The organism is Pseudovibrio japonicus (genome assembly GCF_014651595.1).
Classification (GTDB): domain Bacteria; phylum Pseudomonadota; class Alphaproteobacteria; order Rhizobiales; family Stappiaceae; genus Pseudovibrio; species Pseudovibrio japonicus.
On record NZ_BMXE01000003.1, the window covers coordinates 115,343 to 576,715 of the forward strand.

Below are 461,373 nucleotides of genomic sequence, written 5' to 3' on the forward strand. Positions count from 1 at the left end.
TAGCTCGGCGCCGTGTTCTGCGATGATGTTGCGGAACCGGCTGGAACCCACGAGGCGCTTGTACCACGCAGTTGCGTTGCGCACTGGTGGGTGGTGCAGCATGACAACCCGGAAGTCACCGCGTTCTTTTGCATGGCGCAGCTGGTCTGCCAGTTCTCGCAGCTGATTGCTGCTAATGTGGCCTGTGGCCATGAACGGGCCGGTTGCCTTGGCCGTGGACAAGCCAATGATTGTGACGCTGTTTCGTCTGCGTACAAACGGAAAGTGTGGGTCATTGCCCAGTGGTGGTGTCAGCCCCAACTCCGGATCACTTTGCATATAGGGACGCCAGGCGGTGTAGGCCTGCTTGAGCGCGCCGGGGACGTATGCATCGTGGTTGCCGGGGGTCAGGGAGAGGGAATCTGGAGATCCCACGGTTGCGAGCCAGTCTTTTGCTCCAGCAACCTCCTTGGGAAGTGCGATATTGACCAGATCTCCACATAGGGCAATATGATCCGGCTGACGCGCGTGTATATCGCGTATCAGCGCATCGAGGTAGGAGTTGGTCATCGCGTGAGCGCGGTTACGTTGCCAATTGATGTAGCCGAGAATGCGCTTTGAGGCGAGCTGGACAGGACGTACGTCCGGCAGCGGTCCTAAATGTGGATCAGATATGTGTACGAGCTTAAACATAGCCTGCGCATCATCCCTGCATTGCGCCTGAGGTCAAGGGATTTTCCTTGATTTGGGAGAATTACCCTCAAGCGCTTTTGACAGATATGGAACGCTGACCTTTAACTCGCCTTAAAGGCAAGAAGATGGGCGCAGAACAGCGGTGTCATGAGTGTTGGCAGTGGTTACTGCTGGAGCCCAATGGAAGCGTTTTGTGCGACGGAAGCGAGCGAGAACTTTAGTGAGCATGACGTGGTACTCCTGCGATTTGAGAAACGCCGGTTAGGTGTCTAATAAAAGTGAACGATGGGGCAGCCCTAATTAACTTTTGGGCATGTGCTTATTCTTTGAACTCTTTTTACGCCTATCCTGGTGGTTGTGTAGTGTTAGTTTTGCAAGGGTGGTATGCACTTTTTGCATAAAAGATATTTCAGATTATCATTGTTTTTTATCAATGGTTTAATCTGTACTTGAGGTTGAATGTGGCAGGCTTGAAGACGCGAATTATCAATAGGCTGGTGCAATCTGCTGCTCTTGTTACGCGCGGCATGACGCTGGGTGCGCGCGTGGCGGCATTTGATGATGAGAATCGAGTCCTTTTGGTGCGTCATCAGTACCTGCCGGGCTGGTATTTTCCCGGTGGCGGGGTTGATGCGGGCGAGACCATGGCGGAGGCTGCGCGCAGGGAGCTTTCAGAGGAAACGGGGTATGGGTGCGGGCCAGAAGTGACGCTGCTTTCCATGCATTTGAATCGGGTTGGAACTGGTCGGGACCATGTTGGGTTCTTCAAGGTTCGCCTGACAGAGCAGGACCCAAACTGGAAACGACCGGCAATGGAGATAGCGGATTTGCAGCTTTTTGCGCTGGATGCCTTGCCTGATGATGTCACCCCGGCAACGGCGCGGCGTTTGCGGGAGCTTGCCGGTGAAGTGCAGCCTGATCCCTATTGGTAGTTGTTTTTCAAGGGACTACGTGGTGGGCGCTTGCGGCGAACGAATACGCAGGTCCACTTAGTTTTGTGCTTTACGACTGAAAATTTGCGTGGTATTTAAGCGATTGAAATTAAATTTTGTGTGCTCTTGCATGCGAGCTACCGGAATATTGGGGTACGGGCCTTATGGCAATTTGCTGGGAACAGCGACGACGAATGAACGCGCGGGATATGCTCTCGCGTGGTGCTTCGTGCCGTCCTCCTCTCAGTGTGCTCCCAACTTCGGTATAACTGCCTGAGCCACACGGATCGACGGTCTTACTCCTTCGATTTGTGGTGTGTAATATGACAGTTTCAAAATGGCTGGTGCGGAACGAAACCCCAGCAGACTTCTTCCAGATAGAACAGATGCAAGCTGAGGCCTTCGGCCCTACGCGGTTTGAGCGGACGGCGTTCAAAATCCGTGATGGTGTTCCGCAGGCCGCGAACCTGTGTTTTGTTGGCGAGCATAACGGCGAGATTGCCGGGTCTGTCAAACTTACTCCCATTATGATTGGTGCCTGTCAGAGCATGTTGCTGGGTCCGTTGACCGTGAAAGCCTCTTACAAAGGGCAGGGGCTGGGCAGGCTTTTGCTGAAGACGGTTGCAGCTGAGGCCAAGGCACTGGGCGTTCCGTCGATTCTGTTGGTTGGGGACCATCCCTATTATGGCCCGCATGGGTACGAGCAGGTGCCGCATGGCCAGATTACCTTGCCGGGGCCTGTTGATCCGGATCGGTTGCTGATCTTGACGCTGTATGGTGAAGGGATGCCAGCTGGCGCTGTAACGGGCGGGTATGGGAAGCCTGCTCTGGTGGCCAGCACGCAGGTTGAGCCGCAGCTGGTGGATATGCTGCAGGGCACTGCTGCTTTGGCGACCTGACAGGCTGGTTGGAGTTTGCATTACCACATAGGAGCTGCCGCGCTTTATTGGCCCTCACGATACCAAGTGAAAGACAGAAGCCCCAGCAATACCGCAAGGCCGAAGAAGCCGATCAGAAGCGGGTAGCGGTCTATGCCGTTTAAGATGCTGGCGTCTGTTCGCTTGATGCCGATCCAGCCGTTGCCGTGATATTGAGCGGAGGAGCGTTGTGCGATGATATTGGGTACGGACAGGGATGCGCCATCATCGCCGCCAATGCGCAGGACTGCTCCGCCCGTCTGATCTGCTGTACCGGAGAGTTTGTCGGTCGTGGAGACCACTTCCAGAAACTCCCGTGGGTTCGGTGGACCTACATTGATCAGGGCGGTGTGCGCGCCATCAGTTGCAGAATACAGGCCTAGTTCCTCTGCTTTTACGGAGGCGGTCCAATGGCCTGAGGCGTCTTTTGTCAGCTCCAGTTGTTCTGTCTTGCCGGAGGGTGTTGTCAGGGTTACCGGATCAACGAGGTTTGCGAGGGTTTGGCGTTCAGTGAGGAGCGTTGAGCCACGCAGAGACAGGCGCAGGGCTTCTTCCTCCAGGTCCGGTTCTTTCATCAACCAGTGCGCCAGTCTGCGCAGTAGCGGGACATGAGGGCCGCCGCCTTCATAGCCTCTTGCCCAGAGCCAGACGTGGTCAGAGAGCAGGGCGGCAACACGGCCTTTGCCAACGCGGCTGAGCACGAGCAAGGGCTTATCGCCCAGTGCGGTCATGATGGGCTGGCCTTCCTGTACATCGGCGCCTACGAGGCGGAACCATTTGCTCCATTGCGGCGGGCTTTCTTCTGCTCCGGGCAGGTCGCGGGTTACCGGGTGGCGCAGGCCAAGCTCCGATACGTTTGCATAGAAGGGCTCTTCGAAGATCTCGCCGGTTGGGACTGCAGGAAGGATGCGACCAAGTGGGGTTCTGAAGATGCTGTTGGCCTCTGCATAGTCTGGCCCGCCCGCGATGAGCACGGCGCCGCCATTGCTTACGTATCTGGCGATATTATCGAAGTAGAGAAGAGGCAGAACGCCGCGGCGCTCGTAGCGATCGAAGATGATGAGGTCGAACTCATCGATCTTGACGGAGAACAGCTCGCGGGTTGGAAAGGCAATCAAGGACAATTGGTTGATCGGTGTGCCGTCCTGCTTTTCCGGCGGGCGCAGGATGGTGAAGTGGACCAGATCCACGGAGGCGTCTGATTTGAGCAGGTTGCGCCATGTGCGCTCTCCGGCATGAGGGGAGCCGGAGACCAGTAGAACGCGGAGATTTTCGCGCACGCCATCAACTGTCACGAGGGCGCGGTTGTTCAGTGGCGTCAGCTCGCCCTCAAGCGCTTCAACCTCGAACTCATAGATGTTCTGGCCGCCATGTTCGATTTCGACGGCGATCTCTGCCGGATAGCCAGAGGAAATGAACTGCTTGGAGAGAATTGCGCCGTTGCGGCGTACGGTGATTTCCGCACGATTTCCGAAGGGCTGCGGGGTGCCTTCCTCAATGAGTTCCAGCTGGACAACCTGTGTTGAGCCGACCAGTCCAAAACGGGGGGCTTTGGCGACTTTCAGGCGGCGGTCAAACTCGCCGGGGCGGCCTGTGATGAGTGCGTGAACTGGAGCGGAGAAGCCGAGTTTTTCTGCGGTTGCAGGTACATCGTGTATCTGGCCATCGGTTATGAGGATGGCTCCAGCTATTCTTTCTGGCGGCACATCTGCCAGCTCATTGGAGATTGCGGTGAAGGCGCGGGTGCCGTCGCCGTTTTCCATTGAGGTGTCGTTGAGAGTGACCTGACGGACATCAACGTCGTCAAGCGCTTGTAGTTGGTCGACGATCTCCTCGCGCGCCGCTCTTGTGAGCTTTGCGCGGTTCTCCATTTGCTGGCTTTGGCTGTTATCGGAAAGGACCACGACCGTGCTTGGCAGATACTCGCGGTCTTCGCGCAGGACCGCCGGGTTGAGCAGGGCCAGAACGAGTAGCGCCAGTGCCAGTGAGCGGATGAGGGCTCCGCGCATTCCCATGATCATGAGGTAGGCACAGACCAGAGCGATGATCACACCAAGCGCGATTATTGCCGGAAGGGGCAAAAGCGGGTCGATGGAAAGAGACCATGTCATGTGTGTTGCTGTGCTCCGAGTTTCGAGGTCTTCTCGTTACTGTCCAATGCGTTCCAGCAGGGCAGGGATGTGGACCTGATCTGCCTTGTAGTTGCCTGTCATGGTGTACATGAGGATGTTGATGCCAACGCGCGCTGCCATTTCGCGCTGGTTGCCGTCTGCCGGAATGGTTGGGTAGAGGTAGTTGCCCTCCGTATCGATGGCCCAGGCGGCGGCAAGGTCATTGCCGCTGATCATAATGGGGGAAACGCCGTCGCCTGCACGTACCGGACGGCTGCCATCAGCGGTGTTGGCACTTGCCTGCACCCACATGGGGCTCAGATTGTAGCGGCCGGGAAAGTCATCAAGAATATAAAAGGTTTTCGTCAGGACATGATCGGGCGGGACCGGTTCCAGATTTGGAATATCCAGCCCTCTGAGCAGCTGCTGAAGCTTTTGTTTGTTTGGTGAGTTTGAGCCGGTGCCGTAAGCATCTCGTGTATCAAACAAAATGGTGCCGCCATTGCGCATATACGCGCTGATCCGCGACATGGCCTCGGGGCTGGGCATCTGCATCGCCGTATCAATGGGCCAATAGATGATTGGAAAGAAGGAGAGTTCATTGGTCTGCAGGTCTAGGCCAATGGGTACTTCCGGTTCCAAAGCGGTTCTGTCTGACAGCAACCGGGTGAGCCCAAACAATCCAGCACGGCTGATCTCGTCAACTTCCGGCACACCAGTCATTACATAGGCAAGGCGGGTGTCCAGGGATGCATCAAGTGCGAATTGCTCCTCACTGCTTTGTGCCTGCGTTTTGTCCGCGCTTGTGAAGCTCAGAGAGGCGACGAGGAAGAGGAGAATTGCGGCGTGTGTGAACTGGCTGCGGCGTAGCTTGCCGGAGAGCCAGAGCAGGGCGAGGGTGTCCAGCAGAGCCAGAAGGATTGCAATGGAAAAGAACCAGCCGCGTAAATCCAACGGCTTTTCCGAGGGGTAGTCTAAAAGGGTTGCCATGGAAAGGGGCGTCAGGTTGAGCGGGACCAGATTGTCTTCGTCTTCCATCAGGTTGAGCGCGCGCATTGCATCTTCGGTGCCATAAAGGCCGGGAGGTGTTTCGCGAGAGGCATGGGTGGTTGCAAAGTCGCGCTCCAGAATGGGCTGATGATTGGCGGAGGGGGGGACGAGCTTGCCGTAGCCATCAAGCATCTTGAGTAGCGGAAGGGCAGAGGCGGACAGGGCGATGTCGGTGTCGTCATCCGGATTGTAGACTGCTGTTGCCGACATGTTAGTGATTGCCCGCAGCATGTCCACAAACCCGCCGGAAAGGGGCAGGTTGGACCATTTGGTGTCCGGCGTAACATGAAACAGAATGATGGAGCCTTTGCCGTGTTTTTTTGCAGTGACCAGCGGGGTGCCGTCCTTCAGTGAGGCCCAGGTGCGATCCGGGAGGTCTGCGGTTGGTTCGGCAAGGATCTGACGGTTTACTGTGACGTCTGTGGGTAGCGTGATGGCACGGAACGGGCTGTTATCGGAGAAGGAGGCAAGTGGTTGTGGCTCTTTCCAGGAAAGGGAGCCACCCAGCTTGCGATCGCCCATACGAAGGGCAACCGGAATAAGGGAATCTTGCGTTTCTGGGAGCTGTGGGCCAGCGAAACGAATGAGTGTGCCGCCTTTGGAGACCCAGCTTGCAATATCGGCCTCTGTGTTCTTTGGCAGAGTTCCGACTTCTGCAAGAACGAGCACGGAGATTCCCTTGTCAAAAAAGTCGGAGATAGCGGTGGTGATGTCTGTGCTGTTGGCGGGGGGCAGATCTGCGAAGGGGGAGAGCGCGCGTTGCAGATAGTAAAGTGGTGAGAGCAGGGGCTGGGAGCGATCTGCAAACCCACCGGCGAAGAGACCGACCTTGCGGCGGCGCCATTTTTCATCCACGAGGACCGTGCTGCCCGCGCTGGCGTTGCCGAGAATGGCAAGTTTTGTGATGTCGTTACGCAGCTCTGACGGTAGTTCGAGCGAGATTTCGCCGGAATTTTGACCGGCTTCCAGCTCAATTGTTTGTTCTGCAATTGCGCGCTGCTTGCGATCATAGGCACGTACCGTCAGCGTTTCTGCCAAAGGTGCGGGGTGGCGCAGAACGGTGGTCGTCATTGCGCCAGCTGTGTTCTGTAGTTGTTTGAGTGCGTAGACCGGTGTGTCGGACCGGTAGATCAGAAATGAACTCTCACGCACATCAGATGCTCGGGCAATGCTGGCCAGTCCTCTCGCAAAGCTTGTGGTGGATGGTTCTTCTAGTGGGGAAGAAAACCACAGGATCGCGCCGGGTGGGTTCCGCTCCGCCTGCTTTTGTAGTGCGGGGATCAGCTCAGAGCGGGCAGCTTGCCACCCTTGCGGGGTGAGTGCGCGCAGCTGGTCCGCGACCTCTTGCGCGTTGGACAGACGCATGGCCTGTGCTGGGCCATCGGCGGTGGTGACCAGCATGACGGTGCGGTTGTTTTGCGCCGCGCCGTCTACCATCATCTCAGCCATGCGGATCTGGCGTTCCCAGTCTGCGGAGGCATCCCAGCCGTTGTCGACGATGATCCAGAGCGGCCCTGCTTTCGGCTCGGCGATATCCAGCGGTTTCCAGACCGGACCTGCCATTGCAATGATCAGGATTGTTGCGAGCAGGAGACGAAGCAGGATCAGCCACCATGGGGTGTGTTGCGGGGTTTCCTCTTTATTGCGGAGGGACAGCAGCAGCCGCAGGGGCGGGAATTTGACGTGGGCAGGCTGGGGCGGTGTTGTGCGGAGCAGCCACCATAAAACCGGGAGGGCTGCAAGGGTCGCCAGAACCCATGGGGCGGCAAAGCCAATGGGGAGCAAAGAACTGATCATCACAGGGCCCCTCTCATCTTGTGCTGCGGTGCATCTGCCAAGCGGGAGTGCAACAGCATGAGCGGCTCAACCGCTGGGCGATCAGTGTGGTGCAGGGTGTAGCTCCAGCCGAATTTGCGCGCCAGTGAAGTGATCTGATCCTTATGTGCTGCCAGTCTGTGCAAGTATTCCTGCTGCCATGTCTGGGCGCGGCCTGCCTTGAGTTCATCTCCGTTTTCCGGGTCTTCAAACCGGGTAGGGCCGGTGAAGGGGAACGTTTCTTCAATGGGATCAAGCAGCTGAATGAGGTGCCCTTTTGCACCGGTGCTGGCGATGGTTGCCATCCATGTTTGCAGTTTATCCGGTGGGTCGAGCAGATCGGAGAACAGCACGACCTCGGAGAACCGGCGTATTCCTTCCGGGTTCGGCAATGTTGTGTCAGGGACCTCGTGCACCAGTGTTTGCGCGATTTGCTGCATGGCATTGCGGCTGCCCAGTGCTCTTGTGAGACCGGCAAGACCGACACGTTCACCTGCTTCATTCAGTGCATAAGTGAGGGCGAGCATGAGCAAGAGAGCGCGGTCGCGTTTGGAGGCGGTAGCCTGTTTGCTTTGGAAACGCATCGAGGCGGATAGGTCGGCCCAGACCCAGATGGTTTGGGCGGCTTCCCACTCACGCTCGCGCACATACAGATTATCGTCGCGTGCAGAGCGGCGCCAGTCGACCTGTTGGGCGGCTTCTCCAGAAAGGAAAGGACGGAATTGCCAGAAAGTTTCGCCAGGGCCTGCGCGGCGGCGGCCATGCCAGCCGGAGGTGACATTGGCAGCGATGCGCCGGGCCTCGATCAGCAGCTCTGGCAGGGTGTCGGCAAGGGACTGCGCTTCGCCGCTCAAGCCGAAGATATTTTCCTGCATGTCTTGAGGATCGGTCCTCGAAGATAACATATGCGATCCTGTCGGCTGGTGTTAGGCGATGCGTGCTTTGATGTCCCGAAGCAGTTGAGGGATGGTTTTTCCGTCCGCTCTGGCGGCAAAGGTGAGCGCCATGCGGTGCTGCAGAACAGGCTCTGCCAGTGCCATGACATCATCAATGCTTGGGGTTAAGCGGCCATCGGCCAATGCGCGGGCGCGTACGGTCAGCATAAGGGCCTGACTGGCGCGGGGACCGGGGCCCCAGGCGATATACTGGGCGAGGTCCTCAAAGCCGTCAGCTTCTCCGGGGCGGGCAGCGCGGACCAGTTTGAGTATGGCATCCATGACGCTTTCACCAACCGGGATGTGCCGCACGAGTTGCTGCATCTGCTTAAGCTCGTCCAACTGCAAAACCTGTTTGGATTGGGCTTCCGAGGCACCGGTTGTTTCAATGAGAATACGGCGTTCTGCATCAATATCAGGATAGTGCACGTCGATCTGCATCAGGAAGCGATCAAGCTGGGCTTCTGGCAGTGGGTAAGTGCCTTCCTGTTCAAGCGGGTTTTGGGTTGCCAGAACGTGGAAGGGGCTGGGCAGGTCGTGGTGATGTCCTGCGATTGTGACCTGGTATTCCTGCATGGATTGCAGGAGGGCGGACTGGGTGCGCGGGCTGGCGCGGTTGATCTCGTCGGCCATGAGAAGCTGGGCGAAGACCGGGCCGGGGATGAAGCGGAAGGAACGTTTGCCGTCTGGTGCTTCCTCCATGACTTCTGAGCCAAGGATATCGGAGGGCATCAGGTCCGGGGTAAACTGAATGCGGCTGGAGTTGAGGCCCAAGACTGTGCCCAAACTTTCCACCAGCTTGGTTTTTGCCAGACCGGGAACACCGACGAGCAGGCCATGTCCGCCAGCTAGTATGGTGACCAGTGTACGCTCAACAACGCTTTCCTGACCGAATATGGACCGGGCGATCTCCGCTTTTGCCTGTTGGATCTTCTCGCAAGCCGCTTCTGTGCGTGCGACGATATCCTCTGGTTCGGGGGGCATGCCTGTCATACTGGTGTTCATCGCTGCTCTCTTTTTGTCGCGCGTTACAACCCTGCCTGGTTCACACTCACATCATACCCGGTTTTAAAAAAGGTGATCCCCAGCAAATTTATAGGCCTGTGCTTTTCATTGACTGATGAGGTGGGGAGGCACAGGTGTAACTGTGGGTGGGATTGCCAGTTTTGATTGGAATTTCCCCTTGGACTTCCCCGGTTTGGATGGTGACTGGTTTTTGTTGGATCTACCCTAGCGGCATTTTTGTGAACAGATGGTGACTGTGGCTACGAAGAACTGCTTTGCCCCTGAGAATTAAGTGCATTTGGGGCGTTGCCTCGGGTGCTGGTTTTGCTAATCAGTTTTGCGGTATGCGGATCGTGGCCGAAGGATCCGTTTTCGCTTTGTGGCAGAGGCAGTTGCATGGATATCGCAAAGGTATAACTTGGCGCAGGCGTGTGGTGAGGGTAGCGTTAGGGCTTCTGCGACACCATATTACCCAAATAGTGGTGTGTTCAGCGTGACTTCCTGATATTCGATTGAATTTCATCAAGGGGACACGCTTTAGATGTACTGGTGGAATGACCGTGGTAACTGAACTGAAAGAAAAGAGCGCTCCAGAGATTACTGAAATGCCGAAGGGTCTTCAGGCCTTGATCTCGCGTGCGGGGAAATCCAAGAGCTTACCTCCCATCCATCTTTGGAACCCGGATTTTTGCGGTGATCTGGACATGCAGATCAAACGGGATGGCTCGTGGTTTTACATGGGAACTCCTATTCAGCGCGAGGCTTTGGTTCACCTGTTTTCAACTGTTCTCAGGCAGGAAGACGACGGAAAGTTTTATCTGGTCACGCCAGTTGAGAAGATCGGTCTGACTGTCGAGGATGCACCCTTTGTGGCTGTGGAGATGGATATTCACCAGCAAGACGGGGAGCAGGTGGTTACTATTCGGACCAATTGCGGCGATGTCGTCGAGGCTGGACCGGAACACCCTATCCGCTTTGTGCAGCAGGATGAGGATGGGGGGCTGAAACCCTATATTCTTGTTCGTGGCCGGCTGGAAGCGTTGTTTGGGCGGGCGCTGGTGCATGAACTTGCGCCTTACCTGCAAGAGCGGGATGGCCCGCAGGGACGGGTTGTCGGCCTTGAAAGCCATGGCGAATTTTTCGTGGTGGATACGGTTCAGAACCTTGGATTTTAGAAAGATACATTAGGACGGCGCATAATCTTGTCTGAGTTTACGGCAGAAAATTTCAGGTCGCGGGTGATGGATCGGTTGGGTAGCCGGCCCCATGAACCTGCTGGAGACCATATCCTCAATCCGGATCTTGTTGATTATGGCGAGGATCTGGACAGGCTGAGGGATGCTGCTGTTCTGATTGGCATTGTTGATCGCGGTTCCGAAGCCTCCATTCTTCTCACACAGCGGACGGCACACCTTCGCTCCCATGCAGGGCAGATTGCGTTTCCTGGTGGCAAGATTGATGATGATGATGAAGGGCCTGTGGGCGCTGCCTTGCGCGAGGCGCATGAAGAGGTGGGGCTGGATGCCAATCTGGTAGAGATCCTTGGAGATCTTGGACACTACTACACGGGTTCAGGCTATCGGGTGGTGCCGGTGCTGGCAACTGTCAAACCACCATTGATCCTTTCTCCCAATCCGGCAGAGGTGGATGAAGTATTTGAAGTGCCTCTTTCTTTTCTGATGAATCCTGAAAACCATCAGAAAAAAAGCGGAGAATTCAGAGGGAAAACGCGCTATTATTACGCTATGCCGTTTGAGCAGCGTTATATATGGGGTGTCACCGCAGGCATCCTGCGCGTGCTTTATAATAGGGTCTATGCCTGATGATACGAATGCTCCTAACACATGGGTTGTTGTTCTTTGTTCCATTCATTGCCTACGCAGTGTGGGTAATGGTTGTGCGCAAGGCAAAGAGTGATAAGCGCTTTCGTGATGGCCCGTTGTTGTGGTTGAGCATCAGCGGGATCGCTCTTGTCATCGCCAGCCTGGTGTTGCTTGCCGAGACAAGCCATGCGCCGCTTGGGTCGCAGTATCGACCGGCGCAAGTGATTGATGGCGAATTTGTACCAGGCGGACACGAGACCCCCGAACAATGACCAAGTTACAAGAGAGAGGCTGGCTGGACAGTGCCGCTGTTCAGCGTGCCTTTGACGTGCTGGAGCAGGATGGCGATGTTGCGCGGGCGGTTGGCGGAACCGTGCGCAATTCCCTGCTGGGTGAAGTGGTTGACGATGTGGACATCGCGTGCACTGCTTTGCCGGATGTGGTGCTGGCCAGAGCAAAGGCTGCTGGCGTCAAAGCAGTTCCGACGGGTGTTGACCATGGAACGGTGACGTTGGTGATTGACCATCGGCCGATTGAGGTGACGTGTCTGCGTGAAGATGTGGAGACTCATGGCCGCCATGCGACTGTAAAGTTTGGGCGGGACTGGACAAAAGACGCTGAGCGCCGGGATTTCACGATGAACGCGGTTTACGTGGACCGTCATGGTGATCTGTTTGATCCGTTGGGCGGGGTTGAGGATTGTCTGAACCGACACCTGCGTTTTATCGGCGATGCTCGGGCGCGTATTCGCGAAGACTATCTGCGTATCCTGCGGTTTTTTCGTTTCTTTGCGACCTACGGGCGTGGGGACATCAACCCAGAGGGTTATGCGGCCTGTCTTGAGCTGAAGGATGGGCTTGCGCATCTTTCCAAGGAGCGCATTACCAAGGAAGTATTGAGAACGCTAACCGCGCCGCGTACATTGGATGCGCTGGAGTTAATGGAGCAGGGCGGTATTCTGAAGCTTATTTTGGGCGAGGACGCCGACTGTTTGCGCCTGAAGCGCTTACTGCAGCTGGAGGACTTGCCGGAAGCTGCAGCTGACCCTGTGTTGCGGCTTGGTGGGCTTGCGGGGCCGCAGGTTTGTGAGCATCTGCGCCTTTCCAATGGACAGAAGAAGCAGATTGAAGTCGCTGCTGCTGTTGCAGAGGCCTTGCGTTCCTCTGGTCAGAGCACACAGGACTTGAAGGCGCTTCTGGTGGCTCACGGAACTGCCGGTGTTATTGATGGTCTTTTGACTGCGTGGATGTATGGTTTTGTTCAAAGCGAAGCGCAGCTTCGGGAAATGCTGGATTTTGCGCAAGGTTGGGAGATCCCGACATTTCCGCTGACTGGCAAGCTGATGATTGCCGCTGGCATTCCGGCGGGACCGGGAATGGGCAAGGCCATGCGGCTTGCGCAGCAGATTTGGGCGGATGCGGATTATCAGTGTCCTGCCGACCAGTTGATGGCTGAGTTGAAGACTCTGCTTGGCGATAAGGGCAAGAAAACGTGAGCGTTAAACTACGTGGGCATCACCTGCTCTGCATTTTGACGTTTGTGGGCCATGGCTATTCGCGTGCATTTTCGGATAACTACAAGGCAGTGGTTCGGCGTTTGAACGCCGGGGAGCCGGTGGTGCTCGTGGACGGGCCGGATGATATCTGCGCTGCTCTGATCAAGGAAGAAGCCGAGCCGCATTGCTTCAAGTGCAGTGTTACCAAGCGCGATGCTGCTGCGCTTGAGATTGTGGGTGCGGTGCTGGAGCGTCCGCTTGGGATCGGCGAGGAACTGGTGTTATCGGCTGACATGATTGCCCTGCTGCGCGATGCCTATGGCAACGGGAAAATGGAAGCGGCATGTAATGGCTGCGAGTGGCAACCGTTTTGTGATGACATTGCTAAGAGCGGTTTTAAAAAAGGTTTGCTCGGTTAAGTGGATGCTGGGCAAAGACCTTTGGCTTTGCCAAGAAGGTTTCGTACAGGCTCAAATCGTTGTTTTTCCGCATATTTCTGAGTGAAATCTGTTTTCTACTTTTCGGGAACACAATTAGGGCTTCAAATTTAAATAGAATGCCCCCATATGAGACGAACATGAGTTTACAGGCAGGTTTAGGGGTTACATGCTTGCAATGAATAAGTTTCCAAGGTTCTTAACCTTGTTGGTGTTTTCGATTGGTCTGATCTTTGTGACAGCAGACTTTGCAGAGGCAAAGCGTGGCTTTAGTTTCGGTAGCCGTGGCACACGCAGTGCCACAGCGCCGAAGACAACTAATACTGCACCCAAGACTGCTCCGGTTGAGCGGACCATGACACCAAACACCAGCACCAAGCCGGGTACGCAGCAAAATGCTGCCGGCGCTTCTCAGGCGGCTGCAAGTAAGCGTGGTGGTTTATTTGGCGGCGGGTTCCTAGGTTCCATGCTGGGTGGTCTGGCTCTGGGCGGATTGCTCGGTATGCTGTTCGGTTCCGGCTTTGGCGGGATGGCCGGAATGTTCGGTATGATCGTTCAGGCCCTGTTGATCGGTGGCGGTATCATGCTGCTGATGCGCTTCCTGCGTAACCGGAAGCAGCAACAGCCACAGGCAGCAGGAGCTGCAGGTGCTTATGGCCACCAGCCAGAGCCACAGGAAAAACAGAGCTTCAGTTTTAATGATGCCGGTGCGCAGGATGCGCCACGGCGTTCGGGTTCCTCTGGCATTCCAAACACCGGGTTTGGTGGCAGTCAGGCACCTCAGTTTGAGGAAAAGCCAGTCGCTTCTACCGAAGCAGACAACGAGATTGGTGTGAACGCCGATGACTTTGATAAGTTTGAGGAAATGCTGACCACCGTCTGGACGGCTTACGGCTCTGAAGATTACGGTAAGATCCGCGAGATCGCCACGCCGGAGATCATGGGCTACTTCGCTGAGGAGCTGGGCAAGGCTGCATCCAACGGTCTGGTCAACGAAGTGCGCGGTATCAAGCTGCTTCAGGGTGACCTGAGTGAAGCGTGGCGTGATGGAGACAAGGACTATGCGTCTGTTGCCATGCGTTATGAATCCATTGATGTGATGCGCGACCGTTCCAACAATAAGGTTGTTGAAGGCAATCCGGATGTACCGGAAGAGCGGACCGAGATCTGGACGTTTGTTCGCGGTACTGGCGAAAGCTGGAAGCTCTCCGCCATTCAGCAGGCCGACTAAAACAGGTCGGCGCTGCGCTGAGAAATCATATAAGAATAAGAAAAGGGGCCTTGAAAGGCCCCTTTTTTTTGATCGATGGGTCAAGTGCCGCTCAGAGCATCGCGGGGATGCTCTGAGCGTGTTCTCTAAACTGCAACAGAGAGTTTTACGTCGATGTTGTTGCGGGTTGCGTTGGAGTATGGGCAAACCTGGTGGGCTGCAGCAACAACCTCTTCCGCCTTCGCCTGGTCCAGACCTGGGATGGTGACTGCCAGAGCAATTTCCAGACCAAAGCCGCCTTCAGAGCGCGGGCCAATTCCCACTGTGGATTCGACGGTGAGGTCTGCTGGCAAGATGACACCTTCGGTCTGAGAGGCAACGACCTTCATCGCGCCGATGAAACAAGCGGCATAACCGGCTGCGAAAAGCTGCTCTGGGTTGTTACCGTTACCACCTGCGCCACCTAGCTCTTTAGGTGTTGTCAGTGTCACTTCCAGCGCACCATCTTTGGTTTTTGCGGTGCCATCACGGCCACCGGTTGCAACTGCGCTTGTCTCGTAAAGAACCTTAACTGACATAGTATATTCCTCTTTGTTTTTATGTGTCGTGCACAAATAAATCGTCTGCGATATATAGTTAAGAACAATTCTGGAGGGTGTCAATCGAAAAGTGATTTAATCGTGTTCGATTTAATTTGACGGCAATTGTTTGTGTGGGTAAAACGGATCGATTGATAAAACCCAGGACTGGAATGCGGCTATGGCCGAGAAAAAAACAGAAGAATTTCAAGGCTTTGAACTAGATCAGCATTTGTGTTTTGCGATCTACAAGGCCAATCATGCCTTCAATCGTTTCTACAAACCGGTGATGAAGAAGCTTGGAATCACCTATCCGCAGTATATTACGTTGCTCGCTTTGTTCGAAAAGGACGATCAGCGCGTGTCGGAGCTGGGGGAGCGGTTATTCCTCGAGTCGAACACGCTGACACCGCTGCTAAAGCGTCTGGAAGAGATGGGTTTTATTTCCAGAACGCGCTCCAAAGAAGATGAGCGGCAGGTGATTGTCAGTCTAACGGATGAAGGTCGAGGCCTGAGCGATGGGGTGATCGACGTGCAGCACTGTGCCTTTACCAGTCTGGATGCTTCTCTGGAAACCGTGACTGAGCTTGTTGACCAGCTCAATGATATTCAGCGGAAGCTGACAGCTGCCAAAGCAAAGGTGCCCGCTTAATCGTTGAATTTGGTCAGGTTGTTCGGTCTAGAGCTTGTCTTGGGTTTGATTTTTGTCGCCCATCTTTGGGCGTTGCGTGTTGTACCATTTCAGCAATCGCGGCAGATAGGCTGCACTGGCTTTTGACGATTAGGCATCGACAAAATCATAACGTTATTTGACGACGATATTGAATTAGTCAATTGTTGAATAATTATTTTACAGTACTTCTATTTGACATCTAAACACTTTTTATATTTCCCCATTTGGGATTTATTTCGTGTCAATCTGTTGCTGAAGGTATTCGATTAGATGATTTGGAATAAAAATTTGAGGCCAAGCCTAGTAAAGAAGGAAATTGGCGCTTCAAATGCTTATCTCATGTTTATTGGCTCTTTACTGGTAGCGACGGGATATGGGGCGACCTTTGTTTTGAATCGCCACTATAAGAGCTTCGGGGGCAATGAACTTGACACAGGAACCGTATTGCTCGCAGCCATGGTAGGCACTTTTGCCAGTGTCTCCATTGTCGGCTGGTATTCGCGGAAGGTCGGGGCTGCAAACTTGGCTTCGATAGGAGCAGTCTTCCTTGCCATTGGCTTTCTCATCCTTGCGTCAAGCAGCGAAGTTTCCCTTATTGGGGCAATCGGTGGCTGCGCGATTGGTATTGGCTGGGGGGCTTTCTATCTTGCGGCGCCAATGGCACTCTCACAGCGTGTGACCAACGAAGGGCGGTCGTACTGGTTTATGCGTTTTGCAGCATTTCAGATGGCCGGCATAGGCTTCAGCCCCTTTGTCGCAGAGTTGTTTCTGGACAATTTGGGTCTCAGCACCACGGAGTTCTTCTACTACGTTTCCCTTTCTTGTTTGGGTGCCAGTTTTTTGCTGCTGGCTTTTGAGAAACGCGAACCTTTACAAAGAGACACCCGCGCAATCGAGCCCTGGGTCAAATCACTTCCGCGGATTCTTGCAAGTCCGGCGAGATTTCCCATTGTCATGGTTGCTTTGGGGGCCTGTGTGTTCAGCGGTGTAATGACCTACCAATCCTCCTTGGTGGAAGGGACTGGACTTTTCGCAAGTACATTCTTCCTGACCTATGCGGTGACCGTCGTATTTGCCCGCTGGACGTTGGCTGAGCTTATCAGTCGGCTGCCCTCATCAGGCACAGTTCCTGCGCTGCTGGTGGCAATGGTGTTGGGCACCACTCTAATTTTTTGGTTTGAGTTCGGTGTTGCGGCTCAGGTTCTGGCCGCTGCACTTTTGGGATTGGGTTACGGCCTTGTTTACCCGCTCATCCAAGCTCAGGCAGTTAACGACATTTCCGATCCAGCCGATCAGAATGCAGCACTGACTTGGTTTGTGTTCTCATATTTTATTGGGGTCTTCGGGTTCCCGCTCCTGGGCGGCTGGATCATCGTTGCGTTTGGCAAAACAGCACTGATCTCAGTTGTTGTGCTACTGGGTAGTATCGAGTGCTTATTTGCCTTGCTGCGGAACAGGTCCGTACTCACTTCCCAAGCGTTGTCTAAGACCTGAGTTTTGAAGAGACCCAACGTTTTCAGAATTCACACCTAATCGTTTCCGGTGGTTCAGGTGTCGGGAAATAGTGCCTTCTCGAATGGTGCGCGGCCTTGCTCGTCAAACAGCTTGCATAGTTGCTGCACTTCGTCCTTCAGCATAATGAACTGTGAAAAGCCGACCAGCTCTCCGTCAATATGGATGGGCGAGACGGTGACGAACAGGGGCGTGTTGAAGTAGGGATTTGCCACGTAGTGGTGCGGATCTTTTCGGCCATCCTTAAACAGCTGCAGTATGGCATCAAAGCGAGGGTTGGTGATGGGGCGATGGTGATGCTCCTTCACGCTGCGCCCAATATAATCGGGGGCACGGTCCAGATGTTCTGCGGCCCATTTGTTGTAGTAGAGCAGTTTGCCGTCTTTATCGATGATGGAGATACCGACACCTGCCTCTTCCAGCAGGCGGTCCGCCCATGCAGACAACTTCCATGCTTCCAGAATGCGTTTTTCGGTGACTTCCGGCAGTTCGCTGTTTTTTTTTGTCATGCCTACTTACTCGCTGTTTGCCGAAATTCTAGCGACAGCGAGTAAGTAATTGCTTTCAGAAATACTTGGGTTTTAGTGGGCTAGGAGAACGCGGTTGCGGTTTTGAGCTTACGTTGACGTGCCCATAATATGCCCATTGACCCAGCGGTCATGATTACACCCGCCAGAATGGTAATCGGGTCTGGGACAGCCTGTGGCAGGTAGTTGACCTTGTCTGCAATCACCTCAAACAGCAGTGAGGTGAAGGGCAGGGCCGCGATTGTGGCCACATAGTTTTGCCCTCCGACCAGACTGATGGCTTGCATGGACAGGAACATGGAGACACCGCGCAGGGTGATGCCGACGGCGATGGCGGTGAGCCACATGGTCGGGCTCCAGACCTGCGACAGATCTATGAGCGGCAGGTTGCTTGTCCAGTCTGCTACATCCTGTGCCGTGGTTGCAGGGCCGTCCGTGACAAAGGACAGAGCTGCCAAACAGATGAGCATGATCAAAGCGCTGGCGACAAGCATGACGCCGCTGAGGGAGGCGCGCTCATTGAGGTTGTCACCCTGATTTTGCGGGTGGAACTCAGCGATAATAACTGAGGCGACCACTGCGAACTCCGAGAAAATCATCAGATAAACAGCAGGGTTGGAGTAGGTGCCTTCCAGTGAGGAAATGAGCAGTGCAACGCCGAGGATGATGATCAGGTGGCCGGGCAGTTCCAGAAGGGATGGCTTGCGGAGAAACAAAAGGAGAAATGCGAGCGCGGAAAAAGGGACGGAGATAAGGCCAAAAAAGCCCGCGTTTGCGGCACTGATGTAAAGCAGGGAGGCGGTGAAGCAGGCGGCGGAGAGCACTCGGGCAACGCCATAGGCCCAGGTGTACGGGCTTTTGAGCGCCTCTATGGTTGCACCAAGCTTTCGGCTGATGGTGATCAGGAACAGGCCGCCAAACATCAACTGGATGATGGTGAAGATCCATGGATCGAGATTGTAGGTCAGCAGCAAACCCTTGCTGATAACAATAAGAAGCGCCCAACTTACCATAGTGGCAAGGCAGACAATCAAACCTTTGGGGGTCAAGTTTAGTAGTCCTCTCCGATGAATTCGCCGGTGATCTTCAGACCATCAATTCCGGTTTCGCCGTTTTCTTTATGAATTCGCCTCGGGAATGCCCCTGCATGATTGGCAATATGATCAGCAAGTTGCTCTGAATGGGTGACGAGCCAGATCTGGCTTCTTTCCGAGGCTTTGGCAATGACTTTGGCAAGTGGTTCCAGCAAGTCCGGGTGCAGGCTGGCTTCGGGTTCGTTGAGTGCAATGAACGATGGCAGGCGGTAGGACAACATGGCGCCCAGCAGGGCGAGATACTGCAAGGTGCCGTCCGACAGCTCCTGAGAGGGGAACGGGCGGCGGATCTCCGGTGTTTGCAATGCGAAGCGGCAGTCCTGTCCATTGGCCTCGATAATCAGCTGGCTTTGTGGGAAGGCATCGTCCACGGCTTGCTGCAGAAAGTAGGTATCCTGCTGGATTTCCTTCAATGTTGCGAACACGGCTGCCAGATCATTTCCGTCAGATGACAGCGTCGGGGTGGTCACGTTGGGGCTGGGGCGACGCAGCTGGCTGTCGCGGTCACTTCGGAAGGTGTGGTAAAACCGCCAGTCGGCAATGGCGCGGCGGACCAGATCCAGCTCAGGAAACCGACTGCCATCGCGAATGCTTGCGAGCGCTGTTTCCGAGGGGAGCAGCTCGTTTTCATAGTTGATGCGGCTGCCGTCGCTGGTTCGCAAGAAAGCGCTTGGGCCTTTGCGGTTCATCAGCACAACGGATTTGGGGCCAGTCATGAGTGTGAGTTCTTCCTCCCGGACCATGGTTTCAAGAGGAAGAGCAGGCTCGGAGATCGGGTTGGGGAGCCCCAGCTGGATGCGGTAGGAGAGATCGCCCAGATCAGCCCGCAGGATGATGCGCTTTTTCTCATGGGTCTTCAGCTCTCCAGCCCACATGACGCTTTCGACGCCGCCTTCCTCGGAGACTGCACGGGTGATGCGGCCCAGTGCTGCCTGCTGCAGAAGCTCCAGCGACTTGTAAAGATTGGTTTTGCCCACGCCATTGTTGCCGACAAACACGTTGACGGCGCCAACCCGCATGAAGAGCTTATGTACGGACCGGTAATTCTCAATTCCGATCGCCGAGAGTGGAGGCAAGGTCATCTGGTGAAACTTTTTTGATATATCTTAGGTAGGTATGGTTGAGAATAAGCAGGTTAGGTTGTGATTGTAAATTGAACCGTGCGGTTCGTACACTGGAAATTCACGTTTTGTTCTCGCGCAGGTTCAAACGCGAATTTGTGTTTGGACCGGAGCACTCAAATTGTCGTATGGTGTGTGTTTCGCGTATTTCGCCTGAAGAGCACTGTCTGTTTGCGGGAATGCGTTTAAGAGGAAGGTTTCAATGTCTGTTCGAAATTCTGAAGGTATGCGACAGGAGTCCGATAGTTTCGGAGTGCTGGACGTTCCCAGTAACAAGTATTGGGGCGCACAAACCGCACGGTCTTTGATCAACTTTCCTATTGGCCGTGAGCGTCTTCCCTCCGCACTTATTCATGCGCTGGGTGTGGTGAAACTGGCTGCTGCCAAGGTGAACATGGATGAAGGGCGGTTGCCCGAGAATCTGGGTAAGGCCATTTGTCAGGCGGCGACGGAAGTGATTTCCGGCCGGATGGATGACCATTTTCCGCTGGTGATCTGGCAGACGGGCTCCGGCACGCAGTCGAACATGAACGCCAACGAAGTGATCGCAAACCGAGCGATTGAGTTGCTGGGCGGGGAGATTGGAAGCAAGTCTCCTGTTCATCCCAATGATCACGTGAATATGGGGCAGTCCTCCAACGACACATTCCCCACTGCGATGCACATTGCGGCGGCCTGTGAGATCAACAAGGTGCTGCTGCCTGCGCTGATTCATCTGCATGATGCGCTGGAAGCCAAGGTGGCGGCCTTTGCGGATATTGTGAAGATTGGCCGCACGCATACGCAGGACGCCACGCCTTTGACATTGGGGCAGGAGTTTTCCGGTTATGTGGCGCAGCTGGAGTACTCCAAGGAACGTATTGAGCAGAGCCTTGTCGGGCTCTATCGCCTTGCACAGGGTGGCACGGCGGTGGGAACCGGCCTCAACTCAACGCCTGAGTTCGCCGAGGCTTTTGCGGCGTGTGTTAGCTCGGTTACAGGTGTGCCATTTGTGACGGCAATCAATAAGTTTGAAGCTCTGGCAACTCATGATGCGGCGGTGTTTACCCACGGCGCACTGAATACGCTTGCTGTTTCTCTTATGAAGATTGCCAATGACATTCGCTTCCTGGGCTCCGGTCCGCGATCTGGTCTCGGGGAGCTCAACTTACCTGCCAATGAGCCGGGGTCTTCTATTATGCCGGGGAAGGTGAACCCGACCCAGTGTGAGGCCATGACAATGGTGTGCGCGCAGGTGATGGGTAATCAAACTACAGTGAGTATGGCAGGGGCGACCGGGCACTTTGAGCTGAACGTGTTCAAGCCTGTGATTGCCAATAGTCTGTTACAATCTATCTCGCTGCTCGCGGACAGTATGCGGAGCTTTGCGGATCGCTGTGTTGTTGGCATTGAGCCGAATATTGAACGCATTGAAGAGCTGATGGAGCGCTCGCTGATGCTGGTGACAGCACTTGCGCCGACCATTGGCTATGACAAGGCAACGGAAATTGCCAAGGCCGCGCACAAAAACGGGACGACCCTGAAAGAAGAAGCGCTTCGCCTTGGGTATGTGACCGCAGAAGAGTTTGACAGTGTTGTACGGCCTGAGAAGATGGTCAGGCCGGGGTAGGGCGGTTGCCCACGCCGAAACCAACATTCGTGTCAGAATGCTAGCGTTGCTATCTTGAGATATTTATTCGCTCAATAAGTGCGATGTCGCTTATTTTTAGGCGCTTGATGAGTTCAGGTTCTCCGCTCTGAAGAGAATATTGCCACAAGGAATACTCACCGCGCTCGAGCTGTATGTATCTAATGGTCGTGTCGTCAATGAATACGGGCATAGAAAGATTGTTGGCGTTGCCAGTTTCCATCGGGGCAAACACCTCGACAACACTTTTGGTCTGCACATCGGCAATAACAAATACATAAACGTAGCCACGGGTCTCAGATCGGCTTGTGGCGGCTTCAAAAACGAGGTGCCTCCCGTCGGGAGACAGTGAAGGCCTTAAGTTGGGTTTGGTTCCGTAGGAGATAAAGGGTTCTGTTATGGCTTCAACTAGATCTTCAAACTGGTTATCACTGTTCAGAGTGGCTAAATAGATCTCGCTTTTAAAGCGGCGAAACCTGCTATCCATCTGAAATGCGACACGGCGTCCGGCAACACTAATTGGTGCCAGCACAATTGCATTAATGCCAGTTAGCTTTTCGGTGGCTTTGGTTCGTTGATCAAAAAGATAAAATTCAAAATCGCGATATCCAACAAAGACAGCCTTGGGCGCAAAAGGATCGGCCATGTTTGAGGGTGTTCCGCCGGAGAATAGAATATTGCCATCTGAGAGCTCTGCGGAAGCTCGGATATTTCCGGGAAAGTCAAACTGTCGGTCACAGCTGTCGTTTGTTATGTTGCATTTGTAAAGGTGGCTCACAAAAGTTCCGGTGTTGGCATCACTATTGGTGGGGTCACTGTTCAAGCGTGGGTTTGCAGCAAGGAATATCTGGTCAGCGTTTTTACCAAAGTGCGGAGACTGAATTCCTTTTTCTGACGCAGTATATAGCTTTGTTTCATCTGTTTTTGAATTGTAAAGGACCATACCAGCCTCCCCCTTGGCGAGGACGTGGAAAAATGCAAAATATGTCTTGTTGGCATCAAAATGAAACCCGAAAGCAATTTGCTTTGGGACAGCATTTGCTCCGTAATCCTTCCATAATACAAAGGAGCAGATGATCAAGATTGCAAGAGATAGAAGAGCTATAGATAGATATGTTCTGAATGCAGAGGGCGAAGGCTTATCAGATTTGGAGGACTGGACCATAATAAGAGTATTCCTCAAAAAATAGCTGGACTGAAAGCAAGTAGTCCGGTCGATCAAAAACAAGAATCTATTTATTGCACTCAAAGAAAAACTTTGAACATGATCGCGTGAGCGATCTTCTGGCAAATGTATAAAACAATCGCATTGGGTAAGACGTTTAGCCATACTGGCATCTTCAATGTCACGTAATGTTATGCCTTCAGCTACCCAAGAATCCCCCAAGCAAATTTTGATGACGGTACTTGAAAGTTAGCAATAAGCGCAACTGGATATTTGGTATGCCAATCAATGTAAACTCTTGGGGTGGGCGCATGCAAAGTACTTTCATCACAATAATCGTGTCGCAACTGCTGAGGCAGGTCATTGGAACGGACGCAACCGTGTGTTGACATCCTGCATTTCTAGCACCTATTGTCGTGGCAGGTCGGCAGTTCCCTAGGCGTCGCTGCCCCGGGAGGGGAGCTAAACCTGCCAGTCACTTCGACAGTAATCGACATTTATGTCCGATGCCGCTTTGTAAGTCAGCGACCACGAAAATCAGATGCGGCCCAAAAGGATTTTGCTATGTCGAGAGTCCCGGTCCCTTTAAGCGCGCCCGATGTTTCCCAGTTTGCACGCAGTGTTGCCCGTCAAATAAAATCCCGTGGCAACGCGCCTTCGCATGTGGAGCTGATGAATATGCTTGCCAAAGCAGCGGGTTTCCAGAACTTCCAGCATATGAAGGTGGCACACACTGCGGAGCGCCGTGTTGATACGCCTCCAGTTGCGGAAGTGGTTGATCATCGGCTGGTGGGGCGTGCTCTGAATCAGTTTGACGAAAGTGGGCAGTTGGTGAGTTGGCCGGCCCGCCGACAAGTGCAGGTGCTTTGCCTGTGGCAGTTATGGTCGCAGATACCTTCAGGCACATCCATGAGCGAGAAGGAAGTCAGTTCGCTACTGAATGCTATCCATCGCTTTGCCGATCCAGCTCTTCTGAGGCGAGAGTTGTTTTCGCTCGGGCTGCTGCATCGCAAGCGTGATGGTTCTGATTACAGACGACAGGAACAGAAGCCCCCTGCCGAAGCGCGTGAGTTGAATGGGCGTTTGAAGGCAAGGCGGTTGGAAAGCAGTGCGGGCAGCTCTGCGCTATCGTTCATTGTGAGGCCGAGCGCTTAAGCTGGCTGTACCTTGCAATCAGTCAGAAGGCTTCCCGACCTGTCGGCCGGGGAGCTTGTTGTGGTTGGTCTGCTTATGGCCACTTTACGATGGGTGGCATGGAGGACAGGATGGAGGCGACGTTTCCGCCTGTCTTGAGGCCAAAGATGGTGCCGCGGTCGTAGAGCAGGTTGAACTCCACGTAACGGCCACGGCGGACCAGCTGCTCTTCGCGCTGTTCGTCTGTCCATGGGGTCAGGAAGTTCTTGCGGACCAGCTTTGGATAGATGTCGAGGAAGGCGTTGCCGACAGATTTGGTGAAGGCAAGGTCTGCGTTCCAGTCGCCGGTGTTGTGGCGGTCGTAGAAGATGCCGCCGATGCCGCGTGCTTCGTTGCGGTGTGGCAGATGGAAGTACTCGTCACACCATTTCTTGAAGTGGTCGTAGTCTGCGCCCGGATGGTCGGCGCAGGCTGCTTTCATGGCCTCGTGGAATTCGACTGTGTCCGGATCTTCCTGTGTCCGGCGGGCGCCAAGAACAGGCGTCAGATCTGCGCCGCCGCCAAACCACTGCTTGGTGGTGACCACCATGCGGGTGTTCATATGCACTGCCGGTACATTTGGGTTGTGCATGTGAGCGATCAGGGAGATGCCGGAGGCCCAGAAGCGTGGGTCTTCGCTGGCGCCGGGGATCTGGTCGCGGAATTCGGGGGAGAACTCGCCATGGACTGTGGAGACATGAACGCCGACTTTTTCAAAGACGCGGCCATGCATCAAGGACATGACGCCGCCGCCGCCGTGCCCACCGCTGTGATCGGTGCGTTCCCATGGGGTGCGCTCAAAGCGTCCGGCTGGCTGGTCCGAGAGGGGCCCATTTGTCTCTCCGACTTCGTCTTCCAGCTTTTCAAAGGCGTTGCAGATGTTGTCGCGCAGCTGGCTAAACCAAATGGATGCTTCTTGCTTTTTGTCTTCCAGATCAGCTGGAAGGGTGTTTTGTGTCTCGCTCATCGTCCCTCCTTGAGCGCAAAGCGTTCTTTGCTGCTCTATGTAATGGAGGGGCACTGAGAAGTACAGGTGAGGCAGCGCTGGGCGCTGGACTATTCCTGTCTCTCAAGGATGACGGGATAATTCGCTGGCTGATCGTAATTGCCATCGCACTCAGGTTTGGCGCGGTACTCAAGCAAGTAGGGGTAGCCTTGTGGGGTGAACCTGTGGACCTCATAGGTCCCGCAGTCTCCAAGGCCAGTACCCTTCATAAAGCTGGTCAAATCTCCGGTCTTGATGTCCCAGACACCGTTGAAGACGACCTCGGGATCATCGTTGGGTACACTTGGGGGACGCTCAAAGGCCAGCAATGCTGCTTCGTCCGGGTCTCTGGAATCCAGGTGGACGTAGAGATGGGCATCGTTATATGGGGTCATGGAACAGGAAAATTCCAGCACCTGTACGAACTCATTGAACGTCAGGCGGTGATGGCCTCTCGTCTCGTAGTCTTCTCTCCAACTGCAGGGGTGAGCTGCATTTAGCATGTCTATGTAGTGGTTCAGGATTGTCGGATCATTTTCTTTTACGGGTTGAACGGGCTCGGCTTGTGTCGGGCTGGTCAGAAGGGCCGCAAAGATAAAAGCAATGCTTGGATACACGTATCTGGGCATGGTGGCCTTCCTCGTTGACTGGTCGTGTCCTGTCACAGAATGCCGCCTAGCCATTACGCTTGCCTAAAAACTCTTGGTTTAAATGTGTTTACCGGCAAAGGGAGGGCTTTAGCTGTTGGCTTGCCCGGTTACATCATCGGGTAGACCAACGGATACTCGGTGGGTTCGCGGAATTTTCCGTCACAGGTGTGCTTGGCGCGATATTCCACCAGTTCCAGATTGCCTTGTGGCGTGAAGCGGTGGACCTCAAACGAACCGCAGTCTGACAATCCGCGATCTACCGTGAAGCTAGTCAGAGCGGCGCGATTATGATCCCAGAAGCTGTTGAAGAGGATGTATTTGCTGGTGATCGGCTGTCCCTTTGGCCGGCGCAGAGCAACGAGTTTTGCCGGTTGGCTGCGGTCTATGTATTTGCGAACGTACAGGTTTGCCAGATTGTGCAGGCCGACGGTGCAGGAGAACTCCAGGACCTGAATGCCATTGCCAAGGTCGTAGAGGTTATACCCGTTCCGTTTGTGTGCATCATACCATTTGCAGGGGTATATCTGGTTGAGCAGGTGTAGGTGGCGCTCCAGTTCCGCCTCATCGAAGCGGCGGGGATAAAGTATCGGCTCAAGCGGAGCCCCTGCCAAAGCGGGCAGGGGGATCATGAGAACGCATGCGCTGCGCAACAGATGAGCAATTTTTCTTGTGATACTTTCAAACATCGCAGAAAAAACCTAACCAGCGCAAAGCAACGCATTTAGTAACGTAGCCAGTCTAGGTTGTGTCTTGCTCAAAAACAATCTGTTTGGCGCAGGGCCTCACCAAGCACCATTCCGGTGGAGACGGCCATGTTGAGTGAGCGCATACCATTCTTCATAGGAATCAGTAGTCTGGCGTCAGCGACCTGGTGGACATTTTCAGGAACGCCTGAGCTTTCGCGGCCCATCAGGATCAGGTCGTCCTTCTTGAAGGCAAACTGGGTGTACGGGCGCGATCCCTTGGTGGTCATCAGGATCAAGCGACGTTTTTCCGCCAACTGCCATTCACGAAAACTCTCCCAATCCATATGGCGTTGGAGCTTTGCCCGCTCGATGTAATCCATGCCGGCGCGCTTCAGTGCTCGGTCAGACAAGGGAAACCCGGCGGGTTCGATCAGGTGCAGGGTCACATCCATGCAGGCGGCCAACCGCAACAGTGTCCCGGTGTTTTGCGGAATGTCGGGTTGGTACAGGGCAATATCTGGCATGGTGCGTGGTGCTCGCTTTCGGTCCTATCAGAATGGCTTATGGAAGCATTACTCGGGCATCTAGCGGAACCCAGTGAAAATCTCCAGAAAAAACATAGTGTTTGTTGATAGGTGCGGGCGCCCATTGTGATTTTGCTGATAGGAATCAAGTGCTTTCATTGTAATTGGTGATATATGTTGCGAAAAAGATACAGTGCAATCTAAAGTGTTTTTCCCTAGTTTTAGGGGCTAGGCATGTTTCGGTCTTTATGAGTATAAGCATCTCGCACCGGCCGAGAGCCCTCATCTCATTTGACGAGACTCTCCGAGTTGCTGATCGCCCGATCAGCTATTTTTAAAACGTTGGAACCAGGGAGACATACATGAATACTGAATTTGTGCTCGTGAACGCAAATGTTCTCCCGGCGACTGGCAAATGCGCTATGCATTCTGCTTGGTACACAGGCCGCCCATTTTCCGCTTAGAAAGCGGATTTCCAACACTTCCTAACTCGTATTTTCTTAATGCAGCCCTCCCTTACGGACGCTTCACGTCTGCGGTTGCATGCATATGTTGTCGGAGTATCTCCAATGATTACGTCGTTTATCTGGGCGCAGATTGCGTCCCGTGATGGTTCTATGTCTCAAATTCCAGTCGATGGCGGTCGCTATGTGCGCTCTGCGGGATTGGGAAAAACCACACTTTCACAGGGCCTTGTGCATGCCTTCTGGTTCTTGATGATTAGTGCTGGAGTTGCATTTTTTGCAATTATTCCAACGCTTTACGCAGAGCTGGGTCTGGTTGAATTTGTACGGTCCAACGGAGCCTATGAGGCTGGCACGCTGTTCAAAGGGCGTGTCATCGATACCATAGTTGGCGCCTTTGCGGTTGGTGTCGGCATTGCCAGTTTGATCTGGTCTTTTGCCGGCGCGCCTAAAGATAGCCGCGATCCATATGAACGAGATGAGCGGCTGCAGTAAGCAGCCGTCATCCTCTCACCATGTTGACGTGGTAATGCGCTTTATAGTCCAAGTATATTAATTGGGATTTATCATGTTCTCTTATTTTGAGAAGCTTATTGACCCATTCAAAGTGGAGGATATAAAGACTCCTCCAAGTACGTTTTGGGGTTTTATCTGGTTCTATACTAAGCCAGTGTCAGTGTTGCTTGCTATTATTGCATTCTTTGCTGCTGGAATTGCTATTCTGGAAGTCATTGTATTCACGTTTATGGGTGATCTGGTCAATTGGCTGGGCAGCGAAAGTCCTGAGACCTTCTTTGCGGACAACTGGAGCCATCTGATTTGGATGGGCGTGGTGCTCTTAATCATATCGCCGCTTGTGTCAGGTTTATGGGAGCTGCTCTTTCATCAGGGGCTGGTTGGCAACTATCCTATGGTGCTCCGCTGGAAGGGGCATCGGCAATTACTTCGGCAAAGCTTGAGCTTCTTCCATAATGATTTCGCGGGTCGCATCGCCAACAAGCTGATGCAGACTTCTCTCGCTGTCAGAGAGGTGATTACGCGCATTGTCGATATTTTTGTCTATGTGATTGTTTACTTCCTTGCCGCGATTGCTGTGCTTGCAAACGCTGACTGGCGACTTGCTCTGCCAATGGTGGGGTGGTTGGTAGCCTATTTCGTTGTCATGTACGTCTTCGTGCCAAAACTGAAGAGAATATCTAAGAAACAGGCAGATGCCCGATCTGTGATGACCGGTCATGTGGTTGATGCGTATACGAATATCTCGACGGTGAAGCTGTTCTCGCATGCCGCGCGCGAAGAAGATTATGCCAAGAATTCCATGAGCAAGTTCATGGATACTGTGCATTTGCAGATGCGGAATGTGACGAAGCTGAATATCTGCCTGACAATGATCAACAACCTGTTGCTTCTGGCGCTAGGTGGTATTTCCATCTGGCTGTGGAAGGGTGCGTTAGTGACCACGGGTGACATTGCGATTGCGATTGCCCTGGCCCTGCGTTTGCAAGGCATGTCCCAATGGATCCTTTGGGAAGTGGCAGGTCTGTTTGAAAACATCGGTACAGTGCAGGATGGCTTGGGCATGTTGTCCCGGCATACTGAAGTGCGCGATCAGGAGAATGCCAAGGAACTTGTCGTTTCTGATGCGGAAATTCGCTTCGAAGATGTGAAGTTCCACTATGGCAAAGGCAGTGGCGTTCTGGAGAACCTGTCGCTTAACATCAAGCCGGGTGAGAAGATCGGCATTGTTGGGCGCTCCGGTGCTGGTAAGTCGACGCTGATGAACCTGCTGCTGCGCTTCCATGATCTGGAAGGCGGGCGTATTGCCATTGATGGTCAGGACATCCGCAGTGTGACGCAGGAAAGTCTGCGCAAGCATGTGGGTGTTGTCTCTCAGGATACCTCGCTGCTGCACCGGACAATTCTGGAGAACATCACTTACGGCAAAGATGGTGCGAGTCTGGAAGAGGCGAGGGAAGCGGCACGGCGTGCCCATGCTCTGGAGTTTATTGAAGGCTTGAAAGACCCTGAAGGGCGCACTGGCTTTGATACTCTGGTGGGTGAGCGCGGTGTGAAGCTTTCCGGTGGTCAGCGTCAGCGTGTTGCCATTGCACGGGTGTTGTTGAAGGACGCTCCTATCCTTGTTCTGGACGAAGCAACGTCTGCTTTGGACTCCGAAGTGGAGGCGGCTATTCAGGAGAGCCTGTTCGAATTGATGGAGGGTAAGACGGTGATTGCGATTGCTCACAGACTTTCCACAATTGCGGCAATGGACCGCCTAATTGTCATGGATCAAGGCAAAATCGTAGAAATGGGTACTCACGAAGAGCTTTTGAAATCTGACGGTATCTACGAGAATCTCTGGAACCATCAATCCGGCGGATTCCTTGCGCAGGTTGCCGCTGAATAAGGGTTCCTGAGCGGGAATCAAGTGGTTTAAACCAAAGGTGGTTTGGGGAAATATTGCGTCTTTTGGTCCCCAAACCACCCTACTTTCGGCGGAGTTTTGTTTTTTCAAAACGCGTTTCTCCCCTCTTTTCGGCTTTTATGCCCAAATTGTCTGCGACAATAAGTCCTCAATTTTTCAACGAGCCTAGACAAGTGCGACCATTGGTGGCAGATAGCATCCGTTAATGTAAGTGCGTAGTTTGCGCATTTTCACCTGTAGCTCTTTGAAGAGTAGATAGTGGTTGGCTCCGCCAGCCGTGGGTACTGTCCTCTCACGAGAGTTTCTGGGTGTTCCCTTTCAATTTTGTTTCGAGAGGACGCGACCTTGGAACACACGGACACGGCTGAACCGACACGCCGCGATTTTCTTTACATCGCGACCGGCGCCGTGGGCGCGGTCGGTGCGGGAGCTCTGGCTTGGCCCTTTATCCATCAGATGAACCCGGATGCATCTGCACTGGCTTTGGCTTCTATTGAAGTTGACGTTTCTGCGGTTGAAGTTGGGCAATCAATCACTGTGACCTGGCGTGGTAAGCCAGTCTTTATCCGTCAACGTACGGAAAATGAGATCGCTGAGGCGACTGCAGTGCCAATTGCTGATCTGCCAGACCCGTTTGCCCGAAATGCAAACCTGGAAGACAATGCAGAGGCGACTGACGCCAACCGAGCGACTGTTGGTCATGAAGCCTGGCTTGTTATGGTCGGCGTCTGTACGCACCTTGGCTGTGTGCCTCTTGGTGAAGCAGGTGATTTCGGCGGTTGGTTCTGCCCATGTCACGGTTCTCACTACGACACTGCTGGTCGTATTCGCAGAGGCCCGGCGCCAGAAAACATGCTTGTGCCGCCTTTCCAGTTCTCCGACGACGATACTATCGTAATCGGCTGACGTGACCCCTTCAGGAGGCTGCTATGTCTGGTCATTCTACTTATGAACCGCAAAGCGCACCTGCCAAGTGGCTGGAGCGTCGTTTGCCGGTAATCTCCCTTGTACATGGGAGTTTTGTTGCTTTTCCTACCCCGAAGAACCTGAACTACTGGTGGACCTTCGGCGGTATTGCTTTCTTCGTGCTGGTTGTGCAGCTCGTTACCGGCATCGTGCTGGTTATGCACTACACACCTAACGATGCGTTGGCATTTGCATCCGTTGAACACATCATGCGTGATGTGAACTACGGTTGGTTGTTGCGTTATCTGCACATGAACGGCGCATCCATGTTCTTTATTGCGGTGTACATCCACATGTTCCGTGGCATGTATTACGGCTCTTATAAAGAACCGCGCGAAATCGCCTGGATCCTCGGTGTTCTGCTGTTCCTGCTGATGATGGCAACTGCATTCATGGGCTACGTGCTGCCATGGGGTCAGATGTCTTTGTGGGGCGCAACGGTTATCACCAACCTGTTCTCTGCTATCCCGGTTGTTGGTGAGAGCATTACAACATGGCTCTGGGGTGGTTTCTCCGTTGGTAACCCAACACTGAACCGCTTCTTCTCACTGCACTACCTGCTGCCATTCGTGATTGTTGGTGTTGTGCTGCTGCACATCTGGGCGTTCCACATTGCTGGTAACAACAACCCAGTTGGTGTTGATCCTAAGTCCGAGAAGGACACGATCTCTTTCCACCCGTATTACACGGTGAAGGATCTGTTCGCGATCGTGATCTTCATGATCTTCTTCTCCTGGTTCGCATTCTACCTGCCGAACTACATGGGTCACCCGGACAACTACATCGAAGCGAACCCAATGGTTACGCCTGCACACATCGTTCCTGAGTGGTACTTCCTGCCGTTCTACGCGATTCTGCGCGCTATCCCGGACAAGCTCGGTGGCGTTATCGCGATGTTTGGTGCGATTGCAGTTCTGTTTGTTCTGCCTTGGCTCGACACTTCCAAGGTGCGTTCCGGCGCATTCCGTCCAGTGTTCAAAGTGTTCTTCTGGCTGTTTGTGTTCTACTCTGTCATGCTTGGCTGGCTGGGCGCGATGCCTGCGGAAGGTATCTACGTGATCCTGTCACGTATCTTTACCGCACTGTACTTCATCCACTTCTTGGTGATCCTGCCAGTCCTTGGCCTGATCGAAAAGCCGAAGAAGGTACCTGACTCAATCAATGATGCTGTGCTGGGTAAAACCGGCAGTGCGTCCTAAGGGCAGGGGATTTTGGTAAGATGAAAAATCTGATGTTCAAAAGCGTACGTGCCCTTGCTGTTGTTGCAGGTCTGGCAATTGCCGGACCAGCTCTCGCAGCTGGTGAAGGCCCGCATGTAGAAAAGCAGCCTTGGTCTTTTGCTGGCCCGTTCGGCCAGTTTGACAAAGCGCAGCTGCAGCGCGGCTTTCAGGTGTACAGGGAAGTTTGTGCTGCCTGTCACGGTCTGAGCCTCGTTGCATTCCGTAACCTTGCTGAAGAAGGCGGTCCGGGTTTCTCCACGGATGAAGTCAGCGCGCTTTCTGCTGAGTACTTCATTCAGGATGGTCCGGATGAGGAAGGTGAGATGTTCGAACGCGAAGGTAAGCCGTTCGACAGATTCCCATCTCCATTCCCGAATGAGCAGGCAGCCCGTGCTTCCAACAATGGTGCTTACCCACCAGATCTGTCTCTGATCGCAAAGGCACGCGCGGTTACTCGTGGTTTCCCATGGTTTGTTTTGGATATTGCGACGCAGTATCAGGAAAATGGCCCGGACTATCTGTACGGCCTGCTGACCGGTTATCACGACGCTCCTGAGGGCGTAGAGGTTCCTGAAGGCCAGTACTACAACCCTAACTTCATCGCGGGTCAGACGCTTGCTATGGCGCCACCGCTGTTTGATGAAGCCGTTGAGTACACCGATGGTTCTCCTATGACTGTTGATCAGTACGCTCGTGACGTTTCTGCATTCCTGATGTGGACTGCTGAACCTCACCTTGAAGCCCGCAAGCGCATTGGCTTCGGTGTGATGGCGTTCCTGATCCTGTTTGCTTCGCTGCTGTACTTCACAAAGCGTAAGATCTGGAGAAATGTGGACCACTAAGGTCACATTTATAAGTTCAAAAGGGGCTATCCTATTTGGGTAGCCCTTTTTTTTGGGGGTGCTGGCTGGATTTGATATACCGCCAACTTTCCCCGACTGAATCTGATAGGGTTGCGCCGAGACCGATTTCTTAAGGAGAGCAGGATGCAGGCGGTTCTAGGTATTATTGGTGGTTCCGGGCTCTATAATATCCCCGGGTTTGAAAAGGCCCGCTGGGAGGCAATCAAGAGTCCCTGGGGCGAACCGAGCGATGATGTCTGCATTGGCGAGATTGATGGCCTTAAGGTTGTCTTTCTGCCGCGTCATGGCCGGGGCCATGTGCACTCTCCAAGCGAGATTAATTATCGGGCAAATATCGATGTGCTGAAGCGGGCCGGTGTCACGGATCTGATTTCGATCAGCGCCTGTGGCTCCCTGAAGGAAGAGTATGCACCGGGCACGTTTGTGCTGGTTGATCAGTTCATCGACCGGACGTTTGCACGTGAAAAGAGTTTCTTTGGGACGGGCTGTGTGGCACACGTTTCCGTAGCTGATCCGGTATCGCCGTTGCTGGTGGATGTAGTTGAAGGCGCTTGTCAAGAAGAGGGCCTTACGTATAGCCGCGGTGGTACTTATCTGGCTATGGAAGGGCCACAGTTCTCCTCACTGGCAGAGAGTAACCTCTACCGTTCCTGGGGCTGTGATGTCATCGGAATGACCAACATGCCTGAAGCCAAGCTGGCGCGTGAGGCGGAGCTGAGTTACGCAACAGTGGCAACGGTCACAGATTACGATAGCTGGCATCCTGATCATGGAAACGTCGATATCAATGCGATCCTGAAGGTGCTACACGAAAATGTTGAAAGCGCTCACAGGTTGGTGCGTGCAATTGCCAGAAAGCTGCCGAGAGAACACCAGCAATGTCCGACCGGGTCCAACACGGCCCTTGATTTTGCGATTGTCACCGCAGAAGACAAACGAGATCCGGCGCTGCTTGCCAAGCTGGATGCTGTTGCCGGGCGTGTGCTGAACAAATAACCGACTATCAGAATACCTAATCGAGGCTCTGGCTGCAGCGCCTCAAGTAGATCAAAATTTAATAAAGAAACGCGGAAACAACCATGACTGACACACTCAACACAATCTCAGAGGAGCTGATTGCGTCCATTCGGACCATCCCGGACCATCCGAAGGAAGGCATTCTGTTTCGGGATATCACTACTCTCCTGAGTGATCCGCGCGCGTTCCGCCGTGCTGTTGATGCGTTGGTGCAGCCGTGGGCCGGGTCCAAGATAGCGCAGGTGGCCGGTATTGAGGCGCGTGGCTTTATTCTGGGTGGTGCTGTAGCACACCAGCTGTCTGCCGGATTTTTGCCGGTTCGTAAAAAGGGCAAGTTGCCGTTTGAGACCATCGAGCAGGACTACGATCTTGAGTACGGTACCGATACTATCGAGATCCACAAAGATGCCATCAAGCCGGGTGAGAAGGTTATTCTGGTTGATGATCTAATTGCGACTGGTGGCACTGCGGAAGCTGCTGTCAAATTGCTGAGAAGTGTCGGTGCAGATATTGTTGCTGCGTGCTTTATTGTGGATTTGCCAGAACTGCAGGGACGTGCAAAACTGGAAGCTCTGGATATTCCGGTAAGAACCCTGGTGGAGTTTCCTGGTCATTGAATGACTCTGTTGTAGAGAACGGGCCACAGTTTTCTGAGGCCTTCAATCAAGATTTCGAATTGCTTTTGAAATGGCGCCGAGATGTACGCCATTTCAAGCAAGACCTGATTGATCGCGAAATTATTGATGAACTTTTGCGATTGACTGACCTTGCCCCAAGCGTCGGTAATAGTCAGCCATGGCGCTTTATTGAGGTGTGCCGATCTGAAAACAGAGAGGCCGTCTATCGCAACTTCCAACATGCCAATGCAGAGGCCCTGAAGGGCTACAAGGGTGAGCGCGCCGAGAGCTATGCCAAGCTCAAGCTTCAAGGGCTGATGGACGCGCCACTGCAATTTGCCGTGTTTTGCGAGGCTGATCCTGAACAGGGTGCGGGGCTGGGACGTCAGACCATGCCGGAAACGCTTGCTTATTCCTGTGTGAGTGCGATCAACTGCCTCTGGCTTGCTGCCAGAGCGAAAGGCATTGGTGTTGGCTGGGTTTCCATTCTGGACCCCGACAGTATGGGGCAGGTGTTTGGGGTGCCTGACGGCTGGCGGTTTGTTGCCTATCTTTGCGTCGGATACCCGCTTGAGAATAATGAAATGCCCGAGTTAGAGCGCACAGGCTGGCAGGCGCGTACTGCTACTGAATTGCGAATGTTAAAAGATACTGATCTAGTTAGGCCAGATGCCGAACAGGAGTCGCTTCGTGTCAATCCAAATAAGGGCAATTGAGCCTGAAGATCGAGAGCAGGTTGTTGAGCTGCTTGTGAACCGCTGGACCAGCCCCGAACAATTGCTGGACGGGGAAGTGGTGGATGCCTCCAAGTTGCCGGGCTATCTGGCTTTGAATGAAGGTCGTCTGGTCGGGATGATTACACTGATCAAGCGTGAGAGCGAATGGGAGATCCTTACGCTCGATTCATTGCAAAGATGGGGTGGTATTGGCACCCTGTTGCTGGATGCAGCTGTAGATGCTGCACGCCATGCGGAGATTGGCCGCATTATGGTGCGCACGTCCAATGATAATCTGGATGCCTTCCGGTTCTATCAAAGGCGTGGTTTTCACTTAGAAAAAGTGGTGCAGGGCGTCATTGACGAGGAGCGTAAGTTAAACCCTGAGATTCCGGTTACAGGTCTGAACGGTATTCCACTGCGCGACGAAGTGATCTTTGGCCGGGATATCACTGCAAATCGGTCCTAGCCTTACTTGCAAGTTTGGGTTGGCTAATCCTAGGATATATTTGATCTAATTGCGGTTGAGGGGTGTGTTGTGATTGTCCGCATAATCGAAATGGTGCGGCGTTATAGAACCATATCGCTTCCCCTGCTGGCCAATGTGCTGGATTGCTCCATCGACGACATATTGTGTTCGGTCGCTCATCTGGAAGACAGCAGTATACTGCGTGTGCGCGGGAACGTGCTGGTCTCTCAGGAAGCAACGGCCGAGAGCGATATCAGCGTGCGCATGCATTCCCGTTTTGCAGAGAAGAATGCGATCGGCAAGCTGGCGGCCAGCCTGATTCAGGATGGCGATCGTTTGCTGATTGAGTCGGGCAGTACGCCTGCGATTTTTATCAATCACCTCAAAGAAAAACGAGATCTCTTTATTGCAACGCCAAGTCCGCGGATTGCGGAGAGCCTTGTGCGGCATCACAGTGGGCTGTTCAGCATTGAACTGATTGGCGGCAAGCTCGGAACACATACCACTGCGCTCTTTGGCGAGGAGACGCTGGCGCGTATTCGTGATCTGGCAGTGGACTGGACCATCATGAGCCCGACCAGCCTATGCATTGAAAAGGGAGCCAGCTACTTTCACGAGGTTGATGCGCAGACCAGCTTAATGATGCAGCAAAGTGCGCGGAAGACCATGATGCTGTGCGATAGTTCCAAGTTTGGTGTTCCCAGCCGGTTTTCAGCGCAAACCGAGCGTGGTGTGGACGTCTTTGTTACCGAGAACCACGGGGAAGCCGGGTTTTCTGAGATTGAGCATCATCTTAAAAGTGCGCGTGTTTTCCGGGGCGTTCTGGAGGACACTGATGGGGACGAATTCACTTTTTTTGAGTAATTGCGCCGAAATAAGTGGGCTCGCTGCATCGTTTGATATTTCTTAGTCATTTTCGCTAAAATGGAACATTGTTTACATAGGGGTCAAAACCCTGAGTCTAGGCCAATTTAGATGATGAATGATTTGAGGGTGGATGTTCTTGCCAATCTGGTGAAGCACCACCGGCGCATATCCTTGACTGCCGCTGCAGATATTCTGGGAATGGGCTTTGACGAGCTTACTGTGCTGGCGCAGGCATTGTCAGTGCGCGAGGATTATGAGCTTTTCGAGAATTCCATTTGTTATCTGTTGCCACAAAGCCAGGATTCCTATCGGGTCAGGCTGCGTACCCATTACATTGAGAAATATGCAATTGGACGGCTGGCAGCTTCTTTCTTCAAGAAAGGGGACCATGCGATTGTTGAGTCCGGCAGCACCATGACCATTCTTGCACAGCACCTTGCGCAGGTTGAGCAGATTAAGGTTTCGACCAATTCCTATGCTGTGGCCTCCATGATCATTGGTGCGGAAACCGCCGCTGACGTTCACGTCGTTGGCGGGAATCTTTACGCTGATGGGCAAGGCTCTCTTGGTCCGATTGCTCTGGCGGCTGTAGAGGGGCTTGAGGCGGACTGGGGCGTGATCAGCCCTGTGGGCTTATCCGTGGACGGTGAACTCATGTACTACGTTGAGGAAGAGGCCAAGTTTGCGCAGGCGATCATGGCTTCCTGCAAGCGTACGATGTTTCTTTGTGACTCCAGCAAATTTGGTGTGCCCAGCCGTTATTTTGCGGGCACCTGCGCGCAAGCGGATATGCTGATTGTGGACAGCGGCGTTGAGCAGAGCATCCTTGCCAACCTGATTACTAAGGGGCTGAAAGAGGTCCACGTGGCGGATGTGGATGCCGAGGCCTCCAGCGAAATTGTGCTGCTGGATCTTTGAGGTTTAATCGGCTGTTTTTCAATAAAAAAGGCGCCCCTTGGAGCGCCTTTGATGTTTTATAGTGATCTTGATCGATCAGACGTTGAACTTGAAGAGCAACACGTCGCCATCCTGAACAACGTATTCTTTACCTTCGTCACGTGCTTTACCGGCTTCTTTTGCCGGACCTTCACCGCCTAGTTCAACATAGTCGTTGTAGCCGATGGTTTGTGCGCGAATGAAGCCGCGTTCAAAGTCGGTGTGGATGACACCAGCAGCCTGAGGTGCTTTGGTGCCCACTGGTACGGTCCAAGCGCGGGTTTCTTTTGGCCCTGCTGTGAAGTAGGTGATGAGGTGCAGCAGGTTGTAGCCTGTGCGGATCAGACGATCCAGACCTGGCTCTTCCAGGCCCATGTCGGCCATGTATTCACGCTGCTCTTCGTCTTCCAGCTGTGCGATCTCTGCTTCAATCGCCGCTGAGATGATCACGGTTGCTGCGCCTTGCTCTTCTGCCATGGCCTGAACCTTGGCGGAGAGGCTGTTGCCTTTGTCGGCAGATTCTTCTTCTACGTTACAAACATAAAGAACCGGCTTGGAGGTGAGCAGGTTGAGCATGTCGAGCTGCTTGATCTCTTCCGGATCAGTCAGGCCGAGTGCGCGCACAGGCTTGCCGTCCTGAAGGATTGCCAGAGCCTGTTCCATGATCGGTAGAGCGGCTTTCGCGTCCTTGTCGCCGGACTTGGCTTTCTTGGCGAGTGGTGCGATGCGCTTTTCGAGGCTTTCCATGTCAGAAACCATAAGTTCGGTTTCTACGGTTTCGGCATCGGCGATCGGGTCGATCTTGCCATCCACGTGGGTGACGTCGTCGTCTTCAAAGCAACGCAGAACGTGTGCAATGGCGTCGACTTCACGGATGTTTGCCAGGAACTGGTTGCCCAGACCTTCGCCCTTGGAGGCGCCGCGCACGAGGCCAGCAATGTCCACGAAGGTCAGCCGTGTCGGGATGATTTCCTTGGACTGGGCGATTGCTGCGATTTTGGACTGTCGTGGATCAGGAACAGCAACATCACCTGTGTTCGGCTCAATGGTGCAGAACGGATAGTTTGCTGCCTGCGCCGCTGCTGTCTTGGTCAGAGCGTTAAAGAGGGTAGACTTACCAACGTTAGGCAAGCCGACAATGCCGCACTGAAAACCCATTTATTTTTGTCCTTTCGATCCAAATAGCTGCTCAAGCGCTGAGGCGAGCGGCCCTTTTTTGTTTGCTTCTTTGTCCAGATAGCCAGTTGCTTTTGGGGCTGGCTTTTTCTGTGGCTCGGGCTTGGCTGTTTCCTGCTTCTTTTTTTCAGCAGCGTCGCGTGAGCTTTCTTTTTTGTAAGGCTTGCCAGAGCCTTCCGGGCGTGTTGCCAGTGTAACTTTGTTTGCGAACTGATTGTCGTTGTGTTGTGCAAGCAAAAGAGCGTTGTCTGCGATGGCCTCCAGCAGAGGCTCGAGCCACTCCTGATCCGCTTTTGCAAAGTCACCCAGAACCCACTGATGCACGCGGTCCTTGTGGCCCGGATGGCCGATACCAAGGCGTACGCGGCGGTAGGCGTCTGTGATGTGTGCTGTGATTGAGCGCAGGCCATTGTGGCCACCGTGACCGCCACCATTTTTCATGCGGAATTTGGCGGGGGGCAAGTCCAGCTCATCATAGAGCACGACAACATCTTGCGGGGTGAGTTTGTAGAAACGGAGTGCTTCGCCCACTGAACGACCGGATTCGTTCATGAAGGTCATTGGCTTCATCAGCAGGACTTTTTCGCCCTCCAGATTGCCTTCAGAAACGTGAGCCTGAAAGCGGGCCCGCCACGGGCCGAATGAGCGATGGCGGCGATGAATTTCATCTGCCGCCATGAACCCGATGTTGTGACGATTATTCTCGTATTTTGGACCTGGGTTTCCGAGGCCAACGAACAGCTTCATGGGAATAGCTCCACGTCCAAATTACTTAAGAATTAGGCTTCGCCTTCGCCTTCGCCTTCACCTTCTTCAGAAGCTTCAGCTTCTTCGTCGGCTTCTTTCAGGCCTGCAGGAGCTGCGATGGTGGAGATGGTGAAGTCACGGTCTGTGATGGTTGGTGCACAACCAGCTGGCAGTTCAACAGCAGAGATGTGCTGGGAAGAACCGAGGTCAGCTTCAGCGAGATCGATTTCCAGAGCTTCTGGAATTGCGTTTGCTGGAACAGTCATTTCAACAGTGTGACGTACAACGTTGAGAACACCGCCGCGCTTCAGACCTGGGGAAGTTTCTTCGTTCAGGAACTTCACTGGAATTTCAACTGTCAGCGTTGCGTTTGCAGAAACGCGCAGGAAATCAACGTGCATCAGCGTGTCTTTTACTGGATGCAGCTGGAAGTCCTTCGCGATTACAGAAGTTTTTTTGCCGTCCAGGTCGATTGTACCGACGTGAGACAGGAAGCCGCCCTTATGAAGGGTCATGGTTGCTTCTTTGATTGGCAGGCTGATAGAAACTGCTGCTTTTTTGCCGCCGTAGATGACTGCAGGTACAAGACCTTCACGACGAGCTGCACGAGCGGCCCCCTTGCCACCCAGTTCACGCACCTGTGCTTTCAGCTCATAGCTGTTTGCCATGGTGGAATCTCCTAGTTAGATTATAAAAGTAAGGCCGCGGGAGCGACAGTTTTCTGTGCTCGACTACGGCCAACTTTGCACGCCTCCTCCAAGGGTGTCGACGTACGCGGCTCGTATAGCTGAACTTGTCTTAAAGAGCAAGGCCAACGGTGGAGCCTTAAGGCAGTTTGTCTGAAAACTTTAAGAGACTCTGCAGTTTGATTCTGCTTGTGTTGTATTCCTGCCTGAAAATCGGTTTTGCGGATGCAAAACAGGCACAAAACGAGAAAAACCGGAGGGGACCCCGGTTTTTCAAAACTCGTGTATTTAAGGTGGATTAATCGAACAGGCTGGAAACAGAGCGTTCCTGCGATGTGCGATTGATCGCTTCGCCCATCAGAGGGGCGATTGAAATGGTGCGGATGTTTGGTGCCGCCTGCACAGCAGCCGTTGGCTCGATGGAATCGGTGATCACCAGTTCCTTCAGCTTGGATGCAGACACGCGTGCAACTGCGCCGCCGGATAAGACGCCGTGCGTAATGTAGGCGGTTACAGATTTTGCGCCAGCATTGAGCAGAGCTTCCGCCGCATTACATAGAGTGCCGCCGGAATCGACGATGTCATCTACGAGGATACAGTCATATCCGCTCACATCACCAATGATGTTCATGACTTCGGATTCACCAGGCTTGTCGCGACGCTTATCAACGATGGACAGAGGTGCTTCGATCCGCTTTGCAAGTGCGCGTGCACGAACCACACCGCCAACATCGGGAGAAACAACCATGACGTTGGTTGTGTCGTAGCACTCTTTGATGTCACGGGTCATCACAGGCGCGCCGTAGAGGTTGTCGGTTGGGATGTCGAAGAAGCCCTGAATCTGCGCAGCATGCAGGTCAAGTGTGAGAACCCGGTCCGCGCCAGCGTTGGTGATCAGGTTAGACACGAGTTTTGCAGAGATTGGTGTGCGTGGCGCCGACTTACGATCCTGACGGGCGTAGCCAAAGTATGGAACCACTGCGGTAATACGACGTGCTGACGAACGACGAAGTGCATCAATAATGATGAGCAGTTCCATCAGGTGGTCGTTTGCCGGATAGCTTGTCGGCTGAATGACGAAGACGTCTTCACCGCGCACGTTCTCCTGGATTTCAACGTAAATTTCCTGGTCTGCAAAGCGGCGAACCTGGCACTTCGCCAATGGCACATCAAGATACTTTGAAATTTGCTCGGCCAGCGCGCGATTGGAGTTACCCGCGACGATTTTCATAACCCGCAAGTCCTTCTTGGGCTTTGGTCTCACCAATCGACAATGGTCGGTAGTGAGGTGGATATTTGCGTCCCTTGGTGGAACCCGACTTCTTCTGAGAAGGCGCCCTGACAGGTCGCCTTGGGGCGCCTTTTAACAACCTCGCTGTAAGCCGACAATAGCCAGAACGCACTGCGGCTCAGCTTTTTTACAAAAGCTGAGCCGCATCATCGTGTATCCCATTGAATTTGCTAGGTCATGAGCTGTAGAGCCATGCTTTTATTGATGCAACAGTTCTACCTGCAATTCTGCGAAGCGCGTCACGTGTCACAGAATTCCAAGGATCGCCCGCGTTGCCACCTGTTTGCTCCTGGCCATCGATTCGATGAACCCGGTTGCCACTTTCATCTATTATATCAAATACGTAGAAAACGGTGGTGGTGTACTGGTCGCCTGCAGCGGTCAAGAATCCCTTGACTCGGTAAGTTGCTGGTGCACCAACGCGCCTGACGAGGGTAAGATCTGCGGCAACTGTGCGATCTCCAAGCTCCATAAACAGATCGTCGGCAATGTTGCCGGGTAGTCCGGTTAGCTGCTCAAACGCAAAAGTTGCTCTGTCCGGAGCGACGGCTGGAGGGGCTGACTTATTTTCGATCATGTCCCCGATGCTGGAAGGGGGAATGGGGTTTGCCGAACAGCCTGCAAGAATTGCCGCAACGGCAATGATTAATACCCGAGGTAGAAGTACGAGCTTCAGCATGTCAGTCCTTAACGTCCACGTAGAGAATCAGCGTGGGGTGCCCCAATAGATTCGTAAAGTTCAATTATGCCAGTCTTTAGCCCGCCTTCACAGGGAGGTCGAGAGAAAGCTGTGATAATGTTTCAGGGCCATCTGCATGTGTGATGTACGTTTGGCCCAAAGTCATCGCGGTTTCGCTGTCAGAATCCATGATCATCATGTGCATGAACAGTACCATGTTTTCCTGAATTTCATGTGCATTTTCTTTAAATGCCATGTATGGAGCCTCCATCCAGCTTGGTGTGAAGCGTGCACCAAGGGAATATCCGCAGGCGTTCAGGCGGTGTGGCATCAGGCCCCGGTCATCCAAAACGTTGGCATGGGCAGCAAATAAATCCCCAAAAGTATTGCCCGGCAGCATGGCTTGCTCCACGGCCAGCAGCGCGTCTTTTGCAGCCCGGTGCAACTCAAGATGCCGTGGTGTTGGCTCGCCCAAAATGATGGTGCGGATGGAGGCGGCATGGTAATGGCGGTAAACGCCTGCCCATTCCAGTGTGAGCTGATCATTCTCGGAGAGCGTTCTGCGACCGGATTTGTAGCGGCAGAGCAGCGCATCAGGGCCAGACCCGATTACAAATTCATTGGCCGGATAATCTCCCCCACCTTCAAAGATGGTACTTTGCATCTTTGCCAGAATGTGGCCCTCGTTGGCTCCGGGTTTGATTTCTTCCATTGCAGCGAGGAAGGCCTCGTCGGCCAGCTTGCCAGCTGTTCTGACATACTCCAGCTCCTGGGGAGACTTGACCTGACGCAGTGCTTTCACGATGTCAGAAGCATCGCTGACGTTGGCGAAGGAGTGGAGCGATTCGTCCAGCAGGCGGCCATTGGCAGCAGTGAGGCCGTGGGTGTCGTACTCAACGCCGATGCGGGTTCCTAAAAGGTCCAGATCAAATAGCAGCTCTTTGACCTGCCCAACAGGCGACCTGCCTGCCACGTCCATCCAGAGGCGGATGTCTTTTAGATTGGAGGTGTTGCGGGCTTGTCTGAGATCGGCAGAGCGGGTGAGGAGAATGGGTTCTTCGCCGGGGCGATAGATCAGGCACTGGAAGAAGCAATAGCCAAAGGTGTCGAAACCGGTCAGCCAATACATGCTTTCTTGCGCAAAAATCAGCAAGCAATCCAGATGGCGCTCTTTGAGTTTGGCATCCAGAGCAGCACGGCGCTCAGCAAATTCTTCCGGTGAAAAGTGCAGGGCCATGGTGTTCTCCCAATCCATAGTTTGCAGTGCAATCTCAAACAGAACTTACTCTTGCTTGTTGGCAAGCACAATCAGCCGGTCAACATGATAGTTGATATTTGGCGTCCGTAATCTGGTTCATTGTTATGGGTGGTTCTGCGGTAGGAGAAGAACCTATCCTCATCTGCATAGGTGCACAGTTCAAGGTCAATGATGTTTTTCAGGCCGAGTTTGTCCAGCTGCGCTTTAATGAAGGCAGGCAGGTCGAACATGCTGTGCTCGGGTTTTGGGGAGGGAACGAAGAAGCGCTGATTGTCTTGCGAACGCTCCAGAAAACGGTGGGTGAACTCCGGGCCGACCTCGTAGGCGTTTTGTGAGATCATTGGGCCCATGACAGCGGTAATATTTGCAGGATCTGCCCCCAGTTTCTGCATGGCTTCGACTGTGTTGGGCAAGATGCCGTCCATGGCGCCTTTCCAACCGGAGTGGGCTGCACCAATGACGCCGTTGTCAGGATCGGCAAACAGGATCGGACCGCAGTCGGCTGTCAGAATGCCGATGGCAAGGCCGGGGGTGTTGGTCACAACCGCATCGGCGCGTTTGTCATCTTCCTGGGTGAAGGGGCGGGACACGCTCAGGACTTTGGCGGAGTGGATCTGGTAGAGGGTTACCAGTTGCTCAGGTGTGGTGCCCATGCTGCTGGCAACGCGGCGGCGGTTTTCGAGCACGTCTTCTCGGGTGTCGTTGGAGCCGATTCCCACGTTCAGGCCTTTGTAAATGCCTGAGGAAACGCCACCTTCGCGGGTGAAGAAGCCATGGGCAATGTGTTGCATTGCTTCAAGCTCAGGCACTTTAATCATTGGCTTCTCCCGCAATTGGTGGGTTCACTGTTGAAATGGAATTGGTTTTTCAGAGGTGTTGGTGATGCAAAGGACCTTGAAGAGTGCGCCCATCTGGTCATCGGCGGCAAGGCGTTCCACGTCTTTGCGGATCTGGTCCTGATCAAGGGTGGATTTACCTGCACCGAGCTGGCCGGCGCGCTCCAGCAGGCCGAGGCCGAGCAGGAACTGGCCCTGACCGATCGGGCCGTGCGGCTTAGCGCCTTCTGTTAGTGCTGCGTTGGCGAGGGCCTGAAAGTTGACGTGGGCGGTGAGATCCGCTTCGCCGCAATGGTCCAGCGTTGAGACGTATTCGTGCTTTTTGAGGGCCTGAAAGGTATCGCCAGTGGCGGTTTTGGCGTAGCCGTAATCAATCAGCAGCGCTGCGCCGCCGTTTTTGCGGATGCGCTGGCCGATCTGTTTGGCAATTGCGTTGGAGGCGGGAGACAGTTCCAGTGTATCGCCCATTTTGGCCTGCAGGTTTGCTTTGGCTACATCTGCCGGAGATAGCGTGCCGGCGCCGATGCCGAAGGTGAGGTTGTCTTCGTTATCCAGTCCGACACATCTTTCACGCCATCCTTGTTCCGTCAGCTGGTACTGGTGGATCGGGAGGGTGTCAAACAGTTCGTTGGCGACGAGCAGGGTTGGACCTTCCGGGATGGTCTCCAGTGTGTCGTGCCACTTGATTGTGTAGGCCTTGAGCAGCTTGCGTTGTGCCTTGCGCAGGGACGGGCTGGTTTCTGCCAGATGGATCTGCAGGTTGGCGAGCATTTGCGGGCGCAGTGAGACCACACGCAAAATGTCTTTCATTAAAGTGCCGCGGCCTGGACCCATTTCGACCAGGTGAACCGGACCTTTGAGATCTTGCGAGAGATATTGATGCACGAACCATGCACCGATCAGCTCGCCAAACAGCTGCGAGATTTCGGGTGCGGTGGTGAAGTCGCCCTTGGTGCCGAAGGGTTGTTGGCGCATGTAGTAGCCGTGCTCGGGATCAGACAGGCACATGCTCATATATTCGGCTACGGACATGGGACCATGATCCACAATCCGCTTTTTGATTTTCTCCTGAAGGGGCGTGGACGCGGAACTGGTCATTTGGCTGCTTTATTCTCTTCCGGATTTCTTTTCAGGGCCCAGACTATGATTGCTGCTCCGATAAGGACCATTGGCAGGCTCAGGAGCATGCCCATAGTGAGGAAGCCGGAGAGGTATCCGATATGGGCATCCGGCACGCGGTAGAGCTCTACGAACGAACGGGCCAGACCGTAGCCGATGGCGAAGCTGCCAGCCAGAACGCCGGGTTTTTGCAGCAGTTTGAAGCGGTGTGACAGCAAGCGTAGCACGAGGAACAGAACGGCTCCTTCCAATGCGGCTTCATAGAGCTGGCTTGGGTGTCTTGGTTCTGGTCCACCATTGGGGAAGACGACTGCCCAGGCCACGTCGGTTGGGCGCCCCCAGAGCTCGGAGTTGATGAAGTTGGCGATGCGCCCGAAGAAGAGGCCGATTGGGGCGGCGATAGCTGCCAGATCGAACATGGTCCAGCCGGACAGGTTGCGTGCTCTGGAATAGATGATCAAAACAACGATCATACCAAGCAGGCCGCCATGGAAGGCCATGCCACCTTCCCAAACCGCGAAAATCTCAAGCGGGTTGGCGAGGTAATACGGCAGGTTATAAAACAGGACGTAGCCTAAACGCCCGCCAAGGACGATGCCGAGTGTCGCCCACATGACGAAATCGTCGATGTTTGTTGCTGTGGGGTGAGGGGTCTTGTTCCAGAGCGCTGTGTTGCGGACGGTTACGACCATGTAACGCCATGCAAGCAGAATTCCGGCTATATATGCCAGAGCATACCAACGGATGGCGAGTGGGCCGAATTCAATAAGAACCGGATCAATCATCGGGAAAGGTATAGCTAAGAGCGGCATTTGAGACCTATCTGTTATTAACTGAGCGAGCATTCCGACAAGTGACGGAATTGGTCAAGTGGTTTATCGCAGGTGTTCAACACAAGCTTTCGTCATTTTACTGACAGGTTCTTTAGGCTTCTGGTTGCAAAACAGACCTGAGCGCTTGAATCTGTCGGGCCAGACCAATACTTGTTTATGAGATATAAATTTAAAGAGGACGCCATGAGCCAGTCACCTAATCGCATGTTCGACGAGTTTGCAAAGCTGATGACCGATGCCGCTGGTGTTGCGCAGGGTGCAAAGCGGGAAATGGAAACCGCCTTCCGTGCGCAGATCGAGCGTTTCATGTCAGATATGGATCTGGTTTCCCGCGATGAGTTTGACACAGTCAAAGACATGGCGATCAAAGCGCTTGATGAAGTTGAGAAGCTGGAAGAGCGTCTTAAAGCAGCTGAAGAACGCCTCGCTGCACTTGATAAAAACACTAAGCCTGAAGACAAAGCGTAGTTCTGGCCGAAAATTACATGTGAATATGCTGTGGGCGGCGGAGAGTCGTCCACAATTTTCGCAATGTTCTGTCGGTTCCCCCTATAGGGGAAAGAGCAGGTCTATCGGTATATTGGCAAAAAAGAGATTCTATGTTTCGCATCAATAGTTCCTCTTAGGAACTTCCTTTGTAATGCATGTTTCTAGTAAAGAGCACGTAAGTGTCTGGTCCATGAACACTCAACCCGTCTCCGTCTGGAGTGGGTAGAAAACCATTCCTCAAACGGAAAGAGGACCGGAAATGAGCCTAATTGAGTTTGGCACGGAACGCCCCCTGAATCCGGTTGATACCATCGAAAACCTCGCGACCGGAAATGACTGGTCCTTCGAGCGTCTCGGTGATGACGAAATTTCCATTTCGGTTACAGGGTCTTGGTGCGACTATCACGTTACCTTTTCATGGATGGAAGAGTTGGAGGCGCTGCATATGGCAAGCGCGTTTGACCTGAAAGTCCCAGCCCCCAGAAAAGACGAGATTGTGCGCCTGCTTGCTCTGATTAACGAGCAGCAATGGATGGGGCATTTCGATATCTGGGGGAGGGAAGGTGTTGTCATCTTCCGCCAGTCGCTTTTGCTTGCTGGTGGCGCGGAAGCCAATCCATCCCAGATCGAGGTTCTTTTCTCCAATTCTCTTGATTCCTGTGAGCGGTACTATCAGGCATTCCAATTTGTCGTGTGGGCTGGCAAAACAGCGCAGGAAGCGATGGAAACAGTGATGTTTGAAACTGCCGGTGATGCGTGAAATTAATGAATGATTGCGCGTCGGTTCTGGCAGGAGCTGGCTAAACGAGTGGTGCCATGCTGGCTGGATGCATGAAACAGGGTGTAGCACCTGAGCAGGCAACCGCAACGGCTGCCCTTCGCACAGCAGAACGTGCTGAGTAAGCAGGTACCAAAATTGCTCGATATTGACGTAAAGCCTCGGTTACTAGACTGAGGCTTTTTCTTTGTATCTGTGCTGGTCCTGTGTGTATGATTAGGTGTTGATGCGTAGACACAGTGTTGGTCATACAGGAGCGTGCCATGCCCACCGAGAAGACCCATCAGAAAGTCGTGGAAAGTTTCATCGAGCTGCTGAAAACGCAGCGCATTGAAGAAATCACCTATGCGGCGATTGCGGATAACGCTGGTGTGAAAATTGAGGTGGTGCGCGCGTGTTGCAATGGCAAGCTTGATCTGCTCGCAGCGTTTTTTCGGGAAATTGACCAGAAGGTTCTTCAGGAACGTGACCCTGACCTGATGGATGAGACGGCACGTGACCGCCTTTTCGATGTTCTTATGTGCCGACTTGATCTTATGGAGCCGCATAGAGAGGCAGTCATGAATTTGCGCAGGACTGCGGCGAAAGACCCGGCTTTTGCCATGCACATACACAAGCTTGTGACACGCTCGATGAAGTGGATGCTTGTGGCCGCAGGGATTGAAGAGTTTGGCTTGCGCAGTGTTGGAATGTCCAATGCTCTGGCTTTGGGATACGAGCGTGTGGTGCGGGTATGGCTTGAAGATGACGCGCCCGGGCATCCAAAGGTTATGGTTGCGGTTGATGAAATGCTGGCAAAAGGTGAGAAATGGATGGGGCGTGCTTGCAAAGTGGAGAAAGTCGCCGCACCAATTCTTGAGGGACTGGGGCGCTTGTGCCAGAAACCGACACGCCCGGCTGATAGGAAGGCTCAGGGGCCTGAACCTACAAATGGCGGGGCTGAAGCCAGCCCCTGATTTAGATTAGAGAAGATTATGGACCAAACAGAAGATACGAAAACAATCAGTATTGATGATTTTTTGAATGTGGATGTGCGGGTCGGGACCATTATTGAGGCCGTTGATTTTCCAGAGGCCCGCAAGCCCGCTTATAAGCTTAAGATTGATTTTGGGGCAGAGATCGGTGTGAAGAAAACTTCTGCCCAGATCACTGCGCATTATACGCCAGACGCGCTTATTGGCCGTCAGGTGGTCGCGGTGGTGAACTTTCCGCCGCGCCAGATCGGACCGTTCATGTCGGAGGTTCTGACACTGGGGCTATCTGATGAAAATGGCGACATCGTCTTGCTGCATCCGGATAGCAAGGTGCCCAACGGCGGACGCATGCACTAAGCTTGAAGAGCTTCATTCGAGAAAAGGGGGAGAAAAACTTATCCCCCTAACGTTTTCACGGATTACTCTGAGACCCATGCCTATGTATCGGGTTGCTGGCGGACCGTCCGTCAGTTTGTCGTAGGCTGGGCGGGGCTACTGCGAAAGGTAACGTATTTTGTAGCAGGTCCGTGGAGGTTGCCCAAACGCCATGAGTGTTGAGGCGGGCGGATGCGCGGCCAAACCAAAGGGCGTCAACACTGGGAAGGTACCTGCAACAGGCGGGTTCTCTTTCTTCAAGCGTCTTTTGGAGCTTGGCCATAGCCTCCTGCAAAAACGCCCGGGCAAGGCGACAGCCAATGCCGAAGAAACATATCTAATAAGTAGCGCAGGCGTTGCCTGCTCGCCTTGCTCGTCCCGTTTTACGGGAAACTCAGGTGCAACACTGCATGGCTTGCCATGTGGTGCTCTTCGTGCGTCGTGCAGATAATGCTCTAGATCGGGATACGAATGCGTACGCGCAGGCCGCCCAGTGGGGATTGGCGTAGGAAGATCTCACCGCCGTGGCTTCTGACGATATCTCTTGCAATGGCAAGGCCCAGACCTGAGCCACCACTGTCCTGATTGCGGGCGGTGTCGAGCCTGTGGAAGGGGCGGAAGACGTTTTCGCGCTCTTCGCGCGGGATGCCCGGACCGTCATCATCAACGGTGATGATCAGCCAGTCTGGTGTGCGATTGCCCTTGATGCGCAGGGTTTTGCTGTAGCGGGCAGCGTTGGAAATGACATTGAGCAGGCAACGGCGGAACGCGCGGCCTTTGACGATGACCAGAGGATCGCCATCAAAGGAGGAGGCAACGTCAGCGCCGACAACTTCGGCCTCAACTTCCAGATCTTCCAGCATCAATGCAATATCAACGGGGGCGGGCTGTTCATCGCCATACCCCTTGGAAAAGGAGAGGTAGTCCTCCAACATCCGGTTCATTTCGTCGACATCATTGCGCAGGGCGTCGGCTTCAGGGGAGTCATAGAGCAGCGCCAGCTGCAGGCGGAAGCGGGTCAGGATTGTACGAAGATCATGACTGACGCCTGCGAGCATGGTGGTGCGCTGGTCAACGTGGCGCTCGATGCGGCGGCGCATGTCGATGAAGGCGAGCGCTGCGCGGCGGACCTCGCGGGCGCCATGGGGACGGAAGTTGACGACTTGCCGACCTTTGCCGAACTCCTCAGCGGCGTCGGCCAGTTGTTCAATTGGCCTGATCTGGTTGCGGAGGAACAAGACTGCTATGACAATCAGAACCAGAGATGTGGCGATCATCCAGACGATGAAAATGTGGGAGTTGGAGGCGTAGGTCTGGCTTCTGCGGGCAATGACACGCAGTGTCTGGTCTTCCAGCTGGATGCGGATCTCGACATACTTGGCAGCGCCGATGGTATCAATCCAAAATGGCCTGCCGATGCGTGCGGCGATCTCGCGGGTCAGGTAGCGGTCCACCAGATCAAAGAGCGGTTTTGGCTTTGAAGGAGGAAGCGGTTCCTTGGGAAGGACGGTGACAGACAGGCCCAGTGCACTTGCGCTGATCTGTTTCAGAATGGCGTAGTTGTCGTCGTGAGCGTAAGTCTCGGTCATATCGATGACAGCGGCGATGTCACGGACAACAGCTTCTGACAGGCGGCGCGTCACCAGATCGTAGTGGCGCTCCATGAAGACAAACGCGAGGACTGATTGCAGGATCAGAAACGGGATGATGATGATCAGCAGCGCCCGCACATACAGGCCCTTGGGGAGCTGATAATGCAGCCAGCTCGTCACCGCGAAGTAGGGCGTTAAAAGCGTTCTGACCCATTGAGGGAGTTTGAAACGGTCTGATAAGCCCATTGTCCTCTCGCTGCTGATGCGTGCTGGCTGCCTTTGAGGCGGTTAATTGGTAATAAGCCGATAACCTATCCCACGCACGGTCTGCAGGTACAAGGGATTGCCGGGGTCTTCCTCAATCTTTCTTCTCAGGCGGTTCACCTGTACGTCGATTGTGCGTTCGCCCAATGAGACGTCGGAGCCGACCAGATCAGTGCGGGCAACGGTCTGGCCGGGCTTTTCCGCGAAAGTGTTGAGGATTTGCTTTTCGCGATCGGTCAGGCGGACGTATTCGTCATTGCGTTTGAGCTCGCCGCGTTCGGAATTGTATTGGAACGGGCCAAATGCGAGGACCTCAAGTTTCATTTTTGGTTTCGGTCCACCGCGTCGGAGGATAGCCGAAATCCTGAGGAGGAGTTCGCGGGGCTCAAACGGCTTGGATACGTAGTCATCTACGCCGGCTTCCAGTCCTTCAATGCGGTCTTCGGTGTCGGAGCGCGCGGTGAGCATGAGGATTGGGACCGCTTTGGTACGGCGCAGGTCCTTTGCAAGCTCTAGACCGCTTTCTCCCGGCATCATGACGTCGAGAATAAGCAGGTCGAACTCGAGACCGGTTAGTCTGCGGCGGGCTTCTTCGGCGTCTTTTGCGACGGTGACGCGAAATCCGCTTTCGCCGAGGAACCTTTGTAGTAGGTCGCGAATACGGCTGTCATCGTCAATCAGGAGAATGTGAGGTGCATCATCATCCGGAAGAGCTGAGCGGGCCAAGGTAACTCCTCAATCTGTTTCTTTGCCAATGAGACGGGCAACTTCGCTGCGGTCATTCTCATCAATCATAAGATATAAAAACTGGCGAACAATATCATCACTGCCATCTGGCATGAGTGAAATTGCCTTGTTAATACGTTGGGTCTGAAGCTTGGAAAGCTGGGCACAAAATTTCGTCCCCTTTTCGGTGGTATAAAGCAGACGCTGGCGGCGGTCCAATGCTCCTGGTTCCTGACAGATGAAGTCTTCGTCGACCAACTGCTTTAATACACGGCCCAAGCTTTGTTTCGTGATCTTTAAAATATCGAGCAGGTCGGAGACTCTGATTCCGGGGTTTCTGTGCACAAAATGAAGCACACGGTGATGGGCGCGGCCAAAGCCAAGCTCATCGAGAAGCACATCCGGATCACCCGTAAAATCGCGATAGGCGAAGAAAAACAGCTCAATGAGGTCAAACCGTGGTGAATTGATGTCTTTTTTGCTCATTTCCTATCCTGGGTAACTGCCTATTTTTTAATCTTACAAAAAATACGTCAGTTATGTTGACTTATTTCGGATTGATAGTTACTAATTGCCCATCGGTGAAGAAAGGAAATAACTCAACACGTCGCGTACGCGCAATAGTTGAAAAAGTCATTTCTACATCGGTTTGTAGTGGTGGGTAGGTTGTAATCACTTGCAGTCAGACTGCTCGGATTCACTGCCCTCCAGGAACCCTTTGATTTAGCTAGAACACACCTTGACTGGCAAGGTCTTACCTTGCCTGCACCGTGAATTGTTCGCCATATGGAGAAGAGTGATGGCGGGTATATCCTTTGATCAACTGGAAGGCTCAATCTGGTTGGATGGAAAAATCGTTCCGTGGTCAGAGGCCAAGATGCACGTGCTAACCCACGGTCTACACTACGGAAGCAGTGTGTTCGAAGGGCAACGTGCATATGGCGGTGAGATCTTCAAGCTGGAAGAGCACACCAAGCGTCTGCATGAATCTGCGGAAGTTCTGGGTTTCACCATTCCCTGGAGTGACGAGCAGATCAACGATGCCTGTAGGCAAATGCTCGTTGAGAACAATCTGAAAGATGCTTACCTGCGTCCGGTCGCATGGCGTGGTAGTGAGATGATGGGTGTTTCTGCCCAGGCTAATACGATCCACCTGGCGATTGCAGCCTGGGACTGGCCAAGTTACTACTCTCCTGAAGAGCGTCTGAAAGGCATTCGTATGGACATGGCGGAATACCGTCGTCCTGATCCGAGCACTGCGCCGTTCAAGTCCAAGGCAGCGGGCCTTTACATGATCTGCACAATTTCCAAGCACGCAGCAGAGGCGAAAGGGTACTCCGATGCACTGATGCTTGACTGGCAGGGCCGTATTGCCGAGGCAACGAGTGCGAATGTGTTCTTCGTACAAGATGGCGCGATCCATACACCACTTGCCGATTGCTTCCTTGATGGCATCACGCGGCGCACAGTGATTGATCTGGCGCGGGCTCGCGGTATCGAAGTTATTGAACGACGGATCATGCCTGAGGAGATGGAAGTCTTTGAAGAGTGCTTCCTGACCGGTTCAGCTGCTGAGGTCACACCGGTTTCAGAAATCGGACCATACAGCTTTGCTCCGGGAAATATCTGCAAGCTGATGATTGAGGATTACATGGCGGCTGTACAGCCTTCTGCTGAAAAGATGCTTATTGCGAGCTAATCTTCTAGTCACATAAAGAATTTAAAGCCCGCTGCTCTGGCTGAGTAGCGGGCTTTCTTGTCTGGTTATTTTGTCGCGAGCTCGTGCTCGTGCTGCGGTTTGAAGAGTTTTCCGTTTTCGGTTATCAGCACGCAGATCAAGCCAAGGATTGCAAAGAGCGCAATGCCGTAGACCAGTGGTAGTTCGGTCCCGTCATACAACTTCCCGATCCCAGCGCCGAGCAGAGCGCCGATCAGCGTGGTGATGAAGCCAATCATTGCAGAACCTGCACCGGCAACACGTCCTAACGGTTCCATTGCCATGGTGTTGAAGTTTGGTCCAATAAAGCCGAAGAAGAACATCGCCAGTGATTGAATTGCGATGAACACGACTAGAGTTAGCTCGCCGCTATAGGCAATTGCAGCCATGAGTATGGTCGTGGCGGTGAAGCCAAGCAACGCCATGTGTGACATTCGCCGCAAGCCGTGCTTCTCCACCATCTGTGAGTTGAGGTATGAAGACAGGGCCATGGCAACGGAGATCGCCGCGAACACGATTGGGAACAGGTCTGTGAGTTCAAACCGCTCCATGAAGACCTGCTGCGCGGAATTGATGAAGGCGAACAGGCAGGCGAAAATGAACGTCATCGCCATCATGTAGCCGACGGTGACGCGGGTGGTCAGAGCGAGCCGGTAGGCACTGAGTATGGACCGAACTTCCAATGGACGCTGGTTCACTGGGTCCAGACTTTCCGGAAGACGGGTGAAGCACCAGAAGAGCAGAAGAACGCCGAACAGGGTCAGAGCCGCAAACACACCCTGCCATGGCGCGACCCACAGGACCATCTGCCCGAGGAATGGTGCAATCACCGGTGCAATCTGGAAGGCGACCATGACGAGCGACATGACCTTGCCCATCTGGCGACCGCTATACCAGTCGCGGACCATGGAAATGGAGGCGACACGGGGCGCAGCAGCGCCCACGCCCTGAAGCGCCCGTGCTGCAAGCATGTGCTCGTAGCTCATCGCAAAGGTCGAGTACACTCCGCCAATGATGTAGAGGCTGAGGCCGATCAACAGTGTGGTTCTGCGCCCGATCGTATCGGAGAGCGGGCCGAAAAAGAGAGAAGCACAAGCAAGACCAATCATGTAGGCAGTGATCACCAATTGGCGATCATTGTCGGGGACAGACAATGCTGCGCTCATGGCTGGAAGAGCCGGGAGCATCATTGATGTCGCAACCGCATTCAGCGCCATAAGCGCTGCAATAAGGCTGACAATTTCCCATAAGGAAAGCCCAGGATGAGGTGCTCGCTCATGCCGCAGATTAGAGACTGCAGACATCAGAGACCTGTTTGTTGGGTGCAAAAGGGTAAGAGGTCGAATTTACGACCAAATTAAATAAATGAGTTTCTATTTGAACCAGCAAGCACAGGGATGTCAAGCAAAGTGTGACTTCATCCTTGCGCAATGCATATTAACAAGAGGTGGAGGTTATTTGGTTTTTGGTGCGTCCCAGCGCGCCGCGTCAGCATCATCTGCTGCTTTGGCTTCGACCCAGGTGCCCTCGGATGCCTCCCTGAGGTGTTCTTTCTTCCAGAACGGTGCCTTGGTTTTCAGGAAGTCCATCAGGAAGTCAGCAGCTTCAAATGCAGCACGGCGGTGTGGGCTGGTGGCGATGACGAGCACGATATTGTCGCCTGGAGGGATTTTGCCGAAGCGGTGAATGATAGTGAGACCGGTGAGGGGCCAGCGCTCGACAGCCTGCTGCGCAAACTTTGAGATCTGCGCCTCGGCCATGCCCGGATAGTGTTCCAGCTCCAGAGCTTCCAGTGCGCCGCCTTCGTCGCGGCACAAGCCGGTGAAGGTGACAATGGCGCCTACATCCTTACGGCCCTTGGTGAGAATTTCGGTTTCTGCCAGAACATCGAAATCTTCGGCCTGTACGCGAACTGTGAAGTCTGTGGTGCTGGTCTTTGACATGGTACTCGCAGGTTTTTATTAATGCTGGGAGCTTAGATCTTCCTCAACCGCCTGTCATGGGCGGGAAGAATGCGACTTCTTCGGTTCCGGACAAAACGTGATCTTCTTCCACGTGTTCCTGATTGACCGCTATGCGGATGGTTTCCGGTTGCTCGAAGGCAAAGGCGTAGCCTTCATCGCGGGCTGCGAGCCAGCTCATCAAATCGCCAGTTGTTTTGACGCCTTCGGGAAGCTCAATGGTTTCCTCGGAGGTTCCAGTGCGCTCACGCAGCCAGGCAAAATAACGAATTTTCATAGGATCAGGCCCCGGTATCATGCGGCTTCCTGCTATTGAAAGCCTCGTCTTTTGCTGGAGTTAGTCTTCAATCAGATGACCAATTCCGGCGCGGAAATAGTCATAACCCGTATATAGGGTCAAAATCGCTGCGACCCAAAGAAGCACTATACCAGTGGAAGTGGTGTACGGGAAAATGAGATCTCCTGCCTGACCTGCCAGCAGGAAGCCCAGAGCCACGAGCTGTACGGTTGTTTTCCACTTTGCAAGCTGTGTGACGGGTACGGATACGCGCAGTTCTGCGAGGAATTCACGCAAACCGGAGACCAGTATTTCTCTGCACAGGATGATGATTGCAGCGATGATGGACCATTCTCCGATCGTGCCATCCCATGCCAGCATCAAGAGGCTGACTGATACAAGGAGCTTGTCTGCAATCGGGTCCAACATGCGACCGAGAGCTGATTGTTGCTGCCATGCTCGTGCAAGGTACCCGTCAAAAAAGTCAGTGACGGCTGCTGCCAGAAAGATGCCAAGGGCCACCCAACGTGCTGAGTCTTCTGGAAAGTAAAAACAAACAGCCAATGCCGGAACCGCAGCAATACGGCCGTAAGTAAGAATATTTGGAAGTGAAAATATAAGCTTACGGGACATCTGGACCTTCAAGTTTACGCGTCTAACGAGCGTTCATACGCAGGGTGTGCACGTCAAAGCGGTTCCTGTCAATTGTGGCCCGCTTATTTATGTGGGACTTTGGGGAGAGATACGGGATTATGTAAACATCCCGTCGCCCATTTCTTTAATGATCTGCTTTGCCTTGCGCGAGGAGAACTCGATTGCTTCCTCTTCAGAGCCATGGGTATCGGCGCGAATAAATGCGTGTTCTTTGATTTCTTCACCAAATTGCTTGGTGATGCGGCCTGCTGTTTGCCACTGGCCGTCACGACGAGTTGGTTCAGAGTAAATCAGATAACCTTCAAATTCTTCTGCTTGTACAGCAGGTTTTGATGTTTCTTCTTTATTGCCGCCGAACAGACGTGAGAAAAAGCCCATGGTTGTCTCCGAGACTAAACTTCGTTTTAGTGATCTACAGGTTCGCACAGTATGTCTGCGAGCGCATCCTTGTTTTCACTGTTTGGTTCACCAAGCTTGCGCATTGACCAGTGCTTTCTGCAGAGCGAAATGTAAGATTCCTCGCCGCCGATAACAACCTGGTCACCTTCTTCGACAATCTTCCCGGTTTCATCTACGCGTGCGACCATGGTCGCCTTGGAGCCGCACCAACAGATCGTTCTAACTTCGCGAAGGATATCTGCAAGTGCTAGGAGCGCGGCGCTGCCCGGGAACATCTTGCCCTGAAAGTCGGTTCGCAGGCCATACGTCATCACCGGAATGTGTAGGTGGTCGGCGACGCGGGCTAGTTGCCAGACTTGTTCTTCGGTCAGGAACTGGGCTTCATCAACGAAGACAGCGTTGATTTTCTGCTCTTTCAGCTGCTCTTCAATGCAAGCGTATAGATCGAGCTTTGGGTCGTAGATCAGGGCCTCTGATTTCAGGCCGATACGCGAGGAAATTTCTCCAACCTTTGTGCGGTCGTCGAGTGCTGCTGTGAACAGCAGGCTGCGCATGCCACGTTCCTGATAGTTATAGGAAGCTTGCAACAGCAGAGTAGACTTACCAGCATTCATTGCGGAGAAATTAAAATATAGTTTTGCCATTTGCCCTTCGCGGCGTAGAGCGCCTCATCGCATTCAATTTGATTAGGTCTTCATACATGGATTCGTGAAGGAGGCTAGAACCCTTGGCGGTTACTCACAAGGTTCAGTGGTAAACTTTGGACAGAAGGCGTGATGTACCCGGAAAAACGGCGGATGCCTTTGAAAAAACAATCTATCGTGTGGCGTACCCGGCGACCAAGCTGGGCAGTTCTCTCATGCAGGCAATGGAATAATCGGGCAGGACAGGGGAGCTGTTGTCGTCGTGAAGCGGATTAAACCAGACGGAGGTGGCACCGATGTTGTTTGCGCCTGCGATATCATCTTCAAGAGAGTCCCCGACATGAATCAGTTTGTCCGGGCCCATGCCTGCCATTGACAACATGGCATTGAAGAGACGCGGGTCCGGTTTTTTGTAAGGGTATTCTTCTGCCATCACCACATAGTCGAAGAGGTGGGCGATGCCTGCGCTTTTGGGGCAGGAGTTGCCGTTGGTGATGAGCGCGGTCTTGTAGTTGCGCTTTAGTGTGGCCAGAGTTTCTTTCACATGGGGATAGAAGTATGGATCTCCGAAGCGGACCTTTTCGAATACTTCCAGAGCCTGCTGTGACAATTCCTTAGCATTGCTCAGTGGATTAAGTGCTTGTTCAAAAGACGCTCTTCGTATTTCCAGCAGGCGAATGCTGTTGGGACCGGCGTCTTCGACGAGCGAGTTACGTATCTTCTTGAGGCGCCGGGGGGTGATTGGTTTCTTGGAATAGTGACTTAAAAAACTTGCCGTGGTTATCAGGGCTTCATCGAGAATGCGTTGAAAGTCAAAGAGGGTTTGGTCTGCGTCGAACGATACGAGTAACTCACGTGGCATTCCAAACTTCCCTCCGGATTTGTTCCTAGAATATTATTATAGGCTTACTTTAAGGTAGTATGTGCAGTGTTGCAAAGATTGGAAAGTGATCAGACCCCACGTTTTCAGCAATGAAGTGCTCTTTAATTAGTATTTCTTCAGAGGAAGCGATGTGATCGACTTTCGAGCCCAGCATAACTTCAAAGGATGGGTGGATAAAGTATCGAGTTGTCCGGGGTAGGAAACTGGTGAAAGCAGTCTTCAGGTTTAGTTCTGTGAGAAAGCTCTGGAAAGTCTGTGACCAGACCGGCGTGTTCCAGTCGCCCTGAATGATTATTGGTACTGTTTTATCTTGCGATTTTATTAGGTCGCGCACGTGGTCGAGATATCTGGTGCGTCCTTCCAAGCGGTTTGGTCCGCGTGGGCTTGCTGGATGGATCGCGTAGATCTGAACAGGCGTGCCGTTGATGTCGATTTGCGCGCTGAGGAATTCGCGTGGAATGTGGGGGCCTTCTTTGAGGCCGGGTACGACAATGCGTTCAGCATCCTTTATCGGGAATTTGCTAAACAGCGTGATGTCTGTGTCATGCTTATCTGGTGGCAGAATTGTGTGCTGGTAGTGCTCGGTCAGGAATGCCTTGAGGCGCGGCGTTGCGCTTGCTGTTTCCTGGAAGGTGATCAGATCTGGCTGGCGCTTTTCGATCAGCTGCTTAAGCGCCTCTGCGTCGAACCCCATGTGTAGGAGGTTGAGGCTCATGACGCTAAACGTGGTTCCGCCTTCCTGTGTGCTTGAAATAGTCGCTGGTTGAACGACTTGTCTGACGCTTGTGACCATCCAATAGCTTGAGATGATTAAGCCGATCAGGGCAATTAAATGAATCCAGTGAAGCGTCTTGGCCGTAGCGATCCAAATCAGGAGCCCGATGAAGCCAGCTGCGGTTAGTTGAGGTATGAAGAAGGCGGCGGCTTCGCTCACCAGATTTCCCGGCACCATAAACGTAAACAGGAGCAGGGCTGTGACTGCAAGCGTGCCAGCACGCGCCAAACGGAGCAGTATTGGGGCCTTTCGCTCTCTTTCTAAGAAGATCCTGACTGATCCCACGTGTTGCACCTTTGACTTCAAAATTTTCATGAGAGTAGCGCATCATGGTCGATCTGAGAACACGGCGCGCTATCTCGTGATTATTCGTGAAAGTGGTTATAAATCAACTTTGCAATACTCTCGGATATGCCGGAGACGGCTCTCAAGTCGTTGATGCCTGCTTTTGAGACTGCTTTAGCTGTACCGAAGTGCCTGAGTAAAACACGCTTTCTTGCCGGCCCAATACCTGCAATCTCGTCCAGTGGATTTGTCACAATCGCTTTTTTGCGGCGTGCTCGGTGGGAGCCAATCGCAAAGCGGTGCGCCTCGTCGCGCATGCGTTGCACGAAGTAAAGCACGGGGTCGCGTTCTGGCAGCATGAAGCTTTGCGCGCCGGTTTTGAAGAACTTTTCGCGGCCAGCGTCGCGGTCGGGGCCCTTTGCAATGCCAACCAGCGGTATGTCGGTGATGCCCATTTCTTCGAGAGTTTCACGCACGGCGCTAAGCTGACCTTTACCGCCATCGATCAACACGAGATCGGGCCATGCAGGGATGTCTGCGTTGGAGGGTGCCGTTTCCGGCTCATCCTCACGGGGCTTTGGGTCTACCTGTGATTGGGCTGTGAAGCGGGCGGCTTGCTCGTAGCCTTCCGGGTTTTCTTTCATCAAGCGGGCGAAACGGCGGGAAAGTACTTCTCTCATCATGCCGTAGTCATCGCCCGGGATCAGGTCTTCCGACTTGATGTTGAACTTTCGGTACTGGCCTTTGGCAAAACCATCGGGTCCAGCAACGATCATGCCGCCAACGGCGTTTGTTCCCGAGATATGGGAGTTGTCGAAGACATCAATCCTGCGCGGTACACGATCAAGATCGAAGGCTTCGGCCACACCTTTGAGCAGCTTGAGCTGGCTTGATGTTTCGGCGAGCCTGCGGCCCAATGCGCCTTTGGCGTTGGTGAGCGCGTGTTCCACCAGTTCGCGTTTTTCGCCGCGCTTTGGTGTCGCGATCTCAACCTTGCGGTTGGCTCTTGCAGACAAGGCTTCTGTTAGCAGGTCGTGTTCTTCAACCTCATGGGAGAGCAAGACCATGCGTGGTGGTGGCTTGTCCTCGTAGAACTGGGAGAGAAAGCTCTCCAGAACTTCAGAGGGTTCGTAACTCTTGTCCGCCTTTGGAAAGTACGCGCGGTTGCCCCAGTTTTGACCGGTCCGGAAGAAGAAGACCTGCACGCATGTTTGTCCGCCTTCCTGATAAGTGGCGAAAACGTCGGCTTCCTCAATGCCTTGAGGATTGATGCCCTGATGGCTTTGGACGTGGGAAAGAGCTGCGATCCGGTCGCGGTAGACTGCGGCCTGTTCAAAGTCGAGGTTGTCGGAGGCCTGTTCCATGGCTTTGGCCAGATCCTGCTTGATGAGTTGGCTTTTGCCGGAGAGGAAAGCCTTGGCTTCTGCTACGAGGCCTTTGTAGTCATCGATGGAGATCTCGCCGGTGCACGGCGCTGAGCAACGTTTGATTTGATAGAGCAGGCACGGGCGCGAGCGGTTGGCGTAGTAACTGTCTGTGCAGTTGCGGATCAGGAACGCCTTTTGCATGGCGTTGATGGTGTCGTTTACTGCTCCGGCGGAGGCGAACGGTCCGAAGTAGTCGCCTTTTCTGGCGCGGGCACCGCGGTGTTTGATCAGGGCAGGGGCTTCGTGGTCCGCGCTGATCAGGATGTACGGAAAGGACTTGTCGTCGCGCAGCAGCACGTTAAAGCGCGGGCGCAAGCGCTTGATCAGGTTTGCTTCCAGCAGCAGGGCTTCGGGTTCGGTGCGGGTTTCAACAAACTCCATGGCAGCGGTTGCCATGATCATGCGCATGATGCGGTTGGATTGACCTTGCAGCCGTGTGTAGCTGGTGACACGCTTTTTCAGAGAACGGGCTTTGCCGACGTAAAGGACTTCGCCATCCTCATCGAACATGCGGTAGACACCGGGGCCGAGTGGTAAGCGTTTGACGAAGTCTGCAATGACTTCAACGCCTTTGACACCGGGTTTGCGTGGGGAGGCGTTGCTCTCAAACTGGATCTGCGGGTTGTTTTCAGGCACATCAACATTGTCTTCTGCTTGTGCAGGCATGTCTGATGTGTCTTTTGCCATGATTTACGTGCTCTCGGTGTGCTGAAGCAAAATATTGAGCCGCATCCTATCCGATTCAACGTTTGGTGCGGCTTCTCATACATGTTTTAGTTGGGTGGGTTAGATGAAGTCCAGAGCAAATACGCCGTAGATGTAAGCGATGTAGGCAACACTCAGGAAGATGCCCCATACTTTTCCGAGGCACAGGCGTTTGGCGGCAAATATGTAGAGCAGCACAGCACAGGCCAGCATGACCCAAATGTCATAGACGAGGATCTGCTCAGGAACCGGGATCGGAATAACGGTGACGGTGATCCCCATAATCGCCAGCAGGTTAAAGACGTTGGAGCCAATGACGTTGCCGATCGCTACAGCCGAATGCTGACGGATGGCTGCCATTACCGTTGTGGCGAGCTCTGGCAGGGATGTTCCAAGAGCAACGACGGTCAGGCCGATCACTGCGTCGGAGACACCCCAGGATGAGGCGAGTTCTGTTGCGCCGTTGATGGTGAGCTGGGCGCCAAGTGGTAGGCCCACCAGACCAAAGAGAATGTAGGCTGTTGCAACCAACTTGTTTTCCGGCACGGATTCAACGTCGAGCTCATCTTCGTCGTCGTCATCGTCTGCTTCGGCTGTGGTGCTGACGCCGTTCTCTTTCTTGTGCTTTCTTGTTGCGCGTACTGAATCAGCAAGGAAGATTACAAGCAGTATAAGAAGACCGATGCCGGCATAAAAATTGAGCGTGCCCAAGAAGCAGAGTGCGGCGAAGATCACGGAGACGACAAGCATGAACAGTGCGTTTCTGTGGGCGCCTTTTTCATCGCATGGTGTTGCGGCAATGAGTGCCGGGACACCCATAACCAACAGGACATTCGCGATGTTGGACCCGACAACGTTACCGATGGCAACGCCGCTGACGCCGTCGAATGCTGCACTTAATGAGATAAAGAGTTCTGGTGCGGAGGTGCCAAAGGCGACAATGGTCAAGCCGATGATGAGTGTTGGAATTCCCAAAGCCTTAGCAATTGACACAGCGCCGCGAACAAGAAGATCACCGGCAAAGATCAAGAGTGCGAGACCTCCGAGGAGGGCAGCATATGAGAAAAGCATTGGCTTAAATTCCAATTATATAAGGTTATTTGATTACACCAAAGGGGGCATACCGGAGCTTGACCGGGTATATAGACAGGTTTGCAGCGTTCTTGAAGTGTCTCAGATCACTTTTGACATCAGATAACTCCGAATATTTCAGTAGGTAGAACTGATTGTAGTTCGAGTATAGCAAAAAAGTCACTCAAATACCCTGTATTACCTAGCGTAAACAAAGGGTTGCTAATTATGTCATATTCTTTCTGTAGTTTGCCTTGAATTAGACAGAATTCCTGTCAGATCCAGCCACAAAGTCAAATCATACATTCTCTCCATCCCAAGGCGGTCTTATTTGATCGCTTTCCCCTAGCGGTTGCGTTTCATACGTGCCGCAAATATTTGTTGGAGAATGATAGATGTTGCGTATTGCGTCTTTTACCACGATTGCCCTCGGCCTGATGGCTGGCACCTCCCTTGCTGCTGACCTCCCTCAGCCAGTGCAGCCAGTACAGCCAGAAATTTCCTACGATACACCAGCGACCTTCTCTTCCTATGATTGGTCAGGCGCATACATTGGTGCCAACGCTGGTTGGGGCTTCCTCGATGCGAATGGCAAAAACGGAGCGTCTGGTGCTCTGGATGACAATCAGGATGGTGTCACCGCAGGCGTGCACGCTGGTTACAACTTCATGATTGCTCCAAGCGTGGTGCTGGGTGCTGAAGCTGACATTCAGTACAATGACTTTGACGAGACAAAAGCGGGCGTTAAGCTTGAGTCTGACTGGAACGGAACTGTTCGCGGTCGTGCTGGTTACGCTCTTGACCGTACCCTTGTTTACGGTACCGGTGGTGGTGCTGTTAAGAACCTGACTGCTAAGACTGCTGATGGCAAAGATAACATCAACGCAATTGGTTACGTTGTTGGTGCCGGTGTTGAACACGCGGTAACTGACACTCTGACTGCTCGTGTTGAATACCTTTACGAGGACTTCGGTACTCAGAAATTTGACTTTGGTGACAGCACTGAGAAAACCCGCCTGAACGAAAATCTCGTTCGCGCAGGTGTTTCCATGAAGTTCTAAGCGAACTGATGTTCTGCTTAAAAGGCGCATGCTTTCCGCATGCGCCTTTTTTTGTTTTTAGCTTTTTTCGAGCATCTCAGGTGCCAGCGTTTCGTTGTAGGCTGGAATTTGCGCAATAAAAGCTTTGTGCCAGCGCACCAGCTCCGGGTTTTGCTTACGCCAGTCGCCATTTGCCCGCAGATCCAGATAGCCCAGTGAGCAGGCGAGTGCGATTTGTGCGCAATCGGGAATGCCGTTGCTCTGGTCCGGGGTTGGCAGCGGTGTGTCATTAAAGGCTTTGAGTGTGCGGTCCACTTTGCCTTGCTGACGTTCAATCCAGACTATGTTCCAGTGCTCTTTGCTGTGATTTCTCATCTCGATCTGAGCTTGAATTGCCGCATCGGTGATGCCGTCTGCCATCGCCTGTTTGGTCAGAGCCGGGATGCGTGCTTCACCAGTCGGAATGATCTTGCCACCGCCTGCGCGTGTATCCAGGAACTCTAGTGTAACACGGCTGTCGTAAACGACATCGCCGTTCTCCAGCAGGAGTGTGGGTACTTTCGCGAGCGGGTTTTGCTTGTACAAAGAGCCTTCGCTGGCTCTTGTATCTGCCCAGTCAATCTTTAGGAGATCCTGAAGGCCGAGCACGGCGGCTGCCAAGCGAACCTTACGCCCGTAAGGAGATGTGGTTGATGTGCGTAGAACAATCATGGTTATGCCCCTGGCTCAGGTTTGGTTTTGTCGTAGGCGGGGACGCTGGATGCGAAGTCATCAAGCCATGCAACGGTTGTCGGATATGATTTGCGCCATTCGCCAGCAAAGCGGAGATCAAGGTAGCCCAGAGCGCAAGCGAGGGCGATTTGTGCGGCGTCGGGTGAGTTGTGTTGAACCGGGGGCAGTGGGTTGTTTTCAAACGCGTTCAGTGCGCGGTCAATCTTGGCCTGCTGATAATCCATCCAGTCCTGATGGACCTTTTCTTCAGGGCGCATACGTTTTTCATAGACGATCTGGATTGCGGCATCGGTGAGGCCATCGGCGAGTGCTTGTTTGGTCAGGACCTCAAAGCGTTCCGCGCCGGCGGGGATCAGCTTTTCGCCACCAGCCATATAGTCGAGATACTCGGTGATGACGCGGCTGTCGTAAAGCACATTGCCGTCCTCAAGGATCAGGCAGGGGATCTTGCCCAGAGGGTTTTGCTGGCGAAGTGTATCATTGGGGTCAAGTGTCTTGGCGGGATCAACGCTTACTTTATCTGAGAAGCCCAGGACATACAGCGCAAGTTTGATTTTTCTGCCAAACGGAGAAGCGCTGGAGGAACGAAGAGTTTGCATATCAGCCACCTGTAAAACACGGGATCATGTTGTTGCGCATTTATATCCGAAAGAGGGAGTTCTTTCAGCGACGCGCTCTGGATGAAATAAGTGGGCTGAACGATATCCGCGTTTCTTCCAATAATGCAAGTGACTTCGCTCTGATTGTAGTAGAGCTATGTGCTAGTGGGTGAGTTCCTCTGCGAAACGTTCGACAGCGTCCCAATCCGTAAATTCGATTGAGAGCGTCGGGTCTGTTGGGCCGTTGGTTATCTTCATGATGAGCTGGATCATCAACCGGTCCCAGGGCTTATAGTTTGGGTAGCAAAGGGCACCGGCGAAGACGGCTGTCGTCTTGGGCTTGAATTTTGATTTTTCGAGGAATTTCCTGAGATAGCCATTGGTCTGGGGAGTGCGCTTCTCAGGCTTTCTGGCTGTTAGGTTGACCGAGAAGAAGGCAGATTGGGCGGTGTTCAGGTCCACAAGGTTGCGCTTTACGAATTGGCGCACCGGCCGCAAGTGGAAGCCGTAGCGGATCGGAGCGCCGATCAGAATTCGAGCGCTCTGCAAATCAGAGGGCAGCACTTCCAGTCCCGTTGTGAGGGGGAGGGGCACGACTTCTTCGCCACTTCGCTCAAGAACCTCGGAGATCTTGCGGATTATCTTTTTGGTTTGGCCATCGTGGCTGGCGTAGGCGAGATAGTGCTTCATCAACTGAACCCCGGAGGACTGTGCTGAGACCCACTATAGATCTCAGAGTTAGGCCCTCCTAGGAGACATCATGTAGCAACGCACGATGTAATAGCGCCCATGAGGCAACGGGTTAGCGGGGGATGATTTCCTGCTCAGGGCGCACAACCCGGCAGTCACCGTCGTAGACCCGGAACTTGTCGAGGCCATCCAGGCAGACTTTGGCACTCCATGAGATGCCGAGAAATCCATCGTATTGCACCAGTGCGTAATAGACACGGTAGCGAGTGTCGTCGGTCAGCGTTGCCATGCCATTGCAGTAACGACGGCCCACAGGGCTTGGGCTTCGGATTGTGAAACCGGACTCGCGAATATCTTCGAGCAGCTTGATCCTTCGCCCATCGTAGTAGCTGCGATAGGCGCGTGCCACCCGACGCATGACTGCGCGCTGAGCCCTGCGAGAATCACAGGTGGGCAGATAATCACCAGCCCATCCAAAGTAGACCCTGTCTTCTCGACCAATTAGATCCTGATCTTCTACTTGAGGAATGGTGGCGTCGTAGGAACCGGGTGCGACCGCATCAGCAGAAAATGTGGTCTCGGTGGCGATGACGCTCATTAGAGTTGCAGTCAATAGGGTAAGGATCGATCTCGCGCGCATTCACACTCTCCACGGAAAGGCTGGCTGGTCCAGAACAGCGTAGGCTGTCTGCAGGAAGCTATATGCACCAGCCTCAAAGAGGCGCGACGAGATACTAAAAGCGCATGAGCTTTTGCCCTGCGCTTCTAGAAAGCAGTGATTTGCGGGATTTGGTCAATATAAGGTTCTGAGGGGTTACTCAGGTATAACCTGCTCCACATTCCACGAGGCATTGGTGCCCTGTGTCAGAGTTTTGCAGAGCCATGGCAAGGCGGTGTTCATGTCTTTTGCTAGCGTCCACGGTGGGTTGATGACCATCATGCCACTGGCTTTCATAGGCGCATCTGCGCTGACCTTGCCTGCAGACAACTCCATTTTCACGGTATTGCGGATGCCAGCTTCGTCAAGTTTTGCAACAAGTTGCCGGACTGCTCTGAAGTCTTTGACCGGATACCAGATGGCGAATGTGCCGGTTGGCCATCTCTTCCAGCCACGAATGACGCCTTCTGCAACGCGGGCGAACTCATCCTCTACTTCGAAGGCCGGATCAATCAGTACGACGCCGCGTCTTTCTTTAGGGGGGAGGAAGCTACCCAATGCTAGCCACGCATCCAGTGCAATCACCTTGATCTTTTTGTCCCCGCCGTAATTGTTCTTCAGCTCTTCAAAATCCTCTGGATGAAGTTCTGTGAGTGTCAGACGGTCCTGCTTTCTGGCCAGCATGCAGGAAATTTCCGGGGAGCCGGGGTAAAACTGCACGCCGCCGCCGGGGTTGAGAGTTTCAACGGTTTCCAGCCAGGGGGCGAGGACTTGCTTTACAGGCTCGGGAGCAGAGGCAACTTCTTCCAGCACTTTGCCAACGCCTTGCTGCCACTCTCCGGTTTTCTGCGCTTTTTCGGAGGTCAGGTCATACAGGCCAACCCCGGCATGGGTGTCCAGTACCCGGTAGGCACCTTCTTTCTTTTGAAGATATTTCAGGATGTTGGCGAGGACGACGTGTTTGAGTACATCGCCAATATTGCCTGCGTGGTAAATGTGCCGGTAATTCATTGTGAGCGCCTGTTGGCCTTTATCGCGCGCTGCTGCAAGGGTGGAGTTCTTTAGAGGCGCTATTGTTAATGGGTTCGTTGTCGGCCTTATAGTCTGATGGCAGGCAGGGACACAAGGCGCAAAGCGTGGTTGCGCGCCCAAAACTAAAGGCAGCGTAGTGCTGCCTTTAGCAAATCAACAGTGCTGTTCCAGAAGGGTTAGTCCTGGCTCACGCTGTCAAGATCGTTGTTCATCTCAGGCTGAGGTTCAGCGCTCTCAGATGGCTCTGCCGGGCTGTCTTCCAGTCGCAGTTCAACTGCCTTTGGACCTTTGCCCCTGCGATCTGGCTCAGTCTCAAAAGAAATCCGCTGCCCGCTGTCCAGCGTTGTCAGGCCGGAGCGTTCAACCGCCGAGATGTGGACGAACACGTCGTTTTCGCCTTCGTCTGGTGTGATAAAGCCGAAGCCCTTATCCAGCTTGAAGAACTTGACAGTGCCTGATTGGCGCGGTCCGCGTTCCACTGGTGGGTAGCTGCGTCGTCCGCCTCCACCACCGTTAGGTCCGTCGCGGAAACCACCGCCACCGCCCTGGTTGCCATATCCACCACGGCCACCGTCGTCCTGCCCGCTTGCGTGGTACCCGTTATTCTGGTCTCCGCCGTACCCTCCCGGTCTGCGGTTACCGTAGGGACCTCTGCGTTCATTTTCCATCCGAGGAGGCGCGTAGGCAACACGCTCGGAATCTGCCGGAAAATATGCTGGTGCCCCAAACTCCGGGCCGAAATTCTGCGAATCCCCAAATTCGCGCTTGCCACCGCGTTTGCTGCGTGGCCGACGACCCGAATTCCCATTATGCATTACAATATCGCCTTTCCTGCGGATTTAACCTGCCAGTATCCGCATGTACTCGCTTTCTCAAAGCCAAATGCCCGTCCGAAAACAAACAAATAATAATATCAAATGTCTTAGTGGGGCTTTGGTTAAGAGCTCCTACCTGCCTTACACCGCAAACACTCCTAGGTTGCTTGGCTGGATAACAATATTGGCCAGTTCAACGTAGGCAATCTTCACGAGTGTGCGGCATATAATAGGGTTTACTCGGGTAATAGAGCAAGCTTTTCCTAGGGAAGTTAGAGGTAAAACCCTGTGAAATAGGGGGTTATGTCATGGAATGAGGAAAAAGAATCTATGATTTACCTCAGAATGACTGAATATTTTTGTTTGATGAAATGAAAGCTGCATGCATTACTGCGGCTGCAATTATAGGTGGCATAAAAATGGATGAGTTTTTTGGAAGTGTGAAAGAAATCAGTCGTATCAGCTTGGTTCCGGCTGAAGGGAGAGTAGCCCGGCATATCTGATTACTGTATGGTGCAAAAATTCGGAATTTGGAGATGAAGCGCTCATGAGTGACGTCAGCAATAAAGCAGACCTGTCAGACATTCAGATAACTGTTGTCCCGGTTACGGCCTTCCAGCAGAACTGTAGCATCGTTTGGAACAAGACCACGCATAAAGCGGTTGTTGTCGATCCGGGTGGAGACGTGGAAAACATCCGTGCTGCGCTGAATGAGCTCGGTGTTACTGTTGAGCATATCCTCATCACTCATGGACACATCGATCACATCGGTGGTGCGGCTGAACTGGCAGAAGCGCTGGGCGTTAAAGTGATCGGGCCACATGAAGCTGATCGTCCGCTGATTGACCGCGTTGAAGAGCAAGCAAAGCAGTTTGGTTTGGACGCTGTGCGAAAAGTGGAGCCAGACCAGTGGCTTGTTGAAGGGGATGTGGTCAACGCGGCTGGTGTTGAGTTTCAGGTACTGCATTGTCCGGGTCATGCGCCGGGGCATGTGGTGTTTTTCAATGCGGATCTGAAGCTGGCGATCTCAGGTGATGTGCTCTTTGCTGGCTCTATCGGACGTACGGATTTGCCGGGTGGCGATCACGATACACTTATTGCCTCAATCAAGAACAAGCTATTGCCGCTGGGTGATGACATTACCTTCCTGCCGGGACACGGACCTGCGTCTTCGATTGGGCACGAGAAGTTAAACAACCCGTTTCTGAAATAGTTCGGGCGATATGCCGAAATGATGGGGAGCTTGGGCTCCCCTTTTTGTTGTAGAAACGCCTGGCGCTATTGGAGGACTGCGCGGAGTTCATCGATCCGTTCGTTGATGAGCCAACCGTAGTAATTCTCGCGCGGCAAATGTGAAGGCCTTGTTCTGCGCTTGTTTCGGTAGGAAATGGCTCGTTCCCAAGGGTTGCCAAGATTGTAGAGCGTTGAGGTGATGCCGGGGTTCCTTGAGATGTCGACGTTGGCCACCTGTTTATAGGCGTTGATGGCATCCCTTAGGACTGCTGCGGTGTAATGGATTGATTTGTTTGGGTCCATCACTGTCTTATAGAGCCCTGACGCATCCTTTGAGCTGAGCTTTGGCAGGCCGCTGATGCTGCTGACCATATCATTCATCTTTAGCGCAGTGAGCGGAGTTATCTGCCCCAAACCGAAGCTTTGCCCTGCATACATTGGTCTGAAGAAGGCTCTGTGAAATGGTTCGTGCGGATAGCGGGTACCGCCGACTGTCTTACCCATGAACCTTGTGTTCCAGACAAGTTCGTAACACCTCCAGCGACTGTTGCTGGTTTCCTCTTGGCGGCATTTGTTAAACTGGGGGCGCTTGACGAAGCTCCAGACTTCTTCTCCCTCATACTGAAAGGAAATCCGAATGCGCGCATATTGCAAGGCCTTCATGTAATAGCCTTGCGCGCTGTCGAGGCTATCGTAATTATAGGTGTGTTCGCCGACGATTGCGCCCAGAATGTGAACGGGATCAATGTTGTATAGAGCGGCAACCTGCTTGATGTTTCGGATCAAGCGATGTTCTCTTTTGAGCACTGCGAGAATGCGTTGGAACTTCTTCTCATATGTCCGATTGAAGGCATTGGTGCGTGTTGCAGACGCAATCGGAATGGTCGGTTGGCTTTTTAAACGGTTGCCAGCGGGCACAACAAGGGGAACATTGGCCTTGGCCGGGCTTAAGAGTAAGTCAGTAGAAGGTAAGGTCAGGGCTATGGCTAAAAGAAAGAGGCTCGTTTTACGCGATAACTTCATAGCAATCAGACTCTGAATTATAATTGTTATCAGTCTTGGTTGCCTGATATTTACCTGAATTATCCTAAAAATTTACTCATAGGTGCGTTTGATCTTGATGGAATAAGTATAGTGTAATTTTTAGCAGGAATGCCCGTTCATGTAGTGGCTGAATTCACTTGAGACGGAAATGCGGACCTGAGTTACCCCACTGTTCAGGAAATCCAATTCAGCCGCAGCAGCTCGGGACAGGTCAATCAAACGACTTTTTGCATAGGGGCCGCGGTCATTTACGCGTACTGTCAATGTTTTGCCATTGCGCAGGTTTGTGACGTGAACGTTGGTTCCCATTGGCAGGGTCAGGTGTGCGGCGGTGAATTTCCTGGGGTCCATCATTTCCCCGCTGGCAGTCTTGGAATGCAGGGCATACCAGGATGCTTCTCCGCATTGTGCGGTTCTGGAAACTTGTATCTGTTGGGGGGTTAAAACAAAGGCGAACAGGACGATCAGCATAGTGGCAATTAGGAGGAGGAGGGCGTAGATGCGGCTGCCGCTATGGGTCAGCCCTTTTGTATTCCATGACATTCCGAGGCCTTTTGGCAGTTTATTTACACCAATTATACAGGGTTCCTCTCACTATTGGGACCAGAGAGATTTTCTGTGTTTGTGAGTTGGTTTATGAAGATTGAAGATACTCAACGTGTTTGTAGTGGTGTGAACCGCTTGAGCTATCTCTGGTAGAAGGGGACAACGATGCAGCAACACGCATTGACTGGAAGACTTATCCTCGCGGACGTGGCGCGTGGTCTCGCGCTTTTGGCGATGGCGATCTACCACTTCTCCTGGGATCTCACATGGTTTGGTATTGTGGGCTGGAACGTGGCCGCTGGCCCAGACTGGCGCTTGTTCGCACAGTTGATTGCAGGGAGCTTTTTGTTTCTGGTCGGCTTCAGCCTGGTATTGGCGCATAAGGATGGTATTCGCTGGAAGAGTTTCTGGCGACGGGAAGTGAAAGTTGCAATTGCGGCGCTTGCGGTTTCTGTGGTCACCTATTTTGTCTTTCAGGATCAATGGGTTCGCTTTGGAATCTTGCACTCCATTGTTGTCTCCAGCCTTCTTGCTTTGCCATTTTTGCGTGTTCACTATCTTATTGCGTTGCTATGTGGTGCCGGGGTGATCCTGCTCTATCATTGGATGGGGGATTTCGTGCTGCCTTATAACCAGCTGTTCTGGCTTGGGCTCACATCTTCTCCGCAGTCTTCCGTTGATTATGTGCCGCTTATCCCTTGGTTCGGGCCTGTGCTGCTCGGGGTTGGGTGCGGGAGTTTCTTTGCGCGTTATGACCTGCTGCGCCTGTTGCGTGGATCTGCGTCACCTAACGTTTTTTCGCGTTTTTTTGCGTGGTTTGGTCGCCATTCACTTGCAACCTACCTTTTGCATCAGCCGATCCTGTTCGGACTTGTTTGGACCGCAGTTACTGTTGGCGTGATCGGTAATACGAGTGGTGAAGCGCAGGTCAGGAGCTTTCAGCAATCCTGTGTGGCTGCTTGTAGTCAGAGTGTGGACGTTGAGCAGTGTGAGCGGGCTTGTGCTTGTACCTCCTCTGAGATGATTGACCGTGGGCTCTGGGAGGAGCTGTTGAGTAGGCCGAATGATCCTGACATGCGGGAGCTTGCGCAGCGGGTATTTCAGATGTGTTTGCAGCGTTAGGCCAGTGTTTACGGATGGAGTATGGCGCCCGCTTTCTTTTGTGAGCGGCCAGCTTTTGTGTAGGCAGAAAAATAGTTCAGTTTGATTCAAATACGAGTGAATCAATTCGCTGGCGTCTGCCTGATATTGCGATTCTGGGTACCCAAAAAAGCCGTTAGGCCTTCATTCCATTGAAAAAAATGACTTTTTGCCCGCTGAAATTTCAGGGGCTGCAGCGTTGCTACGCGCGCTTTCTATGATCGCAAAAATTTCACTCTTCCGTAAACGTAAGCTTCGGAATTGAATGGGTTTTTTGCTGTCAATGCGGAGTTTCTAGATGCACGCGGAAGTCATATTTTGTGCATCTGTTGGGGTGGTGAAAGGGAAACCTCAGAAGAAAAATGCCTAAAACTACATATAGATGGTATTGACCACGTCAAATGTACGGATAATATATTACTCGGTAAATATACGCAGTTCTATTGAAGTGATGTTGGGATATTCGTGTTGGTGGGGGAAGTATAGATTCAGTCTATGCTAATATAGTGTTTTAAACATAGCATCACCTCGCTCTGTGAGGTGGGCTCATCTATTACGACATATTCTCGCATCCCTTCAGAAGTGAGTTCGGTTTTGGGGAATTACCCGAAGCTCACAAGCATGGGGGAAGATAATGCGGGTTTTAAAGAATGCAGGGCTAGGCCTTGCAGCAGGCAGCTTTGTGCTGGCTGGATCAGGTGCCGCTTTTGCGGGTGCGTGGGATAATTTAGGTATTGGCTCCCTTAACCTGCTGTTTGCACCTGAAAAATTTGTGGTTGAGGCGGGTGCGACCTATGTGGATCGAAATGTCGATTACAAGATAACGAGTTCGACGGGCCAACTTGGTGAAGATATTACTGACGGTTCTACAACCGAACGCGTAACGCCAAATGTCTGGGACTACCGAGTGGGCGTTAAGGCTCAGTTGCTGGATAATCTTAATTGTCTTGGGCGTTTCAATGAACCGTTCAATATCAATGAAGAGATGGACCCTTCCTGGAATGGGCGTAACGGTGGGTATGAGACCAAAGCAACTACGTTAGGACTAGATGCGACATGCGCTTATACATTTGACATTGATGGAAGTAGCAATTTCCGGGTGATCGCAGGTGTTAAGGCTATTGACCTGACTTATGAGTCTCATAGCATGGCGACTGTGAATTTCGGGCTTGGTAGGACCGACTACCCTGGTGGCGCTGAGGTTAAGTCAGATGGTATGGCGTGGGGGTGGCGTGCAGGCGTTGCCTATGAGATTCCAGAGTACGCCCTGAGAGCAAGCCTTGTTTATGACTCTGAGGTCTCCGCAGACCTTGAAGGTGAGTGGTATATGAATGACTTGCCTGATGGTTTAGGAGGTAGTTATGACATTACACGGCCAGTCTCTGCTTCAATCACTGCACCTCAATCTGTCGAACTGAATGTTCAGTCTGGGATTGCTCCGGGTTGGTTGGCCACATTTGGTGTGAAGTGGATGGACTGGTCAGTTATTGATCGTCTGACTCTGGTTTATGATGATGCTTTAGGCGGCGTATCAACCGACCGTGACCTTGGCTTTAAAGATGGTTGGACAGTTCAGGCTGGCATCGGGCATCAACTTACTGAAAAGCTTGCCCTTGGTAGCTCGGTTCAGTGGGACCGCGGTGTTGGTGGTAGTTACTCTGACAACTATACCTTTGCAGCTGGTGGTGCCTATGACTTGAATGACAAAGTCAAACTATCCCTCGGTGGGGCGGCAATTTACAAGACTGCTAGCTCAGGTGGTGTTTACGATGATGCGTCACTTGCCGGATACGAATACGACTACGACAGTTCCTGGAACTTCGCTGTAGATACAAAACTACGGGTTGCTTTCTAAGAACGCATAGATTGTTTGATGAAAGCCGGAGCGTTGTCTCCGGCTTTTATTGTTTTGTGGCGGGTTTGTTATCTGATGGCGATTCTGTGTTGTGGGATATCTGTGTGAGTTGCACCGTAATTTGTGTTGATTGTGCAACAGTTGGGTGATGAAATGCACTTATTGCACTGTCGTAACTGCCATCCTAAAGCTCCTAAGTAAATTACGTATAGGTAAGGTTGATTATGGTCTAGTACTTGGTTGACTCTCGTAATCGTCTCCCCTGTATTTAATATTGGTAAATATAATGCCATAATAACTTTGGGTTATATCTAAGGCTATGAATGTCCGCCTAGGCGGAATGACGTAGTATTTATACTTTGGGAGGGGTGAATTTTCCTCTCAATGCGTTATGCATGCAGTCAAGAATATATCAGTTTGCACCTGCAAATTGGTGGGATGGCACTGGCGCGAGGCACGTTGAGGCTCGTTAAGTGCGGATTGCATGCTCGTTGTATTGCTACGAAATATGCTGTAATTTCCGTTACTTACGCAAGTGCTCCCATTTGGATGAACCTAAGTCGGCGTTTTGACTGCCGCGTACGGGGAAGATAAAGGGGGAGAGGGCATGCGTGTTCTCAAGACATTGGCTCAGACAACAATTCTGGGTTGTGCAGTATCCATGATTCCTGCCGCTGCATTTGCAGGCGGCTGGGCTACTGAAGGTATCGCAGAATACGACCTTCTGTTCGCAAAAGAGAGATTTGCGTTTGAAGCCCAGTCTACTTACGGCGCTCGTGATGTAGATTTTAAGAACGCTAAAACGACCGCGGCCGGTAACGATATTAGCTTTTACGGTTCAGATAAAGCCGACGATATCGCACCAAATCTTTGGTTGAACTCTGGCTCAGTAAAATTCGGATTGAGTGAAAATTTCGATTTTTTCGCAAGAGTAAATCAGCCCTACGTGGTTCGCGAGCAACCTGGGTTTGATTGGAATGGTCGCTTTGCGATTGCTGAGACAAATGCGGATGCTCTCGGCATTGATGCGATGTTGAGCTATAAACACGAAGTCTCCGACGGGAAGTTCGTTCGTGTCTTCGGTGGTGTTCGTTCTGTCACGGTTGACTTTGAACAGCTTTCTCGATCACTGGACGTATCTGCAGATCCTCTGGACCCAAGTCAATGGACCGAAGCTGACGTTGACCTCAGTGTAGAATCTGAGCGTGAGTATGGTTTCCGTCTTGGCGCGGCATTCGAAGTTCCTGAAATTGCGCTACGCGCAATGGTTGCTTACGAGTCCGCAATTGGGCTTGATCTCGAGGGTACGCTGAATGGCGTACTGCCGGTTTCTGCAAAAGCTGATCTGCCACAGTCTCTTGAAGCAAAAATCCAATCAGGCATCGCGCCGGGCTGGCTGGCGTCTCTGGGTGTGAAGTGGACCGACTGGAGCGTCCTTAATAAGCTGTCTCTTGATGCTCAGGTACCTGTTTTAGGTACTGTTGAGGATGGCGTTGTGCGTGATCTTGGTTACTCAGACGGTTGGATTGTTGAAGCAGGTTTGGGTCATCAGCTGACAGATAAGCTGAGCGTTGGAAGTACACTTACCTGGGATAAAGGTATTGGTGGTCCATACTCTGATTACTATGCACTCGGTCTAGGTGGTTCCTATGATCTGACCGAGAATGTGAAGTTTTCTCTGGGCGGACGTGCGATTTATAAAACCGCAGGTGAAGGTGCCTATACTGTCGTGAATAGCCTTAGCGGCGTGCCAACTGAGGTCAACGCCGACTACGAGTACGACGCTTCTTGGAACTTCGCGCTTTCTTCAAAAATCCGCGTTGCGTTTTAAACGATCGTATCTATGAGAATTGTGGGGCCGGAGATGATTATCTTCGGCCCTTTTTTATTTTTTGGGGGAGGCGATCAGGTTGCATTCGAAGCGGTTGTCGTTGCTGAATCTGATTTCGACCGAGGGGTGTTTGAACTCGTTGTTGATACGGAAGATTACCGCCTGTGCGCCGAGCTCTCTGAGGTGGTCTGGCAGCTCGTTGCTGAAAAATTTGTAGTGGGCTTTGATTGGGTGGGGGGTCATCTTGATGATCTCGCCGTCAACTGCAATCTCGGCGAATGAGTAGGTGGATCTGGTGTCGATCTCGTAATCAACGAACACCGTTGTTCCACGAAACTCATCAAAGATTTTCTGGCAATGATCGATCATATTTGAGGAAGCTAATCCCGTGCTGACACCGGTTCCCACATGGGCGATGGGTAGCATGAGTTCCTCCATGATCAGCTGCGCTTTGGCCTGTGCGATTGGTCCCAGAACAAACGTGGTGCTTAGGAGTGCAGCGATCACGCAGGATCGGGCGGACGTGTATCGGCGCAGCCTGATGTGGTCTGCCCCATGCTCTGGTGGTGCAAACTGCTTTGAAGCTATGAGTTTATTACGTCCTCTGTTCAAGTAAGTCTGTCCCTTTTGTATCTGCCTTACTGTCTCAGCCTAAAGGGCTCGGTGCTTAGGAAGCATTTGTCTGTGGATTGGTCTCCAGCAGCGATGATGTGGATTACTTCGTCTTCAAAATCGTCTTCCATTGAGAAAATGATCCGCTGGAAGCCCTGATTGCTGAGGGGCGGCGGTATTCTATCAGAGGTGAAGGAGTAGGTGTCCGGAATGCCGAGTGGTGTTAGGTTGACCTGGGTGTTCTCCAGCATTGCAACGGCCCGGTTTTGTGTTGCGCTGATTTGGTACTCAACAAGCACTTCTTCGCCTAAGATAGACGCGTATTTTTCCTGGCAGGCCGTTGTCACAGACAGGTCTGCCGAACCGTCTTCCTTAAGGCCTGCGATATGATTGATCGGCACAAGTACCTGGCCGCTCACGTTATTGGGCGGGGCAGCGTAACTGGTTGCTGCAAGGAGGAGCGAGGTGGAGATAGCAGTGAGCGCACCTGCTCCGAAATGTCGTTTGTTCATTCTTGTTTTTCCTGCTCGATGCATGCCAGATGAGCGGTGATCTGGTGAGCCGGGGGGTGTTGTGACGAGTATCGTTATCCTGAGTGGTCACATGACCGCAACTTCGCAGTTTGCGGCAACCTTTGGCTCCACTCAAATCAATGCGTTCAGGCTGGTTAAGAGCGGGCAACGGGTCCTTTCTAAACCGAGCAGAGAAATTAATAGGATGTTTACGGCAGAGTGATGGAACGAACTAAGAACATACTTTCTTTTCCGAATGACTCACGGCATAGTGTGCCCATGACAAAGCGCCCTACAAATTCTTCCAGTTCTTCGTCCTTGCCTGAAGCTGAGGGGTCTTCCTCCGGCTTTGGTGAAGCTCCGCAGCCAGCTCTTTCCGGTACTCCGTTGTCGGGGTCGGTTTCCGATTGGGCGGATCAGATCGCGGAGGAGGATCTTTCTGGTTTGAAAGCCAAGAAAGCAGCTGAACAGCCGGTAGAAGAGAAATCAGCGCCTAAGAAGAAAGCTGCTGCAAAAACAACCGCTAAGAAGCCAGCGAGCAAAGCCAAGAAAGCGCCTGCCAAGTCCGCGCGAGGCACCTCCATGGGGGCGACCAGTGATCCTCGGGAGCGGGCCAAGGGTGGTCTGAACCCGGTTGCGGGACTGGATATCTCGCTGGAAGATGCTGAGAAGCTGCTTGATAGTCATGTCAAGGAGACGAAGAAGAAGCGGAAGAAAGCCAAAGAAGAGACGATCACCGGAGCAACAGCGACTGTGCAGGCGCTGGCCCGGTTGATTGAGCAGGGGCGTTCTGACGAGGCTGGTGAAGATGCGTGGGTGCCGCATCGTCCGGAGCGGCCGTCAAAGTCCGAGGGCGGGGTTCCGATTGTTCTGGAATCCGAGTTTGAGCCGAAGGGGGACCAGCCCACGGCGATTGCGGATTTGAAAGCCGGCCTTGAGGACGGTGATAATACGCAGGTTCTGCTGGGGGTGACTGGTTCCGGTAAGACCTTCACCATGGCGCAGATTATTGCGCAGACGCAGCGTCCTGCTTTGATCCTTGCACCGAACAAGACCTTGGCAGCGCAGCTTTATGGGGAGTTCAAGTCGTTCTTTCCCAACAACGCAGTTGAGTATTTCGTCTCCTACTATGACTACTACCAGCCGGAAGCATATGTGCCGCGGACGGATACGTTCATCGAGAAGGAAAGCTCGATCAACGAGCAGATCGACCGGATGCGCCACTCGGCGACCCGTTCTCTGCTGGAGCGGGATGACGTTATTATTGTGGCGTCGGTCTCGTGTATCTACGGTATCGGGTCGGTAGAGACCTATACGGCCATGACCTTCCAGCTGGAGGTTGGTGAGAAGATTGAGCAGCGGCAGTTGCTGGCGGATTTGGTAGCGCTGCAATACAAGCGCAATGATGCAGCCTTCCAGCGCGGGACCTTCCGCGTGCGTGGGGATACGATTGAAGTGTTTCCGGCGCACTATGAGGATAGGGCGTGGCGGATTTCCCTTTGGGGCGACGAGATTGAGGGTATTACCGAGTTTGATCCGCTGACGGGCAAGAAATCCGGTGAGCTGCAGCTGGTGAAGATCTACGCGAACTCGCACTATGTGACACCGAAACCAACGCTCAATCAGGCGATGAAGTCGATCAAGGCAGAGCTGCGGCAGCGTCTTGATGAGCTGAACAGTCATGGACGGTTGCTGGAAGCGCAGCGGCTGGATCAGCGCTGTACGTTTGATCTGGAGATGATGGAGGCAACCGGCGCCTGTGCGGGTATTGAGAACTACTCCCGCTACCTGACCGGGCGTGCGCCGGGTGAGCCGCCACCAACGCTGTTTGAATATTTGCCGGATAACGCGCTGGTCTTCCTTGATGAGAGCCATGTGACCGTGCCGCAGATTGGCGCAATGTACCGAGGTGACTTCCGCCGTAAAGCGACGCTGGCGGAATATGGTTTCCGTCTGCCTTCGTGTATGGACAACCGTCCGCTCCGGTTTGAGGAGTGGGATGCCATGCGGCCTCAGACCATTGCGGTGTCGGCGACGCCGGGCAACTGGGAGATGGATGAGAGCGGGGGTGTGTTTGCCGAACAGGTTATTCGCCCAACCGGTCTGACTGATCCTGATATTGAGATCCGGCCTGCCAAGACGCAGGTGGATGATCTGCTGGGTGAAGTTCGCGAGAAGGCGGCCAACGGCTTCCGTACCTTGGTGACGACGCTGACCAAGCGCATGGCGGAGGATCTGACCGAGTATCTGCACGAGAACGGTGTGCGGGTGCGGTATATGCACTCTGACATTGATACGCTGGAGCGGATCGAGATCATACGGGATTTGCGCCTTGGCGCGTTTGACGTGCTGATCGGGATTAACCTGTTGCGTGAGGGCCTCGATATTCCTGAGTGTGCGCTGGTGGCTATTCTGGATGCGGATAAGGAAGGGTTCCTTCGCTCTGAAACCTCGCTGGTGCAGACTATTGGTCGTGCGGCGCGTAACGTGGATGGCAAGGTTATCCTTTACGCAGACAATATGACCGGCTCTATGGAGCGGGCGATTGCGGAGACCAACCGTCGACGGGCCAAGCAGGAAGCGTATAACGAAGAGCATGGTATTACGCCTGAGAGCGTGAAACGTTCTATCGGCGATATTCTGGAGAGCGTTTACGAACAGGATCATGTTTCTGTCGATGCTGGCTTTGCCGAGGAAGGGGCCACTATTGGTCATAACCTCAAGGGCCATATTGAAGACCTTGAGAAGCAGATGCGTGAAGCAGCAGCTGATCTTGAGTTTGAGACAGCGGCGCGGCTGCGTGACGAAATCAAGCGCCTGCAGGAGACCGAGCTTGCGGTTGCCGATGATCCGATGGCGCGGCAGACTTCGGTTGAGCAGCAGACCGGCGGATTTGGTGGTAAGAAGAAGTATGGCGCTTCGGGTAACTTGCCCAAGGCAGAGGCGGATAAGGCTGATGCTGGCAGTAAGGTGCACAAACCAAGGCTTGGTGAAATGGGGCCGGGGACAGACTTGCCGACACCTGCTGGTGCGACAGTCGAGAAGACGAAGCGCAGGACCACATCGGGGCGTAGTACGGGTGGACGTCCGGGTACGCGGACTTATCGAAAGAAGAACTAGGGTTGGCTTGCCAGTTCTAGATGAATGCGGGGTTGTTGCGGGGCTGATGCTGCGCTAACACTGCCGCATTAAGCTGCATTAGGTGATTGGAATCAATGATAAAACACATTGTTTGGGACTGGAACGGTACGCTTCTGGATGATTTTGAAATCACGGCGCAATACGGCATCGACTTTTTTGCAAAAGCCGGGCTGAGTGGTGTGACTTTTGATGATGTCCGGCAACATCATACACGTCCCTTTGCTGACTATCTGAAGGCGTTGCTGGGGCGTGATGCGACCGAGAGTGAGCTCTCCGATTTCCATAGCAGTTTTGGTGAAGTCTACGAGCCGGCGATGTATGACTTGCCGCTGGCGCCGGATGCGTTGCATGCTCTTGAGACCATCAACGGAGCTGGCAAAAGCCAGTCGATTTTGTCGATGGCTCCGCATGAGGAGCTGGTGTCACTGGTACGCCATAATGGCATTTATGAGCACTTTGCGCGTGTTGACGGGGCGCGGGATCTGAAGAAGCACTTCAAGATCGACGCGCTCAGAGCGCATTTTGATGAGCTGGGCGTGGAGCCTGCCAGCATCTGCGTGATTGGTGACAGCCTTGATGACTTTGATGCTGCAAAGGGCCTTGGGGCTTCTGCAGTTTTGGTCTCCACCGGCATGTACGCCCACCATCGGCTGGTTGCCTCCGGTGCCCCCGTGGCAACGAACCTGACGGGCGCTGTCGCGGAGGCGTTGAAGTAGTTTTCTCAGATACCGTCAATCAGATCTCGGCCTGCAAGGAGTTCAAGGGATGACCCTTCCAGGTCGGTTCCGACGGGCTCCTGCTGGCCGCCCAGATGTTTGGCTAGAAACAGTTCGACCACGGCATGATAGGCACGGCGGTTGTGCATTTTCTGAATGCCGTGGCCTTCGTCCGGGAACAGACCGTATGTGACTGGAATGCCGTGCTCTTGCATGGCGGAGACGACTTGCTCTGACTCTGAAGGTTTGACGCGTACGTCTTTGCCGCCCTGAACGATTAGTAACGGTTTTTCAATCTTCTCGACATGGGTGAGAGGCGAGCGTTCCTTCAAGAAGGCACGGCCTTCTTCGGTCGTGAAATCTCCAATCCTTGCTTTGAGGGCGGACCTCCAAGGCTTCCAATATTCAGGCATTGTGTCGATAAAGCTAATCAGGTTGGAGATCCCGACCAGATCAACCCCACACGCGAATTTCTTTGGGGTTTGGGTCACGCCGGTGAGTGCTGCGAAGCCACCATAGCTGCCGCCCATGATAGCAACACGATCCGGGTCGGCGATGCCTTCCTCAATGGCCCAGTCCACAGCATCCAGCAAATCGGTTTGCATCTTGCCGCCCCATTCCTTGTTTGAGGCATTTACGAATGCCTTGCCAAAGCCGGTGGAGCCTCTGAAGTTGACAGACAACACTGCATAGCCTCGATTGGCAAGCCATTGGTGTGTGGGGTGCAGGCCCCAAATATCTCTCCACCATGGCCCACCATGCACGAGCAGCACCATGGGACAGGGCTTGTCTGCATTAACAGGCCGCGACAGGTAGCAGACCAGATTGAGGCCGTCCCTTGCCTTAATCTCGATGGGAGACATGCTTGCCAGAGGTAAATCATTCAGATTGGGTTGAGCAGAGAACAAGCGAGTGGCGTTTCCGGTTGATCTGTCAAAGCAAAAATATTCAACGGGTTTGCAGCCCTGCTCATGCAGAAGGATGAGCTTCTCAGTATCCTCTGACAAGCTGGTGATTTCGATATCGCCCGGAAACTGTTTAACCAGAGATGCAAGAACTGGCTCGAACTGTGGGTCAATGGAGGCCCAAATGTTACGGGCGTAGATGGCTTTTGCTGCCAGCGGGTGATTGGTGCACGGGTGGAGTACCAGGTCGCTGATGTCTGCCTGCGGGTCCTCTGCAAGCACCTTGGAGGTTCGTGTCTGGAAGTCTTCCGCTACAGCTGCAGCTTTGTCTCGTCCGCGACTGTCGATCCAGAATAGAGTTTGCCCATCTTCACTGAACTCAATGGGTTTGGTTGTTAGACTGTCTTCAAAGGGGATGAGGGTGTATCGCTGCCATTCTTTGCCATCAGGTCTATGGAGGTATTCAACCTCGCCGTCGTCGGTGTCGCGCCTGGCGAGGCGGACGTTGAAATCGCTATCGGTCAAGAAACCTGAAAACTGATCGTTCTGTTCAATGAGCTGGCTGTGTCCGGTTTCGAGAGAAACTTTGTATAGGTCGAAGTGTTTTTTTGACCTTTCGTTGTGTGCGACCAGAACTTCACCGGGGTACCTTCTAGAAACCTCATGCAGGTAGGCCGTTACACCGCCTTCAGGGGTTAGAGGGATCGGCTCAGTGCCATCAAGGGAGACGCTCAGAATACAGTAAGTCTCGTCACCTACTTTGTCTCGCGAAATCAGGATGTGCCGGCTGTCGTAGGTCCAATGGACCATGAAACCGATATGGCGGTCCTGAAAATTTGTGAGGGGGCGGGCAGATTGCGGGTCTTCAGTACTGGCGAGCCAGAGATTGTAAACGCCGTTGATGGGCGCAAGAAAGGCGATCCAGTTTCCGCAGGGACTGATTGCGACCAGTGCCCGTTCGACGGGATCAAAGAATGTCTTGCGGGGGATGAGGCGAACTCGTTCCTTAACTTGCATGGATAAAAGCCCTAAATTTATTGCAAAGAAAATGGGTTAGGCCCTGGAACAGGCGGCTCGATAATGAGTAGGAAACAACTGCGCGGAAGTATTACAGGCGCTCGGTTCCTTGTCCAACTTTTGAGCACTACACATCGCTTATTCAGAGGGTGTTTTAGGCGTTTTGGGGTGAGATTGCTGAAGGCTGTTTATGCAAAGAGCGGAGGCTTTAGATCGTTTTGCAGAGGAAGCTGCGTTAGATCAATGTGCTTTGCCTTGGTGTGGTGCACGCTGAGAATGGTTCCGAATTGCAATTGGACGTGTTTTGATGAAAAGAATTCTCTCAGGCCTTTTGGTGAGTGTTTTGATGGTGGGTGGTGTGCTTGCTGAGGAGGGCAAGACGTATTCCGTTAATCAGGTGACGGACGCCAGTGCGGAGACACCTGCTCATATGTTCCGATTTGAGCCGGATCTTCTGGATGTGCCGCTGGGCTCGACTGTTAAGTTTGATAATTTCCACGGCAACCACACGGTGATCTCGATCAGGAAGATGACGCCTGAGGGTGGGCCGATGTTCAAGTTTAGCAAGATGTCTGCTGACCGGTCTGTGACCTTCGATACACCGGGTATCTATGGTGTGACCTGCGGTATCCATGGCCGGTTTGGCATGGCGATGGTGATCAAGGTTGGTGAAGACAACGCTGAGGATTTGCAGGGGGCTCGTGCGGTGGTGCCCGGTGGCCGCATGGGGGCGAAGATCTCAAAGCTGTTGGATCAGCTAGAAGCTAAGTAAGTGCACAAGACTTTTTGTTGTTCTGAATGAGAAAAGGCAGCCGGTTGGCTGCCTTTTGTGTTTGGTCCCTGATTTGGATCCGCTTTGTACTGTAGGTTCTATTCGGCCTGTGCCATGCGTTTCGATTTGATGTAGTGGGGCCCAACTTCAACCAGTAGAATGGCGCTGAAGATGAGTGCGCAGCCAACGATTCCGATGCCGACAATTCTCTCGCCCAGAATGAGTGCTGCAGCCAAAGCGGCAAAGAGTGCCTCGGAGGAGAGCATGATTGCGGCGTCGGAAGGTGTGGTCCACTGCTGGCCAAAGGCCTGAAACGTGAAGGCGATGCCGCCGGAAAGCACGCCTGTAAAGAACAGCTCAAACCATGCGTTTTGCAGGGCCTGCACTGAATAGGTTTCAAAGAACAATGAAAGGACCACGGAGACGGTGCCGACGAAGGCGAACTGGATTACCGCAACGGTGATTGGGCGCCCCGAACCATGGGCGAGTCGGCCAACAAAGATCACCTGTAGCGCCCAGAAAATTGCACAGACCAGCATAAGCAGGTCGCCGGAGTTCAGGCTTGTCAGGCCGCCGCCGAGTAAGTAGATGCCAAACAGCGTGAGCAGGCTGGCAGGCCAGATGAGAAAGTGTGGCCGCCCTTTGAACAGCAGGGTGACTAAAATAGGCGTCAGGACAACATAGGTTGCTGTCAGAAAGCCAGCGTTGGTCACGCTGGTGACGAGCAGGCCATATTGCTGGAGAACAGTCCCCAGTGTGAAGGCAACGGAAACGACCAAAAGCGAGGGAATATGGGCCTTGGTGAGTTTCTTGGTGTTGTGGATGCGGCGTTCGCGCAGCGCAAATGGCAAGATTACCAGTGCGGCCAACAGAAAGCGCAGGCCGACGAACTGCAGTGGACCGAGATTGTCCATTGCGGTTGATTGCGCGACGAAAGCCGTGCCCCAGATAAGGCCGGCCAGAAGAAGAAGAATATTTGCAGATGCTCTGGTCATGCCGAAGCTGTACTTCAAGCATATGAGCACTGCAAGCGCTCTATTGGCGCTTCTGCTGACTTTCTCTTACAACCTCTCGTGGCGATTTTTGCGTTTCTGAATGGTGTCAGAACACAAAAAGGGCCAGGAACATGATGCCGGTAAAGGCTGCAATGACCATGGCTGCAACAGGCCATGGTGACTGGATACGATTTACATGTTCTTTGCGATGGTAGTCGACTGGTGACGTTCTCATTCTGTCCCCCCTGGCCCTGGTCAGTTGTTCTCCTGAGTAGGGGCCGATAGACGCGGATTACATCGATTACTACAAGGGTATATTAATGGATTTTGGTGTGTTCGATATACCACAGGTTGGGCTTAAGCACATCACTCAATTGTAAAAGTGCTGTAGCCCATATTTTATTACAGGTTCAGAGCTTCCAATCCGGCCTCAAGATAGTCAGGCAGCAGCGGCAATCCCAGCAGGTAATTGGAGACCGGGGAACTGGCTCGTTCCCGCGCTTCCGTGAAGGCGAGCTCGTAGTCGCTCTGATCATAATCACCGCGCCCAATCCATGCGATTGCGACCAGTTCGATCTTCTCGTCCACGTTCAGGTCGTCTATGATTTCTCTCAGTTCAGACTCAGAAAAGTCATCGTGCTCTTCTTCTGCCAGCCCTTCATGGTGGTGGGCGCTTTCCAGTTTCTCGGTGTCAAAGGAAAGGTCGCCTTCGTGCCCGTCTTCATAGCTGTCTGGCAAGCTTTCGGAAACATTGCGCGCTTTTTGTACAATCGTGCGAACAGTATCTGCAGATAGTGCTAGTTCTACGGCCATCGTTCGTCCCCGCTTATTACTGTAACAGAACGTTACTCCCGTTCGGAATTAGTCTGCAAGTGGAACTTATCGAACACCTGCCAGTCGTCCAACCGCGCTAGGCGGCAGTATGGTGTTGACCATAGTAATAGGTGCTTTAAACGGCAGAAAAGATAAGGGAATTGGTTAAACGAAGGTTATGGAATTGCGCAAACTTTTCCACCGCGTTTCTGCGCAGTGGGACACCTGATTTCGTTATGGTTAAAAAAAACAGTACATACCGTAGCGGCAGGGGTTGTTTGTGGGAGGCACCTGCGGGTACCATTTGATTCAAGGGCGAAAAAAACAATCAAATTTCCCAGAATTTCTAGGTGCTGGCGGACCTGAGTGCGTTGTGCTGGCAGGGTGTTTTTTTGCCCTGCCGGCACGCCTGATGGCTGCTCCTTCATCCCAAATATTGCATGGTTTCCGAATGAAATTTGGACTCAGCTTTTGAAGGCGTAGAGCTTTGAGAGCACGAAGTTGAACACCATGGACACAAGCGTGGCAAGGATGACGGCAAGATAGTTAGAGAAGTCTTCCAGCAGGATAATCAGCGCGCCATAGGTGGTGTAGTTGATCACCGCGCCCACGCTGTTGACCAGAACGAACCTGACATACTCGCCCAGTGGGCTTCCCTGGGATTGGAATGTGAACACGCGGTTCCAAAACCAATTGTTGGTCATTGCAAGCCAGATGGAGAGGATTCGCGCGATTAGCGGATCAAGCCCGACCACTTGCCAGAAGAAGGCGAGGGCGACCAGATCAACAACCAGCCCGGAGCCGCCGACCATTCCAAAGCGTATGAACTGATTTTCAAGGAACTTGCGCAGAAGGATGTTCACGGGAATAGGGCTCTTATCTCTGGTTTCACCAGCTAAATTTTTAAGGATGGCAATGTGGGAGCTGATTATCTCTGTTCTGCCGGAAATACAAGAGACGCTGCGTTAAGCAACCCTTGAATTCAGTTGGGGAGTAATATTTGAAAAGATCTGCAGGTTTTCACGAAATTTGAGCTGAGAAAGTGGCGTGTTAGCGCTTGCCAAGCCACTGGCTGCGCCTTAGGGTCTGCGCGCACTTATTTTGCGAAGAACGTACCCGCTTCTATTGGAGGGCAATATGGGCTTTATCGCTGACTCGCTGTCTCGTGTGAAACCGTCTGCAACGATTGCAGTGACCACGAAGGCACGCGAACTGAAAGCCGCAGGCCGCGACGTTATTGGTCTTGGTGCTGGCGAGCCGGATTTTGACACGCCAGATAACATTAAAGAAGCTGCAATTGCAGCCATTAATGGTGGCAAAACAAAATACACAGCGGTTGATGGCACTCCTGAGCTGAAACAGGCAATTTGCGCCAAGTTCCTGCGTGACAATGGCCTGAAGTACGAGCCGAACCAGGTTACAGTGAGCACCGGTGGTAAGCAGGTGCTGTACAATGCGCTGGTTGCTACGATCAATCCGGGTGATGAGGTTCTCATCCCAACCCCGTACTGGGTGTCTTACCCGGATATGGTGCTGCTGGCAGGTGGTGAGCCTGTTGTAATTGAAGCGGATCAGAAGACCTTCAAGATTACGCCTGACGCTCTGGATGCTGCGATTACGCCTAAAACCAAGTGGCTGATCTTCAACTCACCATCCAACCCGTCTGGTGCTGGTTATACCCGCGATGAGCTGAAAGCTCTGACCGAGGTTCTGCTGAAGCATCCGCATGTGTGGGTGATGGCTGATGATATGTATGAGCATCTGGTCTATGACGACTTTGAGTTCACCACACCTGCGCAGGTCGAGCCTGAGCTTTATGACCGCACGCTGACTGTGAATGGTGTTTCCAAAGCCTATGCCATGACCGGCTGGCGTATTGGTTATGCTGGTGGACCTGTTGATCTGATCAAGGCGATGGCCAAGGTTCAGTCCCAGTCCACCTCCAACCCATGCTCTGTGTCTCAGGCGGCCGCGGTTGAAGCGCTGAACGGAACGCAGGACTTTATTCCAGTCAACAACAAGATCTTCCAGGATCGTCGGGATCTGGTTGTGTCCATGCTGAATCAGGCGGCTGGCATTGAGTGTCCGGTTCCTGAGGGGGCGTTCTACGTGTTCCCATCTTGTGCAGGCACCATTGGCAAGACTGCGCCATCTGGCAAAGTGATCGAGACAGATCTGGATTTCTCCAGCGAGCTTTTGGAAGCTGAAGGTGTTGCGGTTGTGCCGGGTTCTGCGTTTGGCCTTGGCCCGAACTTCCGGATTTCTTATGCGACTTCCACAGAAGCTTTGAATGAAGCATGCATTCGCATTCAGCGTTTCTGCGGAAACCTGAAGTAAGCTTAGGTTTGCTGAGTGCCAGTTTTTTCTGGCACTCTGGTGAAATGTAAAAAAGGCGCTGCAATTGGCAGCGCCTTTTTTGTTTGTGGTGTCTTGCGACTCTGGAAGCTTAATCCGGGAGGAGGGCGTCCAGAAGGTAGCTGTTGTTGACGAATGTACCGCGGCTTTCTTCCACCAGCGTTTGCATGCCGGCGAAGGAGAAGCGCACGCCTGCCATGACAGATGCGTTTTCGAGCTTCTCTGAGCGCAGGTCTGCGAACATTGTCATGCCATTAGCTGTCTCGGTGTCTGGCTTGAACTCCATACCCATTGCGTAGATATGGTTGTCACGCAGATAGCGGTAGCCTGCATAAAAGCGTGCGTTTTCGCTGGCAAAGTAGGATGCGGTGGCACCGCCCATGACAGAGCCGACGTCGTCGATCATCTGAACGCCGATCAGGCCGTCAACTGTCAGGTTTTCGAAGTGTGCCTGTGCCTCTGCACCAACGTAGCCGAGGGATCCGGCGCCGCCGTTGATCTGTGCGGCAGAGCCAACAACTCCGAAATAGTTGTAGTCCTGCGTGCGGAAGCCCATGCGACCTGTGCCAGCATAAAAGCCATAGTCTTTGGTTCCGCCAGCAGACACATCAAACTGGGATGCAAAGCCCGGACCCTGTCCCAAAGTAGCTGTCCCAGACATAACACCCAGCATCTTGCCTTGGAGTGCCCCAAAAGCTGTTGTAATGCGGGCATTGACAGGATTTGCCTGCGTGATTGTTGGAAGAGTTGCAATGGCTATTGCACTGGTTACGCTAAATAGTAGTCTCTTAAATTCGGAGCGCATTGCTGTTTCTCCATACTCAGTTTCTGAGCGGAGCATTTCTCTTTTTATTTAAAACCACGTTTCAATATGTCCCAAACTGGGTCAATTTATTAGGCTTAATAGTCATGGTTAATAATTGGTTTAGTTTTTAATTAGGTCTGCATCTAACGCAGATTTAATCGATTGATTTTCTGATAACTCGTTCTTAAGGCGCTATTTTTTGTAATTGGTGCAAAGTTGCCTCCAGAGCATCAAAGGTTAACCGATCCGGGCAGGGTGGTTCGTCAAAGTCGGCCCCTGTTTATTTTGTCAATTATGATCACAAATTCTAACAGAGATCACTAAGTAAAAATCACACGAAAACTAAGCGGAGTGTTCACTTTGATTTGAGCAAGGCTTTGACACTCCAAGGGCTTTAGTCTCTTTTGCGCGAAGGTCGTAATGGCTGATTACTGGAGAACAATAATGAAAAAAAGCCTTGCAATTGCTGCTGTTGCCTCTGTTGCCTTCAGCGCACCCGCCTTTTCGGCAGACTTTGTACAGCCTGAGCCTGAACCATACTATCCTTTCAGGCCAGGCGTGGAAATCGGCCTCTTGACTTGTGATCTGGTTGACTATGACTACTTCTTCGTTGGCTCAAGGCACCATCTTGCCTGTGTTTTCAAGTCGCCAACCGGTCAGCGTGTAGAAGGATATACGGGCTCAATCAATCACATCGGGGTTGATCTTGGTCCTGTGACGTCCGGTACACTGATTTGGGGGGTTATTGCTCCTAAATGGAGTCAGAGACCTGGCGCCCTTGAAGGTAATTACGGCGGTTTGTCTGCCGGTGCCGCACTGGGTTGGGGCGGGCAGGCCAATGTTCTGCTCGGTGGCTTTGAGCGCTCCATTGCTCTTCAGCCAATTAGCTTTGAAGGAACAACTGGTGCGAATATCACAGCTGCCCTCACAGGCATGCGACTGATCAGCAATCAGTGATCCCTAAAATCTTATAGGGATTGATATTTATCGCCCGGTGATCCTCCGAGATCACCCCGGTTTATATTGTGCGGCGGACTGTCACGTTTCAGTCCGCCGTTGTTTTGGTACTTGCATATCACTGTATTTCCGAGTGACGATACTTATCCAGAGTCTTATAATAGTCTGGAAGGCGCGTGTGATTTTGCGCCAGTAATGGCGTAGACGCCCGTGCCTGCTTCCCAAACCCAAACAGGGAGTATGGATCATGGGAGAGAAGCATGTCGGAGTTGCCGGAGGCAGGGTTCGCAGCCCTCGTTCGGTTGCCATTATTGGGCCTTTTGCAAGTGGCAAGACCACGTTGCTGGAGGCTCTGTTAGCACGAACGGGGGCTATTGGGCGTCAGGGAAGTGTGGATGCGAAGAGCTCGCTGGGTGACAGCAGTGATGAAGCGCGCGACCACGCTATGAGCATTGAGGCAAACATTGCCACCTGCACCTATAAGGGCGATCAGTTCACATTTATCGACTGCCCTGGGTCCGTAGAGTTTCTGCATGAAGGCAACAGTGTCTTAAACGGTGTTGATATTGCCGTTGTGGTTGCTGAGCCAGATGAAAAGAAGATTGCAGCCCTTCAACTCATTCTTAAATCACTTGAACAGCGGAATATCCCGCATGTTCTCTTCCTGAACAAAATTGACAAGGCGACCGGTAGCGTGCGGGCGATGCTTCAGGCATTGCAGCCAGCTTCGAGTGTTCCAATGGTTCTGCGTCAGATCCCGATCTGGGAGAATGGCGCCGCGACAGGCTTTATTGATCTGGCGCTGGAACGAGCCTTTGTCTATCAGGAAGGCAAGCCGAGCAAGACAATCGAAATTCCGGATGATGAGCGCGCCCGTGAGGTAGAAGCGCGCTACGCCATGATGGAAATGCTGGCGGACCACGACGACGTTCTGATGGAGCAGCTCCTTGAGGATGTGACGCCTGAGAACGAGATTATCTTTGACGACCTTGTTCAGGAAATGCAGCGCGGTGAGATCTGCCCTGTGTTTATTGGCAGCGCGATCCAGGGCAATGGCATTCGCCGTTTGCTGAAGGCTCTGCGTCATGATGCACCAACCATTGTTGATACACGCAAGCGCCTTGGACTTAAGGAAAGCGATGCTGTTCTTCAGGTGCTGAAGACCTATCACACCTCTCATGGCGGCAAGCTCTCTGTTGCCCGCCTGTTTGGGGGCTCTGTGAAGGATGGAACGCTGCTTTATGATCGCCGCGTCGAAGAGTATCGTCCTTCTGGCTTGTTCCAGATGCAAGGGTTACAGCCGAAGAAGATCACTGAAGCGGTTGCTGGTGATCTGGTGGCCTTTGGTAAGCTGGAGGGCATTGAAACCGGCATGACCCTTGGAGTTGGTGCCAAACCTTCGCAAGACCTGTTTGTAGCCACCCGTCCGGACCCTGTGCTGTCAAAAGGCATCAAGGCGACTGAGCGCAAGGATGAGGTTCGACTTTCTACCGCCCTTTCCAAGCTGGTGGATGAAGATCCGTCCCTGAGTGTCGCTCAGGTGCAGAGTACGGGTGAGACCGTGCTTGAAGGGCAGGGCGAGATGCATCTGCGTGTTGCTCTTGAGAAGCTGACAGGGCGGTTTGGCTTGTCTGTGAAGAGCTTTGAGCCTAGTATTCCTTACAAGGAGACCATTCGCAGCAAGACCGAGCTGCGCGGACGCCACAAGAAGCAGAGTGGTGGTCATGGTCAGTTTGGGGATGTGGTACTGGCTATTCAGCCGATGCCACGTGGTGAAGGCCACAGCTTTGATGACACGATCACCGGCGGTGTGGTTCCCAAGCAGTACATTCCATCTGTCGGTGACGGCGTGAAAGAAGCGCTTCAGAAGGGGCCGCTTGGCTTCCCTGTGGTGGATGTGGCCGTCACGCTGAAGGATGGGTCCTACCACTCCGTTGACAGCTCGGATCAGGCGTTCCGTATGGCTGGAATACTGGCCATGAGGGATGGGCTGAAGGAATGCAAGCCCGTGTTGCTTGAGCCGATCGACAAGGTTGTTGTGGCATGCCCGTCTGATGCGACGGCGCGCGTCAACGCGATTGTCTCTGGCCGTCGCGGGCAGATCCTTGGATTTGATGCCCGTGAGGACTGGGATGGTTGGGATGAGGTGGAAGCCATGATCCCAGAGAGCGAACTTAGCGACCTTATTGTGGAGCTTCGTTCTGCAACAGCCGGCGTTGCGACATTCTCTCGTAACTTTGACCATCTGGCCGAGCTTTCCGGTAAGGCAGCCGACAAGGTGATTGAGAGCGGAACAGCAGCTGCTTGATACTCCAGACTGAGACAAAACAAAGAACCCGGGGCAGTGCTCCGGGTTTTTCTTTGCAGGCGGGGTTATGATCAGGCAGTTTCAGGCTCGTTGGTGAGTGCTTTGAGCCGGGAGACGAACTGCGTCATTTCGGTGTGCCCGCCTTTGGGAGCATCTGGCCATTGGGTCACCTTTATGCCCCAGTACTCTCTTGGGGTGCCTTTGTAGCGAGGCATGAGCCATATATGCAGGTGTTCTACAGCGTCGCCAAAGACCCATGTGTAGACATGTTCGATATGCGGATGTGCGTAGAGGAGACCTGTAACGTCTCCTATCAACGTACCCAGTTGTGCTGCCTGCCGGGGGCTGAGCTCTGACCAATTCTGAACGTGGATTCGGGGTTCAATGATCAGAGCGCCAATCAGGTTGGAGGCATCCTCAGTGCGGTCTGGCGCATGAGCGACAACAAACTCGTCATAGGCTTTAAAATTCAAGGCCAGATCAGGTGTGAGGGTTTTGTGTTTCTTACAGACAAAGCAATCATTCATGGTGCACCCGGAAAATACAGCTGGGTTAAAACCGCGAGGTTAACACAGCTGTTCATCGTGGCAATGGGCGGGGCGCTGCGTCTCGACTCAAGTTTCCTTGTTGAGAGGAGGGAGTGTGGCTGAGCGGGCCATGAGGCGGCCCAGGCAGGACCAGTCCTCGTCGGCAAATCCAGCTTTGATTGCGTTGCGTAGCCGATCTGATAGGAATTCCGTCATGGGCAGGTGCATGTGCAACTCTTCCGCTGCTTGCTGTGCCAGATCAACATCCTTCAGGCCCAATGTGGTCTTCATGCCTACGGCGGGGTTTTCCTCGCGGGCGATCAATGGTCCGTACCCCTGATACACGGGAGCGCTGAAGGATGTTTCTGTGACCATTGTGAGGAAGACTTCCGGATCTATCTCGGCTTTTCTGATAAGCGTGAAGCTTTCGGCCATTGCTTGCAAGGCAGCTGCTATCATCAGATTCATACCCAGCTTGGTCACTGCGGCCTGACGGGGTGTCGGGCCCATCCAAAACTGCCGGATGGAAATGGCGTTCATGACGGAGTGGGCGTCTTCCAAAGCTCTGGTTTCACCTGCCGCGATGGCAAAGAGTTCGCCTGCGGCGGCTTTGTCGGGCCGGCCCAGAACAGGCACACACAGGAACCTGACGTTGGCGCGCTCATGGGCGGCGGCCAGTCTGTCTACCATTGGCGGGCTGATGGTACTGTGGGAGATGGAGATGCTGTTCTCTTTTAAGGGGAGTGCCAGCGAGTCTCCAGATAGATAGATGGCCTCGACCGCTGCATCGTCTGAAAGCATGGAGCAGACGATGTCGCACTGATAGAATTTATCGAGAGTATCGGCCAGATGTGCGCCCTCCGAGACGAGAGAGGCAGCTTTTTCCGGTGAACGATTGTACACCGTCAGGTCGTGGTTTTTGTTGAGACACTGGGCCATTCCCAAACCCATGGCGCCAAGGCCGATAAATCCAACTTTCACTAGTTCACTCCTTCGCCTTGTCAGGCATACGTTGCATGACTCAACCTAGGCGGAGAGGTGTTTTAATGGGTGAAGGGAACCGGTTGGATTTGAGGAGACTTTTCCTGAAGGTGCCGTTTGGCAGTTAGCGAAGGTGCAAAATGGACATTTTGAGGGTGTGCAACTTCTGATCACGAAAAGCATCACGGGGGCTTTACTTGAAGTTTAAGATTTTTAGTCGCTAAATCAGAGGTCAATACCGGTCGATATGACCGTAACCCTTACTTGGTTGGAGATGGCAAGATGAACATTATTCATAGGCCTGAATGGATTATTCCGGAAAGAGAAGCGACACCTGAGGATGTGTTCTTCAACCGCCGCAGGTTTATGAAGGGTGTCGGCGCTGTTGGTCTTGGATTGGTTGCGGGTGGACCCGGCCTAGTCACCAGAGCGTTTGCGCAGGATGGTCCGGATCCAACCCTTAATCTTTATCCAGCCACGCGAGACCCTGACTTTACCCTGAATCGCGCGATTACGCCTGAGAGTGTGACTTCGGTTTATAACAACTTCTATGAGTTCGGCTCGCAAAAGACGATCTCAGGTGCAGCGCAGGCTTTGAAAATCCGCCCGTGGGCGATCACCATTGACGGGATGGTCGATAACCCTCAGACAATCGACTTTGATGATCTGGTGCGCAAGATTCCGTTGCAGGAGCGCCTTTATCGTCACCGCTGTGTTGAGGCGTGGGCGATGGCTGTGCCGTGGACCGGTTTTCCGCTTGCCGATCTGGTTAAGTATGCCGGCCCGCAAAGTGGTGCCAAGTATGTTCGCTTCGAGACCTTCGAGGATTCTGATGTGGCCAGCGGGCAGCGTCAGTTCTGGTATCCATGGCCTTACGTTGAAGGTGTGACCATGGATGAAGCTATGAACGAAATGGCTTTCATTGCGACTGGCATCTACGGCAAGCCGCTTTTGAAGCAGTATGGTGCTCCAATCCGACTGGTGCTGCCGTGGAAGTATGGCTTCAAGTCCATCAAGTCCATTGTGAAGATGACCTTAACTGATCAGCGTCCTGTCGGGTTCTGGGAGTCTGTTGGGCCGGGTGAGTATGGCTTTTGGGCCAATGTGAACCCTGACGTGCCACATCCCCGCTGGTCACAGGCGACCGAGCGCCTGCTGGGGACGGATGAGCGGGTTCCAACGCAGCTCTTTAATGGCTACGCAGAACAGGTGGCGTCGCTTTATACGGATCTGCAAGGAGAGAACCTTTACAGGTAAGCGCAGTCCAACGCGTTCTTAAAGGGCCTGAGCGGGTTGCTTGCTTGCGAGCAGCGGTCGCCGGGCCTTTTGTGTATCCGTTGATGCGCGTCGCTGCAGCTGTTGTTGGCGAACCGCCTTAGATGCTCAATGAATTTCGATAGTTGCAGAATTTGGCAGTGTTGAATTGGAAGGATAACCCTCCGGCTACTGTGGATAACGCAAAGACGGCCTGTCCTCGTCAAAAAGGGAAGCGGACTGGACCGCTGCTATTCTCCCGGAATGTGCAGAGTGATCTGGCCGCTGAGCCTTTCCATCCTGTCAGATTCACTGATGGCGTAAGAAATTTCGCCATAGATTGCGAAAAGTGCGCAGGCAATCAGAGTGTAAAATGCTTTTCTCAGGTCATTCACATCCATTACCTCGGATAATTGCCAATAGGTATGTTCCGATAAGTAAAGGATGCAAGCCGATTTGTAATTTCGTTGAATGATGGTGGTTAGAAACCACTGTTCGAGTATTTACCTAGTGAATTTATAGTTAATTCTGGTGAGTTTTGCAGAAACTACTCGTTTTTGGGATTCGGGAATACCTAGATTCTTATGGGTTTTCCCTTGGTGGTGATCGGCAATAGCCTGATGAATCCTAATGCCTCTGCGTGTAGCAATGCGTGTTGCTTTCTCAGGTTGCCTAAAAAATAAGCGACCTCCGGTTCGTTATTGGGCAGAGCGTTTTGGCTGCCTTTTGGCGATATCTTTTGCGCTCCAATCGACCTTTCCAACCTTCTGCGTTCTGCCTGATGCGGGCCTGTAGTTCTTGCTCGATTTGTTGTGGTGTAGTGGGCGTAAGCGGGTCTTTCTTGACCATTAGGTCAAGGAAACGCTTGGTCACCCCGGGCATTAGGCAAAAAAAAACCGGACCATGCGGTCCGGTTTAGAAGTGATGAATGATAAAGCACCTAATGGGTGCAATCACCTTCCAGAGGGGAACAGCTGATCGAGTGTTGAGGTCACTGGGAGGAGAGGTGTGACAACAACTGATCAACAGCTGGTGTATATATGCGGTGCAGTGATGAAATCACAATCCTATATTTTTGCATTGCAGCTATGCATTTTTCATATGTCTGGCAGGCTCGAAATTCCTTGTCAGATTTGATCAGTAACTTACAGATAACTCTGCGTTAGGTGTTGTCATTTCGGGAGATTAAGGCAAAAAAGAGCCTCCCGGGTTGTCCACGAGGCTATCAAAAAGAGCGGGATTTCTTTTGTTTGGTGGTGCAAATCCCGGAAATGATTCTCTTTAGGTGGCTAAAAATGCCATGCCAGTGCGTCCGAAAAGGTCAGCTTCTTCGGTTGCCCTAGTGGGTCCAGCGCTCGGCGTAGGAGACGAGGAAGTCTCTGAAGGCGGTGACGCGGGCGGTGTTCTTCAGCTCGGATGGATACACAAAATAGGTATCAAAGCTTGGTAGCTCTTCCTGTGTGACTGACATTACGCGTTTGATGCCCGCACCGGGTTCCACCATGTAGTCCGGCAAAATAGCGATCCCGACGCCGGTCTGAACGGCCTTTTTTATGCCGGAGAGGTTGTTTACGCGCAGGGAGACGTCGCGGCGCTCGCCATTGGGTAGGCCAGCGGTTGCCAGCCAGTTCATAGCACGCAGGTAGGAGGCCATGTTGTCGCCAATGGTGATCAGGCGGTGGTGATCCAGATCGTCAATGGTGCTTGGGCTGCCGTAGCGCTCAATGTAGGCGGGGGAGGCGTAAACGTGGAAGTGCACCGTAAAGAGCTTACGCTGGATAAGGTCCGGCTGTGTTGGCTGGCGCAGTCGGATGGCCACATCGGCTTCGCGCATGCCCAGATCCAACTCGTCATCCATGCAGATGATGTCCAGACGCATCTCCGGGTAAAGGTCCACGAACTCGTTGACGCGGGCGGTTAGCCATGTGGAGCCGAGGCCTACAGTGGTGGTGACACGGAGCGTGCCGGTTGGCTTTTCTTTGGTGTCTGTGAGCCGGGACTGGACGGTTTCCAGCTTTTGCAGAACTTCGCGGGCGGTTCTATACAGAAGCTCGCCCTGTTCTGTCGGAATCAGCCCGCGGGCATGACGATGGAAGAGGGGGACACCCAGCTCGGCTTCCAGCGCGCTGACCTGACGGCTAACGGCTGACTGGCTCATGTTGAGAGCTTCGCCTGCGTGGGTAAAGCTTCCTGCCTGTGCAGCTGCATGGAAAATTCGCAGCTTGTCCCAATCTAAAGAACGGCCTGGCATTTGCTTTCCCCCAATCTTCCCAGTTTCTTATTCGGCTGCTTCGGCTTCAGTTTCCAAAGCTGCCAGGTAGCGTTCTGCTTCCAGCGCAGCCATACAGCCCATTCCTGCGGCTGTTACAGCCTGACGGTACTGTTCATCAGTCACGTCGCCAGCGGCATATACACCGGGAATGGATGTCTGAGTTGAATCAGCTTCGGTCCAAATGTAACCGGATTCTTTCATCTTGACCTGATCTTTAACAAGATCAACCGATGGTGCGTGTCCGATTGCGATGAAGACACCGTGGGTAGACATCTCGCTGACTTCACCGGTCTTGCGGTTTTTCAGGCGTACACCGGTGACAACAGCTGGATCTTCGGTGCCGAGAATTTCTTCAACCTGAGTGTCCCAAACCACGTTGATTTTCTCGTTCTTGAAGAGGCGGTCCTGAAGGATTTTCTCTGAGCGCAGCGCATCACGGCGGTGAACCAGAGTGACCTTGCTTGCGATGTTTGCCAGGTAGAGTGCTTCTTCAACAGCGGTGTTGCCGCCGCCAACCACAACAACTTCCTTGCCACGGTAGAAGAAACCGTCACAGGTTGCACATGCGGACACACCGCCAGCCTGATACTTCTCTTCGGATGGCAGGCCGAGCCATTTTGCCTGTGCGCCGGTTGCAATGACGAGGGCATCTGCGGTGTAGATGGTGCCGCTGTCGCCTTTCAGCTCAAACGGGCGTTTGGACAGGTCAGCTTCCAAAATGGTGTCGTATTCGATCTTGGTGCCGACGTTTTCTGCCTGCTTGCGCATTTCTTCCACAAGCCAAGGACCCTGAATTGGATCGGCAAAGCCTGGGTAGTTTTCAACGTCGGTGGTGATGGTCAGCTGACCGCCGGTCTGCACACCTGTGACCAGAAGCGGTTCCAGCATTGCACGCGCGCCGTAGATCGCTGCGGTGTAGCCTGCAGGACCGGATCCTACGATCAAGAGTTTGGTGTGCTTAACAGTCATTTCCTCAGAACCTCAAATTTCGTGCGCAATCGGATAGTACCAGTGCTGTGTTAGGGAGGGGTTCTATCCGCTTGCTTGCTTTTGTTCAATCGCTTTGGATATGGCATCCGCAATATCCGGTGTAGCGTCTATTGGTTCATAAGTAGGTGCTAATATGTCGCCGGGGAAGGGATGAAGTACTCCCAAATCCTCCATTTTTGATAAAAACCTATCAAATTTTTTGTGAGCACCGGTCGGTCGGAAGCCATAAATAGGCTTTCCGGTGGCTGCCGCTTCGCCCACCATGTTGGTGGAGTCCGTTGTAACAACGATGATTTCTGCGTTTGCAAGGTACTGAATGATTGGGTTTTCGCCTTTGCCATTCCAAAACAGGTTGCCATGTGCTCCGCCCAGATCATAAAGCTCTCTTGAGAGTTCTCTGGGGGTGCGGCGCGAGCAGGTAATCATCAAAGAATGTGAGTGTGACAGGCTTTTAAGTGCAGTGACAAGTGTGTTGATATTGTCCGGCGTGAAGGTATGGTGCCGGGAATTACCGCCAACCAGCACGGCTGCCTTTGGTTTTGGCAGGGATGCAATCTCGTCCAGCGGCGTCTCGCGTGCTTCACTCAGCTTTTGTGCGGAAAAGCGATGTGGCGCGGTCAGCGTTGTCAAGATATTTTTGCCGGAAATGCTGTCATGTTCGGGTGCCCAGATAAAATCAGCAAATTTGCTGTTGATCTTTGGGTCCTTCAGGAAAACAGTAAAGGTCTTGCCCTTGGAAAGCCGCTTCAGTGCGCGTAAGTAGGGCACCGCTCTGCGCCCCGATGCTATCGCGACAGCGGGATAGGGTGGCGCAAGCGGGCTTTCTGGCTTATGTGGTGCATCTTTGGGATCAATGGGTCCCCAGGGCATGGCATAAGTGAAGAGCTTGCGGGGGGTAACTATTCGAATTTCGTAGGGCAGTCCTAATGCATCGGCGACACCGATGCACTGAGCGACGTCTCCGATTTTGCCATCTGTTAAAACCCACAGGTTTTGCGACATATTGTTCCCCTAGCTTTCGGGAAGTGTCCGCAAAATGCTATTTGTTGATATAGTCTGTCGCAAATAAGCAATAAACTAGCATCTTGCCTGACTTCGTGTTTTAGGCAGTGTTGTAAAACAGGTTAACTGTTAATCCAATAGGACAAGCAAAGGAGACGAGCTTGAAAGCGCGTCTGGATTCGATCGACTGGCAAATTTTGAAGGAGCTGCAGGGAGACGGCCGCATTACCAATGTGGAGCTGGCTCGTCGTGTAGGAATTTCTGCGCCCCCATGTTTGCGCAGGGTTCGGGCCTTGGAAGAAGCAGGTCTCATTCGCGGCTACCGCACTCTACTTGATGAGAAACAACTGGGGTATGAAGTCACCGCCTTCGTGATGGTTGGACTGCATAACCAAACAGAGACTGATCTTGTCGCATTTGAGGCACAAGTCAAGGAATGGCCGCTGGTTCGGGAAAGCTACATGGTGTCCGGTGAAGTTGACTTCATCATGCGCTGTACGGCTAAAGACCTGGAAACCTTCCAGAACTTCATCATTCGGGATGTGACTTCCACCAAGAATGTGGATCACGTTCGCACTGCACTGACCATCCGCCGTATCAAGGATGAGCCAAACGTGCCGATTGATAAGCCTGAGTACTTTTAAAAACTGTCTGCAGTTTATCCGAGGACCGGTTCCCAGGTTTCGGAAAGAGGTTCCCGGCACAGGAACCTTCAATGAATTTACAAACGGCCTTCGCGTAGGAAGGCCGTTTTTTTTGTGTCTTTGCGTTTAGTTGCGGAAGTCAGATGCCGCGGATGTTTACGAAAAACTGGGAGATTTCGTCGGACATGGCCTCACTTTGCTTGCTGAGCTCTGTTGCGGCCGAGGTTGCTGTGGCAACTGCGCGTTTGGACTCGTCTGCTGTTGCGAGGATGTTGGTCAGTTCGTTGGTTACGCCCTTGGCGTTTTGAGAGGCGGACTGAATGCTTTGCGAGATCTCGTTGGTTGCGATGGACTGCTGGTCCACTGAATCGGCGATTGCGGTTGCTGTGGTGCTGACTTCTTCAATCTTCTGCGAGATCGCTGAGATCTCTTCCACGCAGCGCTGGGTTTCGCTCTGGATTGCATTGATCTTGGAGGCGATCTCGTCGGTTGCCTGACTGGTCTGGCTGGCAAGGTCTTTCACCTCGCTTGCCACAACAGCAAAGCCGCGGCCTGCATCTCCGGCACGGGCGGCCTCGATGGTGGCGTTGAGGGCGAGCAGGTTGGTCTGTTCTGCAATAGCGCTGATGAGTTCAGTTACAGCGCCAATCTCGTTGGTGGCTGTCTGAAGGCCGAGGACGGTGTTGTTGGTGCGTTCTGCATCCTTGGAAACAGTCTGGGCTGTTTCTGCGGAGCGGGTGACCTGTGACCCGATTTCGGCAACGCTTGCGGACATTTCTTCAACGGCTGCAGCACCGGACTGAACGTCCGACGCGGTGTGGTCTGCTGACTGGTTTGCCGCCTCAGCTGCCATCTGGCTCTGCTCAGATGTTTCGCGTAAGGTCAGCGCTGAGTTCTCGACGCGGGTACCGACTTCCTGCGTCTGCTGCATACGTTCGCTGATGGCTTGCTCGAATGTGTTGATGGCAGTTTCTAGCTGGCTGGTGCGTTCGTCGCGCTCTTCTATGTAGTGGCGATGGTAGGCGGAGACTGCCTGTCCCATATCGAACATGACAGCTTTTTGCAGAGCGATCAGGCTTCGCGCCAGGCGCTTTGCAGAGAAACGCATCTTGCTTGAGAGAACTTTTGTGAGCTCTTCAAGTATGAAGGTATACCCACCAATGTACCAATCCGGCGCCAGGTCTGCATGGACGTGGGCGCTGCCAATCTGGTCAACGCGCTCGATGTAGGAGCTGTCGAAACCGGCGGTGAACAGGATCTGCCAGTGGCTGGCCTGCGCCTTCTTGAGCCAGTCGACCTTATTCGAAACCTTCTTTTTCAGCTCGGGATCACGCTGAACGTGGTCGTAAAAATCACTTAGTATCCGTGGCAGATGGCCCTCAACGATGGGCCAGATTTCTGACAGTGTCTTTATGATCTGACTGTCGATCTTGAAAAAGCCGAGCTGGTTTTTCAGGCCTGAGCTTGAATTGGTTGTCATGGCAGCAAATTTCCCGTCAATTTGTCAGAGTATTTGCATTTACAAGGATTAATAGTAAGTAGATTTGCTCACACTGAAATTAGAATGTTTACCTGCAATTGTATTTTTACGCGCGAAACAGCTGGGTAATGATGTGTGTGTCGCAGAGGGATATGCGATAATGTCGCTGTTTTCTGCCGATTATTCAAAGTTTCGTGCAGATCTACTCACCAATCAAAAAAATGCGGTGTGCGTTCCTGAATGAGTGGATAACTCGTTAAGGTTGTATAAAAAATGCCGCTTGGCGCGGCACTCTTATTTCTTCAAATCATGTTTTGTCGAGTTTGCATCGCAGGCTATCCCAGATAAGGAGGGGCCTTGCTGATGCGCATTCAGCTCTACAATCAAATTACCCGAATTGGACTTCGGTAATCTCGTAGCCGCGTGCGCCACCTGGTGCTGTCACTTCAACGCTATCACCAACGGACTTGCCGATGAGTGCGCGCGCAATTGGGGAGGAGATAGAAATACGGCCACGTTTCACGTCGGCTTCAACATCGCCAACGATCATGTATTGCTTTTCTTCCTCTGTATCCTCATCGATGAGAGATACGGTTGCGCCGAATTTGACAGTGTCGCCATTGAGTTTGGTCAGATCGATGACTTCTGCAAGTCCCAGAAGGCCTTCCAGTTCGTTGATCCGGCCCTCATTGAGGCTCTGTTGTTCCTTCGCTGCGTGATATTCCGCATTCTCTGAAAGATCACCGTGAGCACGGGCTTCGGAAATGGCTGCAATAATGCGCGGACGTTCTTCGGTCGTGCGATGCTTCAGCTCTTCTGTGAGCATCACATAACCTTCAGGAGTCATTGGCACCTTTTCCATGGCTCGTACACCTTTCTAACTTTGTGGTGGTGTGGCCCATCACACTAAAAAACTGACCGGGCTGAGTAACCCCAACCCGGACCTGATAAACTATATTAGCCAAAGTAAGATTGAAGAGATCTTACTTCAAGCGATTTCGCCCGGAATGCTTCAATACCTTGGGCTGCTGCTCCGGCACCTGCCACAGTTGTGTAGTAGGGAACCTTGTTCATCAGCGCAGCTTGTCGAAGCGACCGACTGTCGGAGAGTGCCTGCGCGCCTTCGGTTGTATTGAAGACCAGCTGAACCTCACCATTCTTGATAGCATCGACGATATGAGGGCGCCCTTCAAGCACCTTGTTGACCTTTGCGCATGGTATGCCTTGGTTTTCCAAGTATCTTTGAGTGCCCTCAGTGGATATAATGGAAAACCCGGATGCTACGATTTTTCTAGCAGTTTCAAGGATTTTCGGTTTATCCGCGTCCTTCAGGGAGATAAAGACGGTTCCACCTTCCGGAATTACTGTTCCGCCGCCGAGCTGTGACTTTGCAAATGCGACGGAGAAATCGGTGTCGAGACCCATAACTTCACCAGTTGACCGCATTTCAGGGCCGAGGACCGTATCAACGCCTGGGAAACGGGCAAACGGGAAGACAGCTTCCTTGACCGCCACGTGATCCAGTTTCTTTGGCTTCAGGTCAAAGCTTGCCAGCTTCTCACCTGCCATCACGCGGGCGGCAATCTTGGCGATTGGCTCACCGATGGTTTTTGCCACGAACGGGACTGTTCTTGATGCACGTGGGTTCACTTCCAGAACGTAGATCTCTCCGTCCTTGATCGCGAACTGAACGTTCATCAGGCCAACAACGTTTAGAGCGAGGGCAAGTTTGCGTGCCTGCTCTTCCAGTTCTGCCAGAGTTTCGTCACTCAGTGTGTAGGCTGGTAGGGAACATGCGCTGTCGCCGGAGTGGATACCAGCTTCTTCGATGTGCTCCATGATGCCACAGATGAAGACATCCTCACCATCGCACAGAGCATCCACGTCCACTTCGATCGCGCCGTCGAGATAACGGTCGAACAGAAGCGGATTGGTGCCGAGCAGGGTGTTGATCTGGCCGGTCTTATCGTTTGGATACTTGGCGCGCACGTCATGTGGAACCAGCTCTGGCAGGGTGCCGAGCAGGTAGTTGTTGAGTGCTTCTTCATCGCGAATGATCTGCATTGCACGACCACCCAGCACATAGGACGGGCGAACGACCAGTGGCAAGCCAAGCTGGTTGGCAATCAGGCGACCCTGTTCCACAGAGTAGGCAATGCCATTTTCCGGCTGCTTCAGGTCGATCTTGTGCAGCAGGCGCAGGAAGCGGTCACGGTCTTCTGCCAGGTCAATCATGTCAGGAGACGTGCCGAGGATCGGAATGCCGGCCTCAACCAGTGCCTGAGCCAGCTTCAGTGGGGTCTGGCCACCGAACTGGACGATGACGCCCTTGAGGGTGCCCTTGGCCTGCTCAAGGCGCAGGATTTCCAGCACGTCCTCGGAGGTGAGCGGCTCGAAGTACAGGCGATCAGAGGTGTCGTAGTCAGTTGAAACCGTTTCCGGGTTACAGTTGACCATGATCGCTTCATAACCAGCGTCCTTCAAGGCGAAGGCGGCGTGACAGCAGCAGTAGTCAAACTCGATGCCCTGTCCGATACGGTTTGGACCGCCACCCAGAATAACAACCTTCTGACGCTCGCTTGGCTGTGCTTCACAGGATGGCAGGCCAGCGGTTGGTGTTTCGTAGGTGGAGTACATGTACGCAGTTGGTGAGGCGAACTCAGCAGCGCAGGTGTCGATGCGCTTGTAGACTGGCTTGACGTCCAGCTCAGCGCGCAGGGCGGCAACCTTGTCTTCCGTTGTGTCTGCCAAAACTGACAGGCGACTGTCGGAGAAGCCCATGGCTTTGACCATGCGCATGGCTTCTGCGTTGGTTGGGAGGCCGTGCTCGACGATCTTTTGTTCCATCTCCACGATTTCCTGAATCTGCTCAAGGAACCATGGATCGATTTTGCAGATGTCGTGGATTTCTTTGGCGGATGTGCCGAAGCGCATCGCCTGAGCCACGTTCAGAAGGCGGGTTGGGGTCGGAATAGCCAATGCTTTGCGGATAGCGTTGGAATCGTCTCCTTGCCCAAGGCCGTCCACTTCGATTGGATCGAGGCCGGAAAGGCCGGTTTCCAGACCGCGCAGCGCTTTTTGCATACTTTCCTTGAAGGTCCGGCCAATGGCCATCACTTCACCAACGGACTTCATAGCTGTGGTCAGCGTTTGTTCAGAGCCCGGGAACTTCTCGAATGCGAAGCGTGGGATCTTAGTGACCACGTAGTCGATGGTTGGTTCGAAGGAGGCTGGTGTTGCGCCGCCAGTGATGTCGTTTTCCAACTCGTCGAGAGTGTAGCCTACTGCCAGCTTTGCCGCGATCTTTGCAATCGGGAAGCCGGTTGCCTTAGAGGCGAGGGCAGAAGAGCGGGACACACGCGGGTTCATCTCGATGACAACCAGACGACCGTCAGCCGGGTTGACGGCGAACTGAACGTTGGAGCCACCGGTTTCCACGCCAATCTCACGCAGAACCGCAATGGAGGCGTTCCGCATGATCTGGTATTCTTTGTCCGTCAGGGTGAGGGCAGGAGCGACGGTGATGGAATCACCAGTATGCACACCCATCGGGTCGATGTTCTCAATGGAACAGATGATGATGCAGTTGTCCGCTGTGTCGCGAACCACTTCCATCTCGTATTCTTTCCAGCCGAGCAAGCTTTCGTCGATGAGCACCTGACCATTTGGAGAGGCATCAATACCGGAGCGAACAATCTGTTCGAACTCTTCACGGTTATACGCCACGCCGCCACCGGTGCCGCCGAGCGTAAAGGCAGGGCGAATGATGGCCGGGAGACCGATGGTGTCCAGCTGGCGCATGGCTTCAGCATAGCCTGCGCCACGGTCGTATCCGGTGATGTTGCCTTCCTCGTCAAGGATCGGAGGGGAGGAGGCGATGGCAGCGCGTGGATTTTCCAGGCCAATTTTGTCCATGGCCGCGCGGAACTTCTCACGGTCTTCCGCCTTGTCGATCACATCGGCTTTCGCGCCGATCATCTCGACACCGTGTTTTTTCAGAACACCTCTGCGATCCAGTTCCAGCGCGCAGTTCAGTGCGGTCTGTCCGCCCATGGTTGGCAGGAGTGCGTCCGGCTTTTCCTTGGCGATGATCTTTTCAACGGCGTCTGCGGTGATTGGCTCGATGTAGGTTGCGTCAGCCAGATCCGGATCAGTCATGATGGTTGCCGGATTTGAGTTCACCAAGATAATTCGGTAGCCCTCATCTCGCAGTGCCTTACAAGCCTGGGTTCCGGAGTAATCGAACTCACAGGCTTGGCCAATCACGATGGGTCCAGCCCCGATGATCATGATAGATTGGATGTCAGTGCGTTTAGGCATGGTGACTCACATATGCTCGCGTTGAAGCACCAGTGCACCCGATTGGTGCTCTGGTGGTGCCTTCTGTAGAAAGTATGTCGGCTGAGCGTGCGTTATATGAACTATTGGAGCGATTATAAACCCCAGACAGCGGCTCTTTTCGAAATAATCCGGTTTTTTTTCTCAAGACTTATGGATAGTTTGTTCAGCTAAAGACAAAGTCTCTGTGATTTTCGCGCCATCAAAGTCTGCAATGCCGATACTTAAGGCGTAACAAGCCAGTCGTACAGACTTGGGAATATCTACCGGTTTGCCGTCCCGGTCCCCTTTTTCGTAATATTGAATCATTCGCTTTTTCAAGCCGAGACGTTCTGCGGCCTCTTTTTGTTTGTAGCCCATCGACTTGCGCCAGGCCCGAAACTGAGATGGTTCCATGATACTAACCTAATGATTCCCAGACTGAAAATTCATTCTACAGACTGGGGCATAATAATCTGCATTGGTACAATTGCATATACCTGAATGCAATATGCCGGCTCAACGGGTTGTTTGCCGGGATGTGATGCGATCGGTGCGTTTAGGATGGTGGTGTCACAGGGTCAAGCGCTAAGAGCAATGTGATGTGGTTGTGCAAGGCTGTATTTGCGTTCCAGTGTGGTGCTGCCGAGGTGGATATCTTTTAGAGACGCCTGTTAGTGGTGACTCTCCCGAACGTGGTGCGGGGATTGGTGCAACGGGATAGCTTTGCTTTGCACAAGCTGAAGCGGTTTCACTGACTGAGTCGGGTGGGGTAATTGTGCAATGCGTTCAATCGAGGGATTTTGAGCTGGCTTTTTGTGCCATTGTTTTGCCGTAATTCAGGCAAGAAGCCGTATTTTTCCCATGGACCGCGACGGCAGTTATTATTTTTGCAGCGCGAAAAAATGAACATCCTGTTTAAAAAATGTGCGATCTGATCATTTTGTCAGCTAATTTTTGTTTTGATGAGAAAGAATAAAGTTAGCGCAGATTTTGAGAAGCAGAGTAGTTAGAAGTCATAATAGTTTCTCCCACTCTCTCTTGGTCAAGTTCACATATTATAGATAATATGTATTTGATGGAATTTAAGTAAAATATGACGGATAACGCAGGAACATCTTTGAAAATGTGGCGGGTGAAGTAGAATAAAACAATGATGACCCAAAAATAGGTTGCGGAATTTTTTTGCAATACTTGTCTAGTATAAATACTTAGGGGTCAGGTTGAAAGCAGCTTCAGTGTATACGTTGTTTTTACGAAGTAAAAATTGTGATGTCGGGCTATATTTTATCACTTTCCTTGTGTAGATTATCAATTGTCCAATATGAATTATCATGGAATTCATTGAGGACTTTGAAAGTGGGGGTACTTGTTCGTCACTGAGAGGTAGCTTCGTTGATGCTTTAATAGGCATCAAAGGAGGTTCCGCAGTGCGGATGGGTATCAAATGCTACTGCATGAGCTAATACACATGTGGAGAGGCGCAAAAGTTATTAGGGGAATTCATGGAGGCACCGGGTGGGGCGCTGAAATGATGAGCTTTTGTAACTCTTCAAGGGTTTAACATACAAACCACCGGGCAAATGGAAATGAACAGTATTCCTAGCAAGCTAGAAGTTGCTGCAGATATCGCCGGACCTATTCGTGAAGACGATGGAGACGGTCAGCTGCTCGCAATCTCTGAAATGTCAGAGTTGTTTAGTGTCACCCTGCGGACGCTTCGCTTCTATGAGGAGAAGGGACTTCTTAATCCAGTACGTCGTGGTGCGCGCCGCTTCTACAGAAGCCGTGACGTGAGTCGCATGCGTGTCATTCTCCAGGCCAAGAAGATCGGTCTGACACTGGCTGAAGTTCGCCGCATCATCAAGCTCGTTGAGGGTTCCACCCCTCGTGCCGAGCAACTCCAGGAACTACAGGAAATTTGTGGTGCTCAGGAGCAGCTGCTGCAGGAGCAGGAGCAAGCGCTTCAGGAGCAGATTGCAGAGGTTCGCGGTGTCTCTCAGGCACTCAGCGGCATGCTGCAGGCGGAAGCAGCTTAAGTGCTTCTGGCATAACGATATGGAACCCGGCTCCCTTGGTGCCGGGTTTTTTGTTGCCCAGCTCTTGGGACAATAGGGTTTTGCACGGTCTGCCACCCAAGGCTGCTCGCGAAGCCCACAGTAAAAAAGCGGGGTCGCTGACCCCGCTTTCTTTGATTTTATCTACCGGATTTGATCAGGCAGCTACTTTTGCCTTGTGGTTCTCAATCTGCTCGATGAAGCGAGAGAACAGGTAGTGGCTATCCTGTGGGCCCGGAGAGGCTTCAGGGTGATGCTGCACGGAGAAGACCGGGGCATCTTTTACACGCAGGCCACAGTTGGTGCCGTCGAACAGGGAAACGTGTGTTTCTTCCACGTTGTCCGGCAGGCTGCCAGCGCTTACGGCGAAGCCGTGGTTCATGCTGGTGATTTCAACCTTGTTTGTGGTGTAGTCGTGCACCGGATGGTTCGCACCGTGGTGGCCCTGATGCATTTTCTGGGTGGTTCCGCCCAGAGCTAGCGCAAGCATCTGGTGACCGAGGCAGATCCCGAAGAGCGGCATGCCAGCGTCAACCAACGTACGGATGGTCGGCACCGCGTACTCACCGGTTGCTGCAGGGTCACCCGGACCGTTGGACAGGAACACGCCGTCTGGCTTGAGAGCGAGGATGTCCTCAGCAGATGTGGTTGCAGGAACAACAGTTACGCGGCATCCGGCTTCTGCCAGAAGGCGAAGGATGTTGCGTTTTACGCCAAAGTCCAGCGCAACCACATGATGGGCAGGTTTGTCCTGTGCGCCGAAGCCTTCTTGCCATTCCCAGGTGGTTTCGGTCCACTCATAAGTGGTTGGGGTGCTGACGGTCTTTGCCAGATCCAGACCTTCCAGAGCCGGGAGGCCAGCTGCTTCTGCCTTGAGTGCTTCCACATCGAACTCACCCTCAGGGTTATGCGCGATGACGGCGTTCTGCATGCCTTTTTCGCGAATGAGAGCGGTCAGGGCCCTGGTGTCCACACCAGTCAGGCCGACAATGCCGCGTGCCTTGAGCCAAGCGTCGAAATGGTTGCCTGATCGGTAGTTGGAAGGGGAGGTAATGTCGGTGCGCAAAACCGCACCACGCACACCAGAGGTCTCTTCCATACGCACAGTTTCGATATCATCTTCATTGGTGCCCACATTGCCGATGTGAGGGAATGTGAAGGTGATGATCTGTCCTGCATAGGAAGGGTCTGTGAGAATCTCTTCATACCCGGTCATAGCCGTATTGAAGCAGACTTCGCCGGACGCTTTTCCAAGAGCTCCAACGCCTCGGCCTTCAATGACAGTGCCATCTGCGAGTACGAGGAGGGCGGTAGGTTTGGGTGCAGACCACGCGTCTTGAGCTTTCATCACTTGCTTTCTTGATACGGTTGGTGACAATATGCGTCCATCTGAAACGCTCCGAAGGGACTTGACTTTGGTGCGTCACAGTCGCATCAAGGCCGGGACCATAGGAGAAGGGGTCCCTCTGGTCAATATCACTCGCGTAGAAATAGTGCAGCGAGAAAGATAGGAGATAAGCCTAAATCACACGGATGAGGCGTATTATCCGAGATTTAAAAAGCCTCTCTTAAAGTTTCCGCGTCAGGGTTCCTTTAGTATGTTGCGAGACAAAATAGCGAATGCGCTGAAAGCTGCGCAAGAAGACAATAATAAGAGACGTGCCGCTACGTTGCGCCTCATTAGTGCAGCCATTATGGACCGTGATATGGCCGCTCGTGAGCAAGGCCGTGATGGTCTCAGCGATGAAGAGCTGATGGACCTTTTGCACACAATGCTGGTGCAGCGTGAGCAGGAAGCAACGCACTGCGAAGCCAATGGCAAAATGGAGCTTGCGGTGCAGGAGCGTGAGGAAGCGGAGATGATCCGTGAATTCCTGCCTTCTCAGCTTAGCGATTACGAAATGAAGCTTGTTTGTCAAACAGTTGTCGAGTGTGTGGAAGCGCGCGGACTGCGTGATATGGGCCGTTGTATGGCCGAGCTGAAAGAGCGTTACCCAGGCCAGATGGACTTTGCAAAAGCCAGCTGCATGGTGAAACAGATGTTGCGTGCTCCGCAATAAATCCCTGCTTCTAAAGCATTTTTTGTCCGCCGTGTCGTCATGATGCGGCTTTTCTTTTTTCCTAAAGCATTTTTGAGGTCAGCCAGTGCAAATTGGGGGTTTTGCTGGCTTCTCCGCCCCTTCAAGCGTATAAAATGCTAGGCTCAGCTGCTTATCGGCAGAATTACAAATTGGAATATCATGCGTTTTGATCAGCTCTTCCTTGATGACATTCGCAATCGCGTCTCTCTTTCTGACGTGGTGGGGCGACGTGTAACGTGGGATCGACGCAAATCTCAGCCCGGCAAGGGTGATTATTGGGCCTGTTGTCCCTTCCATTCAGAGAAGTCTCCAAGCTTCCATGTTGATGAGCGGCGCAACCGCTACAAGTGTTTTGGTTGTGGTGAAAGTGGAGATCATTTCAAGTTTTTGATGGAAACAGAGGGCCTGAGTTTTCCCGAAGCTGTGGAAGAATTGGCCGGTGTGGCGGGAATCGCCCTGCCTGCGCCTGATCCGCAGGCGGCAAAACGAGCAGCCAAGCGTAATTCGCTGACAGATGTCTGCGAGATGGCGGTGCGTTATTTCCGTCATATGTTCCAATCTTCCGAGGGGCGTTCGGCGCAGGAATACGTTCAGCGTCGCGGCCTGAGCGCGGAGACGCTCAACGAGTTTCAGTTCGGGTTTGCACCTGCAGGGCGGGATAATCTGAAAAAGGCTTTGATGGCGAAGGATGTCACCGAAGCCGAGCTGATTGAGGTTGGCCTTCTGATCAAGCCGGAGGATGGACGCCCGTCTTATGACCGGTTCCGCAATCGTTTAATGATCCCGATCCATGATGATCGGGGTAGGGCCGTTGCGTTTGGTGGCCGCACGATGGATCCTGATGGACAGCCGAAGTATCTGAATTCGCCGGAAACACCAATCTTCCACAAAGGAACCATGCTGTTTAACGCGCACCGGGCGCGTCAGCCTGCCTATGAAGCGGGGCAGGCGATTGTGGTCGAAGGTTATATGGATGCCATTGCTTTGTGGCAGGCGGGCATTAAAGGCACTGTTGCAAGTCTGGGAACGGCTTTCACCGAAGACCAGATCATGCGGCTTTGGAAGTTCGCTGATGAGCCGGTGGTGTGTTTTGACGGTGATGTGGCTGGTATTTCCGCTGCGCACCGGGCCGTGGATCGAATTCTGCCGGTTCTTACAAGTGGCAAGTCATTCCAGTTTGCGTTTTTGCCGGATGGGCAGGACCCGGATGATGTAATCAATGCTGGTGGCACGGCTGCTATGCATGGTGAGATCGAAAAAGCTCTGCCACTTTCAGAGGTGGTTTGGCGCCGTGAGAGCGAGCATGCGCGCATTGATACGCCGGAGCGCAAGGCTGCACTGGAAAAGGCGGTTGAGGATCTGGTTGGCACCATCAAGGATGAGCGCGTTCAAAAACGCTACCGGATGGACCTGCGCCTAAAGCTCTCCAATCTGTTTTATGAGGAGAGCCGGCGGCGTCGTGGAACAGGCGGTGGCCGAGATGGCGGCGGCTGGCGTGACGGGAAGGGCGACAGCACGGACCGGGCTTCGCTGGCGCTTATGGAGGCACCTGATACACCGGCGTATGGGGTGGAGCGTAGTTTCTGCACCATGTGCCTGATGTTTCCAGAGCTGTTTGAACGTCACTTTGAGCGGATTTCGCAACTGACCTATTCCAACGAGCTGCATTCCATGTTCATGGCATCGCTGGTGCGCATTGCGACGGATCTTGCTGAGGGGGCTGTAACTCAGATCTACAACAAGCTGGATGAACGGTTCTATCAGATCCTTAAGGAAGCGATTGCAAGTGCGACGGGCGAAGGTGATGACGGTAAGGCCAGCACGTTGCGCCGCTGGGATGCGTTGACCAACCGCCTGCAGATTTTGAGAGAGGATCCGCCCGAGGACTTTGTGGAGATGCTGTTCCTGAACTATGCCGATATGCTTGAACTACGCATGTTGGAGCGGGAACTGGAACATGAAACACGGGCAATGGAAGAAAACCTGACGGAAGAGAGCTGGCATCGTTTTCAGGCTCTGAAGCAGGATTTGTCGCGCCGTCGCGAGGAGTGTTTGCGTGATGAGCAGGAGTTGGCAGAGCGAGCGGTGAAAATGCGTGCCTCTGCGAAGACTTCGGTTTCTGCCTGATCGTATTTGAGGGATTTTGGTTGATCTGCATGCTTCCTGCACGGGGTTATGCTCGGTCACATCAGGATGGATTTGTGAAAAAAGATCTGTTGTTTTTCAAAGTTATCCAAAAAAACCGCTAATGAACTGTCCAAAATCCCCCAGAATCAGATTGACCGGGCGGAAACACCCTTGCGAATCACAAAAGGCGAGCTACATACACTAAGTCAGACAGCCGATACGAGCGCCCGTAGACCCTAGATGTCACTAGAGCGGCGAAATCAAAGTCGGATAATCAGCGCTGTCGATGCCTGGAATGTGCCGGAGACGGCCTAAAACGGTAGGAATGCCTGTGAGCACTCCTGCCTGAATGTGTTTTGGGTTGTTAATTCCGTGAGAACATTTTGATACCAGGGTTAAGTCAGGTTTAAGGGACTTTGCGTTAAACCCCAAAGTCAAATGTGATTCAAATGTCGCCTGTGTGAGTTGATGCACGGGGGCAATGGGTTGCGTAACGCAATAGTTCGCTGGTGCACGACCAGCGACTTTGGAGCAAAATATGGCGACGAAGGCGACACAAGCTGAAGATACGCAGGAACCGGCAGGCGCAGAAGGACAAGATGGTCCTCTCTTGGATTTGTCGGTCGCCGCCGTCAAGAAAATGATTAAGACCGCTAAGAAACGCGGTTACATCACTTATGACGAGCTGAACGAAGTTCTTCCTCCTGATCAGGTGAGCTCTGAACAGATTGAAGACACCATGTCGCTTCTCTCTGAAATGGGCATCAACGTTGTTGAGGCGGAAGATGCGGAAGAAGGCAAAGAGGAAGAAGGCGCGCAAGAAACAGCTGCTGCAGAAAGCAGTGAGCTGGTTGTTGCCTCTTCAACCGCTGTTGCCAAGACGACCAGTACGCGCGAGCCAACCGATCGTACGGATGATCCGGTGCGTATGTACTTGCGCGAGATGGGTACGGTTGAACTGCTGTCCCGCGAAGGCGAAATTGCCATTGCAAAGCGTATTGAGGCTGGCCGTGAGGCCATGATCTCTGGCCTTTGCGAGAGCCCGCTGACCTTCCAGGCGATTATCATCTGGGGTGAGGAGCTGGCTGAAGGCAAGGTTCTGCTGCGTGACATTATTGATCTGGATGCGACCTACTCCGGCCCTGGTGGCGCTGGTGGTCCTTCCGACGATGATCTCACCGAGCAGGAAGAAGCCGGCGAGGGTGAAGTTCCCGAGGCTGTTCGCGCGAAGGAAAAAGAAGAAGCCCGCAAGCGTAAAGAAGAAGAAGCGCGCAAGTCCAATGGTGCTGCACCAGCTGCTGCTGCGGCCGCACCAGCTGACGCCACTCCTGGCGCACCGGGTGAAGCTCCTGCTGACGGCGAGAGCGCTGACGATGATGACGACGAGTATGAGGCAAACGTTTCTCTTTCCGTGATGGAAGCAGAACTGAAGCCGATGGTCGTTGAGATCTTTGACAAGATCACCGAGGACTACAAGAAGCTGCGTAAGCTTCAGGATCAGCTGGTTGAAAACAAGCTGGCCAACAAAACCCTGTCCCCGTCCCAAGAGCGTCGTTACAAGAAGCTCAAGGAAGACATCATTGTTGAAGTGAAGAGCTTGCACCTCAATGCAAACCGTATTGAGACACTGGTTCAGCAGCTTTACAGCATCAACAAGATGCTGATGGGTTACGAAGGCCGCCTGTTGCGTCTTGCTGACAGTAACGGTGTGAACCGTTCTGACTTCATCAAGCACTATCAGGGTTCTGAGCTGGATCCGAACTGGATTCGCAAGGTGGCAAACCTTTCTGGCCGTGGCTGGAAAAAGTTTGTGACCAATGACGGCGACATGATCCGCGAACTGCGCGGTGAGATTCAGGCGCTTGCGACTGAAACTGGCCTTGAGATCACCGAATTCCGCACTCTGGTTTCCATGGTGCAGAAGGGTGAGCGCGAAGCGCGTATCGCGAAGAAGGAAATGGTGGAAGCGAACCTACGTCTCGTTATCTCCATTGCCAAGAAATACACCAACCGTGGCCTGCAGTTCCTGGATCTGATTCAGGAAGGTAACATTGGCCTCATGAAGGCGGTAGACAAGTTCGAATACCGCCGCGGTTACAAGTTCTCCACCTATGCGACCTGGTGGATTCGTCAGGCGATCACCCGATCCATTGCGGATCAGGCGCGCACCATCCGTATTCCGGTGCACATGATCGAGACGATCAACAAGATCGTTCGTACTTCTCGTCAGATGCTTCACGAAATTGGCCGTGAGCCAACCCCGGAAGAGCTTTCTGAAAAGCTGCAGATGCCGCTTGAGAAAGTGCGTAAGGTGCTGAAGATCGCCAAGGAGCCTATCTCCCTTGAAACACCGATTGGTGATGAGGAAGACAGCCATCTGGGTGATTTCATCGAGGATAAAAACGCCATCCTGCCGATTGATGCGGCAATTCAGGCGAACCTTCGTGAGACCACGACCCGCGTTCTGGCCTCGCTGACACCTCGTGAAGAGCGTGTTCTGCGCATGCGCTTTGGTATCGGCATGAACACCGACCACACTCTGGAAGAGGTTGGTCAGCAGTTCTCCGTTACCCGTGAGCGTATTCGTCAGATTGAAGCGAAGGCGCTGCGTAAGTTGAAGCACCCAAGCCGCTCCCGCAAACTGCGGAGCTTCCTGGACAGCTAAGCTGCTGCTTTGGTTAAGCATTAAGAAGCCGGTCTCTGTAGGGAGGCCGGCTTTTTTGTTGGAACGTTTACCCGTCAATGTCGTTGTTTCGAGGTGTGTTGCCGCCATTGAGCCGTTTGGTTCAAGCGAATGTGTGTGCAACGTGCGTATAACGTGTGTGCCGCTTGTGGTTGTTGAGGTGGTTCAATTCCGAGCTAATGGCGTAAGCTGGTGTTCCGCTATTTCTGCGAGAATTATCAAAGTGTTTTGATGGAGCTTACGATGGAACCGGAAGATTTTCGCCGAGAGCTGGATGGCTTGAGGACTGAGGTACGCCGGAAACCGGGCAAGGGATGGGTGATTGCCTGTTCGATTATCACGACCTTGCTTGTGCTGGTGATACTTGTAGCACTCATGATGTTTGGGATGATGAGCCGCATGCAGGGCGTTATGAGCTGGACTGATGTCATGCCTGACCGGCAAGTTGAGCGGCCTTTCCCACAGACACCTTCACCACCACCACCGGCACAGCCGCTGCCGCGGTGAAACAAGATTGTTTTGGCGTATCTTGCTTGTGAAGATGGTGCCCGCCACTTTCGGTGGTACGCCTAAGGCACCGGCGTGTGCCTGAGCCTTTGGCGGGTCCCGTCCGGGGTTATCTCCACATTTACGGCAGATCGATCTTCCTCCCTGTATGAGATCAGCGCATTTTGGGCATCTTGAAGGCCATGATAGCTGCCAGAGACGAAACCCCTGCCATGATGAGGAAGACAACAGGCCCGGTTTGAGCTGCATTTTCCAGTGTGATCAGATCTTTGGCTCCGGGAACGGAGAAGCCGGAGAGGCCAGCCAGAAGACCAGCCAGCGCCGCTCCAATGGCGGTGCCGGCGGATTGAAGCGGGCCGATGAAGCCGGAGGCTCTGTCGCGCTCATCGTCGGTTTCTGCATAGATGATCGCCTTCTTCAGGAACTGGCTGCTCATACCAAAGCCTGCACCGCTCAAGACCGATGAAAGCATGAAGATCCAGAGAGACAGCGTGGAGAGGGATAGGACAGTGAGCAGTATTCCAGCGGTGATGCTCAAGGTCCCCAGACGGATCAGGTTGGTCTGGGTGTGTGGTGTCTGCACACGGGCGACGATCCATGCGGTGGCTGTCCATGTAAAGGCTACGATTGCCATTGTATAAGCCGCCTGCGTGACGGTAAGACCCCAGAGCACTTGTCCCATGGCAGCGCCATAAACAACGCGTGCCGCGCTGGAGATTGACAGAAGCAAGGTCACCCACATGCCGAGGCCGAGGATGCCGGTGAGCTTAAATGCGCTGCGCGGTATGAAGGGGCTTGCGCTTTTCTTATCCCACTTGACGGCGAGGATTAGCAGCGTCAGCCCAACGACCAAGGCAGCAAAGATGTGCAGCGTGCTGCGCAGTTCACCCACATAGGCGACGAGCAGGACGGCCACGGCGAGCAGTCCGAGGCGCGGGAACATGCTCATTCTATCGGTGTTTTGGGCGCCTGTGCCTTTTTGCCTGGCGGTGGCAGGAATGACTGTGATCGCCAAAATGAGCAGTATCAGGGAGAGGGGCAGGTTGGCGTAAAATACGGCGCGCCATGACCAACTTTCTGTCAGAGCGCCCGCAGCAAGGGGACCAATACCTGCGGAAACCGCCCAGACCCCTGATAATAGGGCAAAGACAGAGGAAACGGCATTTTCCGGATATAGGTCTGAAATCAGCGTGTAGCAGAGGGAGACGATCATACCTTCGCCCAGACCTTGCAACATGCGACCGAGCAGGAGGTGCTCCAAAGAGCCGGCAACCCCTGCGATGAAGGAGCCTGCAAGAAAAGACAGGGCTGCGGCAATGAAGAGAGGACGCGCTCCAATGCGCGCTTTAAGGGAGCCTGTGACCGTCCCAGCCAAGATGGACCCAATCTGAAACAGGCTGAGCACCCAGAAAGCCCTTTGCTGGCCGCCAAGGTCTCTGATGATGTCTGGCATGATCGCGGAGGACAGGAAACCGTTCATGCTCGCCGATCCGACACCCAAAATCATAATGAGAGATGGCAACCAGCGGCCATCCATGGTGAGCTTTTGGAAGGGTGATAAAGGGGCTGTTTGAGCTGGGTTGGAAATGGTCACGAGTATCACCTAATTAGAAATATATCTCTTGTTTAATTCGAGATATTTGATAAGTAAAGTATTTTTTTATTAAGTTGGGCTTGCTTTGTGTAGTCCCAAAATTCGTGGGGCGGTCCTTTTCGCACGCAACTCAACTGAAGGCCGGCTGCGGGAGAAAGGAGAAAGGCTGGATGCTTGATGACGTTTGAGAATAGGCGGGTGTGTTGGGCGAGACTATCAGAATGGGGAGAGTGACGCACTGTCTGGTATCAGAATTTTTGTGGGGTTTGGGCCAATAAAAGAAAACCCCGCTTGGGGCGGGGTTTGAGAGTTTGTGTTGGAGGCTCGTGTTTACTGCACAAGCTCGTAGGTTATTGTGACTGATGACGAGAGGGTTTCTTGTCCGGCTGCAATTGGAGGGGCGCTGTCCATTTTTGCAGCTCTCATCGTCATCATTTCCGGGTAGGGCCGCGGGGTCGACCCTGCTTCGGAAATACTGAGAACCTTGCCGAGGCTGACGCCAGCTGCAGTTGCATACGCTTCTGCTTTGGTGCGTGCGTCTTTTACTGCGCTTTCGCGGGCCTCATCAATGAACTCTTCAGGGTTGGATACGCCGAACTGAATCTGTCCAACATCGTTGGAGCCGTTCTGGACCAGCATGTCCAATGTGGTGCCGAGCTTTGTGATGTCCTGCAGATTGATGCGGACGCCGTTTTGAACGCGGTAACCGATGATCTCAGGGGCTCTGGGCTCGTTGTTGTTAAGGCGGCGGTTGTCGTAGACCGGGGAGATATCGAAACCGGATGTCTGGACGTCATCGCTGTCAATGCCCGCTTCCTCGATGTCTTGCAGGATGGCGTTCATGGTGACAGAGTTTTGCTGAAGAGCAGAGGCAGCATCATCGCCTTGCGTGATGACGCGAGAAACCAGCGTCGCCATATCTGGCGCCACACTGACAGATCCCTGTCCAGAGACTGTGATCCTACCGGACAGTTCTGCAGCTTTGGCATGGACACCGCTGGAAACAACAAGGGCGGCGGCAACAAGGCCAGCAACTGCGAGGGCGCTTATACTTGGAAGACGTAATTTCTTCTGTTCGTTCTGCATTCAATTCTCCAGTTTAAAAAGTGTTTTGACCAATGCTTGATCTGTGTTGCTGATTGTCTTTTTTGATCAGTTGAATCTCAAGAAATGCAATTAGAAGTTACAATTGCGGCGGCTCTCAGGCGTGTTCATGTCAATTCACGGGTTTGATTTGGGTGATCCAAATTAATTGGATCGCCCACGTTGCCATCTCCCGACAACAGGATTGCAATGGGGCGCGAAGCGGGGAATTGCGCGCAGATAATAATGGCCAGCACGACTAACGGTACGCACAGCACCATTCCAATCACGCCCCATAATGTGCCCCAAAAACTCAAAGAGATCATTATGACGAGTGGCGAAATGTTAAGTTGTGTCCCCATCAGACGTGGTTCCACCAGATTGCCCAGAACGAACTGAACGGCGCCTAGCCCAAGGGTAATAGCGACGAAGGGCGTGAGGGTGTCGAAGTAAACCAGCGAGAGCAAGCTTGGGAAGATAACGGCAATCAGGGAACCGATTGTCGGGATGTAGTTGAGCAGGAAGGCAATGAAGCCGAACAGTGCCGGGTAGGGCAGGCCAGCCCACAGGGTGATGCCGTAGGTCAACAAGCCGGTGAGGGTGCTGACGCCCGTCTTGATGCCCATATAATGACGCATGCGGCGGCCAATCTCTCCACGAATGGCAAAGGCGAGCTGGGCGCGGTCGGAGTTCTCAAAGAGGGCGGCAAGTTTTTTGTCAAACGTGGCGGCCTCAAAAATCATGAAGAGGACGTAGATAAAGACCAGAGAGCTTGATCCAGCCAGACTGGTGAGAACCGACGCGCCAGTACTCAGAGCGGCGCTGAGCGAGAAGTTGGGCAGGATATCCTCGAGCTGAAGCGGCCTTTCCATATTTAACAATGAGGCAAGTCTGACCAGCAGCTCGTCGAGCCTGCCTTGATAGGTGGGCGCATCAAACGCCAGTTGTTGCAGGTTGACGGAGACAATGTTGAACAGGATGCCCAACACATAGAAGATCACGAGCAAGGCCAGCAGAATCGTGAGTGGGCGCGGCAGATAGGCCCCGACGACCGGCAAATGTCGCAGGGCGGTGGCCATGGAGTTGATAATGTACCAAAGCACCAATGCGATAATCAGGGGGATGAGAAGGGAGCGCCCTATGAAGAGTAGCCACCCAATAACAACAAGAAGGAACAAAGAGGCGGTAAAATTTATGAGAGGCTGGCGCATCATGCACTCCAAGGGGTCAAGCTGCCGGTGGCTGTTAGTCTTCACATAGTCTCTTAAAATCAGGTATTTATAAAGCTTTGTGATGAATCCTCTGTTTATCTGGCGGGGATAAGGCACATCCCCAAGTTTCAACAGGATCTGGCTGACCAGTTGCTTTAAACAATTTACTCGACCACAGTTGATGGTGTAGAACCTGTCCACGGTAAGGGCCTGTAGCTCAACTGGTTAGAGCCGTCCGCTCATAACGGACTGGTTGGGGGTTCAAGTCCCTCCGGGCCTACCACCTTCCCTATCTTCTTCATTTTCTTTTTATATCGGCTTTCACGATGTGATCTGCATTCACGTCGTGAACTTATTCTTTCTACATGCCGTAATTCTGGGGTGTGTTTAGAGTAGATATTTATCTCACCATGAATTTATAGGTGATATATTGTATCGGATAAACGCTAGGTGAAATTAGTTTAAAGTAATTACTTTGTTCTTACATTGCTAAAAGAAACTAATACCTTGATATGTCGTGAGATGACATAATTCAGCTCAGCTAATATACCAAAGCTACATCGATACAACTGACACTTTCTTTCTCAGAAATTTTTCGTGAAGTCCTCATTAGATTAGGGGTTGCTCTATGAGACTAAATTCTGCTCTCGGGCTCATGCTGGGGTGTGTCCTCAGTGTGGGCTCCTCTCACGCACAACAACTTGTTTATCAGCCAATTAATCCGAGCTTTGGTGGTTATTCGTCCAACACGACGCACCTGTTTGCAACAGCCAATGCGCAGAAAACTGCCACGGCGCGGGATATAAACAGTGGCGGTGGTTATGGCTCCGGCAGCGGGGCTGACGGAGACGGGACGAGCCTTGCTGATTTGTTTGTGCGCCAGTTGCAAAACCGATTGATCTATGCGCTGGCTGATCAGGTTTCGCAGGCGATCTTTGGTGAAGATCCCAAGGACAGCGGCACCGTCAGCTTTGGGGACCAGAAAGTTTCCTTTGTGCGGGGCACAGATTCCATTCAGCTGCAGATTATTGATGAGAGCACAGGTGCGATTACCGATATTACGGTTCCCGTTCTGCAGGCCGATACTCCAATAAATTGATGCCAGGTTATTGATATGATGAAGAAATCCATTGTTATCGCCATGGCGTTGTCGTTGTCTGCTTGCGGGCCGGTAACACGCATGGCTTTTAGTCCCGGACCTCAACTTGCAACGGTTTCTGCCCAAGCAAGTAAGTTGAAGAGGCTGCCCCCTCCGAAGGAGCCGGTTTATGCTGCTGTCTATAGTTATCAGGACCTGACTGGCCAGTATAAACCCTCTGAAAATGTGCAGACTCTGTCCCGTTCAGTTACGCAAGGTGCTGACACCATGCTGGTGCGGGCTTTGCAGGATGCGGGGGATCGGCGTTGGTTCCGCGTGGTTGAGAGGGGCAATCTGGATGCGCTCCTGAAGGAACGTCAGATCGTTACGCAGATCCGCAAGATCTATCTGGGCGAAGAGAAAGTTGACCCGAACGTGCTGCCACCACTGCTTTATGCGGGCGTGCTGTTTGAAGGCGGCATCGTTGGATATGACAGCAACACCCGCACTGGCGGCGCAGGCGCTCGTTACCTGGGCATTGGCGGGAATGCAGATTACCGGCAGGACGACGTTACCGTTGCACTTCGTGCTGTGAGCACCCGTACGGGCGAAGTCATGGCCAACGTTATGGTGCAGAAGTCTGTTGTTTCCGTCGGTCTGAAGGGCGGTGCGTTCCGCTACATCGCTTTGGATGAAATTTTGGAAGCTGAAGCGGGCATCACCAGAAATGAACCGGTCACCCTTGCTGTGCAGCAGGCCGTTGAGAAAGCGGTTTACTCCATTGTTATGGAAGGTGCGCGCGTTGGGGCTTGGAGTTTTGAAAATCCGGCCCAAGCCAATGTTTTGTATCAGGAATACACATCTGAGAAGGCACAGGTTACGCAGCCTGTAAAGGTGAAAAAGGCTCGCCCCCCATCGAATAATGGTGCTTACAAAGGGAGTGTTCCACTGGCGTGGTCAAACCTGTGGGCGAATAAGAAATCTTAGGATGTTGCAAAATGTTCAGCAGTTCTAGAACAGCATCCATCGTTTTTCTCTTGGGCCATAATTTTTCTAAGCCATTGAAATTAGGTGACTATGACAAATGGTGGCAAGAGATATGGGTTACCGTAAAACGGTAATAGAGGGTGTGCGACCTCGCTAAAACTCACACACCCTCATGTCGCAACGGAGCAAATTTGATTGGTTGCAATCTCCTTTGCTCACCCGAACTATTATATGTGAAGGTTCGTAATTATGAAGCAAATTCTTATTTTGTCATGTTCAGCATTGGCATTTTCAGTTGTTGCTGCACATGCGGGAGATGGTAATGCATCTTCCCTGAGCCAGGTGAACCTGGCGGGTGCAGGCAATAAGGGCACGATCACCCAGACCGGCGACTACAATAATTCGATTGTTCAGCAAACCAACACTGGAGGTGGCCTTAATACGGCGACTGTTATGCAGCGTGGCAGCAATAACATTGCTGGTACCAATAGCAGTTCAAACAGTATGAATGGTCAAATGGTGCAGAATGGCGCCAGTAACGTTCTTGACATCTGGCAGGACGACAATCAGATGGTGAGCCGTGTAAGGCAGTCTGGTGATTACAACACTGCAAATATCGACCAGCGTGCGGACGATGCTCCTTCTGATCGTACCCCTGATCACCGTGTCTGGCGTGTGAGACAGACTGGTCAGGCAGGTGCTACTTCGACGCAGAACAGTCTGGATATCACGCAGCGTGGTGATACCAACGTGGTTCATCGGGTTATTCAGCGGAATACTTCTGCAACTGGTGATGAGAATACTGCTACGATCACTCAGCGTGGCTCTTACAACGGTGCTAATATTGATGGCGTTCCGCCGGATGGACCATCCCATGGTGCAAGACTGACGCAGGTTGGATCTGGCAACGATACATCGGCAAAACAGAATGGTGAGCGTAACAACTTCTGGCTTGAATCCAGAGGTGACGGAAACATAGTTGATTTGGTTCAGGATGCCAGCTCCATTCAGTCCTACACCAAATCTGTTATTGAAGGCGATGCGAATGATGCCGGGTATCACCAGTCTGGTGATATGCAGGATATTGATGTTGTACTTGACGGCAGCAACTTCATGATCCGTGCCCGACAGTCTGGATCTTCCAACACAGTTGACTACGTAGGGGCCGGTGCCGACGGAAAGGTTTCCATTCAGCAGATTGGTGTTAGCAATGCCTTTTCCGGTTACTCAGCGGGCAACGACCAATATATTGCTGTGAAGCAATCCGGTGACAATAACTATGCTGGTATTGATGGTTTGAATGGACCTAACGTCAACAAGTTCTACGTGTTGCAGACGACTGATAGCAATCGCGTACATGTTGGAGTGGTTGATGGCAGCTATAATCGCCTTCAGTTCATTCAAAAAGGCGGTAATGGCAACGTCATTGACTTTGAAGACGTTTATGGTGACCAGAACAAGATCTTCCTCACCCAAAACGGCGAGGGTAACCTCATCACCGGTAACGTTGGCAGTAGGAACGATTCCTCTACAAGCAACAATAACCGCATTCGGGTGGCGCAGATCGGTGATTTTAACATAGCGGGTGTTTCTATCACCGGAAGTAGCAACACGGCAGACGTTGGTCAAAAGGGTAACAGCAACGTTGCTGACGTCATCCAAGCCGGAGACAACAACACTGCAACCATCACGCAGGGTGCTGCCAATGTTGGTCTTCCAACGATCATGACTGACAGTTCCATTCCATTCAATACGCTGAATGGCTCGAACTGGTAAGATTTCTTCCCCCGGCCTACGGGCCGGGGCTTTTTCAATTTTACTGACTCAATCTATAGAAAATAGAAGACACTGTGATGTGATGGGAGTGGATCTTTCCACTTCCGGAGCATTGCAATGTTGGTTGGTCTTCTCGTTGGCGGTTTTGCTCTGCTTGGAGTTCTATGTGGGGCAAATGCGCAGGATGCTCTCGTCATCCCTCAAGTGGCTGTTTCCGAGTCTCAGCAAGGGGGCGCAGGTTTGCAGCTATCGGAAGGGCAGAGTGCGAAGCTGGTTTCCGGCGATATTCCGCAGGTGACAGGTTACGGTGGGAATGCCATCAGCATTCGGGGTTTAGAAGAGAGTTTCGCCACTTTGATTGTTCCTGTGGAACCGAAAACAGTCAGTGATGTGCCAAACTCGCCGGTTGGCGGGCAGGGGCTGATTATCGGGACCGGGGATACGGTGCTTTACGAGGCACAGGGAACCGGGGATGGCTTTGGTTTCATCCAGTATGGATATAGCAATTCATTGATAGGCAGAACTTATGGGCACGGCAACACGGCGTTGCTTGGGCCGTTCGAGAACAATAATCGGGTGCTGCTCAATCAATTTGGAACTGGGAATTCTCTAAGTATTATGCAGGGGCAATAGCCGTACGTGGGCTCATTGCTCCGAATTTTCGGGTGACGGACATGATAGGAAAATCAAGCGGGTTTATTCTGGCAGGTTTGTTGATGCAGACGGCCGCGTTTGCCGGTGATGGGAATACCGCACTTATCCGGCAGGTGGGTGACAATCACACGGTTCAGGTTTCACAAACTGCAAGCAACAGCGATGCAACTGTTCTGCAAGGCGGAGAAACTCTCGCTGCTGGTGTAGGGCAGACCGTCTTGCGCGGGGCATGGGCTCTTGGTGATTTTTGGGGCGCGTCAAAAAATGCTTTTGATGCGGCTGACAACGTGGCCGCGCTTGTGGTGCGTGAGAGCTTTCTTGCTCCCTCTGCCACTGGTGTTGGCAATGATGCGACAGTTGTGATTTCCGGCGATAATTCAACAGCTAACCTGTTTCAGACCGGAAATAACAATCTAGGGTCGGTGGAGGTTTCCGGTAGTGATTCCAAAGGAACCTTGTGGCAGCACGGCAACGACAATGAGGCTGGGCTGTCTGTCATCAGTGATAGCACCTATGTGCTTTACACCCAGCGTGGTAACGGGCTGAAGACCTCTGATGGCAATACGCTCACGGTTTATGCTCCGGGTAACTCCCTCAGAGTGGATCAGCAATAGGGCATGCTCGTGAGTCAGACACAGCGTTGGTGATCACAGTGGACTGTGCTGCCGTACGGTATGGTGTGCGGTGCCGGGATGTTCCGGGTTTCAGGAGTTACGGATTACTGGCGTTTTGGCGTTCGGCCATTGCGAGTGCTCCGTGTAGGGCATCGCTTTTGGCGGGTACAATGAACTGCTTCAGGTCTGGAGGTAAAAAGGCGTCGTAAGCCTGACTTAGACCACCAAGCAGGGCGATGGGCAGTTTGCCGTCATCGCTCAGGAGTCGCAGGGCCGAGGCCACGTAGGTGGTGCCTTCCTCAACGATGTCGAGGGCAAGGCTGCTTTGTTGCTGGGCGTAGATGAGGATGATCGGCATGAACTCGGCGAAGTCCTTGGGCTTTGCGCTGCGAGCGAACTCCGAGAGTTTGCGCGGGTCATCGTCAAACTGGCGTAGGATATGCTCGGTGAGCGGGCAAAGTCTGCGTAGGCCGTCGTGTGCGAGCAGGGCTTCTTCCAGTGCACGTTCGCCCATTTTAGCACCGCTGCCCTGATCTCCGCAATGGAAGCCCCAGCCACCCAGATAGTAATGCTGGCCGCCTTTGCGGGCCATGAAATTGGAGCCAGTTCCGACGATGCCGATCACACCGTCTCCAGCGCCGTGTGCGCCTTCCAGTGCGATCACGGTGTCGGTGACAATCTGCGCTGAGGCGAAGGGCAGGGTTTGTGCAAGTCCCTCCGGATCGTGGTGGGCGTTGGCGCCTGCAAGGCCCAGAACGGCGACGGTTTGCTGTAAGGCTTCTTCGGTCAGGCCCGCGTCTTTACACGCTTCATTTGCTGCGAAACTAATGGATTTCACGCTCTGGGCAGGGTCGCTGTAAATGTTGGCTGGTCCGGCTGTCCCACGGCCCAGTAAACGTCCATCTGCTGTTGCGATTGCTGCACGGCATGTGGTGCCTCCGCCATCAACACCCAGAATGTAATCCATGAGGTTTGCCTCTTCTCTTCCGCTTCCAATCCTGTGTATGGCAGCAGGTGTTTAATGCATGGTTGAGACGTGGTGGTTTTGTCGGGGCTGCTGCACTTCCAAAGTGGTTGGCGTAAGGGATGCAGGGGGAGCCCGAGGTGGCCTTGATATGCTGGGCTATCTTTTTTGGCCATAGGGGCGCGTCGGATTGCACGCTTGCGGGGTGTAGGATGCCAAGTGCTTTGTTGAGTTGCGGAAGCTACTCTAAACGTGAAGTGCTCGGTGAGCTACGAACTGTAAACCAGAAGCAGGTTTGTTGCGTGCGGGCAGCCAGGCAACGCCCATCTGGGATAGGCGTTGCTGCAGAACGATAAGGGGTCTATTTAGGTTCCAGATCAGCCCGTGTGAAAACCGGATAAACGGGCAGGTTAGGAACGCCTTGAATTGCGGGGTTGCCTTCTCCTCGCCAGATCGCGCAGATGACTGCGCGAACATCGGCGCCTTCCTGTATTGCAAGCTGATGGGCGTCCGCGACCGCACCGCCGGTGGAAATCACATCCTCGATGAAGGCTATTTTTTTCCCGGCGACGTCCTGGCCCTCAATCGCCCGGCAGGTGCCATAGGATTTGGCTTCTTTTCGAACGAATGCTGCCGGTAGTCCGGTGTGCAAGGAAAGGGCGGTCACGAGGGGGACGCCTCCCAGTTCGAGGCCAGCGATAATCTCGGTTTCGGGTGGCAGTAAATCACTCATTGCCTTTGCGAGTGGCCGCAACAGGTGAGGCAGACCTTCAAAGCGATATTTGTCGAAATAGCGGTTTGACACCTGTCCTGAGCGCAGCACAAATTCGCCCTCAAGCGCAGCGACCTCGGTAATGCTCCGCGCGAGATCGGGCAATGACAATATGGACTGATCTGACATCTGGTTTCCCCTTTAAATTCAATCGGCCCATTACTAGTGCGAAGGCAGCTGACTGGCAAACGTTTTGGTGAACTCGATGCGCCGGAAGGGAACGTCGGTAAGCAGGGGCATCTTTTCTCGCCGTTTCGGATCGAAATACTGCTGGACTTCAGTAAATCAAGTGCTTCAGAGAATTCCGGAAACTGCTCTTGACTTAAACTTAACTTGAAGCCCTAGACAGGATGTCATCGGAAACCAATAGAAAGGTTGTTGTGATGATAAAGAGCGCCCTGAGCCAGCTGGAATCTGCCCTGCCTGATCCTGTCGTGATGGTGAGCCTTTTTTGTGAGCATCGGCGAGGTGTTGTGCGTTCGCGGGTGAGCAAAGTTCATGCTCTGGTGTGTGACGATGACATTGCCGTCGTTTCTCCTGGGAAGACTAGTCAGTAAAGCAGATAGGGGCCTTATCAAATTCGTCAGCATCTGAATGGGGATGGGAGGTCTCGGTGTGATTTTTAAGAAGAGCGTTCGCTCGTGGCTTTGGCGTGCGGAGCCGTATTGGTTTTAAGCGTTTTGGTGCCGGGTAGCCCAATAGATTTTGCTGGGCTTTTTACAGGTGGGGCTTCATGAAATTGTTTAGTTTATTTGCCGCAAATCTCGTTGCTTCAGTTGCGATGGGAATTGCGCTTACGATTGTTCCCTGGGAGCTTGCCAATAGCGTTGGCGGGGGGAAGTTTCTTGCTTTTACTGCGAGTTGGTCAACAGCCGTGCTGATCTTTGTGTCTCCGGTTGCTGGTCGTTTGGTAGACCGCTTATCGCGGCGGTTCGCCCTGATGGTTTGCGTTGTGACTATGGGAATAGTTTTGCAGATCAGCGCTTTGGCCTATGGCTCTGCGGTCCTGAAAGTGGCTGGTCTGAGCGTGTTCTATTTTCTCTCCCAGATATTTTTCTTGTTCTTCTACAACGCTCTAACGGCATTCATCCAAGAGGTTTTTGAGGAGGAAGAACGCGGCAAGGTGAATGGCTGGATGCAAGTTGAAATGCAGGCCTCAACCGTTCTCGTCGGCCTTTTGATGATCTATTCCATCGAGAGCGAGGACTTCAGAAGCGTTCTTGTCTTAAACGGCTTCTTGCTGTTTTTATCGGCGCTTTTGCTTGGCGTTATTCCCTATTCTAAACAATCGAGACCGCAGCAGGCGAGGCGTTCAAGTGTTGTGTTTGCGACCATCTTGCGGCGTTACGATTTGGTGATGCTTGGGATCTGCGGAAGCGTGAGTTTTGTTTGCATCATGATGCTGAACATTGTGCATCCGGTTTATATGGTGAGCGTTCTTCAGCTGGATGTTTCAGCCCTTGCGAAACTGTCGATTGCATTCGGGATAGGGGCGGCGTTTTCGGGATTTATTGCTGGCAGGTGTGTACGAAAAGAAATTGCATTGCCCATCATGAAAACCTGCATAGTCTTGTACACCGCAATGACCTTCCTGATGGCGCTGTTTCCGGATTTTCTGGTTATTCTTGTTTTGTTTGCAGGGCTTGGGGCTACAGGGTCGGCGATACGGGTTGCCTATAACACCTACATCATGAGCGTGGTGGATGAGGCGATTTTTGGTAGCTACCTGTCAGTGATCAGCACGGTTACCTACATTCAGCGGACAGTCTTTGGGTTGTTGCTGGCGCTGATTATCGCGTGGTGGCCTGCCTCCAATTATTATTGGTTTGTTTTCGCGATCAGTTTTGCCGGGTTTGTGTTGCTGCTGGTCCATGGAGTGCTTGCCTCCGGGCACAGGCTTGAAATACCGGAGCTGGGCCGTGAGAAAGAGGCTTGAAGAGATTTGGGAGCGTACTGAGCGTGTCGGCAAGCTTCACCCAGAATGTTGATCGGGCGGTCGATCAACATTCTGGGAGCTTTGGTTTTACTTCGTATTCACTCTCGCAGAGAGTGCTTCGGCGGATTCTTTGCGTTCGGAGTATCTATCCGTCAGATGCTCCGTGCGCCCGCGGGTGAGGTGGGTGAACTTCATGAGTTCTTCCATGACATCCACTACGCGGTCGTAGAGGGAGGACGGCTTCATGCGGTCGTCGCCGTCAAACTCCAGAAATGCCTTGGGCATGGAGGACTGATTGGGGATGGTGATCATGCGCATCCAGCGGCCAAGCACGCGCATCTGGTTGACGGCGTTGAAGCTTTGGGAGCCGCCGCTGACCTGCATCAGCGCCAGTGTTTTGCCCTGGGTTGGGCGAACTGCACCAACAGAGAGGGGCACCCAGTCGATCATGGTTTTCATGATGCCGGTCATGGAGCCATGGCGTTCTGGCGAGCACCAGACCTGACCTTCGGACCACATCATCAGGTCGCGTAATTCCTGCACCTTGGGGTGGTCTGGCTCAGCGTCATCGGCCAGTGGCAGGCCGCTCGGGTTGAAGATGCGGGTCTCGGCGCCAAGCTGTTCCAGAATGCGCTGGGCTTCCAGAATGGCAAGGCGGGAGAAGGAGCGTTTGCGCAAGGAGCCGTAGAGCAGCAGGATACGTGGAGCGTGGTCCGGTGCATTCTCTTTGCGCAAAGCATCAGTGTTGATCGGGTGGAAGCTGTCTGCTTCCAAATGTGGTAGGTCGGTCAAATCAAAGGACATTTTGGAGGCAGCTTATGTTTTTGCAGGGATGACGACTTCGCCGTCTTCTTTGGTGAATGCGCCAATCTGGTCTGCGCTGAGGATTCCCAGCAGCACGTCAGAGGGGCGGCAGAGGCGGGTGCCTTTGTCGGTGACGACGATCGGGCGGTTCATGAGGATTGGGTGTTCCTGCATGAAGTCGATCAGCTGATCGTCGGTCCACTTTTCATCATCAAGGCCAAGCTCCTCAAAAGGAGTGCCTTTTTTACGCAGTACTTCGCGAACGGAGAGACCGCTGTCCTTGATGAGCTTTTCCAGCGTTTCGCGGGAAGGCGGGGTTTTGAGGTATTCAATCACGACCGGTTCGGTGCCAGCCTGTTTGAGCATGGCGAGGGTGTTGCGGGAGGTGCCGCATTTTGGGTTGTGATAGATGATTGGGTTCACGTTTTAGATCTCCGGTGGTGTTGGTCAACAGGAAGAAAACGGGTTGAGACCCTGACACAGGGTCGGATCGCCGCTGCAGCAATCTTCTGTCAGGAAACGAAGCAGGCCGCGCATGGTCTGCGGGGCAATGGCGTAGCGCACCACGCGGCCTTCTCGCTGGGCGGTGAGGAGGTGGGCGCGTTCGAGCGTTGCTAGGTGGAACGACATGCGGGTGGGGGCGATGGACAGCTCGCTGGCGATCTGGCCAGATGGCAGGCCCTCCGGCATGGCTGTCAGGATCAGGCGGAAGGCAGCCAGTCTGTCCTTGTTTGCCAAGGCGGCAAAGGCCGCGACGGCGTCATCTTCCGGCAGCGGGGCAGCGGTGTCGCTCTGGGAAATCTTAGTCATGAGCAAATACTACAAATATCCTTGTAGTGTTGCAATGAGTGTCTTCAGTGCGAGAGCGAAAAGCTGTGAGTGGGAGTGGAAAGGTGTTTGGTGGGAGAGAGAGGAGGGAGGCTTTGTTATTGTTGGGGATGCCTCCCTCCAGTCGTGTCAATGCCACTTGGGGTGGCATTGGGTGGTCAGGATGGGGGTGTGCTTATTATTGCTGCTTTTCTTGTTTGGGCATGTATCCCCGATAAGCCCAGTGCTGGCATATCGGGGATACGTTTAGTGGCGCGGCGAGAGATGGAAGACAATGACCTCCGCGTCTTTGCCGTTGTTCAGCAGCAGTTGGCCCTGACCTTCTGCGTCGATGGCGTCACCTTCTGAGAGTGTTTCGCCGTTGATCTGTACCTCTCCGCGGGCCACGTGCACATAGACCGCACGTTCGTCATTCAGCTCAAAGCTGATGGTGTCAGCTCCGTTTAGCTTGCCGGAATAGACGTCTGCGGCGGCCTCGGTACGGATGGAGCCATTGCGACCATCGTGGGAGAGGAACAGTTGCAGTTTTCCATCGCGTTCTGCATCGCCCAAATCCATCATTTCATAGCGGGGCGTGGTGTTTTTGCGGTCTGGGATCAGCCAGATCTGGAGAATATGGGTTTTCTCCGTGCTGGATGGGTTGAACTCGGAGTGCTGCACGCCGCTGCCAGTGCTCATGAACTGGATGCCACCTTTGTGGACGGTGCTGCCGTTGCCCATGGTGTCTTCGTGCGCCAGTGCACCTTCGAGCATGTACGAGAAGATCTCGAAATTCTCATGGGGGTGCATCGGGAAGCCAGCAGCTGGATCAATCCAGTCGTCATTCATGACACGCAGATTGTGGAAGTTCATGTTGTTACGGTCAAAATAACTGGCGAAGCTGAAAGAGTGGGCGGTTTTCAGCCAGCCTGCATCCACATGGCCCCGCTGATGGGAGGGGCGTACTCTTAGGCGTAAATCAGTTGCGGTGTTGGTCATGGGACTCTCCGAATTTGTTAATTTCTTTTATTCCGTTGTCTTGACCCTAAAGATATTCTAGTTCTCAAAATGAACAAGGTAACGTTTGGTGATCTGATTGTTCGCTATTTTTGAACGAAGGAGCCTTTGCCGGTTTTCCGAAAGCTGCAAAATCCGGCTGCCAGTTTCATAAAAATTTCGTGGGGAGTGGTGCTGGCACAGATTCCTGTGCGCTACCTGTGCCAAAGCCTCTAAATCTGTGGGTTAGTGGCCCGCCTTAAAGACTTCTCTATAAACCGTATGCGTAATCTGCGGATTGGTGAATAAGAGACTTCTGAGTCATCATGCCGCTGGCATCCCAAACAGCTGCATTTTCGACTTGGAGCGTGGAACAGGTAGTATGGCGTTGAAAATCCTGCACACAGCAGACTGGCATATTGGCCAGAGTCTGAATGGCTGGTCACGCACTTATGAGCACCAACAGTTTTTCAGCGAGCTTGAAGAGTTGATTGAGCGCCATGAGGTGGACGCGCTGGTTGTTGCAGGGGATGTGTTTGACAACCAGAACCCATCCGCAGACGCCACGCAGATGCTGTATGAGGCACTGGCCCGGTTTCGCGAAAAACGCCCGCATCTGATCACTGTGCTGACTGCTGGCAATCACGACCCTGCCGGACGGGTGGAAGCACCGGGTGTGCTGTTTCAGAAAATTGGTGTGCAGGCCGTGGGTATGGTGCGCAGGCAGGATGGCTTGCTTGATCTTTCCCACCATCTTGTGCCGTTGATGGATAGTGACGGTGCGGTGAAAGCCTACGTGCTGGCGCTGCCGTTTCCGCGCGCAACGGATTTGCCGGGCCTTAGCTTTTCCTCTTCAGAAGAGGGCTCGCCAGTGGTGCGGGCGGTGGCCGCTCTTTATGAGGCGGCTGTGTCTCAGGCTCGTGAGCAGATTGGCAAAATACCCCTTGTTGCAACAGGGCATTTGCATGTTGCTGGTGGGCTGGAATCTGAAGGGGCGGAGCGCCGCATCCTGATTGGCGGTGAACATGCCATGCCGTGGGAGCAGTTTCCTGATGATCTGACTTATGTGGCGCTTGGGCATTTGCACAAGCCACAAAAGGTGGGCAAGGAAACCATTCGCTATTCCGGCTCGCCGTTTCCTCTTTCCGTGACCGAGCAAAACTACAAGCACGGGGTAAACCTGCTGAGCTTTTCTGATGAGGGGGTGCTTTCCATTGAGCGCCTTGAGCTGACCCGTCCTGTGCCGTTCCATCGCCTGAAAGGTGACGGTGGTTTGTTGCTTGAAGAGTTGGAGCCTGCGCTTGTCGGTCTTGGGCTGGATGGGGAGCTACCGGTGGAGCAGCAGCCGTTTGTGCATGTGGATCTGAAGCCGCAGGTTTCAGCTGGCGGGCTGAAGGCGGAGGTGGACCAGATCCTTGCCCAGTATCCTGTACGCAGTGCCGGGGTTTCTGTTTTGCGGCCACAACGGCAAGAGAGTGTCAGTGCGGAAGCGGAGAGCCTGATCCGTCTTGCTGAAATTCAACCGGATGAGCTTTTCAAATCTGCTTTTGAGCGGGTGCACGGCGTTGCGCCGGACGCCAAGCATCTGGACTATTTTTATCGCGCAATCGCTGATGCGGAGGTTGAGTAATGCGTATTCTAGCGGTTCGTGGCGAGAACCTTGCCAGTCTGGCGGCACCGTTCGAGATTGACCTTGAACAGGAGCCTTTGAATGGGGCTGGTTTATTTGCGATTACCGGGGAAACGGGTGCGGGCAAGTCCACATTGCTGGATGCGTTGTGCCTTGCCCTGTTTGGGCAATGCCCGCGTTTAAGCGCTGCTGGCAGCAGTGACAGTGTGCCGGATGTTGCAGGTGCGGAGCTGAAAGAAACCAATGCGCGCACAGTGCTTACACGCGGTGCTGCCTCTGGTTATGCCGAGGCAGACTTTGTAGGCGCGGATGGCGCGGGATACCGGGCGCGCTGGACTGTGCGCCGTGCCCGCAACAAAGCATCGGGCCGCTTGCAGAATGTGGAGCGCTCGCTGGTTCGTATGGAAGATAATGCTGCGATTGAAAGCGGCATCAAGCAGGTGGATGCAGCTGTTGAAGAGCGGTTGGGGCTGACCTACGACCAGTTTAAGCGCACGGTGCTGCTGGCGCAGGGCGACTTTGATGCCTTCCTGAAAGCCAATGACAGCGAACGTGCCGCTTTGCTTGAAAAGGTAACGGGCACCCAGCGCTACCGGGATATTTCCAAGCAGGTCTTCCAGCGCTTTTCCGATGCTAAGGATGCTGTTGCCAAGCTGGAAGATAAGTCCGATGTGGCTGGCCTTCTGGAAGAGGACGAGCGCAATGATCTGGTTGGGCAGCAGGCTGAGCTGGAGCGGCAGTCCATGTCTGTTCAAAGTGATATGGATGCCATTGCCAAGTCGCTTGGGAACTTGCAGCGGCTGAGTGATGCAAAGAGCAAGCTTGCCACCGCGCAGGATGAGTTTGTTGCCTTGAAGGCGCGGCATGAGGCTGCCAAGACCAAGCGGGATTTGAAGGCACAGTTTGAGCGCATCAAGTCTCTAGAGCCTGTGACCCAGCGCGTGGTTGATGCTGAAAAAGACGTTGCGGGCACACGTGCTGCCGCAGAAAAAAGTCAGGTTCTGCTGGAAGCTGCGCGCACGGACCTTGCTGGCAAAGACGAGCAAACCAAGCAAGCGGATGCGGTTTTGGGTGAGCTGGAGGCAGAACTTACCAAGCTGACACCGCAGTGGCGTGAAGCAGAGCAGCTGGACACCAAACTGAGCGAGCTTGAGGTTGAGGGCAAACAGCTGCGCGAGCGCTGTGATGTTGCTGCCGCGGAGGCCAAACAGGCAGACGACGCGCTGGTGGCGCACGGCAAAGCTTTGGAAGAGAAAAAAGCGCTACAAGCCACTGTAAAAGAGCAGATGGAGCGGCTGAGCGCGACTAAGGTGCTGAAAGAGCGTCAGGACAGTTTATACGCTGATCTGGATGAGTTTGAGCGGGTTCAGGTTGCGCTTGCCAAGGATGGCGAGCATCTGCTTGAGATGCGCCAGCGTGAGAGTGAGCTGGATACGATCCAGAGCACGCTTTCTGCCCAGTTGGTTCAGTTTGCCACTGATCTGGAGGCTTGTGAAACTGATGTTGCTGCCAAGAAGACCGATATTTCTGCACTTGGCGCAACTAACGCACGCAAGAGTATGGAAAAGCTCTCTGCTTTCCGGGAGCGGGCTGAGAAGCTGAAAGAGACTTCTCGTCAGTTCAAGAAAGCCAAGCGCAGCAAAAAGGCCGAGCAGGCGACCTGGCAGAAGCTGGAGGAGCAGATGGCCGGTTTGCAGCAGGCAAAAGAAAAGGCCGTCAGCGAGTTATCCTTTCGGGAACAAACCCTTGAGAAAGCCAGAGGCCTTTCCACCCTTGCTGAAGCGGCGCAAGGGGATGACGTAAAAGTTCTGCGCGCCGGGCTGGTGGAGGATGCCCCTTGCCCGGTTTGTGGTTCTGACCAGCACCCCGTAGATACACAGGAGGGCCGGGCTGCGTTGGACACGCTGTTCGGCGACGTGTTTCTACAGCGCAAGGAAGCGGAAGAAGCTTGTGCAGCTGCGCGGCGAAATCTAGACGAGATCAATCAGAAACTTGCTGCCTGTAAAGCCTCGAAGCAAAACGCCTTTGAGCTGCAAAACCGCTATGCAGCGGAAGCAGATGCTTTGCGCACCTCTGCCGATCAGCAATGGGCTGTGCTGGAACCTCCCTTTGCTCTGGAGCTGAGCGTTGATGATGTTCTTGAGACGCCAGAGCTGCTGGATGGGGTGCTGGATGAGGTAGTCCTCAAGGTAGAGGACTTGCGCCGCGTTCTGGATCAGGATGAAACGCTCCGCAAGGATCTGGAACAGCTGGACAGCAAGCTGCGGGAGTTGCGCGGGGCACATCACAAAACGGCGACCGAGCAACGGCAGAACGCTGAAGCGATTTCAGTAATCCGTGCGGAGCTTTCGCGCACTGAAGGGCGGCATAACGAGAACTCAGCGGCGCAAGTGCGTATGGAGCAGCGGTTGACTAAGATGCTGGAGGCCGGTGGCATGGCCGTCGTGTCTCTTGCTGCCGAGCTGCCAGCGCTGAGGGATGATTTGCAGGAGCGCATTTCCAATTGGAATGCGCTTGAGCTGCAGGAGGGGACAACTGCTGCGGCCCTGCAATTTCTTGAGCAGAAGACGAGTGGTCTTGTTGAGCGGCGTGACGGGCTTGCCAAAACATCCGGTGAGTTGCAGCGCCAACTGGAGCACCTTCGGACGCGGCATCAGGAGCGGTCTGCTGAGCGTAAATTGCTGCTGGGCGGTATGGCAACAGCAGCCCATCGGGCAGCGGTTGACGAAAAACATAGCAACGCAAAAGAACGCGTAAAAAACGCAAGTAACGCACAAAACAACGCAAGAGATGAATTTGGGCGCCTTGAGGCTGGCTTAGCGGCGGCAAAGGCTGCTGAGGCAAAAGCGATTTTGGCGCTAACGGATTGTTCTGACAAGTTAAACTCGGAGCTTGCTGTTCTGGGGCTTATGAGGGATGCCTATGATGGCCTGCGGGAGAGGGCATCTCACGAGCTGGACGCGCTGACGCTTGAGCTGAAGGCGCTGGATGATGCTTACATAGCAGCGCAAACTGCTGTTTCCACTTGGGAAAAGGAGCTTGCTGCGGTTCAGGCATTGCCTATGCCAGACCAGCCGCAGGAGGAGTTATCCTCTCAGCTGGAGACAACCAAGCAGGTGCTTTCTAGCTTGCAGGTCAAACGCGGCGTTCTTTCTGAGAAGCTGCGGGTCGATGCTGAGGCGCGGGAAAAAGCCAAACAAATCATGGGCTTGCTTATGGAGGCAAAAGAGACTGCCAAGACCTGGGGAGCGATTTCTGAGGCGATTGGGTCTGCTGATGGCTCCAAGTTCCAGAAGGTGGCGCAGGGAGTTACTCTCGATTTGCTGGTGGAATTGGCCAACAAACAGCTGCACCAGCTCAAACCACGTTACCAGCTCAAACGCGCTGATTTCGGTCTCGGCCTTTTTGTTATCGACCGCGATATGGGCGACACACCACGTTCCACACGCTCGCTAAGTGGCGGAGAACGCTTCCTTATTTCGCTTAGCTTGGCTCTGGCTCTGTCCGGTTTGGAAGGCCGCCAGTCGTTTGTTGACACGCTCTTTATTGACGAAGGCTTCGGTTCATTGGACGCTGAAAGCCTTGACCTTGCCATTGATGCACTGGAAATGTTGCAAGGGCAGGGGAGAAAAGTTGGCGTCATCAGCCACGTGGAAGCGCTGAAGGATCGGATTCCAGTTCAGGTTCAGGTACTTAGACAGGGAGCAGGGCGGAGCCGCGTTGCCGTCAATGCCCCGGCAGGATGGTGATAAGTCCTTTTGGGTTCCCTTTGGCTTGATTGCTGGTGCGCGGGCTTAGTCTCCCGCATGGGACAGCTCTCCTGCACCGTTAACTGCTTGTTTTTCCGCTTCTTTCAGCTTCTGGGAGGTTTGCTGAAGCGCTGAGATGTACTCGTCCAGAGCCTGAATTTCCAAATTGGCATTACTGACATGCTTTGCCATTTCGCCATCCAGCGTTTGCGGGCGGCCAATCAGGTAGCCTTGCACTTCGTCGCAGGATTCTGCGCACAGAAGCGCTAATTCCGGTTCAGTTTCAACACCTTCTGCGATGACTTCCATTCCCAGAGCCTGCCCCAAATGGATGACTGCGCGGATAATGGCCGCAAGTTCCGGTGTGTGGGTTACCCCCTTTACGAAGCTGCGATCGATCTTCAGGCGGTCAAACGGAAAGCGGCGGAGATAGCTGAGGGAGGAGTAGCCGATGCCAAAGTCGTCAAGCGCGATGGTGATGCCTAACGCCTTGAGTTGGTTGAGGATACTGAGGGCGCGGCGATTGTCGTGAATGAGCACGCTCTCGGTGATCTCCAGCTCCAGACGTTCCGGAGACAGGCCGCTGTTGGCCAGTGCGTTTTCCACTTCCTCAATAAGATATTCATCACAGAACTGGACTGGACTGAGGTTCACCCCCACACGGTACTGTTCCGGCCACTGCGCGGCTTGCCTACATGCTTCGTTCAAGACCCAGCGACCAATTGGAACAATCAGGCCGCTTTCTTCGGCAACCGGTATGAACTTGTTCGGGCTGATCTGGCCCTTCTCCGGATGGTTCCAGCGCAGGAGTGCTTCAAAGCCAACAATCAGGCGCGTGTCAGAGCGTGCCTGTGGTTGGAAGTGGAGTTGAAACTCTCGGTTTTTCAGAGCGTTACGCAGATCGCCTTCCATGGTTCTTCTCAGCAGGATGCTCTCTTCCATTTTTGCTTCAAAGAACGCGAACGTGTTCCGGCCCGCTTCTTTCGCCTCGTAAAGGGCAATGTCTGCCTTGGACATCAGCTCGTCGGGGTCGGTCCCATGGTCAGGAATAAGGGCGATGCCGATGCTGGCACTCGTCCTGACGGTGATGCTGTTGCCCACATGGATTGGCTTTGACAGCACATCGATGATCTTATTTGTCAGCAGGCCAACTTCAGCGTCCGATTTGTTGTTGACCTGGATTATGGCGAACTCATCTCCGCCAAGCCGTGCAGCCATGTCATGGTGGCTTATACAGGCGTTGAGACGATGCGCGACAGTCTGGATGAGTTTATCGCCCACCGGGTGGCCATATAAGTCGTTGATATCCTTGAAACGATCCAAGTCTATCAGCAGGACTGCAGATGTGGTGCCATCGGCACTCATCTGGGTTTGAATGGCTTGTTGGAAGCGTTCGCGGAAGTACGTTCGGTTGGGCAGTCCGGTCAGCATGTCGTGTTGGGCGAGGTGCCTGATACGGGCTTCGTCTTCCTTTTGCTTACGCATGTCGCGGATAGCTGAAATGCGAAGAGTCTCGCCTACCACTTCAATCAGACGGCCTCGTACTTCCACCGGAATGCGTTCTCCGGTTTTGCTGAGCAGCACGCTCTCCTGCGGGGTGGCTTCATTGGCGAGGAGGTTGGCGCGGGCCTGCTCTTTGTAATCGGGTGCTACATGAGACAGCAGAAGGCTACCAGTTAATTCTTCTGCAGAGTAGCCGAGAAGCTCGTAAATGACGTGATTACACTCCACGACTACGCCATCTCTTGAGAGTGTAAGGCCTTCGAAAGCCCCTTCTGCAAAGGTGGCGAGCTTGGTAAGCTCTTCCTGATGCTTACTATTTGATGTTTCAGTGATTTTTCGCCGTATCTCTTCGCTTTGCAGCTTGTCGAGATATGAGTTGAAGAGGGACGCAAGGCGTTTGTGGGGATCTTTTTCCCGGATCGGTAGGCGTTCATCCAGTTTTGCATCGTGCCAGAGTAGTTTGCCAATGAGGTTCTCCATCTGGCGGACGCTGGAGGCAATTGTAGGCTCTGTGAGGTCACCATGATTAGGTTTGCGGAACAGGCCCGAAAATCTTAGAGGGATAAAGAGAAGGCGTAATACTGGCTGGAAAAGGGCTTTAAAATGCATTTGGGTACCCCCAAGAAACTACTAAGCATAATCAATTGAATTTGTTGCGTATTTATTAATAATTTTAACGATTATCACTGATTGATTATCGGAACTAAAGACGGTGAGCGTGTTTTGATTGGGAGCACAATCTCGAAAATGGTAAGTAAATCCTTTGCTTTGTTTTAGTGTTTGTGCTGGTGAATACTCGTATTCGACTTCAATTTGAAAGAACAAGTATCACGTCTATAAATAATGAATCTCTTCTCTTTTCACAGAAGCATATAGTTCACTTTTTATGGGCAATTGATGTGCATTGTATTTCTCCATCTTGCTTGAACAGCTTCTAGGTGATCTTGAGCGATGCAGTGGTCCAGCTTATTTCTATACTCAGCAGTTTCAGTATTACAGCCAACCGGCGGTGAGCGGGATAACATCCTTCCAAGCTGGAGTTCTACCAACGTGCGTCATGGTCTCGTGGAAAGTATTGAACGCATGGCAAATGCTGGCAGCCCGGAATTTGTGAAGGTTGATGAACGTGTTGCGGTTGTCGTTGGTGATGGGGCTCTGTGGAGCGAGGCCCTTTCGGGGGCAGACAACAAAGTCCTCTCTCCAGATACAGACGGGGGGCTGAGCAATTTTGCGGATTACAGCGAGCAGGTACGTGCCCTTCTTTCTTTAAGTGGACCGTCGGCTTCTGGCGCGACATACCGGGAATTTGCCTATGAGCCGCTGAAGGAGTTGGTGGCTTTTCTCAAAGCGCATCAGTTTCAGATCTGGGTTCTGAGCTTTGGAGACCATGAGGTGGATCGCACTATGGTCGAATTGAATTACGGTCTGGAGCGATTTCGTGTGATTGAAGTGATTCACCGTGACAATGCAGCACCCTCAACGGATCTTGCGCGCTCCATCTGGGAGCGGATCGGGACGGAGCCCAAGGTTTTCTTGGGGCATACACAGGATGATTTGGGTCTGCTGAAGCTTGCGGGTAAGGCCGATGGTGTACTGAAAATCCAGATTGCTGCTGGGCATCATGCGTCAGCCAGGTCGTCTGACGCAAGCTCTTATGAAGGTGCCGCACCGGGAAGCTCCTGGAATTTTGTAATTTCTCCCGAGGAGCATTGGCTAAGGAGATTCTCCTGGCAGGCTCCTGCCGTGAGTGGATTTCGCAATAATCAGTAGAATATACTAAGACCTTCGTAGAGGTTTTTCTGAGTTATATTTGAATGGTTGTAGTTTTAATCGATTGAAGTGCTGGGTGCGTCCCTCGTTGCAAATAATTTCTGCTTTTCGAGAAGTAATTTTATCTGGTTTGACCAAGATCAATGATTGGTTGGAGTACTCTGATATCTCTGAATACAGCTTCGGCTGGCACTCGGATGGGGGAGTGTCAACTATCTTAAAGGCGTGTACCAGCGGGTGCACGCCTCTTTTTTGCTCGCATCGCTGGCGGTTCATCTGGCTGGATTGACGTTGCCCCCAGACTGCATTTCCTAAACTATCCATTTTTCCAGTTGTATATGCTTCCCTAATCTAGGATATTTCCGCTGTTGGGTTCAACAAGAGGCCAAGCCTCTTAGATGAAAAGGGAATGCGGTAGGGACGACCAAAGATGGGCCCGAGCCGCAGCTGCCCCCGCAACTGTTACGTGGTGCGTCTTTCATGCAAGCCACTGGAGATGATCTCTGGGAAGGCGAAAGATGCAAAAGCCACAAGCCAGGAAACCTGCCCGACATGACATAAACTCAGCCCTTATTGGGTGCCATCGCACGGTGGGTGCGAAGAGGAGCATTAGAAATGCACATTGAACCGGGTTACGTATCGGCGGCCAAGGTAGTGGCTGCCAATGCAGGCGCAGTTGCTGTTTTTGTCTGGGGCTGCAAACAGCAGCTCTCCGACTTTCTGAAAGAGCCGCTCACACCGCTGAAAACACTGCTTGCCGCAGGGTTCTTCTCCATTTTCATGCAGAGTTTCCATATGTCGGTTGGGCCATCTGAGCTTCACTTTGTTGGCGCGATGGCAATGTACCTGACACTTGGCTTTACGCCTGTCCTTCTCGGCTTTGCTATTGGCTTGCTGTTTCAGGGGCTCGTTTTTGATCCGCAGGACCTTTACCACCTGGGCATCAACAGCCTGTCTTTGATGCTGCCGTTGATCTCTGTTCATTACCTGAGCGGTAGCGCGCTGTTCAAAAAGAAGCTTACCAAGCGTGTGAGCTTTGCGCAGATCGTGAAGCTGGACGCTATGTACTACACTGGCGTGACCGGCATGGTTGGTTTCTGGCTGATGATTGGCGACGTTGCGACGCCGTTCACCGCATGGGGGCAGTTCGCGCTGTCTTATCTGGCGATTGTGGCGCTTGAGCCGGTTGTTACCTTCGTTGTTGTGAAGGGCCTGAAGGCTGTTGAGGGCAACGTTATCGTACGGAATCTGACAGTGGTTCCGCAGCTGAAGCTCGCCTAAGAGTTTACCGGATTATTCAGATTAGGGGCGGCGGTGCAAACCTGCCGCCCTTTTTCTTTGTTATGGGCCGGTCGTCACTGCCGAAAAACACGCGGCCTTACTAGAAAAATCGGCGGATTTGATCATCGCTGAAACGATATGCATTGCCCCATGGCGCGGCTTCCACTATGAGTGCTCTCCAGAGAATTCATTGTTGACACATATCAGGAGATGCAGGCAGTCCATGGCGCGCCAGTTCATCTATCACATGCACGGGGTCTCCAAGGCCTACGGTGCAAAAAAAGTACTCGATAACATTCACCTGTCTTTCTACCCGGATGCGAAGATCGGTATCCTGGGTCCAAACGGTGCAGGTAAGTCTACTCTTTTGAAGATCATGGCTGGTCTGGATAAAGAGTACACCGGTGAAGCTTGGGCTGCAGAAGGTGCCAAGGTTGGCTACCTGCCGCAGGAGCCGCATCTGGACCCGGAAAAGAACGTTCTGGAAAACGTGATGGAAGGCGTTGCGCATAAGCAGGCGCTTCTGGATCGTTACAACGAACTGATGATGAACTACTCAGATGAGACCGCTGAAGAAGGCGCTCAGCTGCAGGACGTCATTGATGCGCAGGACCTGTGGAACCTGGAGAGCCAGGTTGAGATGGCAATGGAAGCGCTGCGCTGCCCTCCATCTGACAGTTCTGTTGTGAACCTTTCCGGTGGTGAGCGCCGCCGTGTTGCGCTTTGTAAGCTTCTGCTTTCCGAGCCTGACTTGCTGCTGCTTGACGAACCGACCAACCACCTTGACGCTGAGACCGTTCACTGGCTGGAACGCCATCTGCGTGAATTCAAGGGCTCTGTGCTGATCATCACCCACGATCGCTACTTCCTTGATAACGTGACTGGCTGGATTCTGGAGCTCGACCGCGGTCAGGGCATCCCGTATGAAGGTAACTACACCACATACCTTGAGAAGAAGACCAAGCGTATGGAGCAGGAAGGTCGTGAAAACATGGCTCGCTCCCGTGCGATCAAGCGCGAACGCGAATGGATGGGTATGTCTCCGAAAGGCCGTCAGACCAAGTCAAAAGCGCGTATCCGGGCTTATGACGATCTGTTGGCTGCTCAGGAAGAGCGTATGCCGTCCATCGAGCAGATCCTTATTCCTGTTGGTGAGCGCCTGGGTAACAACGTTATCGATCTGGAAAATGTTTCCAAGGGCTTTGGTGACCGTCTGCTGATTGACGATCTTTCCTTTAAACTGCCACGCGGTGGTATTGTTGGCGTGATCGGTCCAAACGGTGCTGGTAAATCAACTCTCTTCAAGCTGCTGACCGGTCAGGAAACACCTGACAGCGGTAAAGTAGAGCTTGGTGAGCGCGTCCACCTTGGCTACGTGGATCAGTCCCGCGATAAACTGGATGACAGCAAAACCGTTTGGGAAGAGATTTCCGAGGGTGCTGAAGTGATCTATCTGGACAAGAAAGAGATCAACTCACGCGCTTACTGTTCTTCCTTCAACTTCAAGGGCCCTCAGCAGCAGGCGAAAGTTGGCGATCTTTCCGGTGGTCAGCGTAACCGCGTGCACCTTGCCAAGGTTCTGAAGTCCGGCGCAAACGTGCTGCTGCTCGATGAGCCGACGAACGATCTTGATACTGAAACCCTTGCAGCGCTTGAAGATGCTCTTGAGAGCTACGCAGGTTGTGCGGTTGTTATCTCGCACGATCGTATGTTCCTTGACCGTCTTGCAACGCACATGCTGGCCTTTGAAGGTGATAGCCACGTTGAGTGGTTTGAAGGTAACTTTGAAGACTACGAAAAAGACAAGGTTCGCCGTTTGGGTGCACACGCTGCAGACCCGAGCCGCATCAAGTACAAGCCACTTACCCGCTAAGGTTTGCTTGCTTGAGAGAATTAAGGCCCGCTTTGGCGGGCCTTTTTTGTTAGGGCGAACGGATAAGGCGTTTGCCTGAAAATGGCGGAGCAATACGTGCTCCGCTCTATCTGATGCTAGGAATTGTTGCCTAGTGCTTTTGCCATAGCGGCTGCCCAGCCATCGGTTCCGGTAGAAGATGACGCGCGACTTAGCCAAGCAGAAGTAGATGAACCAATCATCTAGTGCATCGTGAGCACGGACGATCAAGTGTGAGGCAGGAGCAGTATCTGAGTGAGGAGCACACAACTCGCGCTGCCAAGAGCTGCCGGCGAGATATTTGCAGTCTGACTTTTGCAAATGTGGCGGGAAGAGATCGTGGTTCTCAAGGCTGACCTACCGTCAACTGGTTGGGCTACTGCCCATACGAAATCTCATAGTCCCTAAATTAATCGTAATTTCAAATGCACAAGCCTAACGATATGTTGTTTGCGTTGTGGAGATATAAAATGAGATACTGATGTCACATAGTTTTACACCGTCCGATTTAACAATCACTGTTCCTTGCAAAGACGCACAAGCAACCGTTGGCACGACGCTGAACTCGATGCGCCCGCACATGAAAGATGGCGGAAAATGCATTCTTATAGATGATGGCTCGACTGACAAGACCCTTAGCATTCTAAAGGCTTTTGCTGAGGAGTGGCCTGGTGCAGAAGTCATAAGCCTTGATGAAGGAAAAGGTGCAGGCAACGCACGCAATCTGGGAATATCTAAGACGGACACTGCACTATGGGGTACACTTGATGCGGACGATTGGGTGCATCGTGACTACTATCAGACTCAGATAAAGCTCTTTAATAGAATTGACGATTTGGACTTTGTCAGGACCGGCTTCATTGAAGTTAAGGGTCCGGAGCGCACTATAAGAACCGCTCCATTTGGTGTTTGGAACAAGCCATTTGATCCAAAACTCGGTATTATGCCGGAAGACAGATCAACACTGGTCGACCAGGACCAAAGCTGGTCTGGGTTGTATTCCACTGATTTTCTAAAAAAAAATGGTATTATGTATGACAATCTTGCAACCTGCGAGGATAAAATTTTATGTTGGAAAATACAAGTTTTAGGTCGCAAAATGGCGGTTTCTCCAGAATGCCGTATCTTCTACCGCAGAGGTAATGTCAATAGCCTGACCCAGATAGGCGATATGCGGCAACTAGATTTCCTTGAGTCTATGAAGAACATTTACAACTTTCTTTTAGATCAAGGTCATCAAGAATTATTTCCAAAGCTCATTCGAAGAATTCTATCCCTAATTTGTTTTCACATTGGCAAAAAAGACAGATTGCAGCCCGAGGTTAAGGAGGAATTGATCCGGAAATCCTCTTGCCTGTTAAATCTTTTGCCGCAGACAGAGATTGAAGAAGCGTTGTCTAGGATAGACAAAAAGCGACGCGACTTGATCAAGGGAATTATGTAATGTTACTTTGCGAAGCATCCACGAAACTTGGCATCCTGATCCTTTTGACAATCTTTAAGAGAAATGATGATATCCCGGGGTCGGATCGCCGTATCTTACTTGTATGCAACCATACCTCCGATTTTGAAGCACAGGAAAAGCTTCTTGATTATGCGCGCAATACTCCAAGTATTGCAGCGCAATTCAGCGCGATTTTCAGCTTAAACCAACTGATTGAACCTTTGCATCCAAGCAAATGGGTAGCGCCATCTGATCGCTTGCAGGCGATGTCGACGGCATCACTTTTGCGCAACGCATTGGTTAGTGAAGGGCAGGAGATTACTCACCTATTGGTTGGGTCAATCCAAGCGCCTCCTTCAAAGACATTAGCTGGGCTATTCGAAGCCGCTTCTGTGTATGTTTACGTGGATGGCCTGATGACGTTTAGCCCCACGCGTTCTAAGCTCATTAATCAAATTGGCAGCCGGATTGAGCGACTCTATTTTCTTGATCTGCTTAACGGGGTCGACCCTGCGCTGCTGCGCGAATTCTCGACCGCTCGGTATCCCATTAGTCCTAAAAGCCTTAAGAATGTGATCGCAGATTTTTCTGCCGATCACATCGAAGGAATACCCAAAAACCTCGAAGGCTCGCCGGTTTTTTTGGGGCAGTATCTATCCAGCCTAGGGCTATACTCGCAAGAGGAAGAAATCGATCTCTATGTACGAGGTCTGGTTAATTGCGCAGCGATGGCTGGTAATAAGACTGTGTTCTTTAAACCTCATCCGAGGTTTTCTGATGGGCTCTTAAATTTGCTTATGTCTTCACCACTTTTGAAAAACTATGACGTTCGTGTCCTCGACAGTAATTTAGTCATGGAAGAGTACCTAGTCCATGTGCGCCCTGCTTTCATTTGCGCCGTCTTTTCAACAGGTTTGGGAACAGCCAACTCGATTTATGGGATCCCGGTTTTTGGCTTCAAAACACACGATTTTTTAAAACGCCTCTCTCCTTACGAAAATAGTAACCGCGTCCCCGCGGCGATAGTTTACCATGCGTATCCCGATATCGAAGCACCAGAAACCTTTGTGAAACCGTCAACCGAAGAGCTTCAGTTAAAGGTCGACCTTCTTGCAGCGGCGATGCAGCCAAGTATGCAAATTAAAACGGAACGCCAGCGTGGGCGACTTCTTCAATTGTCTCAAATCCTTAAAGACTTTGTTAGTTCAGAAGCGAATGGTCGTGTGGCGGCGTTCAAAGTACCTAAGCTTTTGTCTTTTGAAACTCTGGCATTAAGCGGTGCAAAGCCTGAGATTAACGCCACTTCTTCGAAGGCGCCTAAAAAATCACCTCTCGCCAAGGCAAGAAAACTCATGGAGGAAGAAAATTTCGAAGATGCTTTCGTCGTGAGTTTGAAAGCATTGCAGAAAACTCCGGATTCAACACAACATATGAGAATAGTTACCCAGATTGCAGCTATGAAGGGCGGGCTCTGGGAGCGAAGAGCGGCAGAAGTGCGCGAGAGCCACAAAGCTGCATTAAAAGAAAAAAATAGGCGAAAAGGTACGTTAAAGAACAAAACGATTTCGCGAGGTAAGAACTTCGTAAAGCGACTATTGAAATCCAACTAAATTTGCCGCGAACTTCCTCAGGTGGGAATACTGTTGAATACCAGTCTATTTTGTGTGTCGCGCATATTTGCTCTGGAAAATGCCGCTCTTGATGTCAATGGACAGGGGATCAAATTCAGAGGTTTAAGATCATTTGTTCTGTGCGGGTGTCCACTGCTTGGTATTGTGCCAGCTTCCACCATACCTTGGCGTTGCGCAGGAGACTTGCCCGTTGAGGTCTTTTTTACGGCCTTTTATTATTGTCTGACGCACAGATAATGCGTTTGCCTGTTAAAGGGCGGAGCAACATGTGCTCCGCTGTGTCCGATGCTAGGATTGGTTGCCAAGCGCTGCGGCCATGGTGGCTGCCCAGGCATCGGTTCCGGTATCAGAACCATATTGTGTTGGATACTGCCAACCCATCATGCCCGCAAAGTCTGGCTCTTTGGCGAGGAGCGGCTTAATCAGGCTATTTACAATGTCGTCTTCACAAAGGTAGCCATTGTCCGCGGGCGTTCCGGTCACATTCGTTGAGGTGGTTGGCTTGCCAAGGATCAGCTTGGAGATGGGTACTCCTGTTGAGGCGATACCCATGATGCTGGACGGGAACGTTTGCCCGTCAACTGGGACAGTACCTGCAACTTTTCCAGTCTCTTCTTCTGCTGTCGTACCAACATACCAGTCGTTATTGTAGTACTGGATGTTGTAGAGATCGACAGCATCGCCAGCGCCCTTTGCAACGTCAACGTACACTTGCGTGTATGTGCCAGGGGCTCCGCCATAGAAATAGGGCGCCTGCGGTGCGTGGGTTACGAAGTTCTGGCCTTCCGGAAGCTTCGATTTCAGGGCCTTAGACAGATCAGTGAGGAATGTGGGAGCATCATATCCTGTGTAACCGGTGTCTTCCCAATCGATATCAACACCATCGAGTTTGTGGTGGCTCACCATCTGGCTCAGCTGGTCCGCAGTGTTGTCGACGTTATCTGCAAGTGCGGCCCAGGCATCGGTGGAGAAGTTTTCGCCACCAAGAGAGATGAGTACTCGTTTGCCAGCACTCTTGAGGGTCGTGATCAGGTTGGGATCGTCGAAGTTGGCCTGCAGCTCCGTACTGGGAGACAGCGTGCCAGATGTATCTGCAACCACGAAGCAGAGGATGACTGTTGTGTAGTCGCTCTGTGCCATCTGGCCGACGAGCTGTGTGTTCGTGCTTAGGGCGTACCCGACAATTTCTTTATTGGTCATTTTCTTTCCTTTTTTCGTTGGCGATCAAAGAGGTCGCGTAGAGTTGACGAAGAGCAGGAAAGAGCGTGATACGGAGACTGTGTTGTGGTTAATTCTGCAGAGTGGACGCTAGTGCTCCAAGTGTGCGGATGTGGCTCGCGACAACATCTATATTCATGTTGCATGCGTATATATACTGATGTGACGCATAAGCGCAGATGGTAAATTGACTAAAATCAAGACTGTGTTCTTCTCCCCCCCATTCATCATAAACGGGCACTGTAATGAGCGATACAACTCTGTCTTCTGCCGGGCTGCAGCAGGATAACGATCCCTTCTTCTTCAAGTTGCTTTACCTGGTTCCGATCATCGGTTGGCTTTTCAAAGATGCGGTTCATGGAAATAGCGATGCGAAGTACTATTTCTGCGCAAACTTCTTTGTTGGCTGGGGTCTGGCTATCGCGTTCTTTGGATACGCTGCGATCATCATTCCAGCGCTGTGCCTGGTTGCACTCGCGTTTACATGGATTATTGGTGTGTGCCGATAATTTTCAGCTACTGATCTTGCGTGCCGCTTTCGTTGGAAGCGGCCAGCAGCTCTGCGGCGGTTATGCGTCCGCCCCATGATGTGATGGTGGTTTCCATCTCGTCAGCCACGCAATAGCGGGCCGCGTCCCGGTCCAGCCCTTCCTCCAGTAACTCATCATAGTTTGTGTATTGATGGCGTACGTAGCTTGTTGTTGCCAGAAGAACGGCAATGTGCGCAGGTAAATGGCGCAGGTGTGGTTGATTGGCCTTACTTCGAATTTCAGCAGCATCCAGATAAGGAACATGCGGGATTAGCGCTCCAAGAGCGTCGCTAACGGCTTTTTGTCTCTTGGTCTTGCTCACACATGATCTCGTTTGCGCTGAAGGTCCGTGCTAATTTATCATGGAAGAAGCGAACCGTGACACTCTTTCGTGGGCCAGACCTTGTTTCGCTCTTTGAATGGGGTCCGGGGAAATTCCCAGAACGTGCTTCTTATAGATCTCGGAGAAGCGTTGCTCTGGTGCGTAGAACCTGCCCTGAACATACTCTGCGCCCAGTTGCTTCAGCTTTTCTTCGGTATCGGCGTTTTTTACTTCCGAGAGAATGAGCTCGATGTTGAGCGCATGGGCGAACTCAGTTGCGGCTGAGAGTAAGCGTGCAGTCTTTTCTTCCGCAAAGAGCTTTTCAACGGAACCAGCGTGGAGCTTGATGTAGGAGATGTTCAGCTTCTGAAAGTGCTCGACTTTCAGTCCACCAGAATCGAAGTGGTTGATGCACAGTTTGACGCCTGTGTTGGTGAGCTCGTTGAGTTGCCGTATCAGAATATGAGCGTTGGCCCTTAACAGCACGCGCGAAGGGATTTCCAGTGTGAATTTGTGCGCTGGCACGTTGTTCTCACGAAGGATATATCCGAGATCCTCACAGAACCCTTCCTTGAGCAAGGAAGGAACCGGTACACGGAACAGGAACTCCCAATGCTGCATGGTGGTGTTCTGACAGGCGCGCATTGTGTGGATGATGGCGGCCATAATTGTCTCACCGAGGACATTGCTGAAACTAGCGCTGTCGAAGATCTTTGACAGATCGTTTCCCCGTGCGATTTCTAACATCTGCGAGGGCCACTCGGGCCGGGCCTCCAGCATTCTGATCTGTCTTGTTTCGCGGGACTTTATGGGTTGGAACACGGTGCCAACTTCATTGTGTGTGAAGGCCTGTTTGGCGCTGTGTTGCAGGTTGACCTGTCGTTGCAGTCTTGTGCGCATGATCTGATTAAACAAGCTGGCCTGATTCCGACCGCGTTTCTTTGCATGATACAAGGCTGTGTCAGCGCTCTCCTGTAGTTCCTTAACGGTATGCGCGTGGCAGGGGAACACGGCTGCGCCGATGCTGACCTTAGGCCGTATCTCGCTGTGATCGTGATAGACCGGGTGGCTGAGGGAGACTGGCAGTTCCTCAAGCAACTCTCTGATCTGATGGCGTTTGGTGTCTTCCACCAGCAGTGCGAACTCGTCACCGCCCACTCTGAGCGCTGTAACGTTCTCGCTTTCCATCTGTTTGAGGCGTTCTGAAATCGCCACCAAAGCCGCATCACCTGCGGCGTGTCCATGGGCGTCATTGATGACCTTCAGGTGGTCGAGATCAACATAAAACAGTGCCACTCGCTGGTCTGGATTTGATGTGCGCTCAATTGCAGCTGAGATCAGTTGCTCAAAACTCTCACGATTTCTAAGGCCTGTGAGGGGGTCGATGTTGCAGACGGTGAAAATCTCTCGCGGATTGGATTGTTCCGGTGGGAGCAGGTACTTGTCCTGCTGTTTGCTAGTTATGGGGCGAGGTGCCGACAGATCGGTTGTGGAGAGGATGCGCAGCAGGCCGGGGACGAGAATTCGTGCAAGGTTTCGGAAATTCTTGAGCTGTTTGGTTAGCTCCGCGTTTTTGAGTTGTTCTGAAAGGGGTGTATTCTGGTAGGGCGCCTGAGCGAAGTGATCGGAACTGCTGGTTTCGGAGTTGAACAGGATGCCGACGACTGCGACCACATGTTCTTTCAAAGACAGTCGCATGAGGGCGATGAATTGTTGTGGCGGGCGGTGCAGTCGTGCGGCTGATGATGGCTCGGCGCCTCTGAATTTGTATGGGAAGATCTGAACGTCGTCACCACAGGTTGGCAGCTGGGTAATTCTTGAGAGTAGTTTGCCGAGTTGATCTTTGTAGGCGTGAATGGCGTCCGAAACGAATAGGTCGGGCTCCTCCGAGCTGTCAGATTGATTGATCATGATGAAGGTTGGGCGCTCGAACAGCTTTTCGTAGACGCGCAGCACGGATTCTGCAAAAGGCTGCGGGGGAATCTCGGCTGACTGTGGGCTCGTTCTATATGAAGGGTATTCGATATTATATTTTGCGTTGCCTGCTTCTGACATCATTCCCACCACCATCAACCAACCAACTCACTACCAAACCACTATTGATAGGTATTATGGGCTTCTACGCAAAAGGAAAGCAGGGTGTCTCTGAGAATTAAGGGGCGAATTTTGTTCAATTACTGTAAAAATACATGGTAAATTTTAGGAAAATGGGGATAAATGCCCGTGATGTTCCGGCTTTATGTGGGAAGGTGAGGTTCCCAAGTTCTTATATCTTCATATTACATATGTAGCCTAGTAATTGAGGCGTATAAGATTTTTCGGATCAAAAACAATACTGTTTTATCGGTGATTTCTTGCGGAGCTTTCTGCGCTGCCGGTGCACTAGAGCAACTTCTTTATTAGGAAAGCTAAAACTTTTCATATAATTTGGATTGTGCTATGAGTTTCCTATGAGTGATCGTACAAAAGATAGATTGATGTACGCGCTGAAATCGCGCGGGCCTAATACAGCTGCAACCCTAGCCAAACACCTGGGAGTGACGGCTGTTGCCATACGTCAACATCTTGATGCACTGCTGGAAGCTGAGCTTGTTGAGTTTGAAGATCTGAAAGGCACTGTTGGACGTCCACGCAGGACCTGGCGGATTTCTGAGCTGGGCAACAAGAGATTTCCGGATAACCACGGTGCTGTTCTTGTGGATCTGCTTGGCAACATCAAGGAGCTTTATGGTGAAGAGGGCCTGCAGAGTCTTATTGATGCGCGGGCCGATCAGTCACGCAAGTCCTATCTGGCAGCCATGCAATCTGCAAAGACGCTGTCGGAAAAACTGCATCGTCTGGCAGAGCAGCGGACCGAAGAAGGGTATATGGCTGAGGTTCTGAAGGATGGGGAGGATTGCTTCCTGTTTGCCGAGAACCACTGCTCTATCTGCTCTGCAGCGCGGTCCTGCCAGCAATTTTGTAAGTCTGAGCTGGATTTGTTTCAGGAAGTCCTGGGCGATGACGTGTGCGTCGAGCGCGTGGAACACATTCTCAAAGGCGATCGCCGGTGCCTTTACAAGGTTGCTCCAGCCTCGTCGGTTTGAAATCCCAGCTGCAAGTTTCTAGACCAGCAGTGACAGCAGCATCGCCAGTTCTACACGACTGCTTACATTGAGCTTTGCGTAGATATTCTTGCGGTGTGTGCGCAGGGTGTTCTTTGTAATTTCCAGATCTGCTGCAATTTGAGGCTCTGTCTGCGTACCGGACAGCTGCTCCAGTACGATTGCCTCCTTATCCGTCAGGCGGAAGAGGGCGGTTGCCTTCTGGATGTTGATCTGCTGCTGGACTTCCAGATCAGTTATGAAAAGGTAGAACAGGTCCTCAGCTCTTGAGGCCACCAAGCGGATTTCCATATGGATCGGGCGCAGGAAGGCTTCATCACGGCGTAAGATCAGTTCCTGCTGAAAATCAGGCGTGTTTGTTGCAGCCACCAGACTTTGTGCGTTTTGAAACTCGCGCTGATGGGCCGGGTCGGTGAATTCCAGTTTGCCGGTGCTGTTGATCTTGATCTGAGGAGTTTGCTCAAACAGGTGTCTGGCAAATCTGTTAGCCTGTAGGATCGTGCCGTTGCCGTGAACTATGGCAATACCCTTTTGCAGTCGGTCAAGGCTGTCTGCAAGGTGCTTGCAGAAGGCCTGGTCTACAATAGGGGCAGTGTCACTGTACACGGTACTGAATTCCTGTTTTACACCCGCCGCTAAACGGCGTGCTGGTGTAATCGTTTGCCTTTGAGTGGAAGGACGTTCATCTAACCAAGATAGACCGTCTCATCCATGTTCGATAGCTTAGTGAAAAATCGATAATGCGTATGCAGGCCGACGGCATATTGTCGGGTTATTCACAGTAAGAGATTGCATTAACTCGCTTCATTAGTTGGTGACATCGCGCAGACACTCTGCGAGTGCAATGAAATCATCGTTTCTTGGTGACGTCTTGCGCCATATCAGGCCTATCCTACGGGAAGGTTGAGGCTCTGCAAACCGCAAAAGTGTTATACGCTCGTCAGCAATCTCTGTATCTGCGCAAATTTCCGGCAGGACGGTGACGCCGTATCCGGAGGCCACCATGTGAAGGACGGTTGCGATACTGGTGGCACCCAAATTAGCTGATTGATTTTGACCGATTGAACCACAAAAACTCAGTGTTTGATCTCTGAGACAGTGCCCCTCTTCGAGCAGCAGCAAATTCTCGCCGTGGAGGTCGGTGGCTCCCATGCGTTTGCGCTCGTCGATTTTTCGTGAACTGGATACAGCTAAAAGGAATTGATCTTCAAAGATAGGTTCTTCTTCCAAGTCCGGTTCTTCGATTGGTAACGCGGCAAGGATCACGTCCAGACTGCCGTGTTTCAGCTCACTGACCAGTGATGCTGTGAGCGTTTCGCGCAGTTCAAGTTGCAGATCGGGGTACTGCTTGGTGAGGGCAGGCAGAAGCTTTGGCAGGATGTATGGGGCGAGTGAAGGGATGATGCCCAAACGGATTTTGCCGCTTAGTGGTAGCGCAGCATGCTCTGCATAGTCTTTCAGGTCTTGCATCTGCCTGAGGATATGGCTGGCACGTTTGGCGATTTCCTCGCCCGACGGCGTTAAACGTATCGAACGGGCGTTTCTCTCGACAAGGCTCAGGCCAAGCTCTTTCTCCAGATCGCGGATCTGCATGGACAGGGCGGGCTGTGACACGCAGACCTCGTCGGCTGCATTGCCAAAGTGCAAATGTTGCTGAACGGCGACGAAGTAGCGGAGTTGTTTGAACGTAAGCATCTGATAAGGATAACTTATTGGAATGAGAAATTGAATGGGTGTTTTCTGATGGGGCGCTGACGCCTTTTTCTGACTTAAATGAATGCGCGTTTTGGGTGCCAGCCGGTGCCGATGGGATGCGACTCAACGGAGGTGGATTTAAGAGGTTAAAGTTATGCGATGATATTGCTGCCGTGAATGGCCAAAAATGCTGATGTGCCCACTCAAAATGTCGGGGTTGAGTTGACAAAAAGAAGGAGGGTTTTGCTTCGGTATTTCCGGGTCACTTGCCTGCCTGATGCATAAGATAGGATCGGCACATATGGATGATGATTTGTAAGTGGTTGTTGTTGCTTAGCTTTTTAACTAAATTTCGCGATGATATGCTAACTGGCAAGAATTTATTGGTTTTTTCGTTTTCGAGCATCTGTAAATCGTCTACGATTTTTTAGAAATTAATTAAAAATATATAATAGTGGGTTAGGTTTTGTTTAGGCCTGTTTCTTAGGTTTCGATCAGTTTGCGTATCCCAACGGTGTTTTAAATGTCGTCTGACTTGGCTTCCCATATTGTTGATTTCAAATCTCTTGCGCTCGAGAAAAATATTGAGCGGCGTTCGGAACTTGCCTGTCACGTTGCACTGTTGTTTGCCCGCACCTGGGAGCGGTGCTCTGACGATCAGATTGATATCTATGATGGGGTTATGCTCAGGCTCTCCGAAATGGTTGAGCGTCATGCGCTGAGCTATATGGCAGAGCAGCTTTCTGGTGTACGGCGGGCGCCCGAGCAGACCGTTCGCAAGTTGGCCTTCGACGAGATTGATGTTGCCGAGCCGCTTTTGCGCAACTCGACGGTTTTGCGGGAAAGTGATCTGGTCAGCATTGCGCGGGGCAAGAGTGACGATCATCGGCTGGCGATTGCAAAGCGGGATGTGATTTCGGAGACCATCAGTCATGTGCTGGTGGACTTGGGAAATACCGAGGTGAAGCAGACGGTTGCAGCGAATTTTGGTGCTGTGCTTGGCCAGCGCAGTGTGAACACGCTGATGGGCGAGGCAAGGGGAGATGAAGTACTCCAGCTGGCTCTTGGTCAGCGCGCTGATCTGGCGGATGCGCATATTGAGGCGCTTATCAATTTTGCAAGTGAGCAGGTTCGCAAGCAGCTCATCAAGGATGGGGCTAATGAGGCAGCTGTTAAACTGCCGAAAGCGGCCCGCATTGCAGCGAGCAAACTCTCCAATGAGTTCTGGCTGGGCCGGTACGACTTTGAGACTGGCCGTGCGCGGGTGATGGAGCTGGTGCGTCAAGGCGGGCTGAACGAGAGTGCTCTGCGCGCGTATGCGGAGGAGGACAGGTTTCCGGAAGCGGTCGCGGCGTTTGCGATGCTGGCGGGGATCGGCCATTCAGAAGCGCAGCATTGGTCCGTGCGCAATGACACTGAACCCTTCCTTGTGGTGTGCCGTGCCTCCGGCTTTGGCATGATGACTATTCAGGCTCTGTTGAAGATTGGGCCGTGGCGCTATCGTCTTTCCAACTCACAGCGGCAATCTGCTCTGAAGGCTTATCAGGAGCTGGACCAGAAAGAGGCCTACAAGCAGTTTATTACCTGGAAAGAGCAATGGATGACGTAAGCCATCCTAAATTTTATAAGCTTTTTGAGGGTCGTGTCTGCGGCCCTTTTTTTTTGCGTTTTCTTTTATTGCCTAAGTTGAACTTTTATAAGAAATCAATTTTAGGTTTTGTTGGGTTTACTCCGGTTTGATTGGGTTTTTAATCAAAGCTGGAATGATGCAACCGAGAAAAGTCAAAAAGGTTTCCGTCGAGAGCCCCAGTGCGGACCGTTTTCTGAACGTCCTCATCTCAGTTCTCATGCTGTTTGTTTTTGTTGGCATGGGGCTGCTGCTGCATATCAGTTTGTTGAGTGCGCAAGTACATGAGACAGAGGCTCACGTTGCCCAAGAGCCATGGTCGTTGCCTGAGGACACGCGAGATGGGCGTGTAGATTTGCGTGCCGAAAGGCGGCTGTGAAGCGTGTTATAGAGGCTTCCAGAACCCTGAGTTGCTCTGACACACAGAAAAAGATCAAGACAAGTGCTGTTTACGTTTCATTATGAGTTCGGAACGGAAAGTTCGACGAAGGCCTAAGTGACGGAATTCTAAGCATTTTTGCATTTCGTGTTGCTGCGGACCGTCTGAGTTGAATTTTAATCATTCAATTTCCAAGGAAAACTCAGAAAAACTATTCCCTATTTGGTGCGAGAAGGGAACGTACGTCCTTGTCATTCAGCTATTGTACGTATAAAGATATCTTTATATCACATTATTAGATTAGCTGATGGCGGTAATAGGCTTGATAGTCAGAGTGAACAATGAACTGGAAGGGAAGCTCCCTGTAGAGGACTTGGTAGGGTGCTTGCGTGCCTGTGGTGAGACAACGCGTATTCGTTTGCTGGCCTTGCTTGTGCTTGGCGAGCTGACGGTGAAGGATCTCACAGTTATTCTCGGGCAGAGCCAACCGCGGATTTCGCGTCATCTCAAGCTTCTGTGCGAAGCCGGGGTGATCAAGCGTTATCCGGAAGGAGCGTGGGTTTATTACCGTCTTGGTGAAGGCGGCCCGGCAGAGTTGGCGCGGCGTATTGTTTCGCAAAGCCAGCAGAATGATCCGGTGCTTGCTGCAGACCATGAACGTCTGGTGTCATTACGGCGTGCGAAGGCAGAGGAGGCGGCGGCCTTTTTTGCAGCGCGTGCGAATAATTGGGACAAAGAGCGTAGTCTTCATGTCCCCGAGGTCGCTGTCGAGGGTGCTATGCGCGCCCTTGTTGGGCCCAAGTCCTTTGATACCTTGGTGGACCTTGGAACCGGAACCGGCCGTTTGCTGGAATTGTTCAGCGAGCAGTATGAACGTGGCATCGGTATTGATGCCAGCCAGAACATGCTTTCTGTAGCGCGGGCTAATCTGGACCGTGCAGGCTTGCAGAAGGCGCAGGTGCGTCAGGGCGATATCTATGCGTTGCCGATTGCACCAGACACAGCTGATCTGACTGTGGTTCATCAGGTTCTTCATTATCTGGAAGAACCTGGACGAGCGATTTTGGAAGCTGCCCGTACATTACGGCCGGGTGGTCGCCTGTTACTCGTTGATTTTGCTCCTCACGAACTGGAGTTCCTGCGGGAAAAGCATGCGCATCGGCGCCTTGGTTTTGCTCAGGAGCAGGTTCGCAATTGGCTTGCAGAAGCTGATCTGGAGCTTGTTTCCACGAAAGATCTTACCCCGGGCGCGGGGGAAAAAGACAAACTAACTGTTACCCTTTGGCTCGCTCAGGACCGTCGGGTTATCACCGACCTGCCTGTAGCGGATCCGACCAAGGAGCTTGCTTAGCTATGAGCGAACATAGTATCGACCGCCGTTTCAGGCTCAATGGAGCCTCTGACATCTCCGTTTCCTTCGAGTTCTTTCCTCCGAAGAGCGAGAAGATGGAGCAACAGCTTTGGTCGTCAGTCAAACGGCTCGAACCACTGGCTCCAAGCTTTGTTTCCGTCACTTATGGTGCTGGCGGATCGACCCGTGAACGTACTCACTCTACGGTTTCCCGTATTGTGAATGAGACAACTCTAAAGCCCGCTGCACACCTGACTTGTGTGGACGCCACCAAGGAAGAGGTGAATGAGGTCATTCGCTCTTACTGGGATGCTGGCGTTCGGCATATTGTAGCGCTGCGTGGTGATCCTGCGGGAGGGGTTGGAGAGACTTACATACCCCATGATGGTGGATACCAGTCAACGGCGGATTTGGTGGCGTCCATTCGTTCCATCGGAGACTTTGAAGTTTCTGTTGCGGCTTATCCAGAAAAGCATCCGGAATCCCCAAGCTGGTCAACTGAACTGGATGTGCTCAAGGCGAAAGTGGATGCGGGGGCGACCCGTGCGATCACGCAGTTCTTCTTCGATAATGATCACTACTTCCGCTATGTGGACCGGGTTCGGGCTGCTGGTATCAACATCCCGATCATTCCGGGCATTGTGCCTGTTACCAGCTTCAAGGGCATTTCCGGATTTGCCTGCAAGACGGGTGCCTCTGTTCCCGGTTGGCTGGCGCACCGGTTCGATGGTCTGGATGATGACCCTCGCACCCGCGAACTGGTTGCTGCGGCGGTGGCAGCGGAGCAGGTGATGAGCCTTGCGGATGATGGTGTTGAGGACTTCCATTTTTACACCATGAACAAAGCGGATCTTGTTTACGCAATCTGCCACATGCTCGGTCTTCGCGGAAAACAGGATGCAAAAGCATCTGTTGCTGCCTGAAACCACTCCACACCTACACAGACACCTTAAACGGGTTGCGACCCAAGTCGTGACCCGGACAAAGTAAAGTATTAGAAAAGATCGGATCCCATGAGTTTGCAGGTGAAAAAGACCGGTTCGGACATTTTTGCAGCCCTAGAAGCAGCGGCCAAGGAGCGTATCCTTGTTCTTGATGGCGCCATGGGAACTATGATCCAGAATCTTAAGCTCGATGAAGCTCAGTTCAGAGGCGAGCGATTCAAGGACTGGAAACAGGACCTGAAAGGGAACAATGACCTTTTGATCCTGACCCAGCCGGATGATATTCGCGATATTCACCTTCAGTACCTGAAGGCGGGTGCGGATATTATCGAGACCAATACGTTTTCCTCCACCTCCATCGCGCAGGCTGATTACGGGATGGAGAGCATTGTCTATGAGCTGAACAGGGACGGCGCGCGTCTTTGTTGTGAGGCTGTGGAACAGATGAAGGCGATTGATCCTTCGCGCCGCCGTTTTGTGGCTGGTGGGCTTGGACCAACCAACCGGACAGCCTCCATTTCTCCGGATGTGAACAATCCGGGCTTTCGTGCCGTCTCTTTTGATGAGCTGAAGGATGCCTATGCTGAAGCCACGCGCGGTCTGGTTGATGGTGGGTGTGACCTGATCCTTGTTGAGACGATCTTCGATACGCTGAACGCAAAAGCGGCTTTGTTCGCAATTGATGAGGTGTTTGAGGAGAAGGGGATCAAGCTGCCGGTGATGATCTCCGGTACGATCACCGACTTGTCCGGACGTACGCTTACCGGTCAGACGCCGGAAGCGTTCTGGAACTCTGTTCGCCATGCTCAGCCGTTTACCATTGGTTTGAACTGTGCACTGGGCGCAAAGGAAATGCGCGCTCATATTGACGAGATTTCCCGTATTGCTGAAACGCTTGTCTGTGCCTATCCAAACGCTGGTCTGCCAAACGAGTTTGGCGAGTATGACGAGAGCCCGGAATACATGGCCGGGTTGTTGAAAGAGTTTGCAGAATCCGGCCTTGTGAACGTGGTTGGCGGGTGTTGCGGTACGACGCCAGACCATATCAAAGCGATTGCAGATGCGGTTGAAGGATTGCCACCGCGTTCTCTGCCGGAAGTTCCGCGCCTGATGCGCCTGTCTGGTCTTGAGCCGTTTACCTTCACCAAGGACGTGAACTTTGTGAATGTGGGTGAACGGACCAACGTGACCGGTTCTGCGCGCTTCCGTAAGCTCATCAAAAATGACGATTACGATGCAGCGCTGGAGGTGGCCCGCTCTCAGGTAGAGAACGGTGCCCAGATCATTGATATCAACATGGACGAGGGGCTTCTGGAAAGTGAAGAAGCCATGGTCACCTTCCTGAACCTGATTGCGGCAGAGCCGGATATTGCGAAGGTTCCTGTGATGATCGACAGTTCCAAGTGGACTGTCATCGAGGCTGGTCTGAAGTGCGTTCAGGGTAAGGCGGTGGTGAACTCCATCTCCCTGAAAGAGGGCGAAGAGAGCTTTATCGAGCATGCCAAGCTGGTTCGCCGGTATGGAGCTGCGGTTGTTGTGATGGCGTTTGATGAAACCGGTCAGGCGGATACACAGCAGCGCAAGACCGAGATTTGTAAACGCTCCTACGACATTCTGGTCGATAAGGTTGGTTTCCCGCCTGAAGATATCATCTTCGATCCGAACATCTTTGCAGTGGCAACGGGTATTGAAGAGCACGACAATTACGGCGTGGACTTCATCGAGGCGACACGCTGGATTTCTCAGAACCTTCCTCATGCGCACATCTCTGGCGGTGTTTCGAACCTGTCGTTCTCCTTCCGCGGAAACGAGCCCGTGCGTGAGGCGATGCACTCTGTGTTCCTGTACCACGCCATTCAGGCGGGCCTGGACATGGGTATCGTGAACGCCGGTCAGCTGGCGCTTTATGATGATTTGCCGGAAGAACTGCGTGAGCTTTGTGAAGATGTGGTGCTGAACCGGCGCTCTGACTCCACTGATCGGCTGCTTGATGCTGCTGATAAGTTCAAAGGTCCTGGCGGTAAGAAGCGTGAGATTGATCTGAGCTGGCGTGAGCAAAGCTTTGAAAAGCGTCTGGAGTATTCTCTGGTTCACGGCATCGGTGACTTCATCATTGAGGACACCGAAGAAGCACGCCAGAATTTTGAGCGTCCGCTACACGTGATTGAAGGTCCGCTGATGGACGGCATGAACGTGGTGGGTGACCTGTTCGGTGCTGGTAAGATGTTCCTTCCGCAGGTGGTGAAGTCTGCCCGTGTGATGAAGGCGGCTGTTGCATATCTGTTGCCGTACCTTGAAGAGGAAAAACGGCGCAGCGGGCTGGATCAAAACTCCTCCAACGGTAAGATCCTGATGGCGACCGTGAAGGGCGACGTGCACGATATCGGCAAGAACATTGTGGGCGTTGTTTTGCAGTGTAACAACTTCGAGGTGATCGACCTTGGGGTGATGGTGCCGACCGCGAAGATCATCGAGGAAGCGAAAGCGCAGAAGGTAGACATGATCGGCTTGTCCGGCCTGATCACGCCGTCGCTGGATGAAATGTGCCATGTGGCTGCCGAGATGGAACGCGAGGGGCTTGATATTCCTCTGCTGATTGGCGGGGCGACGACGTCTCGTATTCATACGGCGGTTAAGATCCACCCGAATTATGCCAAGGGACAGGCGATTTATGTCACCGATGCAGGTCGTGCGGTGGGTGTTGCGTCTCGTTTGATGTCAGAGCGTGGACGTGAAGAAATCTATGAGAATACGCGCGTTGAATATCTGGACGTGGCTGCCAAACATGCTGCTGCTCAAAAGAAGAAGGTGCGTTCGACCATAGCAAGTGCGCGGGCGAACGGGTTTAATCCAAGCTTTGACGATTATAAGCCAACAAAGCCTACGTTCCTTGGAACCAAGTGCTTCACGAATTTCCCTGTGGCCAAGCTGGTTGATTATATTGACTGGACTCCATTCTTTGCGACGTGGGAGTTGAAAGGAACATTCCCGGCGGTGCTCGAAGATGACCGGTATGGCCCTGCGGCGCAGGCGCTTTACAACGATGCGCAGCAGATGCTCAAGGAAATCGTTGAGGGTGAGCTGCTGAAGGCGAGTGCGGTGATCGGCTTCTGGCCTTGCGGGCGCGATGGTGATGATCTGGTGCTTTACACGGATGACAGCCGTAGCGAAGAACTGACGCGCCTTTATACGCTTCGTCAGCAAATGGACCGGACTTCATCCAAGCGGCACAACGTGGCGCTCGCGGATTTCATTGCTCCTATCGAGAGCGGTGTGCCTGACTATATTGGTGGCTTTGCGGTTACCGCTGGTATCGGTGAAGAGGCGTTGGTCAAACGCTATGAGGATGCGGGTGATGACTACAACAAGATCCTCAGTCAGGCCCTTGCAGACCGTTTGGCGGAGGCCTTTGCTGAGTGTATGCACCATCTGGTTCGTACTGATTTCTGGGGCTACGCTCCGGATGAGGCATTGACCAGAGAGGAGCTGATTGCAGAGCGCTATGACGGCATTCGTCCTGCTCCGGGGTATCCGGCCCAGCCAGATCACACCGAGAAGGGCACCCTTTGGGATCTGCTTGATGCGGAAAAGCAGGCCGGTATTGAGCTGACAGACAGTTATGCGATGTGGCCGGGGTCTGCCGTGTCCGGGCTCTACTTCTCACACCCGGAGAGCTATTATTTTGGTGTGGGCAAGATTGAGCGTGATCAGGTGCAAGATTATGCCAAGCGTAAGGGCTGGGACCTTGAGCTTGCAGAACGTTGGCTAGCGCCAATCCTGAACTATGACCCTAAACCTCGGCAAGCTGCCGAGTAACTGGCTGACACATTGACAATAATCAGGGCTGCGGAGGATTTCGCAGCCCTTTTTTATTGCTGGGATTGTCGTTAAAGCGTGCAAAGACTGTTTCCAATTTATGGCCTAATCATTCGCTGATCTTCGATTATGTATGTTCATGAGAAGACAATCAGCTCCTGGACAGGGGCTCAGGAGATGACCGATGAAAAAGACAATTTTGAAGATCCATAGCTCAGCTGCGACCTCGACCTCTGTGACCCGCCAGCTTGCCGATGAGCTTGCCGCCAAGATCTCCAATGACGGCGACACCGTTGTTGAGCGTGATCTGAACACACCGATTTCGTTTATCAATGAAGCTTGGATTGGTGCTGCATATACGCCAGCAGAGCAGCGCAGTGAGGAGCAGAAAGAAGGACTTTCTCTGTCTGATACGCTCATTGCTGAACTAAAAGCAGCCGATGTGCTGGTTATTGGCGCACCAATTTACAACTTCTCTGTGCCTGCCGTTTTGAAGGCTTGGGTTGACCAGATTGCGCGTGTGGGTGTGACCTTCAACTACACAGAATACGGCCCGGAAGGCATGCTGAAGGGCAAGAAGGCTTATATCGTTGCAGCAGCAGGCGGTGTGCCAGTTGGCTCTCAGGCAGACTTTGCAGTGCCTTACCTCAAGCAGGTGCTCGGTTTTGTTGGCGTAACTGATGTGGAAGTTATTGCAGCAGAGGGTGTTGCTGTTGACCGCGATGGTGCAATTGCACAGGCGCAGAACACAATGGCTGGATTGACCGCTGTGGCTGCCTAATTGCCCGCATAAGCCAATGTCTCATCTGGAGCCCACCTTGGAAACAAGGTGGGTTTCTTTTTGCGTCTTCTGATGGTGTGCCTTCTTTTTTGTTATTTGAAGGACTTGGTTAGCATGGGGGAGGGGATTACAGCAGGCCGATCACGATAGCTGCAACAAATGCAAATGCAAATGTGATTGCCAAGGCGCTAAAGCTTCGTGTGACAGTCATGGATCTTTCTCCCGTTACTCACTAGCTGGTTGTAGCTTATGTGAGAGGTTCCACCTAAGGAAGCAAAAAAATGCCATTTTTTGGCGCGCTGCTAGAAAACACCCTGTGACCGCTGAAAAATTCTGCTGCATAAACACACGGCTACAGCGAGTAAGTATACTCTGTTCAATTTGGAATTGACCCAGGGGCGCGTTGTATTTTCCAAGTCAAATCAATATGGAGAATTTTTGTCGTCCCGTGAGAAATGACGGGTTTGTGATATCTTTTTCCCCATTTGTGAATTGGGCGTGGATAGTTCGAGCAGCTGCGCAGTTTGTTGCCTTAATCCAGAAATATTCAGCATCGCATCTTGGGCTAGGCCCTCCTTCAAGCTGTTCAAAACGGGGATTTCATGCTGGATCAGAAGAATGGCAGCGCAGCTGCCCGAAGAATTTTGCCTGCAGCTGTGTTTGCCGGCATGTGTATTGGCGCTGCACAGGTTAGCGCTGAACCGATACAGAAGGTTCTTTCTCCTGATAGTGGTGCAACGTCGCAGCCTCTATTACCCCTTCCTGAGATAGATGAGAGTTTCAATCCCCCCAGACAGCCCATGGCCAAGCCTCTTGTTCTTGATGCAGCAGACAGCGCATCACAAGGTGATTTTGAGCCAGTGGTTTTCGGAAGAGGCTGCGCGCTGCGCGGAATGCGCGTCAATATTGTCAAGAGTGTCAATGGCCCTGGGGCATGTGGGATGAAACAGCCCGTGACCTTGAACTCGGTTGGTGGCAGGCGACAGAAAGTTGCTTTGAACGCGGCGGTTCAGGTTGAGTGTAAAGTGGCACAACAGCTGGATCGCTGGGTGCAGCAAGTCGCTATGCCGGCGGCACGCAAGGAGTTTGGCGCTTCCATTACGAGTATTCGAACCGCTGCTGGATATGTCTGCCGCGGGCGGAATAACGTGAAAGGTGCGAAGTTGTCCGAGCATGGCAAGGGCAATGCCGTTGATATTGTGGGCTTCACTTTATCTAATGGACGGGAAGTGACCGTTGCAAATGGCTGGAATGGTTCATCGGCCAACAGGCGATTTATACGCGGGCTGCACAAAGGTGCTTGTGAGCACTTTACAACTGTGCTGGGACCAGCAGCGGACCGGTATCACCAAGATCATTTTCACTTAGATCTGGCTTGTCATGGAAAAGGCTGTACGCGCCGCATCTGCAGGTAGATACGTTTCTCTTCGAACCTAGCAGAACTTATTGCCATGCTTCTCGCGAGAGCTGGGGTTCCCAAAGGTGTTGGTGTAATAGAAGAGCCCGCCTGAGAGAGACTGGGCAATGTCTCTTGCAGGCGGGCAACACCTTTGATCAAGGGATTATTGGCAGAAACGATCTTTGCCAGAGTAGGTGCGATAGGTGCCAGTGCTTGGGTTGAAACTTCTGTATTTGCTGGTGCAGTATGAGTACCATGCTGGTGACCACGGAGCCGGAGCTGCCACCGGAGCGCGGTAAACTGGCGCTGGTTGGTGTACGACCACTGGCGGGCGATATGCAGGTACTGGCGGACGGTATGCCGGAGGTGGGGGAGCAATGTACTGCGGACGTGGTTTGACCGCATTGCCGATGATAAGGCCGGTTGCCAGACCCATTACACCGATTGCAGCTGCCTGACCGCCATTGATGCCGCTCTTCTTGTGCTTTCTCGCCTTACGTTTGTTCTTCTTGTAGTAGTGGTTCTGAACGTAGGTATTATTTTCAATGTAGGTGTTGCGCTTTTGACCTGCCTGAGCCGCAGAAACGACTGGCAACATCATTGCCCCTGCAAGCGCTACTGAAATTATTGCTGATGCTTTAGCCATTTTCGTCTCCGTAAACAGTATTGCGTGTTTGTTGATGCTAATTAATCATTTGTGGGCTGAACCTTCTTTGAGAATGCCATTCATCTTGTGTTCATCTAGATGAATGAGGGGGAAAACGTATTTATATCAGTGTGTTATGTGTGAGTAAAATTCTCAAGAAAATTGAATCTGAGTGGACTCATAGCAGCGCAGAGCGAAAGGAATCAGGCTGTACTCTTTGAAAACCACAGGCCAGTTTTCGGGAATACGCTTTCGTGCAGGAAGACAATATTTTAGAGCCGGAGCAAGTTCAGATCGGGGACATGTGAGGCTGGTATGGAAAAGAAGATAGACCCAATTCGCGAAACCACAGATGAAGCGCGTTCTCTTGCCAAGATGCTGATCAGGTCTGCCCGATTTGCTTCGCTTGCGGTGCTGGAGCCGGGGAGGGGTTATCCTATTGTGAGCCGTGTTGGGGTGGCTGCAGATGTGATTGGCGCGCCGTTTATGCTTGCCTCCAGTCTTTCCAACCACTCGCAGTGTCTGGAGCAGGACCAGAGGGTGTCTTTGTTGATCGGCGAGCCGGGCAAAGGGGATCCGCTGGCGCATCCGCGGCTAACGGTTATTGGCCGGTTTGAACGGCTGAGCAAGGGTGATCATCGGTGTACGGAACTGCGTAGCCGCTATCTGATGCGGCACCCCAAGGCCAAGCTCTACGTGGATTTTGCTGATTTTGAATGGTACCGGCTCAATGTTGAGCGGGTGAATATGAACGGTGGTTTTGGCAAGGCGTACTTGTTAAGCGCAGAGGATGTTCTGTCTCATGATGCGGGCCGGGACAAGCTTGCTGCGACTGCCCATGATCTGGTTCTTCGCATGAATGACAGGCGCTCCGATGAGATTGGCTTTTTTGCCTCGCGCACCTTTAAGGTGACTGCCGCCAAGTGGGGTTTGGTGAGCGTTGATCGTGAGGGAGCGGACTTCTTCTCCGGCGAGACTGTGTACCGGCATGCGTGGCCAAATGTGGTTGCTGCTGAGGAGCTGGAAGAGCGACTCTTACAAGCCATAGGTTGTCCCGGATAGGTAGATGACCTAGGATTTTCTTGTGTTTTTGTTCTGCTTGGAGCATTGATACAAAAAAGCGCGCAAGAAGGCTGGAGCAGATATGAACAAAGAGAATTTGGACACTACAGCAGGTGCAGAGATCTATTCTGAGAAAACTCTGCGATTGTATGATCTGCTGGTTCTGAAGTTCTCCAGCACATTTTTGTGGCGATGCCCCACTGCCAAGGCCTTGAGTTTCTTCAACTGCAATGTGAGTGGCAATCATCTGGAGGTTGGTCCCGGTAGTGGCTATTTTCTGGAGCATGGCCGCTTTCCGCAGGATTCACGTCTGGTGCTGATGGACCTTAATGAGGACTGTCTTGCTTATGCAAAGGCACGGTCTGCGGTTGCGAATGTGAGCTGTACTCAGGCGGATGTGATGGAGCCGATTGAGTGGTCAGGGGACAAGTTCGACAGTATAAATCTGGGTTATGTGCTGCACTGTCTGCCGGGAACTATGAAGCAGAAATATTTGCCTTTTGAGAACCTTAAGCCACTCCTCAATGAGGGTGGAACCCTGTTTGGCTCCACCATTTTGGGAGAAGGGCAGAAGCCGAACTGGGCAGCGCGCAAGTTGATGGGGGTCTACAACAACAAGGGCGTCTTCTCCAACGCCCATGATAATGTTGAGGACCTGCGCGCCAATCTGGAAGCGTACTTCAGGGACGTCTCGATTGAAGTTGTTGGTCTGGTTGCGTTGTTTAAGGCACGCGTATAGGTGCCTAGTCTGGAAACAGCACAAGGTCATCTTCTGGTGACCATGGCTTCCATTTTTTACCAAAGACGGATGTGAAGTCTGGATGGTCGATCCGTTCGCCTAGCCATTTCTGCACGCTCTCGGGTGCTTGGCTGGCAAAGCGTTCCTTATCTGCGTTGGCGAACTGGCGCACGAACGGGAACAGGGCCTGATCGGCCAGAGCCGGGCGACTGCCGAACAGATAGACAGAGTTTTGCAGGCGCTCGGAAAGTCTGGAGAGCTCATTGATGGCGAGAGCGTAGTGTTCATCGGGGTCGGCGTCTTCGTAGCGGGTGGAGTATTTGTATCTGTCCAGATTGCGTTTGAAGTCGCCGTCCATGTCTTCGATGAGCTGCAACATGTCATCATGGGAGCCAGTCTCTGGCGTGAGCCAACCCTGCGGATCGTTCTGTTGTAGTGCCCAGAGCATGATCTCCAGGCTCTCTTCAATGACCGTGCCGTCGCTCAGTAGAAGAACCGGTACTGTTCCTTTGGGCGATATCTCCAGCATGTGGGCTGGTTTATCTCTCAGCATGATTTCCCGAAGGGCCACAGGTGTCTGGCTTGCAAGCAACCCCAATCTTGCGCGCATTGCGTAGGGGCACCGACGAAATGAATACAGGATCGGGAAGTGAGTCTGCTCAGCCATGCTTTCTGTGGTCTGCCTTTGATTGATCGTTTCCAGCAGCTGGTATTTCTAATGAATCTACCGGAGCAATGCCAGCGGATTTGCGCTCATAGGCCTGAATTGCCTGCTCTTCCTTCAAAAAGGCCTCGATATGGGGCTGCAGTTTGAGGTGTCTTACAGGCGTGCCAGTGGCTTTGAAGACCGTCGATGTTGGCACAGTCGCTCCACGTGCACGGTCGTACATGCTCACGCGAACCAAGCCAGTTGCAGCTACAATACCTTTCTTTGGGCCTCTGGTGAAGATGAAACGCTGTTCCATTACGGCTACTTCTTCGGTCCAGTAGACAAACTCACTTTCCAGTTTGAAAGGCTCCCAAAATGGCAGCTCTCTGCGAAAGCGGACGGTGGCATGGTTGGTCAGTGGGGCCCATTTGTTCTCCAAGACGACTTTTCCGAGCTTGGTGCGGCTCATGTGGTCCACACGGCCCAAATCCATGATGGCCAGATATCGGCTGTTGGTCAGATGGATGTTCAAATCAATATCAGAGGGGAGAACGCGCAACTGAAGAACAGACTTGCTGAACATGTCTGCTAGTTTTTCCCGAAAAGGGAACGTAAGGAAGTAAAGTATAAGTCTAAACCAGAGTTGCATTTTTTCTCCACGTGATTGCCCTGCGGCTTTCACAAAGTCTAACAGGTTATCTCTTAGGTAATGAAGTTGCCTAATAGGTTAGGTGTGTTGTGCCAGATGTTGAATGATTTTTCCAGTTATCTCTTTGTGGGGGACATTGCGTATAGTTCAACGGAACTTGCCGCCATTGCTGGCGCCTTTCTGTTCGCAGCATTTGTGAAGGGCGCAACGGGATTGGGGTTTTCAACCACCTGCCTGCCTATTCTGGTTTATGCGGTGGGGTTGAAGAGAGGCATTCCGCTCGTTCTCCTGCCAAGTATTATCAGCAATATTCTCGTGATGCTGGATGCTGGGCATTTCAGGGAAATGGTAATGCGTTTCCGCTGGATGCTGTTTGCAACGGTTCCGGGCGTCTTGCTGGGCCTTTGGTATCTGGATTCGTCGGCTGCGCAGGAAGCGGTGGTTGTGCTTGGGATTGTGCTGATCAGCTACGCCCTGTTTGCATTCTTCACGCCAAACCTGACGCTTTCCTATGAAATGGAGCGTTTGCTTGGGCCTCTCAGCGGTTTTGTGACCGGGGCGGTCAATGGGCTTACCGGTTCGCAGATCATGCCTGTTATGCCGTTCTTGTTGTCGCTCAATCTGAACAGCGAGCGATTTGTTCAGGCGATCAATTGCTCGTTTACGCTGTCCTCATTCGTGATGGCGGGCGGCCTTTATTATCTGGGATTGCTGGACCTGAGTGCGCTTGGCGTTTCCACGCTTGGGCTTGCCTTTGTGTATCTGGGGACCAAACTGGGTGCGCTGGTGCGCCAGCTGATGTCACCCTCCGTCTTCCGCACGACCATTTTGCTGCTTTTGTTCGGGCTTGGGGTGAGCTTGCTGTTTCAAGCCTTCTAGAGTGGCCTGCAAATGATGTGATGACCAGCCGACTTGTAAACTCAATTGAAGATGCTCAACTGTAAACCAGCCCGAACTATCGGCGAGACAGGAGCTAGAAAAAAGTGATCGGAACATGGTGATCGTTCAACTGCTCGGTGGGCTGATCCTACTGCTTGTTGGTGGTGAGGCATTGGTGCGCGGCAGTGTGGCTGTTGCGACGCAATTGGGTGTTTCAAAGCTGTTTATTGGTTTGACCCTTGTGGGCTTTGGCACGTCCATGCCAGAGCTGGTGGCCAGTTTGCAAGGTGCGCTTGCCGGTTACCCCGGTGTTGCGGTTGGCAATATCGTGGGCAGTAACATTGCTAATGTGCTGCTGATCCTCGGCGTTACGGCGGTGATCCTGCCATTTGCGGTGAAACGTGAAGCGTTTCAACGGGATGGCGCTGTGCTTGTGCTTTCCAGCCTGATTTTGCTGGCTGTCATCCTGACAGGCTATCTGTCCCGCTGGGCGGGCGTGCTACTGGTTGGTTTCCTGCTGGCCTACACCGGTTACAGCTACTGGTCAGAGCGCAATGCCGCGAAAGCAGCCGCTCAGATACACGAGGCGGAAGCGGAAGAGGCGAGCATGCCAAGCGTTTCCATTTGGTGGGGGCTTTTGATCTTTGCTCTGGGCGTTCTTGGGATTGTCTTTGGGGCGAGTATGCTGGTGTCGTCAAGCATCGTGATTGCCCATCATCTTGGCGTTTCTGATGCTGTGATCGGTTTGACGCTGGTTGCCATCGGCACATCACTGCCGGAGCTTGCAACGTCGGCTATCGCTGCTGCACGCGGCCATGTTGAAGTGGCGTTTGGCAATATCGTCGGCAGCAACATCTTCAACATTTTTGGTATTGGCGGGGTGACGGCCCTTGTTGTGCCGATCCCGGTTCCCGCCGAAATCGCACAGGTGGACATCTGGGTGATGGTGGGCACCGTCGTGCTGATGGCGATTGCCTGCATCACTGGTTGGCGCGTGAGCCGTCGGGAAGGCGTGTTCTTATTATGCTGTTACGCAGCTTACATGGTCTTTCAGCTTATGCCCGGTTTGCGGGCGGCAGCGGGTATTGCGTAAATGGCTGGTCTTGCTCACCGTCACCCCACACTTGATGCGGGATCCATCACGTCACTACGCGTGCGGCCCTCTTCATTGTAGGAACCGTTGCGTGGATCTCGGCTCGGGGGCCGGGATGACGGCGGGGGAGGGCTTCGATGCAAGCACAAGAAACTTATCCCCCTGACGCAAAACACACGGCATACTCATCGCATGCCCACGTGACGGGCTGCTGGCGGACCGTCCGTCAATTTGTCGTGGGCTGGGTGGGGCTACTGTGAAAGGTAACGCATTTTACAGCAGGTCCGTGGAGGTTGCCCAAACGCCATGAGTGTTGGGGCGGGAGGATGCGCGGCCAAACCAAAGGGCGTCAGCACTGGGAGTCACTCTTAGCAGAGATGCCTTTTCACAGCGTCTTTTGGACCTTGGCCATAGCCTCCTACAAAAACATCCGGGCAAGGCGATAGCTGATGCCGAAGAAACTAACTTACTCACACTGCGCAGGCATCGCCTGCCGCCTTGCTCACCCCGACTTCCGGGAAACCTAACTTCAACACTACATGGGATGCCATGTGGTGCTGTTGGTGTTTGTGTTCTTGTGTGCCAGACTTAGCTAAGTCTGGCTAAGGAATGGTGTGATGAAGATAAACATGCATGAAGCGAAGTCCAATCTTTCCAAACTTGGTGAGAAGGTTTGGCGGGGAGAGCGTGTTGTCATTGCTAAAGCAGGCAAGCCCTATCTTGATCTCGTACCACACAAGGCGCAGCTGAATCCGCGTAAGCCAGGTCGCTTCAAAGGGGAGGTCAAACTTGCCACTGATTTCAATGAAGAGATCAAAGGTGTTACTTCTGGGTTTGCGAGTGAAGATTGAGACCCCTTCTTCTCGATACGCACGTACTCCTTTGGTGGCTGGCTGGTGATCCGAAATTAGGTGTTAAAGTACAATCCGTTATTGCAGATCGGCACAATGACTTTTTCTTGAGCGCCGCAAGCTTATGGGAGATTGCGATAAAGCAGAATATTGGAAAACTCACTGAACCAGAAGGCTTGGCAAGTATTATTGAGGAGGAAGGTTTTTACCTTTGGTAATATCACTCTTCTATGGCGAGCAGGCTGGTTGCCTTCCCGAGCATCACAAAGATCCATTCGACTGAATGCTAATTGCCAAGCACAAGGTCTAGAGGTTGTGATGTCAGACGAGAAGTTTCAAGCTTATGGCGTGAGGTTGGGGAGTACATAAAGATGGCGCATCATAAGTTTCATGTAAAGGTAATGCCTCTTAAACACTCAGGTTCGGGACGCGTCATGATTAAGTACAATCGACGTGACGGTGCTCAAGAAAATGAGCGAGTTATAATAACGAAAAACAAGAAAGCTCGATGCACTGCAGTTGTTTGGGGCCATGAAGAAGCTGAAGACGTAATCAAATTGGATGTGGACCTGCTAACCAAACTTGATTTGAATGAGGGGGATGAAGTTTATCTCTGGGTCGACCGAGCTAGTTTTCGGGGGAGACTGAAATCGTATGTCTATGAGGGGCTTTGGTTCTTGGGAGAGTTACCCGGTATCTTATTGCTGTGGAGGTAAACACCCGGCTACATGAGCCGGGTGTTCCCAATTAGTTTGCTTTGCCCCAGCCGCCGCTGGTTGGGGGGACGACTGTGATGGCTTCGCCTGCTTCCAGAATGGTTTGGTCGCAGCCTTTGAGTTCTTCCAGTTGTCCAGAGTTGCGGCGCACGAAGGTGCGGCCCATTTGGCCGTTTTCGCCGCCTTCCATGCCTTTGGGGGCGATGGTTCTGTGGGAGGCGAGGATGGCGCAGTCCATCTTTTCAAGGAAGCGGATGGTGCGTTTGGTGCCGTCGCCAGCGTGCCACTTGCCTTTGCCGCCTGAGCCTTTGCGGATGTGGAAGTCTTCCAGCAGGACCGGGTAGCGGAACTCCAGAACCTCAGGATCGGTAAGGCGGGAGTTGGTCATGTGGACGTGAACGCCATCGGTGCCGTTGAAGCCCGGGCCAGCCGGAGAGCCGGAACATAGGGTCTCGTAGTACTGATAGGTGTCGTTGCCGAAGGTCAGGTTGTTCATGGAACCCTGACTATTTGCCATAGCACCAAGTGCTGCGAACAAGGCGTTGGTGATGTGCTGTGAGGTTTCCACGTTGCCTGCCACAACTGCGGCCGGATAATGCGGCCGCAGCATGGAGCCTTCCGGCACCACAATGTTGATTGGGCGCAGGCAGCCTGCATTCATCGGGATGTGACCTTCCACCATGACGCGGAAGCAGTAGAGAACAGCGGCACGGGTGACTGGTTCCGGTGCGTTGAAGTTGTTGGGCTTCATATCGCTGGTGCCGGTGAAGTCCACCGTTGCTTCGCGCTTTTCCTTATCGACGGTGATTTTGACCTTGATGGTTGAGCCCTGATCGGTCGGGTACTCGTAGGTGCTATCGGAGAGTGCTTCGATAACGCGGCGCACGCTTTCTTCGGCGTTGTCCTGAACGTGGCCCATATATGCTTGCACGGTTTCCAGACCGAAGTGGTCTGTCATCTTGCGCAGTTCCTGAACGCCTTTTTCATTTGCTGCGATCTGGGCTTTCAGGTCAGCCACGTTCTGGTGCACGTTACGGACAGGGTACTTGTGGTTGGTAAGCAGCTCGACCAGCGCTTCTTCGCGGAACTCGCCCTGATCTACAAGCTTGAAGTTGTCGATCAAGACGCCTTCTTCGTTCACATTGGTGGCAAGCGGGGTCATTGAGCCGGGAGCGGAGCCGCCGACATCTGCATGGTGACCACGGGAGGCGGACCAGAACAGGATCTCTTTGCCGTTGTCGTCAAACACCGGAGAAACAACGGTTATGTCGGGCAGGTGGGTTCCGCCGTTGTAAGGGGCGTTGAGAGCGAACACATCGCCCGGTTTGATTTTGCCTTTGTTGAGCGCAATGATGGCCTCAACGGAGCGGTCCATGGAGCCAAGGTGCACCGGCATGTGCGGTGCATTGGCAACCAGAGCGCCGTTTTGGTCAAAGACTGCGCAGGAGAAATCCAGACGCTCCTTGATGTTCACGGAGTAGGCGGTGTTCTGGAGGGTAACACCCATCTGTTCGGCAATGGACATGAAGAGGTTGTTGAACACTTCCAGCATCACAGGGTCAGCGGTGGTGCCCAGAGCGAGCTTCCTCTCCAGCGGGATGGTGCGTGTTAGAATGATGTGGTTCTTGGCATTGACCTCAGCCTGCCAGCCTGGCTCGACGACGATCGTGGCGTGTGGTTCCATGATAAGAGCTGGGCCTTGCAACTTCATGCCCGGCTGGAAATGGTCGCGTTTGAGGATGGAGGCGTCCTGCCATTTGCCATTGGCGTAGAATTGCGTTTGCTCGGCAATTTCAGGGGTGTGTGTTGCCTGCTCCAGATCTGGTTCCTGAAGGCCTGCGCCGCCGCCTACGGCTTCCACTTCGAGGGCTTCAACCACGATGGTTTTGTTCTCGTAGGCGAAGCCGAACTGTTTGATGTGGTTTTCGGTGAAGGCTGTGATCATGGCGTCCATGTCAGCGGTGTTCAGATCCACGGCGATCGGGGTATCGGTGCCGTCGTAGCGCAGGTGAGCACGTGGCAAGATGGAGAGGCCGTCTTCGGTGACGCCCTGGTTTATGACTTCTGTCTTGGCGTCTTTTGCAAGGCGTTGGGCGAGGTCTTCGAGCGCTGCCAGATGGTCTGCGTTCAGATCTTTCACCACGGCTTGCTGGCGGGTTGCGCGGATATCGGCAAGGCCCATGCCATAGGCAGACAAGATGCCGGAGAGCGGGTGCACGATGACGGTTTTCATGCCGAGGCTGTCGGCGACCATGCAGGCGCTTTGACCGCCCGCGCCGCCAAAGCAGGTGAGGGCGTATTCGGTGACGTCGTAGCCGCGTTGTACGGAGATCTTCTTGATGGCGTTGGCCATGTTCTCGACGGCGATTTTCTGGAAGCCTTCTGCCACTTCCTCTCCGGTTCTGCCGTCGCCGATTTCAGCGGCCAGTGTGTTGAAGGCGGTTTTGACGTCTTCGATTGCCAGAGGCTCGTTCTGATTTGGTCCGAAGATTTTCGGGAAGTAGGCAGGGTTGAGTTTGGCGGTCATCACGTTGGCGTCGGTGACGGTGAGTGGACCACCTCTGCGGTAGCATTTGGGGCCGGGGTTTGCGCCAGCAGAATCCGGGCCAACCTGAAAGCGACCATCCTTATAATGAAGGATGGAGCCACCGCCTGCGGCAACAGTATGGATCATCATCATGGGTGCACGCATGCGCACGCCAGCCACTTCGGTTTCAAAGGCGCGTTCGAACTCGCCGTCGAAGTGGGAGACGTCGGTGGAGGTGCCGCCCATGTCAAAGCCAATGAGTTTCTCAAAGCCTGCCATCTTGGAGGTTTCAACTGCACCAACAACGCCGCCAGCGGGGCCAGAGAGGATGGCGTCTTTGCCCTGAAAGAGGGAAGCATCAGTCAGGCCACCGGAGGACTGCATGAACATGAGGCGGCAGTCGCTGTTCTCGATGTCGAGCTCGCTGGCGACTTGATCCACGTAACGACGCAGGATCGGGGAGAGGTAGGCGTCCACAACGGTGGTGTCGCCACGGCCAACCAGTTTCATGAGCGGGGAGACTTCATGGCTGACAGAGATTTGCGGGAAGCCGACTTGCTGTGCGATGTCGGCCAGCTGCTTCTCGTGCTCAGGATATGCGTAGGCGTGCATCAGGACAATGGCGATGGAGCGGATGCCATCTGCGTAGGCCGCTTCCAGCTGGGTTTTGATCTGGTCAAGGTCCTGCGTTGCTTCAATTGTTCCGTCTGCGCGGACACGTTCGTCTGCTTCAAGAACCTGATCGTAGAGCAGTTCTGGTTTGATGATTTCTTTTGCAAAGATGTCCGGGCGGGCCTGATAGCCGATTTCCAGAGCGTCGCGGAAGCCTTTGGTGATGAGAAGCAGGGTGCGGTCACCCTTGCGCTCCAGCAGTGCGTTGGTTGCAACTGTGGTGCCCATCTTCACGGTGGCGATCTGGTCGGAGGGGATGCGGGTGTCCGGGGCAATGCCCATGAGGTCGCGAATGCCCTGAATGGCGGCGTCTTTGTAGGCCTCGGGGTTTTCGGAGAGGACTTTATGGGCGCGGATTTCTCCTTGCGGTGTGCGTGCAACGATGTCGGTGAAGGTGCCGCCGCGATCGATCCAGAAGTCCCACTTGGCCGTTGTCATGCTTTTGTCCCCGCCTCAAATTTGAAAATGTAATCTGTGATACATCTATAAAATGTAGATAAAATGTCAATATGGATGTGGTCGTGTTATGGACACTTGCGGTGTTCTGTGTCGATATTTTCGGGGAACTGTCGTTGGGCAGAGCTTGTATGGCGTGTGTAACTGACGACATTATGGAGCGCGAGAGAATGCGAATCTGGGCTGTTTCAGTTGGGAAGGTGTGAGGTCAAAATGAGTGATGCTGTGAAGCCGAAGACTGCAGGAGGACTGGGCGTTGGGCCGGTCGTGTCCTCATCGCAGCTTGCATCGGGTGAGTTGCCTGCGCTGTCCGAAGTGGAGTTTGCGGTGACGATGATGGTCAACGCCTATCACCGTTGGATGGTGCGCTGCATGGCGGCGGCGGGGCAGGAGGGGTTATCCCCGCTGGAAACACTGGTGCTACACTCTGTCAATCACCGTGAACGTTCAAAGACGCTGGCTGATCTGTGCCTTGTCCTGAATATTGAAGATACGCACACGGTGTCCTACGCGCTGAAGAAGCTGGAGAAGGCGGGACTTATTCAAGCTGGTAAACGCGGTAAGGAGAAGACTGCCGAGATTACTGATGCGGGGCGTGAGCTGTGCGAAGCGTATAAGCAGTTGCGGGATGCCTTGCTTGTGAAGCCTGTAAAGGAGCTGGGGCAGGATGAAGGGGAGCTGTCTCGGCTTGCATCCGTTTTGCGTAGTGTGTCTGGTCATTATGATCAGGCTGCACGGTCCGCTGCTGCAATGTAAGAGGGATGCGGCAGGTTTACTGCCGCACGCCTTTAATCGACACGTTCGATTTCGGTGAGCGCGGTGTCACCCATCAGCAGCTTGATCCACCCGGGTACCTTTCCGGTTCTGCGCAACACACCATCTATGGAGAATTCTCCGGCTCCTGTGGTGGTGAAGCTCAGATAGGATGCAAACAGGATCAGCGGAAGCTCCCATGAAACGGCGGTGGCGAACGAGACGAAACCGTGTTCCAGTGCACCGCTGATCATTGCAGCAAACAGGATATAGGCTGCTCCCAGGAAGCAGGAGAGGCGGGTAAGCAGACCGAGCCCAATTCCGATTGCAATGCCGAGTTCTGCCAAGCCCGCCAGATCAATGAGCATGGCTGGGTTTGCAAGGCCCAGAAGTGAGAAGAACTCCACGTGCTCCATGTAGGGCAGGGAACCGGCAAACAGTTTGTCGGTGAAGTGCGGCACCATGACGAAGCCAACAAGCAAACGGAAGAACGTGAGCTGCCATTGCCACAGTGTCAGGCCTCTGCCAGCTGTCTCAAAAGAGTTGCGCTGGATTGTGCTGAGGAACCAAACGAGGTTGACAACGAACGCAAAGGCGAGTGGCCAGCTGAGCAGGAACGCGTAATACAGCGAAGCAATGCGCCAAGCCACGAGCAGGCAGAGCAATTGGCACAGGAAGCCAAGCGTAAAGCTCTTGGGCACGACGATCACAACAAAGAAGAATGCCAGTGCCAACCAGATCAGCAGTGGTCGCAAGGCCGATTCCGGTATGGGCGACATGAGCACATCCAAAGAGATGAGTGCTGCAACGCCAAGTAAAACGGCGGTTATGAGGGATTGAAACAGTTGGAAGAACGACAAGTAGTGGAAGGGTCGTGCAATCTCTGCCAGATCCTCCTCTTCGCTCACATCATCAGAGTTTCCATTGCTCTTGTTTGTCATAGCTACCTCACAGGGAATCCCGAGAGCGGGTCATTTGTAACAGGGTAGCGCGCTGCGCCTAACGAGAGATATCCTGCTATTCTCGCTAGGCTTATTTGAGAGGTTAGACGGTTTTAAGAGATCAGACGGACTGAGCGGATTCGACCTGCATTGTTTCATCCTCTCCCAGCCGACAGCGGATGTTTGCATGCGGGTTTTGTGGGTCCACATTGGCGGGTTTGCCGAAATAGTAGCCCTGCACGATGTCGCAGCCACCTGCCCGCAGGATCTGTGCCTGCATCTCGTCTTCGACGCCTTCGGCTGTGATCAACACGTCAAGTGAGCGGCCAAGACCGATGATTGCGGCGACAATGGCATCGGTATGAGCATCCTTGCCGATGTTCATGATGAAGCTGCGATCGATCTTGATCTTGTTGAAGGGGAAGCGCGAGAGATAACTCAGGGATGAATAGCCGGTTCCAAAGTCATCCATGGCAATGGAAACACCCATATCGCCGATCTTTCTGAGGGACTTAACCACGCTTGTGGTGTCCGCAATCAGGAGGCTTTCTGTGATTTCGATTTCAAGACGCTCCGGCGCGAGACCGGATTCTTCAAGGGCTTCGGTGATCTTCTGCTCGATCAGGCCGGATTTAAACTGGGCCGGTGAGAAGTTGACTGCGACTTTGAGGCTTGGGTCAGACCAGCTCGCAGCATCGGCGCAGGCTTTTTTGAGTACGTATTCGCCCAAGGCTTCGATGAGGCCTGTGTCCTCTGCGATCGGAATGAAGATTTCCGGAGAGATGCGGCCCTTTTCCGGGTGGACCCAGCGGAGCAGCGCTTCAAAGGCTTTGAGCTTGTTATCTGCCAGTCCAACCTGTGCCTGATACACGACCGAGAAGCCATCCTGCTTCAGGGCCCGGATCATCTCGGTTTCCAGTTCGCGACGGCGCTGCAGTTCTTCGTCCATGCTGGCTTCGTACCATGTGTAGATGGAACGGCCGCCATTCTTGGAGCGGTAGAGCGCAAGGTCTGCGCAATGGAGCAGACGGGAGGAGCGCCATGCAGCGTCCGTTGCCTGTGCTATGCCCATGGAGAGGGAGATCCGGATTTCCTTGTTGTCGATGACGCAGTCGGTATTAGTTGTCGCCAGTGCGCGCTGGGCGAGGACGGTGATGTCATGGCGGGTGTAATCACCCTCGATCATGACGGCAAATTCATCGCCGGAAAGGCGTGAGACGAGATGCTCTGTGAACACAAGGCGCAAGCGGTCTGAGATGATCTGTAGGAAGGTGTCTCCCGCAGCGTGGCCGTGATTGTCGTTCACTTCCTTGAATTTATCGACGTCAATGGCGATGACGTAGACATTTGAAGCTGTGATGGAGGCTTTGCGTAAGGCCTTGTTCAGCTCGTCGGAAAAGACGGCGCGGTTTGGCAGATGGGTGAGCGGGTCGTTGTGTGCCAGAAAGCGGATGGTTTTGGAGGTCTTCCAGCGATCATGCAGGCCTTTCCATGCAAACATGATGGAGGTTAACGCAACAACGACAACAAGCAGGAAGGCGAAGGCGGAGCCAAAGGCGATGGTGTCGAGAAAGACGATTGTGCTGAGCTTTGGCTTGGTGAAGAAGATAAAGCCGCCGCGGACTCTGTTTTCCTCATTCACGTAGGGAATGATGGTGCCGAACTCTGGAATTTTCCACTCGAACCAATCGAAGTTGGTGTAGATCTCCTGCTCTCCCGACTTGAGAGCGGCGTGCCATGCCTCGTAGGCCTTCGGGTCGGAAAGGATTTGATTGACACGGGAGCGTGTCATATTCCGCGGATACACAGCCAAAGGACGGCCGGGAACGTTGACGACCAGAAGCTCCAGCTCATGAAACTGCTCTGCTAAAGCTTGCGTAACGGATACAGCCTTGGCGTAAGGTAGTTTCCAGCTTGGCGAGATGATCTCGGGCGCTTTTTCAGGATTGGAGCCGCGCAGGCCGAAATCTAAGGAAGCAGAGGAGTTGTGTGGTCCCATTTGCTCAGGGACCGGGGCTTCAAACGGCTGATGCGACGCGATGATCGTCTTTGCGGTTTCGAAATCTTTCTGAGCTTCGGATTTGAATAGATAATATAAAGTCGCCTGATCAATGGCGTAAAAACTTGTGGCGATGACGCCAATCACAGCAAATACTATGGAGGCGTAAAGTAACTTTCGATGTGGAGGTATCGTTTCCACTTGAAATCCCCATTCCAAAGCGCTGAAAATGTTGCGCTGGCAGCAGGCAACCGAAAATGAGTTGGTGCTGTTACATATATAAGTATTCAATAGATAACGAATATATTTGTAATTCATTACCCATGTGTTTCAGGGGTATATAATTAAGGGGCGAGCTTGAGCCGGACACTTGGGCAGGGTGCGTTTTGTCCGCTGGGAGGAAATAAAACCCAAGGGAAACAACCAATTCGGATTGATAAATAATTTGTTAGGTATAAACCTGATTTGTAGTGATAAATTTGCTTGCTGTCTGTTCAGCGAAATTGTCATGTAGGTTGAAGAGAGAGCAGGATACCGATGAATTTTTGGAGCAGCTTTGGCAATATTGTAGGTGCACTGCAGAGTGGTGGTGCCCAGCTGGTTGACCGGCTGCAACAGCTTGTTCAATCGGTTGGTGAAGCACGCCGGAATGTTGCCTTCACGGTTGCCATGATTGCATTGTCGGCAAAGATGGCTAAAGCCGATGGTGTTGTAACTGCTGATGAAGTGATCGCGTTCTATGATTTGTTTGAGGTGCCGGAGGGCGAAGAGCGCAACGTCGCGCGGCTCTTTCAGCTGGCTCAGCAGGACGTCGCGGGCTTTGAGACCTATGCCTCCAAACTGTCCGTCTGGTTTGCAGAAGACGAGAGTGCGCGCACGGATGTGCTGGACGGGCTCTTTTACATCGCCAAGGCTGACGGGGTGATCCATGAAAGAGAGATCGCCTATCTGAGCCGGATTGCCGAGATCTTTGGCATCGATCCGGTTTGTTTTTCCCAGATCAAAGCCCGACATATAAGAGGCGGTGGAGATCCGTATCTGGTTCTCGGCATTGATATGGGTGCAAGTGATAAAGAGGTCCGCTCCTCTTATCGCCAGCAAGTTCGGGAAACGCACCCTGATAGCCTGATTGGCCGGGGGGTTCCCGAGGAGTTCGTCAAGATCGCCAGCGATAAGCTGGTCGCATTGAATAAAGCGTATGAGCAGATCTGCGCAGAACGAGGAATATGAGCGTTAAACCTGAATGCGCAGTGCCTGCGCGTCTTCGTCCATCTCCAAATCATAATGAACGTCGCGTCCCGGCTGTTGAAATGCTGATCTTGCATTACACGGCGATGGAAAGTGCCGAGAAGGCGATCTCCTGGCTGTGTGATCCGCGTTCGGAAGTCTCCTGTCATTATCTGGTTGATGAGCAGGGCATGGTTACGCAGATGGTGCCGGAGGGGCGGCGCGCGTGGCATGCCGGTGCTTCTCGATGGAAAGGGCTGGAGGATCTCAACTCCCGGAGTATCGGGATCGAGATTGCCAATGCGGGCGATTTGGATGAGGGGACAGAAGAGTATCCAGATGCGCAGATCGAAGCGGTGATCGCTTTGGCGAAGGATATTTGTGAACGCCACAACATTGCACCTGAGTTGGTGCTTGGGCATTCGGATATTGCGCCATCGCGTAAAAAGGACCCGGGTCGCCACTTCCCATGGGCGCGGCTGGCTGATGCGGGTGTGGGCCATTATATAGAGCCGGTGGACATTGATGCTTCCAGCTTCTTCCAGGAAGGTGATGAGGGGCAGCCGATTGAAGCCTTGCAGTCGCTGCTGGGGCTTTATGGGTATGATGTCATGGTCAGCGGTGTGTTCGATGAGAAGACCAGACATGCTGTTGAGGCATTCCAGCGTCATTTCCGGCCTGCAAAGGTCGATGGGATTGCCGATGCGCAGACTATTGCGACGCTGCATGGGCTACTCAAGCAGCTAAAATCCATCGGAACGTGATGGATATCATAGAAAACGCTGCGAAATAGGGTTTAATACGTAATTGAATTATGAATTAATTACGTAGGGGAAGGTCTTCGATTTGCTGAAAAGCTTCCCAAGGTAAGGCCGATGTGTCCAGCATCGGCCATTTTTGTGTCACAAACTAAGGTTTATGCCATATTTTAAACATTAAAAATGTAACTTTTCGTGATTAAAACTGTCTGATTTTCGTCTCATCTTCCAACGATAACATCCTTGCTCAAAACATGATTGCCAGGATATGAAGATGAAACTTACAAAAATAAAAAATATCGTAGTAATTCCCGCCCTTGCTGCAAGTGTTATGCTTGGCGGTGTTGTCAATACCAGCATATTCTCTAATGAAGCTGAGGCAGCTACCAGTAAGAGCAGCTACGTTAAGATGATCGAACAGAAAGCGAAGAAGCACGGTGTGCCGCACGCTATTGCAAAAGCTGTTGTTCAGATCGAAAGTAACTACAATGCAAGTGCGCGTGGTCGTGCAGGTGAAGTCGGGCTTATGCAAATCAAGCCAGCCACCGCTCGCGGAATGGGCTACAAGGGTTCGACCAAAGCTCTCTACCAGCCAGAAAACAACATTGAATTCGGCATGCGATATCTAGCTGGTGCATACAAGCGCGCTGGTGGAGATCTGTGCGGTACGATCTTGCGATACAACGCTGGCCACTATGCAAAGCGTATGAACAAGACAAGTGCGAGATACTGTAAGCGCGTTAAGGATATTCTCGGACGCAGCTAAATGCAGCTTGCATATATGAGGTGGAGCTGCTAAGTTCCTATTCAAAGTTACCTAGAGTTTTATGAATGTCTGACCTCAGGTCAGTCTGTCTGCAAGGACCGAAAGCAGGGTGGTTGATCGGGCAAAATCAACCACCCTTTTTCTTAAAATTTTAGGTAAATTCCGCGAAAATTATGCGAACTTCCTAGCGGCGTTAGCAGGTGATACAGGCACCTTTACGCCCTCCAGGATCTTTCCATCATCAATTGGTTGGCCCAGTGACGTTGTTACGGGAATAACGCCAGCCCAGTGTGGAAGGGCATAGTCCTCCTCATCATCCACCGGTGCACCCTGACGGATTTTTGCAGCTGCGTGGTCGATTTCGATAGCGATGACGCCTGTCGAGATCTGTTCCTTCTCAGTCATCGGACGAACTTCATCCCATCGACCAGGTAACAGATGTTCTGTGACTGCCTTCAGGGCGTCCCACGCTTCCTGACGGTCGGTTACGAGACGGGCGGTACCGTGAATGATTGCGGTTCTGTAGTTGACGGAATGATGGAACGCAGATCGCGCTGCAACGATGCCGTCAATATGTGTGAAGGTGAGGCAGACTTGGGAGTCCCTGCTCATTTTCTTCACGATGCGTGCGGCTTTGGCGCCGTGAATGTAGATTGTACGATCTACTACGGCAAACGCCATAGGAATGACGATCGGGCGGTCGTCGTCCATGAACCCAACATGGACAACAAGGGAGCTTTCCAGAATCGGGAGGATTGTTTTCCAGTCATAGTCAGCGCGCAGGCCATTTCTGACGCGTGCATATTTAGGTGGATTGGTTGCATGGGTCCTTGTGTCTGGCGTCGCTTCACGTAGAATTTCTGCTGTCATTGTCTTAACCGTTTCTGGTCCCCGGTTTTGAGCATTATCGGCAATTTAGAGACCAGTTGGCCCGGTAAGCGGTTGGAGTTTTTGCTCTGATCGCCTGCCGGGTTTTTCGTTGCAATTGTGTCTCTTGCCCTTGTTATGGGCGAAGAAACGTTGTGTTGAGTTGTATTTTCTGCAAAACTGGTTCTCTTAATAGATCCGCTTATTCTAATTTTGGGGTTCCAGTTGTTCGAGTATGTTGTGACGATCAATCGGGAGGTCAGCACCCCGCTGTCGAGCCAGATTTATCAGCAGTACCGGGATGCGATTTTGAAGCGACGTATTCCGGAAGGGGAGCGGTTGCCTAGTTCGAGGCAACTTGCGGTCAGTCTTTCGGTCTCCCGCAACACGGTGAACACGGCCTACGATTTGCTGCGCTCAGAAGGTTTGGTGGATGTGCGGTCCGGTGCGCGGCCTGAGGTGGTTCGCTTGCCGGAAGTGGAGGGGGCTGCCAGTGAGGGAGCTGAGCGGGCTGCTGCGCCGCCGCTCTCTTCCCGAGGCAAGCGCTTTGCTCTGAACCACCGATATAGCAGCCCATCGGGGCGGGGTGTCGCCATGCAGCCGGGCGAGCCATCCCGTGCGCTGTTTCCCAAAGAGCAATGGGCGCGTAGTTTGCGGCGTGCGGCGCGGTTGCTCAATGGCGATGCGCTTGGCTATGAACATACCTCCGGTTTGCCTGAATTGCAGCGCGTTTTGGCGCAATATCTGGCGCAGGAGCGCGGGGTTGTATGCTCACCGGAACAGGTTTTGGCCTTTCCGACAACGCAGTCGGCACTCTTGCTTATGACGCAATGTTTCTCGGAGGAAGGGGATGTGGCTCTGCTGGAGGAGCCGGGATATCTGGGCGCGCGATCTGCCTTTGTTTCTGCGGGGTTACGGGTGAATGCGCTTACGGAGATTGATGAGGTTGACCAAGCCTCGCTGATTTATGTGACACCGTCGCACCAATACCCGACGGGTAAGCGTATGGAGATGGGGGAGCGTCTGATGTTGCTGAAGCAGGCGCATGCAAAGGGCGCAATGATCCTTGAGGATGACTATGACAGTGAGTTTTTGTTTGAGGGGCGTCCGATTGCGGCGCTTCAGGGGCTGAGTGACCGACACTCGGTGATTTACATCGGCACCTCAGCAAAGTCGCTCATGCCAGGTATTCGACTTGCCTATGTGGTTGTTCCTGAAGAACATGTTGACGGGTTGCGACAGGCACAGCGCGCATCTGGTGCCTTGGCAAATGTGCATGTGCAAATGGCGTTTGCAGACTTTATCGAGAGCGGGCACTTTCGCGCGCATCTTAACAAGATCCGCAGTGCGTACCATGAAAATGGCGCGGCGCTCTGCCAGTTGATCGGGGAGCGTTTTGGTAATCAGGTAGGTGTGTCCATGCCCACGGGAGGCTTACAAACCTGCCTGTATCTGCCGGAAACATGCGATGATGTCGCGGTTGCAGATCATCTGAACAGGCGTGGCTTCGGGGCTAATCCGCTTTCGGTGTTTTATTTAGGTCGCCCGCAGCGAGGGCTGGTTGTCGGGTTTGCCGAGGCCAACGAAAAACTGAGGAACGGCTTTGTCCAAGCGCTTGATCAGGCGTTGGAAATAGCCGGAGATGGTGCGCAAACTTAAATCTTTGCTTGACCTTTATCCTTTGGCTCCGTAGTTCAGGTGCACCAGTCGGCCGGACGGTTGCTGCTGCAAGTGCCGAAAGGCCGCAGTGGAGGAAAGTCCGGGCTCCATGGAGACACGGTGCCGGATAACGTCCGGCGAGGGTGACCTTAGGGACAGTGCCACAGAAAGCAAACCGCCAGTGCACGCATTGGTAAGGGTGAAAGGGTGGAGTAAGAGCCCACCGCGTTTTTGGCAACAAAAACGGCATGGTAAACCCCACCGGGAGCAAGACCGAATAGGGGCGGCACGGAAGTTTACTTCCAGTCACGTTTCCAGACCTGACCGCCCGGGTTGGTCGCTAGAGGTGTTCAGTAATGGGCATCCCAGATGAATTGCCGTCACGTACAGGCGTAACACCCTGTGCCTTACAAAACCCGGCTTACAGGCCGACTGGTATTTTCTTTTACGAAGAAATAGATTGTCTCTTTATTGATTGGTCTGCTTGCTGATTTACGAGACAGCGCAAACGCAATGTTTATTTGATTATTGAGGCAGTTCGTATGCCAAATCAAAAGCCTTTGAAACTCATATACTTTTGCCACGGTGTTCCTGGAAGTGAACACGACAGCGTTTTCTTACAAGATGCGCTGCCTGCTGGGGTAGAACTTGTTGCGGCTAATCTTCTTGCTGCGCAAGGAGATCCTAAAGAGGCTTGTGTCAGGCAGTTTGATGAGATGACTGCTGGTTATGAAGAGGCCAAGGTTCACCTAGTTGGCTTTTCGATTGGGACGATGGCGGCAGCGCATATTGCACAAGCCCGTCCTGAGAGAGTTGCGAAGCTTACATTGGTTTCATCGGCGGCTCCTTTAACCCTTGGTGATTTTCTTCCCAAAACGGCTGGGGCACCTGTGTTCAAGATCGCAAGGTCTTCTCCACGATTGCTGACGGTTCTGATCGTGCTTCAAGGGCTGCTTTTCCGCATGAGACCTACTGTTTTGCTGAAAGGGCTCTTTGCAAAGTGTGGCGCACAAGAGAAAGAACTCATTGAGCGGCCTGAGGTGGCAAGCGTGCTGCAGGCTGGGCTTGCGAACAGCCTTGTCAGACATCACGAGAGCTACGCTGCGTATTTGAAGGCCTATGTCAGTGATTGGTCCGCTATTTTGCCTGATATCCGTTGCCCGACTGAGCTCTGGCATGGGGCGGCTGATACCTGGACTCCCAGCGAAATGGCATGGGCCATCAAGGAAGCTCTGCCCACGGATGCGCAGCTGCACATTGTTGATCGTGCCGAGCATTACTCAACACTTCAGGCTTTTGGAAATACGCTTGGTGAAGCTCTTCGGTCATCGGCCGACTACTCGTCTTCAGAGAAATAACCGGAAGCATCTTAGGGTGTTGACTGGTCTTTGCTAATCACGTATCCAAAACCTATTATGATGTATACAATAGGATACAATAATGGATTTTTGGGTTTGGTTTTCTTTCGTACTGATTTCTGCAGCTAATATTGTAACGCCGGGGCCGGCTATTCTTAACACCGTGCGCCGGGCGGCGCAGTTGGGGATGGGGCGGGTGTTTCCGACCATTTTGGGAAATACACTTGGGCTGGCGATTGCTGGTGCGTTTTGTGCGGGTGGGGTGGTGAGTTTTGTGCTTACCTCGGAGATATTATGGAGTGTGTTCCGGTGGCTGGGTATTGGCTATCTGATCTGGCTCGGGCTCAAGTTTGTCTTTAAGCGCGAGGAGATTGATCTGTCAGGTGACGTTCGCGAGTCAGTTTCCGGGACGATGTTGTTTTGGGAAGCTTTTTTGCTGGCGCTGACCAATCCCAAGGCGATCCTCTTCTTTGTGGCTTTGTTTCCGCAGGTTATGAGTTCCGAGATGGCACTGCTTCCTCAGGCCAGTATTCTGGTTGCAACGTTTTGTGGGATCTCGGTGCTGTCCTTAAGCGGTTACTCTGCCTTGGCCTCGCTTCTACGGGCGCGTTTTATCACTCAAGCGCGATATCGCCGGTTCCGGGTCTTGTCTGGCTTCGTTCTTTTTGGTTTTGCAGGGAAAATTGCGAATGAAGTGCACTAAAGCGGTCTCATTTTGCTGTCAGAGGGTGTTCCGGCTTGAAAGTTGGTGAGGCATCACTCAGATAGGAAAGTATTGCAAGGAGATCTTTTATGAGAACAGAATTTGACAAGGAACTGGAAGAGCGCCTCGTTCGATATACAGCGATTGATACGCAGAGTGATGAGACGTGCCAGGACTCCCCAAGCACTCAGATCCAGCTTGACCTGCAAAAGGTGCTTCAAGCTGAGCTGCAGGAGATGGGTGCCAGTGATGTTGAGCTGACCGATTATGGTGTTGTCCTTGCGACTATTCCGGCAACTGTTGAAACTGATGCGCCTGTGGTTGGATTGATGGCACATGTGGATACGGCGCCAGCGTACCATGCTGAAGGTGTGAAGCCGCGTGTTCACCCTGCCTATGATGGCTCTGTGATTACTTTCCCTGATAATGCCGAATTGTCTCTGTCTCCCGAAAACTCCCGCTATCTGGGTGAGAAGATTGGCGATGATATCATCACGGCGAGCGGTCTTACTTTGCTGGGCGCAGATGATAAGGCTGGTGTTTCTATCGTAATGTCGCTTGCACACCATCTGCTGGCGAACCCTCAGATCCCGCACGGCAAACTGCGCCTTGCATTTACTCCGGATGAAGAGATTGGACGTGGTGTTCATGACAGGCTGCCGGCTGATCTGGGTGCTGATTTTGCCTATACGCTGGACGGTGGCAAAGCTGGTGAGCTGAACTACGAGAACTTCTGTGCCGATGGCGCGACGGTGAAAATCACTGGTGTTTCCGTACATCCGGGCTACGCGAAGGATAAGCTGGTCAATGCGCTGCATTTGGCAGGCAAGATCATCACCACGTTGCCATTGGCGACGATGACGCCTGAGGTCACTGATGATCGTGACGGATTTATCTTCATCGTAGATATGCACGGAACGGCTGCTGAAGCTGAGATACATTTTGCTCTGCGTGACTTTGAGTTGGAAGGCCTTGAAGCGAAAGCCGATCTGCTTGAGCAGGTGTGTGCTGCTGTCCAGGCTGGCGAGCCGCGTGCCTCCATCACCTGTGAGGTGAGAGAGCAATACCGAAATATGCACCATTGGCTGCGCGATGATATGAAGCCGGTTGATCTGGTGAAGGCTGCCTATGAAGATGTTGGGCTGACAGTCTCTTCCAAGCCAATCCGCGGCGGAACCGATGGCGCTTTGTTGACCGGGAAGGGGACGGCTTGCCCGAACATCTTTACCGGCATGCAGGAAATTCATGGCCCGCTGGAGTGGATCAGCGTTCAGGATATGGCGCTTGCGATGCAGGTTTGCCTGAAGCTTGTTGAGCGGGCTGCGAAGTAAGCGCATCTAAGCACTATTGTGAACAAATCTGAAACCGTCGGCTATCTGGTCGGCGGTTTTTTCTTTGCTGGTTTGCGTTTGCCTGTTGTCTTGAGCAGTCGTTGGAAGGAGGGGCACTCCATATGGCTGGGGGCGGGGCAGTCGGCAACGTGACGCAGGGCGTCGCGCAGGGTGGCGAGTTCCTTGATTTGCTGATCAATCAGGTCGGCCCGCTCGCGGATTTGGTCTCGCGGGATTTGAAGTTGACCTCCTTCAGAGAACATTCCGGCTATCTCGGTGAGGGAGAACCCGCCGGTTTTAGCCAGCGTGATCAGCGCGAGTCTGGTCAGGATCTGGGATTCGTACTGGCGTCTGAGGCCGTGTCTGCAGACCGAATGAATAAGCCCAACCTCCTCATAGTACCTGAGTGTGGAGGGCTTCACGCCTGAGCGTTCGGTGATCTCGCCAATATCCAGCAGCTTCATACTTGACCTCAAGTTGACTTGAAGTCGTATCTTGCTTGCAACAGCGAAAATTTGCAAGGGGATACCAAGATGAAACAGATGTTGGAAACGCAGGAGCACGAGGTCTGGCGAGACCCTAGAGCGATTGCTCTTTTAATGGCGGCCACACTGACGGTTATGGCGAATGCGACTATCAGCCCGGCGTTGGCCGGATTGGAGGAGATGTTCAAGGATGATCCGAATGTGTTGTGGTTCTCCCGGTTATTGGTCTCAATGCCATCGCTCAGCGTTATAGTCTGTGCTCCGTTGGCCGGGGTGATTGCTGATCGATATGGTCGGCGGGCTTTGTTGCTTACTGGTGTCTTGTTGTTTGCTGTGACGGGGAGTGCGGGGCTGTTTCTACCGGATCTTGCCAGTATGTTGGTGTCTCGTCTTGGGCTCGGGGTTGCAGTGGCGATGGTGATGACCGCGCAGACGGCTCTGATTGGGGACTATTTTGTTGGCGACCAGCGCAGTTCATTGATGGGGCTGCAGACCTCGGCGCGTAACTTTGGTGGGTTCTTGTTTATCTCGCTGGCCGGGTTGCTGGCGGTGAGCTCTCCGCGACTTCCGTTTGCGATTTATGGATTGGCTCTGCTCATGGTGCCGTTCTTGTGGCGGCATATCAGTGAGCCGGTGAAATCCGCAGTAACAGTGCGGAAAGCCGCAGGTGCTGAGCATGATGGGGCTGCCCTGTGGGGTTGGTTGCTGGCGGTACTAGCGCTGCTGCAAATGGCGACCAACATGATCTTCTTTCTCATGCCGACACAGCTGCCATTCTTTCTGGACAGCCAAGGTTACGATAGTGCGCGCATGACTGGTGCGGCACTGGGTGTATTGATGATGACAGGCGGTACTGCAGCGCTGCTCTACGGTCGTATCAAGGCGCGGATCGGGTTTAGTGGTGCTCTTACATTGGCCTACGGGTTTATGACGGTCGGGTTGTTGCTGCTGACATTGCAAGAGACATGGAGCGTGTTCTTTGGAGTGGCTGCTATGGGGGCGGGGTACGCACTTGCCATGCCGAACTTTCCGGCTATTGCACTGCAGGTGGCTCCAAGCACAAGGCGAGGTATGGTGGGCGGGGTGCTGACCTCCTCGGTGTTTCTTGGCCAGTTCCTTTCCGTCTTCGTGAGTATTCCGATGATTGCAGCCATTGGGTTTGCGGGCACGTTTCAGGTGGTTGCTGCGGTACTGACCTGTATGACCGTTGTTGGGCTGACCACCTTCCTGTGGCGTGCGCTCCGCCGGACAGAAACTGAGGTTGTGCGAGCGGAAAGCTAATGCAGGTGCCTGCGCCTCTCAGTTTTGACTGATCGTCATGTGACTTTGCTGAGGCGCGCAGGGGTTTTTGAAGAATACGTGAACTCTCTCCTCATACATCTTAAGTTGTTGCTGCTGTTGGCTCTATTGCTGGGGTTGCCGCTTGGCAGTCAGAAAGAGCTGGTGGAGCGGACCGTGCGGTGTCTGGTTCACTCATGACATGAATGCGTTGAGCTGGGCCGGTCTCGGGTATTTATGGGAAATTGCCCCACCACTTGGTGGTACCTCATGGGATCGCATGGCCCAGAGCGGGAATGTGGGCCGCAGAGTGTGTCCGATAGGTGAAAAATACCTAGCGTAATTTCGTCTAATTCTTTCTTCTGGTTCCGCACAAAACTGTGTGTACTTCCGGTTGTGACCGTATTTTATACGCGTGTAACCCGCAGAAATCCCTGCGTAAACTCTTATCAATACTTCGTTTACCATAATTGGTGATAACTATCAGATGTTAAGGGGCATTCTTTTCCGTTTGAGACGGTGGGTTCATTGACGTCCCATGCAATCCCATGGTATCCCATAGACTTCCGGGGAAATCCGGTTTGTACTTCTGTAATCTTGTTGTTTTTGCCTGATTTGAGCGCTGACTTTCCAAGGGGTGGGGAGTTGTTTGAGCTGCCGGTGACAGATCAAGAAGATCTGGCTCATTAAGAGGGGACCAATGGCTGGTTTTGTTTCGCACTTCACCAATCGGGTGGATGCAAAGGGTCGTGTATCGATCCCTGCGCCCTTCCGTGCGGCGTTGGCGAAGGACGGCTTTGAAGGTCTTTACTGCTTTCCATCTCCTTTTCAGGAGGCGGTTGATGCAGGTGGCTTCGGACTTACTGCTGAAATCCAGAAACGACTAGATGCGTTTTCGACGCTTTCCATGGAGTACGATGCTCTGTCCACGGCGCTTTATGGTGCCAGTGAAACCCTGAAGATTGATCGGGATGGCCGGATTGTTCTGTCTGAGATGATCCGTAACCACACTGGTATTGACAGCGAAGTCACGTTTGTTGGGCAAGGGTTCAAGTTTCAGATATGGGAACCGACACGGTTCGCCAAGCACCGCGACGAGGCCATGAAGCGGGCGCTTGCAGTATTGTCTTCCGGCGGAGCGCCGGAGACAGCAGCCGGAGGGGCACTATGATGACGGGCGGCGACGGAGACAAATCCGGTATCGCTGGCGGACCAGCGCGTCACATTCCAGTCCTTCTGGAACGGGTGCGGGAGGCAATGGCCCCCGCGCCGGGTGATGTGATTATTGACGGCACGTTTGGTGCCGGTGGTTACTCCAGGACCTTTCTTGAAGCTGGTGCCAGTGTGATTGGTGTTGATCGGGATCCGGATGCGATCCGTGATGGTCGGGCTCTGGAGCAGGAGTTCGATGGGCGTTTGAAGCTGGTTCACGGGCAGTTTGTTGATCTTGACGAGCACGCACGGGCGCTTGGTCATGACGCGGTTGATGGCGTTGTTATGGACCTTGGTGTTTCGTCCATGCAGCTGGATCAGGCGGAACGTGGGTTTTCGTTCCGGTTTGACGGGCCGCTGGATATGCGCATGGAGCAGGATGGGCCAAGTGCTGCGGATGTGGTGAACACCATGGAGCGCAAGGACCTGACACGCATCATCGGAATGCTTGGTGAGGAAAAGCGTGCTTCAAGCGTATCACATGCCATTTGTCAGGCACGCGAGGAAAAGCCTTTTGAGACGACGCTGGAGCTTGCTCGCGTTATCGAGAAGGTGGTGAAGCGTAACCCGAAAAAAGCCAGTATTCATCCGGCGACGCGCACTTTTCAGGCGCTGCGGATCTACGTGAATGGTGAATTGCATCAGGCGGCTGGTGCATTGGCTGCTGCTGAGCGGATTTTGCGTCCGGGCGGGCGGCTGGTTGTTGTGACGTTCCACAGTCTGGAGGATCGTATTGTTAAGCGGTTCCTTGCGGATCGTTGCAAAACACGCGGTGGCGGTTCGCGCCACATGCCGGAGGTGGATGTTCCGCCCCCAACTTTTGAATTTATCGTAAAGGGCAATCAGGATGCCAGCGTTGATGAGATTGCTGACAATCCGCGCGCTCGTTCTGCTCGTTTGAGAGCAGGGCGCCGGCTGGATGCGCCTGCACGACCATTAGATATTCATGAGGCCGGCGTTCCGCGCCTTGCTTCATTCCATGGACTAGGAGGCTAGGCTATGCTGCGCTTCGTTAATCTGTTCTTTGTTGTTGCGGTGGTTATTGGTGCCGCGCTCGTTTACGACATTAAAATGTCAAACGAAAACCTTGCCGATCAGGTGCGTGCGCTTTCTGCCGAGATCGCCAAGGAAAAGGATGAGATCCGCTACTACAAAGCCCAGTGGAGTGTGCTTAATCAGCCGGGCCGGTTGCAGGGTATTGTTGATCGTTACAACGATATTCTCAAGTTGGAACCGTTGCGTGCCGAGCAGATCACGACACTGAAGGCCTTGCCGGTTAAGCCAGTTCTGATGGAGCCAGTTTCTGCTGATGCGATGAGCGGTTACGCCAGTCGCGTTACATCCATACAATAAGGGAGGGGTTCGTGGCGAAAAAAGCTGACAGCTCCTTTCTGAGGCAGGCTAACTTGAAGCGCAATCATGGCACCAGTGCAATCCGGGTTCGTGGTCCGGGGCGGTCTCGTATCTTCTTCGCAATGACGATATTTGTGATGGTTTACGGGGCCATTGCAGGTCGTCTGATCCTGCTTGGTTTGCAGGATGGGAGTCCGGCTGGGAGCTTCCTTGCAGCGCAGAACACTGTGGCGCAATCGCGCCCTGATATTGTTGATCGCAATGGTGAAATCCTTGCGACCGATATTAAGAGTGCTGCGCTTTACGCCGAGCCGCGAAAGATTCCGGATTCTGATGAGGTCTTTGATGGTTTGATCACCGTTTTGCCGGAGCTGGATACGCCTGCAATCAAGAAGCGTCTTGAGAGCAACTCCATGTTCACATGGCTGAAGCGCGAGATCACTGTTGAGCAGCGTCAGGCCATTCATGCGCTGGGGCTTCCGGGTGTTGGTTTCCGCGAGAGCAATAAGCGGTTTTATCCGGGCGGGCAAACGGTTAGCCATATTCTTGGTACGGTGAACGTGGACAATCAGGGTCTGTCCGGCATGGAGAAGTATGTCGATCAGGCATGGCTGAAGGACCTGCAGGAGCTGGGCTTTACGCAGGACCGGACGATGGAGCCAGTCGCGCTTTCCGTTGATCTGCGTGTGCAGCATGCCGTTCGAGATGAATTGCGTCGATCCATGGAATACTATCAGGCCAAGGCTGCTATGGGCGTGGTGCTGAAGGTTGATACTGGCGAAGTGATCGCCATGACGTCGCTGCCGGACTTTGACCCGAACAACCGCCAGCAAGCGCTTGAGAAGAAGCGTATGAACCGTGTGACCGGCGGTGTGTTCGAGATGGGGTCGATCTTTAAGGGTATCACCATTGCAATGGCGCTGGATAGCGGCAAGGTGAAGCTGGAAGATGGGTTTGACGCAACCAAGCCTATCCGCGTTTCAGGTCGTACGATTAACGACTACTACGGCAAGCATCGTGTGCTTACCGTGCCCGAGGTCTTCGTTTACTCCTCCAATATTGGCACCATCAAAATTATGCAGAAGGCGGGCATTGAGGAACAAAAGAAGTTTCTGGAAAGGCTGGGCCTGACTGAAAAGTTGCATACCGAGATGCCGGGTGTTGCCAAGCCTTTGCTTCCGCCTAAGTGGAATGAGCTTGCAGCTATGACTATTTCGTTTGGTCACGGCCTTGGCATTACACCGCTGCAAATGGCAGTGGCCGGTGCAACACTGGTGAATGGCGGCAAATATCTTGAGCCAACCTTCCTTCCTCGTAGTCAGGAAGAGGCTGACAAGCTTGCCAAGCAGGTTATCAAGCCGGAAACCAGTGAGATCCTTCGCTACCTGAACCGAGAGAATGTAAAGCGTGGCTCGGGTCGGCGGGCGGCTGTGGCAGGTTATGATGTTGGTGGTAAAACAGGAACAGCGCAAAAGGTGGTGAATGGTCGTTATATTGAGGGCCTTTACCTGAACTCCTTCATGTCGGCGTTCCCCATATCCAATCCCCAGTACCTTGTTTTGATTTTGTTGGATGAGCCGCAGAAAGTAGAAGGGCAACATTTTGCCACCGCCGGGTGGAATGCTGTACCAACTACGGCATCTGTTATCCGCAGAATTGCACCAATGCTCGGCGTGGTGCCTGATTTTGTAGATGACGCAGAGACAATTCCGGTTTCCTATCAGAGCCGAAACTAAACAGGAGATTTTGAATGAGGCGAAACACGGAGAATTTGGGGAAATTTAAAGAGAAGTTTTCCCTTCGACCGGTTTGCCACATTCATGTCTCATAGGCCGGACATATCGACGCCATGTTGCTTAAAGACCTTACAAAACAAGAGATAGACGCTGCTGCAGGCGATGGGCCCGACAGTGCTGGCGCTCTCACCATTTCGGGGCTTACTGCTGATAGTCGGGCAGTTGAGCCTGGTTTTGTTTTTGCTGCCCTGCAGGGCGCGAAAGTGGATGGTGCCGAGTTTATCGAACAAGCCGTCACGGCGGGCGCTGCTGCCATCTTGATTGATGCGGAGCGCGTTACCGATGATATCCGCGAACAGGCCAAGCAGGTTCCGCTGATTGCTGCGCCGGATGCGCGACACGAACTTGCCCTGATGGCTGCAGCTTTTTCCGGCAATCAGCCGGAGAAGATGGTTGCTGTGACCGGAACTGCGGGCAAGACCTCTGTTGCGGTGTTCGTGCGGCAGATCTTTGAATATGCCGGGCTGGTTTCTGCCAGTTTGGGGACGATTGGTACCGTCACCTCTACAGGGCAAAGCTATGGTGGCCTGACTACGCCTGATCCGGTCTCCTTGCATGAAGACCTGAAGCGTCTGGCTGAGGATGGGATTACCCATGCGGCGATGGAAGCCTCCAGCCATGGGTTGGATCAGCATCGTCTGGATGGTGTACGCATTTGTGCGGCAGGCTTTACCAATCTTGGCCGTGATCACATGGACTACCATTCGACGGTGGAAGAGTACCTGCAGGCAAAACTGCGGTTGTTCCGTGATTTGCTGCCGGATGATGGTGTGGTCGTTATTGATCCGGAAGCGCAGTTTGCGGACCGGGTTCTGGAGGTTGCCAAAGAGCGCGGTCTGAAGACCTTTACTGTTGGTGTTCTTGGTGAGGACCTGAAGGTTCTCAGTGTTCAACCGGACGGGTTCAGCCAGGTTCTGGAGCTGGAAACGGCTGAGGGCGTGTTTTCTGTTGCTTTGCCGCTGGCAGGTGATTTTCAGGTGAGCAATGCGTTGATCGCAGCTGGTCTTGCTATCTGTGCTGGCGTGCCCCTGCAAACGGCTTTGGAAGCCCTGATAGTTTTGCGTGGTGCGCCGGGCCGGATTGAGCATGTGGGCACCCGTGAGAACGGCGCTCTTGTGTTTGTCGATTACGCTCACAAACCAGAAGCGCTGGAAAATGTGCTTGCTGCCTTGCGTCCGTTTGCGGCGGGTCGTCTGATCAATGTGTTTGGCTGCGGTGGTGATCGCGATGCGGGCAAGCGTCCGTTGATGGGTGAGATCTCGGCGCGTCTTGCTGATGTGTCCATCGTGACCAATGATAATCCGCGCACAGAAGACCCCGACAAGATCCGCGAGGAGATTGTTGCTGCGTGTCCTGCTGCGTTGGAGATCGGAGACCGGGCGCTGGCAATTCACCAGGCGGTGAAGATGCTTCAGGAAGGGGATGTGCTGTGTGTGGCTGGCAAGGGCCACGAAACAGGGCAGATTATCGGGACTGAGGTTCATCCGTTCTCTGATCACGAGGAAATTTTAAAGGCGCTTGCAGAGGTTTCAGATGGAACCGAAGCAACAGCTGCTCCTGAGGGGGATTTGCCAGAGATCAGTCTTGATCTGGATGAGATGGATCTTCTCGGCGATGAAGCTGATGAGGTAGCTGCTGCAGAAGCGCTGGATGATGATGATTTGCTGGCGGCTGTTCAATCCGGTGTTGAGGAGCTTGAGGCAGAGGTGCCGATAAATCCTGATCATAAGCGGGACAGCGAGGAAGAAGACTGGCTGGCGCTAGAAGAAGGTGTTCTTGGCGCTGATGAGCTGGCTGATGCGGAGCTGTCTGATGTCGAGAGCCATGATCCAGACTTTGGAAAGGACGGCTTCCCGGTTGTTGCGGAAGATACGCCTGAAGCGCTTGAAGACGAGCTGCTGAGCGATCTTGCGGCTATTGAAGCTGAGGCAGAAGCGGAACCGGAAGTCGAAGCAGTAGCAGAAGCGGAGAACGTCAAGGAGTCGGAAGTAGGCTCTGAGGCGGATGCAGATGCATTTCCTGCGGATGACGCTCTGGAAGAGGTTGCTCCCGAGGGCTCAGAGGATGTATCGCAGTCCACTGGGGAGGAGGAGCAGGAGAGTTCAAAAGATCAAGGCAGTTCAACTGCTTCTGAAGAACTGTCCCGCATGCCGAAGATTGTTGCTTCTGAGGGATTAAAGCTAGAAAAAACACATCGCAGGTCAGCAATCGACAAGCCTGACTGGACTATCGTCCCCCATATCAACCTATTGGATCCGGAAATTAAGTCGGAATATGAGCGGCAAATGATTGAACTGCCTGAAATAGATCGTGGGCCGCTATGGCAGCTTGCTGATTTTCTGGAGGCGGTAGATGGGGATGTTCACGGTGATCTAAGTGATGACATAACCGGAATTTCCATTGATAGCCGGGAAATTCAGCCCGGAGAGGCCTTCTTTGCGATTAAGGGGGAGAATTTCGACGGTCACGCGTTTGCTGGCGCTGCCCTTGAGGATGGCGCTGCTGTTGCTGTTGTTGCGCGCGACAAGCTGGATGAGCTGCCTGAAGATGGTCGCTATGTGGCTGTCGATGACGTGCTTAAAGCGTTGGAGCGCCTTGGTGTTGCTGCTCGCGCACGTTCCAAGGCACGGATCATTGCGGTGACTGGTTCGGTCGGTAAGACGGGCACGAAGGAAGCTTTGCGGCTGTGTCTTTCCAAATCCGGCCTCACCCATGCGCCTGTGGCGAGCTTTAACAACCATTGGGGCGTTCCGCTGACACTGGCACGCATGCCTGCGGATACTGAATTTGCTATCTTCGAGATCGGCATGAACCATCGCGGTGAGATTACACCGCTGGTGAAGATGGTACGTCCGCATGTGGCTATTGTGACCACGGTAGAGGCGGTGCATCTGGAAGCGTTTAACTCGGTTGAAGACATTGCCCGTGCAAAGGCTGAGATCTTCACTGGGATCGAGCCGGGCGGTGTCGCGATCCTTAATCGGGATAATCGCCAGTATGATCTGCTTCGTTATCTTGCCGCTGTGGCTGGTGTGAAGAACATCGTCAGCTTTGGCATGCAGCCGGGCGCGCAGTCCGTTGCCAAGAAGGTAGCGGCAAATCCTGATTGTTCCTGCCTGAACGCAAATATTCTGGGGCAGGAAATCTCATACAAGATTGGCGCTCCTGGCGCGCACCATGTGATCAACTCTCTGGGTGTGCTGACCGGGGTCATGGAGCTGGGTGCAAACCTTGCCTTTGCTGGTCTTGCACTGGCGGAAATGTCTGCTCCTAAAGGGCGCGGCGCACAGACTGTTCTTGATGTGAACGGCGGCACAGCTTTGCTTGTTGACGAGAGCTACAACGCCAACCCGGCCAGTATGCGGGCAGCTATCAATCTGGTGGCGGGCTTGCCGGTCGTGAAGAATGGCCGCCGCATCGCCGTATTGGGGGATATGCTCGAATTAGGTGCAGAGTCTGGAGCGTTGCACGCAGACCTTGCTAAGGAGCTGGAGCGCGCCAAGATCGACGTGGTTTATTGTGTGGGTACTCATATGAAGATGCTCTGGGACCAGTTGCCTGCGCAGACCAGAGGTGCCTATTCAGAAACCTCCGATGAGTTGGAAAAAGACCTTTTGTCGGAAGTGCGTCCCAATGACATTGTAATGGTGAAGGGCTCCCTGGGCACCCGGATGGGTCCGCTTGTGGATGCTTTGAAGAAACGTTTTCCTGAACCGGCTTCAACCGGTGAGTCCTGAGGTTGAATAAATGCTATATTTGCTGGCGGAGCTGTCAGGGGTTTATCCTTCCCTATCCGCGCTGAATGTTTTCAAATACATTACGTTCCGTACCGGCGGCGCGATCATGACTGCGTTGTTATTTGTGTTTTTGTTTGGCCCACGCATCATTGATGCGTTGCGTTTGCGTCAGGGACATGGACAGCCCATTCGTGAAGACGGACCTCAGAGCCATCTGCTGACAAAAAAGGGAACGCCAACCATGGGCGGCCTGATGATCCTTTCCGGGATGATCGTGGCAACGCTGCTGTGGGCTGATCTTCGCAACCCTTACACCTGGATCGTGCTGGGTGTGACCGTTGGGTTTGGTCTTATCGGCTTTTATGATGACTATCTGAAGGTCTCCAAGTCCTCGCATAAAGGCTTTGGCGGGAAGGCGCGTCTTGGGCTGGAATTTCTGATCGCCGGTGTTGCAGCGTTTGCGGTGACGCTTCTGGATTCCGAGCCGTTTTCCACCAGCATTGGTTTTCCGTTCTTTAAAGAGTTGACGCTGAACCTTGGTTTGTTCTTCATCCCATTCGCAGCCTTTGTTGTTGTTGGCGCGGGCAATGCGGTGAACCTGACCGATGGTCTTGATGGTCTTGCCATTGTGCCGGTTATGATTGCGGCGGCTTCCTTTGGTCTGGTAGCGTACCTGACGGGTAACGCGGTGTTTTCGAGTTATCTGCAGATCCACCATGTGGCGGGCACGGGTGAGCTTGCCGTCTTGTGCGGTGCGGTGATTGGGGCTGGTCTCGGGTTCCTGTGGTTCAACGCCCCGCCTGCTGCGATCTTTATGGGTGATACGGGCTCTCTTGCTCTAGGCGGTATGCTGGGTGCAATTGCGGTTGCGACTAAGCACGAGATTGTTCTGGCGATCATTGGCGGTTTGTTCGTGCTGGAAGCGGTGTCTGTGATTGTGCAGGTGGCGTCGTTCAAGGTGACCGGTAAGCGCGTGTTCCGCATGGCGCCTATTCACCACCATTTTGAGCATCTGGGCTGGACCGAAAGCCAGGTGGTTATTCGTTTCTGGATCATTGCTGTCGTTCTTGCGCTGGTTGGCCTTGCCACGCTGAAGCTGCGCTAGGAGGGACGAAGACATGATCCCTATCCGTCATCTTGCAGGTAAAGAAGTTGCGTTGTTTGGGCTCGGTGGTTCCGGGTTGCTGACAGCGCGCGCGCTTGAGGCTGGTGGGGCTCGTGTGGATGTGTGGGATGACAACGAAGCCAGCGTTGCTGCTGCTGAAGAGCAGGGGCTTGCGGCGATCGATCTGCACGATGTCGATATGACCCGTTATGCGGCGCTGGTTGTTGCGCCCGGCGTTCCGCTGACCCATCCAGTGCCGCACTGGAGCGTGGTGCGGGCGCAGGACGCTGGCATTCCGGTCATCGGGGATATCGAGCTTTTCGTGAATGAGCGGGAAGAAGTTTGCCCGGAGGCGCCGTTTGTTGCCATTACAGGCACCAACGGGAAGTCCACGACCACGGCACTGATCTCGCACATTCTCAAAGAGTGCGGCATGGACGTTCAAATGGGCGGCAATATTGGTCGTCCGGTTCTGGATCTTGAGGAGTTTTCCGAGGATCGCGTTTACGTGGTTGAGGTGTCCTCTTACCAGATTGACCTTGCTCCAAGCCTTGCGCCGGATATTGGTGTGATGATGAACCTGTCACCGGACCATCTGGACCGGCACGGCAGCATGGCGCATTACGCGTCCATCAAAGAGCGTCTTGTGAAGGGCGCGCGTTTGGCGGTTGTTGGTGTTGATGATGAACACAGTGCCGCGATTGCGCAGCGCCGGGTGGAGAGTGGAGAGCCGATTGAGCTGATCTCCTGTCAGGAGCCGGTCGAGTTTGGTGTTTATGCGGCTGATGGCAAGGTGATCGAAGTTTTTGATGAAGAGCAGGTGCTTGTTGCTGACCTCTCTTCTTCCAACACGTTGCGTGGCTCTCATAATGGGCAGAATGCTGCTGCGGCTGTGGCCGTGTGCGCGGCGCTGGGGCTGGAGCTTGACGAGATTTCTGGCGCGCTGGCGACATTTCCGGGTCTTGCGCATCGCCTGAAGCTGGTGGCTGAAGCTGGTACGGTTTTGTTTGTGAATGACAGCAAGGCAACCAATGCGGAAGCTGCAGCGCATGCGCTGGCGGCGTTTGACCGGATTTACTGGATTGCTGGGGGGCGTCCAAAAGCTGGCGGGATTTCTTCGCTCAAAGCTTATTTCCCGAAAATTGTGAAGGCGTACTTGATCGGGGAAGCAGCGGACGACTTTAAGCAGGAACTTGCGGGGGCCGTGGAAGCGCACAAGTTTGGCAGTCTAGACATGGCTGTTGAAGCTGCGGCGCAAGATGCTGCACGGGATAAAAGCAAGGAGGCTGTGGTTCTGCTGTCTCCGGCGTGTGCCTCGTTTGATCAGTTCAGGAGCTTTGAAGTTCGGGGGGATGCATTTGAGAGCGCGGCTGTGGCTGCTGCCAAAATGCTGAATGAAGAGGGGGCACGCTGATGGTATCACGTACGGATCGCAGTGCGTTTGCGGAATGGCTTTGGACGATTGATCGTTACATGCTGATCGGCATTTTTACACTGATGGTGTCCGGTCTGGTGCTGTCTCTGGCGGCCAGCCCGCCTGTTGCCGAACGTATCGGGCTCGAGAGCTTCTATTTTGTTAAGAAACAGGCCATCTTCCTGCTGCCAAGTGCTGCTTTGATGCTTGGGGTTTCGGCATTGTCTCCGCGTTATGTGCGGCGGGTGGCTTTGCTGGTTTTCTGCGTGATGCTTGTTTTGCTGCTGGGGACGCTGTTCTTTGGCACGGACGTAAAGGGTGCGCGGCGCTGGGTGAGCCTTTTCGGGGTTTCCATTCAGCCATCAGAATTTATTAAGCCTGCTCTTGTTGTGATTGTTGCGTTCTTGCTGTCTGAGGGGCGCAAGGCGCAGGATATTCCGGGGCAGGTGATCTCCATTCTCTTGTTCGGCATTGTGGCGGCCATGCTTGTTGCGCAACCTGACTTTGGTCAGACCATGTTGCTGACGATTGTGCTGTTTGCGTTGTTCTTCCTGAATGGTTTGTCGTGGCTGGCGATTGTCCCTCTCGGTATTACGGGTATCCTGGGCGTGGTGGCCGGGTTTGCCTATCTGCCGCACGTACGCGGACGTATCATGCGCTTTCTGGACCCATCTTCCGGGGACACATATCAGATCGATAAGGCGATTGACTCCTTTATCGCCGGTGGCTGGCTTGGCCGCGGTGTGGGTGAAGGGACTGTAAAACGTATCCTGCCGGATAGTCATACAGACTTTGTTTTCGCTGTTGCTGCAGAAGAGTACGGCATCATTGTTTGTGTGGTACTGGTGACTATCTTTGCCTTTGTTGTGCTGCGCGGCCTTTACATGGCAATGCAAGATCAGGATCCGTTTGGTCGTCTGGCCGCATCTGGCCTTATTGTGATGTTTGGCCTGCAAAGTTGCATCAATATGGCTGTTAACCTGAACCTGATGCCGTCTAAAGGCATGACGCTGCCGCTGATTTCGTCTGGCGTGTCTTCCCTGATGGCGATTTCCCTAACCATGGGTTTTGTGCTGGCATTAACGCGGAAACGTCCGCAGCCACGTAAGAACCCGATTATTACTGTTGCCCGCGCTGCGCCGTTGCAGCAGGCCTGAGAGAGTTTTGCTTTTGTCGGAGATTGAAATGAAGCCGAAGATTATGCTCACTGCTGGAGGGACAGGCGGTCACCTGTTTCCTGCACAAGCGCTGGCCAGTGAGCTGACGCGCCGTGGGTATGGTGTGGAGCTGATTACCGACAGCCGCGCCGACAAATACGGCAGTGCTTTTCCGGCAGACAAGGTTCATCTGGTCAAAAGTGATACGATCCGCGGCAGGAATCCGATTTCGCTCACCAAGACTGCAATCAAGCTTGGTCTTGGGACTTTGCAGGCGATGAAAATCATTCGTGCGGCCAAACCCGCAGCTATGGTTGGCTTTGGTGGGTATCCGACATTTCCGCCCATGTTTGCCGGTCGTATGCTGGGGGTTCCAACGATCCTGCATGAAGCCAATGCGGTGATGGGGCGTGCAAACCGCATGCTTGCCAAAGGGGCAAGAGCTGTTGCGACCAGTTTTCCGCTTAAAACACTGCCTAAAGACCTTGCGGCGAAGGCGACGATGACTGGCAACCCACTGCGTGACAACGTGATTGCCGTGTGCGGACTGACCTATAACGCACCGGAAGAAGGTGGGGCTTTCCATCTGCTGGTGTTTGGTGGGTCGCAGGGTGCGCGCATCTTTTCGCAGGTGCTGCCGGAAGCCTTGAGCCTGATGGCGCCTGACTATCTTGAGCGACTGGTAATTGTGCAGCAGGCGCGTCCGGAAGATCTGGAAGGTCTGGAAGCGTCCTATCGCAAGATGGGTGTGGCTGCGCAGGTTGCGTCCTTCTTTACTGATTTGCCGGAGCGCATTGCGGCGGCCCATCTGGTGATCAGCCGGTCCGGTGCTGGTACGGTTTGCGAGCTGGCAGCAATCGGGCGTCCTTCTATATTGGTGCCGTTGCCCGGCGCGCTTGATAACGATCAGGGTCTGAATGCGAATGTGCTTGCGGAGGCAGGCGGCGCATGGCCGATCCCACAGAAAGAACTTGATCCGCAAAGACTGGCCCGCGAGCTGAAAGAGCTCATGGATCATCCGGGCCGTCTTGCGCAGGCAGCACAAGCAGCTTTGGCTCAGGGCGCACCTGAAGCTGTGCAGCGCCTTGCGGATCTGACTGAAACACTTGTCGGTCAGGTGCCGGCAGCGAGCAAGAAAGAGACCACCTCATGAAAATGCCTGTCAACATTGGGGGAGTTCACTTCGTCGGTATCGGCGGCATTGGCATGAGCGGTATTGCCGAGGTTTTGCATAACCTTGGGTATCGTGTGCAGGGCTCTGACATGTCCGAGAATGCGAACGTGCTGCGTTTGCGGGAAAAGGGCATCAAGGTCATGGTCGGTCATGCGGCAGAGAACCTTGAAGGGTCGGATGTTTGCGTCGTCTCGTCAGCGATCAAAGCCAGCAATGTTGAACTGAAAGCTGCGCGTGAGAACAACATGCCTGTTGTGCGCCGTGCGGAAATGCTCGCGGAGTTGATGCGTTTTAAACAAGCGATTGCCATTGGCGGTACGCACGGCAAGACGACGACGACCTCCATGGTCGCGGCGCTGCTGGATGCGGGGGATATGGACCCAACCGTGATCAATGGCGGTATCATCAATGCCTATGGCACCAACGCCCGTATGGGTGAGGGTGACTGGATGGTGGTTGAGGCAGACGAGTCCGATGGCACCTTCGTCAAGCTTCCTGCCGATATTGCGGTTGTGACCAATATCGATCCTGAGCACCTTGATCATTACGGTGATTTTGATGGCGTGCGGGCTGCGTTTACGCAGTTTGTCGAGAATGTTCCGTTTTATGGCTTTGCCGTCATGTGTCTTGATCACCCGGAGGTCCAGAGCCTTGTGGGACAGATTGAGGATCGCCGGATCATCACCTATGGCCGTAATCCGCAGTCTGATGTTCGTTTTTCTGATGTTTCCACCAAGGGCGGCAAGTCCATCTTTAGCGTGACCATTCATGATCGACGCGGGAACAAGGTGACTGAACTGAAGGATCTGGTGTTGCCGATGCCGGGTCTGCACAACGTGTCCAATGCGACGGCTGCGATTGCGCTGGCGCATGCTTTGGGCATTTCCGATGAAAATATCCGCAAGGGTCTGGCTGGCTTTGGCGGCGTGAAGCGGCGCTTTACGCATACGGGTTCGTGGAATGGTACGGAGTTCTTTGACGACTACGCGCACCATCCGGTCGAGATCAAGTCTGTCCTGCATGCAGCCCGTGAGGCGGCTGAGGGCAAGGTGATTGCTGTAATGCAGCCGCACCGTTACACCCGTTTGCAGAGCCTGTTTGATGACTTCTGTTCCTGCTTCAACGATGCGGACAAGGTCGTGATTGCGCCTGTGTTTGCTGCTGGTGAGCAGCCGATTGAAGGGGCTGACCAAGCCGACTTGATTTCGGGTCTGCGGGCTGGTGGTCACCGGTCGGTTCACGGCATCTCTGGTCCTGAGGAGCTGGCTGGCAAGGTGGCGGAGCTTGCTGAACCGGGTGATCTGGTGATCTGCCTTGGTGCGGGTAACATTACCCAGTGGGCTTACAAACTGCCAAAAGAGCTGGAAGCGCTCTCCCCAAAAGGAGAGACTGTATGAGCGAAACCCTAAGCTATCCTGATCTTCTGCCTTTGCTGGGCGATGCTGTTGAAGACATTCGCGGTCGACTGATCCAGAACCAGCTGCTTTCTGCGGTGACCTGGTTCCGTGTGGGTGGTCCTGCGCAGTTGATGTTCCAGCCTGCTGATGAAGTGGATCTGGCGGTGTTTATGAAAGCGCTGCCGGAAGATGTGCCGGTTACTGTGGTTGGGCTCGGCTCCAACCTTCTGGTGCGCGATGGCGGTATTGAAGGCGTTGTTATTCGTCTGCCGATCCGCGGGTTTGGGACTGTCGAGTATCTGGGCGGTCATAAGCTGCGGGCAGGGGCGTCTGTCCCTGACAAAAAGCTTGCGGAAGAAGCGGCCAAGACGGGCACAGGCGGCTTTGCGTTTTATACCGGTATTCCGGGGGCTGTTGGCGGTGCGCTGCGCATGAATGCTGGGGCTCATGGAGCGGAGACGAAGGACCTTGTGGTTAGCGTGAATGCGGTGACACGGTCTGGTGAACTCATCACCCTTTCCAATGCGGATATGGGCTATGCCTACCGCCATTCTTCCGCATCAAAAGATCTGATTTTCACCAGTGCAGTGTTTGAGGGTGTTGCGCGGAGTGAGGACGAAATCCGCGCTGAAATGGCTGAGGTTGTTGCGCATCGTGAAAAAGCACAGCCTATTCGTGAGAAAACCGGTGGCTCTACTTTTAAAAATCCGGAGGACAACAGCGCATGGAAGGTGGTTGATGCGGCTGGAGGACGTGGTTTGCAGATTGGCGGCGCAAAAATGTCGGAATTGCATTGCAACTTTATGTTGAACGTTGCAAACGCTACTGCTCACGATCTGGAACTGCTTGGCGAGACTATCCGCCGGGATGCTTTGGCGAAGACAGGTACGCGTCTGGAATGGGAAATTAAGCGCCTTGGGGCGTTTGTGGACGGGGCGACGATTGAACCGTTTTTGGGCCAATCGGACTAACTCCGTTCAGGTATTGTTTTAGGCGTTTTAAATAGGATTGGGTTTCGTGATGACCAAGCATGTTGCAGTTTTGATGGGTGGATGGGTTGCCGAGCGGCCTGTCTCGCTGTCTTCAGGCAAAGACTGTGCGGATGCGCTGGAAGCGGCTGGTTATCAGGTTACCCGTGTGGATGTTGACCGCAACATTGCTGCTGTGCTGCAGGAGCTGAAGCCTGATGTGGCGTTCAATGCCTTGCATGGTCCGTTTGGTGAGGACGGGGCTATTCAGGGTATTCTGGAGGTGCTGGACATTCCTTACACCCATTCAGGTGTGATGTCCTCGGCGCTTGCCATGAACAAGGAGAAAGCCAAAGCGGTGTTGCAGGCGGCTGGTGTGTCGGTTGCCAACTCCATGGTGGTCAGCCGCGCGGATGCTGCGCGACGCCATGTGATGGAACCGCCTTATGTGATTAAGCCAATCAACGAGGGATCTTCCTTTGGTGTGTTGATCGTGAAGGAGGGGCAAGAGCACCCACCGCAGGAATTGACACGTGAAGATTGGGAGTTTGGTGATTTGCTTATGGTGGAGCGTTACATCCCCGGCCGCGAGTTGACCTGTGCAGTAATGGGGAATGTTGCGCTAGGGGTGCTGGAAATCGTGCCGTTGGGACACGCTTACTACGATTATGATGCAAAATACGTCCCAGGCGGTTCACAACACATACTTCCTGCGGAAATTTTACCATCTGTTTACCAAGAAATACAAAAATCAAGTATTAAGGCGCATCAGGCTCTGGGGTGTCGCGGCGTTACACGCGCCGACTTTCGTTTTAACGAAGGGCCCGGCGGTCTCGGAGAACTGATCTGTCTTGAAGTGAATACTCAACCCGGCATGACGCCAACATCATTGCTTCCGGAAATCGCGGCGCATGCCGGACATGATTTCCAAGAGTTGGTGAGTTGGATCGTGGAGGACGCAAGTTGCGGAAGATAAAGGCAAAATTTGTTGCATTGCGGGAACGCACAGGCGGCTGGGGCTTTCGCTTCAGAAGTCGTGGCGTATCGCGTTTGCACCAGAGACCCGCTTGGGGGGTCACTGGATTTTTTGCACTTATCCCTTCGTGGGCACCGACTGCGAGCGCTTTTGGCTTCCTTGCTTTGTCCGCTGCCTACGGGATCACGCTGGGTGGACATGCCCGTGTTGTGAGCGAATCAGTTACGTCCGCCGCCGGTTTTGCGGTCAATGAGATCAAAATGGAAGGTTTGCAGCGCGTTACGGAATTTCAGGTTCTGGAGGCGCTTGAACTTCATGAGCGTCCGTCTTTGATGCTGTTTGATGCGGCTGAGGCAAAGGAACGGCTGGAAGATATTGCGTGGATCCGCAGTGCCTCCATCCAGAAGTTCTATCCCGGTACACTTCGTGTGCAGATCAAGGAGCAGGTGCCTTACGCGCTTTGGCAGCGAGGTGCTCTGACCTCTGTGATTACCAAGAAGGGCGAGGTCATCACTGATGAGGTGGATGGCCGTTATGCGAATTTGCTTCGTGTGGTCAACCATGGTGCTCAGTTGCGTGTTGGTGAGATCATGGGCGAGTTGGAAAAATTTCCCGGCATCCGTGCCCGGGTGCGCGCTGCAAAGCTGCGCTCCGAGCGTCGCTGGGACCTTGCCATGGAAAACGGGATTACGGTGCGCTTGCCGGAGTTTGATGTGGGGGACGCGCTGGCCGAGCTGAAAGAGCTGGATGATCAGGGCGGTTTGCTTTCCCGGGATATCGTTTCAGTTGACCTGCGATTGCACGACCGTGTGGTGGTGCGCCTTTCTGATGAGGCTGCTATTCGCCGTCAGACGACACTCAAGCAACGAGGTTTACCCTCCAGAACGGGGAGGGACACGTGAGCTCGAATAAGAATGTGATCTTTCTGCCGCGTATGCGGCCGTTGCCAAATCGCAGATCTGTTGTGGTTTCCGTGCTGGACGTCGGGTCCACGAAAGTGTGCTGCATTATCGCGAAACTGGTGCCAGGTGACGAGGAAGACCTGATGCCGGGTCGGAGTCATGGCATTGAGGTGCTGGGCTACGGGTATCAGGCTTCTGCTGGCATTAAGTCCGGCGTTGTGGTGGACATGGATCAGGCCGAGCAGGCTATCCGCCGGGCGGTGGATCAGGCTGAGCGTATGGCCGGTGTGATGGTGGAAACGCTGCTGGTGACGGTGAGCTGTGGCCGCCTTCAGAGCGAGATCTTCTCCGCCACGGTGCCGCTGGGAACTGAAGGTGTGACCGAGTCCGATATTCAGCGGGTGCTGGCTGCAGGCTCAACCCATACGGCAACCGAGGGACGGGCGGTGATGCATGCCCTGCCGATCTCCTACGGGCTGGATGGCAACCGGGGTATTCGTGATCCGCGCGGTATGATGGGCCGCAAGCTGGGTGTGGATATTCAGGTGGTTTCAGCGGAAGTGCCGCCGGTGCGTAATCTGGAGCTGTGCGTGGAGCGCGGGCACCTGCAGGTGGAGTCGCTGGTTGCGACGCCTTATGCGGCGGGCCTTTCCACGCTGGTTGAAGATGAGATCGAGCTTGGTGTTGCCTGTATAGATATGGGCGGGGGGACGACCACGCTCTCTATCTTTGTTGACGGGCAGATGGTGCATCTGGATGCGCTGGCCATTGGCGGCAATCACGTGACTATGGACGTGGCGCGCGCGCTTTCCACGCGGATGCATGCTGCCGAGCGTTTGAAGGTTTTGCATGGTTCGGCACTGCCAAGTGCGGTGGACGACCGCGATTTTGTTCAGGTGCCGCCCGTAGATATGGATGGTGATCTGCCAACGCAGATCCCCCGGGCGATGCTGACGCGGGTTATTCGACCACGCGTTGAAGAGATTTTGGAGATGGTGCGAGACCGGATTGTCGCTTCCGGTTTTGCTGGCCGAGTGGGCAAGCGCATTGTGCTGACGGGTGGGGGCAGTCAGTTGACTGGTCTGTCAGAGACGGCACGGCGCATTCTTGGACGCAATGTGCGTCTGGGCCGGCCGCTGGGTATCTCCGGTTTGCCAGAGGAAGCCAAGGGTCCGGCGTTCTCGGCTGCTGTGGGCCTGCTGATTTATCCGCAGGTGGCACAGATTGAGCAATTCGAACCCCGGTACCAACGCCGTGGCCTGATGGGCCGCGGGAGCTATCTGGCTCGGGTTGGGCAGTGGATTAGAGAAAGTTTCTAACAGGGATGCGCATAACCCCTGTTATCAAGAGTTTCGCCAGATGCGGCGGACGCACGAGAGGAAGAACGACATGCCCGGTTCGGGCATGTTACTAGGGTCGCGAGGTTAATATGACAATCAACCTGAAAATGCCTGATATTCAGGAATTGAAGCCCAGGATCACCGTGTTCGGTGTCGGCGGCGGTGGCGGAAACGCCGTAAACAACATGGTCACCAGCGGCCTTCAGGGCTGCGACTTTGTGGTGGCTAACACGGATGCGCAGGCTCTTGCCCTTTGCCAGGCAGAGCGTGTGATCCAGATGGGTGTTGCTGTAACCGAAGGCTTGGGCGCTGGTTCCCAGCCTGAAGTTGGTGCAGCTGCAGCCGAAGAAGTTATTGACGAGATCAACGATCATCTGTCCGGCTCGCATATGGTGTTCATCACCGCGGGTATGGGCGGTGGCACCGGTACCGGTGCTGCGCCAGTTGTTGCTCGTGCTGCGCGAGAGCAGGGTATACTGACCGTCGGTGTGGTTACCAAACCCTTCCAGTTTGAAGGGTCCCGTCGTATGCGCGTTGCTGAAGCCGGCATTGAAGAGCTCCAGCGTAATGTTGACACTCTCATTGTCATTCCAAACCAGAACCTGTTCCGTATTGCGAACGCCCAGACCACCTTTGCTGACGCTTTTGCGATGGCTGACCAGGTGCTGTACTCCGGTGTTGCAAACGTCACTGACCTGATGGTCAAAGAAGGTCTCATCAACCTGGACTTTGCTGATGTGCGCTCCATAATGCGCGGCATGGGTAAAGCGATGATGGGTACCGGTGAAGCTTCCGGCGAGCAACGGGCAATCCAGGCGGCGGAAGCTGCTATTGCGAACCCGCTGCTGGACGAGACTTCCATGAAGGGCGCACGCGGTCTGCTTATCTCCATCACTGGCGGTAATGATCTGACCCTGTTTGAAGTTGATGAAGCTGCGACCCGTATCCGTGAGGAAGTGGATCCAGAAGCCAACATCATTCTTGGTGCAACTTTCGACGAGTCACTGGACGGTATCATCCGCGTTTCTGTTGTTGCCACCGGCATCGACAAAGAGCTGCGTGAGGATATTTCTCCTGCTGAAGTTCGTATGGCTGAACTCACAGAGCGTCTGCAGAGCGCTACAACGTCTACGCCCAGTCCAGCGGTAGCTGCGCCGGTAGAAGTAGCTCCTGCACCGACCCCAGTTCGTGCGATGCGCGCGATGGGTTCAAACGCAGTTGACACTCATATGGAAGTTGAGCCTGTTGCAGCAGCAACAGACCCTGAAGTTGAGATTGCCCCTTATCAGTCCCGTCGTTACGAGCCTGTGCAGGAGTATGATGCTCTGGACGAGCCAACTCAGGTTGTTGAAGAGCCAACAAGTGTTCCTCAGCCTTTCATTCCACCTGTCGCTCAAAAGGTTGAGCAACAGTCCCGTATGCCACGTGTGGAAGACTTCCCGCCGATCGCGCAGCGCGAAATTCGTGCCCGCACGGCCCAGCCGGAAGCTGCAGCGCCTGCTCCTCAACCAGCACCTGCAACTCCTCAGCCTGCGCCAGCCACTATGGCCCAGCATGCTGAAGAAGAGCGCCACATGGACGAAGAGCGCCGCCCAATGGGCCTCCTACGCCGTCTGACCGGTGGTCTTGGTCGCCGTGAAGATGAGCACATGGAGCACCATGAAACTGCACAGGCAGACGCCTATGCGGAGGCTCAGCGCCACCCTGCTGCACCACGTCAGGCTGAAAGCCAGAACCACGGTGCAACCGGTAATATGGACGCTGCTGGACGCCCTGCGCCGGCACGCTCACAGATGATGGAAGATGATCAGTTGGAGATCCCGGCGTTCTTGCGCCGTCAAGCCACCTGATTATCAACAGAACTCGCGCCTCTCGAGCAGCAATCCGGATTTTTCCGGGTTGCTGCTTTGCGTCTTTAAATGAAATTATAGGTAAATGTACCTAAAAATTTCAGGGCGTTACAAAGCGTAATAAAGCTTTATTTTATTTAGGACCGCCCTCGGGCTATGTTCCAGCCTACCCGGTGGGGGTAAATGAAAGTAGCGGCTCGAGTGGTTCAGTGTTGTACCGGTAGCCGATTGATAAAGGCTGGAACATTATGGGAATGCGTGTCGAAAAACAGACCACGCTTGCGGACAGTGTAACCTTAAGTGGCATTGGGGTACATTCGGGCGGCCCAGCTTCCATTACTCTTCATCCTGCAGATGCTAATTCGGGTATTGTTTTTCACCGCAACACCAATGATGGCTATGTTGAGACAGAAGCGAACTGGAGCAACGTAACTGCAACATCCTTGTGCACAGTACTGGGTGACCCCCAGGACAGCGGTATCTCTACCGTAGAGCACCTGATGGCTGCATTGCGTGGTATGGGCGTTGACAACGTAACCGTCTACATTGACGGACCAGAGATGCCGATCATGGATGGCAGCTCGGAAGCATTCGTTGATGCGATTGATCGTGTTGGCTTGAGAACGCTTGGGGCGAAGCGTCGTTTCATCCGTATCAAAGAAAAAGTTCGTTACGTTTCCGGCGATCAGTGGTGTGAGCTGCACCCGTATGACGGGACGCGCTTTGACATTACCATCGATTTCGACCACGAAAAGATTGGTCGTCAGCATCTGGTCTTTGATCTCTCACCGGACTATTTCCGTGATCATATTTCCCGCGCACGTACCTTCGGTAGTGTGCAGGATGTAGAGAAGCTCTGGAAGCTTGGCTTTGCCATGGGCTCTTCTCTCGAAAACTCAGTCGCGCTGGATGACGAACGGGTTCTGAACCCGGAAGGCACGCGTTGGGCAGACGAATTCGTGCGACATAAAAGCCTGGATGCGATTGGGGATCTGGCTCTGTCCGGTCTACCAATTTTGGGGGAATACCGTTCGTTCAAAGGCGGCCACCGCATGAATCACTGCATTCTTGTGGAGCTGTTCAAGAACCCGGATGCCTTTGAAATTGTTGATGCTGATGCTGCTTTGGAAGAACGTCGGGCACGGGAAAAAGGGCATGCCGAGTTGATTGGTGGGATGCAGGCTGCTGCATTTGGTCCTAACGTTTCCTGAAGCTGAAACGAGTTATTCAACGGTTTTTGCCTCTATTCCGACATAAATTCGAGGCAAATGCTGGTGGGCTACGTGACGTTATCTAAACATTGAGATAAAAGCGTGAACTTGGGAGGGATTTTACCCGAATCCCAACACGATAGGAGTCGGAGACATTGCTGCGTTCAAATGCTGCCGGGAATGCTTTGGGGGCCCTTCGCCTCAAAAGAGTGATGAGGTGTGCCTCGTTGGCTGTGGCACTCGCTGTTGCGGGTTGTGCAACCAAGGATGATATGGATGATCTTGCGCTGGATGATACGCCAGCTGAGGTTATGTTCAACGAAGCTTTGGCACTGCGTGCCTCGGGCGATTCAAAAGCAGCAGTGAAGAAGTTCAACGAACTTGATCGCGTTTATCCTTACTCCGAGTTTGCGCGCAAATCACTCATCAACCTTGCCTACCTGAACTTCAAGATGGGCAAGTATCCTGAAGCGATTTCAGCTGCGGAGCGGTTCTCGACGCTTTATCCTGGTAACAAGGATTCAGCGTATGCGCTCTTCATTATCGGGGAATCCTACTTCCGCCAGATGCCTGATGTGGGCCGTGACCAGGCTGTGACTGCCAAGGCGCTGGAGAAGATGCGTGAAGTGGTGCAGCGCTATCCGGATTCTGAATACACCAAGCAGGCTCGTCAGCGTATCCGCGCGACGGAAGACCAGCTAGCTGGTAAGGAAATGGAAGTTGGCCGTTACTATCTGGCGCGCCGCAACTACCTTGCCTCCATCAATCGTTTCAAGACTGTTGTGACCAATTACCAGACCACGCGTCATGTTGAAGAAGCGCTCTATCGTCTGACTGAAAGCTACTATGCTTTGGGCGTGACGAACGAAGCGCAAACAGCTGCAGCGGTGCTGGGACACAACTTCCCGCAGAGCGAATGGTACCAACAGGCCTTTTCTCTCTTGAAAAAGGGCGGTCTGGAGCCAGAGGAAAGCAAAGGCAGCTGGCTTAGCAGAGCATTTGGGGATATGAAACTCCTGTAAACCTTTTTAGGGAATCGGAGTTTTATGGACGACCATGCTGGCATCGCTTTCTATTCGGGATATCGTTCTCATTGATAAGCTGGACCTGCATTTCAGCGGTGGAATGAGCGTTCTGACGGGTGAGACCGGCGCAGGTAAGTCTATTCTTCTTGATAGTTTGAGCCTCGCCCTTGGTGGGCGGGGTGATGCCGGACTGGTTCGGCATGGTGAAGACCGCGGTCAGGTGACTGCGGTTTTTGACGTTCCAATGGCTCATCCTTTGCGCGCTCTCCTTCTGGAAAATGATCTTGAGCATGACAGCGACATCATTTTACGCCGGGTTCAGGCGTCGGATGGGCGGACACGTGCGTTTGTGAATGACACGGCGGTGAGCGCTGGTTTGCTTCGCCAGATCGGGGAAATGCTGGTTGAGGTACATGGACAGCATGATGACCGGGCGCTGATTGATCCTGAGAGCCATCGTCAATTGCTCGACAGCTTCGGCGGGCTGGAAGGCGATGCGGCCAAGGTGAGTGAAAGCGCTAAGGCTGTTCGAAAAGCTGAGAAAACCCTGAAGGATCATGTTGCGCGTATTGAAGAAGCGCGCGGCGAAGCGGATTACTTGCGCTCCAGTGCGGATGAACTGAGCTCGCTTGACCCAAAAGAGGGGGAAGAGAACGAGCTTGCCTTGCGCCGTCAGGACATGATGCAGGTGGAGAAGATCGCGGGGGATCTGCGTGACGGGTATGACGCCTTGGATGGTCCGACTTCTCCGATCCCTGAGCTTTCCAGTTTGCTGCGCCGTCTTGAGCGCAAGGTTGAGCTGGCGCCGAACTACCTGACCAGTGTTGTTGAGGCGATTGGTGGGTCTTTGGACCAGCTGGAAGAAGCACGTGCCGGTCTGGAGCAGGCGCTACGCGATACGGATTTTGACCCGCAGGAGCTGGAACAGACCGAAGAGCGTTTGTTTGCCTTGCGGGCGGCGGCCCGGAAGTACTCGGTTCAGCCGGATGAGCTAGGCAAGTTGCGTGAGCAGATGGAAGGTGACCTTTCTGATCTGGACGCGGGCGAAGAGAAGTTGCAGGCGCTTGAGGGCGCTGTCGAGGCTGCCAAGCAGACCTATGACAAACTGGCGGCAGAGCTTTCAAAGAAACGTCAGAAGACGGCAAAAGCGCTGGAGGATGCGGTTCACGCAGAGCTTCCTGCTCTGAAGCTTGAGCGGGCGCGGTTTATCATCAACATCGAGAGTGATGCGGAGCAGCGCGGTTCCTCGGGTATCAATACTGTCGAGTTCTGGGCACAGACCAACCCGGGTACGCGTCCGGGGCCGATGTTCAAGGTTGCTTCCGGTGGTGAGCTTTCGCGTTTCCTATTAGCGCTGAAGGTGTCTTTGGCCGACAAAGGCTCGTCTCCGACGCTGGTGTTCGATGAGATTGATACTGGTGTGGGCGGTGCTGTGGCTGAAGCGATTGGTGTTCGTCTGGCGCGTCTTGCGGGCAGCGTTCAGGTGCTGACAGTGACCCACGCGCCGCAAGTGGCCGCGCGGGCCAATGGTCACTTCCTGATCCGCAAGGATGAGGTGGAGAAAGACCGTGTGGCAACCCGCGTGACCGAGATCGCGCAGGAAGATCGCCACGAAGAGATCGCCCGTATGCTGGCCGGTTCCACAATCACCGAAGAAGCCCGCGCCGCTGCCAAGCGGCTGATGGGCCAAGAAACGTTGGTGTAAGCCGCTTCCAGTCTCCCTGTATTAATTGCAGAACTCCCGACTAAATCTGACAGGCACTTCCTGCGATGTCTAATCCAATCAGTCTACAGTGTATTGGTAAGGGCGGGTTTCGGTAATATATTTGAAGTCAAATTTTTCCAGAATTGGACGGCTCATATCCGAAGCATCAACTGTCAAATATTTAACCCCTCGCTTTCTCGCTTCTGCTGCTCGGATATATAGCAACTCTCGATAATATCCTTTGCCTCTGGCTTCGTTGATTGTAGAGCCGCCCCACAAGCCTGCGAATGGGCTCCCAGGTGTATAGGTTATCCAAGCAGAGGAGACAGGGAGATCGTTTTCGTAGGCAACATAGAGCGAGATTTGATCAGGGGTGTTATGAAGGCGGTCAGTAAGGTCTTGCCTAAGATCAGAAAAATCATTTTCCCAGACCTGCTCGGATACTTGAATCGCATCATTCACACCAGCTTCATTAGCTATCTGCTTGATAGTACCTGTTAGTGTCAAAGTATCAAATTCTGAGTCTTTCAATTCTTTAATCATGAAGGCTTCAGGATCATCGGGAGTGAAGCCAAGAGATACTAACTCTGTCGGCAAATATGAAGGTTCATCAGTCCCATATACTTTCCACTCGAATGACTTCCTTTGCTCGGTGAAGTAATCAATTTCGTCCTGTATCGCTTGCCTAATGTTATCAGTCGAAAATTTATATCCAGCGATGAAGGAACCGGATTTTCTAGGTGTGACTATTTTTATTGTATTGTGATTTCTCACTTTCTGAGCTTTGAAAGGAAAAGAATTTGCACGCTCATATCGGTAGTACAATTTCATTAATTCAGAAGTGTTCATGTAAAGGCTTTCGAGATTAATATTTAAGCTTGATCCGCAAAATGGCTATATAGAGGCCGTCAGCTCAAACTCAAAGTTTAAGAATTAATTCGTCTTAGAATTCCTCGTCTAAGTGGACGCTGAAGCGGAGGGCTAGGATGATGGCGAGGGCCTGGGTGGCGGAGATGCCGAGCATGATGGCGATCTGGTATTGAACCGCCTCGAGCGGGTCGGAGCCGCCGAGGATCTGACCTGTCATCATTCCCGGAAGCGCGACCAGACCCAGTGTTGCCATGCTGGCAATGATGGGTGAGGCAGAGGCACGTAAGGCGGTTTTGATGAGCGCTTGGCGGGCTTCCACCTTAGTGGCGCCCATGGTGGTCAGCAGCTCCAGATGCTCCTTATCTTCTGGTGTTCTGATGTTAAATCGGCGCAGGGCGATGACCAGCGAACCCAGTGCGTTGCCGAGCAGCATGCCGGCAATGGGGATCATAAGCTGTGCTGAGTACCACGGTGTGGGGCGGCTGAGGATGAAGATGAACATCAGCAGCACAGGCACCATGGCAATGAGGACGGCGGCTGTAAGCGGGACCGCGGATCTCAGGCGGGGCATTTTTGCGCGGCCTGCAGATGTGATTGCGGCAATTGCCGTCATGGCCACCAGCCAAACAAGGTTGATGGCCAGATTGTCGATATTGAACACAGTTTGCAGATAGAACCCGATGACCAGCAGCTGGACGGTCATGCGGACGATAGATACTGCCAGATCCTTGGAGAGGTCTTTTAAGTCCATCATCCAAAGTATGACCAGCGGGATCACCACAATAATATAGAAAAACGCCAGATCACTCCACGGGACGGATGTGTTCATTGTTGTGTCTCCGTATTGTTCGTGGTCGTCAGCTTGGGGAGTTCAATCACCTGATCAATCTGGCTTTGAAGTTGTGCGTCGTGGGTGACGACCAGCAGGGTCTTGCTGTTTTCCAACAAGAACCGGGCGCAGGCGAGTGTGTGTTCCTTGTCGAGGGCGGCGCTGGGTTCGTCCGCGATCCATAACGGGCGGTTCAGGAGCAGGGCGCGGGCAAGGGCGAGACGCTGGCGTTCGCCGCCGGACAGGCTGCTGGTGTCATGATCCAGCGGTGTGTTGGGCAGGCCTGCAGCTGTAAGAGCCTCCAGCATGCGTGTATCTTTGGGCTTGAGCTTGTAGTTGGCATGCAGTGTAAACGGGGCCAGCAGCGCTTCGCGTACGTGGTTTGCCAGTGGGCTGACCCGCTGCGGTAACCAGTTGAGCTGTTTGTAGAGTTGGGCGCGTCCGCCTTTCTCATAGGGAACGCCGTTGAAGAACAGTTCGCCGCTGTCTGGCCGATCCAGACCGGCGAGAATACGGAGTAAAACTGTTTTACCGCGACCAGACGGAGCCGTAATGCACAGCTCGTCGCCTTCATACAGACTGAAAGAGTAATCGTGAAAGAGCTGGTGCTCTTGTTTGGTGACAGAGATGTTACGGGCCTCGATAACGGGCACGCGCTTTGTGTCCTGGGGGGTGACCATAGGAACTCCTGATTGCAGGAATGAGAGTTCCTCAGATGCCGTTAAAAATCAAGGCATGTGTGGTTGCAGCGCAGATTGCTGGAGGCTTGGGTATGGTTTGTAGCAGAAAGAGGCAGTGTTCTGGCGCAGAAACCTGCCTCTTTCTGGTTGTTCTCATGAATACCGTCCTTCAATCTATTGCTTTCAGACGGAACGCTTGTTTTCGGCCCTCTAGCTCATTGTGCCTTGACCAGTGGGCCGGACAACGATCTCTCCCACACACGCAGATCCCGGCTGCGATAGCGCATAAAGGACTGCATCTGCGATGGTTTGGGGTTTCATCGGCTCGTAGGGAAGACCAGCTTGGATAAGCTCAAGAATTTCGTTGTCAGTGATGGTGCCAAAGAGTTCTGTTTGAACAGTGCCAGGTGAAATCAATGTTACCCGCACGTTTTGAGCGGCAACTTCCTGACGCAAACTTTCGCTGAGTGCTCGCACGCCGAATTTTGTGGCGGAATAAACGCCAAAACCTGGAGCTGTTTGAAGCCCGGCTATGGATGCCACGTTGATGATGTGCCCATCCTGACGGTCCAACATATCGGGTAGGACCGCATCAATCCCGTAGAGTGTTCCTTTCAGGTTCACGTCAATCATTCGGTCCCATTCTTCCACTTTGCGGGATTTGAAAAACGAAAGCGGCATAATGCCTGCATTGTTGATGAAAGCGTCTATCTGGCCGAATTTTTCCTTAGCTTGGTCAGCCAGTGAAATTACGTCACTGCGTTTCGTAATATCAGTGACTGCGAAATCAGCATTTGGGCCGAGCTCCTGTGCCAGGCTTTCCAAGCGATCGGCCCGCCTTGCCGCCATCATAACGTTGTAGCCCTTAGCGATGAGAGACCGGGATATAGCCTCCCCGATGCCGCTTGTTGCACCCGTTACGATTGCTGTTTTGGCTGTGGTCATTTTTAATCTCCTAGCTGATTTTCTGAATGCACCGCCTTCTGCCGTGCATCAATTCTGTGCTGAAGATAATCAATTTGGCTTTGCGTAGAAGATGTACTAAAGCAAACTGGATTTGCATGAATGGAAAGCCGGAAAATTGGACAACTCCATAAACTGGGATGATCTACGACTGTTACTTACCGTCGCAAAGCGCGGTAGTTTTCTCCAAGCTGCCGAAGAGCTGGAGCTTGCCGTATCTACGGTATCGCGGCGGCTTACGAAGTTCGAAGGTAGTTTTGGTGCGCCTTTGCTTGAGCGCCATGTTGATGGCTGCACACTTACAGACCTGGGCCGACGGATCGCCGACATGGCACAAGAGCTTTCTGCCGATCTTGACCGTGAGTATATTGCCAATCTCGCGCCAAATGGTGAGCTATCTGGAACAATCAAGCTAACGTCCGGAGATGGCTTTGCGCCTATCTTGATGAAGGCCATTAGTGCTTTCACTACAGAGCACAAAGGTGTTTCCGTCGAGTATTTTGTGGATCATGCATACCGTAAAATAGCGCGCGGGGATGTGGATGTGGCTGTGCGTGTCGCCAACCTTGGCGAGCCTTCACTGATTTACAAGAAGCTTGTCGAAATTGAATTTGGACTGTTTGCAACTCCAGCCTTTGCCTCAACGCTGCCTGACCAGTTGCGGCCGCAAGATGTTGAGTGTATCGGTCTGCTGCCGCCACTTTCAGAAGAGCCCCACATGAAGGCTGCTCGCTCCGCCGGGTTTGTCAAATCCCGCGTGCGGCTCTCTTCTATGACGGCCCAGCTCAGTGCGGTGAGAGAAAATCTGGGCGCTGCCATCTTGCCGAGAGCCGTTGCTGAAGGACTGGTTGACCTATCACCAGAGCTGATCTTGCCAAAGATGGATGTTTTTGTTGTTACGCGTCCGCAAGCACTCAAACAGCCTCACCTACGTGCATTCATTGATTGTCTATACGCAGAGCTTGGAAGCTTTTCGAACGAGCAAGCTGCTGGCCTTTGAGATTGAGAGGTCCTGCTGCAAAACGGAACCACTTTTCAGGGATATATATAAATGGAGGCCGGTGGATATTTGTCTCCGCCGGCCGCTTACAGATCTATCTTACCAATGCGTTGCAGGTCCTGAGGTAGGCCGCCAGATTGTCCAGTGAGCCTTCCCAGCCGTCTTGGTTGTCTTTCTTAAAGGCCATGGATGTGTATTTTGCTTCATGGACGATAAGGCGGGAGCGATTGTTTTCCAGAGCTTCAAAGTTCATGTTGATGGTTGTTGGATCAGTAACTGTGCCGTCTTCGTTGACCCACTGGTTGGTGTTGGTGATCAGGTTTGGTTCGTCGATCTGCAGGTACTCGCCGCGCATGTGGTAGGAGGTGCCATCGGGGCCGACCATGGTGGTTGCCCACGTACCGCCTTCTCTGAAGTCCATTTGAATTTCGGTGATCGTGAAGTTTTCCGGGCAGCCCCAATGCTTCATGTGCTGCGGATCAGCCCACATTTGGAACAGGAGCTCCACCGGGGCGTCAAACTCTCTTACTAAGTGTATTTCAAATGCAGTGTCGCTCATTCATTCCCCTCCTTGGTTTGAATGCGGCATAGATAATCATCCAGGCGGTTAAAGGTGTCGTTCCATGCTTTCTTCTGCTGGCTGATCCAGTGTTCGGCTCTGGCTAAATCGTTTTCTGAAATCTCGCAGGTGCGGACCCGCCCCACCTTTTGGGTGCGGACAAGGCCACAGTCTTCCAGCACTTTGAGATGCTGGGAAAAGGATTGCAGCGCCATGTTGTGATGTTTGGCCAACTCGCTGACAGAGGCACGGCCATGGCTCAACTGCTCAATGACTGCCCGTCGGGTCGGGTCTGCCAGAGCATGAAAGACATTATCAAGTGATACGGAATACTCAGTCATGTACCTGAGTATTGATGAGTCGAATAGTCAGGTCAATGCCTGAGTATTTTCAGGTAATGATAGGGAGGAGGGCGTGGAATTGGGGCTCAAACGCCGTTTTACTTCCCTAAGACATTATTAAATTACGTAGCGTATTCAAATAATTAACTTGGTGTCTTGTAAACTTGCCGACAACCAAGACGAGAGCGTGTCGTGTGTACTTGCGTTTGCGTACCAAGCTCTCTCACTTTTCGTTTGAGCCTATTCACAGTGTCTGACGGTGTCGATCCGCTGGAATGGGCTTGAGATGGAGGCCGGTAGATGTTTATCTCGTTCGCCCGCTTACAGGTCTATTTTCTTGTTGCGCTGCTGCTGATTGCGGTGGTCTATCCGCTGTATCTGTTTGGAACGGTGATGGGCCTTGATGGATTTGATCTGCGTAGGGTGGGTGCTGATTTCTACCAGTTTTTGCTGGCCTCGCGTCTGGCTGTGAGCGGTAATGCTGCGCAGCTTTATGATTTCAGCTGGTTTTACAATGAAGTGCAGCGCAATGTGGCTGATGGGTCCGGCTTTTATGCCTGGGTGCATCCGCCCAGTATGCTTGTGTTTCTGGTCCCAATTTCCGGTCTAACGTATCTGCAGGCCTATACTGTCTGGATGGGCATGGGCGGTTTGCTCTCCTTTGCTGTGGCCTTCAGTCGAAGAGCACCTATTCGGGCTGTTACCTTTTTCATCTTCGCGCCAGCTACGCTGGTGAACCTGTTTTACGGTCAGTCCGGCATGTTGGCCGGTGGGTTTCTTTATGGTGGCCTGAGATTGATGGACCGGCATCCGGCGTGGGCGGGGGTGCTGCTTGGCTGTGTTTCCATCAAGCCAGAGCTGTTCATGCTGATTCCGATTATACTGATCGCCCACCGCAGCATCATCGCGCTGTGTGCCTGTGTGGCGACGGTGGCTTTCCTTGTTGATGCCTCTGCTGTGTTCTTCGGCTCCGGGCTCTGGTGGATTTATCTGGAGACGGTTCCTTCGCTGGTGACCACTGTTATGGCGCAGGGTGAGGGCAGTTTCCTTTATCTGATCCCATCTGCATTTGGTGCTATGCGCTCTCTCGGGTTTTCTGCGACTGCGGGATATATGGTGCAGTTGCCTGTCACGATCATCGCGTTTGCGGTAACCTTCTGGCTCTTCGCCCGTGAACGTGAGCCGGTTGCGCGTAACCTTGCGGTGACCCTGTGCGTTCTTTTGGCGACGCCCTTCCTATTCCTGTGGGATTATGCGGTGCTCTCTCCAGCGCTCTATCTTTATGCGACCCGGACGGGCCTGTTTGATGATGACATGAACACTCCTTTGATGGAGCCAGTTCTGTTGTTTGCGGTTTATCTTCTCCCGATCGTTAATATCGCGCTGGCAGCTCATGGCTTCCCTGTTGGGCCGATCTTCACTGCACTGGCGCTGCTTGCGGTGGTGGTACGGATGATTGATGCGGAGCGGACACAAGCAAGTCTAGTGGATGATGAGGGTGAGGGGGATAACTCTGTTCCCGATGACCGTGATGGTGATGAGGAGCTTGGGACTACCTGACCTTTGGGTGGTATTCACAAAAGAACGGGTGTTTTACGTAAAAAACGCAGAATTACGCAAATCAACGCAAATCGACGCAAACGTGTTTTATGTGCCTAACCCTTTGATTTTGCGGGAGCTGGGTGGGAACTGCGTTTATGGCGGTTTGTAGAGGCTGTGAAATACTGTCTAAATCCCCTGTTCCGGGTGGTTTGTTATTCCCGGTGGCGATAAGAATAATCCCCCTAATTGAAGCTGAAACAGGTGGGTTGACCGGTGAGCCTTGCTGATACCTCGCAAAAAGAAATTGAAGCCCTGAACGCGGACGAAGCTGCGCTGGAGCTGGAGCGGCTGGCGGGGCTGATTGCTGAATATGATAAAGCCTATCACACCGAAGACGCGCCGGTTGTTGATGATGCGACCTACGATGCGCTGCGCCGCCGGAACGAGGCATTGGAGGCTGCGTTTCCGGAGCTGGTGCGTGCGGACAGTCCGAGCAACCGGGTTGGTGGGGCTGTTGCCGAAGGCTTTGGCAAGATTACACATGCGGTGCCGATGCTCTCGCTGGACAACGCGTTTTCTGACGAAGATGTGAGAGACTTCATCGGCAAAGTGCGCCGGTTCTTAAAGTATGATCCGCTGATGGGCGCGCTGGCTGTCACAGCTGAGCCGAAGATCGATGGTCTTTCGCTTTCCCTGCGCTATGAGAGCGGGAAGCTGGTTTATGCGGCAACGCGCGGCGATGGTAGCACTGGCGAGAATGTGACTGCCAACGCCTTGACTATTCAGGATATTCCAAAGGAACTACCTACCGGTGTGCCGGATGTGGTTGAGGTGCGCGGCGAAGTTTACATGAGCCATGCGGACTTTGCGGCGCTCAATGCGCGTATGGAAGCCAATGGCGGCAAGGTGTTTGCCAACCCGCGCAACGCGGCGGCAGGGTCGTTGCGCCAGCTGAATTCCGAGATCACCAAGACCCGCCCGCTCAAGTTCTTCGCGTATGCATGGGGTGATATGAGTGAGATCCCGGCGGACACGCAGATGGGCATGGTGGAGCTGTTCGGGCAGTGGGGATTCCAGATCAACCCGCTGATGAAGCGCTGTGAGAGCGCCGAGGAATTGGTGAGCGTTTATCATGGGATCGAGGAGGATCGTTCCGGTCTTGGCTATGATATTGACGGCGTGGTTTACAAGGTGGACCGGCTGGATTTGCAGGGCCGCCTCGGATTTGTCTCGCGCTCTCCACGGTGGGCGATTGCGCACAAATTCCCTGCGGAGCGTGCATTTACTACCCTCAATGCCATCGAAATTCAGGTGGGCCGAACCGGCGCTTTGACGCCAGTTGCAAAACTGGAACCTGTCACTGTTGGCGGCGTAGTGGTTTCCAATGCAACACTTCATAACGAAGACTACATCAAAGGCATTGGTCAGGACGGCGAATCCATTCGTGATGGCAAGGACTTACGCGTTGGTGATACGGTCGTCATCCAGCGGGCTGGTGATGTTATCCCACAGATCGTGGATGTGGATCTGAGCAAACGTGCTGATGATGTGGCGCCATTCGTGTTTCCGACGGAGTGCCCTGTATGTAATTCGCATGCGATTAGGGAAATTAATCCAACTTCCGGCAAGGTTGATGCGGTTCGTCGGTGTACTGGCGGGTTGATCTGTCCGGCGCAGGCGATGGAGAAGCTCAAGCATTTCGTTTCTCGTAATGCCTTTGATATTGAAGGTCTGGGCGAGAAGCAGGTGGAAGCGTTCTACGAATATGACATGGATAAGGGTGGTATCCGCACGCCAGCGGACATCTTTACTCTGGCAGAACGGGACAAGGTTTCTCTCAATAAGCTGCGCTCGCGTGAAGGCTTTGGGGCGGTTTCGGCTCGTAAGCTGTTTGAAGCGATTGATAGTAAACGGCAAATTGAGCTGAATCGGCTGATCTTCGGGCTGGGTATTCGCCACGTGGGCGAAGGCAATGCTAAGCTGCTGGCGCGTGCATACTCCTCTTGGAGTGCGTTTTATGATGCGATGATCGCAGCAACCGATACGACATCAGAGGCGTACCGTGAGCTCAATGATATTGATGGCATTGGCGGAACGGTTGCCAATGCTTTGGTGGAGTTCTTTGCGGAGGAACACAACCTTACAGCGCTTGCCGCACTAATGGAGCAGATCACGCCGCTTGATGTTGTCGTGGCGGATACCTCTGGCAGTCCTGTTGCTGGCAAAACCCTTGTGTTTACAGGGAGTTTAGAGCGTATGAGCCGGGATGAGGCCAAGGCGCGGGCGGAGAGCCTTGGAGCGAAGGTGTCCGGTTCGGTTTCCAAGAAAACTGATCTTGTGATCGCTGGTCCAAAGGCAGGTTCCAAGCTCACCAAAGCGCAGAGCCTTGGCATTCAGGTCATCTCAGAGGATGACTGGTTTGAGCTTGTTGGCGACTAAGATAAAACAAGCGGGAAGAGCTTGCTGGCTCCTCCCGCCGTTCCATGTGAGCTGGATATCTTTGTGATATCTGCCCAGATTTTCTTCTATCATTATGAATTTACTAGCTGATTTGCTTGCGGATTTCCGCCAGCATTGTCAGGTGGGTATGGATGAAGGGGACCAGAATGGCTGCGGTTGCCACTTCAACGCCGATGGGATCTCTGCCTGCTTCCGGGGTTTGGACTGCAAGAAGGTCTTCATGGCCAGTGATCTCGGTCGATATATAAAGTTGATCAAACTCAGAGCCAGTTGCGGCGTCCAGTTGGTTATAGATATCATCCAGGTCCGCTGGACGTGGTGGAGGGGTTGCTCCAGTGGACTCAATTACCTTTGAAACAGCGGCTTGTTCGCTATATTCCAGATGAGCGAAGTCGCGTACCATTTCATTGCTTGCCTTGTGCATGGCCATGTCGCTGATCGCGAGCGAGAAAGGGCTGATGGTCAGCGTTTTGGTGGTGTAGTCGCTTGTATCGTGGTTGTCAGCCAAGGCTGAGGAGACCAACGCAGGTGTTGCCAGCAAAGAGCCGGATATACCAATGAGTGCGTTTCTGCGTGTCAGGTGTAACTTACCAGTATTCATTGTTTTTCTTTCAGGTTGTTACAGAGTTTTTTCTTTTTATAAAGTGTAGGTATTGTTGTCTTTCGGTAGTGTGTTTTCTGTTCTCACGTATAAAACAATTTTCTATTCAAAATGCTAAGGACTTTCTGTAGGTTTCAAGTATCCGAAAACTGATTTGGTAAAACCTCACAGAACAATTCTGGCGTGAGGGAAGAGTTACTGGGTGAAGATGACGGAGACTACAAAACGATGTGTATCTCTTTGCAGATCCCTCGCTTCTTCAAAGTTGTTGCTATATTGTTCTTCGTTAAGTATTGGAGATTCCTTCTCTGAGTTGAGAAGGTATGCGTTCAAAGGATCCAACGAGCTCAATGGCAAATTCTTCTGGCCCCCATCATCGCGGAATGCTTTCTAACCCTGCTGATCCTCTGGCTGCGCCGCAGCCCAAGGCAGGTGGTATTGCGGCGAGGGCCATGGCTGCACGGCAAACCGGTGCGCCAGCCTACATGGAAGGCTTGAATGCGGAGCAGCGGCTTGCTGTTGAGACGATCAACGGCCCTGTGCTTGTTCTTGCAGGAGCCGGCACGGGTAAGACACGGGTTCTGACAACACGTATTGCGCACATTCTTGCAACTGGTCACGCCACACCGGGGCAGATCCTTGCGGTGACCTTTACCAACAAAGCTGCGCGCGAGATGAAAGAGCGTATTGGCGCTTACATTGGCGACGGTGTTGAAGGCATGGCGTGGCTGGGCACGTTCCACGCGATTTGTGTGAAGATCTTGCGCCGCCATTCTGAACTTGTCGGGTTGAAGTCCTCGTTTTCCATTCTGGATACAGATGATCAGATCCGTCTGATCAAGCAGATCATTAAGGCGGAAGGTCTGGATGAAAAGCGTTGGACTGCAAAGACATTTGCCGGATTGCTGGACAGTTGGAAGAACCGTGGTCTGACACCTGAGCAGGTCTCCGTTGGTGAAGCGCAGGCTTTTGCGAATGGGATGGGGCGCAAGCTTTACCAGACCTATCAGGAGCGTCTTGCGATTTTGAATGCCTGTGATTTTGGTGACTTGCTGCTGCACTGCATCACCATTTTCAAAGAGCATGATGATGTGTTGAAGAGCTTCCAGCACCGCTTCCGCTATATGCTAGTGGATGAGTATCAGGATACCAACATCGCGCAGTACATGTGGTTGCGCTTGCTGGCGCAGGGTAATTCCAACGTGGCCTGCGTTGGTGATGACGACCAGTCTATCTATGGCTGGCGCGGTGCTGAAGTTGATAACATCCTCAGGTTTGAGCAGGATTTTCCGGGCGCTACCGTGGTTCGGCTTGAACGGAACTACCGCTCGACGAGCCATATTCTGTCTGCTGCTTCTCACTTGATCGCGCACAATCAGGGCCGGTTAGGGAAGACCCTCTTTACAGATCAGATGGGATCTGAGGATGAAGAGAAGGTGCAGGTTGCCTCTGCCTGGGATTCTCAGGAGGAAGCGCGTTCTGTTGGTGATGAGATTGAAGCGCTGCAGAACCACGGTCATTCTTTGAACGAGATGGCCATTCTGGTGCGTGCGTCGTTCCAGATGCGTGAGTTTGAGGATCGGTTCGTTACGCTTGGACTGAACTACCGCGTGATTGGCGGTCCGCGCTTTTATGAGCGCATGGAAATTCGCGATGCGCTGGCCTATTTCCGCTGTGTGATGCAGCCCTCTGATGACCTGGCGTTTGAGCGTATTGTGAACACGCCGAAGCGTGGGCTCGGGGAAGCAACGCTGAAAATCGTGCATGAATATGCGCGGGAGCGGGCTATTCCGCTGATGATTGCGACTGAAGAGTTGGTCCAGACCAACGAGCTGCGCCCGAAAGCTCGGGCAGCGCTCGCAGATGTGCTTGGCATGTTTGATAACTGGCGCAATCAGGTTGAGAGCATGAGCCATACGGAGCTTGCCGAGGTTATCCTTGACGAGAGTGGCTACACCCAGATGTGGCGGCAGGATCGGTCTGCGGAAGCGCCGGGGCGTCTGGACAACCTGAAGGAACTTATCCGCTCCATGGAAGAGTTCGAGAGCATGGCTGGCTTCCTTGAGCATATCTCGCTGGTGATGGACAAGGATAGTGATGCGGAAGAAGATGCAGTGTCGATCATGACGCTTCACTCCGCAAAAGGTCTTGAATTCGATAATGTCTTCTTGCCGGGCTGGGAAGAAGGGGTGTTCCCGAACCAGCGGGCATTGGATGAGACCGGTCAGGCTGGCTTGGAAGAAGAGCGCCGTCTTGCCTATGTGGGCCTTACCCGCGGGCGCAAGCGGGTGAAAGTGTGGTTCACGTCAAACCGGCGTATTCATGGCTCCTGGCAATCCTGTATTCCATCGCGCTTTCTTGATGAGCTTCCTGCAGACAGTGTGGAGGTTGTTGAGGCCTCCGGCTCTTATGGCGGATATGGTCTGAACAGTGCAGGTGGTGGTTATGGTGCCAGCCGGTTTGAGAACAGTGATCCCTTCCAGAGCAAGTATTCAACACCGGGCTGGCAGCGGGCGCGCAAGGCGCAGTCGTCTGGTCAGAAGTACGGCAAAATGCATGGTGGGAACCAGAGCCGCCGAGCCAAGAAGGCTGGGCCGATGACCATTGAAGGGGAGCTGGTTGCCAAGAGCGTTACCGAGGTTGGTAGTGATTTTGCGATTGGTGAGCGGGTCTTCCATATGAAGTTCGGGTACGGTGCTATCAGCGATATCGAGGGGAATAAGCTTACCGTCGATTTTGAAAAAGCTGGTACCAAGAAAGTGCTCGATAGCTTTGTTGAACGGGCATAAGCCTCAATTTTGCGTAAGTTGCCTTTAGGGTAGATTGTGTTATCTCTCTTCTAAGTTGCGTTGGGAGGTGGCAATGCATGACGTGGTTAGCGCGCTGGCAATGATTGGTGTTGCGGGCGTTGGTGCGCAGTGGCTTGCCTGGCGTTGGTCCTTACCCGCGATTGTTCTTCTGCTTGTTGCTGGCTTTCTGCTTGGTCCGGCAAGCGGCGTTCTCAACCCGGCTGCGTTGTTTGGTGATTTGTTGCGTCCAACTGTTGCGCTCGGCGTGGCGGTGATCCTCTTCGAAGGTGGTCTTTCCCTTAATTTTCAACGTATTGGCGGTGTCGAGAAGGCAGTCCGACGGCTCGTCCTTTTGGGCGCGTTTATCGCGTTTTTGTTGGGCGCGCTGAATGCACACTATATTGCTGAACTGAGCTGGCCTTCAGCTCTTGTGTTTGCCGCAATCCTGATTGTTACCGGCCCGACTGTGATCATTCCGCTGCTCCGTCAGGCGCGGTTGGAACGGCGGGTGAGTTCGCTGCTGCGTTGGGAAGCGATCCTTGCTGATCCGCTCGGGGCGCTGCTCGCCGTGTTCATGTTTGAAGGCTATATGGTTTATCACGGTGACCATGGGTTTTGGGTGCTTGCAATCCGGGCCGTGGCTGGACTGCTGATTGGTGGCGTTGGTGGCTGGGCACTGGGGCGTGGGTTGATTTGGCTGTTTGTTGGCGGTCGGGTGCCGGAGTTTCTCAAGGTGCCACTGATCTCGTGAGCGTGATGGGTGCCTATGCGCTTTCCGATCTGGTTTTAGAAGAGTCCGGTCTGCTGACAGTGACGGTTCTCGGGTTGGTGCTTGGCAATTCCCGCCTTGCCAGCCTTGAGGAGCTGAAGCGGTTCAAGGAAGCGGTCACGATTATTCTGGTTTCTTCGGTTTTCATTGTTCTCACAGCTTCGGTTTCGCTGCGCAGTCTTGCGGAGTTTGGAATGGCTGATCTGGCCTTTGTGTTGGTGTTGTTGTTTGTAATCCGGCCAATCTCAGTTTGGGTTGGGACGATTGGAGCTCATCTCAGCTGGAAGGAGCGGTTGTTGGTGGGCTGGATTGCGCCGCGCGGTATTGTGGCGGTGGCTGTCTCCGGTTTGTTTGCCAGATCTCTTATGGAGCATGGAGCACCTGATGGGGAGCGGCTGGCGGTTTTATCATTTGCTGTGGTGGTGGTGACTGTGTTTGCGCATGGGTTCACGCTTGGGCCATTTGCGCGGTGGTTGGGGCTTTCCAGTCGTATGGGCCCTGGGCTTTTGATTGTGGGGGCGAGCCGGTTCAGCGTTGCGCTGGCGACCAAGCTGAAGACGCTGGAGGTTCCCACCCTGACTGTTGACCGCAACTGGGGCAAGCTGCGGCTTTCGCGTAGTGCGGGGCTGGAGACCTATTACGGAGAGGTTCTTTCTGAAGAAGTGGAAAATGCCCTGCCGCTGGAAAACTACAGTGTGCTGCTCGCCGTGACGGATAATGATGATTACAACGCGCTTGTGACAACCAACTTCGGGCCTCTTATGGGGCGTGGGGAGGTGTACCAGTTTGCGCCGCCGGAAGAGCAAAGCGAGAAAGAAAAATTTCGGCGTGTGGTGACGCTGGGTGGTCGGCCATTTCTTTCGCCGGAACACGGTTACAATGATCTTGAGGGGAAGATCCGTGAAGGTTGGTTTATCAAAGCCAGTGAGCTGACAGATACATATGGCTGGGCCGAGTTTCAGGAAGCATTGCCGGAGGCTGCGGTTATGTTGATGTTGATTGGGCCGTCCAAGAAGCTGCGCCTACTGAACAGTGCTGTGTCAGAGGCGCCTGCTGCCGGTTCCATTATACTGAGCCTTGTTCCCAGTGAATATGCGGCAGAGCGCGAGAAAGCCTCGTGAGTGCTGGCTTTTCAACGCTGTGCATTCTATAGGCTATGCAAAGATTTTGTATGAGCTTGGATAGCTCATCGCAACTAAGGGATTAGGCATGGATACGATCCGGGTTCGCATTCCGGCACCTGAGGCCGAAGCAAAGGCTCTGGCCATCATTATGGAACAGTGCTTTGAGGATGACGGTTTTCCAATTGCTGTCTTTGAAAGCTCCTTGGATGGAACCGTTTGGACAGCAGAAGTGCTGGTTCTGGAGTCCACCGTTGATGAAGCGGTCAAACTCGTTGAGATGCGTATGTCTGAGCACTTTGAAGGCGGTGTCATGCCAGATGATTCCGAAGTTGAAGTGCTGCCGGACATCAACTGGGTTGCCAAGTCTCTTGAAGGTTTGAAGCCGGTTCGTGCTGACCGGGTGATCGTGCATGGTGCGCATGACCGTGATGCGGTCAACACCTCTGATATTGGTATCGAGATTGAAGCTGCACAGGCGTTTGGTACAGGCCACCATGGCACCACAGAAGGGTGTTTGCTGGAGCTTCAGCGGTTGTTGAAGCGGAATAAATACCAGCGGATGCTTGATCTGGGCACTGGTACCGGCGTTCTGGGTATCGCCTTGGCGAAGCTCTCGAGCGCGGAAGTTCTGGCGACCGATATTGATCCGATTGCGGTCGAAGCAGCGGTTGATAATGCACGCAAGAATAATGTTGGCCCGCACTTCAAGGCCTTTACCGGTGCTGGCGTGGATGATCGCCGTTTTAGCGAGTTCGGCCCGTTTGATCTGGTTGTTGCCAATATCCTTGCAAAGCCTTTGATGCAGATGTCTGCCAAGCTGTGCCGCAACCTTGCTGAAAAGTCCGCTCTGGTTCTTTCGGGCTTGCGCATTGAGCATGGTCCGCGGATTATCTCTGCTTATGGTCAGCAGGGCCTGAAGCTGGTGCACCGCCGTGAAATTGACGGTTGGTTGACGCTGACTTTTGCAAAGGGCAAGTGGGCCCCATAAGTTCTGGCACATTGCCTAACGAATTGAACCCTCAGTGCTGATGCAGTGAGGGTTTTTTATTGTGCTGAAGGGGACCAGCAAAAAACAAAAAACCTTTGCTTCCTGATCCGGCAATTTGGGAGGAACTTGCCGGGGAAGCAAAGGTTTTTTTGTGTGCTAAGCAACTGGGAGGAATTTGCTTAGCTTGCTAGATATTGGGAGGAGATATCTAGCAGTATGAGTGGCATTTTTAGCGCTAGTAGCTGCTGATGGCTGCCGGCCATTTGTGTCGTGCGGTTCACATTGGGAGGAGGTGTGACCCGCCGGTTTGCTTTGGGAGGGAAGCGCCCCGTCGACAAGAGGAGTTATCCATTATTTCGCTTTGTAAAAAAAGACATAGTTTCGCATGTCGATCATGCGATTTATGCATAGCTTTAAGTGGTTGTAATCTGAATTTGCATGGACATATAAGCAGGCTTACATTTCTTGTTTGAAATGTGTCCCGCCGCCTCTGTTCTGCCTGATGTAAAAGCAAAATTCCTCTGAGGAGCCACGTTTGCGTGGTTGAGTTGTGGGGCAATCAGCATTAGCCTTCCGGCATGTTTCAGAGCTTTGACACAGTAAATGATAAATCTCGTGGGCCGGTTCGGTTGGCCGCTCTGCGAGACGAGCTGGCCTCTCGCGGGCTTGATGGCTTTCTGGTCCCACGGGCTGATGCCCACCAGGGCGAATATGTGCCTGCAAGTGACTGCCGGCTTGAGTGGCTGACGGGTTTTACCGGTTCTGCCGGTATCGCTGGGGTGCTTACTGAGAAAGCAGCGGTTTTCATTGACGGGCGCTACACCATTCAGGTGCGTGATCAGGTAGACGAAGATGCGTTTGCCTATCGTCATCTGACTGATGAGCCGCTGACGGCGTGGATTCGTGAGAACGCCAAGGAAGGTCAGAAGATCGGTTACGATCCGATGTTGCATCCGGTTCGTCAGGTTACCTCTCTGAAAACCGCTTGTGAAAAGGCTGGCGCTGAACTGGTCGCTACGGACAGCAACCCGATTGATGCTGTTTGGACGGATCGTCCGGAAGCCCCGCTCGGTTCAGTGAAGATTCACCCAATGCAGTTTGCAGGCGAAAGCGCTGCGGACAAGATCAAGCGCATTGGTGAAGAGATTGCGGAGAACGAAGCTGATACCGCGCTTTTGACCCAGCCTGATTCAATCGCATGGCTGCTGAATATACGTGGGAGCGATGTTACTCATACGCCGTTGCCGCTGTCTTTTGCTTTGGTGCCAGCTGCGGGTAAACCTTCCTTGTTCATTGATGGACGCAAGCTATCCAACGAAGTGCGTGATGAGCTGAGCGGGCTGACTGATATTGCTGCTCCAGCCGAGCTTCTTCCAGCGTTGACGGCACTAGGCTCTGAAGGCAAACGGGTTCTTATTGATACCAGTCTTGCCGGACAGGCTCTTTATGACGCAGTCGCCGACAATGGCGGTCATGTTGTGGCAGGGCAGGAACCGACCTTGTTGCCTAAGGCTGTCAAAAACCAAGCCGAGATTGAAGGCGCGAAATCGGCCCATCTTCGTGATGGTGTTGCTTATGCACGCTTCCTTGCATGGTTTGAGAAGACAGCCCCGCTTGGTGGTCTGACAGAGGTTTCTGTTGCAGAAAAGCTTGAGGAGTTCCGCCGTGAGACTGGTGCGTTGAAGGATATCTCCTTTGACTCGATCTCCGCAGCTGGTCCTCATGGTGCGATTTGTCATTACCGCGTGAGCTATGACAGCAATCTGCCTATTGAGCTGAACAGCGTTTATCTGATCGACTCCGGCGCTCAGTACGAAGACGGCACGACGGACATTACCCGCACGCTTGCTGTGGGTGCGGTGACGGCGGAGCAGTGCGAGCACTTTACGCTGGTTCTAAAAGGCCATATCGCGATTGCAACTGCACGCTTCCCTGTCGGGACAACGGGCTCACAGCTGGACACGCTTGCACGTATCGACCTTTGGAAACAGGGCCTTGATTTTGACCATGGGACCGGCCACGGCGTTGGCTCCTACCTTGGCGTGCATGAAGGTCCTCAGCGGATCTCCAAGATGCCAAACAGCATTGCGCTGAAGCCGGGTATGATCCTTTCCAACGAGCCGGGCTACTATCGTGCTGATGAATACGGCATCCGCATTGAGAACCTTGAGTTGGTGACGCCTGCTTCGAGCATTGAAGGTGGTGATCAAAAAATGCTCGGCTTTGAAGCACTGACGCTTGCGCCGATTGATCTGCGTATGGTTGATACCAAGCTTCTGTCGGAGTTCGAGCTGAACTGGCTGAATACCTATCATGCACGTGTTCGCGAGCTGATTTGTCCGTTGCTGGATGACGAGACCAATGCGTGGCTTGTAGAGGCGACCCGTCCGGTTTCGCGATGATGGTCTGCTTCCGCTAATGATAAAGAAAACCCCGCTCATGGAAGCGGGGTTTTTGTTTAGAAAGCGGTGAGGGCCATTCTTAAGACAACCACGCTGACAACTCCTATTGCCATGGCTGCCAGCATGGGCAAACGCAGCGCGGCGATGGCCGTGATGGCTGTAGCAGTGGTTTCTGCAGCGCCAGTGGCGAAGGCTATGGGGGCGACAACTGACATAAGGATTGCGGGTGGGACAGCTTGCAAGGCTGCCTCTGTGCGGCCTGAGAAGGTGACGAACCTAGTCAAAACCAGTCCTGCGATCCGGGTCAGGTAGGTGCTTGCCGCCATTGCCAGAATGGTGAAGAGGACAAGCGGATCTACTGCGAAGATTTCTGAGCTCATGACTGGAGTGCCTCCGCAGGTTTTAGCTGTGTCTTCGGGCTGTCATCATACTGGATTGCGGCGGCGATGACGCCTGCAACTGCGCCAGCAATTATGTACCAGGCTCCGGGAACGAACTTGTAGGTGAGTACGGCTGCAAGGCCGCTGGCTGCGAGGACCACGCCGGTCTTGCGTCCCTGCCAGAAGCCCATGACCAGACAGATGAAGAGGGCGGTGAAGGCAAAGTCCAGACCAAAGCGGGATGGATCTCCCATAACCGCGCCGATCAAGCTTCCGGCAACTGTTGCGACCTGCCATGTGACGAACAGGGTGAGTCCGACCCCCAGATAGAAGCTGAAGGTTGTGTGGTGCTTGATAGCGCGCTGCTCGGAAAGGGCCCACACCTCATCTGCCAATATGAAGAAGCCGAGGTATCTTTGCAGCGTTGTCCAGTGCCCCAGCTTGGGAGCCAGCGAAGCGCTCATGAGCACATGGCGTAGGTTGATCAGGAACGTTGAGAAGGCAACGGTGACCCACGGAAGCGGGTCTGCCCACAAATCCAAAGCAAGGAACTGCGAACCGCCTGCAAACACGAAGGAGCCCATCAGCAGGACTTCTAATGGGGACAGTCCTTTTTGGGCTGCAAGGGCGCCAAAGAGCAGGCCGATGGGTGCTACGGCGAAAATCAACGGGAAGAACGTTGTGACGCCGAGCAAAAATTCATTGGGGCCAGCGTTGACCGCTGATTTGTTCTGATTGGTTTTCACAAAAACCTCCTAAAGCCGAGGTGGTGTTTACAGGCATGCTGTAATCCGCCTCGGGTATTCTTGCCGGAAAGCCGGTCGTCCCTTCTCGGGAATATGCTTTAGAAGGGTTTTAAATCAGAGTGATAGGGAGCGTCTTGAATGAGATTGCTGTTTTTCGCGCCTGCTGGAGAAACACAGCGATCAGGTGGTAATTACGGACCTTTGGAAGGCAGCAGGTGTTGTGCCGACACGTGATTTGAACTGACGTGTCAGGTGAGCCTGATCCGCAAAGCCGCAGAGGGATGCTGTTTCGCTCGGGGAGGCTCCACGTACAAGCAGGCGTCTTGCGTTGCGCACGCGCACATCTGTCAGATAGGCGTGCGGGGTTTGGCCTGTCGCCTTTTTGAAGGAGCGAATGAGGTGGTACTTGGAGCGGCCCGAGATGTTCACCAGATCATCCAGATGCACGGTATCCATGAAGCTTTCCTCCAGATATTCGCGGGTCCTCCTGACAGCGACGGGATCTTTCGAGCCCAACAGATTGTCAGTGAAACTGCCGTATCTGGCGAGCATCTTTGCAAAGATCATGTAAAGTGTTTCGTCCGCTTCCAGATCAATGGAGCGGTTTTGTATGGACTTGTGCGCTGCTATGAATTCCTGACACAGCTCCGGATCATAGACACGGGGCTCTGGGAAAAACGGCGTCCCGCTTTGCGGCTTATCTGTCATATCTTCAGCAATGCTTTTGAGCAGGGATATGCTTGGATAGGTCATGCGGTAGGTGTAGCCGTGGCCTTCCGGTATGCCGTCGTGAAGCTCGAAGGGGTTCACAAAGACCAGATCTCCGGGGCCTGCAAATATCTGCTGTCCACGTTGCCAATAGACCTGACAGCCAGACAGAATGCCGCCGACGACAAAGGTGTCGTGGGTGTGGGGCTCGTACACATGCGTTCTGAAACTTGCTGCAAGACACTCCAGTCCGTCAAAACGGGGCGCGCACCAGAACTGTGCGTTCTCGCCTGAATTGAGCGGAGTTGCTTCCAATGCAGCTTTTTGAGTGACCGTCTTCATTGACCCAGATTATCCATCAGTGACAGGTATGTCTTGAATGAGATTGCTGTTTTTTTCAGATGGGTCAATGGAGATTATCTGGGGTTTAGCTAGCGGTGTTCCTCAACATTGGCCTGAATCAGCGCGGAGTTGAAGTAACGTAGAGCCTTCACATGGCTTGCGTAGCCGATGATCTGAGTGGGGTCTTTAGGGTCAACAACAGGGAGCGTTGACTTACCCGCATCGTCAAAGGCCTTGAGGGCTTTTTCCAGCGTGTCCAATGGCGCAAGAGCAGGCGCTTCTGTGTCTGGATCAAACGTGGTGTCAGTGTCCGGTCTTGGTGGGTCGGCGAAGTCTTCCACATGCACGATGCGGACCAGCCACTTGTGGGCGCCATCCTGCAACATGACACCGCGCATTTCCAACTGCCAGTGGAAGTAGGAGCGGCCATGGATTGCCTGATTGAGGCCGGTGGAAATGGAGACGGCGATGAGCAAGGCGATGGAAAGTTCGTAGCCGCCGGTCAGCTCAAACACGATCATAGTGGTTGAGATTGGTGCGCCAAGCACCGCAGAGGCGACAGCTCCCATGCCTAAGATTGCGTAAAGGCCGTGGCTGGAGGCCATTTCCGGCAGAATGTTTGCTGCGATCAGGCCAAAGGCACCACCTGTCATTGCACCCAGATAAAGGGAAGGCGAGAAGATACCACCTCCGAAGCGGGAGGCGAGGGTGATTGCTGTTGCGATTGTCTTCGCAACCAGCAGCGAGAGCATCAATGTGAGCGGAAGTTGGGAGTTAAGCGCGCCATCGGTTGCTTCATAGCCTACGCCGAGCACTTCCGGATAGAAAACGGCAATAGAGCCAACCAGTGCGCCGCCGACGATGGGGCGGAACCAGATCGGCATTTTGACGTTTCTGGCAACCCAATCAGCTCCAATCAGTGCGAACTGGAACATGATGGCGACAACTGCACAAATGATGCCCAGAAGCACAAACGCAGGGAATTCCCAGTAGGTGCTTATTTGATAGTGAGGCAGGATGAAGGCCACTGCTTCGCCAAAATAGAGACGGGCGATCAGTGTTCCCATGGCCGAGGAGAGCACAATGGGGACAAAGGCTGACAATGCATAGTGACCCAGGATGACCTCATGGGCAAAGAGAACGCCCGCAATGGGTGCGTTAAAGCTTGCGGAAACGGCACTTGCGACACCTGCTGCAAGCAAGATGCGCATTGCGGAATCGGGTAGTTTCAGTCTGGTGAAGACCGAGGTGCCGAGCGTTGCGCCCAGATGGACCATGGGCCCTTCGCGGCCAGCACTGGCGCCACTGCCAAGCGAGATGATGGTGATGAAGGCAGATGTGATGCCGGACCAGAAGGGCAGGCCTCTGCCACCATGAGCACGCGCTTCTATAACATCTGCCACGCCGCCCGCCCGCTGCTTCTTTTGCACGGTTTGTAGCAGGAGCCCAACAACTGCACCGCCAAGAACGGGCGCCAAAACAACCACATACCATGGCTGTGAAGCAGCTGCGGTGATCATACGCTCCGAGGCGGTGCCAAGCCATACCCACTGAACCATTCCGATCCCGATGCGAAACAGGATCGCAGACACGCCGACAGCCGCTCCGATTAACAGTGCGAGAAACCAGACAAGCGGAAGTCGTGATGACATGAACAAACGCAGGTTTGGTTCGATCCACTTATGTGCGAGATGTAATACAGTTTTCAGCGCGTTGGCTCGGTTGGGCATAATGGGTTAAGCGATGCAATAATGAATGATGGGAGTGTCTTTAGCGAGATTCCCAGTGAAACGCCAATCAGGATATCTTCTGACATCCCGATTTGACCCTATTATTTTCAACAAGCACTGAGAAAGACTTAAGGAAGGTCAATCATCCACCGGCACTAGCAGGTTCGGCCTTGCCAAATGCTCAATATTGCGGACCATGCTGAGGGTTATAATTTCGAAAAACGCCGAGTCGTGTTTTGGGTTTTTCTGAGAGGCCTGAAAACAGCTTCCGGGGGGAAGTCTCTGGATTATAAGGGAGGTCTGCTATGTCTTTAGCGGAGATGCAGCTGAGGGTTACGCGTAATGATGAGGGGATCGACAAAGCGATCACATCCCTATCCGCAAGGTTTGGCGACCGCTGCCAGACTTCCCAAAGCTTACGCGAACAGCACGGCCATACCACGTCGTGGCTGCCTAACCAGCCGCCGGATGCTGTTGTGTTTGCCCACTCGACGGAGGAAGTCTCAGAAATCGTCAGGCTTTGCGCGGACCTGCGCGTTCCGATTATTCCGTTCGGGAGCGGGTCTTCTTTAGAGGGGCATCTGAATGCGCCGGGCGGCGGTATTTCGCTGGATCTTTCCCAGATGAATGAGATTGTTGCGGTTCATCCCGAGGATCTGGACTGTGTGGTGCATCCGGGGGTGACTCGCAAGCAGCTGAATGCTTACTTGCGTGATACGGGCTTGTTCTTTCCGATTGATCCGGGTGCGGATGCCACGATCGGCGGTATGACAGCAACGCGGGCGTCGGGCACCAATGCGGTGCTGTATGGCACCATGAAGGATGCGGTTCTGGCGCTGACAGTGGTCATGCCTGATGGAAGCATTGTGAGGACAGGAAGCCGCGCCAAGAAGTCTTCTGCCGGATATGACCTGACACGCCTGATGGTGGGCTCTGAGGGAACATTGGGTGTGATCACTGAAATCACACTGAAGCTGAACGGGATACCGGAAGCAATTTCGGGTGGTATTGCCTCCTTTGATAGTATTGCAGATTGCTGCAACACGGTTATTGAAGCGGTGCAGTATGGGATTCCGATTGCCCGAATTGAGCTGCTGGATACGCTCTCAGTCAAATCGGTCAATGCCTATTCAAAGCTGTCCTTACCAGAATCGCCGTTGCTGCTTGTGGAATTCCACGGCACGGAGGCCTCAGTAAAGGAGCAGGCAGAGCGCTTTGGCGACATTGCAGCCGAGAACTCCATGAAGAGCTTCGAGTGGGCAACAGACCCGGACGAGCGGAACAGACTATGGGCGGCGCGGCATGATGCGTACTGGGCTGGGCTTGGCTTGGCGCCAGAGCGGACGGGGCTTGCGACCGATGTGTGTGTGCCGATCTCTCGTTTGGCTGATTGTGTGACGGCTACGCATGAAGACATCGAAAAAAATGGCTTGATTGGCCCGATAGTTGGCCATGTGGGGGATGGGAACTTCCATGTGCTGGTCCTGACCGACCTGACTGATCCTGAGGATGTTGCCAAGACTGAGGCCTTTGTGGAACGTCTGAACTACCGGGCCATCGAAATGGGTGGGACGTGCACGGGTGAGCATGGCGTGGGGCAGGGCAAAATGAAGTACCTGCCGAAGGAGCATGGAGCTGGAGTGGCGGTTATGGCGGCAGTTAAACGCAGCCTCGACCCTCTGAATATCATGAATCCCGGCAAGATTGTTTCGCTAGATGCCAAGTAAAGACGTGCGATAAATACGCACTTGCTTCGTTCCATTCGGAAAGATTGCCTTAAATCGTTGCTGTTGTCTTGTTCCTGCTGTAATTCACATAGACAAACGAGTGTTTGCAAGCAGCTCATAGGCGAACAACGCGGCAAGGCGTGAGGTTCGAAGTGGGTAAAGGAGCTTTAACGTTGAATTCGGTTTACATCACCGTCGGTGGGACTTTGATCTTGGCGCTGGTTATCGCGCTTGTTGGCCCTTTGGTCATCGATTGGTCAGCTTATCGGTCTCTCTTTGAAAACTATGGTGAGAAGATTCTGGGGCATCAGGTTACGATCCTTGGAGAAACTGATGTCCAGCTGTTACCTGCCCCCTATGTGAAGCTCTCAGATGTACGCGTTGGTGCAGTGGAAGATCCGCTTTTAACCATCAAAGGGTTTGAGGGACGTATTGAGCTGCCTTCTTTGTTGCGTGGGGAAGTCCACGTCACGGAGATGAAGCTGAATGCACCGGAGCTGAACCTATCACTGGATGAAGCTGGGCGTCTTGATGTTTTGCAGAGCAATCTGCGGCACTCTGTTATTTCCGAAATTGACCCAGCCTCCCTCATCTTAGAAGGGGTGAGCGTTACGAACGGCTCTGTCGTGTTAACGGATGCGCGCACCGGGCAAGTGCGCCGCGCCGACAACGCTAATCTTGAGCTTTCTGCCGGAGGTTTACAGGGACCGTTCAAGGCCGAGGGTGCGCTGCGCTATGACGGCGTTCCTTACATGCTGAAGGTCGGCAGTGGCCGATTGGAGCGGAACGGCCAGATACGCGTGAAAACACAGGTTTCACCTGCAAATGTTGCTGCTGAATTTTCGACGGATGGTTTCCTGAGGCATCAGGATGGTGTGGCTTCCTATTCCGGTGATGCGGAGGTCCAGTCTGTTCTTAGTGAAGGGTCCGAGGCTCTGGAATGGGCCGGTAAGAGTAAGTTCAATCTGGATGGCGAACGACTGGAGCTGACTGAAACGACGCTGCGCCTCGGCTCAGAGGACCGTCCGGTCACCGCTGAAGGTGGCGGGATTTACAGCTTTGGGCCTGCGCCAGAATTTCAGGCGGTTGCGCAATTCAAGCAGGTTGATCTAGACCGGATGCTTGGCGGCGGGCCGCAGCGTCCGCTGGTGCCAGCCGATGCTGTTATGGCGCGATTGGCGGGCGGTTTGCGGAGCCTGCCCCTTCTGGATGTGAAAGGTCAGATGGATCTGAGTGTTCCGGTCGTTGTGGCAGGTGGGTCTGTTGTTTCCAACTTGAGCGGCGTGCTTGAGTCCACCGGGACCGGTTGGAAGATTGATGCTCTGTCCGGTGAGTTGCCGGGCCGCAGCCAGTTCATGACCAGCGGGTATCTGGAGCTGGGTGGATCTGCTGGTTATCAGGGGGACTGGGAGATTTCATCCCGTCAGCCACATCAGTTGGCGCACTGGTGGTTGGGCGAGCGCAAGGATGGGTCCAAGCGGCTTGCCCCGCTTGCGCTGAAGGGCCGTGTTGAGGCTGGTTCGGGGGCTCTGCGGCTTTCGGACCTGCGTATTGATGCGGGCGATGTGCGCAGTGTTGGTCTGATCTCCTTTGAACATCCACTCGATAGCAGTCCGCTGATTACCGTTGATATGGACAGTGACCGGGTCAATGTGGATGAGATCCAACGGTATGTGGAAGCGTTTACGGGCAAGGCGGTCAAGCCGAGTGTGGTTGATATGTCGCTGCGGCTTTACGCGGATGAGCTGGTTGCCAGCGGGGTGAAGGCGAAGAGCATGGCGGTGAGTGCCAGCCTGAGCCAGGATGCGCTGTCGATTAGCCAGCTGAAAATCCGTGACTTTGCTGGTGCCTATATTGATATGAAGGGCCGTATTGATGACCTGAGCACAACTCCTCAGGGCAACATCAAAGGCACTCTGACTGCTTCGTCTCTCAATGGCGCTGTTGCTGTTTTGGAAGAATATGCGCCTGACCATCCACTGATCAAGCGCCTGAAAACGGCAGCTCCTGACCTTGCTCCGGCAAGCCTGAAGGCTGAGCTTTCGGCCTATGCGGAGAAGGGGCGGACAGATATGTCGCTGAACCTGTTTGGTGAGGTTGGTGTTAGCGAGATTGATCTGAACGGGACCTTTGAAGGTCGTATCGATGACTTTGCCGAGGGCAATCTTTATGCAGAAATGACCCTTGGTGGTAAAGATGGTGTCAAGGTGCTGCGCCAGCTTGGGTTTGAGGCGATCCCGATTACCCAATTGCAGCCGGGTGAGGTTCGTTTGTCCTTGTCCGGTAGCCCGCGTGATCAGCTTGCATTTGGGTTCTCCAGTGACTTGGTGGGCATGAAAGTGCTCTCCGATGGGACCGTCCGTTTTCCGCGCCGCTCTGATGCGGTGTGGTCCGCTAAGGTTGAGCTGCAGTCTGATGATCTTGCTGATTACGGATTGGCGTTTGGCAAGGTTTATCCAATTTACTCTGGCCCTCTCAAAGCGAACCTGAGCACACAGGTTGAAGGGCGCGGGCGTGACTTTAAGCTTGCGGATCTGAAAGGCCAGTTGGCCAATATGGATCTGACGGGCGAGCTGGAAGGCTCGCTGGTGAAAAACGGTCCTCTGAAGGCCTCCGGTAAGGTTGAATTGTCCGAGCTGGATATGCGCAGCATGAGTGAATTGCTGCTGGGCTCCAACGTGTGGGCTGGCGTGCTTCAGGACGATAGCGTCTGGTCTTCTCAGGCACTGGGGCAGGGCCTTGCGGATGGTGTTGATCTAACGCTGGATGTGACAAGTGACAGAGCATTGTTCAGCGATGAGTTCCGTCTGGCAGCTGCCAGTGGTCAGCTACGCTTGCGGTCCAATCAGCTTTCCATCAGCGAAGGGAAGGGACGCTTTGCCGGCGGAGAGTTCTCCGGGGCTTTTGACTTGCAGCGGGATCAGGGACAGGCAACGCTTTCTGGCCGGTTCCGGCTCGATGATGCAGACTTTGAGGAGCTGTCCTGGTCTGATGACGGACGCGCACTGGCGACCGGTAAGCTGCAGGCGATTGCTGAATTTGAGGGCAGTGGGCGCACGATCTCCGGTCTTGTTGCCGGTCTTTCCGGCGGTGGTACGTTCAGCCTGACAGATGGAGAGATACGCCGTATCAATCCGTCTGCTTTTGATCTGGTGATCAAGGCAGCGGATGCGGGGCTTGAGATTGATGAGGCTGCTATCCAAAGCGCATTTGCTGACCATCTAGATGCGGGGTCGGTCAAGTTCAAACGCGTTGATGGTTCGGTGGGCCTTGCCAGTGGTCGCATCCGTGCGCGCAATATCTCGGTTGATACGGAAGGCACTACGCTGTTCGGGTCTGCGCTGATTGATCTTGAGAAGTGGGCGTTGACCGGTGATGTTTCCATGAAAACCCGTGATGAGGCGCAGAAGGTTGCCGGGGCTGAGCCTCAGGTTGCTATCTTGTATTCCGGATCAATGGAAAACCCGCAGCGCAAGCTGGATACGGGGCCACTGCTTTCCTATCTGAACCTTCGTGCAATCGAGATGAACGTGAAGCGCATTGAGGAAGAGCAGAACAAGATTGCCGAGCAAGAGCGAATGCTTGATGAGCTGAAGAAACAGCGGGAAGAGGAAGCTACTCTCAAAGCAAAAGTGGCAGAGGAAGAAAAAGCCCGTCAGGCCGCAGAAGCTGCCGCAGCTGCGCAGCGTGCGCAGCAGGCTCAAGCTGACAAGGTGGCACGAGAGCGTGCTGCACGCTTGGCAGCTGAGGAAAAGGCGCGCAAAGCGAAAGCGCTTGAGGCTCTAAAGCAGGCCGAGGCGGCGCAGAGGGTGGCAGAACAGAGGGCTGCGGCGGATACTAAAGCAGCGGCTGATGCGCGAGTGCAGGCTGAGAGCGACGCCAAGACAAACTCGGTGCTGGACTTTAGTGCCCGAATTCGCTCGGTGCTTGACGGCGATGAGGCTGAGCAAAAGCCCAGCAACCCTGCCGTTTCGATCGTGAACCCGCCGACACCACGGGCAAAGAGCAATTTGCCTGCGCTGGACGAGCCGGTGACGATTGGTGGGATGAATGAGGCGACGGTTTCCGCTGGTGAGGTTGATTTGCTTGGGCCGATCATTCAGTCAGGGGCGCCCAGAAATCTGGGCGCGCTTGATGCGCGCAATGATAATCAGGTTCAGCGCCGTCCATTGCCGGATTTACCAGCGGAGGATCGTGGGGCACCAAGGTTCATCGAGTTGCCTGGTGGCCGTCTGTTGCAAGTCAATTGATTAGTTGGCCCTGATAATATTTGAGTACGGCTACACGAATGCAGCTTGAGAGATTGTTTTCGGGGTTTCTCTCATCATCAATGGCAGCGATGGTTGCAGTGATGGTCTTGCCCTGACTGTAGGCAAAGTCTTCTAGTCCGGCCCAGAATTCAGGCTCCAGTGTAATGCTGGTTCGGTGACCGTGGAGCGTGATGGAGCGTTTCTTGAGGCTCATGGGGCTTCAATCTTCGTCGGTCTGCGAGCGTGAGGAGATGGAGTTCAGCTTGTGGCCGTCAAAGCGCCTGGCTTCCAGGTCGGATTGGGCAGTTTCCTGAGATTTTTCGGCTTTGGTGCGCCCGAACTTCCGGCGGTTTTCCGCTGCGGACTGAGCTTTTGCGTCTCTGGCTTTTTGCTTGCGGGCCTGACGCAGGTTAACAACGGTCGCGCTCATACAATCACCCATTACATGACGTTGATGAGCCGACCGCTCTTTTCTTGATCGGAGGGATCAGCTCTTCTTGCGGAAAGCATCCAGAGAAACAACCTGCGCACTTCCGTTTTCGTCTTTGGAAGGCTCGTCAGCTTCTGGTTTCTCTTTTTCATCCTCAGGGGCTGAAGCAGGTTTTTCCGCTTCGGAAGCTGCAGTTGCTTCTTCCTCTTCAGCCTGTTCAACAGCCGATTCCAGACGCGCATGGAACTCTTCTACAGAGTCCAGGTCACGTTCAGCAATGCGGAATTCTGCTGGCAGTTCTTCACCGGTCTTGCCAGGCTCAAACTCAAGAGCGAACTGGACGGACGGGTCAAAGAAGCCTTTGATCGCGGAGAACGGGACATAAAGATGTTCCGGAACGCCACCGAAGGACAAACCAACCTCGAAAGCATGCTCGGTGATGTTCAAGTCCCAAAACTGGTGCTGCAGAACAATCGTCATTTCTTTCGGATAGCGTTCCCTCAAGCGGTTTGAAATCTTGACGCCGGGGGCCGTGGTTTCAAAGGCAATATAAAAATGGTGCTCACCGGGAAGTCCTGCCCGGTTGACCTCAACCAATATCTTTCGGACTGCGCTTCTCAGCGCGTCCTGAATGATGATGTCATAGCGGATTAAATCTTCAGCCATGCTCGGCACCGCTCATCCTTTGCGTTCTTATTCGGCCTAACTATAGCGTAAAGGCGACAAAAAGGCCTGTCTTATAATTCTATACCCTGAATCGGCGTAGAATAAGGAAAAGGCCTCTTAACACTAAAGTGGAGGCTTCTGTTGCCAGGTGCCTCCGGACCCCGCCTGAAGGTGCTAACCAACGGGACTTAGTGGACTACTGGAACCGCATTACGCAGCTACAGCGTTGTCCATAGCGTAGTTGTCATTTGCAACTATCATGTTTGGTCCGATAACGGTGGTACCATACCGAGCAAAAACAAAGCCTTTACGCCCTCGTCGATCCTATTTCGCCCCCCCGAAGACCGCTGGAATACAACGGGCTTTGGTGGAGGCGCCGGGTACCGCCCCCGGGTCCGAATGGTTTATTGCGCTCGCAATTTATTGCCATAGCCAGCGAACTGGCAGAGGGAATATAGGTGCACGCACCGGTAAATGGAAGGGCAAAAGCTCTTCGTTTGTGTTGCAGGGTGAAGAGAACCTGTTGACAAAGCGGCATATTCACAGGGCAAATTGGCTAACGGGCGGCATCAAAGAATTATAAATGACGCATTTGCAGGGATTTGCCTGAGCATAGTGACTGCCAACAAATTTGAAGGTCTTTTTCTTGGCAGAAGCTTGAGGTAAGACCGATCCCCAACGACAGCACAGAAGCGCATTTTGCTAAACCAGCTATACTGTGCGCGGGCGAATCGTAGAATAGGAGTTGATCCTTCATGCAGCAATATCTGGATCTGATGCGCCGCATTATTGATGAAGGTGTGGTCAAGGAAGACCGCACTGGGACAGGCACGAAGTCTGTGTTCGGTCATCAAATGCGGTTTGATCTGTCTGAAGGCTTTCCGGTTGTTACGACCAAGAAACTGCACCTGAAATCCATCATTCATGAGCTACTGTGGTTTTTGGCTGGCGATACCAACATCAAGTACCTCAAGGAAAACGGTGTTCGGATCTGGGATGAATGGGCTGATGAAAATGGCGACCTGGGGCCCGTCTACGGTTACCAGTGGCGCTCCTGGCCCAAGCCTGATGGTGGTTCTGTTGATCAGATTGCCAATCTGGTGCATCAGATCAAGACCAATCCGGACAGCCGTCGTCTGATCGTGTCTGCATGGAACCCGGCACTTGTTGACGATATGGCGCTGCCGCCGTGTCATTCGTTGTTCCAGTTCTATGTGGCGAACGGCAAGCTTTCCTGCCAGCTTTATCAGCGTTCGGCTGACGTGTTTTTGGGTGTGCCGTTCAATATCGCCTCTTATGCGTTGCTGACCATGATGATTGCGCAGGTGTGTGATCTGGAGCCGGGCGACTTTGTACATACGCTTGGCGATGCGCACCTTTATTCAAATCACATGGAGCAGGCGGAGCTGCAGCTTTCTAGAGAGCCAAGAGCCTTGCCGGTGATGCGTATCAATCCAGATGTGAAAGACATCTTTGCGTTCCGCTATGAGGACTTCGCGCTGGAAGGTTACGATCCGCACCCACACATCAAGGCTGTTGTTGCAGTCTAGTTTCTTTTGTTTTTGCAAGGGAGTTCCTATGCGAACCCTTATTTGTGTTCCCGCGCGGATTGGCTCAACACGGTTTCCACGCAAGCCTTTGCACCTGATCAGTGGGCGCAGTTTGCTTGAGCGTGTGGTGCAGGTTGCCCGCGTTGCGGCGAAGCAGACCGGTTCTGACTATGTGGTCGCGATTGATCATGAGGAAGTGGCGGACCACTGCCGCCAGATTGGTGCACCGTTTGTGATGACTGATCCTGAACATCCGTCTGGCACAGACAGGGCGCTGGCTGCCTCGATAGAGCATGGCAGCAATCCTGAGTTTGTGCTGAACTTGCAAGGTGATGCGCCGTTTACACCGCCAGAGCATGTTGCAGGGCTGATCAAAGCAGCTGAAGCACGGCCTGATGCGGATGTGTTTACGCCTGTCATCCGGCTTGATTGGGAGGGGCTTGATACGCTGCGTGAGCACAAGAAAGCCCATCCATATTCTGGTACCACGTGTGTGCGCAAGGATGATGGAACGGCGCTGTGGTTTTCCAAGAACATTCTGCCAGCCATTCGCAAGGAAGAGAAGCTGCGGGAGGCTGACAAGCTGTCTCCCGTCTTCCGTCACATTGGTCTTTATGGCTACCGTGTTGAGGCGCTTGAGCGCTTCAACGCGCTTGGGCTTGGGTATTACGAGCAGTTGGAAGGGCTGGAGCAACTTCGTTTTCTTGAAAACGGAATGGTTGTTCATGCTGAGGAAGTTCAGCCTCCGAGGCTTTCCATGTCTGGTGTGGATACGCCAAGTGATGCCGAGCTTGCGGCTCAACTGATCGCGAAATTCGGCGACCCCTATGATCATCTGGAGACTGGCCTGTGACGCGCATTTATATTCTCAGACACGGCAACACCTTTGATAAGGGCGATGTTGTCACGCGGGTTGGCGGGCGTACAGATCTGCCATTGAGTGTTTCTGGTCTGGCGCAGGCTGAGAAACTTGCTGAGCATTTTTCAGAGCTAGGCGTGGTGTTTGATAGGGCGTTTTGCTCTCCGTTGCAGCGGACGAAGCAAACCGCTCAGATTGCCTTAAGGACGCAAGCTGAAGAGGTTGACCTGAAAGTTCTGCCGTTTTTGGTGGAGATCGATTACGGGCCGGATGAGAACATGCCTGAGGAAGAGGTTCGTGCGCGGATTGGTGACGAAGCTCTGCGTGCCTGGGAAGAGGAAGGTGTGCCGCCACAGGGATGGCATATTGATCCGCACGCAGTGATTGGGCGTTGGCAGGAGTTCTTCGCTTCCGCTCCCAAGAAATATCCTGATCAAACTCTTCTTGTGGTGACCAGCAACGGCATCGCACGCTTTGCCTTGAAGGCTTTGGCTGATGGTGGTGCGGGTGCAGACCTTAAGCTGAAGACTGCTGCTTATGGTGTGTTCGATACGGCAGAGGATGGGGCGCCGTTAATGCTTAGTTGGAATGTGAGGCCGTAGGCTTTAGCGGCTATCTGTACCGGATTGGACGGAAGTTTTTGCTCTCGTCCCCTGAGTGCCCCTTGTTTCTTGCCAATTGAGGATAGGATGAAGCAAATTTCGATGATCTCAGCGGTGGCTGAAAATGGCGTGATTGGTGCGAACAATGATATGCCATGGTCTGTTTCTACGGATTTGAAGTTCTTCCGGAAGACGACAACGGGCAAGCCGGTGATTATGGGGCGGCGCACATTCGAAAGCATTTGCACGACGCTTGGAAAGCCTTTGCCGAACCGGAAGAATATCGTCGTTACGCGTGATCCAGACTATGCCTATGATGGGGTTGAGGTGGTGAGCAGCCTAGGGGATGCGCTGACACTGGCAAACGATATCGCGGAGAGCGATGGGGTGGATGAAATCATGATTGTGGGTGGTGGTCAGATTTATAAAAAGGCCATGCCGCAAGCATCGACGCTTTACATCACCCGCATCCATGCCCAACCTGATGGGGATACCAAGTTTCCCGAGATCCATGAGGATGAGTGGGAACTTGCGGAGCGAACTCCATTTGATCGGGGTGAGAAAGATACGGCAGATTCCTCACTGGAAATCTATCGCCGCCGTCTCTGATAGTCGTTGCTTAGTGTCCGCGTGTCGATGATTTGGTTGACAAGTCTGCACGCAAGGCAAGGCGATGTGCTGTATGGGCGTTTTGCGTGTTGTTGGTGCTTGGCAGGCGTCCGTGGAAGCCAGTGCGATCCCAGATCAATAATGTGTTTGCCTCAATCTTCAATGGGACGAGCGGGGACAGATTAAGGTCCTGCAGATCGCGCAGGCCTGTGATGGGTTCTTCCTCATCCTCTTCCAGCTCTGAACACCTGAGGTAACGCTGGTACTCCCAGGATACGCGCTGTTTCGTCATTCGGTGCGAGCCGGGGATGTAAAACAATACCCCATCTTCGGGAGTGATCTTTTCTAAGAAGAGCAAGGCGGTTGCGCCTGGTGCAAAGGCATCGTGCTCAATTGCAAAGGCTGGCAATTTCAGACCGTCGGCCCCAAAGCTAAGGGATGCCGCACACTGGGCCATTGCCTCCAAATGATACGCGGGTTTGGCTTTTCGACCCGCAGCGAACTGTATTGAAGGTGGAATGAGTTCATCGGTGATGGCGGACTGCAAGAAAGGTTGCCGGAGCAGGTTGGTGTAGTTGAGCGGCATTGTGAAGCTTTGTGCGTTATGCCAGTTGTAGAGAAGGCGTTTATTCCGATCGCGCTGGCCGACGAAATAGTCGAAGGCTTCATATTTGAGCCTGCGAAAGAACTCTTGGGGCAAAACGTTGTGCCTGATCCAGAGGCCATGGGTTTGCAAAGACTGCGCGCATGATGCGGGCAAGCCTGCACTTAACCGAAGCTGTTTTTCGCGCTTTTGGCTGTGAAGCTCCGCCAGTTCATTGTGGAACCAACCAGGAATTTTCTCCTCATTCCAGTTTGCTTGAACGGAGGAGGAGGGCAGGAGCCTGCGCTGTAAACTGCTCATGAAGTGTCTTGGCTTTAGTGCCCGCATACGCATACCCGCCCCTGTTTATTAACGAGAGGTTAAGCGGAAGTCTGCGAGCGGTCTTGCCTTCTGTTTCTGCGTGTGAAATTTGCTTAAAGATTAATTTTTAGCAGTTATTAGCTTGCAATTTAAATGGTGTGGACCAAAATACACAGGGATTTAGGTTTGCTTTCGGGAGTAGGCCGAGGAACTTTTGAGGTGGAATGTCCCATTATCTTGAGCTTAAGGACTTCAACGAATTCGGCGTAGAGCAGCTGTATGCGCTGTTGAAGCTTAGATGTGATGTGTTCATTGTTGAGCAGGAATGTGCCTACCCTGACATTGATGGATTAGACCTTGGTGCTAAACACTTGCTGATGCAGAACAATGCCGGTGATATCATTGGCGCACTGCGGGTTCTCCATGCGGACGTTGATGGAGATGTGTTCAAGATTGGCCGCGTTGTTGTGTCTAAGGAGGCGCGTGGACAGGGCATTGCAGGAAAACTGATGGAAGCTGCGCTGTCCTACTGTGCGGCGACGAATAGTGAATTCCGTGTGGAGCTGCAGGCGCAAGCCTATTTGCAGGATTTTTATCTTCGTCTGGGGTTCTTTGCGATCTCCGAAATCTATCCTGAAGATGGCATTCCGCATGTTGATATGCGTTTGAAATTGCCTCCTGAAAGCCGATCCCTGATCGCGACAAAAGAGCCAGCGGCGTCTTCAGCGGTTTACGCTTAGTGGAGCAAACGGCAAGAATTCGCCGGAATTTGCTGGTATTTCTTATGACTGAAAATCGTAGGCGGACCTTTGAAGCGGCGGTTGAAACGCGCGCAAGAAGCCTTATCTTCAAGGATAGTGTCTGGTTTCTGTGGGGTTCTGGTGTTTTTCGCGGAGTGCGGCCCTCTGGCTTATGTGCATTCGTTGAAAGGCGTTGGTAACTTGCCTATAACCCTAATCAAGTAATAGTTGGCTTAGTCTAACTCTCATATATTTGTCGGTAAATCGGCAATGTACCTAGTAAAGGGATCTCTCTATGCCTTGGAGCAATGAAAGCGGAGGTGGCGGCAATAACGGCGGCCCTTGGGGGAACTCCGGCGGTAACAGGGGCGGTGGCGGCCCTTGGGGCGGCGGCGGTGGCCCTCAGCGTAATGGCAGTAACAACGGCGGCAATCCGCCTGATTTCGAGGAAATCTTAAAGCGCGGTCAGGATCGGCTGAAGTCTGTTTTGCCAGGTGACGGTGGTGGACTTGGCTTTAAAGGCATCCTGTTTGCGATCCTTGTTGCTGTGGTGATCTGGCTTGCGACTGGTATCTACCGCGTGGAGCCGAGTGAAGTTGGTGTCGAGCTGGTGTTTGGCAAGGTGGTCGGACAAACGGATCCGGGCCTGAACTACAACTGGCCATATCCAGTTGGCCGCGTGTACACACCGGAAGTGCTGCGCGTCCGCGAATTGACCGTTGGTATGGAAGAATTTGTTCGTGGCACCTCCATCAATCAGCGTGATGTGCCTGAAGAAAGCCTGATGCTGACCGGTGATGAAAACATTGTTGATGTGGACTTCAAGGTTCAGTGGCGCATTCAGAACACCCCAACAGGTGTTCAGGAGTATCTGTTCAACATCCAGAACCCGTCCGGCACCGTGAAGGCGGTTGCTGAAAGTGCGATGCGTGAAGTTGTTGGCGGTTCCCGTATTGATGCGATCCTGACCGAAAACCGTGCTCCTATTCAGCTTGCCGTTCAGCAGCTGATGCAGGAAACACTGGATAGCTACAAGGCTGGCATCGAAGTTACTCAGGTGCAGATGCAGAAGGTTGATCCTCCTGCGCAGGTCATCGAAGCGTTCCGTGATGTTCAGGCCGCCCGTGCGGACCAAGAGCGTATTCAGAACGAAGCACAGGCTTATGCCAACAAGATTGTTCCTGAAGCACGTGGTAATGCGGCTCGCGTTTCTGAAGCTGCACAGGCCTACCGTGATCAGACAATTGCGGAAGCAACCGGTCAGGCACAGCGCTTTACCAAGATCTATGAGGAATATGCGAAGTCTCCGGACGTCATTCGCCAGCGCCTCTATCTTGAGACAATGGAAGAGGTTTTGAGCAAGAACCCGAAAATTATCATTGACGGTAATGGGCAGCAGAGCGGCGTCGTGCCTTACCTGCCACTTGATCAGCTGAATCGTACTTCTGGAGGAAACAACTGATGAAAAGTGGTCTTCTAGGCATTGCCATCGCGATCGTTGCCATTGTTCTTTACTGGTCAACCTTCATCATCTCACCAACCCAGCAGGCGCTTGTTCTGCAGTTTGGTGAAGTGAAAGCTCAGGAAACCGAACCGGGCCTGAAATTCAAACTGCCGTGGCAGAACGTAATCGTTCTGGACAAGCGTATCCTTGATCTGAACATGCCTCCGCTGGAAGCAATTGTTGCAGACAAGAAGCGTTTGACCGTCGATGCGTTCGCTCGCTACCGCATCACCAATCCGGTGCGCTTCTACCAGTCTGTGAACAATGTGGAAGAAGGCTCACGTCGTCTCGCGACGTTCCTGCAGTCTTCCCTGCGTTCGGAACTGGCAAAAGCGACCTTCGTTCAGGTGGTGCGTGACGAGCGTTCTGACCTGATGGAACAGATCCGTCAGGACGTGGACAAGAGCGCAGCTGCAATCGGTATGGATGTGGTTGATGTGAAGATCCGCCGTGCGGATCTGCCGGAAGCAAACTCCCAGGCGATCTTCCGTCGTATGCAGACAGAACGTCAGCGTGAAGCGACTGAAATTCGTGCTCAGGGTGAAGAGCAGTCCCGCCGCATCAAGTCCCGTGCTGACCGTGATGCAACCGTTCTCGTAGCGGAAGCACAACGTGATGGCGAGATCATCCGTGGTGATGGTGATGCTGCGGCTAACCAGATCTTCGCTGCAGCTTATGGCCAGGACCCAAGCTTCTTCGAGTTCTATCGTTCCATGCAGGCTTACAGAACTGCCATGGAAAACGGCGATACTTCTCTGGTGCTGTCTCCTGACTCTGAGTTCTTCCGTTATTTCAATGATGCAAACGGAGCGAGTGACATCACGACTGTTGGTGGACCACAGACGACGGTTGGTGCAGCACAGTAATGAATGATCTTGTCGTGGCTCTGGGGCTTGTCCTCGTTGTTGAGGGAGTTGTTTATGCTCTTGCCCCAGGCCATTTGAAGGAATTCATGCGGAAAGCTCAGGAGATTCCTGATCAGTCTCTTCGCCTCGGTGGTGTTGCCGCGATGGGGCTGGGTGTACTGATTGTGTGGTTGGTGCGGTCCCTGATGGGATAACTGCAAAATTGCCAATGACACAACTGCGAGAATTCAGCCTGACGCAGTCACAAAATAAATGTTAGTTTTGCCCGCGCTTTGTTAACCAAGCGCGGGCATATTTGTTTTCAGACTGCGTTCTGGTGAAGTTTTGTTCTCACCTGATAATCTGAGGAGTTGGCTTATGGCCGGTGTTTTCCCTCGCCTTGAGCTTGGACGTTCAATCAAGGCATTTGTTTTTGCGAGCGCGCTTGGCGTTGCGGTGGTGACCGGCAGCTTTGACAACGCTCAAGCACAAGGCCCTGAGTCTCTGGCAGACCTGGCGGAAGAGCTTGGCGATGCTGTTGTGAATATTTCAACTGCACAAAGAGTGCAGTCGCAGCGGTCTTTGCAGTTGCCCGATGTCCCGGAAGGGTCTCCGTTTCAGGAGTTTTTTGAAGAGTTTTTCAACGGGCAGGAGCCGGAGAGCGAAAGCCCCCAGCGTGTCCAATCGCTTGGTTCCGGGTTTGTGATTGATGGTGAAGAGGGCATCATCGTGACCAATAACCACGTGATTGAGGGAGCGGATGAGATCACCGTCAACTTTAATGATGGTAGCAAACTCTCCGCAGAGCTTCTTGGTTCTGACGATAAAACGGATCTTGCGGTTTTAAAGGTTGAACCTCAGTCTCCTCTCACTGACGTGAAATTTGGTAGCTCTGAAGTGCTGCGCGTGGGTGACTGGGTGATGGCGATTGGCAATCCATTCGGGCTTGGCGGCACGGTAACTGCGGGGATTGTCTCTGCACGGAATCGCGATATCAATTCAGGTCCCTACGACAACTTTATCCAGACGGATGCTGCGATCAACCGAGGGAACTCGGGTGGTCCGCTGTTCAACATGGATGGCGAAGTAGTTGGCATCAACACGGTGATCTTTTCACCCTCCGGCGGGTCCATCGGTATTGGCTTTGCTATTCCAGCAGAGACTGCGACCAGCGTGATTGCGCAGCTGCGTGAGTTTGGTGAAACCCGGCGTGGCTGGCTTGGTGTGCGGATTCAGCATGTCACGGATGAGATTGCAGAAAGCCTTGGTATGGACAGTGCGCAGGGTGCCTTGATTGCCGGTGTGTCTGATTCTGGCCCTGCGAAAGAAGCGGGTATTCTGCCGGGTGACGTGGTCCTGAAGTTTGATGGCCGTGACATTCCAGAGATGCGGGATCTGCCGCGCATGGTTGCCACTACGACGATTGGTAGCACTGTTCCGCTGACCGTGCTTCGCCGCGGCGAGGAGGTGGAGATTGAAGTCACGCTTGGTCGCCTTGATGAGCTTGCTGAAGTTGAGCAGACGGAGCAGGATCAGGAAAGCCCGAGCAACACGGAAGACGAGACCGTTGTGCTTGGATTGTCTCTGGCCCGCGTTGATGAAGCGCTGCGTCAGCGTTTTGCGCTTTCCGACGAAATCGAAGGTGTGGTGATCACGCGTGTTGCTGAAGGTAGTTCTGCTGAGGACAAGCGCGTTCGTCCGGGTGATGTAATTGTTGAGGTTGCTCAGGAGCCCGTGGCGACGACCAGCGACGTGATTGAGATGGTGAACCGGCTGAAGGCCGATGACCGGCGCTCTGCGTTGCTGTTGCTGTCCAACGGTGCAGGCGAGCTGCGCTTTGTTGCGGTCCGTATTGAAGACTAACGGGCCTCTTTAAGACATAAAAAAAGCCGCTTCCGGATTGGGAGCGGCTTTTTTGTTGAAAAGTCGGTGGCTAGCTTTTGACGAACTCGTCGTGGCTGTAGCCCTGAAGATAGAGCAGGGCGGTCAGGTCGCCATGGTTGATGCTAGCACGGGCCTCTGCGGCCACTTTCGGCTTTGCATGGAAGGCAACACCCAGACCGGCAGCACAGATCATGGCAAGGTCATTTGCGCCATCACCGACCGCTATAACGTCGTCCAGTGGGATGTTCTTTTCTTCTGAGAGTTGGTTCAGGCGGTCCAGCTTGGCCTGCTTTCCCAAGATTGGCTCGGCAACCTTTCCAGAGAGCTCGCCCGCTGCTTCCAGAAGGGTGTTGGCCTTGTTCTCATCGAACCCGATGACCTCAGCAATCTTCTGGGTGAAGGAGGTGAACCCGCCGGAAACCAGAGCCGCATATGCGCCGTTGGCTTTCATGGTCTGAACCAGCTCCCGGCCTCCGGGTGTCAGGGTGATGCGGTTTTCAATGGTCTTGCCAATGATCTCGGTGCCCAGACCTTTGAGAAGAGCGACGCGCTCGCGCAGGGCAGGTTCAAACTCGATCTCGCCGCGCATGGCGCGTTCGGTGATCTCGGAGATCTTTTCTTTCAAGCCGAGTTCGGCTGCAAGCTCGTCAATGCACTCCTGTTGGATCATGGTGGAATCCATGTCTGCGATCAGGAGCTTTTTTCTGCGGCCATTCTGGGGTTGAATGAAAACGTCAACTGGTGCATCTGCAAGGTTTGTGCGAATAGAGCTTGTGAGCTCTTCAGATGGTGCAGGGCCTTCTACTGTCAGGTCAACGGCGATCTGCGGATTGAGGTGTTTAACCTGAGGTGCAGCGGGCAAAAGGGCACTGATCTTCTCGATCAGATCCTCAGTGACAGCAGGTTTGGCTGGATTGGAAATGAGCGTGACAACAAACGACATAAGCAGCTCTCGGAGTGTGCAGGTGAATGGCACTGGAAAAAGGCCAGTTGCGGTGTTGATAGCCGGACCGACGGCCAGCGGCAAGACAGCTCTTTCCATTCAATTGGCAAAAGAGCTTGATGCGTGGGTTGTAAATGCAGATTCCATGCAAATCTATTCTGATCTTCACATTTTGAGCGCTCGTCCGAGTGCGGAAGAAGAATCGCAGGCGCCGCACCACCTGTTTGGTCATGTCGCCAGCGACCAGCCCTATAGCGTGATGAATTGGCTGACAGAGTTCGGCGAGGTGCTGTCGGCGGCCCGTGCGGAGCGGCGCCCGCTGGTTGTTGTTGGTGGGACAGGGCTCTACTTCAAGTCTTTGCTAGAAGGCCTGTCGCTGCTGCCCGATATTCCTGAGGATGTGCGTGAACACTGGCGCGGCTTTGCGCAGGATGTGTCCTCCGATGAGCTGCATGGTGCGCTCGCAGAGCGGGACGAGGTGATGGCGGAGCGTCTGCATCCGTCAGATACGCAGCGCATTGTGCGTGCTCTTGAGGTGATTGAGGGAACCGGCAAGTCGCTCTCTGTCTGGCAGAACGAGCGCAGCACACCTTTGCCTATGCCTGAGGAAACAGTGCCAGTCGTGCTTTTGCCGAACCGGAAGGTTCTGCACGAGCGGATCCACCGTCGGTTCGATCTGATGATGGAGCACGGGGCTGTTGAGGAGGCGTGTGCGCTATGGGCCAAAGGGCTTGATCCTAACTTGCAAGTGATGAAGGCGATCGGTGTCAAGCAGCTTGCCGAGGCTGCTCAGGGTGTCACCAGCATGGAGTGGGCTATTGAGAAAGCGAAGACCGAGACGCGCCGATATGCAAAGCGACAATCCACGTTCTTCAGGGGACAACTTTCCAACTGGCGAACTCTTGACCCGCTGAACGGGGAGGATGTGGCCGCGTTTGTCAGCTCCGTGAAATCTGCGGGATTTCAGGGATCGTGATTCCCAGTTTTTCGTTTGACGAAATTCTCTGTTAAGATCAGCATATAGATAGTTTTGCGGATGAATTTTTAAGTGACAACTTTCTGTGGTTTCTTTAAAGAGAGGCGCACGTTTGGCAGAGGCCGCCAAACAAGCCCTACTATTTTCCTAGAAATTTAATTTGCGGCGGAGCTGAGGCTCCTTGGAGCTCTGGTCGGTGTGAGATTACTCCACCGGCCAGTACCATTTTTAAGTGATGTTTGCAGGCGTTTTAAGGGTAACTTTACCCTAAGTCATTGTGTCCTCGGATAAATGATGTTATCCGCTCAATTTGTGGTATTTTGAAATCGTAATTTTGCCTTAATAAATGTTGATTGCATAAGTCCCTCGAGAAAATCCTACTGAATTTCAAAGGATTGCGTGACATGGGGGTTCTGACGCTTTTTAGACATAATCTCGTGCGATCAAACCTTCGCTTTTAGGTTTTGATAGTTTTTTTAAGCATAGCGCATGCATTAAAGCAGTTGTAATCTGGTGAGGCACTCGTCAGATCTAGCCTGAGGCTTATGGTCTTACATGGTCGGTTTTTCTGGCTGGCTGGTGTGCGATTCTAATGGAGGAAGCGAACGTGACACCCCCAATTCTGGAAACGAAGCGGCTGCGGGCACGTCCTTTTACCTCAGATGATTTGGCGGAACTTGTTAGCCTTCACCGCAATCCAACCGTAAATCGCTATTTGCAACCAACCAATGTGGCTTGGGATGTGGCAACCGTGAAGCAGCGGCTGGCGCGCTTTATTGAAACCCAGGAACTGTTGGGCTTCAGCAAGTGGCACCTTTCGACACATGACGGCGAGTTCGTTGGGCGCGCAGGCTTCTCACTGTATGAAAAAACTGCCGAAATCGAGATGGGGTACACTCTGCACGAACACTTCTGGAACAAGGGGCTGGGCAGCGAGATTGCTCAGGCGCTGGTGGAGTGGTTCTTCGAGAATACCTATTACTCTCATCTCCTGGCTTTCGCCCATCCAGACAACCATGCTTCCAAAAAGGTGATGAAACGGGCTGGCTTTGAATTCCGGGAAACCCTTGAGGTTGATGGGATGCCCTGCGAGTTTTATCAGGTTCTGAGCCCCAGTTGTCAGAAGCTTGCGGTGCCTGCCTGAGGCATCGCACAAAAAAAGCGCGGGCTTTTGACCCGCGCTCTTCTTTATCTCAAGAATTAATGGCTTAGACAGTGATGGCGTCTTCTACGTTGACCTGTCGCTGACGGCGGATCACCAGCTTGTTCAGTGCGGAAACGTAGGCGCGGGCAGAGGCTACCAGTGTATCTGTGTCAGCGCCCTTACCGGTTGAGATCTTGCCATTGTCTTCCAGGCGTACGGACACTTCTGCCTGAGCATCTGTGCCTTCGGTGACCGCATGTACCTGATACAGGGACATGGTTGCGTCATGTGGCCAGATTGCCTTAATGGCGTTGAATGTTGCGTCAACCGGGCCGTCGCCGGTGGCTTCACGGGTCTGGTGCTGACCGTTCACATCCATGGTCAGGATTGCCTTTTGCGGTCCGCCAGTTCCAGCGATTACTGTCAGAGCAATCACCTTGACGTTCTCGCTCTCGATGGAGATCTGATCTTCCACCAAAGCTTCGATGTCTTCGTCGTAAACGTTTTTCTTGCGGTCGGCCAAGTCCTTAAAGCGACGGAAAGCTTCCTGCAAGGCATTGTCGCCCAGCTCGTATCCCAGTTCAGCCAGCTTGTCTTTAAAGGCGTGGCGGCCAGAATGCTTGCCCATGACCAGAGAGGTTGCGCGGACCCCAACGTCTTCAGGACGCATGATTTCATAGGTCTCTGCGTGCTTCAGCATGCCGTCCTGGTGGATGCCGCTCTCGTGGGCAAAGGCGTTTTTGCCGACGATTGCTTTGTTGTACTGGACGGGGAACGAAGAAACAGCGGAAACCAGCTTGGATGCGCGGGTCAGGTAAGCTGGATCGATGTTGCATTCATATGGCAGCACGTCACCACGAGTGCGCAGGGCCATGACGATTTCTTCCAGCGCCGCGTTGCCTGCGCGCTCGCCTAAGCCGTTGATGGTGCATTCGATCTGACGAGCACCGCCAGCGACACCAGCCAGAGAGTTCGCTGCTGCCAGCCCCAGGTCATTGTGACAATGCACTGAGAACACAGCCTTATCCGAGTTCGGCACGTTTGCGATGACCTTCTCGAACATCTCCTGATATTCGGCTGGTGTCGCATAGCCAACGGTATCTGGCAGGTTGATGGTGGTAGCGCCTGCGTTGATTGCGGCTTCCACACAGCGGCTCAGGTAATCGATGGAAGTACGGGTGGCGTCCATTGCGGACCACTCGATGTCATCGATCAGGTTGCGCGCCTGCTTCACCGTCTTGGAGATGATCTCCAGAACCTCTTCCTGAGTCTTGTTCATCTGGAACTGCAGATGGATCGGGGAGGTGGAGACGAATGTATGAATACGGCCTTGATTTGCCAGCTTAATTGCTTCACCAGCGCGGTCGATGTCTGCCGGGATAGCGCGGGCCAGACCTGCGATGATGGAATTTTTGGAGCGTTTGGCGATTTCGCTGACCGCTTCGAAGTCACCCTGAGAGGCAATTGGAAAGCCTGCTTCAATGATGTTGACGCCCATTGTGTCAAGCAATTCCGCAACTTGCAGCTTTTCTTCCAGTGTCATGGAAGCGCCGGGAGATTGCTCTCCATCACGCAGGGTGGTGTCGAAAATAACTACTTGGTCTTTAGCGGATGCGGTCATTGGTGGTGCCTTCAACTTTGCCCCGACGGCGTGTTGTCCTGAATAGCGTCCGGGGATTTTCCTTCATTTTCAGATATTTAGAATGATCCCCTAAGTGTCCGCCCAGATACGGGGCCGCCGACGCCTAGGGGCATCTAAGTAGAAGGAGGGTGCGCAGGAAGAGGCCGCCATGCTGGCGCATGGTGCTGGTGTTGTTCAGATTGTCGCGGTTCGCGATCATTATCTGTCAGCTGCCTTTTCGTCGCTGTGGCTTTTATCCAATGGTACCATCCGATTATGGTCAGATACCGGTTCGAAATTATAAGCCAATTCTTCTTTGGGCGTTGTCGAGTGGATCTCGATTTGCCAAATGTGTAATTTTCCTAGCGGATTTGAGTTGCAAACGCAAGATTTTTACTCAAAGCGCAGCTCGGCGTACTCAAAAGTATATGCAGGATACGTTGAGATAATCTCAGTTGGCTCCCGGCTCATCTCACCTGGCTCTTGAGTTTGCGGAGAGCGTGCGGGGCTCTCCGCCAAGCTTTTTAGATCAGACCAGAAGCTCGCCGTTGGCGAGGATAACTGCTTGTCCGCCGATGCGGTGGGCGTGGATCTTGCCGGACTGGATTTCAATTTCCAAAGAGATGAAGGAGGGGCGTCCCATCTTGAAGCCCTGTTCGACACAATAGGTGTGGATGCCATCCAATGGCTCGTCAAACTCGGCGATGGATCCGGCAAACGCAGCAACTGCTGATCCTGTTGCCGCATCTTCGCGGGGAAGTCCGTTTTCCAGATAGACCATGCGAGCGTGGAATGCGCTGTTCACGTGGATGGTCTGGCGACAATACGCAAATGTGTTGTTGTGCTCGATGTCGCCGAAGGCTTCCTCCCAGTACTTTGGAACCGGCTCAATGCGGTTGAGGGCCTCCATGTTTGCGACTGGCACAAATGCAAATGGCAGGCCTGCTTCCCAGGACTTGGGCTTGTGGTTTTCGAAAGTGATTTCATTTGGTTCCAAAGACAGTGCGGCTGCGATGGCGTCCTTCTCGCCGAGCTGTTGAGCTGGCTTTGGCAGTCGTGGAACATCAAACTCTGCTGAGGTGGCTTTGCCTTTTTGCATTGCGACGGCGCAGCGCACCAAACCAACTTTTTCTTCCAGCAGCACCAATGCATCCATATCGTTGTCCGGCGCGCCGAAGCGATTTTCCGCCAGAAGTACGGCAGTACCGACGGTTGGATGGCCGGCAAATGGCAGCTCCATGGACGGCGTGAAGATACGAACTGAAGCGTTATGGGCCGGGTTTTCCGGAGGTAGAACGAAGACGGTTTCGGAAAGATTGAACTCGCCTGCGATCTGCTGCATTTGCGTGTCTGACAATCCCTTTGCATCCAGCACGACTGCAAGCGGATTACCTGCCAGCGCTTTATCAGTGAAAACGTCTAGCAGGGCATAAGGTCTGGCCATGTTGAAATCCAATTATCTCAGTTTGGTGTCGAGTTGATGTATTATCCGCTCGACTGAAGAACAATGTTTGTTTGAGCGCTACTCAAGATTGTTTTTTTGTCAAATACAAGACTGCATATGGCTAACCCTCGCTAATTTAACAGGTGTGCGGTGAGTGCTCTGGCATAAGGGGGCACTTGATGTGGGGTCAGGTCTGCTAATGAGGTTACGATAACTGCTTCTTCCAGCTCAGGTTTTTCCTGGTTTGCGTTGAAATGTGAGATTTTTGAGCTGATTTCGTCTGAGGTGAGCTGCAATGTTAAAACACGTGCGATTGCGAGACGTGGCCCGTCTTCCACAGCGAGCACCTCACCCAGCTCTCCATGCTCCAGCGTAAAGCCGGTTTCTTCTTCCAGCTCGCGGGCGATAGAGCCGAAGATATCCACCTTGCCTGAGGGGGTGATATCATTGAGATCAAGATTTCCACCTGGCGCGTAAACCTGACCGGCGGTTGCAGTGTGGCTGGCCATTTTGCCAAAAATCAGGTGACCCTGGCTGGAGCGGAGGACAGTGCAGCCAAATAGGTTTCTGGCGTTCCTGTCAGGAAAGCCCCAGTCGCGCCAAGCAAGGAAGGCGGAGTAATCGATTTTCACCAGCTTGCCGGAGAACCTCTTTTGGTTGAGGGCATATTGGTACAATGAAAGGACCTTACCATCCCAGAGATCCGGGTTTTGGGAGATCAGATGCTTCCAGTTTTCCTTGATCGCCTCGCTGTTGTGTTCCGCGAACTCCCATGAGTTGGCGTCGTCGAGATTCAGGTCGATCTGCGCAATCTCATGGATTTGTGGCGTGAGGTCCTTTTGCATGTGCTCGATTGGGCGAGCTCCCTTGAAGGCACTGGGGCGGTTACTGGTGCTGTGGTAGCCGTGATGGGCATAAAAGGGGGCTGCATTTGCATCTGACTCAAGACGCAGCGTTGAGCATTGCATGCGTTTGGCAATTTCTTCTGCGCCTTCCAGCAACCAGGCGCCGTAGCCGTTGCCGTGCGCCTCTGGCAGCACAAACAGATGATCAAGCAGGGCGGTATCGGTGTTCTCTTTCGCTATACGGGCAAAACCGATTGGTCGGGTTTTATCCAAGATAACTAAGGTGGGATCTGCTTCGATCATCTCTGGCGTTATCTTCCAGTGCTCACGGTAGACTTCCATATCCTGTGGGTCATAACCCCAGTGACCTTTGGCGGCATGCATTATGTTTGTGAGGGCAAGGGCTTGGCATTTTGTAGCGGGCTGCATCTGGCAGTGCATTCTTGGTATTTCTCCAAATTGTTACGGCCAAGCAAACGTTGTGTAGGCCGTTGCAAGTCGGGCCATATGCATTTGGTTGCAGCCGAAATAAACAGCCAATAATGGCTCAAACGAGGAAATGGTTTCAAGTGACCACAGTGATTTGAAGCATACCCAATCGGAAAAGAGTAAAGATTGACTGATTTTACGAGGTTAGTTGGCAGACAAGAGCTTCCCGGAAGTTGCTTCTGGCTCGTTCACGTCAGGCCGACCAATTGCTCTTTATGAGTATCGTGTTTTCGTAGAGAGAGTTTTGTCGAGCGTCAATTTCTGTGACTGGTGGTGTGCAGAATTACACAAAGAGCACTAAACGCCGCTTTTGCTTATGGTTGAAGGGTGTGATTTCACTCACAATATTGACGGTTCTACTCAACAATTGTTCACATTTTTCCGTAGTTTACGTAGGGAACAATGCTGACCAAACTTTCACCATGTTCCTGTTCTCTAGAAGGTATACCTGCTCCATAAGAAGAGCACTATCGCTGCGTAACAACATATCAATCGTTAGGGGCAGCTCAAGGAGAACAAAAATGATTAAAGTTGCATTTGTGTGTGCGACATTTCTAGCACTGGCAGCTTGCAGTTCATCACAAAGCGAGAACCGCCTCCTTGGTACAGTGGCTGGTGCCGGTACCGGTGCGGGAATCGCAGCAATCGCAGGTGGTGGTATCACCCCAATTTTGGCAGCTGGCGCGGCTGGCGGTTTGGCAGGAAACGTTCTTGGCGACTTAGCTACGCCTAGAGACTGCTATGTACACGACCGCTATGGGCGTCGTGTTGCATCGGCATGTCCATAATTCCTGTAACTGAGAAAGCTAGTGGGAAAGGGCTCCAACTCGGAGCCCTTTTTGATTCAAGAGTGCCTCTATGAAATGGAGTGCCTAAAGCGATCTCACAGTTAGATAAATTGGGGGTTTGTTTGGGCTCTTCGAGCCATATAATTAGTCTAAATATCAATATTTAAGTATATAAAATTACGAGGGAAGGGAGCTTGAGTAAACTTAGTCTTCTGAAACAGAAAATAGCTTCCCATCTCAAGACCTTCTCCAGAAGATTAAGTGAGCTTTGGGGGAAACTTCGAGAGACGCCTGTCTCCACAGAGGAGCTACACATTTCTATGAAAAGAAATGCTGTCCCTTCTCCGGGGTTTTTCTTGATGCTTGGGTTAAGTGGAATAATTGCAACGCTGGGAATGATTGCGAACAGCGCTCCAACAATAATAGGCGCAATGATTATTGCCCCGCTTATGTCTCCTATTGTTAGTGTTGCTTTCGGACTTGCCTTCATGGATCTTCGTTTGATCCTGATTTCTATTTTCTCGATTTTTACGGGCACATTACTGGTTATTTTTATCGCCTATATGGGCATTGAGGTTATTGGCGTACGCATTGTTGGTACGGAGGTTCTCTCACGTGCTTCACCTTCCATGCTGGACCTGGGGGTTGCTCTTGCGGCGGGATGTGCCGCGGCGTTCGCTCAGACAAGGCCCAGCATAACCAACTCGATTGCCGGCGTGGCGATAGCGGTCGCGCTTGTTCCGCCGCTCGCAGCTAGTGGAATCGGATTGTCCTTAGGAGCAAAAGCGACCAGCGAAACGGGACTTTCCCTAGGTGAGTTTGGTTTATATTCTGGGGGGTATGACATTGCGGCTGGTGCTTTTCTTTTATTTCTTACCAACCTAATCGGCATCATAGTCATTGGCACCTTGGTGTTTGTGGCCCAACGTTATGGTGATTGGCGTAAAGCTTTAACGGCCGTTGCGATTATCTCCATGCTATCGTTTCTTTTTGTACCGACTTTGCAGGAGACTCTGCACGAAATTTACGTGAAAAATCGCGTTATTCGCTTAGCAGTGAAGCGCTCACACTCTTTTACAGACAACGGTGCAGAAAACCTGGCCCAAAAAATAGAAAGCGTGAACGTCAATTACCTGGATGGCATGCTGAATGTAAATATCGTTATGTTCTTAACCCGGGAGCATATGGAGGGCGCACAGGCGCGTCTCGACGATTTCAGGCGGGTTATCTCCGAAGAAATTGGTGAGCCAATAGCAATGGAAGTTGACGTTATCCCGATCGATTTCCTCCGGCTCCGCTCCTCACAACCAAAACCTACTAAATAAGAATTCTTAGGCTTGTCCTTGTGTGCTGGTGAAAGACAGATATCTGTCTTGAGTCTTCTCGTAGTTTGCGGGGAGGTGGTGATGTCTTCTGTATCGTCCAGCAACCCGACGCCGTAGCCGTTCCCGTGTGTCTCTGGCAACACAAACAGATAATCAAGCAGAGCGGTGTCTGGGTTTTCTTTCACGACACGGGCAAAACCTATTGGCCGGGTTTCATCAGAGATAAATATGCGGGGAGCTGCCTCGATCATCTCCGATGTGATCGTCCAACTCTTACGGGATGCTTCCGTCGTATCCTGAGTGAGCATTGGTGGCTCGTATTATGTTTGTGAGGGCAAGGACTTGGCATTTGGTAGCGGGCCAACATCTGGCTGTGCACTCCCGGTGTGTTTTCCGTTTATAGGGGGAAGACCGCGCTGTGTGGGGCAAGGACAAAAGCTGTTGGGACCAGCCGAAATAACCAGCCATTAGTTGCCCAACAGAGGAAATGGTTTCAAGTGACCAACGCCAATTGAAGGATACCCAACCCGAAAAGATTAACGATTAACTAATTGCATGAGGTTCGTTGGCAGACAAGAGCTTATCGGGCAACTGAACCTGTTGCGCCCGCTGGAATGACGCTCTTTGTGACCCGTGACTATCACAGTTGAGAAGGTACTCATGCGCATTCTGGTTTCACTTCTATGCTTGCTTGCAATTGCGCTTGCAATACCTGCCCATGCGGTGAGATGGCAGCCGAGCGGGAGTGAGAAGGAACTGCTGCTGAGCAAAGGCGTTGGCGGACTGGTGCTGCTCCGCAACCGTGCCGGAAAGATCCATGTTGCAACACGTACCGAGATGTCCAAGAGCGCGCTGATCTTCTCACTGGATGCGGAAGCGTTGGCTGGGAATGCAGGGGCGGTTTTTGGATTGGCGGTGGCGCATGAGATGGGTCATGGGGTGCCCAAGAACGTGCCGGTTGCTATGTCGCTTTATGAGAAAGCGGGCAAGATGGGACTTGCGGCGGCCTATAACAATCTTGGTGAGATCTACAGGAAGGGCAAGCACGGCGACGCTGCCGACGCTCAGAAAGCAATGGAGCATTACCAGCTTGCTGCGGAGTGGGGGGATGCGTGGGCACAGAACAATATGGGCCTGTTGTTTCTGCACGGCATTGGCGTGGAGAGGGACCCGAAGCTGGCTTACTACTGGGTGAAGGGGGCAGCGAATGCGGGCCTAATGCAGGGCGTCGAGAATCTTGCCGGACTTTACCGCGACGGGATCGGGGTTGAGCCGGATGCGACGCGCGCTCGTGCACTTTACAGGAAGGCGATCTCTCTTGGCTCCATTGACGCGCATGTGCCGCTCGGGGAGCTTTTGGAGGATGGAGAGGGCGGCAAGGTGGACCTTGACGGGGCCATTCATCACTACCGTCTTGCTGCGGATACCGGGCATTTGCTGGGGAATCATTACCTTGGCACGATCTATGAGGACGGCGTTGGCGTTGAGCGGGATCTGGAGCTGGCTTTCTATCACTACGAAAAAGCGGCGAGGCAGGGGTTAGCACGGTCTCAATTTGCGTTGGGCCGGTTTTATCTGCTTGGCATGGGCACCAGAACCGACCTGCGAAAAGCTGTTGATCTGTATAAAGCAGCAGCCAAGCAGGGCAATGCGCAGGCGCTGAATGATCTGGGCGTGCTTTACGAGAATGGTCGCGGGGTACCGCAGTCCTATGAGATGGCGATGGAGTTTTATACGGCATCGTCCGCCCGGTTCCCGTTTGCGCTTACCAATGCCGGGCTGCTTTACCTGAGTGGGCGCGGTGTACCTCAAGATGTTGAGCTGGCCAAGAAGCTGTTTCGGCAGGCCTCTGAAAGAGGGGAGCCGGTGGGAGATGTGCTGTTAGGCAAGGTCTATCTGCAGGGCTTTAATGAAGAACCGAAGCCCAGTGAAGCGGCGCGCATGTTTTTGCAAGCAGCGGCGAAAGGGGTGCCAGAAGCGTTTTACTTGCTCGGGTATTGCCATGAGAGTGGGCGGTGCATGGACCGCAATCTGGTCAAGGCGCGGGATTTTTACAAGATGGCTGTCGAGCAAGGTTATCGGGGGGCAGAGCAGGCACTTCGCAAACTGGAATGGCAGTTGAAAACCCAGCCCAATAATTAGGTTTCAGCAAAAGAGCCGGATTGGCGCCCGGCTCTTTTGTCGTGTCTGTTTTGCTGCTGTCTGTTCAACTCTATCTGTTTGGCGGGGCTGGATTGGCCTTATCGAGTGGAACAGGACGTACGATGTTGAACCAGAACTCGAAGGTGTCCAGCATTCCGAGCAGATCGGTCAGCTTGGAGGTCTCGCCATCGACGGTGATTGCGCCGGAGCTGATCGCGTCCTCAAAGGTTTGTTCACCGAGCATGATGTTGTCGAGCGTGCTTCTTTCGAGCGTCACTGTCGCATCCGCGTTCTCGATCTGGTAGCCTTCAATATGGCTGAGGGCCGCGTTTTGCAGCTCCATCGCATATCTCTCATCTGTATCGGAGAAGATCCAGTTCAGTTTGATCTGCTGGTCTCCCGCTTTTGTGTTGTTGAGGCGCATGGCTGCGTAGTCAAACAACAGATCCACATCCATGGAGCGGATGATGTCAGGGCTAGCCGTGTCTGGTGCGGGCAGTTCTGCAATGCCAGTCCGCAGTTCCTGCGCGCCGGAGAGATAGAAGTTGCGCCATGGGCCAGATTCTGCCTGGTAACCTAGCTGTTCCAATGCGTCAGCCTGCAACTGGGCGGCATCTTCATTGTCCGGCTGCGCATAGACCAGATGGTTGAGCACTTCCGCGACCCAGCGATAGTCGCCCTCGTCAAAGGATTCCTGCGCTTTTTGCAGGAGTACGGCGGGGCCGCCCATGAACTCCACGTATTTGGGACCGGAGATGCGCTCAGGATACTCATGCAGGGTAGCGGGGTTTCCGTTGAACCAGCCGAGATAGCGAACATAGGTGGATTTTGCGTTGTGGTTGAAGGAGCCGTAGTACCCGCGCGTGCTCCAGTCATGCTGCAATGTTTCCGGCACGTCCAGCATCTCTGCGATCTCTGTCATGTGGAAGCCATGGTTGGCCAGACGCAAAGGTTGGTCGTTGATGTAGCGGTACAGATCGCGCTGGTTGCGCAAGTGTCCCAGAATGTTGCCGTTGCCAGACAAGTGCCAGTGGTGCGGGGCGAACAGGACCTGAACATCCTCGCCGTACTTGTAAATGGCTTCGTTTATGTACTTGGACCAGCCCAGAGGATCCCGCAGTCTTGCACCACGCAGTGAGTAGGTGTTGTGCATGGTGTGGGTGGCATCCTCGGCGGTGCACAGTGCATTGAGCTCCTCGATATAGAAGAAGAATTCAGAAGGAGCCTCAGAATCCTGCGCCATCCAGAAATCGAAAGTGAGGCCGTCAATCGTGTGGGTCTCGCCATTGTCTTTGATGATGTCGGTTGGCGGGATCAGCGTGACTGTGCCAGTGGATGTGGTGGGGCCTAGCCCCGCGCCGACCTGTCCTTCCGGCGAATGGGGCAGCAGGTTGCCGTACATGTAGGAGGCACGCCTGCTCATGGCGTTGCCGGCCATGACGTTTTCCGAAACGGCATGTTCCATGAAGCCTTCTGGCGCGTAGATTTTGACCTTGCCGCTTGTCACGTCTGCTTCATCCACCACACCGCGTACACCACCGAAATGGTCGACGTGGCTGTGAGTATAGATGACTGCGGTTACGGGCTTCTCGCCGCGCTGGGCGTAGTACAGCTCCAGTGCGTAGCGGGCGGTTTCCTCGGAGATGAGAGGGTCAACAACGATGATACCTTCATCCCCTTCGATAAAGGTGATGTTAGACAGGTCTGCAGCACGCACCTGATAGATGCGCTCTGACACTTGAAAGAACCCGCTCAGCAAGATGAGCTGGGATTGACGCCAGAGGCTCGGGTTGACGGTTTCCGGTGCAATGGAGCCTTGCATGATGAAGTTGAACTTGGAGAGGTCGTAAACGATATCACCATTTGCGTTCTTCACCACACCGCCGTCTGGCAAAGGCGCGATGAACCCTGCCTGTGCTTGCTCAAAGGCTTCATTATCAGCAAATGGCAGTTGCTTCAGCAGCTCTTCGTAAAGCTGGCCGGTAAAGCGTGTGGCTGGTTTGGTGATTGTGTTTGCAGTGGTGGTCGTAAAGGACATGGACCACGCGATGCTTGCCATCATGGTTGTGCAAAGGATCTGACGGCTAAGGGACTTCTTGGTTTTGTTGAGCGGCATTCCCGACCTCCGAGGTAGAGTTGCCACTTTCCTTATAGGAGGGGCGGTTAAAGGGCAGGCTCTACCAGTGTTTGAAATGAGGTTTCTGGTTGCTGAAGGGCTAACCGGGCGCTGCAACTTTGGGTTATTGCTTTGAGGTTTTGTGTATTTTTGATTGACTTGGGTTCAGGAGGGCGTGAATGATTGCTTACTCCTATCTTGAGGTGCTGTTTTGATGATTTCACGTGTGCTCTCTGGCTTTTTGCTAACCGGTGTGTGTTTGGGCTTAGCTACGGGAGTGACGGCGGCTCCAATCTCAGGTCAGGGACGCTCAACGGGGTTTGGAGAGGCTCTGGAAGAGCGCGGGTTTCAGCGATCGGCGCTTGATGAGTATCGCACCAATGTGGAGAGCATCGACTTTGATGCGTTGAGAGCGCAGGCGGAGCAGGGCGATGCGGAGGCTCAGTACAAACTTGGAGAAGCGTTCTGGCGCGGGTTTGGAGTCGAGATTGACTACGAGCGTGCCCATCACTGGCTGAGCAAGGCTGCGGCGCAGCAGCATGTGGATGCGCTGGTGCCACTGGCGGTTATGTATGAGCGCGGGCACCACGACATTGCAGACTCCAAGCGCGCAGCTGAACTTTATTTTGAGGCTTCCCAACAGGGTGATGACTGGGCGTTGGCTCAACTAGCGCGGCTCTACATTGCCGGAAAAGGCATCAGGCAAGATGTGAGTTACGGGCTGAAACTCCTGCACCAGCTGGCCGATCTGGAGCACTATGCCGCTCTGGTTTATCTGGGTGACTATGCCGAGGAAGGGCTGGAAGGAGAGGCACCGGATTACCAGCGGGCGGCTGATTATTTTGAACGGGCGCGTGCGGCGGGGAGCGAGATTGCATCCTCACGCCTTGCTGACCTGATTTATGCGGGGCGGCTGGGTGATTTGGACATGGAGCGGGTGTTTGCTCTGCTTGACGAGGAGCTGAACCGTGGCTCGTTTAATGCGGCATTGAGTTTGGCGCAGATTTATCTGGATGGTGTTCATGTCCCGAAAGATGTGAAGAAGGCGCTTGAATATTATGAGCTTGCTGCAGACTGGGGCTCCTCCTACGCTCTGCTGGAAATTGGTGTGCTTTATGAGGAGGGCGCGCTTGGTGAGGTCAACTACAAGCGGGCCGAGGACTATTACCAGCTTGCCCGCGAAAGAGGTGATGGCGATGGGGCGGCCTATCTTGGGTATCTGAAGCGATTTCTGTATTCGGAAGACGTGGACCCCAGCGAAGTGATTACTCTGTTTGAAGAGAGTGTCGCGCGTGGGGCACATGCCGGCATGGTTGCGCTGGGTGACTGCTACCGCGATGGCTACGGTGTGGAGATGGATCATCTTAAAGCCAATGCCTTTTACCAGATGGCGGTTGAGGCAGGATCTTCCTTTGCGCTTGTCAGGCTCGGTAATGCCTATGATGAAGGGCTGGGTGTTGAGATTGATTACCCTAAAGCGCTGCAGCTCTATCAAAAAGCCGTTGATGCGGGTGACGGGCAGGCCAACGCTGATCTGGGTTTTCTCTACGAGCAGGGCTATGGCACTGAAAAAGATCAGGTGAAGGCTCGGGAACTTTATGAAAAGGGCAGCGAGGCGGGAAGTGCCTTTGGGGCTTATCGGCTGGGCCTGATCTTCTATTACGGCGATGGGGCGGAGCAAGACTACTCCCAATCACTCAAGCAGTTTCACACTGCAGCACGGCGCGGCAATCAAAGCGCCGCCGTTTATCTTGGCTACCATTATCACTATGGGCAGGGTGTTGCGGCAGATCCGTTTGAAGCGCGGTATTGGTATGAACAGGCGCTTACTATCGGGATCGAGAGCGTTAAAATGAACCTTGCTTTTCTTGAAGAGGACGGATTGGGTGGTCCACGGAACTTGAGCAGAGCAAAGCAGCTTTACCGCGAGAGCAGTGCGAGCGATCCTGATGCCCAGTTTGAACTTGCGCGTCTTGAGGCGGACGAAGATCCAGCCGGGGATCATCTGCGGGCTTTTGAGCAGGCCGCGCAAAAGGGGAGCAAGGCGGCGCAGCTGAGGGCCATTCACCATTACATGTATGGTGATGAGCGGGTGCAGGATCTTGAGCGGGCGGAGAAGCTTCTGCTTGAGCTTGCTGCGGATGAGTATGCGGATGCCTATGTTTATCTCGGCATCTTATATGACGAGATGATTGTGGACCGCGCCGGTACACCAGATGAAGCCGTTAAATGGCTGAGCAAGGCGGCACATAACGGCAACATCTTCGCCGCACGCAGGCTTGCTCTCAAATATGAGCAAGGGGATCAGGTGGAGGCCAGCAACGAAAAGTTTGTTTACTGGCGCCAGATCCTAGGCCTCAACGGGAAACCAGGCGCGGCTTTCGATGCTGCATATGATCTGGAGTACAGCCGTATCGATCAGGATATGAAGTTGCAGGAGCAGCTTTATACGATCGCGGCGAATGCGGGTGTGCTGGGCGCACAGCTGACGCTGGCAAAGAAGTATATCTTCGGCTCAGAATATCCGGGTGACTATGAGCGCGGTGTGGCGTTGTTGCGTGAGGCAGTTCGCCTGCATGGAGGCACGCAAGCGTATCGGATTACTACATCGCTGTCCGGTGGTGTTCCACTGCATAAGATGCTTAAGCAAGAAGATGGTTATTACCGGGATTGGGACCGGAAGGTTCTGACGGCGATCAATTTGTTGCACGGCATTACTGTGCCCAAGAACGCGGAGATTGCAGAGAAGCTTATTCGTTCTGAGCCAGACCGGTGGGAGTTTTCACCGGAAGCGCGTTATACGCTCGCTACACTTATTTTTGCGAAGGAAAACCCAAGTGCAGATGAGATTGAAGAAGCGCTGCAGGAGCTGACGATCACGGCAAACAGCGGCTATGTAAGCGGGCAAAGGAAACTGGCGGAGCTTTATGAACAGGGGCAGCATGTAGAGCAGGATTATCGCAAAGCAGCTCTGTGGTATCGCATTGCAGGCTCCAAAGTACCTTCTGTGATGGTGCATGTGGCGGGGCTCATACTGGACGGAAAAGTAACTGCGACCTACGGCGAGGATGCGCTGGGCATTTTGAGTGCAGCGGCTGAAATGCGGAATGCGTTCGCAGTAAATGTTCTGGTGACCTACTGGGCTGAGCAGGCGCCAAATGGGTATGAGCATAAACGATGGCTCCGCCGACAGAAGCAGATGAGCATGGTTTCCTCGTAGAGGAGTGTTGCTCGTGCTGTACCGTTTTGCGTTTGTGGTGCCTTCTGTGAAAGCGCTTACGCCTATGTGCTTTGGTAGGCTGTCTTGTTGTGACGCTCCATCATGCGGTCAGGGGTGCTGAGGGAGGTGAAGCCGAACTGTTTGTACAGGTCATGTGCGTCGGCTGTTGCCAGCATGAAGCGGCGCAGGCCCTGCAAGTCCGGATGGGCGTTAATTGCTTTCATGAGCTGCTTTGAGAGCCCTTTGCCGCGGTGAGCCGGGGTTACGAATACATCGCCCAGATACGCAAAGGTTGCTTTGTCCGTGATGACACGGGCGAATGCGATTTGCTCTCCTCTTTCCAGATAGGCGCCAAAACACACCGAGTTTTCGATGGATCTGTCGAAGATGTCTCGTGGCAGGCCTTTGCTCCAATAGGCTTCTTGTGAGAGGAACTGGTAGAGCATGTCGCGCTGTAGTTTGGCTTTGTCTGTTGAGATTTCGAGTTCTGTTGTTTGTGTCATTTTGGAATGCTTCGGCTTTCTTTATTACTGCGTTTGAAGGCTGGCTTCTGGTTTAGGTTTGCGTACGATGAGCAGGATTGTGAAGGAGAGCAGGGTGAGCAGCGCTGAGATCTGGAGGGTGTTTCCAAAGGTGGTGACGCTTGCCACGGTGCCGGTCATCATGCTTCCAACCAGACTTCCAGCAAATAGGGCGTTTGTATAATAGGCCGTGGCGATCCCTGGTCTATGCAAGGCATAGGATTGGACGAAGGTGAGGCCAATTCCGACGTTGATGCCGTAGTAGAAGCCCTCCAGCGCGCAGAGCAGATAGACCTGGCTTGGGTCTGTTACTCTGACAATTAAAAGGAAGAAGAGGGTTCCAAGCAAGGCTGAGAACAGCATTGCATTCTTGTGCCCCAGCTTTTGCGCAGGCTTTACGACCAAAAAGATGGCAATGACTTCCACAAAGCACTTTACCGAAAATGCCAGTCCCGGTGTTGCTGTTGGAAAGCCCATCTCTTGGATCAAGAAGACTGGTCCTGCGGACACAAAAATGAAGTTTGCTGAGGTGAGTGCAAAGATAGGCAAGCAGGCGAGGATGAGGGCAAAGGGCACAGGCTCAATCGGATCATTTGCATTGCCTTTGACCGGATGATGGGTGGTGAAGCTTTTGGGCACGATTGCCAGGCCCATGGCCAGCCAGAGCACGCTGATGATGCCTGATGTTGGGAATATGGAGCTGACCCCGAAGATGCCGTAGAGCGTGAAGGCCACCGGTGTTCCGATCATCCACCCCAGAGCCTGGGCGATGCGCAGGTGTGAGTTGAACTTGGCTGTATCCCTGTTGGTTTGCTCTGCAAACAGGCGGCCAAAAGAATACATGGTGGAGAGCACTCCGCCGGAAACGCCCATAAGCGGGATCCCTAGCAGCAACATCCAAAAGGTTGGCACGGCGGATTGCAGACCCATGTTGATTCCAAAGAGCGCGGAACAGAACATCAAGATGGGCTTCAGCCGTGCACCTGCATCAATCCGAGCGCCGAAGTAGCGGTTTGAGAACAACGTGATGAGGGTTGAGCAGGCGATGAAGAATCCAAGCTTCCATGCCGGTTCGCCAAGCTCTGTGACAACGTAAGAGCTGTAGAGCGGAATGAGGCAGGCAATGGCCAGTGAGCCAATGAGCATGTAGGCGTGAATCAGGATGGGGAAACAATCCAGCATTGTCAGTGCCGCAGGAACAGAGCGCATAGGAGATCCAAAGATGATGGGAAAAAATTTATGAAGCCGCGCGGGAATGAACGCATTGATACATCTCCTGATGTGATTTGCAAGCAGGAGATGTTTTCGTTCGTTTATGCGCGCTGAGATGGTGCGTGCGCATGCTTAAGATGGTTGGGCCAGCTCGTGTCTTTGCGGTGGCTTGATCGCCAGAAGGATGATCGTTGCCAGTGCGGCGAGTACAACGCTGCTCAGGATCGTGTTCTGGAAGGTGGTGTAGGAGGCAATAATTCCGGTGAGGATGTTGCCAGCCAGACCGCCCACGAAGATGGCGTTGACGAAGTAAGAGGTGGCGACTCCGGGCTTGTGGCGGGCATAATTCTGTATGAAGGTGATGCCGACACTGGCGCAGATGCCATAGTACATACCTTCAATAATGCAGAGCATCAGCACTTGCTGAACAGAAGTGGCGCTTGTGATTGTTGCAAAGAAGAGCAGGGCGCCGATGCCCGAAAACACCATCATGTTGCGCTCGCCAATACGTTCTGTCGGCTTGATTGCAAAGTAGATGATGAGGACCTCAAACAGACTTTTGGTTGCCACAGCCCAGCCGGGGACAGAGGTCGACAGTCCCATCTCTTTGATGAAGTACACAGGGCTTGCCGAGAAGAAGATACTGTTTGCCGCTGAGAGCGCAAATACGGGTACGCAGGCTATGAGTAGCAGCATGGGAACTGCGTCTGTTCCGCCGCTTTCCTGAATTTGCTTCCTGATGTGGGTCTTGAGAGATCCGGGAATGAACAGCAGGCACAGGGCCAACCAGATAAAGGCAGATATAGTCGCCGCAAGGTGGATCTGTGTGAAGCCGTATGAGCCGTAAAGAAGAAAGGCAGCCGGCGGACCGAAGACCCAGCCAAGAGACATGCAAATGCGCATGTGAAGGTTGAAAGTGCCTGGATTGCGCCCAGTCTGTACTGCAAGTAAACGGCCAGTGGAATACATAGTGGACAGTGCTCCGGCAGCAATGCCGATCAATGGAATTCCGAGGCACACCAGAGACATGTAGGAAGGCGCTGTCAGCTGGATGAGCGCGTGGATGGTAAAGGCGCTGATGTTGATGATCAGCAATGGCTTGACGCGGTTGCCGTTATCAATGAGGCCGCCAAAGATGCGGTTGGTGATAAGGGACACAAGGGAGAAGCCGCCGATGACCAGCGCCAGGTTAAACGCAGGCTCCTGCAGTTCCTCAATGATGTAGGTACTCAGTAGCGGTATGACGAAGGCGATAGAAAATGCGCCAGAAAACATCACTGCAAAAAATAAAACTGGGTACCTATCAAGTCTTTGTAATTCGCTGCTAACAGGATTCAAGAAAATCTCCAAACCCCGACCTTGAAAATAATGATCTCGGGTCAATCGCTCAAATACTAAGTAGGGTACCTTAGGAGCACGACATGTAAAGTGAGCAATTCTAAGCCCTGAAAGGTACAGTACAGCACCTCGCATTTCCGAATGCTGCGTATCTCTAAGTCTCTGAAAGATTATTGATAATTGGTAATTCGAGAAAGGTGAGCTCGATTTATTCTGGGTGCTGCTGCTGGTGGTGTGCTGCTCGAATATTGACGGTTGGTTTTTTCGAAGTGGCTGCGATAGCTTTGGAGCACTTGGTGGGAGGACTGGATGCTCTTTGCCTTTATTCTTGCTCTGACTGGTACCTTATTCGGTGGCGTTATCGCGATCTTGTCTGTCTATGCGCTGATTAAAGAAAAGCGGTTTGTCGATGATGAAGGGCGGGTTGTTGAACTTGAGCTTCCGTTCTTTGGCAAGCTGAAAACGAACGCCGCACCGATTGCGCTGACGTTTATCGGCGGGGGATTGATTGTCTTTTGCCTGCAGCAGTTCGGCAATGAGCCCAACCTGACCGAGCTGGTTGCCACAGTCAAAATTGAACAGCCGCACTCGGTGAATATGGTTGCACTGGCGATAGTCAGTGATGAATGGGATTCGGTGGAGAGCTGGGGCAATGAAGAGGAGCTTGAGATCAAGCTGAAAGTTCCCAGTAACTGGAATTCTTATAATGGCTATCTGGTTCCATTAGGGGACCCTGATGTTGCTCCGAGATTTTTTAATGCGGGCGAGCAATTCAAACCCACTGTTGTTTTGAGCAAAAACCGCTGAAGAGGAAAGTAAGCGATGATCCGGCATTTTGCCCGTTTGGTGGTGTTTTGTGCATTGGTTGGTGGCGGTGCTCCAGCGTTCTCAATGGGGGAGTGCTCGGTGAGTGATGGCAAGACGGATGGGCCTGCGGTCTCCGTGTGTGGTCAGGCCGTTGATGATCATAATGAGCCCATTGCGAATGCGCCGCTGCTGTTGAAGGACCAAAACAGTGATAAGGCGATTACTGTTTTTACAGATGAGCAGGGGTTTTTCAGAGCGTACAATCTGGATAGCGGCGAATACTCGGTTGAGTTGCCCGAGGCACTTGCGAAAGAGTTTGCTGTCGCGCCCTCCGATGGCGCAGTGTCTGGCGGTGCTCCAGACAGCGGGCAAAACGAGAAAACTATTCAGATTAAAGAAAAGAGCTTTCTTCAAAACATGCTCAGTTTGCAGCCTGATGCGGTTGATGCGGGAAAGATTCAGTTCGAGATTGAGCAGAAAGTTCAACAATGACACTTGCGGGAAGAGTGGGCTAAAAACGTCTTTCACTGTGCGCAGATGGCTGAGAAAAGGAATTGGGGCAGGGGAAGATCAGGGCTCTTGGAGGCCATCTCTCTGATTGGCTTGTTGGGGTATCCCTGGAGAAGAATAAAAATGGAGCGCGGCGGGGGTGTTTGCATTCCCGTGCCGCGCTCCATTTTGTTCTGTTCTAGCGTACCTTTATCCAAGAACTGCCAGGCAGTTTTGGAGTGCGCGCCTTAGTTCTTGGATTTGTCGACCAGCTGGCCAGCGGAGATCCAAGGCATCATTCCACGAAGCTTTGCGCCAACTTCTTCAATTGGGTGCTCGTCGTTCAGGCGGCGGGTTGCTTTGAATTTCGCGCCACCAGCCTTGTATTCCTGAATCCACTCAGAGGTGAAGGTGCCGTTCTGGATTTCTTCCAGTACGCGCTTCATTTCTGCTTTGGTTTCGGAGGTCACGATGCGTGGACCGGTCTTGTACTCACCCCACTCCGCGGTGTTGGAGATGGAGTAGTTCATGTTTGCGATGCCGCCTTCGTAGATCAGGTCTACGATGAGCTTCACTTCATGCAGACACTCGAAGTATGCCATTTCTGGTGCGTAACCAGCTTCGGTCAGGGTCTCGAAGCCTGCGCGGATCAGTTCTACCAGACCACCGCAGAGAACTGCCTGCTCACCGAACAGATCGGTTTCACACTCTTCGCGGAAAGTGGTTTCGATAATGCCGGAGCGACCACCGCCAACGCCGGATGCGTAGGCCAGACCGAGGTCTTTTGCGTTACCGGTTGCGTCCTGGTGAACAGCGATCAGGCAAGGTACGCCGCCGCCCTTCTGGTATTCGCCGCGTACGGTGTGGCCTGGGCCTTTTGGTGCAACCATGAGAACGTCGATGGATGTTTTTGGCTCGATCAGGCCAAAGTGTACGTTCAGGCCGTGCGCGAATGCGATTGCAGCGCCGTCACGGATATTAGCTGCGATTTCGTCTTTCCAGATGTCTGCCTGCAGCTCATCAGGAGTTGCCATCATCATCAGGTCTGCGTCTTTTGCAGCTTCTGCAACAGTCTTACAGGTGAAGCCGTCTGCTTCTGCTTTCAGACGGGTGGTGGAGCCTTCGCGCAGTGCGATGGTGATGTCGGTCAGACCACTGTCTTTCAGGTTCATTGCGTGTGCACGACCCTGAGAACCGTAACCAATGATGGTGACCTTTTTGTTTTTGATCAGGTTCAGGTCTGTATCGCGATCATAATATACGCGCATGGTATTACCTCTTATTTCCTTGGTGCCTTGCTCAAGCACGTTTGGTTTAGCTTATGTCTTGCCTGCTCCTGAAAACCGGTTTCCCAGCCTCAGGGACAGGCTCTAATCTCGCGCTCCGTAGAGCTCTATGAACTGTTTGACCGCTGTTTTTGCGGCCAAATCCAAATCTTTGGGTGATGTCTGGGCTGTGCCGCCCAGAAGCATGCGGATGTGCTGGTCGCGTACGACCAGACCGTAAAGGGTGGAGTAGGCTTCCTGCGGGTCTTCGCAGCGCAGGTAACCGAGTGCGCAACCCTTTTCGAGCAGTGTTGTGGTCTGTCTGCCAATGCGGGCGCGGCCACTCTTTTCGAGGATGGCGCCAAGACCGGTTTCAGATTTACTGGCTTGTCCGATGGCAAGTCTGTTCAAGGCCAGAGAAACATCGCCGGAGATGGTCTCCAACAAGCTCTTGGCGAATTCTTCCAATGCGGCGTGCAGCTGTTCTGCACTCATATCGTTTGCCGGGTCGGCACCCGGAATAACCTTGGAGGCCTGACGGCTTACGATTGCGGCCAGTAAGCCATCGCGATCACCGAACCACTTGTAAAGGCTCTCCTTGGAGCATCCGGCAGCGCGGGCAATGGCGGCTGTTGTCAGCGCCTTTTCGCCACCTTCCACGAGCAGCTCCAACGCCTTGTCCAGAACCGCGCGCTGGCGGTCTGTAAAGCCTGTTTGTTCTTGCTCGGTTGGCATGATGCTTTTTATTCCGACTGTTTGGTTTGTAAAACTTTATGTACCGTACGGTACGGTTCGCTTATGCCGCAGAATCGAGATCGATGCAATAGGAAAGTGAGTGGAAATGCAGAGTCGACGAAAGAAATTTAGCGCGGTTGCAGTGCGCTTGGTTTGATCCATTCCATCGTGTGTCAAAAAATGCGCCGAAGGTCTGTGTTTTGGGCTGGGGAAACGCTTTGTCTGAGGGGATCGATTTGAGTTTCATATGATCTCTTTTTCATCCAGACGGTTCGTAGGCGCCTTTATTTACGGAGCATTCGTGAAGAGATTATGTTCTTTCCTTTGCGGAAGAATTTGTTGTCCTGGCGAGGTTATTCCGCTTTGCCTCATTTAAAATGAGAGCATTGGTTAGATGCCTTCATGTATCGTGAGTTATCGGTCCTATATCCCTTAGTTATATGGAGTATATAAATCATAGTGTATGTATTCGTTGTTGTAGAATCGGTGTTTTCCTTCAAGATGTAGTTGTTTTACATTTGGGAGGTGTAATGTCTTTATTTGAGTATAAAGGAAGTGATGCAGGGCAACTTATGTCAGATGCTTTGCAGGTGATGCTCTATAGCTATCATGGTCTGGATGATGCGCTCGGGAGTGCGTATCAAGCCAATGGTTTTACGCTGGGAACATTGGTGGGAACCCTGTGGGGCACTGAAGATGAGGCGGGGTTGCTGAGCGGGGAGAGCGAGCAAGCTGCGCGTGACAGAGTTGAGGAGCAGGGCTGGACGGTCCTGTCTGCCGAAGATCTTGGCTATGACGGGGCAATCGTTGATCACAACGGAACGTTTCAGGGTGAGACCTTCAAGTTCAAGGATGCGCAGGCGGATGTGCTGGCCAAGTACGATGAGAATGGCAATGTGACACAAGTTGCGTTGGCGTTTCGTGGCACCACTGGCACGCTGGATAACATCGTGACTGACACCATTGGCGATGTGATCGATTATCTTGAGTTTTTCAAGAATGAACCGCAGTACGTGGAAGGGGCTTTTTCCGAGCTGCTGGCTGCGCTTAAGGACTTCATGGTTGGGCAGGGTCTGGATGGCAGCGATCTGCTTGTGACCGGGCATTCGCTTGGTGGCGGTGCTGTTGCCAATATGGCAGAGCGCAGCGATGAGTGGTTGGAAGGGTTCTTTGTGGATGCCAAATACATGGCGTTTGCCAGCCATTACGCACCCGAGGATGGGGCGGCGGTTCTGGACAATGGGGCTGAACTCTTCAGCTTTGATCTGGAAAATGATCCGGTACCTTCAGCGATCTCTTCTGATGGGGTGGACGTAACGGGGAACGATACCGATTACGGTTATGACACAAGCAATATCGTCATCTTCAATGATTGGTATGATACGCCAATATTTTGGGATGGAGGCGGGTTGCTGAACCTGCCCAGCTGGTCCGCCCACCTGCCGTTCGCCTACGCTACTGCGTTTCAGGCCATCAGTTCCTCTGAGTTTTACAGCGAAATGAACAGGGACAGCGTGGTGGTTGTCTCTGGGCTTTCTGACCAGAGGCGGGATCATACCTGGGTTGAGGATATTCAGGTTCCCTTTGACCACACCGGGCACTACCGACAGGATGCTTACATTCTTGGCTCAGCAGAGAACGATCTACTACGCGGGAATTCCGGCGATGATGGGCTGGAAGGGTTTGCCGGTGATGATCATCTGCGCGGTGAAGGTGGGCATGATCGCCTGCTGGGCGGCGCTGGTGATGACATTCTGGAAGGCGGAAGCGGTAACGATATCCTGCGAGACGGTGCTGGGTCTGACGTTCTTGTTGGCGGTAGTGGCTCTGATACCTTCTGCTTTGACGACGATGGGGAGCTGGATGTGATCAATGACTTCGTGGTTGGCGAAGATCTTATTGACCTTTCCGCCGCTGGGGTTAGCTCGTTTGATGAGCTGGACATAAGCGAGAGCCTGTTTGGGGGATGGATCTCCGTTTCCTATGGCAATGATGTGCTGGACGTGGATACCGGTTGGCTGTTCACTTACAGCCTGAGCGCCGAAGACTTTGTCTTCGCGTAAATAGTACTGGCTTTCCTGGCTCTTTGTGGGGCAGGAAAGCCAGTTAAGTGTGACCTTTTGCGTTTTTGCGCAGAAAAAAAGCCTGCCGCATGATGAGGCAGCAGGCTCCTTTGGGAATTTGTCTGGTGCTTACAGTTCTACTGGCTCGCCTAAGGCGTGGCGGAAGCGCCGGACGCTTTCGGTGAAACCATGGACGAGGGCGTCCGCAGTGAAGCCGTGGCCGATGGAAACCTCGGAGATGTAAGGCGCGCGCTCGATCAGGGCTGGCAGGTTTTCAACGGTGAGGTCGTGACCTGCGTTGACCAAAAGGCCAGCAGCTCTTGCGGCTTCTGCAGTTGCGACCACTTTGTCGAGCTCGATCTTTTCTGCTTCCTTATCGGAATGGCAGGCACCATACGGGCCAGTGTAAATCTCGATGCGCTCTGCACCTGCTTCGGCGGCAAGGGCAGGCTGGCTTGGGTCCGGATCTACGAAGAGGGAGGTGCGCACACCCCATGACTTGGCTTTGGCGATCACCTCCTTGAGGAGGTCCATGTTTTTGGAAAAATCCCATCCGTGGTCTGAAGTCTGCTGGGATGGGTCATCGGGCACGAACAGGACTTGCGTCGGGCGGGTTTCTTCCACCAGTTGCAGGAAGCGCTCATCGGGGTAGCCTTCCAGACACAGCTCTTTGCCGTGCAACTCCTCACGCATCATTTTGGCGAGGTCGTAAACGTCAGAGCGGCGGATGTGGCGTTCGTCCGGGCGTGGGTGCACGGTGATGCCTTTGGCCCCGGCGTTGAGGGCAAGCGCTGACAGTTGCGTAACGCTTGGCCACGGTAGATCGCGTCGATTTCTCAAGACGGCTACAGCGTTTACGTTGACGGATAGGCGGCTCGGCGTCTTCATGGGGGAATACTCTTTAATGGATCAGAGCATGTCGTCTTGATGCGTTATGCCCTGACTTTTGGTCTACGCGTAGCCTTATCCGAAAACCGGGTCCTACATTTCGGGGGTACGCTCGAGATTTTGAAAATAAAACGGCGTCCTCACAGAATTGCAAAAGACGCCGCTTAATATCAATAGGCCAGAAATGACTTCTAACGGTTAAATTTCGTCATGCACGTCTTTGAGGCCAAGTTCACCGCGTGCGAGTGCAGCGACACCCGTACGGGAAACCTCCACAAGACCGAGTGGCTTCAGGATTTCGATGAACTGATCGATCTTGTTGGTCCGACCAGTGATCTCAAAAACGAAGTGATCAATGGTGGCATCAATGACGGTTGCCTTGAACGCTTCTGACAGGCGCAGGGCTTCCAGACGCTTGTTGCCTTCGCCGCGCACTTTGATCAGCGCCAGTTCCCGCTCCAGCGGCTTTTCCTGATTGGAGGCCTTGGCGGCAACGGTCAGGTCTCGCACGATGTGAACCGGAACAAGACGGTCAAGCTGATGACGGATCTGTTCGATGATCTGTGGGGTCCCTGTGGTGACGATGGTGATCCGGGACACGTGCTTTTCGTGTTCCGTTTCAGACACGCTGAGACTGTCGATGTTGTAGCCACGGCCAGAAAACAAGCCAATCACACGGGCAAGTACACCCGGTTCGTTGTCGACAATGGCTGATAGAGTATGTGTTTCCAAAACATCGCTGGTTTCAGCTAGGAAATAAGCTGATAGAGCGTCGGATTTATGTGCGTTCATAATGAATCTCCCAGCTTTAGCTATACCAATGACTTGCCGGCGGTGTCGATGGCGTTTGCAACGGCTTCGTCAGTCGCTTCATCCGGCAACAACATTTCGTTGTGGGCTTTGCCTGACGGGATCATCGGGAAGCAGTTTGCCAATTGAGCAACACGGCAATCGAAGAGCACTGGTTCGGGCGAGTCAATCATCTCCTGAATTGCATCATCCAGTTCTCCTGGCTTGGTTACACGGATGCCCTTTCCACCGTAAGCTTCTGCCAGCTTCACGAAGTCAGGCAGGCTGTCGGTGTAGGAGTGGGACAGGCGGTTGCCGTGCAGCAGCTGCTGCCATTGGCGGACCATCCCCATGTAGGAGTTGTTCAGGATGAATGTTTTTGGTGCCAGACCATGCTGAACGGCTGTCGACATTTCCTGAATGTTCATCAGGATCGAGGCATCGCCTGCCACGTTGATGCACAGGGCACCGGGGTGGGCAACCTGAGCGCCGATGGCTGCAGGCAGGCCGTAACCCATGGTGCCGAAGCCGCCTGAAGTCAGCCAGTGATTTGGCGATTCAAATCCAAGGTACTGGGCAGCCCACATCTGGTGCTGTCCAACCTCTGTTGAGATGTACACATCCTTGCGGCCCTTGATCGCTTCGTTCAGGCGCTGCAGGGCGTACTGAGGCATGATGACATCGTCGCTTTGACGGTATGACAGGCAATTGCGGCTGCGCCACTGGCTGATCTGGCCCTGCCATTCCTTCAGCTCTGGGCGCGCGCGGAAGCTGGAGGCGCGCCAGATGCGAACCATGTCTTCCAGAACGTGTGCCACATCGCCAACGATCGGCAGGTCAACATGCACGATCTTGTTGATGGAGGATGGGTCGATGTCCACGTGGATCTTGGTGGAGTGCGGTGAGAATGCATCCAGACGGCCAGTGATACGGTCATCGAAGCGGGCGCCGATACAGATCATGAGATCACAATCGTGCATGGCCATGTTGGCTTCGTAGGTACCGTGCATGCCCAGCATGCCGAGCCACTGATCGCCGGATGCTGGATAAGCACCCAGACCCATCAGTGTGGAGGTGATCGGAAAGCCAGTCAGGTCGATCAGTTCACGCAGCAGCTGACTTGCTGCAGGGCCGGAGTTGACGACGCCTCCGCCGGTATAAAACACTGGGCGCTTGGCTTTGGACATGAGCTCAACGGCTGCGCGGATGGCGGTCATGTCGCCTTTCAGCTGCGGACGATAGCTTTTGTGGTTGCTTGGGTTCGCCTGTGCGATTTCGTAGGTGCCGGTGGCAAACTGGACATCCTTTGGAATATCAACAACAACCGGACCGGGGCGACCGGACTGGGCAACATAGAACGCTTCATGGAGAATGCGTGGCAGATCATTTACGTCTTTCACCAGCCAGTTGTGCTTGGTGCAGGGGCGAGTGATGCCGACGGTATCACATTCCTGAAATGCATCGGAGCCAACCAGATTGGTTGGTACCTGACCGGTGATGCAGACCATGGGAATGGAGTCGAGCATGGCGTCTGTAAGTGCCGTTACCATGTTGGTGGCACCAGGTCCGGAGGTCACCAGAGCAACACCGGCTTTTCCGGTGGAACGCGCATAGCCTTCAGCAGCATGGCCTGCGCCTTGCTCGTGACGGACGAGGATGTGCTGGATCGTGTCCTGCTGGATCAGCTCATCGTAAATGGGAAGGACTGCACCACCAGGGTATCCAAATACATGTTCAACCCCGTTGTCCTTCAGCGCCTGGAGAACCATTTCAGCGCCTGTCATCTCCCGTTGCATCATCAAGTCCTTGTTGCCTGTGCCTGCTTTTTTCGCCTGATTGAAGGTTGTATAATCAATCCGACTGTTTGTTCTGCTGGGTGCTCACTTAAACACCCTTGCGAATTAGCCATAAAAAAAGGAGCCGTTTGGCTCCTTGTGCGCGTCTAACCGTTCCGAGTGAGCCTACTCACTCCGGCGACGCGCTTCCCACCACGATAAGGAGAATTGAAGTTTGCATTTTGGTATTGGGAGCCTTATGGCCCCGCTCTCCCTTAACATAATTCCAACCGTGTAAAAGATTACCGCGCTTCACCATTGAATCGCCGAGGTAACCTCCAAAATTCGGGGAGAGATTAGGCTTAGATAACTCATAGCGTCAAGGGGCTTATTCGTAATGTTGCGCCGCAATGACCTCTTATTTACTTGAGTTATCTGCAAGTGTCGTCCTTCTTTGCAAAAAATACTCATCGCAAGGCTGCACATGCTCTGGTTGCATCGGACTCGAAGCGTGAATGTGTTGCAGCGGAGGGAAACCGCAGGAACATGCGATTTTGCAGTGCAATGACGCCGGTATGATTTTGGTTGCAGTGCACGCGTATTTTTGGATGAGAGGCTCTAATTGTTGGCTGGCCATTGCATTCAACGCGGTTGTAGTTTTGGGTGATTTGAAAGGAGCGCAATCTGATAAAAAGTCCGGTGTTTTTTGCGAATGAACACGTTCTGATTGTGAATGCGCCGTCGAGGCTCGTAGATTTACATAGGTTAGTCTGGGATAAGTTTACTTTTCACAAGACATTTTTGAAAACTTGCGGATAGGGCCTTGCGCTCTTGCAAAAGGCTTTATATACACCCGCCATCGCTTCGGCGGGAAGTTTGGGTGTATAGCTCAGTTGGTAGAGCATCTGACTCTTAATCAGACGGTCCCGGGTTCGAATCCCTGTGCACCCACCAAGCGTCTCGCAATTAGTGAGCCCGTAGCTCAGCTGGTAGAGCAACTGACTTTTAATCAGTAGGTCCACGGTTCGAACCCGTGCGGGCTCACCATTTTCTCCCAGAAAATCGGTGACTGTTTTACAAGGACTTTTCAGTCCTCGTGCCGTTTATGCGCTGCCGTTTGCGGCGCTCTGTGCTTGCTCTCCTTTAGGCACCAACTCTCCAAATTTTCCAGATTATCTGTCTTGTTGTCTCATCTCATCGCGAGGTTCCATGTGAGGTATGTCGTTACCGGTGCATCGGGCGCCGGGAAATCTACATTGCTGCGCCACCTGAAGGGGCTTGGGTTCGAGTGCCGAGAGGAAGTTGGCCGCCAGCTTGTGCGTGAGCAGCGTGCGATTGGTGGCGCGGCGCTTCCGGATAAAGACTGTGCTGCCTTTCGTGACCTGCTTTTTGATCGCTCCATAGACGCTTTTGATCAAGAGCCCGTTAGGGCGGGTGTGCCTGTGTTTTATGATCGGAGTTTTCTTGAAGCTCTGGCGTACAGCGAGATTATTGGGGTGCCTGTTCCTAAACGAATGGTTGTTGCTGCGATGCAGCGGCGGTTTGCGCCCCTTGTGTTTGTGTGCGCGCCGTGGAGAGAGATTTTTGAGTGCGATGCAGAGCGACATCATGACTTCGACTTTGCTTGCCGGGACTATGCTGCCAATGTTTCCGTCTATCGCGCCTATGGATACACGCTGGTCGAGGTGCCGCAAATGTGCGTTGAGGATCGGGTGCAGTTCGTAATCCAGCAGATCGAGAAAGCTGGCGGTTGCTAATTTTGTGGAATCGGTTCGTCACAAAATGCCGGGCGGGCTGTCTATTAAGGGCAGGGTAGATCCTGTCCTATGAGATTAGGCTTATGTGTTTTTCGGGTTGTTTCAGCAGTAAGTATACATCTTATAGGTTGTTAACAGGCGTTCCTCTTGTTTCTGGTTGTGTTGTAAATCTGCAAGGTCGATTACCCGAAGAGCCCTAAGTTGCTGTCGCCTTTCAAATTTTCTAAGTCAGTTCTAGTTTTGTAATTTAAAGTTGTAAGTTATAATTTATACAACCCGTAAAATTGCGTTGGTTTTCCGAAGGCAAGAATATCCGTAGCGTCAACTCAGTCGAAACGGACTATTTCTCCGAAAACGAAGTCAATATCAGTTCACTGTTCCCAGTTTTGTATTCCGGTTCTGTGTTCACTTCGAAAATACATGAGAAATTGTCTGTAATACATTGAGGTGTGGCGGATGTATTACAAGAATACACGAATTGAGCATCTTGATGGGCGTCAGGATTTGGCGCCTGTTTGGGAATACTGGAACGAGCATAGAAAAAAGATATTTGGGCGAGCGTTTCATCTGACGGGTGGTGACATGGATGCGGCTGAGGAGTTGATGTCGGCTACGATCATCAAGGTTGCCTCTCACTTTGAGATGCGACCCCTGAATATGCGGGAGCCAATCGCGTTTTTTATGTACGCGCTCAAGAACGAGTTCATCAGTCAGTACCGGAAGAAGCGATATGAGTATCAGTTTCGTGATGGCGAGAAAGATGTTTATGACGAGCACCTTGCCAACAATGAAGCGGAATCTGCGCCGCAGGAAGTCTTGTTGGCACAAAAAGAAGAGCTTGCGCTTATCAGCAAGACGCTGGAGCGGCTTCCGGTGATCTACCAGCAGATCTTTTACAAGAAATTTGCCGAGGACCGCAGCTACAGCGAGATCTCGGAGGAATTGAACATCTCTCAGGCTCTGGCCCGGAAACGCGTGCAGTTCTTGCGTGAGAAATTGCGAAAAGCGCGCTCCAGGAAGCGTGGGCGGCTCAATTGAACAGATTGTGTGTTCACAGGAATGCCGGGGGTGCGTCTTTCCGAATAGTTAATGATTTACAGACTGTGAGGGCGAAAGAATGGCGGAAGATACTGTAAATGCTCAGGTGACGGATGCCGTTACCCAGACAAATGTGAAGGTGGTGGGTGAGGCGCCTTCGCAGGCAATTGCCAATCTTTATCAAGTGGTTAGCAATGCAACTGGGTTGTCGGTCCAGAACGCGACCCATGCACAGCAATCCATGAACCAGATCTCGACGGCTGTGGTCTCCAAGGGGGTGCAGCTGATTATGGAAATTGGCCCGACCTCTGGAGCGGAGTCTAAACCTTCAGGTGGCTAGTTTGAGGGAATTTGATGGTGATGGAGAGAGGTGAGAGTTCAGCTTCTCAAGAGTATGAGAAAGCGATTGCGCGTCGGCGACGCTTGATCTCTCTGCTCCACGGACCTTTGAGTGAAAAGAGTTTGCGTTCCTCAACTCAGTCCGCTGCTGATGCATCCCGACCCCAGGGGGTACAGCAATCATCTCCAGCGATCAAAATGTCCTCACAGGCGGATAGGGAAACCGTCAACACAGCAAGTGAGAGCAACAGTCAATCCGGAGCGCAGCAAACCATGGTGATGGATAGTGAAAAGGGATCTGCTGGCGGTGCAGGCCGAGAGAATGCCCCGAACTTTGAAGGATCTGCTGGCGGGGCTCGAGGAGCGCCTTCAGCGGGTGCGCAGGAGCAGGCTTCAGGTCCGACTTATCCGTCCCTACCAACATCTGCGCCCTCCACACCAGCTCTGAACGATCAGATTACTCAAGCTGTGGAATTTACGAATTTCCAGAACTATCAGGGATTGGAGACGATGATCTCCATTCCTGACGATGTGATGACCAAGCAGTCCAACGGGCACGCTTCGCAAGACGGAGAGACCTACATGAACGGAGTCATGCAGATCTCTATGGCAGCGCAGGCGATTGTGGCTGCCAAGATTGCGCAGGATCCGGCGTTGGCGGCCACACCGGCGCTGACAGAACTGAACACCATGGTGACAAATGCGATCTCCGCCTTCCAGAAGGTGAGTGAGTGATCCACCAGACGGAGGAGGGACGAGCTTGCGTGCTGAACGACCTCGTTATGGCTTTGAGCATTCTTGTGAGGCCCAACCTGAACCCTGCAAACCGCAGGAGGTGGATCAGCTGCCGACATTGGTTCAGGAAATAACCCGGTTGTGCCAACGGGATTACATTATGCTTGCGACTTTTCTTCGGGCTCTGACGCGATAGGCAGAACCCTGACAGCTGTAAAAGGTGAGAAATGGAACGGGACGTTACATACATTCGTGAGGAACTGGAGGAAGTGATCCTCAATCAGTTGCGCCGGTGGGAAGGGGTTATTGAACAAGAGGAGACCCTGACGCTGTCGCGGTCCGGCGTGGAGGGATTGCCGGGCATGTTGTGCCACTTGAGCCTGGCGCGGGATGCACTGGTGAAGGCAGAAGGCCTGCTTGGCCAAGAGGAGAACGTTACTGCAGCTGACGTGGTGCTCGGCTTTCGCGATGACCGGATACAGGAAGAGGTTGATCGCTATGACGACCGCGAGGAAGAGCAGCTCCTGCAGGATGGCGTGGAAGAGGAGCTTCTTGCCCGGTTTACCTCAACCGGTGAGATCGAGTTTGAGGAGCGCGGGGAAGAGCGCAGTGCGGAACGGAACCCGGATTACAATTGGTGAGACTGGACGTGAGGAGTGAGCGATGAGTACAGCCGCGAACGGAACGCAGGGTACAGCAGCTGATGGTCCGCAGAAGGTCACGACGACACCGGGGCCGGAACTCAACTCTGCGCTGGATGATGCTGTGTTGCAGCTCACCAAGGTGAAGGAGAATGTGGATCAAGCGGCCAGTGAATTTGCGCAGTTGAGGCAAGGCATTCCCAATTACAATGAGGTGGTTGCGGGGATACGGCAGCAGCAGGCGCAGATCAACCGGGCGTGTGAGGATGCAACAACATCAGCGCAGACCATCGTTACTGAGGTTGAGCAGGCCGCGGCCAAGCTTTGCACTTCGATTGATGAAGAGATCGATACGATCAGACGGGTGATTGGAACAGGTGAGGATCAGGCCGAGGCGCCTTCGCCGCAGGTTCCTCCGGTCCAGCCGCCGCCGAATCTGGCACCGGGACAGGGAGCGCCGCAAGCGGGACCCCAACCGGTTGCGGGCATGGCGCAGTATCCTTTGTCAGGTCAGCCGGTTCAGGGCGGTGCGGCCAATCAGGAGGTGATGGCGGTGCAGGTTGCGGAGGCGCTGCGGGATTACCTGAGAAAGGAGATCAACTCGGAGATTTCCAAGCAGTTTGGTCCGATCAACGAGAAGCTCTCGGAGATCCTGATTGGCTATCTGAAGGACAGATCACGAGACCGGTAAGTGAGTTCTGAATCAATCCTTACGAAGGGCGCGGGCTCTTAGGAAAAAGTTCACAAATCGAAAGGGACGGCGTCAATAGTCTGTAAGTGGCAATAATAACAAGCATATTGGAGAAAAAATGCCAAAGACTATTGAGGAACAATGCAGCGCAGTTGCGCCTTCCAATGGTGCGGCTGTTGAGGCTGATGTGATTGCGCTTCTTGGTGTGGCGCCCGGGTTTGCGCTGGCGCTGACTTATTTGACCGCGGCGCAGTCGACGGGGGTGCTGTTCGAGAACGCTGTCGCGAATGCGCAGCGCCAGAACATCATCGCTCAATCGGCGCTGAACGAAGGAATCTTGCATACTTATTCCGTTGGTTCCATGGCTGCTGCAAACAGCATTGCGCATATGGATCCCAAAGAGGTCGAGCCGGTAGATGAGAGTTTGCTCGACACATTGCGTCGATATTTTTCGCGCTAAGTTGCGTGGTTTGGCCGGTCTGCAACGGCCAATGAGTTTTCAGAATACTTGCGAGTTTGCCTCTGGTCAGTGCGCACCCTGCGCCTGATCAGGGGTAGAGCAGGGCTGCGTTTTTACCGACTTGCTTTTTTGAATTCGGTTGTTCAGGTGGGAGTGACTATATGGCGGATATTCCAGGGATTGGCCCCGTAATACGTGAGGACAGCACGGTGACAGATGCTGTGACGCAAACCAATGTGATGGTGCTCGGGGACGCATCGGCAATTGCAATGGGGAACCTTTATGCGTCCCTTGCTCATTCGACGGGCATTTTGTTTCAGAATTCAGTTTCGTCCGCTGCCCAGTTTTCTACTCTTGCCCAGGCAACGACCAATCAGGGCGTTATGCAAATCTATTCCACCAATACCATGGCAGGAGCTTCGGCCACAGAGAAGCTGGCTCAGGATGGGACGCCTGATCAGCTGAACACGCTGCTGACTACTTTGCGTAGTCTCAATCAATAACCGGAACTTTCGAGCTTCGCTTTCTGGTGCAAGCGCCAGAGCGATGTGAATGGTTCTGATGCATCCTTAATTTTGTAGTAGCGCGTACTCCTTTGGAGCCAGTTCAAGGAAATGCAGAACCGGATTTTGACCAGAACTGTATGAAAGAGGACTATTAGAATGCCAACTACTGTTAGCCCAATGATCACTGACGCTGTTACCCAGTCCAACGTAAAGGTCGTTGGTGAAGCCCCTGCGATGGCAATGGGCAGTGTCTATCAGACTATGGCTCACTCCACTGGAATTCTCTTCGAGAATTATGTCTCTGCGGCGCAGCAGCAGAACATTCTTTCTCAGGCAGCAGCAAACCAGGGAGTTATGCAAATCTACTCCATGGATACGATGGCTGGTGCTGGCGCTACCGAAAAAGTTGCTCAGAGCGGTACTCCAGACCAGTTGAACACGCTGTTGACGATTCTGCGTGTTTTCAATCCAACCTAATAGGACTTGGCGCCGCCTGTTGGCGGCGTTGGCTCAAACTGCAGTCAATGGTGTCCGGATGGTTGCCTGTTGGGCGTGCCCTTGGTGGTCCTCTGCGAAGCCACCGGATGCCAGCTCTCTCATGTAAAGCAGTTCGTCTTCGGGTTGAGTTTGCCGAGCTGCTTTAGTCCTTGTTTTCTAGCGTATCAGTCTCCGAAAGCCGGTTTCCACCAATCGGAGATACGCTTCATCTTGAAGGATGATGACTATGCCAGATACGGTAAGTCCAATGATCACAGATGCCGTGACCCAGTCGAATGTGAAGGTGGTTGCTGAAGCTCCCGCTATGGCGATGGGGTCGCTGTATCAGACTATGGCGCACTCCACCGGTATTCTGTTTGAGAATAACGTGGCGGCCTCACAACAGCAGAATACGCTTGCGCAGGCTGCTGCCAACCAGGGGGTCATGCAGATCTACTCCATGGATACAATGGCAGCAGCTGGTGCTACAGAGAAGATTGCTCAGACTGGTACAACAGATCAGCTCCAGACCCTGCTTACCATCTTGGAAGCATTCCGTCCGGGCCGATAAATGACTTTTTGATACCTCTCGTGTGCATTAGATTTCAACCTTCCCTGCACCAGCAGGGGAGGTTTGTCGTTTTGGCATGGCGTCTTTTGCTGACAGAGACGGTCTAAATGGGTATAGGTGTCTCCACTAATAATGCCCAAAGGCTGAAAATGACATCTACACTGACCCCCATTTTGGTCTGTGCGCTCTATAAATTTGTTGAGTTCGCGGACTTTGAAGATATGCGCGAACCGCTGCTTGCCTACTGTAAAGACCGTGGCATTCGTGGCAGTCTTCTTATTGCTCGTGAGGGCATTAACGGAACGATTGCCGGTGAAGAGCCACAGATGCGGGAGGTGATTGCGTATCTGCGCAAAGATCCGCGTTTTAGCGACATCACTGTTAAGGAAAGTTGGGCGAAGAAGGTTCCGTTCAAGCGCATGAAGGTGCGATTGAAGCAAGCGATCGTGAATATGGGCGTGAACCATATTGATCCTAATGACCTTGTTGGCACCTATGTGAAGCCTGAAGACTGGAACGCCCTGATCTCCGACCCGGATACGGTTGTGGTTGATACGCGCAATGACTACGAGTTTGCGCTGGGTACGTTTGAAGGGGCTGTCGATCCTGATACGGAGACCTTCAATGAGTTTCCTGAGTGGGTCAAACGCAACGACAATTCTTTGCGCGCCAAGAAGAAGGTTGCCATGTTCTGCACTGGCGGTATCCGCTGTGAGCGGGCAACTGGGTTGATGCTGGAGCAGGGCTTTGATGAGGTGTACCACCTAGAGGGCGGTATTCTGAATTATCTTGAGAAGGTGCCCGAGGACAAGAGCCTCTGGAAAGGCGAGTGTTTTGTGTTTGACGATCGTGTGTCCGTTGATCACAAACTTGAGGCTGGCTGGGGTAAGAACCTGCCAGAGAAGACCAAGAAGGTCCTCGCCCCCTATCAGATTGACGATAAGTCTTCTGAGGCCAGTGAAGGCTGAGGCGGAATTGATTGAGGGGCGGTTTGACCGCCCCTTTCTTGTATCGCGTAGTTTTAGCTTAAGAGCTAAATCAGCCAAAGCGGCAGGCTGGCAGGCCTTTTTGTTCAACGTCCATTGCAAAGAGGCTGCCTGATTTTGGAAACTCTTTGAGAAGTTCCTCATCTCCATTAGGGCGCAGACTGGCCACAACCAGCGTGCTCAGGTCCGGACCTGCAAAGCACGGGATGGTCGGGCGCGGAACGGGCAGGGCGATGGAGTGCAGGAGCTCGCCGTCTGGTGCAAAGCAGTTGACGTTGCCTGCGGAGACGCCTGCGGACCAGTAGTTGCCAGCAGCATCTACTGTCGCGCCGTCTGGTCTGCCCACTGTATTGTCCAGCTGCAGGAACTTGCGCTTGTTGGTGGCTGTGCCAGCATCTCGGTCGAAGTCGTAGGTGAAGACTTCGCCAGAACCCGTATCGGAGTGGTACATGGTCTTGGTGTCCGGGGACCATGCCAGACCGTTGGAAGTTCTGAGGTCCTGCGCGATATGTGTTACGCCGCCCTGTGGTGAGACGCGATAGAGGCTGGCGATTGGTGTTCTTGGGCTGATGTCGTCCATGGTGCCGACCCAGAAGGCTCCGTCAGGGCCGACCTTGCCATCATTGAGCCGGGTGCGTGGGTTGTCCTGCTCGATCTGCGCGAGGGTATCGTACATCTTGGTCGTTGTGTCGAACAGGATGATCTCATCCTTCATGGCGACGATCAGGCGGCCATCTTTACAAAGGCCAAAGGAGCCGACCACCTTCGGGAAGTCCCATGTGGCGACTTCTTTTGTGTCCCAGTTCATTGCGTGGATCTGTTTTTTCAGAATATCGCAGAAGAACAGGTGTTTTGTCAGATCATCCCAGAGGAGGCCTTCGGCCAGTTCATACCGGCCGTCCAGTAAACAAGTGATAGTGGGTGTCAACGTCATGCTCCAGACTTATGCAGCTTGGGAAACTGCAAGCACTTTGCTCTGGGCCTGTTCCTGTTGGAGGGGCGGATCCCTCTTTGTCGGAGTAGGCCTTGGTTAAGGGTTGTTATAGAGAGAATTGGCAAAAGCGTCTATTATTGTTGTAAGATACACGTACGGTTTGCCTCGATTGATCAGCTCTCCGAAATTGGCAGGGCGCTGCCTTGTTTGGTGGAGCGGATTGCGAAGGAAGAGCGCATGCGAACAACACCGGGCAATCTGGTGAGGTGGTCTCGGTGGATGCGCTCAAAATCTACCGGATCGTTTGCCATGACACGCAGTATATAATCTGCATCGCCACCCATGAGGTGGCACTCAATAATCTCGGTGGAACGGTCAACGGCTTTCTCAAAAGTGGCCAGCGCTTCTTCGGATTGTGAGCCAAGTGATATTTCGACAAAGACATTCATACGCTTGCCCAGCTTCTTTGGATTGAGCAGGGCGACATATTTCTGGATTACGCCTTCGGACTCCAATGTGCGGACGCGGCGCAGGCAGGCAGAGGCGGACAGGCCGACCAGTTCTGCAAGGTCAGCGTTGGAGATCCGGCCATCGTCCTGCAGGGCACGGAGGATCTTTTTATCAAGCTTGTCGAGTTTCATGGCTTTGCCGTTTTCGCAGATTATTGTGCCAAAGTGATGTTTCTTCGCAGAAGCTTGCTAAAATATAGCGTTAGGAGCGCAGATCGCAAGCATCTGCAATTGATATTTCAATAAGTTATGTTCAGAGAAAAACCCGAAGCTGATTGGGAGAATAAACATGCTTGTAGGTGTTCCGAAGGAAATTAAGAACCACGAATACCGCGTTGGGTTGACGCCTGATAGCGTGCATGAGGTTGTTGCTCATGGGCATGAAGTGGTTGTTGAAACCAATGCGGGCGTTGGTATTGGTGCAAGCGATGCTGACTACGTGGCTGCTGGTGCTGCGATTCTACCGACTGCTGCTGATGTTTTTGCAAAAGCAGAAATGATCGTGAAGGTGAAAGAGCCTCAGGCTGTTGAGCGTAAGATGCTCCGTCCTGACCACCTGCTGTTCACCTACCTGCACCTGGCTCCGGACCCAGAGCAGACTGCTGATCTTGTTGCTTCCGGCGCGGTTTGCATTGCTTATGAAACTGTAACTGATCGTAAGGGCCGTCTGCCATTGCTGGCGCCTATGTCTCAGGTTGCTGGTCGTCTTTCCATTCAGGCTGGTGCTACTGCCTTGCAGAAAGCAAATGGCGGTGCTGGCGTGCTTCTGGGTGGTGTACCGGGTGTAGCGCCTGCGAAAGCTGTTGTGATCGGCGGCGGCGTTGTTGGTGCACACGCTATTGAGATGGCGATTGGTCTGGGTGCTGATGTGACTGTTTTGGACAGAAACGTTGAAGTTCTCGATGCGCTTTCCGCACGCTTCGGTTCGCGCCTGAAGACTGTCTTCTCCAGCCGTGCTGCGCTTGAGAAAGAAGTGCTGGCTGCTGATCTGGTTGTTGGTGCTGTGCTGGTGGCTGGTGCTGCTGCGCCGAAGCTGGTGACCAAAGAACACATCAAGGCAATGAAGCCGGGTTCTGTTGTTGTTGACGTTGCTATCGACCAGGGCGGTTGTTTTGAAACTTCCCACGCAACGACCCACCAGGATCCAACATACATTGTTGATGATGTGGTTCACTACTGCGTGGCGAACATGCCGGGCGCGGTTGCGCGCACCTCTACCTACGCGCTGAACAACGCTACATTGCCTTACGTTCTGGCGTTGGCGGACAAAGGTTATGCGGCTGCGCTGCGTGAGACCCCAGGCTTCCTGCCGGGTCTGAACGTATACAAAGGTCAGGTGACTGTGGCAGAAGTGGCTGAGAATCTGGGTTATGCTTATGTTGCTCCAGAGCTGGCCTTGGCTCAGGAAACTGAAGCTGCCTGAAAGTCAAACTGGACGTAACGGATTTTGGAACGGGAGCCTTTGGGCTCCCGTTTTCGTTGCAAGAGGGGGTGCATGCCCAGTTGTCTGTTTGCCGCCACGTTAATCAGTTCGCAGGAACGCTTAGGATAGACTGGTAAAAATTTACTAGTATCTGTTGGATTGGGCGGCGTCATGTCTCGTGAATTGGAATTGGTTCTTCAGAATGATTTGATTGTTGATTGGAAAGAGCACTACAAAGAGGTGTTTGGCAAGCACACGCTGCTTTTGAAAAACCGCCTACCTGAACTACCGGTTTTCGAACCTGATAATCTGGCCCGCCTGATCGAGGCGACACCTTCTGAGCATTACGACTTTGTGCGGCCCGGTGCCATTGGCAGTAAGAAGTCTCAGTGGCAACAGGGCAGTCTTGCCGGTGCGCGGGGCGAGGATGTGCTTCAGGCAGTGGAGGAGGGGCGGTTCTGGCTTTCCTTGCGGGCCTTGCAGGATTGGGATGAGGGCTTTGCGCAGGTTACAGCGAAAATCTTCGAGGAGCTTGAGGGCAAGGTTCCGGGCTTTACCAGTTTCAAGCACAAGACCGGGATGCTGATTTCTTCCCCTGGTGCTCAGGTGTACTATCATGCAGATGTTCCGGGGCAGTCCTTGTGGCAGGTGAAGGGTCACAAGGATGTTTACATCTATGAGAACACAGAACCGTTCCTCTCTGATGCGCAGCTGGAAGGAATCTTCCTTGGCACGACTGAGGAGGAAATACGGTTTGAGCCTTGGTATGATGAGTTCGCCACGAAAGTGACGCTAAGCCCCGGTGAGATGGCCCACTGGCCTTTAAATAATCCGCACCGGGTCGAGAACCACGACGAGGTGAATATATCGGTGACGACCGAGCACTTTACCCCTGAGGTGCGGAACTTTTATGCAATCATCTATGCCAATGGATTGCTGCGTGCGGCAGGGATTTCAGGCAACCGGCACAGCTACGGGGCAAGGAAATACGCTAAGATGGCTTTGGCCGCAGCCCATAAGATGCTTTACAAGAGGATCATGGGCTCGGATACAACAGCGAAGAGCATACGCAGCTTCAAGCTGGATATAGCTGCTCCGGATTTTATGGCAGACCTGTAGGTCTGCCTGCGCTGGTCAATTATACGGGGCTGCGGTCAGCAACGGTAGTAATATGCACGCCCATAGTTGTCGTAGCCCACACAGCGACGCGGCGTGGTGGCTGCACCAAGTAACCCGCCAGCCAGTGCGCCGATCCCAGCACCAGCAAAGGCAGTGCCAACATCGCCTGAAGCTGCACCAATAGCAGCGCCTGTTGCTGCACCAAGACCACCCCCAACAAGGGCACGGTCTCTTCGGTTGTACTCGCTGCAGGCACCAAGTGTGAGCAGGGCGACAGTAATTATGATTGCTTTTTTCACGGTCATACCCATGGTCTGTTTGTTTGAAACCTAGGGTAGGCGTCGATCAGTTGCAGATGAGTGAATTTGCTATGTGAGATGGCAAGGTGGTTAAACCGGAGCTGTTTACCTCCTGAAACTTGTAGGTAGATCCCAACAAAAAAGGCCCTGCAGGTGCAGGGCCTTTGGAATGGCGGAACCAACTCTTTCTGAGTGGCTTATGGGCATGCCACGGCGTACGGGCGGCCGTATTGGTCGTAGGCAGTACAGTTCTTCGGCGTGGTGACGTTACCGACAACACCGCCAGCAACACCGCCGATGGCTGCGCCTGCAAGCGCGTCGCCTACGCCACCACCTGAAGCTGCACCGATCGCTGCGCCGGTTGCAGCGCCAAGGCCGCCGCCAACCAGAGTACGGTCGGTCTGTGAGGAGGAATTACAGCCAGCTAATGCCAGTAGACCTACTGTTACGCCCATTAGAGCAAGTTTCTTCATTTTCCAGTCTCCTTTTGCTGCCAATCCCAATTTGACCGGACCCCAAGACCTCTTGGCAGCTCGTGTTTGCTGAGGATGAGCTAGCAAAGGAAGATGGTTAAAGTTTGTTAGAATTTAGAGGCTTCTTGCCTTCTTTATATATTTCAACAAACCTTGGGTCGAACTGTCTTTGTGCGTTGCGGACTGGCTACCTTCAACCATTGGCAGAAGTTGCGTTGCAAGTTCTTTTCCGAGTTCAACTCCCCATTGATCGTAGGAGTTGATGTTCCAGATCGCTCCTTCAACGAAGACGCGATGCTCATAAGACGCTATCAACCTACCCAGCGTGAATGGGTTTAGTTGATCATAGATGAGGCTGGTTGAAGGCCTGTTACCCGGGAATACCTTTTGTGGAGCTAATTTAGAAATCTCTTCTTCAGACTTTCCTTCTGCACGGAACTTGGCTTCAACCTCTTCCAGCGAGCGGCCACGGAGCAGGGCTTCACTCTGGGCAAGACAGTTTGCCAAGAGGAGATTGTGGTGAGTTTGCAGGTCTTGCTCATGGCTGTTGGCAGCAACCAGGAACTCGCAAGGAATGATGCTCGTACCTTGGTGGATGAGCTGGTAGAAAGCGTGTTGGCCGTTGGTGCCGGGTTCGCCCCAGACGATCGGGCCAGTCTGGGTTTCTACGGCAACGCCATCCTTGGTGACGCTTTTGCCGTTGGATTCCATATCCAGCTGCTGCAGGTAGGCAGGGAAGCGGGAAAGACGCTGATCATATGGCAGAACGGCGCGGGTGTCGTAGCCAAGCACGTTGCGGTGCCATACGCCGATCAGCCCCATGAGGAACGGAATGTTGTCCTCGATAGGGGCGGTGCGGAAGTGGTTGTCCATGGCGTGCGCACCGCCAAGGAAGTCAGAGAAGGCATCCGGGCCGATGGCGATCATCAAAGGCAGGCCGATGGCGGACCAGATGGAGTAGCGACCGCCAACCCAGTCCCAAAAGCCGAAGACGCGCTCCTGAGAGATGCCGAAGGCGGCAACTTTGTCCAGCGCAGTGGAAACGGCAGCAAAATGAGCGCCGACAGCTTCTTCACCGCAATGCTTGGCAATCCAACGTCGGGCAGTGGCTGCGTTGGTCATGGTCTCGATTGTGGTGAAGGTCTTACTTGCAATGATGAAGAGCGTTGTTTCAGGCTTCAACCCTGCCAGCGTATCGGCAATGTGGGCGCCATCCACGTTGGAAACATAATGCAGTTTTGGGCCGTCATGATAGGGTGCCAGCGCCAGAGTGGTCATGACCGGGCCAAGGTCAGATCCGCCAATGCCGATGTTGACCACGTCTGTAATTTGCTCGCCGGAATGACCTGTGATTTCGCCGGAGCGGATGCCTTCGGCAAACTCGCCCATGTTGACGAGGACTTCGTTGATGTCCTGCATGACGTCTTTGCCGTCCACCAGCACCGGATTTTCGGACTGGTTGCGCAGAGCGGTATGCAGAACAGCGCGATCTTCCGTGGTGTTGATGTACTCACCTGCAAACATTGCATCGCGTTTTGCTTCCACGTTGGCAGCGCGGGCAAGTTCGAGCAGGAGATCAAGGGTTTCTTCTGTCAGTTTGTTCTTGGAGAAATCGTAGAGCAGGTCGTCAGCAGAGCGGGAGAACTTGTCGAAGCGTGTGGGATCTGCAGCAAAAAGGTCCGTAATCTTGGTGGAATGAATGGCCTTGGCGTGTTCATCAAGGCGTTGGAAGATTTCTTTTACATCAGCTTTCGACATCTGGATCTCCGTTTATTCTTTTATACGTTTCTGGCTGGCTGCGAACACCGCGCCTTGCCAGCTTACCCGCGGTCTTTGATGTGGGACCGCGGGTAAAATATTCAATGCGATCAATCGTGATGGCTTGTGACTAGACAGTCAATGCGGCTGCTTCGCGGGCACGTTTTTCAATGCCGGCCCAATCTTCGGAGTCAATGGCCTCCGGATCGGCAATCCAGGAGCCGCCCACGCAAAGAACGTTTGGCAGGGCAAGGAAGTCCCGTGCGTTGCCGAGGTTGATACCACCGGTTGGGCAGAATTTAGCCGCAGCCAGTGGGGAGGACAGGCCCTTGAGCATTGGTGTGCCGCCCGCAGGAACTGCCGGGAAGAACTTGAGGCGCTCATAGCCAGCGTCCAACAGTTTCATTACCTCTGAAGGCGTCCCGGTGCCCGGAAGCAATGGGGTATGCTGGAACTCTTCAGCGGCAGAGAGTAGGTTGTCGGTGACGCCCGGAGAGACGACAAAGGTGGAGCCTGCTTTGACGGCGGCTTCGTACTGCTGGTGGTTGAGGACAGTGCCTGCGCCAACCATTGCGCCTTCCACGTTGTCGGCAACTGCTTTGATGCACTCCAGCGCTTTTGGCGTTCGCAGGGTGATTTCGATGCCCGGAATGCCGCCACGTACGAGTGCCTGTGCCATTGGAACTGCTTTTGCAGGGTCATTCACAATGAGAACCGCGATCACCGGGGCGGCGGTCATGATTGCTTCTACGCGCTCGATATCTTGAGCCATTACACTGTCTCCATTGCGCTGAGTCCCTCAGCATTCCGTTGGGATTGATCGGTGTGTTCCAGATTGAAGACGCGAGCGCCGGTATCGGCTGAACTCACGTTTGCTCTGAAGCTTGCGAATAATTCTCTTCCGGTTCCGCTCTGATAGCCTTGCAGGTCTGCCGCGGCAGACTGTCTTTGTGCAAACTCTTCTGCGGAGATCAGCACTTCCAGAGTGCCGTTCACTGCATCGAGGCGGAGCAGGTCTCCATCATTAACCCTTGCTATTGGTCCATCATCCATAGCTTCGGGCGTAACATGAATTGCTGCTGGAATCTTGCCGCTGGCGCCGGACATCCGGCCATCTGTTACAAGTGCGACTTTATAACCTCGGTTCTGCACAACGCTGAGAGGTGGTGTCAGCTTGTGTGCTTCAGGCATGCCGCAGGCCTTCGGCCCGACGTAACGCAGAACGACGATAACGTCTTTGTTGAGTTCTCCAGCTTTGAAGGCTGCTTCCACATCTTCCTGTGTGTGGAAGACCTGAGCGGGGGCCTCGATGATGTGCCGGTCTGGTGCAACGGCGGAGCTCTTGATGATAGCCGAGCCGAGATTGCCTTTGAGGACCTTAAGGCCGCCGTCTTTGCTGAAGGGAGCGGACATTGGCGCAAGGATGGTTTCATCCAGTGCCTTGGCTGGTGCAGGTTTGCGAAGCACGTCGCCGTTGTCATCAAGGAAGACATTGACAGTGTAGCCGTCCAGTCCTGTGCCATTCACGGTTTTGACGTCTTCATGCAGCAGGCCCGCGCCGAGCAGTTCACGAATGAGGAAGCCCATTCCGCCAGCAGCTTCGAAGTGGTTTACGTCGCTCTTGCCGTTTGGATAGACGCGGGCGAGTAGTGGGACCATCTCGGAAATGTCGGAGATGTCCTGCCATGTGAGCTGGATGCCAGCGGCTGCAGCTATCGCAACCAGGTGCATGGTGTGGTTGGTGGAGCCACCCGTTGCGTGCAAGCCGACAACGCCGTTGACGATGGCGCGCTCATCAATGATCTCAAAGAGCGGTGTTGGGGTGCTGCGTTGTGCGGTGAGTTCAACCACTTGGGTGACAGCTTCTTCCAGCAGGGCTTTGCGAAGAGGTGTCAGCGGATTGATGAAGGAGCTGCCCGGCATGTGCAGGCCCATGATCTCCATGAGCATCTGGTTGGAGTTTGCAGTGCCGTAAAACGTGCAGGTGCCCGGTGAGTGGTAGGAGGCGCTCTCGGAGGCCAGAAGCTCTTCGCGCGTAGCCTTGCCTTCTGCAAACAGCTGGCGGATGCGGGCCTTCTCGTCGTTGGTGATGCCTGAGGTCATGGGTCCGGCAGGCAGGAAGATGGCTGGCAGGTGGCCGAAGGAGAGTGCGCCGATAAGCAGTCCAGGCACGATCTTATCGCAAACACCAAGGAAGACAGCAGCATCAAACATGCCATGTGACAGACCGACGGCTGTGGACATGGCAATCAGGTCGCGGGAGAACAAGGAGAGGTCCATGGCTGGCAGGCCTTGTGTGACGCCATCACACATGGCTGGTACGCCGCCTGCGACCTGAGCGGTTGCTTGAATTTTGCGAACCGTTTCGCGGATGATTTCGGGATAGCTCTCGTAGGGTTGGTGGGCTGAGAGCATGTCATTGTAGGCGGTGATGATGCCGAGGTTTGGCTGCTGGTCCGTGGCGAGGTGCTGTTTGTCGGCTGCCGGGCAGGCTGCAAATCCGTGGGCGAGGTTGGTGCAGCCCAGATTGGTGCGCTGTGGTGCCTTCGTGTGCTGCGCCTTCATGCGGTGAAGATAATCTTGCCTGCTTGCGGCGCTGCGTTCAATGATACGATCTGTAATCTCTTTGAGGCGAGGATGAACCATGCTTTGTGCTCTGCCTTTTGCTCTTTGGCTTTACATCAGCCAAACCTGACGGCCAGATTGGGGTATGTGGAGGAAATCCCAGTTTATAGCCGTTTCAATCGATTTAAATTCTAAGCCTGATTTTAGTTTGACAACTCTGCCTAGGGGTAACTTTTCTTGTTTTGGGGATTGATGCAAGTGGGGAAAATACTTGCGTTAGGTAAGGAGGTGCTGGCGGGCCGGCACCTTCCGTTTAATCAGTAGCTTTCATCGTGCCATGTACGACCGTCACGCTCGATGAGGGCGATGGCGGCAGATGGACCCCAGGTGCCTGATGTGTAGCCCTTCGGTGCGTCTTTGGCGCGCGCCCATTGGTCCAGGATCGGGTCGATCCAGTTCCAGGCTGCTTCAACCTCATCGCGGCGCATGAACAGGGTCTGGTTGCCACGGATCATGTCCATGAGGAGACGCTCGTAGGCATCAGGGTGACGGGAACTGAAGGCTTCCGCAAAGGTCATATCCAGTGGCACTTCACGCAGGCGCATGGAGCCCGGACCTGGATCTTTAATCATCACCTGCATTTTCACGCCTTCATCGGGCTGCAGGCGGATGACCAGTCTGTTTGCAGAGATCCGACCGGCATCCGGTAGGAAGATGGAGTGCGGCAGGTCTTTAAACTGGATGGTGATTTCAGAGACGCGGGTGGCGAGGCGTTTGCCGGTGCGCAGGTAGAATGGCACGTTGGCCCACCGCCAGTTCTCGACGTCAACTTTTGCAGCTACGAAGGTTTCGGTACAGGAGTCGTCGCGGCCCAGCTCTTCCAGATAACCTTTGACGGCACCACCGGCGGAGGCCCCAGCGCGGTACTGGCCGCGGACGGTGTTGCGCTCGACCATTTCTGCGCTCATTGGACGGAGCGCCTTGAGGACCTTCAGCTTTTCATCGCGCACGCTGTCTGCTGCCATGGACTCAGGTGGTTCCATTGCCACAAGACAGAGCAGCTGGAGTAGGTGGTTTTGCACCATGTCGCGCAAGGCACCTGCCGTGTCGTAGTAGCCTGCGCGGCTCTCAACACCGAGTGTCTCGGCCACGGTGATCTGGACGTGGTCTACGTGAGCAGCGTTCCAGAGTGGTTCGAACAGCACGTTGGCAAAGCGCAGAGCCATTAGGTTCTGTACTGTCTCTTTGCCCAGGTAGTGGTCGATACGGAAGATTTGGTGTTCCTTGAAGACGGACCCGATGGTCTCGTTCACTTCATGGGCGGACTTGCCGTTCTTGCCGATCGGCTTTTCGATTGTCACACGGGACTTTTCGGTTACCAGATCGTGCTCGCCAAGGGCAGAGCAGATTGGGCCAAAGAAGTCCGGTGAAACGGAGAGGTAGAAGGCGCGGATAACGTCTTCGCGGCCTGCGAGCTTCTGCTCCAGCGCTTCCCAGCCTGTGTTTTGGGCAACATCAACGGATACGTACTGGATGCGAGCCAGAAAACGTTCCAATGCATCTGGATCAACCTGTGCAACGTGTTCGCAGATGGCGTTGCGTGCCCAGTCGCGGTACTCGGCGTCGCTCAGCTGGCGGCGGGAGACGGCGATGATGCGTGACTCGTCACCCAGATGACCGACAGGTTCGCGGTGGTAGAGGGCAGGGAGCAGTTTGCGGTGTGCAAGGTCGCCGGTGCCTCCAAATACGACGAGATCAAATGGGTCAGATTGAGCTGGACGGTTCGCCATGGAGTTCCCTTAGTTATGAGCCGGTGTCTGTCCGGCTTCATTTGCTTGGCTTGTGCTTTCAGCTGGAGTGGTTGCAAGAGTATGCCTGCAGGCCAGCTGACTGTAATTTGATTGTAGAGCTGTGAGAGGCGCGGATCCGGGCCGCAAGCTTGGCAGTTTGGCTGCTCTTATCTGCGTCAAAACTCATACAAAGGTTGCATCTATGAAATTGCCCGCTCTGTTTGCTGCGGGTTTTTCAAAATTGCAAGCAAAAATACGAATGTGCCTAGAATGTGGGCAGTTCGACCTGTCCAAGCTACAGTTGATATAGAAAAGAAATGCAGTTTCTGTGGGTTTTGTATTGTTGTTGTCATGATTTGTAGATGTCCCACAAGCATTTCGCCTTAGGCATTGGGCAGTTCAGGATCTTTTGCTAGACTTGCCCTAGCGGGAAATAAATTGAGGGGCATTTTGCATGCCTCCTCTGGGGAGAATTGCCAATGGAAATTCGTCAGCAAAAGATTGCCGGTTTAAAAGCTCTTATTGATCAGGGGCAAGGCAGAGAACCAGCAGATCTGGTGCTGAAAAACGTTGAACTATTCAACGTAATCGATGGCAGCTTGACCAAAACCGATATTGCAATTTGCGGCGACAAGATTGTTGGGACCTACGACACCTACAGTGGTGTCACCGAGATCGACTGTACTGGCAAAATTGCAGTGCCGGGGTTTATCGACACCCACTTGCACGTCGAGTCTTCGCTGGTGACGCCGTTTGAGTTTGATCGGTGTGTGCTGCCCCATGGTGTGACCACGGCGATTTGTGATCCCCATGAGATTGCCAATGTGACTGGTGCGGCAGGGATCAAGTATTTCCTCGATAGTTCCCTTGAAACCATTATGGACTTGCGTGTGAACCTATCTTCCTGTGTGCCTGCGACGCAGTTTGAAACGGCTGGTGCACGGTTGGAGATTGATGACCTTTTGCCGTTCAAGGATCATCCCAGCGTGATTGGTTTAGCGGAGTTCATGAACTTTCCGGGGGTGTTGGCTGGTGATCCTGATGTGCTGGCCAAGATTGCGGAATTTGAAGGCGAGCACATTGATGGGCATGCGCCGTTGCTGAGCGGGAAAGCGCTGAACGGCTATCTTGCTGCCGGAATTCGTACAGATCACGAAGCGACAACTAAGGAAGAAGCGCTGGAGAAGATCTCGAAGGGGATGACGATCCTGATCCGGGAGGGATCGGTTTCTAAGGATCTGGATGCTTTGGCACCTGTTCTGACGCCAGAGCGCGCGAGCTTCGTTGCGTTGTGTACTGATGACCGGAATCCGCTTGATATTGCCGAGGAAGGGCACATTGATTTTCTAATCAAGCGTCTGATTGCCCATGGAAGTGCGCCTCGGGATGTTTATCGCGCGGCAAGCTGGTCTGCGGCCAATGCGTTTGGGCTAAGCGATCGCGGGTTGCTCGCGCCGGGCTGGCGCGCTGATATTGTGTTGCTAAATGATCTTGAAAGCTGTGATGTGGACCAGGTGATCAGTGCTGGGCGTGTGGTTTCAGATGAACTGTTCGCCAGTCGCAAACTAGTTGAGCCGGAAGGCTTGCTGGATACGTGCCATGCGGAGCCTGTTCAGGTGACAAGCTTTCGCGTTCCTGCACAGCGGGAGACATCAGTCATTGGCGTGAAGCCGGGGCTGATCATTACCGAGCATCTGAAAATGGATTTGCCTGTTGCGGACAATTACTCCCAGATCGACCTTGCTCAGGATGCAATCAAGGTGGCGGTTGTGGAACGTCATGGCAAGACCGGGAACATTGCAACGGGCTTTGTCAACGGCTTTGGAATGACATCAGGTGCGATTGCCTCGTCCATCGGGCATGACAGTCACAATATCTGCGTGGTTGGGGCCGATGAGGAAGCCATGGCGACTGCAGTGAACCGCTGTGTTGCACTGCGAGGTGGGTTTGTTGTTGCGGATGGTAACGACGTGCTCGCGGAGATGGAGTTACCGCTGGCAGGACTCATGAGTTTGGAGCGCTTTGAGGTGGTTAAAGAACGCCTTGAAGTGCTGCGCAGTGCTGCAAAATCGCTCAATTGCGTCCTGCCTGAGCCGTTTTTGCAGGTCGCTTTCCTGCCTCTACCGGTTATTCCCCACCTTAAAATTACTGATTTTGGCTTGTTTGATGTGTCGAGCTTCCAACTTATTCAGTAGAGCAGGGCTTTGATATCTCTGAGTTTCTCTGGAAATGCCGCGTAAAGACAGGGAATGCAGTGCACAAAAGTTCAACCGTATGTCTGGGTTGACGCTTTGGTCAACCTGCACCAAATTCCACGCAAAGCATGATGATATAAGGTTTTTCTGGTATGTTGCGCACATGAACCCTGGCACATGGCTGCGGTTTCCTGTGAACTTCGTCTGAAAAACAAGAATAATTCGGGGAGGAGATCTGCGCATGGCGACAGGTCATGAGGGACAAGTGGAATTTCCAATTCGTACCATCGATAGTTATCTGGATGACACCGTAAAGAATTATGCGCATCGTCCCGCTATCTACTTCATGGGCAAAACCACAAGCTATGGCGAATTGGGAGATCTCGTCGAACGCACTGCAGGTGCTCTGCAGGCAATGGGTGTGAAGAAAGGCGATAAGATCGGTCTTTGTCTGCCGAACACGCCCTACTACACCATCTTCTATTTTGCGATCATGAAAGTTGGTGGTGTCGTCGTCAACTTCAACCCGCTTTATGTTGAGCGCGAAATCGCGTTCCAGGCGCGGGATTCTGGTGCTCGCATCATGGTCACCATGGATCTTTCCCTGATGTATGATCGTGTGGAGGCGGTTCGTCAGGAAGGTGCGCTGGACAACATTATTGTATGTCCGATGGCGGATATTCTGCCTCAGCCTAAGAAGCTGCTGTTCAAGATGTTTAAGCGCAAGGAAGTTGCGAGTATCCCTGCTGACAGCGCTCACACCCGTTTCAAAGATTTGCTTGCAAAATCCAAACCTGTCACTCCGGTCGCGATCGACCCGAAAGAAGACGTCGCGCTCTTGCAGTACACCGGTGGCACAACGGGTGTACCAAAGGGTGCGATGCTGACGCATCACAATATCACATCGAACATGGAAATGCTGGATACCCATTACGGTGGGTTGAAGCGCGGCGAAGAAAAAACACTTTGTGTCCTGCCATTCTTCCATGTGTTTGCGATGACTGTGTTGCAGAACGTTTCCGTACTTGCTGGGGCAGAGATGCTGCTCATGCCGCGGTTTGATCTGAAAGAGCTACTGGAGCTAGCAGGGAAAAAGAAACCGACCCTGTTTGCTGCTGTGCCAACGCTTTACACCGCGATCAACAACAGTGAGCTGACCAAGAACTACGATCTGAGTTCGATCAATTCTTGTATTTCTGGCGGTGCTCCTTTGCCTGTTGAGGTGAAGCAGAAGTTTGAGGCTTTGACCGGCTGCGTTCTGGTGGAAGGGTATGGCTTGACCGAGAGCTCTCCGGTGACCTCCGCTAATCCGATGGATGGAACTGGCAAGGACGGATCTATCGGGCGTGTCCTGAAGGGGGCAAGGCTTGAGTTTCGTGATCTGGATGACCCGGAAAAGGTTGTTGAGCGCGGCGAAAAAGGCGAAGTCTGCATTATTGGCCCACACGTGATGAAGGGCTATTGGAACCGTCCGGATGAGACAGCCAAGACGCTGGAAGATGGGCGCGTGCTGCACACTGGCGATGTTGGTTACATGGACGAGGACGGCTATATCTTCCTCGTTGACCGGATCAAGGATCTCATAATCTGCTCAGGTTACAACGTCTATCCGCGTGTCATTGAGGAAGCGATGTATCTGCATCCGGCTGTTGCCGAGGTTATCGTGATTGCTATTCCGGATGGATATCGCGGTCAGGCACCAAAAGCGTTTGTGAAACTGAAAGATGGTGCCAGCGCAACGGAAGATGGCATCAAGAACTTCCTGAAGGATCACATCTCCAAGATCGAGATGCCGAAGGCGATTGAGTTCCGGGATGAGCTGCCAAAGACGATGGTGGGCAAGCTCTCCAAGAAAGAGCTGGTTGAAGAAGAAGCTGCCAAGACGCGCAGCGCTGAAAAAGTCAGCTGATTTGGTCATTTATAAAAGAAAAAGCCCTCGCAGATCGCGGGGGCTTTTTTGTTTGAGCTGAGCTGCAGGTTTAGTGCGTTTTTGATGGCGCTGTTCCTGTTGCCACTTTCTTGCCCAGCACGGTTTCGCGGTGCAGCGTGTAGAGCGCTGCGGCAACGATGATCCCGCCGCCCAGATAGGTTGTCCAGAGCGGCCAGACGCCGAATATGACGACAGAAATGAGTGCGGCGTATACTAGGCGAATGTAGTCAAACGGCGCGATTGCAGAGGCTTCACCAAACTTGAGCGCCTGAATGTTACTCATTTGCGCGCCCCAGCTGACGCCAGCCAGACATAGCAGCAAAATGGAGTCTGTCAGGTCAAGTGCGACCCAATAGTAGATGCCGAATGGAGCCATGATCAGGCCCACAAAGGTTGCCTGAAAGCTGAGGATCGTGATGGGTTGGTCGATCTGGGAGACCTTGCGCAAGATGATTCCAACCAGTGCAGCACAGGCTGACCCGAGGATGGCCATGAGGCTGTAGATGCTCATTTCAGAGCCATTGCCAGGCTGGACGATGATCAATACCCCAAGCAAACCAACCAGTGTGGCGGTGATGCGGTGGATGCCGATCACTTCTTTGAGGAAGAAGACTGCGAAGATCGTGATGAAAAATGTCCGCGCAAACCCAATCACTGTGCTTTCTGCAAGTGGCAGGTTAATGACTGCGGTGAAGCCGAAGTACATTGCTGCGGAGGCGAGCAGGACGCGGCCCACGTGCAACATTGGTGCTTGTGTTCTGAGTGAACCGGGAAACCCTTTGAGGATAATCGGAGCTGAGATCACCAGCATGAAGAACTGGCGGATCATAAGAATTTGAGTAACGTGTAGGTGGTCGCCGAGCAGCTTGATGATTGTGCTCATGACGGCCATGAGGAATGTTGCCAGAAGAGCCCAGCAGATGCCGCGTGTGTTGTTTGAGAGGCTATCCCATTTGACGGAAAGCCTAGTTTTAAACGCAGCAGGTGATGGGCTGCCTTCAGGCTCTGCTGAATGGGCAGGCATATAACTGCTTTCGAAGCTGCCTTGTTACGAGCAAAAGGATCAGACCCGATGTCTGATGCAAAATAGTGCGCCGGGAGGCGGACAAGGTAACAAGGATCAGATGGGTGTATTACTTAAATAGCCTGATAATTAGGGTTTGGTCAAATTCTAAAATAAATTTTAGCTTGAGGGTTTCGACAAGAAGAACCAAGCCTACAACAACTTATAGCTACAAGTAGGCTTCCATATTTTATGCCAGATGATGCGATAGTGACGTTAAGTCATTCTTGGATCTAGATCTCTGTGATGAATTAGAAAACACTTGCAGGTTGAGTGAAACACTGTAGTTTTCTCTGCTGATACGCAAAACTCTGTATTGGGGTGCGATGTTGGGTCGCCCTCCCGGTTTTTGAGGTTCCCATGAATCAGGTTGTTACACCGAAGTTTGGAGTTGGCGCTCCTGTGCGCCGAAAAGAAGATGTCGCCTTTGTTTCCGGAAAGGGGCATTACACCGATGACTTGAAGGTGGCTGGTGCGGCGCATGCTGTGGTTTTGCGGTCTTCTCTGGCTTTTGCAAAGTTTACTCTGGGTGGATTGGATGAGGCCCGGGCGATGGACGGTGTGCAGCTGGTCCTGACTGCTGCGGATATTAAAGAGACCAACAATATTCCGTGCCAGATGATTCTTACGCAGCTTGATGGTACGCAGCACTGGGTGCCTCGCTATGAGGTCCTGTGTTCGGACACTGCGCGTTTTGTCGGTGATGCGCTTGCGTTTGTTGTCGCTGATACGGTGGAACAAGCGCGAGCTGCTCTTGAGGCGATTGAGGTTGACTACGAGGACCTTGAAGCTGTGACCGGAACAGAGGCCGCTTTAGCAGACGGTGCTCCGCTGGTGTGGCCTGAGCATGGGACGAACAAGGCTTTTGAGGTTGGTGTTGGCAATAAGAAGGCGATGGAGGAGGCTTTCCAAAAGGCTCACCATGTTACCAAGATCAAGATCATCAATAACCGTCTTGTGTCCAATGCGATGGAGCCTCGTGCCTGTATTGGTGAGTTTGACAGTGAAAGTGGCCGTTACACGCTGACCACCGGAACGCAGGGTGGTCATCACATGCGTGCGCAGGTTGCCAAGAACATACTCGGCATTGACGAAAAAGATTTACGCGTTGTGACGCCTGATGTGGGTGGCGGTTTTGGCACCAAGATGTTCACCTATCTTGAGTACCCGCTGTGCCTGATTGCAGCGAAGCGGGTTGGCCGTCCGGTGCGGTGGGTGCAGGATCGGACCGAGCACTTCATGTCTGATGCGCAGGGCCGTGACAATGTATCCACTGCAGAGCTTGCTCTTGATGAGAGCGGTAAGATGATCGGCCTCAAGGCGCATGTGATTGCAAACATGGGTGCTTATCTGCATGAGTTTGGCCCCGGTATTCCTCAGATTGGCATCACCATGAGTTCCGGTCTTTACGATATCCCCGCAACCTGGGTGGAAGCGACGGGTGTCTATACCAATACGGTGCCGGTGGACGCGTTCCGCGGGGCAGGACGCCCTGAGGCGCTCTATCTGATGGAGCGGCTGGCTGATAAGGCGGCGCATGAGATGGGCATGGATCCAGCGGAGTTCCGCCGCAAGAGCTTTATCCCCGATGATGCCTTACCTTATACAACAGCGACGGGACGCATGTATGATACTGGTTCCTTTGGGGCTCACCTGACCAAGGCGCTGGAGAAGATCCGCTACTCCACGTTTGCGGAACGTGAGGCAGAGAGCCGCAAAAAAGGACTTTACCGTGGTATTGGGTTTGCGACCTATGTAGAGGCCTGCGCCTTTGCTGGTGGAGAAGAGGCTAAGCTTGAGCTGAACAAGAATGGCACCGTGTCTTTGCTGATTGGAACGCAGAGTAACGGGCAGGGCCATGCGACGGCTTATGGCCAGATTATCGCAGAACAGCTAGGTTTGCAGCTTGATCAAGTCGAGATGGTGCAGGGTGATACGGACCGTGTGGCCAAAGGGGGCGGGACCGGTGGGTCGCGCTCGATCCCGATTGGACTGCCATCTGTGAAAGCGGCTTCTGAGACGCTTGTGACCAAGATTAAGCAGATCGCCAGTGAGAAGCTGGAGGTTGGTGCCGGTGACCTGACGCTGGAAGATGGGCAGGTGCGTGTGGTTGGGACGGATCAGCAGATCAGTCTTGCTGATGTGGCTGGATCTCAGCCCGAGACCTTGAGCGCAACCGAAGAAGTCACCCAGGATGAATGTACTTATCCCAATGGCACCCATGTGTGTGAGGTGGAGATTGATCCGGAAACTGGGAAGACCGCAGTGGTCAACTTTGTGATCGTGGATGACTTTGGCGTGACGGTGAATCCGCTGCTTCTGGCTGGGCAGGTGCATGGTGGTGCGGGGCAGGCGATCTCGCAGGCGCTGTGCGAGCATACGGTTTATGATGAAACCGGACAGCTGCTTTCTGCATCTTTCATGGATTATCACATTGCACGTGCTGATGAAATTCCAATCTTCGACTTCTCGACCCACAATATTCCATCAACGACAAATGCGATGGGCATTAAGGGGGCTGGGGAAGCTGGGTCGATTGGGGCGGCGCCAGCGGTGATGAATGCTGTGCAGCATGCATTGCGCAATAATGCTGGCGTTGAGCATATAGATATGCCCGCGACACCGCTTGCGGTGTGGACTGCTATCCAGCAGGCACAAAGCTGAAATGAGTAGCTGGCATCTTGTGGGTGCAGGCTTTTAGAGATTGTGCAGGCGGGCTGGTGTCCCGCCTGTTTTTTTTAGTGATCAGAAGGCTTTGAAGGTAATGATGGTTTTGGTGTCCTGAATGCCTTCGAAGACCTGAACCTTCTCGGCAACGAAATGGCCGATGTCGTCTTCGTCGTTGATGTAGAACTTGGCCAGCAGATCGTACTCCCCGGATGTGGAATAGATTTCGGAGGCAATTTCCGCGTCGGCGATGGCGTTGGCCACCTGATAGGTTTTTCCGAGCTGGCATTTGATCTGTACAAAGAACGGAATCATAAATCTGCTATCCTTCTGTCCCGTAAGCTCAATTTAGAACTTGCGTTATTTTGTGAGCATTTTGCGTTGAAGCTGCGTTTTTTTGCAAGAGTTTGCGTTTTTTAAGCGAGATCTACCCCCAGTTGCCTTGCGTCGTTCTCTCTTGTTTGTGCTTGCAGTTCTGTCGGTGGTTTGATAGCAAAAATCGAACCAATGGGGGTGCCCGAAAATGAGTGACGGGCTGAGAGGCAGGATGCCAACTCCTAGAACCTGATCCGGATTGTGCCGGCGGAGGGAATTGGGATGAGTACTCGCGTAATCGTTCCCGCCGAAACCGATAGGGGAGCGACAACACATGTCCTACACAGCTGAAGATCTCTGGCAGGTCGTTGAGAGAGTGCGTGAGCGCGGTGTGCGTGTGCATTGTCTGACAAACTCTGTTGCGCAGAACATCACCGCGAATGTGATGCTGGCCTGTAACATTGTTCCATCTATGACATCCTCACATGATGAAATTCCAGCGTTTATAGAGAGCGTTGACGGGTTGCTCATCAATCTTGGAACGCTGGATGGCAAGCGACGGCATGGGATCCGGCTGGGGTTGGAAGGGGCTGCCAAGAAATCTATCCCCGTGGTGCTGGATCCGGTTAAGGTTGATCGCTCGGGTATTCGCATGGAGTTTGCCAAGGATATCTTGAGAGAGAACGTTTCGATCCTCAAAGCGAACATGAGGGAGAGCGCTGGACTAAGCGGAGCGGTTCGCGAAGATACATTGGTTGTGCGTACGGGTAACGAGGATGCTGTGTTTGGCCGCGAGGTGACCCATATAGTCAGCAACGGGCATGTTTACATGGACAAGGTAACCGGGACCGGGTGTGCGCTGGGCGGTTTACTTGCCGGGTTTGCGGCGCTGGAGCCTAATCAAGAGTTGGCCATGCTTGCTGCGCTGGCGTTTTACGGTGTGTGTGGTGAGCTTGCCGCAGAACAGGCTAAGGGACCGGGAAGCTTCACGCCAGCTTTCATCGATAGTCTTTATGGCTTGGAGGCCGAGCAGTTCAATGAGCGTCTTAAGCTTGAAACAATGAATAATAAAGGTGGGGTTGTTGCCGTATGAGTGCGATTGCAGTCACGATTGCAGGTTCCGATTCCGGCGGCGGTGCGGGAATTCAGGCAGACCTCAAGTCATTTTCGGCCTGTGGTGTTTACGGGGCAAGTGTGATCACGGCCCTGACGGCGCAAAACACGATGGGTGTGAGCGGTATTCATGACGTGCCGCCAGAGTTTATAGCGGCGCAGATGGATGCGGTGTTTTCCGATCTGAGGGTGGATGCCGTGAAAATCGGTATGCTGTCACAGCCGAAAATTATAGATGTAATTGCCACAAAGTTGACTGAATATGGTGTTAGCCGCGTTATTCTTGATCCGGTGATGGTGGCTACTTCCGGCGATGTTTTGCTGCAAAACTCCGCGGTTTCCGTGTTGAAGCAGAAGTTGTTTCCGCTGGCGACACTCATTACGCCGAACATGCAGGAAGCGGCTTTCCTGCTTGATGAGGCGGTGGCTGGATCTCGGGAAGACATGCACAGACAGGCGCTGATGCTGCTGGATATGATGGCGGCTGAGGGCGCACGTGGGGTTCTGCTCAAGGGCGGGCACGGTTCAAGCGAGACCTGTGACGATCTATACCTCTCCCGGAGTGTGGAGAGGTGGTATACAGCTCCTAGATATAAAACGAAGAACACGCATGGTACGGGGTGCTCCCTGTCCTCTGCGATTGCAGCCGGTCTGGCCAAAGGGCTGGAGCTGGAAGATGCAATATTTGAAGCAAAAGAGTATATTAGTCAGGCGATCAAAGCTGCGGATATGCTTGATATTGGCAAGGGACATGGGCCTGTGCACCATTTTTACGAGTTCTGGTCGGATTAAAAGGCGGTGATAATGACCAAGAAGAAAGAACAGATGCTGACCCGCCGTCAGGCGCTTGGGCTTACTGCTGGGGCGGTTGCCGGAAGCGCTGCGCTTACTGCACCTGCTCTGGCTGAAAAGACTGCGACAGTGATCGAGTGGCGCATGGTGACCAGCTGGCCCAAAAACCTGCCGGGTCCGGGGATGTCTGCGCAACGGATTTGTGATCGCATCAACACCATGAGTGATGGTGCGATGCGCGTTCGTCTGTTTGCTGCGGGTGAGTTGGTGCCAGCCTTTGAAGTGTTTGATACGGTTTCAAGCGGTACAGCACAGATGGGCCATTCTGCTGCCATGTACTGGGCTGGAAAGATGCCCGGTTCCGTGTTCTTTACAACCGTCCCATTTGGGCTACTGCCGCAAGAACATACTGCCTGGGTGGATCAGATGGGCGGTCAGGAACTGTGGGATGAGCTGTACGCTCCGTTTGGCGTCAAGCCGTTCATGGGTGGTAACTCCGGTCCGACTATGGCCGGTTGGTACCGTGATCCTGTAGAGACACTGGATGACCTGAATGGCCGCAAGCTGCGCATTGCAGGTCTGGGCGGTGAGATCATGCGTAAGCATGGGGTAACGCCGGTTAGTATTCCAAGTTCGGAAATGTACACCAGCCTGCAGACAGGTGTGGTTGATGGTGTTGAGTTCCTCGGCCCATGGAGTGACAGTTCATTGGGCTTCCAGAAACTGGTGAAGCACTATTATGGCCCAGGCTTCAATAAGCCAAACGGGACTGGCGAAGCGCTCGTGAATGCTGTGGCTCTGGAAGGGCTATCTAAGGATTTGCAGGCGGTTGTTGCAGAGGCTTGCCGTGTGGAAGCCGATGTGGCGCTTGCTGAGGCCAACGCTCAAAACGCAGCAAGCCTGAAGCTGCTGCAGGAAGAGCATGGAGTTGTGGTGCGCGAGTTCCCGGAGGAGGTTCTGGCCGCTTTGCGGGTGACCAGTGCTGAAGTGCTGGACGAGTACACGCAGGACGACAAAGCTGCCCGTGAGATTTATGAGAACTACATGACAGCACAGGAAACCCTTGCGGGGTGGAGCACGCTTTCATTGGGCGAAAACATCGCTGCACGCGGCTAATCAGCGGATCAAACTTTGTTTGAAGGCCCCTCTCTTTGGAGGGGCTTTTACTTTGCGGATTTTTTGTCACAGATAATGTGTCGTAGGCCCTCCTGAAATACGAATAATCAGGTGGCTGTATACTTGTTTTCTCTGGTTGTTTTCTGAAGTTTTCGAGCCATCCCTTCAAATGTACGAGTGCAATTACTCTTCAATATTTTCAACTCTGGTGTTAGGAGCCGAATCAATACGTACCACTTAGTTTGATCATGGCGCTGCTTGCTTGTTTCTTGAGAACAGAAAGTATCGTGCATGTCCCGATATCTAACGATCACGATTGCCAGCCTTTCTTCTTTGCTGATCGCCTCAAGCGCCTATGGCGGGGCTTTTGCGGTTCGGGAGCAGTCGTCGTGGTATCAGGGACTTTCCTTTGCAGGCAATGCGACGCACTCCAAAAGTCTTTCCAGCATGTATTGGAATCCGGCAACCATGACAGGTCATGAGGGGTGGCAGGGGGAAACATCGCAAACGGTTGTGTTTCCCAATGCAACGGTCAGTCTGGATGTGGCGACGATTGATCTTATTGGCATTCCGATTGTGGACGTCCCCTATTCCTCTGGTGACATTGGTGTGGATGCGTGGGTGCCTGCGAGCTACAGCACGTGGCAGGCCAATGATCGCGTGACGCTTGGTGTCAGCACCAATGCGCCGTTTGGTTTTGAAACCAAGCCTCGGATCGAGTGGGCCGGGCAAACCTATGCGCGCTCGTCCCGCGTGCTCACCGTCAACGTTACCCCGATGGCTTCGGTAAAGTTGACTGAGAAGTTTTCTGTCGGGGCAGGGGTTCAAGTTGAATACATTCAAGTACGTTTGAAATCCGCCGCCGGTGTGCCGCCCATTGTGCCCAAGGCACCAACTGTGGAATTGCGGGGGGAAGACAACAACCTGGGTGTTGGGGCAACACTTGGTGCTCTGTTCAGGCCGTGGGAAGGCACCCAGTTTGGGATCGGATACCGGTCTCCCATCGAGCATAATCTGAAAGGGCGTCTTGTTGTTGGTGGCGACCCGCCACTGCCTATTCGTGCAACCATCGTTATGCCGGAAACCGTGACGGTTTCTTTTCAGCAGGAGCTGACAGAAGAATGGCGCGGGATGGGGACGTTTGAATGGACTCACTGGTCGCGGTTCGGGACCTTCCCAGTTTTCAATTTACAGGGCCAGATGGTGGCGGATCTGCCGTTTCAGTACAATGACGGTTACTTCCTCTCGTTGGGGACTGAATATGACTTCCACCAGCGTGTTACTGGCCGGTTCGGGTTGGCCTATGAATGGTCGCCCATTGATGAACACAACCGGACACCGCGTCTGCCGGACTCAAACCGGTTCTGGCTCAGCGCGGGTCTCAGTTATTTCCATAATGAATGGATCGAGGTGGATGTGGGCTATTCGCACCTGTTCCCTGAAAGCTCCAATATCAATATCAACCCAGCGCACCCAGCCTATGAGGGGATCACTATTCAGGGGCCGGTGAAGAACACTCATGTTGATATTGTCAGCGTGGGTGGACGCTTGAAGTTCTAGGGTATGTGAGTTTGTTGGCCTTCGCGCAGTGCGGCTGCGGGAAGGCCTTCTGTAATCGTGGGCTTGTTGGGCGTGTGGTTTAGAATGCGCTTGGGAACAGGCCGCCGTCGACAAGGAGGTTCTGACCAGTAATGTAGCCGGAATGGGCGGAGCACAGGAAGGCACAGGCTTTGCCGAACTCGTTGGGATCGCCAAGGCGTTTTGCTGGGATCTGTTGTGAGGATAACCGCTTTGCTTCTTCAATGGAGATGCCGGATTGCTTTGCCTCACGTTCGAAACCGCCTTTCAGGCGATCAGTATCGAACCTGCCGGGCAAGACGTTGTTGATTGTGACGTTGTACTGGGCGTACTGGCGGCAGACACCGGCCAGAAAAGCGGTGAGGCCAGCGCGGGCGCCACTGGACAGGTCCAGTCCCTCGATGGGCATCTTAACGGAGGAGGAGGTGATGTTGACGATGCGTCCGAAACGGCGCTCTGCCATGCCGTCGATTACGGCTTTGATCAGTTCGATGGGCGTGATCATGTTCTGGACCACGCCTTCCTGAATGGACTGGCGGTCGAGCTCCTTGAAGTCCCTGCGTGGTGGACCACCGTTGTTGTTGACGAGGACATCGGGATTGGGACAGGCGTTGAGTACAGCTTGCTGGCCTTCTGGTGAGGAGATATCGGCTGCAACTGGTGTGACGTTGATGTTGTGCTTTGCTGCCAGCTCCTGAGCAACCTGATCGAGAAGTTGCTCGTTGCGGCCATTGATCACCAGATCGCAGCCAGCCTCGGCCAGTGCCTTTGCTGTTCCCAGGCCCAGCCCACGGCTGGAGGCGCATATAATGGCTTTACGGCCCTCAAGTCCCAAGTGCATATTGATATCCTGCTGAATTTGAGCATGCAAGATGCTCTAGGCTATTGTTTCTTATGCGTTTTGCCGAGGGTTGGGACCCTGTTTCGGCAAGGTGCAGTGTGATTTTCAAGCTGCAGCTTAGCGTTTGTGAAGGCTTTGAGCCAGTGGTGATCAAGCTTAGCGACTTGATAGGATAATCACTTGAATTGCAGGCAGTTGTTTTTTAGTCCCCTAAGAAACGGGGAGTATTGTTGCTTGTGGTTCATGCAAGAAACTGCAAGGGTTGAGTATCTGTAACCTTGTCATAATTGTTTCTTCTGAATCAATTTAAAGGAAAGAGAATTTCTTATTCCGGAGGCTACGTGGTGACCGGGGATTCTACTGGAAAGAAGTACAGAAGCTTATTTATATCTGACGTGCATCTGGGCATACGCGGGTGTCAGGCAGATCTGTTGCTGGACTTTCTGGGGCAAAGTGATGCCGACACGATTTATCTCGTCGGAGATATCATTGATGGCTGGCGGTTGAAACGGTCCTGGTATTGGCCGCAACTCCATAACGATGTGGTGCAAAAGCTGTTGGGCAAGGCGCGTAATGGCGCGCGAGTGGTCTACATTCCCGGCAATCATGATGAATTCCTTCGGGACTTCCTAGGCATTCACTTCGGTGGGGTGGAGGTGGTTAATCAGATCATCCATGAAGGCGCCAACGGCAAGAAGTATCTGGTTATTCATGGCGACCAGTTTGACGTGGTTGTGCGCCACGCCAAGTGGCTGGCCTTCCTTGGAGACTGGGCTTACGCAGCGGCGCTCAACATGAATACGGTGGTGAACTATTGCCGCCGTAAGTTGGGACTGACCTACTGGAGCATGTCCGCATGGGCGAAGCTGAAGGTCAAGAACGCGGTCAACTTCATCGGCAAGTTCGAGGATACACTGGTATCTGAAGCACAGCGTCAGGGCGTGGATGGGGTGATTTGTGGTCACATCCACCATGCAGCTGATCATGAGGACCATGGTATCCACTACATCAATACGGGTGATTGGGTTGAAAGCTGTACCGCGGTTGCGGAGAACTTTGATGGAACCTTTGAGATTATTCGTTGGGGTAACAGCAAGCGGACAGAAGCTGAGCCTGAGAAAGCGAATTCCCAGAGCCGCGTCGCGGCATGACACGATGCTGATAGATACTGATCTGTGAGATTCCAAGATCAATCGCGTTATGCGGAAGCTGAAGCAGCCGATGATCCTGTGATTTCTGCAGGATCTTTGGGAAAGTTTGAGCGGATGCAGATTTCTTCTAAGATATGTCAGTGGTTGAGTGAAGTCTTTTAGCAGCGTGCGAATATCTGAGGTTCCGAACAATTTGCGTGCTATACAGGGCAGCGTATTGCAGTTGTCCGAGGTTGTTATGATTTTAGATGTTTCCACTCCCGTTGAACTTACGTTCTCCGAAATCGAAAAAGCAAAGGCGAGAGTGCAAGGGTATGCCAGTCAGACACCGTTATTGAACTTTCCAGTTTTAGATGAGCGTGTGAATGGCCGGGTTTTCATCAAGGCGGAAAACTTGCAACGAACCGGCTCCTTCAAGTTTCGTGGGGCGTTTAACCGTCTGTCCCTGATCCCGCAGGAGCAACGTGCGGCTGGTGTGGTTGCGTGTTCTTCCGGTAACCATGCGCAAGGGGTCGCAGCTGCGGCGAAGATCCTTGGTTTTCCGGCAGTGATTGTCATGCCGGAAGATGCGCCTGCGCTGAAGATCCAACGTACCAAAGCACTGGGTGCGGAGGTCGTTCTTTATGACCGTGAGCACGAAGACCGCGAAGAAATTGCAAAACGGATCTGTAAGGAACGGGGTGCGACCTTTATTCATCCTTATAATGACAGTGGTGTGATTGTGGGGCAGGGCACGGCTGGTCTTGAGATTGCTGAGCAGTGTGAGGTTCTGGGTGTCACGCCTGATTTGTTGATCAGCTGCGCTGGCGGCGGTGGTCTGACCGGCGGGGTTGCGCTGGCGCTGGAAGAAAAACTGCCTGACTGCAAGATCTATACCTCAGAACCTGCCGGATTTGATGATTACGCACGCTCGCTTGCTGCGGGTAAGAGGGTACGCAATGCGGCGCTTGGTGGGTCGGTCTGTGATGCGGTGCTGACCGAGACACCGGGAGATAAGGGCTTTTCGATCCTGAGCAGGCGCCATGCACAGGGCCTTGTGGTCACTGATGAAGAGGCGCTGAACGCGGTTGCCTTCGCCTATTTTGAGCTGAAGCTGGTTGTGGAGCCGGGAGCTGCTGTTGCGTTGGCTGCTGTTCTTTCCAACAAGATTGACATTGAAGGCAAGACTGCGGTGATCATGATCTCTGGCGGGAATGTGGACCCAGCTATTTTTGAGAGGGCGTTGAAACAGTACGGCGATGTGAGAACATCTGCCTAACAAACGAAGCCGTTTGCACGGGACAGGGTGCAAACGGCTCGAACTAGCGTTGTCTTGGCTCCTATTCAGGAGAACAGTGCAAGGCGCTCGCCCGTTGACAGGTTGTGCAATGGGTCTGTGTTGCTGCTGCGCGGGGAGGTGAGCGGTGGAGACTGCCCTTCGATTTCGATAGGGCTCTCGTTCAAGTCCTCCTGAACAGGTGCTTCAGCCTCATTAGCACCCTCAGTCGTGACCTGATCCTCTTTATCGGAGACAGCTGGTTGTGGTTCGTCCCCAGCGCTGGGCGGCTTTTCAGCGACCTGCGGCGGGGAGGATTGTGCTGGTTCCTCATTGGGTTCTGCTGAGGGTTCAGCTGGCGCTTCCTGCTGGCCTTCCTCCGTTTTTGCTTCCGCTGAAAACTGGATCACGTTTTCGCTCAAGCCATCTTCAGGCGTGGCAGGGGTAGCGTCGAACAAAGCATCGATATCCGCCTGATCCACACCTTCACCATCCAATTGCGGGCCGTTGAGCAGGTGTGCGTCAGGGCGCTTGTCGATGTGGCGCCCGTCTTCTTCCTGAACGTCGTCCAGATTGACTTTAGGCCGGTCTTCATCAGACAGGTCGACGCCCCAGATGCGGATCATCTTGGAGATGCGGTCTTCAAGGTAATGGAGCGCTTTGACAACCTTGTTTATGCGCTGGCCTGTCAGGTCCTGGAAGGAACAGGCCATAAGGATTTCCATGGCCATTTCTTCAATGGCATCGCAGGGAGCGTCTTCAGCGCCAGAGGCACGGAGTTTGTCCACCAGGTCCTGAATGGCTTCGGAGGATTCCAGAATAACCTGTGTTGCGCTTTCTGTAGATGTGACGATCGCGTCCAGCTCGTTTGAGGCGGCTGCAAAGCGATTGTTGTCGGCATTTTCCAGTTTGATCTTCGAGACTTCGTCTTTGGTTCTCTCGATTGCCTCATACATTTCATAGGTGTGCAGGCGGTAGCTTTCCATCTCCGATGGCAGTTCGCGCTCAACCAATGTTTTTTCAAGTCGCCTTACAGCCTCCAAAAGGTCATCTGCTTCGGCGGATCTGTTCAGTGTGAGGTGATCATGAAGGAAAGCGCGGCCTCTCTCGGTTTCTGAGAGTGCGCTTTTGATGGCATCAAATTCCTCGGGGTTCAAAAGGACCTTTCGGTTGTTGCCAGCCATAAGTGGCTCCTTCATAACTAACTAAGATAATACTACAAGTTTATATAATGGATCCTACGGCTAATAATTGGTTTACATTGATTTGAATAGTCCCTATTAGCACAAGTGATAGGAGTATCCCTTTCCATCCGTGTCTGCGGGTGCTCTCAACCTCCATTTGTAGTGTTTTCCAATGTCTATGCCCGGAAAAACTTCCCCATTGGGGAAGACCAGTAACCTATTCTGGATTGCCACTGGCGTGAGTGGTTTGTTTGCGACGTTCAACTTCGCGAATGCGTTCTTTATCGCGTATTTTCCTCTGTTTTTGAAGGATATTGAATTCACTTCCGTGCAGATTGCAATGGTGATTGCACTGCCGAATATTGTGCGCATTTTTGCAACGCCGGTGATGACGAGTATCTCGGACCGGTCCGGACGCAGACGCCATTCCATGGCGCTGTTCAGCATCATCGCACTGGCCTCATTCTGGGTGCTGGTCTACTCTAGCGAGTATTGGACCGTAATCGGTCTGGTTGTGTTCCTCTCGGTTTTCTACGTTCCCATTCAGCCTTTACAAGATGCATATGCATATGAAACTGACCACACGCTTGGCCTGAATTACGGGCGGATGCGGTCATGGGGTTCCATTTCATTTGTGGTGGCGACCCTGATTGGTGGGTGGTATCTGTCATTTGGCGCTGCAGCTGATCTGTTGTTCCTGATCGTGGGCAGCCTTGCGCTGCTGGCCCTGCTGGCTGTGCTATTGCCGGGTATGCCATCGGAGAGCCGTCGCACCACGCGGGAAAGTGTCTGGTCTGCTAAGGAGTTGCGTGACCCTCAGTTCCTGCTTGTTGTTCTGGCCGGTGGCCTGTTGCTTGGCAGTTTTTCCGCGCTTTATGCGTTCGCCAGCATCTACTGGTTGTCTGTGGGTATCAGCGATGGAATGGTGGGCGGCCTGTGGGCGATTGGTACGATTGCTGAAATCGGCATCTTTGTGTGGGGCAACTTCTTCATGCGCCATCTTGGGGCATGGGGTATGATGGTCACAGGCGGTGTGGCGAGTATCATTCGCTGGATGCTGTTCCCGTTTGCGACAGAAACATGGTCCGCAGTACTTCTTCAGCTGCTGCATGCGGGGAGCTTTGGCATGGTGTTTCTGGGCATGGTTGCCTACACCTCCAAGTTGGTTTCCAGTGAGCGGCTTGGTACTGCTCAGGGGCTGACACAGACTGCTTTTGGGGTGGTTATGGGCGTGAGTGGTATTGCCAGTGGCTGGCTCTACGAGGTTGAGCAGGCCTATGCCTTCTATCTTATGGCCGGGACTTGCTGTGCAGGTGTTCTCACGCTGATGTTTGTAACAAAGCGTGTTTGATTAGAGAAAGGCGGCCTCGATGTGAGAGCCGCCTTTTTCATATGGTTTAGCCCCAGAGCTGCGGGGAAGGCGGATGCATCAAGCTCCCGTCAAAACGGATGGGGTGCTCGCGGTCTTTGGCGAGCAGGAGTGGTCCGTCCAGATCAACGTAGTCCGCATTTTGTGCCAGCAGCATGGCCGGGGCCATGGCCAGAGATGTGGCGAGCATGCAGCCGACCATAATGACGTAGTTCATCTCTTCTGCTTTGCGTAGCAGCTTCAACCCTTCAGTCAGACCTCCGGTCTTGTCGATCTTGATGTTGATGGCTGAGTAGCGGTCGCGCAGGCTTTCCAGATCGGCGGAGGTGTGCAGGCTTTCATCGGCACAGATGGGGATGAGGTGCTCCACATCGGCCAAAATAGCGTCCTTGCCTGCGGGCAGAGGCTGTTCCACCAGTCCAACGTCTGCTTGCTGGCAGGCTTTGATGTTGGCTTCCAGATTGGCTTCTGACCAGCCTTCGTTGGCATCCACAATCAGCTTGCTGTTTGGGGCGGCTTGCCGGACGGCTGCGATGCGCTCCACATCTCCATCCCCAGCCAGTTTGACCTTGAGGAGTGGACGGCTTGCGGCTTTGACTGCGTCTTGCGCCATCTTTTCTGGTGTGCCGACCGAGATGGTGTAGGCGGTCTGCAGAATGCGCTGGGATTTGATTCCGACAAGTTCAGCCACGGTGGTGTTCTGGCGTTTGGCGGTAAGGTCCCACAGGGCGCAGTCAACGGCGTTTCTAGCGGCTCCTGCGGGGATGAGGCTTTGCAGCTCTTCCAGAGTGATGCCCGCCTCAATGGCGGTACGGGCTGCTTCGATTTGAGCGGTGACGCTCTCGACGCTTTCGCCGTACCGTGGGTAGGGCACGCATTCACCGCGGCCTACATGGCCGTCCTGTGTGAGGCTGGCGGTGAGCACGTTGACTTCGGTTCGCGAGCCACGGGCGATGGTAAAACTTCCCGCAATCGGAAAGGTTTCGGCTTCAATAGACAGACGACAGGTCAAACCAGCTTAAACTCCGCGCAGATATGATCGATGATGGGATCGGTCCCGAAGCGGACAGGATCAGTTGCTGGCAGTTTATGTTTTTCGCCGAGTTCTTCAATCAGACTTTTTGCATGATTTTCAGATAGCATCATGGTGTTGATGGCCAAGCCGGCACAGCGGATATCCGGATTGGTGAGGCGGCCAAGCATTACGGTCTGGTCTATGATTTCCTGTATGGATGGAATTGGTGTGGAGACGCCGCGCATGGTTGAGCGGGTTGGCTCATGACACACCACAAACGCGTCTGGCTGGGAGCCGTGGAGCAAGCCCAGGGAAACACCGGCAAATGAGGGGTGGAGCAGGGAGCCCTGACCTTCGATGACATCCCAGTGATCGTCTTTGGTCGCCGGGCTGAGGTGTTCGGCTGCGCCGGAGATAAAGTCGGAGATGACGGAGTCGATGGGTACACCGCGCTCGGCAATGAGGATGCCGGTCTGACCGGTTGCGCAGAAGTCGGCGCTGATGTTGCGCTCTGACAGTCCCTTTTGCAGGGCCAGTGCGCTGTATTTTTTGCCAACGGAACAGTCGGTGCCCACGGTGAGCAGGCGTTTGCCTGAGCGTTTTGCGCCATTGCCTGTGGGGAAGGTGAGGTCAGTAAAGCGTAGGTCGTGGAGTTTGCGGTCGTATTCTTCAGCGGCCTTGGCAATGGCTGGAATGTCGCCAAGGCGAATGTGCAAGCCAGCGGCTACATCGAGGCCGTTGTGGAGGGCTTTGACAATGGTTGCGATCCAGTGATCTGGCAGGACGCCGCCAGCATTGACGCAGCCGATAACCATGGTTTTTACGCCCTCTTGAGCGGCTTCTGCCAGGTTCATTTCTGGTAGAGTGGTGTGGGCTTTACAGCCGGGAAGCGAGATTTGTCCAAGACACCACTCCGGTCGCCAATCAAGTACGCCATGGGCCGTTTTCGCTGCGAGCTCGTCCTTTACATCCCCAAGAAATAAGAGATACGGCTTAGAAATAGACATTGTTTTTTCCGTTGTACTTGTGGCTGGATGAGGATTACTAGAGGACACACTACAGAAATCTGTATAGGATCAATAAGATTTTTAGATTCTGAGGCGCAAGGTCGCGAGATGATGCTGAGTGTCAAAATGGATGCGCCAGACCTGGTAACTGCAGAAGACGGTGGGTCACTTTTGCTGACAGCGTCGGGTGCCTGGGGGATCCGGCAGAGTGACAGTTGCGAAAAACTCATTGAACAAGCTGCGTCGCAGCCCGCGCATTCCACAATTCGTGTGGATCTTAAGTCCGTTAGCTTTCTTGATACGGCGGGTGCGTGGCTTTTGCAGCGATTCCAGATGGAGCAAGCCGAGCAAGGTCGCGATGTTAAATTCATCTATGAGGATGAACGTTTTGACATCCTGCTGAAAGAGGTGAAGCGGAGTGAGATCGACAATCCGCCCGAAGAACCTTTGCATAACTCTTTTGTCACTTATCTGGAATATGTGGGCAAGGCGACACGCCAGCTGGGCAACGACACGCGCGATGTTCTGGCGATGCTTGGGGCGATGACAGCGGCGGTCACTGCTGGTGTGGCCCATCCGAGCCGGATGCGACCCATTTCGATTGGTGTGCAGTTTCAGCGCTCGTGCATGGGTGCGGTGCCGATTGTCTGTCTGATGAGTTTCTTGATCGGTGGGATCATCGCCCAGCAGGGCGGGTTTTATCTGCGCCAGTTTGGTGCGGAGATCTTCGTGGTGGATCTTTCCGGTATTTTGGTTTTACGTGAGATCGGTGTCATCCTGACCGCGATTATGGTGGCTGGTCGCTCAGGTTCTGCTTACACGGCGGAACTTGGCTCCATGAAGATGCAGGAAGAGATTGATGCGCTTCAGGTAACCGGATTGCGGGTGACGGAAGTGTTGATCCTGCCGCGTCTTGTGGCGTTGATGATCGCTCTGCCGATCCTGGTTTTTCTGGCAAATCTCGCCGCTTTGGTCGGGGCCGGGCTGACTTGCTGGTGGTATCTGGGCATTGTGCCTTATTCCTTCCTTGCACAACTGCAGGCTGCTGTTACTGTTGACACCGCGCTGGTTGGCATTGTGAAAGCGCCGTTCATGGCTCTGATCATCGGGCTAATTGCATGCATGGAAGGCATGAAGGTTGAGGGCTCTTCGGAGTCTTTGGGACGCCATACGACTGTTTCTGTTGTGAAATCTATATTCATGGTCATCGTGGTGGATGGAGTTTTTGCTATCTTCTTCGCATCTATCGGGTTTTAACCGGCATGGGACACGAGCAAACAGGACAGATGAACGGATCAGGCACCGGTCCTCACACGCCCAATGGCCGGGAAGTTTTGCTACGGGTGCGGGATGTTACGGTTGGTTTTGGCCAGAAAATCATTCTAGAACACCTTGATATGGATGTTTATCGCGGTGAAGTGCTTGGCTTTGTGGGCGCGTCGGGCATGGGGAAATCCGTTCTCATGCGTACCGTTCTTGGCCTCACGCCGCGGCGCTCCGGCTCGATTGAAGTGTTTGGTCAGGATTATGATGAAGCCACGGACACCATGCGCCGCGAAATTGAGCAGCGTTGGGGCGTCCTGTTTCAGCAGGGGGCTTTGTTCTCCTCCCTGACTGTTCGGCAGAATATCCAGGTTCCAATGCGCGAGCATCTTACGCTGTCGTCCAGATTGCGTGATGAGCTGGCGCTGTTGAAGATCGAGATGGTCGGGTTGCCGCTGGATGCGGCGGACAAGCTGCCCTCTGAGCTTTCTGGTGGTATGATCAAGCGAGCGGCGCTGGCTCGTTCCTTGGCGTTGGACCCGGATCTGTTGTTCCTGGATGAGCCGACCTCGGGTCTGGATCCGATCGGGGCGGCTTCTTTTGATGAGCTTATCGTGAAGCTTAAAGAAACGCTTGGACTTACGGTCTATATGGTGACACATGATCTGGATAGTCTTCACAGTATCTGTGATCGCATTGCCGTCCTGGGTGAACGCAGGGTGTTGGTTGAAGGAACCATTGAAGATATGATGCAGGTCGAGCACCCTTGGGTTAAGTCCTATTTTCGCGGGGCACGTGCCCTCAAACGAGTGTAAGGAGGATGCATGGAAACCCGCGCAAATAACATCGCTATCGGTGCATTCGTTCTTGCAGTGGTCGCCATTGCCTTTCTGTTTACGTTCTGGTTGCTGAGCGCTGGTGATCGGTCCAGCCGTCGCGATATCAGGATTATCTTCCCCGGTGCCGTTACTGGTTTGCCGGTTGGCGGTCAGGTGCTGTTTAACGGCATTCGGATCGGTGATGTGAGCACGCTGACTTATGATCCTCAAAACCCACGCCTTGTGGTGGCGATTGTGCGCGTTGATGCTAATGCTCCGCTGCGCCGCGACACTGTAGCTTCTCTCGGGTTCACCGGTCTGACGGGTGTGGCTTATGTGGACCTTTCGGGCGGGTCTTCGGAAGCGCCGCCGCTGTTCTCGCAATCAACGGACACTGTTCCGGTGATGTATGCCCGCAGGTCCCAGTTTGAGGATTTGCTGCAAGGGGCAGGGGACATCATGCGTAAGGCAGACTCCACCCTGACGCATATTGATGAATTGGTGGTCAATGCCCGGCCTGAGGTGGAGCAGACCGTTCAAAACATTGAGGTCTTTACGCGCGCGCTGGCTGACAACGCGGATGGCGTGAATGATTTTCTTGCTGGCATAACCGAAACAAGCAGGGCGCTGACCGGGCTTTCCGGCAGGATCGGCAATCTGGTTGATCGCGGTGAGGAACTGCTTGCCAATGTGCCGCCGGACAAGCTGGGTGATATCGTTAATAACGTTGAGACGATGACCAATAAGCTGGCGAACTCTGCAGATGGCGTTGGTGATATCATTGATAACGGCAGGTTGGCTTCTGAGCAGCTGGTCGACTTTACAACTCAGCTTACTGATCAGCTGGGGCAGATTGAAGCTGTGATCTCAGCAGTCAGGCCCGAGGATGTGGAGCGCATCCTGAAAGGTGCTTCTGACCTTGGTGGCATACTGACAGAGCGTAGCGGCGACATCAATTCAATGCTCGCTGCTGCTTCCGTTATTGCGGAAAATGCGCGTGAGTTGAGCGTTGAGCTTGCCGAGAACAAAGATGCGATTGATCGCATTGTGGCAAATGCGGAAACTGCTTCTGACGAAATTGTTCTTACGACACAGAATATCAACAGGATACTGGATTCAGTCGGGTCCGAGCAGATTGGCAACATTGTCACCTCTGTCGAGACCGTGACGTCGATGCTTGCTGAAAAGGATGAGGTGCTTTCAAAAGCCATTGATGATGCGGGTGCAGCCACAGCCAACATTCGCGAAGTGAGCAACACGATTGCAGGTCGCAATAACGAGATCGATAATGTGATTATTTCTGCTCAGGAGATTGGAAATAATCTGAGCGATGCCTCCGATCAATTGAGCGAGACCATGGACAACGCAAATAATCTGATGTCGAACGCCAACGAGATTGTGGAGGCGATTGATCCTGCAGCCGTGTCCAATATTGTTTCGTCCGCTGATACAGTGGCATCGACACTTGCAGAAAAAGCGCCTGATCTTGCCACTGCGGTTGACGAAATCCAGAATGCTGCGCAATCGGTCAATAACATTGCTACGGAGCTGCAGCAAAAGGTTCCTGACATCAATAACGTGATTGATCAGGCGCAGACCATTGCAACCAACCTGACTGCTGCCTCAGAGCGTGTGAACACAATTTTGGGGAACGTGGACAGCATGGTTTCGGCTGACGGGCAGGGCTTTATTCAGGAAGCAACGGAAGCGGCAGCCTCAATCCGCAAGGTTGCAGATGCGTTTGCTGCACGTGCAGAGCCAATCTCGGCGGCCCTGTTGAAACTTAGCCAGCAAGGCGGACAGGACTTTACCGCAGCAATGCAGCAGTTAAACCAAACACTTATAGAAATTCGCCGTGCCGTGAGCAATTTTGATCGTAATCCGAACCGTGTGATTTTTGGCGGATCGGACACACCTGTCTTTAATGGTGGGCAGCGGCGTTGAGTTTTTTGTAATGATTGTCAAAGATGTAGATAAGCGACTCGAAATCATGCGGGTGGCTAATGGCGGTAAGCTGGAGCACGTGTTGTTCGGTTCAACAATAAAAAATCTGGGTTTTACTGCCGTTCTTTTGAGTGGTTTGGCAGGGTGTGGGGCAAGTGGCCCTGAGGCCCTGTATGGGTTGACTGCGCCAAGCACTGTTCCTGTTTCCGCGAGAGCTCCAGAGTATCAGGTGCTGGTTGCCAATCCGGCTGCTCTTCAGGCGCTGGATACGAACAATATCGCCGTGACACAGGGCGGTGGCCCGATTTATTCCTATTACCCGAGGGTGGCGTGGACCGATACGCTGCCTCGAGTCTTCCAAGCCAAGCTGATTGAAACGCTGGAGAATTCCGGCAGCTTGCGCGGCGTTGCCCAACCGGGGCAGGGGCTCTTGATTGACTATCAGCTGCAGACCACACTGCGGGCTTTTGAGCTGCAGGTGGACGGTGGTGATATGGCCTATGTGGAAGTGGCTGCGCGGCTTGTTGATGATCATGATGGTCGCTCTGTCGGGATGCGGGTGTTTTCCGCGACTGTTCCTACGACCGGCGATAGTTTGACTGATGCGATCCCGGCGCTCAATGCTGCCTCGGATAGCGTGCTGTCCCAGATTGCCAGCTGGTCAATCACCACGTTGTCCAGAATTACGCCTAGTCAGAGATCGGCTCAACAGGCTCAGCTGAACCGCCAACAGGGCGTAGCCAAGCGGCAGGTGGCGGTCGCCACCACGCCGGTGGTGCTTGAGTTGAACGGGACGGCGAACTAGCTTTAACCAGAAAGTGCGGAGGCTGCCTGCGGTGTTGCGGTTGCATGGCGCAGGCAATGCACTTCTTATCCTGTTGTTTCTTTGTACAAGTATTCCCGTGTCAGTGGCATGCCGGAGAGGGTTCTGGTTTTTCGGGTTGTGATTGTCTGGTAAATTAGCGCGCCGCCTCGCTCGAAGGTTATGGTTACACCAGCCAGATACAACACCCACGTGCGGTAGGTTTCTTCCCCCACAAGAGCGATTGCCTCCTCCTTGCGTGCCATAAGACGCCGTGCCCAGTGGCCGGTGGTCCGGTAGTAATGTTCCCGCCAGGCTTCCACGTCGTGCACTTCGAAGCCCGTGGATTCCAGATTGCGCAGGCTCATGCCGATATGGTCGACCTCTCCGCCGGGAAAGATATAGCGGATCAATGCCTTGTATACGGCAGTCTTTTTCATGAATAATTTGTCGGTGCGCTTGCCCGGCCTTGTTATTGCATGGTGCAGGTATATTCCGCGTGGCTCCAGCAGCTGTTTTACGGTTTTAAAGTAGGTCTGGTGATTGGCAATGCCGACGTGCTCGAACATGCCGATGGATGAGATCTTGTTGAACGTTCCTGTCAGCGTGGAAAAGTCCTGAAGCTCGATTGAGACCCGGTCCTCCAGTCCTCGTTCAGCGATGTTCTGGCGCCCGAGGATCACTTGCTGTTCGGAGAGCGTGACACCTATCGCTGTCACGCCGTAATGTTCTGCGGCGTGGCAAATAAGAGCGCCCCAACCACAGCCAATGTCCAGCAGTTTGTCGCCCGGTTTGAGCTGGAGCTTGCGGCAGATCATATCCAGCTTGTCGTATTGGGCCTGATCCAAAGAATTTTCTGCGTTGGTGAAGTAGCCGCAGGTGTAGACCATCCGTTTATCAAGGAATAACGCATAGAACTCATTGGAGACATCATAGTGGTGGGAGATGTTGCGTTTGTTGGAAGCCTCACTGCCGTCCCGAGCACCCTCGCCTGCTATCTTGACGCTTGAGCGCTGCTTCGAGGGAGCGAAGAGAAACGGCAGCGCTGCTTTGGCGAGCATCCACCGGTTCAATTCCTTCGCTATCGTGCTCAGTTTTCCAGTGGGCCGCAGTTGGGCCATTTCAAACAGGTCTGTATCTTCTATGTCGATCCGTTTTTGTACCCATGCGTCGATGAGCGTTTCTACATTGGGCCGTCGTATAAGAGCGGATATCACACCGGGATCGTTGATCACGAGCTTGGGTTTTGGAGAGACCTCGGGAATGGTGGAACCATCCCACAAGCGGAACCCGAATTTCAGCTGCATCTTTGCATGAATATGCTCCAATGCTTGTTTCAAAGACTTTAGCCGCCATGTCGCTTCTTGCATCACTGTTCCCCGACTGCTTCTTGTGAAATTCATCCTATCCGTTCCCTTGTTCCGCAAACATCCCTGAGTTGTTGGATGTTTTGGGGGTAGATGAGTTTGAAAAGGCCAGTGCGGGTATGATCGGGGCAACATTAAGGCTCCTGACTGGATCAGGAGCCTTAATGTTTCTTATGGTTGATCAGGCCGTAACGAGGGTGAGGTGTTGCACGGCGCTGTGGAGCTCGTTGATAGCTGCGGTATCTCGCAGCGCGTTGGCGTCCAAATCGAATTTGTCATAGAAGCTGGCAATCGACAGGGAGGCCTTCAGGTCCGCGCCGGTGAATGGAGCGGAGGTGACTGCGGCGTTCAGCACGCTGGAGGCGCCGCCTGGTCCTGGTGAGGTAGAGAGAAACACCGCTGGGGTGTTCTGGTAGACCTTCTGTTCGATGCGGCTAGCCCAGTCGTAAAGGTTCTTGTAGGCGGCGGTGTAAGAGCCGTTGTGCTCGGCAAAGGAGATCACCAGCGCATCTGCCTCTGCGATTTTTGCGAGGAAGTCTTTTGCCGCTTGTGGGTGGCCGAGCTCTTGCTCCTTGTCTTCACTGAAGAGGGGCAGGTCGAAGTCGTTGATGTCGAGCACTTCGACCTCGGCATCTTCGACGAGGGAAGCTGCATAGGTCGCGAGCTTCTTGTTGATTGAGCGTTTGCTGTTGCTTGCTGCAAGGGCGATCAGTTTCATGGGGTTTCTCCGGAATTGAACTGTCTGATTTCCTAAAATGTTTCGGTGTGTTGGATCAGCACGAGGCTGCTTGGGGTGTGGGCGACGAATTCCAGTGTGTCGCCTTCAATCAGGTCGCCTGATTTGACGGGGATCCCGTTTGCTGTTGCCTCACCTTCGTTTAGGAATGCGATGAAGGGATGATCGCTGGTTGCTTTATCGCCTTCGTTTAGCAAACCGATCTGCACGGTCATGGTGTTGTGGAATGTGTGCTGGTCGTTGCCGCCCAATACTGTTGTCAGCTTGCCCGGCTCCAGCTTGTAGTCCTGATAGCCTGGCTCAAGGCCTTTTTGGGGTGGTGCGAACCAGAGCTGGACCAGATCAGCTTTTTCGCCGTTGAGGCTGAACTCGGCATGTTCGATGCCGGTGCCAGCACGTTGAACTTGAATGCCAGGTCCTTCGATTTTGGTGCCGTGACCCATGGATCCTTCATGTCCGACTGCGCCGTTCGGGATGAAGCTAACGATGTCTACGTCGCGGTGTGGGTGCAGAGGGGCGCCGTCGTTAGGTTTGAAGTGGCCGGTTGCCAGGTACAGGAAGTCGCCGAGGCCATGGCTAATGTCAGTGCGGTTTGCCGCGTCCTTCCAGAGCTTAGGGTTCTGGACCATGCGGGTTTCGATAATTCCGGCAAAGCCGCCGAGTGGAAGGTCGTCGCGGTGAATGATGCGTGTGTTGTTCGTCTGCATTTGCTTGGCTCCTTGTTCCGTTAAAAAGAACCTAGCGGTGATTATGATATATTGATAATATTGAGTTCTCACTTAGATGATCTGATTTTTAGATCATTGAAAAAGGAGCTGATTTTATGACGTTTGAACAGCTGGTTGTGCTCGAGGCGATTGTGAGTCAGGGGACGTTTCGAGGGGCCGCGGAGCATCTTCACAAGGCGCAATCTGCGGTCAGTCATATGCTGAAGAAGCTTGAGGACGAGCTCGGATTTGAGCTGCTTTCGCGGGAAGAATACCGACCTAAGCTGACACCGTCGGGTGAGATTTTTTATCGGCATGCGACGCGTGTTCTCAGGGGTATGCGAGAACTGAAGTCGATTGCGCAGAACCTTAATTCACATCACGAGGCGGAAGTGCTGCTCTCGGTGTCTTCGACTTATCCGTTGCCGCCCTTGCTGAAGTTGATTGGGACGATGACACCTGAGTTTCCAGCAACCCACATTCGTCTTGCTCGAGACAACATGGGAGGGCCGTTGGAACGGCTGCTTTCTGGCGAGGCGCAGATCATTATCAGCACGCTGCATGACGTGCCTATGGAGCGTGTGGAGGCCGCGCCGGTTGCTCCTATTGTGATGTTACCCGTAGCTCATAGGGACTTTCCAGCGGCGCAGGGGAACCACTTGAGAACCACCGCCGAGATGCAAGGGTATGTGCAGGTGGTGGTTTCTGACAGCAGTCAGTCTAATGAGCAAAGTCGTGGTTTGTTGCCAGGTGGTTTGCGATGGACTGTTTCTGATTTTGCCACCAAGAAGGAGATCCTGATGGAGAACATGGGTTGGGGTGGCATGCCGGATTATCTGATCCGCAAGGAGCTGGAGGAAGGGACACTGGTACCCTTGAATGTGGAAGGTTATGCGGCAACGCCTGTACAGCAGTACGTGATGCGTCGGCGCGACAAACCCGCTGGTATTGTCGCGCAAGCCATATGGAACCGGATCACTGCTCAGTGATGTGCTGTAGCGATTAAGTGCGAGGATCGCGCTATCGCCTCAGCGGCTGCGTTGTTTTGTGCTGGAACTCGCTTCTTCGTATTGCTGAGTTCCAGCAGGTGTGGCTTTCCGCTGATTATTTGATGCTATCCGTGATGCAATACAGGTTGCCTCTTATGTCGGCGTTGTATCCGCGCAACCGCTCAGGGGCTTCGACCGTGGTGCAGAGCTGGAATTGCGTGGCTGAGAGTTTCTTGTAGGTGACCTGTGAGGCAAAACCAGTGAGGCGCTGTGGGCTACGTGCGCAGCTCATTGGGTCCAGTTCATCTGGAAGGTCTTTGTCGCGGGTGGCTTCGCAGTTTCTGATGCCCTCTGAAAGCCTGTGCATGTCGGAGACACGCAAGCTATCCCGGTGTTCCATTTGCCCCTGGGCTGGGCCGCCGACGGTCCAGAATGAGAAGGCCAACACAAATACCGCCAATCCGGTTGCCAACCATCGTGCGAACAGCTTGTCCAGCTTACTCACACTTTCGTGGTCCTGTCGGTCCTGACGGAAATACTGGATCACGACCAATGATAGAAGAGCGACTGCGCCGGACTTGGTGATAAAGCGGGTTGTCAGATCGCCATCCAGAAAACAATAGATCAGGTAGATGGCATCGCAGAGCAGTGTCATTGCGGCTGCGAAAATGGCAATGGCAGTCAGCCAGCGCCTTACGCCACCGTACTTGCTTGCCGGGTTTGCTGCACAGTTGTGCGCATCTTTGTGATGGAGCCAGACGAAAACAGGCGTAAAGATAATCAGGGCTGCCATTGACCAGCGCAGGCCACGCAGTCCGCTGCTGGAGAACCTATCTCCAGCCTCCGGCATCCACAGAGTGATCAAGCCCAGCAGTAGTGTCAGGGTGTTGGCGATCACCATGCCAAAAGCCGCGAACAACAGTGCATAGAAGACTGCATCCCACGCGGCTGTGGACCGCAGTGGTTGAGGGACGGCACCAACCAACTTGTCGTAGGACCAGCTGTTCAGAGCTGTGTCTATCTCCAGAGCCGTCCAGCTGGAAGGGGTTAAGCATGTGCGGATGTCATCTTTGGAAAGGCCCTTGTTCAGTGCATCACGTACGAACACGGAGAGAGCAGCGGGGATCTGCATATGAAAATCCTTTAAATGCCAATCAATTAAGTAGAGGTACGCCCAAGTTTGGAGGCTTCAATTTTGCCCGTATTAAAAGCCTTCCAATATTACATGAGCATGTCTTTTTGAACTGATCAAGGTTCTTCGGAGTGGCGCATCGTGAAAAGGCTTATCTTGTGCAAACGAAACTGCATCGATCATCGTGCTTTGCCCAACAAAAAAGGCTCCCGAACATCTCGGGAGCCTTTTTTGTTTTCAGTGTTTGCCGTCAGCTTAGTCGAAGCGGCCACTTGCGTGTGCGAGCATGGTATAGACCTTGCCGGTATCAGAGGTCAGGTAAGTTTGACCGAGCTGATTGTCGCTGTCGCTTCTGGAGACCTGTGAGAGAAGCTGCTCGAAGTCCTGAATGTAACGCTCTACAGCGCTGCGGAATTCGGGGTCACGGCCGTACTTCTGACGGATCTCGTCGAAGGTCTGCTGACCTTGCAGGGTGTACAGGCGGCGGGTGAAGACATCACGTTCGCCGCGCTTGTAGCGCTCCCACAGATCCACAAAGGTCTCATGGTCAACTGCACGAGCAATGTCCATGCTCAGGGAGTTGAGTGATTCAACCATGTGCTGCGGGGTGCGTGCGTTTGCTGTGTCACGCGCCGCATGGGCGGCACCGCCTTCATCATCTGATGCGCGGCGAAGCAGATCGCTGATCCAGCCCTTGGATGTGCCGTTCCCTTGTGGAGCCGAGGCTGAAGATGCCTGTTGGCGGGATGGGCGCGGAGCTGGTGCTTCCATGCGGCGTGGGGCAGGGGACATGCGAGCTGGCTTTGCGCCAGTTGCCGCAACCTGCTGCAGGGTTGGTGCTTCAGCTGCATAGCGTGCGTCAGCTTGTGCTGCTGCTGGCGCAGCGTTGAGTGCACGTGCAGGCTCCGCTGGTGTTGATACATCAAATTGAGAGGACTGGCGGGACACGATGGTGGAGAGTTCCTCCAGTGCCTTTACCTGTTCACTCACGATACGGCGCAGTGCAGAGGTTGAGGCTTCCGCCTCATCCGGCAGAGCCAGAATGCCCTTATTAAGCTCGGTGCGGGTTGCTTCCAGTTCCTGATGAACGGAGCGTGCCACATCGCGCATGCGTGCTGTTGCGTCTGTAAAGCGCTCAGATGCCTCTGTGACGGTGGACTTCATGTCATGGAGGATTTCGTCATGGGCAGCGCGAACAGCGTCACGTGCCTTCTGACCTTCCATGCCAGCCGTCATGCGCATGCTTTCGAACTGTTCGGTCACAGACTTGGTTGCCGCTTCTGCTGCTGCACGGAGCATGCCGGAAACTTCGCGGGCCTTATCGTCTGCAACTTCAAGGGTATCACCAAGGGTGGTGGTGTAGTTACCCATGAGCACTTCGACATCCTGCGTCTTCTTGATCAGGGTGTCTGCAACCATCTCGATTGCCATGCGGCGGTCGGTGAAGCGGTTGTCAACGTGGTTGTTGGTTGCTTCCAGATCAGCAATTGCCTGACCGAGAAGCTGGTTCTGGTCTTCCATGCGGGTTGCGATCTTCGCAGCGTCTGCAAGCACGGTATGTGTTGTGTTGCGGAGCTGGCCGACCTGAGCCTCGATGGTGGCGTTTGCTGCCTCTGTCTCGGTTACAGCGCGGTCAATCGTGGTTCTGAACTCGCCTGCGCGGTTTGCCAGGTTGGTTTCAACTTCAGACAGGTTCTCGCTTGCAGATGCAAGGATCTGACGAAGACTACCATTGGAGGCGTTCAGGCGTGTCAGGATCTCGGAGACGTCTGTTTCAAGACGCTCTTTGGTGCCTGTCATTACGTTCACGGCCATCCGGGTGCGATCTTCGATGGTGTTGCCGATGCCGTCGATGGTCTGTGTCAATGCGTCGGCTGCAACCGCGCCCTGACGGGTAACGGTTTCTGCAACTTCCTGTCCCTTTGTGGAGACTGCATTCAGCAGGATGTTCATGTCAGACTGCATGCGCTCGCGGCTGTCGTCCAGACGGATTGTTGCAATGTTGCTGCGTTCATCGATGGCGGTGACGATCTTGTCGCCAGCCTCCACCAGATCACGTGTTGCCTGCAGACCGTTTTGAGCAAAGCGGTCGGAAACTTCACGGCCCTTCACAGTCACTGCATCCAGAATTGCGTTCTGGACTTCGTTGACGCGTGTGGTGAGGTCATGGGCGCGGTTTTCGATCGCCATGATCAGTTCGCTGCCGTCCTTGCCGATGATCTCGGAGAGCTCAGCGGAGCGGCTGCCGAAGGCATGATTGAGGTTCTCGGCTTTGACCAACAGTTCGTCTGCCACGGACTTGACGCGGGTAGACAAGGTGCCTGCAGCTTCTTCGATGGTGGAGAAGACGCGGGCCCGAACTTCGTCGGTTTCACCTGCCAGCATCTGGCGAACATCTTCTGCAGATTCTGCAAGGATCGCCTTGGAGCGCTGACTTTCCGCAGAGAGGCGACCAGTAACCAGCTCGATCGTCTGGGAGAGATCGCCGCGTACCTTGTCGCTTTCGCCGGTGAGGGCACCAGACATTTCAGCAAGGGTTGCGGTGTACATGGCGCGGGCGTTCTCGCTTTCGACGGCCAGAGCGTTTGCTGCCTGTGCCACGGTAGTCAGAACACGCTGTGCGACTTCGTCACCTTCTCTGGTAAGCGTTCCACGGACGGTTGCCATGGCATCAGAGACAGCTGCTGCTGCCTTCTCGCCTTCGCCTTCCAGAGAGTTGCGGGCTTCGCCGATGGAGCTGGAAACGATCTCCTGCAGACGTTCGCCTTCCTTGCTCAAGGTGCCGGAGAGCTGCTCTACGCTGCTGACAACCTTCTCGGTTGTGAGGTCGCGTTCCTGAGCCAGACGATCGGATGCCTGACCGACAACTTCGAGGATAAGGTCGCGAACACGGGTGCTTTCGGAACCAAGGGAAGAGGTTGCCTCTGCCATTGCGCTTGTAAGCGTGGTCGCTGCCTTCTCGCTCTCGTCGCCCATTGTGGTGGAGATGGCTTCGAGGCGATCGTTGAGGATCGTTTCGAGAGCCTTGGAGCGGGTATCGAGTGTTTCCGCAACTTCGAAGACCTTGGAACCGAGAGACACGTTGATCTCTGCGACTTGCTCGGACAGAGCGTCGGTGAGGTTCTTGGACTGCTTGACGATGATGCTGCCAGCTTCTTCCAGACGGCTGTCGAGCGCTTCGTTGATCTCGGTCTGACCGTCGTGGAATGTCTTGGCAATCTCACGGGTCCGGTTGACCAGAGTTTCAGAGATCTGCTTGGCACGCGCATCCAGAGCCTGATCAATGCGTTCTGTTCCGGTGGACAGGGATTCAGCAAGGTGTTCTGCACGGTCAGAGATGACAGTGGCAGCTGCTTCAACCTTGTCGCCCACAGCCTGATCGAAGGTGGACAAGCTAGTGGAGATTGTCTCTTCGATAGCTTCGCTGCGCTGTGCGAGGATTTCGCCGATCTTCTCTGCACGGTTGGACAGAGAAACGCCAACCTGCTCCACACGATCGGAGAGGTTGACCGCGATGATGTCGGTACGGTCCTCGAGGATCTTGGAGATGGACTGGGTTTTCTCTTCCAGAGTGCTTGCGATGATGCCAGTACCGGTTTCCACCGCATCGGCCAGCTTGGTGGTGCGGGTCTCGATGGTTTCGGTAAGGGCTGCAGCGCGGGTATCGAAGCTCTGCTCGAAGGTGTTGGTGCGTTCTTCGAGTTTAGCGTCCAGAGACTGGATGCGGGTGTCGAAGGATTCACCGATGTTCTGGCTGCGCAGGTCGAGAGACTGAACGAGATCGGACCCGTTTTCGGTCACAACCTGTTCCAGTTCTGCCAGCTTGCTTGCCAGACCGTCGTTCAGGGCACGGCCACGGATGTCGAGGGTCTCGGTAATGCGATCGCCGATTTCGGTCAGATCTGCGGTTACACGTTCACCACGGGAGCCGATGAGGTATGCCAGCTGTGTACCGGTGTCAGCCAGTTTGTCAGCCAATTCCTCAGTGCGCAGGCCAAGTGCGCCGGTGATGTCAGCTGTTGTGCTTTCAAGAGTGGCCTTGAGGGCGGAGGTCTGCTTGCCGATGGTGTCAGCCACTTCAGCGCCGCGTTCTGCCAGACGCTGATCCAGCTCGGCACCGTTGACGGTGATGCTTTCGTAGATCTGGGTGCTGACGTTGCCAAGGCGGTCAGCCAGCTCGCCGCCGCTGACGGTGATTGTGGTGCCGAGGGTGTTGGCAGTTTCGTCCAGACGGGTTGCGATGTCGCCGCCACGCAGGGACAGGTCGGCAATGATGCTTTCGCCGGCACCGCGCAGCACCTCGGAAACCTCGGTTGAGCGGGTGGACAGAGTGTCGATGAAGTGGGTGCACTGTACGGCGATTGCCTGGTTGATCTCGCGACCACGGTTTGCAATGCCGTCTGCGGCCTGTTCGCCGGTTGCGCGCAGGGCAGTGTCCAGGTTGGTGACGCGTTCGTCGACCACACCCATCATCTCTTCGGTGCGGCCTGTGATCGTATCGATCAGGCGGCCACTGGTAAGAGACAGGTTGGCGTTGATTTCTTCGCCGCGGGTGAGGATCTCGGTGGAAAGAGCCGAGCTTGCAGAAGAGAAGTGCTCGGTGATGCCGGAGATGGATGTTTCGAGCGTTTCATGCAGCTGTGCGTTCGCACCGGTGAACTGATCGGCCACGGTTGTTACGGTTAGGTTCAGTGTATCTGTCAGCTGTGCATTGGCGGTGTTGACGGTGTCTGTCAGGTTGCCGATGCCGCCGTCCATGATCGTGGAGATCTGGGAGCTTGCTGCATTGACAGTCTCGTTCAGGCTGCCAACGCCAGAGTACAATGTCTCCGAGATGATTGTGTTCGTGGTTTTGACGGAGTCCGTCAGGCTGCCCACACCGCTGTCCATGATCGTGGAGATCTGGGAGCTTACGGAATTGACAGTCTCATTCAGGCTGCCAACGCCGGTGTTCAGCGTTTCGGTGATGATTGTGTTTGCTGTTGTGACAGAGTCTGTCAGGGTACCGACGCTGCTGTCCATGATCGTGGAGATCTGGAGGCTTGCGGAGCTGACGCTCTCGTTGAGGCTACCGATACCGGTGTTCAGCGTCTCGGTGATGATTGTGTTTGCTGTTGTTACAGAGTCTGTCAGGCTGCCGACGCCGCTGTTCATGATCGTAGAGATCTGAGAGCCCGCAGCATTGACTGTTTCGCTGAGCGTAACAACACCGCCGTCCAGAGCTTCGGAGATGTGTTCTTTTGCGCCAGAAACAGTGGTGGTGAGGTTGGTCACGCCGTATTCCAGCGCATCTGTGATGTTGGCGGTTGCGCCGGATACAGATGTGGTGAAGTTGGCCGCGCTTGTGTCCAGCGTTTCTGTTAGCTGTGCGGTTGCGCCATAAACGCTCTCGTTGATGTTGGTGACGCCGCTTTCCATGGTCTCTGCAATGGCAGAGGTGGAGTTGGCGACCGTTTGCGAGAGGAGTTCAACGCCGCTGTCCAGAGACTGGGAAAGCTCGCCGCTGACGCCATCCACGGTACGTGTGATGGTGTCGACGCCACCCTTCAGGGTCTCGGTTAGGTTGTCGTTTGCTGTGGTGATCTTCTCGGTGACGTCGTTGGACGTGGTGAGAAGTGTTGTTGTCAGCTCAGACCCGGCTGCTTCGACGCTCTGATTGATGGAAACAACGCCAAGGTTCATTGTTTCTGTCAGGGTGTCGTTTGCGCTGGTGATCTGCTCGGTCACCGTAGAGGTTGTTGTTGTCAGAGCCTCGGTCAGCTCAGCGCTTGCAGTGGTGACGCTTGTGCTCAGTTCTGCGACGCCAGTAGAGAGGATGTCGCCAATCTGAGTGCTTGCACCTTCTGCGGAAGAGCTGATGGACTGAACGGAAACGTTGAGCGTGTCGGTGAGGGACGCGTTTGCTTCGGTCAGCTGCTCTGTAACAGTCGAGGTGGTGATGACCAGTGTCTGTGCCAGCTCGGAGCTGGTTTCGGAAACGCTGGTGGTGAACTCGGAAAGGCCATTGACCAGTGTGGAGTTCAGCTCGGTGTTTGCAGCAGAAATCTGCCCAACAACGTCGCCGGAGGTGGTTACCAGCGTTTCTGTCAGCTCGGAACTTACTCCGACAAACTGTGCAGTCACAGAAGAGACGGTCTCTTCGATGGAGGCTGTCAGTTCGGTGCCCTGTGCCTGCAGAACGCCTTTCATGGCTTCTGTCTGGTCGGTGATGGTTGCGGAAAGTTCTTCGCCAGCTGCGCCCAGTGTTGCGTTCAGAGCGTCGCCGCGTTGTGCCAGCAGGTCACTGATTTCGTTGCCGCGTGCAGATAGGCCGTCAACAATCTCGGTGCCAGTGGTGGACAGGGTGGTTGTGATCTCTTCACTGCGGCTTGCCAGGTTATCAACGAGCGCCTCTGAGGTTTCAGAGAGGCGTGCGTTGAGGTCGGTGCCGCGCTCGGTGAGGTTATCAATGAAGGAGTTCGCGGTGGAGGAGAACTCTTCATTGATGGAAGCCCCGCGATCATGCAGTGTTTCGGAGAGCTTGGAACCGGTTTCAGAGAGTGTTTCCACCAGCTCAGAGCCAGTGGATGTGAGACGCTCGACATAATCGTCGGAGCGGATGGTTAGCGAGGAGACCATGTCGCTGCCAGCTTCGGTGAAGCTGTCGGTGACTTCGGAGACGCGGCCTTCAAGCTTGCTTGTCATCTGCTCAAGAACAGAGTCGATCGAACCGGTGAGGCGTTCCCGGGCGCGATCAACAGAGGAGGCGAATTCCTCTGATGTGTTGGCGAGCTGTGAGGCAAGGTTTTCGTGGGAGCCGGAGATGGTTTCGCGCACCAGCTCTGCGTTGGCCTGAATGGCCTCGCGCTGGCTGACGAGTTCTTCCACCAGGCGGCGAATTTTCAGTTCATTGTCATTATAGGAGTTCTCAAGCGAGGACACTTCCTTATGAATGAGAACTTCCAGCTCGCTGGCGCGGGCAATCGCGCGTTCAATACCGTCGCCCATGGCGGCGGCTTCGCGGCGGATGGCCTGGCCAACGTTGAGGATGCTTTCTTTTGCAACGTCTTCCGGCTCAGCCAGACGAAGGGCAACCTCTGTCATGCCTCGGGCGACATTGCGCATCTCTTGCGCGCGCCAGAACATGAGGGCCATGACCCAGACAAAAGCAATTGGGACGACAATAAAGACGGAGATGAGAACCAGCGTCGGGTTTTCAAATACGCCTGAGAAAGATGCAGATTGTTCGAGCTGCGTTGCAAACGTGTCCCATGACATTGCAAGGCCGAGGCTGGCCCAGACAACGGAGACTGCAAACGCAAACCAGAAAGGAGCTGCGGAGGGCTTGCGTTGCAATGCGAACATTAGAGAGCCAATGGACTGGCGGTCATCGTTGCTTGCTGTGGGGGGGCGGCCACCACGGCCATTTCTGCGAACCTGTCTCGAAGCTTGATTTTCTTCTACAAGCTGAGCCAGTTTTTTGTCAGAGGAGGGTGCTGTTGTGCCAGCCTCCTTTGCAGGGTTGGCAGACATTTGCGGGGTGTCCGCAGTCGTGCTTTCCTGTTCGCTGGATGAATTGGGCTCTAGTGTCGCGCCAAAATCCGCCTCAAGGGCTTCTTCTACCGCTGACAGAGCCACTTCCGATGGAGCTTTCGCCTTCGGGGTGTTCGCCATATCTCGCCTCGCGTCCGTACTCTCTACTTGTCGGTCGTCAGCACAATGTTTCGCCTTTTGTGCCGGCGCCGTTACCACAAGGCGTGCGTCATATCGGGGAGAACGGTCTGCCCAAACGAGACCGATTTCCAGACAACAGCGGGTTTGATCCCCTGCAATCCGACAGCTCTAAATTGAGAGCACCGTCGAACTTCCGGGACCAAAAAACCGGGAGTTTTCAGAATCAATGCGAGCCGTTAAGATTAACGGAACATTAAGATTTAGATTTCCCCACCTTGCAGCTACCCTTAACCTAATGGCACAATCCGGTGGACTGTACAACAGAAGTGGCCCGGATTTTTAGGTGCTCTACGAGAAGTTACAGGCAGCATTTTTGGGGGGAACTCACTATGGCTGATCGCGAAAATTCTCCAATTGGTTCTAAGGGCTTCCATAGGCCAAGCCCCACACAACTCAAATGGTTAAGGCGAGGTCTTAACGAAGCGGGTGGAAAGTTACCGCTGTTCGATGAGAGCGGTCGCCAAGTGTCTCCTGCAACTGTGCGCGCTTGTGTTGATGCAGGGTGGGCAGAGCCTTGGTTTTCCAACCCGTTGAAGCCTGATTGGCTTATCTGCAAGCTGACCGCCAGAGGTCGTGAGGTGGCAGAGCAGGACGGAGATTCAAAAAAACTTGTTAACCAACTTTAACGGAGCGCCTTGTCAATTTTAACGTGTGCTGGCAGGGATTGCCTGTGACGGGGCCGCGAGTCTGGATTTGAATCTGGACGGTAGGATATTGTTAACCATAAAATTAAAACCTGTGTTTTCTTTTGGGGAACAGATTCCGTGGTTCACGGGAAATGAGGGGAGAGTCTCTGCTGAGTCTTGGCAGCGGTGTGTTTTGAGACTTCGAAACGAATCAACTTTCCGATTGTCGCGATAACTTTGAGTCATCTTGCTGTGTTGGGAGGCGTGGCGTCAGCTTGGCTATGGAACTACATAAAACTACAGTAGCTATATGCAGGGATCATTTTTCAGCAATGACGTTTGATGATCCGGATCTGCAAGGTCAGATCCTAGAGGCGTTCGCGCAGCAGATCGAAGAGTTTCGTCGCGGCTTGCAGGAAAATTCTTCTCCCGAAGCTTTCGCAAGATTGCTGCATCGCTTCAAAGGCTCTGCGCGCGGTGTTGGAGCGTTTGCTCTCGGTGATGCGCTTGAGCGCGCAGAACATGAGATCGGGAGCGGACAGAAGGCGGTACTCGCAGATGTTGAAACCTGCCTTGAGGCCGTTTCATCAGATCTTCTGGTGCTGCGAAAATCATGATTTGGTATTGACTGGTCGGGTTTGACCCAAATATCTGGTCGGGAAGTTCTTGAATAGCTGGGCGGCTACATGTATCTGAGGACAACAGAACAAGCCAAACAGGGTCGGGACGACTTTAAATATGCCAAAGATTACTTTCATCACCTCATCAGGTGAAAGCCGTGAGGTGGATGCTGCCGCTGGTTCTACCGTTATGGAGAACGCGATCAAGAATATGATCCCTGGAATTGAAGCGGAATGTGGTGGTGCCTGCGCCTGCGCGACCTGTCACGTTTACGTGGACCCAGCGTGGAACGACAAAACCGGCGAGCCAGAGCCAATGGAAGAGGACATGCTGGACTTTGCGCAGGATGTTCGTGACACATCCCGTCTGTCCTGTCAGATCCGCGTGACTGACGAGCTTGACGGTCTGGTGGTGCATATTCCGGAAAATCAGAGCTAAGCAGCTGCTGCATGAAACGACAAAAGGCTGGTCCGATTGGGCCAGCCTTTTTTGTTGATTTGTGAGGTGCTTACTCAGCTCCGACCGCTTGAGGTTGGCGTGTTGGGACCCAAACCGTTTCCATGCCAGGTTCCGGATTGCGTGGGATCATGCGGCTGAGGACCAGACTGATGGCAGCCATTGATGCGCCTGCAATGAACACCAGTGCGGGTGAGAAGAGCCAGATGGTGCCGAAGACCACCGGGATGACCACTGCTGCGATGTGGTTGATGGTGAAGTCAAGGGCGGAGGTTGGGGCGATGTCAGCTGGATCAGCGATTTTCTGGAAGTAGGTTTTCATGGCGATGGCCATGGCGAAGAAAGCATGGTCGATCACGTAAAGGGCGCCAGCCACATACACGTTGGTGACGAAGGCGTAGGACAGGAAGACGATGATCAGGCCGATGTATTCGCAGGTTAGGGCAGTTCGTTCGCCAACGCGGCCAATAAAGGCGCCGATTTTGGGAGCGAGGAACATGTTGATTGCACCGTTGAGCAGGAACAGCGCAGCAACTTCGTGCACCTCGTAGCCAAATCGCTCAACCATCAGGAAGCCTGCGAAGACGGTGAAGATTTGACGGCGAGCACCGCTCATGAAGGTGAGGGCGTAGTACAACCAATAGCGTTTGCGCAGGATCAGCTTCTTATGCTGCTCGACGTGTGCTTTGTATTTCGGGAAGGCCACGGCAGCGAAGACGGTTAGCGCCATGCCAGCGACACCCGCCCAAAGGAAGACCTGCTCATAGGAGAGGTCGAACGTCTTCCAGCTGAGCATGATCGCGCCGTAGATGAGCAATGAGACCAGTGATGAGACGGCGATGATCTTACCAAGCAGCGCCGGTGCGTCTTTCTTCGGCAGCCACTGAAGGGACAAAGATTGCTTGAGGGTCTCGTAGTAGTGGAAGCCGAAGGACATGATGAGCGTGGTGGCGTAAAAGCCGATTGCGGAGGGGAAGTACCCGGTAATTGCAATGCCGAAGCCCATGAGCCCCAAAGAGATGAGCGTGAAGGTCTGCTCTTTGAAGATCAGCAGCATAAAAATGACGGTGAAGGCCAGCAGACCCGGAATCTCGCGGATGGACTGCTGAATACCGATTTCCTGCCCTGTAAAGTCGAGTGTGTTAACGGCAAAGTTATTGACGAGGTTCCACCACACAGAGAACGAAAGCTGTGAGGCGACAGTGAGAACCAATAGGAAGACAAAGGGTGAGCGCCAATCGGCTCTGATGTCTTTTATAATATTCAACATGGGGCTTCCGTCTTATAAATAAGCTTTGCAATTTAATAAGCGAAAAGTTTATTTACGTGATAGCACTAGTTTGCCAAAAAATGTTCTGGAGTCGCCAAGAGGTGTCTGATGCCCATTCACACTGACGTTTTCAGGGATCCACATGAGGTTGATCGCCCACAACCCATTGTTGCTTTCGCGGAAGATAAGCCCAAGGATCAGCATAGCGAACCGCATTCACATGCACGGGGGCAGCTGGTTCACATCCTGCAGGGGTCGACGACAGTGTTCACCGAAATGGGGACGTTTATTGTTCCGCCAGAGCGAGCCGTGTGGATTCCGGGGGGCATGGTGCACAGACCGGTGTATCCAGCTAAAACGCAGTTTCGCAGTTTGTATCTGCGTGAGGATTGGTCGGCTCGGCTCTCCGATAAGCCGGTTGTTGTGCAGGTGACGCCTTTGCTCAGAGAACTGATACAGGAGATTATGGCTGCGCCCCGGGACTATGCGCTTGATGGGCCGACGGCACGAGTCGCGCAGGTGATTGTGGATCAGCTGAAGAGTTTGCCCGATGCACCGCTGCAATTGCCCATGCCAATCAATCACGCGCTGCTGAAAGAGCTTTGCCAGTCGATCCTGCGGTGTCCTGCTCATTTGCCAAGCCTTGCGGATGCCGCGGAACGCACGCTTATGTCGCAACGCACGTTTGAGCGTCGGTTCTTTGCTGAAACGGGCGGTTGGAGCTATCGCAAGTGGTGTGGGCAAGCCAAGCTGTTTCGTGCGCTCGAACTGCTCTCGGCGGGCAGGAGTGTGGGGGATGTGGCCTTTAAGCTTGGCTACGAGGGGCCGAGCCCGTTTATCTCGCAGTTCCGCAAAGCGTTTGGAACAACGCCGGGGAAGTACTTCAAGGTGAAGTAGGTAAGAGTTACCTGGTGCCGCTGCAGGCGCGGATGAACTGGCGTACAGGCTTGGCGCTGCCCTTAAGGCTGACGTTGTAGGTGGCATAACCACCCAGATTGACCTCGAGTTCATGATCTCTGGCCATGCGGACCCATAGGGATGAGCCGTTGCTGAGGGTGAGAAGCGGTAGTGGAACGCCAGATTCAGGATCCAGCGCGCTGCCAACACCCACGAAACTTTCTGTGAAGCGGCGTGCGGCAAGAGAGATCAGCAGGCTGTCGCCTTGCTGCAAACTGGGTACGGGGCGCTGGAACATGATCTCTATGTCACCGCTGCCAGCCAAGCAACGGGCGTAGAAGTCAATGTCGTCGGTCTCCGGCACACCATGTACCAAAACCGCTCCTTGGTCCTCGCCATCGCCAACAGGGAGGCCAGCGGCCCAGACATAAGGTCCGTCATAGCCATTTTGCGGTGCTCTTTCCCGTGAGAAGGTGTCGGGATTTGGCAGGAGGTCTTGCGTGATCAGGTCGCTGTTTTGCTCATGAAACACAAAGTGCTGTGCGGTGTTGCCTCGGCGATTGAGAGCGCAGGAGAAGTTGAAGGGGACGTAGAGCCCCTGATTTTGGTAGACACCGCGGCCAGCCAGTTTGTCGCCTGTGCGGGCGAGCACGGGCTTCTGATTCATCTGTTGGCTGTTGAAGGTGCCAAGGCCCAGATAGACTTGTGGTAGTTCAGAAAGGGAGTTCTTGGATGCGATGACCTTGCTGCCAAGTTTGGCGCAGGCGCGGCGGGCGTTCCAAAGAGGCTCGGCAGTATTGAACGCCAGATCATCTTCCGGCGCTATCTGGCTGTTTTCCAGTGGTGGCAGGTCCTGAGTGACTACGTGCACCGGAGGGGCTGCTGGCGGGGAAGTGCTATCCTGCTTCAGCTTGTAATAACAAGCTTTTCTGGAGGAGGGGGCTGGGTCGCCAAATACATCTGTACGGCAGTGAACTTCGTCCTCTGCGGTCTTTTCGTAAAACGCGCCGGGTTTGCCGAAGCGTACAGTTGTTGCATAGGGTAGCTCGCAGACCTGAAACTCCAACGCGCATTTACGCCAGCCGTCCTGCGTGAATTCAGGCAGTTGGGGGATCGGGGTGATTACACCGGCGGCGCTTGCGGATTTGACTTGCTGCTGGACAGAGGAGGAGCTGGCGCTGACTGTGTCTACCGTCTTGCGGGCATAGGGCTTGTTGCCAACGTAAAAGATGCCTGCGCAGCCTTTGTCTGTCCAAAGATACGATGGGACAACGCCCCAGCTCTCGTTGAGCTTGCACAGTGCGTTGGAGGTTTGACGCAGCAGCTGCACATAGTTGCGGTTGGCGTTTGAGACCTTACACTTGGTGTAGCTTGCGTTTTGTGAAGCGCAGATAAGAACGTTGGTGCCGTCCAGGCGATCAGGTGTGTTGGCCACATGGTTTGCGGTTGAGGGCCGGTGGGTTGCACCACTGCGCTGAACGTAGTCGTCTTCGGGCTCGCTGGTAAGGGTGCTCGTCAGGCAGTCGATGAACTCAGGACTGTCCAGAGCTGCGCTGGTTTTGTCGAGGCAGCTTTCAATCACCAGAGCTGGAATAAGCGCGTTGATTGGTGGAATGGACGTTGCGTTGGCAGTGGCAGCAAGGAACGGTGCAATGAAGGCAAGGGTGCCTGCAGATGTCCTTGTAAACAGTTGCCACAAAAAAGTTTTGCTCACTGCATAGCCTCTCTTAGATCGTCTGGTGCCTTATTGCCTAACGCAATCAGCTTGCGCCCAGCTGAAACTTACTTGCCCCGCTCCTTATAAGTGGGTCGCAAGCACTCTCTAGCGGGCGCATTTGCTCTCTAAAACTTAATGCTATTTGCAGTCTAGTTGGAAAATTCCCCAAAGGGGAAGATAAATCCGATGTGTTGCTAGCGGACAAGTTCCTTCATGGCTGAATCCAGACCTTCCAGCGTAAGCGGATACATGCGTTCGTCAAACAGCTCTTTCATCATGCGGATGGAATGAGTGTAATCCCAGTGCTGCTCGCGCACCGGATTGAGCCAGACCGCGCGTTGGTAAAGATCGGTGACGCGTTTGATCCAGACGTTTCCGGCTTCTTCGTTCCAATGCTCAACAGAGCCGCCCGGATACGTGATCTCATAGGGGCTCATGGAGGCATCTCCGATGAAGATCACTTTGTAATCGCTTGGGTATTTATGGAGAACATCCATTGTGTTGATGCGCTCTTTGTGACGGCGGCTGTTGTCCTTCCAGACAAATTCATAAAGGCAATTGTGGAAGTAGAAGTACTCCATGACCTTAAATTCGGTCTTGGCTGCTGAGAACAGTTCCTCGCAGACGCGGATATGGTCATCCATGGAGCCGCCGATGTCGAAGAACAGCAGCACTTTGACTGCGTTGCGCCGTTCCGGGCGCATGTGGATGTCGAGCAGGCCTTTGTGGGCAGTGGATTTGATGGTGTTGTCCAGATCAAGCTCGTCGGCCGCACCGGTTCTGGCAAACTTACGCAGGCGCTTCAGCGCGACCTTGATGTTGCGGGTGCCCAGTTCGACAGTGTCGTCTAGGTCCTTGAACTCGCGTTTGTCCCAGACTTTAACCGCACGGCGATGTCGGCTGCCCTCCTGCCCGATGCGAATGCCTTCGGGGTTATAGCCATAGGCTCCGAACGGAGAGGTACCGCCGGTGCCGATCCACTTGTTGCCGCCCTGATGACGTTCCTTTTGTTCTTCCAGCCGCTTTTGCAGCGTTTCCATGAGCTTTTCAAAACCGCCCATGGATTCGATGAGTTTCTTTTCTTCTTCCGACAGGTGTTTTTCGGTGAGCTTGCGCAGCCATTCCTCTGGAATGTCCGTAGTTGGCACTTCGCTCATAAGATCAAGGCCGTTGAATGTGTGTCCAAAGACGCGGTCGAACTTGTCCAGATTGGCTTCGTCTTTGACCAGTGTTGTGCGGGCAAGGAAGTAGAAGTCTTCTACACGCTTGTAGGCCAGGTCAGCATCCAGGGCTTCCATAAGCGTCAGGTATTCGCGTACGGATACAGGTAAGCCAGCGGATTTTAGCTCTTCGAAAAACTGAATAAACATGGGGCCACACTATGCGAAAGGGTTGTGCGGTGTCGAGAGTGCATTTGACACCTTAGGCAAAAGCATAGGGGTTCTTAAGAGGCTCCTGCCCAGTCAACTGCCTTGGCCACATGTTGCTCGACAAAGTCATTCTTGCCTGCGCAATAGTCTGCAACATCCCCGTTGACGTCTTTTGCGATCTGTTTCTTCAGCTGCGCGTATTGCTCGCGGACTTCAGGGTGGGCTTTCAGGTAGTTGCGGAAGGCAAGATGGCGATGGGCATGTGGATCGCCAGTTATGAAAGCATGGAGATGGTGTGTGCGGTCATCGCCTCCCTTTTTAAAGTAGCGGCGCCCCTCAATGCCGTACTCGCCTTTGGCGACGTATCCGATATTGATGAGTTTCTCGGATTGATCATCAAGTGCCTGAAGGTCTGAGACTTCCAGCAGGATGTCGATGATCGGTTTTGCAGCAAGGTTTGGCACGGACGTGCTGCCGATGTGGTGAATGTCTGTGACAATGTTCCCGAGCAGATCGTGCAAGGTCTTAGCTTCCTGCCGGAATTTCTCCGGCCAATGGTTTCTTGCTTCTACCACTTTGACTTTTCGCATGATCATGGCTCTTCCTGTTGCCGCCTCTCATCAGAACCTTGAGCCTATCAAGGTGCGGAGCGGATGTGCAGGGCTGGTATCAGAATTTCATCAATCCTGATCGGCAACCTCATCCGGTGCAGATTTTGTGATCTCGCTCATCAACTCTGAGAGTGATGGGCCTTTGGTGGCTATGAACGGGGCGGGGCGGCAGGTCTGTATGGCGGCAACGCCGATACGAGCGGTGAGGAAGCCGTTGACCAATCCTTCGCCAAGGCGGGCGGAAAGTTTTGCTGCCAAGCCCTGACCGATGAACTGTTCCACCAAACTATCACCAGCTGCCATGCCACCTGTTACAGCCAGATGGGCGGCAACGTCGCGCGCCAGACGCCAGAAACCAAGTGTGCCGGGACGAGCGCCATAGAGGCGAGAGACACGGCGGACGATGCGCAGGTTCTCATAGAGTACGATCAGGATATCGACGAGCGCGCGGGGGGACAGCGCCGTGATAACGGAAACCCGCTTGGCGCTTTCCATAACAATAAGGCGTGCGCGGGCATCAAGCGGTGCCAACAGGTCACGCTCCGCCAACTTGACCAAGTCCCTGCCATCAATGATTTCTTGCGTATGCCCTATGAGCAAGGTGCGGCCATGGGCCGTTTCTGGACGGTCTGCGTAAAGTGCCATCAGCTTTTGGAGTGCGGCGCGGGCTTCCTTATCGCTATCATTGTCGGCGGCGGTCTGCAGGTCATCACGGATATGGTCGATTTGCTCCAGCCGTGACAGGGAGCGCCATTCTTTGATGAACAGTCCGATCAGGCCAAGGAAGGCCAGGACAGTGAGGCCTACGGCTGTCCAGCCGAGCCAGTCATAGCGGGCAAAGAGATCTCTGATGAGGCTGTCGACTGCCAGACCAATCGCAAGCGAGAGTAGACCACCACCACCAATGGCAATGATCTTGCTCCAGCGGCTTACTGCTGGCTTTGGTTCTGGTGCGATGTTGTTTTGCGGCAGAGCGAGTGCGCTTTCGTCCTCTTCTGAGACGACAGCTTCGGAGGATAAAGGTTCCTGAGCGAACTCTCCTTCCAGCCGGACGGAACTGTCATCCAGTTTGAATGCCTTTGGCGCACGGCGTGTCTGAGGCTTATGCTGCGTTTTCTTGTTGGTCATGCGAGTTTGTCTCCCAGCAAGAATTCCATTGCTCTGTCCAGCCGGATGTGCGGGAGGGACAAGGTGAGCCCTTCTGCGGTGCGTTCCAATTTTGGCGGGCGGAAGCGGACATATTTGAGTGCGGTTTGATCCTCTGCTTCCGTGCGGTCTTGCTCTTCGGCAAACAGGTCACTGAGGTCCTCGGGTAAGTCTCCGGGGAAGATGGCCGCTTCTTCTTCGCCATCAAACTGTATGTCGCCGATGGTCTCTGCGGGCATTGGAGTGCCGAGCAGGGCAGGGGTTTCCACGCCGTCATGGTGAACCGTGGCTTGCCGTGTAGATCTAACGGAGGCAAGGGCGAGTGTTTCGACTGACGCTCCGGAGAACTCTGCGCGGTTGATTGCCTGTTGGACCAGCTGCTGCAAAAGCTTTTCGAGATGCTCGTGATCCTCTCGGCGCAGATGGTCTGCCTTTGTTGCGGCAAACAGAATGCGGTTGATCTTACGGGAGAGGATTGAAGACAGCCAGCTGGATTTGCCGGGTCGGAAGGCTCCCATAATCTCTGTCAGGGCCTGACTGAGGTCGTCCAGTGCTGCTGGTCCGGCATTGATGGCGGTGAGCGCGTCCACGAGCACGATTTGCCTGTCGAGCTTTGCGAAGTGGTTCTTGAAGAACGGTCTGACAACGTGCTTGCGATAGGCCTCGTAGCGGCGCTCCATAATGGCAAGGAGGGTGCCTGCCTTCGGTTTGACCTGCGTGCTGCCAAGATCTAGCGGCGCGAACGTTAGGGCGGGGGTTCCCTTCATATCCCCGGGCATGAGGAAGCGTCCAGGAGGCAGCATTGATAGAGCGTTTTCATCATCCCGGCAGCGGCTCAGATACGTTGTGAAGGTGTTCGCCAGATCGCGGGCAACGTCCTCTGAAAATTCTTCGTGCAACTTGTCCTGATGGCGGGCCAGCGTGGACAGGAATTCGGCGGACAGGTCCGGCCTTGCTTTGGCGCGCTTAAGGGCTTCCTTCGAGAATTGGCGAAAGTCCTGACGCAGCAGAACCAGATCAAGAAGCCATTCACCGGGATAGTCCACGATGTCAAGGTGAAGCTTGCCACCACCCAGCTGGCGGCTCAGGAAGGTGGCCGATTCATATTCAATGGTCAGGCGCAGCTGAGAAATCTGATGGGTGGAGTCTGGCCAGAGGCGTTCCTTTGTCAGCGTTTCAACATGCTGCTCATAGTTGAAACGTGGTACATCATCATCCGGTTGTGGTTGAAGATAAGCGCGGGCGAGCCGTCCTGTGCCTGCTGCATCAAGCAGCGGCAGACGGCCACCAGCGATGAGGTTGTGAACGAGGGCCGAAATAAAGACCGTTTTGCCGGACCGGGCCAAACCGGTCACGCCCAGACGCACGGTCGGAACCGTCAGGTCGACCGCTGACTCAGCGAAATTATCGAGCGCTGTCTGCGCGTCGGTCAGCGCAAGTCTTGCGTTTTTAAATAATGAATTCAGTGGGCTCACAGATCATCCTCCAAAGAACGATGTGGGCGTTCTTTAGAGGAATACAATCGCAAAATACTTGAAAATTGTTAGGTGGTGCAAAATTTTCCTAGTCAGGAACCGGAGACAGCCTGCAGATGCCGTGGTTGATAGTAGGAGACGATTGTACCCTTCTGGCGTTCAATTTCTGACCAGCGGTGCTCTTCAAAGTCGATGGCTGTCAGGGTTCCAGTGGGATATTTGGATTGGATCTGGGCGATATACTCAGGGTTGCCTTTGCCGGCGAGCTCAAGTGCAGTGTCCTGAATGGCCGTGTTGTGTCCGATCACGAGGACAGTATCAAAGCCGCCGCCATATGCGCGGATCGCGTCGATGTAGTCGCCTTCGCTGGAATTGTAGAGGTCTCTGAGAAGCTGGATGCGGGTGTCACAACGCAGGTATGGCATAATTTCCATAAGTGTCTGACGTGTGCGCAATGCAGTGGAGCATAAGATCAGTTTTGGATGAAGATGATGCTCGTGGATGTGTGCGCCGAGCTTTGCTGCAGCTTTCCAGCCGCTGGTATTGAGTGCACGATCGTGGTCATGGACACCTTCGTCACCCCAGTCGGATTTTGCGTGGCGTACCAGCATCAGGTGAAGCATGTGTGATCCTCCATTTATACGTTATTACTTAAGCTTCCCAATAGGAAGAAATCATATAAATTGTATTTGTACTGTACTTCTATATTGCATTGCAGCATTTATTGCTGTCTTGGTTTGTTGTTACTTGCTTTATTTCTGTTTGAAACCTACATGCTTTTCTATTGATTTGGAAGTCGATAGTATTCCCCTAATAGTATGGGGTTTATGTTTTGTAATTACTGAAATATTTATTTGTGCTTCATGCATTAACAATGAGCTCAATTCACCCATATTTTCATAGCTCTGAGCATGCAAAAGGGTTAAGGCCGCGGCTTCGGCTGCTCTTAATGAAATCTACTTTGGTATGAATGCTGCATTGATTGCGCTGAGCTGTTCGGTCGAGCTGCGTTCGTCGCGGCCTTACTTGTCTTGCTGATGCTGCTCGATGCGGATGGTGAGTTTCTTGAAACGAGAGTTGATTTTTTGCAGTGCACTCTCCGGCAGGTCATCGGAAAGCGATGTCCAGACGGTGTAATCAGCACTGGGGGCAGTGTAGGCGGTGAAGCTCTCGATGCGTCCAAACCGCGCCATTGTTTCTGTTTTAAAGGCAACTTCGTTTTGTGGTGTCTTCAGGTCGAGTAGTTTGAATTTGCTTTGTTGGTACCCGCTCTTGAAATCGTTGATGAGTGCGGTTGCCGTTCCTTTTTTGTGACGTCGGAAGACGACTTTGATTTCGCCGTCTTCCATCTCGTATATGCATCCGATGCCCAGCTCTTTGAGATCCGGAACCACTGCTGATCTGGAGAGCTGCCCCATGTAGTCGGGGCAAAACATGCCAGTGAAGTGTGTCAGGGCATCCACGTCCTTGCGCCAGCCGTTGTGCAGAGTATGCGGTTGGTAAAGGAGGTCTTCTGAAACTTTAGGATGTGCTTGTGCTGGTTGGACGAGATGATGACCGTTGATGAAAAGCAGGCAGCCCGTCAGGACTGCCTTGCACGCATTGGCAAGCGTACGCTGGCTTGAAAATCCGGTCTTGTTGTTTTGTTTCATTTTCAAGCCAAGCGGTGAGGCATTATCGGCGGTTGATGAATGCGAGGCGTTCAAACAGGTGGACATCCTGCTCATTCTTAAGCAGCGCCCCGTGCAGCGGCGGGATGATCTTCCGGCTCTCGGTTTCGCGCAGGGTTTCTGGGTCGATGTCTTCATTCAGGAGCAGTTTGATCCAGTCCAGCAGCTCGGAGGTTGACGGCTTCTTCTTCAGGCCCGGAAGATCGCGGAGATTATAGAAGGCGTTCAGTGCTTCCTTGAGCAGGCGGTCTTTAATCTCGCCGAAGTGAACATCGACGATTTCACTCATTGTTTCGGCGTCAGGGAATTTGATGAAGTGGAAGAAGCAGCGGCGCAAGAAGGCGTCCGGCAGATCCTTCTCATTATTTGAGGTGATGATGACGATTGGGCGTTGTTTGGCTTTTACGGTTTCGCCAGTCTCGTAGACGAAAAACTCCATACGATCCAGCTCCTGAAGCAGGTCGTTCGGAAATTCGATGTCCGCCTTGTCGATCTCATCGATCAGCAGAACCGGACGCTCGTCCATTTCAAACGCTGTCCAGAGTTTGCCTTTGCGAATGTAGTTGCGGATGTCTTTTACGCGCTCATCGCCGAGCTGGCTGTCGCGTAGGCGGGACACCGCGTCATATTCGTAGAGGCCTTGCTGGGCCTTAGTGGTGGATTTGATGTTCCATTCAAGAAAGGGGACGCCGAGGCTCTGGGCAATTTCCTGTGCCAGGACAGTTTTGCCGGTTCCCGGTTCGCCTTTGATCAGCAGGGGGCGTTCGAGGGCAATTGCAGCGTTGACTGCGATCCGGAGATCTTCTGTGGCAACGTATTGGGAGGTCCCTTCAAATTTCATCGCTAAATCCTGCTTGATACCGTAATTTTGCGAAAACACTAGTCTCTCGATAAGCAATGGGCAATCCCTGTAGCGTTGCGCCATTGGGCTTATCTAGTGATTTTGCCGCAAGAGGCGGTCTTGTCTTTCGTGCTGGGAACTTTCTGCCGAGTAAGGCGAGTTTATTGCCGGGTTGAGGAGGTAAATGCTATGGTTAACAATAGTTTAAAATTCTAAATTACTGAAATGGTTGAGTAAATTAAGCTTTCTGAGTTGGCATACAAGTTGCATCGTTTGTCCAAAAATCTGCGCAAGTTTGAGCGAATTTGAATTTTAGGTGGGCTCGATGAGTATTTATGGTGCAATTAACGCTGCAACGACCGGTCTGGATGCACAGTCCAAGGCGTTGGAGAACATTTCCGGTAACGTGGCGAACTCTTCGACCACTGGCTATAAGCGTCTGGACACAAGTTTTTCTGATCTTGTTTCCAGCGGTGGTAGCCGACAGTCTGAGCAGGTTTCAGGCACCGTCATGGCAACTTCGCGTGCTACCAACTATCTCTCTGGTGATATTGCTTCTGCCGACTCTGATACCTACATGGCGATCAACGGGCCTGGGTATTTCCTTGTAACGAACAGGGATGGGCTTGGTCAGCAGTCGCCGCAGAATTTCTATACTCGCGCAGGTGATTTTAACCTAGATATAGAGCGAAACCTTGTGAACTCTGCTGGCTATTTCTTGCAAGGTTACCCGATCAATCCTGCTACAGGGGCGGTCAGTGATCGTCCTGAGCCGATTCAGGTGCCTGATACGCCTATGCCTGCCAAATCGACTACGGAGATAAGTTATCAAGCGAACGTGCCGGCGACACCAAACACGAATAACTATGAGGACGGAGTTCCTAACTCTCAGTACATTGATCCGAGTGTGTTTTCAAACCCCCACGAACTTTCTACAGATACATTTGTTGATGCTGGTGCAACCGCGCTAACTTCCGACAGTCTGCTGGTGGCTTCAGAGCAATTTCACGAAGACAATACTTTGACGTTTAAAGTAGGGCAGCATGATGCAGTAGTGTTTGACGTTGATGCTACCACCACTGTTCAGGATTTGCTTGATGAGCTGAACGGATTGCATGGCGTTACGGCGCGGCTTGATGGAGCTGGGAAGCTTGTAATTTCCTCCTTTCAGAAAATGGAGCTTGATCAGACAGGAACAGTGCCTTCAGGTGATCCACTTCTCGACATGGACTTTACTCCGCAAGCTTTGCCTTCAGGTGCTCCTTATAACCCAGAGGTTGTCACCGGAGATAAAGCACAGGACTTTATCGACTCGTCTATCGCGGGTGGGCAGGAAACCATCTATGACGAAAATGGGACAGCCGTTACTGTTGAGTTTCGTTGGGCGCTCAATGCTGAGGATAAGTGGTCACTTTTCTACAACACGAATAACGAGGCAACTGGGGATGAGGTTGCCTGGAAGAAGGTCAGTGACATGTCCTTCGATTCTTCAGGTACTCTGACTTCGCCAGCTTCAGGTTTTGCTGAGATTTCGGACCTCGAAGTGAACGGCGTGAATATGGGGGATATTACCTTCAAATTCGGTCAGGGCAATCTAACTCAGTATGAAGAAGTTGTTGGTGGTGCGAAAGAAGTTGGTTTCTCTCAGGATGGTTACGCATCCGGTGCATTTCAGTCGATTTCCATTGATGATGGCGGTAATGTAGTTGCCAGGTATACAAACGGCAAAACCCAGCAGCTCTTCAAAATTCCTGTAGCGACGTTTTCGGCTGAACATGAGCTTCAGCGTGCTGACGGTGCCGCGTTCCTGGAGACCTCCACATCCGGAGGGCCTGATTTCCGGAATGGTGGTTCTATCCGCGCAAAAGCGCTGGAGAGTTCCAATGCGGATATTGCAAAAGAGTTTTCGAAACTCATCATCACGCAGCAGGCTTATTCGGCAAACTCCAAAGTGCTGACGACGGCGAACCAGATGCTGGATTCGGTTCTTAATATCGTACGATAATGTGTTGTCGGGGTAGGCAGCTGTCTACCCCAATGCTTTGGGGAGATTAGGGTATGGGTCTCGGAGCAGCTCTGAATGCGGCGATGTCGGGATTGTCGCTTACGAAGGCGCAGCTTGCGGTTTCATCCAGAAACATTGCGAACGCGAATGTTGATGGATATACGCTGAAAACGATTGTGGGTAGCGAAGTTCACAACAGTTCGACGTCTTCCTCTTCGGTACTGACCAATCAGGTCATGCGGCAAATTGATACCGAACTCCAGGCTTCCTATTGGGAAAGCATGAGCGACTCTGCCTATGCCACGCAATATAACGATTTCATCAAACGCTTGGACCAGATGTTCGGGAAGGTGGGGGACGCAAGTTCTATCCCTAGCCTGATGAATGACTTTACGAATGCCCTGACATCTCTCGCGACTGATCCAAGCTCTCAAAGCGCACAGAACGTTGCGGTTACCGCAGCTGAGGAGCTGGCTCGGAGTATCAATGGTACTGCGAACCAAGTGCAGAGCATGCGCCGTGATACAGACGCTGCGATTGCCGATGAAGTGACGCAGGTCAACTCCATCCTGAAAGAGATCGAAGGTCTGGAGGCCAGCATCTTAACAGAGCGCTCTGCAGGCCGTGAAACGGCTCATCTGCAAGACCAGATGGATCGCCAGCTGGAAGCGCTGACAGAGAAGATGGATGTGGAGATCAGGCAGGATGATGAAGGAACGCTGCGGATCTCAACTAAGTCTGGAGCTACGCTTTACAATCATCAGGCCTCTGAGCTGCAATTTACGCGTAGTCCGACGATTGGGTATGGCGTTGAAGGGAATCCTATAGAGGTGCGGTCAGCGTCCGGTTCTGTGATGGAACTTACGCCCTCTGATATGAAGAGTGGCAGTCTTGGTGCCTTGATGGAATTGCGGGACAATACGCTTCCTGAAACGCAGGCGCGGCTGGATGAGCTGGCGAGCCAGATGGCGCTTGCGCTGTCCCAACAGACATCGGAGGGCAGTGAAGCTGACAATGGCGCAAATCTGCCGGCAGCAACGGGTCTAGGCGTTGATACATCAAATTTGAATTCCTCCGGCGATACGATCGAGCTTGAATTTGACGTTAATGGTGAAAGTCGGAAGGTTACATTTGTTGCTGTGACCGATCCGAGCCTGTTGCCGCTCTCTTCCAATGTCACTGCTGATGCAAATGATATTGTGCATGGGATTGTCATCCCAGCGGATTCGGCTTCTTTGCAGAGCCAGATTTCCAACGCTCTTGGTACCGGATTTGAGGTCTCGGTTGATGCGGCCGGAGATTTGAAGGTGCTTGCGCCAACTAGCCCTGGTACGATTGAAATCACTCGGCTTACGGCAAAAAATACCCGCACGGTGACCGCTGCGGATGGTTCTGAAATTCCTCTTTTTGTGGATTCAAAAGACGGGGGGATTCCTTATACTGGTGCTCTTGAAGAGGGTGGACAGAAGACTGGATTTGCGCAGCGTATCGTCGTGAATAAGGCTGTGGTTGATGATCCCAGCCTGCTGGCGGGCGAGGCGGATGCGCAGAGTTCTGAGCGGGCTAATCTACTGAAGGATCGGCTGACACAAACCGAGTTTACATTTGCGCCAAGCTCGGGAATTGGCGCAAAGAACGCGCCTTATGTGGGGACGATCTCGGACTTTGGTATTGAGACAATCGTCAAGCAGAGCCAGATTGCGAGTGCTGCTAACTCGGCAGAAACCAACACCGGTGCTGTGACAAGTATGGCAAAAAATGCCTATGAAAACAGTTATAAGGTCGATGTGGATGAGGAGCTTGTGAAGCTCACCGAACTGCAGAATGCTTATGCCGCCAATGCGCGGGTTCTCTCTGTTATTGACGAGATGTACGATACGCTGTTCAATATATAAGAATATTGCATTAGGGGTTGTTTCTTTAAATGAATACAATTGGTTATTCAAAATCACATAGTTATATGCTCGATCTCCTGATGCAGCAGAAGGCGCAGTTGGAGAACAAGTCGATCCAGCTGACCTCTGGCCTAAAGTCGCAGACTTATGGTGGTATCAGCTCTGACGCTCGTATGGCATTGGAACTGCGCCGTGAGATTTCGAATATTGAGGTCTACAAAGACTCCAACGATATTGCCAGTATCCAGCTTGAGCTCATGGGAAAGTCTCTTGAGCACATGGAGGAAATGCGCGCCGAGAGTGTTAGCGCCATCGATGACAACAACTACACTCTGACGACAGGTGGACAGACCACCAGCCAACAAGCCACCGAGATAATGCTGCATGAAACCATCTCGCAGCTGAATTCTGAGGTGAATGGGTACTACCTGTTTGGCGGTAAGGATGCGGCCGAACCTCCTGTTGCGTCTTTGGATGTGATTATGGAGGGGCAGGACCCTAAGCTTGGTCTGAAAGACATCATGGAGCGCTATGAGTATGCTCATGTAGGCTCTTCTGAAGACGGGCGGATTGGTTCGACTTTGACGCCGCTTGGTGCCGGTGATCCAATACTCACGATTGAGAAGGATAACGTGGAAGGGTTCGGGTTTACTATTCAATCTGTCTCTGCCTCTTCTACTGATGTTAAGGCGACTGATGTTGAGGAAGATCTTACCGATCCAGCGAACCCTAAGAGCAATAAAGGTTCGTTTGAGTTTACTGCGACGCCTCAGGTTGGCGATACACTTGAGATTGTGCTGGAGCTTCCTGATGGAAGCACATCTGTTGTCAGGTTGACAGCGACAGACGATCCGGAAGGTGGTGAAGGGACATTTCTGATCGGAACCGGCAGTAATCCAACCCATGAAAGCGCCCAGAATGCCCAGGCTGCTTTTAAAGAGGCGATTGAAGATCTTGCCAAGACGAAGCTGCGTGCGGTGGCAGATGTTAAGGCTGGTGAGGCATTCTTTGGTGATCGCTCTGCGCTAGAAATACCAACGGCGGATGGATCTGCTCTTGAAGCCGCGGGCGATCAGCTGGTGGACTGGTACACGGGTACCGATAACGACGACGACCCACGTGCTGACAAGAGCGTGCAGATTGATGACAATGTGCGTGTTGAATATGGTGCGCGAGCAAATGAGACTGCGTTTGCAGATCAGTTGAGGAATCTGGCTGTATTTGTCGCGGCGGGTTTTGAGGCAGATGATCCTGATAATGAAGGCCAAGTCGCTACCGCAAAGTCCTATTATTCCGAGCTGGCAAAGATGAGTGAGGATGCGCTTTCGTTTGCTGGGGACCGGAACTCAGGTATCCAGAGTGTCGCTGCTGAAATGTCTGTGGTGAATACAACCGTGAAACGTACGGTAGAGCGGCAGCAGCAAGCGTCTTTGAGCTATCATAATACGTTGACGGGGCTCGAAAGAGTCGACAAGACCGAAGTGGGCACTGAGATAGCCGTCTTGAGAACTGATCTGGATGCATCGTTTCAGGCGACGTCGATCCTGCTCAATCTAAGTATTGCGAATTTCCTGAGATAGCAAAAAGCCTCCTTAACGGAGGCTTTTTTACTTTACGGGTTTGCTTTTTGGCCTCTTAGGCCGGCTGCAAGAGACTTGTTGATGTTGATCATTGTCTCCAAAGCTTCTGGTTCCGCACCGCCCATCATTTCCAACGTTCTGTTGAACGTAAACAGTGCCAGATTGGCGATGTTGTTTTGCAGGTCCAGTGGCAGTTCGCTGTAGTCTGCGGTTGCTTCTGTTACAAAGATGGTCCAGAGCGTGCGATTGAATATGAGGGTTTCGTTGCGTTCTTCGCGTGAAACTGTTTCCCACTCACGTTGCAGCACAGAAAGGCGTGCGGCTGCTTTCATCAGGGCTTCAGCTTCCAGCGCCCTTGGATCCGTCGAGGCCGAGATGTTCGCGGACTGCTGATATGCCTGAGTTGCTTGTTGATACATGACTTATCAAAGTCCTTTCATATTCAATCAGTTTTTTGGCGAGCTTTAGAGCGCGGTAGAGCTCTTCGCGCAAAATTGCTGTGCTGATTTCGCTGATAAGGTCGCGCGTGCTTGGGGCGGCCTGCAGGATTTTGCCGATCACGTCGAAATACTCTTTCTGAGTGACCGTAATATCCTGTTTTAAATACATGACCTGCACTGCAAGGTAGACCTGCTGTGCCATGGTGCTGGCGTCTTCCGGTAGGAGGATATCCTTTTCCCGCAGGATAGGGGCATCCCCTTGAATGAAGAAACGTGCACGTTGCTTATCGTTGGTGATAAGCGTTTCACCGACAATCAGTTTTTCACCGGGTTTTAGTTCGACCTTTAGCGCCATGCAGCCTCCTTCAGAGCAGTCTTAACTATGATGGCAACTAAATGGTTAATCTAGTTAATTTTGACGAGTTATGCAGCGAATTGTTTAAAATTTTTATCGATTTCTGAGCGGGGTTCTGTCTGGCTAAGTGAGTCGGGTTGTAGCGTGGTTTGGGAGGTGATCGACGGGCAGAAATATGCACAGACAATATTAAGTTGGAGTGCTGAGTTGCCTCCGTCGTATCTCCCTGAATTATATGCGCTAAATCTCTTTTGGCATTATGGTGAGGCATCTGTGGGCTGCAATCCCTGATTTATTAAAGGCTTGTTAACAGCTTCTCTCTTTACTCGCAGTACGGGTAATTGTACCCATTTAAAACTCAGTAATTTTTGCTGCGTTGTGACCCAGAACGGGTCATAGATTTTCCTAGAAGGGACCTATAAAATGGCTGATATTACACTCACCGCTGCGGTGCGTTCCAACCTGAGTACTCTCCAGTCTACAGCTGATCTGATTGGCTCTACTCAAGAGCGTCTTGCAACAGGCAAGAAAGTTAACTCTGCACTTGATAACCCTAACTCCTTCTTCACTTCGTCTTCTCTGAATGCTCGCGCCTCTGACCTGAGTAATCTTCAGGATGATATCGGGCAATCCGTTTCTACCTTGGAAGCTGCTGATAAGGGCATCCAGGGTATTGATAAGCTCCTTGATGCTGCAAAAGGTAAAGCTAATCAGGCTCTTCAGGCTGAAGATGCCGAGACGCGTGCAAAGTACGCTGAAGAATTCAACGAGCTGCGTACGCAGATCGAAGATATTGCCAAAGATTCCGGTTACAAAGGTAAAAACCTGCTGGGTGGTGACGGCAATGACCTTCTGGTTAAGTTTAACGAAGATGGTTCTTCTAAACTTAACATTGGTGCCGTGGACTATACGGATCTCGACTCCTCGGATTCTAGTATTCAACTTGCTGAAATTGGCGAAACAATCGGTGAAGTTGACGAGACTGACGGCAAAGGTTTGTTCAAGCTGGGTATTTCTGCTGATGATATCCTTAGTGCAGCCGCAGGTACTGGAACTCAGACTACAGCAGATGTCTTTCAGGTAGGTGCCGGGCCCGCAACTGACCAAGACCTCACTGACCTAGTCAAAGATGGTAATAATCTCTCAGTTGGAGACACGGTCACAGTGGATGGTGAGGACCTTTTCACTATTGGCGAAGGTACCACTTTGCAAGATCTGCAGGATAAGCTTCAAGAAGAGATCAGAAAGAAGCCGGGTAACCAGGATGCGACTGTCGATCTTTCAGGTGGTGATATCACAATAGGTGGTGCAGCTGCTAACGTGACGGTTGGTGTTGGTGGCAGTTCAGTAGCTGTTACTGGTGCTGGCGGTAATACCGATATCACAGCTACAAAGCTGAAAGATATTACCGGTTTTGCTGAGGATGATACGATCACTATCACTGAAGAAGGTGGTATTACTCACGAGTTTACAATCGGTGCGAACTCTACAGTACAAGAGCTTGTAGATGATCTCAATACTGCGCTCTTTTCCAATCTAACTGTGTCATTTGACAATACAACTCAAGAGTTGACTTTGGATAATACTTCTAAAGGGGACAATGCTATTGAGTACAAAGTTGCTTATACTGGGAGTGAGGCTGGCGGCGACTTTGGAGCTTCGTCAAAGCAGACGATTGGTGCAGATGCGGACGCTGTCGTAGGTCGCGGTTGGGGTTCTGATGAGTTGATTGAGGCGTCCCTTGATCAGATTAATAAGGCTCAGAACGATCTTCGTGCGCAGGCGTCCACTTTCGGTACGAACCTGTCTATCGTAACGAATCGTCAGGACTTTACTGCTGATCTGATCAACACACTGGAAGTTGGTGCCGGTAAGCTGACTTTGGCTGATACCAACCTTGAAGGTGCGAACCTCGCGGCTCTGAACACTCAGAACCAGATCGCAACTTCTACTCTGGCTCTGGCAACTCAGGCTAACGCGTCTGTTCTGAACCTTATCCGATAAGCTTAAGTTCAGATTTGAGATTTGGGGAACGCGCTCTTCGGGGCGCGTTTTTCTTTGGCTGAGTCGATGTCCCGCCGTTTGCGTTGGTTTGTGCGTTGCTTTGCGTTTTTGTGGTGGTATGGGCGTTGTTATGTGGTCGTCGTGCTGCAGGCAAAAAAAAGAGCCGTGCTGCGGGGGCGGCATGGCTCAAGGGGGATAATTCTGATTAGCTAGGAGGATAAAGCCTAAGCGGCGCTCTCCTGCTTTGCTTGCGCTGGCTCGGTCTGTTTAGCCTCATAGATAACTGGCTCGATATCCTTTGCCTCTCCGCCCAGGCTGCGTTTTTCCTGCATCTGGATTACTTCATCCACGAAGGCGCGGATGCGGCGGGCCGTTTTGGACGGCAGCTCATAAATGACTTCGCCTTCCGGCTGCTGCGTCAGAGCGTAGATCAGCTCTTCGGACTCCTCGTCATAGTTGTAACCGCGCTCAACACGGCTTTCCTCTTCCTTCGGCTTGCTCGGAATGATGCCCAGTCTTGAGTCGGAGACGTAGGACTTTTCGGAGGCCGTCGGGTTGTTCCCAGCCTCTGAGGAAGCTGTGACGGCCTGAGCGCCGGAGAGCTCGGTTTTGACCTGTACGCTCTCTGATTTTACCGGTGCCGCCTGCGTCGTTAATGACTGATGTAAGAGTGTTGGTCTTTGTGTGACTATTTCCATAATGTCCCCCACGTTTTCAATTATGAACAACTTAAAAGGGAATCTTCTTAAATAAAGTTAATCTTAATGCTCAGTTTTTACTAAATATTTAGAGAAATGCGACTGAAAACCGCCAAAAAACCCTGATTTTTGAGGGGTGATTGGGTGAGTTTCGGCTTATTTCGTTAATATGCACGCCTAATATCGTGCAAATTACAGGGTTTGGTTAACAGCGATGCCCTGCGCTGATCTTTGTGGCGAACTCATCAGACCGTTTGCGCCATAACCTTTTGTTTTAACTTGAGAACCAACAGCTTTGGCGACAGTCTCGATGATGTTGTCTGTCACAGTACGGGCGGTTGCAACCACCTGCAGGTTGGCTTGGAGTATTGGCCGCAGGTTGTCATGCTGTTCGCGCATGCGTTGCACCGACTGCGGGACCAGATTGCCAAGTGCCACGGTGTTTGCGCTGGCAAGGCGGATTCCGGTCAGGTAGGTTTCTATTGCTGCATGTTTTTGCGGGGCGACGTTCGGCAGCTCAGAGATTTGCCCGTCGCGCAGGAGCTCGGTTTCGGCCTCAATCGCGCTGAGCAGATTGTCCATCGCCACTTCAAAGTTCTCGCAAAAGACCTCGGCCTGCATCCGTGTCTGAATTGGTTCTTCCTCAAACGATACGGTCGTTTGAACAGTTTCAGCGTCGTGCTGGTTGGTCATACTGCGTTCTCTTGAAGTTGGAGGAGTTGCGAGTGGACTGAAGCTGCAATGCCAATGCCACCGGACTGAGACAGGGTGTTGGCGTATTCGTTGACCAGCATGGATCGCCAGGCATCAGAGCCTTCGCTGTTTCCGTAGGTTCCGCCTTCATCCAAACCGGTGAACATGTTTTGCAACATCTCGTTGAGGAAAACGGATTCAAATTCCTTCGCCTTTTCCATCAGCGGGTCTTTGGCTGCTGATGGATTGTTTACTTGGGCTGCGCTTTTGGCAAGGTCTGCGGAGCTTTGTAGGGCCGGTGAGGGCAGTTGGGCTTGCGGAAGCATTAGAGGACCTCGATTTCTGCCTGAAGGGCGCCAGCGGCTTTGATGGCCTGTAGGATGGAGATCAGATCTCTTGGGCCAATGCCCAGTGCGTTCAATCCATCCACGAGCTGCTGAAGGGTGATTGTTTCGTTGACCAGAGCGAGCTGCCGGTTGTCCTCGGTGACCTGCACATTGGATCGGGGCACAGTTGCTGTCTCGCCTTGTGAGAACGGGAGCGGCTGAACGACTTCTGGCGATTCTGAGATGGTCACCGTCAGGTTGCCCTGTGCAACAGCGACGGTCGACACCTTTACCTGCTGGCCCATGACGATGATGCCTGAGCTTTCGTCGATGACGATTTTTGCGGGCAGGTCCGGTTCAACGATCAGCTGCTCGATATCGGTGATGAGATCAACGATGTTGCCGTCAAACTGCTTTGGCAGTGTGAGGCGCACGGTGGCCGGGTCGAGTGGTTCTGCGGTTGGCAGGCCGATCAGCTCGTTGACTGCAATTGCGATACGGCGAGACGTGGTTAGATCCGGATTGCGCAGGGCGATGCGAATGGTGCTGAGTGAGGAGAGTTTGAACTCTACCTCACGCTCCACGAGGCCGCCGTTTGGAATGCGGCCAGCGGTTGGTACGCCGCGTACAACAGAGGCTGCGTCCCCTTGCGCCGCAAAGCCAGCGATTGCCACGGGACCTTGTGCGATGGCGTAGGCTTCTCCGTCTGCGCCCATGAGCGGTGTCACAAGCAAGGTGCCGCCCTGCAGGTTCCTGGCGTCGCCCAGTGCGCTGACGGTAACGTCGATGCGTGTGCCTTGCGTTGAGAAGGCTGGCAGGTTGGCTGTCACCATCACGGCGGCGGTGTTCTTTGTGTTCAGGTCAGCTTCATTGGTGTTGACGCCGAGGCGCTCCAGCATTGCCTGCAAAGATTGCCGGGTAAACGGTGAGGCATTGAGAGAGTCGCCTGTGCCCTGAAGGCCGACAACAAGACCGTAACCGATGAGCTGGTTGTCTCGGATCCCTTCAAAGTCAGCTATATCCTTGATCCGTGAGGCTGCATTTCCCTGAAGGGTTGCGCCCAAAAGGACAATCAAGGCCGCTGCGGCGATTCTGGTCAAGCTTGCGAGAGAGCGCATTGGTACCCGGTTCTACAATTCACACTTGCTGGAGTTATGCGATTTTTGTGCCAGTTGCCGCTTTGCCCCTGTCATTTTTTAACTGCATGAATTTACTTGATATTTTTAGTAGGGGGTGGATAAAGGTTAAAGCACTGCAAATTTTAATGCGGCAATTGTTGCCTGCTTGGTAAAGTTTGGTGGTCTCAGCTCGGCAAATGCGTTCGGGTTTCTGCTTTTTGTCCAATTTCACAGCTCTGAGGGTCAGGTTTTGCTTGTACGCACCACTCCGGTTTCTGGTTTGAACTCCACGGGTAAGGTGGAGAAGAAGCGCCGCAAAGGTTCTGAAGGTGATCAGGCGGGTGCATTTGCTGTTGAGGAGGAAACTGTCAGCGTTGCCCAGTCGCAAACGAGTGTCCCGGCGCCTGCGCTGCAAGGGGTAGACTCGTTGCTGGCTCTCCAGCAGATGGACGTTCAGGTGGATGACAGGCGGCGGGCTGTGCAGCACGGAAACAAACTTTTAGACCAGCTGGATGCGCTGCGGATGGATCTGCTGCAGGGGAAAGTGCAGCAGGAGCGTTTGGAGCGTTTGGTGGGCAACCTTTCCATGAGGGTGAAAAGCGGTAATCCTGGCCTCGACAAGGTTGTCGAAGATATTGAATTACGTGCCAGAATCGAGCTCGCGAAGCTTGGTCATTACGTAGAATAACGTATCATAATGGAAAAATGCCTGTAAAACTGGGGTGCCTGTGGAGCTTTCCAACCGCATAAGTGGCTGAATATTATGCAAATATGCATTCTTAGACAATTTCATCTTTTTAGTAGATTGTTGTTTCAGGTTCCTCTCGCTATATTCCAGCCGCCCATATAAATAGGCGGAGTTTCAGATGGCAGTTGATGTCGCAATTGATTATCGTCCATCTCCGGATGAACCATTCATGAACGACCAACAGCGCGAGTACTTTCGTAGGAAGCTGCTCGCGTGGAAGGAAGATATTCTGAAAGAGAGCAAGGAGACCCTTGCTGCGCTTCAAGAAGAAAGCACAAATCATCCAGATCTGGCTGACCGTGCTTCTTCTGAAACAGATCGGTCGATTGAATTACGTGCGCGCGATCGGCAGAGAAAGTTGATTTCCAAAATTGACGCTGCTCTTGCTCGCATTGAAGACGGATCCTATGGCTACTGTGAAGAGACTGGTGAACCAATCTCTGTACGGCGTCTGGATGCGCGACCTATCGCTACGCTTTCAATCGAGGCTCAAGAGGCACATGAGCGTCGTGAGAAAATCTATCGGGATGACTGATCCTCAGGGAGACAGGATATCGCCTTTCAAGCTGTGGTCATAATTTTGTAGACTCTAATACTTGAACTATAACTTTACGAGGGAAGTGTGGCCTGGCTGCGCTTCCCTTGTTTTGTTTTAGGCTGGCGTTACGGGCTTTGCCGTGTTCCGGCGCATGAAGGAAAACGAGCCCGGCATGCTGGGGAGCATGTTGCCGGGCCCGCTTTATGTGCCGCTCAAGCTGGGGAGCTTATTGAGCGGCATCGGGTTCCTGAATTCTCGTTAGAACGGAAGAACGATGTCCAGCACCTGACTGCCGTAGCGCGGCTGCTGGGTGGAGGAGATTTGTCCGCGGCCACCATAACCAATACGTGCCTCAGCGATCTTGGTGCTCTCAACTGTGTTGTCGGCGGCAATGTCCTGCGGGCGAACCACACCAGCTACGATCAACTCGCGCACCTCGTGGTTGACGCGCACCTCCTGACGGCCCTCGATGACGAGGTTGGAGTTGGGTAGGACCTGTGTCACGACAGCGGCTACGGTGGTCTTCAGGCTTTCTTCGCGGTCAATGGAGCCGCTGCCCTGAAAATTGTCGGAGCTGTTGATGGAGGCCAGTGCATCTGCCGAGGTTCCGGATGGAAGTGCGAATTTATCGATCGCTGATCCCAGTGCGCCGCCAGCACCGGTGTTTTTTGTATCGCTACGGGAGCTTCTCGAAGTGTTCTCAAAGGCTGCCTTGTCGGAGATGGTGACGTTGACAGTGACGATATCGCCGATACGCTTTGCGCGCTGGTCCTGAAAGAAGGCTCTGTTGCCCGTGCGCCAGAGCGAGTTGGCGTTGTACCGTTCGGTTTCCTTGACAGGCATTGGCATCTGGACTGGTCGGTACCCCGGCTGGGTGCGTGGGTCCTGAATAGCGGTCAGCGCTGGTTCCTGACCAATCTTGGAGAGCTTGTCGGCGGTGCCGCAGCCTACAAGAGCGAACAGAGCGATTGATAGAGCTGCGTACCGCTTTAGCTTGGCTGCTGAAGGTGTCTTAGGCATCAGCGGGTCTCCAGTACGGCTGCAACTTGCGTGCTGGTGGTGCTAACGACAGCAATGTTTTTGCCGACCACTGCTGCAAGGATTGTCTTCTTGGAGATTGGGTTCACGATCTCGATCAAGTCGTTTTTGCCGCCTGCGGATTTGGCTTTGCCCTGTGTGGAGATGTTCATGCCCGGTATCTTGTAAAGTACAGTCACCTTGGCGCCGCGTTTGATGAGAACGGGAGCGCTTACGTCTCTTGGTGTGAGTGTGGAGCCTGAGCGCATGTTGCGGCGGACTTCCATGCCGATCAGATCAGCTGCAGCAAGAAACTCGCGTCCGGCATAACGGTTGGCAGCTTTGCGCTCCTCGCGAATGTCATTTGCAGTGATAACCGTGCCGCGCTCCAGATTGCGTGCCAGTGTTGTGATGGAGACCATCTGGGAGGCGCTGCCGATGACAGAGATCGGTTTGCTTTGACCTTCCCGTACCACGTTGAGAATTGCCTTGAAGCGGGCGGTGCGCGGGGACCAGTTGATGTGGCCGATGGTCAGCGGTGAAACGGAGTTTGCGTCTGCCTGCAGGTTGACCGGAAGCGGGGAGGTGTATGAGATCTCAATTTCTTCCGGTGGTACGCCGGCGCGCTCGGCAAATGCGTTAAGCAAGATGTCTGAGATGAGTGCTTCATCCACCGGAATAGACAGACGGTGCACGCTGACGGTGGTCAGGCCGTTGGTATCCGCGCGAATGAAACCTGCTGCTTGCGCCTGTTGTGCGATGATCAGGGCAGAGACATTGCCGGTTGTTCCAAGGTCCGGGCTGCGGAAAATTGGGGTTTGGGCCAGATCTCCAGCTTCGGTGTAAAAGTCTCCGATTGTCACAACTGGTCCGGTTACGTTGACGACCGGACGCAGGGTTGGTGCTGCGAATGCGCTGCCTGCTGCCAGTGCCAGTAATCCTGCAAAGAGTGCGCTTACCAACTTTCTCATGAGGTCAGCTCCTTAGCGAAGGTTGGTCGTCGTGGAGTACATCTCGTCTGCGGCTTTGATGATCTTGGAGTTCATCTCATAGGCGCGCTGTGCGGCGATCAGGCTGGAGAGTTCTGTGACTGCGTCCACGTTGGAGGATTCCAGATGACGCTGAAGGATGTTGCCGAAGCCTGCGTTGCCCGGAGTGTCGATCTGCGGCGGGCCGCTGGCTGCGGTCTCAAGGAAGAGGTTGTCGCCGACGGCTTCCAGACCTGCCTGATTGATGAAGCGTGCAACTTCGATCTGGCCGAGGTTGAGCAGTTGATCGTTGTCGTCCATGGCCTGCACGAGGCCCTGCACGTTGATTGTCAGATCACGTGCGTTGTCTGGAATGGTGATGCCAGGTTCGACTGTGTAGCCATCTTTGGTGACCAGCTGGCCGGTCTGGGAGCGGGCAAAGGAACCGTCGCGGGTGTAGCCGGTGGTTCCGTCCGGGCGCTGGATCTGGAAAAAGCCTTCGCCGCGGATTGTGATGTCGTATTCGTTGCCGGTCTGGGTTACGGAACCTGCGGACATGATGCGCGTGGTTGCGGCTGTACGTACACCGGAACCGATTTGCACGCCGTTTGGAACGATCGTGCCGGCATCGGAGGTTTCGGTACCCATGCGGCGCTGGTTCTCGTAGAGCAGGTCCTGAAAGTCTGCGCGCTGGCGCTTGTAGCCGGTGGTGCGCATGTTGGCCACGTTGTTCGAAATGACTTCGACGTTCAGTTCCTGAGCTTTCATGCCGGTAGCGGCGATGTGTAGAGCTTTCATTGTCCTGATCCTTAAGCTTCAACCGATCCAAGTTCGCGGATGGAGCGCTGACGGAGTTCGTTGCGCTGCGACATCATCTTGGACACGCTTTGATATTGGCGGGTGATTTCAATCATGCGGGAGATTTCGCGAACGCCTTCTACGTTGGAGCTCTCAAGAGCGCCCTGTACGACGGTCGGGTTGTTTGCTGGGATAGGGTCAATGCCGGAAAACAGGTTGGCGCCAACGTTTGTAAGTTGCTGGCGGTTGTCGAATGTGTAGACATCCAGACGCCCAAGCTGTGCTTGCGGGGTGGAGATGAAACCTTCTTTGGTGATGGTGATCTCGCCATCTTCAGGATTGATCTGGATTGGAGCGCCGTCAGCCAGAACTGGCAGGCCTGCATCGGTTACAAGTGTGCCTTCCGGGTCAAGGGCAAGGCTGCCAGCGCGGGTGTAAAGCTGTTCGCCGCCTGCGCCTTGAACAGCCAGATAGCCGTCGCCGTCAATGGCAACGTCCAGCGTGTTGCCAGTCAGTTGGATTGAGCCCTGCGTCAATACTGTTGCCGTGCCCACATCCTGCGTAAAGGAGAGGGGGCGGTCCTGGCGCTGAAACTCGGAGGCCTGCGCGGTTGGCATCAGGTATTCCTCAAAGATCAGCCTTTGAGCCTTGTAGCCGGATGTATTGATGTTTGCCAGATTGTTGGCCACCACATCCAAGTTCCGACGAAGGGCACTTTGACGTGACAAGCCGATCAGCTGTGCGTTTTCCATTTTATGCTCCCCAGCATTGCAGTGGATCTCCCCAGACCCGCTGCGCCAAGGTTCTTGCAGGAGTTGTGCCAGTTTGAAGCTTTGGCTGAATTCTCCTGTTTTGAGGGGGTGGAGCGCAAAATATCTGTTAAGTAACTGATAAAATATGCCTACTTTAATTTCCTAGTGGGCAAAAATTGCTTAGTAATAGTGTGTTAACTATGTGGTAATCTTTGTTAACCAATTAGATTGAATTAACAATACTTAAACCTTTGATTGCGATTCACCGGGACGCAAAAATGGCAGATACGGAACTGCAAGATACCGAGGATGAGGGTAGATCCGGCAAACGCAAGGTCGTTATCGGAACGATTGCTGGCGTCTTGTTGCTGACCCTTGGTGTGGGTGGTGCCTATGTCATGGACTGGTTCGATCTGACTAATACCACGACCGTTAAACGCGCCGACGGTACGGTTGAGCGTATCAATGCCAAGCCAGTGGTCTTTTACGACCTGCCGGAAATGACGGTGAACCTTTCTACCCAAGGGCGGACTACATACCTGAAGGTCCGGATCGCACTTGAGGTTGAGAGCGAGCATATGGTTTCTCAGGTAGAGCCGTATCTTCCGCGCATTCTTGATGCCTTCCAGATTTATCTGCGCGAGTTGCGCCCTGCTGACCTTGAAGGGTCTGCCGGGTTGTTCCGTTTGAAAGAGCAGCTGCTGCGTCGCATCAACTCTGCAATCTATCCAGCCAAAGTCGAAGGGGTTCTCTTTAAAGAGATCCTTATTCAGTAGGGGAGCGGCATATGTCAGATACCGATGGTCTCCCTGAAAATCTGGATGAAGCCTGGGATCAAGCGCTTTCTGAAAGCGATGGTGACAGTGATGAGGACCTTGCAGCGGCCTGGGGCGCTGCGCTTCAGGAACAGGGTGTAGAAGGCGGAGAAGAGGCTGCAGCTCAATGGGCTGCGATGATCGACGACAGCGAGCCTGACCTTGAGAGCGCGTCTCGTGGTGCCGACCGTATCCTCAATCAGGAAGAAATCGACAACCTTCTGGGCTTTACGCTGGATGGCTCTCTGACAGGTGATGAAGGTGGCGTTCGCGCGCTGATCAACTCGGCCATGGTGTCTTATGAACGCCTGCCGATGCTGGAGATCATCTTTGACCGTCTCGTGCGGCTGACCACAACATCGCTGCGCAACTTTACGTCGGACAATGTTGAAGTCTCCTTAGACTCCATGACCAACGTGCGTTTTGGGGACTATCTGAACTCCATTCCTTTGCCTGCCATTCTTGGTGTCTTTAAAGCGCGGGAATGGGATGGGTTTGGACTGGTTACCGTTGAAAGTTCTCTGATTTACTCGATCATTGATGTGTTGTTGGGCGGTGGGCGCAGTACCTCGCCAACGCGCGTTGAAGGGCGTCCTTACACCACGATAGAAACCAATCTGGTGCGGCGGATGATCGAGATTATTCTGCTGGATGCGGAGCAGGCGTTTGCGCCGTTGTCTCCGGTCAGTTTCCCGCTGGAGCGTCTGGAGACCAATCCACGCTTTGCTGCAATCTCCCGGCCTGCAAATGCTGCTATTATGGTAGAGCTGCGCATTGATATGGAAGACCGTGGCGGCAAGGTGGAAATTGTGCTGCCGTATGCGACCCTTGAGCCAATCCGTGACCTGCTCCTGCAGATGTTCATGGGTGAGAAGTTCGGGCGTGATTCAATCTGGGAAGAGCATCTTGCCACCGAGGTTTATTCCTCGGAAGTGCAGGTTGATGCTGTCCTTTATGAAAATACCATCCCGCTTCAGCGGGTCTTAAATCTGGAAGTCGGGCAGACCCTGTTGTTTGACACCGGACCCCGCGATCCTGTTCAGGTGAAATGCGGAGGAGTGCCGTTGACCGAAGGTCTCATGGGTCATGTTGGTGACCGGATTTCGGTCGAAATCTCCAAGAAGTTGAAACCACCTAAGATGACACTCGCCGCTTTCGAAAAGTCCCTGCAAAACGAACTGGAGACAAACTAGCTATGTCCCTAGGTCTTATCATTGAAACTATTGTTGCCGTTCTCCTTGTCATCACCATTGGCTATTGCTGGAAGTTGAATGCTCGCCTTAGCCGGTTGCGGTCTGATGAAGAGTCTTTGCGTGCAACCATCTCCGAGCTGATCACGGCAACCGAGATTGCAGAGCGTGCCATCATGGGGCTCAAGTCCATCGCAGGAAATGCGGACCGCACTCTTGGTGCGCGTTTGGGTGAGGCTGAGGCAGTATCTCGCAAACTCACTGATCAGCTGGGCGCTGGTGAGGATGTGCTGGATCGTGTTGGCAGCGTTGCTGATAGCGCACTTGCTGATCGTGATACTCGTGTTGCTGCACCGGTTGGCGCTACGTCCCGCACTTATGAGACTGCGGCTGAGGGGCTTGCTGCCGGGATACTTGCGGAACATGAGGTTGCGGCCCCAGTTGAAGCACACAATGCGGCGGCGCATGCAGAGCCACGCAGTGCGGCTGTTACTAAGCCTTCGACCCGCTCTGTTACTCGTGATATTCGTGAAGCTGCCAACGAGTCTGCTGCGCGCCTTGAGCGCTTTCGTAAGCAGGCGCAGGAACGCGTGGCATGAAACTCAGGCTCCTTCCAATTGTGGTCTTTGCTGGCAGTGCTCTTCTGGTTCTGAAACTGCTTGGTTTCTATCTTGGGGGCACTTTCCCAATGGGTGCCGTTCGTGTGGCAGATGCGCAGCAGTCCCAGACAGCAAGGGCCGGGGAAGTCGCTTCCTCTGATACGCAGAAAACTGCTTTGCCAGAAAGCCTGCGGACAGTTCAGATGGCGCAGGCTACGGATGGTGTTATTGAGAGTGGGGTCCCAACAAACTCTGTTTCCGAACTGGCCGTGCTGAACAGTCTGGGCAATCGCCGTGATGCGCTCAATCAACGCGAGGAGGATCTGGAGTTGCGGGAGCAGGTGCTTGGAGCGGCTGAGGCGCGGTTGAACGAGCGTTTTCAAGAGCTTAAAGCACTTGAAGCCAAGATCAATTCAGAAGCCGAGCGTCAGGAAGAGCAGGCTGCGGAAGAGATTATGGATCTGGTGAAGATCTATGAGAGCATGAAAGCCAAGAACGCGGCGCGGATCTTCAATCGCCTGGATCTGGAGATCATGCTCAAGGTGGTCAAGCAAATGCAGCCCAGAAAGATGGCCGACGTGCTTTCCGAGATGGATCCGGAAGTTGCTGAGCAGTTGACCATTGCACTTGCTGCAGGCAAGAGCCGCAATGTGAAGACCACTTCGACAATTCTCCCGAAGATTCAGGGTAATTAACTGCGTAAGTTGGTGGCTTTTGGTTCGTGGCCCCGGATTCTGTAAGCTTGCGTTAATAGCAAATTGTTACAGATACCTAGTAAATTTTAGGAGTAAGAATCGGGCATGGTCGAATCTGGGGGCGACTTTGGGGCTAAGCAGAAGCTTTCCTTTCTGCGCGCCACTTTACCGTTATTGCCGCGCCATGCATTTCATGGGGTACGCAGTGTGAAGGTAAAGGGTAAGGCTTGGCTTGTCTCCTTTATGCTTGCGACGACCGCTCTTGGCGGCAGTGTCTTGAACGCATGGGCCGATCCAGCGTTTGCCGTTGTTGAGGCGGAAGACACAGGCGAGTTTGCGCGGATGGTGATCACGTTTGAGGATCGTACTCTGCTGCCGCCCTTTGAGGCTTCCATCTCCACCAGTGTGCTGCGTATCTCGTTTCCCGACGGTATTGATGCGGATATTGATGATGTCCCTGAGCAGCTGAGTGATTACATTTCCATTGCCCGTGCTGATCCAGATGGCGCTGCTTTGCGGTTTGCGTTGCGGCAAACACTGGACATTCACAGCATGGAAGCTGGCGAGAAGCTGTTTATTGATCTTCTGCCTGCCAGTTATGAGGGCCGGCCTCCGGCTTTGCCGCAGGAGGTGGTGGATGAGCTTGCGCGGCGGGCTGCCGAAGCGCTTGAGCGGGTTCGTATTCTTGAAGAAGCTAACGCGATTGAGGATCAGGAGATCAAGGTTAAGCTGCGGGTTGGCGAGCATCCAACATTTACCCGTTTGGTCTTTGACTGGAACGTGAAAGTGAACAGTGCGTTTGAGCGTTCGGGAAACAACATTCGCGTTAAGTTTGATCAGACCGCAGATTTGGATCTTTCTCGGTTTAAAGCCAGTTTGCCACTGAGCGTTCTTGATGTGGGGTCTCAGGCACGGGACGACGATCTCATCTTCAACATGATCGTTGATCCGCGCGCAGATGTTCGCTCGTTCGAGGAGGGTAAGCAGCTTATTGTTGACATCACTCCTGAAGATATAGGGCAACTTGATCCGCGTGTAGCGGAGATCCGTGAAGAGCTGTTCGGCGATGATGATGTGCCGCAGGATGTGTCGAATGTCATCACCACGCTGGGCGATAAAACCGCTGCTGCTCCATCCGGAGATGCGCAAGCTGTGTCCAGTGCTCCGGGAAGTCTGGTTCCGCCGCCGCAAGTGAAGCAGACGCCGGCCGTGGATACGGGTGATGACTTTGAGTTGGTGCGGATGCCGTTGCCACTGGCCAAGCCCGAGCTTGAACGGATTGGCGAGCCTTCCCCGCGAATGGGTCCTGCGGACGTTCCCAAGGTGAAGCCTTCTGCGGAAGAACTCCGTGAGGAGGCGCACCAGAAGCAGGTGATAGAAGCTGCTGCTGATGATGTTGAGGCGGATCGGGCCCCTGTTGCTGCAGTGGAGGACGCGCAGGATGATCCTGTTGCTGAGGTGATTACACCAGCTGATCTGACTGCTGAGGTGGCGAAGCCTGCTGCGCAGGCCGCTGTGCCGCTGGACGTTGCGCCATTTGATGCAGACACCGAGGATGACGTGGATTTGGCGCGCTGGGTTTCTGCTGAAACCATTATTCAGGAAGAAAGTGATCCGGCTGACGAGGTTGTTGGCGTTGAGACCTATCGTATTGGCGATACGGTCCGTCTAGTCTTTCCGTTCAAAGGCGATGTGGGCGCTGCTGTGTTCCGCCGTAATCACAAGGTCTGGGCTGTCTTCGACAGTGCTGAACAGCTGGATGGGCGCGGAGTTCCTGCGGTCTTGAGTGATGTTGCGCGTAACGTGGAGCTTGAGAGTGTTGATGGTGCGCAGGTGCTTCGGTTTGACTTGAAGCGCACCACCTTGCTCTCCATCGAGTATCAGGATGAGGCCTGGGCGATTACGCTTGGTCCGTCGATCTCCACAAAGACCACTCCGGTCAATGTTGAGCGCAATGTGCAGGGGGATGGCTCCAATGTTCTGCGTTTGCCGTTTGGTGAAAGTGGCCGGTTGCATGTGCTGAGCGACAAGAGCGTTGGTGACCGGATTTATGTGGTCAGTGGTTCTGCTCCGGTGCGTGGTATTTTGAAGTCGCACCAGTTTCCGCAGGTGAAAATTCTGCGCAGCTCTCAGGGGCTTGCGGTGGTGCCGAGTGCGGACGGTATTGATGTCGAGCTGCTGGGCGAGGATCTGGTGATTTCCAGACCCGGCGGATTGAAGATTTCCAACCGCGGGCTTTCCAGAGGCACGACGATTAGTGACCATGTAAAAGATCCTACCCAGCCGGGTTTGATTGAATTTTCCCAGCTTAATCAGCAAAAGCCTGAAGATTACATGCAGAACCTTCGGGCGCATGAAGAGGCAATTGTACAGGCTGAACCGGATCAGGTGAGCGGTCCACGTCTGGATATGGCGCGGTTTTTTCTCTCTAGCGGATTTGCGCAGGAGGCCATTGGCACGTTGAGTGTCATGGAGGATGACGACCCGCTTATTGGGAAGGATGCCACGTTTAATGTGATGATGGGCGCTGCGCAGATGCTGGCGGCGCGGCCGGGAGAAGCGCTTGAGTATCTGGCGGCTCCTGAGCTTGCCAGCAGTCCTGATGCAGCGGTTTGGCGGACTTTTGCCCATGCTGCGTTGGGAGACTGGCAGGGCGCGCACGCCAACCTGGGGCGTGCCCAGAGTGTCATGGCCAATTATCCGGTGATGTTGCAGGTGCGCTTTAATCTTGCTGCTGCCAAAACGCATCTGGAGCTCGGAAACTTCGGCAAGGCTCTTGGGGCTCTGTCGCAGATTGAGCCGTCTGACGCCAGTGAAGAGCAGGCAGTTCAGTATGATTTGCTGCGCGGACGCATTGCGGATGCTTCTGGGCGCTCTCAGGAAGCGTTGGATGTGTACGATCTGGTGGTGCGCTCCAGTGAAGGGCCGGAAGCGGCGGAAGCCAAGTTTCTGAGTGTTAAGCTGCGGTATCGTGATGGACTGATTGATGCTGATGAGGCCTTGGCAGATCTGGAAGGCCTTGCTGCATCGTGGCGTGGTGATGAAACCGAGCTCAAGACGTTGAGGCTTATGGCACAGTTGCATGCGCAGGAAGGTCATTACCGGCGGGCTTTTGAGGCGATGGCGCAGGCGGTTCAGTCTGATGCGGGCGCAGAGATTACCTCCGACATTCAGCATGAAATGGGATCTGTCTTCGCGACACTGTTTCTTGAAGGTAAGGCGCAAGTTCTTGAACCTGTCAAAGCACTTGCGCTGTTCTATGATTTTCGCGAGCTGGTGCCTGCGGGGCGTCAGGGAGACGAGATGGCGCGTATGCTTGCTAGTCGTCTGATTGATATGGACTTGCTGGATCAGGCAGCTGCTGTTTTGCGGCATCAGATCGACAAGCGCCTGAAAGGGTCCGCACGGGCACAGATCGCGGCTGACCTTGCTGTTGTTTATCTGCTGAACCGCAAGCCTGATGAAGCGTTGCGGGTGCTTTCGCAAACCCGTCAGGGGCAGCTGCCGGCAGCTTTGCAGCGTCAGCGCAACATTGTCGAGGCGCGGGCTTTGAGTGAGAGCGGGCGGCCTGACCTTGCTCTAGAACTGGTACGAAACATGTCCGGTCCCGATGTGGACCGGTTGCGTGCTGATACGCTGTGGTCGGCGCGTTCCTGGCGCAAGGCCGGTGAACAGCTGGAGCGAATGAACGGTAGCCGGTGGTCTGATGATGTGCCGTTAGCTGATTATGAGCGGGCAGATGTGATCCGCGCTGCCATCGCTTACACTCTTGCGGAAGATGTGCTGGGACTTGAGCGGCTGCGCCAGAAATATTCGCAGAAGATGAGCGAGTCTCCTGAGGCAAAAACCTTTGAGATCGTGACACGACCCGTTGAGAGGCGCGGTGTCGAGTTCCTGAATGTGGCTAAGACGCTTGGCGGCGGGGATAGTCTGGTCTCCTTCCTTGAGGAGTACAGGCGCCAGTATCTTTCAGCAAAGCCGTTTGTTGCGACAGAAGACGTCTAGCTTTCTCCAACTGACATTTCTGGTGCTATAGCCTAATTGAGGGCTGAGGGTATAAGCGTTTGCTGGTTGGTGCCAGAGCAGGTTGCGTTAGTGCATCCTGCTCTGAGCGTGATTTAAGCGCCGAAACTTCGGACCAGACTGCCTGCGATCAATTGCCAGCCATCGACCAGCACAAAGAAGATGAGCTTGAAAGGCAGGGAAATCACAATTGGTGGCAGCATCATCATACCCATGGACATGAGGACCGATGCAATCACCAGATCGATGATCAGGAAGGGCAGGTAGAGCAGGAAGCCGATTTCAAAGGCGCGGCGCAGCTCGCTGATCATGAAAGCGGGGACCAGAACGCGCAGGCTTAGCTCTTCCGGTGTTTCCGGAGCAGGGGCCTTGGCCAGCTCCTGAAAGAGCAGAAGGTCTGACTCGCGCACTTGCTCGCGCATGAACTGATGAAATGGTTCAGAGGCACGTTCAAACGCTTCCTGAGGTTCGATGGTGCCTTCGATCATTGGTCTTGCACTCAGATCCCATGCGGTTTCAAAAGCAGGGGCCATGACAAAAGCCGTCAGGAAAAGAGCGAGGGACAGCATGACAGCGTTTGGCGGTGCGGTCTGAAGGCCGATTGCGGAGCGCAGCAAGGACAGCACCACCACGATGCGGGTGAAGCTTGTCACCATAATCAGAATGCTTGGTGCCAGAGAAAGTACCGTGAGCAGCATAACCAGCTGCACGGCCCGTTCTGTGACCGAGTTGCCTTCTCCGCCTCCAAAATCAATGGAGATGCTTTGAGCGGCAGCAGGACCGAACCAGAAAAGCAAGAGAGCGAAAACCAGAAGTCCAATTCGTCCTTTGGTTCCGCTCAGCTTGGCTTTCAACATTCCTGCTAAACTATTTTGTGTTGGCCTCAATGTCATCTAGCAGGTCTGCCATTTCCTTTGCGATGCCATCCATGGCGTCGTTGGGATCTTGTTTGAGTGGTGTCTTTGCCGCTTTTTTGGGAGCAGACTTTTTCGGCGCAGCTTTTGGTTTCTCAGGCTTTTCAGCTTTGGTTTCCGGCTTTGCAGCCTTTGGTTCCTCAGCGGGCTGTTTTGGCTGAGAGGCCTTGCTTGCATCTGTCTGCGCCGGTTCCACCTTCTGTTTGGCAGCGGGCTTAGATGCAGGCTCTGTCGTCTTGGCGGGGTTTGCTGCGGGGGCTGGCGTCTTTGCTGCCGGCTTTTCTGTAGCCTTGTCTGCTTTTGCTGCGGGCTTTTTGGCGGCCTGAGGCTTTTGCTCGTCTTTCTGAGCGACTGGCGCTTTCTTTTGAGTGGGCTGTTCCTTGGCTGGTGCAGCGTTTACACGCGGGCGCATGAAGGCGCTTGCAGCTCTTGCGGCTGGGCCGTTGAGCGGCGGTGTTGTTGCCGCCATTGGAACTGGTTTGGAGGCCGCATGCGAGTCTGCCTTTGGCTCTTCCGGTTTGGCCACTGGCTTCTGGGCGGTTTTTTCAGGTGCTGACGTGCTCTGCTCAGGCGCTGGTGCTTTTGGCGTCGGTTTGATGAAGCCGTTTGTGCGGGGCGGTGCTGGGCGTGCCGCGATCGGACGCGCCGCCAGTTTTTGCACGCCGCGCGTTCCACCGATGGTTGGCGTTTGCAGAGGTGCTGGTTTGCCGGGCTGCGCTGCTGGTGCAGGCGCCGCGGGCTTCGCACTGCGCAAAGGCGCTGGTGGCGCGATTGGAGCAGGCTTTTCTTTGGGCGCTACGCCAGCTGCGGGGATAGGTGCTGTCATCGCCGGTTGTTTGGCAGGTGCCTCGGTTTCTGGCTGCTGAGCTGGTTCCGGGCGGCTTGTCTGTGCAGGTTTCAGCTCTTCTGGTGCTGATGGGGTGTGATCGCCCCAGTGCAGGCGTGCAGAGGGTTCTGTCCCGGCTGCCGCTTGTTCGAAGGTCTGGGCAGTGACCGGTTGGCCGTTGCCTGTTCCTACCTGTCCACGAAGAGGGGCAGAGACAGGTACACCGCGGATGATGCCCTGTTCGACAACCACATCGTTGGCACCGCCAATCATGATGAGGTGTTCAACATCGTCCCGGCGGACCAGCAATAATCTGCGCCGTGCATCCAGGTCTGTTGCATCCATTATGGCGAGGCGGGGTTGGCGACTGCGAGACCCCTTGTAACTGGTTCTGGCAAAACGCTTTAATTGCGGGATCAAGACCACCGCCAGAACGATCACAAATAGCAAAGCCAGTATGACTGTGAGGAAGAGAGCGCTTCCTTGTGTCATACCGGTTGTTTGGGCCAGCCAGTCAGGCATGCATGTTCCCCATCTACTGTCGACGGGCTGCTATTTTGATCTAACAGCCCGGAATCGGGGTACGAATCCCCTTATTAACTCATGGGCGCATTTGTACCCTATAGTTTGGGGAGAATGAACACTTCAGAGGGGCGAAGTTGATGGCGTTACCCGTGTTTTTTGTGCCAAATTCGCCAGAAGATCTATTGCGCTGCGAGAATTATGCTAGGTGGGCAAAATCTGCCAGTTTTTAAGCTGGAGTTCCGCGCAAGTGTTAACGCCTATGATTCTGTGTGAGTGGCGGGCGGAATCTGAAATTTGCTAGTGCTCTGCTTTCTAACGTTTCTTCGGTGTGCAAATATTAATGTAACCTTAAAATTAACGCTTTGTTAACCAATATCTAGGCAGCTTATTCCTAGTTTATTTTAACAAATCTGTTCTCATAGGTTGTGCTGCCAGATGGCCTTAACTGATCTTCCGATGTTCCAGGCCCTGCGCCAAAAGATGCAGTGGCACCAGGAGCGGCAGGGCGTGCTCGCTGAAAACGTGGCCAATGCGGATACGCCGGGTTATCGCAGCAAAGAGCTGAAGGAACTGAGCTTTGGGGACATGGTGGATGCAGAGGCCGGTTCAGGTGCCCTGCGTCCGGTTGTGACCAGCGCTGGTCATATCTCGACTGGTGGGATCGGCTCTAGCGTTGGTACGAAGACGGATAAGGCGTCCAGCTTTGAAAGAACGCCAAACGGCAACAGCGTGGTTCTTGAAGAGCAGATGATGAAGATCGCTCAGAACCAGATCGATTATCAGACAGCGACCAGCCTTTATACGCGCAGCCTTGGCATGTTCAAGACCGCCCTGAGACGATGAGTGAGCGTGGTTGTCTTGATGTGACATGCATCAGGGCAGATGCGGGAGGAACCCATGGATTTTATGAAGTCGATGTTTATTGCGGCGTCCGGGCTGAAAGCCCAGACAGGCCGTATGCGCGTGATCGCGGAGAACATTGCCAACGCCGATTCCACCGGCCAGACACCGGATGCGGACCCGTACCGACGCAAGGTTCCTACATTTACCAATAGCTTTGACAGCAAGGTGGAAGCGGAGCTGGTGAGGCTCGGCAAGGTGCGTGAGGACCAAAGCGAGTTCAAGCTCAGGTACGAGCCTGACCATCCGGCAGCCAATGACAAGGGCTACGTGAAGATGCCCAATGTGAACACGCTGGTCGAGATGGCAGATATGCAGGAAGCGACGCGCTCTTATGAGGCGAACCTGAACGTGGTGAAGTCCTCCCGTTCCATGATGCAGAAAACACTAGATATTCTCAAAGGTTGATAACCGGTCGTTAGATACCGGGGGGAGATACACTCATGTCTAATGCTTCTATTGCTGCAAGTGCATATGCAAACACAGCAAAGCTGAGCAATCCACTTGAAGCCAGCAGCGAAATTGCTGACAAGGGCGATGCTTTTAGCTCAATGGTCCAATCGGCGATTAGTGAGGTCAACGAGGGTGGTCAGGTTGCTGATACCCAGTCGATCAATCTGCTGCAGGGCAAAGCCAATGTGGTGGATGTGGTGACTGCGGTTGCTGAGACCGAGCTGGCTCTGGAAACCGTGGTGTCGGTTCGCGACCGCGTTATTTCTGCCTATGAAGAAATTATGCGGATGCCAATCTAATCATCTGGCGTTATGTGTCAGTGCCAAAGGATGAGCGAAACGGTGGTTAGAGCAGGATGAGCGGCGCAGAAGTACTGGATATTGCCAGTGAAGGCATATGGACGCTCATTCTGGTGTCGGCTCCCGTGATGCTCGTCGGGCTGCTTGTTGGTGTGGTTGTGGCGCTGTTTCAGGCACTGACACAAATTCAGGAGCAGACGCTGGTGTTTGTTCCCAAGATCCTGAGTATCTTTATTGCGCTGCTGGTGGCTTTGCCTTTCATGGGCGAGTTGATGAATTCATTTACAAACCGTATTGCCGGGTTGATTATTTCCGGCTTTTGAGCGACATAGCGCGCGGGACCTCTGACATTCCGGGAGCAGTTTTGTGACGATCAATCTGGATTTTCTACCGGTGATCGTTATGGGCTTTATGCTGATGTTTGCGCGCATTGGCACGATGATCATGCTGGTGCCCGCATTTGGCGAAACCTTTATTCCCGTTCGCGTGCGTTTGACCATCGCGCTGCTGCTGACTTACGTGCTTGCTCCCCTCAATGCTGATCTTTATCCGGCGGATGCCATGAGCAGCCTGCCGCGCCTTTTGAGCCTGCTTGGCGGAGAGTTGCTGGTCGGGTTCTTTATTGGCCTGTCCATGAAGCTCATCTCCTACGCTCTTTCCACGGCTGGTACGATCATGGCCAACCAGTCCGGCCTTGCATTTGCGATGGGCGGGGATGCGACTAACTCGGGTCAGCAGGGTGCCTTGATGGGAAACTTCCTAAACGTGCTTGGCATCTGCATGGTTTTTGTGACCAACCTGCATTACGTGATGATTGCGGCCATGCAGGACAGCTTTACGCTGTTTCCGCCCGGCAATCCGCTTCCTGTTGGGGATTTGTCAGCGCTGGCGGTTGAGACGGTGACGCACATGTTCTCTGTGGCTGTGCGTCTTGGCGCGCCGTTCATCGTGGTCGGGATCGTGTTTTACTTCAGTCTGGGCCTGCTGAACAAGCTGATGCCACAGATGCAGATTTTCTTTATCGCCATGCCGGTCAATATTATGATTGGCTTTGGTATCTTCCTGCTGCTGCTTTCAACTTTGATGGGGTACTACCTGTCGGAGTTCCGAAATGCGCTTCAACCGTTCCTGTTGAATTAGCGAGGAAGCTGATGGCTGATGATTCCGACGATTCGGAGAAAACCGAGGACCCCACCCAAAAACGGCTCGATGATGCGTTCGAGAAAGGGGACATACCGAAGTCGCAGGAAGTGAGTGCGTGGTTCTCTTTGCTGGGGACTGCTCTGGTGGTCTCTTTTCTTGCGCCGACGATGGTTGGGGGTATTTCTTCCGTGTTAACGGGCTTTTTTGCCCATGCGGACACAATTGCTGTTGATCCAGCTGCGCTTGTTTTCCTTTTAGAAATAACTGGGCCTGACATACTTGCAGTTGTGGCATTGCCGCTGCTGACACTGCTGGCGCTGGCTGTGGTGGGCAATGTGATACAACATAAACCGCTTTGGACTGCGGAGCGCCTAAAGCCGAAGCTGAACAAGATCTCGCCGCTTTCCGGGATGAAGAGGTTGTTTTCAAAAGACAGCCTTGCCAACTTCCTCAAAGGGCTGGTGAAGATTATTGCGGTTGCTGCTGTTGTTTTTCTGGTGTTGTGGCCAGAACGGGACCGACTGGATACAGTGGTGTTTCGGGAGACGGACCTTGTGCTGGAGGAGGTTCGTGAACTTGCCATTATGGTAATTGGGGCAATTCTTGCGCTTATGACTGTTGTTGCCGGGGCCGATTTGGTCTGGCAGCGGAAAAAATGGTTTGAAAAGCAAAAGATGACACAGCAGGAAGTTAAAGAGGAATACAAGCAATCCGAGGGTGATCCGAAGATTAAGGCCAAAATTCGAGAGTTGCGCCTGCAGCGTTCACGCAACAGAATGATGGCAAGTGTGCCGGATGCGACAGTGGTTATTACAAACCCGACCCACTATGCGGTTGCTCTGAGTTATGAAGAGGGCATGGGAGCACCGCAATGTGTTGCGCTGGGGGTGGATGAGCTGGCGCTCCGCATTCGTGAGGTTGCAAAAGAATCTGATGTGCCGATCGTGGAAAATCCACCACTGGCACGGGCGTTGTACGCATCGATAGAACTGAATGATTATGTGCCTGAGGAGCACTACGCCGCAGTTGCAAAGGTGATTGGTTATGTCATGCAGCTGCGTAACAAGAGGAGCTGGCGGTCTTAACGGCACGGGAGTGCTGGAGTGTCGGTTCCGGAGCGGACTATTCTCATGGCATAATGGAGCCAAATCGTCTGCGGGACAGCCGTAGAGAGGGTAAGATGACGAAGACCGAAGCGCGGCGACCTGAGCCGGTGATTGACAGGACAGACAAAGGAGGCAGCCTCGGGGCCTTGATGCTGCTTGCATTAGGCCTTGTCGCAGCGACAGCCGCTTTTGCGCTGATGCGCAGAGAGCAGGCAGAGCCTTATATTCTCGGGCTTCTTGGTGTTCTGGCCGTGGTCGGCGTTTTCTCTTTGTTTGCCCTGGCCATTGGCCTGTTGCGGTTTGTTTCCAAAACCCATCGTAATCCGCTGGCTGAATCCTTCATGAATTCGATGGATGACGGTGTTTTGCTGGCCGATCACAATGGCCGCATCATTTATGCCAATCAGTCCTATGCGGGGTTAACCGGTGCGCGTGGGCCTGCTGATGTGCGCACGGTGGAACGGGTATTTTCGTCAGACCCGGATGCGGCTGATGCCATCTTCCGGCTTTCGCAAGCGGTGCGGGCCGGACGCTACGCAACAGAAGAAGTGCGCCTGCCAAATGCGGTTGGTGAAGTTGCCAGCGGTGCGCGCTGGTACCGTATTAGTGTGCGCCCTCTGGGGCAGGATGCAGCGGTTGGTGCTGATAGCGGTATTACCATCTGGCAAGTCGCCGACATTACGCGGGATCGCACTGAACAGGAGAATTCCTTTCAGGAGCTGCAGCGGGTTATCAATTTCCTCGATCATGCGCCCTGTGGGTTTTTCTCTTCCGACAGCACTGGCAAGCTGGTTTATCTCAATGCGACGCTTGCCGACTGGCTTGGCTATGATCTAACCCAGTTCATCTCCGGTGAGTTGTCGCTGAAGGACATTGTGCGCGGTGAAGGCGCGGCTCTTGTGGAGGCGTTGCAGGGCTCTGAAGGGGAAGTGAAGACTGAGAGCTTTGATATTGACCTCGTTACCCGCAGTGGCACAGGGTTGCCGGTGCGGCTGGTGCATCGTGTTCCGTTCGGGGCCGATGGGCTTGCTGGTGACAGCCGCACGCTTGTGATTAACCGCTCAGCAGGCAATGATGATGAAGAAGCGTTGCGTGCTGCGGAAGTCCGGTTCTCGCGGTTCTTTAACAATACACCGGTTGCCATTGCATCCATTGACAAGAGTGGCCGCGTTGAGCGCACCAATGGTCCGTTCATGCGCTTGTTTGAAGCTGGTGAAGGGCTTGGCAAGGATGTGAAGCTGACCGAGTTTGTGGTGGAGAATGATCGTTCCGCCTTGCAGGCTGCGCTTGACGAAGCGGCGCTGGGCAAGAGTGAGATTGCTCCGCTGGATGTTCTTCTGGAAGGCAAAGGTGATCCACGTTCCGCGACCTTCTACGTTTCTGCCGTGCAAGACGGGCAGGCGGGTGAAGATGCGGCGGTGGTTTACGTGTTGGAGACTACGCAGCAGCGGGCGTTGGAAGCCCAGTTTGCGCAAAGCCAGAAGATGCAGGCTATTGGCCAGCTTGCAGGCGGTGTGGCCCATGACTTTAACAATGTTCTGACGGCGATTATCGGGTTCTCTGACCTGCTGCTGGCGAGCCATCGCCCAACCGATCCGGCGTTCCAGGACATCATGAACATCAAGCAGAATGCGAACAGGGCGGCGGGTCTTGTGCGTCAGCTGCTTGCCTTCTCCCGCCGCCAGACCTTGCGTCCGCAGGAGCTGGCTCTGGCTGATGTGCTGGCGGATGTTTCTATTCTTCTGGACCGTCTGCTTGGCGAGAAGATCGAGTTGAAACTGGTGCACGGTCGCGAATTGTGGCCGGTGATGGCGGACGTGAACCAGCTTGAGCAGGTGATCGTCAACCTTGCGGTGAACGCACGGGATGCGATGGAAGGGGGAGGCGAGGTCTCCATCCGCACGCTTAACGTGGAAGAAGCGGCTTCCAAGTCCTACGAGAACACGCGTGGCATGCCGCGGGGCGAGTATGTGCTCATCGAGGTCGCTGATAATGGCCACGGCATGACGCAGGATGTCATGGATAAGATCTTTGAGCCTTTCTTCTCCACCAAGGATGTAGGCAAGGGAACGGGTCTGGGGCTTTCAACGGTTTACGGGATTGTGAAGCAGACCGGCGGCTATGTGTTCTGTACCAGTGAGGTTGATGTGGGTACCACGTTCCGCATCTTCCTGCCGCGCTACATTCCTTCTGAGAAGGAAGAGGTTGTTGAGGTTAAACCGGAACAGGAAGTGACTGAGGCTGATCTGACGGGTTCTGCAACTATTCTTCTTGTTGAGGATGAGGAAGCCGTGCGGGCCTTTGCAGCGCGTGCGTTGAGTGGCCGTGGCTATGAGGTCTTTGAAGCCGGGTCTGGCACGGAAGCACTTGAGGTAATGGAAGAGACCGGCGGAGCGGTTGATCTTGTGGTCTCTGACGTGGTGATGCCGGAAATGGACGGGCCGAGCTTGCTCATTGAACTGCGCAAGACGCGTCCTGATCTGAAGATTATCTTTGTGTCCGGTTATGCCGAAGATGCGTTTGAGAAGAACCTGCCGGCTGATGAGAATTTTACGTTCCTGCCGAAGCCGTTCACGCTGAAGCAGCTTGCAACAACAGTGAAGAAAACTTTGGAAGCCAAGACGCAAGAGCGCGCATAGAGCTTTGAGCAGTTTAGCCAAAAGGCCGGTGATCTTGATGTTTCACCGGCCTTTTTGTTGGGCTAATCCTTAGCAGCGTGCGGCTGCTTCTGCGTTTGTCTTCAGACGCTGCAGGCTCTGCATGGAGCCGGGATTTCCGGGAAGACGGAAAGAGCGTTCCTGTGGGGTGTAGATGTTGTTGACCAGTGCCAGATCCTGAACAACGTTCGTGCTGCACTGGGAACCGGAGAAGCGCACGCGAATGCGGTAGGCACGCTCACCTGCATCAGAGGGGCCAAACTCGTTATCCAGCACAGGGTTGTCACCGCGTTCATAGCTTTCCATGACGATCATGTTCGGCTCATTTTGCTGAACGATGGTGCCTCTGGCGCTGGCGCTGTTGACCAGTGTTGTGCGAACAACTTCAGGCGATGCATTGATCTGAATTGTTTGGGAATCAGCGTCTGCGCGAATAGCAGGTTGACCACTGCGAAAGGACGGTCCGCTTTGGCAAGCCGCAAGAGCTGCAGTTAATCCGATAAAAATAAGTTTCTTCATAGCGTAAACCCTGCGGGTGACTAAAACGAAAAACAGATGTCGCCAACCACAAAATCCGGTTTGGCGTGATTTCACTGGAACCACCCAACAGATGGGATTGGCCTTGTTCGCATATGCCCGCCAGATGGCGTTTTAATGAGCGCTGTATGCCTGCAAGATGCAGATCCACAGATCAAAACACAGCGATGTAAAGTTCTGGTACTCAAGAACACCTAAAATAATCGGGACTGAAAAACAATGGAATCTTTCCATCAAACACGCGTGAATTCCCTCGAGTGTCATGAGTTGCTCAGACCTTAAGGGGAAAGTTGCGCAAGTTTGTGGGAGCTCAGAATGAAAAAATCCGGGTTGGTGTGTCCAGCCCGGATTTGTCTTTTGGGTGCTGTGATAGCTGCTTATGCAGTCAAACCGCAGGCGATTTTTGCAGCTAGTTTTGCGTTGTTCTTTACCAGCGCAATATTGGTTACAAGGCTGCGGCCGTTGGTGCGCTCAAAAATATCTTGCAGCACAAACGGAGTTACGGCTTTGCCAGTGATGTTCTGATCGTTTGCGGCCTGAATGGAGGCATCAATGAATACCTGCATTTCGTCGGATGGGATCTCATATTCAGCCGGAACCGGATTGGTTACAAGCACGCCGCCGTGGTCACCAAACTTCTCGCGGAATGCGATCAGCTTTGCGATGTCGGTGGCCTCATCCAGACGGTACGGTGCTTTGATCTGGGAATCGCGGGACCAGAAGGCAGGGACGTTGTCGCAGCCAAAGCCAATAACCGGAACCCCGCGGGTTTCAAGAACTTCTAGTGTTTTTGGAATGTCGAGCAGGGCTTTTGCGCCTGCGGACACAACACAAACCGGGGTGCGGGAGAGTTCGTCGAGATCCGCTGAGATGTCAAAGGTGGTTTCTGCGCCTTTGTGTACGCCACCGATGCCGCCAGTTGCAAACACACGGATGCCTGCAGCATGGGCAGCCATCATGGTGGCCGCCACGGTTGTGGAGCCGTTTTTGCCCAGTGCCATTGCGAAGGACAGGTCCGCACGGGAGCACTTCATCACGTCTTTGGCGTTTGCCAGTTCTTCCAGCGTGCTGTCTTCCAAGCCAACATGAAGTTCGCCATTCAGCACAGCGATTGTCGCAGGGACGGCGCCAGTATCGCGGATGAGCTGTTCTACTTCGCGGGCGGTCTCAACGTTTTGCGGATAGGGCATGCCATGGGTGATGATGGTGGATTCCAGCGCAACAATGGGCGCGCGGTTGCTCAAAGCATCTGCAACTTCTTTAGAGTGATGGATTTTGATTGAACTTCCCATGGTTTTCCCAGTCTTTCGTATGTTGTTGATGCTTAGGCGTGTTCTAATAAACGAGCATTAAGCGATTGGGGTGAAAGCGTTGCCGGTGCTGCGCCGGTCGCTTCCACTGTAATTGATGCTGAAGCAAGGCCGCTTTTTACTGCTGAAACCGGGTCTTCATTGAGGCAGCTTGCATAAAGGAAGCCTGCAATAAAGGCGTCACCGGCGCCAGTAACGTCCACGGGTACAACAGAAAAGGGGGTGTGCGAGCTCGTGCTGCCTGCACAGTGAAGGGCCAGCGGTTTGTTGGCATTACTGACCAGCACGGTTGCAATACCCGTTGCTGCCAGCTTCTGTGCGAGTTCTTCTGCTGTGAACTCACCTGGCTTGGACGACAACAGGGCAGCAGCTTCATCTGTGTTGGTGAAAAGTATATCGATCTTTGACAGGAGCGGGCGCAGTTTGGGGGCCTTTGCAATTGAAACGGTGTCAGCTGCGAGCAGGCGCTGGCCCTTGGCGTTGGCGAGCGACAGAAGGGTGGCTTCTTCCAGATTGGTTTCGCAGAGCCAGATATCGCAGCCCAGCAGTGCCTGCGGGATTGGATTTTTCTCTGAGAAACTGACCTTCGAAGTGATCTCACTATCAGAAATGGCGGAGAACAAGGTGCCATCGGGATTGTGGAGCGCAAGATAGGAGCCGGTTCGTCCACCGGCCACTGTGGTGATGCTGGATGTATCGATCCCGCATTCCGACAGGCTACTTGTGAGGAAGGCTCCGTCTGCGTCATCTCCCAGACAGCCGTGCATTGTTGGTTTCATGCCTAGCCGCGCCATGGCTCGCGCGATGTTAGCCCCGACGCCTCCGGCCCGGGACATAATCTTTCCTGGTGTGGAGGTGTCCGGTTTAAACGGTCGATCTGCATGGGCAATTCTGTCCAGATGAATTGCGCCGATAACGCCGACCTTCTTTGCTGACATAACCAATTCTTCCTCCCAGGATCGAAACATAGTTGATATGCAATGCGGTTGGTCAGCGCAAGCTACGGGCAAATACAGACTGTGGGTGATGTATCAAAACTGCATATCTGCAGGTCTGATTCCAGATGTGTGTGCTCCTCTGCTGGTCTGCGAAAAGTTATCTACATACTGAACAATATGAGAACACATTGAAATTAATTCATTTTTATTAGTTAGTTATCAGGTATTGTAAATCTGGAACAAAATGAGTACAAATAACTGACTTTGAAACTGCGCGTCCATCGTGAAATAAGGGATGAGAACGTATGGCACAAACTTCACTCCGCCTTGTTGAGGGCAATCAGATGGACAAAACTAAAGCACTGGATGCAGCGCTTTCCCAAATTGAACGAGCTTTTGGTAAAGGCTCCATTATGCGCATGGGCCAGGGGCAGGCCGTAGAAATCCAGAGCGTTTCGACTGGTTCTCTCAGTCTGGACATTGGGTTGGGTATTGGCGGCTTGCCGAAGGGACGTATCATTGAGATCTACGGTCCTGAAAGCTCCGGTAAGACTACATTGGCTTTGCACACAGTTGCATGTGCGCAGCAAGGAGGCGGGATTTGCGCCTTTATTGATGCCGAACATGCGCTGGACCCGATTTATGCGCGCAAGCTTGGCGTGAATATTGACGATCTGCTTATCTCCCAGCCAGATGCTGGTGAGCAGGCGCTTGAGATTGCTGATACGCTGGTTCGTTCTGGTGCGGTTGACGTGCTGGTGATCGACTCCGTTGCTGCGCTGACGCCAAAAGCCGAACTTGAAGGTGAAATGGGCGACTCGCTTCCTGGTCTGCAGGCGCGTTTGATGAGCCAGGCGCTGAGAAAGCTGACGGCATCCATTTCCAAGTCCAATACCATGGTTATCTTCATCAACCAGATTCGTATGAAGATCGGTGTGATGTTTGGTTCTCCCGAGACGACAACCGGTGGTAACGCGCTCAAGTTTTACGCTTCTGTGCGTCTGGATATCCGCCGAATCGGTGCGATCAAGGATCGTGATGAAATCGTTGGCAACCAGACCCGCGTGAAAGTGGTGAAGAACAAACTGGCGCCTCCATTCAAACAGGTCGAGTTTGACATCATTTATGGTGAAGGCATCTCCAAAATGGGTGAATTGCTGGATCTTGGTGTTAAAGGCGGTATTGTTGAGAAGTCAGGTGCCTGGTTCTCCTACAACAGTCAGCGGCTGGGGCAGGGGCGTGAGAACTCGAAAAACTTCCTGCGAGAGAATTCCGAGCTGGCGGATGAGATTGAGCTTGCTATTCGGCAGAATGCCGGTTTGATCGCGGAAGCGATCAGCGATCCAGAAAAAGCTGCGGAAAACCAATAGAGTTTTGAGGGGCTGGATTTATCCGGCCTCTTTTTTTGTAGGGTTTTATGGACAGATTTGCTGCAGATGGCTAAAACGCGGCAGATACCAATTTTTTGTTGCATCGTTTCTGATGCGCGTACCCTGCAATTTGGCAGCTGTGATTTTAGAAACAGCGGCCCACTAGAAAACAAGACGGACATCAATACCTATGAGTGGCGTCAACGAAATTCGGTCGGCTTTTCTCGACTACTTTGCAAAAAACGGACACGAAGTTGTTCCTTCCAGTCCATTGGTGCCACGTAATGATCCGACATTGATGTTTACAAATGCGGGTATGGTGCCATTCAAAAACGTATTTACCGGTTTGGAAAAACGGGATTACGTGCGTGCAACATCTTCGCAAAAGTGCGTTCGCGCTGGTGGTAAGCACAACGATCTGGATAATGTTGGTTATACGGCGCGTCACCACACCTTCTTTGAAATGCTGGGCAACTTTTCCTTTGGCGATTACTTCAAGGAACATGCGATTGAGCTGGCATGGAACCTGATCACCAAGGAATATGGCCTGCCAGCGGACAAGCTGCTGGTCACCGTTTATTCCGAGGATGAAGAAGCCTTCAATATCTGGAAGAAGCTGACTGGCTTTGCTGATGATAAGATCATCCGCATCTCAACTTCTGACAACTTCTGGGCAATGGGTGATACCGGTCCATGTGGTCCATGCTCCGAGATCTTTTATGATCACGGTGAGCAGATCTGGGGTGGCCCTCCAGGATCTCCTGAGGAAGATGGCGATCGCTTCATCGAGATCTGGAATCTTGTGTTCATGCAGTATGAGCAGCTGGCAGACAAGCGTATTGATTTGCCACGTCCGTCCATTGATACCGGTATGGGGCTTGAGCGTTTTGCTGCAATTATGCAGGGCGTGCATAACAACTACGAGATCGACCTGTTCAAGGCCCTGATCGCAAGTTCCGAGCATCTGACGGGCGTTGAGGCTGAAGGCAAAGCGCAGGCAAGCCATCGGGTGATTGCTGATCACCTGCGTTCCATGTCGTTTATGATTGCTGATGGTGTTCTGCCATCCAATGAAGGCCGTGGTTATGTGCTGCGCCGTATTATGCGCCGTGCCATGCGCCATGCGAACCTTCTGGGCGCGAAAGATCCGGTTATCTTCAAGATGCTGCCGACGCTTGTGCGTGAAATGGGACAGGCGTTCCCTGAATTGCCACGCGCTGAGAAGCTTATTGAAGAGACCATTCAGCTGGAAGAAAAGCGCTTTATCAAGACGCTTGAGCGTGGACTGGGCCTGCTGGAAGATGCAACCAGTTCTCTTGGCTCCGGTGATCAGCTGGACGGTGAGACTGCGTTTAAGCTTTACGACACCTATGGCTTCCCACTCGACCTGACGCAGGACGCCCTGCGTAACCGTGAGATTGAAGTTGATACCGATGGCTTTAATAGTGCCATGGAGCGTCAGCGGGCTGAAGCGCGTGCGGCTTGGTCCGGCTCTGGTGATGCTGCGACCGATGCGATCTGGTTCTCCATCAAGGAAAAAGCCGGTGCAACTGAGTTCCTCGGGTATGAAACCGAGAAGGCAGAAGGCGTTGTTCTGAGCCTTGTTAAAGATGGCGAAGAAGTTACTGCCTTGAAGCAGGGTGAGGAGGGGTCTCTGATCCTCAACCAGACCCCGTTTTATGGCGAATCCGGTGGTCAGGTTGGCGACTGTGGCACCATGATTGCCGAGGGTGTTTCCCTTACTGTCACCAACACGCAGAAGAAGGCGGACGGTCTGTTTGTTCATTCTATTCGTGTTGAGAGCGGCGAAGTTAACGTGGACGATGCGCTTGAGCTGATCGTTGATCATTCTCGCCGCAGTTCCATTCGTTCCAACCACTCTGCAACCCACCTGGTTCATGAGGCGCTGCGTGAGGTGCTTGGTACGCACGTTGCTCAGAAGGGGTCTCTGGTTACGCCTGAGCGTCTTCGTTTTGACTTCTCGCATCCAAAGCCTGTTAGTGCAAATGAGACTGCACAGGTTGAGGCACTGGCCAACGAGATTGTTTTGCAGAACGCGCCGGTCGAGACTTCTCTGATGGAAGTTGATGAGGCGATTGAAGCAGGTGCGATGGCGCTGTTTGGCGAAAAGTACGGCGATGAAGTGCGCGTGGTTTCCATGGGTACGGCAACGACCGGAGAAAAAGCTGGCAAGTCCTACTCTGTTGAGCTGTGCGGCGGTACGCATGTGAAGCGTACCGGCGACATTGGTCTTGTAACCGTTGTGTCTGAAGGTGCTGTTGCTGCTGGTGTTCGCCGTATTGAGGCGCTTACCGGTGATGAAGCCCGCAAGTATCTGGCAGAGCAGGACGCTTTGATGCGTGAAACTGCTGGCCTGCTTAAGGTATCTGCAGCGGACGTTCCTTCTCGTATTGCGGGTCTTCTCGACGAGCGCAAGAAGCTGGAGCGTGAACTTGCAGAAGCGAAGAAGAAGCTTGCCATGGGCGGCGGTGGCTCCGGCGGTGATGCTGGCGTGACTGAAGCTGGTAAGTTCAAGCTGATGGCGCGCGTTCTTGAAGGCATCAGCCCGAAGGATCTGAAGTCTGTTGCTGATGAAGGCAAGACTGCGATTGGGTCTGGTGTGGTTGTGCTGATCAGCAAGGCGGAAGACGGTAAAGCTGCTATCGTTGTTGGCGCCACCAAGGATGTGAGTGATACTGCAAGCGCTGTTGATCTTGTTCGCATCGGTTCTGGTGCGCTTGGTGGTCGCGGTGGCGGTGGACGTCCGGACATGGCGCAGGCCGGTGGCCCTGATGCAAGCAAGGCTGATGAGGCGATTGCGGCGATCAAGGCTCATCTTGAGACGCTGTAAAACCTGATCAAAGATCTAAGAGTTACGAAGGGGGGATTTAATCTCCCCTTTATTTTTTGCCGGTTACTTTCAACTGGTTCTCTCCCGCTGCTGCTTGCATTGGGCTACATGATCTAAAGGCGTGGGGAGGTCTGCTGCCGGGTTTGTTTTTGCTCTGGTCTGTTTGGGGGTGGTTGTGGCATATGCCATCAAATTGAAGGTTTACAACCTTTTGGAGCGCAGCAGCGCGGGCAATCGGCTTGCACGGCAGATTGATGCCATTCTCATCCTTTTCATTGTGGTGAATGTGGGCCTTGCGGTTTTGGAGACCGAGCCGAGTATTGGGGAGGTCTATATCTGGCAGATCTTTCTGCTGGATATTATTGCTGGCTCTGTCTTTGCGGCCGAGTACTTGCTGCGCCTTTGGGTTTCTGATCTGCATCCTCCATTGAGGAAATATGGACCTTTTAAAGCGCGTGTTGCTTATGCGTTGCAACCGTTGTCGCTGGTTGATTTTGTGGCTGTGCTGCCTTTCTGGCTTTCTCTATTTTTCGCCAGTATCAGTTGGAAATCGCTCGTTATCTTACGCTTGCTGCGGTTTTTGAAGATTGCGCGGTATTCACCGGCTGTGCGCTCTTTGATTTCTGCGGTGGTTACTGAGCGAAAAGCCATTGTGGGCAGTCTTGTGCTGATCTTAGGTGTTGCTCTTGTGGCTGCGACATTGCTTTACAGCGTGGAGCATGTGGCGCAGCCTGAAAATTTTGGCAGTATTCCGAATGCGTTATGGTGGGCGTTCTCCACGCTCACGACAGTTGGGTATGGCGATGTGGTGCCTGTGACGGCTGCTGGCAAGATGATTGCCAGTCTGGTGATGTTGACGGGTTACTGTCTGTTTGCGCTGCCCGTTGGTATTATCGGCACTGCGTTTGCGCGTGAGATCCATAGCCGCGACTTTGTGATTACGTGGGGGATGGTGGCTACAGTTCCCTTGTTTGAGCGCTTGTCTGCAGTTGAGATCGCTGCGGTTACTGAGCTTTTGCACTCACACAGCGTGCCTGAAGGACGGAGTGTCTGCGAGAAAGGTGAGGACGGCGACAGTCTCTTTCTTATCGCTTCTGGTGAGGTGGAAGAGGTGTTTGAGGACCACAGCATTGTGCACGGCGAAGGGGAGCATTTTGGTGAGGCATCCTTATTTGGGCACCGGAAACGGACGGCCAGTGCGATAGCCAGAACGTCCGTTCAGGTCATGGAGCTTAAGATGGAAGATCTGCGTCGTTTCATGGATCGCAAGCCTGCCGTTGCCAAGAAGATCATTGATGAGGCCATTGATGAGCGCGAGGCTCATCATGTGGATGCGGAGTTTACTCCTTAGTTCGGCTCCTTGCTTGACGGTCCCACGACTTCAATCTTGTTTGTCCAGATGTATCCGTTGAAGTTGTCAGGCAGTGCTGACAGCTGTTCCAGCGTGTCTATGCCTTCGCCTGCGCCCTGTGACTTGAAGGCACCGGATGCGATGATTTCGCTGCCATATGCTTCAAGGCGTTGTTGGAACTTGTGGGGCCAGCCCCAGATTGCCCAGGTGTAGTTTGAGGGGACGCCGATGACGGTGCCTCTGCAGTCTTTAGGAACGTATCCGGTCCACCCTAAAGCGACATAGTTCTTGAGACAGGCTTTGGTTCGTTGCTTGTCGAAACCAGCGATATGTTCTGCGTTATCAGAAATATGCCATGTGGGGGCAGAGGCACCGTAGACTGCCCAGACTTGCTCCTTCCACTGTGGGTTCTTTTCCAGTTTTTCCTCTAGGAGTTCTGCGGAGCGGAGCTCTCTTTCCTTGAAGTTGATCAGGAATTTCTTACCGGGAAGGGCGCGAAACACCTCTTCCAGTTCCGGCAGTGCGCCAATGCCTGTTCCCCTTAAGGGGAACGTCTTCCCGCCATCTGCGGTGTATCCGTAACCGATATCCAGCGCTTTAAGCTGTGCAAGTGAGTGGGATCGCGTGATGCCTGAGCCATTGGTGCGGCAGTCCACCGTCCAGTCATGGAAGACAGCAAGTTTGTTGTCTATGGTGGGGTGAACGTCCAGCTCTACGATGTCTGCGCCAGCTTCAAAGGCGGTTTGCATGGAGGCGATGGTGTTTTCCAGAAATGCATGCGACGGGGTGTCGATGCGCTCTGCAGTGCAGGTCTCGTTTGTGAGGTTGTTGCGGTGATAGGTCTGGTGGACGCCGCGATGGGCAATGTACTTTGGTGATCCCGATGGTGTGTGAAAGGAAAACCATGAGGCGTTGTAGAGGTATACTCCGGCAATTAAGAGAAGCAGGAAGAGTGCAATTTTTTTAAACATAAACAGAGCCCGAACGGAAAATGTGAATAAGCGTTTAGGTTGAAATTGTAATGTGTTCTCACTTAGGCGTTGTCTTGGCTTGCACAAGAACATAGGGGCTGTCGGCGTGAAGAACTGTAGAAAACCCTGTGAGGTTATGTTCGGTGTATTTAGGTTAAGCCGGCAGACGGACCGTGAGTTCCAGTTCTATCTGCAGATCAGGCAGCGCCAGAGCTGCCACTCCAATCCCAGTCAGGCTCGGCTCCGCTCCGTCGAGCATTTCTAATAGGACAGGGAAGGCTTGGTTTAGCCTGTCTGGTGTGAGGTCTTTTATGTAGCAGCGCAGGATGGCGATGTCCTCCGGGCCTGCTGCTAAAGCATCCAATGCGGCTTTGGCGCTTTGTGCTGCTAGTCTTGTTTGCTCGGCAAGGTCTTTGGGAATCGGCGTGCCGTCTGTCCGCCACGCGCACTGACCAGATACGTAGGCCATTCTTCCAGCCTCAACGACCGAGATCTGGGAGTAACCCATTCCCTCTTCGTTGGGCAGAGAAGGTGGGTTAACGCGCGTTATCGATGAAGTCATTGTCTTTTGTATCCCCCTAAAGATAGCAAGAATGAAACGATAGCGGCGAGATTTGCGAATGGATAGGGAGAAACCTTCTGGCTACGAGATGTAGGGGGCAACAGAGGCACCACTCAAAGGGATCTGTGAGTGGTGCGCTGGTAAAGGTGCAGCGGAGCATCAAGGAGCAGTGGGCTTGTCCATAGCGTAAAGGTGTCCTGTTTAGCCTACTGATCAGAGGCGCAACTTAAGGTCACTTGTCTGTCTGCTGGTGAATAGAAATAATTGCAGTGCTCGAAGAACTGCTGGCCGCTGTTAAAGAGCATCGGGCTTACACCCGTGTGGCCTAGGGACCATCTTGCGGAGTTGCCAAGGGGCTGATCTTTGCCGTAGCTCAGCGTTACCAAGAGGTCTTTGCTCTGTTCATCCGTATAGAGCTGCATCTGATAGTCAGACGTCTCAATCTGCCCGCTGTCGGCGCTGGAGGTGCAACACGGCACTGCTGCTTCAGCTACCGAGACGATGCCAAATGATATGCCGGTGTCCGGGAGAATGCGGGCTGTTTTGGGGCCATCTGGTGGGTAGATGATTTCGCCGTTCGCTTTACTTGTGATGGCGAAGGGAAGCAGAGGCGCTACCAACTCTGTTGGCTTTGTGGAGGAGGCTGAGAGGGGCAGCGTGAGCGACTTTCCCAGATTAGGGAGTGGGTTCTGGCTGGAGGCCAAGTATACATCAATGCTGCTGCTGTCAGATTGCGCGTTTGTGAGGGCGTAGTTCTGATTTTCGAATGGGGTGCCATTCTCTTCGACCAGATTGAGGAACGGATTGGCAGCATTGGGCTGATCGGAGGCCGCTTCCGAAAAACCATCGGGACTGTCAAAGCCAACGCCCATCATGAAGACCTTCGGGTTGTGATTGCAGCTGGGTGGAGGCGTTGTGGAGCATGTGGGCGTGTTTTTGCTGTTTGGGCAGTGTTGTACCGCTGCGAACACCGGAAAGTCTTTGAGGTGCTTTGTAGGAGCCTCGCCGGGCGTTCCAAAGGTGAGGTCGCGTTTGATGATGTAACCGGCATAGGTATTGCCGGAGCTGGAATAGGACAGGGTTTTACAGGTGGAGCTTGCCTGTTCCGCTACGGTGGGGATGAAAAAACCGGCGGAGCCGACGATGCCGGTTGAACCTGTGTCCATCACGAAGATTGACTTCTTAGCTTCGCCACTGGGCGTGTCGGTGTGTATTTCCAACTGGAAATATGGGCCGATCTTTTTTGCTGTGATGGGCTCTTCGGTTTGCGCCTGCACGATGCCTGCCATACATGTGCTTATCAGAAGAGCAGATAGGTGATGCCTCATGGTTTTGATCCTTTTTTGATTACGGTAGGGCCGCAATTGTGAAGGATGCCTTGTGTGGTAATCCCTTGATTTACAGGGATTTGCGCGTTGTCTGAGACTTGTGGCAATAAAAAAGGGTGCCCGGAGGCACCCTTTTCGGAAATCAGAGCTTTGGCAAAGCTTATGCGGTTGCCATTGCTTTTTGCAGGTTCTCGTCGACTTTGTCGAGGAAGCCAGTTGTGGTGAGCCACTTCTGGTCCGGACCAACGAGTAGTGCCAGATCCTTCGTCATGTAGCCGCTTTCAACTGTGTCGATACAGACCTGCTCAAGAGTTTCTGCAAACTTCTTCAGATCAGCGTTGTCGTCCAGTTTCGCGCGGTGTGCGAGGCCACGGGTCCATGCAAAGATAGATGCGATGGAGTTTGTGGAGGTCTCTTCACCCTTCTGGTGCTGACGGTAGTGACGGGTCACTGTGCCGTGTGCAGCTTCTGCTTCAACGGTGCGTCCGTCTGGTGACATGAGAACGGAGGTCATCAGGCCGAGGGAGCCGAAGCCCTGTGCTACGGTGTCGGACTGAACGTCGCCGTCGTAGTTCTTACAAGCCCAAACGTAACCACCGGACCACTTCATGGATGCAGCAACCATGTCGTCGATGAGACGGTGCTCGTACCAGATTTTCTCAGCTTCGAACTTCTCTTTGAACTCGGTGTCGTAAACTTCCTGGAAGATGTCCTTGAAGCGACCATCGTATACTTTGAGGATGGTGTTTTTGGTGGACAGGTAGCAAGGAACCTTACGGCCCAGCGCGTAGTTCATGGAAGCGCGCGCAAAGTCGCGGATGGAATCATCCAGGTTGTACATTGCCATTGCAACGCCGGAGGATGGTGCGTCAAACACTTCGTGTTCGATCTCGGTGCCATCTTCGCCAACGAATTTAACAGTCAGCTTGCCTTTGCCCGGGAATTTGAAGTCAGTCGCGCGGTACTGGTCACCAAATGCGTGACGGCCAACGATGATTGGCTGGGTCCAGCCTGGAACCAGACGTGGAACGTTGGACATGATGATCGGCTCACGGAAGATAACGCCACCCAGGATGTTACGGATGGTGCCGTTTGGAGAGCGGTACATACGCTTCAGGTCAAATTCTTCAACGCGTGCTTCATCTGGAGTGATGGTTGCACATTTAACGCCAACACCGTACTTCTTGATCGCGTTTGCAGCGTCAACGGTGATCTGGTCATCAGTTGCGTCACGAGACTCGATGCCGAGGTCGTAGTACTTGAGATCAATGTCCAGATAAGGATGGATCAGCTTGTCCTTGATGAACTGCCAAATGATGCGGGTCATCTCATCGCCGTCGAGCTCGACGACTGGATTTTCTACCTTGATCTTTGCCATATTAGTAGACCTCATGTTTTTTTAGGTACGTGACAATGGAGCCGTTTCAGGCTCAAGTTGCCATGTGTATACACATGTGCGCAATTTAATGCCAGAGGAAATCTGCGGTTGTGCGGCTTGTCATACCAAATTCGTATGCTGCGTAGAAGTGGTGTTCACTAACAAACTGCAATTTCAACTGTAATTGCGCTCTGAGACGGTTTTGAACGCTCTCTGTAATCTCGCCAGCGCTTTTCCTTCTCCATACGATTTACTGGTGATTTACTGATGATTTACTGATGGTTTACCTTAGTGTACAAAGACGATTATTTTGAAATTGTAAGATGTTATCCACTAAGATAAATGTTTGCGTAGTTGGCTCTTAACTCTCAAAACATATCCAATTACTCTGACCATAAAATGGCACCAGAATTGGGACGCGAGCATTTCGAAGGGCGCGCAGAAATCGTTCGTTGCGTTCTTTAGCCTAGGAGTTAGAGAAGATGCGGATTGTCGTAACCGGTATGGGCGTGGTGTCACCCCTCGGTGTTGGTGTTAAACCGTTTTGGGAGCGTCTCATCGCGTCCAAAAGCGGTATTCGTGCGCTTACCAGATTTGATGCAAGTAACCAGGTCTGCCAGGTGGCAGGGCAAGTTCCATCCGTGGATGAGGACGAGTTCGGTTTCGATTCCAGTATGGTCATTCCCGTTAAAGACCAGAAGAAGATGGGTTTGTTCATCCATTATGCACTCGCGGCAGCCAAAGAGGCCCTTAATCACGCCGACTGGCATCCTGAGACGGATGAGGACAAGGAAAACAGCGCGACGATCATCGCTTCCGGTGTTGGTGGGTTCCCCGGGATGATCGGGGCAGCGCGCACTGTGGACCATAAAGGCCCGCGGCGCTTGTCTCCGTTTGCTGTGCCCAGTTTTCTGGCGAACCTTGCGGCAGGACAGGTTTCCATTGCGAATGACTTCAGAGGCCCTCTGGGTACTCCGGTGACAGCCTGTGCTGCCAGTGTCCAGGCCATTGGTGATGCGGTTCGCCTGATCAAGAATGGTGAAGCGACTGTGGCGCTGGCCGGTGGTGCTGAGGCAAGCATTGATCCGGTTGCATTCGCCGGTTTTGGTGCAGCGCGTGCACTTTCCCACCATTTCAACGATGATCCACAGCGTGCCTCGCGTCCGTTTGACAAAAAACGTGACGGGTTTGTTATGTCTGAAGGTGCAGCAATGCTGGTGATTGAACCGCTTGAGCATGCGCTTGCGCGCGGTGCGACACCGCTGGCAGAGATTGTGGGCTACGGAACCTGTGCCGATGCGCACCATGCCACTGCGTCTCTTCCGGATGGAGCTGGTGGGCAGCGTGCAATGCGCAGGGCTTTGAAGCAGGCCGGGATCAATCCCGACGAGATCGGCTACATCAATGCGCACAGTACTTCAACGCCGATCGGGGATGCTGCGGAGATTGCGGGTATTCATGCAGTGTTTGGTGATCGAGGTAAAGATCTTGCGGTTTCATCAACCAAGTCGGCAACTGGCCACCTTTTGGGTGCTGCCGGTGCGCTTGAGGCGATTGCCTCGATTATGGCACTGAAAGAAGGGATTTTACCGCCGACTTTGAATCTTGATGATCCTGATGAAGAGGCAGCACAGTTTGAGCTGGTACCAAAGACGGCCCAAGAAAAAGACCTGAAGTATGTTATGTCCAATGGCTTTGGTTTTGGGGGAGTAAATGCCTCCATTATATTTGGAAAACCGACTTGATATTTGAAGACAACGTTCGTTTGGGGAAGGCTTGGAGGAACTCTAGGCCTTTTTTCTTGCGTGCTCGGGCGGCCTTTCCAACCCGAACTATTGTTATTCGTACAAGTTGACCCTGTCCTTTTGCAGGAACTGTTCCAGTGAAGGCCTTATGCATCTTTCAGGGGAGACTTATCGTATCCGCCAGATTTAAAGGTGTGGCTCGCGCTTAATTACTTTTGGACAGTGTTTTGGGAGCTCTTTGGCTGATGGTTTATTTTGGCTCGCGGCGGTCGCCTGTTGGATGACGGTCCTGCGGTTCGTTCCGGTGGAATTGACCGCTGGCCTGATCGTCAGAGGCAATCTCACTCTAAACGGGATCATGCTTGTCTACTCCTTGGCTGTTATCCGCGATTAGCGGAGATTGATGCATTGAAACAAAAAAATGCCGCGCATCGGGGTGACTTGCGCGGCACGTTTTTATCTGACTTCTTGTGGTTGATAGGCGCCATTGAGGAGGTGCCTGCCTACCTGTATTATTCCGTCTTGTGGGCTGCCATGGCGATCGCGATATAACTCCAGCCATTGAACATGATGGAGATACCGGCCACCAAGCCAAGCGCCCATGCTGCCGAGGCCGGGAAGTCCAGCAGGATCATCAATCCAGCTGCGATTGCGATGAGGCCGGAAGCCAGAATCCATCCCCAGCTGGCGTGCGGTCTCAGGCGCAGGGAGAAAAGGGCCTGTGCAACGCCTTGGGCGATGAAGACGGCGGAGAGTAGTAGGGTCAGTGCGACTGTTCCTGCTACGGGGTTGAAGTAAATGGCCACCCCACCAACGAGTGCGATGATGCCAATGAGAGATTGTCCTAGGAAGCCTCCCCATTCTTTCACCTGCATAGCGTGCCAGAGTTGAAGAGCCCCGACGACGATCAGAACCAGACCAATGACCAGTGCTACCGCGATGGAGGACGCGTATGGTATGACCAACACAATCATACCACCAATCACCATCAGTACTCCGAGCACCAGAAATTTTACCCAGTTGTCACGCACTAACTGCGTGAGATCCGGGAGTTGTGGAGGCGGGGTGCCACCTGTGTTGTGTTCTTGTTCAGACATTGTCGTCAGGGTCTCCTTCGTAGAGGGTCACGCCATTCAGAGGCTGCGTTGAAACGGCCGACTCTCTAGATACCAGCAAATCACAGCTTTACTCTTGATTGAATTCGCCGAATTTTACCCTCTTTAGGTGCTTAGTCAGACCTGCTACACCTTATGGTAGGGCTGATCTGCAGTTGGTGGGTTCTTGCCGAGGGAAAACGACAGGCAAAATTTGATGGGAACTGCCGCCTTCCGATAAGCGATGCTGGTAAAACTGTTCTGGCAATTTTTGATGTGATCGGCTAGAGGATCGGCATGTCTGAAAGCACTCCTGAAACTAACAATGCCATTCCTCCTGTTGTGGTTCTTTGTGAGCCCCAACTTGGCGAAAATATCGGTATGGTTGCCCGTGCTATGGCCAACTTTGGCCTGCACGACTTGCGCCTGATCAACCCTCGTGATGGCTGGCCGAGCGACAAAGCGCGCTCTGCGTCCAGCCGGGCACATCATGTTATTGACGCTGCTCGGGTCTTCGACAGTGTTGAAGAAGCTGTTGCCGATCTGAAGCTTGTCTTTGCTACCACGGCCCGCAGCCGTGATTTGCCGAAGCCGGTTGTGGGGCCGGATGAGGCTGCGTCCGAGAGCGTTGCTCAAGGCCTGCGCGGTATCCCGTCCGGATACATGTTTGGTCGCGAACGTTGGGGCTTGAATAACGATGAAGTGGCGCTTGCGAACAAGATCGTGACATTGCCGGTTGATCCAACCTATGCCTCCCTGAATATTGCTCAAGCTGTCTTGGTCTGTGCCTATGAGTGGCGCCGCGTGGCGACTGCAGGGGCTCTGCCATTTTCTCTGGATGACTATGACGGGGAGCTGGCAACGCAAGAGTCCGTTCAACGGATGTTTGAGCATCTGGAAGCAGGCTTGGATGCGCGCGGTTTCTTCCGTCCTATAGAAAAAAAGCCAGTAACAATTCGCAGGTTGCGCAACATCTTTCAGAAAGCAGATCTCACGGAGAATGAAGTGCGCATCATGCGTGGTGTGATTTCCTGCTTCGAGAAGTATGGCGTAAAGGATAAAGACTGATGCTGACAGGCCCTTCTACGGTTCCCTTTCAACCATTGCACATGCAGGCGGATTTGTCTGGCCGCGTGTTGGTGCTGGATAGTGGGGTAGGGGGGCTGTCGGTGCAGCGGGAAATCAAACGGGCCGTGCCGGAGGCTGGCCTGCTTTACCTGGCGGACCGGGCTGCCTTTCCCTATGGCGACTGGGAAGGGGCGGCGCTGCGGGATCATATCTGTGATCTGGTGAAGTCGGTGAGTGCGGTCTGGCAGCCAAGCGCGGTGGTGGTGGCCTGCAATACGGCATCCACTCTTGTTCTTACGGCTTTGCGGGAGTTTTTGCCCGTGCCCGTGATCGGGACGGTTCCGGCAATCAAGCCAGCGGCTGAACAAACACGCAGTGGTGTGTTTGCTGTGCTTGCGACGCCGGGGACGGTGAAGCGCGACTATACGCAGGACCTGATTGATGACTTTGCCTCCCAGCACCACATTGCTCTGGTTGGCGCATCTGGCTTAGCGGGCCTTGCAGAGGATAAGCTGGCGGGCCGCGGGGTTGATCTTGAGCATTTGCGGCGGGAAATAGCGCCTTGTTTTACCGAAGAAGACGGGAAGCGCACCGACTGTGTGGTTCTTGGCTGCACGCACTTTCCGTTCCTAAGGGAAGAGATGGAGCAGGTGGCTCCGTGGCAGGTAACTTGGATTGATCCGGCCCCTGCCATTGCCAAGCGATTGGTGCAGGTTGTGGAACGAGGTGATGTGGCAACCGGCTGTGATGATTTGTTCTTCCTAACCGGCTGAAATCTGGGTTTTCTTCGCTATAGGTTGCTGGAGTGTTGCAAGCCTTGGCAGAAATTAAGCGGTTCTTCTAGGCGGATTTTGACGTTAGCTTGATAGAGCTTCGGAACCTGCGGATTTGCTGGAGCCGAGATTTTGGACATCATCAATACGATCATCGACTATATCAACGCTATCCTTTGGGATTATGTTCTGCTTTACGGATTGCTCGCCGTTGGCGCTTTTTTCACAATCCGGTTGGGTTTCATCCAGTTTCGCTATTTCGGTCAATGCTTCAGCGTTCTCCTCAAATCACGACATGAAGACGAGCACGGGATCAGTCCATTTCAGGCTCTGTGTACCAGTCTGGCGTCTCGTGTTGGCACAGGTAATATTGTTGGGGTTGCTGTGGCGTTGACGCTGGGCGGACCGGGCGCAATCTTCTGGATGTGGGTGGTTGCCTTGGTTGGTATGGCGACGGCATATGCAGAAAGTGCCTTGGCGCAGCTGTATAAAGTTGCGGATGAGGAGGGGCAGTTTCGTGGCGGTCCGGCGGTTTATATAGAAGCTGGCCTGAAGAGCCCTTTATTTGGTAATCTCTTTGCAATCACGTTGATTTTTACCTTTGGCCTTGTGTTCTGTGCTGTACAGTCGAACTCCATCGCGACGTCAATGAGTAATGCTTTTGGTTTGCCGCCGATCGCGACTGGTGCGGTGCTTGTTGTGGCAGCCGGGCTTGTGATCTTTGGCGGTTTGCGGGGGATCGCCCACTTTGCTGAGATCGTTGTTCCCTTTATGGCGGTTGCCTATGTGGGCATTGCGCTTGTGATTTTGGCGATGAATTTTCAAGAGGTGCCGGGTGTTCTGTGGAGTATCGTGGCGCACGCCTTTGGGATTGAAGAAGCGGTCGGCGGGGTTACCGGTGGTGTGATGGCCGCACTCATGAATGGTATCCGCCGTGGTCTTTTCTCCAACGAAGCCGGGATGGGATCAGCGCCAAACATTGCTGCGTCTGCTGTTCCTGATCCACACCACCCTGCATCGCAGGGGTTCGTGCAGGCACTTGGTGTCTTTATCGATACTATTGTGATCTGTACCGCAACTGCCTTGATTATTCTGCTGTCAGGTATTTACGATCCGACAACAGGTTTGACGGGTATTTCGCTGACACAGTCCGCAGCAGAGGCCCACATAGGTGATTTTGGTGTCTACTTCATCGCAATTGCAATTCTGTTCTTCGGATTTACATCAATCGTAGCGAACTACTCCTATGCTGAAAACGCTATGATTTATCTGGAGCACGGATGGAAGCCAGGCCTTTCGATCCTGCGTATTTTGACGCTGTCAATGGTGTTCTGGGGTGCTCTTCAGACAGTTATAACGGTGTTCAATGCTGCTGATGCTTCTATGGCAGTGATGGCGACAATCAACCTGGTTGCGATTGTACTGTTGTCGCCGAAAGTGGTGCTTATTACCAAGGATTACGTTAAGCAGCTGAAGGAGGGCAGAGAGCCCTTGTTTGATCTTTCTGAGCATCCGGAGCTTGCTGATGGGGTGGATGCGGAGATCTGGAGCGAAAAGCGCGGCAGGGAAGCGCAGACGCGTTATTGATGCGGCTCGCGTTTCTCAGCTGTTTCCCGTTATATTTCATTGACTCTTGAGCGCATTTTCAATAGGAATGCGCTGTTCAAGGCGGTTCTTTTGGGGCCGCTTTGATTTTACGCACCCGTGTGGTTCGGCATGCGCTATTTGCCGTAACTGCTGTCAGTCGTTTGCAGGCTGTGTGTTTGCAGCGAAAAAGGAGGGCGCGTTTCCTTTAAAAATATAGATCAACGCTAAGGAAACTGCGATGTCTAAGCGCCAGAGCGCCAAGTATAAACTAGACCGTCGGATGGGTGAAAACATCTGGGGTCGTCCTAAAAGCCCTGCGAACCGTCGTGAATATGGCCCAGGCCAGCACGGTCAGCGTCGTAAGGGTAAGCTTTCTGACTTTGGTGTGCAGCTGCGCGCTAAGCAGAAGCTGAAAGGCTACTACGGCAACATCTCTGAGAAACAGTTCCGTAAGACTTATGATGAAGCTTCCCGTCAGCGCGGCGATACTTCTGAAAACCTTATCGGTCTGCTCGAGTGCCGTCTTGACGCACTTGTTTACCGCGCGAAATTCGTTCCAACCGTGTTTGCTGCTCGTCAGTTCATCAACCACGGTCACGTGAACGTAAACGGTCGTCGTGTGAACATCGGTTCTTACATGTGTAAGCCAGGCGACGTGATTGAAGTTCGTGAAAAGTCCAAGCAGCTGGCAATTGTACTGGAAGCAGTACAGTCCGCTGAGCGTGACATTCCTGACTACATTGACGTTGACACCAACAAACTGACCGCGACTTATGCTCGCGTTCCTGCTTTTGGTGACGTGCCTTACCCAGTTCTGATGGAACCAAACCTGGTTGTGGAATTCTATTCCCGCTAATAGGTTTGATCCTGAACGATTTGATTTGGGCTGCCCTTTGGGTGGCCCTTTTCTTTGGGCGGTGCTATTTCTCCCCACAGCAAAATGCATTTCCCATCGCTTGATAGAGACGAGTAAAGATAAGTTATAGCCATGAGCCAGTTAAGCGCAGAACAGACACCTGAGACCGCTCCTAAGGACAAGACCTTTGATCCTGATTGCCATCCACTTTTCCGTGCGGTGCCAAGTTCGGTTGAGTTCAAGAAGCTGCGTAAACGCTTGCTGCGTGAGACACGTCAGGCGATTTCTGATTACAAGATGGTGCCGGATGGAGCGAGCCCAGAGAAAACCAAGTGGCTCGTCTGTCTGTCTGGCGGCAAAGACAGTTACACCCTGCTTGCGGTTCTGATGGACCTGAAGTGGCGCGGTCTTCTTCCTGTTGACCTGATCGCCTGCAATCTAGACCAATCCCAGCCTGACTTCCCTCAGCATATTCTGCCTGAGTTCTTCGAGCGCTATGAGATCCCGAATAAGATTGTGCGCGAGAACACTTATGGGATTGTGACCGACAAGCTGCCGGAAAATTCAACCTACTGCTCTTTGTGCTCCCGTCTGCGCCGCGGTATCCTATATCGCACGGCGCGTGAGCTGGGCTGCGAAGCGATTGTGCTCGGGCACCACAGGGATGATGCGCTGGAAACCTTCATGATGAATATGTTCCATGGTGGACGTATGGCATCCATGCCGCCCAAGCTGGTGAATGATGAAGGTGACCTGATGGTGCTGCGCCCGCTGATGAACTCTTGTGAGGCGGATATTGAGAAGTTCTCCAAGGCGATGGAGTTCCCGATCATACCTTGTAACCTGTGCGGCTCTCAGGATGGCTTGCAGCGTGTTCAGGTGAAGAATATGTTGCAGCAGTGGGAGAAGGAAACTCCGGGCCGTCTGGGTATCATGGCGCGTGCTCTGGCGCATGTGCGTCCATCTCATTTGCATGATGCAGAGGCGTTTGATTTTGTGGGACTGCGTCCGAACTCCGGTGAGGCTGGGGAGAGTGATCAGGAGCCGTGTGCTGCAGCAGAGGCGATGACCGAGAAGCTGTTTGGCAACGAGTTCTAGGCTTGACGCGTGACTTGTTAGATTTGAAGCCGCCGCATGGGTGTGTGTGGCGGTTTTGTTTTTTGAGGCTGGATATGGCTTTCTGATACTTGCGCATCCTCTGGCGAGGAAAGGTGTATTGGGGTAGTCAGTGTTGATCAGTTTCTTGTTTTAGCCCGCCGAAGGACTTGCAGGCGTCGGACCCGTTCAGCCAGGAGGGCTTGCGAAACACGGTCATGTTTTGGCATTCATACCGGGCCAACCCTTCCTTATTGGTTGGAGTAATGCTGGCGGCAACTGCTCCCATTGCGGTGCCGGTGATGACGCCAAGGAGCAAAACTCTCAGATAAAGTTGCATCTCTCATCCCCGTTGAACTCTCGATAAGACGTTTCTAGCAAGGGCAATGTGAGAGAGCTCTGAGAGCCGCGTTTATTTGGTGTTCAGGAAAGTTAAGCGAAGTTAAGCAGTCAGGCTGCTCCAGTTGATGGCCAGGCAATCGGTCTTGCCGGTTGCTTGTGTGAAGTTTTCAAGAGGCAGGTCGGCAGATGGTTGCTCATGTGGGGCAACGTGGAGGGTATGCCAGCCAGCGGCTTTGGCAGGTTTGATATCCTTTTCCAGATTGTCTCCGACGAAGAGTGCTGTTTGCGGCGAAATGCTGTGTTTGTCCTCAAGTTTGCGCAAGAGTGGCACGCTGGGTTTGCATTCTGCGGGGAATACATCGCCGCTGGCATACGCAAAATCGACGTGATCGAGAATGCCGAGCTTGTTCATAACCGCCCATTGGAATTTTGAGGGGCCGTTTGTCATCACACCAATCTGGCAGTGGAAGTTCGCTTTCAGGAGCGATATCGCTTCGAAGATACCGGTATAGGGAGCCTGTGCCTCTGCCCATTTGCGGGTGAAGGTATCGAGGGCTTTGGTCTGTTCGTCCTGCTTCATCTGCGGAAAACATGATTGCACAGCTTCCAGACCGCTGTGCTCGCCATTGTGTAGCATATGGCGCAGCCAGGTATTGCTGTGTTTGTTGTATTGCTCGCCAAAGACCTCAAAGAACATTTTGGGATAGGAGGCTTTGTGATGGCAGATGGTGCCGTCTAAATCGAAAACAATGGTCTTGAACATATTCTGTCTGCTTACCGTGAAAAGTGCAGATAAGACTAGTGATTTGCGGCGGCATGGCAAACAAAAAACGGGCCCTCGAATGAAGGCCCGCTTTGAAGAAACTGATTTTCGGCAGAGACTTATGCAGCAGGTGCGGTCTCTATGCCTTTTTCTGCAAACAGAGCCTGCAGTTCCTGAGACTGGAACATCTCGCGGATAATATCACAGCCACCAATGAACTCACCTTTGACGTAGAGCTGTGGGATTGTTGGCCACTGGCTGTAATCTTTGATGCCCTGGCGCAGGCTATCGTCTTCCAGAACGTTATGGCCGACGTATTTTACGCCGATGTAATCCAGAATCTGCACAGACTGGCCGGAGAAGCCACACTGTGGGAAGCTTGGAGTGCCTTTCATGAAGAGCACTACATCGTTGTTCTCTACTTCGTGCTTGATCCAGTTTTGGATATCGCTCATTTCGTCGAGTTCCTTTCGCTCGACCGGGGTCAAAGCCCGGTGACCGTGATTGTACTTTTTTCGTGGTGCGGCCCATCATATGGTAAATTTGCATGCAAAATGCAAGAAAAAGGTCGCACCGCTTTTTGTTCGTTATTCCGGAGCAGAGGTCTGCAACGCCAAAGCGTGCAAATCGTCGCCCATTTTTCCCTTAAGAGCCTGATACACCATTTGGTGCTGCTGCACGCGGGATTTGCCGCGGAAACTTTCCGAGATTACGACGGCAGCGTAATGGTCGCCATCACCTGCCAGATCTCTGATTTCCACGTGTGCGTTTGGCAAAGCCTCTTTGATGAGGGTCTGTAGTTCGCCTGCGTCCATGGCCATGAGTATGCCTCCTTGCCCGACTGGGTTGCTTCTGTTTGGTTGCTTCTCTCATCATACATGAAGAGAGAAGCGAATCTTATTTAGAACTCAGTTTAGCAGTTCGGTGGACGAGTATCAGCTCGCCTGCATAAAATGCGGGAACCATCCCTCGAAAGCATTGTTCAGCTCTGCAACTGACACACTGATTTTATCGCCAAGAACAAGAGTATCACCCCCAGTCTTACCGATTTCTTCAGTGCTGATACCAGCGTCGATCGCATCTTCCAAGAAGGCAGCGAGCTTTTCCTCTGCCACAGTCACAATATAGCGACATTGATCTTCACCAAACAGAATGGCATGAGGATGATCGCCTGCAACTTTTACTGTTGCGCCGAGTTTGCCTTTGATTGCCATTTCGGCAAGCGCGACAGCCAGACCACCGGATGAAATGTCGTGTGCAGCTGTGATACGGCCTTCTGTGATCGCTTCACGCACGAATGTGCCTGTGAGTTTCTCAACTTCCAGATCAACAGGGGGAGGGGCGCCTTCTTCGCGGCCCAGAATTTCCTCAAGATATTGGGAGGAACCCAGATGCTTGCCTTCGCCGCCTAAGACAACGATGGTTTCGCCTGCGCTTACAAAGGCACTGCCCACGCGCTTGGTGACGTCTTTGAGAAGACCTACGCCGCCGATTGCGGGTGTTGGCAAAATGCCTTCGCCGTAGGTTTCGTTGTAAAGGGACACGTTTCCGGAAACGATCGGGGTTTCCAGTGCCTCACAAGCTTCGCCGATACCTTTCAGGCAGCCAACGAACTGGCCCATGATCTCTGGCTTTTCAGGGTTGCCGAAGTTCAGGTTGTCGGTGATTGCCAGAGGCAGAGAGCCAACTGCGGACAGGTTGCGGTAGGTTTCTGCAACAGCCTGTTTGCCGCCTTCATATGGGTTTGCGTAGCAATAGCGTGGGTTCACGTCTACGGTAAAGGCGAGGCCTTTGTCCGTTCCGTCCACACGGATGACACCAGCATCGCCGCCCGGCGTTGCTGCTGAGTTGCCCTGAATGAGCGTGTCGTACTGCTCGTAGACCCAGCGTCGGGAGGAACCATTTGCACCGCCGATGAGTTTCAGCAGGGCTTCTTTGTAGTCTGCTGGTTCTTCGATGTTGGATGCAGCGATTTCCTCTGGCTCAGGCCACTGTGTCCATGGGCGATCGTACTCAGGGGCTTCATCGCCGAGTTCCTTGATCGGCAGGTTGGCCATGACCTGACCGTACTGCTTCACAACAAAGCGCAGGGTGTCGGTGGTGACGCCACAGATAGCAAAGTCCAGTCCCCACTTGGTGAAGATGGCTTCGGCTTCTTTTTCCTTGGATGGCTCAAGAACCATGAGCATGCGCTCTTGGCTTTCGGAGAGCATCATCTCGTAGGCGGTCATGTTTTCTTCGCGGGCCGGAACTTTGTCCAGATCAAGCTCGATACCGAGATTGCCTTTTGCGCCCATTTCGACTGCAGAACAGGTGAGGCCAGCTGCGCCCATGTCCTGAATTGCGATAACCGCACCGGTCTTCATCAACTCAAGGCAAGCTTCCATCAGGCACTTTTCAGTGAAGGGGTCACCAACCTGGACGGTTGGGCGCTTCTCGTCGATGGAATCGTCGAATTCAGCGGAGGCCATTGTTGCGCCGCCAACACCGTCGCGGCCTGTTTTGGCGCCAAGGTAGACCACAGGAAGGCCGACACCTTTTGCTTCAGACAGGAAGATCTTGTCGGAATCGGCAAGGCCTGCAGCAAAGGCGTTTACCAGGCAGTTGCCGTTGTAGGATTTGTGGAACTCCACTTCGCCGCCCACAGTCGGGACACCGAAGGAGTTGCCGTATCCACCTACGCCGGAGACAACACCGGATACAAGGTGGCGGGTGCGTGGATGATCTGGCTCACCAAAGCGCAGAGCATTCATGGCTGCGACCGGGCGTGCACCCATGGTGAACACGTCGCGCAGAATGCCGCCAACGCCGGTTGCGGCGCCCTGATATGGCTCGATGTAAGATGGGTGGTTGTGGCTTTCCATCTTAAAGACGACTGCCTGCCCATCATCGATGTCGACAACACCTGCGTTCTCGCCCGGTCCCTGAATAACGCGGGGGCCGGTAGTCGGGAGTGTCTTCAACCATTTCTTGGAGGATTTGTAGGAGCAATGCTCGTTCCACATTGCGGAGAAAATACCAAGCTCGGTGAAGGTTGGCTCTCTGCCAATCAGCTCCAGGATGCGAGCATATTCGTCTTCCTTAAGACCGTGGGCCTCAATGAGCTCGGGGGTGATCTTAACGCTATTTTGGATCATCACACTCAGAAAATTTGGGCGCATTGCGCCGGGGCCAAATGTCATGGGCTCCTTAACAGGATTCATTTGAAAATGGAAACTATCGAGGCGGATTTTTTAGATTTTTTGCTGCCAAGGCATGGTTTTTCGCAGCGTGATGCAAAGTCGTTCTGTAAGAATTTAGGTGGTGTGTAATTAATTGAATTAGCTGAAAAAATTTTCAGCTAAAATTGAGGGTGGTAATGCTGCTAGAAGGTGATTTCGCCTTGCACTGTTGTTACGGACAAGGTCATGTTGGGCAGGATCGTACGGTTCCATGTTCCGTGGCCCTTTGCGTTTGCCCAAGCGCCATCACCGCCGAGCACTGTCCAGGTTCCGGTATACTTCCCTTCATTGATCTCGGTGATCTCGTAACTGAGTGCAAATGGGTCGCCGTCTTTGTCCTTTAAACTACAGACACCGCCACCCTGGACTTTCATGTTCTTGATAACAGCCCCACCAAAACAGCTGCCTGAAACCAAATCAAATGGATCTGAGGGATCTGCGCTCAGGAAGACGTAGTCGGAGTTGAGACGCTGGAGGGTCAAGTCATCTGTAATGATGGCGTTGTTGTACAGGCCAAAGGAGACGAGTTGGCCGGTTTGAGAGTATCCTGCTGCGCGGGCGTTGATCTGTGCTGCGTGCGTGATGAGCGCACTGGCTCCCAGAGTGGTAGCGAAAACGGTTCCGAGTACGGCAATTCTTTTCGCAAGGGGTAACATCGCAGACAGTCCTTTGCAGGTTTGCCCGGCGTCTTGGCCAAGCCCGTGTATTTTCTCAATGCAACCACAGCTATTGAGCCTGTTTCAACGAAGACCTGTTGAACTGGTTAGGTTTGCGTTTCGAGTGTTACAAAGAGCGTACTGCAACATTTACGCTTCGGAAATATTCATTAACTTACTGTATTTACTACCTACTTTAAATTTATAGGGAGCGTTTTTATGATTTTAAAACTCTCATTTGCGATGCTTTCCTGTGCCTCCAACTAGGCGCCTTATGCCAGTACTCAGAATTGGCTGTCTAACAAGAATTCGCCGATGCTTATGTAGTGTCAGGTGAGCGGAGATAAGGGTGCCTGGAGGTGTTCATTATATAAGTGGTCCGATCAAGGTGATCATAGGCGCATGCGCCTTGGTCGGCGCTTATTTTGTCCTCGATTATTTTCTTACCTATACCGCTGATGCTTATGTCTCTGCAGATGTTGTGTTTGTTTCTCCTGAGATTTCTGGATTTGTGACTGAAGTCCCGATTCCTCGAAACGAGCCGGTAAAAGCCGGGGATTTGCTTATGCAGATTGACCGTGAGCCATTCGCTTTGGCTGTGCTGGAAGCGCGCGCAGAAGAGATGCAGGCATTGGCGAACCTTCGCCGCACTGAAGTGGAGGTTCAAGTGGCGGAATCCGCTGTCACTGCAGCAGTTGCTAAAGTGGCTAATCTGTCAGCCCAGCAACAGCGTTTTGAGGAACTCACCGACAATGGCTTTGTTACCCAGCAGCGACTGGATAATATTACGCTTGCTCTCGAAGAGGCGAATGCAGAGACGCAGTCGGCTAGAGAAAGCTTACGTGCAGTCGCGCATCAGGTCGAGGTTATGCGTGCCACATACGAGGCGGCGCAGGCAGCAATGTCGCTGGCGGAATATAACCTTGAAAGATCCTCCCTCACAGCCCCCGCAGACGGTGTCGTGAGTGAATACGCCATTACTCCAGGGGGGTATGCTTTACAGGGTGTGCCGCAGCTGGCGCTCATCACAAACAGCAACTGGCGGATTATTGCCAACCTGATTGAACGGCACGCTGCTAGGTTGAAACCGGGGCAGACGGTTTACTTCCAAGTCTCCAGTGATCCCTACCGTATTCACAAAGGTACTGTGCGCTCGATTGGTCGTGGTGTCTCGCGCAGGGATGAGAACCCTCGTGTCATGCCATACATTCCGCTGACGACGGACTGGATACGGCTTTCGCAGCGGTTTCCAGTCGAGATTGATATGGGGCCGCTTCTGGATCATCACACCCCCATGCATGGTGGAGACGCCCGCGTCTTCATTTTTCATTAGGTGGGTGCCATGTTCTTCAATTACGTTCTCGGTTTACGAACAAGTCTGATGGTTACACTGGCAGCTATTATCGCGTTGCTGGTTGATGTAGATGACCCATGGTGGTCAGCTATGTCCGCCCTGACAGTGGCTAATGCAGACTGGACCAATGTGTGGCGTAAAGGCATGCAGCGCGTTATTGGGACAATCATCGGTGGTTTTTCTGGCTACTGGATCGCCCTTATGGTTAAAAACTACCATTTTTTCCAATGGATTGCTGTCGGCTCTTTGGCAGCGTTCGCTATTTATAAGCGGATGGCGAGCCCGAATTTTGCGTATGCCTGGCTGCTGGGGAGTGTGACGGCGATGCTGGCTATTTATGCTTCCTTCACACAAATCGAGGGTCTCTTTCTCCTGATGGTTGATCGGACTATTGCTGTTGTGATTGGTGTTATGACGGCGGCTGTGGTCTCTTACTTCATGAATGAAGACAGCTCTCTAGCTGTCGGGATTGGTCCTTATCTTCCCCCTAATATCGATACGATGGATAAGAACTGGGTGTTTGCATTATGTGTTAGTGGCGCCGCTGTCGCGGTGATTGCTCCAATTGTTTACGTTGGTCATGATTTGGCGGCCATGGTGCAGATCATTATTACGTCGCTCGTGGTGCTTTATGGGCCTGCTGTCTCCGTAAAGAAGTTTGCTCTGAACCGGACTTTGGGCTGTTTTATTGGCGGCCTGATGGGGTTTGCGCTTATTGGGCTTGGTCTGCAGTCGTTCTTTTGGTGGGGCTTGCTGCTGGCGATCGGCCTGTTTTTCCTTGCATCAGTCCATCAAGGCGATAGCTACTGGTCTTACGCAGGTATGCAAGGCGGGTATGCCTTCGTTGTTGCCGCCTTGGCGTCTTCTGGACCTGTCGACAATTTCAATCAGGTGATTGATCGTCTCGTCGGTGTGGTCTTGGGGGTTCTCATATCCATTGCAGTTCTGGTTGTGGTTCGTATCTGGCAGGGGGCGGATTTTCCGGATATTGAGCATATGAACCGTCAGAGAGCTCTTGAGGCACAAGTAAAGAAAGAGAGGCCGTAAAATCACGGCCTCTCTGTGCATCAAGAAATTTGTTTGTGGTATATTTGATTACAGTGCTCCGGTGTATTCACCGCGAGCGGGATAATCATTCTTGATGCAGAAGTCGAGGGCACCGAGCATTGGCTTAAAGTCAGGACGTGCAAATGGCATGGTCTGCACGTTGCCGAAGTAAAGGGTGCCGTCAGGCTTTACAAAGAACAGGCCCGGTTCTGCAAACAGGTCTGGTTCTTCAACACCGATTGATGTCTTGCCGTGGCCTGCTGAGATGTACAGGCCCCATTCGCGCGCCTTGGTCAGAGAAACACCGTAACCAACGCGCAGTTTGTCTGCTTTGATTGACTCGGCAAATTTCTCGGCGCGACCTTGTGTATCGGTCGACAGGGCCACGGTCTTCACGCCGCGTTCTGCAAACTCTGGTGTCAGGCGTTCTAGTTCTTTTAGGTAGTTTGCGCAGATGGGACAGTGCAAGCCACGGTAAAAAACAACCAGCGTGGCGAAGTTGGATGCGTCTGTTGACAGGTCGAATGTACCACCACCAACGAGGTTCGCAGACAGGCTTGGGACTTTCTGGCGAGGGATAAGCATTTTGTTCTCCTGAGCTGGTTTCTTTTTCTTCTTATCGCATTGCTCAATTCGTTTTTCTTGAAACGGCAAATAGCAGTGGTCGATTTGTGCTTATTATGATACTGAACGTTTGATTGCTTTTTGTACGGAATAACTGACTGAGAGTTCGGATATGGCCACTGTGCTTGCTGAGGTTCAACCTGGAGAGCTGAGATATGATCGCCTTTCGTCGCTTATTGAGCGGTTTAAGGTGGAAGCGTACATTCTTCAAAACACCGAGGATGACGTGCTTCAGGGGAACTTTTTCATTCTTCAGTGTGCGCAGGGCCTCAGGAAACTGGTGTTTCTTCCGTCCAGTCCTGACAATCCCACCTCAATCAAGCAAATTTGCGATGAGACTGTCGTTTTGGCGGGCGCACGGGTGGAGTTTGGTGGGCCGGGTTCTCAGTTGAGTACAGCGCTGCCAGATTGTGTCGAGATTGAACTACGGGATGCGCCTGAACTGGAAAGTCTCGCGGAGCTGGTGGTGGAAGAGGTTCTGTCACCGCGCTGTGGTGGAGCGGCAGTCATCAATCGCCTCTGCGAAGTGGTGATGATCCGGCTGCTGCGTCATGCCATTCTTACGGGTGCTGCTGGTAGTGGTTTGATTGCGGGTCTGGCGCATCCAAACCTGGCGCAGGCTCTGGTTGCTATTCATGAAAATCCCGCAAAGCCATGGCGTCTTGAAAGTCTTGCAGAGGAGGCGGCCATGTCCCGTACCCAATTTGCAGTGCATTTTAAGAATGTGATGGGAGAGACGCCAGGGTCTTACCTGAGTAACTGGCGATTGGCGCTGGCCAAGTTGGATTTGGAAGCAGGACATTCCCTGAAAAGTGTCGCTTCGCGCGTTGGGTTCGTTTCGCCCACGGCATTGTCGCGTGCCTACCAACGACGCTACAATGAGCTACCTCGTCATGTTGCATCGAAAACCGTTATGGCGCTGTAACCTTGGTAGGTTTACGTATTTGTCATAGTGTCACATATCTGGTTTATATGCTGCTCCGCTTTCCTCCGAAGATATGATTGAGCTGCCTATGAGTTTTTCTGAACGCCCGACCAACCTTCCTGAACAGCAGTCCAAAGGGCATGTGCTTGAGGTCTTTCTCGCCTTCTTAAAATTGGGGCTGACGTCGTTCGGAGGGCCGATCGCTCATCTTGGCTACTTTCGTGAAGAGATTGTAAAACGCAGGAAATGGCTGGCCGATGATGCTTATGCAGATCTGGTTGCGCTGTGTCAGTTCTTGCCCGGTCCTGCGAGCAGTCAGGTCGGGTTTGGTCTTGGTCTTATGCGTGCCGGACCGATGGGTGCGTTAGCAGCGTTCGTTGCCTTTACTGCTCCCTCTGCGCTTCTACTTTTTGCCTTTGCTTATTGGGCGTCTTACCTTCAGGGTCCAGTAGGCTTGGGTATGATCCATGGATTGAAGTTGGTTGCTGTGGCTGTTGTTGCGCAGGCCGTCTGGGGGATGGCACGGAACTTCTGCGTGGACCAGCTGCGCGCTGGTTTGGCTGTGTTGGCTGTGGTCCTGATTGTGGCACTTGGGGGTGCGGGCGGACAGATTGCGGCGATTGTGGCTGGTGGTCTGGGTGGTTTCCTGTTCTGCCGCTCTGAGCCTAAAGCTGAAGTACACGACGTTTCCTTTGCACCGCGTCGGCGGGTTGGGCTGATTGCAATTATTCTGTTTGCGGCACTGCTGTTTGGACTTCCTATGGTGAGCGATCTTACGGGGAGCTCACTGGTCTATGTGTTTGACAGTTTCTATCACTCTGGTTCACTCGTGTTTGGCGGTGGACACGTTGTTCTGCCGCTTCTGGAAGCCAAGGTCGTTGGCACGGGGATGGTGAGTGAGAACTCGTTCCTTGCTGGTTATGGTGCGACGCAAGCGGTTCCCGGCCCCTTGTTCACCTTCGCGGGATATCTGGGTGCAGAGATGCAGACGGGTTATGCGGCTTGGGTTGGTGCGACCATTGCGTTGTTGGGTATCTTTCTGCCGGGCTTCCTGCTTTTGATCGCGGGCTTGCCGTATTGGGCTTGGTTGCGGCAAACGCCGTCAGCGCGCGGGATTATGGCGGGTGCGAATGCGGCTGTGGTTGGTGTTCTGGGTGCGGCGCTTTATTCGCCGGTCTGGACGAGCGCGGTGCTTGATGCCAAGGATTTCGCAGCTGCCTTGTGCGGGTTTGTGCTGCTGCTGTCCTTTAAGGCACCGCCTTGGGTCGTGGTGGTTCTGCTTGCCGTGACCGGGGTTGGCTTCGCCTTCATTTAAGAGGCTTAAGACAAACAAAAAACCCGGAGTGCTGAGCTTCCGGGTTTTTTTTAGATCTACTGTTCTGGCTACTTACGCTGCCAGATTTTCCATGACGCTTTCAAACAGTGCGCGGCCCTCGATGCCACCATGAAGATCCTCAACTAGGTTTTCAGGGTGAGGCATCATGCCAAGGACGTTGCCTTTTGCGCTGGTGATGCCGGCAATGTCGTTGAGGGAGCCGTTTGGATTGGTACCGTCAGCATAGCGGAATGCGACGCGGCCTTCTCCTTCCAACTCCTTCAGGGTCTCAGGATCAGCGAAGTAGTTGCCGTCATGGTGGGCCACTGGACAACGCCAGACTTTACCTTTTTCCATTCTGGAGGTGAACGCGCTGTTGGTGCTGGTGGTTTCCAGCATCACTTCCTTACACACGAAGTGGAGGGAGGCGTTGCGCATCAAAGCGCCCGGCAGAAGGCCTGTTTCTGTCAGCATCTGGAAGCCGTTGCACACGCCCAGAACGTGACGTCCCTGATCAGCGGCTGTTTTCAGTGCCGGCATGATGTGGGAGCGGGCAGCAATTGCGCCTGAACGCAAGTAGTCACCGTAAGAGAAACCGCCCGGCAGGACATAAAGGTCTGCGTCCGGCAGTTCAGTTTCGGTGTGCCATACTGTGGCGACTGGCTGGCCGGAGATTTGCTCCAGCGCTTTGATCATATCACGGTCCCGGTTGGAGCCAGGGAATAGGATCACTGCGGATTTCATGAATGTTTCCTCTTGGATGGAGGGCCGCTTGTCACAGACGAGTTTTACAGAAGTAAAAATACCGCAAGAACAGAGAGGGCAGCTGGCAAGCCGATAAAGATGATTGCTTTGATAATCATGAACCGGATGATCCGGCCAGTATCGTCTTGCACGGTGTTGCCCTCGCAGGTTCCGCTATCGGCTAGAGCAGTTCGATAGAGTAGTTTTCGATGACGGTGTTTGCCAGCAGCTTTTCGCACATGGCTTCAATGTCAGCCCTGGCCTCAGCCTCGCTGCGGTCTGCCAGCTCCAGGTCAAATACTTTACCCTGGCGAATGCCTTCAACGCCTTCAAAACCAAGAGAACCAAGGGAGCCTTCGATTGCTTTGCCCTGGGGATCGAGAACACCGTTCTTGAGAGTGACGGTCACACGTGCCTTCATGGTTCTAACTGGTCCTTCCTTACCAAAATGAGGGATTTAAGCGGGCAGCAATTGCGCTGGTCGCCAAAATCCAATTCTTGCGCGCGTTCATAACGCGGGAATCTATGTCGGGGAAGCAAAAACTACGCGTGGTCGTCAGATAGTTTACTACCGCTGCGGTCCTTGCCTGCCCTGAAATGCAAAACGGGCCTCACGGGCCCGTTCATTGATTACTTGACTAGCACTGGTCCGGAATGTCCCGGACGGTCGTTGTCGATCAGGATGCCGAGCCTGCGGGCTACTTCCTGATAGGCTTCAACCATGCCGCCCATATTCTGGCGGAACCGGTCCTTGTCCATCTTGTCGTTTGTTTTGGTATCCCACAGGCGACAGCTGTCCGGAGAGATCTCGTCAGCAAGGACAATGCGCATCATGTCGCCTTCAACCTGACGTCCAAGTTCAATCTTGAAGTCAACGAGGCGGATGCCGACGCTCATAAACAGACCGCACAGGAAGTCGTTGACGCGGATGGCAAGTGCCATCATGTCATCCAGTTCCTGAGGTGCGGCCCAGCCAAAAGCGGTGATGTGTTCTTCAGAGACCAGGGGATCTCCAAGCTCGTCGTTCTTGTAATAGAACTCGATAATGGAGCGTGGAAGCTGAGTGCCTTCTTCCAATCCAAGACGCTTGCACAAGGAGCCTGCAGCAACGTTGCGGACAACAACCTCGATTGGAATGACTTCCACCTGATGAATCAGCTGTTCACGCATGTTCAACCGGCGAATAAAATGGGTTGGAATACCCATGTTATTCAGATTGTTGAAAATGTACTCAGAAATCCGGTTGTTCAGGACGCCTTTTCCATCAACGACTTCATGTTTTTCGTTGTTGAAGGCTGTAGCATCATCTTTGAAGTGCTGAATCAGCGTTCCCGGCTCAGGACCCTCATAGAGAATCTTGGCCTTGCCTTCGTAAATTCGCCGACGGCGGTTCATTGGCACTTACCATTGCGTTTGTAGAACAAGTCGTACGGGTGACGTTGGGGCGTAAACTGGTTGACTGTCAAACCATTCGTGCCAAAACTTGCGCGAATGTTCCTCCAGCACCGGTTTTCGCATCTTTCATCATCGCGAAAATCACGATCCCGCTATGCGGCGCGGAACTTAACCGACTTTTTGATAAAGCACAAATGGGTAATTGGATTGGCGGTCTTAGTCACTGATATTCCACTGATACCAACTGATGGCTTTTGACCTGCAAATAGAAGTTGCGTAGAATGAAACCCGTAGGTTATAGCGTGGCTTGTAGGAGGGGAGGGACCTTTTTACATTGTCTGAGCTAGGAGGGAAAAGATGACCACGTTCGACAAACGAGCTGAGGCTTTTGAAGGCAGTTTTGCAATTGGTTCTGAGCAGGCTTTCAAGGCAACTGCACGGCGGGACAAACTGCTGGGGCAGTGGGCTGCTGAGAAGCTCGGTTTGGCCGGGGACATTGCGGAAGACTATGCCAACAAGATTGTGCAAACCGATCTCAAAGAGCCGGGCGACGAGGACATTTTTGCTCGTATCTCCAAAGATTTTGCAGATGCGGGTGTTGAACAGTCCGAACATCAGATCCGTCGCACCATGGACGAGCTGATGGTTGTTGCGAAAAAGGAAGTTGCTGAGGAAGCCTAAGTGCTTCGCGTTAAGCAGGCTCTAAATGAGAGCTCCTGACTAGAGATTTTGCCGTCTTCCCTTGATATTGTCGGGAAGACGGCTTTTTTATTGGAATGACACTTGCGTTGACGAGCTGGTGCTGCGTGACTTGATGGTGCCTGTGCTCAATTAGATGAGGCATGACATGAGTAAAAATATGTGTCTGGCAGAGAAACTGCGGGCAGGACAAACCGTTTTGAGCGCGTGGGCCACTCTGCCCTCCCCGATTTTCTCCAGCCTCTTTTTGAAGGGCGGCTATAAAGCTGTGACGCTGGATTTGCAGCACGGTTTGCAGACCAGAGCAGAAGCACGTGATTCCATTAAGGAGATGATCATTGGGGGCGGTCATGCGATCGCGCGGATCCGGATGGATGATTTCAGGAATGCGAGCTGGCTGCTCGATGCAGGGGCAGAGATGATCATTGCACCCATGATCAACTCGGTTGACGATGCAAGGAAGCTGGTGGAGTTCTGTAAGTATCCGCCGCTTGGGACACGCAGCTATGGCTCTGTCGGTGCGACCATGACCGCTGGTATCACCATGGATGAGTACTTTGCGTCGGCTGATAAGAAGACACTGGCGATTGCTATGATCGAGACGCCCGAAGCATATGCGGCTCTTGAGGACATTCTTGGTGTTGATGGTCTGGATGGGATCTTCGTGGGACCATCTGACTTGTCGCTGACGGTCTCAGGCGGCAAGAGTGTGGCGCCTGTGTCTGAGGCGTCTTTGGCAATGCAGAAGGATATTGCCGAGAAAACCAGCGCAGCTGGAAAGATTGCTGGGATCTACTGCGTTACAAAAGATCATTTGCAGCATTCAAAGGCCGCTGGCTATCAGTTCATGACCTTTGGGACTGATTCGACTTTGTTTATCTCTGCAGCTGCTGAGGCGGCACAGGCCTTGGACTGAATGCAGATCTGAATAGAAAAGGCCGCCTTGTGGGCGGCCTTTGGTGTTTCAAGGTGAGGTCTTAGACCTGAGCTGCAGCACGGATTGCTGCTATGTTTTCGCGGTAGCTGTCAATGGTCCCGCCTTTGAAGACGGCAGAGCCAGCAACCAGTGTGTCAGCGCCTGCCTTGGTGACCAGCGGAGCGGTCTGCGGAGTGATGCCGCCGTCGATCTGAATGCGGATCGGGCGATCGCCGATCATGCTTTTGATGCGTGCGACTTTCTCGACCTGGGACTCGATGAACTTCTGGCCACCGAAGCCAGGGTTCACGGTCATGACAAGGATCATGTCGAGGCGGTCGAGAACGTATTCCAGACAGCTTTCATGGGTGGCGGGGTTTAGAGATACACCAGCTTTCTTGCCCAGATCGCGGATTGCCTGCAGCGAGCGGTCCAGATGCACGGTCGCTTCTGCATGGACCGTAATGTAGTCGGAGCCAGCTTTGGCGAAGGCTTCAAGATACGGGTCACACGGCTCGATCATCAGGTGGGTGTCGAAGACCTTATCTGTATGCGGGCGGAGTTTTGCGATCACGTCTGGACCAAAGGTGATGTTTGGAACGAAGTGACCGTCCATAACATCCAGGTGGATCCAGTCGGCTCCAGCTTCTACAACATCACGAACTTCTTGCCCCAACTTGGAAAAGTCTGATGCAAGGACGGAAGGGGCGATAACGAGCGGTTGTGCCATAGCAGGGATTCTCCTTGGTGTGCCCAATTTGCAGTGCGGCTAGCATGGACATTGATGAGAAGCAAGTGGTGCGTTCATCGCAGCTTTGATCGCTGTGTCTTTCATCGGGTGGCTGTGGTTTGGCGGACCCGCACGGCCGCGGGCTTGAGCAGCCATGGGAGCAGGTAGATGGGGAACTGGGCGAATGCGAAAAAGAGCCATGCCAACTCTGGAATGGTTCCTCCCAATGCCGCGACCATCAGGCCCAGATTGCGGCTCCCGGCGCCATAAGCTGCGATGAAAGCCGTCTGTCGCCCTGCGGGATAGAAGATCAGGAAGGTCACAAGCAGTTGCAGGCCAGCAATGGCAAAGACGCCGATGAACAAGGCAGCGGCTTTGAAAGGTGCAGCCAATGCAAAGTCGGTCACACCATCCATGGCAGCAATAGCGAAGATAAAGAGCACGATACAATTGATGCCGTTGATATGGTCGGTCATCTCTGTAATGCGTTTTGCGCCGAGCAAATAATAGATAAGGCGGCCCAGAGCAGCGGATCCCAGCAGGAACAGTGTCAGATTGGCTGCCAGTGAAAACGGCGAGATCTGAAGGTTTTCCGGCAACAGAAGGTAGGCAAACAAGGCGGTGCTGAAAGGCGCGATGATAAATGACAAGGCGGAGATCGTAAGGGCGAGCGCGCCGTTGAGGCCGAACATCCAGATGAAGATGGGCGAGGACATGACCGGAGGCGCTGCGGAGACCATGAACAGTGCTGTGAGCACACCCAGGTCAAACTGATCCAGTCCGATGGCCAGGCACGCCAGTGTTGCGAGCATGGGGAGCACAAGCATCTGCCAGAGCATGGCGGCAACGGCTGGCAATGGGCGCGTGAGCTGGTGGGCGATGGCTGCATTATCGACGCGGATGAAACTCAACGTGAGCAGGACGAAAATTGCAGGCGTCAGAAGCCCGCGCAGCGCTTCGGCAATTCCGGGCAGGAACAGGCCGAGAAAAATGGAGATGGCAACTGCATTGGCGCCGCTTCGCCCCAAAAAACGCAGGAGCGCATTGATCAGTTGCAGGCCACCTGCGAGAATTGTTGGGGAGGGCAATGTTTAGTCCACGCGACAACTTAAGTGCAAGAGATCGCGCGACTAAACCATATTAGCGGCGTTTGAGCAAACATTGCCGAGTTTAAGAGACTGCGCGTCAATCAACTCTTATGACTGGGGGCCCGAAGTCCTAACTGACAAACTCTTTAAGAGGTAATGCAACTGTTTCCTTAATTGTCGAGACTACAATACGGGATTGAACATCTGACACCAAAGCGTTGTCCAGAAGTTTCAAGCGTAGGAAGTCGTCGTAACACTTGATGTCACTGGCGACGACTTTGATGAGATAGTCCACTGCGCCGGTGATGCGTTCGCATGTGACAACTTCAGGCCATATCCCGATGAGCCTGTCGAATGCTTCCATGTTATCGCGGCTCGGCACAGTGAGCTTAACAAAGGCATAGGCGAGAAAGCCAAGGCCGACTGCTTCGCGATCAACCAGTGCAGCTGTCTGCTTGATCACTCCAGTCTCCTTGAGTTTCTTAATTCGTCTCCAGCACGGTGTTTGGCTCATCCCAGCTTCTTTGGCGACATCGGCGATGGATTGGGATGCATCTTTTTGCAGAATTCGCAGAACGCGGATGTCGGATGGGTCTAATAAAGAATTTTCGCTCATGTGCCCCCTCAGGAATAATTTTTCGACTGAATACGTATTTTCCGGTAGGATAGCACAGAAAGCACGCAAAAGAAGGATCACTATGGGCTAGGACGAAAGAATTGGTTTTGGGAGGGGGAACCGTCCACAGCCAAGATGGGAGAGGAGCTCATTGAATGAATGTAAGTGTGCCACCAATCAGCTTACATGATAAATATACAGCTGAAGAAGGCAATGTTTACCTGACCGGTATTCAAGCACTGGTGCGACTTGCTTTGGATCGCGGTCGATTGGATCGTGCTAATGATTTGAAAACAGGCGGTTTTATCTCCGGATACCGTGGTTCTCCGATCGCTGGCTACGACACGGAGCTTCAAAGATCACGTCAATATCTTGATCCGCTGGACATTCAGTTTCAACCGGGAGTTAATGAGGAACTGGGCGCCACAGCGGTTTGGGGATCACAAAAAGTCAGACAGCACGGCAAAGGTTCTGCCTTTGATGGCGTCTATGGCATCTGGTACGGGAAGGCGCCGGGTGTGGATAGAGCTGGGGATGTGTTGCGTCAGGCAAATGCATCCGGAACCGACCCGAATGGCGGTGTTGTTGCTCTTGCGGGTGATGATCATCTGGCAAAATCTTCCATCTTGCCAGCGCAAAGCGAGTTTTTTTTCCAGCATGCGGAAATTCCGGTTCTGAACCCCGCTGACATTCAGGAAGTTCTGGATTTCGGTCAGCATGGGTTTGAGATGTCGCGCTACACAGGCCTGTGGAGTGCGTTGATCTGTCTTGCTGATACTATGGATGCATCCGGTGTTGTGTCTGCGGATCTGGCACGACATTCTTTCGTGCGTCCAGCGGCATTCGATCCGCGTAAGAATGCTGAGTTGAACCGGGTCTTGCTGCTTGGCAATCGCCTGGAGACCGAGCGTTTGCTGCGCGATATCCGTATGCCTGCTGTTCTGGCGTATGCGAAAGCGAATCGTCTGGACCATGTGGCCTATGGCGCGCAGAAGCCGCGAATCGGTATGGTTGCGACCGGTAAGGCTTTCCGCGACCTGTGTCAGGCACTGCGCCTGATGGGGATCACAGATCAGCGTGCAAAAGAGATTGGGCTTGCGGTTTATAAGGTGGGAATGCCTTATCCGCTGGAACCAACGGCGTTCTCAAGTTTCGCACGAGGTGTTGAAAAGATTCTGGTGGTTGAGCACAAACGTGCGTTCATGGAGCCACAGATCAAAGAGATCGCCTACAACTGGCCAAGTGATCAGCAACCACAGATTCTCGGCAAGAAAGATGCGCAGGGTGAGCCATTGTTCTCCGATGTGCTTGAGCTTTCTATTGATGAGATGATCCGCGTGATCATGAATTTCCTGCCTAAGGAATACGTCACCGATGAAATGCGGGCCGTTGCTGATTCCATGATGCGTCAGCAGATGTGGGCGCAGGGCAATGGTGAAACAGCGGCGCGCTCGCCTTACTTCTGTTCCGGTTGCCCGCATAACACCTCGACTGTTGTGCCGGAAGGGTCGCGGTCGATGCCGGGTATTGGGTGTCACGCCATGACCGAGATCAGTGGCCGCACAACCGATGGCCAGATTGCCATGGGCGGTGAAGGTACGCTTTGGGTTGGTCAGGCGAACTTTGCCCGTGACAAGCACGTGTTTGCGAATATGGGGGATGGCACCTACTTCCACTCCGGTATCCTGTCGATCCGTCAGGCCGTGGCGGCGCGTGTGCCGATCACCTTCAAGATTCTTTATAATGACGCGGTTGCGATGACTGGCGGTCAGGAGATTGATGGTTCGCTTACAGTGCCTCAGCTGCTGAACCAGCTTCATGCGGAAGGCGTGAAGAAGGTTGTTCTTCTGAGCGAGAAGCCTGAGGAATATGCTGGCCGTCAGGATCTGGCCGTTTCTGAGCCGGTTCATCACCGCGATGATCTGATGAAAGTGCAGAACGAACTCAAGGAGTTCAACGGCGTTTCAGCGATTGTGTTTGATCAGACCTGTGCTGCGGAAAAACGTCGCCGCCGCAAGAAAGGGCTTTATCCAGACCCGGACCTGCGCGTGATGATCAATGACCGTGTCTGTGAGGGCTGTGGTGATTGTTCGGTTCAGTCGAACTGTCTTTCAGTTGAGCCACTTGCAACACCGTTTGGCGAAAAACGTCGGATCAACCAATCATCCTGTAACAAGGACTTCTCCTGTGTGAAGGGGTTCTGCCCGTCCTTTGTTTATGTGAAGGGCTCGAAGCTGCGTCAGGCAAAACCAGCTGATTTTGCGCTGGATGAGTTTGTGAAGGCGTTGCCGGAGGTTCAGCTACCATCGCTTGAAAGTACGCATAACCTTTTGGTTGCGGGTATTGGTGGCATGGGTGTTACGACCATCTCTGCCATTATTGCAATGGCGGCGCATATTGATGGGATTAAAGCCTCAACGCTGGATATGACCGGACTTGCCCAGAAGTATGGACCTGTGACGTCTCATGTGCGTTTTGCGGCTGCAAGCGATACGATTGAGGGGCCACGTGTACCACCTGCACAACTGGATGTACTGATTGCGAGTGATATGCTGGTTGCCAGTAAAGCAGAGCAGCTGTCCCTTTATCACAAGAGCAGAACGCATGGGTTTGTGAACACAAACGTCACGCCGACCTCTGAGTTTGTGATGAAGCAGCAGCTTTCCTTTAATGAGCACAATATGAAGCAGACTCTGGAACAGGGGACTGTGGATCTGCGTGCGCATGATCTGGCCAATATCGCAGAGAAGCTGCTTGGTGATTCTATCTACACCAACATGATGCTCATCGGGTTGGCCTATCAGGCGGGCACTTTGCCGATTACCGCTGAAGCTATTGAGCACGCGATCACATTGAACGGTGCTGCGGTCGAGAAGAATATCCATGCGTTTCAGGCTGGGCGTGTGCTTTATGGCAATCCTGATGCCATCTTCGGTGCTCTGCCACGCCGTGATGCAGTTAAGGCAATGACCCTTGATGAGAAGATAGACTTCTTCGCCAAGGAGCTGACTGCTTATCAGAATAAAACCTACGCCAATACCTATCTGGAGAAGATCTCCCAGATCAAAGCGCGGGATGAGGAGTTTGGTCCCGGTTCGCTGGAGCTGACGCACACTGCAGTTGAGATGCTTTATAAGGTGATGGCTTACAAAGACGAGTATGAAGTTGCCCGTCTTTATAGTGAGCCAGCGTTCCGTAAAAGCCTCGAAGCTCAGTTCGATGATCCGGGTGAGTTGGAGTTGTTGCTGGCGCCTCCATTCTTGCCAGGTAAGCCGGATCCAAAGACAGGCCGTCCTCAGAAGCGGGCGTTTGGTCCCTGGATCTTCAAGGCTTTCAATATGCTGGTTTCTCTTCGTGGCTTGCGTGGCACGGTGCTTGATCCGTTTGGATATGCGCAGGAGCGTAAAGACGAGCGTGCACTGCTCAAGCAGTACCATGATGATATCAGTCTGGCCTGCGGAAAACTGGGAACTGCAAATTATGGCTTGCTACGCGAGTTCCTTAATTTGCCCGACTCCATTCGTGGGTACGGTCCAATTAAGGATGAGAATCTGAAGCAGGCGCAGCTCAGACGTGAGGAATTGCTCGGGAGACTTGAGGAAGACCCTACGACAGTAACCTTCAAAGAGGCAGCTGAGTAAGACCTGATTCTTTGCAGAAACCATAGAATGCCGGCCTCTTTGGGGTCGGCATTTTGTGTTTGGCATCACACTTATGCGGCTTAATCCCTGATTTGTGACTTTCTGGTGGCCGTGCGCGCAATTTTCCCGAAATTTGAACTTGCTTTTTTATAAGTCCCTCACTAAAACCGACTGGACGGTACAAAAACCGACTGGACGGTACAAAAACCGACCAGACGGTACAGGCTCCGATCAGAGGAGAAGGATACCAGCGTGGAAACAACAGCAGAACATATTCTGGATGCCGTCGAGCGTCTGGTTTGCCTCGAAGGAACCCGGAAGCTGACCATTGATGCGGTCGCTGCCGAGGCGGGCATGTCCAAAGGCGGCGTGCTTTATAATTTTCGAAGTAAGCATGAACTGTTGTTGGGTGTGATCCGCAGAGTTGTTTGTGATGTTCGCAAGAGAACCTACGCGCTGAGTGACAAGTTGAAAGAGCAAGGAGTGGCCTGCCCAATTTTGGCGGCGAGCTTCCAGATCTACAAGGACTATCGAGAGAAGACCGCTCCCAAAGCGTTGTTTGCTCTTGCGGCTCAGGAGCCTGAACTGGTCGCTGAATTTCAGGAGATGAGCACTGAGTTTGGCAAAGCGGTCAGTAACGAGATTAGTGATCCGGTTTTGGGGCACATGTGTTTGCTCATCATCGACGGGCTTTATTACCGCCAGGCTCTGGATATTGAAAACTACGGCACTGGCGAAATTGATGAACTTATTGATCGCGTGTTGGAAATCACCTCCCAGAATGCCCAGTACGCTAAATTGAACGCTGAAGCTGGAAACTAAGGTAAAATGCAGAAAATAAGCGGAAAAAGTAGAATAGGGCGCTTGGGTGTACCTGTTTTTGTCGGGGCACTTGCTCTGCTGCTTGCAAGTTGTCAGGAAAAAGAAGTTGTTGAGGCAGCTGAAACAGTTGCGCCTCGCCCAGCTCGTGTCATGGTCGTTTCCGAGGTTGATGACCTCTTTACCCGTGACTTTACCGGCCGTGTTGATGCGGTTCAGACCGTGGATCTGGCATTCCGTGTCTCTGGTCAGCTTGTTGAACTGCCGGTGGTTGAAGGTCAGCGCATTGCAAAGGGTGACCTGATTGCAGCTCTCGACCCAACTGATTTTGAGAATGCGGTTCGCGAAGCTGAAGTGAACTATGAGCAGAAGAAGAAAGACCTGAAGCGTTATGAGACGCTGAAAAACAAGCAGGTCATTTCTGAAGGTGCATATGATAACGCAAAGACTGCGTTCGACCTTGCTGCGGTTACCCTTGATAAAGCGCAGCAGAATTTGGGCTACACACGGATTGAGGCGCCTTACGATGCGATCGTAACCTCTCGTCTGCTCGATAACTACACCATTATCAATGGCGGGACGAGCATTGCGCGTGTTCAGGACATGAGTGAAGTGCGCATCAATATCGATGTGCCTGAACGGTTATTTGCTCAGGCAACTGAGACATCTGTTCTGAAGATGACTGCAGAGTTTCCTTCTCATCCGGGCAAAGTGTTTCCGCTGGAATATCGTGAACACCGTACCGAAGCTGACAAGGTCGCTCAGACCTACCGCGTAACTTTGGCGGTAAAGGATGCTGCTGGGTACAACATCATTCCGGGCATGACTGCAAGTGTCAAAGTGAAGCTGAATGCTCTTGATGAAGCTCACAATACTGCGTTCTTCGTACCAACCTCCGCTGTTGGATCTTCACCAGACAAGACCCCTTACGTTTGGGTTGTTAATGAAGACGAGAAGCGTGTGGGTCGTCGCAAAGTCGAGCTGGGAACTGTGCTTGGAGCCTACATTCCAGTGCTCACTGGCCTCAATGACGGCGAAATGATTGTTACAGCCGGTGTGAGCCATCTGAGCGAAAACCAGCAGATCGTACCTAAGCTGTAAGAGTAGCGTCTAGGAGTTATTGAAATGGATATTGCACGCTACTCAATTGAGAAGCCGGTCAATGTCTGGATGGTTGTTCTGATTGCTCTTTTAGGGGGCATTTGGGCTCTGGGCGGCATTGGTCGACTGGAAGATCCGGCATTTACCATTAAAGAAGCGCAGGTAATCACCTCCTATCCGGGTGCAAGCGCTGCAGAAGTTGAAGAGGAAGTCACTGAGCGGCTCGAGAGTGCCATTCAGCAGATGCCTCAGCTGAAACAGGTTCGTAGTACATCTGAACCGGGTCTTTCCCGTATTCAGGTGGAAATGAAAGACACATATGACGGCAGCGAGTTGCCTCAGGTGTGGGATGAGCTGCGCCGCAAAGTGCATGATGAAATTCCGCAGTTGCCAGCGGGTGTGCGTACTCCAATTGTGTACGACAGCTTTGGCGATGTGTTTGGCATGTACTATGCCTTAACGTCTGATGGATACTCCAACCGGGATATCCGCAAGACCGTTAAGGAACTGCGCCGCGAGCTGCTGACTGTCGATAATGTTGCTAAGGTTTCTGTGCTTGGCTTGCCTGAGGACGAGATCGTCATTGCGATGGATCAGGACCGACTGGCACAGCTTGGTATTACCATTGCTGATGTGCAGAATGTTCTGAATGCAGAAAACGCAATTCAGGCAAACGGCACAACGGTTTCCGGCGACCTGCGCATTCGCATCTCGACTGTTTCTGCCTTTGACAGTTACCGCAGCATTCAGAACCTAATGATCGGTAATCCGGGGTCCACGGCGATGGTTCGCCTTTCGGATGTGGCAACGCTTTCTGTTCAGGAGCCTGAGAACCCTAAGGTTCTTGTGCGTCATAACGGTCAGCGAGCGGTTACTTTGGGCGTTGCTGCGATTGAAGATACAAACGTGGTGGCTGTTGGTCAGGACGTTGAAGCTCATCTGAATATGCTGCGTGCGAACCTGCCTGTTGGTATGGAAATTGTTCCTATCTACGAGCAGCACAAAGTGGTTGACGAGGCTGTTGGTTCCTTCGTGTGGAACCTTGTGATGTCGGTTTCCATCGTGATTGTGGTGCTTGGCATCTTCATGGGCTGGCGCGCTGCTGTTGTGGTTGGATCTGTCCTGCTGCTGACCGTGCTTTCCACGATCCTCCTGATGAAACTGGGCGGGATTGAGCTTGAGCGTATCTCGCTTGGTGCGCTGGTTATCGCCATGGGCATGTTGGTGGACAACGCGATCGTTGTTGCCGAAGGAATGATGATCAACATGCAACGTGGTATGCGGCCGATCAAAGCAGCGTCGACCGTTGTTGAGCAGACCAAGTGGCCGCTGCTGGGCGCAACCGTTATCGGGATCATGGCGTTCTCTGGTATCGGTCTTTCCAGTGACAGTACCGGTGAGTTCATGTTCTCGCTGTTTGCGGTTGTTGGTATTTCCCTGTTGATGTCCTGGTTGTTCGCGATCCTGGTTACACCGCTGTTTGGTAAGTACTTCTTCAAGATGGCTTCCATCTCCGGTGATGAGCATGATCCGTACCGTGGCTTCATGTACACCATGTTCCGCAAAACCTTGGTGCTGACCTTGAAGCTGCGCTGGCTGTCGCTGGTGGTTCTGATCGGTGTGACCGTTGTTTGCTTCTGGTCGTTCCAGTTTGTTGGAAACTCCTTCTTCCCGAACTCCGCGACCCCGCTGTTTTATGTGAACTACTGGCTGCCTCACGGTACCGATATTCACGCGACTGCACGTGACATGGAGAAGCTGGAAAACGAGATCTTGTCTTTGCCGGGTGTTGTTTCAACCAATACCTTTATCGGTCAAGGCGCGACCCGCTTCATGCTGACTTACGCTTCGCAGGATGGTAGTGCCAACTATGGTCAGGTGATCGTTCGTACGGAAAATACGGATATCATTGATGATCTGGCAGTGAAGATCCGCGAATTCGGTTTTGCCGAGTTGCCTCAGGGACAGGTGTACACGGAACGTCTGGTGTTTGGTCCTCCGTCCGGTGCTGATGTGCAGGCGCGTGTCTCTGGTCCGGATGCTGATGTTTTGCGTCAGATCTCCGAGGACATGATGGCGATCTTCAAGGATCCTCAGTATCGCTTGAGTGATGTGCGAACGGACTGGCGTGAGCGTGAGCTGGTGATGCAGCCGAAGTTCGATGAGCAGCGTGCGCGGATTGCCGGGATTACGCGTCAGGATCTGGCGACTGCGGTTCAGTTTACCTCTGATGGTATCCGTACAGGTAGTTACCGTGATCTGGATGAAGACATTCCGATTATCGTGAAACGTCAGCGCGGAGAAGGCGAGACTGCGTCCGAAGCTCTTGTAAACACACTGGTTTGGAGCTCTCAGCAGCGCAAGTACGTGCCGATCGATCAGGTCACATCCGGTGTTGCTACGGTGGCTGAAGATACTTTGATCCGTCGCCGGGACCGTGTGAAGACCATTAGTGTGCTTGGTGCGAGTGCGCCGGATGAGTTGGCGTCGGTTGCGCATGCTCGAATTCGTGGAGTTATTGAGGCTGTTCCGCTTCCTGATGGGTATTCCATGGAGTGGGGTGGTGAGTACGAAAACTCCAAGAATGCGAACGAGTCGCTGGGTACGAAGGTTCCTGTTACCTTCCTTGTGATGATTGTTATCTCCATCCTGCTGTTCTCTAAGGTGCGGGAACCACTCATCATCTGGCTGATTGTGCCGATGTCTATCAACGGTGTTGTGATCGGGCTGCTTGGAACGGGCCTTCCGCTGGACTTCATGGCGATCCTTGGTGTGCTGTCCTTGTCGGGCATGCTGATCAAGAATGCGATCGTTCTGCTGGAGGAGATCGACCTGCAGCTGGAAGAAGGCGGAGATCGCTTTGATGCTGTTGTGCGTGCGAGTGTTTCTCGTTTGCGTCCGGTGTCTATGGCGGCGATCACGACGATCCTTGGTATGGCGCCGCTGATTGTTGATCCGATGTTCGCGAGTATGTCTGTCACCATTATGGGTGGTCTGGCGTTTGCGACGGTGCTGACACTGATTGCTGTTCCGCTGCTGTTCATCATCTTCTACCGGATCCGTCCGGGTGAGGGTGCTGGACAGGGCAAGGCGAAGAACTCCTTGAAAGAATTGGAAGATAATGCTTCTGATGGTCACAAGGCTGAGCCGGAACCAGCCTAAGAAAAAGGCTCTCCCGGTTACATAAAACCGGGAGAGCCTTCTGGAATAACAAAGGGCGGCGTATATTTACCGCAACGCATCGTCCTTTGTTCCCCCGCGTCGCCTCTGATCCCAACACCGGAGGCGGCGCACCTTTTTTGCCAGTGGGCAAAACTTGATTGTCACCTGTTTTCCTTCAAGAAAACGGGCTCTTCATCCCAAAAAATACAGCGGAAATGTCAGTGTAGCTTACGGTTTGCGCTGATTTGCGCCGTTTTGCGTTATCCTGCGTTTTTTAGGTTTTTCTTGCGTTGTTTTGTAGCTTACCCGAACCAGTTGTATCTGCGAGTTAACATTCTCGTGATCCGTATCGGCTTTGCCAGGTTGGTACCGTATCGCCGGGGTACTCTTTGGCATTGTACACACCGCGAGCGATGGCACGGGAGACTGTCTGAGCGGCGTAGGCGCCAAGCTCCAGCAGGTCGATCATGGGGTTTTGCATTTTCCGCTTGCCGGTAGAGATCACAAAGAGCAGATCGCCGTCCATGGGCGTGTGGGCTGGCCAGAGCGCGCGGGCGTAGCCGTCGTGGGCGGCGGTGGCGATGCGCTTGCATTCGGACTTGGTCAGGATCAGGTCGGTGGCAACGATGCCGATGGTGGTGTTTGCGCTTGGGGATACGTCAATTGTGCCGAGGCTGAATTTGGTTTGTACGTGGTGTGCGGTCTCCGGCATTTCTGCTGGCCAGCCCAGTCCGCCAAATTCGGCGTTTTGTTCTTGTGGCGCTGCCCAGAAATAAGGGGTGTCGCCAATGGTGGGGCGGCCCAGAGCGTTGACGGCGATCAGAGCGCCGACCGTTCCGCCGTTTGGCAGCGTGAAAGAGGCAGAGCCCAGCCCACCTTTCACGTCGGCGGTGGTGGCGCCAAAGCCTGCGCCTGCGGTGCCGAGTTCAAACTCCTCTGCGGCGTTGTCTACGGCTTCGATCCCCATTTCGCGGTAGATGGGATTTCTGCCCCATGACTTATCCCCACCATTGCGAAGATCGAATAGAATGGCTGTGGGGGTAATTGGAATGATAGCACTGCCGATACGAAAACCTTTGCCGAGTTCTGCCAGCCGGACCTGTACGCCGCTGCCTGCATCCAGCCCGTATGCAGAGCCACCTGACAGGACAAGGGCGTCAATGGCGTTGACGGTTTGCTCCGGCTCCAGCAGGGCGAGGTCGCGCGTGCCGGGAGCGCCGCCCATGATGGCGGCGGAGGCTACGGCTTGTTCGTCCGGAATGAGAACGGTGACCCCTGACTTGGTTTTTTCGCAATGGGCGTTTCCAACCTTCAATCCCGGAACGTCGGTAATCAGATTGCGTTGGGCTGAGGTCATGGCACTTCCCTAAGTCATTTTCGAAAAATTCACGCAGCGCCCACGTGTTAGTCTTATCGCAAATGCGCTCAAGAGCACGTGGCGGGCATGGCTATGGGCTGATCAAGCTCCAAGCCATAATTACAAAAAGTATCGCAGACCCAAAAAGGGTATGCCCTTATCAGTGATACGCGCAAACAAATTTGAGATAAAGGGCTCCTATTTTAGAAAATGGAATAGGAGCCGGTATCTTAGACAGAATGATAGTTTCGGTCGAGGTAGATCAGGGCTGGGGCAAACTCACCCAGCCGTGCTGCAACGACCTCACCGAAGATAACAGAGTGGGTGCCTACTTCTGTCACTTCTTTAATGTGACAATCAAAGCTGACTCGCGCGCTTTCCAGAATTGGACTGCCGGTTACCAGAGTGCCCCAGTTTCCTTTTGTAAAGCGTTCTTCCATTGGCAGATCACCTTCGCCTGCAAAGGCGTTGGACAGGTCTGTGTGATCGTGAACGAGCGTGTTGATGGAGAAGACGCCGTTGTCTTTGACGATCTGGTTTACGCGGGCGCTGCGGTTGAGGCAGACAAGCAGGGTCGCGGGACTGTCAGAAACGGAACACACAGAGGAAACGGTTGCGCCAACACGGCCTGCGTGACCAGCACTGGCGAGCAGGTGAACCGATGCGCCCAAACGACTCATAGCCTCTCTAAACTCGTGAGATGCCAGTGTCTTGTTGTTATTCTCAAGTGGCGCCATGGTTATAGCTGTCGTCATTCAGTTCGTTCCAAGATATTCCCAGAGATACGCTCTCTGGTTCACACTATGTAGCGTCTATTAGTAGGGTTTCGTCGTCTAAAAATGACGGTATTCGAATTAGAGTAATTATAGATATTTATAGAGAAAAGCTAGTTCAACAATGAGTGTCCGACCATTTTACCAGAGACTGGTTTAGATTAGAACTCATCCTAAAATATAGTGCCTGCGAGTGACCTTTATGTGATGCCGATATTATGTCCATTTTGACGAGTATCGTCGCATGATCGCATAGCAAAAGTAATGGTATCAGCAATAGGATAAGGCTAGTGCTTGGCGAGACGCTCAATGTAACTTTGGTCAATTCGCAGAGTTTCGAGTTTCTGGCAGCCAGCCGAAAATGAGAAGTGATGATGAAAATCAACCGACTTGCTATATTCGGCGCTGCTCTGCTCCTGACTGGGGCTTATGCAGGCAGTGCCTTTTCAAGTGACGACGATCTCATTTATCTGACCGAACCTGCGGGTCAAAGCCTCTTTGAGGACTCTGAAATCAAGTCGGATTACTTTCCGCTGGCAAGTTATTTAGAGACACAGAAGGTCGTTACTTTTTGCGGACCGGCGACAATTGCTAATGTTCTAAACAGTCTGGATGTGCCCCGTCCACCAGTGCTGCTTCTCAGTCCCTACGGTTACTTTACTCAAGAGAATGTCTTTACGCCTGAAAATCAGCAGGTGAAGGGTTATCTGGGTGTTTTCACAAGTGGCATGAATCTGGAACAGTTAGCTACCTTCTTTGCTAATCTTGGCGTGCAGTCGGATTTCCATTATGCCAGTGATCTGACAACCGACGAACTACGTGATATCGTTACAGAAACCCTGCAGGATACTGATAAGCGGTTGGTCATCAACTACACGCGGCAGGCTATTGATCAAGACGGTGCAGGGCATATTTCACCCGTGGCTGCTTATGATGAAGACAACGATAAAGTGCTGATTCTGGATGTGGCGAAATACAAATACCCGCCTGTCTGGATAACCATGTCTGAGCTGCACGATGCGATGTCTGGAGTTGATTCAGACTCAAATCTTAGCCGTGGCATTGTTGTGGTGTCGAAATAACGCTCACCTGACTAGCGAACTCTCCAATTCCTTGGGTGCCTAGACCCCTTGATGGCAGCTGGTTAGCGATCCATCAAAAAACTTCAGGTGTCATCTTGCGGTTGCGTTGTCGCGAGGCCCAGTATAAATCAATCATGATATATTACAAATTTACATAAAAATCTCCCAATTGGGTGAGGGAGATTCACGTTTTAGTTGCGAAAATTCATTCTCAATTGCTGTCTTTGTAAAATTTCCTGAGCGGTTAGCTGTAGGTGTTTCGGCTCTTACGAAATAAAAATGCGTTTTATGCGTAGAAATCGTATAAAAGTTCCAATATACGGGCTTATAAATATGGGTAATATACTTACAGGGGAGCTTACCTTAAAATATCGGGGGTCTGAAATCGGAGGCGTTCAGATCGGACAGCAACTAATAGCTGATCTCATTCGGGGAACAAAATAAAACATGGATTACTTTCTCCAGCAACTTATCAATGGCGTTACGCTTGGGTCCATTTATGGCCTCATCGCCATTGGTTATACTATGGTCTATGGAATCATCGGCATGATTAACTTCGCCCACGGCGATATCTTCATGGTCGGTTCTTTCATTGCACTTGTTATAATTGTCGCACTTGGAATTACAGCTGCTACTCCAGTGCTTCTTTTGATTTTAGCTTTGGCTCTCGTATTGGTTGTGGCCATGGCATTGACGGCTGTTTGGGGGTGGACAGTCGAGAGAATTGCTTACCGGCCTTTGCGTGGCTCATTCCGCCTTGCGCCGCTGATTACTGCAATTGGTGCATCAATTGCTCTTCAGAACTTCGTTCAGGTTTCTCAGGGTGCGAAGAACAAGCCGCTTCAGCCGCTGATCTCTGGCGGATTTCAGCTGACAGATGGTGGTGCTGACGGGTCCGGTTTTGTGGTGAACCTGTCCTATGTACAGATCCTCATCGTGGTGACGACCGTTATCCTCATGCTCGGTTTCACCTACCTCATCAACAATACAAGTCTTGGTCGTTCGCAGCGTGCCTGTGAGCAGGACCGCAAGATGGCTGCTCTGCTTGGTGTGAACGTTGACCGCACCATTTCCCTGACCTTTGTGATGGGCGCTTCTCTGGCTGCCGTCGCGGGTCTGATGTTCCTGCTCTACTACGGCGTTGTGGACTTCTACATTGGCTTCCTTGCCGGCGTGAAGGCGTTTACCGCTGCGGTGCTGGGCGGAATTGGGTCTTTGCCGGGCGCGATGCTTGGTGGTCTTTTGATTGGCCTGATCGAGACATTCTGGTCCGGTTATTTCTCAGTTGAATACAAGGACGTGGCTGCGTTCTCGATCCTCGCGATCGTGCTCATCTTTATGCCGGAAGGTCTTCTCGGCCAACCTGAGGTGGAGAAGGTATAATGCAAGCAAGACAAAGAGACAGCTTACTTGTTGCAAGTTTGAAAGACAGTTTGGGCGGTGCGGTGATTACCTTTGCACTTGCCTGCGTCATGGTGGGTCTTAAGGTTGACGTGGCATCCGGGCGTGGTGCGGAACTCTTCCTTGAGCACCGCTGGTTTGCGGTTGCGGTTGCGGTGGTCACCGTGTTTGCCGGTCGCTTTCTGATGAATATGTTCTTCTGGAAGCGTGACGATGCGCCAAGCATCGGGCTTTCCGGTTTTCTGCCAAAAGGCGGTTTGGGGAACGGCACTACGAGTGTTCTGAAGTACGCGATGGTTGCGCTGGCGGTAGTGCTTCCATTTGCGTTGATGTTCTGGCTGGGTGCTCGTGGGTCCCGTCAGTATATTGACCTTGCCATTTTGGTGCTCACCTATGTGATGCTGGGATGGGGCCTGAACATCGTGGTTGGCCTTGCTGGCCTGCTCGACCTTGGGTATGTGGCGTTTTATGCGGTGGGGGCTTACTCCTACGCGTTGCTGGCGCACTACTTCGGGTTCTCGTTCTGGCTCTGCCTGCCGCTGGCCGGTATTCTGGCTGCGTTCTGGGGTATCATTTTGGGCTTCCCGGTACTGAGGCTTCGAGGTGACTATCTAGCCATTGTAACGCTTGCGTTTGGTGAGATTATCCGCGTTGTGCTGCTGAACTGGTACGAGTTTACCGGTGGTCCTGATGGTCTTTCCGGCATTCCACGTCCTAGCTTCTTTGGCTTGGAGTTTACCCGCGGTGAAGGTGGGTTTGCGGACTTCTTCGGTTTGAAGTTTAGCAGTATCCATCGCATTATCTTCCTGTACTATCTCATCTTCGCGATGGCCTTGTTTACAAACTTTGTAACCATGCGCTTGCGCCGGATGCCGATTGGTCGTGCATGGGAAGCCTTGCGAGAGGATGAAATTGCCTGCCGTGCTCTTGGCATCAACACAACGACAACCAAACTGACAGCCTTTGCTCTTGGTGCGATGTTCGCTGGCTTTGCAGGGTCTTTCTTTGCAACGCGTCAGGGCTTCATCTCTCCTGAGAGTTTCACCTTCCTTGAATCCGCGATCATTCTTGCGATTGTGGTTTTGGGTGGTCTTGGCTCACAGATCGGCGTGGTGATCGCTGCGATTGTGATGATCGGTGGCTTCGAATTCTTCCGCGAGTTTGAAGAATACCGCATGCTTGTCTTCGGTATGATCATGGTGGTGATCATGGTTTGGAAACCACGTGGATTGATCTCAAGCAGAACGCCGAGTGTGGCACTTTCCAAAAACGCAAAGGGCATCTCTGCCGATCTTGTTCAGGAGGGCCACGGATGAGCACCTGGGACACAAACCCTGTTCTGAAGGTTGAGCACCTGACAATGCGCTTTGGCGGATTGACGGCGATCAACGACCTGAGCTTTAACGTGGGGCGCGGTGATATTACTGCGCTGATCGGGCCGAACGGTGCGGGTAAAACCACAGTGTTTAACTGCATCACCGGCTTTTATAAGCCGACTGAAGGCCGTCTGGTCATGAACCGGTCCATTGGTGAAAAGCACCTTTTGGAGCGGATGGCGGATTTTAAGATTACGGCGGACGCGAAGGTTGCCCGTACGTTCCAGAATATCCGGCTGTTTGGCGGGATGACCATTTTGGAAAACCTGATGGTGGCACAGCATAATCCGCTGATGGTTGCCTCCAACTGGACCATTGGTGGTCTGCTCGGTCTGGGTGGTTACAAGAAGTCCAATGTGGATGCGATTGAAACTGCTAAGTACTGGCTGGAGCGGATTGATCTGATCGACCGGGCGGATGCGCCTGCGGCTGATCTTTCCTACGGCGATCAGCGCCGACTGGAGATTGCCCGTGCCATGTGTACTGGCCCTGAGCTTCTTTGTCTGGACGAACCAGCTGCTGGTTTGAACCCGAAAGAGAGTTTGGAGCTGAACAATCTGCTTCAATACATCCGTAAAGAGCACGACACCTCTGTTTTGCTGATCGAGCATGACATGTCTGTTGTGATGGAAATCTCCGACCACGTGGTGGTGCTGGATTACGGCGTGAAGATTTCCGACGGCACCCCTGAGTTCGTCAAGAACGATCCGCACGTGATTGCGGCTTATCTGGGTGTTGAGGATGATGAAGTGGAGTTGGTTGAAGAGGAGGTGGGTCTATGAACGCGCAACAACCACTCCTGAGCATTCGCGGAGTAGAAACCTTCTACGGCAAGATCCAAGCGCTGCACGGCGTTGATCTTGATGTGTATGATGGTGAGATCGTGACGCTGATCGGGGCGAACGGAGCGGGGAAATCCACCCTGATGATGACCGTTTGCGGTACCCCGCAGGCTCGCAAAGGCTCGGTGACGTATTGTGGTGAGGACATCACCTACAAGCCGACTTTCGAGATTATGCGGACCGGTATTGCCCAGTCACCGGAAGGACGCCGTATCTTCCCACGCATGACGGTTCTAGAGAACCTGATGATGGGCGGTATGGTTGCCGGGAACGAGCATTTTGAGGAAGACCTGCGCCGTGCGTTTGAGCTGTTTCCGCGTTTGAAAGAACGTCAACAGCAGCGCGGCGGGACTTTGTCTGGCGGCGAGCAACAGATGCTGGCGATTGCCCGCGCTCTGATGAGCCGTCCGCGCCTGTTGTTGCTGGATGAGCCGTCTCTGGGTTTGGCTCCGATTATCGTGTCGCAGATTTTTGATGCGATCCGGGAGCTGAACCGTACGGATGGTCTGACTGTGTTCCTTGTTGAGCAGAATGCGTATCACGCACTCAAGCTGGCTCACCGGGGCTACGTGATGGTCAACGGCACAATTACCATGACCGGCACAGGTAAGGAGCTTTTGTCTCGTGAAGAGGTGAAGGCAGCTTATCTTGAAGGCGGCGCGCACTAAGGAGGCGAAGAGATGGGTATTCTTTACGGCAGCTCTATGTCTGCCTTTATTGTCCTGGTGGTTATTCTTGGCGGTTTGGCTGCTGCTGCTACCGGTCGCTCTGTTGCGACCACGTGGCGACCGTTGCCGATCCTGTTCTGGTTCATCTTCCTGTTGACCCTTGCGATCCGGTTCCTGTCATTTGCACTGTTTGAAGAGCCTCTGCTTTCTATTCAGTATCTTGTGGTGGATTACGCGATTCTCATAGGCATCGCGCTGGCGAGTTATCGCATGACACGGACCACGCAGATGGTGACTCAGTATAGCTGGCTCTATCAGAAGGTGGGTCCATTTGGCTGGACGTTGAAACCTGGTCAGAAAGATAATTACTAATTCGCAAAATTACTTAGATAATTGTTGCGCATCTGGTCAGTTCTGGTTCACACTAGTGACTGGCTATGCATCCGGATGATGAGCACGGAGAGGTCTCATTGTTGGAAGCATCGAGCAGGCGAGGGGTTTGCCTGCTCAAATGGGAGACATTGCTGTTTCCCGTTCAATTTCAATTAAGAAATGCACCTGAGTTGGGGAGTTTTTTTATGAAAAAGTATCTTTTGGCAAGCGTTGCCGGTGTTGCTGCTATGGCAATGTCTGGCGCAGCTATGGCTGAAATCGTTATTGCTACTGCAGGCCCAATGACTGGTCAGTACGCATCGTTTGGTGCGCAGATGAAAGCTGGTGCGGAACAGGCTGTTGCTGACATCAACGCAGCTGGCGGTGTGAACGGCGAGATGCTTGTTCTGGAAGTTGGTGATGATGCATGTGACCCTAAGCAGGCTGTTGCTGTTGCAAACCAGATGGTTGGTAAGAACGTAGCGTTCATGGCTGGTCACTTCTGCTCCGGTTCTTCTATCCCAGCTTCTCAGGTTTATGCTGAAGAGGGCATCGTTCAGATCACTCCAGCATCCACCAACCCGAAGTACACTGACGAGCGTCCTGGTCCTGGCACCTACCGTGTTTGTGGCCGTGATGACCAGCAGGGTAAAGTTGCAGGTACCACACTTGCGACCGAATTCGGCGATCAGAACATTGCTGTGATCCACGACAAGACTGCTTACGGTAAAGGTCTTGCTGATGCGACCAAAGCTGTGATGAACGCTGCTGGCAAGCAGGAAGCTCTTTATGAAGCTTACACTGCTGGTGAAAAAGACTACACCGCGCTGGTTTCCAAGCTGAAGTCTGAAAAAGTCGACGTTCTTTACGTTGGTGGTTACCACACTGAAGCTGGTCTGATGAAGCGTCAGATGGTTGATCAGGGCATGGACACCATTCTGGTTTCAGGTGACGCTCTTGTGACTGACGAGTACTGGTCCATCACCGGTCCTGCTGGCGCAGGCACCCTGATGACCTTCCCGCCGGACCCACGTAACAACGCTGAAGCTGCTGCTGTTGTGGCTGCTCTTGAAGCTGCTGGCAAGACCACTGAAGGTTACGCACTTTACACCTATGCTGCGATCCAGACATGGGCGAAAGCTGCTTCTGCTGCAGGTTCCACTGACTATGACGAAGTTGTCGACGCACTGAACAACGGCAAGTTCGACACTGTTCTGGGTGAGCTGTCCTTTGATGAAAAAGGTGACGTGTCTCTGCCAGGTTACGTTTGGTACGAGTGGAAAGACGGTTCCTACGGTTACCGCTAAGATTTAAAGCCTGAGATTATTCAGGTTTTTGAGAGGGTTCCGGGGCAGCGCTCCGGGACCCTTTTTTGTTGAAATAGAGCAAGGCTGGCAGAGCCTTGTTAAGAATAAATCTGCTCAGTCCGCAATTGGATGCACCGAACTATATCTGGCTTAAGCTTCAGTGCTTAAGCTGCGCTTTCCTAACTGAAGGTGTGCGATGATTGTTCGTTGTTTGGCGTTACTTGCCGCTCTGGGTTTGTCAGGTGCTGCGCTTGCCCAAGGCTCCCGTATTTCGCAGTCTGAAGATGTGATGGTGTTTGATCAGTGCCTTCAAGAAGCGGGGCTTGCGTTCAACCCCAGAGTCCAGTGCATTGGACGGGTGTTTGAAGCTTGCCTTGAGAAGCAGGAGGATGACAGCACCACCAACGTGCGGGAATGTTATTCAAGAGAAACAGCGCTTTGGGAGCGACTGATTGCTGATGTTGATACGAACCTGGAGCGACGGCAGGAAAGTGCAGCCAGAACCGAGCTGGGTGAGGCTAGCCGGACCTGGGAGGCATTTCGAAATAGTGCCTGCAACATTCCGTATGTTCTGAACCTACAACGGGAGCCTGCCTCTGTTCGGGGCATGGAGTGCTTTAACCGATCAACAGCGCTTTGGGCGCTTCAGCTTGCAGAATTTGTGCGGCCAGCGGGGAACTAGAGCTATATGAGAAATTTCACATTGGTCATGGTTTTGTCTGCCTTCTGGTCTGGCTCAGCGTTTTCCGCGCAGCAGGTTGATCTGTCGCTTTGTGTGGCTGGTGATGGCAAAACGCCGGTTCCAAGGTGGGAGGTTGTCGGGGCATCTGTGGAGGCCCCTGAGGGTGAAGAGGCCAAGCCGTTTAGTTTCTCTGTTGCCTATCCTCCTCCGGCCTATCACAGTTTGATGGCGCATTTGCGTGTCCAATTGGGGGATCTGGATGAAGCCTCTTGCACTGCTTTACGCGATGACCTTGTAAGGGCGCGGGAAAGCTCCGGTCAGGATGTGCCCCTTGTGGTCCAGTGGTTGTTTGATGATGGTGGCGCGCAAGATGATGTACGATCGCTGGATTTTAACGAATTGCCAGAATTCACGATGGGCGGCTGCTGGCTTGATGGTGTCTATCAATTTGTTGCGCAAGACGATGTAGATGCTGACGCTGAGGCGTACACGCTGACGTTGGTGCCCATGGAGGCCGTTCAGGAAGCTGATGAGTTTTGCCGTCCTATACAGGAAGGGTAATTTGACTGTCGCAGTCGCTGGGTGGGAACTCAGTCTTTTTTGGAACTCGGGCACCCTCTTCAGGGTGGCTAATGCTTTCAAGTCTTTGATGTAATCAACTTATTCGTGCATAGCTCAGAGTTTTTTCTGTTCAAACCCCGTCTGGACTTACTAGTCTGATATATTAATTTGATTCAAATCGTTTGCAGTGGGAGACTGGGGAGGCGCGTGCAGGTAGCAGACGTGGGTGTTTGAATGGTTTACCTGTGCATGGTCTGGGGTAGTCATGCAATATAGAACCCTTTTGATTTCAATATGTTTTGCTGCAGCTGGGTGCATGCCACACCAAAGTGGCGATATGGCTGATCTGGTGGAACCTGCGGTGATGAAAGCCAGGGCCAAACCCAGTGTGCCAGTTCCTGCAAAACCAGAGGCAGAGCGTGCGGCAGCGGCTGCGCTTGCTGGCAAATGGTCGGTCGTGCGCGCCGGTGGTCAAAGGCCTTGTGCATTGCAATTGAAGACTGCCCAGTTTGGCGCAAATTATGCTGCAAGTTCAGTGTGTTTTGGTAGACCGAATGTGTGGGCATGGACTATAGAAGAGGATGCATTGGTCCTGTTTGATCACAAGAGTGAGGTGATCGGATCTTTTCGCAGGAGTGAGACGGGCGGTTGGAATGAAGCGAAAGAGGGTGGGGGCCCTGCGCTTCGTCTCGTCCGGCTGGGGTCGTAGCCCCGTCAGATCTTGCGAGACATAAGAATGCCGTTCTGGGGGGAATGGAATGAAAAGGTTTGTTGTTGCCGCAAGCATGTTGGCGCTTGCTGGCTGCCAAAGTGCTGGCGGGCGCGCGGAGTTGAACCGCGCGGCTGATCTGGACACGTCAGCCAAGGCAACCGACAGTGAGAGCGCAGCTCCTGACCAAATCACACAAGGCATACCCTATTACAATGGAGATGGCGCGGTTGTTCCGCAGGCAACGGATGGATCAGAGCAGGTGGTTCTGGAACCGGGTTCTGAATTAGCGTTTAGCTCTGGTTCTACGGCTGCAGCTGCATTTGGTAAGGACGCGGAGCCTGAGCCAAAACCGGTCGCCTATGCGGCGAACCTGGCGGGAAGCTGGCATGTTGACCTGAGCTCTGAGGGACGTGTGTGCCAGTTGGAGCTGGGCAGCAAGCCAAAGCGCGCTGGCTTTAACGCGAAGGCGAGCGAGTGCATGGACCGTGACTTGTTCTTTGTTTCTAATTGGGGTGTGAGAGACGAGGAACTCTTGTTGTTTGATGACCTTTCCCGCATCAAAAGCAGCATGCGGATGACCGGGCAAGATCGCTGGGAAGGGCAGCTGGCAAGTCACAGCAAGCCCATCACCATAACAAGGCGAGCCGCTGAGTAAGAGCCAGCGGTTTGAAACAACTGGCTTTTGAGGCCGGTCAGCTGTGTTTTTCCATAGCCTGATCCGATTTGCTCTGGGTTGGCAGGTGGGCCATCCATTTACGGCGGATGCCTTTTTCCAGATCCAGATTGTTGCGGTCAGCATAAAGCAGAAGATGGGCGAGCAGGTCGGCGGCCTCATTTTCTTTTTGCGTGTGCAGCTCGGTTGGTGTTGCCGCACCTGCACGGCCACGACGACTGGCTTTCATATGGGCGGCGGTCAGCTCACCCAGCTCTTCCTGAAGTTTGGCCAGATACCAGACCTCGTCGCGGTTGATGTTAAATCGCTTGGCGTAGATATCGGAAACTGTTCTTACAAGGTGCAAAAGTACTTTAAGTGTCATGGGAATGGACTAAGTGGTTGTGCCTGCCATGGTCTTTTCATGGTCATGCTGGTGGTGTGTTGGGTGAGCGAACTCCTAGGGGTAATCCGCAGGGCTTTTAGGCGGGATGCTCTGGAGAAACTTCGGGGTGGCATCATATGCACTGTCTATACGCTTGTCATTCAGGGCGCGGCAAAGATCACTGACCGCATCCAGTGAATGGATTGCACGAAACTCGTCGACGTGAGGCAGGATTGCCTGAATGCCACGGGCCTTGGCTTCAAATTCATCGTATCGCAGCAGCGGGTTGAGCCAGATCAGTCGTCGGCACGACCTGTGCAGGCGGTCCATCTCGACGGACAGCTCGTCAAATGCTTCCCGCTCCAGTCCATCGGTGATGAGCAAGACAACGGGTCCGCCATGGCTGACGCGTCTGAGCCATGTGCGGTTGAAGGTCTGCAGGGAGCTGGCGATGCGTGTGCCGCCTGACCAGTCTTCAACTTCATCGGTGCAAGCGGCGAGGGCTTCGTCCGGGTCCTTCATGCGTAGGGCGCGGGTGATGTTGGTCAGTCGGGTGCCGAACAGGAATGTATGCGTTTTGCGTTTTTCCGAGAGCGCGTGGAGGAAGTGCAGCATGATGCGCGAATACTGGCTCATGCTGCCGGAGATATCGCAGAGGGCGACGATGGGTGGGTGCACGCGCGCAGGGGCTTTGTGTTTGAGGTCGATGATAGACCCGCCTGCTTTCAGTGTGGCGCGCATGGTTCTTCTGGCGTCGACCTGTTTGCCGGGCGTGTGTGAGTGCACTGGTTTGAAGCGGCGTGAGCGGATTTGATCTGCTGGCATGGTGAAGTGGGCGAGGGATCTGCGGGCCTGTGCAACCTCCTCAGCGGTCATCTGGGCAAAGTCCTTTTTCTGCAGGACTTCCTTTTCTGAAACGGTGAAGCGGGCGTCCACCTCAATCAGCGGTTTGGTTTCTTTGGCCTCACGCTGTTTGGCGGCCTCAAAGGCATTGGCGACACGGGATTGGGCGGCGCGCGGTTTTTCTGCCTCGCGTTGTCCTGCCGGGGCGACGGGAGAGAGCAGAGCCAGCATCTTTTCGACAAGGCCTTTGCTCTGCCAATACAGGCGGAAGGCCTCATCAAAGACTGGTTGCTGGTCGCGTTTATGGACGAAGACAGCATGCAGGGTCCAGTAAAGGTCCTGCTTGCTCTCAATGCCGTTGATGGTCACTGCGCTGACGGCATCCACCACAGCAGACGGCCCCGCAGGCAGGCCTGCTTTGCGCAGGGTCCTGGCAAAATGCACGATGTTTTCGGTAATGCGCCCATGGGGTGGGCGCGGGGAAGGAGTGGGGCCTTGGGTGTCCGGCATGGGCACAGCTACAGGGTCTGGGCGGGCATGTTGCCGGCAACGGAGGCCTGTGAGTTGGCGTCCATACGGATTTCATCAAGGATCGCGCGGGTTCTGGAGCCTTTGATGCGGTCGATGTCTTCCTGATATTTGAGCAGGACGCCAAGCGTATCCGAGACCATTTCCGGATCTAGGGCGACCTCCTGCAACTCAGTCAGGGCCGTTGCCCAGTCTAATGTCTCTGCGACCCCCGGCTTTTTGAAGAGGGCCTCGTCCTCGCGCAGCTTCTGCACAAAGGTGACGACTTGTGCGGAGAGATCGGCGGCGGCATTGGGCAGCTTGGTTTGGACGATTTGCAGCTCGCGCTCGGCAGTCGGGTAATCGACCCAGTGATACAGACAGCGGCGCTTCAGGGCATCGTGGATCTCACGGGTGCGGTTGGTGGTGATGACTGTGATGGGCGGCTCTTCGGCTTTGATGGTGCCTAGCTCGGGGATGGTCACCTGACTGTCGGCTAGCACTTCCAGCAGGAAGGCTTCGAAGGCCTCATCGGTGCGGTCCAGCTCATCAATCAAGAAGATCGGAGCGCCCAGTTTTGTGGTTTCGAGAGCTTGCAGGACCGGGCGCTTGATCAGGAAGCGCGGGCTATACAGGGCGGTGCTGAGGTTCTCGCGGTCGACGCTGCCGGAGGCCTCTGCCATGCGGATCTCCACCATCTGCGCGGCGTAGTTCCACTCGTAAACGGCGGAGGTGACGTCCAGCCCCTCATAACACTGCAAGCGCACCAGCGGGCGGTTGAGGGTTGCGGCAAGGACCTTGGCGATCTCGGTTTTGCCGACGCCAGCTTCTCCTTCCAGAAAGAGCGGGCGTTGCATGCGCAAGGAGAGATGGAGCACTGTTGCGAGCGAACGATCTGCCAAATACCCGCCAGAACTTAAGAGCGTGAGGGTTTCTTCGATTGAGTTTGGTAGATCAACCTTACTGCTCATACGTATTCCGCTCCCGCGTATTTTTTAGGGTCTTGAGCGCTTCAGTTGCGCCTTATGATCATAATAGGCAGAAAAACGTATATTGAAAGCAGATTGTTGGCGGGTGACTTAGCGGTTTGAGAGACCTAGTCCCATTCCGTCGCGCATGACTGTTGTGGCTTGCGGTGTGAAGGCGCCTCCTGCTTCTTCGTGCAGGGTGAAGCCGGGCAGGATCTGCAGCGGTGCTTTGCTGGCTGCAACGGCGCGCACAATGATGCGGGTTGCAGGGGCGTTTGCTGTGGGGCGGATCGGGATTATGTCGATGGCCCCGAAGCGGCGCTGCATAGGGCCGAGGAGGTCCTGCAGGCCATCTGCGCGGAAGATGATGGAGAGGGTTCCGCCGTCTTTGAGCAGGTCCTTGGCGGTCTTGATCCACGGTTCGATGCCGCGTTCGTCCAGCGCATGAGCCGGGGCGCGATCTGAATGTGGTGTGACGCGGAAGCGGGCGCTGTCGTAGTATGGCGGGTTCATGATCACGTGATCTGCGATGGATGAGCCCAGACCGCTTTGATGGCGAATGCTGCCCTTTGCGGTGAGGTTGGCTTCCAGAATCGAAACGCGATCAGCAAAGCCCACATTTTCTCGTAGGGATAGTCCTTTGCGGGCCAGTGCTGCGGTGACTGGGTCAAGTTCCACACCAACGGCTTTGATCTGCGGCAGGCGGTGGGCAGCGCAAAAGGCTGCGGTGCCGACGCCGGTGCCCAGATCGTAGAGCGTTCCGGTGGTGCCATCGGGCAGCGAGGCGGCCAGATAGACCGCGTCCAGGCCAGCTCTGTGACGGCCTTTGGCTGGTTGTTCCACCATGACTTTACCGCCAAGGAACTTGTCCCGGGTGATTTGCTGCTGAGATTGTGGTGTTTCAGGGTTGGTCATGGCGGTGCCGGATCAAGAAAAATCGCAATGACGCACTGATACAGGCTGCCGGGTTTCATGCAATCCCTATTGTTTATCTAGCGAGAAGTATTCACGCGTCTTTTAGATAATGCTCAAGTCCGGAATCGCGCATGATCTGGCAGGCTTCGTCGAACCGGTCGGCGTCCACCATGATACGGCGTGGCAGGAAACCAAGAGAGCCATCGAGGATGCTCATGTTGGTGTCTGCGACAAAATACATGATCTCTGCTCCCCCCAGCAACGCTTCGAGATGTGAAATGAGGACCGGATCTGTTGTTCTGATGAGTTCTTCCACGTTGGTTTCCTCTTGGTGGGAGCTGGCTATTTGACTAGAAATTATGCAGGTTGAGGCTCATATTGGCAAAAAAACCAATTGTGATTGGTAAATTATTCATTGGACACCACTTTATTGGCAGCAAATTCTTACTAAAGCTTGCCCGAACTGACCTACACACCTATTGTCCCGTTGGAATCAAAATAGAGGTATCCCGTGGGCGTAGTTGGTCTTCAATCACAGACAGCCAAACCAGCTGGAATTCAAAGGCTCGTTGAGCTTGTTTCTGGTGACATGGAGAAGGTGAACGAGCTAATCCTCTCCAAAGCCGGTTCTAACGTTGAGCTGATCCCGGAAATTGCGCGCCATCTGATTGATTCAGGTGGAAAGCGGTTGCGCCCGATGCTGACACTGGCGTTTGCGCAGATGTTTGGCTACGAGGGCAAGGGACATGTCATCCTTGCTGCATCTGTAGAGTTCATGCATACGGCAACCCTGCTGCATGATGATGTTGTCGATGAAAGCGATATGCGCCGCGGTAAGCTGGCAGCACGCAAGCTTTGGGGCAACCAGGCCAGTGTTCTTGTGGGTGATTACCTGCTGGGGCAGGCCTTCAAGATGATGGTTGATGTGCACTCGCTGGAAGCGCTGCGCATTCTGTCTGAAGCTTCCGCGATTATTGCTGAAGGGGAAGTGCTTCAGTTGGGTGCAGCTCAGGATACCACAACGACCTTTGAGACCTACCTGCAGGTAATTGAGGCCAAGACCGCTGCTTTGTTTGCAGCTGCTTGTGAAGTGAGCCCTGAGATTGCCGACAAAGGCGATGAGATGCGTGCTGCTGCGCGCAAGTTTGGCCTTGAGCTTGGCTATGCCTTCCAGCTGGTTGACGATGCGCTGGATTATGGCGGCGCGACCGTTGATCTTGGTAAGGACATCGGCGACGACTTCCACGAAGGCAAGATCACACTGCCCGTCATCTATGCCATGGAGCGTGGCAGCGATGAGGACAAGGCGTTCTGGAAGCGTTGTCTGGAAGATGGTGACATCAAGGACGGCGATCTGGATCACGCAATCAAGCTGCTTAATGAGACCGGCGCATTGGCTGATACCGTTCAGCGTGCCCGCGACTACGGCGCCTCCGCCATTGACGCCCTGTCCAGTCTGCCTGATGGCCCTGCCAAGGTGGCTCTGAAAGATGCCGTCGACTTCTGCATCGCCCGCGTCAGCTAAGCTGGCAAGAGTTTCAAGACTACCTAAAGCGCCGAGCATTGCTGCTGCGGCGCTTTTTTATTGGATGGTTTTTGAAGTGAAGAGCGTTTTTCGTGGTGTAAGGGCTCACTGCGGGAGAGGCATATGGATGCTCATTGGATCGAGGTGCCCTAATCCGGAGCAGTTTGTCTCGTTCATGCATTTGAATAGTGAGGGTGTGGGACAAGCCGATCGTTTGCTGTAGGTGCTAAAATAAAAAATTCCAGAGATCCTGTTAGTCGCGAAGTGCTTGCGACGGACATTCGGATGTTTCTATCAAGAGTTGATACTATCTACGAAGAGAATTTTTTGAGTACCCGAGTGGGAGTCTTTGTGCTTGGCCTCATATCTCACTCCTATCGTTGTGATCATGGCCAAAATACTCTCTTATTCAATTCAATCGATCTGCCATAAAGTGTCGATGACGAACACTCTAAATAGACGTAAGTATCTTTTCAAAAGTCTGGTATTCCTCACTGTAAAAATATTTATTATTATCAAAATAAAATCTTGTAAAATTATATGAATTTCTTGCGATCATGACGTATTACTATTTCGTTAACTATAGAATATTCTACATAAATCGCCTATTTATTTGACATCAGATCAAAAAACAACTATCAGTGCGTCGTACGTTTACAGCCATCATAGGCTATCTTTTCTGCGGTTTGCTAAGCTTCCCCTGATTTTGAGAATGTTGCGCCCCATGTACATATCGAACATGGGCTACACGCCCGCTTAATTTCGGGTATAGTTACAAGGTACAAAAATGACAATCGGCACTGTAAAATTCTTCAACTCCACAAAAGGTTTCGGCTTCATCTCTCCTGATGATGGTGCAAAAGACGCGTTTGTTCACATTTCAGCTGTTGAACGCGCTGGACTTATGGGTCTCGAAGAAGGCCAGAAGGTCTCCTATGAGCTGGAAAATGGCCGCGATGGCAAAGTTTCAGCTGTGAACCTACAGCTGCAAGACTGATAAAAGATCAGGGCTACACTTATTGTGTAGCCCTAACTCTGACAGAAAGGCCCTCAATATGCCTAGTATTTCAATATCAAGCGCTAAAGATCGTTTTGCTGCGATCGAAAAAAGCAAGAAAAAAGCACTTACCGATGAAGAAGAGCGGGCAATGAAGGTAAGCGAAAAAACGTCTCGCCTTAAAGCACTACGTCTTGCTAAAGAAGCTATTGGTAAAGAACTTCTCCGTTGATGAAGCAGATCACTCTGTGAGCGGCAGTCAGCGTTGAGACCTAAGTTTTTTAGGGGTGCTGGAAGATGCTGCAAATATGATCACACAGCACTCCAGTGCGACTATATTTACCCAAGAGACCTAGTCTGACAAACGGGGCCATTCCTTTGGCCACAGTGTAGGGCATCGCTCAAGACGAAAAATCACGCCCTGCTGTAATTGAAAATAGATCTCTTCCAAATTATAATAATTGTTATGCCTTATCCCACTTAGCTTGATCTAATGGCAATAAGAGCAAGTTTTAGTTTACACAATCCATGTGCCTATACGCACCTCCTGACCAGATCAACTAAAGCCATATTAAAGTTGAATTTCGTTGAAACAGTATGTCTGGGTGTGCAATATGTATACAACGAAATATTGCTTTTCATGAGGTAGTATTTTCGGACCAAGCGACCGTACATAAGTACTGAACCGTTTTTGGTCATTACCGATTGCACCCCAAAATGATCAATGGTTCCGTGAAATTCTTTAATTCTGAACAAGGTTTTGGTTACGTTCAGGAAGAAGGCACCAATTCCCAGTTTCGCGTCCTCCGTGCTTCCTTAACTTGTGCTGGTATAAAGAAACTGGCTGAACGGCAAAAAGTACGTTTCGATACGCTTACAAATCCCGTGAATGGGAAAGTCGAAGTCAATAATATCGAAATTGTGTAACTAGCGGTATTCCCCAGTCGCGTATCTTCAGTACCGTTAGCACGTGTAACAATCAGCTTAGTAACTTGCATATTCATTATGCCACGGCTGCATCCGGCATTTCGTGCAAACCCTTAGTGCTGTGAAATCAGTTCCCTTAACCAGCACTGTGGGCATCCACTTATTCTTTATCAGTCAATCATCCTCGTCACGTCCTGTGCTCTGAACGAAGGGCCGGCAATCTGCTCATCAACTGATGACTGAGCAGCGAAAGAACGATCTAATGACAAAACGAACTGATCTTGCTCAAGTTGGCTTAACTGCAGAAGTAATTGGCCCTCTCCAATTTTCCAATTCAGTTGCGAACAACAACCATCAGCAAAATTCTCAGGAACAAACCCCAAAACTAAAAAAGCACATTGCCATCGTCGCAACCAGTACACATGAATTGAAAGAAACCGGATTTGGTTCGATCGAAACATGTCGCCATTTTTACAATGTTCTGAAAGACAAATACCAGACGGTCAGGTTTCACGAGATCTCATCGATGTCTGGTTTAAGCGATGTTGTTACGTCTAAGCCAGACCTTGTTGTCCTTTGCAACAAGTACTTTCTGGATGTAAGTGACAATACAAAAACTTGGTTTTCAGATTACTTCTCCGAGCACGCAATTGCCTTTACTGGATCAGATCGCAAGAGCCTGGAGTTCGATTCCAATAAAGGAAAGGCCAAGGCGGCTATACAAAACCACGGTATTGCGACTGCAAAGTTTTTCCAGACCAGCCCCGGCCAGTTCGAAACAGAGGACAAGCTTCCTCTTTTTCTTCCTCTTTTCGTTAAGCCGATAGATGCCGCCAATGGAAATGGAATAGATGAAAATTCTATAGTTCGTGACTTTGAAAGTTATCAGAACAAAGTCAAAGAACTTTTCGAAAGCTATGGCGCAGATGTTCTGGTCGAAGAGGTATTACCGGGGCGAGAGTTTACGGTTGCAATTTTCGACGATCCTGAAAGCGGCCTAAGATCAATTATGCCAGTAGAAATCATCGCCCCTATGAACGAAAAGGGAGATCGGGTACTAGGATGCGCTGCAAAGCAGCAAAATCATGAGTTGCTCAGAACTATTACCGAACCCACTTTGAGCGCTGTATCCGAGCTTGCAGGCAGTGTCTTTACGGCATTAGAGGTTAAAAGTTTTGGCCGTATCGACATCAAACTCGATACCGAAGGAAAGCCTAACTTTCTTGAAGCAAACTTGGTGCCGGGCATGGCGCCCGATTCAAGCTACTTCCCGCGGGCTTGCTCTTTGCAACATGGATCGAAGTCGAAGAAAGACCTGCCGTCAGCAATGACGTATTCTGAGGTTGCTTTGAAGATCGTTGAACTTGGCCTCAGTCAAATCAACACATCGCAGCAAGTGAGCTAACTCCAGCTGCTTGCTAGGCGCTCCTTGGCCTAAAGAGCTTCAGTAGCGCCCGCTTCCTCTCCTCTAAAACGTGCTGAATGGGATCCATATGTAGTTGAAAGCTAGCTATGGGGTGCCGCATTGGGTCCAAGCCAATGTCCGCGAAGGTTACACAGTAACATACTGCTCGAGTGCTGAGTTTTCGTATGATGAATAGCAACTAAGGGCTCAAATCTGCATCTGCGTTTTCTGGGTGATATCATTGATGGTGAAGCAAGCAAATGCATGGACGAATGATCTGAATCACCCTAAGCTCACGCGGTACGTAAAAGCACCTATTTTGAGCTGGGGAGTGGGAAGCAATGCATCTTACCGGGAAATGCCTTTGTGGGTCTGTCAAGTTTGAAGCGCAGTCTGATGGAGAGGCAGCGGATCGCTGTCATTGCAAGATGTGCCGTCGTTGGGGCGGTGTTTATGACTCTGTGTTTGTGCCGAGTGAGACGGTTCAGATTGAAGAGGGAGAGGACCTGATTAAATGGTATGAATCTTCCGATTTTGCCCGTCGTGGGTTTTGCTCCAACTGCGGCTCAAACCTGTTCTACCACGCTGATCGGCATAAGGACTTCTCTCATCTTTATGCGGTTTCCGTAGGGACACTTGATGAGCCCACAAACCTGCGCGTGAAGAAGCATTACTTCTGTGCGTCAAAGGGCGATTATTATGAAATTGAAGACCAGCTGGAGAAGCTCGAGACCTACTAGGCGTTCCAAGTTTGTGGCGACCGGAGGGTAGCACCTCTCGTCAGCTATGGGCTTGATCCTGCCCGTAGCTGATGAGAGAGGAATTACACTTTCTGATACGATAGCGTCAGGTTAAACCCGTGCGGCCTTGATCCACCAGTTGCTGCGGATTTCATGCAAGTGTCGGGCGATTTTTTCGGCGGCTTCCAGTGTTTCGCAGAGGGCGAAGCAGGTGGCGCCGGAGCCGGACATGCGGGCGAGAAGGGTTTCTGGCTGGGAGGCGAGAAGGTCGAGGACCTCCGAGATTTCCGCAGTCTGTGAGATGGCCGGTTTTTGCAGGTCGTTGCGGCAGGTCTTGAGCCAGTTGGCCAGCGCCTTAATGCTTTCAAACTCTTCCGGCATATCTGGAAGCGGAGAATTGTCTTTCTTTTCCAACGCTTTGAAGATGGCTGGGGTGGAGATCTCAATCATGGGATTGACCAGCACCATGGCACCGGTTGGGAAGTTCATTACCGGTTCAACCACTTCGCCAATGCCACGGATGCGGGCTGGCTTTTCTTCCAGACACATGGGCACGTCAGCGCCAAGGGTTAGCGATAGATTGGAGAGGTCTTTGGGCGCGGGCGAGGCGCCCCAGAGTTTTGTGAGGGCGCGCAGCGTTGCGGCTGCATCGGCCGAGCCGCCGCCGATGCCTGCTGCAACTGGCAAGGACTTTTCCAATTCGATCAGTGCGCCTGATGAGGTTGGAAGGTGCTCTGCCAGTAATTGGGCAGCTTTGTAGACCAGATTATGTGCCGGGTCGCCCTGGATTTTCTCCGAGAACTCACCAAAGATTTCCAGCGAGAGCTGCGGGGCTGGTTTGACTGCTACCACATCCCCCAGTTCCGGAAAGACAACCAGACTGTCCAGTGTGTGGTAGCCGTCCTCCCGCTGTCCGGTAATATGGAGCGCAAGGTTTACCTTGGCACGGGCCAACTCCTCAACCAGTGCTAGTTTTGTATCATCAAAGGTCATCGCTATCTGATCGTTTTATGAATTACTTGTTGTCTGCAGAGCTTGCCAGTCCAACAGGAACAGCGTCTTTCATTCCGTTCTCGATCTTGTCGAGAATACGTGCCAGATCTTCCGCTTCCGGCTCAAGGTCGCGCGCATGGTTCCACTTGTAGCGTGCTTCCAGCTTGCGGCCGATCTGCCAGTAAGCGTCGCCCAGATGGTCGTTTATGATTGGATCATGGGGGCGCAGGGAGACGGCACGTTCCAGCTTTTCGACAGCTTCTTCATAGCGGCCAAGGCGGTAGTATACCCAGCCCAGACTGTCGACGATGTACCCATCAGTCGGGCGCAGGCGCACTGCGCGTTCGATCATTTTCTGGGCTTCATCCAGTTTCAGACCGCGATCCACCAGGGAGTAGCCGAGGTAGTTCAGGATCATTGGCTGCTCTGGTTTCAGCGTCAGCGCTTCGCGGAAATCTGCTTCGGCGGCTTCCCACTTATCCTGCCGTTCGCGGGTGATGCCGCGGAAATAGAGCAGGGTCCAGTGGTTTGCCTGAATTTCGTTGATGGTGCCAAGGCCCTGATTGTAAGAGCTTTCAGCCTCTTTGAAGAGGGAGTGGCCACGCAGCACGTTGCCCAGTGAGGTAATGGCTTCCAGATCCGTCGGGTCGGATTCCACCAGCTTCTCCAGATGGGCGCGTGCTTCTTCCAGATTGTCCAGAATGTTGTAGTGCAGGGCGATCTGGATCTCGGTTTCGCGCTTCATTGGTGAGTTGTCTGATACGGCAGACAGGTACTTAATGGCGCGCTCGTTATCGCCAAGCTGCTCAAACAGGGAGGCCAGACCAATGAGGGCAGAGTCATTGTTTGGATTGAGGTAGATGGCAAGCTGCAAGTAATTTGCGGAGAGCTCTTCGCCTTCCTTGCTGACAGCAATGCCCAGACCGTGGAGTGCTTCAGCCAAACCTTCTGCGGGTGTTTTTGCAACCCGCTCAATAACTTGCCCGCTCTCGATTTTCTCTCTCAAGGTCACCAGAAGTGGGTGGCCGGGAATGAGCTGCTCGTATTCGGCGATGATATCAAGCGCTTCCTGCTGCCGGCCAGAGGCGGCCAGCATGCGGGTGTAGGAGAGAGCGTTGCGCAGGGCGCCGCGGTCAATCTCGTAGGCTGCTTTGTAGAACTCAGCGGCCTGACGCGGGTTATTGTTGTATTCTGCTAAGAGGCCCGCATTAAAGTTGATGAAGAGCTCAAACCAATTTGCGCCGGTTGTCGCAGTCAGGTCTTCGATGGCTTCTTCGGTCTTGCCCTGACCGGCTTTTTCCCATGCGGAGACAAGGGCAAAAGTCAGGTGAGATAATGGGTTTACGTTCTGCGCGACAGTGCTGGTCATGTCGGCGTTGAAGTTACCTTCGTGTATACGCTGAACGTCGATGGCGAGCTGGGCGAGGAAGTGGTCCCTGTCTTCTGCCAGAATGCGTTCAGCCAGTAGCTGTGCCGCGGTGACATTGCCATTGGCCAGGGATGTGACAAAAGCGCGGTCGAGAATGTAAAAATTATCGGGATCGCGTTGCAATGCCGCGGTGAAGTAGTTGGAGGCAGCGGCCAGATCCTGCGCGAGCAGGGCGCTTCGTCCTGAAAGGTAACTTCCTGACAGGGAACTTGCCACAGGAAGGGGCTGCGGGCTTGCCTTGACTCTTTTGGCGGCGACAAGTGGCGAACCCAACATGACAAGTGCCAGCGCTGAGGCCATGAATGCCTTTTTCGAGAAACCGCTTTTACTAACAGAATGATAGGGTATACGGCCATTGTTCTGAGCAGAAGCGGAATTGGAGCGGAGCTGCGCTAAATAGCTTGTCAGGGTCATATATGTCTCTCATTGAGAGCCGATTGCGACTCAATATTACATAAATCTGTTAGTGGCGAAGAGTGGCGTTTTTATAGCAGCCGGATAACTCACCGCATGGTGTTGAGTGTATCCGAACATTCCTTCATTTAAACCTACATTTTTTCAAGTATCTGCGGATAAGTAAGTGTATTGATATTTCTCGATAAATCAGAAGTATTTACGCAATAAAACTAAGGTCGAGGTCTGAGTCTCTTGCTATAATGAGCCTGTTCATTGCAGATAGTAGGCAGTGGTGCAATTCCAAGTGAGATTGGTTAAGGTCTCACTCAAAAAAGGGGGGTGTTATGACCAAGTGGGTCTACATCTTTGGAGAAAACAAAACCGAGGGCGATGCTTCTATGAAGGAGCTGCTTGGCGGTAAGGGTGCCAACCTTGCCGAAATGAGCAGACTAGGATTGCCTGTTCCTCCCGGCTTTACAATTACAACGCAAGTTTGCACGCACTATTATGACAAAGGCCAGCAGTATCCTGCGGAGCTGAAAGAGCAGGTGCATGCTGCGATTTCTGCGGTTGAAGACCTGACAGGTCGCAAATTCAACTCTACGACAGAGCCATTGCTGCTTTCTGTGCGCTCCGGCGCCCGTGTCTCCATGCCTGGCATGATGGATACGGTTTTGAACCTTGGCCTGAATGACCTCACCGTTGAGGCGCTTGCAAAAGATGCCGATGACGAGCGGTTTGCCTATGACAGCTATCGTCGTTTTATCCAGATGTATTCCGATGTGGTTTTGGGTGTTGACCATGATCACTTTGAAGAAATTCTGGAAGACTTCAAAGATGAGCATGACTACTCCCTTGATACGGACCTTTCCGGCGCTGACTGGAAGGGGATCGTTGTTGCCTATAAGGACAAGGTTGAAGAAGAGCTTGGTCGTCCTTTCCCCGAAGATCCGGAGGAGCAGCTTTGGGGGGCTATTGGTGCGGTCTTCAAGAGCTGGATGATCCCACGGGCGAAGACCTACCGGGCGCTGCATGAGATCCCTGAGGATTGGGGCACTGCGGTGAACGTGCAGGCGATGGTGTTTGGTAATACGGGCGAGAACTCTGCCACTGGTGTTGCCTTTACCCGTAACCCTTCTACCGGTGAGAACGCGCTTTATGGTGAGTTTCTGATCAACGCGCAGGGTGAAGATGTTGTGGCGGGTATTCGTACGCCGCAGGACATCACGGAAAAGGCCCGTATCGAAGCGCATTCCGAAAAACCGTCCCTTGAAGCAACTATGCCTGAGGTGTTTGCGGAGTTCCAGGCTGTCTGTGACAAGCTGGAGAACCACTACCGTGATATGCAGGATCTTGAGTTCACCGTTGAACACGGCAAGCTTTGGATGTTGCAGACCCGTAGCGGCAAGCGGACACTGAAAGCGGCGCTGAAGATTGCGGTTGATATGGCAGAGAATGGCCTGATCACCAAAGAAGAGGCTGTTGAGCGTATTGCTCCGGCGTCTTTGGACCAGCTGTTGCACCCAACCATTGACCCGAATAGTGAGCGCGATGAGCTGACCGTTGGTCTGCCGGCTTCTCCGGGGGCTGCTTGCGGTGCGATTGTGTTCAACTCTGATGATGCCGAGACCGAAAAGGCCAATGGCCGTTCTGTGATTCTGGTGCGTACTGAAACCAGTCCGGAAGACATTCACGGTATGCATGCTGCAGAAGGTATTTTGACAACGCGCGGTGGTATGACCAGTCACGCGGCTGTCGTGGCGCGCGGCATGGGTAAGCCTTGTGTAGCTGGTGCAGGCACGATCCGCGTTGATGCGCGTAATGAGATCATGACGGTTGCTGGCCGCAGCTTTGGCAAGGGCGACGTGATCACCATTGATGGCGGCAACGGCCAGGTACTTGCTGGTAAGGTGCAGATGCTGGAGCCAGAGCTTTCCGGTGACTTCAAGAAGCTGATGGAATGGGCTGATAGCATTCGCCGCATGAATGTGCGAGCCAATGCTGAAACTCCTGCTGATGTGAAGGTAGCGCTTTCCTTTGGCGCAGAAGGTATCGGTCTTTGCCGTACGGAGCATATGTTCTTTGAAGGTGAGCGCATTCTTGCGGTGCGTGAGATGATCCTATCTGACACGGTTCAAGAGCGCAAAGCTGCGCTTGCGAAGCTGCTGCCAATCCAGCGTCAGGACTTCATCGATATCTTTGAACTGATGGTTGATCGTCCGGTCACCATTCGTCTGCTTGATCCGCCGTTGCATGAGTTCCTTCCCAAGACGGAAGAGGACATTGCTGAAGTTGCCAAGCAGATGGATATTGATCCGGAAGAGCTGCGCGAGCGTGCGGATGAGTTGGAAGAGTTCAACCCGATGCTTGGTAACCGTGGCTGCCGCTTGCTGATCTCCTATCCTGAGATTGCAGAGATGCAGGCCCGCGCGATCTTTGAGGCTGCTCTGGACGTTTCCAAGCGTCATGGCCGCAAGGTAGCACCTGAGATCATGGTGCCGCTGGTTGGTCTGAAGAGCGAGCTGGATATTGTTCGTGCGACCATTGAGAGTACGGCTGAGATTGTGGCACGAGAGCTGGGCGAGAAGCCGGAGTTTTCCGTTGGTACCATGATCGAGCTGCCACGGGCGGCGTTGCTTTCTGAAGATATCGCTGCTTCTGCAGAGTTCTTTTCCTTTGGCACCAACGATCTGACGCAGACCACGTTCGGTATCTCCCGCGATGATGCGGCTTCCTTCCTGGGCAAGTATCAGGAACGCAAGGTGATCGAGAAGGATCCCTTTGTATCGCTGGATGTGAACGGGGTTGGTCAGCTAGTGGAACTTTCTGCCCGCAATGGCCGCAAGACCAAGGCTGACATCAAGCTTGGTATCTGTGGTGAACATGGTGGTGACCCAGCGTCTATCGCTTTTTGTGAGGAAGTTGGCCTGAACTATGTGTCCTGCTCTCCGTTCCGCGTTCCTGTTGCGCGTCTTGCAGCGGCGCAGGCTGTGCTTGCTCAGCGGAACAAAGGGTGAGTGGCTTGGCCAAAAAGGTGAGGAGCTGGCCCAGATCAGCTCCTACCAGTCTTAAAGAGTTGAGAGCTGGCGGTAAGCCAGCTCTTGCTCGTTTGCTTAGCGCAATCGAGAGCTATGAGGGGCACCCTCAGTTGACGGCTCTTTTGGATGAAGCGCTGCAAAACCCGATTGCGCATGTGGTTGCGCTGACGGGGCCTCCTGGTGTCGGGAAATCTACGCTTACAAACGCAATGATCTCCCAATACCGCAGCGCTGATCAAAGCGTTGGGGTGATTGCGGTTGATCCTTCCTCTCAGGTCACCGGCGGCTCGCTGCTGGGGGACCGGACACGGCTTTCAACAGACCCGGAAGACCAGAAGGTATTTGTGCGCTCCATGGCGGCACGGGACCGTCTGGGCGGGCTTTCTGAACATGCTATCGCGGCTGTGATCCTGATGCGGGCCGTGATGGACCGCGTGATCGTAGAAAGTGTTGGTATCGGGCAATCCGAGGCGGATGTGGCTCTGGTTGCTGATACTTGCGTTTTGTGTATTCAGCCGGGGTCCGGTGACAGCCTGCAGTTCATGAAGGCGGGCATCATGGAGCTGCCGGATATTATCTGCGTGACCAAGGCTGACATGGGTGACATTGCCAGACGCGCACGGGCGGATGTGGAAGGGGCCATGAGCCTGAGTGCGCGGCGCGGGGACTGGAAGGTTCCGGTGCTGATGTTAAGCGCGCTGGACAATCACGGGCTGGCTGATCTGATCGAGGCCAGTGACCGTCATCATTCTGCATTGCTGTCTGCTGGCGCACTTTCCGCTCAACGCTCCAATCAAGTGAAAGCGTGGTTGAAAGACCAGCTTCAGGTTAAGTTTGGACAGCATGGGGTTGCTGTGTTGCAACGCACTGGAGTGAACTGGGATGAAGCGATCCGGCAGCCATTTGCCTTCAAACAGGACACCAGCGAGACCTTCGCTGCGTTCTGGAATGGTTTTTCCAAAAGCTAGCTTTTGTCAGGGCGCTTAGAGCAGCTGCGGCTTATTTTACCGCAGCCACTCTGATCTTGCGTGGTTTTGGGATGCGCTCTTCGTGGATGTCGTCACGCCATAAACGGAACTTGCCAAGCGGGATCGGGCGGGAGAACAGGTAGCCCTGCATCATTGGGCAGTCCATGGTGAACAACAGTTCTTTTTGCTCTTCTTCCTCAACGCCTTCCACACAGACCAGCATGCCAAGGCGCAGGCCGAGCGAGATCGAACTTGCCAGAATTTCGCGGGCTTTTGGATCTGCGACGGCGCCGTTGATGAATGAGCGGTCGATCTTGATCTTGTCGAACAAATCCCGGCGCAGATAGCTGAGGGATGAGAAGCCGGTCCCGAAATCATCAAGTGCGATCTTCACACCGGAGCTGCGTAGACGCTCAATCACCTCAACCACGTTCTCAGAGTAGTTGATGAGTACATCTTCGGTTACTTCCAGCTCCAGACGAGCGGGCTCCAGCTGGTATTTATCCAGCAGGGCGTTGACCAGCTCAGGGAACTCGGGATGGCGTAGCTGGGTTGGTGAGACGTTCACGCACATGGTGACATCGTCAAGGGAGGAGCCATCCTTGATTGCATTCTCCAGCACCCATTCGCCGATGCGGTTGATGAGCATGGATTCTTCTGCAACCGGCAAGAAGGCCGCAGGTGGTAACAGACCTTTTTTCGGGTGGTTCCAGCGAATAAGGGCTTCAGCAGCGAGAATGTTTTTGCCGGTGGCGTCCATAATCGGCTGATAGTAGTTCTGGAACTCGTTTGCGCTGAGTGCGCGCTTGATGTCTTCCTCAATCTCACGAGAGATCTGAAGGCTGTTCTCCATCTCTTTTTCAAAGATAACGTAGCGCCCACGGCCCAGTTTCTTGGCTTCGTAAAGGGCAATATCCGCTCTGCGCAGAAGGGCTGTCAGTTCGTGGCCATGCGCAGGTGAGAGCGCCACACCCATGCTGGCGGTGGTCAGAATCTTGTGTTTTTCAACTTTGAAGGCATCGGAGAGCATCTTTTCGATATACATGCAGGTCTCGATGATCTCTTCTACGTTGGTGCGCTGCGAGAGGACCAGAAGGAATTCATCGCCACTAACGCGGGCGACGCGGTCTTCCGGGTTAATTGCAGCTTTCAGACGCTCGGCGACCAGTTTGATGACTTCATCGCCAATGGTATGGCCCAGACTGTCGTTGACCTGTTTGAAATGATCCAGATCCAGGAACACAATACCGGTAATGAACTGTTTCTGGCGGTCGCGCCATAACACGTTCGCCGCAAAAATCTCAAACCAAGTTCTGTTGGGCAGGCCGCTCAAGGCGTCATGGAGGGCGGCATGTGTGGCGTCCGCTTCGTTCTGTAGGATCCGATCTGTCATCTTGATATAGCGGAGCAAGATCAGCACCGTCATGAGCAGGATTGCGCCGATGGTTCCCAGGAAGTAGGGCCAGGAGTTGGTGAAGATCGCGCCGGAGGCTGCCGTGGTTTTCCAGCTCAGGTTCGCGATTGTCTCTCCGTTGCGCCGGAGCAAGGGCAGGGACACACGCTGGAAGTCGGTCTGCGGCTTGTCGAGGGTGATGAACATCTCCGACAGACCGGTGGAATCCTCAAAGGAGCGGATGGAGCGGATGTCCAGCGAGCGGACCCACAACAGATAGCCTGCAACAGCTGGCATGCCTTCGGGCGGCTCGGTGGAAGGGGTGATTGCTGCAACGGTGACAAGGCCGATCATGCCGTCAACCATCACAATGTCGCGCATGCTTAGCGCAAGCGGCGCATGGCTGCGCAGGGGCTCCGGCACCCGAAACTTCATTTGCGTAGTGTTGGCCTGGGTTGCCAGTTCCTTCATTGTGTCATGAAGCTGGTTATGAAGCTGTTCCTCAAAGACCTCGCTGTGCCATGGCAGGTCACGGCGATAGGTCAGGAGCGGCTTCATTTCCCGGTTGAGGAGGACAAAGATGTCCCTGTCGCCACGGATGCTTGGGGTGGGCGTCAGGTCTTCATCAAGCAGGATGTTGCTTTCTTCAGAAAGCACCGAGGCGTAGGCCTTGTTGGAGATCGCGATGCGCTCAGCTTCGTTGGCGAGCCCGTTGCGGAAGACTTTGAGATTGCTCTGTACGAGCCGGATTTCTTTTTCCACCTCGAAAGTGAGGGCGCGCTGAGTGGACCAGTAAAACGCCAGATACCCCACCGCCAACGCTGCGGCCACAACACCCAGAATCAGCAGAGCCATCATCCGGGCTCCGACCTTTTTGCCGCGTGTGATTGTATTGCCGAAAGTACTTCCCAATACCGCTGAAGTAATTGGGTTCTTCGGACCCGGTTGTCCCGCCATCGGCACTTTACTCATGCTGCCTTAAAACTCTTGCTTGTGTGCGCAAACGCACTTGCCCTCATCTATGTTCGGGGAGTTTTCTTGAGTGAGCCTGTATCGTTGGTGCGTTTTGGCGGTGGGCCGGGAAATATATGTGAATGGAATCCAGATCCTGAGGGGCTCTCAGATCAGCTGAAGACCTCTGAAACTGACATGGCCCTGACCGGCGATGATGATGTGATCGTGCAAGATAATTCCAAGCGGCTCCAGCGTTTTTGCGATTTTTGTTGTCATCTCAATATCTTGCCGAGATGGGGTTGGATCGCCTGAGGGGTGGTTGTGGACCAGAATGATGGCGCAGGCAGAGAGTTCCAAGGCCCGCTTGGTGACCTCGCGCGGATAAACGGGGGTGTGGTCGACGGTACCGGTTTGCTGGACTTCATCGGCGATGAGGCGGTTTTTCTTGTCCAGAAACAGTATGCGGAATTCTTCCTTGTCGTTGTGGGCCATGGCAGCACGCACGTATTCTAAAACCTTGCTCCATGAGGAGAGGGGATCGCGCTCAACCACCTGAGCTTTGGCGTAAAGAATGGCTGCAGCTTGCATTTCCTTGATAAAGCTGGCGGTGCGCGGCCCGCATCCGGGGACTTCTTCCAGTCGCTGCTTTGGTGCTGCGAGCACTTGCGCAAAGGACCCGAACTGGGCCAGCAATGCTTTGGCCAGAGGTTTCGTGTCGCCCTGTTTTATGGAGGAGAACAACAGCATTTCCAGCAGCTCGTAGGACTGGAGGCCGTTGACCCCTGTTTCCTCAAAGCGCTCGCGCAGGCGGGCACGGTGGCCGTGGTAATGTTTGGCTGCAGGCTTGGATGATTTTCCTGATTTGGCAGGGGATGCTACGGGCAGAGATTCCGGCTTTTCCAGCGGGATCTGCGGTTCGATGGCTGGCCCGGTTGGAGCCTGCTCCTGAGGAGAGGGAGTTGCCTCATGAAACCCGAAACTTGTTTGCTTCATTCCCCCTCCTTATCTTGTGCGTTTAGGCCGCTGCTCCGGTTTGTGCATCTAACGGGTTGAAAAGGCCAGCTGGTGATGTTGTGAAGATATCGCAGCCTGATGACGTGATGCCGATGGAATGCTCAAACTGTGCAGACAAGGATTTGTCTCTTGTTTCAGCGGTCCAACCGTCTTTGAGAACTTTCACATCTGGGCGCCCCAGATTGACCATAGGCTCGATTGTGAAAATCATTCCCGGCATCAATTTGGTGCCGGCGCCTTTCTGGCCGTAGTGCAGAATATTCGGCATGTCGTGGAACAGTTTGCCAACGCCGTGGCCGCAGAAGTCACGGACCACCGAGCAGCGCTCTGATTCCACGTACTCCTGAATGGCATGGCCGATGTCGCCTGTGGTGTTGCCCGGCTTGGCAACTTCCAGAGCGCGCATCAGGGATTCATGGGTGACTTCGATCAGGCGTTTGGCTGCAGGCTTGAGCTTGCCAACCGGATACATGCGGGAGCTATCGCCGTGCCAGCCGTCAACGATGTAGGTGACGTCGATGTTGACGATGTCGCCTTCTTTCAGCTTCTTCTTGGGATCTGGGATACCGTGACAGATAACGCGGTTGATGGAGGTACAGCAGGACTTGGTGTAGCCACGATAGTTCAGCGTTGCCGGAACACCGCCGCGCTCCTTGCCAAACTGGAAGACAAAGTCATCAATTTCCTGCGTTGTGACGCCCGGTTGCACCAGTGGCACAAGTGCGTCGAGGCACTCGGCAGTCATCTGGCTTGCTTTGCGCATACCTTCAAAATCTTCCTGGCTGTAGATCTTGATCTGGCCAGTGTTTTTCAAGGGCGCTTTGTCAGCGTCTACGTACTCAATCATTTTCCCGTTTTTTCCTTGTTCCGTGCCGCGCAGGGACGAACGCAGATTACATCATGAGGAACTGTAAAATGTCGTTATGCGTGCTCGCAAGCCCTGCTTCTCCGTAGAAGCTTCTCCTATTTTTTTAGGGGCGCTCTATGGAAATATCTCGTGTTTCCCCACTTATATCGGTTATTTTTGAAAGAGGTAGAGAAAAAACAAGATCACATCCTGAACTTCGCACGCATTTTATTCAGGCTGTTGCATTCTCTTGATTGGGGCCGGATTTACGTGGTTTTGATGGTTGCCGGGTTCGGGGAAAGTCATCGGAACTTCTTGGATAACGAAAAACAGGCACTTGCACGATGTTGCTTTGCTCGTGTACTCAGGAGCCTGCAAGCGGTCGTGGTGGAATTGGTATACACAGCAGACTTAAAATCTGCCGCCCTTGGGCTTGCGGGTTCGAGTCCCGCCGTCCGCACCAAATTTTCTTTTCTTTAAAATCAATTGGTCCGTCCGTAGCGCGTTGGTGTCAGGCATTAATTGTGCCTGTTCGATGGGTTCGGTCTGCGTTTGTTTAAGCTGTGTCTCCGACCTCTTTCCTGTGTTTGAGCTGGCAGTGCTCGCTCAGGAAATCCAGGAGTACGCGGACGCGCCGTGGCAGGTGTTTGCTGCCCGGATAAAGGGCATGCATACCGAAGGGCTCCTGCTTAAGATCATTCAGGACCGTTACCAGCTTCCCGCTGGATATGTAGTCACTGGCGAAGAAACTTGGGAGCCGGGCCACCCCCTTTCCGGCAGCTGCGGCGGCTAGCATGAACTCGGAGTTATTCGTGTTCATGTGGGATGACAGTGAAACTGAGAACTCCTTGTTTTTGGGTCCGATAAAATTCCATTTGAAACGCTTGAGAGGGCCGTATTGGATCAGCTTATGGTTCTTAAGGTCTTCTGCGGTGTTAAGTGGGGGGGCTGACTTCAGGTAGTCTGGGCTTGCATAGAAAAGGTGGGTTACGTCGGCGAGCTTTCGGGAGATCAGGGAGCTGTCCTTTAGCTGAGAAATCCTGATCGCTAAATCGTAATTCTCTTCAATCAGATCGACGAGGCGATCCGTGAAGTCTACGGTTAGATTAATGTTCGGGTACTCATCCGAAAACTTCAGCAAAACCGGGCTTAAATAGCTTAAGCCGAACTGCATCGGTATGGATATGCGTATCTGGCCATGCTCGTCGTGTTTTTGCGCCGACAAGTCTGCGAAAATGTCATCTACATCCACCATCACCTGTTGTGTGCGCTCGTAGAGAAGGCGACCTGCCTCGGTGATTTGCCACTGCCTCGTAGTTCGTTGGATCAACGCTGTCCCGAGCTGATCTTCCAGCAGGCTCAATCTGCGGCTTACCGCAGATTTCGCTATTCCCATATGGTCTGCTGCTTTGCTGATGCTCTCCTGCTCAACAATAAGCGCGAACATTCTGAAGTCTTCTAGTTGCCCCATGTGTTCTCCAAATTTGAACTCTGAATCCAATTTTTTATGTTTGTTCTATCAATAGCATACGCGTATCACCTCACCAGTAAAAACGCTGATAAGGGCTAGGATATGAAAAACTTGATTATGGCCGCCGTTCTTGGCCTAAGTGCCGCTGGTGTGGCGCAAGCACAAGAACCCATCTGGGATGGCAACAAAGTCGTTCTTGAGTCACAAAAACTCGCAGATGGCGTTTATGCTGTGATCCCGACTGGTGCTGATGAAATGTCGGTTGAGGGCCTCCCGATTGCAACCACATCAGGCTTCGTTATTGGTGACAATGGTGTGCTTGTTATCGACTCCATGCTGAATGAGCGACTGAATACGCAGTTGTTTGATCTCATCGCCGCAGAAACCGATAAGCCGGTCAAGTATCTGGTCAATACAAGCTTTCATGGTGACCACTCCTACGGCAACTACTACGTGCCCGATGAAATTGATATCATTCAGCACGAAACAACAGCCGATTACATCGACAATCATTTTGTCGCCGACACGGAATTCATGATCCAGAACTTTGGTGAAGGTCGCGGCATTGAGGAAATCAAGCCTGTGTCTGCTGAAATTCTGGTCGGCAAAGGCGGAAGTATCTCGATTGATCTGGGCGACAAGGTCGTAAAGGTCGAAGACTTTGGTTTTGCGCAAACCGGCGGCGATCTGTTCGTCTCTGTCCCGGACGACAAAGTGCTCTGGACCGGTAACCCGATTATTGCTCGTGCCCCTGCGGTGCCATGGCTCCTGGACGGCCACCTGCTGGAAACACTTGCAACGCTTGAAGCCGTTTATGAGGAGTTTGATGCGGATACCACGGTCGTTCCCGGTCACGGTCCAACAACTGACATGGCTGCAGTGAAATGGAACATTGATTACCTGACGGCTGTACGCAACGGCGTTCGAGACGCTTTGGCAGAAGGTTTGACACTGGAAGAAACCGTAGAAAAGGTCAGTCTTCCAGAGTTTAAAGGTTATGCAATTTGGGATTGGGTGCACCCAAGCCTTAATGTCCCTGCTGCCTATAATGACCTGAAATAGAGCACCCCAAAAAGGCCAGATAGAACATCTGGCCTTTTTGTCAGAAGTTCATGGATCTTCGTGAACTACGTAAATATACTGTATAGTCTCTAATGCCGACAAATCCATCAGATGTAATTGGAAAGAAGTATGGCCCAATCCCCAATTATTGCAGCTAAACATCCTCAGAAAGTCACTCTAGAAGAAGGGAAAACGTACTTTTGGTGCGCCTGTGGGAGGTCAAAGAACCAGCCTTTCTGTGATGGATCCCATAAAACGACCGGCTTAAACCCGCTTGAGTATAAAGCGAAGGAGAGTGGGGAAGTCTTTTTCTGTCAGTGTAAGTCTACAGGCAACGCGCCGCTTTGTGACGGGACACACACACGGCTTGGCGACCTGAAGGTGGGCGATGACATTCCGGCAAAAGAGCAGCAAGATACCATAGAAGCTGTGCCAACCCCTGAGGAACCAACGGTCGCGCGTATTCACGCACTGGCGCGTGATGGATTGTCTAAAGTGGGCCATCATGGTGAAATCGGCGCTATGGGAGTGCCACGCTCTCAGCTGCCGCATTGGGATGACATTCAAGTTCTGCCAGCGCAAATGGCACGTAAACCACTGCTGGATGAGGTGCCGGTCTCAACTGAAGTGGTTATCGGACCGAAAGCCGAGCGGCCCCTGAAACTTAATATCCCGCTCTTTGTCTCTGACATGAGCTTTGGCGCGCTTTCCAGAGAGGCAAAGGTTTCATTGGCAAGGGGTGCGGAGCAGGCCGGTACTGGCATTTGCTCGGGCGAAGGCGGCATGTTGCCTGAAGAGCACGACGAGAACAGTCGTTATTTCTATGAGCTGGCATCTGCACAGTTTGGATGGGCACCCGAGAAAGTAAAATATGTTCAGGCGTTTCATTTTAAAGGTGGGCAAGGTGCCAAAACAGGCACCGGAGGAC

409 protein-coding genes, 4 tRNA genes, 2 other RNA genes, 1 pseudogene and 2 riboswitches (2 of these 418 only partly in view) are annotated in these 461,373 nt (G+C 53.2%); of the genes and pseudogenes, 226 read left to right on the top strand and 190 right to left on the bottom strand.

Annotated features, from left to right (window positions below; genetic code table 11):
* Positions 1-672, bottom strand: partial view of a metallophosphoesterase family protein gene (locus tag IE076_RS09085; protein ID WP_189436473.1) — the 5' portion only. 264 nt of this gene lie to the left of the window's left edge; the window shows 672 of its 936 coding nt (coding positions 1-672); its start codon is at positions 670-672; the stop codon falls past the left edge of the window.
* Between the two features lie 461 nt (positions 673-1,133).
* On the opposite strand from IE076_RS09085, the gene IE076_RS09090 reads away from it, so the two are divergent.
* Both IE076_RS09090 and IE076_RS09095 read left to right on the top strand, forming a co-directional pair.
* Positions 1,134-1,604 carry an NUDIX domain-containing protein gene (locus IE076_RS09090; protein ID WP_244649647.1) on the top strand — a complete coding sequence of 157 codons (471 nt, stop codon included), beginning with the start codon at positions 1,134-1,136 and terminating at the stop codon, positions 1,602-1,604.
* Between the two features lie 323 nt (positions 1,605-1,927).
* Positions 1,928-2,503 (top strand): GNAT family N-acetyltransferase, encoded by a 576-nt coding sequence (locus IE076_RS09095; RefSeq protein ID WP_189436474.1) that lies wholly within the window; start codon positions 1,928-1,930, stop codon positions 2,501-2,503.
* 44 nt (positions 2,504-2,547) lie between these two features.
* Here IE076_RS09095 and IE076_RS09100 read toward each other — a convergent pair whose 3' ends face one another.
* Genes IE076_RS09100 through IE076_RS09115 form a run of 4 tightly spaced genes read right to left on the bottom strand, consistent with a single transcriptional unit; the run spans position 2,548 to position 9,437 of the window.
* Entirely contained in the window at positions 2,548-4,632 is a 2,085-nt protein-coding gene (locus IE076_RS09100) for a hypothetical protein (protein ID WP_189436475.1), read from the bottom strand.
* Between the two features lie 36 nt (positions 4,633-4,668).
* A complete protein-coding gene (locus IE076_RS09105; RefSeq protein ID WP_209008991.1) occupies positions 4,669-7,479 on the bottom strand; it encodes a DUF4159 domain-containing protein in 2,811 nt (936 codons plus the stop codon).
* A complete protein-coding gene (locus tag IE076_RS09110) occupies positions 7,479-8,402 on the bottom strand; it encodes a DUF58 domain-containing protein (protein WP_189436476.1) in 924 nt (307 codons plus the stop codon). Before IE076_RS09110 ends, IE076_RS09105 begins: the two co-directional genes overlap by 1 nt.
* A 21-nt stretch (positions 8,403-8,423) precedes the next feature.
* Positions 8,424-9,437: an AAA family ATPase gene (locus tag IE076_RS09115; protein ID WP_189436477.1), complete on the bottom strand. Its 1,014-nt coding sequence runs from the start codon at positions 9,435-9,437 to the stop codon at positions 8,424-8,426.
* Between the two features lie 554 nt (positions 9,438-9,991).
* Here IE076_RS09115 and IE076_RS09120 point away from each other — a divergent pair.
* From IE076_RS09120 to IE076_RS09145, 6 genes are all read left to right on the top strand, one after another.
* The gene (locus IE076_RS09120) at positions 9,992-10,612 is read left to right on the top strand and encodes a DUF1285 domain-containing protein (protein ID WP_189436478.1); all 621 of its coding nucleotides are present in this window, start codon (positions 9,992-9,994) and stop codon (positions 10,610-10,612) included.
* 27 nt (positions 10,613-10,639) lie between these two features.
* On the top strand, positions 10,640-11,260 hold the full coding sequence (locus IE076_RS09125; RefSeq protein WP_189436479.1) for a CoA pyrophosphatase: 621 nt from the start codon (positions 10,640-10,642) through the stop codon (positions 11,258-11,260).
* Positions 11,260-11,532: a DUF6111 family protein gene (locus tag IE076_RS09130; RefSeq protein ID WP_209008992.1), complete on the top strand. Its 273-nt coding sequence runs from the start codon at positions 11,260-11,262 to the stop codon at positions 11,530-11,532. The genes IE076_RS09125 and IE076_RS09130 overlap by 1 nt, the downstream gene beginning before the upstream one ends.
* Positions 11,529-12,755: a CCA tRNA nucleotidyltransferase gene (locus tag IE076_RS09135; protein ID WP_189436480.1), complete on the top strand. Its 1,227-nt coding sequence runs from the start codon at positions 11,529-11,531 to the stop codon at positions 12,753-12,755. The genes IE076_RS09130 and IE076_RS09135 overlap by 4 nt, the downstream gene beginning before the upstream one ends.
* A complete protein-coding gene (locus IE076_RS09140) occupies positions 12,752-13,174 on the top strand; it encodes a DUF1284 domain-containing protein (protein ID WP_189436481.1) in 423 nt (140 codons plus the stop codon). Before IE076_RS09135 ends, IE076_RS09140 begins: the two co-directional genes overlap by 4 nt.
* A 196-nt stretch (positions 13,175-13,370) precedes the next feature.
* A complete protein-coding gene (locus IE076_RS09145; protein WP_209008993.1) occupies positions 13,371-14,423 on the top strand; it encodes a TIM44-like domain-containing protein in 1,053 nt (350 codons plus the stop codon).
* 125 nt (positions 14,424-14,548) lie between these two features.
* Here the strand turns inward: IE076_RS09145 and IE076_RS09150 are convergent, their stop codons facing one another.
* Positions 14,549-14,980 carry an organic hydroperoxide resistance protein gene (locus IE076_RS09150; RefSeq protein ID WP_189436483.1) on the bottom strand — a complete coding sequence of 144 codons (432 nt, stop codon included), beginning with the start codon at positions 14,978-14,980 and terminating at the stop codon, positions 14,549-14,551.
* Between the two features lie 181 nt (positions 14,981-15,161).
* Between IE076_RS09150 and IE076_RS09155 the strand changes: the two genes are divergently transcribed.
* Positions 15,162-15,632, top strand: a complete 471-nt coding sequence (locus tag IE076_RS09155) for a MarR family winged helix-turn-helix transcriptional regulator (RefSeq protein WP_189436484.1) — start codon at positions 15,162-15,164, stop codon at positions 15,630-15,632.
* A 309-nt stretch (positions 15,633-15,941) separates the two neighbouring features.
* Positions 15,942-17,147: an MFS transporter gene (locus IE076_RS09160; RefSeq protein WP_189436485.1), complete on the top strand. Its 1,206-nt coding sequence runs from the start codon at positions 15,942-15,944 to the stop codon at positions 17,145-17,147.
* 53 nt (positions 17,148-17,200) lie between these two features.
* Here the strand turns inward: IE076_RS09160 and IE076_RS09165 are convergent, their stop codons facing one another.
* The 3 genes from IE076_RS09165 to IE076_RS09175 all read right to left on the bottom strand — a co-directional run bounded on the left by IE076_RS09165 (position 17,201) and on the right by IE076_RS09175 (position 19,868).
* The gene (locus IE076_RS09165; protein ID WP_189436486.1) at positions 17,201-17,674 is read right to left on the bottom strand and encodes a PAS domain-containing protein; all 474 of its coding nucleotides are present in this window, start codon (positions 17,672-17,674) and stop codon (positions 17,201-17,203) included.
* 80 nt (positions 17,675-17,754) lie between these two features.
* Entirely contained in the window at positions 17,755-18,741 is a 987-nt protein-coding gene (locus IE076_RS09170; RefSeq protein WP_189436487.1) for an EamA family transporter, read from the bottom strand.
* 2 nt (positions 18,742-18,743) lie between these two features.
* Positions 18,744-19,868 carry an AAA family ATPase gene (locus IE076_RS09175; RefSeq protein ID WP_189436488.1) on the bottom strand — a complete coding sequence of 375 codons (1,125 nt, stop codon included), beginning with the start codon at positions 19,866-19,868 and terminating at the stop codon, positions 18,744-18,746.
* A gap of 241 nt (positions 19,869-20,109) precedes the next feature.
* On the opposite strand from IE076_RS09175, the gene fumC reads away from it, so the two are divergent.
* Positions 20,110-21,516 (top strand): class II fumarate hydratase, encoded by a 1,407-nt coding sequence (gene fumC, locus IE076_RS09180; RefSeq protein WP_189436489.1) that lies wholly within the window; start codon positions 20,110-20,112, stop codon positions 21,514-21,516.
* Positions 21,517-21,565: 49 nt separating this feature from the next.
* On the opposite strand, the gene IE076_RS09185 is transcribed toward fumC, so the two are convergent.
* Positions 21,566-22,699, bottom strand: a complete 1,134-nt coding sequence (locus tag IE076_RS09185) for a TolB family protein (protein WP_189436490.1) — start codon at positions 22,697-22,699, stop codon at positions 21,566-21,568.
* A gap of 564 nt (positions 22,700-23,263) precedes the next feature.
* Between IE076_RS09185 and IE076_RS09190 the strand changes: the two genes are divergently transcribed.
* The gene (locus IE076_RS09190) at positions 23,264-23,854 is read left to right on the top strand and encodes a DUF2087 domain-containing protein (RefSeq protein WP_189436491.1); all 591 of its coding nucleotides are present in this window, start codon (positions 23,264-23,266) and stop codon (positions 23,852-23,854) included.
* Positions 23,855-23,927: 73 nt separating this feature from the next.
* On the opposite strand, the gene hemF is transcribed toward IE076_RS09190, so the two are convergent.
* The 4 genes from hemF to IE076_RS09210 form a co-directional block, all read right to left on the bottom strand.
* Positions 23,928-24,839: an oxygen-dependent coproporphyrinogen oxidase gene (gene hemF / locus IE076_RS09195; protein WP_189436492.1), complete on the bottom strand. Its 912-nt coding sequence runs from the start codon at positions 24,837-24,839 to the stop codon at positions 23,928-23,930.
* Between the two features lie 89 nt (positions 24,840-24,928).
* Positions 24,929-25,486: a DUF1176 domain-containing protein gene (locus tag IE076_RS09200; protein ID WP_189436493.1), complete on the bottom strand. Its 558-nt coding sequence runs from the start codon at positions 25,484-25,486 to the stop codon at positions 24,929-24,931.
* A 128-nt stretch (positions 25,487-25,614) separates the two neighbouring features.
* Positions 25,615-26,193 (bottom strand): DUF1176 domain-containing protein, encoded by a 579-nt coding sequence (locus IE076_RS09205; protein WP_189436494.1) that lies wholly within the window; start codon positions 26,191-26,193, stop codon positions 25,615-25,617.
* A 68-nt stretch (positions 26,194-26,261) separates the two neighbouring features.
* Complete coding sequence (locus tag IE076_RS09210) at positions 26,262-26,717, bottom strand: tRNA (cytidine(34)-2'-O)-methyltransferase (RefSeq protein WP_189436495.1); 456 nt, start codon at positions 26,715-26,717, stop codon at positions 26,262-26,264.
* Positions 26,718-27,286: 569 nt separating this feature from the next.
* On the opposite strand from IE076_RS09210, the gene IE076_RS09215 reads away from it, so the two are divergent.
* The 11 genes from IE076_RS09215 (at position 27,287) to IE076_RS09265 (ending at position 37,259) form a co-directional block, all read left to right on the top strand.
* The gene (locus tag IE076_RS09215) at positions 27,287-27,676 is read left to right on the top strand and encodes a hypothetical protein (protein ID WP_189436496.1); all 390 of its coding nucleotides are present in this window, start codon (positions 27,287-27,289) and stop codon (positions 27,674-27,676) included.
* A 73-nt stretch (positions 27,677-27,749) separates the two neighbouring features.
* Complete coding sequence (locus IE076_RS09220) at positions 27,750-29,588, top strand: ABC transporter ATP-binding protein (RefSeq protein ID WP_189436497.1); 1,839 nt, start codon at positions 27,750-27,752, stop codon at positions 29,586-29,588.
* Between the two features lie 363 nt (positions 29,589-29,951).
* Complete coding sequence (petA, locus tag IE076_RS09225) at positions 29,952-30,512, top strand: ubiquinol-cytochrome c reductase iron-sulfur subunit (protein WP_189436498.1); 561 nt, start codon at positions 29,952-29,954, stop codon at positions 30,510-30,512.
* A gap of 23 nt (positions 30,513-30,535) precedes the next feature.
* Positions 30,536-31,771, top strand: coding sequence for a cytochrome b (locus IE076_RS09230; RefSeq protein ID WP_189436499.1), 1,236 nt, complete (start codon positions 30,536-30,538; stop codon positions 31,769-31,771).
* Between the two features lie 20 nt (positions 31,772-31,791).
* Complete coding sequence (locus IE076_RS09235; RefSeq protein WP_189436500.1) at positions 31,792-32,634, top strand: cytochrome c1; 843 nt, start codon at positions 31,792-31,794, stop codon at positions 32,632-32,634.
* A gap of 144 nt (positions 32,635-32,778) precedes the next feature.
* On the top strand, positions 32,779-33,651 hold the full coding sequence (locus IE076_RS09240; RefSeq protein WP_189436501.1) for an S-methyl-5'-thioadenosine phosphorylase: 873 nt from the start codon (positions 32,779-32,781) through the stop codon (positions 33,649-33,651).
* Positions 33,652-33,734: 83 nt separating this feature from the next.
* On the top strand, positions 33,735-34,289 hold the full coding sequence (locus tag IE076_RS09245; protein ID WP_189436502.1) for an adenine phosphoribosyltransferase: 555 nt from the start codon (positions 33,735-33,737) through the stop codon (positions 34,287-34,289).
* Positions 34,286-35,005 carry a 5,6-dimethylbenzimidazole synthase gene (bluB, locus tag IE076_RS09250; protein ID WP_189436503.1) on the top strand — a complete coding sequence of 240 codons (720 nt, stop codon included), beginning with the start codon at positions 34,286-34,288 and terminating at the stop codon, positions 35,003-35,005. The genes IE076_RS09245 and bluB overlap by 4 nt, the downstream gene beginning before the upstream one ends.
* Positions 34,980-35,474 (top strand): GNAT family N-acetyltransferase, encoded by a 495-nt coding sequence (locus IE076_RS09255; protein WP_189436504.1) that lies wholly within the window; start codon positions 34,980-34,982, stop codon positions 35,472-35,474. The genes bluB and IE076_RS09255 overlap by 26 nt, the downstream gene beginning before the upstream one ends.
* A gap of 69 nt (positions 35,475-35,543) precedes the next feature.
* Complete coding sequence (locus tag IE076_RS09260; RefSeq protein WP_209008994.1) at positions 35,544-36,338, top strand: DeoR/GlpR family DNA-binding transcription regulator; 795 nt, start codon at positions 35,544-35,546, stop codon at positions 36,336-36,338.
* A gap of 111 nt (positions 36,339-36,449) precedes the next feature.
* Positions 36,450-37,259, top strand: a complete 810-nt coding sequence (locus IE076_RS09265) for a DeoR/GlpR family DNA-binding transcription regulator (RefSeq protein ID WP_209008995.1) — start codon at positions 36,450-36,452, stop codon at positions 37,257-37,259.
* 75 nt (positions 37,260-37,334) lie between these two features.
* Here IE076_RS09265 and ychF read toward each other — a convergent pair whose 3' ends face one another.
* The 9 genes from ychF to lgt all read right to left on the bottom strand — a co-directional run bounded on the left by ychF (position 37,335) and on the right by lgt (position 45,881).
* Entirely contained in the window at positions 37,335-38,435 is a 1,101-nt protein-coding gene (gene ychF, locus IE076_RS09270) for a redox-regulated ATPase YchF (protein WP_189436505.1), read from the bottom strand.
* Positions 38,436-39,200 carry an aminoacyl-tRNA hydrolase gene (gene pth, locus IE076_RS09275; RefSeq protein WP_189436506.1) on the bottom strand — a complete coding sequence of 255 codons (765 nt, stop codon included), beginning with the start codon at positions 39,198-39,200 and terminating at the stop codon, positions 38,436-38,438.
* A 32-nt stretch (positions 39,201-39,232) separates the two neighbouring features.
* Positions 39,233-39,868: a 50S ribosomal protein L25/general stress protein Ctc gene (locus IE076_RS09280; RefSeq protein ID WP_189436507.1), complete on the bottom strand. Its 636-nt coding sequence runs from the start codon at positions 39,866-39,868 to the stop codon at positions 39,233-39,235.
* A gap of 316 nt (positions 39,869-40,184) precedes the next feature.
* Positions 40,185-41,117: a ribose-phosphate pyrophosphokinase gene (locus tag IE076_RS09285; protein WP_189436508.1), complete on the bottom strand. Its 933-nt coding sequence runs from the start codon at positions 41,115-41,117 to the stop codon at positions 40,185-40,187.
* A gap of 235 nt (positions 41,118-41,352) precedes the next feature.
* The gene (locus IE076_RS09290) at positions 41,353-41,856 is read right to left on the bottom strand and encodes a hypothetical protein (protein WP_189436509.1); all 504 of its coding nucleotides are present in this window, start codon (positions 41,854-41,856) and stop codon (positions 41,353-41,355) included.
* A 76-nt stretch (positions 41,857-41,932) separates the two neighbouring features.
* Positions 41,933-43,093, bottom strand: coding sequence for a M24 family metallopeptidase (locus tag IE076_RS09295; RefSeq protein ID WP_189436510.1), 1,161 nt, complete (start codon positions 43,091-43,093; stop codon positions 41,933-41,935).
* A 71-nt stretch (positions 43,094-43,164) separates the two neighbouring features.
* Complete coding sequence (gene pgeF, locus IE076_RS09300) at positions 43,165-43,932, bottom strand: peptidoglycan editing factor PgeF (protein ID WP_189436511.1); 768 nt, start codon at positions 43,930-43,932, stop codon at positions 43,165-43,167.
* Positions 43,933-43,956: 24 nt separating this feature from the next.
* Positions 43,957-45,048 (bottom strand): class I SAM-dependent methyltransferase, encoded by a 1,092-nt coding sequence (locus IE076_RS09305; protein ID WP_189436512.1) that lies wholly within the window; start codon positions 45,046-45,048, stop codon positions 43,957-43,959.
* Positions 45,045-45,881: a prolipoprotein diacylglyceryl transferase gene (gene lgt, locus IE076_RS09310; protein WP_189436513.1), complete on the bottom strand. Its 837-nt coding sequence runs from the start codon at positions 45,879-45,881 to the stop codon at positions 45,045-45,047. Before lgt ends, IE076_RS09305 begins: the two co-directional genes overlap by 4 nt.
* Positions 45,882-46,085: 204 nt before the next feature.
* On the opposite strand from lgt, the gene IE076_RS09315 reads away from it, so the two are divergent.
* The 4 genes from IE076_RS09315 to IE076_RS09330 all read left to right on the top strand — a co-directional run bounded on the left by IE076_RS09315 (position 46,086) and on the right by IE076_RS09330 (position 48,500).
* Positions 46,086-46,370 carry an accessory factor UbiK family protein gene (locus tag IE076_RS09315; protein ID WP_189436514.1) on the top strand — a complete coding sequence of 95 codons (285 nt, stop codon included), beginning with the start codon at positions 46,086-46,088 and terminating at the stop codon, positions 46,368-46,370.
* Positions 46,371-46,650: 280 nt separating this feature from the next.
* A complete protein-coding gene (locus tag IE076_RS09320; RefSeq protein ID WP_189436515.1) occupies positions 46,651-47,151 on the top strand; it encodes a type III secretion system chaperone family protein in 501 nt (166 codons plus the stop codon).
* A gap of 281 nt (positions 47,152-47,432) precedes the next feature.
* Positions 47,433-48,125, top strand: a complete 693-nt coding sequence (locus IE076_RS09325; protein WP_189436516.1) for a TetR family transcriptional regulator — start codon at positions 47,433-47,435, stop codon at positions 48,123-48,125.
* Between the two features lie 18 nt (positions 48,126-48,143).
* Positions 48,144-48,500, top strand: coding sequence for a tRNA-binding protein (locus tag IE076_RS09330; protein ID WP_189436517.1), 357 nt, complete (start codon positions 48,144-48,146; stop codon positions 48,498-48,500).
* Between the two features lie 473 nt (positions 48,501-48,973).
* On the opposite strand, the gene IE076_RS09335 is transcribed toward IE076_RS09330, so the two are convergent.
* From IE076_RS09335 to IE076_RS09345, 3 genes are read right to left on the bottom strand one after another with little or no spacing between them, the layout of a single operon-like run.
* The gene (locus IE076_RS09335; RefSeq protein WP_189436518.1) at positions 48,974-50,356 is read right to left on the bottom strand and encodes an ATP-binding protein; all 1,383 of its coding nucleotides are present in this window, start codon (positions 50,354-50,356) and stop codon (positions 48,974-48,976) included.
* A 42-nt stretch (positions 50,357-50,398) separates the two neighbouring features.
* Positions 50,399-51,100, bottom strand: coding sequence for a response regulator (locus IE076_RS09340; RefSeq protein WP_189436519.1), 702 nt, complete (start codon positions 51,098-51,100; stop codon positions 50,399-50,401).
* Between the two features lie 9 nt (positions 51,101-51,109).
* Positions 51,110-51,586 (bottom strand): MarR family winged helix-turn-helix transcriptional regulator, encoded by a 477-nt coding sequence (locus tag IE076_RS09345; protein WP_189436520.1) that lies wholly within the window; start codon positions 51,584-51,586, stop codon positions 51,110-51,112.
* Between the two features lie 313 nt (positions 51,587-51,899).
* Between IE076_RS09345 and IE076_RS09350 the strand changes: the two genes are divergently transcribed.
* Positions 51,900-52,799 (top strand): branched-chain amino acid aminotransferase, encoded by a 900-nt coding sequence (locus tag IE076_RS09350; RefSeq protein WP_189436521.1) that lies wholly within the window; start codon positions 51,900-51,902, stop codon positions 52,797-52,799.
* Positions 52,800-52,864: 65 nt separating this feature from the next.
* Here IE076_RS09350 and IE076_RS09355 read toward each other — a convergent pair whose 3' ends face one another.
* The 10 genes from IE076_RS09355 to IE076_RS09400 all read right to left on the bottom strand — a co-directional run bounded on the left by IE076_RS09355 (position 52,865) and on the right by IE076_RS09400 (position 61,898).
* The gene (locus IE076_RS09355; RefSeq protein ID WP_189436522.1) at positions 52,865-54,121 is read right to left on the bottom strand and encodes a multidrug effflux MFS transporter; all 1,257 of its coding nucleotides are present in this window, start codon (positions 54,119-54,121) and stop codon (positions 52,865-52,867) included.
* 150 nt (positions 54,122-54,271) lie between these two features.
* Positions 54,272-54,760 carry a molybdenum cofactor biosynthesis protein MoaE gene (locus tag IE076_RS09360; RefSeq protein WP_189436523.1) on the bottom strand — a complete coding sequence of 163 codons (489 nt, stop codon included), beginning with the start codon at positions 54,758-54,760 and terminating at the stop codon, positions 54,272-54,274.
* A gap of 43 nt (positions 54,761-54,803) precedes the next feature.
* The gene (gene moaD, locus IE076_RS09365; RefSeq protein ID WP_189436524.1) at positions 54,804-55,055 is read right to left on the bottom strand and encodes a molybdopterin converting factor subunit 1; all 252 of its coding nucleotides are present in this window, start codon (positions 55,053-55,055) and stop codon (positions 54,804-54,806) included.
* 60 nt (positions 55,056-55,115) lie between these two features.
* Entirely contained in the window at positions 55,116-55,688 is a 573-nt protein-coding gene (gene pgsA, locus IE076_RS09370; protein ID WP_189436525.1) for a CDP-diacylglycerol--glycerol-3-phosphate 3-phosphatidyltransferase, read from the bottom strand.
* 117 nt (positions 55,689-55,805) lie between these two features.
* On the bottom strand, positions 55,806-56,087 hold the full coding sequence (locus IE076_RS09375; RefSeq protein WP_189436526.1) for an HlyU family transcriptional regulator: 282 nt from the start codon (positions 56,085-56,087) through the stop codon (positions 55,806-55,808).
* Between the two features lie 26 nt (positions 56,088-56,113).
* Positions 56,114-56,752 (bottom strand): thymidine kinase, encoded by a 639-nt coding sequence (locus tag IE076_RS09380; protein ID WP_189436527.1) that lies wholly within the window; start codon positions 56,750-56,752, stop codon positions 56,114-56,116.
* Between the two features lie 172 nt (positions 56,753-56,924).
* Entirely contained in the window at positions 56,925-57,614 is a 690-nt protein-coding gene (locus tag IE076_RS09385) for an HAD family hydrolase (RefSeq protein ID WP_189436528.1), read from the bottom strand.
* Between the two features lie 49 nt (positions 57,615-57,663).
* Complete coding sequence (locus tag IE076_RS09390; RefSeq protein WP_209008996.1) at positions 57,664-58,695, bottom strand: endonuclease/exonuclease/phosphatase family protein; 1,032 nt, start codon at positions 58,693-58,695, stop codon at positions 57,664-57,666.
* 80 nt (positions 58,696-58,775) lie between these two features.
* Entirely contained in the window at positions 58,776-60,809 is a 2,034-nt protein-coding gene (gene uvrC / locus IE076_RS09395) for an excinuclease ABC subunit UvrC (protein ID WP_189436529.1), read from the bottom strand.
* 99 nt (positions 60,810-60,908) lie between these two features.
* On the bottom strand, positions 60,909-61,898 hold the full coding sequence (locus IE076_RS09400; RefSeq protein ID WP_189436530.1) for a calcium/sodium antiporter: 990 nt from the start codon (positions 61,896-61,898) through the stop codon (positions 60,909-60,911).
* A gap of 395 nt (positions 61,899-62,293) precedes the next feature.
* On the opposite strand from IE076_RS09400, the gene IE076_RS09405 reads away from it, so the two are divergent.
* Positions 62,294-62,959 (top strand): outer membrane protein, encoded by a 666-nt coding sequence (locus IE076_RS09405; RefSeq protein WP_189436531.1) that lies wholly within the window; start codon positions 62,294-62,296, stop codon positions 62,957-62,959.
* Positions 62,960-63,016: 57 nt separating this feature from the next.
* On the opposite strand, the gene IE076_RS09410 is transcribed toward IE076_RS09405, so the two are convergent.
* The 6 genes from IE076_RS09410 to IE076_RS22975 form a co-directional block, all read right to left on the bottom strand.
* On the bottom strand, positions 63,017-63,649 hold the full coding sequence (locus IE076_RS09410) for a glutathione S-transferase family protein (RefSeq protein WP_189436532.1): 633 nt from the start codon (positions 63,647-63,649) through the stop codon (positions 63,017-63,019).
* A gap of 2 nt (positions 63,650-63,651) precedes the next feature.
* On the bottom strand, positions 63,652-64,269 hold the full coding sequence (locus tag IE076_RS09415; protein ID WP_189436533.1) for a glutathione S-transferase: 618 nt from the start codon (positions 64,267-64,269) through the stop codon (positions 63,652-63,654).
* Between the two features lie 162 nt (positions 64,270-64,431).
* Entirely contained in the window at positions 64,432-64,959 is a 528-nt protein-coding gene (hemG, locus tag IE076_RS09420; RefSeq protein WP_189436534.1) for a menaquinone-dependent protoporphyrinogen IX dehydrogenase, read from the bottom strand.
* 112 nt (positions 64,960-65,071) lie between these two features.
* Positions 65,072-65,599: a hypothetical protein gene (locus IE076_RS22655; protein WP_209008997.1), complete on the bottom strand. Its 528-nt coding sequence runs from the start codon at positions 65,597-65,599 to the stop codon at positions 65,072-65,074.
* 174 nt (positions 65,600-65,773) lie between these two features.
* Entirely contained in the window at positions 65,774-66,628 is an 855-nt protein-coding gene (locus IE076_RS09430) for a 23S rRNA (adenine(2030)-N(6))-methyltransferase RlmJ (protein WP_189436535.1), read from the bottom strand.
* Between the two features lie 197 nt (positions 66,629-66,825).
* The gene (locus IE076_RS22975; protein WP_280514294.1) at positions 66,826-67,464 is read right to left on the bottom strand and encodes a cold-shock protein; all 639 of its coding nucleotides are present in this window, start codon (positions 67,462-67,464) and stop codon (positions 66,826-66,828) included.
* Positions 67,465-68,011: 547 nt separating this feature from the next.
* Here IE076_RS22975 and IE076_RS09440 point away from each other — a divergent pair.
* Entirely contained in the window at positions 68,012-68,677 is a 666-nt protein-coding gene (locus tag IE076_RS09440) for an MBL fold metallo-hydrolase (RefSeq protein WP_280514295.1), read from the top strand.
* A gap of 65 nt (positions 68,678-68,742) precedes the next feature.
* Here the strand turns inward: IE076_RS09440 and IE076_RS09445 are convergent, their stop codons facing one another.
* Positions 68,743-69,720, bottom strand: a complete 978-nt coding sequence (locus IE076_RS09445) for a DUF1402 family protein (RefSeq protein WP_189436536.1) — start codon at positions 69,718-69,720, stop codon at positions 68,743-68,745.
* A gap of 120 nt (positions 69,721-69,840) precedes the next feature.
* Positions 69,841-70,212 carry a septal ring lytic transglycosylase RlpA family protein gene (locus IE076_RS09450; RefSeq protein WP_209009047.1) on the bottom strand — a complete coding sequence of 124 codons (372 nt, stop codon included), beginning with the start codon at positions 70,210-70,212 and terminating at the stop codon, positions 69,841-69,843.
* A 240-nt stretch (positions 70,213-70,452) separates the two neighbouring features.
* On the opposite strand from IE076_RS09450, the gene IE076_RS09455 reads away from it, so the two are divergent.
* From IE076_RS09455 to IE076_RS09465, 3 genes are all read left to right on the top strand, one after another.
* On the top strand, positions 70,453-71,409 hold the full coding sequence (locus tag IE076_RS09455) for an acetyltransferase domain-containing protein (protein ID WP_189436538.1): 957 nt from the start codon (positions 70,453-70,455) through the stop codon (positions 71,407-71,409).
* A gap of 652 nt (positions 71,410-72,061) precedes the next feature.
* On the top strand, positions 72,062-73,282 hold the full coding sequence (locus tag IE076_RS09460) for an OmpP1/FadL family transporter (protein WP_189436539.1): 1,221 nt from the start codon (positions 72,062-72,064) through the stop codon (positions 73,280-73,282).
* 607 nt (positions 73,283-73,889) lie between these two features.
* Positions 73,890-75,113 carry an OmpP1/FadL family transporter gene (locus IE076_RS09465; RefSeq protein WP_189436540.1) on the top strand — a complete coding sequence of 408 codons (1,224 nt, stop codon included), beginning with the start codon at positions 73,890-73,892 and terminating at the stop codon, positions 75,111-75,113.
* 54 nt (positions 75,114-75,167) lie between these two features.
* On the opposite strand, the gene IE076_RS09470 is transcribed toward IE076_RS09465, so the two are convergent.
* Together IE076_RS09470 and IE076_RS09475 are read right to left on the bottom strand one after the other, a co-directional pair.
* The gene (locus tag IE076_RS09470; protein WP_189436541.1) at positions 75,168-75,725 is read right to left on the bottom strand and encodes a hypothetical protein; all 558 of its coding nucleotides are present in this window, start codon (positions 75,723-75,725) and stop codon (positions 75,168-75,170) included.
* A 26-nt stretch (positions 75,726-75,751) separates the two neighbouring features.
* Positions 75,752-76,237, bottom strand: coding sequence for a hypothetical protein (locus IE076_RS09475; RefSeq protein ID WP_189436542.1), 486 nt, complete (start codon positions 76,235-76,237; stop codon positions 75,752-75,754).
* A gap of 318 nt (positions 76,238-76,555) precedes the next feature.
* Between IE076_RS09475 and uvrB the strand changes: the two genes are divergently transcribed.
* Both uvrB and IE076_RS09485 read left to right on the top strand, forming a co-directional pair.
* Positions 76,556-79,357, top strand: a complete 2,802-nt coding sequence (gene uvrB, locus IE076_RS09480) for an excinuclease ABC subunit UvrB (protein ID WP_443096563.1) — start codon at positions 76,556-76,558, stop codon at positions 79,355-79,357.
* 95 nt (positions 79,358-79,452) lie between these two features.
* Positions 79,453-80,094: an HAD family hydrolase gene (locus IE076_RS09485; RefSeq protein WP_189436544.1), complete on the top strand. Its 642-nt coding sequence runs from the start codon at positions 79,453-79,455 to the stop codon at positions 80,092-80,094.
* A gap of 5 nt (positions 80,095-80,099) precedes the next feature.
* Here the strand turns inward: IE076_RS09485 and IE076_RS09490 are convergent, their stop codons facing one another.
* A complete protein-coding gene (locus IE076_RS09490) occupies positions 80,100-82,016 on the bottom strand; it encodes a S9 family peptidase (protein ID WP_189436545.1) in 1,917 nt (638 codons plus the stop codon).
* A gap of 307 nt (positions 82,017-82,323) precedes the next feature.
* Between IE076_RS09490 and IE076_RS09495 the strand changes: the two genes are divergently transcribed.
* Positions 82,324-82,788, top strand: coding sequence for a plastocyanin/azurin family copper-binding protein (locus tag IE076_RS09495; RefSeq protein WP_209008998.1), 465 nt, complete (start codon positions 82,324-82,326; stop codon positions 82,786-82,788).
* 98 nt (positions 82,789-82,886) lie between these two features.
* Here IE076_RS09495 and IE076_RS09500 read toward each other — a convergent pair whose 3' ends face one another.
* The 4 genes from IE076_RS09500 to IE076_RS09510 all read right to left on the bottom strand — a co-directional run bounded on the left by IE076_RS09500 (position 82,887) and on the right by IE076_RS09510 (position 85,459).
* The gene (locus IE076_RS09500) at positions 82,887-83,783 is read right to left on the bottom strand and encodes a DMT family transporter (protein WP_189436546.1); all 897 of its coding nucleotides are present in this window, start codon (positions 83,781-83,783) and stop codon (positions 82,887-82,889) included.
* Positions 83,784-83,889: 106 nt separating this feature from the next.
* Positions 83,890-84,018, bottom strand: coding sequence for a hypothetical protein (locus IE076_RS22980; protein WP_280514296.1), 129 nt, complete (start codon positions 84,016-84,018; stop codon positions 83,890-83,892).
* Positions 84,019-84,185: 167 nt separating this feature from the next.
* Positions 84,186-84,596 (bottom strand): DUF3775 domain-containing protein, encoded by a 411-nt coding sequence (locus IE076_RS09505; protein ID WP_189436547.1) that lies wholly within the window; start codon positions 84,594-84,596, stop codon positions 84,186-84,188.
* A gap of 464 nt (positions 84,597-85,060) precedes the next feature.
* Entirely contained in the window at positions 85,061-85,459 is a 399-nt protein-coding gene (locus IE076_RS09510; protein WP_189436548.1) for a GtrA family protein, read from the bottom strand.
* Between the two features lie 274 nt (positions 85,460-85,733).
* Here IE076_RS09510 and IE076_RS09515 point away from each other — a divergent pair, with 274 nt between their 5' ends.
* On the top strand, positions 85,734-86,933 hold the full coding sequence (locus IE076_RS09515) for a pyridoxal phosphate-dependent aminotransferase (RefSeq protein ID WP_189436549.1): 1,200 nt from the start codon (positions 85,734-85,736) through the stop codon (positions 86,931-86,933).
* 109 nt (positions 86,934-87,042) lie between these two features.
* Here the strand turns inward: IE076_RS09515 and IE076_RS09520 are convergent, their stop codons facing one another.
* Positions 87,043-87,756: a hypothetical protein gene (locus IE076_RS09520; protein ID WP_189436550.1), complete on the bottom strand. Its 714-nt coding sequence runs from the start codon at positions 87,754-87,756 to the stop codon at positions 87,043-87,045.
* A gap of 444 nt (positions 87,757-88,200) precedes the next feature.
* Here IE076_RS09520 and IE076_RS09525 point away from each other — a divergent pair, with 444 nt between their 5' ends.
* Complete coding sequence (locus IE076_RS09525; protein ID WP_189436551.1) at positions 88,201-88,713, top strand: DUF992 domain-containing protein; 513 nt, start codon at positions 88,201-88,203, stop codon at positions 88,711-88,713.
* Positions 88,714-88,960: 247 nt separating this feature from the next.
* Positions 88,961-91,021 (top strand): elongation factor G, encoded by a 2,061-nt coding sequence (locus tag IE076_RS09530; protein WP_189436552.1) that lies wholly within the window; start codon positions 88,961-88,963, stop codon positions 91,019-91,021.
* 71 nt (positions 91,022-91,092) lie between these two features.
* Here IE076_RS09530 and IE076_RS09535 read toward each other — a convergent pair whose 3' ends face one another.
* A complete protein-coding gene (locus IE076_RS09535) occupies positions 91,093-91,548 on the bottom strand; it encodes an HIT family protein (protein WP_189436553.1) in 456 nt (151 codons plus the stop codon).
* Positions 91,549-91,635: 87 nt separating this feature from the next.
* Positions 91,636-92,529, bottom strand: a complete 894-nt coding sequence (locus tag IE076_RS09540) for an NAD(P)-dependent oxidoreductase (RefSeq protein ID WP_189436554.1) — start codon at positions 92,527-92,529, stop codon at positions 91,636-91,638.
* 282 nt (positions 92,530-92,811) lie between these two features.
* Between IE076_RS09540 and msrP the strand changes: the two genes are divergently transcribed.
* Positions 92,812-93,786 (top strand): protein-methionine-sulfoxide reductase catalytic subunit MsrP, encoded by a 975-nt coding sequence (gene msrP / locus IE076_RS09545; RefSeq protein ID WP_189436555.1) that lies wholly within the window; start codon positions 92,812-92,814, stop codon positions 93,784-93,786.
* Positions 93,787-95,122: 1,336 nt separating this feature from the next.
* Here the strand turns inward: msrP and IE076_RS09550 are convergent.
* From IE076_RS09550 to IE076_RS09560, 3 genes are all read right to left on the bottom strand, one after another.
* The gene (locus IE076_RS09550) at positions 95,123-96,034 is read right to left on the bottom strand and encodes a LysR family transcriptional regulator (protein ID WP_189436556.1); all 912 of its coding nucleotides are present in this window, start codon (positions 96,032-96,034) and stop codon (positions 95,123-95,125) included.
* A 27-nt stretch (positions 96,035-96,061) separates the two neighbouring features.
* Positions 96,062-97,024, bottom strand: a complete 963-nt coding sequence (trxB, locus tag IE076_RS09555) for a thioredoxin-disulfide reductase (protein WP_189436557.1) — start codon at positions 97,022-97,024, stop codon at positions 96,062-96,064.
* A 63-nt stretch (positions 97,025-97,087) separates the two neighbouring features.
* On the bottom strand, positions 97,088-98,047 hold the full coding sequence (locus tag IE076_RS09560) for a mitochondrial fission ELM1 family protein (protein ID WP_189436558.1): 960 nt from the start codon (positions 98,045-98,047) through the stop codon (positions 97,088-97,090).
* A gap of 161 nt (positions 98,048-98,208) precedes the next feature.
* On the opposite strand from IE076_RS09560, the gene IE076_RS09565 reads away from it, so the two are divergent.
* Positions 98,209-98,691 (top strand): Lrp/AsnC family transcriptional regulator, encoded by a 483-nt coding sequence (locus tag IE076_RS09565; RefSeq protein WP_189436559.1) that lies wholly within the window; start codon positions 98,209-98,211, stop codon positions 98,689-98,691.
* Positions 98,692-98,830: 139 nt separating this feature from the next.
* Here IE076_RS09565 and IE076_RS09570 read toward each other — a convergent pair whose 3' ends face one another.
* The 4 genes from IE076_RS09570 to IE076_RS09585 all read right to left on the bottom strand — a co-directional run bounded on the left by IE076_RS09570 (position 98,831) and on the right by IE076_RS09585 (position 104,905).
* Positions 98,831-100,171, bottom strand: a complete 1,341-nt coding sequence (locus IE076_RS09570) for a globin-coupled sensor protein (protein ID WP_189436560.1) — start codon at positions 100,169-100,171, stop codon at positions 98,831-98,833.
* Between the two features lie 388 nt (positions 100,172-100,559).
* On the bottom strand, positions 100,560-101,033 hold the full coding sequence (greA, locus tag IE076_RS09575; protein WP_189436561.1) for a transcription elongation factor GreA: 474 nt from the start codon (positions 101,031-101,033) through the stop codon (positions 100,560-100,562).
* 95 nt (positions 101,034-101,128) lie between these two features.
* Positions 101,129-104,491, bottom strand: a complete 3,363-nt coding sequence (gene carB, locus IE076_RS09580; protein ID WP_189436562.1) for a carbamoyl-phosphate synthase large subunit — start codon at positions 104,489-104,491, stop codon at positions 101,129-101,131.
* Between the two features lie 162 nt (positions 104,492-104,653).
* Complete coding sequence (locus IE076_RS09585) at positions 104,654-104,905, bottom strand: helix-turn-helix domain-containing protein (protein WP_189436563.1); 252 nt, start codon at positions 104,903-104,905, stop codon at positions 104,654-104,656.
* 1,172 nt (positions 104,906-106,077) lie between these two features.
* Here IE076_RS09585 and IE076_RS09590 point away from each other — a divergent pair.
* Positions 106,078-106,527: a MerR family transcriptional regulator gene (locus IE076_RS09590; protein ID WP_209008999.1), complete on the top strand. Its 450-nt coding sequence runs from the start codon at positions 106,078-106,080 to the stop codon at positions 106,525-106,527.
* Between the two features lie 175 nt (positions 106,528-106,702).
* On the opposite strand, the gene carA is transcribed toward IE076_RS09590, so the two are convergent.
* Entirely contained in the window at positions 106,703-107,893 is a 1,191-nt protein-coding gene (carA, locus tag IE076_RS09595) for a glutamine-hydrolyzing carbamoyl-phosphate synthase small subunit (RefSeq protein ID WP_189436565.1), read from the bottom strand.
* A gap of 250 nt (positions 107,894-108,143) precedes the next feature.
* On the opposite strand from carA, the gene IE076_RS09600 reads away from it, so the two are divergent.
* The 4 genes from IE076_RS09600 (at position 108,144) to IE076_RS09615 (ending at position 113,943) form a co-directional block, all read left to right on the top strand.
* Complete coding sequence (locus tag IE076_RS09600) at positions 108,144-108,605, top strand: GatB/YqeY domain-containing protein (RefSeq protein WP_189436566.1); 462 nt, start codon at positions 108,144-108,146, stop codon at positions 108,603-108,605.
* A 180-nt stretch (positions 108,606-108,785) separates the two neighbouring features.
* A complete protein-coding gene (dnaG, locus tag IE076_RS09605; RefSeq protein WP_189436567.1) occupies positions 108,786-110,753 on the top strand; it encodes a DNA primase in 1,968 nt (655 codons plus the stop codon).
* Positions 110,754-111,291: 538 nt separating this feature from the next.
* Complete coding sequence (gene rpoD / locus IE076_RS09610) at positions 111,292-113,418, top strand: RNA polymerase sigma factor RpoD (protein ID WP_189436568.1); 2,127 nt, start codon at positions 111,292-111,294, stop codon at positions 113,416-113,418.
* 261 nt (positions 113,419-113,679) lie between these two features.
* Positions 113,680-113,943, top strand: coding sequence for a hypothetical protein (locus IE076_RS09615; protein WP_189436569.1), 264 nt, complete (start codon positions 113,680-113,682; stop codon positions 113,941-113,943).
* A gap of 154 nt (positions 113,944-114,097) precedes the next feature.
* On the opposite strand, the gene IE076_RS09620 is transcribed toward IE076_RS09615, so the two are convergent.
* From IE076_RS09620 to IE076_RS09630, 3 genes are all read right to left on the bottom strand, one after another.
* On the bottom strand, positions 114,098-115,537 hold the full coding sequence (locus IE076_RS09620; RefSeq protein ID WP_209009000.1) for an MFS transporter: 1,440 nt from the start codon (positions 115,535-115,537) through the stop codon (positions 114,098-114,100).
* 330 nt (positions 115,538-115,867) lie between these two features.
* On the bottom strand, positions 115,868-116,623 hold the full coding sequence (locus IE076_RS09625; RefSeq protein WP_189436570.1) for an SIMPL domain-containing protein: 756 nt from the start codon (positions 116,621-116,623) through the stop codon (positions 115,868-115,870).
* A gap of 125 nt (positions 116,624-116,748) precedes the next feature.
* On the bottom strand, positions 116,749-118,032 hold the full coding sequence (locus IE076_RS09630; protein ID WP_209009001.1) for an AI-2E family transporter: 1,284 nt from the start codon (positions 118,030-118,032) through the stop codon (positions 116,749-116,751).
* A 5-nt stretch (positions 118,033-118,037) separates the two neighbouring features.
* On the opposite strand from IE076_RS09630, the gene IE076_RS09635 reads away from it, so the two are divergent.
* The 6 genes from IE076_RS09635 to IE076_RS09660 all read left to right on the top strand — a co-directional run bounded on the left by IE076_RS09635 (position 118,038) and on the right by IE076_RS09660 (position 122,940).
* Positions 118,038-118,114 (top strand) — tRNA-Ile (locus IE076_RS09635).
* Positions 118,115-118,459: 345 nt separating this feature from the next.
* On the top strand, positions 118,460-118,930 hold the full coding sequence (locus IE076_RS09640; protein ID WP_209009002.1) for a curli assembly protein CsgF: 471 nt from the start codon (positions 118,460-118,462) through the stop codon (positions 118,928-118,930).
* A 15-nt stretch (positions 118,931-118,945) separates the two neighbouring features.
* Positions 118,946-119,896, top strand: a complete 951-nt coding sequence (locus tag IE076_RS09645) for a CsgG/HfaB family protein (RefSeq protein ID WP_189436571.1) — start codon at positions 118,946-118,948, stop codon at positions 119,894-119,896.
* 249 nt (positions 119,897-120,145) lie between these two features.
* Complete coding sequence (locus tag IE076_RS09650) at positions 120,146-121,672, top strand: curlin (RefSeq protein WP_189436572.1); 1,527 nt, start codon at positions 120,146-120,148, stop codon at positions 121,670-121,672.
* A gap of 117 nt (positions 121,673-121,789) precedes the next feature.
* A complete protein-coding gene (locus tag IE076_RS09655) occupies positions 121,790-122,305 on the top strand; it encodes a hypothetical protein (protein WP_209009003.1) in 516 nt (171 codons plus the stop codon).
* 41 nt (positions 122,306-122,346) lie between these two features.
* Complete coding sequence (locus tag IE076_RS09660) at positions 122,347-122,940, top strand: curlin repeat-containing protein (protein WP_189436573.1); 594 nt, start codon at positions 122,347-122,349, stop codon at positions 122,938-122,940.
* A gap of 97 nt (positions 122,941-123,037) precedes the next feature.
* Here the strand turns inward: IE076_RS09660 and IE076_RS09665 are convergent, their stop codons facing one another.
* On the bottom strand, positions 123,038-123,907 hold the full coding sequence (locus IE076_RS09665) for a glucosamine kinase nucleotide-binding domain-containing protein (protein WP_189436574.1): 870 nt from the start codon (positions 123,905-123,907) through the stop codon (positions 123,038-123,040).
* Positions 123,908-124,265: 358 nt separating this feature from the next.
* The gene (pyrE, locus tag IE076_RS09670; RefSeq protein WP_189436575.1) at positions 124,266-124,805 is read right to left on the bottom strand and encodes an orotate phosphoribosyltransferase; all 540 of its coding nucleotides are present in this window, start codon (positions 124,803-124,805) and stop codon (positions 124,266-124,268) included.
* A gap of 254 nt (positions 124,806-125,059) precedes the next feature.
* On the opposite strand from pyrE, the gene IE076_RS22545 reads away from it, so the two are divergent.
* The gene (locus IE076_RS22545) at positions 125,060-125,233 is read left to right on the top strand and encodes a hypothetical protein (RefSeq protein WP_194539860.1); all 174 of its coding nucleotides are present in this window, start codon (positions 125,060-125,062) and stop codon (positions 125,231-125,233) included.
* A gap of 176 nt (positions 125,234-125,409) precedes the next feature.
* Positions 125,410-126,612, top strand: coding sequence for an MFS transporter (locus IE076_RS09675; RefSeq protein WP_189436576.1), 1,203 nt, complete (start codon positions 125,410-125,412; stop codon positions 126,610-126,612).
* A gap of 87 nt (positions 126,613-126,699) precedes the next feature.
* On the opposite strand, the gene arsH is transcribed toward IE076_RS09675, so the two are convergent.
* The 4 genes from arsH to IE076_RS09695 all read right to left on the bottom strand — a co-directional run bounded on the left by arsH (position 126,700) and on the right by IE076_RS09695 (position 129,222).
* Entirely contained in the window at positions 126,700-127,416 is a 717-nt protein-coding gene (gene arsH / locus IE076_RS09680; RefSeq protein ID WP_189436577.1) for an arsenical resistance protein ArsH, read from the bottom strand.
* 12 nt (positions 127,417-127,428) lie between these two features.
* Entirely contained in the window at positions 127,429-127,839 is a 411-nt protein-coding gene (gene arsC / locus IE076_RS09685) for an arsenate reductase (glutaredoxin) (protein ID WP_189436578.1), read from the bottom strand.
* A 24-nt stretch (positions 127,840-127,863) separates the two neighbouring features.
* Positions 127,864-128,226: an ArsR/SmtB family transcription factor gene (locus IE076_RS09690; protein ID WP_371871483.1), complete on the bottom strand. Its 363-nt coding sequence runs from the start codon at positions 128,224-128,226 to the stop codon at positions 127,864-127,866.
* Between the two features lie 264 nt (positions 128,227-128,490).
* Positions 128,491-129,222: a pirin family protein gene (locus tag IE076_RS09695; RefSeq protein ID WP_189436579.1), complete on the bottom strand. Its 732-nt coding sequence runs from the start codon at positions 129,220-129,222 to the stop codon at positions 128,491-128,493.
* Positions 129,223-129,601: 379 nt separating this feature from the next.
* On the opposite strand from IE076_RS09695, the gene IE076_RS09700 reads away from it, so the two are divergent.
* Both IE076_RS09700 and IE076_RS09705 read left to right on the top strand, forming a co-directional pair.
* On the top strand, positions 129,602-130,849 hold the full coding sequence (locus tag IE076_RS09700) for an exonuclease SbcCD subunit D (RefSeq protein WP_189436580.1): 1,248 nt from the start codon (positions 129,602-129,604) through the stop codon (positions 130,847-130,849).
* On the top strand, positions 130,849-134,598 hold the full coding sequence (locus IE076_RS09705; RefSeq protein WP_189436581.1) for an AAA family ATPase: 3,750 nt from the start codon (positions 130,849-130,851) through the stop codon (positions 134,596-134,598). Before IE076_RS09700 ends, IE076_RS09705 begins: the two co-directional genes overlap by 1 nt.
* 45 nt (positions 134,599-134,643) lie before the next feature.
* Here the strand turns inward: IE076_RS09705 and IE076_RS09710 are convergent, their stop codons facing one another.
* Positions 134,644-136,710 (bottom strand): putative bifunctional diguanylate cyclase/phosphodiesterase, encoded by a 2,067-nt coding sequence (locus IE076_RS09710; protein ID WP_209009004.1) that lies wholly within the window; start codon positions 136,708-136,710, stop codon positions 134,644-134,646.
* Positions 136,711-137,052: 342 nt separating this feature from the next.
* Here IE076_RS09710 and IE076_RS09715 point away from each other — a divergent pair, with 342 nt between their 5' ends.
* The 5 genes from IE076_RS09715 to IE076_RS09735 all read left to right on the top strand — a co-directional run bounded on the left by IE076_RS09715 (position 137,053) and on the right by IE076_RS09735 (position 144,097).
* On the top strand, positions 137,053-137,871 hold the full coding sequence (locus IE076_RS09715; RefSeq protein WP_189436582.1) for an HAD family hydrolase: 819 nt from the start codon (positions 137,053-137,055) through the stop codon (positions 137,869-137,871).
* A 353-nt stretch (positions 137,872-138,224) separates the two neighbouring features.
* Positions 138,225-138,436, top strand: a riboswitch (cobalamin riboswitch).
* A gap of 50 nt (positions 138,437-138,486) precedes the next feature.
* Complete coding sequence (locus IE076_RS09720) at positions 138,487-139,152, top strand: energy-coupling factor ABC transporter permease (protein WP_189436583.1); 666 nt, start codon at positions 138,487-138,489, stop codon at positions 139,150-139,152.
* A 223-nt stretch (positions 139,153-139,375) separates the two neighbouring features.
* The gene (gene ettA, locus IE076_RS09725) at positions 139,376-141,025 is read left to right on the top strand and encodes an energy-dependent translational throttle protein EttA (protein ID WP_189436584.1); all 1,650 of its coding nucleotides are present in this window, start codon (positions 139,376-139,378) and stop codon (positions 141,023-141,025) included.
* 499 nt (positions 141,026-141,524) lie between these two features.
* Positions 141,525-142,487, top strand: coding sequence for a glycosyltransferase family 2 protein (locus tag IE076_RS09730; protein WP_189436585.1), 963 nt, complete (start codon positions 141,525-141,527; stop codon positions 142,485-142,487).
* Positions 142,487-144,097, top strand: a complete 1,611-nt coding sequence (locus IE076_RS09735; protein ID WP_189436586.1) for a polysialyltransferase family glycosyltransferase — start codon at positions 142,487-142,489, stop codon at positions 144,095-144,097. Before IE076_RS09730 ends, IE076_RS09735 begins: the two co-directional genes overlap by 1 nt.
* Positions 144,098-144,406: 309 nt before the next feature.
* Here IE076_RS09735 and IE076_RS09740 read toward each other — a convergent pair whose 3' ends face one another.
* Positions 144,407-145,318: a glycoside hydrolase family 18 protein gene (locus IE076_RS09740; RefSeq protein WP_189436587.1), complete on the bottom strand. Its 912-nt coding sequence runs from the start codon at positions 145,316-145,318 to the stop codon at positions 144,407-144,409.
* 263 nt (positions 145,319-145,581) lie between these two features.
* On the opposite strand from IE076_RS09740, the gene IE076_RS09745 reads away from it, so the two are divergent.
* Complete coding sequence (locus tag IE076_RS09745) at positions 145,582-145,845, top strand: hypothetical protein (protein ID WP_189436588.1); 264 nt, start codon at positions 145,582-145,584, stop codon at positions 145,843-145,845.
* Positions 145,846-145,852: 7 nt separating this feature from the next.
* On the opposite strand, the gene IE076_RS09750 is transcribed toward IE076_RS09745, so the two are convergent.
* The gene (locus tag IE076_RS09750; protein WP_054662465.1) at positions 145,853-146,188 is read right to left on the bottom strand and encodes a DUF2293 domain-containing protein; all 336 of its coding nucleotides are present in this window, start codon (positions 146,186-146,188) and stop codon (positions 145,853-145,855) included.
* A 30-nt stretch (positions 146,189-146,218) separates the two neighbouring features.
* Positions 146,219-148,246 (bottom strand): bifunctional diguanylate cyclase/phosphodiesterase, encoded by a 2,028-nt coding sequence (locus tag IE076_RS09755; RefSeq protein ID WP_189436589.1) that lies wholly within the window; start codon positions 148,244-148,246, stop codon positions 146,219-146,221.
* Positions 148,247-148,638: 392 nt separating this feature from the next.
* On the opposite strand from IE076_RS09755, the gene IE076_RS09760 reads away from it, so the two are divergent.
* Positions 148,639-149,274, top strand: a complete 636-nt coding sequence (locus tag IE076_RS09760; protein ID WP_189436590.1) for a helix-turn-helix transcriptional regulator — start codon at positions 148,639-148,641, stop codon at positions 149,272-149,274.
* A gap of 18 nt (positions 149,275-149,292) precedes the next feature.
* On the opposite strand, the gene IE076_RS09765 is transcribed toward IE076_RS09760, so the two are convergent.
* A complete protein-coding gene (locus IE076_RS09765; RefSeq protein WP_189436591.1) occupies positions 149,293-149,898 on the bottom strand; it encodes a helix-turn-helix transcriptional regulator in 606 nt (201 codons plus the stop codon).
* Positions 149,899-150,099: 201 nt separating this feature from the next.
* Positions 150,100-150,987, bottom strand: coding sequence for a hydrogen peroxide-inducible genes activator (locus IE076_RS09770; RefSeq protein WP_189436592.1), 888 nt, complete (start codon positions 150,985-150,987; stop codon positions 150,100-150,102).
* 523 nt (positions 150,988-151,510) lie between these two features.
* Between IE076_RS09770 and IE076_RS09775 the strand changes: the two genes are divergently transcribed.
* The 7 genes from IE076_RS09775 to IE076_RS09805 all read left to right on the top strand — a co-directional run bounded on the left by IE076_RS09775 (position 151,511) and on the right by IE076_RS09805 (position 161,300).
* Positions 151,511-152,596 (top strand): DUF2336 domain-containing protein, encoded by a 1,086-nt coding sequence (locus IE076_RS09775; RefSeq protein WP_189436593.1) that lies wholly within the window; start codon positions 151,511-151,513, stop codon positions 152,594-152,596.
* 154 nt (positions 152,597-152,750) lie between these two features.
* Positions 152,751-152,993 (top strand): hypothetical protein, encoded by a 243-nt coding sequence (locus IE076_RS09780; RefSeq protein ID WP_189436594.1) that lies wholly within the window; start codon positions 152,751-152,753, stop codon positions 152,991-152,993.
* A 307-nt stretch (positions 152,994-153,300) separates the two neighbouring features.
* On the top strand, positions 153,301-154,344 hold the full coding sequence (locus IE076_RS09785; protein WP_209009005.1) for an ArsR/SmtB family transcription factor: 1,044 nt from the start codon (positions 153,301-153,303) through the stop codon (positions 154,342-154,344).
* A 2-nt stretch (positions 154,345-154,346) separates the two neighbouring features.
* Positions 154,347-155,267 (top strand): methylenetetrahydrofolate reductase [NAD(P)H], encoded by a 921-nt coding sequence (gene metF / locus IE076_RS09790; protein ID WP_189436595.1) that lies wholly within the window; start codon positions 154,347-154,349, stop codon positions 155,265-155,267.
* 90 nt (positions 155,268-155,357) lie between these two features.
* Positions 155,358-159,104 carry a methionine synthase gene (metH, locus tag IE076_RS09795; RefSeq protein ID WP_189436596.1) on the top strand — a complete coding sequence of 1,249 codons (3,747 nt, stop codon included), beginning with the start codon at positions 155,358-155,360 and terminating at the stop codon, positions 159,102-159,104.
* A 184-nt stretch (positions 159,105-159,288) separates the two neighbouring features.
* A complete protein-coding gene (locus tag IE076_RS09800; RefSeq protein ID WP_189436597.1) occupies positions 159,289-159,885 on the top strand; it encodes an FMN-dependent NADH-azoreductase in 597 nt (198 codons plus the stop codon).
* A 602-nt stretch (positions 159,886-160,487) separates the two neighbouring features.
* On the top strand, positions 160,488-161,300 hold the full coding sequence (locus tag IE076_RS09805; RefSeq protein WP_189436598.1) for an extensin-like domain-containing protein: 813 nt from the start codon (positions 160,488-160,490) through the stop codon (positions 161,298-161,300).
* 147 nt (positions 161,301-161,447) lie between these two features.
* Here the strand turns inward: IE076_RS09805 and IE076_RS09810 are convergent, their stop codons facing one another.
* Positions 161,448-161,930 (bottom strand): BA14K family protein, encoded by a 483-nt coding sequence (locus tag IE076_RS09810; protein WP_189436599.1) that lies wholly within the window; start codon positions 161,928-161,930, stop codon positions 161,448-161,450.
* Positions 161,931-162,245: 315 nt separating this feature from the next.
* Between IE076_RS09810 and IE076_RS09815 the strand changes: the two genes are divergently transcribed.
* Both IE076_RS09815 and IE076_RS09820 read left to right on the top strand, forming a co-directional pair.
* The gene (locus IE076_RS09815; RefSeq protein WP_189436600.1) at positions 162,246-162,992 is read left to right on the top strand and encodes a HugZ family pyridoxamine 5'-phosphate oxidase; all 747 of its coding nucleotides are present in this window, start codon (positions 162,246-162,248) and stop codon (positions 162,990-162,992) included.
* 82 nt (positions 162,993-163,074) lie between these two features.
* Positions 163,075-163,731 (top strand): class I SAM-dependent methyltransferase, encoded by a 657-nt coding sequence (locus IE076_RS09820; protein WP_189436601.1) that lies wholly within the window; start codon positions 163,075-163,077, stop codon positions 163,729-163,731.
* A 4-nt stretch (positions 163,732-163,735) separates the two neighbouring features.
* Here the strand turns inward: IE076_RS09820 and IE076_RS09825 are convergent, their stop codons facing one another.
* A complete protein-coding gene (locus tag IE076_RS09825; protein WP_189436602.1) occupies positions 163,736-164,398 on the bottom strand; it encodes a glutathione S-transferase in 663 nt (220 codons plus the stop codon).
* Positions 164,391-164,963: a thioesterase family protein gene (locus IE076_RS09830; RefSeq protein WP_209009006.1), complete on the bottom strand. Its 573-nt coding sequence runs from the start codon at positions 164,961-164,963 to the stop codon at positions 164,391-164,393. The genes IE076_RS09825 and IE076_RS09830 overlap by 8 nt, the downstream gene beginning before the upstream one ends.
* 162 nt (positions 164,964-165,125) lie before the next feature.
* Here IE076_RS09830 and IE076_RS09835 point away from each other — a divergent pair, with 162 nt between their 5' ends.
* The 4 genes from IE076_RS09835 (at position 165,126) to IE076_RS23070 (ending at position 168,070) form a co-directional block, all read left to right on the top strand.
* Complete coding sequence (locus IE076_RS09835; protein WP_189436604.1) at positions 165,126-165,908, top strand: sulfite exporter TauE/SafE family protein; 783 nt, start codon at positions 165,126-165,128, stop codon at positions 165,906-165,908.
* A 115-nt stretch (positions 165,909-166,023) separates the two neighbouring features.
* Positions 166,024-167,001, top strand: a complete 978-nt coding sequence (locus IE076_RS09840) for a calcium/sodium antiporter (RefSeq protein WP_189436605.1) — start codon at positions 166,024-166,026, stop codon at positions 166,999-167,001.
* Between the two features lie 617 nt (positions 167,002-167,618).
* Positions 167,619-167,852 (top strand): type II toxin-antitoxin system Phd/YefM family antitoxin, encoded by a 234-nt coding sequence (locus tag IE076_RS09845; protein ID WP_189436606.1) that lies wholly within the window; start codon positions 167,619-167,621, stop codon positions 167,850-167,852.
* Positions 167,849-168,070 carry a type II toxin-antitoxin system VapC family toxin gene (locus IE076_RS23070; protein WP_371871485.1) on the top strand — a complete coding sequence of 74 codons (222 nt, stop codon included), beginning with the start codon at positions 167,849-167,851 and terminating at the stop codon, positions 168,068-168,070. Before IE076_RS09845 ends, IE076_RS23070 begins: the two co-directional genes overlap by 4 nt.
* Positions 168,071-168,599: 529 nt before the next feature.
* Here the strand turns inward: IE076_RS23070 and IE076_RS09850 are convergent.
* The gene (locus IE076_RS09850; protein WP_189436607.1) at positions 168,600-172,205 is read right to left on the bottom strand and encodes a hydantoinase B/oxoprolinase family protein; all 3,606 of its coding nucleotides are present in this window, start codon (positions 172,203-172,205) and stop codon (positions 168,600-168,602) included.
* A 231-nt stretch (positions 172,206-172,436) separates the two neighbouring features.
* On the opposite strand from IE076_RS09850, the gene IE076_RS09855 reads away from it, so the two are divergent.
* Positions 172,437-172,979, top strand: a complete 543-nt coding sequence (locus IE076_RS09855) for a winged helix DNA-binding protein (RefSeq protein ID WP_189436608.1) — start codon at positions 172,437-172,439, stop codon at positions 172,977-172,979.
* 32 nt (positions 172,980-173,011) lie between these two features.
* Here IE076_RS09855 and IE076_RS09860 read toward each other — a convergent pair whose 3' ends face one another.
* Together IE076_RS09860 and IE076_RS09865 are read right to left on the bottom strand one after the other, a co-directional pair.
* Positions 173,012-173,917 carry a DoxX family protein gene (locus tag IE076_RS09860; RefSeq protein WP_189436609.1) on the bottom strand — a complete coding sequence of 302 codons (906 nt, stop codon included), beginning with the start codon at positions 173,915-173,917 and terminating at the stop codon, positions 173,012-173,014.
* A gap of 121 nt (positions 173,918-174,038) precedes the next feature.
* The gene (locus tag IE076_RS09865; RefSeq protein WP_209009007.1) at positions 174,039-176,117 is read right to left on the bottom strand and encodes a putative bifunctional diguanylate cyclase/phosphodiesterase; all 2,079 of its coding nucleotides are present in this window, start codon (positions 176,115-176,117) and stop codon (positions 174,039-174,041) included.
* Positions 176,118-176,453: 336 nt separating this feature from the next.
* Here IE076_RS09865 and IE076_RS09870 point away from each other — a divergent pair, with 336 nt between their 5' ends.
* The 3 genes from IE076_RS09870 to IE076_RS09880 all read left to right on the top strand — a co-directional run bounded on the left by IE076_RS09870 (position 176,454) and on the right by IE076_RS09880 (position 178,667).
* Positions 176,454-177,146 (top strand): J domain-containing protein, encoded by a 693-nt coding sequence (locus tag IE076_RS09870; protein ID WP_189436611.1) that lies wholly within the window; start codon positions 176,454-176,456, stop codon positions 177,144-177,146.
* Positions 177,143-177,907, top strand: a complete 765-nt coding sequence (locus IE076_RS09875) for a peptidoglycan recognition protein family protein (protein ID WP_189436612.1) — start codon at positions 177,143-177,145, stop codon at positions 177,905-177,907. The genes IE076_RS09870 and IE076_RS09875 overlap by 4 nt, the downstream gene beginning before the upstream one ends.
* 262 nt (positions 177,908-178,169) lie before the next feature.
* Complete coding sequence (locus tag IE076_RS09880) at positions 178,170-178,667, top strand: lytic transglycosylase domain-containing protein (protein WP_189436613.1); 498 nt, start codon at positions 178,170-178,172, stop codon at positions 178,665-178,667.
* A 171-nt stretch (positions 178,668-178,838) separates the two neighbouring features.
* Here IE076_RS09880 and IE076_RS09885 read toward each other — a convergent pair whose 3' ends face one another.
* Complete coding sequence (locus tag IE076_RS09885; protein WP_189436614.1) at positions 178,839-179,537, bottom strand: pyridoxamine 5'-phosphate oxidase family protein; 699 nt, start codon at positions 179,535-179,537, stop codon at positions 178,839-178,841.
* Between the two features lie 222 nt (positions 179,538-179,759).
* On the opposite strand from IE076_RS09885, the gene pdxR reads away from it, so the two are divergent.
* The 5 genes from pdxR (at position 179,760) to pepT (ending at position 184,585) form a co-directional block, all read left to right on the top strand.
* Positions 179,760-181,193, top strand: a complete 1,434-nt coding sequence (gene pdxR / locus IE076_RS09890; protein WP_209009008.1) for a MocR-like pyridoxine biosynthesis transcription factor PdxR — start codon at positions 179,760-179,762, stop codon at positions 181,191-181,193.
* Between the two features lie 44 nt (positions 181,194-181,237).
* An RNA gene (gene rnpB, locus IE076_RS09895) (RNase P RNA component class A) lies at positions 181,238-181,633 on the top strand.
* 102 nt (positions 181,634-181,735) lie between these two features.
* Positions 181,736-182,551, top strand: coding sequence for an alpha/beta fold hydrolase (locus tag IE076_RS09900; RefSeq protein ID WP_189436615.1), 816 nt, complete (start codon positions 181,736-181,738; stop codon positions 182,549-182,551).
* A gap of 82 nt (positions 182,552-182,633) precedes the next feature.
* The gene (locus tag IE076_RS09905; protein WP_189436616.1) at positions 182,634-183,254 is read left to right on the top strand and encodes a LysE family translocator; all 621 of its coding nucleotides are present in this window, start codon (positions 182,634-182,636) and stop codon (positions 183,252-183,254) included.
* A gap of 89 nt (positions 183,255-183,343) precedes the next feature.
* A complete protein-coding gene (pepT, locus tag IE076_RS09910; protein ID WP_189436617.1) occupies positions 183,344-184,585 on the top strand; it encodes a peptidase T in 1,242 nt (413 codons plus the stop codon).
* Positions 184,586-184,626: 41 nt separating this feature from the next.
* On the opposite strand, the gene IE076_RS09915 is transcribed toward pepT, so the two are convergent.
* Positions 184,627-185,049, bottom strand: a complete 423-nt coding sequence (locus IE076_RS09915) for a helix-turn-helix domain-containing protein (protein ID WP_189436618.1) — start codon at positions 185,047-185,049, stop codon at positions 184,627-184,629.
* Between the two features lie 69 nt (positions 185,050-185,118).
* Between IE076_RS09915 and IE076_RS09920 the strand changes: the two genes are divergently transcribed.
* The 19 genes from IE076_RS09920 to recN all read left to right on the top strand — a co-directional run bounded on the left by IE076_RS09920 (position 185,119) and on the right by recN (position 210,670).
* Positions 185,119-186,351, top strand: coding sequence for an MFS transporter (locus tag IE076_RS09920; RefSeq protein ID WP_209009009.1), 1,233 nt, complete (start codon positions 185,119-185,121; stop codon positions 186,349-186,351).
* A gap of 697 nt (positions 186,352-187,048) precedes the next feature.
* Positions 187,049-187,519 (top strand): division/cell wall cluster transcriptional repressor MraZ, encoded by a 471-nt coding sequence (locus tag IE076_RS09925; protein ID WP_189436619.1) that lies wholly within the window; start codon positions 187,049-187,051, stop codon positions 187,517-187,519.
* Entirely contained in the window at positions 187,519-188,556 is a 1,038-nt protein-coding gene (gene rsmH, locus IE076_RS09930; protein WP_189436917.1) for a 16S rRNA (cytosine(1402)-N(4))-methyltransferase RsmH, read from the top strand. Before IE076_RS09925 ends, rsmH begins: the two co-directional genes overlap by 1 nt.
* Before the next feature lie 3 nt (positions 188,557-188,559).
* Entirely contained in the window at positions 188,560-188,913 is a 354-nt protein-coding gene (gene ftsL, locus IE076_RS09935; RefSeq protein WP_189436620.1) for a cell division protein FtsL, read from the top strand.
* Positions 188,914-188,924: 11 nt separating this feature from the next.
* A complete protein-coding gene (locus IE076_RS09940; RefSeq protein WP_189436621.1) occupies positions 188,925-190,649 on the top strand; it encodes a peptidoglycan D,D-transpeptidase FtsI family protein in 1,725 nt (574 codons plus the stop codon).
* A gap of 113 nt (positions 190,650-190,762) precedes the next feature.
* A complete protein-coding gene (locus IE076_RS23040; protein WP_189436622.1) occupies positions 190,763-194,446 on the top strand; it encodes a UDP-N-acetylmuramoylalanyl-D-glutamyl-2,6-diaminopimelate--D-alanyl-D-alanine ligase in 3,684 nt (1,227 codons plus the stop codon).
* 10 nt (positions 194,447-194,456) lie between these two features.
* On the top strand, positions 194,457-195,551 hold the full coding sequence (gene mraY, locus IE076_RS09950; protein WP_189436623.1) for a phospho-N-acetylmuramoyl-pentapeptide-transferase: 1,095 nt from the start codon (positions 194,457-194,459) through the stop codon (positions 195,549-195,551).
* A gap of 13 nt (positions 195,552-195,564) precedes the next feature.
* Positions 195,565-196,965, top strand: a complete 1,401-nt coding sequence (gene murD, locus IE076_RS09955) for a UDP-N-acetylmuramoyl-L-alanine--D-glutamate ligase (protein ID WP_189436624.1) — start codon at positions 195,565-195,567, stop codon at positions 196,963-196,965.
* On the top strand, positions 196,965-198,122 hold the full coding sequence (locus IE076_RS09960; RefSeq protein WP_054662513.1) for an FtsW/RodA/SpoVE family cell cycle protein: 1,158 nt from the start codon (positions 196,965-196,967) through the stop codon (positions 198,120-198,122). Before murD ends, IE076_RS09960 begins: the two co-directional genes overlap by 1 nt.
* Before the next feature lie 28 nt (positions 198,123-198,150).
* Positions 198,151-199,275 carry an undecaprenyldiphospho-muramoylpentapeptide beta-N-acetylglucosaminyltransferase gene (gene murG / locus IE076_RS09965; RefSeq protein ID WP_189436625.1) on the top strand — a complete coding sequence of 375 codons (1,125 nt, stop codon included), beginning with the start codon at positions 198,151-198,153 and terminating at the stop codon, positions 199,273-199,275.
* Positions 199,272-200,693 carry a UDP-N-acetylmuramate--L-alanine ligase gene (gene murC / locus IE076_RS09970; RefSeq protein WP_189436626.1) on the top strand — a complete coding sequence of 474 codons (1,422 nt, stop codon included), beginning with the start codon at positions 199,272-199,274 and terminating at the stop codon, positions 200,691-200,693. Before murG ends, murC begins: the two co-directional genes overlap by 4 nt.
* Positions 200,690-201,664: a UDP-N-acetylmuramate dehydrogenase gene (gene murB, locus IE076_RS09975; RefSeq protein WP_189436627.1), complete on the top strand. Its 975-nt coding sequence runs from the start codon at positions 200,690-200,692 to the stop codon at positions 201,662-201,664. Before murC ends, murB begins: the two co-directional genes overlap by 4 nt.
* A gap of 49 nt (positions 201,665-201,713) precedes the next feature.
* The gene (locus IE076_RS09980; protein WP_189436628.1) at positions 201,714-202,637 is read left to right on the top strand and encodes a D-alanine--D-alanine ligase; all 924 of its coding nucleotides are present in this window, start codon (positions 201,714-201,716) and stop codon (positions 202,635-202,637) included.
* Positions 202,625-203,539: a cell division protein FtsQ/DivIB gene (locus IE076_RS09985; RefSeq protein ID WP_209009011.1), complete on the top strand. Its 915-nt coding sequence runs from the start codon at positions 202,625-202,627 to the stop codon at positions 203,537-203,539. The genes IE076_RS09980 and IE076_RS09985 overlap by 13 nt, the downstream gene beginning before the upstream one ends.
* 32 nt (positions 203,540-203,571) lie before the next feature.
* Positions 203,572-204,858 carry a cell division protein FtsA gene (ftsA, locus tag IE076_RS09990; protein WP_209009049.1) on the top strand — a complete coding sequence of 429 codons (1,287 nt, stop codon included), beginning with the start codon at positions 203,572-203,574 and terminating at the stop codon, positions 204,856-204,858.
* A 110-nt stretch (positions 204,859-204,968) separates the two neighbouring features.
* Positions 204,969-206,729 (top strand): cell division protein FtsZ, encoded by a 1,761-nt coding sequence (ftsZ, locus tag IE076_RS09995; protein ID WP_189436630.1) that lies wholly within the window; start codon positions 204,969-204,971, stop codon positions 206,727-206,729.
* A gap of 248 nt (positions 206,730-206,977) precedes the next feature.
* On the top strand, positions 206,978-207,940 hold the full coding sequence (gene lpxC, locus IE076_RS10000) for a UDP-3-O-acyl-N-acetylglucosamine deacetylase (protein WP_189436631.1): 963 nt from the start codon (positions 206,978-206,980) through the stop codon (positions 207,938-207,940).
* Positions 207,941-208,095: 155 nt separating this feature from the next.
* Positions 208,096-208,962, top strand: coding sequence for an outer membrane protein assembly factor BamD (locus IE076_RS10005; RefSeq protein WP_189436632.1), 867 nt, complete (start codon positions 208,096-208,098; stop codon positions 208,960-208,962).
* A gap of 34 nt (positions 208,963-208,996) precedes the next feature.
* The gene (gene recN / locus IE076_RS10010; protein ID WP_189436633.1) at positions 208,997-210,670 is read left to right on the top strand and encodes a DNA repair protein RecN; all 1,674 of its coding nucleotides are present in this window, start codon (positions 208,997-208,999) and stop codon (positions 210,668-210,670) included.
* A gap of 78 nt (positions 210,671-210,748) precedes the next feature.
* Here recN and IE076_RS10015 read toward each other — a convergent pair whose 3' ends face one another.
* From IE076_RS10015 to IE076_RS10030, 4 genes are all read right to left on the bottom strand, one after another.
* Positions 210,749-211,519, bottom strand: coding sequence for a GNAT family N-acetyltransferase (locus IE076_RS10015; protein ID WP_189436634.1), 771 nt, complete (start codon positions 211,517-211,519; stop codon positions 210,749-210,751).
* A gap of 94 nt (positions 211,520-211,613) precedes the next feature.
* Positions 211,614-212,369, bottom strand: a complete 756-nt coding sequence (locus IE076_RS10020; RefSeq protein WP_189436635.1) for an ABC transporter permease — start codon at positions 212,367-212,369, stop codon at positions 211,614-211,616.
* Positions 212,366-213,049, bottom strand: a complete 684-nt coding sequence (locus IE076_RS10025; RefSeq protein WP_189436636.1) for an ABC transporter ATP-binding protein — start codon at positions 213,047-213,049, stop codon at positions 212,366-212,368. Before IE076_RS10025 ends, IE076_RS10020 begins: the two co-directional genes overlap by 4 nt.
* A 210-nt stretch (positions 213,050-213,259) precedes the next feature.
* Positions 213,260-213,994, bottom strand: a complete 735-nt coding sequence (locus IE076_RS10030; protein ID WP_189436637.1) for an SDR family oxidoreductase — start codon at positions 213,992-213,994, stop codon at positions 213,260-213,262.
* Positions 213,995-214,130: 136 nt separating this feature from the next.
* Between IE076_RS10030 and IE076_RS10035 the strand changes: the two genes are divergently transcribed.
* Entirely contained in the window at positions 214,131-215,012 is an 882-nt protein-coding gene (locus IE076_RS10035) for a LysR family transcriptional regulator (protein ID WP_189436638.1), read from the top strand.
* 94 nt (positions 215,013-215,106) lie between these two features.
* Here the strand turns inward: IE076_RS10035 and IE076_RS10040 are convergent, their stop codons facing one another.
* Together IE076_RS10040 and IE076_RS10045 are read right to left on the bottom strand one after the other, a co-directional pair.
* On the bottom strand, positions 215,107-215,571 hold the full coding sequence (locus IE076_RS10040; protein ID WP_189436639.1) for an SRPBCC family protein: 465 nt from the start codon (positions 215,569-215,571) through the stop codon (positions 215,107-215,109).
* Positions 215,568-215,912 carry an ArsR/SmtB family transcription factor gene (locus IE076_RS10045; RefSeq protein WP_189436640.1) on the bottom strand — a complete coding sequence of 115 codons (345 nt, stop codon included), beginning with the start codon at positions 215,910-215,912 and terminating at the stop codon, positions 215,568-215,570. Before IE076_RS10045 ends, IE076_RS10040 begins: the two co-directional genes overlap by 4 nt.
* 300 nt (positions 215,913-216,212) lie before the next feature.
* Here IE076_RS10045 and IE076_RS10050 point away from each other — a divergent pair, with 300 nt between their 5' ends.
* Together IE076_RS10050 and ligA are read left to right on the top strand one after the other, a co-directional pair.
* Positions 216,213-217,472, top strand: coding sequence for a glycosyltransferase family 87 protein (locus IE076_RS10050; RefSeq protein WP_189436641.1), 1,260 nt, complete (start codon positions 216,213-216,215; stop codon positions 217,470-217,472).
* Between the two features lie 255 nt (positions 217,473-217,727).
* Positions 217,728-219,893, top strand: coding sequence for an NAD-dependent DNA ligase LigA (gene ligA / locus IE076_RS10055; protein ID WP_189436642.1), 2,166 nt, complete (start codon positions 217,728-217,730; stop codon positions 219,891-219,893).
* A gap of 103 nt (positions 219,894-219,996) precedes the next feature.
* On the opposite strand, the gene IE076_RS10060 is transcribed toward ligA, so the two are convergent.
* On the bottom strand, positions 219,997-220,515 hold the full coding sequence (locus IE076_RS10060; RefSeq protein ID WP_189436643.1) for a DUF4142 domain-containing protein: 519 nt from the start codon (positions 220,513-220,515) through the stop codon (positions 219,997-219,999).
* A gap of 383 nt (positions 220,516-220,898) precedes the next feature.
* On the opposite strand from IE076_RS10060, the gene IE076_RS10065 reads away from it, so the two are divergent.
* The 5 genes from IE076_RS10065 to IE076_RS10080 all read left to right on the top strand — a co-directional run bounded on the left by IE076_RS10065 (position 220,899) and on the right by IE076_RS10080 (position 228,587).
* A complete protein-coding gene (locus IE076_RS10065; RefSeq protein ID WP_244649656.1) occupies positions 220,899-223,304 on the top strand; it encodes an ATP-dependent helicase in 2,406 nt (801 codons plus the stop codon).
* Between the two features lie 73 nt (positions 223,305-223,377).
* A complete protein-coding gene (locus IE076_RS22985) occupies positions 223,378-224,055 on the top strand; it encodes a cation:proton antiporter domain-containing protein (protein WP_209009013.1) in 678 nt (225 codons plus the stop codon).
* Between the two features lie 5 nt (positions 224,056-224,060).
* A complete protein-coding gene (locus IE076_RS22990) occupies positions 224,061-225,194 on the top strand; it encodes a cation:proton antiporter domain-containing protein (protein WP_280514297.1) in 1,134 nt (377 codons plus the stop codon).
* A gap of 88 nt (positions 225,195-225,282) precedes the next feature.
* On the top strand, positions 225,283-226,185 hold the full coding sequence (locus tag IE076_RS10075) for a 50S ribosomal protein L11 methyltransferase (RefSeq protein ID WP_189436645.1): 903 nt from the start codon (positions 225,283-225,285) through the stop codon (positions 226,183-226,185).
* A gap of 578 nt (positions 226,186-226,763) precedes the next feature.
* Positions 226,764-228,587, top strand: a complete 1,824-nt coding sequence (locus IE076_RS10080) for an aminopeptidase P family protein (RefSeq protein ID WP_189436646.1) — start codon at positions 226,764-226,766, stop codon at positions 228,585-228,587.
* A gap of 56 nt (positions 228,588-228,643) precedes the next feature.
* On the opposite strand, the gene IE076_RS10085 is transcribed toward IE076_RS10080, so the two are convergent.
* The 4 genes from IE076_RS10085 to IE076_RS10100 form a co-directional block, all read right to left on the bottom strand.
* Complete coding sequence (locus tag IE076_RS10085; RefSeq protein ID WP_189436647.1) at positions 228,644-228,967, bottom strand: AzlD family protein; 324 nt, start codon at positions 228,965-228,967, stop codon at positions 228,644-228,646.
* The gene (locus IE076_RS10090) at positions 228,964-229,713 is read right to left on the bottom strand and encodes an AzlC family ABC transporter permease (RefSeq protein WP_189436648.1); all 750 of its coding nucleotides are present in this window, start codon (positions 229,711-229,713) and stop codon (positions 228,964-228,966) included. Before IE076_RS10090 ends, IE076_RS10085 begins: the two co-directional genes overlap by 4 nt.
* 180 nt (positions 229,714-229,893) lie before the next feature.
* Positions 229,894-230,763, bottom strand: coding sequence for an AraC family transcriptional regulator (locus IE076_RS10095; RefSeq protein WP_189436649.1), 870 nt, complete (start codon positions 230,761-230,763; stop codon positions 229,894-229,896).
* Between the two features lie 89 nt (positions 230,764-230,852).
* On the bottom strand, positions 230,853-232,493 hold the full coding sequence (locus IE076_RS10100; RefSeq protein WP_189436650.1) for a chloride channel protein: 1,641 nt from the start codon (positions 232,491-232,493) through the stop codon (positions 230,853-230,855).
* 305 nt (positions 232,494-232,798) lie between these two features.
* Between IE076_RS10100 and IE076_RS10105 the strand changes: the two genes are divergently transcribed.
* Positions 232,799-234,220 (top strand): FAD-binding oxidoreductase, encoded by a 1,422-nt coding sequence (locus IE076_RS10105; protein ID WP_189436651.1) that lies wholly within the window; start codon positions 232,799-232,801, stop codon positions 234,218-234,220.
* 173 nt (positions 234,221-234,393) lie between these two features.
* On the top strand, positions 234,394-238,470 hold the full coding sequence (locus tag IE076_RS10110; protein ID WP_189436652.1) for an AsmA family protein: 4,077 nt from the start codon (positions 234,394-234,396) through the stop codon (positions 238,468-238,470).
* Here the strand turns inward: IE076_RS10110 and IE076_RS10115 are convergent.
* The 4 genes from IE076_RS10115 to ssrA form a co-directional block, all read right to left on the bottom strand.
* Positions 238,463-238,684, bottom strand: a complete 222-nt coding sequence (locus IE076_RS10115; protein ID WP_189436653.1) for a ribbon-helix-helix domain-containing protein — start codon at positions 238,682-238,684, stop codon at positions 238,463-238,465. The two genes, IE076_RS10110 and IE076_RS10115, sit on opposite strands and share 8 nt — an antisense overlap.
* Positions 238,685-238,690: 6 nt before the next feature.
* The gene (locus IE076_RS10120) at positions 238,691-238,900 is read right to left on the bottom strand and encodes a DUF4169 family protein (protein WP_189436654.1); all 210 of its coding nucleotides are present in this window, start codon (positions 238,898-238,900) and stop codon (positions 238,691-238,693) included.
* A gap of 57 nt (positions 238,901-238,957) precedes the next feature.
* Positions 238,958-239,566, bottom strand: coding sequence for an SspB family protein (locus IE076_RS10125; protein WP_189436655.1), 609 nt, complete (start codon positions 239,564-239,566; stop codon positions 238,958-238,960).
* Positions 239,567-239,693: 127 nt separating this feature from the next.
* Positions 239,694-240,050: a transfer-messenger RNA gene (ssrA, locus tag IE076_RS10130) on the bottom strand.
* A gap of 271 nt (positions 240,051-240,321) precedes the next feature.
* On the opposite strand from ssrA, the gene IE076_RS10135 reads away from it, so the two are divergent.
* The 4 genes from IE076_RS10135 to IE076_RS10150 all read left to right on the top strand — a co-directional run bounded on the left by IE076_RS10135 (position 240,322) and on the right by IE076_RS10150 (position 243,186).
* Positions 240,322-241,116 (top strand): thymidylate synthase, encoded by a 795-nt coding sequence (locus IE076_RS10135; protein ID WP_189436656.1) that lies wholly within the window; start codon positions 240,322-240,324, stop codon positions 241,114-241,116.
* Between the two features lie 28 nt (positions 241,117-241,144).
* A complete protein-coding gene (locus tag IE076_RS10140) occupies positions 241,145-241,969 on the top strand; it encodes a 3-deoxy-manno-octulosonate cytidylyltransferase (protein ID WP_189436657.1) in 825 nt (274 codons plus the stop codon).
* On the top strand, positions 241,966-242,577 hold the full coding sequence (locus tag IE076_RS10145; protein WP_189436658.1) for a histidine phosphatase family protein: 612 nt from the start codon (positions 241,966-241,968) through the stop codon (positions 242,575-242,577). The genes IE076_RS10140 and IE076_RS10145 overlap by 4 nt, the downstream gene beginning before the upstream one ends.
* Positions 242,578-242,664: 87 nt before the next feature.
* Positions 242,665-243,186, top strand: coding sequence for a dihydrofolate reductase (locus IE076_RS10150; protein ID WP_189436659.1), 522 nt, complete (start codon positions 242,665-242,667; stop codon positions 243,184-243,186).
* A 10-nt stretch (positions 243,187-243,196) separates the two neighbouring features.
* Here the strand turns inward: IE076_RS10150 and IE076_RS10155 are convergent, their stop codons facing one another.
* Positions 243,197-244,090 (bottom strand): phytanoyl-CoA dioxygenase family protein, encoded by an 894-nt coding sequence (locus IE076_RS10155; RefSeq protein ID WP_209009015.1) that lies wholly within the window; start codon positions 244,088-244,090, stop codon positions 243,197-243,199.
* A gap of 224 nt (positions 244,091-244,314) precedes the next feature.
* On the opposite strand from IE076_RS10155, the gene IE076_RS10160 reads away from it, so the two are divergent.
* The 5 genes from IE076_RS10160 (at position 244,315) to IE076_RS10180 (ending at position 249,042) form a co-directional block, all read left to right on the top strand.
* A complete protein-coding gene (locus IE076_RS10160; protein ID WP_189436661.1) occupies positions 244,315-244,830 on the top strand; it encodes a GNAT family N-acetyltransferase in 516 nt (171 codons plus the stop codon).
* Positions 244,831-245,125: 295 nt separating this feature from the next.
* Positions 245,126-246,292 (top strand): FtsH protease activity modulator HflK, encoded by a 1,167-nt coding sequence (gene hflK / locus IE076_RS10165; protein ID WP_189436662.1) that lies wholly within the window; start codon positions 245,126-245,128, stop codon positions 246,290-246,292.
* The gene (gene hflC / locus IE076_RS10170) at positions 246,292-247,200 is read left to right on the top strand and encodes a protease modulator HflC (RefSeq protein ID WP_189436663.1); all 909 of its coding nucleotides are present in this window, start codon (positions 246,292-246,294) and stop codon (positions 247,198-247,200) included. Before hflK ends, hflC begins: the two co-directional genes overlap by 1 nt.
* On the top strand, positions 247,200-247,394 hold the full coding sequence (locus IE076_RS10175; protein ID WP_189436664.1) for a DUF2065 family protein: 195 nt from the start codon (positions 247,200-247,202) through the stop codon (positions 247,392-247,394). The genes hflC and IE076_RS10175 overlap by 1 nt, the downstream gene beginning before the upstream one ends.
* 163 nt (positions 247,395-247,557) lie before the next feature.
* Complete coding sequence (locus IE076_RS10180) at positions 247,558-249,042, top strand: DegQ family serine endoprotease (protein ID WP_189436665.1); 1,485 nt, start codon at positions 247,558-247,560, stop codon at positions 249,040-249,042.
* Between the two features lie 70 nt (positions 249,043-249,112).
* On the opposite strand, the gene serB is transcribed toward IE076_RS10180, so the two are convergent.
* A complete protein-coding gene (serB, locus tag IE076_RS10185; protein WP_189436666.1) occupies positions 249,113-250,006 on the bottom strand; it encodes a phosphoserine phosphatase SerB in 894 nt (297 codons plus the stop codon).
* Between serB and miaA the strand changes: the two genes are divergently transcribed.
* A complete protein-coding gene (miaA, locus tag IE076_RS10190) occupies positions 249,984-250,982 on the top strand; it encodes a tRNA (adenosine(37)-N6)-dimethylallyltransferase MiaA (protein ID WP_189436667.1) in 999 nt (332 codons plus the stop codon). The genes serB and miaA overlap by 23 nt on opposite strands.
* Positions 250,983-251,589: 607 nt before the next feature.
* Positions 251,590-252,126: a GNAT family N-acetyltransferase gene (locus IE076_RS10195; protein WP_209009016.1), complete on the top strand. Its 537-nt coding sequence runs from the start codon at positions 251,590-251,592 to the stop codon at positions 252,124-252,126.
* 64 nt (positions 252,127-252,190) lie between these two features.
* Here the strand turns inward: IE076_RS10195 and IE076_RS10200 are convergent, their stop codons facing one another.
* The 3 genes from IE076_RS10200 to IE076_RS10210 form a co-directional block, all read right to left on the bottom strand.
* Complete coding sequence (locus IE076_RS10200) at positions 252,191-253,747, bottom strand: 2-isopropylmalate synthase (protein WP_189436669.1); 1,557 nt, start codon at positions 253,745-253,747, stop codon at positions 252,191-252,193.
* A gap of 529 nt (positions 253,748-254,276) precedes the next feature.
* Entirely contained in the window at positions 254,277-255,191 is a 915-nt protein-coding gene (locus tag IE076_RS10205; RefSeq protein ID WP_189436670.1) for a PhzF family phenazine biosynthesis protein, read from the bottom strand.
* A gap of 131 nt (positions 255,192-255,322) precedes the next feature.
* Positions 255,323-256,465 (bottom strand): GNAT family N-acetyltransferase, encoded by a 1,143-nt coding sequence (locus tag IE076_RS10210; RefSeq protein ID WP_189436919.1) that lies wholly within the window; start codon positions 256,463-256,465, stop codon positions 255,323-255,325.
* Between the two features lie 581 nt (positions 256,466-257,046).
* Between IE076_RS10210 and IE076_RS10215 the strand changes: the two genes are divergently transcribed.
* Together IE076_RS10215 and IE076_RS10220 are read left to right on the top strand one after the other, a co-directional pair.
* Positions 257,047-257,313, top strand: a complete 267-nt coding sequence (locus IE076_RS10215) for a YMGG-like glycine zipper-containing protein (protein ID WP_189436671.1) — start codon at positions 257,047-257,049, stop codon at positions 257,311-257,313.
* A gap of 194 nt (positions 257,314-257,507) precedes the next feature.
* Positions 257,508-258,638: a DUF389 domain-containing protein gene (locus tag IE076_RS10220; RefSeq protein WP_189436672.1), complete on the top strand. Its 1,131-nt coding sequence runs from the start codon at positions 257,508-257,510 to the stop codon at positions 258,636-258,638.
* 53 nt (positions 258,639-258,691) lie between these two features.
* Here IE076_RS10220 and IE076_RS23075 read toward each other — a convergent pair.
* Positions 258,692-258,946: pseudogene (locus IE076_RS23075) on the bottom strand (GNAT family N-acetyltransferase); the annotation flags it as partial.
* Between the two features lie 352 nt (positions 258,947-259,298).
* Here IE076_RS23075 and IE076_RS10225 point away from each other — a divergent pair.
* The gene (locus IE076_RS10225) at positions 259,299-260,780 is read left to right on the top strand and encodes a tetratricopeptide repeat protein (protein ID WP_189436673.1); all 1,482 of its coding nucleotides are present in this window, start codon (positions 259,299-259,301) and stop codon (positions 260,778-260,780) included.
* Positions 260,781-260,850: 70 nt separating this feature from the next.
* On the opposite strand, the gene IE076_RS10230 is transcribed toward IE076_RS10225, so the two are convergent.
* The gene (locus tag IE076_RS10230; RefSeq protein WP_189436674.1) at positions 260,851-262,896 is read right to left on the bottom strand and encodes an alkyl/aryl-sulfatase; all 2,046 of its coding nucleotides are present in this window, start codon (positions 262,894-262,896) and stop codon (positions 260,851-260,853) included.
* 214 nt (positions 262,897-263,110) lie between these two features.
* Here IE076_RS10230 and IE076_RS10235 point away from each other — a divergent pair, with 214 nt between their 5' ends.
* Complete coding sequence (locus IE076_RS10235) at positions 263,111-266,116, top strand: tetratricopeptide repeat protein (protein ID WP_189436675.1); 3,006 nt, start codon at positions 263,111-263,113, stop codon at positions 266,114-266,116.
* A gap of 62 nt (positions 266,117-266,178) precedes the next feature.
* Here IE076_RS10235 and IE076_RS10240 read toward each other — a convergent pair whose 3' ends face one another.
* The 3 genes from IE076_RS10240 to IE076_RS10250 all read right to left on the bottom strand — a co-directional run bounded on the left by IE076_RS10240 (position 266,179) and on the right by IE076_RS10250 (position 269,187).
* On the bottom strand, positions 266,179-266,619 hold the full coding sequence (locus IE076_RS10240) for a GNAT family N-acetyltransferase (RefSeq protein WP_189436676.1): 441 nt from the start codon (positions 266,617-266,619) through the stop codon (positions 266,179-266,181).
* A gap of 24 nt (positions 266,620-266,643) precedes the next feature.
* A complete protein-coding gene (locus tag IE076_RS10245) occupies positions 266,644-267,846 on the bottom strand; it encodes an MFS transporter (protein WP_189436677.1) in 1,203 nt (400 codons plus the stop codon).
* A gap of 135 nt (positions 267,847-267,981) precedes the next feature.
* Positions 267,982-269,187 (bottom strand): MFS transporter, encoded by a 1,206-nt coding sequence (locus IE076_RS10250; RefSeq protein ID WP_209009017.1) that lies wholly within the window; start codon positions 269,185-269,187, stop codon positions 267,982-267,984.
* Between the two features lie 309 nt (positions 269,188-269,496).
* Between IE076_RS10250 and IE076_RS10255 the strand changes: the two genes are divergently transcribed.
* Complete coding sequence (locus tag IE076_RS10255; protein ID WP_189436678.1) at positions 269,497-269,994, top strand: hypothetical protein; 498 nt, start codon at positions 269,497-269,499, stop codon at positions 269,992-269,994.
* Between the two features lie 15 nt (positions 269,995-270,009).
* Positions 270,010-270,486 carry a carboxypeptidase-like regulatory domain-containing protein gene (locus IE076_RS10260; RefSeq protein WP_189436679.1) on the top strand — a complete coding sequence of 159 codons (477 nt, stop codon included), beginning with the start codon at positions 270,010-270,012 and terminating at the stop codon, positions 270,484-270,486.
* Positions 270,487-270,731: 245 nt separating this feature from the next.
* Here IE076_RS10260 and ilvC read toward each other — a convergent pair whose 3' ends face one another.
* Entirely contained in the window at positions 270,732-271,751 is a 1,020-nt protein-coding gene (gene ilvC / locus IE076_RS10265; RefSeq protein ID WP_189436680.1) for a ketol-acid reductoisomerase, read from the bottom strand.
* Positions 271,752-271,853: 102 nt separating this feature from the next.
* Positions 271,854-272,483 (bottom strand): TetR/AcrR family transcriptional regulator, encoded by a 630-nt coding sequence (locus IE076_RS10270; protein WP_189436681.1) that lies wholly within the window; start codon positions 272,481-272,483, stop codon positions 271,854-271,856.
* A 530-nt stretch (positions 272,484-273,013) separates the two neighbouring features.
* On the opposite strand from IE076_RS10270, the gene IE076_RS10275 reads away from it, so the two are divergent.
* Complete coding sequence (locus IE076_RS10275) at positions 273,014-274,546, top strand: hypothetical protein (RefSeq protein ID WP_209009018.1); 1,533 nt, start codon at positions 273,014-273,016, stop codon at positions 274,544-274,546.
* A gap of 129 nt (positions 274,547-274,675) precedes the next feature.
* On the opposite strand, the gene IE076_RS10280 is transcribed toward IE076_RS10275, so the two are convergent.
* From IE076_RS10280 to IE076_RS10290, 3 genes are all read right to left on the bottom strand, one after another.
* A complete protein-coding gene (locus IE076_RS10280) occupies positions 274,676-275,434 on the bottom strand; it encodes a pyridoxine 5'-phosphate synthase (protein WP_189436683.1) in 759 nt (252 codons plus the stop codon).
* A 198-nt stretch (positions 275,435-275,632) separates the two neighbouring features.
* Positions 275,633-276,226, bottom strand: a complete 594-nt coding sequence (gene ilvN / locus IE076_RS10285) for an acetolactate synthase small subunit (RefSeq protein WP_189436684.1) — start codon at positions 276,224-276,226, stop codon at positions 275,633-275,635.
* 20 nt (positions 276,227-276,246) lie between these two features.
* Positions 276,247-278,019: an acetolactate synthase 3 large subunit gene (locus IE076_RS10290; RefSeq protein WP_189436685.1), complete on the bottom strand. Its 1,773-nt coding sequence runs from the start codon at positions 278,017-278,019 to the stop codon at positions 276,247-276,249.
* An 857-nt stretch (positions 278,020-278,876) separates the two neighbouring features.
* On the opposite strand from IE076_RS10290, the gene IE076_RS10295 reads away from it, so the two are divergent.
* The 13 genes from IE076_RS10295 to trhO all read left to right on the top strand — a co-directional run bounded on the left by IE076_RS10295 (position 278,877) and on the right by trhO (position 286,181).
* Positions 278,877-278,952: transfer RNA gene (locus IE076_RS10295), tRNA-Lys, on the top strand.
* 17 nt (positions 278,953-278,969) lie between these two features.
* Positions 278,970-279,045 (top strand) — tRNA-Lys (locus IE076_RS10300).
* Between the two features lie 164 nt (positions 279,046-279,209).
* Positions 279,210-279,755: an AAA family ATPase gene (locus IE076_RS10305; protein ID WP_189436686.1), complete on the top strand. Its 546-nt coding sequence runs from the start codon at positions 279,210-279,212 to the stop codon at positions 279,753-279,755.
* Positions 279,756-280,211: 456 nt separating this feature from the next.
* Positions 280,212-280,793, top strand: a complete 582-nt coding sequence (locus IE076_RS10310) for an RNA polymerase sigma factor (protein ID WP_189436687.1) — start codon at positions 280,212-280,214, stop codon at positions 280,791-280,793.
* A gap of 79 nt (positions 280,794-280,872) precedes the next feature.
* The gene (locus IE076_RS10315) at positions 280,873-281,133 is read left to right on the top strand and encodes a RebB family R body protein (RefSeq protein ID WP_054663306.1); all 261 of its coding nucleotides are present in this window, start codon (positions 280,873-280,875) and stop codon (positions 281,131-281,133) included.
* Positions 281,134-281,147: 14 nt separating this feature from the next.
* Positions 281,148-281,867, top strand: coding sequence for a hypothetical protein (locus IE076_RS10320; protein WP_189436688.1), 720 nt, complete (start codon positions 281,148-281,150; stop codon positions 281,865-281,867).
* 227 nt (positions 281,868-282,094) lie between these two features.
* Entirely contained in the window at positions 282,095-282,508 is a 414-nt protein-coding gene (locus tag IE076_RS10325; RefSeq protein WP_189436689.1) for a hypothetical protein, read from the top strand.
* Positions 282,509-282,530: 22 nt separating this feature from the next.
* Positions 282,531-283,199, top strand: coding sequence for a hypothetical protein (locus IE076_RS10330; RefSeq protein WP_189436690.1), 669 nt, complete (start codon positions 282,531-282,533; stop codon positions 283,197-283,199).
* Between the two features lie 118 nt (positions 283,200-283,317).
* Positions 283,318-283,659: a RebB family R body protein gene (locus IE076_RS10335; RefSeq protein ID WP_189436691.1), complete on the top strand. Its 342-nt coding sequence runs from the start codon at positions 283,318-283,320 to the stop codon at positions 283,657-283,659.
* A gap of 161 nt (positions 283,660-283,820) precedes the next feature.
* Complete coding sequence (locus tag IE076_RS10340; protein WP_189436692.1) at positions 283,821-284,162, top strand: RebB family R body protein; 342 nt, start codon at positions 283,821-283,823, stop codon at positions 284,160-284,162.
* 159 nt (positions 284,163-284,321) lie between these two features.
* Positions 284,322-284,642, top strand: a complete 321-nt coding sequence (locus IE076_RS10345; RefSeq protein ID WP_008547907.1) for a RebB family R body protein — start codon at positions 284,322-284,324, stop codon at positions 284,640-284,642.
* 241 nt (positions 284,643-284,883) lie between these two features.
* On the top strand, positions 284,884-285,213 hold the full coding sequence (locus IE076_RS10350) for a RebB family R body protein (protein ID WP_189436693.1): 330 nt from the start codon (positions 284,884-284,886) through the stop codon (positions 285,211-285,213).
* A 149-nt stretch (positions 285,214-285,362) separates the two neighbouring features.
* Positions 285,363-286,181: an oxygen-dependent tRNA uridine(34) hydroxylase TrhO gene (trhO, locus tag IE076_RS10355; protein ID WP_189436694.1), complete on the top strand. Its 819-nt coding sequence runs from the start codon at positions 285,363-285,365 to the stop codon at positions 286,179-286,181.
* Positions 286,182-286,251: 70 nt separating this feature from the next.
* On the opposite strand, the gene IE076_RS10360 is transcribed toward trhO, so the two are convergent.
* On the bottom strand, positions 286,252-287,133 hold the full coding sequence (locus tag IE076_RS10360) for an SMP-30/gluconolactonase/LRE family protein (protein ID WP_189436695.1): 882 nt from the start codon (positions 287,131-287,133) through the stop codon (positions 286,252-286,254).
* Positions 287,134-287,306: 173 nt separating this feature from the next.
* Positions 287,307-287,774 carry an Lrp/AsnC family transcriptional regulator gene (locus IE076_RS10365; RefSeq protein ID WP_189436696.1) on the bottom strand — a complete coding sequence of 156 codons (468 nt, stop codon included), beginning with the start codon at positions 287,772-287,774 and terminating at the stop codon, positions 287,307-287,309.
* A gap of 157 nt (positions 287,775-287,931) precedes the next feature.
* On the opposite strand from IE076_RS10365, the gene ald reads away from it, so the two are divergent.
* The gene (gene ald / locus IE076_RS10370; RefSeq protein ID WP_189436697.1) at positions 287,932-289,065 is read left to right on the top strand and encodes an alanine dehydrogenase; all 1,134 of its coding nucleotides are present in this window, start codon (positions 287,932-287,934) and stop codon (positions 289,063-289,065) included.
* Positions 289,066-289,236: 171 nt separating this feature from the next.
* Positions 289,237-290,184, top strand: coding sequence for a transcriptional regulator (locus tag IE076_RS10375; protein ID WP_189436698.1), 948 nt, complete (start codon positions 289,237-289,239; stop codon positions 290,182-290,184).
* A 35-nt stretch (positions 290,185-290,219) separates the two neighbouring features.
* Here IE076_RS10375 and IE076_RS10380 read toward each other — a convergent pair whose 3' ends face one another.
* The 6 genes from IE076_RS10380 to zwf form a co-directional block, all read right to left on the bottom strand.
* The gene (locus IE076_RS10380) at positions 290,220-290,483 is read right to left on the bottom strand and encodes a YMGG-like glycine zipper-containing protein (protein WP_189436921.1); all 264 of its coding nucleotides are present in this window, start codon (positions 290,481-290,483) and stop codon (positions 290,220-290,222) included.
* A gap of 197 nt (positions 290,484-290,680) precedes the next feature.
* Positions 290,681-290,956, bottom strand: coding sequence for a YMGG-like glycine zipper-containing protein (locus IE076_RS10385; protein ID WP_189436699.1), 276 nt, complete (start codon positions 290,954-290,956; stop codon positions 290,681-290,683).
* A 114-nt stretch (positions 290,957-291,070) separates the two neighbouring features.
* Positions 291,071-292,714, bottom strand: coding sequence for a glucose-6-phosphate isomerase (gene pgi / locus IE076_RS10390; RefSeq protein WP_189436700.1), 1,644 nt, complete (start codon positions 292,712-292,714; stop codon positions 291,071-291,073).
* Between the two features lie 130 nt (positions 292,715-292,844).
* Complete coding sequence (gene eda / locus IE076_RS10395; protein ID WP_189436701.1) at positions 292,845-293,486, bottom strand: bifunctional 4-hydroxy-2-oxoglutarate aldolase/2-dehydro-3-deoxy-phosphogluconate aldolase; 642 nt, start codon at positions 293,484-293,486, stop codon at positions 292,845-292,847.
* The gene (gene edd / locus IE076_RS10400; protein ID WP_189436702.1) at positions 293,486-295,360 is read right to left on the bottom strand and encodes a phosphogluconate dehydratase; all 1,875 of its coding nucleotides are present in this window, start codon (positions 295,358-295,360) and stop codon (positions 293,486-293,488) included. The genes eda and edd overlap by 1 nt, the downstream gene beginning before the upstream one ends.
* 236 nt (positions 295,361-295,596) lie before the next feature.
* Positions 295,597-297,069 (bottom strand): glucose-6-phosphate dehydrogenase, encoded by a 1,473-nt coding sequence (gene zwf / locus IE076_RS10405; protein ID WP_189436703.1) that lies wholly within the window; start codon positions 297,067-297,069, stop codon positions 295,597-295,599.
* Between the two features lie 479 nt (positions 297,070-297,548).
* On the opposite strand from zwf, the gene ade reads away from it, so the two are divergent.
* The gene (gene ade / locus IE076_RS10410; protein ID WP_189436704.1) at positions 297,549-299,264 is read left to right on the top strand and encodes an adenine deaminase; all 1,716 of its coding nucleotides are present in this window, start codon (positions 297,549-297,551) and stop codon (positions 299,262-299,264) included.
* 241 nt (positions 299,265-299,505) lie between these two features.
* On the top strand, positions 299,506-301,173 hold the full coding sequence (locus IE076_RS10415; RefSeq protein WP_189436705.1) for a long-chain-fatty-acid--CoA ligase: 1,668 nt from the start codon (positions 299,506-299,508) through the stop codon (positions 301,171-301,173).
* A gap of 70 nt (positions 301,174-301,243) precedes the next feature.
* Here the strand turns inward: IE076_RS10415 and IE076_RS10420 are convergent, their stop codons facing one another.
* Complete coding sequence (locus IE076_RS10420) at positions 301,244-302,218, bottom strand: DMT family transporter (protein ID WP_189436706.1); 975 nt, start codon at positions 302,216-302,218, stop codon at positions 301,244-301,246.
* Positions 302,219-302,617: 399 nt separating this feature from the next.
* On the opposite strand from IE076_RS10420, the gene IE076_RS10425 reads away from it, so the two are divergent.
* Entirely contained in the window at positions 302,618-304,921 is a 2,304-nt protein-coding gene (locus IE076_RS10425) for a xanthine dehydrogenase family protein molybdopterin-binding subunit (protein WP_189436707.1), read from the top strand.
* Between the two features lie 81 nt (positions 304,922-305,002).
* Here the strand turns inward: IE076_RS10425 and IE076_RS10430 are convergent, their stop codons facing one another.
* Positions 305,003-305,239 (bottom strand): Lrp/AsnC ligand binding domain-containing protein, encoded by a 237-nt coding sequence (locus IE076_RS10430; protein ID WP_189436708.1) that lies wholly within the window; start codon positions 305,237-305,239, stop codon positions 305,003-305,005.
* 184 nt (positions 305,240-305,423) lie between these two features.
* A riboswitch (TPP riboswitch) is annotated at positions 305,424-305,532 on the top strand.
* Positions 305,533-305,573: 41 nt separating this feature from the next.
* Between IE076_RS10430 and IE076_RS10435 the strand changes: the two genes are divergently transcribed.
* The 4 genes from IE076_RS10435 (at position 305,574) to IE076_RS10450 (ending at position 309,820) form a co-directional block, all read left to right on the top strand.
* Complete coding sequence (locus tag IE076_RS10435) at positions 305,574-306,332, top strand: hydroxyethylthiazole kinase (RefSeq protein WP_189436709.1); 759 nt, start codon at positions 305,574-305,576, stop codon at positions 306,330-306,332.
* Positions 306,329-307,144: a bifunctional hydroxymethylpyrimidine kinase/phosphomethylpyrimidine kinase gene (gene thiD, locus IE076_RS10440; protein ID WP_189436710.1), complete on the top strand. Its 816-nt coding sequence runs from the start codon at positions 306,329-306,331 to the stop codon at positions 307,142-307,144. Before IE076_RS10435 ends, thiD begins: the two co-directional genes overlap by 4 nt.
* 12 nt (positions 307,145-307,156) lie before the next feature.
* Positions 307,157-308,260 (top strand): TRAP transporter substrate-binding protein, encoded by a 1,104-nt coding sequence (locus IE076_RS10445; protein ID WP_189436711.1) that lies wholly within the window; start codon positions 307,157-307,159, stop codon positions 308,258-308,260.
* A gap of 291 nt (positions 308,261-308,551) precedes the next feature.
* Positions 308,552-309,820, top strand: a complete 1,269-nt coding sequence (locus IE076_RS10450; protein WP_189436712.1) for an OmpP1/FadL family transporter — start codon at positions 308,552-308,554, stop codon at positions 309,818-309,820.
* Positions 309,821-309,899: 79 nt separating this feature from the next.
* Here IE076_RS10450 and IE076_RS10455 read toward each other — a convergent pair whose 3' ends face one another.
* Complete coding sequence (locus IE076_RS10455) at positions 309,900-310,679, bottom strand: SDR family oxidoreductase (protein ID WP_189436713.1); 780 nt, start codon at positions 310,677-310,679, stop codon at positions 309,900-309,902.
* Between the two features lie 344 nt (positions 310,680-311,023).
* Here IE076_RS10455 and IE076_RS10460 point away from each other — a divergent pair, with 344 nt between their 5' ends.
* Both IE076_RS10460 and IE076_RS10465 read left to right on the top strand, forming a co-directional pair.
* Entirely contained in the window at positions 311,024-311,830 is an 807-nt protein-coding gene (locus IE076_RS10460) for a UDP-2,3-diacylglucosamine diphosphatase (protein WP_189436714.1), read from the top strand.
* Between the two features lie 238 nt (positions 311,831-312,068).
* Positions 312,069-313,088 carry a threonine ammonia-lyase gene (locus tag IE076_RS10465; protein WP_189436715.1) on the top strand — a complete coding sequence of 340 codons (1,020 nt, stop codon included), beginning with the start codon at positions 312,069-312,071 and terminating at the stop codon, positions 313,086-313,088.
* Positions 313,089-313,153: 65 nt separating this feature from the next.
* On the opposite strand, the gene IE076_RS10470 is transcribed toward IE076_RS10465, so the two are convergent.
* Entirely contained in the window at positions 313,154-314,269 is a 1,116-nt protein-coding gene (locus tag IE076_RS10470) for a protein phosphatase CheZ (RefSeq protein WP_209009022.1), read from the bottom strand.
* Between the two features lie 199 nt (positions 314,270-314,468).
* Between IE076_RS10470 and IE076_RS10475 the strand changes: the two genes are divergently transcribed.
* A complete protein-coding gene (locus tag IE076_RS10475) occupies positions 314,469-315,620 on the top strand; it encodes an MFS transporter (protein ID WP_209009023.1) in 1,152 nt (383 codons plus the stop codon).
* Positions 315,621-315,666: 46 nt separating this feature from the next.
* On the opposite strand, the gene dgcA is transcribed toward IE076_RS10475, so the two are convergent.
* Both dgcA and dgcN read right to left on the bottom strand, forming a co-directional pair.
* On the bottom strand, positions 315,667-316,650 hold the full coding sequence (gene dgcA / locus IE076_RS10480) for an N-acetyl-D-Glu racemase DgcA (protein WP_189436717.1): 984 nt from the start codon (positions 316,648-316,650) through the stop codon (positions 315,667-315,669).
* Positions 316,647-317,660, bottom strand: coding sequence for an N-acetyltransferase DgcN (gene dgcN / locus IE076_RS10485; RefSeq protein ID WP_189436718.1), 1,014 nt, complete (start codon positions 317,658-317,660; stop codon positions 316,647-316,649). Before dgcN ends, dgcA begins: the two co-directional genes overlap by 4 nt.
* Before the next feature lie 108 nt (positions 317,661-317,768).
* On the opposite strand from dgcN, the gene IE076_RS10490 reads away from it, so the two are divergent.
* From IE076_RS10490 to IE076_RS10505, 4 genes are read left to right on the top strand one after another with little or no spacing between them, the layout of a single operon-like run.
* A complete protein-coding gene (locus tag IE076_RS10490; protein ID WP_189436719.1) occupies positions 317,769-318,917 on the top strand; it encodes an ABC transporter permease in 1,149 nt (382 codons plus the stop codon).
* 29 nt (positions 318,918-318,946) lie between these two features.
* On the top strand, positions 318,947-319,738 hold the full coding sequence (locus IE076_RS10495) for an ABC transporter ATP-binding protein (protein ID WP_189436923.1): 792 nt from the start codon (positions 318,947-318,949) through the stop codon (positions 319,736-319,738).
* Between the two features lie 9 nt (positions 319,739-319,747).
* Entirely contained in the window at positions 319,748-321,685 is a 1,938-nt protein-coding gene (locus tag IE076_RS10500; protein ID WP_189436720.1) for an MlaD family protein, read from the top strand.
* 10 nt (positions 321,686-321,695) lie between these two features.
* Positions 321,696-322,490: an ABC-type transport auxiliary lipoprotein family protein gene (locus tag IE076_RS10505; protein WP_189436721.1), complete on the top strand. Its 795-nt coding sequence runs from the start codon at positions 321,696-321,698 to the stop codon at positions 322,488-322,490.
* Positions 322,491-322,555: 65 nt separating this feature from the next.
* On the opposite strand, the gene IE076_RS10510 is transcribed toward IE076_RS10505, so the two are convergent.
* The 3 genes from IE076_RS10510 to IE076_RS10520 form a co-directional block, all read right to left on the bottom strand.
* Positions 322,556-323,857, bottom strand: coding sequence for an SAM-dependent methyltransferase (locus IE076_RS10510; RefSeq protein ID WP_189436722.1), 1,302 nt, complete (start codon positions 323,855-323,857; stop codon positions 322,556-322,558).
* A gap of 178 nt (positions 323,858-324,035) precedes the next feature.
* Complete coding sequence (locus IE076_RS10515; protein WP_189436723.1) at positions 324,036-324,572, bottom strand: NADPH-dependent FMN reductase; 537 nt, start codon at positions 324,570-324,572, stop codon at positions 324,036-324,038.
* A gap of 32 nt (positions 324,573-324,604) precedes the next feature.
* Positions 324,605-325,297: a pirin family protein gene (locus IE076_RS10520; RefSeq protein ID WP_189436724.1), complete on the bottom strand. Its 693-nt coding sequence runs from the start codon at positions 325,295-325,297 to the stop codon at positions 324,605-324,607.
* A gap of 116 nt (positions 325,298-325,413) precedes the next feature.
* Between IE076_RS10520 and IE076_RS10525 the strand changes: the two genes are divergently transcribed.
* On the top strand, positions 325,414-326,286 hold the full coding sequence (locus IE076_RS10525; protein ID WP_189436725.1) for a LysR family transcriptional regulator: 873 nt from the start codon (positions 325,414-325,416) through the stop codon (positions 326,284-326,286).
* Positions 326,287-326,401: 115 nt separating this feature from the next.
* Here the strand turns inward: IE076_RS10525 and IE076_RS10530 are convergent, their stop codons facing one another.
* On the bottom strand, positions 326,402-327,418 hold the full coding sequence (locus tag IE076_RS10530) for a DUF5671 domain-containing protein (protein WP_189436726.1): 1,017 nt from the start codon (positions 327,416-327,418) through the stop codon (positions 326,402-326,404).
* 255 nt (positions 327,419-327,673) lie between these two features.
* Positions 327,674-335,071, bottom strand: coding sequence for an apolipoprotein A-IV repeat region-like domain-containing protein (locus tag IE076_RS10535; protein WP_189436727.1), 7,398 nt, complete (start codon positions 335,069-335,071; stop codon positions 327,674-327,676).
* 389 nt (positions 335,072-335,460) lie between these two features.
* On the opposite strand from IE076_RS10535, the gene IE076_RS10540 reads away from it, so the two are divergent.
* The 3 genes from IE076_RS10540 to IE076_RS10550 all read left to right on the top strand — a co-directional run bounded on the left by IE076_RS10540 (position 335,461) and on the right by IE076_RS10550 (position 336,816).
* Positions 335,461-335,757, top strand: a complete 297-nt coding sequence (locus tag IE076_RS10540; RefSeq protein ID WP_189436728.1) for a hypothetical protein — start codon at positions 335,461-335,463, stop codon at positions 335,755-335,757.
* Between the two features lie 332 nt (positions 335,758-336,089).
* The gene (locus IE076_RS10545; RefSeq protein WP_189436729.1) at positions 336,090-336,374 is read left to right on the top strand and encodes an Hpt domain-containing protein; all 285 of its coding nucleotides are present in this window, start codon (positions 336,090-336,092) and stop codon (positions 336,372-336,374) included.
* 121 nt (positions 336,375-336,495) lie between these two features.
* Positions 336,496-336,816: a 2Fe-2S iron-sulfur cluster-binding protein gene (locus tag IE076_RS10550; protein WP_054666908.1), complete on the top strand. Its 321-nt coding sequence runs from the start codon at positions 336,496-336,498 to the stop codon at positions 336,814-336,816.
* 70 nt (positions 336,817-336,886) lie between these two features.
* On the opposite strand, the gene IE076_RS10555 is transcribed toward IE076_RS10550, so the two are convergent.
* Positions 336,887-338,104, bottom strand: a complete 1,218-nt coding sequence (locus IE076_RS10555; RefSeq protein ID WP_189436730.1) for an MFS transporter — start codon at positions 338,102-338,104, stop codon at positions 336,887-336,889.
* A 108-nt stretch (positions 338,105-338,212) separates the two neighbouring features.
* On the opposite strand from IE076_RS10555, the gene IE076_RS10560 reads away from it, so the two are divergent.
* Entirely contained in the window at positions 338,213-339,001 is a 789-nt protein-coding gene (locus IE076_RS10560; protein WP_189436731.1) for an AraC family transcriptional regulator, read from the top strand.
* Positions 339,002-339,008: 7 nt separating this feature from the next.
* On the opposite strand, the gene IE076_RS10565 is transcribed toward IE076_RS10560, so the two are convergent.
* The 8 genes from IE076_RS10565 to IE076_RS10600 all read right to left on the bottom strand — a co-directional run bounded on the left by IE076_RS10565 (position 339,009) and on the right by IE076_RS10600 (position 347,831).
* On the bottom strand, positions 339,009-340,715 hold the full coding sequence (locus IE076_RS10565; protein ID WP_209009025.1) for a DUF3011 domain-containing protein: 1,707 nt from the start codon (positions 340,713-340,715) through the stop codon (positions 339,009-339,011).
* A gap of 197 nt (positions 340,716-340,912) precedes the next feature.
* The gene (locus IE076_RS10570) at positions 340,913-342,088 is read right to left on the bottom strand and encodes a vWA domain-containing protein (protein WP_189436732.1); all 1,176 of its coding nucleotides are present in this window, start codon (positions 342,086-342,088) and stop codon (positions 340,913-340,915) included.
* Between the two features lie 74 nt (positions 342,089-342,162).
* Positions 342,163-342,684 (bottom strand): GrpB family protein, encoded by a 522-nt coding sequence (locus IE076_RS10575; RefSeq protein WP_189436733.1) that lies wholly within the window; start codon positions 342,682-342,684, stop codon positions 342,163-342,165.
* Positions 342,685-342,768: 84 nt separating this feature from the next.
* A complete protein-coding gene (locus IE076_RS10580; RefSeq protein ID WP_189436734.1) occupies positions 342,769-343,827 on the bottom strand; it encodes a YcjF family protein in 1,059 nt (352 codons plus the stop codon).
* Positions 343,824-345,320, bottom strand: coding sequence for a YcjX family GTP-binding protein (locus tag IE076_RS10585; RefSeq protein ID WP_189436735.1), 1,497 nt, complete (start codon positions 345,318-345,320; stop codon positions 343,824-343,826). Before IE076_RS10585 ends, IE076_RS10580 begins: the two co-directional genes overlap by 4 nt.
* A gap of 92 nt (positions 345,321-345,412) precedes the next feature.
* A complete protein-coding gene (locus IE076_RS10590) occupies positions 345,413-345,943 on the bottom strand; it encodes a SixA phosphatase family protein (protein ID WP_189436736.1) in 531 nt (176 codons plus the stop codon).
* Between the two features lie 399 nt (positions 345,944-346,342).
* The gene (locus IE076_RS10595) at positions 346,343-346,972 is read right to left on the bottom strand and encodes a hypothetical protein (protein WP_209009026.1); all 630 of its coding nucleotides are present in this window, start codon (positions 346,970-346,972) and stop codon (positions 346,343-346,345) included.
* A 22-nt stretch (positions 346,973-346,994) separates the two neighbouring features.
* A complete protein-coding gene (locus IE076_RS10600) occupies positions 346,995-347,831 on the bottom strand; it encodes an AAA family ATPase (protein WP_189436737.1) in 837 nt (278 codons plus the stop codon).
* Positions 347,832-348,156: 325 nt separating this feature from the next.
* On the opposite strand from IE076_RS10600, the gene IE076_RS10605 reads away from it, so the two are divergent.
* Genes IE076_RS10605 through IE076_RS10615 form a run of 3 tightly spaced genes read left to right on the top strand, consistent with a single transcriptional unit; the run spans position 348,157 to position 353,311 of the window.
* Positions 348,157-349,836, top strand: a complete 1,680-nt coding sequence (locus IE076_RS10605; protein ID WP_189436738.1) for a flagellar hook protein FlgE — start codon at positions 348,157-348,159, stop codon at positions 349,834-349,836.
* A gap of 53 nt (positions 349,837-349,889) precedes the next feature.
* Positions 349,890-351,731, top strand: coding sequence for a flagellar hook-associated protein FlgK (gene flgK / locus IE076_RS10610; RefSeq protein WP_189436739.1), 1,842 nt, complete (start codon positions 349,890-349,892; stop codon positions 351,729-351,731).
* A gap of 29 nt (positions 351,732-351,760) precedes the next feature.
* A complete protein-coding gene (locus IE076_RS10615; RefSeq protein WP_209009027.1) occupies positions 351,761-353,311 on the top strand; it encodes a flagellin family protein in 1,551 nt (516 codons plus the stop codon).
* Between the two features lie 32 nt (positions 353,312-353,343).
* On the opposite strand, the gene IE076_RS10620 is transcribed toward IE076_RS10615, so the two are convergent.
* A complete protein-coding gene (locus tag IE076_RS10620) occupies positions 353,344-353,730 on the bottom strand; it encodes a flagellar biosynthesis regulator FlaF (protein WP_189436740.1) in 387 nt (128 codons plus the stop codon).
* Positions 353,651-354,106 carry a flagellar biosynthesis repressor FlbT gene (locus IE076_RS10625; protein ID WP_189436741.1) on the bottom strand — a complete coding sequence of 152 codons (456 nt, stop codon included), beginning with the start codon at positions 354,104-354,106 and terminating at the stop codon, positions 353,651-353,653. The genes IE076_RS10620 and IE076_RS10625 overlap by 80 nt, the downstream gene beginning before the upstream one ends.
* A gap of 423 nt (positions 354,107-354,529) precedes the next feature.
* Between IE076_RS10625 and IE076_RS10630 the strand changes: the two genes are divergently transcribed.
* Positions 354,530-356,110 (top strand): flagellin N-terminal helical domain-containing protein, encoded by a 1,581-nt coding sequence (locus IE076_RS10630; RefSeq protein ID WP_189436742.1) that lies wholly within the window; start codon positions 354,530-354,532, stop codon positions 356,108-356,110.
* Positions 356,111-356,334: 224 nt separating this feature from the next.
* Here IE076_RS10630 and IE076_RS10635 read toward each other — a convergent pair whose 3' ends face one another.
* The 4 genes from IE076_RS10635 to IE076_RS10650 all read right to left on the bottom strand — a co-directional run bounded on the left by IE076_RS10635 (position 356,335) and on the right by IE076_RS10650 (position 358,945).
* Positions 356,335-356,808, bottom strand: a complete 474-nt coding sequence (locus IE076_RS10635) for a hypothetical protein (RefSeq protein WP_189436743.1) — start codon at positions 356,806-356,808, stop codon at positions 356,335-356,337.
* Positions 356,809-357,000: 192 nt separating this feature from the next.
* The gene (locus IE076_RS10640; RefSeq protein ID WP_189436744.1) at positions 357,001-357,501 is read right to left on the bottom strand and encodes a hypothetical protein; all 501 of its coding nucleotides are present in this window, start codon (positions 357,499-357,501) and stop codon (positions 357,001-357,003) included.
* Positions 357,498-357,827: a rod-binding protein gene (locus IE076_RS10645; RefSeq protein ID WP_189436745.1), complete on the bottom strand. Its 330-nt coding sequence runs from the start codon at positions 357,825-357,827 to the stop codon at positions 357,498-357,500. The genes IE076_RS10640 and IE076_RS10645 overlap by 4 nt, the downstream gene beginning before the upstream one ends.
* Positions 357,827-358,945 carry a flagellar basal body P-ring protein FlgI gene (locus IE076_RS10650; RefSeq protein WP_189436746.1) on the bottom strand — a complete coding sequence of 373 codons (1,119 nt, stop codon included), beginning with the start codon at positions 358,943-358,945 and terminating at the stop codon, positions 357,827-357,829. The genes IE076_RS10645 and IE076_RS10650 overlap by 1 nt, the downstream gene beginning before the upstream one ends.
* Before the next feature lie 250 nt (positions 358,946-359,195).
* Here IE076_RS10650 and IE076_RS10655 point away from each other — a divergent pair, with 250 nt between their 5' ends.
* Both IE076_RS10655 and dksA read left to right on the top strand, forming a co-directional pair.
* Positions 359,196-359,633 (top strand): flagellar assembly protein FliX, encoded by a 438-nt coding sequence (locus IE076_RS10655; protein ID WP_189436747.1) that lies wholly within the window; start codon positions 359,196-359,198, stop codon positions 359,631-359,633.
* 178 nt (positions 359,634-359,811) lie between these two features.
* Positions 359,812-360,228, top strand: a complete 417-nt coding sequence (dksA, locus tag IE076_RS10660; RefSeq protein ID WP_008548072.1) for an RNA polymerase-binding protein DksA — start codon at positions 359,812-359,814, stop codon at positions 360,226-360,228.
* Between the two features lie 261 nt (positions 360,229-360,489).
* Here the strand turns inward: dksA and flgH are convergent, their stop codons facing one another.
* From flgH to flgF, 4 genes are read right to left on the bottom strand one after another with little or no spacing between them, the layout of a single operon-like run.
* Positions 360,490-361,251, bottom strand: a complete 762-nt coding sequence (gene flgH, locus IE076_RS10665) for a flagellar basal body L-ring protein FlgH (protein WP_189436748.1) — start codon at positions 361,249-361,251, stop codon at positions 360,490-360,492.
* Positions 361,251-362,219, bottom strand: coding sequence for a flagellar basal body P-ring formation chaperone FlgA (flgA, locus tag IE076_RS10670; protein WP_189436749.1), 969 nt, complete (start codon positions 362,217-362,219; stop codon positions 361,251-361,253). The genes flgH and flgA overlap by 1 nt, the downstream gene beginning before the upstream one ends.
* Positions 362,220-362,231: 12 nt before the next feature.
* The gene (flgG, locus tag IE076_RS10675; RefSeq protein ID WP_189436750.1) at positions 362,232-363,014 is read right to left on the bottom strand and encodes a flagellar basal-body rod protein FlgG; all 783 of its coding nucleotides are present in this window, start codon (positions 363,012-363,014) and stop codon (positions 362,232-362,234) included.
* Positions 363,015-363,025: 11 nt separating this feature from the next.
* A complete protein-coding gene (gene flgF / locus IE076_RS10680; protein WP_189436751.1) occupies positions 363,026-363,766 on the bottom strand; it encodes a flagellar basal-body rod protein FlgF in 741 nt (246 codons plus the stop codon).
* A 278-nt stretch (positions 363,767-364,044) separates the two neighbouring features.
* Here flgF and IE076_RS10685 point away from each other — a divergent pair, with 278 nt between their 5' ends.
* The 5 genes from IE076_RS10685 (at position 364,045) to IE076_RS10705 (ending at position 371,070) form a co-directional block, all read left to right on the top strand.
* Positions 364,045-364,542, top strand: a complete 498-nt coding sequence (locus tag IE076_RS10685) for a flagellar basal body-associated FliL family protein (protein ID WP_189436752.1) — start codon at positions 364,045-364,047, stop codon at positions 364,540-364,542.
* A gap of 11 nt (positions 364,543-364,553) precedes the next feature.
* Positions 364,554-365,774 carry a flagellar motor switch protein FliM gene (fliM, locus tag IE076_RS10690; RefSeq protein WP_189436753.1) on the top strand — a complete coding sequence of 407 codons (1,221 nt, stop codon included), beginning with the start codon at positions 364,554-364,556 and terminating at the stop codon, positions 365,772-365,774.
* Between the two features lie 2 nt (positions 365,775-365,776).
* The gene (locus IE076_RS10695; protein WP_189436754.1) at positions 365,777-366,370 is read left to right on the top strand and encodes a DUF6468 domain-containing protein; all 594 of its coding nucleotides are present in this window, start codon (positions 365,777-365,779) and stop codon (positions 366,368-366,370) included.
* The gene (locus tag IE076_RS10700; RefSeq protein ID WP_189436755.1) at positions 366,367-367,065 is read left to right on the top strand and encodes a MotE family protein; all 699 of its coding nucleotides are present in this window, start codon (positions 366,367-366,369) and stop codon (positions 367,063-367,065) included. The genes IE076_RS10695 and IE076_RS10700 overlap by 4 nt, the downstream gene beginning before the upstream one ends.
* A gap of 105 nt (positions 367,066-367,170) precedes the next feature.
* Entirely contained in the window at positions 367,171-371,070 is a 3,900-nt protein-coding gene (locus tag IE076_RS10705; protein WP_209009028.1) for a tetratricopeptide repeat protein, read from the top strand.
* Between the two features lie 113 nt (positions 371,071-371,183).
* Here the strand turns inward: IE076_RS10705 and fliP are convergent, their stop codons facing one another.
* Together fliP and IE076_RS10715 are read right to left on the bottom strand one after the other, a co-directional pair.
* On the bottom strand, positions 371,184-371,945 hold the full coding sequence (gene fliP, locus IE076_RS10710) for a flagellar type III secretion system pore protein FliP (RefSeq protein ID WP_209009029.1): 762 nt from the start codon (positions 371,943-371,945) through the stop codon (positions 371,184-371,186).
* Between the two features lie 10 nt (positions 371,946-371,955).
* Positions 371,956-373,350: a flagellar biosynthetic protein FliO gene (locus tag IE076_RS10715; protein ID WP_189436756.1), complete on the bottom strand. Its 1,395-nt coding sequence runs from the start codon at positions 373,348-373,350 to the stop codon at positions 371,956-371,958.
* 438 nt (positions 373,351-373,788) lie between these two features.
* On the opposite strand from IE076_RS10715, the gene flgB reads away from it, so the two are divergent.
* The 7 genes from flgB to cckA all read left to right on the top strand — a co-directional run bounded on the left by flgB (position 373,789) and on the right by cckA (position 379,893).
* On the top strand, positions 373,789-374,196 hold the full coding sequence (gene flgB / locus IE076_RS10720) for a flagellar basal body rod protein FlgB (protein WP_189436757.1): 408 nt from the start codon (positions 373,789-373,791) through the stop codon (positions 374,194-374,196).
* A 39-nt stretch (positions 374,197-374,235) separates the two neighbouring features.
* The gene (gene flgC, locus IE076_RS10725; RefSeq protein WP_189436758.1) at positions 374,236-374,661 is read left to right on the top strand and encodes a flagellar basal body rod protein FlgC; all 426 of its coding nucleotides are present in this window, start codon (positions 374,236-374,238) and stop codon (positions 374,659-374,661) included.
* Between the two features lie 35 nt (positions 374,662-374,696).
* Positions 374,697-375,005, top strand: coding sequence for a flagellar hook-basal body complex protein FliE (fliE, locus tag IE076_RS10730; RefSeq protein ID WP_189436759.1), 309 nt, complete (start codon positions 374,697-374,699; stop codon positions 375,003-375,005).
* Positions 375,006-375,061: 56 nt separating this feature from the next.
* A complete protein-coding gene (gene fliQ / locus IE076_RS10735; protein ID WP_189436760.1) occupies positions 375,062-375,328 on the top strand; it encodes a flagellar biosynthesis protein FliQ in 267 nt (88 codons plus the stop codon).
* A gap of 43 nt (positions 375,329-375,371) precedes the next feature.
* The gene (fliR, locus tag IE076_RS10740) at positions 375,372-376,145 is read left to right on the top strand and encodes a flagellar biosynthetic protein FliR (RefSeq protein WP_189436761.1); all 774 of its coding nucleotides are present in this window, start codon (positions 375,372-375,374) and stop codon (positions 376,143-376,145) included.
* An 11-nt stretch (positions 376,146-376,156) separates the two neighbouring features.
* Positions 376,157-377,233, top strand: coding sequence for a flagellar biosynthesis protein FlhB (flhB, locus tag IE076_RS10745; RefSeq protein ID WP_189436762.1), 1,077 nt, complete (start codon positions 376,157-376,159; stop codon positions 377,231-377,233).
* Between the two features lie 95 nt (positions 377,234-377,328).
* Positions 377,329-379,893 (top strand): cell cycle histidine kinase CckA, encoded by a 2,565-nt coding sequence (cckA, locus tag IE076_RS10750; RefSeq protein ID WP_189436763.1) that lies wholly within the window; start codon positions 377,329-377,331, stop codon positions 379,891-379,893.
* A gap of 69 nt (positions 379,894-379,962) precedes the next feature.
* Here cckA and IE076_RS10755 read toward each other — a convergent pair whose 3' ends face one another.
* From IE076_RS10755 to IE076_RS10765, 3 genes are all read right to left on the bottom strand, one after another.
* Positions 379,963-380,430 (bottom strand): hypothetical protein, encoded by a 468-nt coding sequence (locus IE076_RS10755; protein WP_189436764.1) that lies wholly within the window; start codon positions 380,428-380,430, stop codon positions 379,963-379,965.
* A gap of 395 nt (positions 380,431-380,825) precedes the next feature.
* The gene (locus tag IE076_RS10760; RefSeq protein ID WP_189436765.1) at positions 380,826-381,740 is read right to left on the bottom strand and encodes a pseudouridine-5'-phosphate glycosidase; all 915 of its coding nucleotides are present in this window, start codon (positions 381,738-381,740) and stop codon (positions 380,826-380,828) included.
* Positions 381,741-381,772: 32 nt separating this feature from the next.
* Complete coding sequence (locus IE076_RS10765; RefSeq protein ID WP_189436766.1) at positions 381,773-382,696, bottom strand: carbohydrate kinase family protein; 924 nt, start codon at positions 382,694-382,696, stop codon at positions 381,773-381,775.
* A gap of 305 nt (positions 382,697-383,001) precedes the next feature.
* Here IE076_RS10765 and recA point away from each other — a divergent pair, with 305 nt between their 5' ends.
* The 3 genes from recA to IE076_RS10780 all read left to right on the top strand — a co-directional run bounded on the left by recA (position 383,002) and on the right by IE076_RS10780 (position 388,268).
* A complete protein-coding gene (gene recA / locus IE076_RS10770) occupies positions 383,002-384,066 on the top strand; it encodes a recombinase RecA (RefSeq protein WP_189436767.1) in 1,065 nt (354 codons plus the stop codon).
* Between the two features lie 190 nt (positions 384,067-384,256).
* Positions 384,257-386,917, top strand: coding sequence for an alanine--tRNA ligase (gene alaS / locus IE076_RS10775; RefSeq protein ID WP_189436768.1), 2,661 nt, complete (start codon positions 384,257-384,259; stop codon positions 386,915-386,917).
* 175 nt (positions 386,918-387,092) lie between these two features.
* Positions 387,093-388,268: a cyclic nucleotide-gated ion channel gene (locus tag IE076_RS10780; protein ID WP_189436769.1), complete on the top strand. Its 1,176-nt coding sequence runs from the start codon at positions 387,093-387,095 to the stop codon at positions 388,266-388,268.
* Here IE076_RS10780 and IE076_RS10785 read toward each other — a convergent pair.
* From IE076_RS10785 to IE076_RS10800, 4 genes are all read right to left on the bottom strand, one after another.
* Positions 388,265-389,239, bottom strand: a complete 975-nt coding sequence (locus IE076_RS10785; protein WP_189436770.1) for a glycerophosphodiester phosphodiesterase family protein — start codon at positions 389,237-389,239, stop codon at positions 388,265-388,267. The genes IE076_RS10780 and IE076_RS10785 overlap by 4 nt on opposite strands.
* A 154-nt stretch (positions 389,240-389,393) precedes the next feature.
* Positions 389,394-389,801, bottom strand: coding sequence for a RidA family protein (locus IE076_RS10790; protein ID WP_189436771.1), 408 nt, complete (start codon positions 389,799-389,801; stop codon positions 389,394-389,396).
* Positions 389,802-390,007: 206 nt separating this feature from the next.
* Complete coding sequence (locus tag IE076_RS10795) at positions 390,008-391,129, bottom strand: hypothetical protein (RefSeq protein WP_189436772.1); 1,122 nt, start codon at positions 391,127-391,129, stop codon at positions 390,008-390,010.
* A gap of 160 nt (positions 391,130-391,289) precedes the next feature.
* Entirely contained in the window at positions 391,290-392,507 is a 1,218-nt protein-coding gene (locus IE076_RS10800; protein WP_189436773.1) for an NADP-dependent isocitrate dehydrogenase, read from the bottom strand.
* Positions 392,508-392,989: 482 nt separating this feature from the next.
* Between IE076_RS10800 and fabF the strand changes: the two genes are divergently transcribed.
* The gene (gene fabF / locus IE076_RS10805) at positions 392,990-394,252 is read left to right on the top strand and encodes a beta-ketoacyl-ACP synthase II (protein WP_189436774.1); all 1,263 of its coding nucleotides are present in this window, start codon (positions 392,990-392,992) and stop codon (positions 394,250-394,252) included.
* 238 nt (positions 394,253-394,490) lie between these two features.
* On the top strand, positions 394,491-394,646 hold the full coding sequence (locus IE076_RS23080; protein ID WP_371871492.1) for a DUF2585 family protein: 156 nt from the start codon (positions 394,491-394,493) through the stop codon (positions 394,644-394,646).
* 118 nt (positions 394,647-394,764) lie between these two features.
* Here IE076_RS23080 and IE076_RS10815 read toward each other — a convergent pair whose 3' ends face one another.
* Positions 394,765-395,349, bottom strand: a complete 585-nt coding sequence (locus IE076_RS10815; protein WP_189436776.1) for an HdeD family acid-resistance protein — start codon at positions 395,347-395,349, stop codon at positions 394,765-394,767.
* 294 nt (positions 395,350-395,643) lie between these two features.
* On the opposite strand from IE076_RS10815, the gene IE076_RS10820 reads away from it, so the two are divergent.
* The 5 genes from IE076_RS10820 to ttcA all read left to right on the top strand — a co-directional run bounded on the left by IE076_RS10820 (position 395,644) and on the right by ttcA (position 400,728).
* The gene (locus tag IE076_RS10820) at positions 395,644-396,414 is read left to right on the top strand and encodes an RNA methyltransferase (RefSeq protein ID WP_189436777.1); all 771 of its coding nucleotides are present in this window, start codon (positions 395,644-395,646) and stop codon (positions 396,412-396,414) included.
* 41 nt (positions 396,415-396,455) lie between these two features.
* Entirely contained in the window at positions 396,456-397,187 is a 732-nt protein-coding gene (gene murI / locus IE076_RS10825; protein WP_371871496.1) for a glutamate racemase, read from the top strand.
* 141 nt (positions 397,188-397,328) lie between these two features.
* Positions 397,329-398,774, top strand: coding sequence for an alanine/glycine:cation symporter family protein (locus IE076_RS10830; RefSeq protein ID WP_189436928.1), 1,446 nt, complete (start codon positions 397,329-397,331; stop codon positions 398,772-398,774).
* Between the two features lie 238 nt (positions 398,775-399,012).
* Complete coding sequence (rpsD, locus tag IE076_RS10835; RefSeq protein ID WP_054663098.1) at positions 399,013-399,630, top strand: 30S ribosomal protein S4; 618 nt, start codon at positions 399,013-399,015, stop codon at positions 399,628-399,630.
* Between the two features lie 132 nt (positions 399,631-399,762).
* Entirely contained in the window at positions 399,763-400,728 is a 966-nt protein-coding gene (gene ttcA, locus IE076_RS10840; RefSeq protein WP_189436779.1) for a tRNA 2-thiocytidine(32) synthetase TtcA, read from the top strand.
* Positions 400,729-400,855: 127 nt separating this feature from the next.
* Here the strand turns inward: ttcA and IE076_RS10845 are convergent, their stop codons facing one another.
* The 6 genes from IE076_RS10845 to IE076_RS10870 all read right to left on the bottom strand — a co-directional run bounded on the left by IE076_RS10845 (position 400,856) and on the right by IE076_RS10870 (position 405,707).
* Entirely contained in the window at positions 400,856-401,065 is a 210-nt protein-coding gene (locus IE076_RS10845; protein WP_189436780.1) for a hypothetical protein, read from the bottom strand.
* A gap of 102 nt (positions 401,066-401,167) precedes the next feature.
* Positions 401,168-401,830, bottom strand: a complete 663-nt coding sequence (locus tag IE076_RS10850; RefSeq protein WP_189436781.1) for an HAD family hydrolase — start codon at positions 401,828-401,830, stop codon at positions 401,168-401,170.
* 119 nt (positions 401,831-401,949) lie between these two features.
* Positions 401,950-402,285, bottom strand: coding sequence for a Grx4 family monothiol glutaredoxin (gene grxD / locus IE076_RS10855; RefSeq protein WP_189436782.1), 336 nt, complete (start codon positions 402,283-402,285; stop codon positions 401,950-401,952).
* Between the two features lie 132 nt (positions 402,286-402,417).
* The gene (locus IE076_RS10860) at positions 402,418-402,651 is read right to left on the bottom strand and encodes a BolA family protein (RefSeq protein WP_054663107.1); all 234 of its coding nucleotides are present in this window, start codon (positions 402,649-402,651) and stop codon (positions 402,418-402,420) included.
* Positions 402,652-402,765: 114 nt separating this feature from the next.
* Positions 402,766-404,970, bottom strand: a complete 2,205-nt coding sequence (gene purL / locus IE076_RS10865) for a phosphoribosylformylglycinamidine synthase subunit PurL (protein ID WP_189436929.1) — start codon at positions 404,968-404,970, stop codon at positions 402,766-402,768.
* Positions 404,971-405,194: 224 nt separating this feature from the next.
* Complete coding sequence (locus IE076_RS10870; protein ID WP_189436783.1) at positions 405,195-405,707, bottom strand: hypothetical protein; 513 nt, start codon at positions 405,705-405,707, stop codon at positions 405,195-405,197.
* Positions 405,708-406,056: 349 nt separating this feature from the next.
* Between IE076_RS10870 and IE076_RS10875 the strand changes: the two genes are divergently transcribed.
* Together IE076_RS10875 and IE076_RS10880 are read left to right on the top strand one after the other, a co-directional pair.
* On the top strand, positions 406,057-407,040 hold the full coding sequence (locus IE076_RS10875; RefSeq protein ID WP_189436784.1) for an HlyD family secretion protein: 984 nt from the start codon (positions 406,057-406,059) through the stop codon (positions 407,038-407,040).
* A gap of 9 nt (positions 407,041-407,049) precedes the next feature.
* The gene (locus IE076_RS10880; protein ID WP_189436785.1) at positions 407,050-408,108 is read left to right on the top strand and encodes an FUSC family protein; all 1,059 of its coding nucleotides are present in this window, start codon (positions 407,050-407,052) and stop codon (positions 408,106-408,108) included.
* Between the two features lie 48 nt (positions 408,109-408,156).
* Here IE076_RS10880 and IE076_RS10885 read toward each other — a convergent pair whose 3' ends face one another.
* Positions 408,157-408,693, bottom strand: coding sequence for a peroxiredoxin-like family protein (locus tag IE076_RS10885; protein ID WP_189436786.1), 537 nt, complete (start codon positions 408,691-408,693; stop codon positions 408,157-408,159).
* A 151-nt stretch (positions 408,694-408,844) separates the two neighbouring features.
* On the opposite strand from IE076_RS10885, the gene IE076_RS10890 reads away from it, so the two are divergent.
* Both IE076_RS10890 and chrA read left to right on the top strand, forming a co-directional pair.
* Complete coding sequence (locus IE076_RS10890) at positions 408,845-409,657, top strand: AraC family transcriptional regulator (RefSeq protein ID WP_189436787.1); 813 nt, start codon at positions 408,845-408,847, stop codon at positions 409,655-409,657.
* Between the two features lie 88 nt (positions 409,658-409,745).
* Entirely contained in the window at positions 409,746-410,972 is a 1,227-nt protein-coding gene (gene chrA, locus IE076_RS10895; protein WP_189436788.1) for a chromate efflux transporter, read from the top strand.
* A gap of 72 nt (positions 410,973-411,044) precedes the next feature.
* On the opposite strand, the gene purQ is transcribed toward chrA, so the two are convergent.
* The 4 genes from purQ to purC all read right to left on the bottom strand — a co-directional run bounded on the left by purQ (position 411,045) and on the right by purC (position 413,111).
* Entirely contained in the window at positions 411,045-411,716 is a 672-nt protein-coding gene (gene purQ / locus IE076_RS10900) for a phosphoribosylformylglycinamidine synthase subunit PurQ (RefSeq protein ID WP_189436789.1), read from the bottom strand.
* Between the two features lie 44 nt (positions 411,717-411,760).
* Positions 411,761-411,868 (bottom strand): phosphoribosylformylglycinamidine synthase-associated small membrane protein, encoded by a 108-nt coding sequence (locus IE076_RS22845; RefSeq protein ID WP_189436790.1) that lies wholly within the window; start codon positions 411,866-411,868, stop codon positions 411,761-411,763.
* A 29-nt stretch (positions 411,869-411,897) separates the two neighbouring features.
* Positions 411,898-412,137, bottom strand: coding sequence for a phosphoribosylformylglycinamidine synthase subunit PurS (purS, locus tag IE076_RS10910; RefSeq protein ID WP_189436791.1), 240 nt, complete (start codon positions 412,135-412,137; stop codon positions 411,898-411,900).
* Between the two features lie 209 nt (positions 412,138-412,346).
* Positions 412,347-413,111, bottom strand: coding sequence for a phosphoribosylaminoimidazolesuccinocarboxamide synthase (gene purC, locus IE076_RS10915; RefSeq protein WP_189436792.1), 765 nt, complete (start codon positions 413,109-413,111; stop codon positions 412,347-412,349).
* 357 nt (positions 413,112-413,468) lie between these two features.
* Between purC and IE076_RS10920 the strand changes: the two genes are divergently transcribed.
* Complete coding sequence (locus IE076_RS10920; protein WP_189436793.1) at positions 413,469-413,792, top strand: DUF1476 domain-containing protein; 324 nt, start codon at positions 413,469-413,471, stop codon at positions 413,790-413,792.
* A 166-nt stretch (positions 413,793-413,958) separates the two neighbouring features.
* Entirely contained in the window at positions 413,959-414,726 is a 768-nt protein-coding gene (locus IE076_RS10925) for an HpcH/HpaI aldolase family protein (protein WP_189436794.1), read from the top strand.
* A 61-nt stretch (positions 414,727-414,787) separates the two neighbouring features.
* Here IE076_RS10925 and rpe read toward each other — a convergent pair whose 3' ends face one another.
* The 3 genes from rpe to IE076_RS10940 all read right to left on the bottom strand — a co-directional run bounded on the left by rpe (position 414,788) and on the right by IE076_RS10940 (position 417,160).
* On the bottom strand, positions 414,788-415,456 hold the full coding sequence (gene rpe / locus IE076_RS10930; protein WP_189436795.1) for a ribulose-phosphate 3-epimerase: 669 nt from the start codon (positions 415,454-415,456) through the stop codon (positions 414,788-414,790).
* A gap of 101 nt (positions 415,457-415,557) precedes the next feature.
* Positions 415,558-416,544 (bottom strand): symporter, encoded by a 987-nt coding sequence (locus tag IE076_RS10935; protein WP_189436796.1) that lies wholly within the window; start codon positions 416,542-416,544, stop codon positions 415,558-415,560.
* Between the two features lie 130 nt (positions 416,545-416,674).
* On the bottom strand, positions 416,675-417,160 hold the full coding sequence (locus IE076_RS10940; protein ID WP_189436797.1) for an Lrp/AsnC family transcriptional regulator: 486 nt from the start codon (positions 417,158-417,160) through the stop codon (positions 416,675-416,677).
* Positions 417,161-417,315: 155 nt separating this feature from the next.
* Between IE076_RS10940 and IE076_RS10945 the strand changes: the two genes are divergently transcribed.
* The 4 genes from IE076_RS10945 (at position 417,316) to IE076_RS10960 (ending at position 425,883) form a co-directional block, all read left to right on the top strand.
* On the top strand, positions 417,316-420,801 hold the full coding sequence (locus tag IE076_RS10945; RefSeq protein WP_189436798.1) for an indolepyruvate ferredoxin oxidoreductase family protein: 3,486 nt from the start codon (positions 417,316-417,318) through the stop codon (positions 420,799-420,801).
* Positions 420,802-421,053: 252 nt separating this feature from the next.
* Entirely contained in the window at positions 421,054-421,623 is a 570-nt protein-coding gene (locus tag IE076_RS10950; RefSeq protein ID WP_189436799.1) for a TetR/AcrR family transcriptional regulator, read from the top strand.
* 42 nt (positions 421,624-421,665) lie between these two features.
* A complete protein-coding gene (locus IE076_RS10955; RefSeq protein WP_209009030.1) occupies positions 421,666-422,721 on the top strand; it encodes an efflux RND transporter periplasmic adaptor subunit in 1,056 nt (351 codons plus the stop codon).
* A gap of 24 nt (positions 422,722-422,745) precedes the next feature.
* The gene (locus IE076_RS10960) at positions 422,746-425,883 is read left to right on the top strand and encodes an efflux RND transporter permease subunit (RefSeq protein ID WP_189436801.1); all 3,138 of its coding nucleotides are present in this window, start codon (positions 422,746-422,748) and stop codon (positions 425,881-425,883) included.
* Positions 425,884-426,211: 328 nt separating this feature from the next.
* Here IE076_RS10960 and IE076_RS10965 read toward each other — a convergent pair whose 3' ends face one another.
* A complete protein-coding gene (locus IE076_RS10965; protein WP_189436802.1) occupies positions 426,212-427,240 on the bottom strand; it encodes a P1 family peptidase in 1,029 nt (342 codons plus the stop codon).
* Positions 427,241-427,470: 230 nt separating this feature from the next.
* The gene (locus tag IE076_RS10970) at positions 427,471-427,995 is read right to left on the bottom strand and encodes a flavin reductase (RefSeq protein WP_244649650.1); all 525 of its coding nucleotides are present in this window, start codon (positions 427,993-427,995) and stop codon (positions 427,471-427,473) included.
* Between the two features lie 389 nt (positions 427,996-428,384).
* Here IE076_RS10970 and IE076_RS10975 point away from each other — a divergent pair, with 389 nt between their 5' ends.
* The 11 genes from IE076_RS10975 (at position 428,385) to IE076_RS11025 (ending at position 437,671) form a co-directional block, all read left to right on the top strand.
* On the top strand, positions 428,385-429,095 hold the full coding sequence (locus IE076_RS10975) for a phytochelatin synthase family protein (protein WP_209009031.1): 711 nt from the start codon (positions 428,385-428,387) through the stop codon (positions 429,093-429,095).
* A 447-nt stretch (positions 429,096-429,542) separates the two neighbouring features.
* A complete protein-coding gene (locus IE076_RS10980; protein WP_189436803.1) occupies positions 429,543-430,478 on the top strand; it encodes an ABC transporter permease subunit in 936 nt (311 codons plus the stop codon).
* A complete protein-coding gene (gene livM / locus IE076_RS10985) occupies positions 430,478-431,812 on the top strand; it encodes a high-affinity branched-chain amino acid ABC transporter permease LivM (protein WP_189436804.1) in 1,335 nt (444 codons plus the stop codon). The genes IE076_RS10980 and livM overlap by 1 nt, the downstream gene beginning before the upstream one ends.
* Positions 431,809-432,654, top strand: coding sequence for an ABC transporter ATP-binding protein (locus IE076_RS10990; protein ID WP_189436805.1), 846 nt, complete (start codon positions 431,809-431,811; stop codon positions 432,652-432,654). The genes livM and IE076_RS10990 overlap by 4 nt, the downstream gene beginning before the upstream one ends.
* On the top strand, positions 432,651-433,382 hold the full coding sequence (locus tag IE076_RS10995; RefSeq protein WP_189436806.1) for an ABC transporter ATP-binding protein: 732 nt from the start codon (positions 432,651-432,653) through the stop codon (positions 433,380-433,382). Before IE076_RS10990 ends, IE076_RS10995 begins: the two co-directional genes overlap by 4 nt.
* 12 nt (positions 433,383-433,394) lie before the next feature.
* Entirely contained in the window at positions 433,395-433,754 is a 360-nt protein-coding gene (locus IE076_RS11000) for a DUF6867 family protein (protein ID WP_189436807.1), read from the top strand.
* A gap of 206 nt (positions 433,755-433,960) precedes the next feature.
* A complete protein-coding gene (locus IE076_RS11005; protein WP_189436808.1) occupies positions 433,961-435,061 on the top strand; it encodes a branched-chain amino acid ABC transporter substrate-binding protein in 1,101 nt (366 codons plus the stop codon).
* Between the two features lie 196 nt (positions 435,062-435,257).
* Complete coding sequence (locus IE076_RS11010) at positions 435,258-435,743, top strand: lysozyme inhibitor LprI family protein (RefSeq protein ID WP_189436809.1); 486 nt, start codon at positions 435,258-435,260, stop codon at positions 435,741-435,743.
* A gap of 6 nt (positions 435,744-435,749) precedes the next feature.
* The gene (locus IE076_RS11015; RefSeq protein ID WP_209009032.1) at positions 435,750-436,304 is read left to right on the top strand and encodes a hypothetical protein; all 555 of its coding nucleotides are present in this window, start codon (positions 435,750-435,752) and stop codon (positions 436,302-436,304) included.
* 316 nt (positions 436,305-436,620) lie between these two features.
* Positions 436,621-437,013, top strand: a complete 393-nt coding sequence (locus IE076_RS11020) for an AprI/Inh family metalloprotease inhibitor (RefSeq protein ID WP_209009033.1) — start codon at positions 436,621-436,623, stop codon at positions 437,011-437,013.
* 49 nt (positions 437,014-437,062) lie between these two features.
* Positions 437,063-437,671 (top strand): AprI/Inh family metalloprotease inhibitor, encoded by a 609-nt coding sequence (locus tag IE076_RS11025; RefSeq protein WP_189436811.1) that lies wholly within the window; start codon positions 437,063-437,065, stop codon positions 437,669-437,671.
* A gap of 37 nt (positions 437,672-437,708) precedes the next feature.
* On the opposite strand, the gene IE076_RS11030 is transcribed toward IE076_RS11025, so the two are convergent.
* From IE076_RS11030 to IE076_RS11050, 5 genes are all read right to left on the bottom strand, one after another.
* Positions 437,709-438,053, bottom strand: coding sequence for a nucleoside triphosphate pyrophosphohydrolase family protein (locus IE076_RS11030; RefSeq protein ID WP_189436812.1), 345 nt, complete (start codon positions 438,051-438,053; stop codon positions 437,709-437,711).
* Between the two features lie 75 nt (positions 438,054-438,128).
* Complete coding sequence (locus IE076_RS11035) at positions 438,129-439,406, bottom strand: vWA domain-containing protein (RefSeq protein ID WP_189436813.1); 1,278 nt, start codon at positions 439,404-439,406, stop codon at positions 438,129-438,131.
* An 8-nt stretch (positions 439,407-439,414) separates the two neighbouring features.
* Positions 439,415-440,374: an AAA family ATPase gene (locus IE076_RS11040; RefSeq protein ID WP_189436814.1), complete on the bottom strand. Its 960-nt coding sequence runs from the start codon at positions 440,372-440,374 to the stop codon at positions 439,415-439,417.
* 108 nt (positions 440,375-440,482) lie between these two features.
* Entirely contained in the window at positions 440,483-441,286 is an 804-nt protein-coding gene (locus IE076_RS11045) for a tRNA1(Val) (adenine(37)-N6)-methyltransferase (protein ID WP_189436815.1), read from the bottom strand.
* A gap of 91 nt (positions 441,287-441,377) precedes the next feature.
* Positions 441,378-441,602 (bottom strand): putative signal transducing protein, encoded by a 225-nt coding sequence (locus IE076_RS11050; protein WP_189436816.1) that lies wholly within the window; start codon positions 441,600-441,602, stop codon positions 441,378-441,380.
* A 195-nt stretch (positions 441,603-441,797) separates the two neighbouring features.
* Here IE076_RS11050 and IE076_RS11055 point away from each other — a divergent pair, with 195 nt between their 5' ends.
* The 6 genes from IE076_RS11055 (at position 441,798) to IE076_RS11080 (ending at position 446,880) form a co-directional block, all read left to right on the top strand.
* Complete coding sequence (locus tag IE076_RS11055) at positions 441,798-442,811, top strand: polyprenyl synthetase family protein (protein ID WP_189436817.1); 1,014 nt, start codon at positions 441,798-441,800, stop codon at positions 442,809-442,811.
* A gap of 787 nt (positions 442,812-443,598) precedes the next feature.
* Positions 443,599-443,808: a cold-shock protein gene (locus IE076_RS11060; RefSeq protein ID WP_189436818.1), complete on the top strand. Its 210-nt coding sequence runs from the start codon at positions 443,599-443,601 to the stop codon at positions 443,806-443,808.
* Positions 443,809-443,866: 58 nt separating this feature from the next.
* Positions 443,867-444,040: a hypothetical protein gene (locus IE076_RS11065; protein WP_189436819.1), complete on the top strand. Its 174-nt coding sequence runs from the start codon at positions 443,867-443,869 to the stop codon at positions 444,038-444,040.
* Between the two features lie 485 nt (positions 444,041-444,525).
* Complete coding sequence (locus IE076_RS23085) at positions 444,526-444,735, top strand: cold-shock protein (RefSeq protein WP_189436820.1); 210 nt, start codon at positions 444,526-444,528, stop codon at positions 444,733-444,735.
* Between the two features lie 262 nt (positions 444,736-444,997).
* A complete protein-coding gene (locus IE076_RS11075; RefSeq protein WP_189436821.1) occupies positions 444,998-446,140 on the top strand; it encodes a D-alanine--D-alanine ligase family protein in 1,143 nt (380 codons plus the stop codon).
* Positions 446,141-446,481: 341 nt separating this feature from the next.
* Positions 446,482-446,880: a GFA family protein gene (locus tag IE076_RS11080; protein WP_189436822.1), complete on the top strand. Its 399-nt coding sequence runs from the start codon at positions 446,482-446,484 to the stop codon at positions 446,878-446,880.
* A 111-nt stretch (positions 446,881-446,991) separates the two neighbouring features.
* On the opposite strand, the gene IE076_RS11085 is transcribed toward IE076_RS11080, so the two are convergent.
* Both IE076_RS11085 and IE076_RS11090 read right to left on the bottom strand, forming a co-directional pair.
* Positions 446,992-447,873: a 4-(cytidine 5'-diphospho)-2-C-methyl-D-erythritol kinase gene (locus IE076_RS11085; protein ID WP_189436823.1), complete on the bottom strand. Its 882-nt coding sequence runs from the start codon at positions 447,871-447,873 to the stop codon at positions 446,992-446,994.
* A gap of 22 nt (positions 447,874-447,895) precedes the next feature.
* Positions 447,896-449,602, bottom strand: a complete 1,707-nt coding sequence (locus tag IE076_RS11090) for a tetratricopeptide repeat protein (RefSeq protein WP_209009034.1) — start codon at positions 449,600-449,602, stop codon at positions 447,896-447,898.
* 440 nt (positions 449,603-450,042) lie between these two features.
* Here IE076_RS11090 and ppdK point away from each other — a divergent pair, with 440 nt between their 5' ends.
* Together ppdK and IE076_RS11100 are read left to right on the top strand one after the other, a co-directional pair.
* On the top strand, positions 450,043-452,715 hold the full coding sequence (ppdK, locus tag IE076_RS11095; RefSeq protein ID WP_189436825.1) for a pyruvate, phosphate dikinase: 2,673 nt from the start codon (positions 450,043-450,045) through the stop codon (positions 452,713-452,715).
* Between the two features lie 59 nt (positions 452,716-452,774).
* Complete coding sequence (locus IE076_RS11100) at positions 452,775-453,704, top strand: ArgK/MeaB family GTPase (protein ID WP_189436933.1); 930 nt, start codon at positions 452,775-452,777, stop codon at positions 453,702-453,704.
* A gap of 31 nt (positions 453,705-453,735) precedes the next feature.
* On the opposite strand, the gene IE076_RS11105 is transcribed toward IE076_RS11100, so the two are convergent.
* The 3 genes from IE076_RS11105 to map form a co-directional block, all read right to left on the bottom strand.
* Entirely contained in the window at positions 453,736-456,069 is a 2,334-nt protein-coding gene (locus tag IE076_RS11105) for a bifunctional diguanylate cyclase/phosphodiesterase (RefSeq protein WP_209009035.1), read from the bottom strand.
* A 147-nt stretch (positions 456,070-456,216) separates the two neighbouring features.
* A complete protein-coding gene (gene radC / locus IE076_RS11110; protein WP_189436826.1) occupies positions 456,217-457,044 on the bottom strand; it encodes a RadC family protein in 828 nt (275 codons plus the stop codon).
* A 22-nt stretch (positions 457,045-457,066) separates the two neighbouring features.
* Positions 457,067-457,912, bottom strand: coding sequence for a type I methionyl aminopeptidase (gene map, locus IE076_RS11115; protein ID WP_189436827.1), 846 nt, complete (start codon positions 457,910-457,912; stop codon positions 457,067-457,069).
* A gap of 378 nt (positions 457,913-458,290) precedes the next feature.
* On the opposite strand from map, the gene IE076_RS11120 reads away from it, so the two are divergent.
* Positions 458,291-458,375, top strand: a tRNA-Leu gene (locus IE076_RS11120).
* A 93-nt stretch (positions 458,376-458,468) separates the two neighbouring features.
* Here IE076_RS11120 and IE076_RS11125 read toward each other — a convergent pair.
* Entirely contained in the window at positions 458,469-459,383 is a 915-nt protein-coding gene (locus IE076_RS11125; protein WP_189436828.1) for a LysR family transcriptional regulator, read from the bottom strand.
* A gap of 102 nt (positions 459,384-459,485) precedes the next feature.
* On the opposite strand from IE076_RS11125, the gene IE076_RS11130 reads away from it, so the two are divergent.
* Together IE076_RS11130 and IE076_RS11135 are read left to right on the top strand one after the other, a co-directional pair.
* Positions 459,486-460,445: an MBL fold metallo-hydrolase gene (locus IE076_RS11130; protein ID WP_189436829.1), complete on the top strand. Its 960-nt coding sequence runs from the start codon at positions 459,486-459,488 to the stop codon at positions 460,443-460,445.
* Between the two features lie 129 nt (positions 460,446-460,574).
* Positions 460,575-461,373 carry the 5' portion of a glutamate synthase-related protein gene (locus IE076_RS11135; RefSeq protein ID WP_189436830.1) on the top strand. 752 nt of this gene lie beyond the right edge of the window, so the window shows 799 of its 1,551 coding nt (coding positions 1-799); it begins with the start codon at positions 460,575-460,577; the stop codon falls past the right edge of the window.

Bases quoted from the DNA above. Each gene is read 5' to 3' on its own strand.
- IE076_RS09190 (WP_189436491.1), top strand. From the start codon at position 23,264: ATGTCGAGAGTCCCGGTCCCTTTAAGCGCGCCCGATGTTTCCCAGTTT.
- mraY (WP_189436623.1), top strand. From the start codon at position 194,457: ATGCTATATTTGCTGGCGGAGCTGTCAGGGGTTTATCCTTCCCTATCC.
- IE076_RS09095 (WP_189436474.1), top strand. From the start codon at position 1,928: ATGACAGTTTCAAAATGGCTGGTGCGGAACGAAACCCCAGCAGACTTC.
- IE076_RS09690 (WP_371871483.1), bottom strand. From the start codon at position 128,226: ATGACTAAGATTTCCCAGAGCGACACCGCTGCCCCGCTGCCGGAAGAT.
- IE076_RS09415 (WP_189436533.1), bottom strand. From the start codon at position 64,269: ATGCAAACTCTTCGTTCCTCCAGCGCTTCTCCGTTTGGCAGAAAAATC.
- IE076_RS09105 (WP_209008991.1), bottom strand. From the start codon at position 7,479: ATGATCAGTTCTTTGCTCCCCATTGGCTTTGCCGCCCCATGGGTTCTG.
- IE076_RS09800 (WP_189436597.1), top strand. From the start codon at position 159,289: ATGAAAAAGACAATTTTGAAGATCCATAGCTCAGCTGCGACCTCGACC.
- IE076_RS22975 (WP_280514294.1), bottom strand. From the start codon at position 67,464: ATGCATAATGGGAATTCGGGTCGTCGGCCACGCAGCAAACGCGGTGGC.
- flgG (WP_189436750.1), bottom strand. From the start codon at position 363,014: ATGAAAGCTCTACACATCGCCGCTACCGGCATGAAAGCTCAGGAACTG.
- IE076_RS10980 (WP_189436803.1), top strand. From the start codon at position 429,543: ATGGATTACTTTCTCCAGCAACTTATCAATGGCGTTACGCTTGGGTCC.
- IE076_RS10990 (WP_189436805.1), top strand. From the start codon at position 431,809: ATGAGCACCTGGGACACAAACCCTGTTCTGAAGGTTGAGCACCTGACA.
- ftsZ (WP_189436630.1), top strand. From the start codon at position 204,969: ATGACAATCAACCTGAAAATGCCTGATATTCAGGAATTGAAGCCCAGG.
- IE076_RS09405 (WP_189436531.1), top strand. From the start codon at position 62,294: ATGTTGCGTATTGCGTCTTTTACCACGATTGCCCTCGGCCTGATGGCT.
- IE076_RS10445 (WP_189436711.1), top strand. From the start codon at position 307,157: ATGACCAAGAAGAAAGAACAGATGCTGACCCGCCGTCAGGCGCTTGGG.
- murC (WP_189436626.1), top strand. From the start codon at position 199,272: ATGAAAATGCCTGTCAACATTGGGGGAGTTCACTTCGTCGGTATCGGC.
- metF (WP_189436595.1), top strand. From the start codon at position 154,347: ATGAGCGAACATAGTATCGACCGCCGTTTCAGGCTCAATGGAGCCTCT.
- IE076_RS09925 (WP_189436619.1), top strand. From the start codon at position 187,049: ATGGCTGGTTTTGTTTCGCACTTCACCAATCGGGTGGATGCAAAGGGT.
- IE076_RS10705 (WP_209009028.1), top strand. From the start codon at position 367,171: ATGGTCGAATCTGGGGGCGACTTTGGGGCTAAGCAGAAGCTTTCCTTT.
- IE076_RS10465 (WP_189436715.1), top strand. From the start codon at position 312,069: ATGATTTTAGATGTTTCCACTCCCGTTGAACTTACGTTCTCCGAAATC.
- IE076_RS09920 (WP_209009009.1), top strand. From the start codon at position 185,119: ATGAAACAGATGTTGGAAACGCAGGAGCACGAGGTCTGGCGAGACCCT.
- purQ (WP_189436789.1), bottom strand. From the start codon at position 411,716: ATGAAATCCGCAGTGATCCTATTCCCTGGCTCCAACCGGGACCGTGAT.
- IE076_RS09240 (WP_189436501.1), top strand. From the start codon at position 32,779: ATGCAGGCGGTTCTAGGTATTATTGGTGGTTCCGGGCTCTATAATATC.
- IE076_RS09175 (WP_189436488.1), bottom strand. From the start codon at position 19,868: ATGACCTTGCCTCCACTCTCGGCGATCGGAATTGAGAATTACCGGTCC.
- IE076_RS09350 (WP_189436521.1), top strand. From the start codon at position 51,900: ATGGCGGGTATATCCTTTGATCAACTGGAAGGCTCAATCTGGTTGGAT.
- IE076_RS09400 (WP_189436530.1), bottom strand. From the start codon at position 61,898: ATGCTTTTCTCATATGCTGCCCTCCTCGGAGGTCTCGCACTCTTGATC.
- IE076_RS10580 (WP_189436734.1), bottom strand. From the start codon at position 343,827: ATGACCAACAAGAAAACGCAGCATAAGCCTCAGACACGCCGTGCGCCA.
- IE076_RS09455 (WP_189436538.1), top strand. From the start codon at position 70,453: ATGCAGCAACACGCATTGACTGGAAGACTTATCCTCGCGGACGTGGCG.
- IE076_RS09500 (WP_189436546.1), bottom strand. From the start codon at position 83,783: ATGACCAGAGCATCTGCAAATATTCTTCTTCTTCTGGCCGGCCTTATC.
- IE076_RS10595 (WP_209009026.1), bottom strand. From the start codon at position 346,972: ATGAAACAAAACAACAAGACCGGATTTTCAAGCCAGCGTACGCTTGCC.
- thiD (WP_189436710.1), top strand. From the start codon at position 306,329: ATGAGTGCGATTGCAGTCACGATTGCAGGTTCCGATTCCGGCGGCGGT.
- IE076_RS09290 (WP_189436509.1), bottom strand. From the start codon at position 41,856: ATGCTGAAGCTCGTACTTCTACCTCGGGTATTAATCATTGCCGTTGCG.
- IE076_RS10860 (WP_054663107.1), bottom strand. From the start codon at position 402,651: ATGGCCATGGACGCAGGCGAACTACAGACCCTCATCAAAGAGGCTTTG.
- IE076_RS10880 (WP_189436785.1), top strand. From the start codon at position 407,050: ATGTTCTTCAATTACGTTCTCGGTTTACGAACAAGTCTGATGGTTACA.
- IE076_RS09590 (WP_209008999.1), top strand. From the start codon at position 106,078: ATGAACAGTATTCCTAGCAAGCTAGAAGTTGCTGCAGATATCGCCGGA.
- IE076_RS09820 (WP_189436601.1), top strand. From the start codon at position 163,075: ATGAACAAAGAGAATTTGGACACTACAGCAGGTGCAGAGATCTATTCT.
- IE076_RS10260 (WP_189436679.1), top strand. From the start codon at position 270,010: ATGATCCGGCATTTTGCCCGTTTGGTGGTGTTTTGTGCATTGGTTGGT.
- IE076_RS11035 (WP_189436813.1), bottom strand. From the start codon at position 439,406: ATGCCGGACACCCAAGGCCCCACTCCTTCCCCGCGCCCACCCCATGGG.
- flgF (WP_189436751.1), bottom strand. From the start codon at position 363,766: ATGGAAAACGCACAGCTGATCGGCTTGTCACGTCAAAGTGCCCTTCGT.
- IE076_RS09520 (WP_189436550.1), bottom strand. From the start codon at position 87,756: ATGCGCTCCGAATTTAAGAGACTACTATTTAGCGTAACCAGTGCAATA.
- cckA (WP_189436763.1), top strand. From the start codon at position 377,329: ATGACGAAGACCGAAGCGCGGCGACCTGAGCCGGTGATTGACAGGACA.
- IE076_RS10760 (WP_189436765.1), bottom strand. From the start codon at position 381,740: ATGGGAAGTTCAATCAAAATCCATCACTCTAAAGAAGTTGCAGATGCT.
- IE076_RS09230 (WP_189436499.1), top strand. From the start codon at position 30,536: ATGTCTGGTCATTCTACTTATGAACCGCAAAGCGCACCTGCCAAGTGG.
- lgt (WP_189436513.1), bottom strand. From the start codon at position 45,881: ATGCCGCTCTTAGCTATACCTTTCCCGATGATTGATCCGGTTCTTATT.
- IE076_RS09835 (WP_189436604.1), top strand. From the start codon at position 165,126: ATGTTGAATGATTTTTCCAGTTATCTCTTTGTGGGGGACATTGCGTAT.
- IE076_RS10075 (WP_189436645.1), top strand. From the start codon at position 225,283: ATGGATACGATCCGGGTTCGCATTCCGGCACCTGAGGCCGAAGCAAAG.
- fumC (WP_189436489.1), top strand. From the start codon at position 20,110: ATGTCTGTTCGAAATTCTGAAGGTATGCGACAGGAGTCCGATAGTTTC.
- IE076_RS09645 (WP_189436571.1), top strand. From the start codon at position 118,946: ATGATGAAGAAATCCATTGTTATCGCCATGGCGTTGTCGTTGTCTGCT.
- IE076_RS10325 (WP_189436689.1), top strand. From the start codon at position 282,095: ATGGAACGGGACGTTACATACATTCGTGAGGAACTGGAGGAAGTGATC.
- carB (WP_189436562.1), bottom strand. From the start codon at position 104,491: ATGCCTAAACGCACTGACATCCAATCTATCATGATCATCGGGGCTGGA.
- fliE (WP_189436759.1), top strand. From the start codon at position 374,697: ATGTCTAATGCTTCTATTGCTGCAAGTGCATATGCAAACACAGCAAAG.
- alaS (WP_189436768.1), top strand. From the start codon at position 384,257: ATGAGTGGCGTCAACGAAATTCGGTCGGCTTTTCTCGACTACTTTGCA.
- IE076_RS10545 (WP_189436729.1), top strand. From the start codon at position 336,090: ATGACGTTTGATGATCCGGATCTGCAAGGTCAGATCCTAGAGGCGTTC.
- moaD (WP_189436524.1), bottom strand. From the start codon at position 55,055: ATGAAAATTCGTTATTTTGCCTGGCTGCGTGAGCGCACTGGAACCTCC.
- IE076_RS11040 (WP_189436814.1), bottom strand. From the start codon at position 440,374: ATGAGCAGTAAGGTTGATCTACCAAACTCAATCGAAGAAACCCTCACG.
- IE076_RS09450 (WP_209009047.1), bottom strand. From the start codon at position 70,212: ATGCTGATCGTCCTGTTCGCCTTTGTTTTAACCCCCCAACAGATACAA.
- ftsA (WP_209009049.1), top strand. From the start codon at position 203,572: ATGCGGCCGTTGCCAAATCGCAGATCTGTTGTGGTTTCCGTGCTGGAC.
- IE076_RS10435 (WP_189436709.1), top strand. From the start codon at position 305,574: ATGTCCTACACAGCTGAAGATCTCTGGCAGGTCGTTGAGAGAGTGCGT.
- IE076_RS10785 (WP_189436770.1), bottom strand. From the start codon at position 389,239: ATGTTTAAAAAAATTGCACTCTTCCTGCTTCTCTTAATTGCCGGAGTA.
- IE076_RS10100 (WP_189436650.1), bottom strand. From the start codon at position 232,493: ATGCCCAACCGAGCCAACGCGCTGAAAACTGTATTACATCTCGCACAT.
- IE076_RS10060 (WP_189436643.1), bottom strand. From the start codon at position 220,515: ATGAATACTGGTAAGTTACACCTGACACGCAGAAACGCACTCATTGGT.
- IE076_RS10560 (WP_189436731.1), top strand. From the start codon at position 338,213: ATGCCCATTCACACTGACGTTTTCAGGGATCCACATGAGGTTGATCGC.
- IE076_RS10015 (WP_189436634.1), bottom strand. From the start codon at position 211,519: ATGAACACTTCTGAATTAATGAAATTGTACTACCGATATGAGCGTGCA.
- metH (WP_189436596.1), top strand. From the start codon at position 155,358: ATGAGTTTGCAGGTGAAAAAGACCGGTTCGGACATTTTTGCAGCCCTA.
- ftsL (WP_189436620.1), top strand. From the start codon at position 188,560: ATGCTGCGCTTCGTTAATCTGTTCTTTGTTGTTGCGGTGGTTATTGGT.
- IE076_RS10715 (WP_189436756.1), bottom strand. From the start codon at position 373,350: ATGCCTGACTGGCTGGCCCAAACAACCGGTATGACACAAGGAAGCGCT.
- hemF (WP_189436492.1), bottom strand. From the start codon at position 24,839: ATGAGCGAGACACAAAACACCCTTCCAGCTGATCTGGAAGACAAAAAG.
- IE076_RS09715 (WP_189436582.1), top strand. From the start codon at position 137,053: ATGCAGTGGTCCAGCTTATTTCTATACTCAGCAGTTTCAGTATTACAG.
- IE076_RS09115 (WP_189436477.1), bottom strand. From the start codon at position 9,437: ATGAACACCAGTATGACAGGCATGCCCCCCGAACCAGAGGATATCGTC.
- hflK (WP_189436662.1), top strand. From the start codon at position 245,126: ATGCCTTGGAGCAATGAAAGCGGAGGTGGCGGCAATAACGGCGGCCCT.
- rpsD (WP_054663098.1), top strand. From the start codon at position 399,013: ATGTCTAAGCGCCAGAGCGCCAAGTATAAACTAGACCGTCGGATGGGT.
- IE076_RS10420 (WP_189436706.1), bottom strand. From the start codon at position 302,218: ATGCCTGCCCATTCAGCAGAGCCTGAAGGCAGCCCATCACCTGCTGCG.
- IE076_RS09720 (WP_189436583.1), top strand. From the start codon at position 138,487: ATGCACATTGAACCGGGTTACGTATCGGCGGCCAAGGTAGTGGCTGCC.
- IE076_RS09280 (WP_189436507.1), bottom strand. From the start codon at position 39,868: ATGGCAAACAGCTATGAGCTGAAAGCACAGGTGCGTGAACTGGGTGGC.
- IE076_RS10365 (WP_189436696.1), bottom strand. From the start codon at position 287,774: ATGAAACTCGACAAGCTTGATAAAAAGATCCTCCGTGCCCTGCAGGAC.
- IE076_RS10020 (WP_189436635.1), bottom strand. From the start codon at position 212,369: ATGAACACATCCGTCCCGTGGAGTGATCTGGCGTTTTTCTATATTATT.
- IE076_RS10210 (WP_189436919.1), bottom strand. From the start codon at position 256,465: ATGCAGCCCGCTACAAAATGCCAAGCCCTTGCCCTCACAAACATAATG.
- IE076_RS10270 (WP_189436681.1), bottom strand. From the start codon at position 272,483: ATGCCAACCGAGCAAGAACAAACAGGCTTTACAGACCGCCAGCGCGCG.
- flgC (WP_189436758.1), top strand. From the start codon at position 374,236: ATGCGGGAGGAACCCATGGATTTTATGAAGTCGATGTTTATTGCGGCG.
- IE076_RS10245 (WP_189436677.1), bottom strand. From the start codon at position 267,846: ATGCGCTCTGTTCCTGCGGCACTGACAATGCTGGATTGTTTCCCCATC.
- IE076_RS09385 (WP_189436528.1), bottom strand. From the start codon at position 57,614: ATGCCACGTGAGTTACTCGTATCGTTCGACGCAGACCAAACCCTCTTT.
- IE076_RS09130 (WP_209008992.1), top strand. From the start codon at position 11,260: ATGATACGAATGCTCCTAACACATGGGTTGTTGTTCTTTGTTCCATTC.
- IE076_RS10340 (WP_189436692.1), top strand. From the start codon at position 283,821: ATGGCGGATATTCCAGGGATTGGCCCCGTAATACGTGAGGACAGCACG.
- murG (WP_189436625.1), top strand. From the start codon at position 198,151: ATGAAGCCGAAGATTATGCTCACTGCTGGAGGGACAGGCGGTCACCTG.
- IE076_RS10490 (WP_189436719.1), top strand. From the start codon at position 317,769: ATGATGCTGAGTGTCAAAATGGATGCGCCAGACCTGGTAACTGCAGAA.
- IE076_RS22980 (WP_280514296.1), bottom strand. From the start codon at position 84,018: ATGAGAACGTCACCAGTCGACTACCATCGCAAAGAACATGTAAATCGT.
- IE076_RS10850 (WP_189436781.1), bottom strand. From the start codon at position 401,830: ATGTTCAAGACCATTGTTTTCGATTTAGACGGCACCATCTGCCATCAC.
- IE076_RS10450 (WP_189436712.1), top strand. From the start codon at position 308,552: ATGTCCCGATATCTAACGATCACGATTGCCAGCCTTTCTTCTTTGCTG.
- IE076_RS09700 (WP_189436580.1), top strand. From the start codon at position 129,602: ATGGCGTTGAAAATCCTGCACACAGCAGACTGGCATATTGGCCAGAGT.
- IE076_RS10885 (WP_189436786.1), bottom strand. From the start codon at position 408,693: ATGCTTATCCCTCGCCAGAAAGTCCCAAGCCTGTCTGCGAACCTCGTT.
- IE076_RS11130 (WP_189436829.1), top strand. From the start codon at position 459,486: ATGAAAAACTTGATTATGGCCGCCGTTCTTGGCCTAAGTGCCGCTGGT.
- lpxC (WP_189436631.1), top strand. From the start codon at position 206,978: ATGGGAATGCGTGTCGAAAAACAGACCACGCTTGCGGACAGTGTAACC.
- IE076_RS10335 (WP_189436691.1), top strand. From the start codon at position 283,318: ATGCCAAAGACTATTGAGGAACAATGCAGCGCAGTTGCGCCTTCCAAT.
- IE076_RS09655 (WP_209009003.1), top strand. From the start codon at position 121,790: ATGTTGGTTGGTCTTCTCGTTGGCGGTTTTGCTCTGCTTGGAGTTCTA.
- IE076_RS09265 (WP_209008995.1), top strand. From the start codon at position 36,450: ATGATGAATGATTTGAGGGTGGATGTTCTTGCCAATCTGGTGAAGCAC.
- IE076_RS09410 (WP_189436532.1), bottom strand. From the start codon at position 63,649: ATGATTGTTCTACGCACATCAACCACATCTCCTTACGGGCGTAAGGTT.
- IE076_RS10200 (WP_189436669.1), bottom strand. From the start codon at position 253,747: ATGACCGCATCCGCTAAAGACCAAGTAGTTATTTTCGACACCACCCTG.
- IE076_RS23085 (WP_189436820.1), top strand. From the start codon at position 444,526: ATGATCAATGGTTCCGTGAAATTCTTTAATTCTGAACAAGGTTTTGGT.
- IE076_RS10375 (WP_189436698.1), top strand. From the start codon at position 289,237: ATGTCTCGTGAATTGGAATTGGTTCTTCAGAATGATTTGATTGTTGAT.
- IE076_RS09120 (WP_189436478.1), top strand. From the start codon at position 9,992: ATGACCGTGGTAACTGAACTGAAAGAAAAGAGCGCTCCAGAGATTACT.
- IE076_RS09760 (WP_189436590.1), top strand. From the start codon at position 148,639: ATGAGTGATCGTACAAAAGATAGATTGATGTACGCGCTGAAATCGCGC.
- IE076_RS10525 (WP_189436725.1), top strand. From the start codon at position 325,414: ATGACGTTTGAACAGCTGGTTGTGCTCGAGGCGATTGTGAGTCAGGGG.
- IE076_RS09345 (WP_189436520.1), bottom strand. From the start codon at position 51,586: ATGAGCAAAAAAGACATCAATTCACCACGGTTTGACCTCATTGAGCTG.
- pgsA (WP_189436525.1), bottom strand. From the start codon at position 55,688: ATGTCCCGTAAGCTTATATTTTCACTTCCAAATATTCTTACTTACGGC.
- IE076_RS10470 (WP_209009022.1), bottom strand. From the start codon at position 314,269: ATGGCTGGCAACAACCGAAAGGTCCTTTTGAACCCCGAGGAATTTGAT.
- IE076_RS10115 (WP_189436653.1), bottom strand. From the start codon at position 238,684: ATGAGCCTCAAGAAACGCTCCATCACGCTCCACGGTCACCGAACCAGC.
- flgK (WP_189436739.1), top strand. From the start codon at position 349,890: ATGGGTCTCGGAGCAGCTCTGAATGCGGCGATGTCGGGATTGTCGCTT.
- IE076_RS10535 (WP_189436727.1), bottom strand. From the start codon at position 335,071: ATGGCGAACACCCCGAAGGCGAAAGCTCCATCGGAAGTGGCTCTGTCA.
- IE076_RS09870 (WP_189436611.1), top strand. From the start codon at position 176,454: ATGAATTTTTGGAGCAGCTTTGGCAATATTGTAGGTGCACTGCAGAGT.
- IE076_RS09740 (WP_189436587.1), bottom strand. From the start codon at position 145,318: ATGACCAATAAAGAAATTGTCGGGTACGCCCTAAGCACGAACACACAG.
- IE076_RS22545 (WP_194539860.1), top strand. From the start codon at position 125,060: ATGATAAAGAGCGCCCTGAGCCAGCTGGAATCTGCCCTGCCTGATCCT.
- IE076_RS09380 (WP_189436527.1), bottom strand. From the start codon at position 56,752: ATGGCAAAACTATATTTTAATTTCTCCGCAATGAATGCTGGTAAGTCT.
- IE076_RS10030 (WP_189436637.1), bottom strand. From the start codon at position 213,994: ATGACCACAGCCAAAACAGCAATCGTAACGGGTGCAACAAGCGGCATC.
- IE076_RS10025 (WP_189436636.1), bottom strand. From the start codon at position 213,049: ATGGTCACCCCCCAGGACACAAAGCGCGTGCCCGTTATCGAGGCCCGT.
- livM (WP_189436804.1), top strand. From the start codon at position 430,478: ATGCAAGCAAGACAAAGAGACAGCTTACTTGTTGCAAGTTTGAAAGAC.
- IE076_RS09860 (WP_189436609.1), bottom strand. From the start codon at position 173,917: ATGACAAACAAGAGCAATGGAAACTCTGATGATGTGAGCGAAGAGGAG.
- IE076_RS09325 (WP_189436516.1), top strand. From the start codon at position 47,433: ATGCCCACCGAGAAGACCCATCAGAAAGTCGTGGAAAGTTTCATCGAG.
- IE076_RS09335 (WP_189436518.1), bottom strand. From the start codon at position 50,356: ATGGGCTTATCAGACCGTTTCAAACTCCCTCAATGGGTCAGAACGCTT.
- IE076_RS10255 (WP_189436678.1), top strand. From the start codon at position 269,497: ATGCTCTTTGCCTTTATTCTTGCTCTGACTGGTACCTTATTCGGTGGC.
- flgA (WP_189436749.1), bottom strand. From the start codon at position 362,219: ATGAGAAAGTTGGTAAGCGCACTCTTTGCAGGATTACTGGCACTGGCA.
- IE076_RS09185 (WP_189436490.1), bottom strand. From the start codon at position 22,699: ATGGTCCAGTCCTCCAAATCTGATAAGCCTTCGCCCTCTGCATTCAGA.
- pgi (WP_189436700.1), bottom strand. From the start codon at position 292,714: ATGTCGAAAGCTGATGTAAAAGAAATCTTCCAACGCCTTGATGAACAC.
- IE076_RS10140 (WP_189436657.1), top strand. From the start codon at position 241,145: ATGCGAACCCTTATTTGTGTTCCCGCGCGGATTGGCTCAACACGGTTT.
- IE076_RS10425 (WP_189436707.1), top strand. From the start codon at position 302,618: ATGAATCAGGTTGTTACACCGAAGTTTGGAGTTGGCGCTCCTGTGCGC.
- IE076_RS09850 (WP_189436607.1), bottom strand. From the start codon at position 172,205: ATGACAACGGCCAAGTGGGACTTCTGGATCGATCGCGGCGGCACCTTC.
- IE076_RS10230 (WP_189436674.1), bottom strand. From the start codon at position 262,896: ATGCCGCTCAACAAAACCAAGAAGTCCCTTAGCCGTCAGATCCTTTGC.
- IE076_RS11025 (WP_189436811.1), top strand. From the start codon at position 437,063: ATGAAAAGGTTTGTTGTTGCCGCAAGCATGTTGGCGCTTGCTGGCTGC.
- IE076_RS10620 (WP_189436740.1), bottom strand. From the start codon at position 353,730: ATGTATCAACAAGCAACTCAGGCATATCAGCAGTCCGCGAACATCTCG.
- IE076_RS10790 (WP_189436771.1), bottom strand. From the start codon at position 389,801: ATGACTTCATCGATAACGCGCGTTAACCCACCTTCTCTGCCCAACGAA.
- IE076_RS11000 (WP_189436807.1), top strand. From the start codon at position 433,395: ATGGGTATTCTTTACGGCAGCTCTATGTCTGCCTTTATTGTCCTGGTG.
- grxD (WP_189436782.1), bottom strand. From the start codon at position 402,285: ATGAGCGATATCCAAAACTGGATCAAGCACGAAGTAGAGAACAACGAT.
- msrP (WP_189436555.1), top strand. From the start codon at position 92,812: ATGAACATTATTCATAGGCCTGAATGGATTATTCCGGAAAGAGAAGCG.
- IE076_RS11030 (WP_189436812.1), bottom strand. From the start codon at position 438,053: ATGACACTTAAAGTACTTTTGCACCTTGTAAGAACAGTTTCCGATATC.
- uvrC (WP_189436529.1), bottom strand. From the start codon at position 60,809: ATGGCAAAAGACACATCAGACATGCCTGCACAAGCAGAAGACAATGTT.
- IE076_RS10050 (WP_189436641.1), top strand. From the start codon at position 216,213: ATGTTTATCTCGTTCGCCCGCTTACAGGTCTATTTTCTTGTTGCGCTG.
- IE076_RS10965 (WP_189436802.1), bottom strand. From the start codon at position 427,240: ATGACCTCAGCCCAACGCAATCTGATTACCGACGTTCCGGGATTGAAG.
- IE076_RS10685 (WP_189436752.1), top strand. From the start codon at position 364,045: ATGGCAGATACGGAACTGCAAGATACCGAGGATGAGGGTAGATCCGGC.
- IE076_RS10765 (WP_189436766.1), bottom strand. From the start codon at position 382,696: ATGTCAGCAAAGAAGGTCGGCGTTATCGGCGCAATTCATCTGGACAGA.
- IE076_RS10890 (WP_189436787.1), top strand. From the start codon at position 408,845: ATGGCCACTGTGCTTGCTGAGGTTCAACCTGGAGAGCTGAGATATGAT.
- map (WP_189436827.1), bottom strand. From the start codon at position 457,912: ATGATTGAGTACGTAGACGCTGACAAAGCGCCCTTGAAAAACACTGGC.
- ppdK (WP_189436825.1), top strand. From the start codon at position 450,043: ATGACCAAGTGGGTCTACATCTTTGGAGAAAACAAAACCGAGGGCGAT.
- IE076_RS10645 (WP_189436745.1), bottom strand. From the start codon at position 357,827: ATGCTTCCGCAAGCCCAACTGCCCTCACCGGCCCTACAAAGCTCCGCA.
- IE076_RS09780 (WP_189436594.1), top strand. From the start codon at position 152,751: ATGATGCAACCGAGAAAAGTCAAAAAGGTTTCCGTCGAGAGCCCCAGT.
- recN (WP_189436633.1), top strand. From the start codon at position 208,997: ATGCTGGCATCGCTTTCTATTCGGGATATCGTTCTCATTGATAAGCTG.
- IE076_RS10095 (WP_189436649.1), bottom strand. From the start codon at position 230,763: ATGAAGACGGTCACTCAAAAAGCTGCATTGGAAGCAACTCCGCTCAAT.
- IE076_RS09815 (WP_189436600.1), top strand. From the start codon at position 162,246: ATGGAAAAGAAGATAGACCCAATTCGCGAAACCACAGATGAAGCGCGT.
- carA (WP_189436565.1), bottom strand. From the start codon at position 107,893: ATGAAAGCTCAAGACGCGTGGTCTGCACCCAAACCTACCGCCCTCCTC.
- IE076_RS10500 (WP_189436720.1), top strand. From the start codon at position 319,748: ATGGAAACCCGCGCAAATAACATCGCTATCGGTGCATTCGTTCTTGCA.
- IE076_RS09585 (WP_189436563.1), bottom strand. From the start codon at position 104,905: ATGGAACCATCTCAGTTTCGGGCCTGGCGCAAGTCGATGGGCTACAAA.
- IE076_RS10125 (WP_189436655.1), bottom strand. From the start codon at position 239,566: ATGGCTGAAGATTTAATCCGCTATGACATCATCATTCAGGACGCGCTG.
- IE076_RS09550 (WP_189436556.1), bottom strand. From the start codon at position 96,034: ATGCCAGGCCGTTCTTTAGATTGGGACAAGCTGCGAATTTTCCATGCA.
- IE076_RS09285 (WP_189436508.1), bottom strand. From the start codon at position 41,117: ATGAAAATCGTCGCGGGTAACTCCAATCGCGCGCTGGCCGAGCAAATT.
- IE076_RS09905 (WP_189436616.1), top strand. From the start codon at position 182,634: ATGGATTTTTGGGTTTGGTTTTCTTTCGTACTGATTTCTGCAGCTAAT.
- IE076_RS09875 (WP_189436612.1), top strand. From the start codon at position 177,143: ATGAGCGTTAAACCTGAATGCGCAGTGCCTGCGCGTCTTCGTCCATCT.
- purS (WP_189436791.1), bottom strand. From the start codon at position 412,137: ATGAAGGCACGTGTGACCGTCACTCTCAAGAACGGTGTTCTCGATCCC.
- IE076_RS11125 (WP_189436828.1), bottom strand. From the start codon at position 459,383: ATGGGGCAACTAGAAGACTTCAGAATGTTCGCGCTTATTGTTGAGCAG.
- IE076_RS10555 (WP_189436730.1), bottom strand. From the start codon at position 338,104: ATGTTGAATATTATAAAAGACATCAGAGCCGATTGGCGCTCACCCTTT.
- IE076_RS10290 (WP_189436685.1), bottom strand. From the start codon at position 278,019: ATGCAACGGGAGATGACAGGCGCTGAAATGGTTCTCCAGGCGCTGAAG.
- IE076_RS09855 (WP_189436608.1), top strand. From the start codon at position 172,437: ATGAGTGATGCTGTGAAGCCGAAGACTGCAGGAGGACTGGGCGTTGGG.
- IE076_RS10795 (WP_189436772.1), bottom strand. From the start codon at position 391,129: ATGAGGCATCACCTATCTGCTCTTCTGATAAGCACATGTATGGCAGGC.
- IE076_RS09640 (WP_209009002.1), top strand. From the start codon at position 118,460: ATGAGACTAAATTCTGCTCTCGGGCTCATGCTGGGGTGTGTCCTCAGT.
- IE076_RS11060 (WP_189436818.1), top strand. From the start codon at position 443,599: ATGACAATCGGCACTGTAAAATTCTTCAACTCCACAAAAGGTTTCGGC.
- IE076_RS09960 (WP_054662513.1), top strand. From the start codon at position 196,965: ATGGTATCACGTACGGATCGCAGTGCGTTTGCGGAATGGCTTTGGACG.
- IE076_RS10065 (WP_244649656.1), top strand. From the start codon at position 220,899: ATGCTTTCTAACCCTGCTGATCCTCTGGCTGCGCCGCAGCCCAAGGCA.
- IE076_RS09770 (WP_189436592.1), bottom strand. From the start codon at position 150,987: ATGCTTACGTTCAAACAACTCCGCTACTTCGTCGCCGTTCAGCAACAT.
- zwf (WP_189436703.1), bottom strand. From the start codon at position 297,069: ATGGCGAACCGTCCAGCTCAATCTGACCCATTTGATCTCGTCGTATTT.
- IE076_RS09460 (WP_189436539.1), top strand. From the start codon at position 72,062: ATGCGGGTTTTAAAGAATGCAGGGCTAGGCCTTGCAGCAGGCAGCTTT.
- IE076_RS09660 (WP_189436573.1), top strand. From the start codon at position 122,347: ATGATAGGAAAATCAAGCGGGTTTATTCTGGCAGGTTTGTTGATGCAG.
- IE076_RS09150 (WP_189436483.1), bottom strand. From the start codon at position 14,980: ATGTCAGTTAAGGTTCTTTACGAGACAAGCGCAGTTGCAACCGGTGGC.
- IE076_RS09825 (WP_189436602.1), bottom strand. From the start codon at position 164,398: ATGGCTGAGCAGACTCACTTCCCGATCCTGTATTCATTTCGTCGGTGC.
- IE076_RS10960 (WP_189436801.1), top strand. From the start codon at position 422,746: ATGGATATTGCACGCTACTCAATTGAGAAGCCGGTCAATGTCTGGATG.
- IE076_RS10815 (WP_189436776.1), bottom strand. From the start codon at position 395,349: ATGTCTGAACAAGAACACAACACAGGTGGCACCCCGCCTCCACAACTC.
- IE076_RS10605 (WP_189436738.1), top strand. From the start codon at position 348,157: ATGAGTATTTATGGTGCAATTAACGCTGCAACGACCGGTCTGGATGCA.
- IE076_RS09315 (WP_189436514.1), top strand. From the start codon at position 46,086: ATGAGCCAGTCACCTAATCGCATGTTCGACGAGTTTGCAAAGCTGATG.
- IE076_RS09200 (WP_189436493.1), bottom strand. From the start codon at position 25,486: ATGCCCAGATACGTGTATCCAAGCATTGCTTTTATCTTTGCGGCCCTT.
- IE076_RS10415 (WP_189436705.1), top strand. From the start codon at position 299,506: ATGGCGACAGGTCATGAGGGACAAGTGGAATTTCCAATTCGTACCATC.
- hemG (WP_189436534.1), bottom strand. From the start codon at position 64,959: ATGAAGCACTATCTCGCCTACGCCAGCCACGATGGCCAAACCAAAAAG.
- fliQ (WP_189436760.1), top strand. From the start codon at position 375,062: ATGAGCGGCGCAGAAGTACTGGATATTGCCAGTGAAGGCATATGGACG.
- miaA (WP_189436667.1), top strand. From the start codon at position 249,984: ATGAGCGTGACAACAAACGACATAAGCAGCTCTCGGAGTGTGCAGGTG.
- IE076_RS09755 (WP_189436589.1), bottom strand. From the start codon at position 148,246: ATGATGTCAGAAGCAGGCAACGCAAAATATAATATCGAATACCCTTCA.
- IE076_RS10540 (WP_189436728.1), top strand. From the start codon at position 335,461: ATGGCTGATCGCGAAAATTCTCCAATTGGTTCTAAGGGCTTCCATAGG.
- IE076_RS10530 (WP_189436726.1), bottom strand. From the start codon at position 327,418: ATGCAGATCCCCGCTGCTCTCTCCGTGTTCGTACGTGATGCACTGAAC.
- ald (WP_189436697.1), top strand. From the start codon at position 287,932: ATGCTTGTAGGTGTTCCGAAGGAAATTAAGAACCACGAATACCGCGTT.
- rpoD (WP_189436568.1), top strand. From the start codon at position 111,292: ATGGCGACGAAGGCGACACAAGCTGAAGATACGCAGGAACCGGCAGGC.
- ettA (WP_189436584.1), top strand. From the start codon at position 139,376: ATGGCGCGCCAGTTCATCTATCACATGCACGGGGTCTCCAAGGCCTAC.
- IE076_RS22990 (WP_280514297.1), top strand. From the start codon at position 224,061: ATGGGTGCCTATGCGCTTTCCGATCTGGTTTTAGAAGAGTCCGGTCTG.
- IE076_RS10845 (WP_189436780.1), bottom strand. From the start codon at position 401,065: ATGCAACTTTATCTGAGAGTTTTGCTCCTTGGCGTCATCACCGGCACC.
- IE076_RS10800 (WP_189436773.1), bottom strand. From the start codon at position 392,507: ATGGCAAAGATCAAGGTAGAAAATCCAGTCGTCGAGCTCGACGGCGAT.
- IE076_RS11010 (WP_189436809.1), top strand. From the start codon at position 435,258: ATGATTGTTCGTTGTTTGGCGTTACTTGCCGCTCTGGGTTTGTCAGGT.
- IE076_RS10315 (WP_054663306.1), top strand. From the start codon at position 280,873: ATGGCGGAAGATACTGTAAATGCTCAGGTGACGGATGCCGTTACCCAG.
- IE076_RS11020 (WP_209009033.1), top strand. From the start codon at position 436,621: ATGCCACACCAAAGTGGCGATATGGCTGATCTGGTGGAACCTGCGGTG.
- IE076_RS09215 (WP_189436496.1), top strand. From the start codon at position 27,287: ATGATTACGTCGTTTATCTGGGCGCAGATTGCGTCCCGTGATGGTTCT.
- ychF (WP_189436505.1), bottom strand. From the start codon at position 38,435: ATGGGTTTTCAGTGCGGCATTGTCGGCTTGCCTAACGTTGGTAAGTCT.
- IE076_RS09775 (WP_189436593.1), top strand. From the start codon at position 151,511: ATGTCGTCTGACTTGGCTTCCCATATTGTTGATTTCAAATCTCTTGCG.
- IE076_RS09305 (WP_189436512.1), bottom strand. From the start codon at position 45,048: ATGACCAGTTCCGCGTCCACGCCCCTTCAGGAGAAAATCAAAAAGCGG.
- IE076_RS10180 (WP_189436665.1), top strand. From the start codon at position 247,558: ATGGCCGGTGTTTTCCCTCGCCTTGAGCTTGGACGTTCAATCAAGGCA.
- IE076_RS10640 (WP_189436744.1), bottom strand. From the start codon at position 357,501: ATGACCAACCAGCACGACGCTGAAACTGTTCAAACGACCGTATCGTTT.
- IE076_RS10515 (WP_189436723.1), bottom strand. From the start codon at position 324,572: ATGAAACTGATCGCCCTTGCAGCAAGCAACAGCAAACGCTCAATCAAC.
- IE076_RS09900 (WP_189436615.1), top strand. From the start codon at position 181,736: ATGCCAAATCAAAAGCCTTTGAAACTCATATACTTTTGCCACGGTGTT.
- IE076_RS10280 (WP_189436683.1), bottom strand. From the start codon at position 275,434: ATGAAGACGCCGAGCCGCCTATCCGTCAACGTAAACGCTGTAGCCGTC.
- IE076_RS10430 (WP_189436708.1), bottom strand. From the start codon at position 305,239: ATGATTCCGTTCTTTGTACAGATCAAATGCCAGCTCGGAAAAACCTAT.
- IE076_RS09615 (WP_189436569.1), top strand. From the start codon at position 113,680: ATGGAACCGGAAGATTTTCGCCGAGAGCTGGATGGCTTGAGGACTGAG.
- IE076_RS09570 (WP_189436560.1), bottom strand. From the start codon at position 100,171: ATGACAACCAATTCAAGCTCAGGCCTGAAAAACCAGCTCGGCTTTTTC.
- IE076_RS09830 (WP_209009006.1), bottom strand. From the start codon at position 164,963: ATGTTCAGCAAGTCTGTTCTTCAGTTGCGCGTTCTCCCCTCTGATATT.
- IE076_RS09360 (WP_189436523.1), bottom strand. From the start codon at position 54,760: ATGTCAAAGACCAGCACCACAGACTTCACAGTTCGCGTACAGGCCGAA.
- IE076_RS09730 (WP_189436585.1), top strand. From the start codon at position 141,525: ATGTCACATAGTTTTACACCGTCCGATTTAACAATCACTGTTCCTTGC.
- IE076_RS10085 (WP_189436647.1), bottom strand. From the start codon at position 228,967: ATGAGCTCAGAAATCTTCGCAGTAGATCCGCTTGTCCTCTTCACCATT.
- IE076_RS09375 (WP_189436526.1), bottom strand. From the start codon at position 56,087: ATGGGCTTTTTCTCACGTCTGTTCGGCGGCAATAAAGAAGAAACATCA.
- IE076_RS10225 (WP_189436673.1), top strand. From the start codon at position 259,299: ATGCGCATTCTGGTTTCACTTCTATGCTTGCTTGCAATTGCGCTTGCA.
- IE076_RS09710 (WP_209009004.1), bottom strand. From the start codon at position 136,710: ATGCATTTTAAAGCCCTTTTCCAGCCAGTATTACGCCTTCTCTTTATC.
- IE076_RS09495 (WP_209008998.1), top strand. From the start codon at position 82,324: ATGAAAAGAATTCTCTCAGGCCTTTTGGTGAGTGTTTTGATGGTGGGT.
- ade (WP_189436704.1), top strand. From the start codon at position 297,549: ATGGAAATTCGTCAGCAAAAGATTGCCGGTTTAAAAGCTCTTATTGAT.
- IE076_RS10650 (WP_189436746.1), bottom strand. From the start codon at position 358,945: ATGCGCTCTCTCGCAAGCTTGACCAGAATCGCCGCAGCGGCCTTGATT.
- IE076_RS09355 (WP_189436522.1), bottom strand. From the start codon at position 54,121: ATGTCTGCAGTCTCTAATCTGCGGCATGAGCGAGCACCTCATCCTGGG.
- pth (WP_189436506.1), bottom strand. From the start codon at position 39,200: ATGAAGCTGTTCGTTGGCCTCGGAAACCCAGGTCCAAAATACGAGAAT.
- IE076_RS10350 (WP_189436693.1), top strand. From the start codon at position 284,884: ATGACTATGCCAGATACGGTAAGTCCAATGATCACAGATGCCGTGACC.
- IE076_RS10975 (WP_209009031.1), top strand. From the start codon at position 428,385: ATGATGAAAATCAACCGACTTGCTATATTCGGCGCTGCTCTGCTCCTG.
- IE076_RS10625 (WP_189436741.1), bottom strand. From the start codon at position 354,106: ATGGCGCTAAAGGTCGAACTAAAACCCGGTGAAAAACTGATTGTCGGT.
- IE076_RS11005 (WP_189436808.1), top strand. From the start codon at position 433,961: ATGAAAAAGTATCTTTTGGCAAGCGTTGCCGGTGTTGCTGCTATGGCA.
- IE076_RS10155 (WP_209009015.1), bottom strand. From the start codon at position 244,090: ATGAGCAGTTTACAGCGCAGGCTCCTGCCCTCCTCCTCCGTTCAAGCA.
- purC (WP_189436792.1), bottom strand. From the start codon at position 413,111: ATGAACCGCCGTCGGCGAATTTACGAAGGCAAGGCCAAGATTCTCTAT.
- pepT (WP_189436617.1), top strand. From the start codon at position 183,344: ATGAGAACAGAATTTGACAAGGAACTGGAAGAGCGCCTCGTTCGATAT.
- recA (WP_189436767.1), top strand. From the start codon at position 383,002: ATGGCACAAACTTCACTCCGCCTTGTTGAGGGCAATCAGATGGACAAA.
- IE076_RS11080 (WP_189436822.1), top strand. From the start codon at position 446,482: ATGCATCTTACCGGGAAATGCCTTTGTGGGTCTGTCAAGTTTGAAGCG.
- ttcA (WP_189436779.1), top strand. From the start codon at position 399,763: ATGAGCCAGTTAAGCGCAGAACAGACACCTGAGACCGCTCCTAAGGAC.
- flgB (WP_189436757.1), top strand. From the start codon at position 373,789: ATGGCCTTAACTGATCTTCCGATGTTCCAGGCCCTGCGCCAAAAGATG.
- IE076_RS10755 (WP_189436764.1), bottom strand. From the start codon at position 380,430: ATGAAGAAACTTATTTTTATCGGATTAACTGCAGCTCTTGCGGCTTGC.
- IE076_RS10045 (WP_189436640.1), bottom strand. From the start codon at position 215,912: ATGACTGAGTATTCCGTATCACTTGATAATGTCTTTCATGCTCTGGCA.
- IE076_RS11065 (WP_189436819.1), top strand. From the start codon at position 443,867: ATGCCTAGTATTTCAATATCAAGCGCTAAAGATCGTTTTGCTGCGATC.
- IE076_RS09625 (WP_189436570.1), bottom strand. From the start codon at position 116,623: ATGCAGAACGAACAGAAGAAATTACGTCTTCCAAGTATAAGCGCCCTC.
- IE076_RS10080 (WP_189436646.1), top strand. From the start codon at position 226,764: ATGTTTCAGAGCTTTGACACAGTAAATGATAAATCTCGTGGGCCGGTT.
- IE076_RS10360 (WP_189436695.1), bottom strand. From the start codon at position 287,133: ATGACGTTGACACCCACTATCACTTGTTTACTGGACGGCCGGTATGAA.
- IE076_RS10215 (WP_189436671.1), top strand. From the start codon at position 257,047: ATGATTAAAGTTGCATTTGTGTGTGCGACATTTCTAGCACTGGCAGCT.
- murI (WP_371871496.1), top strand. From the start codon at position 396,456: ATGCAGGCGGATTTGTCTGGCCGCGTGTTGGTGCTGGATAGTGGGGTA.
- IE076_RS09745 (WP_189436588.1), top strand. From the start codon at position 145,582: ATGAGCGATACAACTCTGTCTTCTGCCGGGCTGCAGCAGGATAACGAT.
- IE076_RS09535 (WP_189436553.1), bottom strand. From the start codon at position 91,548: ATGAATGATTGCTTTGTCTGTAAGAAACACAAAACCCTCACACCTGAT.
- IE076_RS09135 (WP_189436480.1), top strand. From the start codon at position 11,529: ATGACCAAGTTACAAGAGAGAGGCTGGCTGGACAGTGCCGCTGTTCAG.
- IE076_RS10175 (WP_189436664.1), top strand. From the start codon at position 247,200: ATGAATGATCTTGTCGTGGCTCTGGGGCTTGTCCTCGTTGTTGAGGGA.
- IE076_RS10510 (WP_189436722.1), bottom strand. From the start codon at position 323,857: ATGCAAGAAGCGACATGGCGGCTAAAGTCTTTGAAACAAGCATTGGAG.
- IE076_RS09295 (WP_189436510.1), bottom strand. From the start codon at position 43,093: ATGGCCCTGCACTTTTCACCGGAAGAATTTGCTGAGCGCCGTGCTGCT.
- IE076_RS09880 (WP_189436613.1), top strand. From the start codon at position 178,170: ATGAAGATGAAACTTACAAAAATAAAAAATATCGTAGTAATTCCCGCC.
- IE076_RS11090 (WP_209009034.1), bottom strand. From the start codon at position 449,602: ATGGCCTCAGCGCTGGCACTTGTCATGTTGGGTTCGCCACTTGTCGCC.
- IE076_RS10240 (WP_189436676.1), bottom strand. From the start codon at position 266,619: ATGACACAAACAACAGAACTCGAAATCTCAACAGACAAAGCCAAACTA.
- IE076_RS10600 (WP_189436737.1), bottom strand. From the start codon at position 347,831: ATGAAATTTGAAGGGACCTCCCAATACGTTGCCACAGAAGATCTCCGG.
- IE076_RS10040 (WP_189436639.1), bottom strand. From the start codon at position 215,571: ATGAGCGACACTGCATTTGAAATACACTTAGTAAGAGAGTTTGACGCC.
- IE076_RS10820 (WP_189436777.1), top strand. From the start codon at position 395,644: ATGTCTGAAAGCACTCCTGAAACTAACAATGCCATTCCTCCTGTTGTG.
- IE076_RS11075 (WP_189436821.1), top strand. From the start codon at position 444,998: ATGACAAAACGAACTGATCTTGCTCAAGTTGGCTTAACTGCAGAAGTA.
- eda (WP_189436701.1), bottom strand. From the start codon at position 293,486: ATGGCTCAAGATATCGAGCGCGTAGAAGCAATCATGACCGCCGCCCCG.
- IE076_RS09735 (WP_189436586.1), top strand. From the start codon at position 142,487: ATGTTACTTTGCGAAGCATCCACGAAACTTGGCATCCTGATCCTTTTG.
- serB (WP_189436666.1), bottom strand. From the start codon at position 250,006: ATGTCGTTTGTTGTCACGCTCATTTCCAATCCAGCCAAACCTGCTGTC.
- IE076_RS10495 (WP_189436923.1), top strand. From the start codon at position 318,947: ATGAACGGATCAGGCACCGGTCCTCACACGCCCAATGGCCGGGAAGTT.
- rsmH (WP_189436917.1), top strand. From the start codon at position 187,519: ATGACGGGCGGCGACGGAGACAAATCCGGTATCGCTGGCGGACCAGCG.
- IE076_RS10700 (WP_189436755.1), top strand. From the start codon at position 366,367: ATGAAACTCAGGCTCCTTCCAATTGTGGTCTTTGCTGGCAGTGCTCTT.
- IE076_RS09430 (WP_189436535.1), bottom strand. From the start codon at position 66,628: ATGAATTACCGGCACATTTACCACGCAGGCAATATTGGCGATGTACTC.
- fliP (WP_209009029.1), bottom strand. From the start codon at position 371,945: ATGTTGAAAGCCAAGCTGAGCGGAACCAAAGGACGAATTGGACTTCTG.
- IE076_RS09915 (WP_189436618.1), bottom strand. From the start codon at position 185,049: ATGAAGCTGCTGGATATTGGCGAGATCACCGAACGCTCAGGCGTGAAG.
- IE076_RS09100 (WP_189436475.1), bottom strand. From the start codon at position 4,632: ATGACATGGTCTCTTTCCATCGACCCGCTTTTGCCCCTTCCGGCAATA.
- IE076_RS10940 (WP_189436797.1), bottom strand. From the start codon at position 417,160: ATGAGCGAAAATTCTTTATTAGACCCATCCGACATCCGCGTTCTGCGA.
- IE076_RS10310 (WP_189436687.1), top strand. From the start codon at position 280,212: ATGTATTACAAGAATACACGAATTGAGCATCTTGATGGGCGTCAGGAT.
- rpe (WP_189436795.1), bottom strand. From the start codon at position 415,456: ATGGCACAACCGCTCGTTATCGCCCCTTCCGTCCTTGCATCAGACTTT.
- IE076_RS09220 (WP_189436497.1), top strand. From the start codon at position 27,750: ATGTTCTCTTATTTTGAGAAGCTTATTGACCCATTCAAAGTGGAGGAT.
- IE076_RS09845 (WP_189436606.1), top strand. From the start codon at position 167,619: ATGAAGATAAACATGCATGAAGCGAAGTCCAATCTTTCCAAACTTGGT.
- IE076_RS11045 (WP_189436815.1), bottom strand. From the start codon at position 441,286: ATGACCAACCCTGAAACACCACAATCTCAGCAGCAAATCACCCGGGAC.
- IE076_RS09560 (WP_189436558.1), bottom strand. From the start codon at position 98,047: ATGTCGCAAAACCTGTGGGTTTTAACAGATGGCAAAATCGGAGACGTC.
- IE076_RS11015 (WP_209009032.1), top strand. From the start codon at position 435,750: ATGAGAAATTTCACATTGGTCATGGTTTTGTCTGCCTTCTGGTCTGGC.
- IE076_RS09245 (WP_189436502.1), top strand. From the start codon at position 33,735: ATGACTGACACACTCAACACAATCTCAGAGGAGCTGATTGCGTCCATT.
- dgcN (WP_189436718.1), bottom strand. From the start codon at position 317,660: ATGTCTATTTCTAAGCCGTATCTCTTATTTCTTGGGGATGTAAAGGAC.
- IE076_RS10455 (WP_189436713.1), bottom strand. From the start codon at position 310,679: ATGCACTTGGGACTTGAGGGCCGTAAAGCCATTATATGCGCCTCCAGC.
- IE076_RS10345 (WP_008547907.1), top strand. From the start codon at position 284,322: ATGCCAACTACTGTTAGCCCAATGATCACTGACGCTGTTACCCAGTCC.
- IE076_RS09210 (WP_189436495.1), bottom strand. From the start codon at position 26,717: ATGCCAGATATTGCCCTGTACCAACCCGACATTCCGCAAAACACCGGG.
- IE076_RS09440 (WP_280514295.1), top strand. From the start codon at position 68,012: ATGAGTGACGTCAGCAATAAAGCAGACCTGTCAGACATTCAGATAACT.
- IE076_RS10105 (WP_189436651.1), top strand. From the start codon at position 232,799: ATGTCTTTAGCGGAGATGCAGCTGAGGGTTACGCGTAATGATGAGGGG.
- IE076_RS10870 (WP_189436783.1), bottom strand. From the start codon at position 405,707: ATGTTACCCCTTGCGAAAAGAATTGCCGTACTCGGAACCGTTTTCGCT.
- pyrE (WP_189436575.1), bottom strand. From the start codon at position 124,805: ATGTCAGATCAGTCCATATTGTCATTGCCCGATCTCGCGCGGAGCATT.
- ilvC (WP_189436680.1), bottom strand. From the start codon at position 271,751: ATGCGCGTATATTATGATCGCGATACAGACCTGAACCTGATCAAAAAC.
- IE076_RS09665 (WP_189436574.1), bottom strand. From the start codon at position 123,907: ATGGATTACATTCTGGGTGTTGATGGCGGAGGCACCACATGCCGTGCA.
- greA (WP_189436561.1), bottom strand. From the start codon at position 101,033: ATGGAAAAGGTGCCAATGACTCCTGAAGGTTATGTGATGCTCACAGAA.
- IE076_RS09650 (WP_189436572.1), top strand. From the start codon at position 120,146: ATGAAGCAAATTCTTATTTTGTCATGTTCAGCATTGGCATTTTCAGTT.
- IE076_RS10520 (WP_189436724.1), bottom strand. From the start codon at position 325,297: ATGCAGACGAACAACACACGCATCATTCACCGCGACGACCTTCCACTC.
- IE076_RS10275 (WP_209009018.1), top strand. From the start codon at position 273,014: ATGTCTTTATTTGAGTATAAAGGAAGTGATGCAGGGCAACTTATGTCA.
- IE076_RS10615 (WP_209009027.1), top strand. From the start codon at position 351,761: ATGAATACAATTGGTTATTCAAAATCACATAGTTATATGCTCGATCTC.
- IE076_RS10160 (WP_189436661.1), top strand. From the start codon at position 244,315: ATGTCCCATTATCTTGAGCTTAAGGACTTCAACGAATTCGGCGTAGAG.
- IE076_RS09490 (WP_189436545.1), bottom strand. From the start codon at position 82,016: ATGCAAGTTAAGGAACGAGTTCGCCTCATCCCCCGCAAGACATTCTTT.
- IE076_RS09810 (WP_189436599.1), bottom strand. From the start codon at position 161,930: ATGGCTAAAGCATCAGCAATAATTTCAGTAGCGCTTGCAGGGGCAATG.
- IE076_RS10920 (WP_189436793.1), top strand. From the start codon at position 413,469: ATGACCACGTTCGACAAACGAGCTGAGGCTTTTGAAGGCAGTTTTGCA.
- radC (WP_189436826.1), bottom strand. From the start codon at position 457,044: ATGAAGCAAACAAGTTTCGGGTTTCATGAGGCAACTCCCTCTCCTCAG.
- IE076_RS11085 (WP_189436823.1), bottom strand. From the start codon at position 447,873: ATGACCTTTGATGATACAAAACTAGCACTGGTTGAGGAGTTGGCCCGT.
- IE076_RS09445 (WP_189436536.1), bottom strand. From the start codon at position 69,720: ATGAAGTTATCGCGTAAAACGAGCCTCTTTCTTTTAGCCATAGCCCTG.
- IE076_RS09145 (WP_209008993.1), top strand. From the start codon at position 13,371: ATGAATAAGTTTCCAAGGTTCTTAACCTTGTTGGTGTTTTCGATTGGT.
- IE076_RS10695 (WP_189436754.1), top strand. From the start codon at position 365,777: ATGTCCCTAGGTCTTATCATTGAAACTATTGTTGCCGTTCTCCTTGTC.
- IE076_RS09675 (WP_189436576.1), top strand. From the start codon at position 125,410: ATGAAATTGTTTAGTTTATTTGCCGCAAATCTCGTTGCTTCAGTTGCG.
- IE076_RS09530 (WP_189436552.1), top strand. From the start codon at position 88,961: ATGGGAGAGAAGCATGTCGGAGTTGCCGGAGGCAGGGTTCGCAGCCCT.
- IE076_RS09805 (WP_189436598.1), top strand. From the start codon at position 160,488: ATGCTGGATCAGAAGAATGGCAGCGCAGCTGCCCGAAGAATTTTGCCT.
- IE076_RS09515 (WP_189436549.1), top strand. From the start codon at position 85,734: ATGGGCTTTATCGCTGACTCGCTGTCTCGTGTGAAACCGTCTGCAACG.
- IE076_RS10590 (WP_189436736.1), bottom strand. From the start codon at position 345,943: ATGCTTCACCTGATGCTGGTACGCCACGCAAAATCCGACTGGGGTGAC.
- IE076_RS10925 (WP_189436794.1), top strand. From the start codon at position 413,959: ATGAGTAAAAATATGTGTCTGGCAGAGAAACTGCGGGCAGGACAAACC.
- edd (WP_189436702.1), bottom strand. From the start codon at position 295,360: ATGGTTCATCCTCGCCTCAAAGAGATTACAGATCGTATCATTGAACGC.
- dnaG (WP_189436567.1), top strand. From the start codon at position 108,786: ATGCGTTTTGATCAGCTCTTCCTTGATGACATTCGCAATCGCGTCTCT.
- IE076_RS10505 (WP_189436721.1), top strand. From the start codon at position 321,696: ATGATTGTCAAAGATGTAGATAAGCGACTCGAAATCATGCGGGTGGCT.
- IE076_RS10630 (WP_189436742.1), top strand. From the start codon at position 354,530: ATGGCTGATATTACACTCACCGCTGCGGTGCGTTCCAACCTGAGTACT.
- IE076_RS09705 (WP_189436581.1), top strand. From the start codon at position 130,849: ATGCGTATTCTAGCGGTTCGTGGCGAGAACCTTGCCAGTCTGGCGGCA.
- IE076_RS10135 (WP_189436656.1), top strand. From the start codon at position 240,322: ATGCAGCAATATCTGGATCTGATGCGCCGCATTATTGATGAAGGTGTG.
- IE076_RS10150 (WP_189436659.1), top strand. From the start codon at position 242,665: ATGAAGCAAATTTCGATGATCTCAGCGGTGGCTGAAAATGGCGTGATT.
- fliM (WP_189436753.1), top strand. From the start codon at position 364,554: ATGTCAGATACCGATGGTCTCCCTGAAAATCTGGATGAAGCCTGGGAT.
- IE076_RS23040 (WP_189436622.1), top strand. From the start codon at position 190,763: ATGTTGCTTAAAGACCTTACAAAACAAGAGATAGACGCTGCTGCAGGC.
- murB (WP_189436627.1), top strand. From the start codon at position 200,690: ATGAGCGAAACCCTAAGCTATCCTGATCTTCTGCCTTTGCTGGGCGAT.
- IE076_RS09525 (WP_189436551.1), top strand. From the start codon at position 88,201: ATGAAAAAAAGCCTTGCAATTGCTGCTGTTGCCTCTGTTGCCTTCAGC.
- flhB (WP_189436762.1), top strand. From the start codon at position 376,157: ATGGCTGATGATTCCGACGATTCGGAGAAAACCGAGGACCCCACCCAA.
- IE076_RS10635 (WP_189436743.1), bottom strand. From the start codon at position 356,808: ATGGAAATAGTCACACAAAGACCAACACTCTTACATCAGTCATTAACG.
- IE076_RS10205 (WP_189436670.1), bottom strand. From the start codon at position 255,191: ATGGCCAGACCTTATGCCCTGCTAGACGTTTTCACTGATAAAGCGCTG.
- IE076_RS10385 (WP_189436699.1), bottom strand. From the start codon at position 290,956: ATGAAGAAACTTGCTCTAATGGGCGTAACAGTAGGTCTACTGGCATTA.
- IE076_RS09320 (WP_189436515.1), top strand. From the start codon at position 46,651: ATGAGCCTAATTGAGTTTGGCACGGAACGCCCCCTGAATCCGGTTGAT.
- hflC (WP_189436663.1), top strand. From the start codon at position 246,292: ATGAAAAGTGGTCTTCTAGGCATTGCCATCGCGATCGTTGCCATTGTT.
- IE076_RS10575 (WP_189436733.1), bottom strand. From the start codon at position 342,684: ATGATCATGCGAAAAGTCAAAGTGGTAGAAGCAAGAAACCATTGGCCG.
- IE076_RS09485 (WP_189436544.1), top strand. From the start codon at position 79,453: ATGATAAAACACATTGTTTGGGACTGGAACGGTACGCTTCTGGATGAT.
- IE076_RS09600 (WP_189436566.1), top strand. From the start codon at position 108,144: ATGTTGCGAGACAAAATAGCGAATGCGCTGAAAGCTGCGCAAGAAGAC.
- pgeF (WP_189436511.1), bottom strand. From the start codon at position 43,932: ATGATTAAAGTGCCTGAGCTTGAAGCAATGCAACACATTGCCCATGGC.
- IE076_RS09235 (WP_189436500.1), top strand. From the start codon at position 31,792: ATGAAAAATCTGATGTTCAAAAGCGTACGTGCCCTTGCTGTTGTTGCA.
- IE076_RS09205 (WP_189436494.1), bottom strand. From the start codon at position 26,193: ATGTTTGAAAGTATCACAAGAAAAATTGCTCATCTGTTGCGCAGCGCA.
- IE076_RS22985 (WP_209009013.1), top strand. From the start codon at position 223,378: ATGCATGACGTGGTTAGCGCGCTGGCAATGATTGGTGTTGCGGGCGTT.
- IE076_RS10945 (WP_189436798.1), top strand. From the start codon at position 417,316: ATGAATGTAAGTGTGCCACCAATCAGCTTACATGATAAATATACAGCT.
- chrA (WP_189436788.1), top strand. From the start codon at position 409,746: ATGAGTTTTTCTGAACGCCCGACCAACCTTCCTGAACAGCAGTCCAAA.
- ilvN (WP_189436684.1), bottom strand. From the start codon at position 276,226: ATGAACGCACATAAATCCGACGCTCTATCAGCTTATTTCCTAGCTGAA.
- IE076_RS10995 (WP_189436806.1), top strand. From the start codon at position 432,651: ATGAACGCGCAACAACCACTCCTGAGCATTCGCGGAGTAGAAACCTTC.
- IE076_RS09475 (WP_189436542.1), bottom strand. From the start codon at position 76,237: ATGAACAAACGACATTTCGGAGCAGGTGCGCTCACTGCTATCTCCACC.
- flgH (WP_189436748.1), bottom strand. From the start codon at position 361,251: ATGCCTAAGACACCTTCAGCAGCCAAGCTAAAGCGGTACGCAGCTCTA.
- IE076_RS10120 (WP_189436654.1), bottom strand. From the start codon at position 238,900: ATGAGCGCGACCGTTGTTAACCTGCGTCAGGCCCGCAAGCAAAAAGCC.
- IE076_RS09840 (WP_189436605.1), top strand. From the start codon at position 166,024: ATGGTGATCGTTCAACTGCTCGGTGGGCTGATCCTACTGCTTGTTGGT.
- IE076_RS09885 (WP_189436614.1), bottom strand. From the start codon at position 179,537: ATGACAGCAGAAATTCTACGTGAAGCGACGCCAGACACAAGGACCCAT.
- IE076_RS09155 (WP_189436484.1), top strand. From the start codon at position 15,162: ATGGCCGAGAAAAAAACAGAAGAATTTCAAGGCTTTGAACTAGATCAG.
- IE076_RS10570 (WP_189436732.1), bottom strand. From the start codon at position 342,088: ATGTTTATTCAGTTTTTCGAAGAGCTAAAATCCGCTGGCTTACCTGTA.
- IE076_RS09785 (WP_209009005.1), top strand. From the start codon at position 153,301: ATGGCGGTAATAGGCTTGATAGTCAGAGTGAACAATGAACTGGAAGGG.
- IE076_RS09330 (WP_189436517.1), top strand. From the start codon at position 48,144: ATGGACCAAACAGAAGATACGAAAACAATCAGTATTGATGATTTTTTG.
- IE076_RS09505 (WP_189436547.1), bottom strand. From the start codon at position 84,596: ATGGCCGTAGAACTAGCACTATCTGCAGATACTGTTCGCACGATTGTA.
- IE076_RS10550 (WP_054666908.1), top strand. From the start codon at position 336,496: ATGCCAAAGATTACTTTCATCACCTCATCAGGTGAAAGCCGTGAGGTG.
- trxB (WP_189436557.1), bottom strand. From the start codon at position 97,024: ATGACTGTTAAGCACACCAAACTCTTGATCGTAGGATCCGGTCCTGCA.
- fabF (WP_189436774.1), top strand. From the start codon at position 392,990: ATGCGGATTGTCGTAACCGGTATGGGCGTGGTGTCACCCCTCGGTGTT.
- trhO (WP_189436694.1), top strand. From the start codon at position 285,363: ATGACATCTACACTGACCCCCATTTTGGTCTGTGCGCTCTATAAATTT.
- IE076_RS10235 (WP_189436675.1), top strand. From the start codon at position 263,111: ATGATTTCACGTGTGCTCTCTGGCTTTTTGCTAACCGGTGTGTGTTTG.
- IE076_RS09465 (WP_189436540.1), top strand. From the start codon at position 73,890: ATGCGTGTTCTCAAGACATTGGCTCAGACAACAATTCTGGGTTGTGCA.
- murD (WP_189436624.1), top strand. From the start codon at position 195,565: ATGATCCCTATCCGTCATCTTGCAGGTAAAGAAGTTGCGTTGTTTGGG.
- IE076_RS11105 (WP_209009035.1), bottom strand. From the start codon at position 456,069: ATGAGTAAAGTGCCGATGGCGGGACAACCGGGTCCGAAGAACCCAATT.
- IE076_RS10320 (WP_189436688.1), top strand. From the start codon at position 281,148: ATGGTGATGGAGAGAGGTGAGAGTTCAGCTTCTCAAGAGTATGAGAAA.
- IE076_RS09695 (WP_189436579.1), bottom strand. From the start codon at position 129,222: ATGACCAACACCGCAACTGATTTACGCCTAAGAGTACGCCCCTCCCAT.
- IE076_RS09980 (WP_189436628.1), top strand. From the start codon at position 201,714: ATGACCAAGCATGTTGCAGTTTTGATGGGTGGATGGGTTGCCGAGCGG.
- IE076_RS10970 (WP_244649650.1), bottom strand. From the start codon at position 427,995: ATGACGACAGCTATAACCATGGCGCCACTTGAGAATAACAACAAGACA.
- arsH (WP_189436577.1), bottom strand. From the start codon at position 127,416: ATGTCCTTTGATTTGACCGACCTACCACATTTGGAAGCAGACAGCTTC.
- IE076_RS09165 (WP_189436486.1), bottom strand. From the start codon at position 17,674: ATGACAAAAAAAAACAGCGAACTGCCGGAAGTCACCGAAAAACGCATT.
- IE076_RS10330 (WP_189436690.1), top strand. From the start codon at position 282,531: ATGAGTACAGCCGCGAACGGAACGCAGGGTACAGCAGCTGATGGTCCG.
- IE076_RS09110 (WP_189436476.1), bottom strand. From the start codon at position 8,402: ATGTTATCTTCGAGGACCGATCCTCAAGACATGCAGGAAAATATCTTC.
- IE076_RS22655 (WP_209008997.1), bottom strand. From the start codon at position 65,599: ATGCGCGCGAGATCGATCCTTACCCTATTGACTGCAACTCTAATGAGC.
- dksA (WP_008548072.1), top strand. From the start codon at position 359,812: ATGGCAGTTGATGTCGCAATTGATTATCGTCCATCTCCGGATGAACCA.